At 69.5% G+C, this 449,058-nt stretch carries 446 protein-coding genes, 9 tRNA genes, 1 other RNA gene and 5 pseudogenes; 260 read left to right on the forward strand and 201 right to left on the reverse strand.

Features of this window, described 5'->3' with window-relative positions:
- Positions 1-176: 176 nt before the first annotated feature.
- Positions 177-1,460, reverse strand: a complete 1,284-nt coding sequence (locus tag BMY74_RS00005) for a D-arabinono-1,4-lactone oxidase (RefSeq protein ID WP_245785794.1) — start codon at positions 1,458-1,460, stop codon at positions 177-179.
- A gap of 86 nt (positions 1,461-1,546) precedes the next feature.
- On the opposite strand from BMY74_RS00005, the gene BMY74_RS00010 reads away from it, so the two are divergent.
- Positions 1,547-2,728, forward strand: coding sequence for an amino acid deaminase/aldolase (locus BMY74_RS00010; protein ID WP_089907491.1), 1,182 nt, complete (start codon positions 1,547-1,549; stop codon positions 2,726-2,728).
- On the opposite strand, the gene BMY74_RS00015 is transcribed toward BMY74_RS00010, so the two are convergent.
- Positions 2,725-3,369, reverse strand: coding sequence for a TetR/AcrR family transcriptional regulator (locus BMY74_RS00015; RefSeq protein WP_089907494.1), 645 nt, complete (start codon positions 3,367-3,369; stop codon positions 2,725-2,727). The two genes, BMY74_RS00010 and BMY74_RS00015, sit on opposite strands and share 4 nt — an antisense overlap.
- 82 nt (positions 3,370-3,451) lie before the next feature.
- On the opposite strand from BMY74_RS00015, the gene BMY74_RS00020 reads away from it, so the two are divergent.
- From BMY74_RS00020 to BMY74_RS00030, 3 genes are read left to right on the forward strand one after another with little or no spacing between them, the layout of a single operon-like run.
- Positions 3,452-4,699, forward strand: coding sequence for a GH1 family beta-glucosidase (locus tag BMY74_RS00020; RefSeq protein ID WP_089907497.1), 1,248 nt, complete (start codon positions 3,452-3,454; stop codon positions 4,697-4,699).
- A gap of 40 nt (positions 4,700-4,739) precedes the next feature.
- Positions 4,740-5,900, forward strand: coding sequence for an MFS transporter (locus BMY74_RS00025; RefSeq protein ID WP_089910153.1), 1,161 nt, complete (start codon positions 4,740-4,742; stop codon positions 5,898-5,900).
- Positions 5,900-6,682, forward strand: a complete 783-nt coding sequence (locus BMY74_RS00030) for an SDR family NAD(P)-dependent oxidoreductase (protein WP_089907499.1) — start codon at positions 5,900-5,902, stop codon at positions 6,680-6,682. The genes BMY74_RS00025 and BMY74_RS00030 overlap by 1 nt, the downstream gene beginning before the upstream one ends.
- A gap of 246 nt (positions 6,683-6,928) precedes the next feature.
- Here BMY74_RS00030 and BMY74_RS45950 read toward each other — a convergent pair whose 3' ends face one another.
- Together BMY74_RS45950 and BMY74_RS00040 are read right to left on the reverse strand one after the other, a co-directional pair.
- Positions 6,929-7,288, reverse strand: a complete 360-nt coding sequence (locus BMY74_RS45950) for a hypothetical protein (protein WP_030480258.1) — start codon at positions 7,286-7,288, stop codon at positions 6,929-6,931.
- A gap of 13 nt (positions 7,289-7,301) precedes the next feature.
- Positions 7,302-7,577, reverse strand: a complete 276-nt coding sequence (locus BMY74_RS00040) for a hypothetical protein (protein ID WP_245785796.1) — start codon at positions 7,575-7,577, stop codon at positions 7,302-7,304.
- A 207-nt stretch (positions 7,578-7,784) separates the two neighbouring features.
- Here BMY74_RS00040 and BMY74_RS00045 point away from each other — a divergent pair, with 207 nt between their 5' ends.
- Entirely contained in the window at positions 7,785-9,167 is a 1,383-nt protein-coding gene (locus BMY74_RS00045) for an NsdA family TPR-like regulatory protein (protein WP_089907501.1), read from the forward strand.
- A gap of 99 nt (positions 9,168-9,266) precedes the next feature.
- Positions 9,267-9,599 (forward strand): hypothetical protein, encoded by a 333-nt coding sequence (locus BMY74_RS00050; protein ID WP_245785797.1) that lies wholly within the window; start codon positions 9,267-9,269, stop codon positions 9,597-9,599.
- A 91-nt stretch (positions 9,600-9,690) separates the two neighbouring features.
- On the opposite strand, the gene BMY74_RS00055 is transcribed toward BMY74_RS00050, so the two are convergent.
- Positions 9,691-10,401 carry an SDR family oxidoreductase gene (locus BMY74_RS00055; RefSeq protein ID WP_089910159.1) on the reverse strand — a complete coding sequence of 237 codons (711 nt, stop codon included), beginning with the start codon at positions 10,399-10,401 and terminating at the stop codon, positions 9,691-9,693.
- Positions 10,402-10,488: 87 nt separating this feature from the next.
- Here BMY74_RS00055 and BMY74_RS00060 point away from each other — a divergent pair, with 87 nt between their 5' ends.
- Positions 10,489-11,316, forward strand: coding sequence for a LysR family transcriptional regulator (locus tag BMY74_RS00060; protein WP_089907504.1), 828 nt, complete (start codon positions 10,489-10,491; stop codon positions 11,314-11,316).
- On the opposite strand, the gene BMY74_RS00065 is transcribed toward BMY74_RS00060, so the two are convergent.
- From BMY74_RS00065 to BMY74_RS00080, 4 genes are read right to left on the reverse strand one after another with little or no spacing between them, the layout of a single operon-like run.
- Positions 11,309-12,328, reverse strand: a complete 1,020-nt coding sequence (locus BMY74_RS00065) for a copper resistance D family protein (RefSeq protein WP_089907506.1) — start codon at positions 12,326-12,328, stop codon at positions 11,309-11,311. The genes BMY74_RS00060 and BMY74_RS00065 overlap by 8 nt on opposite strands.
- The gene (locus tag BMY74_RS00070) at positions 12,325-12,855 is read right to left on the reverse strand and encodes a copper resistance CopC family protein (RefSeq protein WP_089907508.1); all 531 of its coding nucleotides are present in this window, start codon (positions 12,853-12,855) and stop codon (positions 12,325-12,327) included. The genes BMY74_RS00065 and BMY74_RS00070 overlap by 4 nt, the downstream gene beginning before the upstream one ends.
- Positions 12,852-13,586: a YcnI family copper-binding membrane protein gene (locus BMY74_RS00075; protein WP_089907511.1), complete on the reverse strand. Its 735-nt coding sequence runs from the start codon at positions 13,584-13,586 to the stop codon at positions 12,852-12,854. Before BMY74_RS00075 ends, BMY74_RS00070 begins: the two co-directional genes overlap by 4 nt.
- Positions 13,587-13,638: 52 nt before the next feature.
- Entirely contained in the window at positions 13,639-14,154 is a 516-nt protein-coding gene (locus BMY74_RS00080; protein ID WP_143091395.1) for a hypothetical protein, read from the reverse strand.
- Between the two features lie 59 nt (positions 14,155-14,213).
- Between BMY74_RS00080 and BMY74_RS00085 the strand changes: the two genes are divergently transcribed.
- The gene (locus BMY74_RS00085) at positions 14,214-15,863 is read left to right on the forward strand and encodes a BCCT family transporter (protein ID WP_089907517.1); all 1,650 of its coding nucleotides are present in this window, start codon (positions 14,214-14,216) and stop codon (positions 15,861-15,863) included.
- On the opposite strand, the gene BMY74_RS00090 is transcribed toward BMY74_RS00085, so the two are convergent.
- Positions 15,841-16,275, reverse strand: a complete 435-nt coding sequence (locus tag BMY74_RS00090; RefSeq protein WP_089907520.1) for a DUF6474 family protein — start codon at positions 16,273-16,275, stop codon at positions 15,841-15,843. The genes BMY74_RS00085 and BMY74_RS00090 overlap by 23 nt on opposite strands.
- An 83-nt stretch (positions 16,276-16,358) precedes the next feature.
- Here BMY74_RS00090 and BMY74_RS00095 point away from each other — a divergent pair, with 83 nt between their 5' ends.
- Positions 16,359-18,002, forward strand: a complete 1,644-nt coding sequence (locus BMY74_RS00095) for a TM0106 family RecB-like putative nuclease (protein ID WP_089907523.1) — start codon at positions 16,359-16,361, stop codon at positions 18,000-18,002.
- A 162-nt stretch (positions 18,003-18,164) separates the two neighbouring features.
- Here BMY74_RS00095 and BMY74_RS00100 read toward each other — a convergent pair whose 3' ends face one another.
- Positions 18,165-18,923, reverse strand: coding sequence for an SDR family NAD(P)-dependent oxidoreductase (locus BMY74_RS00100; protein WP_089907526.1), 759 nt, complete (start codon positions 18,921-18,923; stop codon positions 18,165-18,167).
- Between the two features lie 330 nt (positions 18,924-19,253).
- Between BMY74_RS00100 and BMY74_RS00105 the strand changes: the two genes are divergently transcribed.
- A complete protein-coding gene (locus BMY74_RS00105; protein WP_245785798.1) occupies positions 19,254-21,041 on the forward strand; it encodes a gamma-glutamyltransferase family protein in 1,788 nt (595 codons plus the stop codon).
- Here the strand turns inward: BMY74_RS00105 and BMY74_RS00110 are convergent.
- From BMY74_RS00110 to BMY74_RS00120, 3 genes are all read right to left on the reverse strand, one after another.
- Complete coding sequence (locus tag BMY74_RS00110) at positions 21,038-21,256, reverse strand: hypothetical protein (protein WP_089907529.1); 219 nt, start codon at positions 21,254-21,256, stop codon at positions 21,038-21,040. The two genes, BMY74_RS00105 and BMY74_RS00110, sit on opposite strands and share 4 nt — an antisense overlap.
- A gap of 97 nt (positions 21,257-21,353) precedes the next feature.
- The gene (locus BMY74_RS00115; protein WP_089907532.1) at positions 21,354-21,698 is read right to left on the reverse strand and encodes a hypothetical protein; all 345 of its coding nucleotides are present in this window, start codon (positions 21,696-21,698) and stop codon (positions 21,354-21,356) included.
- 65 nt (positions 21,699-21,763) lie between these two features.
- Entirely contained in the window at positions 21,764-22,021 is a 258-nt protein-coding gene (locus tag BMY74_RS00120) for a hypothetical protein (protein ID WP_143091396.1), read from the reverse strand.
- 73 nt (positions 22,022-22,094) lie between these two features.
- Here BMY74_RS00120 and BMY74_RS00125 point away from each other — a divergent pair, with 73 nt between their 5' ends.
- Both BMY74_RS00125 and BMY74_RS00130 read left to right on the forward strand, forming a co-directional pair.
- The gene (locus tag BMY74_RS00125; protein ID WP_089907538.1) at positions 22,095-22,907 is read left to right on the forward strand and encodes a helix-turn-helix domain-containing protein; all 813 of its coding nucleotides are present in this window, start codon (positions 22,095-22,097) and stop codon (positions 22,905-22,907) included.
- Between the two features lie 17 nt (positions 22,908-22,924).
- The gene (locus BMY74_RS00130) at positions 22,925-23,104 is read left to right on the forward strand and encodes a DUF397 domain-containing protein (protein WP_245785799.1); all 180 of its coding nucleotides are present in this window, start codon (positions 22,925-22,927) and stop codon (positions 23,102-23,104) included.
- A gap of 10 nt (positions 23,105-23,114) precedes the next feature.
- Here the strand turns inward: BMY74_RS00130 and BMY74_RS00135 are convergent, their stop codons facing one another.
- The 4 genes from BMY74_RS00135 to BMY74_RS00150 all read right to left on the reverse strand — a co-directional run bounded on the left by BMY74_RS00135 (position 23,115) and on the right by BMY74_RS00150 (position 28,776).
- Entirely contained in the window at positions 23,115-23,489 is a 375-nt protein-coding gene (locus tag BMY74_RS00135; protein WP_089907541.1) for a hypothetical protein, read from the reverse strand.
- Between the two features lie 343 nt (positions 23,490-23,832).
- Positions 23,833-24,981: a class I SAM-dependent methyltransferase gene (locus BMY74_RS00140; protein WP_089907545.1), complete on the reverse strand. Its 1,149-nt coding sequence runs from the start codon at positions 24,979-24,981 to the stop codon at positions 23,833-23,835.
- Positions 24,978-27,686 carry a glycosyltransferase family 4 protein gene (locus tag BMY74_RS00145; RefSeq protein ID WP_089907548.1) on the reverse strand — a complete coding sequence of 903 codons (2,709 nt, stop codon included), beginning with the start codon at positions 27,684-27,686 and terminating at the stop codon, positions 24,978-24,980. Before BMY74_RS00145 ends, BMY74_RS00140 begins: the two co-directional genes overlap by 4 nt.
- Positions 27,679-28,776 carry a hypothetical protein gene (locus tag BMY74_RS00150; protein ID WP_089907551.1) on the reverse strand — a complete coding sequence of 366 codons (1,098 nt, stop codon included), beginning with the start codon at positions 28,774-28,776 and terminating at the stop codon, positions 27,679-27,681. Before BMY74_RS00150 ends, BMY74_RS00145 begins: the two co-directional genes overlap by 8 nt.
- 297 nt (positions 28,777-29,073) lie before the next feature.
- Between BMY74_RS00150 and BMY74_RS00155 the strand changes: the two genes are divergently transcribed.
- The 3 genes from BMY74_RS00155 to BMY74_RS00165 are packed head-to-tail and all read left to right on the forward strand — an operon-like array spanning position 29,074 to position 32,269.
- Positions 29,074-30,795, forward strand: a complete 1,722-nt coding sequence (locus tag BMY74_RS00155; RefSeq protein ID WP_089907554.1) for a hypothetical protein — start codon at positions 29,074-29,076, stop codon at positions 30,793-30,795.
- A gap of 26 nt (positions 30,796-30,821) precedes the next feature.
- A complete protein-coding gene (locus BMY74_RS00160) occupies positions 30,822-31,787 on the forward strand; it encodes a hypothetical protein (protein ID WP_089907556.1) in 966 nt (321 codons plus the stop codon).
- A gap of 29 nt (positions 31,788-31,816) precedes the next feature.
- Entirely contained in the window at positions 31,817-32,269 is a 453-nt protein-coding gene (locus tag BMY74_RS00165; RefSeq protein WP_089907558.1) for a hypothetical protein, read from the forward strand.
- Here BMY74_RS00165 and BMY74_RS00170 read toward each other — a convergent pair.
- Genes BMY74_RS00170 through BMY74_RS00185 form a run of 4 tightly spaced genes read right to left on the reverse strand, consistent with a single transcriptional unit; the run spans position 32,250 to position 36,531 of the window.
- Positions 32,250-32,606 (reverse strand): septal ring lytic transglycosylase RlpA family protein, encoded by a 357-nt coding sequence (locus tag BMY74_RS00170; protein ID WP_089907561.1) that lies wholly within the window; start codon positions 32,604-32,606, stop codon positions 32,250-32,252. The two genes, BMY74_RS00165 and BMY74_RS00170, sit on opposite strands and share 20 nt — an antisense overlap.
- Before the next feature lie 45 nt (positions 32,607-32,651).
- The gene (locus tag BMY74_RS00175; RefSeq protein WP_089907562.1) at positions 32,652-33,044 is read right to left on the reverse strand and encodes a contact-dependent growth inhibition system immunity protein; all 393 of its coding nucleotides are present in this window, start codon (positions 33,042-33,044) and stop codon (positions 32,652-32,654) included.
- A gap of 28 nt (positions 33,045-33,072) precedes the next feature.
- On the reverse strand, positions 33,073-33,702 hold the full coding sequence (locus BMY74_RS00180) for a nitroreductase family protein (protein ID WP_143091397.1): 630 nt from the start codon (positions 33,700-33,702) through the stop codon (positions 33,073-33,075).
- A gap of 39 nt (positions 33,703-33,741) precedes the next feature.
- Positions 33,742-36,531 (reverse strand): AfsR/SARP family transcriptional regulator, encoded by a 2,790-nt coding sequence (locus BMY74_RS00185; RefSeq protein WP_143091398.1) that lies wholly within the window; start codon positions 36,529-36,531, stop codon positions 33,742-33,744.
- 312 nt (positions 36,532-36,843) lie between these two features.
- Between BMY74_RS00185 and BMY74_RS00190 the strand changes: the two genes are divergently transcribed.
- Positions 36,844-37,629, forward strand: a complete 786-nt coding sequence (locus BMY74_RS00190; RefSeq protein ID WP_177229498.1) for a cytochrome P450 — start codon at positions 36,844-36,846, stop codon at positions 37,627-37,629.
- On the opposite strand, the gene BMY74_RS00195 is transcribed toward BMY74_RS00190, so the two are convergent.
- Positions 37,604-38,032: an OsmC family protein gene (locus BMY74_RS00195; protein WP_089907574.1), complete on the reverse strand. Its 429-nt coding sequence runs from the start codon at positions 38,030-38,032 to the stop codon at positions 37,604-37,606. The two genes, BMY74_RS00190 and BMY74_RS00195, sit on opposite strands and share 26 nt — an antisense overlap.
- A gap of 106 nt (positions 38,033-38,138) precedes the next feature.
- On the opposite strand from BMY74_RS00195, the gene BMY74_RS00200 reads away from it, so the two are divergent.
- Complete coding sequence (locus BMY74_RS00200) at positions 38,139-39,044, forward strand: S66 peptidase family protein (protein ID WP_245785800.1); 906 nt, start codon at positions 38,139-38,141, stop codon at positions 39,042-39,044.
- Positions 39,045-39,088: 44 nt separating this feature from the next.
- Here the strand turns inward: BMY74_RS00200 and BMY74_RS00205 are convergent.
- Positions 39,089-39,161, reverse strand: a tRNA-Gly gene (locus BMY74_RS00205).
- Positions 39,162-39,193: 32 nt separating this feature from the next.
- On the reverse strand, positions 39,194-39,592 hold the full coding sequence (locus tag BMY74_RS00210; protein ID WP_089907576.1) for a DUF7674 family protein: 399 nt from the start codon (positions 39,590-39,592) through the stop codon (positions 39,194-39,196).
- 159 nt (positions 39,593-39,751) lie between these two features.
- Here BMY74_RS00210 and BMY74_RS00215 point away from each other — a divergent pair, with 159 nt between their 5' ends.
- The 4 genes from BMY74_RS00215 to BMY74_RS00230 all read left to right on the forward strand — a co-directional run bounded on the left by BMY74_RS00215 (position 39,752) and on the right by BMY74_RS00230 (position 42,967).
- On the forward strand, positions 39,752-41,071 hold the full coding sequence (locus BMY74_RS00215) for a sigma-70 family RNA polymerase sigma factor (protein ID WP_089907578.1): 1,320 nt from the start codon (positions 39,752-39,754) through the stop codon (positions 41,069-41,071).
- A gap of 94 nt (positions 41,072-41,165) precedes the next feature.
- The gene (locus BMY74_RS00220; RefSeq protein WP_089907581.1) at positions 41,166-41,603 is read left to right on the forward strand and encodes a DUF983 domain-containing protein; all 438 of its coding nucleotides are present in this window, start codon (positions 41,166-41,168) and stop codon (positions 41,601-41,603) included.
- Positions 41,604-41,618: 15 nt separating this feature from the next.
- Entirely contained in the window at positions 41,619-42,485 is an 867-nt protein-coding gene (locus tag BMY74_RS00225) for an Fpg/Nei family DNA glycosylase (protein WP_089907583.1), read from the forward strand.
- A gap of 35 nt (positions 42,486-42,520) precedes the next feature.
- On the forward strand, positions 42,521-42,967 hold the full coding sequence (locus BMY74_RS00230; protein ID WP_089907586.1) for a hypothetical protein: 447 nt from the start codon (positions 42,521-42,523) through the stop codon (positions 42,965-42,967).
- On the opposite strand, the gene BMY74_RS00235 is transcribed toward BMY74_RS00230, so the two are convergent.
- Genes BMY74_RS00235 through BMY74_RS00245 form a run of 3 tightly spaced genes read right to left on the reverse strand, consistent with a single transcriptional unit; the run spans position 42,955 to position 45,639 of the window.
- On the reverse strand, positions 42,955-43,539 hold the full coding sequence (locus BMY74_RS00235; RefSeq protein WP_089907589.1) for a LutC/YkgG family protein: 585 nt from the start codon (positions 43,537-43,539) through the stop codon (positions 42,955-42,957). The genes BMY74_RS00230 and BMY74_RS00235 overlap by 13 nt on opposite strands.
- Entirely contained in the window at positions 43,532-44,950 is a 1,419-nt protein-coding gene (locus BMY74_RS00240; RefSeq protein WP_089907592.1) for a LutB/LldF family L-lactate oxidation iron-sulfur protein, read from the reverse strand. The genes BMY74_RS00235 and BMY74_RS00240 overlap by 8 nt, the downstream gene beginning before the upstream one ends.
- The gene (locus BMY74_RS00245) at positions 44,932-45,639 is read right to left on the reverse strand and encodes a (Fe-S)-binding protein (RefSeq protein ID WP_089907595.1); all 708 of its coding nucleotides are present in this window, start codon (positions 45,637-45,639) and stop codon (positions 44,932-44,934) included. The genes BMY74_RS00240 and BMY74_RS00245 overlap by 19 nt, the downstream gene beginning before the upstream one ends.
- 111 nt (positions 45,640-45,750) lie before the next feature.
- Here BMY74_RS00245 and BMY74_RS00250 point away from each other — a divergent pair, with 111 nt between their 5' ends.
- From BMY74_RS00250 to BMY74_RS00260, 3 genes are read left to right on the forward strand one after another with little or no spacing between them, the layout of a single operon-like run.
- Entirely contained in the window at positions 45,751-47,010 is a 1,260-nt protein-coding gene (locus BMY74_RS00250) for a sensor histidine kinase (protein WP_089907598.1), read from the forward strand.
- Positions 47,011-47,051: 41 nt separating this feature from the next.
- A complete protein-coding gene (locus BMY74_RS00255) occupies positions 47,052-47,726 on the forward strand; it encodes a DddA-like double-stranded DNA deaminase toxin (RefSeq protein ID WP_177229500.1) in 675 nt (224 codons plus the stop codon).
- A gap of 2 nt (positions 47,727-47,728) precedes the next feature.
- A complete protein-coding gene (locus BMY74_RS00260; RefSeq protein ID WP_177229501.1) occupies positions 47,729-48,145 on the forward strand; it encodes an Imm1 family immunity protein in 417 nt (138 codons plus the stop codon).
- A 231-nt stretch (positions 48,146-48,376) separates the two neighbouring features.
- On the opposite strand, the gene BMY74_RS44710 is transcribed toward BMY74_RS00260, so the two are convergent.
- Positions 48,377-48,544: a hypothetical protein gene (locus BMY74_RS44710; RefSeq protein ID WP_166048541.1), complete on the reverse strand. Its 168-nt coding sequence runs from the start codon at positions 48,542-48,544 to the stop codon at positions 48,377-48,379.
- A 102-nt stretch (positions 48,545-48,646) separates the two neighbouring features.
- Here BMY74_RS44710 and BMY74_RS00265 point away from each other — a divergent pair, with 102 nt between their 5' ends.
- From BMY74_RS00265 to BMY74_RS00315, 11 genes are all read left to right on the forward strand, one after another.
- Complete coding sequence (locus BMY74_RS00265; protein ID WP_089907607.1) at positions 48,647-49,507, forward strand: S49 family peptidase; 861 nt, start codon at positions 48,647-48,649, stop codon at positions 49,505-49,507.
- Between the two features lie 72 nt (positions 49,508-49,579).
- A complete protein-coding gene (locus tag BMY74_RS00270; protein ID WP_089910176.1) occupies positions 49,580-50,437 on the forward strand; it encodes a LytR/AlgR family response regulator transcription factor in 858 nt (285 codons plus the stop codon).
- Positions 50,434-50,862 (forward strand): hypothetical protein, encoded by a 429-nt coding sequence (locus tag BMY74_RS00275; RefSeq protein ID WP_089907609.1) that lies wholly within the window; start codon positions 50,434-50,436, stop codon positions 50,860-50,862. The genes BMY74_RS00270 and BMY74_RS00275 overlap by 4 nt, the downstream gene beginning before the upstream one ends.
- 1 nt (position 50,863) lies before the next feature.
- Entirely contained in the window at positions 50,864-52,663 is a 1,800-nt protein-coding gene (locus tag BMY74_RS00280) for a sodium/solute symporter (protein ID WP_089907612.1), read from the forward strand.
- A gap of 258 nt (positions 52,664-52,921) precedes the next feature.
- Complete coding sequence (locus BMY74_RS00285) at positions 52,922-53,272, forward strand: DUF485 domain-containing protein (protein WP_089907615.1); 351 nt, start codon at positions 52,922-52,924, stop codon at positions 53,270-53,272.
- Positions 53,269-54,861 (forward strand): solute symporter family protein, encoded by a 1,593-nt coding sequence (locus tag BMY74_RS00290; protein ID WP_089907617.1) that lies wholly within the window; start codon positions 53,269-53,271, stop codon positions 54,859-54,861. The genes BMY74_RS00285 and BMY74_RS00290 overlap by 4 nt, the downstream gene beginning before the upstream one ends.
- A gap of 117 nt (positions 54,862-54,978) precedes the next feature.
- Positions 54,979-55,473 (forward strand): SigE family RNA polymerase sigma factor, encoded by a 495-nt coding sequence (locus tag BMY74_RS00295; protein WP_089907620.1) that lies wholly within the window; start codon positions 54,979-54,981, stop codon positions 55,471-55,473.
- Positions 55,470-56,363, forward strand: coding sequence for a hypothetical protein (locus BMY74_RS00300; protein ID WP_089907623.1), 894 nt, complete (start codon positions 55,470-55,472; stop codon positions 56,361-56,363). Before BMY74_RS00295 ends, BMY74_RS00300 begins: the two co-directional genes overlap by 4 nt.
- 59 nt (positions 56,364-56,422) lie before the next feature.
- Positions 56,423-56,761, forward strand: coding sequence for a rhodanese-like domain-containing protein (locus tag BMY74_RS00305; protein WP_245785801.1), 339 nt, complete (start codon positions 56,423-56,425; stop codon positions 56,759-56,761).
- A 2-nt stretch (positions 56,762-56,763) separates the two neighbouring features.
- The gene (locus tag BMY74_RS00310) at positions 56,764-57,669 is read left to right on the forward strand and encodes a DUF4328 domain-containing protein (protein ID WP_245785802.1); all 906 of its coding nucleotides are present in this window, start codon (positions 56,764-56,766) and stop codon (positions 57,667-57,669) included.
- Between the two features lie 67 nt (positions 57,670-57,736).
- Entirely contained in the window at positions 57,737-58,750 is a 1,014-nt protein-coding gene (locus BMY74_RS00315) for a glycerophosphodiester phosphodiesterase (RefSeq protein WP_089907629.1), read from the forward strand.
- On the opposite strand, the gene BMY74_RS00320 is transcribed toward BMY74_RS00315, so the two are convergent.
- Positions 58,747-59,931, reverse strand: a complete 1,185-nt coding sequence (locus tag BMY74_RS00320) for a cytochrome P450 (RefSeq protein ID WP_089907632.1) — start codon at positions 59,929-59,931, stop codon at positions 58,747-58,749. The two genes, BMY74_RS00315 and BMY74_RS00320, sit on opposite strands and share 4 nt — an antisense overlap.
- A 254-nt stretch (positions 59,932-60,185) precedes the next feature.
- Here BMY74_RS00320 and BMY74_RS00325 point away from each other — a divergent pair, with 254 nt between their 5' ends.
- The 9 genes from BMY74_RS00325 to BMY74_RS00365 all read left to right on the forward strand — a co-directional run bounded on the left by BMY74_RS00325 (position 60,186) and on the right by BMY74_RS00365 (position 66,711).
- Positions 60,186-60,926: a glycerophosphodiester phosphodiesterase family protein gene (locus tag BMY74_RS00325; protein ID WP_245785803.1), complete on the forward strand. Its 741-nt coding sequence runs from the start codon at positions 60,186-60,188 to the stop codon at positions 60,924-60,926.
- A gap of 28 nt (positions 60,927-60,954) precedes the next feature.
- Positions 60,955-61,890, forward strand: coding sequence for a DUF5926 family protein (locus BMY74_RS00330; RefSeq protein WP_089907635.1), 936 nt, complete (start codon positions 60,955-60,957; stop codon positions 61,888-61,890).
- Positions 61,891-61,935: 45 nt separating this feature from the next.
- Positions 61,936-62,274, forward strand: a complete 339-nt coding sequence (locus BMY74_RS00335) for a DUF952 domain-containing protein (RefSeq protein ID WP_089907638.1) — start codon at positions 61,936-61,938, stop codon at positions 62,272-62,274.
- 89 nt (positions 62,275-62,363) lie between these two features.
- Positions 62,364-62,885, forward strand: coding sequence for a SigE family RNA polymerase sigma factor (locus BMY74_RS00340; RefSeq protein WP_281244950.1), 522 nt, complete (start codon positions 62,364-62,366; stop codon positions 62,883-62,885).
- Between the two features lie 2 nt (positions 62,886-62,887).
- The gene (locus BMY74_RS00345) at positions 62,888-63,664 is read left to right on the forward strand and encodes a hypothetical protein (protein WP_089907645.1); all 777 of its coding nucleotides are present in this window, start codon (positions 62,888-62,890) and stop codon (positions 63,662-63,664) included.
- 176 nt (positions 63,665-63,840) lie between these two features.
- Positions 63,841-64,398 (forward strand): hypothetical protein, encoded by a 558-nt coding sequence (locus BMY74_RS00350; protein WP_143091399.1) that lies wholly within the window; start codon positions 63,841-63,843, stop codon positions 64,396-64,398.
- A gap of 85 nt (positions 64,399-64,483) precedes the next feature.
- Entirely contained in the window at positions 64,484-65,065 is a 582-nt protein-coding gene (locus BMY74_RS00355; RefSeq protein WP_089907651.1) for a hypothetical protein, read from the forward strand.
- 105 nt (positions 65,066-65,170) lie between these two features.
- On the forward strand, positions 65,171-65,578 hold the full coding sequence (locus BMY74_RS00360; protein WP_089907654.1) for a YciI family protein: 408 nt from the start codon (positions 65,171-65,173) through the stop codon (positions 65,576-65,578).
- Positions 65,579-65,580: 2 nt separating this feature from the next.
- Positions 65,581-66,711 carry an RNA polymerase sigma factor gene (locus BMY74_RS00365; RefSeq protein ID WP_089910184.1) on the forward strand — a complete coding sequence of 377 codons (1,131 nt, stop codon included), beginning with the start codon at positions 65,581-65,583 and terminating at the stop codon, positions 66,709-66,711.
- A gap of 68 nt (positions 66,712-66,779) precedes the next feature.
- Here BMY74_RS00365 and BMY74_RS00370 read toward each other — a convergent pair whose 3' ends face one another.
- The 4 genes from BMY74_RS00370 to BMY74_RS00385 form a co-directional block, all read right to left on the reverse strand.
- Positions 66,780-67,340 (reverse strand): ferritin, encoded by a 561-nt coding sequence (locus BMY74_RS00370; RefSeq protein WP_089907657.1) that lies wholly within the window; start codon positions 67,338-67,340, stop codon positions 66,780-66,782.
- 100 nt (positions 67,341-67,440) lie between these two features.
- On the reverse strand, positions 67,441-68,628 hold the full coding sequence (locus BMY74_RS00375) for an arginine deiminase (RefSeq protein ID WP_177229569.1): 1,188 nt from the start codon (positions 68,626-68,628) through the stop codon (positions 67,441-67,443).
- A 147-nt stretch (positions 68,629-68,775) separates the two neighbouring features.
- Positions 68,776-69,474 carry a CPBP family intramembrane glutamic endopeptidase gene (locus BMY74_RS00380; RefSeq protein WP_089910190.1) on the reverse strand — a complete coding sequence of 233 codons (699 nt, stop codon included), beginning with the start codon at positions 69,472-69,474 and terminating at the stop codon, positions 68,776-68,778.
- A gap of 90 nt (positions 69,475-69,564) precedes the next feature.
- Complete coding sequence (locus tag BMY74_RS00385) at positions 69,565-70,329, reverse strand: DUF2470 domain-containing protein (RefSeq protein ID WP_089907660.1); 765 nt, start codon at positions 70,327-70,329, stop codon at positions 69,565-69,567.
- Between the two features lie 87 nt (positions 70,330-70,416).
- Between BMY74_RS00385 and BMY74_RS00390 the strand changes: the two genes are divergently transcribed.
- Complete coding sequence (locus BMY74_RS00390; protein WP_245785805.1) at positions 70,417-70,881, forward strand: hypothetical protein; 465 nt, start codon at positions 70,417-70,419, stop codon at positions 70,879-70,881.
- Positions 70,878-71,336 (forward strand): hypothetical protein, encoded by a 459-nt coding sequence (locus BMY74_RS00395; protein ID WP_089907663.1) that lies wholly within the window; start codon positions 70,878-70,880, stop codon positions 71,334-71,336. The genes BMY74_RS00390 and BMY74_RS00395 overlap by 4 nt, the downstream gene beginning before the upstream one ends.
- Here the strand turns inward: BMY74_RS00395 and BMY74_RS00400 are convergent.
- Both BMY74_RS00400 and BMY74_RS00405 read right to left on the reverse strand, forming a co-directional pair.
- A complete protein-coding gene (locus BMY74_RS00400; RefSeq protein ID WP_089907666.1) occupies positions 71,323-72,210 on the reverse strand; it encodes an NAD-dependent epimerase/dehydratase family protein in 888 nt (295 codons plus the stop codon). The genes BMY74_RS00395 and BMY74_RS00400 overlap by 14 nt on opposite strands.
- A gap of 15 nt (positions 72,211-72,225) precedes the next feature.
- Complete coding sequence (locus tag BMY74_RS00405) at positions 72,226-73,071, reverse strand: alpha/beta fold hydrolase (RefSeq protein WP_089907669.1); 846 nt, start codon at positions 73,069-73,071, stop codon at positions 72,226-72,228.
- Positions 73,072-73,145: 74 nt separating this feature from the next.
- Here BMY74_RS00405 and BMY74_RS00410 point away from each other — a divergent pair, with 74 nt between their 5' ends.
- Positions 73,146-73,595 (forward strand): MarR family winged helix-turn-helix transcriptional regulator, encoded by a 450-nt coding sequence (locus tag BMY74_RS00410; protein WP_218159489.1) that lies wholly within the window; start codon positions 73,146-73,148, stop codon positions 73,593-73,595.
- Here BMY74_RS00410 and BMY74_RS00415 read toward each other — a convergent pair.
- Genes BMY74_RS00415 through BMY74_RS00430 form a run of 4 tightly spaced genes read right to left on the reverse strand, consistent with a single transcriptional unit; the run spans position 73,592 to position 77,386 of the window.
- A complete protein-coding gene (locus BMY74_RS00415) occupies positions 73,592-74,734 on the reverse strand; it encodes a VWA domain-containing protein (protein ID WP_089907675.1) in 1,143 nt (380 codons plus the stop codon). The two genes, BMY74_RS00410 and BMY74_RS00415, sit on opposite strands and share 4 nt — an antisense overlap.
- Positions 74,731-75,363, reverse strand: coding sequence for an IclR family transcriptional regulator (locus BMY74_RS00420; protein ID WP_089907678.1), 633 nt, complete (start codon positions 75,361-75,363; stop codon positions 74,731-74,733). Before BMY74_RS00420 ends, BMY74_RS00415 begins: the two co-directional genes overlap by 4 nt.
- Complete coding sequence (locus BMY74_RS00425; RefSeq protein WP_089907681.1) at positions 75,363-76,526, reverse strand: fumarylacetoacetate hydrolase family protein; 1,164 nt, start codon at positions 76,524-76,526, stop codon at positions 75,363-75,365. The genes BMY74_RS00420 and BMY74_RS00425 overlap by 1 nt, the downstream gene beginning before the upstream one ends.
- Complete coding sequence (locus BMY74_RS00430) at positions 76,523-77,386, reverse strand: hypothetical protein (protein ID WP_089907684.1); 864 nt, start codon at positions 77,384-77,386, stop codon at positions 76,523-76,525. Before BMY74_RS00430 ends, BMY74_RS00425 begins: the two co-directional genes overlap by 4 nt.
- 70 nt (positions 77,387-77,456) lie before the next feature.
- Here BMY74_RS00430 and BMY74_RS00435 point away from each other — a divergent pair, with 70 nt between their 5' ends.
- Genes BMY74_RS00435 through BMY74_RS00460 form a run of 6 tightly spaced genes read left to right on the forward strand, consistent with a single transcriptional unit; the run spans position 77,457 to position 84,962 of the window.
- On the forward strand, positions 77,457-78,629 hold the full coding sequence (locus tag BMY74_RS00435; RefSeq protein ID WP_089907686.1) for a homogentisate 1,2-dioxygenase: 1,173 nt from the start codon (positions 77,457-77,459) through the stop codon (positions 78,627-78,629).
- A gap of 33 nt (positions 78,630-78,662) precedes the next feature.
- Complete coding sequence (locus tag BMY74_RS00440; protein ID WP_089907689.1) at positions 78,663-79,826, forward strand: SWIM zinc finger family protein; 1,164 nt, start codon at positions 78,663-78,665, stop codon at positions 79,824-79,826.
- Positions 79,771-81,306 (forward strand): DUF5691 domain-containing protein, encoded by a 1,536-nt coding sequence (locus tag BMY74_RS00445; protein ID WP_483867702.1) that lies wholly within the window; start codon positions 79,771-79,773, stop codon positions 81,304-81,306. Before BMY74_RS00440 ends, BMY74_RS00445 begins: the two co-directional genes overlap by 56 nt.
- The gene (locus BMY74_RS00450) at positions 81,303-82,388 is read left to right on the forward strand and encodes an ATP-binding protein (protein ID WP_218159490.1); all 1,086 of its coding nucleotides are present in this window, start codon (positions 81,303-81,305) and stop codon (positions 82,386-82,388) included. The genes BMY74_RS00445 and BMY74_RS00450 overlap by 4 nt, the downstream gene beginning before the upstream one ends.
- Positions 82,381-84,546 (forward strand): DUF5682 family protein, encoded by a 2,166-nt coding sequence (locus tag BMY74_RS00455; protein WP_245785806.1) that lies wholly within the window; start codon positions 82,381-82,383, stop codon positions 84,544-84,546. The genes BMY74_RS00450 and BMY74_RS00455 overlap by 8 nt, the downstream gene beginning before the upstream one ends.
- A gap of 20 nt (positions 84,547-84,566) precedes the next feature.
- Positions 84,567-84,962: a hypothetical protein gene (locus BMY74_RS00460; RefSeq protein WP_089907697.1), complete on the forward strand. Its 396-nt coding sequence runs from the start codon at positions 84,567-84,569 to the stop codon at positions 84,960-84,962.
- 161 nt (positions 84,963-85,123) lie between these two features.
- On the opposite strand, the gene BMY74_RS46575 is transcribed toward BMY74_RS00460, so the two are convergent.
- On the reverse strand, positions 85,124-85,246 hold the full coding sequence (locus tag BMY74_RS46575) for a hypothetical protein (protein WP_281244926.1): 123 nt from the start codon (positions 85,244-85,246) through the stop codon (positions 85,124-85,126).
- The gene (locus BMY74_RS00465; protein ID WP_218159491.1) at positions 85,219-85,494 is read right to left on the reverse strand and encodes a cupin domain-containing protein; all 276 of its coding nucleotides are present in this window, start codon (positions 85,492-85,494) and stop codon (positions 85,219-85,221) included. The genes BMY74_RS46575 and BMY74_RS00465 overlap by 28 nt, the downstream gene beginning before the upstream one ends.
- A gap of 55 nt (positions 85,495-85,549) precedes the next feature.
- Here BMY74_RS00465 and BMY74_RS00470 point away from each other — a divergent pair, with 55 nt between their 5' ends.
- Positions 85,550-85,999 (forward strand): MarR family winged helix-turn-helix transcriptional regulator, encoded by a 450-nt coding sequence (locus tag BMY74_RS00470; RefSeq protein ID WP_218159511.1) that lies wholly within the window; start codon positions 85,550-85,552, stop codon positions 85,997-85,999.
- Between the two features lie 4 nt (positions 86,000-86,003).
- On the opposite strand, the gene BMY74_RS00475 is transcribed toward BMY74_RS00470, so the two are convergent.
- Positions 86,004-86,594: a TMEM165/GDT1 family protein gene (locus BMY74_RS00475; RefSeq protein ID WP_281244927.1), complete on the reverse strand. Its 591-nt coding sequence runs from the start codon at positions 86,592-86,594 to the stop codon at positions 86,004-86,006.
- A gap of 317 nt (positions 86,595-86,911) precedes the next feature.
- Here BMY74_RS00475 and BMY74_RS00480 point away from each other — a divergent pair, with 317 nt between their 5' ends.
- From BMY74_RS00480 to BMY74_RS00495, 4 genes are read left to right on the forward strand one after another with little or no spacing between them, the layout of a single operon-like run.
- Positions 86,912-88,366 (forward strand): cytochrome ubiquinol oxidase subunit I, encoded by a 1,455-nt coding sequence (locus tag BMY74_RS00480; protein ID WP_089907701.1) that lies wholly within the window; start codon positions 86,912-86,914, stop codon positions 88,364-88,366.
- Between the two features lie 12 nt (positions 88,367-88,378).
- The gene (gene cydB / locus BMY74_RS00485; protein ID WP_089907704.1) at positions 88,379-89,350 is read left to right on the forward strand and encodes a cytochrome d ubiquinol oxidase subunit II; all 972 of its coding nucleotides are present in this window, start codon (positions 88,379-88,381) and stop codon (positions 89,348-89,350) included.
- Positions 89,351-89,363: 13 nt separating this feature from the next.
- The gene (cydD, locus tag BMY74_RS46580; protein ID WP_089907707.1) at positions 89,364-92,357 is read left to right on the forward strand and encodes a thiol reductant ABC exporter subunit CydD; all 2,994 of its coding nucleotides are present in this window, start codon (positions 89,364-89,366) and stop codon (positions 92,355-92,357) included.
- Between the two features lie 5 nt (positions 92,358-92,362).
- Positions 92,363-93,469, forward strand: a complete 1,107-nt coding sequence (locus BMY74_RS00495; RefSeq protein WP_089907710.1) for a GAF domain-containing sensor histidine kinase — start codon at positions 92,363-92,365, stop codon at positions 93,467-93,469.
- Here the strand turns inward: BMY74_RS00495 and BMY74_RS00500 are convergent.
- Positions 93,447-94,064, reverse strand: coding sequence for a response regulator (locus BMY74_RS00500; protein ID WP_281244928.1), 618 nt, complete (start codon positions 94,062-94,064; stop codon positions 93,447-93,449). The genes BMY74_RS00495 and BMY74_RS00500 overlap by 23 nt on opposite strands.
- 61 nt (positions 94,065-94,125) lie before the next feature.
- On the opposite strand from BMY74_RS00500, the gene BMY74_RS00505 reads away from it, so the two are divergent.
- Positions 94,126-94,620 (forward strand): GNAT family N-acetyltransferase, encoded by a 495-nt coding sequence (locus tag BMY74_RS00505; protein ID WP_089907716.1) that lies wholly within the window; start codon positions 94,126-94,128, stop codon positions 94,618-94,620.
- A gap of 60 nt (positions 94,621-94,680) precedes the next feature.
- Here the strand turns inward: BMY74_RS00505 and BMY74_RS00510 are convergent, their stop codons facing one another.
- On the reverse strand, positions 94,681-95,199 hold the full coding sequence (locus BMY74_RS00510) for a macro domain-containing protein (protein WP_089910202.1): 519 nt from the start codon (positions 95,197-95,199) through the stop codon (positions 94,681-94,683).
- A 147-nt stretch (positions 95,200-95,346) separates the two neighbouring features.
- Between BMY74_RS00510 and pheA the strand changes: the two genes are divergently transcribed.
- Positions 95,347-96,237: a prephenate dehydratase gene (pheA, locus tag BMY74_RS00515; RefSeq protein WP_089907719.1), complete on the forward strand. Its 891-nt coding sequence runs from the start codon at positions 95,347-95,349 to the stop codon at positions 96,235-96,237.
- Positions 96,234-96,830, forward strand: a complete 597-nt coding sequence (locus BMY74_RS00520) for a histidine phosphatase family protein (RefSeq protein ID WP_089907722.1) — start codon at positions 96,234-96,236, stop codon at positions 96,828-96,830. Before pheA ends, BMY74_RS00520 begins: the two co-directional genes overlap by 4 nt.
- A 59-nt stretch (positions 96,831-96,889) precedes the next feature.
- Here BMY74_RS00520 and BMY74_RS00525 read toward each other — a convergent pair whose 3' ends face one another.
- Both BMY74_RS00525 and BMY74_RS00530 read right to left on the reverse strand, forming a co-directional pair.
- A complete protein-coding gene (locus tag BMY74_RS00525; RefSeq protein ID WP_089907725.1) occupies positions 96,890-97,240 on the reverse strand; it encodes a metallopeptidase family protein in 351 nt (116 codons plus the stop codon).
- Positions 97,237-98,292 (reverse strand): septum formation family protein, encoded by a 1,056-nt coding sequence (locus BMY74_RS00530; protein WP_245785808.1) that lies wholly within the window; start codon positions 98,290-98,292, stop codon positions 97,237-97,239. The genes BMY74_RS00525 and BMY74_RS00530 overlap by 4 nt, the downstream gene beginning before the upstream one ends.
- Positions 98,293-98,446: 154 nt before the next feature.
- Here BMY74_RS00530 and BMY74_RS00535 point away from each other — a divergent pair, with 154 nt between their 5' ends.
- The 3 genes from BMY74_RS00535 to BMY74_RS00545 are packed head-to-tail and all read left to right on the forward strand — an operon-like array spanning position 98,447 to position 100,771.
- On the forward strand, positions 98,447-99,124 hold the full coding sequence (locus tag BMY74_RS00535; protein ID WP_245785809.1) for a hypothetical protein: 678 nt from the start codon (positions 98,447-98,449) through the stop codon (positions 99,122-99,124).
- 6 nt (positions 99,125-99,130) lie between these two features.
- Positions 99,131-100,294: a glutathionylspermidine synthase family protein gene (locus BMY74_RS00540; protein ID WP_089907735.1), complete on the forward strand. Its 1,164-nt coding sequence runs from the start codon at positions 99,131-99,133 to the stop codon at positions 100,292-100,294.
- A gap of 21 nt (positions 100,295-100,315) precedes the next feature.
- A complete protein-coding gene (locus BMY74_RS00545) occupies positions 100,316-100,771 on the forward strand; it encodes a DUF350 domain-containing protein (protein WP_089907738.1) in 456 nt (151 codons plus the stop codon).
- 69 nt (positions 100,772-100,840) lie between these two features.
- On the opposite strand, the gene BMY74_RS44715 is transcribed toward BMY74_RS00545, so the two are convergent.
- A complete protein-coding gene (locus tag BMY74_RS44715; protein ID WP_177229503.1) occupies positions 100,841-101,011 on the reverse strand; it encodes a hypothetical protein in 171 nt (56 codons plus the stop codon).
- A gap of 95 nt (positions 101,012-101,106) precedes the next feature.
- Between BMY74_RS44715 and serS the strand changes: the two genes are divergently transcribed.
- The 8 genes from serS (at position 101,107) to BMY74_RS00585 (ending at position 109,431) form a co-directional block, all read left to right on the forward strand.
- The gene (serS, locus tag BMY74_RS00550; protein WP_089907741.1) at positions 101,107-102,354 is read left to right on the forward strand and encodes a serine--tRNA ligase; all 1,248 of its coding nucleotides are present in this window, start codon (positions 101,107-101,109) and stop codon (positions 102,352-102,354) included.
- Positions 102,355-102,447: 93 nt separating this feature from the next.
- Complete coding sequence (locus tag BMY74_RS00555) at positions 102,448-103,824, forward strand: hypothetical protein (RefSeq protein WP_089907743.1); 1,377 nt, start codon at positions 102,448-102,450, stop codon at positions 103,822-103,824.
- A 263-nt stretch (positions 103,825-104,087) separates the two neighbouring features.
- Positions 104,088-104,786 (forward strand): acyl-ACP--UDP-N-acetylglucosamine O-acyltransferase family protein, encoded by a 699-nt coding sequence (locus tag BMY74_RS00560; protein ID WP_089907746.1) that lies wholly within the window; start codon positions 104,088-104,090, stop codon positions 104,784-104,786.
- A 33-nt stretch (positions 104,787-104,819) separates the two neighbouring features.
- A complete protein-coding gene (locus tag BMY74_RS00565) occupies positions 104,820-105,059 on the forward strand; it encodes an acyl carrier protein (RefSeq protein WP_089907749.1) in 240 nt (79 codons plus the stop codon).
- Positions 105,052-105,786, forward strand: a complete 735-nt coding sequence (locus BMY74_RS00570; protein WP_089907752.1) for an SDR family NAD(P)-dependent oxidoreductase — start codon at positions 105,052-105,054, stop codon at positions 105,784-105,786. Before BMY74_RS00565 ends, BMY74_RS00570 begins: the two co-directional genes overlap by 8 nt.
- The gene (locus tag BMY74_RS00575) at positions 105,783-107,156 is read left to right on the forward strand and encodes an AMP-binding protein (RefSeq protein ID WP_089907755.1); all 1,374 of its coding nucleotides are present in this window, start codon (positions 105,783-105,785) and stop codon (positions 107,154-107,156) included. The genes BMY74_RS00570 and BMY74_RS00575 overlap by 4 nt, the downstream gene beginning before the upstream one ends.
- Entirely contained in the window at positions 107,153-108,208 is a 1,056-nt protein-coding gene (locus BMY74_RS00580; protein ID WP_089907758.1) for a LuxE/PaaK family acyltransferase, read from the forward strand. The genes BMY74_RS00575 and BMY74_RS00580 overlap by 4 nt, the downstream gene beginning before the upstream one ends.
- Complete coding sequence (locus tag BMY74_RS00585) at positions 108,205-109,431, forward strand: acyl-CoA reductase (protein ID WP_089907761.1); 1,227 nt, start codon at positions 108,205-108,207, stop codon at positions 109,429-109,431. Before BMY74_RS00580 ends, BMY74_RS00585 begins: the two co-directional genes overlap by 4 nt.
- A gap of 3 nt (positions 109,432-109,434) precedes the next feature.
- On the opposite strand, the gene BMY74_RS00590 is transcribed toward BMY74_RS00585, so the two are convergent.
- From BMY74_RS00590 to BMY74_RS00605, 4 genes are all read right to left on the reverse strand, one after another.
- Positions 109,435-109,986, reverse strand: a complete 552-nt coding sequence (locus BMY74_RS00590) for a hypothetical protein (RefSeq protein ID WP_089907765.1) — start codon at positions 109,984-109,986, stop codon at positions 109,435-109,437.
- A 150-nt stretch (positions 109,987-110,136) separates the two neighbouring features.
- Positions 110,137-111,687, reverse strand: a complete 1,551-nt coding sequence (locus tag BMY74_RS00595; RefSeq protein ID WP_089907768.1) for a DUF8189 domain-containing protein — start codon at positions 111,685-111,687, stop codon at positions 110,137-110,139.
- A gap of 126 nt (positions 111,688-111,813) precedes the next feature.
- Positions 111,814-112,986: an L-2-hydroxyglutarate oxidase gene (gene lhgO, locus BMY74_RS00600; protein ID WP_089907770.1), complete on the reverse strand. Its 1,173-nt coding sequence runs from the start codon at positions 112,984-112,986 to the stop codon at positions 111,814-111,816.
- A gap of 129 nt (positions 112,987-113,115) precedes the next feature.
- Positions 113,116-113,862 (reverse strand): glycosyltransferase, encoded by a 747-nt coding sequence (locus tag BMY74_RS00605; protein WP_089907773.1) that lies wholly within the window; start codon positions 113,860-113,862, stop codon positions 113,116-113,118.
- A 278-nt stretch (positions 113,863-114,140) separates the two neighbouring features.
- Here BMY74_RS00605 and BMY74_RS00610 point away from each other — a divergent pair, with 278 nt between their 5' ends.
- Positions 114,141-116,243: a glycosyltransferase family protein gene (locus BMY74_RS00610; protein ID WP_143091400.1), complete on the forward strand. Its 2,103-nt coding sequence runs from the start codon at positions 114,141-114,143 to the stop codon at positions 116,241-116,243.
- Positions 116,244-116,302: 59 nt separating this feature from the next.
- On the opposite strand, the gene BMY74_RS44720 is transcribed toward BMY74_RS00610, so the two are convergent.
- Complete coding sequence (locus tag BMY74_RS44720) at positions 116,303-117,904, reverse strand: PLL family lectin (protein WP_177229504.1); 1,602 nt, start codon at positions 117,902-117,904, stop codon at positions 116,303-116,305.
- Positions 117,905-118,084: 180 nt separating this feature from the next.
- On the opposite strand from BMY74_RS44720, the gene BMY74_RS00620 reads away from it, so the two are divergent.
- Positions 118,085-120,331, forward strand: a complete 2,247-nt coding sequence (locus BMY74_RS00620; RefSeq protein ID WP_177229505.1) for an alpha-N-acetylglucosaminidase — start codon at positions 118,085-118,087, stop codon at positions 120,329-120,331.
- A gap of 75 nt (positions 120,332-120,406) precedes the next feature.
- On the opposite strand, the gene BMY74_RS00625 is transcribed toward BMY74_RS00620, so the two are convergent.
- Both BMY74_RS00625 and BMY74_RS00630 read right to left on the reverse strand, forming a co-directional pair.
- A complete protein-coding gene (locus tag BMY74_RS00625) occupies positions 120,407-121,378 on the reverse strand; it encodes a Gfo/Idh/MocA family protein (RefSeq protein ID WP_218159492.1) in 972 nt (323 codons plus the stop codon).
- Complete coding sequence (locus BMY74_RS00630) at positions 121,375-122,472, reverse strand: DegT/DnrJ/EryC1/StrS family aminotransferase (protein ID WP_089907779.1); 1,098 nt, start codon at positions 122,470-122,472, stop codon at positions 121,375-121,377. The genes BMY74_RS00625 and BMY74_RS00630 overlap by 4 nt, the downstream gene beginning before the upstream one ends.
- 225 nt (positions 122,473-122,697) lie before the next feature.
- On the opposite strand from BMY74_RS00630, the gene BMY74_RS00635 reads away from it, so the two are divergent.
- Positions 122,698-123,711 carry a lysylphosphatidylglycerol synthase transmembrane domain-containing protein gene (locus BMY74_RS00635; RefSeq protein WP_177229506.1) on the forward strand — a complete coding sequence of 338 codons (1,014 nt, stop codon included), beginning with the start codon at positions 122,698-122,700 and terminating at the stop codon, positions 123,709-123,711.
- Positions 123,712-123,940: 229 nt separating this feature from the next.
- On the opposite strand, the gene BMY74_RS00640 is transcribed toward BMY74_RS00635, so the two are convergent.
- A complete protein-coding gene (locus BMY74_RS00640; RefSeq protein ID WP_089907785.1) occupies positions 123,941-124,744 on the reverse strand; it encodes an HAD family hydrolase in 804 nt (267 codons plus the stop codon).
- A 67-nt stretch (positions 124,745-124,811) separates the two neighbouring features.
- Between BMY74_RS00640 and BMY74_RS00645 the strand changes: the two genes are divergently transcribed.
- The 3 genes from BMY74_RS00645 to BMY74_RS00655 all read left to right on the forward strand — a co-directional run bounded on the left by BMY74_RS00645 (position 124,812) and on the right by BMY74_RS00655 (position 129,092).
- Positions 124,812-125,717, forward strand: a complete 906-nt coding sequence (locus BMY74_RS00645; RefSeq protein WP_089907787.1) for an LLM class flavin-dependent oxidoreductase — start codon at positions 124,812-124,814, stop codon at positions 125,715-125,717.
- A gap of 115 nt (positions 125,718-125,832) precedes the next feature.
- Positions 125,833-127,017 carry a UDP-galactopyranose mutase gene (gene glf, locus BMY74_RS00650; protein WP_089907790.1) on the forward strand — a complete coding sequence of 395 codons (1,185 nt, stop codon included), beginning with the start codon at positions 125,833-125,835 and terminating at the stop codon, positions 127,015-127,017.
- 170 nt (positions 127,018-127,187) lie between these two features.
- Positions 127,188-129,092: a glycosyltransferase gene (locus tag BMY74_RS00655; protein ID WP_256557322.1), complete on the forward strand. Its 1,905-nt coding sequence runs from the start codon at positions 127,188-127,190 to the stop codon at positions 129,090-129,092.
- A 57-nt stretch (positions 129,093-129,149) separates the two neighbouring features.
- On the opposite strand, the gene BMY74_RS00660 is transcribed toward BMY74_RS00655, so the two are convergent.
- The 9 genes and pseudogenes from BMY74_RS00660 to BMY74_RS00700 form a co-directional block, all read right to left on the reverse strand.
- The gene (locus BMY74_RS00660; RefSeq protein ID WP_089907793.1) at positions 129,150-129,722 is read right to left on the reverse strand and encodes an MmpS family transport accessory protein; all 573 of its coding nucleotides are present in this window, start codon (positions 129,720-129,722) and stop codon (positions 129,150-129,152) included.
- A gap of 151 nt (positions 129,723-129,873) precedes the next feature.
- Positions 129,874-130,686, reverse strand: coding sequence for a carbohydrate ABC transporter permease (locus BMY74_RS00665; protein ID WP_089907796.1), 813 nt, complete (start codon positions 130,684-130,686; stop codon positions 129,874-129,876).
- A complete protein-coding gene (locus BMY74_RS00670; RefSeq protein WP_089907799.1) occupies positions 130,683-131,561 on the reverse strand; it encodes a carbohydrate ABC transporter permease in 879 nt (292 codons plus the stop codon). The genes BMY74_RS00665 and BMY74_RS00670 overlap by 4 nt, the downstream gene beginning before the upstream one ends.
- A complete protein-coding gene (locus tag BMY74_RS00675; RefSeq protein WP_089907802.1) occupies positions 131,558-132,787 on the reverse strand; it encodes an ABC transporter substrate-binding protein in 1,230 nt (409 codons plus the stop codon). The genes BMY74_RS00670 and BMY74_RS00675 overlap by 4 nt, the downstream gene beginning before the upstream one ends.
- Positions 132,788-132,880: 93 nt before the next feature.
- Positions 132,881-133,783, reverse strand: coding sequence for a galactofuranosyltransferase GlfT1 (gene glfT1 / locus BMY74_RS00680; protein ID WP_089907805.1), 903 nt, complete (start codon positions 133,781-133,783; stop codon positions 132,881-132,883).
- A gap of 3 nt (positions 133,784-133,786) precedes the next feature.
- On the reverse strand, positions 133,787-134,608 hold the full coding sequence (wzt, locus tag BMY74_RS00685) for a galactan export ABC transporter ATP-binding subunit Wzt/RfbE (protein WP_089907808.1): 822 nt from the start codon (positions 134,606-134,608) through the stop codon (positions 133,787-133,789).
- A gap of 16 nt (positions 134,609-134,624) precedes the next feature.
- Positions 134,625-135,539, reverse strand: coding sequence for a galactan export ABC transporter permease subunit Wzm/RfbD (gene wzm, locus BMY74_RS00690; protein ID WP_089907811.1), 915 nt, complete (start codon positions 135,537-135,539; stop codon positions 134,625-134,627).
- Between the two features lie 59 nt (positions 135,540-135,598).
- Entirely contained in the window at positions 135,599-136,450 is an 852-nt protein-coding gene (locus BMY74_RS00695) for a class I SAM-dependent methyltransferase (RefSeq protein ID WP_089907814.1), read from the reverse strand.
- A 66-nt stretch (positions 136,451-136,516) separates the two neighbouring features.
- Positions 136,517-136,942, reverse strand: a pseudogene (locus tag BMY74_RS00700) (bacterial proteasome activator family protein); the annotation flags it as partial.
- A gap of 142 nt (positions 136,943-137,084) precedes the next feature.
- On the opposite strand from BMY74_RS00700, the gene BMY74_RS00705 reads away from it, so the two are divergent.
- On the forward strand, positions 137,085-138,284 hold the full coding sequence (locus BMY74_RS00705) for a cysteine desulfurase-like protein (RefSeq protein WP_089907815.1): 1,200 nt from the start codon (positions 137,085-137,087) through the stop codon (positions 138,282-138,284).
- Between the two features lie 19 nt (positions 138,285-138,303).
- Complete coding sequence (locus BMY74_RS00710; RefSeq protein WP_089907818.1) at positions 138,304-138,948, forward strand: class I SAM-dependent methyltransferase; 645 nt, start codon at positions 138,304-138,306, stop codon at positions 138,946-138,948.
- Here BMY74_RS00710 and BMY74_RS00715 read toward each other — a convergent pair.
- Positions 138,932-139,897 (reverse strand): NAD(P)H-quinone oxidoreductase, encoded by a 966-nt coding sequence (locus tag BMY74_RS00715; protein WP_089907820.1) that lies wholly within the window; start codon positions 139,895-139,897, stop codon positions 138,932-138,934. The two genes, BMY74_RS00710 and BMY74_RS00715, sit on opposite strands and share 17 nt — an antisense overlap.
- Positions 139,898-139,942: 45 nt before the next feature.
- On the opposite strand from BMY74_RS00715, the gene BMY74_RS00720 reads away from it, so the two are divergent.
- The 3 genes from BMY74_RS00720 (at position 139,943) to BMY74_RS00730 (ending at position 144,081) form a co-directional block, all read left to right on the forward strand.
- Positions 139,943-140,575, forward strand: a complete 633-nt coding sequence (locus tag BMY74_RS00720; protein WP_089907823.1) for a GNAT family N-acetyltransferase — start codon at positions 139,943-139,945, stop codon at positions 140,573-140,575.
- A gap of 78 nt (positions 140,576-140,653) precedes the next feature.
- Positions 140,654-142,165 carry a M28 family metallopeptidase gene (locus BMY74_RS00725; protein WP_089907826.1) on the forward strand — a complete coding sequence of 504 codons (1,512 nt, stop codon included), beginning with the start codon at positions 140,654-140,656 and terminating at the stop codon, positions 142,163-142,165.
- A 182-nt stretch (positions 142,166-142,347) separates the two neighbouring features.
- Entirely contained in the window at positions 142,348-144,081 is a 1,734-nt protein-coding gene (locus tag BMY74_RS00730; protein WP_245785810.1) for an alpha/beta fold hydrolase, read from the forward strand.
- Between the two features lie 107 nt (positions 144,082-144,188).
- Here BMY74_RS00730 and BMY74_RS00735 read toward each other — a convergent pair.
- Positions 144,189-144,273: transfer RNA gene (locus BMY74_RS00735), tRNA-Ser, on the reverse strand.
- 28 nt (positions 144,274-144,301) lie between these two features.
- Positions 144,302-144,733, reverse strand: a complete 432-nt coding sequence (locus tag BMY74_RS00740) for a MarR family winged helix-turn-helix transcriptional regulator (RefSeq protein ID WP_089910211.1) — start codon at positions 144,731-144,733, stop codon at positions 144,302-144,304.
- Positions 144,734-144,898: 165 nt separating this feature from the next.
- Here BMY74_RS00740 and BMY74_RS00745 point away from each other — a divergent pair, with 165 nt between their 5' ends.
- The 4 genes from BMY74_RS00745 (at position 144,899) to ypfJ (ending at position 149,587) form a co-directional block, all read left to right on the forward strand.
- Entirely contained in the window at positions 144,899-146,614 is a 1,716-nt protein-coding gene (locus tag BMY74_RS00745; RefSeq protein WP_089907831.1) for a bifunctional metallophosphatase/5'-nucleotidase, read from the forward strand.
- 97 nt (positions 146,615-146,711) lie between these two features.
- Positions 146,712-147,284 carry a hypothetical protein gene (locus tag BMY74_RS00750; protein ID WP_089907834.1) on the forward strand — a complete coding sequence of 191 codons (573 nt, stop codon included), beginning with the start codon at positions 146,712-146,714 and terminating at the stop codon, positions 147,282-147,284.
- Between the two features lie 54 nt (positions 147,285-147,338).
- The gene (locus BMY74_RS00755) at positions 147,339-148,121 is read left to right on the forward strand and encodes a hypothetical protein (RefSeq protein ID WP_089907837.1); all 783 of its coding nucleotides are present in this window, start codon (positions 147,339-147,341) and stop codon (positions 148,119-148,121) included.
- A gap of 569 nt (positions 148,122-148,690) precedes the next feature.
- Positions 148,691-149,587 carry a KPN_02809 family neutral zinc metallopeptidase gene (ypfJ, locus tag BMY74_RS00760; RefSeq protein ID WP_089907838.1) on the forward strand — a complete coding sequence of 299 codons (897 nt, stop codon included), beginning with the start codon at positions 148,691-148,693 and terminating at the stop codon, positions 149,585-149,587.
- On the opposite strand, the gene BMY74_RS00765 is transcribed toward ypfJ, so the two are convergent.
- The 4 genes from BMY74_RS00765 to BMY74_RS00780 form a co-directional block, all read right to left on the reverse strand.
- The gene (locus tag BMY74_RS00765; RefSeq protein ID WP_089907842.1) at positions 149,584-150,978 is read right to left on the reverse strand and encodes a M28 family peptidase; all 1,395 of its coding nucleotides are present in this window, start codon (positions 150,976-150,978) and stop codon (positions 149,584-149,586) included. The genes ypfJ and BMY74_RS00765 overlap by 4 nt on opposite strands.
- A gap of 61 nt (positions 150,979-151,039) precedes the next feature.
- Complete coding sequence (locus BMY74_RS00770; protein WP_245785811.1) at positions 151,040-151,747, reverse strand: class I SAM-dependent methyltransferase; 708 nt, start codon at positions 151,745-151,747, stop codon at positions 151,040-151,042.
- Positions 151,748-151,903: 156 nt separating this feature from the next.
- Complete coding sequence (locus BMY74_RS00775; RefSeq protein WP_089907845.1) at positions 151,904-152,305, reverse strand: VOC family protein; 402 nt, start codon at positions 152,303-152,305, stop codon at positions 151,904-151,906.
- Positions 152,306-152,315: 10 nt separating this feature from the next.
- Entirely contained in the window at positions 152,316-152,735 is a 420-nt protein-coding gene (locus tag BMY74_RS00780) for a helix-turn-helix transcriptional regulator (RefSeq protein WP_089907849.1), read from the reverse strand.
- Positions 152,736-152,930: 195 nt separating this feature from the next.
- On the opposite strand from BMY74_RS00780, the gene BMY74_RS00785 reads away from it, so the two are divergent.
- Together BMY74_RS00785 and BMY74_RS00790 are read left to right on the forward strand one after the other, a co-directional pair.
- Positions 152,931-156,020, forward strand: a complete 3,090-nt coding sequence (locus tag BMY74_RS00785; RefSeq protein WP_089907852.1) for an SdrD B-like domain-containing protein — start codon at positions 152,931-152,933, stop codon at positions 156,018-156,020.
- Positions 156,021-156,144: 124 nt separating this feature from the next.
- Positions 156,145-156,897, forward strand: a complete 753-nt coding sequence (locus BMY74_RS00790; protein ID WP_089907854.1) for a sulfite exporter TauE/SafE family protein — start codon at positions 156,145-156,147, stop codon at positions 156,895-156,897.
- A 6-nt stretch (positions 156,898-156,903) separates the two neighbouring features.
- Here the strand turns inward: BMY74_RS00790 and hisC are convergent, their stop codons facing one another.
- The gene (hisC, locus tag BMY74_RS00795) at positions 156,904-157,971 is read right to left on the reverse strand and encodes a histidinol-phosphate transaminase (RefSeq protein ID WP_089907859.1); all 1,068 of its coding nucleotides are present in this window, start codon (positions 157,969-157,971) and stop codon (positions 156,904-156,906) included.
- Between the two features lie 76 nt (positions 157,972-158,047).
- Between hisC and BMY74_RS00800 the strand changes: the two genes are divergently transcribed.
- The 9 genes from BMY74_RS00800 to BMY74_RS00840 all read left to right on the forward strand — a co-directional run bounded on the left by BMY74_RS00800 (position 158,048) and on the right by BMY74_RS00840 (position 165,490).
- Entirely contained in the window at positions 158,048-158,689 is a 642-nt protein-coding gene (locus tag BMY74_RS00800) for a dienelactone hydrolase family protein (protein WP_089907862.1), read from the forward strand.
- Between the two features lie 199 nt (positions 158,690-158,888).
- Positions 158,889-159,362, forward strand: a complete 474-nt coding sequence (locus BMY74_RS00805; RefSeq protein ID WP_089907865.1) for a hypothetical protein — start codon at positions 158,889-158,891, stop codon at positions 159,360-159,362.
- Positions 159,359-160,639 (forward strand): PPE domain-containing protein, encoded by a 1,281-nt coding sequence (locus BMY74_RS00810; RefSeq protein ID WP_089907868.1) that lies wholly within the window; start codon positions 159,359-159,361, stop codon positions 160,637-160,639. Before BMY74_RS00805 ends, BMY74_RS00810 begins: the two co-directional genes overlap by 4 nt.
- Positions 160,636-161,391: an ESX secretion-associated protein EspG gene (locus BMY74_RS00815; protein ID WP_089907871.1), complete on the forward strand. Its 756-nt coding sequence runs from the start codon at positions 160,636-160,638 to the stop codon at positions 161,389-161,391. Before BMY74_RS00810 ends, BMY74_RS00815 begins: the two co-directional genes overlap by 4 nt.
- Positions 161,392-161,466: 75 nt before the next feature.
- The gene (locus BMY74_RS00820) at positions 161,467-163,410 is read left to right on the forward strand and encodes an acetoacetate--CoA ligase (RefSeq protein WP_089907874.1); all 1,944 of its coding nucleotides are present in this window, start codon (positions 161,467-161,469) and stop codon (positions 163,408-163,410) included.
- 155 nt (positions 163,411-163,565) lie between these two features.
- Positions 163,566-163,655: transfer RNA gene (locus BMY74_RS00825), tRNA-Ser, on the forward strand.
- A 42-nt stretch (positions 163,656-163,697) separates the two neighbouring features.
- Positions 163,698-163,770 (forward strand) — tRNA-Arg (locus tag BMY74_RS00830).
- Between the two features lie 393 nt (positions 163,771-164,163).
- Positions 164,164-164,877, forward strand: a complete 714-nt coding sequence (cmk, locus tag BMY74_RS00835; RefSeq protein ID WP_177229509.1) for a (d)CMP kinase — start codon at positions 164,164-164,166, stop codon at positions 164,875-164,877.
- A 142-nt stretch (positions 164,878-165,019) separates the two neighbouring features.
- Positions 165,020-165,490, forward strand: a complete 471-nt coding sequence (locus tag BMY74_RS00840; RefSeq protein ID WP_245785901.1) for an HIT family protein — start codon at positions 165,020-165,022, stop codon at positions 165,488-165,490.
- Here the strand turns inward: BMY74_RS00840 and BMY74_RS00845 are convergent.
- Genes BMY74_RS00845 through BMY74_RS00860 form a run of 4 tightly spaced genes read right to left on the reverse strand, consistent with a single transcriptional unit; the run spans position 165,438 to position 168,585 of the window.
- Positions 165,438-166,106 (reverse strand): class I SAM-dependent methyltransferase, encoded by a 669-nt coding sequence (locus BMY74_RS00845; RefSeq protein WP_089907883.1) that lies wholly within the window; start codon positions 166,104-166,106, stop codon positions 165,438-165,440. The two genes, BMY74_RS00840 and BMY74_RS00845, sit on opposite strands and share 53 nt — an antisense overlap.
- Positions 166,097-166,855, reverse strand: a complete 759-nt coding sequence (locus tag BMY74_RS00850; protein WP_143091402.1) for a hypothetical protein — start codon at positions 166,853-166,855, stop codon at positions 166,097-166,099. The genes BMY74_RS00845 and BMY74_RS00850 overlap by 10 nt, the downstream gene beginning before the upstream one ends.
- A gap of 12 nt (positions 166,856-166,867) precedes the next feature.
- On the reverse strand, positions 166,868-167,920 hold the full coding sequence (thiL, locus tag BMY74_RS00855) for a thiamine-phosphate kinase (RefSeq protein WP_245785812.1): 1,053 nt from the start codon (positions 167,918-167,920) through the stop codon (positions 166,868-166,870).
- The gene (locus tag BMY74_RS00860) at positions 167,917-168,585 is read right to left on the reverse strand and encodes an HIT family protein (protein WP_089907889.1); all 669 of its coding nucleotides are present in this window, start codon (positions 168,583-168,585) and stop codon (positions 167,917-167,919) included. Before BMY74_RS00860 ends, thiL begins: the two co-directional genes overlap by 4 nt.
- A gap of 514 nt (positions 168,586-169,099) precedes the next feature.
- Here BMY74_RS00860 and BMY74_RS00865 point away from each other — a divergent pair.
- Both BMY74_RS00865 and BMY74_RS00870 read left to right on the forward strand, forming a co-directional pair.
- The gene (locus tag BMY74_RS00865) at positions 169,100-169,942 is read left to right on the forward strand and encodes an SAM-dependent methyltransferase (RefSeq protein ID WP_177229510.1); all 843 of its coding nucleotides are present in this window, start codon (positions 169,100-169,102) and stop codon (positions 169,940-169,942) included.
- Between the two features lie 80 nt (positions 169,943-170,022).
- On the forward strand, positions 170,023-170,349 hold the full coding sequence (locus BMY74_RS00870; protein ID WP_143091403.1) for a hypothetical protein: 327 nt from the start codon (positions 170,023-170,025) through the stop codon (positions 170,347-170,349).
- On the opposite strand, the gene BMY74_RS00875 is transcribed toward BMY74_RS00870, so the two are convergent.
- A complete protein-coding gene (locus BMY74_RS00875; RefSeq protein WP_089907898.1) occupies positions 170,333-171,154 on the reverse strand; it encodes a serine hydrolase domain-containing protein in 822 nt (273 codons plus the stop codon). The genes BMY74_RS00870 and BMY74_RS00875 overlap by 17 nt on opposite strands.
- A gap of 23 nt (positions 171,155-171,177) precedes the next feature.
- On the opposite strand from BMY74_RS00875, the gene BMY74_RS00880 reads away from it, so the two are divergent.
- Positions 171,178-172,089, forward strand: a complete 912-nt coding sequence (locus BMY74_RS00880; protein WP_089907901.1) for a ribonuclease Z — start codon at positions 171,178-171,180, stop codon at positions 172,087-172,089.
- On the opposite strand, the gene BMY74_RS00885 is transcribed toward BMY74_RS00880, so the two are convergent.
- Positions 172,034-172,891, reverse strand: coding sequence for an NAD-dependent epimerase/dehydratase family protein (locus tag BMY74_RS00885; RefSeq protein ID WP_089907903.1), 858 nt, complete (start codon positions 172,889-172,891; stop codon positions 172,034-172,036). The two genes, BMY74_RS00880 and BMY74_RS00885, sit on opposite strands and share 56 nt — an antisense overlap.
- Positions 172,892-172,957: 66 nt before the next feature.
- On the opposite strand from BMY74_RS00885, the gene BMY74_RS00890 reads away from it, so the two are divergent.
- Complete coding sequence (locus BMY74_RS00890; protein WP_089907906.1) at positions 172,958-173,167, forward strand: hypothetical protein; 210 nt, start codon at positions 172,958-172,960, stop codon at positions 173,165-173,167.
- 159 nt (positions 173,168-173,326) lie between these two features.
- Here BMY74_RS00890 and BMY74_RS45965 read toward each other — a convergent pair whose 3' ends face one another.
- Positions 173,327-173,500 carry a hypothetical protein gene (locus BMY74_RS45965; RefSeq protein WP_245785813.1) on the reverse strand — a complete coding sequence of 58 codons (174 nt, stop codon included), beginning with the start codon at positions 173,498-173,500 and terminating at the stop codon, positions 173,327-173,329.
- Positions 173,501-173,533: 33 nt separating this feature from the next.
- Here BMY74_RS45965 and BMY74_RS00895 point away from each other — a divergent pair, with 33 nt between their 5' ends.
- Positions 173,534-174,772 carry an ATP-grasp domain-containing protein gene (locus BMY74_RS00895; RefSeq protein ID WP_245785814.1) on the forward strand — a complete coding sequence of 413 codons (1,239 nt, stop codon included), beginning with the start codon at positions 173,534-173,536 and terminating at the stop codon, positions 174,770-174,772.
- 6 nt (positions 174,773-174,778) lie between these two features.
- On the opposite strand, the gene BMY74_RS00900 is transcribed toward BMY74_RS00895, so the two are convergent.
- A complete protein-coding gene (locus BMY74_RS00900) occupies positions 174,779-175,537 on the reverse strand; it encodes a hypothetical protein (RefSeq protein ID WP_089907912.1) in 759 nt (252 codons plus the stop codon).
- Positions 175,538-175,599: 62 nt separating this feature from the next.
- Between BMY74_RS00900 and BMY74_RS00905 the strand changes: the two genes are divergently transcribed.
- Both BMY74_RS00905 and BMY74_RS00910 read left to right on the forward strand, forming a co-directional pair.
- Positions 175,600-176,805 (forward strand): DNA cytosine methyltransferase, encoded by a 1,206-nt coding sequence (locus BMY74_RS00905; protein ID WP_245785815.1) that lies wholly within the window; start codon positions 175,600-175,602, stop codon positions 176,803-176,805.
- Between the two features lie 323 nt (positions 176,806-177,128).
- Complete coding sequence (locus tag BMY74_RS00910; RefSeq protein WP_089907915.1) at positions 177,129-178,349, forward strand: thioester domain-containing protein; 1,221 nt, start codon at positions 177,129-177,131, stop codon at positions 178,347-178,349.
- 79 nt (positions 178,350-178,428) lie between these two features.
- Here the strand turns inward: BMY74_RS00910 and BMY74_RS00915 are convergent, their stop codons facing one another.
- Complete coding sequence (locus BMY74_RS00915; protein ID WP_245785816.1) at positions 178,429-179,742, reverse strand: BNR-4 repeat-containing protein; 1,314 nt, start codon at positions 179,740-179,742, stop codon at positions 178,429-178,431.
- A 188-nt stretch (positions 179,743-179,930) separates the two neighbouring features.
- Between BMY74_RS00915 and BMY74_RS00920 the strand changes: the two genes are divergently transcribed.
- The 4 genes from BMY74_RS00920 to BMY74_RS00935 all read left to right on the forward strand — a co-directional run bounded on the left by BMY74_RS00920 (position 179,931) and on the right by BMY74_RS00935 (position 181,824).
- A complete protein-coding gene (locus BMY74_RS00920; protein ID WP_089907918.1) occupies positions 179,931-180,101 on the forward strand; it encodes an antitoxin in 171 nt (56 codons plus the stop codon).
- An 81-nt stretch (positions 180,102-180,182) separates the two neighbouring features.
- Positions 180,183-180,743 (forward strand): putative glycolipid-binding domain-containing protein, encoded by a 561-nt coding sequence (locus tag BMY74_RS00925; protein WP_245785817.1) that lies wholly within the window; start codon positions 180,183-180,185, stop codon positions 180,741-180,743.
- An 83-nt stretch (positions 180,744-180,826) separates the two neighbouring features.
- On the forward strand, positions 180,827-181,657 hold the full coding sequence (locus BMY74_RS00930; protein WP_143091404.1) for a DUF5753 domain-containing protein: 831 nt from the start codon (positions 180,827-180,829) through the stop codon (positions 181,655-181,657).
- Positions 181,654-181,824, forward strand: a complete 171-nt coding sequence (locus tag BMY74_RS00935) for a DUF397 domain-containing protein (RefSeq protein ID WP_245785818.1) — start codon at positions 181,654-181,656, stop codon at positions 181,822-181,824. The genes BMY74_RS00930 and BMY74_RS00935 overlap by 4 nt, the downstream gene beginning before the upstream one ends.
- On the opposite strand, the gene BMY74_RS00940 is transcribed toward BMY74_RS00935, so the two are convergent.
- Positions 181,821-183,920: a S9 family peptidase gene (locus BMY74_RS00940; protein WP_089907929.1), complete on the reverse strand. Its 2,100-nt coding sequence runs from the start codon at positions 183,918-183,920 to the stop codon at positions 181,821-181,823. The two genes, BMY74_RS00935 and BMY74_RS00940, sit on opposite strands and share 4 nt — an antisense overlap.
- Before the next feature lie 187 nt (positions 183,921-184,107).
- Here BMY74_RS00940 and BMY74_RS00945 point away from each other — a divergent pair, with 187 nt between their 5' ends.
- A complete protein-coding gene (locus BMY74_RS00945; RefSeq protein ID WP_089907932.1) occupies positions 184,108-184,830 on the forward strand; it encodes a GbsR/MarR family transcriptional regulator in 723 nt (240 codons plus the stop codon).
- Here the strand turns inward: BMY74_RS00945 and BMY74_RS00950 are convergent.
- The 5 genes from BMY74_RS00950 to BMY74_RS00970 are packed head-to-tail and all read right to left on the reverse strand — an operon-like array spanning position 184,827 to position 191,501.
- On the reverse strand, positions 184,827-186,011 hold the full coding sequence (locus BMY74_RS00950) for a thiolase family protein (RefSeq protein ID WP_089910225.1): 1,185 nt from the start codon (positions 186,009-186,011) through the stop codon (positions 184,827-184,829). The two genes, BMY74_RS00945 and BMY74_RS00950, sit on opposite strands and share 4 nt — an antisense overlap.
- Before the next feature lie 19 nt (positions 186,012-186,030).
- Positions 186,031-187,749, reverse strand: a complete 1,719-nt coding sequence (locus BMY74_RS00955; RefSeq protein WP_089907935.1) for a hypothetical protein — start codon at positions 187,747-187,749, stop codon at positions 186,031-186,033.
- Between the two features lie 19 nt (positions 187,750-187,768).
- The gene (locus BMY74_RS00960) at positions 187,769-189,313 is read right to left on the reverse strand and encodes a fibronectin type III domain-containing protein (RefSeq protein WP_089907938.1); all 1,545 of its coding nucleotides are present in this window, start codon (positions 189,311-189,313) and stop codon (positions 187,769-187,771) included.
- Positions 189,314-189,322: 9 nt separating this feature from the next.
- On the reverse strand, positions 189,323-190,270 hold the full coding sequence (locus BMY74_RS00965; protein WP_177229511.1) for a prephenate dehydrogenase: 948 nt from the start codon (positions 190,268-190,270) through the stop codon (positions 189,323-189,325).
- 25 nt (positions 190,271-190,295) lie between these two features.
- The gene (locus BMY74_RS00970; RefSeq protein ID WP_089907942.1) at positions 190,296-191,501 is read right to left on the reverse strand and encodes a M20 metallopeptidase family protein; all 1,206 of its coding nucleotides are present in this window, start codon (positions 191,499-191,501) and stop codon (positions 190,296-190,298) included.
- Positions 191,502-191,561: 60 nt separating this feature from the next.
- Between BMY74_RS00970 and BMY74_RS00975 the strand changes: the two genes are divergently transcribed.
- The 4 genes from BMY74_RS00975 (at position 191,562) to BMY74_RS00990 (ending at position 193,135) form a co-directional block, all read left to right on the forward strand.
- Positions 191,562-192,050 (forward strand): tRNA adenosine deaminase-associated protein, encoded by a 489-nt coding sequence (locus BMY74_RS00975; protein ID WP_177229512.1) that lies wholly within the window; start codon positions 191,562-191,564, stop codon positions 192,048-192,050.
- 14 nt (positions 192,051-192,064) lie between these two features.
- Positions 192,065-192,496, forward strand: coding sequence for a nucleoside deaminase (locus BMY74_RS00980; RefSeq protein ID WP_089910232.1), 432 nt, complete (start codon positions 192,065-192,067; stop codon positions 192,494-192,496).
- A gap of 32 nt (positions 192,497-192,528) precedes the next feature.
- Positions 192,529-192,613 (forward strand) — tRNA-Ser (locus BMY74_RS00985).
- Between the two features lie 66 nt (positions 192,614-192,679).
- On the forward strand, positions 192,680-193,135 hold the full coding sequence (locus tag BMY74_RS00990; RefSeq protein WP_089907949.1) for a hypothetical protein: 456 nt from the start codon (positions 192,680-192,682) through the stop codon (positions 193,133-193,135).
- On the opposite strand, the gene BMY74_RS00995 is transcribed toward BMY74_RS00990, so the two are convergent.
- Genes BMY74_RS00995 through BMY74_RS01005 form a run of 3 tightly spaced genes read right to left on the reverse strand, consistent with a single transcriptional unit; the run spans position 193,132 to position 195,142 of the window.
- Positions 193,132-193,599, reverse strand: a complete 468-nt coding sequence (locus BMY74_RS00995; RefSeq protein ID WP_089907952.1) for a hypothetical protein — start codon at positions 193,597-193,599, stop codon at positions 193,132-193,134. The genes BMY74_RS00990 and BMY74_RS00995 overlap by 4 nt on opposite strands.
- The gene (locus BMY74_RS01000; protein ID WP_089907956.1) at positions 193,599-194,369 is read right to left on the reverse strand and encodes a maleylpyruvate isomerase family mycothiol-dependent enzyme; all 771 of its coding nucleotides are present in this window, start codon (positions 194,367-194,369) and stop codon (positions 193,599-193,601) included. Before BMY74_RS01000 ends, BMY74_RS00995 begins: the two co-directional genes overlap by 1 nt.
- A 2-nt stretch (positions 194,370-194,371) precedes the next feature.
- Positions 194,372-195,142, reverse strand: coding sequence for a maleylpyruvate isomerase family mycothiol-dependent enzyme (locus BMY74_RS01005; protein ID WP_177229513.1), 771 nt, complete (start codon positions 195,140-195,142; stop codon positions 194,372-194,374).
- A gap of 200 nt (positions 195,143-195,342) precedes the next feature.
- Between BMY74_RS01005 and BMY74_RS01010 the strand changes: the two genes are divergently transcribed.
- The gene (locus BMY74_RS01010) at positions 195,343-197,781 is read left to right on the forward strand and encodes an endonuclease/exonuclease/phosphatase family protein (protein WP_342716563.1); all 2,439 of its coding nucleotides are present in this window, start codon (positions 195,343-195,345) and stop codon (positions 197,779-197,781) included.
- Positions 197,782-197,804: 23 nt separating this feature from the next.
- Here the strand turns inward: BMY74_RS01010 and BMY74_RS01015 are convergent, their stop codons facing one another.
- Both BMY74_RS01015 and BMY74_RS01020 read right to left on the reverse strand, forming a co-directional pair.
- The gene (locus BMY74_RS01015) at positions 197,805-198,446 is read right to left on the reverse strand and encodes a GOLPH3/VPS74 family protein (RefSeq protein ID WP_177229514.1); all 642 of its coding nucleotides are present in this window, start codon (positions 198,444-198,446) and stop codon (positions 197,805-197,807) included.
- A 60-nt stretch (positions 198,447-198,506) separates the two neighbouring features.
- A tRNA-Ser gene (locus BMY74_RS01020) sits at positions 198,507-198,591 on the reverse strand.
- Between the two features lie 130 nt (positions 198,592-198,721).
- On the opposite strand from BMY74_RS01020, the gene BMY74_RS01025 reads away from it, so the two are divergent.
- From BMY74_RS01025 to BMY74_RS01060, 8 genes are all read left to right on the forward strand, one after another.
- Entirely contained in the window at positions 198,722-199,060 is a 339-nt protein-coding gene (locus BMY74_RS01025; RefSeq protein WP_089907965.1) for a YciI family protein, read from the forward strand.
- A gap of 4 nt (positions 199,061-199,064) precedes the next feature.
- The gene (locus BMY74_RS01030) at positions 199,065-200,243 is read left to right on the forward strand and encodes an RNA polymerase sigma factor (protein ID WP_089907968.1); all 1,179 of its coding nucleotides are present in this window, start codon (positions 199,065-199,067) and stop codon (positions 200,241-200,243) included.
- Positions 200,244-200,245: 2 nt separating this feature from the next.
- The gene (locus tag BMY74_RS01035) at positions 200,246-200,812 is read left to right on the forward strand and encodes a maleylpyruvate isomerase family mycothiol-dependent enzyme (RefSeq protein ID WP_089910238.1); all 567 of its coding nucleotides are present in this window, start codon (positions 200,246-200,248) and stop codon (positions 200,810-200,812) included.
- An 85-nt stretch (positions 200,813-200,897) separates the two neighbouring features.
- Positions 200,898-200,992, forward strand: an RNA gene (ffs, locus tag BMY74_RS01040) — signal recognition particle sRNA small type.
- Between the two features lie 31 nt (positions 200,993-201,023).
- Positions 201,024-203,084: a DNA polymerase III subunit gamma and tau gene (locus BMY74_RS01045; RefSeq protein ID WP_089907971.1), complete on the forward strand. Its 2,061-nt coding sequence runs from the start codon at positions 201,024-201,026 to the stop codon at positions 203,082-203,084.
- A gap of 518 nt (positions 203,085-203,602) precedes the next feature.
- Positions 203,603-203,905, forward strand: a complete 303-nt coding sequence (locus BMY74_RS01050; protein WP_177229572.1) for a YbaB/EbfC family nucleoid-associated protein — start codon at positions 203,603-203,605, stop codon at positions 203,903-203,905.
- Between the two features lie 23 nt (positions 203,906-203,928).
- Positions 203,929-204,537 (forward strand): recombination mediator RecR, encoded by a 609-nt coding sequence (gene recR / locus BMY74_RS01055; protein ID WP_089907976.1) that lies wholly within the window; start codon positions 203,929-203,931, stop codon positions 204,535-204,537.
- A complete protein-coding gene (locus tag BMY74_RS01060; protein ID WP_245785819.1) occupies positions 204,534-205,055 on the forward strand; it encodes a uridine kinase family protein in 522 nt (173 codons plus the stop codon). Before recR ends, BMY74_RS01060 begins: the two co-directional genes overlap by 4 nt.
- Here BMY74_RS01060 and BMY74_RS01065 read toward each other — a convergent pair.
- Complete coding sequence (locus BMY74_RS01065) at positions 205,031-208,312, reverse strand: AfsR/SARP family transcriptional regulator (protein ID WP_089907979.1); 3,282 nt, start codon at positions 208,310-208,312, stop codon at positions 205,031-205,033. The two genes, BMY74_RS01060 and BMY74_RS01065, sit on opposite strands and share 25 nt — an antisense overlap.
- Positions 208,313-208,528: 216 nt before the next feature.
- On the opposite strand from BMY74_RS01065, the gene BMY74_RS01070 reads away from it, so the two are divergent.
- The 6 genes from BMY74_RS01070 to BMY74_RS01095 all read left to right on the forward strand — a co-directional run bounded on the left by BMY74_RS01070 (position 208,529) and on the right by BMY74_RS01095 (position 215,131).
- The gene (locus tag BMY74_RS01070; RefSeq protein WP_089907982.1) at positions 208,529-210,208 is read left to right on the forward strand and encodes an ABC transporter substrate-binding protein; all 1,680 of its coding nucleotides are present in this window, start codon (positions 208,529-208,531) and stop codon (positions 210,206-210,208) included.
- A gap of 210 nt (positions 210,209-210,418) precedes the next feature.
- A complete protein-coding gene (locus tag BMY74_RS01075; protein ID WP_089907985.1) occupies positions 210,419-211,423 on the forward strand; it encodes an ABC transporter permease in 1,005 nt (334 codons plus the stop codon).
- Between the two features lie 5 nt (positions 211,424-211,428).
- The gene (locus tag BMY74_RS01080) at positions 211,429-212,352 is read left to right on the forward strand and encodes an ABC transporter permease (protein ID WP_177229515.1); all 924 of its coding nucleotides are present in this window, start codon (positions 211,429-211,431) and stop codon (positions 212,350-212,352) included.
- A gap of 6 nt (positions 212,353-212,358) precedes the next feature.
- Positions 212,359-213,357 (forward strand): ABC transporter ATP-binding protein, encoded by a 999-nt coding sequence (locus BMY74_RS01085; RefSeq protein WP_089907991.1) that lies wholly within the window; start codon positions 212,359-212,361, stop codon positions 213,355-213,357.
- Positions 213,354-214,460 (forward strand): ABC transporter ATP-binding protein, encoded by a 1,107-nt coding sequence (locus BMY74_RS01090; RefSeq protein WP_089907994.1) that lies wholly within the window; start codon positions 213,354-213,356, stop codon positions 214,458-214,460. Before BMY74_RS01085 ends, BMY74_RS01090 begins: the two co-directional genes overlap by 4 nt.
- Positions 214,461-214,537: 77 nt before the next feature.
- On the forward strand, positions 214,538-215,131 hold the full coding sequence (locus tag BMY74_RS01095) for a TetR/AcrR family transcriptional regulator (RefSeq protein WP_089907998.1): 594 nt from the start codon (positions 214,538-214,540) through the stop codon (positions 215,129-215,131).
- Positions 215,132-215,187: 56 nt separating this feature from the next.
- Here the strand turns inward: BMY74_RS01095 and BMY74_RS01100 are convergent.
- Positions 215,188-215,559, reverse strand: a pseudogene (locus tag BMY74_RS01100) (DedA family protein); the annotation flags it as partial.
- A 92-nt stretch (positions 215,560-215,651) separates the two neighbouring features.
- On the opposite strand from BMY74_RS01100, the gene BMY74_RS01105 reads away from it, so the two are divergent.
- From BMY74_RS01105 to BMY74_RS44730, 4 genes are all read left to right on the forward strand, one after another.
- On the forward strand, positions 215,652-216,338 hold the full coding sequence (locus BMY74_RS01105) for a DUF4184 family protein (RefSeq protein ID WP_177229516.1): 687 nt from the start codon (positions 215,652-215,654) through the stop codon (positions 216,336-216,338).
- Positions 216,339-216,430: 92 nt separating this feature from the next.
- Positions 216,431-217,999 (forward strand): discoidin domain-containing protein, encoded by a 1,569-nt coding sequence (locus tag BMY74_RS01110; protein WP_342716564.1) that lies wholly within the window; start codon positions 216,431-216,433, stop codon positions 217,997-217,999.
- Positions 218,000-218,012: 13 nt separating this feature from the next.
- Positions 218,013-219,146 carry an MFS transporter gene (locus BMY74_RS44725; RefSeq protein WP_177229517.1) on the forward strand — a complete coding sequence of 378 codons (1,134 nt, stop codon included), beginning with the start codon at positions 218,013-218,015 and terminating at the stop codon, positions 219,144-219,146.
- The gene (locus BMY74_RS44730; protein WP_245785820.1) at positions 219,143-220,090 is read left to right on the forward strand and encodes a TolB-like translocation protein; all 948 of its coding nucleotides are present in this window, start codon (positions 219,143-219,145) and stop codon (positions 220,088-220,090) included. Before BMY74_RS44725 ends, BMY74_RS44730 begins: the two co-directional genes overlap by 4 nt.
- On the opposite strand, the gene leuA is transcribed toward BMY74_RS44730, so the two are convergent.
- A complete protein-coding gene (gene leuA, locus BMY74_RS01120; protein ID WP_089908005.1) occupies positions 220,087-221,904 on the reverse strand; it encodes a 2-isopropylmalate synthase in 1,818 nt (605 codons plus the stop codon). The genes BMY74_RS44730 and leuA overlap by 4 nt on opposite strands.
- A gap of 455 nt (positions 221,905-222,359) precedes the next feature.
- On the opposite strand from leuA, the gene BMY74_RS01125 reads away from it, so the two are divergent.
- From BMY74_RS01125 to BMY74_RS01135, 3 genes are read left to right on the forward strand one after another with little or no spacing between them, the layout of a single operon-like run.
- Positions 222,360-222,656 (forward strand): hypothetical protein, encoded by a 297-nt coding sequence (locus BMY74_RS01125; RefSeq protein ID WP_089908008.1) that lies wholly within the window; start codon positions 222,360-222,362, stop codon positions 222,654-222,656.
- 21 nt (positions 222,657-222,677) lie between these two features.
- Entirely contained in the window at positions 222,678-222,965 is a 288-nt protein-coding gene (locus BMY74_RS01130; protein ID WP_143091405.1) for a hypothetical protein, read from the forward strand.
- A 10-nt stretch (positions 222,966-222,975) separates the two neighbouring features.
- Complete coding sequence (locus BMY74_RS01135; RefSeq protein WP_089908014.1) at positions 222,976-223,476, forward strand: NUDIX domain-containing protein; 501 nt, start codon at positions 222,976-222,978, stop codon at positions 223,474-223,476.
- On the opposite strand, the gene BMY74_RS01140 is transcribed toward BMY74_RS01135, so the two are convergent.
- Together BMY74_RS01140 and BMY74_RS01145 are read right to left on the reverse strand one after the other, a co-directional pair.
- A complete protein-coding gene (locus BMY74_RS01140) occupies positions 223,462-224,022 on the reverse strand; it encodes a nitroreductase family protein (RefSeq protein ID WP_089908018.1) in 561 nt (186 codons plus the stop codon). The genes BMY74_RS01135 and BMY74_RS01140 overlap by 15 nt on opposite strands.
- On the reverse strand, positions 224,022-225,206 hold the full coding sequence (locus BMY74_RS01145) for a glycosyltransferase family protein (protein WP_245785821.1): 1,185 nt from the start codon (positions 225,204-225,206) through the stop codon (positions 224,022-224,024). The genes BMY74_RS01140 and BMY74_RS01145 overlap by 1 nt, the downstream gene beginning before the upstream one ends.
- Positions 225,207-225,349: 143 nt before the next feature.
- Between BMY74_RS01145 and BMY74_RS01150 the strand changes: the two genes are divergently transcribed.
- The 7 genes from BMY74_RS01150 (at position 225,350) to BMY74_RS01180 (ending at position 233,569) form a co-directional block, all read left to right on the forward strand.
- Complete coding sequence (locus tag BMY74_RS01150; protein ID WP_089908023.1) at positions 225,350-226,615, forward strand: aspartate kinase; 1,266 nt, start codon at positions 225,350-225,352, stop codon at positions 226,613-226,615.
- Positions 226,612-227,676, forward strand: a complete 1,065-nt coding sequence (locus tag BMY74_RS01155) for an aspartate-semialdehyde dehydrogenase (RefSeq protein ID WP_089908026.1) — start codon at positions 226,612-226,614, stop codon at positions 227,674-227,676. Before BMY74_RS01150 ends, BMY74_RS01155 begins: the two co-directional genes overlap by 4 nt.
- Positions 227,677-227,721: 45 nt before the next feature.
- Positions 227,722-228,285 (forward strand): hypothetical protein, encoded by a 564-nt coding sequence (locus BMY74_RS01160; protein ID WP_089908029.1) that lies wholly within the window; start codon positions 227,722-227,724, stop codon positions 228,283-228,285.
- Positions 228,282-229,751: an ADP-ribosylglycohydrolase family protein gene (locus BMY74_RS01165; protein WP_143091406.1), complete on the forward strand. Its 1,470-nt coding sequence runs from the start codon at positions 228,282-228,284 to the stop codon at positions 229,749-229,751. The genes BMY74_RS01160 and BMY74_RS01165 overlap by 4 nt, the downstream gene beginning before the upstream one ends.
- Before the next feature lie 10 nt (positions 229,752-229,761).
- Positions 229,762-231,168: a gluconokinase gene (locus BMY74_RS01170; RefSeq protein ID WP_089910248.1), complete on the forward strand. Its 1,407-nt coding sequence runs from the start codon at positions 229,762-229,764 to the stop codon at positions 231,166-231,168.
- A 68-nt stretch (positions 231,169-231,236) separates the two neighbouring features.
- Positions 231,237-232,397, forward strand: coding sequence for an MFS transporter (locus BMY74_RS01175; protein ID WP_245785822.1), 1,161 nt, complete (start codon positions 231,237-231,239; stop codon positions 232,395-232,397).
- A complete protein-coding gene (locus BMY74_RS01180; RefSeq protein ID WP_089908037.1) occupies positions 232,394-233,569 on the forward strand; it encodes an MFS transporter in 1,176 nt (391 codons plus the stop codon). The genes BMY74_RS01175 and BMY74_RS01180 overlap by 4 nt, the downstream gene beginning before the upstream one ends.
- Here BMY74_RS01180 and BMY74_RS01185 read toward each other — a convergent pair.
- Positions 233,545-234,597 (reverse strand): alpha/beta hydrolase, encoded by a 1,053-nt coding sequence (locus BMY74_RS01185; RefSeq protein ID WP_089908040.1) that lies wholly within the window; start codon positions 234,595-234,597, stop codon positions 233,545-233,547. The genes BMY74_RS01180 and BMY74_RS01185 overlap by 25 nt on opposite strands.
- A 65-nt stretch (positions 234,598-234,662) precedes the next feature.
- Between BMY74_RS01185 and BMY74_RS01190 the strand changes: the two genes are divergently transcribed.
- The 3 genes from BMY74_RS01190 (at position 234,663) to BMY74_RS01200 (ending at position 236,234) form a co-directional block, all read left to right on the forward strand.
- A complete protein-coding gene (locus BMY74_RS01190; RefSeq protein ID WP_089908043.1) occupies positions 234,663-235,235 on the forward strand; it encodes an NADPH-dependent FMN reductase in 573 nt (190 codons plus the stop codon).
- Positions 235,236-235,319: 84 nt separating this feature from the next.
- Entirely contained in the window at positions 235,320-235,742 is a 423-nt protein-coding gene (locus tag BMY74_RS01195) for an organic hydroperoxide resistance protein (RefSeq protein WP_089908046.1), read from the forward strand.
- Between the two features lie 15 nt (positions 235,743-235,757).
- Complete coding sequence (locus tag BMY74_RS01200) at positions 235,758-236,234, forward strand: Dps family protein (protein ID WP_089908049.1); 477 nt, start codon at positions 235,758-235,760, stop codon at positions 236,232-236,234.
- Here the strand turns inward: BMY74_RS01200 and BMY74_RS01205 are convergent.
- Together BMY74_RS01205 and BMY74_RS01210 are read right to left on the reverse strand one after the other, a co-directional pair.
- Positions 236,231-237,202 carry a BtrH N-terminal domain-containing protein gene (locus BMY74_RS01205; RefSeq protein WP_089908052.1) on the reverse strand — a complete coding sequence of 324 codons (972 nt, stop codon included), beginning with the start codon at positions 237,200-237,202 and terminating at the stop codon, positions 236,231-236,233. The two genes, BMY74_RS01200 and BMY74_RS01205, sit on opposite strands and share 4 nt — an antisense overlap.
- A 179-nt stretch (positions 237,203-237,381) precedes the next feature.
- Positions 237,382-239,193, reverse strand: a complete 1,812-nt coding sequence (locus BMY74_RS01210; protein WP_245785823.1) for a prolyl oligopeptidase family serine peptidase — start codon at positions 239,191-239,193, stop codon at positions 237,382-237,384.
- Between the two features lie 181 nt (positions 239,194-239,374).
- Here BMY74_RS01210 and BMY74_RS01215 point away from each other — a divergent pair, with 181 nt between their 5' ends.
- Positions 239,375-239,854: a GAF domain-containing protein gene (locus BMY74_RS01215; RefSeq protein WP_089908055.1), complete on the forward strand. Its 480-nt coding sequence runs from the start codon at positions 239,375-239,377 to the stop codon at positions 239,852-239,854.
- Here BMY74_RS01215 and BMY74_RS01220 read toward each other — a convergent pair.
- Positions 239,847-240,143 (reverse strand): antibiotic biosynthesis monooxygenase family protein, encoded by a 297-nt coding sequence (locus tag BMY74_RS01220; protein WP_089908058.1) that lies wholly within the window; start codon positions 240,141-240,143, stop codon positions 239,847-239,849. The genes BMY74_RS01215 and BMY74_RS01220 overlap by 8 nt on opposite strands.
- Positions 240,144-240,152: 9 nt before the next feature.
- Positions 240,153-240,311 carry a hypothetical protein gene (locus BMY74_RS44735; protein ID WP_177229519.1) on the reverse strand — a complete coding sequence of 53 codons (159 nt, stop codon included), beginning with the start codon at positions 240,309-240,311 and terminating at the stop codon, positions 240,153-240,155.
- A 424-nt stretch (positions 240,312-240,735) separates the two neighbouring features.
- On the opposite strand from BMY74_RS44735, the gene BMY74_RS01230 reads away from it, so the two are divergent.
- Entirely contained in the window at positions 240,736-241,299 is a 564-nt protein-coding gene (locus tag BMY74_RS01230) for an SMI1/KNR4 family protein (protein WP_177229520.1), read from the forward strand.
- Positions 241,300-241,383: 84 nt separating this feature from the next.
- Here BMY74_RS01230 and BMY74_RS01235 read toward each other — a convergent pair.
- Positions 241,384-241,457: transfer RNA gene (locus BMY74_RS01235), tRNA-Pro, on the reverse strand.
- A gap of 19 nt (positions 241,458-241,476) precedes the next feature.
- A complete protein-coding gene (locus BMY74_RS01240; RefSeq protein WP_089908067.1) occupies positions 241,477-242,430 on the reverse strand; it encodes a metallophosphoesterase in 954 nt (317 codons plus the stop codon).
- Positions 242,431-242,498: 68 nt separating this feature from the next.
- Between BMY74_RS01240 and BMY74_RS01245 the strand changes: the two genes are divergently transcribed.
- Positions 242,499-242,969, forward strand: coding sequence for a GatB/YqeY domain-containing protein (locus BMY74_RS01245; protein WP_089908069.1), 471 nt, complete (start codon positions 242,499-242,501; stop codon positions 242,967-242,969).
- Positions 242,970-243,008: 39 nt separating this feature from the next.
- Here the strand turns inward: BMY74_RS01245 and BMY74_RS01250 are convergent, their stop codons facing one another.
- Positions 243,009-243,722 carry a haloacid dehalogenase type II gene (locus tag BMY74_RS01250; RefSeq protein ID WP_089908071.1) on the reverse strand — a complete coding sequence of 238 codons (714 nt, stop codon included), beginning with the start codon at positions 243,720-243,722 and terminating at the stop codon, positions 243,009-243,011.
- Positions 243,723-243,775: 53 nt separating this feature from the next.
- On the opposite strand from BMY74_RS01250, the gene BMY74_RS01255 reads away from it, so the two are divergent.
- Positions 243,776-244,423, forward strand: coding sequence for a GntR family transcriptional regulator (locus tag BMY74_RS01255; protein ID WP_089908074.1), 648 nt, complete (start codon positions 243,776-243,778; stop codon positions 244,421-244,423).
- Here BMY74_RS01255 and BMY74_RS01260 read toward each other — a convergent pair.
- Positions 244,420-246,861, reverse strand: coding sequence for a penicillin-binding protein (locus BMY74_RS01260; protein ID WP_089908077.1), 2,442 nt, complete (start codon positions 246,859-246,861; stop codon positions 244,420-244,422). The genes BMY74_RS01255 and BMY74_RS01260 overlap by 4 nt on opposite strands.
- 237 nt (positions 246,862-247,098) lie before the next feature.
- Here BMY74_RS01260 and BMY74_RS01265 point away from each other — a divergent pair, with 237 nt between their 5' ends.
- Positions 247,099-247,389, forward strand: a complete 291-nt coding sequence (locus BMY74_RS01265; RefSeq protein WP_089908081.1) for a WhiB family transcriptional regulator — start codon at positions 247,099-247,101, stop codon at positions 247,387-247,389.
- Here BMY74_RS01265 and bagB read toward each other — a convergent pair whose 3' ends face one another.
- Genes bagB through BMY74_RS01280 form a run of 3 tightly spaced genes read right to left on the reverse strand, consistent with a single transcriptional unit; the run spans position 247,390 to position 249,799 of the window.
- Positions 247,390-248,514 carry an ATPase BagB gene (gene bagB / locus BMY74_RS01270; RefSeq protein ID WP_089908084.1) on the reverse strand — a complete coding sequence of 375 codons (1,125 nt, stop codon included), beginning with the start codon at positions 248,512-248,514 and terminating at the stop codon, positions 247,390-247,392.
- Complete coding sequence (bagA, locus tag BMY74_RS01275; protein ID WP_089908088.1) at positions 248,511-249,503, reverse strand: ATPase BagA; 993 nt, start codon at positions 249,501-249,503, stop codon at positions 248,511-248,513. Before bagA ends, bagB begins: the two co-directional genes overlap by 4 nt.
- A gap of 44 nt (positions 249,504-249,547) precedes the next feature.
- Positions 249,548-249,799: a hypothetical protein gene (locus BMY74_RS01280; RefSeq protein WP_089908091.1), complete on the reverse strand. Its 252-nt coding sequence runs from the start codon at positions 249,797-249,799 to the stop codon at positions 249,548-249,550.
- A 68-nt stretch (positions 249,800-249,867) separates the two neighbouring features.
- Here BMY74_RS01280 and sp36 point away from each other — a divergent pair, with 68 nt between their 5' ends.
- Genes sp36 through BMY74_RS01300 form a run of 4 tightly spaced genes read left to right on the forward strand, consistent with a single transcriptional unit; the run spans position 249,868 to position 252,215 of the window.
- Positions 249,868-250,023: a Sp36 family protein gene (gene sp36, locus BMY74_RS01285; RefSeq protein ID WP_086668176.1), complete on the forward strand. Its 156-nt coding sequence runs from the start codon at positions 249,868-249,870 to the stop codon at positions 250,021-250,023.
- Positions 250,020-250,475 carry a RidA family protein gene (locus tag BMY74_RS01290; RefSeq protein ID WP_089908095.1) on the forward strand — a complete coding sequence of 152 codons (456 nt, stop codon included), beginning with the start codon at positions 250,020-250,022 and terminating at the stop codon, positions 250,473-250,475. Before sp36 ends, BMY74_RS01290 begins: the two co-directional genes overlap by 4 nt.
- Position 250,476: 1 nt before the next feature.
- The gene (locus tag BMY74_RS01295) at positions 250,477-251,079 is read left to right on the forward strand and encodes a hypothetical protein (protein ID WP_089908098.1); all 603 of its coding nucleotides are present in this window, start codon (positions 250,477-250,479) and stop codon (positions 251,077-251,079) included.
- A gap of 11 nt (positions 251,080-251,090) precedes the next feature.
- A complete protein-coding gene (locus BMY74_RS01300) occupies positions 251,091-252,215 on the forward strand; it encodes a hypothetical protein (RefSeq protein WP_089908101.1) in 1,125 nt (374 codons plus the stop codon).
- On the opposite strand, the gene BMY74_RS01305 is transcribed toward BMY74_RS01300, so the two are convergent.
- Together BMY74_RS01305 and BMY74_RS01310 are read right to left on the reverse strand one after the other, a co-directional pair.
- Complete coding sequence (locus tag BMY74_RS01305) at positions 252,209-253,018, reverse strand: MBL fold metallo-hydrolase (protein ID WP_245785824.1); 810 nt, start codon at positions 253,016-253,018, stop codon at positions 252,209-252,211. The genes BMY74_RS01300 and BMY74_RS01305 overlap by 7 nt on opposite strands.
- Positions 253,015-253,809, reverse strand: a complete 795-nt coding sequence (locus BMY74_RS01310; RefSeq protein ID WP_177229521.1) for an NUDIX hydrolase — start codon at positions 253,807-253,809, stop codon at positions 253,015-253,017. The genes BMY74_RS01305 and BMY74_RS01310 overlap by 4 nt, the downstream gene beginning before the upstream one ends.
- A 39-nt stretch (positions 253,810-253,848) precedes the next feature.
- Here BMY74_RS01310 and BMY74_RS01315 point away from each other — a divergent pair, with 39 nt between their 5' ends.
- Genes BMY74_RS01315 through dnaN form a run of 3 tightly spaced genes read left to right on the forward strand, consistent with a single transcriptional unit; the run spans position 253,849 to position 256,249 of the window.
- The gene (locus BMY74_RS01315) at positions 253,849-254,205 is read left to right on the forward strand and encodes a hypothetical protein (RefSeq protein ID WP_089908104.1); all 357 of its coding nucleotides are present in this window, start codon (positions 253,849-253,851) and stop codon (positions 254,203-254,205) included.
- A gap of 14 nt (positions 254,206-254,219) precedes the next feature.
- Positions 254,220-255,110, forward strand: coding sequence for a Gfo/Idh/MocA family protein (locus tag BMY74_RS01320; RefSeq protein ID WP_089908107.1), 891 nt, complete (start codon positions 254,220-254,222; stop codon positions 255,108-255,110).
- Between the two features lie 47 nt (positions 255,111-255,157).
- Entirely contained in the window at positions 255,158-256,249 is a 1,092-nt protein-coding gene (gene dnaN, locus BMY74_RS01325) for a DNA polymerase III subunit beta (protein ID WP_089908110.1), read from the forward strand.
- 39 nt (positions 256,250-256,288) lie between these two features.
- Here dnaN and BMY74_RS01330 read toward each other — a convergent pair whose 3' ends face one another.
- The 3 genes from BMY74_RS01330 to BMY74_RS01340 all read right to left on the reverse strand — a co-directional run bounded on the left by BMY74_RS01330 (position 256,289) and on the right by BMY74_RS01340 (position 259,773).
- The gene (locus tag BMY74_RS01330; RefSeq protein ID WP_089908113.1) at positions 256,289-257,536 is read right to left on the reverse strand and encodes an MFS transporter; all 1,248 of its coding nucleotides are present in this window, start codon (positions 257,534-257,536) and stop codon (positions 256,289-256,291) included.
- A gap of 1,116 nt (positions 257,537-258,652) precedes the next feature.
- Complete coding sequence (locus BMY74_RS01335) at positions 258,653-259,327, reverse strand: Crp/Fnr family transcriptional regulator (protein ID WP_030477589.1); 675 nt, start codon at positions 259,325-259,327, stop codon at positions 258,653-258,655.
- 206 nt (positions 259,328-259,533) lie between these two features.
- Entirely contained in the window at positions 259,534-259,773 is a 240-nt protein-coding gene (locus tag BMY74_RS01340; protein WP_089908116.1) for a hypothetical protein, read from the reverse strand.
- 136 nt (positions 259,774-259,909) lie between these two features.
- On the opposite strand from BMY74_RS01340, the gene nth reads away from it, so the two are divergent.
- From nth to BMY74_RS01360, 4 genes are read left to right on the forward strand one after another with little or no spacing between them, the layout of a single operon-like run.
- The gene (gene nth / locus BMY74_RS01345; protein WP_245785904.1) at positions 259,910-260,617 is read left to right on the forward strand and encodes an endonuclease III; all 708 of its coding nucleotides are present in this window, start codon (positions 259,910-259,912) and stop codon (positions 260,615-260,617) included.
- Positions 260,614-261,177, forward strand: a complete 564-nt coding sequence (locus tag BMY74_RS01350; protein WP_089908121.1) for a TlpA family protein disulfide reductase — start codon at positions 260,614-260,616, stop codon at positions 261,175-261,177. The genes nth and BMY74_RS01350 overlap by 4 nt, the downstream gene beginning before the upstream one ends.
- Positions 261,174-261,833, forward strand: a complete 660-nt coding sequence (locus tag BMY74_RS01355; RefSeq protein ID WP_089908124.1) for an NUDIX hydrolase — start codon at positions 261,174-261,176, stop codon at positions 261,831-261,833. The genes BMY74_RS01350 and BMY74_RS01355 overlap by 4 nt, the downstream gene beginning before the upstream one ends.
- Before the next feature lie 15 nt (positions 261,834-261,848).
- Entirely contained in the window at positions 261,849-263,036 is a 1,188-nt protein-coding gene (locus BMY74_RS01360; RefSeq protein WP_089908127.1) for a MarP family serine protease, read from the forward strand.
- On the opposite strand, the gene BMY74_RS01365 is transcribed toward BMY74_RS01360, so the two are convergent.
- Positions 262,954-263,727: a TetR/AcrR family transcriptional regulator gene (locus tag BMY74_RS01365; protein WP_089908130.1), complete on the reverse strand. Its 774-nt coding sequence runs from the start codon at positions 263,725-263,727 to the stop codon at positions 262,954-262,956. The genes BMY74_RS01360 and BMY74_RS01365 overlap by 83 nt on opposite strands.
- A gap of 69 nt (positions 263,728-263,796) precedes the next feature.
- Here BMY74_RS01365 and BMY74_RS01370 point away from each other — a divergent pair, with 69 nt between their 5' ends.
- Complete coding sequence (locus BMY74_RS01370) at positions 263,797-265,281, forward strand: FAD-dependent oxidoreductase (protein WP_089908133.1); 1,485 nt, start codon at positions 263,797-263,799, stop codon at positions 265,279-265,281.
- Here the strand turns inward: BMY74_RS01370 and BMY74_RS01375 are convergent.
- The 4 genes from BMY74_RS01375 to acs form a co-directional block, all read right to left on the reverse strand.
- Positions 265,253-266,170: an alpha/beta fold hydrolase gene (locus BMY74_RS01375; RefSeq protein WP_245785905.1), complete on the reverse strand. Its 918-nt coding sequence runs from the start codon at positions 266,168-266,170 to the stop codon at positions 265,253-265,255. The two genes, BMY74_RS01370 and BMY74_RS01375, sit on opposite strands and share 29 nt — an antisense overlap.
- The gene (locus BMY74_RS45970; protein ID WP_245785825.1) at positions 266,167-266,607 is read right to left on the reverse strand and encodes a phage holin family protein; all 441 of its coding nucleotides are present in this window, start codon (positions 266,605-266,607) and stop codon (positions 266,167-266,169) included. The genes BMY74_RS01375 and BMY74_RS45970 overlap by 4 nt, the downstream gene beginning before the upstream one ends.
- Entirely contained in the window at positions 266,604-267,761 is a 1,158-nt protein-coding gene (gene nhaA, locus BMY74_RS01380) for a Na+/H+ antiporter NhaA (protein WP_089908137.1), read from the reverse strand. Before nhaA ends, BMY74_RS45970 begins: the two co-directional genes overlap by 4 nt.
- A gap of 131 nt (positions 267,762-267,892) precedes the next feature.
- The gene (gene acs / locus BMY74_RS01385) at positions 267,893-269,875 is read right to left on the reverse strand and encodes an acetate--CoA ligase (RefSeq protein ID WP_089908141.1); all 1,983 of its coding nucleotides are present in this window, start codon (positions 269,873-269,875) and stop codon (positions 267,893-267,895) included.
- 259 nt (positions 269,876-270,134) lie between these two features.
- Between acs and BMY74_RS01390 the strand changes: the two genes are divergently transcribed.
- The gene (locus BMY74_RS01390) at positions 270,135-270,863 is read left to right on the forward strand and encodes an oxidoreductase (protein ID WP_089908142.1); all 729 of its coding nucleotides are present in this window, start codon (positions 270,135-270,137) and stop codon (positions 270,861-270,863) included.
- On the opposite strand, the gene kynU is transcribed toward BMY74_RS01390, so the two are convergent.
- Positions 270,856-271,956: a kynureninase gene (kynU, locus tag BMY74_RS01395; protein WP_245785826.1), complete on the reverse strand. Its 1,101-nt coding sequence runs from the start codon at positions 271,954-271,956 to the stop codon at positions 270,856-270,858. The two genes, BMY74_RS01390 and kynU, sit on opposite strands and share 8 nt — an antisense overlap.
- The gene (locus tag BMY74_RS01400) at positions 271,953-272,768 is read right to left on the reverse strand and encodes a tryptophan 2,3-dioxygenase (RefSeq protein WP_089908149.1); all 816 of its coding nucleotides are present in this window, start codon (positions 272,766-272,768) and stop codon (positions 271,953-271,955) included. The genes kynU and BMY74_RS01400 overlap by 4 nt, the downstream gene beginning before the upstream one ends.
- Before the next feature lie 106 nt (positions 272,769-272,874).
- Here BMY74_RS01400 and BMY74_RS01405 point away from each other — a divergent pair, with 106 nt between their 5' ends.
- The 3 genes from BMY74_RS01405 to BMY74_RS01415 are packed head-to-tail and all read left to right on the forward strand — an operon-like array spanning position 272,875 to position 274,912.
- Entirely contained in the window at positions 272,875-273,315 is a 441-nt protein-coding gene (locus BMY74_RS01405) for an Lrp/AsnC family transcriptional regulator (protein ID WP_211257779.1), read from the forward strand.
- A 38-nt stretch (positions 273,316-273,353) separates the two neighbouring features.
- Positions 273,354-273,785: an RrF2 family transcriptional regulator gene (locus tag BMY74_RS01410; RefSeq protein WP_089908152.1), complete on the forward strand. Its 432-nt coding sequence runs from the start codon at positions 273,354-273,356 to the stop codon at positions 273,783-273,785.
- On the forward strand, positions 273,782-274,912 hold the full coding sequence (locus tag BMY74_RS01415) for a globin domain-containing protein (protein WP_245785827.1): 1,131 nt from the start codon (positions 273,782-273,784) through the stop codon (positions 274,910-274,912). The genes BMY74_RS01410 and BMY74_RS01415 overlap by 4 nt, the downstream gene beginning before the upstream one ends.
- Here the strand turns inward: BMY74_RS01415 and murQ are convergent.
- The 3 genes from murQ to BMY74_RS01430 form a co-directional block, all read right to left on the reverse strand.
- Positions 274,901-275,812: an N-acetylmuramic acid 6-phosphate etherase gene (gene murQ / locus BMY74_RS01420; RefSeq protein ID WP_089908159.1), complete on the reverse strand. Its 912-nt coding sequence runs from the start codon at positions 275,810-275,812 to the stop codon at positions 274,901-274,903. The genes BMY74_RS01415 and murQ overlap by 12 nt on opposite strands.
- Complete coding sequence (locus BMY74_RS01425) at positions 275,809-276,729, reverse strand: MurR/RpiR family transcriptional regulator (protein ID WP_177229522.1); 921 nt, start codon at positions 276,727-276,729, stop codon at positions 275,809-275,811. The genes murQ and BMY74_RS01425 overlap by 4 nt, the downstream gene beginning before the upstream one ends.
- A gap of 70 nt (positions 276,730-276,799) precedes the next feature.
- Complete coding sequence (locus BMY74_RS01430) at positions 276,800-277,246, reverse strand: carboxymuconolactone decarboxylase family protein (RefSeq protein WP_089908164.1); 447 nt, start codon at positions 277,244-277,246, stop codon at positions 276,800-276,802.
- 50 nt (positions 277,247-277,296) lie between these two features.
- Between BMY74_RS01430 and pdxR the strand changes: the two genes are divergently transcribed.
- Positions 277,297-278,634, forward strand: coding sequence for a MocR-like pyridoxine biosynthesis transcription factor PdxR (gene pdxR / locus BMY74_RS01435; RefSeq protein WP_089908167.1), 1,338 nt, complete (start codon positions 277,297-277,299; stop codon positions 278,632-278,634).
- Here the strand turns inward: pdxR and BMY74_RS01440 are convergent.
- The 4 genes from BMY74_RS01440 to BMY74_RS01455 all read right to left on the reverse strand — a co-directional run bounded on the left by BMY74_RS01440 (position 278,617) and on the right by BMY74_RS01455 (position 284,430).
- Positions 278,617-280,140: a serine hydrolase domain-containing protein gene (locus BMY74_RS01440; protein ID WP_089908172.1), complete on the reverse strand. Its 1,524-nt coding sequence runs from the start codon at positions 280,138-280,140 to the stop codon at positions 278,617-278,619. The two genes, pdxR and BMY74_RS01440, sit on opposite strands and share 18 nt — an antisense overlap.
- A 7-nt stretch (positions 280,141-280,147) precedes the next feature.
- A complete protein-coding gene (locus tag BMY74_RS01445; RefSeq protein WP_089908176.1) occupies positions 280,148-281,353 on the reverse strand; it encodes an exo-beta-N-acetylmuramidase NamZ family protein in 1,206 nt (401 codons plus the stop codon).
- Entirely contained in the window at positions 281,350-283,005 is a 1,656-nt protein-coding gene (locus BMY74_RS01450; RefSeq protein ID WP_089908179.1) for a glycoside hydrolase family 3 protein, read from the reverse strand. Before BMY74_RS01450 ends, BMY74_RS01445 begins: the two co-directional genes overlap by 4 nt.
- 630 nt (positions 283,006-283,635) lie before the next feature.
- Entirely contained in the window at positions 283,636-284,430 is a 795-nt protein-coding gene (locus tag BMY74_RS01455; protein ID WP_089908182.1) for an HAD-IB family hydrolase, read from the reverse strand.
- A gap of 448 nt (positions 284,431-284,878) precedes the next feature.
- Here BMY74_RS01455 and ssd point away from each other — a divergent pair, with 448 nt between their 5' ends.
- From ssd to BMY74_RS01500, 9 genes are all read left to right on the forward strand, one after another.
- Positions 284,879-285,913, forward strand: coding sequence for a septum site-determining protein Ssd (gene ssd / locus BMY74_RS01460; RefSeq protein ID WP_089908184.1), 1,035 nt, complete (start codon positions 284,879-284,881; stop codon positions 285,911-285,913).
- Positions 285,910-286,101, forward strand: a complete 192-nt coding sequence (locus tag BMY74_RS01465; protein WP_089908186.1) for a hypothetical protein — start codon at positions 285,910-285,912, stop codon at positions 286,099-286,101. Before ssd ends, BMY74_RS01465 begins: the two co-directional genes overlap by 4 nt.
- Before the next feature lie 656 nt (positions 286,102-286,757).
- On the forward strand, positions 286,758-287,867 hold the full coding sequence (locus tag BMY74_RS01470) for a TadA family conjugal transfer-associated ATPase (RefSeq protein ID WP_089908189.1): 1,110 nt from the start codon (positions 286,758-286,760) through the stop codon (positions 287,865-287,867).
- The gene (locus BMY74_RS01475) at positions 287,861-288,631 is read left to right on the forward strand and encodes a type II secretion system F family protein (RefSeq protein ID WP_245785828.1); all 771 of its coding nucleotides are present in this window, start codon (positions 287,861-287,863) and stop codon (positions 288,629-288,631) included. Before BMY74_RS01470 ends, BMY74_RS01475 begins: the two co-directional genes overlap by 7 nt.
- Positions 288,628-289,155, forward strand: a complete 528-nt coding sequence (locus BMY74_RS01480; protein WP_089908192.1) for a type II secretion system F family protein — start codon at positions 288,628-288,630, stop codon at positions 289,153-289,155. Before BMY74_RS01475 ends, BMY74_RS01480 begins: the two co-directional genes overlap by 4 nt.
- A gap of 9 nt (positions 289,156-289,164) precedes the next feature.
- Entirely contained in the window at positions 289,165-289,341 is a 177-nt protein-coding gene (locus tag BMY74_RS01485) for a DUF4244 domain-containing protein (protein WP_089908194.1), read from the forward strand.
- Positions 289,342-289,351: 10 nt separating this feature from the next.
- Complete coding sequence (locus BMY74_RS46585; RefSeq protein ID WP_089908197.1) at positions 289,352-289,651, forward strand: TadE family type IV pilus minor pilin; 300 nt, start codon at positions 289,352-289,354, stop codon at positions 289,649-289,651.
- Complete coding sequence (locus tag BMY74_RS01495) at positions 289,648-290,073, forward strand: Rv3654c family TadE-like protein (protein WP_089908200.1); 426 nt, start codon at positions 289,648-289,650, stop codon at positions 290,071-290,073. The genes BMY74_RS46585 and BMY74_RS01495 overlap by 4 nt, the downstream gene beginning before the upstream one ends.
- Positions 290,074-290,269: 196 nt before the next feature.
- Positions 290,270-290,893, forward strand: a complete 624-nt coding sequence (locus BMY74_RS01500; RefSeq protein ID WP_089908203.1) for a bifunctional DNA primase/polymerase — start codon at positions 290,270-290,272, stop codon at positions 290,891-290,893.
- 447 nt (positions 290,894-291,340) lie between these two features.
- Here the strand turns inward: BMY74_RS01500 and BMY74_RS01505 are convergent, their stop codons facing one another.
- Complete coding sequence (locus BMY74_RS01505) at positions 291,341-292,108, reverse strand: aminoglycoside adenylyltransferase domain-containing protein (protein WP_089908206.1); 768 nt, start codon at positions 292,106-292,108, stop codon at positions 291,341-291,343.
- A gap of 340 nt (positions 292,109-292,448) precedes the next feature.
- Positions 292,449-294,746 (reverse strand): DEAD/DEAH box helicase, encoded by a 2,298-nt coding sequence (locus BMY74_RS01510; protein ID WP_245785829.1) that lies wholly within the window; start codon positions 294,744-294,746, stop codon positions 292,449-292,451.
- Between the two features lie 216 nt (positions 294,747-294,962).
- Between BMY74_RS01510 and BMY74_RS01515 the strand changes: the two genes are divergently transcribed.
- The 10 genes from BMY74_RS01515 to BMY74_RS01560 all read left to right on the forward strand — a co-directional run bounded on the left by BMY74_RS01515 (position 294,963) and on the right by BMY74_RS01560 (position 307,026).
- The gene (locus BMY74_RS01515) at positions 294,963-297,272 is read left to right on the forward strand and encodes a sodium-translocating pyrophosphatase (protein WP_089908210.1); all 2,310 of its coding nucleotides are present in this window, start codon (positions 294,963-294,965) and stop codon (positions 297,270-297,272) included.
- Between the two features lie 66 nt (positions 297,273-297,338).
- Positions 297,339-297,911, forward strand: a complete 573-nt coding sequence (locus tag BMY74_RS01520; RefSeq protein WP_089908213.1) for a hypothetical protein — start codon at positions 297,339-297,341, stop codon at positions 297,909-297,911.
- 30 nt (positions 297,912-297,941) lie between these two features.
- Entirely contained in the window at positions 297,942-298,499 is a 558-nt protein-coding gene (locus BMY74_RS01525; protein ID WP_143091407.1) for a hypothetical protein, read from the forward strand.
- Positions 298,500-298,582: 83 nt separating this feature from the next.
- Positions 298,583-299,173: a hypothetical protein gene (locus BMY74_RS44740; protein WP_177229523.1), complete on the forward strand. Its 591-nt coding sequence runs from the start codon at positions 298,583-298,585 to the stop codon at positions 299,171-299,173.
- A 5-nt stretch (positions 299,174-299,178) separates the two neighbouring features.
- Positions 299,179-299,721, forward strand: coding sequence for a hypothetical protein (locus BMY74_RS01535; RefSeq protein WP_089908222.1), 543 nt, complete (start codon positions 299,179-299,181; stop codon positions 299,719-299,721).
- A gap of 48 nt (positions 299,722-299,769) precedes the next feature.
- A complete protein-coding gene (locus tag BMY74_RS01540) occupies positions 299,770-300,342 on the forward strand; it encodes a hypothetical protein (RefSeq protein WP_089908226.1) in 573 nt (190 codons plus the stop codon).
- Positions 300,343-300,481: 139 nt separating this feature from the next.
- On the forward strand, positions 300,482-303,250 hold the full coding sequence (gene topA, locus BMY74_RS01545) for a type I DNA topoisomerase (protein WP_089908229.1): 2,769 nt from the start codon (positions 300,482-300,484) through the stop codon (positions 303,248-303,250).
- Positions 303,251-303,266: 16 nt separating this feature from the next.
- A complete protein-coding gene (locus BMY74_RS01550) occupies positions 303,267-303,701 on the forward strand; it encodes a hypothetical protein (RefSeq protein ID WP_143091409.1) in 435 nt (144 codons plus the stop codon).
- A 72-nt stretch (positions 303,702-303,773) separates the two neighbouring features.
- Positions 303,774-305,807 carry a bifunctional MFS transporter/dTMP kinase gene (locus BMY74_RS01555; protein WP_089908238.1) on the forward strand — a complete coding sequence of 678 codons (2,034 nt, stop codon included), beginning with the start codon at positions 303,774-303,776 and terminating at the stop codon, positions 305,805-305,807.
- A gap of 22 nt (positions 305,808-305,829) precedes the next feature.
- Entirely contained in the window at positions 305,830-307,026 is a 1,197-nt protein-coding gene (locus BMY74_RS01560) for a DNA polymerase III subunit delta' (RefSeq protein ID WP_089908241.1), read from the forward strand.
- 42 nt (positions 307,027-307,068) lie between these two features.
- Here BMY74_RS01560 and BMY74_RS01565 read toward each other — a convergent pair whose 3' ends face one another.
- On the reverse strand, positions 307,069-308,430 hold the full coding sequence (locus tag BMY74_RS01565; protein WP_089908244.1) for a hypothetical protein: 1,362 nt from the start codon (positions 308,428-308,430) through the stop codon (positions 307,069-307,071).
- A 108-nt stretch (positions 308,431-308,538) separates the two neighbouring features.
- Here BMY74_RS01565 and BMY74_RS01570 point away from each other — a divergent pair.
- A tRNA-Thr gene (locus BMY74_RS01570) sits at positions 308,539-308,612 on the forward strand.
- A 65-nt stretch (positions 308,613-308,677) separates the two neighbouring features.
- A complete protein-coding gene (locus BMY74_RS01575; RefSeq protein WP_089908247.1) occupies positions 308,678-309,022 on the forward strand; it encodes a hypothetical protein in 345 nt (114 codons plus the stop codon).
- Here BMY74_RS01575 and BMY74_RS01580 read toward each other — a convergent pair.
- Positions 309,006-309,659 carry an HNH endonuclease family protein gene (locus BMY74_RS01580; RefSeq protein ID WP_089910265.1) on the reverse strand — a complete coding sequence of 218 codons (654 nt, stop codon included), beginning with the start codon at positions 309,657-309,659 and terminating at the stop codon, positions 309,006-309,008. The two genes, BMY74_RS01575 and BMY74_RS01580, sit on opposite strands and share 17 nt — an antisense overlap.
- Positions 309,660-309,807: 148 nt before the next feature.
- Between BMY74_RS01580 and BMY74_RS01585 the strand changes: the two genes are divergently transcribed.
- Entirely contained in the window at positions 309,808-310,635 is an 828-nt protein-coding gene (locus BMY74_RS01585) for an endo alpha-1,4 polygalactosaminidase (RefSeq protein ID WP_177229525.1), read from the forward strand.
- Here the strand turns inward: BMY74_RS01585 and BMY74_RS01590 are convergent.
- Positions 310,608-311,336, reverse strand: a complete 729-nt coding sequence (locus BMY74_RS01590) for an SRPBCC family protein (protein ID WP_089908254.1) — start codon at positions 311,334-311,336, stop codon at positions 310,608-310,610. The genes BMY74_RS01585 and BMY74_RS01590 overlap by 28 nt on opposite strands.
- On the reverse strand, positions 311,333-311,932 hold the full coding sequence (locus BMY74_RS01595; protein ID WP_177229526.1) for an ArsR/SmtB family transcription factor: 600 nt from the start codon (positions 311,930-311,932) through the stop codon (positions 311,333-311,335). Before BMY74_RS01595 ends, BMY74_RS01590 begins: the two co-directional genes overlap by 4 nt.
- A gap of 147 nt (positions 311,933-312,079) precedes the next feature.
- On the opposite strand from BMY74_RS01595, the gene BMY74_RS44745 reads away from it, so the two are divergent.
- The gene (locus BMY74_RS44745; RefSeq protein WP_177229527.1) at positions 312,080-312,253 is read left to right on the forward strand and encodes a hypothetical protein; all 174 of its coding nucleotides are present in this window, start codon (positions 312,080-312,082) and stop codon (positions 312,251-312,253) included.
- Here the strand turns inward: BMY74_RS44745 and BMY74_RS01600 are convergent.
- The 3 genes from BMY74_RS01600 to BMY74_RS01610 all read right to left on the reverse strand — a co-directional run bounded on the left by BMY74_RS01600 (position 312,235) and on the right by BMY74_RS01610 (position 314,482).
- Complete coding sequence (locus BMY74_RS01600; RefSeq protein ID WP_089908258.1) at positions 312,235-313,197, reverse strand: TIGR03617 family F420-dependent LLM class oxidoreductase; 963 nt, start codon at positions 313,195-313,197, stop codon at positions 312,235-312,237. The two genes, BMY74_RS44745 and BMY74_RS01600, sit on opposite strands and share 19 nt — an antisense overlap.
- An 18-nt stretch (positions 313,198-313,215) precedes the next feature.
- Complete coding sequence (locus BMY74_RS01605; protein WP_177229528.1) at positions 313,216-313,911, reverse strand: excalibur calcium-binding domain-containing protein; 696 nt, start codon at positions 313,909-313,911, stop codon at positions 313,216-313,218.
- A gap of 118 nt (positions 313,912-314,029) precedes the next feature.
- On the reverse strand, positions 314,030-314,482 hold the full coding sequence (locus BMY74_RS01610) for a DUF4442 domain-containing protein (protein ID WP_089908264.1): 453 nt from the start codon (positions 314,480-314,482) through the stop codon (positions 314,030-314,032).
- A gap of 175 nt (positions 314,483-314,657) precedes the next feature.
- Here BMY74_RS01610 and BMY74_RS01615 point away from each other — a divergent pair, with 175 nt between their 5' ends.
- Positions 314,658-315,185: a MarR family winged helix-turn-helix transcriptional regulator gene (locus tag BMY74_RS01615; protein ID WP_089908266.1), complete on the forward strand. Its 528-nt coding sequence runs from the start codon at positions 314,658-314,660 to the stop codon at positions 315,183-315,185.
- Between the two features lie 3 nt (positions 315,186-315,188).
- Positions 315,189-316,823, forward strand: coding sequence for an MDR family MFS transporter (locus BMY74_RS01620; RefSeq protein ID WP_089908269.1), 1,635 nt, complete (start codon positions 315,189-315,191; stop codon positions 316,821-316,823).
- Between the two features lie 56 nt (positions 316,824-316,879).
- Here BMY74_RS01620 and BMY74_RS01625 read toward each other — a convergent pair whose 3' ends face one another.
- Positions 316,880-317,386, reverse strand: a complete 507-nt coding sequence (locus tag BMY74_RS01625; protein ID WP_089908272.1) for an inorganic diphosphatase — start codon at positions 317,384-317,386, stop codon at positions 316,880-316,882.
- Positions 317,387-317,510: 124 nt separating this feature from the next.
- Between BMY74_RS01625 and dacB the strand changes: the two genes are divergently transcribed.
- From dacB to hpt, 4 genes are read left to right on the forward strand one after another with little or no spacing between them, the layout of a single operon-like run.
- Complete coding sequence (gene dacB, locus BMY74_RS01630) at positions 317,511-319,583, forward strand: D-alanyl-D-alanine carboxypeptidase/D-alanyl-D-alanine endopeptidase (protein WP_089908275.1); 2,073 nt, start codon at positions 317,511-317,513, stop codon at positions 319,581-319,583.
- Positions 319,584-319,611: 28 nt separating this feature from the next.
- On the forward strand, positions 319,612-320,655 hold the full coding sequence (locus BMY74_RS01635) for a zinc-dependent metalloprotease (RefSeq protein WP_089908278.1): 1,044 nt from the start codon (positions 319,612-319,614) through the stop codon (positions 320,653-320,655).
- On the forward strand, positions 320,652-321,563 hold the full coding sequence (gene tilS / locus BMY74_RS01640) for a tRNA lysidine(34) synthetase TilS (RefSeq protein WP_089908280.1): 912 nt from the start codon (positions 320,652-320,654) through the stop codon (positions 321,561-321,563). Before BMY74_RS01635 ends, tilS begins: the two co-directional genes overlap by 4 nt.
- A gap of 17 nt (positions 321,564-321,580) precedes the next feature.
- On the forward strand, positions 321,581-322,129 hold the full coding sequence (gene hpt / locus BMY74_RS01645; protein WP_089908282.1) for a hypoxanthine phosphoribosyltransferase: 549 nt from the start codon (positions 321,581-321,583) through the stop codon (positions 322,127-322,129).
- 630 nt (positions 322,130-322,759) lie between these two features.
- Here hpt and BMY74_RS01650 read toward each other — a convergent pair.
- Positions 322,760-324,457: a substrate-binding domain-containing protein gene (locus BMY74_RS01650; protein WP_089908286.1), complete on the reverse strand. Its 1,698-nt coding sequence runs from the start codon at positions 324,455-324,457 to the stop codon at positions 322,760-322,762.
- Positions 324,458-324,785: 328 nt separating this feature from the next.
- On the opposite strand from BMY74_RS01650, the gene ftsH reads away from it, so the two are divergent.
- The 7 genes from ftsH to BMY74_RS01685 are packed head-to-tail and all read left to right on the forward strand — an operon-like array spanning position 324,786 to position 331,280.
- On the forward strand, positions 324,786-326,978 hold the full coding sequence (gene ftsH, locus BMY74_RS01655; protein WP_089908288.1) for an ATP-dependent zinc metalloprotease FtsH: 2,193 nt from the start codon (positions 324,786-324,788) through the stop codon (positions 326,976-326,978).
- A complete protein-coding gene (gene folE / locus BMY74_RS01660; RefSeq protein ID WP_089908290.1) occupies positions 326,975-327,622 on the forward strand; it encodes a GTP cyclohydrolase I FolE in 648 nt (215 codons plus the stop codon). The genes ftsH and folE overlap by 4 nt, the downstream gene beginning before the upstream one ends.
- A gap of 32 nt (positions 327,623-327,654) precedes the next feature.
- A complete protein-coding gene (gene folP / locus BMY74_RS01665; protein ID WP_089908293.1) occupies positions 327,655-328,440 on the forward strand; it encodes a dihydropteroate synthase in 786 nt (261 codons plus the stop codon).
- Complete coding sequence (folB, locus tag BMY74_RS01670) at positions 328,433-328,825, forward strand: dihydroneopterin aldolase (protein WP_089908294.1); 393 nt, start codon at positions 328,433-328,435, stop codon at positions 328,823-328,825. The genes folP and folB overlap by 8 nt, the downstream gene beginning before the upstream one ends.
- On the forward strand, positions 328,822-329,316 hold the full coding sequence (gene folK, locus BMY74_RS01675) for a 2-amino-4-hydroxy-6-hydroxymethyldihydropteridine diphosphokinase (RefSeq protein ID WP_089908295.1): 495 nt from the start codon (positions 328,822-328,824) through the stop codon (positions 329,314-329,316). Before folB ends, folK begins: the two co-directional genes overlap by 4 nt.
- Positions 329,313-329,780 (forward strand): DUF3180 domain-containing protein, encoded by a 468-nt coding sequence (locus tag BMY74_RS01680; protein WP_089908298.1) that lies wholly within the window; start codon positions 329,313-329,315, stop codon positions 329,778-329,780. Before folK ends, BMY74_RS01680 begins: the two co-directional genes overlap by 4 nt.
- A gap of 36 nt (positions 329,781-329,816) precedes the next feature.
- Positions 329,817-331,280 (forward strand): DUF6779 domain-containing protein, encoded by a 1,464-nt coding sequence (locus tag BMY74_RS01685; protein WP_143091410.1) that lies wholly within the window; start codon positions 329,817-329,819, stop codon positions 331,278-331,280.
- 5 nt (positions 331,281-331,285) lie between these two features.
- Here BMY74_RS01685 and BMY74_RS01690 read toward each other — a convergent pair whose 3' ends face one another.
- The 3 genes from BMY74_RS01690 to BMY74_RS01700 all read right to left on the reverse strand — a co-directional run bounded on the left by BMY74_RS01690 (position 331,286) and on the right by BMY74_RS01700 (position 334,437).
- Positions 331,286-332,371 carry an NADH-quinone oxidoreductase subunit D gene (locus BMY74_RS01690; protein WP_089908305.1) on the reverse strand — a complete coding sequence of 362 codons (1,086 nt, stop codon included), beginning with the start codon at positions 332,369-332,371 and terminating at the stop codon, positions 331,286-331,288.
- 693 nt (positions 332,372-333,064) lie between these two features.
- Positions 333,065-333,487 (reverse strand): DUF1203 domain-containing protein, encoded by a 423-nt coding sequence (locus BMY74_RS01695; protein ID WP_143091411.1) that lies wholly within the window; start codon positions 333,485-333,487, stop codon positions 333,065-333,067.
- A gap of 17 nt (positions 333,488-333,504) precedes the next feature.
- Positions 333,505-334,437, reverse strand: a complete 933-nt coding sequence (locus BMY74_RS01700; protein WP_218159493.1) for an SAM-dependent methyltransferase — start codon at positions 334,435-334,437, stop codon at positions 333,505-333,507.
- Positions 334,438-334,508: 71 nt separating this feature from the next.
- Between BMY74_RS01700 and BMY74_RS01705 the strand changes: the two genes are divergently transcribed.
- The 5 genes from BMY74_RS01705 to BMY74_RS01725 all read left to right on the forward strand — a co-directional run bounded on the left by BMY74_RS01705 (position 334,509) and on the right by BMY74_RS01725 (position 338,807).
- The gene (locus tag BMY74_RS01705; RefSeq protein ID WP_089910271.1) at positions 334,509-335,636 is read left to right on the forward strand and encodes a PrsW family intramembrane metalloprotease; all 1,128 of its coding nucleotides are present in this window, start codon (positions 334,509-334,511) and stop codon (positions 335,634-335,636) included.
- Positions 335,637-335,738: 102 nt separating this feature from the next.
- Complete coding sequence (locus BMY74_RS01710; protein WP_089908313.1) at positions 335,739-336,629, forward strand: Rossmann-like and DUF2520 domain-containing protein; 891 nt, start codon at positions 335,739-335,741, stop codon at positions 336,627-336,629.
- A 1-nt stretch (position 336,630) separates the two neighbouring features.
- Positions 336,631-337,521: a pantoate--beta-alanine ligase gene (gene panC, locus BMY74_RS01715; protein ID WP_089908316.1), complete on the forward strand. Its 891-nt coding sequence runs from the start codon at positions 336,631-336,633 to the stop codon at positions 337,519-337,521.
- Between the two features lie 10 nt (positions 337,522-337,531).
- Positions 337,532-338,002: an aspartate 1-decarboxylase gene (panD, locus tag BMY74_RS01720; RefSeq protein ID WP_089908318.1), complete on the forward strand. Its 471-nt coding sequence runs from the start codon at positions 337,532-337,534 to the stop codon at positions 338,000-338,002.
- Between the two features lie 10 nt (positions 338,003-338,012).
- Complete coding sequence (locus BMY74_RS01725) at positions 338,013-338,807, forward strand: type III pantothenate kinase (RefSeq protein WP_089908321.1); 795 nt, start codon at positions 338,013-338,015, stop codon at positions 338,805-338,807.
- On the opposite strand, the gene BMY74_RS01730 is transcribed toward BMY74_RS01725, so the two are convergent.
- Entirely contained in the window at positions 338,797-339,552 is a 756-nt protein-coding gene (locus BMY74_RS01730) for a class I SAM-dependent methyltransferase (protein WP_089908324.1), read from the reverse strand. The two genes, BMY74_RS01725 and BMY74_RS01730, sit on opposite strands and share 11 nt — an antisense overlap.
- A gap of 180 nt (positions 339,553-339,732) precedes the next feature.
- On the opposite strand from BMY74_RS01730, the gene lysS reads away from it, so the two are divergent.
- The 5 genes from lysS (at position 339,733) to BMY74_RS01755 (ending at position 344,807) form a co-directional block, all read left to right on the forward strand.
- Positions 339,733-341,187 (forward strand): lysine--tRNA ligase, encoded by a 1,455-nt coding sequence (lysS, locus tag BMY74_RS01735; RefSeq protein WP_089910275.1) that lies wholly within the window; start codon positions 339,733-339,735, stop codon positions 341,185-341,187.
- Positions 341,188-341,300: 113 nt separating this feature from the next.
- Positions 341,301-341,657 carry a histone-like nucleoid-structuring protein Lsr2 gene (locus BMY74_RS01740; protein WP_089908326.1) on the forward strand — a complete coding sequence of 119 codons (357 nt, stop codon included), beginning with the start codon at positions 341,301-341,303 and terminating at the stop codon, positions 341,655-341,657.
- Between the two features lie 287 nt (positions 341,658-341,944).
- On the forward strand, positions 341,945-342,937 hold the full coding sequence (locus tag BMY74_RS01745) for a FecCD family ABC transporter permease (RefSeq protein WP_245785831.1): 993 nt from the start codon (positions 341,945-341,947) through the stop codon (positions 342,935-342,937).
- Positions 342,934-344,013: a FecCD family ABC transporter permease gene (locus tag BMY74_RS01750; protein WP_245785832.1), complete on the forward strand. Its 1,080-nt coding sequence runs from the start codon at positions 342,934-342,936 to the stop codon at positions 344,011-344,013. Before BMY74_RS01745 ends, BMY74_RS01750 begins: the two co-directional genes overlap by 4 nt.
- A complete protein-coding gene (locus BMY74_RS01755; protein WP_089908332.1) occupies positions 344,010-344,807 on the forward strand; it encodes an ABC transporter ATP-binding protein in 798 nt (265 codons plus the stop codon). The genes BMY74_RS01750 and BMY74_RS01755 overlap by 4 nt, the downstream gene beginning before the upstream one ends.
- Before the next feature lie 254 nt (positions 344,808-345,061).
- Here the strand turns inward: BMY74_RS01755 and BMY74_RS01760 are convergent, their stop codons facing one another.
- Positions 345,062-345,862 (reverse strand): (2Fe-2S)-binding protein, encoded by an 801-nt coding sequence (locus BMY74_RS01760; protein WP_089908334.1) that lies wholly within the window; start codon positions 345,860-345,862, stop codon positions 345,062-345,064.
- A 319-nt stretch (positions 345,863-346,181) separates the two neighbouring features.
- Here BMY74_RS01760 and BMY74_RS01765 point away from each other — a divergent pair, with 319 nt between their 5' ends.
- The 5 genes from BMY74_RS01765 (at position 346,182) to BMY74_RS01785 (ending at position 351,888) form a co-directional block, all read left to right on the forward strand.
- Positions 346,182-348,743: an ATP-dependent Clp protease ATP-binding subunit gene (locus BMY74_RS01765; RefSeq protein ID WP_089908336.1), complete on the forward strand. Its 2,562-nt coding sequence runs from the start codon at positions 346,182-346,184 to the stop codon at positions 348,741-348,743.
- A gap of 194 nt (positions 348,744-348,937) precedes the next feature.
- Entirely contained in the window at positions 348,938-349,603 is a 666-nt protein-coding gene (locus BMY74_RS01770) for a YbaB/EbfC family nucleoid-associated protein (protein ID WP_245785833.1), read from the forward strand.
- Positions 349,600-349,914 (forward strand): ESX-1 secretion-associated protein, encoded by a 315-nt coding sequence (locus BMY74_RS01775; RefSeq protein WP_089908340.1) that lies wholly within the window; start codon positions 349,600-349,602, stop codon positions 349,912-349,914. Before BMY74_RS01770 ends, BMY74_RS01775 begins: the two co-directional genes overlap by 4 nt.
- Positions 349,915-349,918: 4 nt before the next feature.
- A complete protein-coding gene (locus tag BMY74_RS01780; protein ID WP_089908344.1) occupies positions 349,919-351,046 on the forward strand; it encodes a WXG100 family type VII secretion target in 1,128 nt (375 codons plus the stop codon).
- Between the two features lie 2 nt (positions 351,047-351,048).
- Entirely contained in the window at positions 351,049-351,888 is an 840-nt protein-coding gene (locus tag BMY74_RS01785; RefSeq protein ID WP_089908347.1) for a hypothetical protein, read from the forward strand.
- 1 nt (position 351,889) lies between these two features.
- Here BMY74_RS01785 and BMY74_RS44750 read toward each other — a convergent pair whose 3' ends face one another.
- A complete protein-coding gene (locus BMY74_RS44750) occupies positions 351,890-352,522 on the reverse strand; it encodes a DUF6928 family protein (protein WP_089908350.1) in 633 nt (210 codons plus the stop codon).
- Positions 352,523-352,617: 95 nt separating this feature from the next.
- On the opposite strand from BMY74_RS44750, the gene BMY74_RS01795 reads away from it, so the two are divergent.
- On the forward strand, positions 352,618-353,640 hold the full coding sequence (locus BMY74_RS01795; protein WP_245785834.1) for an endonuclease/exonuclease/phosphatase family protein: 1,023 nt from the start codon (positions 352,618-352,620) through the stop codon (positions 353,638-353,640).
- Here the strand turns inward: BMY74_RS01795 and BMY74_RS01800 are convergent.
- From BMY74_RS01800 to BMY74_RS01810, 3 genes are read right to left on the reverse strand one after another with little or no spacing between them, the layout of a single operon-like run.
- Positions 353,612-354,406, reverse strand: a complete 795-nt coding sequence (locus BMY74_RS01800; RefSeq protein WP_089910283.1) for an SIR2 family NAD-dependent protein deacylase — start codon at positions 354,404-354,406, stop codon at positions 353,612-353,614. The genes BMY74_RS01795 and BMY74_RS01800 overlap by 29 nt on opposite strands.
- Entirely contained in the window at positions 354,406-354,717 is a 312-nt protein-coding gene (locus BMY74_RS01805; protein WP_089910289.1) for an antibiotic biosynthesis monooxygenase family protein, read from the reverse strand. Before BMY74_RS01805 ends, BMY74_RS01800 begins: the two co-directional genes overlap by 1 nt.
- A 10-nt stretch (positions 354,718-354,727) precedes the next feature.
- Positions 354,728-356,179 (reverse strand): M1 family metallopeptidase, encoded by a 1,452-nt coding sequence (locus tag BMY74_RS01810; RefSeq protein WP_089908353.1) that lies wholly within the window; start codon positions 356,177-356,179, stop codon positions 354,728-354,730.
- A 15-nt stretch (positions 356,180-356,194) separates the two neighbouring features.
- On the opposite strand from BMY74_RS01810, the gene BMY74_RS01815 reads away from it, so the two are divergent.
- Positions 356,195-356,941 carry an alpha/beta fold hydrolase gene (locus BMY74_RS01815; RefSeq protein WP_177229529.1) on the forward strand — a complete coding sequence of 249 codons (747 nt, stop codon included), beginning with the start codon at positions 356,195-356,197 and terminating at the stop codon, positions 356,939-356,941.
- Here BMY74_RS01815 and BMY74_RS01820 read toward each other — a convergent pair.
- From BMY74_RS01820 to BMY74_RS01830, 3 genes and pseudogenes are all read right to left on the reverse strand, one after another.
- Positions 356,890-357,408 (reverse strand): 2'-5' RNA ligase family protein, encoded by a 519-nt coding sequence (locus tag BMY74_RS01820; protein ID WP_089908359.1) that lies wholly within the window; start codon positions 357,406-357,408, stop codon positions 356,890-356,892. The two genes, BMY74_RS01815 and BMY74_RS01820, sit on opposite strands and share 52 nt — an antisense overlap.
- 287 nt (positions 357,409-357,695) lie before the next feature.
- Positions 357,696-358,559: pseudogene (locus BMY74_RS01825) on the reverse strand (HhH-GPD family protein); the annotation flags it as partial.
- A gap of 62 nt (positions 358,560-358,621) precedes the next feature.
- Entirely contained in the window at positions 358,622-359,134 is a 513-nt protein-coding gene (locus tag BMY74_RS01830; protein ID WP_089908365.1) for a beta-class carbonic anhydrase, read from the reverse strand.
- Positions 359,135-359,288: 154 nt separating this feature from the next.
- On the opposite strand from BMY74_RS01830, the gene BMY74_RS44755 reads away from it, so the two are divergent.
- Positions 359,289-359,957 carry a hypothetical protein gene (locus BMY74_RS44755; RefSeq protein ID WP_089908368.1) on the forward strand — a complete coding sequence of 223 codons (669 nt, stop codon included), beginning with the start codon at positions 359,289-359,291 and terminating at the stop codon, positions 359,955-359,957.
- An 81-nt stretch (positions 359,958-360,038) separates the two neighbouring features.
- Here the strand turns inward: BMY74_RS44755 and BMY74_RS01840 are convergent, their stop codons facing one another.
- Together BMY74_RS01840 and BMY74_RS01845 are read right to left on the reverse strand one after the other, a co-directional pair.
- Positions 360,039-361,142, reverse strand: a complete 1,104-nt coding sequence (locus tag BMY74_RS01840) for a LacI family DNA-binding transcriptional regulator (RefSeq protein WP_089908371.1) — start codon at positions 361,140-361,142, stop codon at positions 360,039-360,041.
- A 134-nt stretch (positions 361,143-361,276) separates the two neighbouring features.
- Positions 361,277-362,314, reverse strand: a complete 1,038-nt coding sequence (locus BMY74_RS01845; RefSeq protein WP_089908373.1) for a LacI family DNA-binding transcriptional regulator — start codon at positions 362,312-362,314, stop codon at positions 361,277-361,279.
- 223 nt (positions 362,315-362,537) lie between these two features.
- On the opposite strand from BMY74_RS01845, the gene BMY74_RS01850 reads away from it, so the two are divergent.
- Genes BMY74_RS01850 through BMY74_RS01860 form a run of 3 tightly spaced genes read left to right on the forward strand, consistent with a single transcriptional unit; the run spans position 362,538 to position 365,670 of the window.
- On the forward strand, positions 362,538-363,797 hold the full coding sequence (locus tag BMY74_RS01850; protein ID WP_089908376.1) for an extracellular solute-binding protein: 1,260 nt from the start codon (positions 362,538-362,540) through the stop codon (positions 363,795-363,797).
- Positions 363,798-363,854: 57 nt separating this feature from the next.
- Positions 363,855-364,772: a carbohydrate ABC transporter permease gene (locus BMY74_RS01855; RefSeq protein WP_371927443.1), complete on the forward strand. Its 918-nt coding sequence runs from the start codon at positions 363,855-363,857 to the stop codon at positions 364,770-364,772.
- Between the two features lie 28 nt (positions 364,773-364,800).
- Positions 364,801-365,670 carry a sugar ABC transporter permease gene (locus tag BMY74_RS01860; RefSeq protein ID WP_177229575.1) on the forward strand — a complete coding sequence of 290 codons (870 nt, stop codon included), beginning with the start codon at positions 364,801-364,803 and terminating at the stop codon, positions 365,668-365,670.
- 4 nt (positions 365,671-365,674) lie between these two features.
- Here BMY74_RS01860 and BMY74_RS01865 read toward each other — a convergent pair whose 3' ends face one another.
- Entirely contained in the window at positions 365,675-366,361 is a 687-nt protein-coding gene (locus BMY74_RS01865; RefSeq protein ID WP_089908385.1) for a phosphotransferase family protein, read from the reverse strand.
- A 117-nt stretch (positions 366,362-366,478) separates the two neighbouring features.
- Here BMY74_RS01865 and BMY74_RS01870 point away from each other — a divergent pair, with 117 nt between their 5' ends.
- From BMY74_RS01870 to BMY74_RS01885, 4 genes are all read left to right on the forward strand, one after another.
- A complete protein-coding gene (locus BMY74_RS01870) occupies positions 366,479-367,573 on the forward strand; it encodes an ABC transporter ATP-binding protein (RefSeq protein ID WP_089908388.1) in 1,095 nt (364 codons plus the stop codon).
- A gap of 100 nt (positions 367,574-367,673) precedes the next feature.
- The gene (locus BMY74_RS01875; protein WP_089908392.1) at positions 367,674-368,591 is read left to right on the forward strand and encodes a metal ABC transporter solute-binding protein, Zn/Mn family; all 918 of its coding nucleotides are present in this window, start codon (positions 367,674-367,676) and stop codon (positions 368,589-368,591) included.
- Positions 368,588-369,379 carry a metal ABC transporter ATP-binding protein gene (locus tag BMY74_RS01880; RefSeq protein WP_089908395.1) on the forward strand — a complete coding sequence of 264 codons (792 nt, stop codon included), beginning with the start codon at positions 368,588-368,590 and terminating at the stop codon, positions 369,377-369,379. Before BMY74_RS01875 ends, BMY74_RS01880 begins: the two co-directional genes overlap by 4 nt.
- Positions 369,376-370,194: a metal ABC transporter permease gene (locus BMY74_RS01885; protein WP_089908398.1), complete on the forward strand. Its 819-nt coding sequence runs from the start codon at positions 369,376-369,378 to the stop codon at positions 370,192-370,194. Before BMY74_RS01880 ends, BMY74_RS01885 begins: the two co-directional genes overlap by 4 nt.
- 11 nt (positions 370,195-370,205) lie before the next feature.
- Here the strand turns inward: BMY74_RS01885 and BMY74_RS01890 are convergent, their stop codons facing one another.
- From BMY74_RS01890 to BMY74_RS01915, 6 genes are all read right to left on the reverse strand, one after another.
- Positions 370,206-371,564 carry a GGDEF domain-containing protein gene (locus tag BMY74_RS01890; protein WP_245785835.1) on the reverse strand — a complete coding sequence of 453 codons (1,359 nt, stop codon included), beginning with the start codon at positions 371,562-371,564 and terminating at the stop codon, positions 370,206-370,208.
- 320 nt (positions 371,565-371,884) lie between these two features.
- Positions 371,885-373,111 (reverse strand): MFS transporter, encoded by a 1,227-nt coding sequence (locus tag BMY74_RS01895; RefSeq protein ID WP_089908401.1) that lies wholly within the window; start codon positions 373,109-373,111, stop codon positions 371,885-371,887.
- A gap of 577 nt (positions 373,112-373,688) precedes the next feature.
- Entirely contained in the window at positions 373,689-374,660 is a 972-nt protein-coding gene (gene rlmB, locus BMY74_RS01900) for a 23S rRNA (guanosine(2251)-2'-O)-methyltransferase RlmB (protein WP_089908404.1), read from the reverse strand.
- Positions 374,661-374,665: 5 nt separating this feature from the next.
- Positions 374,666-376,060, reverse strand: coding sequence for a cysteine--tRNA ligase (cysS, locus tag BMY74_RS01905; protein ID WP_089908407.1), 1,395 nt, complete (start codon positions 376,058-376,060; stop codon positions 374,666-374,668).
- Positions 376,057-376,680, reverse strand: coding sequence for an HAD family hydrolase (locus BMY74_RS01910; protein ID WP_089908411.1), 624 nt, complete (start codon positions 376,678-376,680; stop codon positions 376,057-376,059). Before BMY74_RS01910 ends, cysS begins: the two co-directional genes overlap by 4 nt.
- 25 nt (positions 376,681-376,705) lie before the next feature.
- Positions 376,706-377,650, reverse strand: a complete 945-nt coding sequence (locus BMY74_RS01915) for a toll/interleukin-1 receptor domain-containing protein (protein WP_177229530.1) — start codon at positions 377,648-377,650, stop codon at positions 376,706-376,708.
- A 53-nt stretch (positions 377,651-377,703) separates the two neighbouring features.
- Between BMY74_RS01915 and BMY74_RS01920 the strand changes: the two genes are divergently transcribed.
- Positions 377,704-378,003 (forward strand): DUF6191 domain-containing protein, encoded by a 300-nt coding sequence (locus BMY74_RS01920; RefSeq protein ID WP_089908418.1) that lies wholly within the window; start codon positions 377,704-377,706, stop codon positions 378,001-378,003.
- On the opposite strand, the gene BMY74_RS01925 is transcribed toward BMY74_RS01920, so the two are convergent.
- Genes BMY74_RS01925 through BMY74_RS01940 form a run of 4 tightly spaced genes read right to left on the reverse strand, consistent with a single transcriptional unit; the run spans position 377,997 to position 380,079 of the window.
- Entirely contained in the window at positions 377,997-378,386 is a 390-nt protein-coding gene (locus BMY74_RS01925; protein ID WP_089908421.1) for a PPOX class F420-dependent oxidoreductase, read from the reverse strand. The two genes, BMY74_RS01920 and BMY74_RS01925, sit on opposite strands and share 7 nt — an antisense overlap.
- A gap of 5 nt (positions 378,387-378,391) precedes the next feature.
- Complete coding sequence (gene ispF, locus BMY74_RS01930; protein WP_089908424.1) at positions 378,392-378,859, reverse strand: 2-C-methyl-D-erythritol 2,4-cyclodiphosphate synthase; 468 nt, start codon at positions 378,857-378,859, stop codon at positions 378,392-378,394.
- Positions 378,856-379,548, reverse strand: a complete 693-nt coding sequence (ispD, locus tag BMY74_RS01935; protein WP_089908427.1) for a 2-C-methyl-D-erythritol 4-phosphate cytidylyltransferase — start codon at positions 379,546-379,548, stop codon at positions 378,856-378,858. The genes ispF and ispD overlap by 4 nt, the downstream gene beginning before the upstream one ends.
- Positions 379,549-379,590: 42 nt before the next feature.
- Positions 379,591-380,079 carry a CarD family transcriptional regulator gene (locus BMY74_RS01940; protein ID WP_012782996.1) on the reverse strand — a complete coding sequence of 163 codons (489 nt, stop codon included), beginning with the start codon at positions 380,077-380,079 and terminating at the stop codon, positions 379,591-379,593.
- 260 nt (positions 380,080-380,339) lie between these two features.
- Between BMY74_RS01940 and BMY74_RS01945 the strand changes: the two genes are divergently transcribed.
- On the forward strand, positions 380,340-381,113 hold the full coding sequence (locus BMY74_RS01945; RefSeq protein ID WP_089908431.1) for a copper chaperone PCu(A)C: 774 nt from the start codon (positions 380,340-380,342) through the stop codon (positions 381,111-381,113).
- 58 nt (positions 381,114-381,171) lie between these two features.
- Here BMY74_RS01945 and BMY74_RS01950 read toward each other — a convergent pair whose 3' ends face one another.
- Entirely contained in the window at positions 381,172-381,606 is a 435-nt protein-coding gene (locus BMY74_RS01950; protein WP_089908434.1) for a hypothetical protein, read from the reverse strand.
- A 156-nt stretch (positions 381,607-381,762) separates the two neighbouring features.
- On the opposite strand from BMY74_RS01950, the gene radA reads away from it, so the two are divergent.
- Positions 381,763-383,172: a DNA repair protein RadA gene (radA, locus tag BMY74_RS01955; protein ID WP_218159494.1), complete on the forward strand. Its 1,410-nt coding sequence runs from the start codon at positions 381,763-381,765 to the stop codon at positions 383,170-383,172.
- Between the two features lie 508 nt (positions 383,173-383,680).
- On the forward strand, positions 383,681-384,214 hold the full coding sequence (locus BMY74_RS01960; protein ID WP_089908437.1) for a hypothetical protein: 534 nt from the start codon (positions 383,681-383,683) through the stop codon (positions 384,212-384,214).
- 86 nt (positions 384,215-384,300) lie between these two features.
- Here BMY74_RS01960 and otsB read toward each other — a convergent pair whose 3' ends face one another.
- From otsB to BMY74_RS01975, 3 genes are all read right to left on the reverse strand, one after another.
- A complete protein-coding gene (gene otsB, locus BMY74_RS01965; protein ID WP_089908440.1) occupies positions 384,301-386,832 on the reverse strand; it encodes a trehalose-phosphatase in 2,532 nt (843 codons plus the stop codon).
- A gap of 48 nt (positions 386,833-386,880) precedes the next feature.
- Positions 386,881-388,314, reverse strand: a complete 1,434-nt coding sequence (locus tag BMY74_RS01970) for an alpha,alpha-trehalose-phosphate synthase (UDP-forming) (protein WP_089908442.1) — start codon at positions 388,312-388,314, stop codon at positions 386,881-386,883.
- A gap of 69 nt (positions 388,315-388,383) precedes the next feature.
- On the reverse strand, positions 388,384-389,727 hold the full coding sequence (locus BMY74_RS01975; RefSeq protein WP_245785836.1) for a threonine/serine exporter family protein: 1,344 nt from the start codon (positions 389,725-389,727) through the stop codon (positions 388,384-388,386).
- Between the two features lie 259 nt (positions 389,728-389,986).
- Here BMY74_RS01975 and BMY74_RS01980 point away from each other — a divergent pair.
- Positions 389,987-390,062 (forward strand) — tRNA-Thr (locus BMY74_RS01980).
- Between the two features lie 58 nt (positions 390,063-390,120).
- Here BMY74_RS01980 and BMY74_RS01985 read toward each other — a convergent pair.
- Positions 390,121-391,782, reverse strand: a complete 1,662-nt coding sequence (locus tag BMY74_RS01985) for a hypothetical protein (protein WP_089908445.1) — start codon at positions 391,780-391,782, stop codon at positions 390,121-390,123.
- A 40-nt stretch (positions 391,783-391,822) separates the two neighbouring features.
- Between BMY74_RS01985 and mgrA the strand changes: the two genes are divergently transcribed.
- Positions 391,823-392,851: an L-glyceraldehyde 3-phosphate reductase gene (mgrA, locus tag BMY74_RS01990; protein WP_089908448.1), complete on the forward strand. Its 1,029-nt coding sequence runs from the start codon at positions 391,823-391,825 to the stop codon at positions 392,849-392,851.
- 6 nt (positions 392,852-392,857) lie between these two features.
- Here the strand turns inward: mgrA and BMY74_RS01995 are convergent, their stop codons facing one another.
- Entirely contained in the window at positions 392,858-394,273 is a 1,416-nt protein-coding gene (locus tag BMY74_RS01995; RefSeq protein WP_089908451.1) for a sensor histidine kinase, read from the reverse strand.
- An 8-nt stretch (positions 394,274-394,281) separates the two neighbouring features.
- A complete protein-coding gene (locus BMY74_RS02000; protein ID WP_089908454.1) occupies positions 394,282-394,989 on the reverse strand; it encodes a response regulator transcription factor in 708 nt (235 codons plus the stop codon).
- A gap of 128 nt (positions 394,990-395,117) precedes the next feature.
- On the opposite strand from BMY74_RS02000, the gene BMY74_RS02005 reads away from it, so the two are divergent.
- From BMY74_RS02005 to BMY74_RS02015, 3 genes are read left to right on the forward strand one after another with little or no spacing between them, the layout of a single operon-like run.
- The gene (locus BMY74_RS02005; RefSeq protein ID WP_089908458.1) at positions 395,118-396,476 is read left to right on the forward strand and encodes a ferredoxin reductase family protein; all 1,359 of its coding nucleotides are present in this window, start codon (positions 395,118-395,120) and stop codon (positions 396,474-396,476) included.
- A gap of 15 nt (positions 396,477-396,491) precedes the next feature.
- A complete protein-coding gene (locus BMY74_RS02010; protein WP_089908461.1) occupies positions 396,492-396,989 on the forward strand; it encodes an FMN-binding protein in 498 nt (165 codons plus the stop codon).
- A complete protein-coding gene (locus tag BMY74_RS02015; protein WP_245785837.1) occupies positions 396,989-397,729 on the forward strand; it encodes an FAD:protein FMN transferase in 741 nt (246 codons plus the stop codon). Before BMY74_RS02010 ends, BMY74_RS02015 begins: the two co-directional genes overlap by 1 nt.
- Positions 397,730-397,898: 169 nt before the next feature.
- Here BMY74_RS02015 and BMY74_RS02020 read toward each other — a convergent pair whose 3' ends face one another.
- Positions 397,899-398,933, reverse strand: coding sequence for an ADP-ribosylglycohydrolase family protein (locus BMY74_RS02020; RefSeq protein ID WP_089908464.1), 1,035 nt, complete (start codon positions 398,931-398,933; stop codon positions 397,899-397,901).
- A gap of 101 nt (positions 398,934-399,034) precedes the next feature.
- Between BMY74_RS02020 and BMY74_RS02025 the strand changes: the two genes are divergently transcribed.
- Complete coding sequence (locus tag BMY74_RS02025; protein WP_089908467.1) at positions 399,035-401,797, forward strand: AfsR/SARP family transcriptional regulator; 2,763 nt, start codon at positions 399,035-399,037, stop codon at positions 401,795-401,797.
- Between the two features lie 142 nt (positions 401,798-401,939).
- Here BMY74_RS02025 and BMY74_RS02030 read toward each other — a convergent pair whose 3' ends face one another.
- Entirely contained in the window at positions 401,940-402,728 is a 789-nt protein-coding gene (locus tag BMY74_RS02030; protein ID WP_342716569.1) for an SGNH/GDSL hydrolase family protein, read from the reverse strand.
- A gap of 220 nt (positions 402,729-402,948) precedes the next feature.
- On the opposite strand from BMY74_RS02030, the gene BMY74_RS02035 reads away from it, so the two are divergent.
- On the forward strand, positions 402,949-403,356 hold the full coding sequence (locus tag BMY74_RS02035; RefSeq protein ID WP_143091412.1) for a hypothetical protein: 408 nt from the start codon (positions 402,949-402,951) through the stop codon (positions 403,354-403,356).
- Between the two features lie 206 nt (positions 403,357-403,562).
- Here the strand turns inward: BMY74_RS02035 and BMY74_RS02040 are convergent, their stop codons facing one another.
- Genes BMY74_RS02040 through BMY74_RS02065 form a run of 6 tightly spaced genes read right to left on the reverse strand, consistent with a single transcriptional unit; the run spans position 403,563 to position 410,252 of the window.
- Positions 403,563-404,573 carry an N-acetylglucosamine kinase gene (locus BMY74_RS02040; protein ID WP_089908474.1) on the reverse strand — a complete coding sequence of 337 codons (1,011 nt, stop codon included), beginning with the start codon at positions 404,571-404,573 and terminating at the stop codon, positions 403,563-403,565.
- A 5-nt stretch (positions 404,574-404,578) separates the two neighbouring features.
- The gene (locus BMY74_RS02045; protein WP_089908476.1) at positions 404,579-405,847 is read right to left on the reverse strand and encodes a 6-phospho-beta-glucosidase; all 1,269 of its coding nucleotides are present in this window, start codon (positions 405,845-405,847) and stop codon (positions 404,579-404,581) included.
- Positions 405,844-406,737 carry a carbohydrate ABC transporter permease gene (locus BMY74_RS02050; protein WP_089908478.1) on the reverse strand — a complete coding sequence of 298 codons (894 nt, stop codon included), beginning with the start codon at positions 406,735-406,737 and terminating at the stop codon, positions 405,844-405,846. The genes BMY74_RS02045 and BMY74_RS02050 overlap by 4 nt, the downstream gene beginning before the upstream one ends.
- Complete coding sequence (locus tag BMY74_RS02055; RefSeq protein ID WP_089908480.1) at positions 406,734-407,708, reverse strand: carbohydrate ABC transporter permease; 975 nt, start codon at positions 407,706-407,708, stop codon at positions 406,734-406,736. Before BMY74_RS02055 ends, BMY74_RS02050 begins: the two co-directional genes overlap by 4 nt.
- A gap of 11 nt (positions 407,709-407,719) precedes the next feature.
- Positions 407,720-409,045, reverse strand: coding sequence for an ABC transporter substrate-binding protein (locus tag BMY74_RS02060; protein WP_089908481.1), 1,326 nt, complete (start codon positions 409,043-409,045; stop codon positions 407,720-407,722).
- A 16-nt stretch (positions 409,046-409,061) separates the two neighbouring features.
- A complete protein-coding gene (locus BMY74_RS02065; RefSeq protein ID WP_425434814.1) occupies positions 409,062-410,252 on the reverse strand; it encodes an ROK family protein in 1,191 nt (396 codons plus the stop codon).
- 148 nt (positions 410,253-410,400) lie between these two features.
- Between BMY74_RS02065 and BMY74_RS02070 the strand changes: the two genes are divergently transcribed.
- Positions 410,401-411,048, forward strand: a complete 648-nt coding sequence (locus BMY74_RS02070; RefSeq protein ID WP_089908487.1) for a DUF3159 domain-containing protein — start codon at positions 410,401-410,403, stop codon at positions 411,046-411,048.
- A gap of 1 nt (position 411,049) precedes the next feature.
- On the opposite strand, the gene BMY74_RS02075 is transcribed toward BMY74_RS02070, so the two are convergent.
- Genes BMY74_RS02075 through BMY74_RS02115 form a run of 9 tightly spaced genes read right to left on the reverse strand, consistent with a single transcriptional unit; the run spans position 411,050 to position 418,706 of the window.
- Complete coding sequence (locus BMY74_RS02075; RefSeq protein ID WP_089908490.1) at positions 411,050-412,243, reverse strand: hypothetical protein; 1,194 nt, start codon at positions 412,241-412,243, stop codon at positions 411,050-411,052.
- The gene (locus tag BMY74_RS02080) at positions 412,240-413,544 is read right to left on the reverse strand and encodes a hypothetical protein (RefSeq protein ID WP_089908493.1); all 1,305 of its coding nucleotides are present in this window, start codon (positions 413,542-413,544) and stop codon (positions 412,240-412,242) included. Before BMY74_RS02080 ends, BMY74_RS02075 begins: the two co-directional genes overlap by 4 nt.
- On the reverse strand, positions 413,541-413,867 hold the full coding sequence (locus BMY74_RS02085; RefSeq protein ID WP_143091413.1) for a hypothetical protein: 327 nt from the start codon (positions 413,865-413,867) through the stop codon (positions 413,541-413,543). The genes BMY74_RS02080 and BMY74_RS02085 overlap by 4 nt, the downstream gene beginning before the upstream one ends.
- The gene (locus tag BMY74_RS02090; protein WP_089908498.1) at positions 413,867-414,385 is read right to left on the reverse strand and encodes a YbaB/EbfC family nucleoid-associated protein; all 519 of its coding nucleotides are present in this window, start codon (positions 414,383-414,385) and stop codon (positions 413,867-413,869) included. The genes BMY74_RS02085 and BMY74_RS02090 overlap by 1 nt, the downstream gene beginning before the upstream one ends.
- 42 nt (positions 414,386-414,427) lie before the next feature.
- Positions 414,428-414,598 carry a DUF397 domain-containing protein gene (locus BMY74_RS02095; protein WP_089908501.1) on the reverse strand — a complete coding sequence of 57 codons (171 nt, stop codon included), beginning with the start codon at positions 414,596-414,598 and terminating at the stop codon, positions 414,428-414,430.
- Positions 414,595-415,431: a helix-turn-helix domain-containing protein gene (locus BMY74_RS02100; RefSeq protein WP_089908504.1), complete on the reverse strand. Its 837-nt coding sequence runs from the start codon at positions 415,429-415,431 to the stop codon at positions 414,595-414,597. The genes BMY74_RS02095 and BMY74_RS02100 overlap by 4 nt, the downstream gene beginning before the upstream one ends.
- Positions 415,432-415,454: 23 nt before the next feature.
- Positions 415,455-416,840, reverse strand: coding sequence for a class I adenylate-forming enzyme family protein (locus BMY74_RS02105; RefSeq protein ID WP_089908507.1), 1,386 nt, complete (start codon positions 416,838-416,840; stop codon positions 415,455-415,457).
- A 1-nt stretch (position 416,841) separates the two neighbouring features.
- Positions 416,842-417,915, reverse strand: a complete 1,074-nt coding sequence (locus BMY74_RS02110; protein ID WP_089908510.1) for a 3-dehydroquinate synthase II family protein — start codon at positions 417,913-417,915, stop codon at positions 416,842-416,844.
- On the reverse strand, positions 417,912-418,706 hold the full coding sequence (locus BMY74_RS02115) for a 2-amino-3,7-dideoxy-D-threo-hept-6-ulosonate synthase (RefSeq protein WP_089908513.1): 795 nt from the start codon (positions 418,704-418,706) through the stop codon (positions 417,912-417,914). The genes BMY74_RS02110 and BMY74_RS02115 overlap by 4 nt, the downstream gene beginning before the upstream one ends.
- A 194-nt stretch (positions 418,707-418,900) precedes the next feature.
- Here BMY74_RS02115 and BMY74_RS02120 point away from each other — a divergent pair, with 194 nt between their 5' ends.
- Positions 418,901-419,809: a LysR family transcriptional regulator gene (locus tag BMY74_RS02120; protein WP_089908516.1), complete on the forward strand. Its 909-nt coding sequence runs from the start codon at positions 418,901-418,903 to the stop codon at positions 419,807-419,809.
- Between the two features lie 18 nt (positions 419,810-419,827).
- Here the strand turns inward: BMY74_RS02120 and BMY74_RS02125 are convergent, their stop codons facing one another.
- The gene (locus BMY74_RS02125; RefSeq protein WP_089908519.1) at positions 419,828-420,751 is read right to left on the reverse strand and encodes an N-acetylglucosamine kinase; all 924 of its coding nucleotides are present in this window, start codon (positions 420,749-420,751) and stop codon (positions 419,828-419,830) included.
- A gap of 49 nt (positions 420,752-420,800) precedes the next feature.
- Positions 420,801-423,617, reverse strand: a complete 2,817-nt coding sequence (locus tag BMY74_RS45980; protein ID WP_089908521.1) for a S8 family peptidase — start codon at positions 423,615-423,617, stop codon at positions 420,801-420,803.
- 112 nt (positions 423,618-423,729) lie between these two features.
- On the opposite strand from BMY74_RS45980, the gene BMY74_RS02135 reads away from it, so the two are divergent.
- The 9 genes from BMY74_RS02135 to BMY74_RS02175 are packed head-to-tail and all read left to right on the forward strand — an operon-like array spanning position 423,730 to position 432,265.
- Positions 423,730-424,584 (forward strand): fumarylacetoacetate hydrolase family protein, encoded by an 855-nt coding sequence (locus BMY74_RS02135; RefSeq protein ID WP_089908524.1) that lies wholly within the window; start codon positions 423,730-423,732, stop codon positions 424,582-424,584.
- Positions 424,584-425,894 (forward strand): enolase C-terminal domain-like protein, encoded by a 1,311-nt coding sequence (locus tag BMY74_RS02140; protein ID WP_089910300.1) that lies wholly within the window; start codon positions 424,584-424,586, stop codon positions 425,892-425,894. The genes BMY74_RS02135 and BMY74_RS02140 overlap by 1 nt, the downstream gene beginning before the upstream one ends.
- Entirely contained in the window at positions 425,887-426,636 is a 750-nt protein-coding gene (locus tag BMY74_RS02145; protein WP_089908526.1) for an SDR family NAD(P)-dependent oxidoreductase, read from the forward strand. Before BMY74_RS02140 ends, BMY74_RS02145 begins: the two co-directional genes overlap by 8 nt.
- A gap of 17 nt (positions 426,637-426,653) precedes the next feature.
- A complete protein-coding gene (locus BMY74_RS02150) occupies positions 426,654-427,688 on the forward strand; it encodes a sugar ABC transporter substrate-binding protein (protein ID WP_089908529.1) in 1,035 nt (344 codons plus the stop codon).
- A complete protein-coding gene (locus tag BMY74_RS02155) occupies positions 427,688-429,157 on the forward strand; it encodes a sugar ABC transporter ATP-binding protein (RefSeq protein ID WP_089908532.1) in 1,470 nt (489 codons plus the stop codon). Before BMY74_RS02150 ends, BMY74_RS02155 begins: the two co-directional genes overlap by 1 nt.
- Positions 429,154-430,170 carry an ABC transporter permease gene (locus BMY74_RS02160; protein WP_089908535.1) on the forward strand — a complete coding sequence of 339 codons (1,017 nt, stop codon included), beginning with the start codon at positions 429,154-429,156 and terminating at the stop codon, positions 430,168-430,170. The genes BMY74_RS02155 and BMY74_RS02160 overlap by 4 nt, the downstream gene beginning before the upstream one ends.
- A 12-nt stretch (positions 430,171-430,182) precedes the next feature.
- Positions 430,183-430,485, forward strand: coding sequence for an L-rhamnose mutarotase (locus tag BMY74_RS02165; protein ID WP_218159514.1), 303 nt, complete (start codon positions 430,183-430,185; stop codon positions 430,483-430,485).
- Positions 430,482-431,438: an aldo/keto reductase gene (locus BMY74_RS02170; RefSeq protein ID WP_089908540.1), complete on the forward strand. Its 957-nt coding sequence runs from the start codon at positions 430,482-430,484 to the stop codon at positions 431,436-431,438. The genes BMY74_RS02165 and BMY74_RS02170 overlap by 4 nt, the downstream gene beginning before the upstream one ends.
- A complete protein-coding gene (locus BMY74_RS02175; RefSeq protein WP_089908542.1) occupies positions 431,435-432,265 on the forward strand; it encodes an amidohydrolase family protein in 831 nt (276 codons plus the stop codon). The genes BMY74_RS02170 and BMY74_RS02175 overlap by 4 nt, the downstream gene beginning before the upstream one ends.
- On the opposite strand, the gene dapA is transcribed toward BMY74_RS02175, so the two are convergent.
- Positions 432,262-433,119: a 4-hydroxy-tetrahydrodipicolinate synthase gene (dapA, locus tag BMY74_RS02180; protein WP_089908545.1), complete on the reverse strand. Its 858-nt coding sequence runs from the start codon at positions 433,117-433,119 to the stop codon at positions 432,262-432,264. The genes BMY74_RS02175 and dapA overlap by 4 nt on opposite strands.
- Positions 433,120-433,190: 71 nt before the next feature.
- Between dapA and BMY74_RS02185 the strand changes: the two genes are divergently transcribed.
- Both BMY74_RS02185 and BMY74_RS46940 read left to right on the forward strand, forming a co-directional pair.
- Positions 433,191-434,069 carry a LysR family transcriptional regulator gene (locus BMY74_RS02185; protein WP_089908548.1) on the forward strand — a complete coding sequence of 293 codons (879 nt, stop codon included), beginning with the start codon at positions 433,191-433,193 and terminating at the stop codon, positions 434,067-434,069.
- A gap of 86 nt (positions 434,070-434,155) precedes the next feature.
- Positions 434,156-434,254: pseudogene (locus BMY74_RS46940) on the forward strand (helix-turn-helix domain-containing protein); the annotation flags it as partial.
- Positions 434,255-434,265: 11 nt separating this feature from the next.
- Here the strand turns inward: BMY74_RS46940 and BMY74_RS46590 are convergent.
- Positions 434,266-434,400: a hypothetical protein gene (locus BMY74_RS46590; RefSeq protein ID WP_281244953.1), complete on the reverse strand. Its 135-nt coding sequence runs from the start codon at positions 434,398-434,400 to the stop codon at positions 434,266-434,268.
- Between BMY74_RS46590 and BMY74_RS45985 the strand changes: the two are divergent.
- A pseudogene (locus tag BMY74_RS45985) lies at positions 434,365-434,841 on the forward strand (DUF5753 domain-containing protein). The gene BMY74_RS46590 and the pseudogene BMY74_RS45985 overlap by 36 nt on opposite strands.
- 8 nt (positions 434,842-434,849) lie before the next feature.
- Positions 434,850-435,029 carry a DUF397 domain-containing protein gene (locus tag BMY74_RS02195; protein WP_218159495.1) on the forward strand — a complete coding sequence of 60 codons (180 nt, stop codon included), beginning with the start codon at positions 434,850-434,852 and terminating at the stop codon, positions 435,027-435,029.
- Here the strand turns inward: BMY74_RS02195 and BMY74_RS02200 are convergent.
- Entirely contained in the window at positions 435,026-435,700 is a 675-nt protein-coding gene (locus BMY74_RS02200) for a FadR/GntR family transcriptional regulator (protein ID WP_089908557.1), read from the reverse strand. The genes BMY74_RS02195 and BMY74_RS02200 overlap by 4 nt on opposite strands.
- Positions 435,701-435,889: 189 nt before the next feature.
- On the opposite strand from BMY74_RS02200, the gene nagA reads away from it, so the two are divergent.
- From nagA to BMY74_RS02215, 3 genes are all read left to right on the forward strand, one after another.
- On the forward strand, positions 435,890-437,092 hold the full coding sequence (gene nagA / locus BMY74_RS02205) for an N-acetylglucosamine-6-phosphate deacetylase (protein ID WP_089908560.1): 1,203 nt from the start codon (positions 435,890-435,892) through the stop codon (positions 437,090-437,092).
- Between the two features lie 234 nt (positions 437,093-437,326).
- On the forward strand, positions 437,327-437,926 hold the full coding sequence (locus tag BMY74_RS02210) for a DUF4097 family beta strand repeat-containing protein (protein WP_089908563.1): 600 nt from the start codon (positions 437,327-437,329) through the stop codon (positions 437,924-437,926).
- A 32-nt stretch (positions 437,927-437,958) separates the two neighbouring features.
- On the forward strand, positions 437,959-438,993 hold the full coding sequence (locus BMY74_RS02215; RefSeq protein ID WP_089908565.1) for a serine hydrolase domain-containing protein: 1,035 nt from the start codon (positions 437,959-437,961) through the stop codon (positions 438,991-438,993).
- A 52-nt stretch (positions 438,994-439,045) separates the two neighbouring features.
- Here BMY74_RS02215 and BMY74_RS02220 read toward each other — a convergent pair whose 3' ends face one another.
- The 5 genes from BMY74_RS02220 to BMY74_RS02240 are packed head-to-tail and all read right to left on the reverse strand — an operon-like array spanning position 439,046 to position 444,603.
- Positions 439,046-440,062 carry an SIS domain-containing protein gene (locus BMY74_RS02220; protein WP_425434806.1) on the reverse strand — a complete coding sequence of 339 codons (1,017 nt, stop codon included), beginning with the start codon at positions 440,060-440,062 and terminating at the stop codon, positions 439,046-439,048.
- 17 nt (positions 440,063-440,079) lie between these two features.
- Positions 440,080-441,498 carry a glycoside hydrolase family 3 protein gene (locus BMY74_RS02225; RefSeq protein WP_089908571.1) on the reverse strand — a complete coding sequence of 473 codons (1,419 nt, stop codon included), beginning with the start codon at positions 441,496-441,498 and terminating at the stop codon, positions 440,080-440,082.
- A gap of 3 nt (positions 441,499-441,501) precedes the next feature.
- Positions 441,502-442,320: a carbohydrate ABC transporter permease gene (locus tag BMY74_RS02230; RefSeq protein ID WP_089908573.1), complete on the reverse strand. Its 819-nt coding sequence runs from the start codon at positions 442,318-442,320 to the stop codon at positions 441,502-441,504.
- Positions 442,320-443,318 carry a carbohydrate ABC transporter permease gene (locus tag BMY74_RS02235; RefSeq protein ID WP_089908576.1) on the reverse strand — a complete coding sequence of 333 codons (999 nt, stop codon included), beginning with the start codon at positions 443,316-443,318 and terminating at the stop codon, positions 442,320-442,322. Before BMY74_RS02235 ends, BMY74_RS02230 begins: the two co-directional genes overlap by 1 nt.
- Positions 443,319-443,328: 10 nt before the next feature.
- The gene (locus BMY74_RS02240) at positions 443,329-444,603 is read right to left on the reverse strand and encodes a sugar ABC transporter substrate-binding protein (RefSeq protein ID WP_089908579.1); all 1,275 of its coding nucleotides are present in this window, start codon (positions 444,601-444,603) and stop codon (positions 443,329-443,331) included.
- Positions 444,604-444,826: 223 nt separating this feature from the next.
- Between BMY74_RS02240 and BMY74_RS02245 the strand changes: the two genes are divergently transcribed.
- Both BMY74_RS02245 and BMY74_RS02250 read left to right on the forward strand, forming a co-directional pair.
- Entirely contained in the window at positions 444,827-445,582 is a 756-nt protein-coding gene (locus BMY74_RS02245) for a GntR family transcriptional regulator (RefSeq protein WP_089910302.1), read from the forward strand.
- Positions 445,579-447,039 carry an MFS transporter gene (locus BMY74_RS02250; RefSeq protein WP_281244933.1) on the forward strand — a complete coding sequence of 487 codons (1,461 nt, stop codon included), beginning with the start codon at positions 445,579-445,581 and terminating at the stop codon, positions 447,037-447,039. The genes BMY74_RS02245 and BMY74_RS02250 overlap by 4 nt, the downstream gene beginning before the upstream one ends.
- A gap of 122 nt (positions 447,040-447,161) precedes the next feature.
- Here the strand turns inward: BMY74_RS02250 and BMY74_RS02255 are convergent, their stop codons facing one another.
- Positions 447,162-448,070 (reverse strand): threonine ammonia-lyase, encoded by a 909-nt coding sequence (locus BMY74_RS02255; RefSeq protein ID WP_089908582.1) that lies wholly within the window; start codon positions 448,068-448,070, stop codon positions 447,162-447,164.
- Positions 448,067-448,996: a threonine ammonia-lyase gene (locus BMY74_RS02260; protein WP_089908585.1), complete on the reverse strand. Its 930-nt coding sequence runs from the start codon at positions 448,994-448,996 to the stop codon at positions 448,067-448,069. The genes BMY74_RS02255 and BMY74_RS02260 overlap by 4 nt, the downstream gene beginning before the upstream one ends.
- Positions 448,997-449,058: the final 62 nt, after the last annotated feature.

Raw genomic sequence — 449,058 nt, forward strand, 5'->3', positions numbered from 1 at the left:
ATCCCAAGTCGCACCAAGAGCGGGCCACACCTGAGGAGGGGTGTCAAACCGCCGAAAAGCGTGGCGGTTTGACACCCCTCCTCAGGTGCAGCAAGTGCTGTGGCGCGACTCGTGATGGGATCCCACCGCCGGTTCCTCTTTGCTCAGGACGGCTCGCCTTCGGCGTCGCGCGTTGGTCAGGCGCCCAGCACTCGGTCCAGGTAGGCGTTGCTGAACGTCCTGCCCGGGTCCACCTCGTTCCGTACCCGCAGGAAGTCGTCGAAGTGCGGGTACAGCGGGCGGAGCTCGGTCGCGGTGAGGTCGTGCATCTTGCCCCAGTGCGGGCGGCCGCCCACCGATGCCGCGATGCTCGCGTACGCGTCGAAGAACGCCTTGTACTGCATGCCCAGTGCTTGGTGCATCGAGATGTATGCGGTGTCTCGGCCGTTTGCCGTGGAGAGCCAGATGTCGTCGGCCTGGGCCACTCGCACCTCGCACGGGACGATCAGGTGGTCGCGCTCTCCCAGCTTGGCGGCGACGGCGCGGAGTTCGCCGATCACGTCCAGGAGGGTTTCGCGGGGGATGGAGAACTCCGTCTCCACGAAGCGGACTCGGCGCGGGGTCACGAAGACGTTGTGCGAGTAGTCCGAATAGGACCGTTCGGAGATGAGGGAGCCGCAGAGTTCGTTGAGGCGCTTGGTGTAGCGGGGGAAGCTGCGAGCTACCTTCGTGACGGCGCCGAACGCGGCGTTCTCCATCACCTCGTACTCCCACGTCTGGCGGAGTTTCGAGAGCGGCCTTGCCGGGTCGGTGATCCTGTTGTTGCGCTTGAGGATCACTCGGTCCGAGTGGGTGAACCAGTGGAACTCGACGTGGTCTTCGACTGCGCAGAGGTCGTCGAACTGTTCCAGGACGGCGTCCAGGCGGCCTGGGGATTCCTGGGCTTGCAGGACGAACGAGGGTACGCAGCGCAAGGTCAGGGTGCTGATGATGCCCAGTGCGCCGAGGCCCACTCGGGCCGCGTTGAAGAGGTCTGGGCGTTCCGTTCGGGAGCAGGTGACCACTGAACCGTCGGCGAGGACGAGTTCGAGGGACTCGATCGCTGTGGCTAGGACGCCGAGTTTGGCGCCTGTGCCGTGGGTCGAGGTGGAGACCGCGCCGGCGACCGTTTGGGCGTCGATGTCGCCCAGGTTCGGCATGGCCAGGCCGAGGCGGTGGAGGTCTGCGTTGAACTGCCGCAGGGGAGTGCCGGAGCGGACGGTCACCAGGCCGGTTTCGGTGTCCGCTCGGACGATTCCCGTCCAGCGGTCCAGGTCCAGGGCGGTTTCTGGCGCCACGGCGATGTCGTTGAACGAGTGGCCGCTGCCTCGGGCCCTCACTCGGCCCGTGGAGAGGACGGCCGCGGCGATCTCGTCCGTGCTGGACGGGTGGACCACGCGCACGGGGGTGCAGGTGGCCGTTCTAGCCCAGTTCGTCCACACGCGAACCTCCACGAGAGAGTGTGACCTGCCAGTAACGTAAGTGAAAGCTCTTCACGTTTCAAGGGTTGAGGACGTACCGTCAGGGCATGCGCAGAACTCGACTCGACGCCGCGACGAAGGATCTGGATCCTCCGTTCGCGATCGTCGACCTGGACGCCTTCGACCACAACGCGGCGGACCTCGCCCGTCGCGCTGCCGGTCATCCCATCCGGGTCGCGAGCAAGTCGATCCGCGTGCGCGAGCTGGTGAGCCGGGCTCTCGAACGGCCCGGTTACGCCGGTGTCATGTGCTACTCGCTGGCCGAGGCGCTGTGGTTGTCGGAGCAGAACGTCAGCGAGGACCTGCTGGTCGCCTACCCGACGGCGGACCGGGCGTCGCTGCAGAAGCTCGCCGCCAACGAGACCGCGCGGCAGCGCGTCACGATCATGGTCGACTCGCTCGAGCACCTCGACTTCGTGGACGCGGCGATCGGGCCGCACGCCGACATCCGGGTGTGCCTCGAGCTCGACGTGTCGTGGCGGCCGCTGCCGGGGGTGCACATCGGTCCGCGCCGGTCTTCGGTCCACACGGCCCAGCAGGCGAAAGCGCTTGCGGCCAAGATCGTGCAGCGTGGCGGGTTCACGCTCGTCGGCGTGATGGCGTACGAGGGGCAGATCGCCGGGCTGGGGGACAACCCGCCTGGTCAGCCGTTCCGGGCGCTCGGGATCCGGTTCATCCAGCGCAGGTCCGGGCCCGAGCTGATCGCGCGGCGGACGGCCGTGGTCAGCGCGGTCCGGCAGGTCGCCGAGCTGGAGTTCGTCAACGGTGGCGGGACCGGCAGCCTGGAGCTGACCGGGTCGGACCCGTCGGTGACGGAGCTCGCGGCGGGCAGCGGGCTCTTCGGGCCGACGCTGTTCGACGCCTACCAGTCCTTCAAGCCGGAACCCGCCGCGCTGTTCGCGCTCTCGGTCGTGCGCAAGCCGACGAAGCGGGTCGCCACGCTCTTCGCCGGCGGCTACATCGCGTCCGGCACGCCCACGCCCGACCGCCAGCCGTCGCCGTACCTGCCGGAAGGGCTGAAGACGCTCGGGTTCGAGGGCGCGGGCGAGGTGCAGACGCCGGTCACCGGCAAGGCCGCGGAACAGCTCGGGATCGGCGACCGCGTCTGGATGCGGCACGCCAAGGCCGGTGAGCTGTTCGAGCGGTTCGACGAGGTGCACCTGGTGCGCGGTGACGGCATCGAGCGCACCGTGCCCACGTACCGCGGCGAGCGCCGCAACTTCGGCTAGGCCGGCAGGCGCGACGACAGGTAGCCCCTGACCAGCGCCTTCGCCTCGACGAGGATCGCCTGGTCGCCGTTCGGGTTGTTGCGGAACGCCATCTTCAACACGGCGTCGGCCGCCTCGACGGCGATGGCGATCGGCAGGCCGACCTCGCCGAACGGGATGGCGAACTTGCCCGAGATCAGCTCCGAGATCTTGTCGGAGATGACGGCGTTGTTGTCGCGGCGGTCGTCGAGCAGGCGCATGTCCACGACGTCGCCGAAGTGCAGCTTCCCGAACGCGGGGATCTCACGGTGCATCGTCACGTAGACGTCGAACACCGTGTCCACGGCGTCCCACCAGTGCTCGAGCGTCGCCTGCTCGAGCCGTTCGGTGATGCCCTGGGAGAACTTGTCGACGTTGCGCAGCGTCAGCGCCTGCACGACGGCTCTCTTGTCGGGGAAGAACTGGTAGAGCGAGCCGACCGCGACGCCCGCCCTCTCCGCGATCAGCGTCGTGGTGACGCCGTCGTAGCCCACCTCGTCGATGAGAGTCGCGCACGCCTCGAGCATGCGCTCGACTCTCTTGGCGCTGCGCTGCTGGACGGGCTGACGGCGAAGCGGGGTGGTGCTCGTCACGGCGACTCCCAGTGGTTCGGGTACTTCCATCTTGCCCGTTGCACAGCTCTTTCACTTCCCTGAACCTGTCAACACGCCTACGATCCGAACAAGTTTCACATTTGGAGGATCGATGAGCGACTTCCTCTGGGGAGTGTCGACGTCCGCGTTCCAGATCGAGGGCGCGTTCGATGCCGGCGGCCGGGGTCCCTCGGTGTGGGACGAGTTCACTCCGGTACACGAGAACCAGAACGCTTCCGTTGCGTGCGACCACTACCACCGGTGGCGTGAGGACGTTGCGCTCATGACGCAGCTCGGCGTGAACGCGTACCGGTTCTCGGTCGCGTGGCCGCGCATCCAGCCGTCCGGCAAGGGACCTGTCAACGCCGAGGGCCTCGACTTCTACGACCGCCTGGTCGACGCGCTCGTCGACGCCGGAATCGCCCCCGTGGTGACGTTGTACCACTGGGACACGCCTCTGGCCCTGGAAGCTGAGGGCGGGTGGCTGAACCGCGACATCGCCGACAGGTTCGCCGACTACGCGGCACTGGTCGTGGAGCGCCTGGCCGATCGCGTGAAGCTGTGGATCCCGATCAACGAACCCGCGATGGTGACGTTGCAGGGCTACGCGATCGGTGAGCACGCCCCTGGCAAGACGTTGCTCTTCGACGCGTTGCCCACCGCCCACCACCTGAACCTGGCCCACGGCCGTGCGGTCGAAGTGCTCCGTTCGTCCGGCGCGCAAGCGGTTGGCACGGCGAACAACCACACCCCCGCGTGGCCTGCTGGGCCGAATGACGTAGCAGCCGCCGAGGCGTACGGCGAAATCCACAACTGGATCTACGCGGACCCCGTGCTGTCGGGCCGATATCCCGACGCAGTCGCCGAACTCCTGCCTATCGCCGATGGTGACCTGGCCACGATCCACCAGCCGCTCGACTTCTACGGCGTCAACTACTACAACCCGACGCGGCTCAGGGCGCCGTCCGAGGGCAACCCCCTGCCGTTCGAACTGGTGGAGATCGACGAGTACGAGCGCACCGGGTTCGGCTGGCCGATCGTGCCGGCCGGGCTGACCGAGATGATCAACGCGCTGCGCGAACGCCACCCGGACCTGCCGCCGGTCCACGTCACCGAGAGCGGGTGCAGCTTCCCGGCAGGTCTCCAGGACGCCGAGCGGATCTCCTACCTCGACGGACACCTCCAGGCGGCCCGGGCGGCGGGCGTCTCCGGGTACTTCGTGTGGTCGCTGCTCGACAACTTCGAGTGGGAGGCCGGGTACTCGCAGCGGTTCGGCCTGGTCGAGGTCGACTACGACACGCAGGTCCGCACGCCCCGCGACTCCTTCCACTGGTACCGCGGGGTGATCAGAGGTGAGTGAGGCGCTCGCCGAACCGGTCGTCCCGGTCCGCAGGGGCTGGATGGCCTGGCTCTTCGCCGCGAACCTCGGGCTGTGGCTCGCGATCTACGCGCCCATCCAGGTGCTGTTGCCGCAGCAGGCCGAACTGCTCGACAAGGCCGACAAGGAACTGGTGTTCGGCATCGTCACCGGCGTCGGCGCGCTGGTGTCGTTGCTGGTCGTGCCGCTCATCGGGTTCCTCAGCGACCGCACGACCTCGCGGTTCGGGCGCCGCCACCCGTGGACGCTGGCCGGCGCCGCTGTCGGTGCCGTCGGCCTGGCCGTTCTCGCCAACGCGCCGTCGGTGCTGGTCATGACCGTCGGCTGGAGCCTGGTCCAGGCGGGGATCGGCGGCATGCTCGCCGCGCTCACCTCCGCGGTGCCGGACCGCGTGCCCGTCGTGCAACGGGCGCAGGTCGGCGGGCTCATCGGCATCAGCCAGATGCTCGGCACGGTGCTGGGTGCGGTCGTGGTGACGTTGCTGGTCAGCGGACTGACCAACGGCTACTTGGCGTGCGCGGTCATCGTGCTGGTGGGGGCCCTTCTGTTCGTGTGGCGAACGCCGGACACGCAGCTCATCGCGAAGCCGGTGAAGCCGACGTTCTGGATCTCCCCGCGCGAGCACCCCGACTTCGCCTGGGCCTGGCTCGGCCACTTGATGATCAACCTCGGCAATGCGTTCGGGACGCTCTACCTCCTCTACTTCCTCGGCGACGTCGTCCACCACCCGTCGCCGGAAGACGGTCTCCTGGTGCTGATGGCGCTCTACGGGGTGGCGCTCGCCGCAGGAGCGGTGCTGTTCGGCGCACGAAGTGATCGTTCTGGCCGCCGGAAGCCGTACGTGTACCTCGCGTCGGTCGTCATGGCCCTCGCGGCGCTGTTGCTGGTCGTCTGGCCCACCTGGACCAGCGCGCTCGTCGCCGCGCCGTTGCTCGGCGTCGGCTTCGGCACGTACTGGGCGGTCGCGATCGCGCTGCTGACGCAGGTGCTGCCGGCCGCGTCCGACCGGGCCAAGGACCTGGGCGTCCTCAATGTTGCGAACGCGTTACCGCAGGTCATCGCTCCCTTGCTGACGGCGTTGATCTTGGCGAACCTGGGTGGCTACCGCGGTCTGTTCGCGGTGTCGGCGTTGGCGACGACGCTGGCGGCGGTGTTGATGAGTCGAGTGCGATCGGTGGTCTGATGCGGGTCGAGGGCAAGAACGTTCTGGTCACGGGCGCGTCCCAGGGCATCGGCGCGGAGGCTGCCTTCCGGTTCGCCGCGCACGGCGCTCATGTCCACCTTGTGGCCCGGAGCGCCGAACTGCTCGATCAACAGGTCAAGCGGATCCTGGAGTTCGGCGGCTCGGCGACCGCCCACCAGGCCGATCTGGCCGACGCCGCGCAGATCCGCGCACTCGCCGAGGAGGTCCCGGCACCGGACGTCCTGGTCAACAACGCGGGTGTAGGGCGCTGGCTCTTCCTCGACGACACCGAGCCGGATGAGCTGGTCGCGATGACCGCGGTGCCGTACCTGGCGGCGTTGCTGCTGACCAGGGAGTACCTCGGCGTTATGCGGGCGCGCGGGTCCGGCTGGATCGTCAACGTGAACTCACCGGTGTCGCGCCTGCCGATCCCCGGCTGCGTCGGTTACCAGTCGTCGCGCTGGGCGTTGCGCGGCCTGACCGCGTCCCTGCGCCTCGACCTGCGGGGAACCGGCGTCGGGGTCAGCGAGGTGGTGCCGGGCAAGGTGAGCAGCGAGTACTTCGTCAACAACCCCGGCGCGGAGGAGCGGATCCCGGCGATCGCCCGGCTGATGATCCCGACGGTCACGCCGGCGAGGTGCGCGAAGGCGATCGTGGACGCGGTGGAGAAGGAACGTGCCGAGCACCTGTTCCCGTGGCAGCTCAAGGCGTTCGAGATCTCCGGCCGGCTGTTCCCCGGACTGACGAGCTACCTGGCCTGGAGGACGGGCACCCACCGCTGAGCATGGAAACGGCCCCCTACCTGCGCGGGAGGTGCAGGCGGGGGGCCGGTGTTGGTGACCGCGGACCGGCGACGGTCGGGGAAGGGTGGGTGCACGCCACCGGCCCGCGGGAATCCGTGGAGTTGTGAAGCTGACCGGGGCTCGCGATGTCGCGGTCGGGGGTTCGCACATCGCGAGCCACCGGTCAGTAGGCGGTTTGCAGACCTGGTCGTGTCGGGGGGACGCCAGGTCGGTCGCAAACGCCCGTTAGTGGGCTCGAGCCACCGCGCGGCGGGACCGGGTGACAGGAGGGGTCACCGGGGCCTCGCGCAGGTGGCGAGCCGGGCGCGGGGCGAGTCCGCCCGCAACCAGGTGTTCGTACGCGGCGCGCCACACCGAGCAAGGTGACTTCTGCTGGCGCCAGCGGCCGGAGCACTCAGGGCAGTTGCCCTTCTCGTCCGGCTCGTGCGCTGCCAGCAGAGCACGCCATCCCTCGGTCAGCCGAGGGAGCTCGGATCGAGCCACCGACAGGAGGGACGGGGCGTCAGCGCGGCTCGCCAGCTCCGTGAGCAGGTCGAGGCGTTCCCACACAGCGTTGCGAAGAACCTGTCCGAGGATCGCGTCCATCGAAACGTCACCGTCACCTTTCCGCCTGGTCGGCGGCTTCGCGTAGCGCAGCCCTGAGCTGTACGAGCTGGTCGTGGGACAAGACTGCCGTCTCACCGGGAGGTCCCACCAGAACCACTTGGCCCTGAACGACCTTCACGGTGAGCTGGCGGTCCCGGTCGACCACGTCGCCGCAGCTGATCTGCCACGTCCGACGCTGCCCGGTCGTGCCGCGCCATGTGGGGTCGGGGTCACCCGTCTCCACAATGGAGGTGGAGTACGAGGAGGAGCTGTCCATCTGATTGGTCATTCCTCTCCGTGCTCACTCGCTTACCGGAGTCCAGATTGCGATGATTCATGCCGGAACGGGACGTCACAGCGCCCACCGGTAAAAGTCTTACGGTGAGCGGTAAGCGGTGTTCGGTAGGGCCGATCAGCTCCGCCGAAGAGGACTTCTCGGGCTCGGGGACCTGCCCCTAGTCTGCCGATGACGCCCAACGGACTGTGAGGGTGCGCGATGAACACCATGAGTTCCCAGGGCTCTCCGATCCCCACCGAGGTGTGGGACCACCAGGAGATGCGGGACGCACTGGCCCGACGAGAGATCAGCTCGGTCTACCGGCTGCTCCGAAGGCACGGCGTGTCCCAGCGCCAGATCGCGGCGCTCACTGGGCAGTCGCAGTCCGAGGTCTCGGAGATCCTCAAGGGACGCCAGGTGATGGCATATGACGTCCTGACCAGGATCGCCGTCGGCCTGGGTGTCCCACGTGGATACATGGGTCTCGCCTATGACGAGACAACGGCAGTACGGGTGGCCGCAGCCGCGGACTCACCCCATCCTGAGGAGGAAGAGTCGGTGAAGCGTCGGAAGTTCCTCGCGCACGCCGCCGCCGTGACAGTCGGCGCGGCCGTGTTCGGAGCGGACTCCGGGTCGTGGGTTTCACACCCCACACAGACTCCGGCTCCGGGACGCATCGGCATGACCGATGTGCGCCAGGTCGAAGCGGCGACTCGTGCGTTGCGGGCCCTCGACTACCAGTACGGCGGCGGTTCCTGCCGCGACGCGGTCGTCGCGCAGCTGTCCTGGGGACAGCAGATGCTCGGCGCGAGCTCCACGGACATCGTCCGCCAGCGGCTGTTCGTCGCACTGGCCGACCTGCACAACCTCGCCGGCTGGACGTCGTTCGACACCGGCCTGATGGACTCGGCCCGCAACCACTTCGGTCAGGCGCTCGACCTCGCCAAGCAGGGCGACAACGAGGCCCTGATGGCGAACATCCTGTACCGCATGGGGCGCGTCTACCTGCACCAGAACGCCCCGGACGACGCATTGAAGGTGTTCCAGCTGGGCCAGCTGGCCGCGCAGAACTCCGGTTCCGAACTGGCCGTCGGCATCCTGTGCGCGAACGAGGCCTGGGCCTACGCGAAGATGGGCTCCGACGAGCAGGCGCTCAAGCTGCTCGGCCGCGCCCGTGACGAGTTCTCCCGCTCCAACGTCGCCGAAGCGCCGGCGTGGGCGCGGTTCTTCAACGAGATCGACCTCTCGTCCATGATCGGCACGGTGCACACGGAGCTGGCGCAGTCGGTGGACCCCAAGTACGCGCGGACCGCGATCCCGTACCTCTCCAAGGCGATCAACAGCTTCGGCGACGACATGGCGCGCAGCAAGTCGTTCAACCTCACCTCCATGTCGATCAACCACCTGATCCAGGGCGACATCGACCACGGCGCCAAGGTCGGTGGCCAGGCCGTCGACCTGTCCGAGGGCCTGAAGTCGGTGCGCACCAAGCAGCGCATGGAGCCGCTGCAGAAGGAAGCCGAGAAGCGCCGCAACAACCCCGAGGCCCGCGAGCTCGCCGACCGCGTCGCGCGTTTCACGGGAGCCGACAGCGCCGCCTGATACGGAACTCGTTTGGGTCCTATAGCACCACTTTCGGATGGCGTGGGACACGAAGCGGTAACGCCAGGACCTTCGCACACGAATGCAGCATCGACGGGCGTGCAATCCACGCCTAAGGTGCGGCAGGTCGGGGCGGAGGACGAGGTGCGCGTGAGCCTTACTCGGAGGTGGCGTTCCAAGCGGGCGCTGCGGTCCGCGCAGTTGCTCGACGAGGTGGTGGACACCCAGCTGCCACTGCTCGCGGGCTTCGACGAGGAACGCCGGCGGAGGTCCGCCGACTACCTCGCCGAGCTTGTGGCGCTGGCCCAGGACTACCGCTACTACGCCAACGGCTGGATCGACAGCCGCGAGCTGGACCGCCGCGGACAGCGGACGATGAACCGGCTGGCGCGGATGCGCGAAGAATCTTCGGCTCGGCTGATCACCGATTAGTCCGTTCGTGGGCAGCTCGTCGCGCCGATCGGACCACTCACCGAGTTCGGTCGAAGTCGTGGATGTTTCACGTTGAACATTCGTCCCCTCCTCACCAGGGCACGGTCCCGGTGTCGTCGAACAGGCCGCCGGTAGGACCGTCGTCCGGCAGTGTGGCCAGCCTGATCGCGATCTTCGCCCCTTCCGCGGGCGTGCTCGTCCCCTGGAACCCGTTGAGGTCGGTCGCGACGTAACCGGGGCAGGCGGCGTTGACCTTGATGTTCGTGAGTTCCTTGGCGTACTGCACCGTGAGGGCGTTGAGGAACGTCTTCGACGGCGTGTAGGTGCCGTTGACCTCTCCGAACTCCACCTCCGGCGTGGTCTGCAGCGTCAGTGACGCGAGGTGGCTCGACTGGTTCACGATCCGCGGTCGTGCGGAACGGGCCAGCAACGGCAGCATCGCGTTCGTGACCCGGACGACGCCGATCACGTTGGTCTCCAGCACCTCCCGCAGGCTTCCCGGCGTGGCGGCGGACGGCGCCGCGGGCCACGCGCCGGCGATCGCCGCGTTGTTGACCAGCACGTCCAGGCGGCCGAACCGTTCCTCGAACAGTGCCGCCGCTGCCAGGACGCTCTCGTCGTCGGTCACGTCCAACGGCACGGCGAACGCGTCGACGCCGTTCGCGCGCAGCTTCGCCGCTGCCTCCTCGCCGCGCTGGACGTCCCTCGCGCCGACTCCCACGGTCATGCCAAGACCGGCCGCGATCTCGTAGCCGATGCCCTTGTTCGCGCCGGTGACCAGCGCAATCGTCTGTTCGCTCATGCAGTTGATCGTGGTCGGCGGCGTCGCCGGAACCAACACCACTCCGGTCTGGCAGCGATACCCGGCCGGTATCGATACGGTGGTCGGGTGGAGACCCGAGAGCTCCGATATTTCGTCGCCGTGGCGGAAGAACTGCACTTCGGCCGCGCCGCCGACCGCCTCGGCATCGCCCAGCCGCCGTTGTCGAGGACGATCGCGCAGCTCGAACACCGGCTGGGAGTCGCGTTGCTGACCCGCACCAGCCGCAAGGTCTCGCTCACGGCCGCGGGCGCGGTGCTCCTGGCCGAGAGCAGGGCGATCCTCGGGGCGGTGGCCGCGGCGGAGAGGCGGACGCGGACCGTCGACCGGCCGTCGCTGGTGCTGGCCGCCAAGGCGGGTGGCTCCGGCGAACTGCTCGCGAAGCTGCTCGACGCCTACGCCGCCGAACCCGGTGCGGTCGAAGTCGACCTGCTGCTGTGCGAGGCCCACACGTCGCAACCGCTGCTCGACGGCAGAGCCGACGTGGCGCTGCTGCACGAGCCGTTCGACTCGACCGCGGGTCTCGACGTCGAGCCCCTGCACACCGAGAGCCAGTTCGCGATCGTCGCGAGCTCGCACCCGCTGGCCGGCGCCGAAAGGCTGCGGATGGCGGACGTCGCCGACCTGCCGGAGCTCGTGCGCTGGCCGGAGCCCGACGGCAGCTACCTCCCCGGTCCCGGTGTGGAGGTGCACAACCTGACGCAGCTGTTCCAGCTGATCGCGCTGGGCCGCGCCGTCGCGGTCATGCCGGAGGTCGTCCGTCCCGGGCTGGGTGAAGGACTGGCCGCGGTGCCGGTCGTGGACGCGCCGAAGGTGACGACGGTGATCGCGTGGCCACCGCACAGCAGGTCGCGTGCCGTCGCCGACCTGGTCAGGGTCGCGACGGGCTTCAGCTGACGGGCGCGCGGCTCAGGACGACGGCGAGCCCGAACGCGACGCCCATGATCGTGATCTCCAGGACCGCCCACTGCACGATCGCGGTCACCTTGTGCTGGGAGATCTTCGGCAGCAGCCGCCACCGGACGTGCGCGCCGAGCACCGCGACCAGGCCCGCGCACACGAGCTTGCCGAGGAACAGCAACCCGTAGCCGGTCGTGAACAGCGACCGCGGGAACGGCACGACGGGGTTCAGGACCAGCTCCAGCAGCCCGTTGAACAGGCCCGTCACCGCGACGACGACCAGACTGACGGTCGCGATCTTCGAGAACTTCGGCAGCGCGATCGCCAGCAGTCCCTTGCGGTGGGCGACCAGCGCGATCAGCGCGCCGAGCCCGCCGGTCCACGCCGCGGCGCCCAGCACGTGCAGCTCCATGGAGACCATCGAGTAGTCGTGGTACTTCCAGTTGGAGGCGTGCCCGGTCACGGGGATCGGCAGCAGGCCGAACATCGAGATCAGGATGCGCAGTTCGGCGGGCACGGACTCACCGCTGCGCACGGCCATCACGCCGATGACGAGGTAGGCGAACGCGCAGGCCGCGCTGAAGAGCAGGCCCTTCCCGGCGCCGACGGTCGCGACGTAGTCGACCGCGTTGCCGACGCTGACGTCGCTGCCCGGCCGCAGTTCGGCGGCCTGCAGCACGATCGCCAGCAGGGCCGTGACCACCCAGACGGCGGCGGCCACCACCGCGGCCGGCCGGGCGATCCGCATGACGGGTTCGGTGTGCGTGGGCCGGTCGAAGCCGAGCAGCTTCGGCAGGATCGACAGCCCGACGACGACCGTCGCCGAGACGTCGAGCAGCACCCGCGTGACCGGAAGGCCGTACCGGACCGCCGCCCCGGCGTCGAGGACCCCGGCGACCACCACGGGTGGTGCCAGCACGAGGCCGAGCGCGACCCCCGCGAGCGCGCCGAGCCCCAGGCCGGCGAGCACGCGGTAGTGGGTCGGGGCGGTGGTCCGGACGTCGCTCATGCCTTCGTGTTCCCGCCGCGCAACGCGAAGAACACGCCACCGCCGAGGAGCACCACGGCACCGACGATCCACACCCACACCGGCAGTCCGCCGCCCGAGTCGGAGGAGCCGGTCGAGGCGTCGGCGTTCGCGGGAGCGGTGGGCGTGCCCGTGCCGTCCTTGGTGAGCGTGAAGGTCAGCTCACCGGAGACGGGGTGGCCGTCCGCGGACAGGATCCGGTAGCCGATCTTGTACTCACCGGCCTTGCCCAGGGCGTTGACCTTCGCGGACACCGCGGTGTCCTTGATCGTCGGGTCGCCCGCGACCTCGTAGTGGCCGCCGTTCGCGTCGACGACCGTGATCTCGTTGATGCCCTGGCCGCCCTGCACGTCCTGGTCGAACGTCAGGGTGATGGTCGAGGGACCGACCTCCAGCGAGGACTTGTCCTTCGGATCGCTGCCGATGAGGGCGTTGTGCGCCGCCGCGGGCGCGGCCGTGGCGAGCACGGCCGCACCGGCGAACAGGAACGCGATCAGAGCGCGCTTCATGCCTTGCGCCTCGAACGCAGGATCGCGCCGACGCCGAGGCCCAGGCCGAGGGCGCCGACGGCCAGACCGGCGCCACCGAGGTAGCGGGCGGTCGAGTCGGAGCCGGCCGCGGACGCCTCGTGGGTGTCACCGCTGGTGGCGGCGGTGTTGGACGCGCCGTGGCCGTGGTCGCCCTCGCCGGCCTTCTTCGGGGCGAGCTTCAGCGCGGGTGCCGGGTGCTCCGGCTCCTTGCCGTCGGCGCCCGGAGCCTGCGACCAGTCGACGACCTCGCCGTTCTCGTAGGTCTGCTTGGTCGGGAGCAGCAGGGTGTCCTTGCCCTCCGGCAGCGTGCCGAGCGCGACGTAGAACTCCTGGTACTCGTTGACGCCGATCTTGGTACCGGCTTCGGCGGTCCAGGTGATCGAGGTGAACGCCTCGGTGATCTCCTTGCCGGAGACCGTCACGGGCTTGTCGAGCTTGCCCTTGACGACCTCGGCCTTCCAGCCGGTCAACGGCTTGGTGCGCACCGACGTGAGCGGCGTGTCCTGCGGCAGCGTCACCTCGATCTTGGTGGTGCCGGCGTTGTCTCGCTCGTTCGGGACGCGGAACGCGAAGGTGGCGCGACCGCCCTGGGTGAACTCCGCGGGCTGGGCGCTGACGTGCGCCGATGCGATGGTCGGGGTGCCGAGCACCGCGATCCCGGCAACGGCGAGGACGGCGAGCGTGCGCACGCCGAATCGATTCGTCGACATGAAGTTGTGGCTCCTGATTGCCAAAGGGTGTTCGTACGAGGGATACGGATGATCAGGAGTCACAGGGCGGGCCGCGCCGCCGATTCGCGCGCACGACGTCGAGGTAGAGCGCGTTCTGGACGTACGGCGTGCTGGTGAACGCCCGCACCGGCGTCGAGACCGGCAGCGGCGTGAGCCTGCGGGGGATCAGGCGGGTGACGGCGGCGATGAGCCTGAACAGGGCGTTCTCGGCGTGGAAGAGCAGCAGCCCGGTCAGCGTCGCCGCCACGAGGTGCGCCGCGAACATCGGCCAGGTCAGCGTGTTGTTGTGCTCGTGGTTGACCCAGGTGAGCAGCAGGTGCTGCGCGAGCTGGGCCGTGCCGAGGCCGGCGATGACCGAGAGCCTGCCGGTGCGCTTGTCGGCCAGGGACGCCGCCGCGAACGCGATCAGCACCACCAGCGGCAACGCGTGGACGAACTCACCGATCTCGCCGCCGCCCAGCCCGTGGGCGGTGATGGTGAGTGCCGCGGACGTCAGAGCGAGCGCGGCACCGCGAAGGGTGCGCAACTCATTCGTCCGTGTACTCACGAGGATTGAGGGTAATCGGAGGAGTTTGGTCTGGTCCACGTTCGGGTAGCCGGGGCCGCATGACCGTTCAATGCGACAAGCCGGGGCGGACCGACCGGGTTGTTTTCGGCGTTGCCGCAGGTCTCACGCTTGCGTTCGTGACCTGGGGGATCGTCGGAACAGACTCGTTGGCCTCTGCCTCGAAGGCCGCGCTCGGCTGGATCATCCAGCACCTCGGCTGGGCTTTTGTGCTCTCGGCCACTGGTTTCGTGGTCTTCGCGCTGTGGCTCGCGTTCAGCCGCTACGGCAAGATCCCGCTCGGTCGGGACGACGAGAAACCCGAGTTCAAGACCGTGTCCTGGGTCGCGATGATGTTCAGCGCGGGCATGGGCATCGGTCTCATGTTCTACGGCGTCAACGAGCCGTTGACCCACTTCGTGAAGCCGCCGCCCGGCACCGACGGGGACCCGTTGGAGACGGCGATGGCCACCACGCTGTTCCACTGGACGCTGCACCCGTGGGCGATCTACGCCATCGTGGGCATCGCCATCGCGTACAGCAGCTTCCGCCGCGGCCGGTCGTCGCTGATCAGCTCGGCCTTCACGCCGCTGCTCGGCAGGCGGGCCAGCAAGGGCTGGGGCCGGGCCATCGACGTCATGGCGATCTTCGCGACCTTGTTCGGCTCGGCGGCGTCGCTGGGCCTCGGCGCGCTGCAGATCGGATCGGGCCTGAACGCCGCCGGCTGGGCTGGTGACGTCGGCAAGGGCGTGCTGGTCGCGATCATCGCGATCCTGACCGTGGCGTTCGTCGCGTCCGCCGTCTCGGGTGTCGCCAAGGGCATCCAGTGGCTGTCGAACATCAACATGGTGCTGGCCGTCGTGCTGGCGCTGTTCCTGTTCGTCGTGGGCCCGACCGTGTTCATCCTGAACCTGGTGCCCACCGCGATCGGCGACTACTTCCGCGAGCTCGCGACGATGGCGGGCCGCACCGGCGCGTCCGGTGGCGACGCGACCGAGACCTGGCTGTCCGGCTGGACGATCTTCTACTGGGCGTGGTGGATCTCGTGGACGCCGTTCGTCGGCATGTTCATCGCCCGCATCTCGCGCGGCCGCACGATCAAGCAGTTCGTCGCCGGCGTGATCCTGGTGCCGTCCGCGGTGTCGCTCGTGTGGTTCGCGATCCTGGGTGGCACGGCGATCTTCGAACAGCGCTCGGGCGCGGACATCGCCGGTCAGTCGACGCCGGAGTCGCAGCTCTTCACGTTGCTCGACCAGTTCCCGCTCGCCGCGGTGGCCGGAGTGGTCGTGATGGTCCTGGTGGCGATCTTCTTCGTGTCCGGCGCGGACGCCGCGTCGATCGTGATGGGAACGCTCTCGCAGGAGGGCACGATCGAGCCCAAGAAGCCCGTGGTGATCTTCTGGGGCGTGCTGACCGGCGCCGTCGCCGCGGTGATGTTGCTGGTCGGCGGGTCGAACGCGCTGACCGGTCTGCAGAACCTCACGATCATCGTGGCGCTGCCGTTCATGGTCGTGATGGTCGGGCTGTGCGTCTCGCTGGCCAAGGACCTGCGCTCCGACCCGATGATCAGGCGTGAGGAACGCGTCGCCGAGGTGATGGAGGAGGTCACCGCGCACCTCGACCCCGGTCAGGTGGTCGAGGAGGCGGCGGTGAAGGCGGTCGCCGAGGTGACCGGGAAGGTGCCGAACGTCAGCGAACGTTCAAACGCCTGAGCAGTTCCTGCTCCAGCACTTCCAGATCGGTCGCGACGGCCCGGTGCGCTGCTTTGCGCCGGGCCGTCGGCATGCGTTCGGAAGCGCGCACGGCGGCGAGCAACTGCGCGAGTCGTGACTCGGTCTTCGAAACCCAATCGGAATCTGCCGCGCGAACCGCGTCGAGCGACTCCGAAAAGCCGACAATTCGCGCGTGCAGCCGGGCGCCGTATCCGGAGTACTTCCCGATGTCCGCGACGTCGATGCCGAGCCGGCGCGCCCGATAGCGGTCGTACTGCTCGCTCAAAACCCCAGCTCCGCGGGCGATCACCGGGGCGAGCACCGGAATGAGCGCGGGAGCCACCACCTTCGCGACACCGACCAGGTTCTTGGCTCGGCCGGGCGTGAAGCCTGCCTTCGCTTTGCGCGCCATTCGGGTACTCCTCCTCCGTCACGTGAAACTTACTGCCCAGGTTGCCGACACAGCAGGTGGACGCGCGACATACCCTGCATCCTGTGACTTCCCAGGTGCAGCTAGACGCCGGCGTGGTCACTCGTTGTCGGCGGCGGGTGCACCTCGAAAACGATCCGGAGATGCGCGACGCTCCCAAGGCGGCGCCGGATCCGGCTTCGGAACAACGGAAAGCGGACGCGGCGAACCACCGCCGTGCGGTGGCGGACGCGCTCGGGAGAATCGTCGGCTCGAACCTCTTCGAGGTGCCGAGCGGACCCGACGTGCGCAGCGCCGACCGCGAACGGGTGACGCTCGCGGCCATGGAGATGGGCGCGCCGTACATCTGGGGTGCCGCGCTGCCCCGCGACCCGCGTGGTGGTCGTCGCGGCGGAATCGACCTGCTGGTCAAGGACACCACCGGCTACGTGCCGGTGCTCGTGGTCCGGCACAAGATCACCGACCCCGGCCACGGCGCCCGCACGAGCCCGTTGTCCATGCCGCTGCCCGACGGCAGCCGCACGGACCCGCACCGCAAGGTCCGTCCCCAGCCCCGTGACCAGCTGCGGCTGGCCCACGCGCAACGGCAGCTGCAGGCCGCCGGCCACGCGCGCAACGGACGGGCCACCGGCGGTGTGATCGGCATGGACGCCGACGTGGTGCTGTGGCACGACCTGGAGGCGCCGACGTGGCCGGGCGGCCGCAACGCGCTGGCCGAGTACGACGCGCGGTTCAGCGACAGGCTGTCCGTGGCGCTGGCGGCCGCGAACGAGAAGGAGCCGCTGGCCCGTCCGTCGCGGATCGTCGACTGCAAGACCTGCCCGTGGTGGCCGACCTGCGACAGCGAACTCAAGCGGGGCAGGGACGTCAGCCTCGTCGTGCGCGGCGAGGACGCCGTGGCGTTGCGGAAGATCGGCCTGTCCACTGTGGACGCGCTGGCCGAGCTCGACCCGTTCGCCGAGGGCCCGATCCAGCTCGTCGGCATGCCGTTCGGCGACGCCGTGGTGCTGGCGCGGGCGTGGCTGCGCGACCTCACGCTGGTGCGCCGCGTGCCCGAGATGAACGTGCCGCGCGCGGACGTCGAGGTCGACGTCGACATGGAGAGCTTCGGCGACCTGGGCGCGTACATGTGGGGCTGCCTGCTGTCCGGAAAGGACATCGACGAACCCCACGGCTACCGCGCGTTCGTGACGTGGGACGCGCTGCCGTGCGACGACGAGGCCCGCTCGTTCGCCGAGTTCTGGACCTGGCTGACCGGCATCCGCCTGCGCGCCAAGGCACGCGGCCTGTCGTTCCGCGCCTACTGCTACAACGAGCTGGCGGAGAACCGCTGGCTGCTGGCGTCGGCGGAGCGGTTCGCGGGCAAGCCCGGCATCCCGACCGTCGCGCAGGTCAAGGAGTTCATCAACTCCGACTCCTGGGTGGACCTCTTCGGCATCGTCCGCGAGCAGTTCCTGTGCGCGCACGGCAAGGGCCTGAAGGTCATCGCACCGGTCGCGGGCTTCTCGTGGCGCGACCCGGAGGCGGGCGGCGAGAACTCGATGCGCTGGTACCGGGCGGCCGTGGGGCTGAACGGCGACGAGCTCGACGTGGACCAGCGGCGGCGGCTGCTGGAGTACAACGAGGACGACGTCCTGGCCACCCACCGCCTGCGCGAGTGGATGACCTCGGACGCCATGTCCCGGTTGCCGTACGCCGGAGATCTCTAACGCGGCGACTGCAATCGCCGCCGTGTTTGCCGGCGGCCAGCAGGGCACCTCACGCCACCGACCCCCGCCCCCCCATATGCCCGATATGAGGGGGCGGGGGTCGGTGCCGCGATGCACCCGTCTGACCGGCGGCAAACACGGCAACGGTTAGCAGTCGCCGCGCTAGCGAGGTGCCATGCGGAGAGCGCCGTCCATGCGGATGACCTCTCCGTTCAGGTAGTCGTGCTCGATGATCGAGAGCGCGAGCTGCGCGTACTCCGACGGCTGCGCCAGGCGCTTCGGGAACGGGATGCCGGCGGCGAGGCCCGCGCGGAACTCGTCGGAGACCGTGGCGAGCATCGGGGTGTCGACGATGCCGGGCGCGATGGTGAGCACGCGGATGCCGACGTTGGACAGGTCGCGGGCGGCCGGGAGGGTCATGCCGACGACGCCGCCCTTGGAGCTCGCGTAGGCGACCTGGCCGATCTGGCCGTCGAACGCGGCGATGGACGCGGTGTTGATGATGACGCCGCGGGCGCCGTGCTCGAGCTCCTCGGTCTTGCCCATGGCCGCGGCGGCCAGGCGCAGCACGTTGAACGTGCCGATCAGGTTGACCTCGATGACCTTGCGGTAGAGGTCGAGGTCGTGCGGGCCGGACTTGCCGACCGTGCGCGTCGACGGGCCGATGCCCGCGCAGTTCACCGTGATGCGCAGCGGGTGGCCGGACCCCGCCGCGGTGTCGACGGCGGCCTGGACCTCCTCGCCCGACGTCACGTCGGCGGCCAGGTACGTGACGTTCTCGACCGCCTCGGCCTTCTCGATGGCGCCGGCCAGGTCGAGCGCGAACACCTGCGCCCCACGCGCCGCCAGCGCACGTGCGGTCGCGCCGCCGAGGCCGGACGCGCCACCGGTGACGATGGCCGCGGTACCCGAGATCTCCATGCCTTCATCCTCCTCGAGAGAACTGCTCGCGAGGAGGTTAACGCTCGTTACCTGGAGCTCACGCGGTCGGTCAGGTGGAGCAGGGCCACCAGCGGCACGGCTGCCAGGAGCGCGAGGCCGATGAAGATCGTCGCGGTCATCAGAATTCCCATGCTCAGAACTGTGCCGTTCGAGCGTGTTCGAAACATCGGCCGCGCCGGTAGACCTCTGGTAGGAGATGTGTCACGGTCCGCTACGACCAAAGTCGTACGCGTCTCAGGGTCTGCTCCGTTCGGGCGTGGGGGATGCGTCACTCGGAGCCATGCAAGATAGTTAGCCTCGCGTACCTTTATGGACGTGTTCACCACGCGCCCCGAACTCGTCGGCACCTTCGGCATGGTCGCCTCGACCCACTGGCTGGCCTCCGCCTCGGCGATGGCGGTCCTGGAGGACGGCGGCAACGCCTTCGACGCCGCGGTGGCGGCCGGATTCGTGCTGCAGGTGGTGGAACCGCACCTCAACGGTCCCGGTGGCGAGGTCCCGATCATCTTCTCGGCGGCCGGCGCGGCCCCTCGGGTGCTCTGCGGGCAGGGTGTGGCGCCCGCCGGCGCGTCGATCGAGCACTACGCGGACCTGGGCCTCGAACTGATCCCCGGCAGCGGGTTGCTGGCCGCGACCGTGCCCGGTGCGTGGGACGGCTGGCTCACCCTCCTGCGCGACCACGGCACCAAGACGCTGCGTGAGGTGCTGGACAAGGCCATCGGGTACGCCCGGGACGGCTTCCCGCTGGTCGAACGCGCCGTGCACACCATCGGGATGGTCTCGGACCTGTTCCGCGACCACTGGCCGACGTCGGCCGCGCAGTGGATGCCCGACGGCGTCCTGCCGACGCCCGGCGGCCGGTTCCGCAACCCGAAGCTCGCCGACACCTGGGAGTGGCTGCTCGCCGCCGCCGAGGCCGCCGGAGCCGATCGCGAGGCGCAGATCGAGGCCGCGCGCCGGGCGTGGTCGCAGGGGTTCGTCGCGGCGCAGATCGACGAGTTCTGCCGTTCGGAGTTCCGCGACGACTCGGGTCGTGACCACGCGGGTGTGCTGACCGGTGCCGACATGGCGTCGTGGGAGGCGTCGTACGAGGACGCCGTCGTCGCCGACTTCGGCGAGTGGTCGCTCGTGAAGGCCGGCGCCTGGACGCAGGGACCCGTTCTGGCGCAGCAACTCCGGCTGCTGGAGGGCTACGACCTGTCCTACGTGGACGGCAAGCCCACCGCCGAAACGCTGCACCTGGCCGTCGAGGCCGCGAAGCTCGCGTTCGCCGACCGCGAGGCCTGGTACGGCGACGTCCCGGACGTGCCGCTCGAGACCCTGCTGTCGCGCTCCTACGCCTCCGAACGCCGTGCGCTGATCTCCTCCGAGGCTTCCCTCGAACTCCGCCCCGGCTCGCCCGACGGCCGGAAACCCTTGCTGCCCAAGCACATCACCAGCGGACCGTCCGCCCTGGTCTCCGACCCGACCGGCGCGATCGGCGAACCGACCGTGGAGCGCTCCGGCGTGACGCGCGGCGACACCGTGCACGTGGACGTCGTGGACCGCTGGGGCAACATGGTCTCCGCGACCCCGTCCGGCGGCTGGCTGCAGTCGTCGCCGACGATCCCGTCACTCGGCTTCTGCCTGGGCAGCCGCGCCCAGATGTTCTGGCTGGACGAGGGACTGCCGAACTCGCTGGCCCCCGGCAAGCGCCCGCGGATCACGCTCTCGCCGTCGATGGCACTGCGCGACGGCCGCCCGGCGCTCGCGTTCGGCACCCCCGGTGGCGACCAGCAGGACCAGTGGCAGCTCGGCTTCTGGCTCGCGCACCGGGCGGGCCTGAACCTGCAGGAGGCGATCGACTCGCCGATGTGGCACTCGAACGCGTTCCCGAGCTCGTTCTACCCGCGTGCCTGGACGCCGGGTGAACTCGTCATCGAGAACCGCGTCGGCGCGGACGTGCTGGAGGACCTGCGTTCGCGCGGCCACCAGGTCGTGGACGCGGGGGAGTGGACTCTCGGCCGCATGTCCGCCGTGGCAAGGGATTCCGCCGGCGGACTCCTGCGCGCCGGGGCGAACCCGCGCGGCACGCAGGGCTACGCGGCGGGCCGCTAGCCGTCGACGACCTCGGTGCCGTCGTAGATCACGTCCACGTCGCTGCCCGAGTCGTGCAGCGTCGAGACACCGGCGGCACCGGCGACGTCGCTGACCTGCTCGACCGGGTCGACCTGCGGGAGCTGCGGGAGCGCACTCGCGCCGGCGGTGCCGGCCATCGCGGCGAGCGCACCGGCGGCGATCCCGGCGGACGCGACGATCTTCTTGAGGCTCAAGGCGTTCCGCTCCTGGAGGTCTGGGAGAAGTGGAACGGCGCCCGATTCGAGGGGGAGGGAATCGGGCGCCGCCCCGGCCAGGGAAAGTCCGGTCGGATCAGATGTCGACGTGCGCGAAGCCGTTCCACGGCTCGGTCGGCTCGTTGAGGCCCAGCAGCGTGGCGGCGGGCACACCGTTGCCACCGGCGTCGACGTTCTCGACGATCGCGGTGACGTCGCCGTCCAGCTCGTTGATCGCCTGGACCTTGCCGTCGACGTCGGACGTGTCGACCTTCGCGAGCTCGCCGACGGTCGCGATGTCACCCAGCTGACCACCGATGTCGGGCTGCGTGTGCGCGGTGGCGTCCGCGGTGTCGGCGTGTGCGGTACCACCCAGGCCGAGCATGACGGCGGTGCTGCCGAGGGCGACAGCGGCCCCCGCGACGGTCTTCCTGAGGTTCATGGGCGCGAACGTCCCGTGTCCGCCCCCTCTACATCAAGCTCCGTAACTCAGGCGAGGGAAGTTCTTCATCCTTTGGAGGGACGCCACTCCATTCCCACCGTGCAGATCCGGACGTCCTCCCGCCACACCGTGATCGCGTAAGTGCCCGCTTTCGTTTCGGTGCGCGCCAGGAAGTCGACGGCGCATTCGAGGGTGTAGCGGCGACGCCACTCCTCGCCTTTCTTTATGTACCAACCGTGGTCGAGGACTTCCTCGACCTGTGCGAGGTCGAGCGCACCGCCGGGCAGCCTGCGGTGGTACTCGATGCGGTGGAGGTGGTCCATGACCAGGACGTTCCTCACTGCACCCGAGGAGTGAGAATCTCAGTTCCCGGATCTCGCCTATACCGTTTGGACCGTGGCTGAACCCACGTTCCGGCAAAAGCGCCTCGGCGAGGCGCTGAAACTCCTGCGCGAGCGCGCCGGCCTCAGCCAGCGCGAAGCGGCCGACCGGATCGACTACAACGTTCCGAAGCTCAGCCGCATCGAGAACGGCCAGGTGCCGGACATCCACGCGTTGCGCGCGATGCTCGACGTTTACGGCGTCATCGGCGACGAGGAAACGCCGTACGTCGAGATGTGGGAACTGGCCAAGGAAAAGGGGTGGTGGAAGCAGTACCGCCTCGAAGACCAGGGCTACATCAGCCTGGAGCACGACGCGTCGGCGATCAGGGAGTTCCAGTCGAGCTACCTGCCGGGCATGGTGCAGTCCAAGGGATACATGCGCGCGGTGTTCGCCGGTGCCAGGACGCAGCGGTCCAGGAAGTGGGTCGACAGCCAGATCGCGGTGCGCGTGCGCAGGCAGGAGCGGTTGACCGGGGACAACCCGGTCCGCTACCACGCGATCATCGCCGAATCCGCTCTCCGGCACGCTGACCGAGATCAACTGCTGCACATCGCGAACCTCAGCCTGCTACCGAACGTCACCATTCAGGTCGTATTGGACACGGCTGGACTGCACGACGGCCACAACGGACCCTTCACTCTGCTGGATTTCCCGTTCGACGGAGGCCCGCGAGTTCTCTACGTCGAGCACGCCGGAGGCTCGATGCACATCGAGGACCAGAGCCGCGTGAAGGCCACTATCCTTACCTTCAAGCACCTCTCGAAGCTGGCGTTGACCCCGGAAGAGTCCGCCGCGTGGATCGAGAGGTTGGCTGCCGAGAGGTAGGGATCCAGGTGTCTGCTGTGTGGCGTAAGAGCAGCCGCAGCAACAACGGCGGAAACGGCAACTGCGTGGAGATTGCGCTGAACGGCTCAGCCGCGCGCGTGCGCGACTCGAAGAGCCGGGCGAGTTCCGAAGTCACCGCGCCCGAATGGGCATCGTTCATCGGCGCCGTGAAGCGCGGCGACTTCGAAAAGAACTGACGGGCCTGTTCTAGGCGATGGCTCCCGGCGGGAGCTTCAGCTTGAACGGCAGCGTTGTCACGACGGCGAGATCCGAGGCCGTCGCCTTCATCAGCGTCGGTGCGTTGCGCGCGCCGGGCTCAGGCAGGTCGAGCAACCTGTCCACGGCCTCGATCAACGGGCCCTCGTAGATCCACACGGCCTGAGCCGGACGGGCCGAGTCGCGGACCGCGGGCAAACGCCCTGCGCGCGCCTCCGTCTCGGACCAGAACAGGATCGAGTCGATGAAGCCTCTGCGCTGCTTGAACGCCATGATTCGGTCGAGCTGCCCGGCGTCGTCCCTCAGGTGGAGGAACTGAAAGCCGCTTTCGCGCAACTCGATGACCTTGTTCAGTGCGTGGTCCATGGCGCACCTACCCGGTGTGAGGTCCCCCTTCGGGTGACCGATCAGTCATACGACCCGAAAGGATCGTACGTTAAGTCAACGTGCCGCCGTAAGACGTACTCCGAACGAGTATCTCAATTGGCAGACGTCTGTGGCGCAGGGTAATCGGTTGTCTTCTTGGTCGAGGAAACGGCCAGGAGGACCGTCACGGTTCGCACCAAGAACGCCAAACCGCCGACTGTGACTAATGTCACGGTGATCAGCATTGTCGCCTCCGAGTGGGTCCTACACCCGCAGTAGACGTGTAGCACTCGTGGCGGGTTGCAAGTGGGACCGACACCGGAGTGTCGGTCCCGGAGCAACGTCAGCTCCTCAGCTTGAGCTCGTACTCGCCGACCTCGACGAGGTACAGGTAGCTCACCCAGGTCTCGCCCGCGCGCTGGTCGGTGGCCGCCTCCAGCACGGTGCAGCCGAGCTGGTCGAACAGGCCCCGCACGAGGTCGGTGTGGATGCCGTGCATCTGCATGCTCTTGTTCGACGCGGGCTGCGGGGCGGCGGGTTCAGCGGCTTCCACGGCCTCCGAGGCGGTCGCCTCATCGACAGGGGCAGGCGCAGGAGCGGCAGCCGCCGCGCCGGTGACAGTCACCGGGACGCGCACGGTCGCGTTGCCGAGCTGTTCCCACCAGGCGACGTGCTCCTGGACGAGGTCGAGCTCCAGCTCGTAGTCACCGGGCTCCGCCGGGATCGACACCCGCAGGGACACCGTCGCGGACTCACCCGGCTGCAGTGCCGGCACGGTGACCCGGCCGTCGTCGCGGCGGACGAGTTCGCCGTCGCGGTGCCAGTGGTTCGCGGCGTTGAGCAGCTGGCCGTACGGCCACGCGCCGTCGCTCGTGTTGCGCACCGAGAGCTCGACGTACTGCGACTCACCGGCACCAGCCGTCGCCGGGGCGTTGAGGACGGTGATCTCGGCGCGGCAGAACTCCTCCGCGATGGGCGTCGGCATCGGCAGGTGGCTCGGCAGCTGGAACACCAGGTGCCCGCCCGGCCGGACGATCCGGATCATCTCGAGCAGGTAGCGCAGCGACAGGCGCGGCGGGATGTGCTGCAACGTGATGAGGCTCAGCACGAAGTCGACGGAGTCGTCCTCGAACGGCAGGGTGCTGGCGTCGTTGTGGATGAAGCGGACGCGGTCGCCGTGGGGGTTGTTCGCGCGGGCCTCCTCGAGCATCGACGCGGCCACGTCGACACCGGAGACCTCCTTGCACCGCTCGGCGAGTGCGATCGAGAGCCTGCCGACGCCACAGCCGAAGTCGACGGCGACGTCACCGATCGACCTGCCGTGCCGGGCGAGGAAGTCCGCCACGGACTGGACCTCGTTCCGGCCGCTCTCGAAGAAGCTCGCCCGTGCGTCGCCCCCCGCGTGCTCGCGCTCGGTCAGCACGGCCCAGTACGGGTCGGTCGAACCTAGGTGCTCCCACGTCTCGCGAACTTCGCCGAGTTCAGCGCTCACCGGGAATCCTCCGAGTTTCGTCGATCGAGCTTGTTCTCGAGCTTCCTGATCTGACGGGCCATGTCGTCGAGCCGCTTGTCGTGCGACGACACCGAGCGCGCGACGGACTCGAACGCCTGCTGGGCGCTGCCGACCAGCTCGCCCATGATCTTGCGCTGGTGCACGTCGAAGTGGTCCACCGCGCGCAGCACCGCTCGGCGCAACGTGGGAGCGAGCGGCAGCCGCGACGGGCTGCTGGTGTCCGCTCGCCACTTCAGCGCCTCGCGGGCCCTGGTGAACGGGTCCTGCGGGTCGGGGGAGTCCTGCTGTTCGCCGTAGATGGCCTGCCACCTCGCATGTGCGGCGCGGAGTTCGGTGCGCATCCAGGACGCCGCGGCATCCATGGAACGGGTGCGCAGGATGTGTTGACGTGCCGCGTCACCGCGACGACGGGCCTCGGCGGGGTTGTCCGCCACCTCGCGCATGGCCTTCGCCGCGGCGTCGAGGTCGGGGTCCGCCCAGAGCGCGTCGGCGGGGTAGGGGTACCAGCCCTCGCCGACCTCGACCATCTTGTACGGGATGGCCCATCCGACCGAGGGGTCGAAGAACTCCGTGGTGCTCGAGTAGTCGGTCGAGATGACCGGCATGCCGCGGACCATCGCCTCGGCGACGGTGAGACCGAAACCCTCGCTGCGGTGCAGCGAGACGTAGCAGTCGCTGTCGCGGTACAGCGCGTTCAGCTCGTCGATGCTGAGGTAGCGCTCCATCAGTTCGATGCGCGGGTCGGCGGCGACCAGCAGGCGCAGGCGCTCGGCCGCGTTGGTGTGCAACTGGCCGTTCGTCGCCTTGATGACCAGCCGCACGTCCTGCCGGTCCGACGGGAACGCGCGGGTGAACGCCTCGACCACGCCCCACGGGTTCTTGCGGCCGCCGGTGCTGTTGAAGTCGAACGCGAAGAAGAACTGGGTCGGCTTGCCGGGAGCGCGCGCGGTGCGTTGCGGGGCACCCGGATCGAGCACCGGTACCGGGATCACCTTCACGGGCACCGAGCCGTGCTGCTGGAACGCCTCGCGGCAGAACTCGCTGACCGTCCAGATCTCGTCCACGAACTCGTAGCCCGCCTGCTGCCACGGCGGCACTTCCTCGAGCTCCCAGGCCCACAGGCCGATCCGGTACCGGCGGTGCCCCACCTCGGGGAAGCTCGCCAGCAGCACCTCCGTCTGGTCGGAGTTCACCGCCATCACGCTGACCGGGAACTTCGGCCTGCCGGCCGAGTCCGGTTGCTCGAGGTCCGTGCGGCAGGCCAGCGAGTGCTCCTCGACGACCGAGACGACGGGAACCTCCGCGGCCTCGACGGCCTTCAGCACGATCCGGCCCATCTCGCCCAGGCCGAGCTCCGCCGTCAGGTAGCCGGCGATGTTGACGCCGAACTCGTCGAGCGGGTCCTGCGCGGACCGCGGCTCCCGCGGCAGCGCCCAGGTCGGGACGACCCCTTCCTCGACGCCGTACGTGCGGCACCACTCGCGGAACCCCGGGGCGTCCGCGGCGCACGGCCACGGGAACGCCTTCTGCAGGTCCGGGCGCATCGCCCAGGCGAGCATGGTCATCCGGTTCAGGCCGGCGGCCTCCTCCGGCGGGGCGCCGGGACTCCGAAGCCACTCGATGAACTCGTCGTCACCACCGGAACCGAACGGGTGCGGCGGGATCTCGGTGATCGCCCGCTTGAACAGCATCTGCTTCGCCTCGGGCCGTTCGGCCTCGATCCAGGCGTGCCGGAACATCCGGCGCATCTGGATGGACACCCTCGTGCCGTCCGCGAGCCAGTCGTACCGGTAGGTGCTCTTCTCCTGGGGCTTGCGCCAGCCGGCCGCCAGGAGCTCGTCACCGTAGGCGAGGCACAGCTCCCGCAGCTCCGGGTGGTCGGAGAGCAGGATGCGCGGCCGGTGGTGGCAGTGCTGGCTCAGCAACCAGGGCTGGTCCGGCCGGTAGCCGGCGAAGTGGAAGAAGCGCAGGCGCTCCCCGCCCGCGTAAAGCGTGCCGTCCGGGCCGCGGGTGACCGACCGCTCGTGCGCGTTCCAGTAGCCGATGTTGAAACCGGGGTCGCGCAGGATCGTGTGCCGGAAGAGCGTCGGGATCTGGTCGGCCCACCGCTGGTCGACGAAGAGCTGCGCGCCGGGATCGATGATCGCGTCCTGGCGCAGGCGCTCCGCCCAGAACTCGAGGAACTTCTTCGAGCCCTGGCCCACCGCGATGAAGCCGAGGTCGAACATCCCCATCGCCATCATGCCGAGGTCGCTGGGTTCGTAGCCGTCGCGCGGCATCGGTTCGAGGAGCCGCGCGGTGAGCACGATGTCGTGCTGCACGGCGAGGTCGACCACCTCGGGGTACGGCGCGAAGACCCGGATGTCCGGGTGCAGGAAGATCGCGGCGGGGGCGCCCTGGCTGAGCAGCTTGCGCAGCACCAGCGGCTTGACCGCACCCGCGAGCTCGCCCGAGTCGTACGCCGTCGCCATGCGCTGGAAGGTCGTCTCGTCGAGGTCGAGCCAGCCCGGTCCGACCTCGGTCCACTGCTCCCGCGCCACGACACCGTCGGGACCGTCGAGCACCAGGATCACGAACTCGTGACCGGGGTGGTGCTCGCGGTAGGAGGCCGCGAGCACCTTCGCGGCGGGAAGTCCCGATCGCGTCGCGACGGTGCACGCGACCGGGAGTTTCGGCTCAGCCATTCGCTTCGAGGATCCTGAGCTGTTCGGCGACGATGCGGGAGAAGACGTCGCTGGCCTTCTGCAGGGTGTCCGTGCTCACGACCTGGATGCGCACGATGGTGTTCTTGCTCGAGTAGTGGGCACGGATGAGCGCCGGCTTGTCACCGGACTTCTCGGCCTGGCTCGCCTGCACGCCGACCGGGGCGGAGGGCATGTCCGTCAGGCCGTAGACGATCTCCTGCTGGGCGAGCTCGTCCCGGCCGGTGTCCGCCTGCGCCTTCGACGCGGCCTCGGTCGTGAAGATCAGCACATGCACGCCGTTGTTCGACGCGGCCGACAGGCGCGACTTGCCGGCGCCCGCGGTGTTGTAGTGCTTGATCTCGTCAGGCGCGAGGAAGTTGCTCTTCTCGGCGTCGGCGAACGTCTGGATGTTCTTGTGGTCCTCGACGGCACCCGGCAGGTCCATGATGGACAGCGAGTCCTTGGGCTTCGTCGTGGTGGTCGCCGTCTGCGACGTCGACTGCGCCGTCGTGTCCGTGGTGCCGCCACCCGAGTCGCGTCCGGCGAACCACCAGATGCCGCCGCCGATCAGCGCCAGCACCAGCACCACGCCGATGATCGCGAAGATCTTGCCCTTGCCCTTGCCGCCGGTCTCGTCGAAGACCTCGGGACCGTGGCTCCAGCTCGCCGGCTGCTGGTTGAACTGGTCGTAGTCACCGCTGACCCACGGCGGCGGCGCCGCCTGCTGCTGCTGAGGACCGCCCTGGCCCCACGGTCCCTGCGGCGCGATCGGCGCGACGAACTGGGTGCGTTCGGCGTCGGCCTGCGGGCGCTGCTGGGTGTTCACCACCTGGGTGGCGTCGGGGTTCGGGTTCTGCTGCGGCTGCTGGTTGGGCACGACCTGGGTGGCGTCCGAGGACTGCGAGGTGGGAGGTTTCGCCTCCCACTTGAAAGGACGGGCGAACGCGGCCTGCTGAGGTTGCTGCTGTGCCTGACCGCCGCCGGCAGAGCCGGCGAGCACCTCGTCTCGACGCCGACGGTAATCGTCAGCGGAGATCCGACCAGAGGCGAGTTCGTCGTCGAGCTTCTTGAGCTCGTCTTGCCAGGTCACCCCTGGCACCCCCTTCCGCGAGTACATGGACCCGAACAGTGTGCCTGGGTCCGTCGGCGGGAACCCGCGGACCTCTCGAAGTCGTGACCTGGATGTGGCGCGCCCCACCCGCGTCCGGGCTCACGAAGGGCTCGGTGAACGGGAGTTCGCTGACCGGCGGCCACTTCGCCGACGTGCCCACCACCACGGGTACGTTTATCACAAGCGGCACTTGGGTGTTGCGAGTAGCCCGTACGGTTACTGAGCCATGGCGGAACGGGTGCCTTCCGCCCGGCGGACGTGCGGAGGGGTCGGTTCGTGGGGGAGTCAGCGACGCAGCCGGTCGTGAGGGGCGGGGTCACCCTTCTGCTGGCCCGGGCGCTCGAACGACTGGTCAGGTCCGAGGTCGTGCAGGCCTTCCACGTCGGTCTGGTCGTCTCGCTGCTCTTCAACTTCCCCCTCGTGCTGCACCCGAAGACGCTGGTCACGGGTGATCTGGGTGATCCGCTGCTGCAGACGTGGCAGCTCGCGTGGCTGCACCGGTACCTCGCCGAGGGCGGCGACCTGTGGACCTCGAACCAGTTCTACCCCGCCGTCGACTCGCTGGCGTTCAGCGACTCGTTGCTCGGGTACCTGCCGCTGAGCCTCTTCGGCGACGGTCCCGAGGCCGCGATCCTCCGGTACAACGTCGCGTTCGTGCTCGCCTTCGCCTTCGCGTTCGCCGGGGGCTACCTGCTGGTCAGGCAGTTGGGGAGCAACTGGCAGGGTGCCGCGCTCGCCGGTGCCGTGCTCGCCTGGTCGCCGTGGCGGCTGACGCACGTGCACCACCTCAACCTCCTGTCGATCGGCGGTGTCGCGCTCGCGCTCTGCGCGCTGGCCCGCGGCCACGGCTTCACGCTGCGCGGCAGGCGGGAGCCAGCACCGCGGTGGATCTTCGCCGGCTGGGTGATCGCCACGTGGCAGGTCACGATCGGATTCGCCCTCGGCATCACGTTCGTCTACGTGATGGCGGCGGTCGGTGTCGCGATCGCGGTGTTCGTCTGGCGGCAGCGACCGGGAATCCGCACCGTCATCGCGAACGCGTGGGGCGTCATCGTGTTCCTCGTGGTCACCCTGCTGATGGTGGCGCCGTACTTCCGGGTGCTCGACCGGTACGGCTTCACGCGGACCTGGCACGAGATCGAGCTGTTCTCACCGCCCGCGAGCGGCCTGCTGACCACGACGCGGGACAGCTGGCTGTGGCAGGCCACGGACTTCGCCGACAGCAGTGCCATCCCGCACGACGGCATCCTCGAGAAGCTGCTGTTCCCGGGCCTCGTCGTCCTGGTGCTCGGCGTGGCGGGGTTGTTCCTCAGCGCCTGGCGGTTCACCACGCGGATGGTGCTGGCGGCGCTGGTCGTCGTCCCCGCGGTGCTGGCCCTCGGCGCGTCGTTCCTCGACGGCGCCATCTACCGGGTGCTGTGGGAGGTCGTGCCCGGCTGGGACGCCATGCGGGCGCCCGGCAGGCTGATCCTCTGGGCGATCCTGCCCCTGACGGTGCTCGCCGCGGGGGCGGTGACGGAGTTCGGCCGGCAGCTCGTCATCCGCACGCAACTGCGGGCGCGCACCATCGTCCTGCTCCTGCTCGTTCCCGCGGTCGGCGCCCTGCTGGAGGGGGTGCCGAGGTGGGCCCACGTGCCTGTTCCCGCCGTGCCGGCCGGCGTGCAGCGGGTGTTCACGCAGGCGCAGGAGCCGATGCTCATGCTGCCGATGGACACCTACGACGAGTTCACGTACCTGTTGTGGTCGACCGAGGGCTTCCCGAAGATCGCGAACGGCAACTCCGGCAACTTCCCGCCGCAGTACCGCGAGATCGTCGCGGCGACCGAGAACTTCCCGGACCAGCGCAGCCTCCAGGCGCTCAAAAGCCATGGCATCTACAAGGTCGTCGTGGTGAAGTCGCGGCCCGGGGGTGCCGACATCGCGGCGAGGCCGGTCGGCGGGCTGCCGCTCAGCCGTGTCGAGAAGGACGACGTCGTGGAGTACACGATCACCGGCTGACCTGCTTTCCGAGGAGGAGCGTGCCCGTGAGTGCGGGGGTCGAGTTCGTCGCCGACGTGGTGCTGACCGGCACCGTGCTCGGACTCGACGCGAACCTCGGCCCGGACGTCGCGGCCGAGGTCATGGGCGGACCGGGAGGGGAGAACCGCGACTCGCGCACGTGCTGGCGGTCGTACGGGCTGGTCGAGGTCGGCTGGTACCTCAGGCGACGCGGACTGGGCTGGAAGGGCGAGCACCTCGCCGTGCAGGTGCATCGGCTGCGGCACGGTGACGACTGGCTGGACGACGCCGTGGCCGCGCGGTACGGCCGGTTCGGTGGGCTCGTGGTGTTCGACGAGGTGCGGGCCGAGTTGGCGGCGCGCGGGGCCGGGCTCGTGCCGGTCGGTGGGCCGGAGACCGGGTACCGGCAGTACTGGCAGCCCGAGGCCCAGGTGACGCTCCACGTGGGGGTGGGGCCGGAGTTCCCGGACGGCGCTGTGGAGAAGGTCTTCACGGCGTTCGGGCAGGACTTCACCATCTCGTTCGACGGTGACCCGAAGGCGGTGTGGCAGCAGGTGAAAGCGGTTGCCGGCATGTCAGCGGAGCAGCGGATTCGTTGGGCCGCAAGAAAAGCGCCGGAGGACTTCCGGTCGTGGTGGCGGTACTGTGCAAGGCTTGCTGCCGCGCGGACGTCGTCGCACGGCGAGTTGCGCGGCCGGGACCGGTTCGTGGAACTGGTCTTCTGGATGTGGGACCACGGGCTGCGCGAAGGCGTGTACACGGCCAAGGAAATCGCTTACCTGCGTGCGGAGTTCGTTGCACGGCTGGAGGAGCTGCATCCGGAGCTCGCGCTGCCGAGCCACGACGAGGTCGTCGGCGCGTGTCTCGACCATGTCGGCGAGGCGATGACACGGGACGACAAGAACCTCGTCGACGCCGCGCGGTTGTTGCGGCACGGGCTCACGGACACGAGCAGGTTCGACGCGGTCTACGAGCGGCGCAGGACCGCCTGACTCAGCAGAAGATCAGGCCGCACGGCCTCGTGGTCGTCGTGGTGGTCGGCCTCGGCCGCGTGGTCGTCGTCGTGACCGGCGGCGGTGCCTTGGTGGTCGTCGTCGTTGTCACGACCGCGGTCGTGGTGGAGGTCGTTGTCGTCGTAGTCGTTGTCTTGGAAGAAGAAGACGGCTGCGACGACGAGCTGGACGCCACTGTCTGTGACGGAAGCTCGGATTCCGTGGGGAGCAACGACGGGGTGTTGATGAGCGAAACCCTGGCCGGTTCCCTGCTGCCGGAGTCGGCCGGATCGCCCGCGCCGAACGACCCGGCATACGTCCCCAGCACGCCAAACGCCGCGATGACAACGCCGACGACAGCTCCTGTTGCGAGCCGTGCAGGTCCACTCATCGCCGCGAACACTCGGATTGAGTATCTCGTTCACTCGATTGGGTCAAGCAAACCGGTCTTTTTCTACTCGTTCACACCTTTGTCACGGTGACGCCCACTACGCCCTGTGACAGGGGTGCAATCGTCTTGAACGCCTTGGGGGTCAGGTCGACGCAACGGCCGGAGACGAACGGGCCGCGGTCGTTGATCCGCACGGTCACCGTCTTGCCGTTGGAGCGGTTCTTCACCTTGACCTTGGTGCCGAACGGGAGCGTCTTGTGCGCGGCCGTCAGCTTGTTCGGGTCGAAGCGCTCACCGCTGGCCGTCGTGCCGCCGCCGGAGTAGTAAGAAGCCTTGCAGGTCTCGGCAGAAGCCACCGGGGAGAAGAACACGGCGGTGGTGACGAGGGACGCGAGCGTGAGGCCGGCGGCCGCGAGGGTCTTGGTCATGGTGCAAGCAATTCACCCCTCGGCAAAGGCGCGCTTAATGCCCGCCTAACCGGGAAACTGCTCGGCCGCGGAGACCAGCAGCTGCCAGTCGCCGTCCGGCAGGGTCCGCAGCCGGTCCAGCAGGGCAGTCATCCTGGCCAGCAACTGTGGGTGATCGGCCCAGAAGGAGTGATCTACTCTGAGTAGCGCGGCGAGCAGGTCGCCGGGGTAGAGCGCGACCGACCGCAGGGGGTCGCCCTCGACGTGTTCCAGGGCCAGCAGCGCGGTCACGTCGAGCCCCACTTGGTGCGTCACGAGCAGGTGCAGCGACGTCGGCGTCAGCTGTCCCACCGGCAGGTCGCGCAACGCGCACAGGTCCCGGTAGAGCTGGGTCGAGGACGAGTCGGGCGTGCGCCAGTCGTCCTCGCTGAGGTGCGCCAGCGTTCTGTCGCGGTCCACGCACACATGGTCCCCGCAAACCGGCTCACTAGTGGGCCGACGGAGGCAACGGTTCGGCATTGGGGGACTGCCAGCCCACGCGGACGAGCACCTCGCCCTCGTGCAGGAGCGCTTCCGACGCGAGGCCCCACACGGTCGACGCCAGCACCACCGCGCTCACCGCCTCGCCCGCGCTCAGCCAGTCGCGTCCCAGCACCCGCAGCAGGGCCCCGTTGCGCCGTGCCGCCAGTTCCAGCTCGCAGTTCTCGGCGCGGGCCGCGTGCAGCAGCCACGTCAGCGCCGAGTCCGGCACCTCGTCGGGCAGGTAGGGCCGGGGGTCGGCCCTGCGCAACGAGATCGCGGCCGCCGAGGCCACCTCGGAGTGGAACGCGTCGAGCTCCCAGCGCGGGTGCACGGACGCGACCTGGCCGTCCGGCTGCGGGGTGCGCAGCACGTGGCAGTCCCAGCCCATGGCGGACAACGCGACCCGTACGTGGTGAAGCACCGCACCACACGCGAGAAGGCCCGTCTGGTCCGTGCGTGTCGTCAAGAGTTCGAGGCACTCGTTGCCGTTGCGCCACCGCCACGGCGGAACGATGCCGAACGACGGTGCTCGCGCGGCGAGTTTCAGGACTTCTTCCACGGTTCCCGCGTCGGGTGTGCGCACGCTGGTCCTCATCCGGCCAGCCTGTTCCCGTCCGGCTGCGCGGGGCCTGCGTCACGACTGCGCGGCCGCGACCACCGAGGCCACCGTCATCGCCGCACCGCGCGAGAAGTGCTCCTCGTACTCCTCCGGGCTCAACGCCTTACGGCACAAGGTCACGCATTGGTCGTGCGACGCCGCGAAGTTCGCGGACCCGAACAGCGGCAGGCCGACCGACTGCCACACCCGGTCCGCACCGCCCAGCAGCAGCGCGGCGTGCGACGCGGACCCGGTGATCACCGAGATCAGCGCCAGCAGCTCGACGGACACCGCGATGCCCAGCAGGTCGTGGAACTGCTCCTTGATGCGCAACGACGTCGTGGCGAGCTCGCGGGCCTCGGCGACGTCACCGCGTCCCATCGCCACGAAAGCCAGGACGTACAACGCGAACGCTCGCGCCCACAGCTCGCCGTTCTCCTCACACACGACGCGTGCCTTGGTGCAGATCTCCGCCGCGCGGTCGAGTTCGCCGCCGAACGCCGCGGTGATCGCCAACGCCACCCGTGCCATGACCACGTTGCTGTCCAGGTGCCCGAGCTCGGCGTGCCGGCGGTCGGCCTCGGCCAGCAGGCGCGCGCCCAGTGGCAGGTCGTCGTCGAACACGGCCGCGGCGCCCTGCACGTAAGTCGCGTAGACGTCGGCGTCCTCGTCGCCCAGCACCGCGGCCTCGGTGCGGCACGCCTCCAGCAACGCCGGCACGGCGCTGGTGTTGCCCTGCAGCGTCGCCAGGTAGCCGGTGACCCACAACGCCTTGCAGCGCGCCCGTGACGGCTCGGTCTCGAGCGACAGCGCCCAGTTCAGCCAGTGGCGTCCCTCGGCGAACCGCCCGCAGCCGACCCAGTAGAACCACAGCGTCGAGGCGAGCCGCAGTCCCGACTCGGCCTCGCCCGGCGTCGTCAGCGAGTGCTCCAGCGCCGCCCGCAGGTTGCCGCGCTCGGCCGCCATCGCGCCCACGGTCGCCGCCTGCCGCGGCGTGAACCAGGCCCGTTCCCCTTGCAGCGCAACACCCGTGTACCAGTCGCGATGGCGCGCTTTCAGCCGTTGCTCGTCATCGCTCGCACGCAACCGCGTCTGCCCGAACTGGCGCATGGTCTCCAGCAACCGATAGCGCGCCACGCCCGCATGTTCTTCGCGTTGCAGCACGGACTTGTCGACCAGCCCGTCGACCGCGTCGAACATGTAGTCCGCGGTCAGCGCGTCGTCCGAGCACACCGCCTCGGCCGCGGCGAGGTCGAAACCGCCCGCGAAGACCGACGCCCGCGCCCACAGCAGCTGTTCGCGCGGCGAGCAGAGGTCGAAGCTCCACTCCATCGTCGCGAGCAGCGTCTGGTGCTGCGGCAACGCGGTGCGCCCGCCGTCGGTCAGCACCCGGAACCGGTCGTCCAGCCGCTCCAGCAGCTGCGCCGGGGTCAGCGCGCGCACCCGCAGGGCCGCCATCTCGATGGCCAGCGGGATCCCGTCGAGGCGGCGGCACAGGTCCGCGACGGCCTGCTCGTTCGCCGCCGTGATGACGAACGAGCCGGGAATCGCCGCATCAGCGCGTTGGGCGAACAGCGTCGCCGCCGGATACGGCACGGACAACGGCGACACGGACAGGACCTGCTCTCCGTAGACGCGGAGCGCGCGCCGGGACGTGGCGATGACACGGAGGTCCGGCGCCACCCGCAGGAGCGTGTCCACCAGGACCGCGCAGTGGTCCACGACGTGCTCGCAGTTGTCGAGCACCAGCAGCGCGTCCTTGCCCGCCAGGAACTCCGTGAGCACGCTCAGCTGACCGCGCCCGGTCTGGTCGACCACGCCCAGCGCCTCGGCGACGGCGTGCGGCACGAGGGCCTTGTCCCGCAACGCCGCCAGCTCCACGAGCCACACACCGTCCGGCGGGTGCTCGCCGCGCGCCACGTGCAGCGCGAGCCGCGTCTTGCCCACACCACCGACTCCGATGAGCGTGACCAGCCGGTGCCTCCGGATCAGGTCGGCGACGTGCTCGGTCTCCGGGCGGTCCACGAAGCTCGACCGGTCGGCGGGCAGGTTGCCGCGCACCGGCACCGGGACGCGTTCCGGCAGGTCGAGGCGGGGGTCGGCGGTCAGCACCGCCTGTTCGAGGTCCTTGAGCCGCGGCCCGGGCTCGATGCCCAGCTCACCGACCAGGACGCCGCGCGCCCGCTGGAACGCGGCCAGCGCCTCGGCCTGCCTGCCGCAGCGGTAGAGCGCGATCATCAGCTGCTCCCACAGCCGTTCGCGGAACGGCTGCTGCTCGACCAGGGAGTTGACCAGCGGCGCCACCGCGGCGTGCTCGCCCAGCGCGAGCGAGGCCTCCATCAGGTCCTCCGTCGCGTCCATCCGCAGGTCGGTCAGCCGCGCGGACTCCTGCCGGGTCCAGTCGCCCGGACGGCAGTCCGCGAGGGGGTCGCCCGTCCACAACGCGAGGGCCTCGCGCAGCATCTTCGCCGACTCCAACGGATCGTCGCTGTGCCGTGCTGCTGCGACGAGCGCCTCGAACCGTGCGACGTCAACGGTGTCCGCAGGGGCGTTCAGGACGTAACCCGGCTCGCGAGTCGTGATCAGCTCACCCAGTCCGGCGTCGCGGATCTGCCCGCGCAACCGCGCGAGGAGGCTGTGCAGGGTCTTCGTGGCGGTCGCAGGCACCTCGTCCGACCAGAGCGCGTCCACGAGCGCACTCCTCGGCACCGTCTCTCCCGGCTTCAGCGCCAGCCGTGCGACCAAGGTCCTCTGTCCCGCACTGCTGAGCTGAACTGCTCCGTTCGGACCGGTGAGTTCGAGCGGTCCGAGCAGCCGGATGATCACGTTTTTGGTCCTGTCGTCAGCCCCCGACAAAGGCCATGAACGCGCCAAGATATCGCAATGGAATTCGACCCGAGAATCAACGCCCAGCGGGTGACCGCATATGCCGAGCTGCGTGCCGTGCTGGCTGATCCGGTGACGTTCTCCTCCCGGAACATGGCTGGTCCGCAGGTCGCGACGGTCGCCGCGCTGTTGCCACCGGAGCAGCGACGATTACTCGAATTGATGTCATCGTTGAACGCTGCGGACGGCACGAGACATGCCCGAATTCGTGCGTCGGCGAATCAGAAATTCACTCCAACGGCCGTGCGCCGAATGGCTGACCCCATTAGGGAACGCGCACGTCTTCTGCTCGACGAACTACCGGAGGAGGCCGACTTCGTCAGCGGTTTCGCCGCGCCGCTCGCGCTGGGAGTCGTCGGCGACCTGCTCGGCGTACCGGAAGCGGACTTCCCGCTGTTCCGCGAGTTCACGGCGCCGGTGCTGGAACTGACCAGCGGCGACGAGGTCAGCGAGCGCGTGCTCGGCTCGTACTTCGCCGCCATGAACGAGTTCTGCGCGTACTTCGGTCGCTCGCAGGCGTTCCGCGGCGGACAGCTCTCGGAGCAGGAACGGCTGTCGCTGTGCCTCGCGGTCGTCGTGGCCGGCACCGACTCGACGGCGAACATGCTGTCCAGCACGGTGCTGAGGCTGGATCCCCGCGAACGCAGGCTGGGCGGGGTGGTCGAGGAGGTCGTGCGGCTCGACTCGCCGTTCATCGGCTTCTTCCGCACCGCCACCCGCCCGGTGACCGTGGGCGGGGTGGAGATCGCCGCGGGCGAGCACCTGTTCCTCGACTACGCGGCGGGCAACCGCGACCCGAAGGTGTTCACCGAGGACTTCGACCCGGGCAGGCCCTCCGTGCCGGGGCACCTCGGCTTCGGCCACGGCCCGCACTACTGCCTCGGCGCCCAGCTGGCGCGCCTGGAGGGCACGATCGTGGCCGAGGAGCTGCTCGACCGCTCGTCGGAGCCGGTCGAGCAGCCCGTGCGCCACCGCAGGCACCTGATCAGTCACGGGCCCGCGGAGCTGCGGTTCAGACCAGGGCAGCGTCGAGGGTGATGTTCTCGACGGCCGCGAGCGCCTTGGAGACCGGGCAGTTCGCCTTGGCGCCCTCGGCGGCCGCGACGAAGTCCTCCTGCGACAGGCCCGGCACGTTGGCGCGGACCGTGATGTGGATGCCGGTGATGCCGACGCCCGCCTGGAAGCTCACCTCGGCCTTGGTGTCGATCGAGGTGGGAGGCGTGCCCGCACCGGTCAGGCCGTGCGAGAGCGCCATCGAGTAGCAGGACGAGTGCGCCGCGGCGATGAGCTCCTCGGGGCTGGTCTTGCCACCGGCCTCCTCGGCGCGCGCCTTCCAGTCGATGTCGAAGCTGCCGGCGTTGGAGGTGGCGAGGCTGACGTTCCCCTTGCCCTCGACGAGGGAGCCTTCCCAGTGAGCGTTTGCCGTCTGCTTGATGGCCATGATCTCGAGGTCCTTAGGTCGAAGCGAGCTGTCCCGACCACCTTGTCACGGGTGGGCCCGGAGATCACCCCGAGAACCACGTGCCGGGACTGTGAGAGTCTCTCGTGTGAACGTCGTGCTGCCCCCGCGTGTCGCCGCCGGAGATCGGGTCCGCCTCGTGTCGCCCGCGAGCTTCCCGGACGAGGAGGGGCTCGCCGAGTCCGTGCGGGTGCTCGAGAGTTGGGGACTCGTCGTCGAGATCGGCGAGCACGCTGTCGACCGGCACGGGTACATGGCGGGCCGCGACGCAGACCGGCTGGCCGACCTGAACGACGCCTATCGCGATCCCGGGGTGTGGGCGCTGTTCGCCACCCGAGGAGGAGCGGGCGCCTACCGCATCGCCCACGACGTCGACTTCGACGCGGTAAAGGCCGACCCCAAGCCGTTGGTGGGGTTCAGCGACATCACCAGCCTGCACCTGGCTCTGTGGCGGCACTGCCGGGTCGCCGGGGTCCACGGCTTCCTGGCCGGTGCCCGCTCGGAGGCCTCGACGCGGTCGTTGCTGATGGAGACCGAACCGGCTGTGCTGCACCGGGACGCCTCGGTCCTCACCGCGGCCGTCCGGGTCGGCGGGGTCGCCACGGGCAACGTCGTCGGCGGCCACCTCGGCACCCTCGCGTGGTCCGTGGGCACCGGAACCCTGAACCTGGACGGCACGATCCTGTTCGTGGAGGCACCGAGGGCGGTCGGATTGGGCCACGTCGACCGGCAGCTGACGCAACTCATCCGCTCGGGCTCGCTTCGGGGCGTGCGCGGGGTGGTGCTCGGCCGGTTCCCGGGGTTCGAGGACTACAGCGATCGCGACTGGACCGTTCTCGACGTCCTGCGCGACCGGCTGGAGGTCTTGGACGTGCCCGTGCTGGGCGGTGTGGACGTAGGCCATGGGGAGCAACCGCTGTCGCTGGCCCTTGGACCAATCGCCGAGTTGGACGCGGACGCGGGCACGCTCACCGTCGGCCCGGCAGTGCGGTGAAACGAAAGAAGTCCGGCACCCAGGGGTACCGGACTTCTTTCGAGAGCGGATGACGAGACTCGAACTCGCGACCCTCACCTTGGCAAGGTGATGCGCTACCAACTGCGCTACATCCGCACTGCCTTACGGGAGAGAACTATACAGCAGGGCTAAACGGCGTCTTGCGAGGGGGGTGCCAAACCGGCCAGCAGTTGATCTACCTCGGACAACTGCTCCTTCGGCCACCGCCACTCCCACAACGCCCGCACCTTCGGCAGCACGTCGACCGGCAGCCACGCGGCCACCTCCTCGCGGAGGTCCCAGTCGTCGAACACGTGCTCGTAGAAGCTGATCAACGCGGCGTTCTCCAGGAACTGCTCCGGCTGGTGGAAGCACCAGTGCGCGAAGCCGTACGCGCGGCGCAGCACGTCGTCGTCCTGCTCGCGGTGCGCTTCCTGCGCCAGCTGGGACAGTTCGGAGAAGAAGACGTGGCAGGACCACTCCTCGGTCTCGGCGACAGCCCGAAGTTCCGGCACGAGGGCCGAAGCGCGTTCCCGCCAGTCCACCACGTGCGTGACGATAGTCGCTCGATCTTGTCCGGCCGACCGTCCGACGCCCACCTGTGACCGTCCTGTCACCGATCACGTTGCGCTGATCAGCCCACTACTAACGGATGGTCTTGTATATCGACCTGTTCTCATCGATGAGCAGTTCTGGCCCCTTGTGGCATGTTGAGGGCTGTGATGGTCGACGAGAACGAGGTCGACCGGGACCTGCTCGCCAGGGTGCGCGAGGGAGACGACTCGGCCTACGGCGAACTGTTCTCCCGGCATGCGGACGCGATCCGCCGCTTTTCCCTCAGGCACGTCCGCGAGGCGGCCGAAGCCGACGACCTCACCGCCGAGGCGTTCTTCCGCATGCTCCAGGCCATCCGGCGCGGCAGCGGGCCCACGGACCACGTCCGCACGTACCTGCTCACCGTCGCCCGCCGCGTCGCGTGGGAGTGGAGCGGACGGCGCCGGGACGTGCCGGTGGAGGACGAGGAGCTGGGCCGCCGGGTCGAGCCGGTGAGCGACAACGCGAACCGCCGGGTCGAGCACAACCTCATCACCAGGGCTTTCTCCAGCCTGCCGGAACGCTGGCGGGTCGTGCTGTGGCGCGTCGAGGTGGAGGGCGAACGCCCCGCCACCGTGGCACCGCACTTCGGGCTTTCGCCGAACGCCATGTCGGCGTTGGCCCGCCGTGCGCGCGAGGGATTGCGTGCGGCGTATCTCCAGGCTCATCTCGCGGCGGACGACGGGCGTTCGTCGTGCGCGGCGATCCGGTCGAAGCTCGGCACCTACACCGCGGGCGGGGTCCAGGGCGTCGAGGAACGCCGGATCGGTGCCCACCTCGACACCTGTTCGTCCTGCTCGCAGCTCCACACCGAGCTGAACGAGGTCTGCGCGACGCTGCGCGCCAACGCCGGGTTCCTGGTCGTGCCGGCCGCGCTCGGGCTCGCGTTCGCCGGGAAGGTGTTCTTCACCAAGGCCAAGCTGGCGTTCGCCGCTGCGAGCGTGGCGACCGTCGGCCTGTTCGGGACGATGGCCGCGGTGTTCAACGGCGGTGCGGGCGTCGCCGTGGTGCAGCCGGACCAGAACCCGGTGATCGCCATGGAGACGTCGGGTTCGTCGAGCTCCTCCCGCAGCCAGGAGCTCGTGGTGGCCCAGCCGCCCGCTCCCGAACAGCAGCGGCAGGTGAAGCCGCAGGAGAACGTGGTCAACCCCGGTGCGCCGCGGCACCAGGAGACCGTGCGCAGGACCGAGTCGTCCGTGCCTCCGACCAGCAACAAGCTGGAGAAACCCCCTCCGGCCGAACGGGGCGAGGACGTCACCGCGTCGAAGGGGCAGTCCGACGACGTGAGCACGGCGCAGACGACGTCACGTGACATCAGTTCGTTCGACGTGCAGTCGACCTCGGCCTCACCGTCCGCCTCCACGCCGTGCTCGTCGCCGCAGACCACGGCCACGACGATCACGCTCTACCCGAAACCGGCGTTCGAGGACTGACGGTGACGATCATGCTCGGCCGAGTTCACCCACAAGGCTCGGCCTGGGCCAGGTACGGTTTGTCCAAGACCGACCGAGCGTGGGAGACGGGTACATGACGCGGCTGGTGCGCGGTGCTGACGGGCGGATGTGGACGGTTCACAGCCGAGTCGAGTGGCGCAACCCGGTGGCCTCCGACGACTTCGAACACGACGTCAGCGGTGGTGTGCTGCCCGGGGTGATGATGGCGGGCATGCTCGTCGTGATGGTGGTCGTGCTGATCGCCTGGACGCCCGAGCAGGTCGTCGTGCCGGCGTGGCTGATCCTCGCGCTGATCTTCCTGTTCGCCTTCTTCCCGGTCCGCTGGGCGCTGCGTCGCCCGCACACGCTGGTCGCGGAGAGCAAGGCCACCGCCGACGAGCTGCCGCCCGAAAGGTGGATCGGCTCGGTGCGCGGTCCGCTCGCGGTGCGCCAGGAGGCGTCCCGGGTCGCCCGGACGATCGAGATGCACTCGCTGCCGGACGTCGAAGGCCCGTTGCAACCCGTCGACTGATGCGACACTGGACCGGTGCCCGAGCTACCCGAGGTAGAAGCGCTGGTCCACCACCTGCGTGAGAACGCGGTGGGCCGCACGGTGCACCGCGTCGACGTCGCGTCGCTGCAGGTGCTGAAGACGTTCGACCCGCCGTGGACCGCTTTGCACGGCCAGGAGGTCGTGGCCGCGCACCGGCACGGCAAGCACCTCGACCTGGAGGTCGCGGACGGCCTGCACCTGGTCGTCCACCTCGCCCGCGCCGGCTGGCTGCGCTGGGCCGACACCATGTCCGCACCGCCGCCCAAGCAGGGGCGGGGGCCGCTCGCGTTGCGCGTGCACCTCGGCCCGCCCGGTCAGGGGCCGGGCTTCGACCTGACGGAAGCGGGCACCAAGAAAGGTCTCGCGGCGTGGATCGTGCGCGACCCCAGGTCCATCGCGAGCATTGCGCGGCTGGGTCCCGACGCGCTGGGGATCACCCGCACGCAGCTGGAGGACCTGTTCGCCAAGCGCACCGAACGCCTGAAGACGTCGCTCACGGACCAGAGCCTGATCGCGGGCATCGGCAACGCCTACTCCGACGAGATCATGCACATGGCCCGGCTCTCGCCGTACGCCACGACGGGCAAGCTCGACGAAGAGCAGCTGGACCACCTGCACGAGGCGATGCTGACCACGCTGACCGATGCGGTCGCACGGTCCGTTGGCCAGGACGCGGCCCGTCTGAAAGGCGAGAAGCGGTCGGGGCTGCGGGTGCACGCGCGCACCGGGCTGCCATGTCCCGTCTGCGGCGACACGGTTCGCGAGGTGTCGTTCGCGGACAAGGCGTTCCAGTACTGCCCGACGTGCCAGACCGGGGGCAAGCCGCTGGCCGACCGCCGGTTGTCCCGCCTGCTCAAATAACCGCCGCTTAACCGGGGTGGACGAGCCTCGGTGGCATGACTCGTCCGGGCAAGACCATCGCAGTGCTGTCCATCGCCGCCGCGGCTTCCGTGATCGCGCCGATGAACGCCAACGCCGCCGAGTACGGGTGCACGGGTTCGCTGATCGACACCTACTCGGTGAAGTCCGGTGTGGGCAACCACCTGAGCACGATCCGGCTGTACTACAACTCCAGCACCGGTTACAACTGCGCGGCGAACGTCAAGACGGCGTACTACTCGCAGTTCAAGCACTACGCCAGCATCTCCATGTACAACAAGGACTTCCGCGAGGACGACAACAACCGTCCCGGCTACAACAACGACTTCGACGCCGGCAACTTCCAGTACTACGCCGGTCCGGTCAAGGTGTACGCCAAGGGCAAGTGCGTCACCATCCGCGCCGTCACGAAGTACTACGACGAGACCGCCATCAAGGACGCCGTCGGAGTTCACTGCGGCTGAACGACCAGCACCTCCAGGGTGCGGGGGCCGTGGACGCCCTCCACCCGGTTGAGCTCGATGTCGCTCGTCGCCGAAGGGCCGCTGATGAACGTCAGCGGCCTCGTCGGTTCCAGGCGCCGCAACGCCTCCGGCACCGACGCCGCGATCTGGTCGGCGCGAACGACGCACAGGTGGTAGTCCGGCAGCAGGGTGAGCGCACGGCGTCCCTGCGCCTCGCCGCCGTCCAGCACGATCGTGCCGGTGTCCGCGATCGCGACCGCGCACCCGGTCAGCACGCCGTCCGACCCGTCGAGCTCCTCGATGGTGAGCGGCTCGTGCAGCCACGTGACGCCGTCGACCAGCCACTCGGGGGGAACGTCCGCGGGCACGACGATCCTCTTGCCCCGCAGGCGTTCGAGCGCTGCCGGCACGTCGGTGACGGTGTGGACGACCGCGCGGTAGTCGGCGACCCGTTCGGCGAACAGCTCGACACCGCCGGTGCCCGTCTCGTGGTAGCCGCGGACAACGGGCTCCGCCGCGGGCACTCGGGCGTCGCGGATGCGGTTGAGGATCTCTTCTCGTGCGCTAGCCACGGTTCTTCCTCCACCAGGCGCGGAACGACTCGGACGGCGGTGCGGGCACGTCGCGGGAGGACGTCCACTTCGAACCCGGCCACGGCAGCGACGTGATCCTGCCGTCCCGCGCCAGGAAACGGGCCAGGGAACCGGCTTTCTGGGCCTTCTCGTAGCGCGAGGCCTCCCTGAACACCCACGCGGCGGCCGCCATCGCGACGGACTCCGCCGTGAGCCCCTTGGCTTCCACGGCCTCGGCGCGCAGGTGCGTGAGGACGGACGGGATGTCGATCCGCACCGGGCAGACCTCGAAGCAGGCGCCGCACAGCGAGGAGGCGTAGGGGAGTGAGGCCGCCTGCGGGTCGTGCATGTCGCCGACCAGTTGCGGCGTCAGGATCGCGCCGATCGGGCCGGGGTAGACCGAGCCGTACGACTGGCCGCCGGTGCGCTCGTAGACCGGGCACACGTTGAGGCACGCGCTGCACCGGATGCACCGGAGCGCTTGGCGCCCAACGGAATCCTCCAGCGTGGCGGTGCGGCCGTTGTCGATCAGCACGAGGTGGAACCGCTGCGGCCCGTCGCCTTCGGTGACGCCGGTCCACACGCTCGTGTACGGGTTCATCCGCTCCGCCGTGGACGAGCGGGGCAGCAACTGCAGGAAGACCTCGAGGTCCTGCCACGTCGGCACGAGCTTCTCGATGCCCATGACGGTGATCAGCGTGTCCGGCAGCGTCAGGCACATCCGGCCGTTGCCCTCGGACTCCAGCACCACGATCGACCCGGTGTCGGCGACGGCGAAGTTCGCGCCGGAGATCGCCACCTTGGTCGTGAGGAACTTCTCGCGCAGGTAGACGCGTGCCGCCTCGGCGAGGTCCGCGGGTTCGTCGGAGACCTCGACGCCCATGCGGCGCTGGAAGATCTCGCGGATCTCCGAGCGGTTGCGGTGGATCGCGGGCACCAGGATGTGCGACGGCCTGTCGTCGCCGAGCTGCACGATCAACTCGGCGAGGTCGGTCTCGATCGCGTGCACGCCACCGGCTTCGAGCGCCTCGTTGAGCCCGATCTCGGCCGTGGCCATGGACTTGACCTTGACGACCTCGTTCGCGCCCTCCTCCCGGCAGAGGTCGAGCACGATCCGGTTGGCCTCCTCGGCGTCCCGGGCCCAGTGGACGACGCCGCCTCGCGCCGTGACCGACTCCTCGAGCTGCACGAGGAGCGTGTCGAGGCGCGCCAGGACGTCGTTCTTGATCTGCTCGCCGGCGACCCTGAGCTGCTCCCAGTCGGTCATCTCGCCGACCGCGGCCGCCCTGCGCCCCCGGATGGTCCCGGTGGCCTTGCGCAGGTTCTGCCGCAGCTGCGTGTCGGCCAACGCCGTGTGCGCGGCCTTGGGGAACGTCGGGCTGCCCAGCCACGTCACCGGGTTGCGAGCCACGGGTCCTCCTCCGTCGAAGCCAGGATCTCCGCCAGGTGCACCGGCCGCACGCCCGCGCGCAGCCGCGAGAGCCCGCCGCCGATGTGCATGAGGCAGGAGTTGTCGCCCGCGCTGAGCACCTCGGCACCGGTCGAGAGCACGCTGGTCATCTTGTCCGCGAGCATCGCCGTGGACGTCTCGGCGTTCTTCACCGCGAACGTGCCGCCGAAGCCGCAGCAGTGCGTCGAGTCCGGCAGTTCCACCAGATCGAGTGCCTTCACGGCCCTGAGCAGCGCCAGCGGCTTGTCGCCGACGCCGAGCATGCGCAACGAGTGGCACGTGGGGTGGTAGGTGACCCGGTGGGGGAACCACGCGCCGACGTCCGTCACGCCCAGCACGTCCACGAGGAACTCGGCGAGCTCGAACGTGCGCGGCGGCGACTCGCCGAGCGTCGGGTGGATCTCGCGCACCATGCCGGCACATGACCCGGACGGAGCAACGACGTGGTCGTAGTCGCGGAAGACGTCGGTGTACTTGCGCGCCAACGGCTTCGCGTGCTCCCGGTAGCCGGTGTTGAAGTGCATCTGGCCGCAGCACGTCTGGCCGAGCGGGAAGTCGACCGAACAGCCGAGCCGCTCCAGCAGTCGCACCACGGCACGGGCCGTCTCGGGGAAGAACGTGTCCGTCAGGCAGGTCGCGAACAGTGCCACTCTCACCCGCACACCCTCTCCCTGAATTCATCGGATGTCTACCCGGATCGGTGGACCGTACGGGGGTACGCCGGGCGCGCCTCTTGCTATAGGGGTGCCCCACAGCACAGCATGTGCACCGTGGGCGACCTGTTGACCGAGCGCGCCGTGCTCGGTGTCATCGCGACCCTGGCCGTTCTGGGCCTCTTCGTGATGCTGTGCCGCGCTCGACGAGTCAGCACCTCCGTCGAGGATGCTGTGATGGACATGCTCGACCGCATGTCCAGGGCGTCGAGCGACCTCCGCGCGGGCTTGACGGAGGAGGCGGCGAACAAGGCCACACCCCACCTGCGCGAGATGCTCAGGTGCGTCGCGGTCGCCATCACCGACGAAGAGGGCACCGTCCTGTCGTGGGACGGCGGCGCGAACGACCACTACGAGTACCTCCGCGACACCGTGGCCAGGGCCATCAACAACTGCCACAAGGAACACGTCGACCACCGCAAGCTCGGCTGCGAACTGCAGGGCCCGTGCTCCCTGCACAGCGTCGTCGTGGTCCCCCTCGTCGTCGAGGGTGACGTGGCCGGCACGTTGATCGTGGTCTCCGGCGTCGCCTCGAAGCGCCAGATCCGCATGGCCGAGGAGACCGCCCGCTTCGTCTCGACCCAGCTGGAGCTGGAAGTCGTCCAGAAGCAACGGCAGGCGCTCGCCCAGGCCGAGGTGAAGGCGCTGCGGGCCCAGATCTCACCGCACTTCGTCTACAACGCCCTGAACACGATCTCGTCCCTGATCCGCACGGACCCCTCGCACGCCCGAGAGCTGCTGCAGGAGTTCGCGGAGTTCACGCGCTACTCGTTCCGCACCGACGGCCTCTTCACGACGCTGTCCGACGAGCTCACCAACATCGACCGCTACCTCACGATCGAACAGGCCAGGTACGGCTCGCGCCTGACCGTGCGCCTGCGGATCGCCCCCGAGGTCCTCCAGGTCGTCCTGCCGTTCCTCGTCCTGCAGCCGCTGGTCGAGAACGCGGTCCGCCACGGCCTGGCCAAGAAGCCGGGCGGCGGCATGCTGACCATCACCGCCGAGGACAACGGCAGCGAGGCGCTGATCAGCGTCGAGGACGACGGCGTGGGCATGGACCCGGACCGTCTCGACGACATCAAGGACGCGCACCAGACCGGTGCGCACGTCGGCATCGGCAACATCAACGACCGCATGCGCACCGTGTTCGGCGCGGAGTACGCGCTGGTGGTGGAGACGGCGCCCAACGCGGGCACCAAGGTGATCCTGAAGGTGCCGAAGTTCGCGCGGAACGTGCTGCCGAACCTGAACATCGGGTCGCAGATGGACGAGCCGATGACGAACGAGCAGCCGGCGATCCGCGCCTGATCAGCAGCGTCGGCCGGCCGGAAATGGCGAGCATCGGTGAGGTGGTCGCCGCGCTGAGGCATTCAGTCGCGGACTTGCCCTTCACCGCCCTGGCAGAGGCGCTCGAATCGGCCGAGGACGCGAAGGCGTTGGTCGAACAGGCTGCCGAAGGTAGCGATCAAGCCGAGTTCGCGCAGGTCATCGCGTCGTTCGAGCAAGCGGTCCACGGTATCGGTGAGCTTCAGCGGCAGCTCACCGATATCCAGCGGTCGGTCACGCAGACGGCGAACCAGCTGGAGGGGAACCAAGTATCGAGGCCACCTTCCGAGGACGTCGCGAAGCCACAAGCACCTGAGCGGCTCCTCCGGGCTCTTCCTGAGCGGGAAGAACCCGGAGGAAAGACCACCGGGTACTGGCAGGACCACGACGGGAGGGTGCGAGGGCCAGTCGTGAGCGGTCGGGGTCAGCTTCGTGATCAGGCGGTTGATGGGCTTCGACGACTCGGTCTCGTATCCGGACGGGGGACGCTGACAGTCGCTGACCACGTCGAGGTGCAGATTGCTGTTCAAGTCGAGATCAGCGGAATGGGGAACACGACATTGGCCGTGAACAACCGTCCTTGCGATGTCGGTCCGTTCTCGTGCGACCGCGTGGTGCCGAGAGTGCTTCGACCTGGCCAACGCCTTACGGTGTACTGGCCGGGTGGAGTGAAGACGTACGTCGGCAAGGAGCGTTGACCGTGGGTTATGTGCTCGACGTGGCTTATCGCCATGATCAGGAGCCCAAACATCTCCGCAGTCGAGAGGACGTCGATGCGTTCGTCGAAGAGTTGTTGACCCTTGGGCCCGCGTACAGCGCTGCCACTGCCTACGCGGTGGAGGAGGGCAGTGACGACCTTCCCGACCACGAGTTGCTGATCGGCGCCGACGGGACCACCGGGATGGGGGCTGCGCGGTACAGCGGTGAGGCGGGCACTTGGTACGTCCGAGGGGAGCACGCCAAGCGCGGGAGCGTGTCGTTCGCGTACTTCGGGACGGCGCAGGAGTTTCCGGCAGACGCCGAGGTGCCGTTGAGCCTTGTCCGCGAGGTTCTGGTGGGACTGCTGGAGAGCGGGGGTGGGCGACCTGACGGGCTCAACTGGGCCGTGACCGATTGACGCGTCTGAACTTTCCGAAAGTTGCAAGGTCAATCATGCTCAACCCCGGCCCACCCCGTGCCGATTGTGGTGGTGACCAATGAACAGCCGGTCGATTGAACAACCAGAGGCCGGCCGCGAGTAAAGGCCATCAACCAGTGCAGGAACAAACAGCACCCGAGCGCGTCCGCGTCTGCATCAAGTGCACCGCCAAGGGGTTCAACAGCTGCAAGTGCTGACGAGCACCGCGGCTCAGCGTGCTGCAACAGCCAAAGTCGTGATCAGCACGACGGCGCACACGCTCCAGCTCACCCACATCCAGTAGATGTGCATCGGCGTCGGCCCGGCGGCGTTCTGCCTGCCCCGGTCGTCCCACCACTCGACGTACCGTTCGAGCCAGCGGATCGGGTTGAACGTCACAGCCCGAACCTAACACCGTCAGACGTGTTCCAGGTCACGCGGGAGCAACCGACCACCATCGAGGCTCCCGCGTGTCCGCGAAACGCACGTACTGTCGAGTACATGAGCGTCACGGACAAGATCGCGGCCCGGCTCCCGAGGGTGATGGACCGGGGCGAGCGACCCCCGGTGGTCGCGGCGGTGCGGTTGCACGGGGTCATCACCCCGCAGTCCTCGCCTGTCGCGCGCAACACGATCAGCCTCCAGAACATCGAGTCGGCGATCAACCGCGCGTTCGACAACGAGCGGCTCATCGCCGTGGCGCTGCTCATCAACTCCCCCGGTGGGGCGCCGACGCAGTCCGCCCTCATCGCGGAACGCATCCGGGAGCTCGCGACCAAGAAGCACGTGCCGGTGCTCGCGTTCTGCGAGGACGTCGCGGCGAGCGGTGGGTACTGGCTGGCGTGCGCGGGGGACGAGATCTACGCGCACGGCACGAGCCTCGTCGGGTCCATCGGGGTCGTGAGCGCGGGCTTCGGGCTCAACGGCCTGCTGGAGAAGGCGGGCGTCGAGCGCCGCGTCTACACCGCGGGCGAGAACAAGGTGCGGCTCGACCCGTTCCAGCAGGAGAAGCCCGAGGACGTCGAGTGGCTCAAGGGCCTGCACGCCGACCTGCACGAGCAGTTCAAGGCGTGGGTGACCGAACGGCGTGGCGCCAAGCTGAGCACCGACACCGACCTGTTCAGCGGTGAGGTGTGGACCGGCAACAAGGCGCAGCAGCTGGGTCTCGTCGACGGCATCGGCACGATCCGCAGCGTCATCGCCAAGCGCTTCCCCGACGCCGAACTGACGATCGCCGAGCCGCGCAAGCCGTTGCTGGCCAAGCTCGGGCTCGCCGGCGCGTCCACCCGATCGGGCGATCTCGTGACGCAGGTGCTCGCCAGTGTCGAGGAACGTGCTCGCTGGTCCCGATTCGGGCTCTGAGCATCAGTTCGGTTTCACAGGGCGTGTCGTCACCGACCCCGGCGTAGACACGACCGCACATTGGTGGGCAAGATGCCCGACACAGTGAGTACCCAAGACAACGCCGGTCTCCTCGTCCTCGCAGTCGATGACGAGGCTCCCGGCCTGAACGAGATCAAGTTCCTGCTCGAGAGCAGTCCCCAGGTCCGGCGCGTGCTGACGGCGTTCGACGCCGCCGAGGCGCTGCGCATCCTGAGGGGTGACTACGAGCAGGAGGTCATGGCGCGGACGAAGGCCGGCCTGCCGCCGGTCGACGCGGTGTTCGCGGACATCAACATGCCCGGGTTGTCCGGCATGGATCTCGCTCGGGTGCTCAGCGCGTTCCGGTACCCGCCCGCCCTCGTGTTCGTGACGGGCGTCGAGGAACGGGACGCGCTCGTGACGGCGTTCGACGTCGGCGCGCTCGACTTCATCAACAAGCCGATCAACGAGGAACGCGTCCTCAAGGCCATCTCGCGCGTGGCGGACCGGGTGGGGCGCACGGCGGCTCCGGCGGCCCAGGCCGCCCCGACGGCGCAGAACCCCGCCGAACCGACCGACGACGAGGTCATCCCCGTCGAGCTCGGCGGCACCATCAAGCTCGTGCCGCGCGCGTCCGTGCGGTACGTCGAGGCGCAGGGCGACTACGCCCGCCTGCACACCCAGGACGGCAGCCACCTCGTCCGCATCCCGCTCGCGCAGCTCGAGGAGCGCTGGGCCAACGCCGGCTTCGTGCGCATCCACCGCTCGTACCTGGTGGCGTTGCCACTGGTGAGCGAACTGCGGATGACGGCGAACGGCTACGCGGTCGTCATCGGCACCGGTGAGGGAGCGAAGGAGCTGCCGGTCAGCCGGCGGCACACCAAGGAGCTCAAGGAACGGATCGTGCGGCCGCCGAAGAGCAGCTGGTGAGCAGGCACGACGCGGGGAAGCCGGAGCAGCCCGCACGGGAGGCCTGGCTCGGCGAGCAGGGCAGCAGGCCGCGGCGCCGCCGGGTCGTGCTCGCGGACTCGACGAAGAAGACCGGCAAGGCGTTGCGCACGATCATCGAGCTGGAGGAGCAGACCAGCGTCGGTGAGAAGCTGGTGCGCGACCTCATCCGGCAGCAGCTCAAGTCGGCGTTCGGGCTCGCGTTCGCCGTTCTGATCGGCATGTGCCTGCTGCCGATCACCTTCTACATGGTCCCGTCCATCGGGGACCTGCAGATCCTCGGCATCCCGATCCCGTGGCTCGTGCTCGGCCTCGCGCCCTTCCCGATCCTCTACGGCGTCGGGTGGGTCTTCCGCAGGCAGGCCGAACGGCACGAGAAGGACTTCGTGAACATGGTCGACCGCTGACGTGAACGCCACCTACTGGAGCCTCAGCGCCATCGTCGCCGTTGCGGCCGTGACGTTCCTGCTCGGCTACGTCGGGTCGCGCAAGGCGAACACCACCCCGGACTTCCTGGTGGCGCGCCGCGCGATCCCCGCCACCCGCAACGCCGCCGCGATCTCCGGCGAGTACCTGTCCGCGGCGTCGTTCCTCGGCGTCGCCGGGCTCGTGCTCAAGGACGGCGTCGACGCCCTCTGGTACCCGGTCGGCTTCACCGCCGGCTACCTCGCGCTGCTGCTGTTCGTGGCCGCCCCGCTGCGCCGCTCAGGCGCCTACACGCTGCCCGACTTCGCCGAGGCACGGCTGGGGTCGGCGAACGTGCGGCACTTCAGCACGTTCTTCGTGGTGTGCATCGGCGTGCTGTACCTGGTGCCGCAGCTGCAGTCCGCTGGCCTGACGCTGACCACGATCACCGGCCTGCCCGCGTGGTTCGGCGGCATGATCGTCACGGCCATCGTGGTGGTCAACGTGCTGGGCGGCGGCATGCGCGCGATTACGCTCGTCCAGGCGTTCCAGTACTGGGGGAAGCTCTTCGCGATCGCCGCGCCCACGTTCGTGCTCTTCGTGGTGTTCCTGGCCTCACCCGATCGCGGCACGCAGCCGATCAGCGACGACGGCGTGGTCAAGTTCCCGAAGGCGGAGTCGGTCACCATCGCCGAGCAGGTCGTGAAGGTCCGCGTCGACGAGCCGCTGACGTTGAAGGTGCGCGGCCAGATCGACGGCAGGGACGCGGACGGGCCGGTGTTCTGGGGGCGCGGCGTCTACGAGCTGAGCCCCGGCACGACCATGGAGTTCACCGCGGGCAGCCCGGTGCCGGTGATCGAGGGCTCGCCGACGTCGAACTACGACTGGACGCGCCCGCAGACCGGTGGCGTCTCCGAGCTGATCAGGACGTACTCGCTGATCTTCGCGACGTTCCTCGGCACGATGGGCCTGCCGCACGTCCTGGTCCGCTTCTACACCAACCCGGACGGCAAGGCGGCCCGCCGCACGGCGCTGCACGTGCTCTACCTGCTGGGCCTGTTCTACATCTTCCCGACGGTGCTGGGCGTGCTGTCGCGGCTCTACCTGCCGCAGCTGCTGGTGAACGGCAAGACGGACGCGGCGGTGCTGATGCTGCCGGAGACGATGCTGCCGAACCTGGGCGGTCAGATCGTCGGCGCGATCGTCGCCGCGGGCGCGTTCGCGGCGTTCCTGTCGACCTCGTCGGGACTCGTCGTGTCGGTCGCCGGGGTGGTCTCGACGGACATCATGCCGGGCAAGGTCCGTGACTTCCGGTGGGCGACCGTGTTCACCGGACTCGTCGCCATAGGCCTCGCGCTGCTGCTGCCACGCTCGGACGCGTCACTGACGGTGGCCATGTCGTTCGCATTGGCGGCATCGACGTTCTGCCCGCTCCTGGTCCTCGGCATCTGGTGGAGGGGGCTGACGTGGGTGGGTGCCGTCTGCGGGCTCGTGGTCGGCGGCGGGCTGGTGATCAGCGCCCAGGTCGTCAGCGTCGTGAGCTCCTACACCGGCCGCTGGGCGCCCGCGTTCATCACCCAGCCTGCGCTGATCACGGTGCCGGTCGCGTTCATCACCATGATCGTCGTCAGCAAGGCGACCCGCAGACGGGTGCCGGCGGACGTCAGCCAGATCCTGCTGCGGCTGCACGCGCCGGACCCGCTGGGCTTCATCCGCGACCGCGACATCGCCCGGTTCGGGACCGCGGAGGAGAAGGCCAGGCTGGCCGAGGACAAGCGCAGGGGAGCCGGAAGCACACGGTGAGTAGCCACCGTTTCAAATGGGTGAAATTGGGTCACTCGAATCGGTGAACGGTGATTCCGGTCACGCAGAGTGCCCTTCGTCTACGCATACCGACCGTTCATCGCATCACCCGACTGCTGGGCGCAACGGCACGAACGGGGCCTTACCTGAGTGACTCAAGTCTCCATACGGTTCTCGACCAAGAACGGACCGCACCTGGAGGCATTACGTGCACGTCACGTTGCTGACACCTACGACGAGTACCGCGAGGAGGGGCCTGTGAGCACCGTCGATCACACCCCGTCTGAGTCGGCCCCAGACGCGCAGAAGTGGGCCGACGTCCAAGCAAGTGATGACTTCGCCGAGCTGAAGCACCGACTCCGCAAGTTCGTCTTCCCCGTCTCCGGACTGTTCCTCGCGTGGTACCTGCTGTACGTGCTGCTCGCGGACTACGCGCACGGCTTCATGTCCACCAAGGTGTTCGGCAACATCAACGTCGGGCTCATCTTCGGCCTGCTGCAGTTCGTGTCGACGTTCGTCATCACGACGCTGTACGTGCGGCACGCCAACAAGAACCTCGACCCGCTCGCGGAGAAGCTCCGCAACGAGATCGAGGGAGACGGCAAGTGAACGAGTCCAGCCCGATCCTCAACATCAGCATCTTCGGCGTCTTCGTCATCGCCACGCTCGTCGTGGTCATCAGGGCGAGCCGCAACACGAAGACCGCTGCGGACTACCTGGCCGCCGGCCGCGCGTTCACCGGTCCGCAGAACGGCATCGCGATCGCCGGTGACTACCTGTCGGCCGCGTCGTTCCTCGGCATCGCGGGCGCCATCGCCCTCAACGGCTACGACGGCTTCCTATACTCGATCGGCTTCCTGGTCGCGTGGCTCGTCGCGCTGCTGCTGGTCGCCGAGCTGCTGCGCAACACCGGCAAGTACACGATGGGCGACGTGCTGAGCTTCCGGATGCGCCAGCGCCCGGTCCGCGCCGCCGCCGCCACGTCGACCATGGCGGTCTCGTTCTTCTACCTGCTGGCCCAGATGGCCGGTGCCGGCGGTCTCGTCGCACTGCTGCTCGGCATCACCGGCACGGGCGGCCAGGCCCTGGTCATCGCCGTCGTCGGCGCCCTGATGATCGCCTACGTCCTCATCGGCGGCATGAAGGGCACCACCTGGGTGCAGATCATCAAGGCGGTCCTGCTGATCGCCGGTGCGGGCATCATGACCGTCTGGGTGCTCGCCAAGTACGGCTTCAACCTCTCGTCCCTGCTCGGTGCCGCGGTCGACGCCGCCCCGAAGGCGGGCGAGAAGCTGCTCGGCCCCGGCCTGCAGTACGGCGCGACCGGCACCAGCAAGCTCGACTTCCTGTCGCTGGCCCTCGCGCTGGTCCTCGGCACCGCGGGTCTGCCGCACATCCTGATGCGCTTCTACACCGTGCCGACGGCGAAGGAAGCCCGTCGCTCGGTCGTGTGGGCGATCTGGCTGATCGGCATCTTCTACCTGTTCACGCTGGTCCTGGGCTACGGCGCCGGCGCGCTCGTCGGCCCGGACAAGATCAACGCGGCACCCGGCAAGGCCAACTCGGCCGCCCCGCTGCTCGCGCTGGAACTGGGTGGCCCGATCCTGCTCGGCCTGATCGCGGCGGTCGCGTTCGCGACGATCCTCGCGGTCGTGGCGGGCTTGACGATCACGGCGTCGGCGTCGTTCGCCCACGACATCTACGCCAACATCATCAAGAAGGGCCAGGAGGAGGACAAGGACTCCGAGGTCAAGGTCGCCCGCATCACCGCGATCGTCATCGGCCTCGTGTCCATCGGTGGCGGCATCATCGCCAACGGCCAGAACATCGCGTTCCTCGTGGCACTGGCCTTCGCGGTCGCCGCCTCGGCGAACCTGCCGACGATCCTCTACTCGCTGTTCTGGAAGAGGTTCAACACCTCGGGCGCGCTGTGGAGCATCTACGGCGGTCTGATCGTGACGATCACCCTGATCGTCCTGTCGCCCGCCGTCTCCGGCAAGCCGACCTCGATGTTCAAGAACGCCGACTTCGACCTGTTCCCGCTGTCGAACCCCGGCATCGTCTCGATCCCCGTCGCGTTCCTGCTCGGCTACGTCGGCACGATCCTCTCGAAGGACAAGGCCGACCCCGCGAAGCAGGCCGAGATGGAGGTCCGCTCCCTCACCGGTGCGGGCGCCGAGAAGGCCATCGCGCACTAGTCGCTCCACCTGAGAACGGGCCGTCCCTCGTGAGGGGCGGCCCGTTCTTCGTGCGTGCAACCCTGGACCGGCTGACCGCGTATTGAACGCGACGCAGCACGAGCATGGGGGACCGGAGTGCGACGGGACGAGGAGTTCTCGGAGTTCTTCACGAGCAGGTTCGACTGGGCGAGGCGCACGGCGTACGCGTTGTGCGGCGACTGGTCGGAGGCGGAAGAACTCGCGCAGAACGCCTTCGTGAAGGCGTATGCGAAATGGCCGAGCATCAGGCGGGAGACGGCGGAGGGCTACGTCCGCACCATCGTCACCCGCGGGTTCCTCGACACCAGACGCCGTGGCCGAGGCCGCGAGCACCCGGTCGCCGAACTGCCCGAACTCGGTGTCGGAGGTGGTTTCTCCGATCCCGACGCCAAGCTCAACGCCGCGCTGCAGCAGGTGGGGCCGAAACAACGGGCGGCGCTCGTGCTGCGCTTCGTGCACGACCTCTCCATCGAACAGACGGCGGCCGAGCTCGGGTGCTCGGTGGGCAACGTCAAGAGTCAGACGGCCAGGGGTTTGGCGGCGCTCCGCGAGGCGTACGGCGAGCCCGTGAACTCGGAGCGTGATCGATGAACATCGAAGACGAGCTGCGCGGAGCTCTCCACATCGCCGCGCCCCCTCCCACGACGACGCTGGAAGCCGTGGTGAAGCGCGGCAGGCGCCGGGTGTTCGCCCAGCGGGCCGGAGCGGCGCTCGGCGTGGTCGCGGTGGTGGCGGGCATCGGCTTCAGCGCCGCCACGCTGAACCACGCGGCGCCACCGCCCCAGCAGGCGGACGAGCCGAACCACGGCCCCGCCACCGTGGAGCACAGCCTGGGCTGGCCGCGGGTCGTCACCCCGGCCCAGCAGCCGTACGGCACGTGGACGCCGGGGTCGAGCGCGCCTCCCGTCCCCGGCCGCCCGGTCGTGGACGTCCCGATGTGCAACATGCGGATGGCCACGCAGGAGGTGGTGCTCAGCACGGAGCCGTTCACCGCCGACTTCACCGCCCGCCTGCTCGAACGGGTGCCGCGGGAGCTGTCGGACAAGAAGATCGGCAACGCGCCCGGCAACTCCGTCCTGCAGGCGGTCGAGTTCGACATCACCGACGCCGGCGGCACGGGCAGTCTCCGGGTCACCGGGGGCAGGTTCACCGGCACCCCGCAGGCGTACGCGGACGACGCGCTGTGGGAGACCGGCGACTGCGAACCGCCGAGGCGGCTGGTCCTGAGCAACGGAACGATCGTGCAGTTGCACGCCGTGCGGCCGTTCGAGCCGTTCCAGTCGTTGGTCCAGAGGCTGTCCGTCTTCCGCAACGACGGTCTTCTCGTGCAGCTCGAACTGCGCAACTTCGGCAGCCCGGACCTCGCGCCCGACCCGAAGCAGCAGGGTCAGTGGCGGCGCACCGGTGCCGGGCGCCCGACGTTGCCGCTGTCCGAGGAGGAGTTCTCGAGGCTCGGGCTCGTCGTCGCGGCGACGACCTGAGGGTGTCCCGTGCCGGAGGTTCACGTCCGTGCAACCTCCGGCATGGGAACATCTGGGGTGTGACTGTTCCAAGCGTGGAGATCGCCGACGTTCCGGCGCAGCTGCCCGAGGGCGCCGTTCTGCTGGACGTGCGCGAGCAGGACGAGTGGGACGCGGGCCACGCGCCCGGCGCCGTGCACGTCCCCATGAGCGAGATCGCCGCCCGTCTCGACGAGGTGCCGAACGACGTGCAGCTCTACGTCGTGTGCCGCGCCGGAGGCCGTTCCGCCCGCGTGACCCAGTACCTCAACCAGAACGGCTGGGAGGCCGTCAACGTCGAGGGCGGCATGCAGCACTGGGAGGCCGCCGGCCGTCCGCTCGAGGGCGGCACCGACGGCGCGGAACCGCAGGTCATCTGATCGTGCAGCCGTTGCAGCCGATGCGCGTGGACTGGGTGGCGACCCCGCCGCCCAGTGCCTACCCGCCGCCGCGGGGCCGGTCGCAGCGGCTGACCTACGGCGGCCCGCCGACCTACCCGGTCCCGCCGCGCTGGGGTTTCCCGCTGCTCGCGTGGCGCTGGCCCACGGCCGTGCCCGGCACGGTCGAGCAGTCCGACTCCGTCGACGGCGTGCGCCGCCTGGGCCGCACCGCGCAGAACTCCCTCTGGCTCCTCGCCGCAGTCGCGGTGTGGGGCGCGTTCTCCGAGATCTGGCGCTACGTGCTGGTGTCGATGAGCCGCTTCGGCGCGCTCTCGGCCGGCGTCGTCAGCGCGTCCGACGCCATGGTGGTCTCGTCCTCGGCGATCACCATCACCGGCTGCTTCCTGTCGCTGCTTCTGGGCCTGGTGTGGGTCCGCCGCGCGCGGAACGTCGCCGCCACCCTCGTGGGCTACGGCCCGTCCCGCCCGGACCGCGACGTGCTCATCAGCCTGGTCATCCCGGGCGTGAACCTCGTCGTCCCGGGCTCGGTGCTCGCCGAACTGGAACACGCCGTGGCCCGCAGGCCTGCCGACGAACGCCCCGTTCCGTCTCGGCTCCTGCGCTGGTGGTGGGGCCTGTGGGCGGCCTCGGGCCTGATGGTCGTGGTCGTGGTCCTGTGGTCGTTCCGGTCGAGCACCCAGGCCCTGGCGGACGGCGTGCTGCTGCATGCGTTCGCCGACCTCCTGCTCGCCGGTGTCGCGGTGACGTCGGCCCTGGTCGTCCGCCGCATCACCACGCTGCTGCTACCGGTGGACGCCGCGTCCGTGCGGCTGATGCGCGTGGTGGAGGTCAAGGACGCCCCCGAACCCCCGCTGCGGTCGGTCCGCGCGTCCGGCTCGCCCCGCTGATCTGTTCAACCGACGTTCGTCCCGGCGGTCCTTCCGAGGCTCCGCGGTGAGTGCCAGGTTGGGATGCATGCGGACACTCATCGGGGCTCTGGTGATCGCGATGGCAGCGCCCGGCGCCGCCCACGCCCACCCGAACAGGGACTTCGACCTCCAGGCGCACCGCGGCGGCATCGGCCTCACCGTGGAGAGCACGCTGAAGGCGTTCGGCAAGGCGCTCGAACTCGGCGTGACGACCCTGGAGCTCGACCTCCAGATCACGCGCGACGGCCGCGAGGTCATCACCCACGACCGCAAGACGAACCCGTCGAAGTGCCTCGACACGAAGCCCGCGTTCCCCGGTGACCCGGAGTTCCCCTACGCCGGCAAGTACGTGAAGGACCTGACGTTCGCGCAGGTGCGGACCCTCGACTGCGGCAGCACGCGGTGGTCGCAGTACCCGGAGCAGGAGCTCTCGCCGGGCGCCCGCATGCCCACCCTGGAGGAGCTCTTCGACCTGGCACGCAGGCACCGGGCGTGGGGCATCCGCTTCAACATCGAGACCAAGGTCGAGGCCGCCGCCCCGCACGAGACCGCGCCGCGCGAGCAGTTCGTGCAGCGCGCGGTCCGCGAGATCCGCCGGTCGGGCTTCATGCCGAACGTGACGGTCCAGTCGTTCGACTGGGGCACGCTGATGCGGCTGCGCGAGGTCGAGCCGCGCATCCCGCTGGTCGCCCTCACCCAGCCGGAGATGCTGCGGCCCGGCTCGCCGTGGACGGGCGGTCTCGAACTCGCGGACTTCGGGGGAAGCGTCGCGAAGATGGCTCGCAGCTTCGGTGCCGCCGCCCTGTCGCCGGTGCACGGCAACCCGCAGAACGGCAAGGTCGGCGACCCGGACTACGTGCCGTTCACGACGAAGGCGTTGGTCCAGGACGCGCACCGGCATGGGCTGAAGGTGGTGCCGTGGACCCAGAACGATCCGGCCACCCTGCACAAGCTGATCGACGACGGGGTGGACGGCATCATCACCGACTACCCCGACCGCCTGCGCAAGGTCATGAAGGACCGCGGGTTCAAGCTCCCGAAGCGCTACCCGAAGCGTTAGTCAGTGCCCAGTGGCAGCGAGTGCAGGCCGCGGATCACGAACTCGGCCCGCCGGTTCGGTTCCTCGGCCAGCACCGCGCCCGGCAGCTTGCGGTGCAACGACGACAGCGCCGCCTCCACCTCGATGCGGGCCAGCGGCGCGCCCAGGCAGTAGTGGATGCCCATGCCGAAGCCGAGGTGCTGGTTCTTCTCGCGGCCGACGTCGAGGACGTCCGGGTTCTCGAACACCAGCGGGTCGCGGGCAGCGGCGCCCAGGAGTGCGGCGATCTTCTCGCCCGGCTCGACGACGTGGCCGGCGATCTCCACGCGTTCGGTGGCCGTGCGTTCGAAGAGCTGCAGAGGGGAGTCGTAGCGGATGAGCTCCTCCACGGCCGTGGGCATGATCTCGGGCGAGAGGCGCTCCCACTGCGAGCGGTGCTGCATCAGGGCGTAGACGCCGTTGCCGATGACGTTGACCGTGGCCTCGTGGCCCGCCATCAGCAACAGGACCGCGGTGGCGACGAGTTCGTCCTCGGTGAGCCTCGCGCCGTCGGTGTCGGTGACGGCGACCAGGTCGGACACGAGGTCGGTGCCGGGGGAGACGCGGCGCAGTGCGACCAGTTCGCGCAGGTAGGCGACGAACTCGGTGGCGGCGCGCTCGGCAGCCTCCTGCTGCGGTGCGGGCAGGCCGTACTCGTACATCTTCACGATGGCGTTCGACCACGGCTGGAGCAGGTGGCGGTCCTGCTGCGGCACGCCGAGCAGTTCCGCGATCACCTCGACGGGCAGCGGCGCGGCGACGTGGGCGAGCAGGTCCGCCTGGCCCTGGTCCTTGATCTCCGCGACCAGCTCGTCGACGAGGCGGTCGGCCAGGTCGGCGACCCACGGGCGCAGGCGCTCGACGTGGCCCCGGCCGAACGCGGCGGCGACCAGGCGTCGCAGGCGGGTGTGCGTGGGCGGTTCGTTCTCCAGCAGCGAGTTGCGGTGCAGGAGGTTGAACGCCATGAACTGCTCGACGGGCTTCACGTCCGACCAGATCCGGCCGAGGGAGCGGTGCCGCAGCACGGCGGAGCAGGCGGCGTGCGAGACGGCGACGGCGACGCCCATCTGCTCGTGGTGATGCACCTCACCGGCTTCGCGCAGGGCGGCGAAGGCCGGGTACGGGTCGGCGATGAACGCGGGATCGCGCTGGTCGAACGTCACAAGGCGGGACGGTAAGTCGCGATCGGCGTTTCGTCCACGTCCATTTGATTGATGACTCAAATTGTTGCGGAGACCGCTGTGCTGTGGCCGTCGGCGTTCGCCCCCTGATCCGATGTGCAGACGGGTGCATCGTGTGCCGGCCCCGCGTCCTCATATCGGGCATATGGGGGCGCGGGGCCGGTGCCGCGAGGCGCCCTGCTGAGCGCCGGATCAGGCGGTGAAGGTCGGCGGCCACAGCACTATGGTTCGGGGTTGTGCAGCTGCCCTCCATAGTCGCGCACCGCGGCGCGTCCACCGACCGTCCCGAACACACCATCGGGGCCTACGAACTCGCCCTGAAAGAGGGAGCCGACGGGCTGGAGTGCGACATCCGGCTGTCGAAGGACGGCGAGATCGTGTGTGTGCACGACCGCACGCTCGCACGCACGTCGAACGGCCGTGGCACGGTCAGTGCGCTCACGCTCGAAGAGCTGCGGAAGTTCGACTACGGCAGCTGGCACGGTCATCGCCAGCCGGCGGAGCTGCTCCTGCTCGACCAGTTGCTGGAGCTGGTCAAGGGCACGAACGTGCAGCTCTTCGTCGAGACCAAGCACCCGGTCCGCTACCGCAACGAGGTCGAGCGCAAGCTCGCGGAGGCGTTGAAGCGGCACGGCCTGACGAGCCAGATCGTGATGATGTCGTTCTCGGTGAGCGCGGTGAAGGCGTTCCGCGACCTCGCGCCGGACATCCGCACGGTGCTGCTGCTCGACCGGCTCGGCAGGCTCAGGCACGGTGCTCTGCCGCCGTTCGCCGACTACACCGGGCCGGGCGTGCACCTGCTGCGCAACGACCCCGGCTACGTCGATCGGGCGAGGCGCGCGGGCCACGAGACGTACGTGTGGACCGTGGACACCGCCGAGGACGTCGCCCTGTGCCGTGACCTGGGGGTCCGGTACCTCGCGACGAACGCCCCGGCGAACACCCGCCGCCTGCTGACGGCTAACTTGGCGACCTAGAACACGCCTGAGCACGAGGAGGGCCAAGGTGGCCAAGCGGACCGCGGTCAAGGACGCACCGAAGGACGGGATCAACCCGAAGCAGCCCTGCCCGTGCGGCTCCGGCAAGCGCTACAAGGCCTGCCACGGCGCGCCCGGCGGTGCCACCGACGTGATCGTGTCCCGGCCGTTCGAGGGTCTCGCCGCCGAGTGCGAGCTGATCGCGCTGCGCGAGTTCGTGCCTTCGGCGGTCGTGAAGCTGCCGGTCAAGGACGGGCGCGAGGTCACGCTGGCCACCGTGCTGCCGATGGCCGCCGCCGGCCTGATCCGCGGTGACGACGTGCCGTTCGTCGGCCTGCAGGTGCAGACGCGCTCCGGTGACATCAGCCGCGACCTGGCGCGGGCGCTGCGGTGGGCGCAGGAGGCGAAGACCGGCGACGTGCTGCCGGTCGTGGGTCCGGACAACGGGGAGAACCCCGGCCGCCTGCAGGACCTGATCGACGCCGACGCCGAGCTCACGCCCGTGCTGCACACCGACTTCATCTGGTGGATGCCCGAGGGCACCGAGCCGACCGGTGACGTCGCGCTGTCGCTGGAGCGCGCGAACGCCGCGATCCTGCCGACCGAGCGCGTCGACGCTCCCGGCGTGAAGGCCGCGTACTGGGTCGACGCGGGCGACAAGGCGCACCTGCGCTGGGTCCGTCCGGAGCCCGAGGAGAAGCTGCTGTCCGCGATGGCCCGCCTGGCCGCCCGCGGTGAGCTCGACCTCGGCGAGGGCTCGCGCTACGCCGGGTCGTTCCGCGCGCACGGCCTGCTTGTCCCCGTCTGGGACCTCGACCGCGAGATGCACGCCCGCGAGTGGGCGGAGCCGGCCGAGGCGCTGGGCAAGCGCCTGCTGGAGGCCCTCGCCTCCGACGAGCCGCTGACCGACGCCGAGCGCCGCGCCCGCGAGGGCCTGCGGGGACGCCAGATCACCCTGCGCTAGTCCGCGGAGTTGTCCACAAGGTTGTGCACAGGGAGCTGTGGATAAGTGCTGCTGCACATCATCACCGAGGCCGACTGGGCAGCCGCCCGGTCGGCCGGCTCCATCGTCCCCGCCGGGGGTGAGGAGTTCGTGCACTGCTCCGACCGCGGGGTCGTGCACGTGACGGCGGGCAAGTTCTTCCGCGGGCAGAGCGGGCTGCTGCTGCTCGTGATCGACCCGAAGCTGCTCGGCGTGCCGGTCCGGTGGGAGGCCGTGCCGGACTCGCCGCTGTGGTTCCCGCACGTCTACGGCCCGATCCCGGTCGCCGCGGTGGTCGAGGAGCACGAGTTCCCCGCCGGGCCCGACGGTTCGTTCGTCCTGCCGGAAGCCGTTGCCGTTCTGTGATCTAGTAGGGCAACCGTTCGGCGCGCTCAGGCGTGAACCCCTCGTAGCCAGTTCGCTGCTTGGGGGAGGAGCGTGTCGTGACGGCGGTGCTGCAGCTGGGGACAGCCGCCGAACGTGGTGGGGAAAGAGCGGAAGCCGTGGGGGATTTCGCTGAGTTCGTACGCATGTCCATGCCCGGACTGCTGCGGTACGGCCATGCGCTGACCGGGAACCCGCACGACTCCGCCGACCTCGTGCAGGCCGTGCTGGAGAAGGTCGGTTCGCGCTGGGACACCGTGCGGCGCAAGGGGGACGACCCGCTCGCGTACGTGCGGCGGGCGATGGCGAACACGCACATCAGCATCTGGCGCCGGCGTCGCCGCGAGAGCCTCGTGGCCGACTTCCCGGACAGCGGGGCCGTGGCTCCGGAGTTGAGCAGGCTCGAGAACGAACCTCTCTGGCAGGCGTTGCGCGAACTGCCGCCGCGGCAGCGCGCCGTGATCGTCCTGCGCTACTACGAGAACCTCTCCGAGGCCGAGATCGCGCACGCGCTCGGGATCTCGTGCGGCACGGTGAAGAGCCAGACCAGCAAGGCGATGGCGAGCCTCCGAACACGCCTGGGGAAGGAGTGACCGTGGACGACCTCGACGACGACCTGCGCAGGCTCTTCAACGACGATCGGCTAGACGTCCACTCCGAGCCGGCCGCGGTCGACGCGGTGCTCAGCGGTGCCCGGCGCCGGCGCAGGCGGCGCACCGCCGTCACCGGAGCCGTCGCCGTGGTGGCCCTGGTCGGTGCCGGGGTGGGGCTGACCAGGCTGGACTCGCTGAGGTCGGAGGACACGACCGGCGCGATGCTGACGACGTCGGTCTCGTCGCCGCCTCCGCTCGTGCCGTCGACCAGCACGTACGTGTCGACGGTGACCAAGACGGTCAACGCACCGCCTCCGGGGAACGGCGAGGGCCCCGGCGAACCGACCTCGAACCGGTCGTCGTCCCCGCCGCCACCGGAGCCGGCGCCCGGCAGGTACGGGACGCTCGCGCTGGGCATGTCCGAGGCCGAGGCGCTGGAGACCGGTTCGCTGATCGAGCCGACCACCCCGGTGGACGCGGACAAGCGGTGCAAGACCTACGCGACGAAGTCGGTGCCCGACGCCGATGCCGTGATCGTCTCGTCGGCCAAGGGGATCGTGCGGATCACGATGCCGAGCTACGCCAAGACGCCGAAGAACATCGGCGCGGGTTCGGCGGTGTCCGAGGTGAAAGCCGCCTACGCCAATGCCGAGCAAACTGGGTCCGGTGTGACCGTGAAAATGGCCGCGTCCCCTCCTTGGTTCTATTACTTCGAGAGTGACGGGACAACGGTCACGACCGTTCATCTCCGCTTGACGGGCGGAGACTGCTCTTCCTGATCAATGATCGCGCCAGGTCCCGCCGTGCTTCGAGTGCGGCGGGTGCTTGGCATATGCGCTGCTCAGAGCCGGTTCGACGATTCTTGTTGTGACTTTTTCGTGACGAACCGCATGCAACCACCGGCCGGGGACGACGTCTTCATTGGTGTCTCGAAACGAATTTCTGGGGGAAGAAAATGAAGCGCTCCGCCGCCCTCGTCGCCATTGCTGTCGCATTTGGTATTTCCGCGTGCACGTCCACTCCCGCGCCTGAGCAGAACGCCGCTCCCGGCACGGGCCAGGAGTCGGCGCCGACTGTCCCGGTGGTGACGGAGGTCGTGACCGCGACGGTGACCAACCCGCCACAGGCGCAGGACGCGGCCGACGACCGCCTCGGCTACGGCGCTCTCAAGCTCGGCATGACGCTGGACGAGGTGCGGGCGGCCGGCCTGACCGACCTGACCTGGGACAGCGACGGCGACGGTCTCTGCGTGGGTGACGACAAGGCCGCCATCTCGAAGAAGCACGGCGTCGTCCGCATCACCTTGCCCAAGGACGCCAGGACGTCGAAGGGGATCGGTGTCGGCTCGTCCCACGCCGAGGTGATGGCGGCCTACCCGGACGCCTCCGAGTACCGCGCGGGCTGGTCCGCGAACATCGGCGACATGGCCTCCTACGCGTTCATCGGCCACGACGAGGTCACCGACGTCAAGATGCGCGCGAGCAGCGCCGACTGCGCCGAGTTCCTGCTCTGAGCCTCACCAAGCCACCGTGCCCGCCCCGCTGGGGGTGGAGCGGGCACGGAACCCGCACGACCACGACATCCCTGGGGGACAGGAAATGAACCGCTCGCTCGCCTTCGTCACCATCGCCGCCGCGCTCGGCCTGGCCGCGTGCACGGCCACGCCCGCACCGGACACCACCCCTGCACCGACCTCGTCCACCGCCACGAGCGCGCCGCCGCACGCGGTGGTCACCCAGGTCGTGACCGAGACCGTCACCAAGCCGGTCGCCCCGCCCGCCCAGCCGGTGATCGGCTCGTTCGGCTACGGCGACCTGAAGCTCGGGCTGACGCTGCAGCAGGCGCTCGGCACCAAGCTCCTCGGCCCGGACATCTCCGGCGAGACGCAGGGAGCCTGCACCCTCCACGAGATCACCGGGACCGGCGGGAAGGTCTTCGTCTCGAAGGCGAAGGGCGTCTCGTCGATCTTCTTCACGGCGGCCATGGCGTCCGACGGCGTGGGCGAGGGCGCGACCGAGCAGAAGCTGAAGGCCGGGTACACCACCCTGAAGGCCGGCCCCGGCACCTCCTACACCGCGGTCGCCGACGGCAACGCGAACGCCTACTTCCAGTTCGCCCTGGCCGACGACAAGGTCACCAACGCCGTCCTCAACCTCAACGGCCAGGACTGCCACAGCTGACCGAAAAGATCTCCGCCACCGATGTCGAGATCCGCGTTGCGGCTCCGTCCCCGAGGTGGAAGGCGGCCAGGATGGGTCGCATCAGCACAGAGGGAGACATCAGAGATGGCGAAGTACCTGCTGCTCAAGCACTACCGCGGCGCCCCCGAGCCGGTGAACAACGTCATGATGGACCAGTGGTCCCAGGACGAGATCACCGCGCACATCAAGTACATGAACGACTTCGCGGACCGGCTGCGGGCCAGCGGTGAGTTCGTCGACGAGCGGGCGCTCGCGCAGGAGGGCACGTGGGTCCGCTACGACGGTGAGGGCCGGCCGCCGGTGACCGACGGCCCGTTCGCGGAGACGAAGGACCTCATCGCCGGTTGGATGATCATCGACACCGACACCTACGAGCGCGCGCTCGAGCTCGCGGGAGAGCTGTCGGCGGCGCCCGGCAAGGACGGCAAGCCGATCCACGAGTGGCTGGAGCTCCGCCCGCTCTACGGCACCGCTCCGACGATCACGGAGTGATCGTGGACGAGGCGCTGCTCAGGAGCCTCACGCCGGCCGTGCTCGGCATCCTCGTCCGCCGCGGAGCAGACTTCGCGGCGGCCGAGGACGCCGTGCAGGACGCGTTGGTCGAGGCGGTCCGCGTGTGGCCGGACGACCCGCCGCGCGACCCGAAGGGCTGGCTCGTCACGGCGGCCTGGCGGAAGTTCCTCGACGCGACGAGGGCGGAGACCGCACGGCGCCGGCGGGAGGACCTCGTCGACGCCGAACCCGAGCAGGGCCCGGCGCAGGACGCCGACGACACGTTGCAGCTCTACTTCCTGTGCGCGCACCCGTCGTTGACGCCGTCGTCGGCGGTCGCGCTCACGCTCCGGGCCGTCGGCGGCCTGACCACCCGCCAGATCGCCCAGGCCTACCTGGTGCCGGAGGCCACGATGGCCCAGCGCATCAGCCGGGCGAAGAAGACGGTCGGCGCCGTGCGGTTCGACCGGCCCGGCGACGTGGCGACCGTGCTGCGGGTGCTCTACCTCGTCTTCAACGAGGGCTACTCGGGCGACGTCGACCTGGCCGCCGAGGCCATCCGGCTCACTCGGCAGCTCGCGGCCGCGATCGACCACCCCGAGGTCGCGGGCCTGCTCGCGCTCATGCTCCTGCACCACGCCCGCCGCGCCTCCCGGACGGAGAACGGCAGGCTGGTGCCGCTCGCCGAGCAGGACCGCTCCCGGTGGGACACGACGTTGATCGCGGAGGGCGTCGAGGTCCTGCAGGCGGCGCTCGCGCGGGACCGGCTGGGACAGTTCCAGGCGCAGGCGGCCATCGCGGCGCTGCACGCGGACGCGCCCACGGCCGAGGAGACCGACTGGGTGCAGATCGTGGAGTGGTACGACGAGCTGCTCGAAATCACCGACAGCCCCGTCGTCCGGCTCAACCGCGCGGTGGCCGTGGGCGAGGCCGACGGACCGCGCGCGGGCCTCAAAGCATTGGCGGAACTGGACGATTCATTGCCCCGCTACTCGGCGGTGTCGGCATACCTCCACGAACGCGACGGCGACCGGCGAACGGCCGCGCGGCTCTACGTCGAGGCGGCGGAGAAAGCGTCGAACCTCGCCGAGCGGGAATACCTCACCCGTCAGGCGGCCCGGCTCAACAACTGAAAAGGCCCGCCACCCGAACGGGTAAGGCGGGCCTTTGTGATCAGGCACTCAACCGTGCGAAGAAAAACTCAGAGCGCGCCGCCCGCGGCGGTCGGGGCGCTGGTGTCGGCACCCTCGTCGCCCACGTTCTCGCGGGTGAGGAACGTCTCCACGTAGAACATGTTGCCGTCGGCGCGGTCCATGATCGTGAGCAGCGTCTTCATCGAGGAGACCTCCTCGACCTGCTCCTTGAGGAACCACTGCATGAACTGCTCGCCGATGTAGTCGGACTCCTCGCGGGCGGCCTTCGCGAGCGCCACGATCTGGTCGGTGACCTGCTGCTCCTGGCTCAGGGCCAGGGCGACGAGGTCACGCGGGGACTTGAACTCGTTCAGCGGCGTCTCGACACCGGGAATCACGACCGGGATGTCGTTGTCCATGAGGAACTGCACGATCATCATGGCGTGGTTGCGCTCTTCGAGAGCCTGCTTGTAGAAGTGCGACGCGAGGCGCGGGAGGTCCTCGTTGTCGAACCACACGGCGAGCGCGATGTACTGCTGCGAAGCGGAGAACTCGTTGCCGACCTGAGCCTGCAGGAGCTCGTGGAAGTTCGACTTTCCGGACAGGATCTTCTTCACGTTCGAGGCCATGAGGAGTACGTTAACCCAAAACGGTGATTCCCGCATTCGAGGAAAAGCTAACCTTTGTTTGGAAAGGTGAACCAAACAAAGGTTAGGCGTTCCTAACGATCTACACCAATGGCGCGCGGTCGATCGGGCACGACATGCACCGGGGTCCGCCGCGGCCGGAACCCAGTTCGGAACCGGCGATGCGCAGCACCTCGACTCCCTGGTCCTCCAGGCGCGCGTTCGTCTCGACGTTGCGCTCGTACGCGACGACGAGTCCGGGCGCCACGGCGAGGGTGTTGTTGCCGTCGTCCCACTGCTCGCGTTCCGCGGTGACGACGTCGAGGCCCGTGTCGATCACCCGCAGCCGTTCGATGCCCATCGCCTCGGCCGCCGCCTCCAGGAACGGCACGGGGCCGTCCACGCGCACGCCGCCGTCACCGTCGGACCGCAGCGGGTAGGCCGTCAGCGAGTCGCTGATCGCCGGGTACATCACCACGGCGTCGCGGTCGACCATCGTGCAGACGGTGTCGAGGTGCATCGTGGCGCGTTCCTGCTTGATCGGCACCGCCAGCACCGTGTGCGCGAGGCCGTCCGCCAGCGCCGACCGCGCGAACGACTCCGCGCCCGCCGGGGTGGTGCGCTCGCCGACGCCGATGGCGATGACGCCCGGCGCGAGCAGCAGCACGTCGCCGCCCTCCAGCGGTGCCGAGTGCGCGCCGTACGCGCGGCCCGTGCGGCGGAACCGCGGGTGGTAGGCGTAGATCAGGTCCGTGAGCGTCGTCTCCCGGTCACGGGCGGGCAGCGCCAACGACGTGATGGCCACTCGGTCGCCGACCCACACCGACGAGTCGCGGGTGAAGAGCAGGTTCGGCAGCGGGTCGACGGCGAAGTCGATCGGCAGGTGCATCTTGCGCACGAGCGACGCGCCCTCGGCGGCCGGCAGCTCCTCGAACGTCATGCCGGTCATCAGCACCTGCGCGAGCTGCGGCGCGGGCAGCGAGGTGAGGTGGCTGCGCAGCGCGTCGGCCAGGTCGATGCCGAGGCGGCGCTCGTTGACGGCGCTGTGGATGCCGGCGATGCGCGCGCGGTTGTCCTCCAGCGCCTGCACCAGCACGTCGGCCAGCAGCAGGACCTCGACGCCCTTGGAGGTCAGCGTCGCGGCGAACGCGTCGTGCTCCTCCTGGGCCCTGCCGACCCACGGCACGCCGTCGAACAGCAGCTGGTCGTTGTTGCGCGGGGTGAGCCTCTTGAGCTCGTTGCCCGGCCGGTGCAGCAGCACCGTGCGCAAGGGGCCGACCTCGCTGTCCACGCGAGGCGCGGCGTCCGGAAGTGCTTCGGTCTCAGCGATCGTGTGCGCAGTCACCGGTCGAGCGTAACCCTGAACAGCACAAATCGCCGCTCGTGAGCTTCAACAGGCAACGAATCGTGTGTGAATCTGGAGCTGAGCAACGATTTATTAGGGCAACCAGCTGACTTTGCCACGCAACATTGCGTAGCCGACGAACGCGACGACGTCGAGGATCGTGTGCGCGATGACCAACGGCCACAACCGCTTGGTGCGCTGCCAGTAGAAGCCGAAGACCAGGCCCATCACCAGGTTGCCGACGAACCCGCCGAAGCCCTGGTAGAGGTGGTACGACCCGCGCAGCACGGCTGCCGCGAACAGTGCCGTGTACTGCCGCCACCCGAGCTGCTGAAGCCGCGTGATCAGGTACCCGACGACGAGCACCTCCTCCGCCCACGCGTTGCCCGCGGCGGCGAGGATCAACGCGACGCTCATCCACCACTGGTCGTCCAGGGTGGACGGTTGGACGGCGAGGTTCAGCCCCAGCGCCCAGGCGGCGAAGTAGAACGCGAGCCCGGGGATGCCGATGATCGCCGCCAGGCCCAGCGCCCCCAGTGAGTCCGCGAGCTTGCGCGTGCCGTCCAGCCCGATGACCCGCAGTTTGATCCCGGTGCGCCACAACAGGTACAGCCCGATGCCACCCCACGCGGCGAGCTGCAGCACGCCCAGCAGCTGCGCGACCAGGTCCAGCAGGTCGGCACGCGCCTGCGGGACGTTGATCGCGACGGACTGCTGGTTGAGCGGCGTCGGCTGCAGGAGGCTGTCGATCAGCCGCACGAGGCTGCGCAGGCCGGACAGCCCGAGCGTCATGCTGAAGACGATCAGCAGTTCGAGCTGGTAACCGCGCTTCTCTTCGGCGGGGATCAAGGTCACGCGGCTGACGCTACCTGCAGTTCCCGATCACCTCTGGGACAGGAACGGGCACCCCATCAACCGGCGGAGCTCGGCGGCGAGTTCCTGCGGGGTGCTGACCGGCTTGGAGAACGCGATCCGCACGTCGTGGTCGTCGCACTCGGCCTCGACCCGCAGCCGCAGTCCGAACCGGTCGAGCCCGAGCGGCCGCACGTGGCCGTCGCGCAGCTCCTCCGGCAGGTGGCGGGCGAGCTGGCCGACGACGTCGCGGTGCGCGGCCTCCAGGTGCCGCAGCCAGTGGTCCTCGTTGCCGCAGAACGGATCCGGTGCCGCGCTCGCGAACTGCTCCGGCCTGATCGACGACGTGCCCTCGGCGTCCGCGATCACCATCGACGCGGGCGTGAGCCGCAGCACCGAGGCGCCGTGACCCACGTCGAGCAGCCGGTGGTCGGGCCGCACGTCGGCGACGGCGAGGACCTCCTCGCGCGCCTCCCGGTCGTCGAGCGCCGTGACCCAGCCGGTCAGCCACAGCAGGCCGCGGACGGGTTCGCGCAACGCGATCGGGGCCTGGTCGGCGATCTCCAGCATCGCCGTCACCTCGGAGCGCGGGGTCTGCCAGAGCTGCCCGACCAGCGGGTGCTCGTCGGCCAGCAGGAGGATCGTGGTGCCGCAGGGATGCACGTGGTGGAACAACGGGCTCGTGCGGGAACCGGACTGAGGAAGCAGTGCGGCGGAGCCGTGGCGGGCCGCGATCGTGCGGGCGCGTTCCGCCGCGTGCGGCGCCGGCGGGCGCCTGGTCTGGGTGTCGGTCACCGCTGCACCTCCTCGAAGGTTAGGCAAGCCTAACTTAGCCGCGCTCGGGAAGGGAAGCACCAGAAACTTCACCTGTACGGTGGACAGGTGGTCGTGCCCAACAAGCCGTCCACCGAGGTGACGGCGCTCGACGATCGGTGGACCCGGCACTGCGTCGACCGGGCGAGCAGGCGTGCCCTGGTGTGGACGATCGCCGCCGGCGCGGCCTTCGCGCTCCAGTTCGTGCTGGTCCTGGTGTGGTCGTGGTCCTCGCCGGTGGCCCTCGTGCTCCTCTTCTTCGCCGCCGCGGTCCTGTGGGTGGTCACCCGTAGGCGTCCTGTGCGTTTACCTGAAGGTGAACCGTGGCATTTCGCTCATGTGCAGTGGGAGGGAGGGCGTCTGGTCGTGCTGTCGCAACCGCCTCTGTTGCTGACCTTGAGCGTCGGTCCGCTGCTGCGCGGACGGATCGCACGTCACAAGCGCGTGTGGTTCGTGCCGCCGGACGCGGCCGGGAACACCGTCGTGACGTTCCGCGGTGTGCCGCGGCTGATCCGGGCGCGCGTGGCCCGATGACGACGATGATCGAGAACTGGAGCGACACCTGCCTCGCGCGGGCGGACCGCCGCGCCGTCGGCCACATCCTGTTCGCCCTCGCCGTGCTCGGCGTCGTGCTGCTGATCGGCTGGATCTGGCTGACCGTCCTGTCGGTGCCGGTGGTGCTCGAACTGGCCGCGCCGGGGCTGCGGCACTTCTTCCAGCGCAGCGGCACCGTCGAACTGGTCGAGCGGTTCCCGTGGCGGCCGGTGTCGGTGAGCTTCGTGGCGGGCAGGCGCATCGGCCGGCAGGCGTACCTGCGGGTCGCCGACTCGGAGAACAACCTGCGCCTGCCCGAACTCCCCGAACGGGCGCGCGTGCTCGTCCGGCACACCGGCCGGATCTGGATCGCCGGGCCGGACGAACGCGGGCGGGTCGTGGCGATGACGCGCGGTCTCGCGTTCCTCACCCGAGGCCGGGTCATCGACCGCTAGCGCGCCAGGCCTCGTGGTGCCGCTGCGGTGCGTCGGTGAACGAGACGTGCCTCGGCCGCCAGCCGAGCAGCCGGTGGGCCTTGGCGCTCGACACGAGCTCGTCCTGGTCCGCGGCCACCTGCATGATCCCGCCCGCCTCCGCGGGCTCCAGCCGGATCTCACCGGTGAAACCCGCCGCCCGCACGGCGACCCGTTGCACGTCCAACGCGGCCAGGCGCTGGTCGTCCGCGATCACGAACACCTCCCCGGCGGGCTCGCGGTCGAGGACGCGGACGTAGGCGTCGGCCAGGTCGTCGACGTGCACCCAGCTCCACCGCTTCGCGATGTCGCCGTAGAACACCGGAGTGCCTTCTTCGGCGGCGGCGAACCACTGCGCGGTCATGGACGTGGTGGCCGGGCCGCCGTACAGGAAACCGGGTCGCACCACCGTGTGCGCGAGCCCGCTCGCGGCGAGCTCGGCCTCCAGCGCGAACCGGAACCCGATCGGGCTCTCCGGGTTGCCCGGCGTGTTCTCGTCCATGAGCGCCACACCCGTGCGGCCGTAGGAGGAGATGCCGGTCGTGTAGACGAGGTGGCGTCGTCGGCCGTCCCGCCTCTCGGCCTCGGAGATCTCGGCGAACAACGTGCGGTCGGTGCCCATGGGGTCGTTGAGGTCCATGACGAGGTGCACCACGGCGTCGGTGCCGTCCAGGTGCTCGCGCCACGTGTCCGGCTTCGCGAGATCGCCCCGCACGGGGGTGACCTCGTCGACGACCAGGTCCGCCGCGGTCGCCGGATCGCGGGTGAGGCCGAGGACGGTGTGGCCGGCGCGGGCGAGGGCGGCGGAGACGCGGCGCCCCGCGTAGCCGGTGGCGCCGGTGACGAGGATCTGCATGGTGTGGCTCCGTGATCAGGCTGCGAAGAAGCGGGTCAGCACTTCAGCGGTGGCGTGCGGGTTGTCGGCGGCGAAGGTGTGGGCGGCGTCGGGGACCAGTTCGGCGCGGACGTCGGTGGCGGCCTCGCGGGCGCCGTTCAGCAACACGTCCTGAGGCAGGCCGTGGTCGCCGTTCAGCACGAGCACCGGGACCTCGACCTTGGCTCCAGCGCGCGCGTTGCGGCCGTCCTCCAGCACCGTGGCGTAGTGCTCGAACCCGCCGCGCATGCCGCCGGGCCTGGTGAGGGTGCGCAGCAGGTCGGAGTGGTCGGCTTCGGTGATGCCGCCGCGGATCATCTGCCCGTAGAACCAGGACAGGTACTGCTCCTCGCGGCCTTCGACGAGCTTCGCCGCGAACTCGCTCTGCGCGTGGAACCCGAAGTGCCACAGGCCCGACAGGTGCTCCTCCAGGCCGAAGCCGGGCAGGAAGCACTCGCTGAGCACCATCCTGGTCACGTCCCGCGGGTACCGCTGGGCCCAGGCGTGGACGGTCATCGTGCCGACGTCGGTGCCGAGCACGAACGCGCTGTCGTGCCCGAGGTGGTGGATCAGCTGGTGCAGGTCGTCCGCCTCGTCCTGCTTGGTCCAGTGGCCGTCGGGGATCGACGAGTCGCCCGAGCCGCGCAGGTCCGGCGCGACGACCCGGAAGCCCTGTGCCGCGAGCAGCGGCAGCAGTGCGCGGAACTCGATCCAGCTGAACGGCCACCCGTGCACCAGCACGACCAGCGGCCCTTCTCCGCCGATCACGTGGTGCAGCCTGATGCCGTTGACCTCGGCATACGCGTGTTCGAACCCCTCGGGTGCAGGAGCTGGGGTCGTCATCGGAACCCTCCTTAGCTTGCTTGCTTAAGCAAGGAATACCCGCTATTGCTTGGTTAGGCAAGTAACCTGTGAGCGTGACCGCACTCGCTCCGCTGTCGTCCGACGAAACGCAGCTCTGGCAGAGCCTCGGCCGGTTGGTGCACTCGTTGCCCCGCGTGCTGGAGGACGACATGTCCCGCACCGGCGTGACGATGACCGAGTTCGCCGTGCTGCTGCTGCTGAGCGAGGCGCCCGGCCGCCGGCTGCGGATGTCGGCTCTCGCCGCGCAGGCGGGGCTCACCGCGTCCCGGATCACCAGGGTGGTCGACGGGCTCGGCAAGCACGGTCTCGTGCAGAAGGAACGCCACGGCGAGGACGCGCGCGGCAACGACGCGATCCTCACCGACGAGGGGCTGCGGGTGATGCGCGCGGCCCAGCCCGCTCACCTCGCCAGCGCGCGGAATCGGGTGCTGGACAAGATCCCGGCCGAGCTGCTGCCGGACCTGGCGAGGACCATCACGGCCCTCGCCGACGCACTCGCCTAACGCCCCGTCGCGATGCCCTCGGACTCGGCCCACTGCGTGAGGTCGTCCTTGCGCAGCGCGGCAGCCATCAGCTCGGGGAACTTGTCCGGCGTGCAGGCGAACGCGGGCGCGCCCAGGGCGGAGAGCTTCGCGGCCAGTTCGTGGTCGTAGGCGGGTGTGCCGGAGTCGCTGAGCGCCAGCAGGTTCACGACCGTGACGCCGCTCGCGACCAGTTCGCGCACCCGGCGTTGCAGCTCGGTCTCCGAGCCGCCCTCGTAGAGGTCGCTGATGATCACGACGACCGTGTCGGTGGGCCGGCGGACGAGCGTCTGCGCGTAGGCGACCGCGCGGTTGATGTCCGTGCCACCGCCGAGCTGGGCGCTGAACAGCAGGTCGACCGGGTCGCTGAGCTGGTCGGTCAGGTCCGCGACCTCGGTGTCGAACACGACGAGCTTCGTCGAGATCGACCGGATGCTCGCGAGCGCCGAACCCAGGACGGCCGCGTGCACCAGGGACTCGGCCATCGAACCCGACTGGTCGACCAGCAGGACCACGTCCCGCATCGCCGCGGCCCGGCTGCGCCTGCGGTGGCCGATCAGGTCCTCGACGATCACGGTCTTGTGCTGCGGCTGGTAGTTCTTGAGGTTCGCGCGGATCGTGGTCGCCCAGTCGACGTCGGGCAGTTGCGGGCGGCGGGTGCGCTTCGACCTGTCGACGGCACCGCGCACGGCCTCGACCAACCGGTCCTGCAGGCGTCGCTCGATGTCCTCGACCACCTTGCGCACCACGGCTTTCGCGGTGTCGCGGGTGCGCGCGGGAATCGCCCTCGACAGTTGCAGCAGGGTGCTGACGAGGTTCACGTCCGGCTCGACCGACTGCAGCAGCTCGGGTTCGAGCAGCAACTGCTTCAGGCCGAGCTTCTCGACCGCGTCCCGTTGCATGACCTGCACGACGGACGTGGGGAAGTACTTGCGGACGTCGCCGAGCCAGCGGTGCAGCTGCGGGGAGCTGGCGCCGAGGCCGGCACCGCGGTCGCCACCGCCTCCGTAGAGGCCCGTGAGCGCGCCATCACGCCGTTGGTCGTCCTCGTCGAGATCGGACACGTCCTCCGCGCTCGGGCCCAGGAGCAGCCGCCAGCGCCGCAGTCGTTCATCGCTCATCGGAGAGCTGCCGCCACTTCTTCGGCCGCACGCACGACGTGAGGGCCGACGATGTCCGCGTCGAGCTTCTCCAGTGCCACCACACCAACGGACGCCCTGAGGCCGGGAACGCCGCGCACAGGTGCCGCGACGCCGTACGCGTTGGGCTGCAGCTCGCCGGCCGAGACGACCCACGGCTCGTTCGGGTGCGAGATGGCCCTGCCGGCCGCCCCGCGGTGCACCGGGTGGCGCGAACCCACCCGGTACGCCACGTGGAAAGCCGTCCACGACGGTTCGACGACGGCGACGGCCTGGGCCTCGCTGCCGTCCGCGACGGTGAGGTGCGCGGTGGCGCCGACCTTCTCCGCGAGCTCGCGCAGCGCCGGGTTGGCCGCCATGCGCAGCTGCGGCAGGACGTTGGAGGCGAGGCGCAGCACGCCCAGGCCGAGCCGGACCTTCGACCCCTCCCGGCGCACGAGACCGCGCGCCTGCAAGGGAACGAGAAGGCGGTACACCGCTGCCCTGGACGCGCCGATGGCCACGGCGAGTTCCGAGATCGACGGTGCCTCGGACTCCGCCTCAGCGACAGCCTGGAGGAGCGCCAGACCCCGTTCCAGGGTCAGCGAACTCTCCTTCGTCGCTCCGACCATCACGCACTCCGAACTGTGCCCACCACCTCGGCGAGACCGACCACGGAGCCGCCTTCACCGGGAGCCGTCGCGGTCAGCCTGACCGTGTCGCCGTCCTCCAGGAAGGACCTCGTGGAGCCGTCGTCGAGCTTGAACGGTTCCTTGCCGCCCCAGCTGAGCTCGAGGAACGAGCCGCGCTCGTCCTTCTCCGGTCCCGAGACCGTGCCGGAGGCGAACAGATCACCTGGGCGCACCGTAGCCCCGTTCACCGTCATGTGGGCCAGCTGTTGCACAAATGACCACGACATCTCCCGGAACGGAGGCCGCGCGACGATCGTGTCGTTCAGCTCCACCGTGATCGTGATGTCGAGGCCCCACGGCTGGTCGCACGTCAGGTAGTCGTGCAGCTTGTTCGGCAGCGGCGGAGTGGGCACCCGTGCAACTGAGAACGCCTCCAGCGGCGTGATCCACGCGCCGATCGACGTCGCGAACGACTTGGCGAGGAACGGGCCGAGCGGCTGGTACTCCCACGCCTGGATGTCGCGCGCGGACCAGTCGTTGACCAGCGCGACGCCGAAGACGTGCTCGGCGGCCCTGCTCGTGGACACGTTCGCCGCCCGCGGACCGCCGCAGACGAAGCCGACCTCGGCCTCGATGTCGAGGCGCTCGGACGGGCCGAACTTCGGGCCCTCGCTGCCGCGCTTCTGGCCGTTGGGGCGCTTGATGTCGGTGCCCGAGACGTACACCGTGCCGGCGCGGCCGTGGTAGCCGATCGGCAGGTGCGTCCAGTTCGGCGTGAGCGCGTCGCCGTCGGGGCGGAACATCCGGCCGACGTTCTCGGCGTGGTGCCTGCTCGAGTAGAAGTCCACGTAGTCGCCGACCGTGAACGGCAGTTTCGCGGTCTCGATGCCGACGAGCTCGGCGCCCTTGGGGGCGGAGCTCGACTGGACGATCTCGCGCAGCTTGGCCCGCAGCACGCTCCAGATCGGCCGACCGGCCGCCAGCAGCGGGTCCAGCGAGTCGCCCTGGACGAACTCGCTGCACTTGCCCAGCGCGAGGCTCTTCAGGAGCAGCGCCTGGTCGCCGACGCGGACGGCCACGCCCCCGTCGACGACGCCGTAGGGCAGGGTCTGCGGTCCGAACGGCTGGTCCTCGGTGAAGTTCGGGTCGCTGATCCAGCTCACAGCAGTCCAAGCCCCTCGAGGTCGGCGACAGGTTCGGAGAGCGAGCACGAGCCGTAGCTCGCGAACACGCCGCGGACGGCGTGCGCGGCCTGGTCGCTGAGCGCCTTCGCTTCGGCGGTGAGAGCCTCGGCGTCGGTGCTCGCGAGCGCCTCGCGGACGTCGCGGCCGCTCAGGGACCGCGCGGTGGCCACGAGGAGGTTCAGGAAGCCGTGGTGGGTGAAGCCCTGCTCGTCGGTGTAGCGGACGGCCTTGTGCAGGCCCGCCGTCGCCTTGAACGCGACGCCGCCGCCGCTGACGACGGACAGGAAGTCGGCGACCTCCTCGACGCTCGGGAAGTTCTCCTGGGAGAGCCCGCCGCAGCGCAGCTTGGGCCAGCTGCCGTGCTCGATGACCCGGCGGACGCCGTCGAGCCACTCGGCTCCACCGCGGCGCGGTTCCACGACGCGGATGACGTCCTCGGGGACGAACTCCGACACGCGTTCGAGCCACACCTCGTCCACATCGGACGGTGCGGGCATCTCGACCATGCGCAGCGCCAGGAGCTCACTGCGGCTCTCGACGATGGACACGGCCTTGGGGACACCGCCGAGACCCGTGTCGATCACGAGGCTCAGGGCGATCGGCTTCGGTGGCTTGACCTTGATGAGTTCGGTGATCAGTTCGGCGAGACGGGAGGCCGGACACAGGAAGAGACCCATGACGCCGGACCACTCGCCGACTCGTCCGTCGAGGTGGCCGCGCACCGCGTCGGGCATCGACGCGCTCCCCGGAGGGAACAGCGCGGCATCGTCCACAAGCCTCGCGAGCAGGGGCGGAGTACCGCGCGGACCGGGCGCACGGAGTTCGACAGCGCTTGACACGGCTGACACGCTAGCCGTGTACCGCCAACTGAACAAAGATGTCCGATAGTCGAACGCCCTCGGAGACGTCATGGCCCACTACCGCCAGGTCGGGGAGATCCCCCGAAAGCGCCACACCCAGTTCCGCAAACCGGACGGTGGGCTCTACGCGGAAGAGCTCATGGGGGTCGAGGGCTTCTCGGCCGATTCGGCCCTGCTCTACCACCGGTACCTGCCCACCGCGATCGTCAACGCGGAGACCGTGAAGGACGAGCGCGGGACCGCGTCGCCGAACCTGCCGCTGAAGCCGAGGGCGTTCAAGACGCAGGACCTGACCTGGGCCTCCGACGAGGTCGACGCCGTCACCGGGCGCCGCAAGCTGTTCGCCAACCCGGACGTGACCATCGGTTTCGTGGTGGCCACGGTGCCATCGCCGTTGTACCGCAACGCTTTCGGTGACGAGCTGCTGTACGTGCAGACCGGTTCCGGCGTGATCGAGACGATCTACGGGGCACTGGAGGTGGCGGACGGCGACTACGTCGTGATCCCGACCTCGTGCACGTACCGGGTCGTGCCGTCGTCGCCGATGTCGTTGCTGGTGCTGGAGGCGACCGGGCACGTCGGGCCGCCCAAGCGCTACCTGTCGAAGGCCGGCCAGTTCCTGGAGCACTCGCCGTACTGCGAGCGCGACATCCGCGGTCCGGTGGAGCCGTTGCTGGTCGAGGGGACCGACGTCGACGTGCTCGTGCGGCACCGGGCGGGGCTCACTCGTTTCACCTACGCGAACCACCCGTTCGACGTCGTCGGCTGGGACGGCCACCTGTACCCGTGGGCGTTCAACATCCGCGACTTCGAGCCGATCACGGGCCGCGTGCACCAGCCGCCGCCCGTGCACCAGACGTTCGAGGGCCCGAACTTCGTCGTGTGCTCGTTCGTGCCGCGCAAGGTCGACTACCACCCGCTGGCCGTGCCGGTGCCGTACAACCACGCGAACGTCGACTCGGACGAGCTGATGTTCTACGTCGGCGGCAACTACGAGGCGCGCAAGGGCTCGGGCATCGGCATCGGTTCGCTGTCGCTGCACCCGTCCGGCTGCACGCACGGCCCGCAGCCGGGAGCGGTCGAGGCGTCGCTCGGCATCGACTACTTCGACGAGACCGCGGTCATGGTGGACACGTTCCGCCCCTTGGAGTTGGGCGAGGCCGCGGAGGCCTGTGAGGACCCGGCGTACGCGTGGACGTGGGCCCGTCGCGGTCCGGCCTGATTTTCTGTCGGAGGTCCTCGCTACTTTGGTCTCGTGAGGACACGAGCCGTTCCGACGCGCTGGCAGGGCCTGGGCAAGGCCCTGCCGGTGCTGTGGGGCCTCTACACGGGCTCCGGCTCCATGCCGTACCGCGTGTGCGTCGACCTGGCCGCGGGCTCGGCCAAGTGCACGTGCCCGTCCCGCAAGTTCCCCTGCAAGCACGCCGTGAGCCTGCAGGAGCTCGACCTCCCGGACGCCTCGCCGCCCGAGTGGGTCGCGGAGTGGACCCAGCGCCGGGCGGCCCGTGAGCTCGACTCGTCACCGGAGGCCGTCGCCCGTCGCCTGCGCGCCCGCGAGAAGACGGCGGCCAACCGCGCCTCGGCGATGTCCGCTGGCCTCGACGGCCTGCGCGACTGGCTGCTCGACGTGGCCTCCGCCGGCATCGCCTCCCTGCCGGGCCGCCCGGCGTCCTGGTGGCAGGCCTTCACCGCGCGCATGATCGACGCCCAGGTCCCCGGCGTCGCCGCCGCGGTGGCCGAGATCCAGGAGATCGTGGCGAGGTCGGGCCCGCGCTGGACCGCCGACGTGGCCGACCGCCTCGGCGGCCTGCACCTCCTGTGCTTCGTGCAACCGCGCTACCGCCTCGGCGTCACGATCCCGGAGGAGACGGTCCGCGCCACCCCGGGCATCTCCGACCGCTGGGTGGCCCTGCTGCGCCTGGAGACCGACGACGGCCGCGTCCGCACGGTCCGCCAGTGGTGCTGGGGCCGTCAGACCGGCCGCTGGGTCGTGGCCATCCGCCACTCCGCCGTCGGTGCCCCCGTCCCGCTCCTCCCGCACGGCCTGGAGTCCTCGGCCCTGGTCCACCCGTACCCCGCCTCGGACAGGGTCGCCCTGGGCGAGCTGGAGGGCTCGAAGGCCCCGGACCCGGTGCCCGCCCCGCCGTCGTGGCGGCTCGCCCTGGCGGCGCTGGAGCCGATGCTGGTGGCCGATCCGTGGCAACGCCTCTTCCCCCTCGGCTGCGCCTCCGTGCGGTTGCACGGCGGTGCTTTGGTCGACGGCTCGGGCCATGGCCTGCCGGTCCGCGACGACACGGGGCTGGACATGGCGCTCGCGCTGACCGGCGGCGTGCCGTTCGACGCGTGGGGCCTGTGGGACGGCCATGCGCTGCGGCTCGGCGCGGTGTCGGTCGACGGCACCCTGGAGGTGGTCGCGTGAGTGCGCTGCTCGTCGTGCCACTTCGTCTCCACGGCTTCCAGGAGGCGGCGTGAAGGCCGACTGGTCCCAGACCGTCCAGAACCTCCTCATCGGCACCACCAGAGGCGGTGGTGACCCCACAGCCCTGTTGTCGGACTGCGCGGCCCTGGGCGTGGCCGCGTTCGGCGCCACCCTCCCGCAGGAGGCGCAGGCCGACCCGCTCCCACCGGCCCCACCCGAGCCCGCCGAGTTCCCCCGACCGGCCGCCAAGGCCATCCTCGAGGCGATCATGAGCCTCGACGACGAGGTCCTGCTCACCGAGTGGTGCGCCCTGGCCAAGGCCGGCAACGTCGTCGCCGAGCACCGCATGCTGCCCGCCCTGCTCGCCCTCGGCACCGCCCGGCCCGGACTCAGGGCGGCGGTCGTCGAGGTCCTCGGGACGCGGGGCCGCTGGCTCGCGAACACCCGCCCCGGCTGGTCCTGGGCCAGCGGCGCCACGCCGCTGGTGGACGAGGTGCCGCTCGAAGAGGTCCTCGACCTGCCCAGCGCCCAGCGCGTCCGCGCGTTGCGCCGCAAGCGCAAGGCGAACCCGGTCGAGGTCGGGGCGTTCATCGCGCGCGAGTTCCAGGAGTCGCGCCGGTCCGCCGATCGCCAGGTGCTGGTCAGCGCCCTCGAGACCGGCCTCAACCTGCAGGACGAGCGGCTCCTGGAGTCGGCGCTCGACGACAAGGCGGCGGGTGTCCACGACGAGGCGCTGAGACTGCTCAGGCACCTCGGGCGCACGCGGCTCGCCGCCCGTGCGGCACACCGGTTGCGGCACGGGCTGCGGCTGACCGCGGACGGGCTCGACATCAGGCCGGACGAGCTGTGGACCGGGCCGGCCGAGGCCGCTGAGCAGCGCGACCTCATGCGCGACGGGTCCGAGAAGGGCATCGCCGGACGCATCCGGGCGGCGGCCGCGAGCGTGCCGCCGTCGTACTGGACCTCGACGCTCAAGGCCGACGACGAGAAGGCCGCCGGCATCCTCCGGCGGGGGCCGTGGGCCGCGGCGCTGCTGCGGGGTGTCGCCGACCAGCTCTCCGCGGCGAAGGACCCGCGCCCGTGGGCCGTCGCGGCCGCCGAGACGCTGACCGGCATGGAGCAGCTGGAGATGCTGGCGGCGCTGCCCGCCAAGGTCGCCGAGCTGGCGGTCGTGGCGGTGTCGAAGAACTGGCACTACGACCTCCTCGACCACGCGTGTGCCCAGCTGCCGGCGCCGTGGTCGCCCGAGACCACGCGCGCGCTGATGCACCGGTACGCCGCGTTGCCCGACCCGCGCTGGCGGGCGGGACGTCCGCCGTCCGTGCTGCTGGCGAGGGGTGACGCGGACCTGCTCGGGGAGAGCTGGGAGGCTCTGACCCGCCGCTGGCCGGAGAACTCGCTGGAGCTGGAGGTCCTCCGCCTCCGCATCCGCCTGCGCGAATCGTTCGCACCACCGCAACCGCCCCAGGAGGCACAGTGACCGCCGTGCTCAGGCCGACGGCCGAACAGCAGTACGCCGCCGAGCTTGAGGCCGTCGCGGCCCAGGACGACCGGCAGCGGCCGCCGAACTGGCGCCTGTCCCCGCAGGCCGTCGTCACCTACGTGCTGGGCGGCACGCTGCCCGACGGCACCGTGATCACGCCGAAGTACGTGGGCGCGCGGCGGCTCGTCGAGGTCGCGGTCGGCACCCTGGTGACGGACAGGGCGCTGTTGCTCGTCGGTGTGCCGGGCACGGCAAAGTCGTGGCTGTCGGAGCACCTCGCGGCGGCGATCAGCGGCGACTCGACGCTGGTGGTCCAGGGCACGGCCGGCACGAGCGAGGACCAGGTCCGCTACGGCTGGAACTACGCCCGCCTGATCGCCGAGGGCCCGAGCGAGAACGCGCTGGTGGCGAGCCCGGTCATGCGCGGCATGCAGCAGGGCGCGGTGGTGCGGGTCGAAGAGCTGACGCGCATGCCGTCCGAGGTGCAGGACTCGTTCATCACGGTGCTGAGCGAGAAGTCGCTGCCGGTGCCGGAGCTCAACACGCAGGTCCAGGCCGTGCCGGGCTTCACCGTCATCGCCACGGCCAACGACCGCGACCGCGGCGTCAACCAGATGTCGTCGGCGCTCGCGCGGCGCTTCAACACCGTCGTGCTGCCGCCGCCCGCGACCGAGGACGCCGAGGTCGAGATCGTCATCACCCGCGCCCAGCAGCTCGGCAAGGCGTTGCAGTTGCCCGCCGAACCGCCCGCGCTCGACGAGGTCCGCCGGGTCGTGCGGATCTTCCGCGAACTGCGCAACGGCTCCACCGTGGACGGTCGCACGCAGCTGAAGAAGCCGAGCGGCAGCCTGTCCACGGCGGAGGCGATCTCGGTCATCGCGAACGGCATGGCGCTCGCCGGCCACTTCGGCGACGGCACGCTCGGCGCCGACGAGCTTGCGAGCGGCCTGATCGGCTCGGTGGTCAAGGACAGGGTGTCCGACGCGACGGTGTGGCAGGAGTACCTGGAGACGGTGCTGAAGGAGCGCTCCGAGTGGCGTGACCTCTACCGCGCCTGCCTGGACGCCAGCGGTGACTGAGCCGGTCCTGCTGGGCATCCGGCACCACGGGCCGGGCTCGGCGCGGATGGTCAAGCGGGCGCTCGAACAAGTTCGACCGGCGTTGATCCTCATCGAGGGGCCGCCGGAGGCCGACGCGCTGCTCGACCACGTCCACGCCCTCACACCGCCGGTCGCGATCCTGCTGCACGACGAGACCGAACCGGAGAACGCCGCCTTCTGGCCGTTCGCCGAGTTCTCCCCGGAGTGGCAGGCGCTCAGGTACGCCGACGAGAACGGCGCCACGGCACGGTTCTTCGACCTGCCGGCGGCGGCGTCGATCGGGGACGACGGCCCGAGCGGCACCGTCGACCCCATCGGCCTGCTGGCCGAGGCCGCGGGCTTCGACGATCCGGAGCGCTGGTGGGAGGACGTCGTCGAGCACAGCGCGTCCGACCCGCTCGACCTCGCGGACGCGATCGCCGAGGCCATGGTCGCCGTGCGCAAGGAGTTCGAGCACGAAGTAGGCGAACGCACTCTGCGCAGGGAAGCGTTCATGCGCCAGACGATCCGCAAGGCGCGCAAGGAGACCGACGGCCCGATAGTCGTCGTCTGCGGCGCGTGGCACGTGCCGGCACTGCTGGCCAAACCGACGGTCGCCAGCGACACGGCGTTGCTGAAGGGCCTGCGGCGCCGCAAGATCTCCGGCACGTGGGTGCCGTGGAGCCACGGCCAGCTCGCGGCCGAGTCGGGCTACGGCGCCGGTGTCGACTCGCCGGGCTGGTACGCGCACCTCTGGCAGCACCAGGCCGACGTCGTCCCGCGCTGGTTCGCGAAGGCCGCGGCCGTGCTGCGCGAGGAGGACCTGCCGGCCTCGACCGCGAGCGCGGTGGAGGCCGTCCGCCTCGCGGAAACCCTTGCGGCACTGCGAGAACGCCCGTCAGCGGGCTTGAGCGAGGTCAACGAGGCCGCGCTGGCCGTCCTCTGCGGCGGCGAGGAGATCCACCTCCGGCTCGTCCACCGCAAGCTCGTCGTGGGGGAGCGGCTCGGCGAGGTGGGCGAGGCCGTCCCGCGCTCCCCGCTGGCCGCGGACCTCCAGCGCCTGCAACGGAAGCTCCGCCTCCCCGCGGACGTCCAGCCGAAGCAGCTCAAGCTGGACCTCCGCAAGGACAACGACCGAGAACGCTCGAAACTGCTGCAACGACTGGAAGTCCTCGGCGTCCCGTGGGGGAGGCAGGACCGGTCCAACTCCATCGGCACCTTCGCCGAGGTGTGGCAGCTGCGCTGGGACCCGGTCTTCGCGGTGTCCGTCGCCGTGGCCGCCCGTCACGGCACCACCGTCCACACGGCCGCCGAGACCGTCCTGGTCCAGGCCGCCGCGGACGCCCAGCGGGTCGCCGACGCCGCCGCGACCCTCACCAGGGCGGTCGGCTGCGAGCTGCCGAAGGCCGTGACCGCGGCCCGCAACGCCCTCGACCGCTGCGCCGCGATGGCCACCGACGCCCTCGAACTGCTCGCCGCCCTGCCCGACCTGGCGAGGACGGTCCGCTACGGCTCGGTCCGCGGCACCGACCCGGAACTGCTGCGCGTCGCCCTGCACGGCCTGCTCACCCGCGGCGCGGTCGGCCTCCCGCTGGCCTGCCGCAACGTCGACGACGACACCGCCGAACACGCGCTGCAGGTCGTCGACGGAGCCCACGAGGCCACCCGCCTGGCCGCCGACGACGACCACCAGAGGACGTGGTGGCGAGCCCTGCACGCCCTGGTCAAGGCGGAGGCGCACGGCCTTCCGACCGGCAGGGCGACCCGCCTGCTCTGGGAAGCGGGGGAGCTGACCAGCGACGACGTGGCCGCGCGCCTGCACAGGAGCGTCGCGACGGCGTTCGTGGCGGGCTTCCTGAGGGGCAGCGCGACGCTCCTGGCCGCCGACCCGCGCCTCTTCGGCCTGATCGACGAGTGGCTGAGCGGCCTGCGCGGCGAGGCGTTCGACGACGCCCTGCCCCTGCTCCGCCGCGCCGTCACGGACTTCACCCCGGCCGAACGACGCCTGCTCGGCGAACGGGTCGTCGCGGGCGAGACCCCGCAGCCCGCCGCCGGCGACGAGTGGGACCTGGAGATCGCCGAACGCCTCGCCGCGCACGTCCGCGGCCTGCTGGCGGGAGTTTCGAGGCCGCCGGATGCGGTGATCCCAGAGGCGTGAGCGCACCAGGAGAAGACCGCGTGACCGTGCCGGACGAAGAGCGCCCCGTCGAGCCGGTGGAGGACCGTGACGTCCTGCCGGACGGGGAGCGACCCGTGTCGGTGGACGAGGAGTCCGCCAGCGCCGTGGACGAGCAGCCCGGCGCACCGGACGGGGAGGCTGCCGTCCTGCCGGACGGGACCGCCGGGTCCGGTGCGGGAGGTGTCGGAGCAAGCGGCTCCGCGGCACCGGCCGGCGTGTCACCGGCCGAGCGGTCCACCGAACCACCCGGCGACCTCACGCCGCCCGACGAGCACCGCCTCGACGAGTCCCAACAGCTCATCGACGAGGCGAAGAAGATCGCCCACGACCTCCGCGAAGAGGTCCCGGACACCGCACCCGAGCCTCCGCGCGAAGAGGGCTCACCGGCGAACTGACGCGCACCGGCCCGCAGTCGACCGGCTGCGGGCCGCGGTGCGTGCGAGGGGCCACCCGCGGGACGTGCGGCCCTCAGTCCCGTCCGCGCATCCGCAGGACGAGCGCGACCGCCTCCTCCGCGTTCCTGAGCTATCTCAGGACCTGCCGTGCCGCGTGACCGCTAGAGCGACCAGGGCGGCGTGATCGTCCGCCCGTCGGCCAGCGTGCCCCTGATCCCCACCGACGTGGCCACCAGCACCCGCGCCGGCCCGCCGGTCAGCGACAGCTCGGTGTCCGGCGGCACGACGATCGCGTCGCCGGCGCCGGCCGTCTGCCCTGGATCGTCACCGACCCGGACAGCACGTAGAACACCTCCTCCTTCGACGCGCGGTGCGGCGTGCCGTCGCCCCCTTCCGGCACGTCCACGGTCCACAGCGCGATCTCCGCGCTGCCACGCGACGGCACGGCCAGGGAGCGGAACTCGAAACCGCCGAACTCGTGCAGCCGGGCGGAATCCCCCGTGATCAGCAAGACGACCTCCAAAGTAGTCAACTGGGTTGTCTAACCTTAGAATAAGGTCAACCAGGTTGTCTACCTTGGAGACGTGATGGAACCGGTGCCGATGCTGCTGGCGATGACGTACCGCGCCATGGGCGACCAGTTCCACGACCGCCTCCGGCAGATCGGGCTGGAGCCGCTGCGGCCCGCCCACGGCTACGTCTTCCGGTTCCTCAAGGAGAAGCGCGCCACCACCGTCGACATCGGACAGCACCTCGGCGTCACGAAGCAGGCGGCGGCGAAGATCGTCAGCGAGCTGGACGAGTGGGGGTACGTGCTCAGGGAGCCGCATCCCACGGACAAGCGCGCGCAGTACGTCACGCTGACCACGAAGGGGCGCGACTACCTGAAGTTCGCCGACAACCTGTGGGCCGACCTCGAAGCCGAGATGGCCGAGGCGATCGGCGACGACACCCTCGCGACCATCAGGCGGGGCCTCGCTGCCTACCTGCGGCACGTCCACGGCGAGGACCAGCCAGGGCTGCGGCCGGTCTGGTGACCGGCTAGAACACCTGGACCAGCGCGACCACGCTGAGCACCGCGAAGACCACCCCGGCGACCCGCTGGATCCAGTGCGTCGGCAACCGCCCGGCGAGCTTGCGCCCCACCAGGACGGCGAGTCCGGCCACGGCGACCAGTGCGAGCCAGGCACCGAGACCCACGGCCAGCGGCGCGCCGTACCGGGCGGTGATGCCGGCCGTCGCGAGCTGCGAGGCGTCGCCCCACTCGGCGGCGAACAGGACGCCGAACGACGTCAGGGCGGCGCGCCAGAACGGCACGGCGGTCTGCGTTCCCGCCTCGTCCGCTGAGTCGTCGTCCTTCGAGAAGCCTTCGCGCAGCAGCATGAAGGCGCCCACGCCGAACAGCACGGCGACCACGCCCGCCACGACCCGGTCGGGCAGCAGGGTGATCGCGGAGCCGAACGCGGCGGCCACGACGCTCTGCACGGCGAAGGCCGCGACCACGCCGACGAACACCGGCCAGGCGCGGTAGCGCGTCGTCAGCACCAGGGTCGCGACCATGGTCTTGTCGGGCAGCTCGACGAGGAACACCACCGCGAAGGCGGTGATGAACGCGAGCAATGATGTGGCCACGAGGTCCTCCACGTCCGAATACGTACCCGGACGGAGGCGCGACAGACCCCGACCAGGCGTGCTTGCACCTGGCCGGAGGTCTCGTTCGCCCGATCGAGATCGGGTGTGGGACCGGATCCGCTCGAAGGCCGATCAGTATGTCGATCACCACGCCACCGGCCGAAGACTCCGGTGGGAACTACTCCCCTCTGGCGCACACATCGTAACCGACGCATGTCACCCACCAGGCGTGACTTCGCGCACGGGACCTTGGTCCCGAGCCGGGACGGGACCGTCGTACCTGATAGCGGCCATGATCCACACCTACGCTCGAAGACGTGGAAGTACTCGAACTCGCGCGGTGGCAGTTCGGCATCACCACCGTCTACCACTTTCTGATGGTGCCGCTGACGATCGGCCTCTCCCTGCTGGTCGCGGGGATGCAGACCGCGTGGGTGCGCACGGGCGACGAGCGCTACTACAAGATGACGAAGTTCTGGGGCAAGCTCCTCCTGATCAACTTCGCCATGGGCGTCGTGACGGGCATCGTGCAGGAGTTCCAGTTCGGCATGGCCTGGAGCGCCTACTCGCGGTTCGTCGGTGACGTGTTCGGTGCGCCGCTCGCGATGGAGGCGATCGTCGCCTTCTTCGTCGAGTCGACGTTCCTCGGCCTGTGGATCTTCGGCTGGGACAAGCTGCCGAAGAAGGTCCACCTCGCCTGCGTCTGGGCGTTCAGCCTCGCCACTATGGCCAGCGCGTACTTCATCCTCGCCGCCAACTCGTGGATGCAGCACCCGGTCGGCATCGAGATGTACGAGGGCCGCCCGCGGCTCACCTCGATCTGGGCCGTGCTGACCAACAACACGACGCTCGCGGCCTTCCCGCACACCATCGCCGGCGCGTTCGCGGTGGCCGGCGCGTTCCTCGTGGGCATCGCCGCCTGGCACCTGCACCGCAGGTCGGAAGAAGAACGCGTCTGGCGCAGCTCGCTCAAGCTCGGCACGTGGGTCGGGGTGGTCGCGTTCAGCGCGCTGGCGATCAGCGGTGACCTGCAGGGCAAGTTGATGTTCGAGCAGCAGCCGATGAAGATGGCCGCCGCGGAGGCGTTGTGCCACACCGAACAGCCCGCGAGCTTCAGCGTCTTCGCGGTCGGCGACGTCACCAGGCCCGACTGCGAGAACGTCAAGAGCATCACGGTGCCCGCACTGCTGAGCTTCTTGGCGCACAACGACTTCAGCAGCGAGGTCAAGGGCATCCAGGACCTCGTCCCGATGTACCAGGAGAAGTACGGCGAGTTCTACCCCGTCGACGAACGGCTCGGTGAGCTCAGCGGCAAGCCGATCGACTACGTGCCGGCGCTCCCCGTGACGTACTGGGGCTTTCGGTTGATGATCGGGTTCGGCGCCATCTCGGCCGGCCTCGGGGTGTTCATGCTCTGGCTGACGCGGAAGAACAGGACGCCCACCGGATGGTGGTTCCCGGTTCTCGGCCTCGCCGGCATCGCGACCCCGTTCGTGGCCAACAGCGCCGGCTGGATCTTCACCGAGATGGGCAGGCAGCCGTTCGTCGTGGTACCCAACCCGTCCGGTGTGGACGGTGTCTGGATGTTCACCGCGCAGGCGGTCAGCCAGTCGACAGCGGGCGAGGTCCTGACCTCGCTGATCGCGCTCACCGCGGTCTACAGCGTGCTGGCGGTCGTGGAGTTCTACCTGATCCGCAAGTACGTCCGAGGCGGGATCCGCGGCGTGCTGCCCCAGAAGACCGACGACGGCGCCCTGGCGTTCGCGTACTAGGGGAGAGGCGACGTGGAAACGCTCTGGTTCGTGCTCATCGCCGTGCTGTGGCTCGGCTACCTGTTCCTCGAAGGTTTCGACTTCGGCGTCGGCATGCTGCTGCCGGTTCTCGGGCGCAGCAACCGCGAACGCCGGGTCATGATCAACACCATCGGGCCGGTCTGGGACGGCAACGAGGTGTGGCTCATCACCGCGATCGGTGCCACGTTCGCGGCCTTCCCCGGCTGGTACGCGGCGCTGCTCAGCGCCGCGTACCTGCCACTAACCCTGTTCCTCATCGCGTTGATCGGCCGCGGTGTCGCGTTCGACTACCGCGGCAAGGTCGACAACCCGCGCTGGCGCAGGGCCTGGGACTTCACCATCGTCGCGGGCTCGTGGATCGCCACGCTCTGCGTCGGCCTGCTGATCTCGACGACCGTGCTGGGCCTGCCGATCGACGCGAACGGTGACCGCGTCGGCTCGCCGTTCGCGGCCATCCGCCTGGAGACGGTCGTCGGCGCGCTCGCCTTCGCGGGCTACGCGCTCGTGCACGGTGCCGTCTTCACGGCGCTGAAGACCGAGGGCGAGATCCGCGAACGGGCCCGTCGCATCGCCCTGACGCTGGCGCCGGTCGCGTTGCTGCCGCTCGTGGCGTTGCTCGCGATCGTCGCCGGGCTGTGGGCCGCCGTGGTCGTGGCGATCCTGGGCCTCGCGATGTGGAGGCTGGCCGTGGACCGCGACGGACAGTCGTTCGCGTTGATGGGCCTCGCGATCGCGGCGAGCGTCGTGGTGCTGTTCGGCTCGCTCTACCCGAACGTCCTGCCGTCGACGCTGAACGACGCGTGGTCGCTCACGGTCGCCAACACGGCGTCGAGCCCCTACACGCTGAAGGTCATGACCTGGGTCGCCGCCTTCGGCACGCCCGCCGTGCTCGTCTACCAGGGCTGGACGTACTGGGTGTTCCGCAAGCGGATCGGCGTCCAGCACATCCCGGCAGCCCACTGAGAGCAGGGCACTGATGAAGCGAGGCCCGCTGGGAGCTCTGCCCCAGCTCTCCCGGAACGCCAGGCGCGCCCTCGTCGGGGTGGGCGCGCTGGCATTCCTCAACTCACTGGCGCTCGTGGCCCAGGCCGTCGCGCTGGCGTCGGTCATCACGACCCGCGAGGGCCTGCCGCTGCTGGCCGTGGCGATCCTGGCCCGCGCCGCGCTGTCGTGGGCGACGGAGAGCGCTGCCGCCCGTGCCGCCGCCGGCGCCAAGGAGGAGCTGCGGACCCAGCTGCTCGCCAAGTCGTTCGAACGCGGCCCCGGCTTCGTCGCCGAGCGCGGCACGGCCGAGCTGTCGGTGCTCGCGACCAAGGGCCTCGACGCGCTCGACGCCTACTTCACCCGCTACCTCCCCGCGCTGGTCACGGCCGCGATCGTGCCACCGCTCGCCGGGGCCTGGATCCTCTTCACCGACTGGCCGTCGGCCGTGCTGATCGCGGTCACCGTGCCGCTGATCCCGGTGTTCGCCGCGTTGATCGGCTGGTACACCGAGAAGCGCGTCAAGAAGGCCGCCGACGTCACCGAACTGCTCTCCGCGCAGCTCCTCGAACTGCTCCACGCCCTGCCGGTGCTGACCGTCTTCGGACGCGCCGAGCAGCAGGCGGGCGCGGTACGGCAGATCGGCGAGCAGCACCGCAAGGCCACGATGGGCACGCTGCGGATCGCGTTCCTCAGCGCGTTGGTGCTGGAGATCGCGGCGTCGCTGAGCGTCGCGCTGATCGCCGTCGGCATCGGCATCCGGCTCGTGCACGGCGACATGACGCTGATGACCGCGCTGGTCGTGCTGATCCTGGCGCCCGAGTGCTACCTCCCGCTGCGTGCCGCGGGTGCCGCCCACCACGCCAGCGAGGACGGCCTGGAGGCGGTCCGGCGCGTGGCCGAGGTCGTCGACCACGAGGACGGGAGCAGGCCGCGACTGCCCGGCGGATCGGTCCACGTCGACGACCTGCGGGTGCTCCGGCGCGGGGGATTCGCGCCGGACGGCATCAGCTTCGACGTCCGGCCGGGGGAGATTCATCGACTTGAGGGCGCGAGTGGCGCTGGAAAGTCGACAACGTTCGGGGTGCTGCTGGGCTTCGTCGAGCCGACCGACGGCACGGCGTTCGTGGCCGGCGACATCGCGTACGTGCCGCAGAAGCCCGCGTTCGCCGCGGCCACCCCGCGCGCCGAACTGGAACTGACGGTTCCGGACGCTCAGGACATCGAGCAGGTCGCGGACGAGGTCGTGGCCCGGCACCTCCTCGACCGGCAGATCACCGACCTCTCGACCGGTGAGCGCCAACGCGTCGCAGTCGCGCGCGCCCTGCTGAGGGTTCGCCACGGTGCCACCGTGTTGCTGCTCGACGAACCGACCGCCCACCTAGACCCGGTGACAAGTCGCAAAGTCGACAAAGCGATCAAGCGAGCCAGCGCCACCGCGGCCGTCGTCCTCGCCTCGCACCGCGAGAAGGAGGCGACCGACGACGAGATGTTCGCCAGGGTCGTCACCGAGGAAGCGCTGCCCGAACGCCCGAAGCGCCTGCCGCTTCCGTGGAAGGGTGCCGGACTGGGCGTGCTCGCGGCCGTCGCCGGCATCGCGCTGACCGCGCTGGCCGCCCACCTGATCGCCCGCGCCGCCGAGATGCCGCCGATCCTGACGCTGTCGGTGCTGGTCGTGGGCGTGCGGACGTTCGCGTTGAGCAAGGGCGTGCTGCGCTACGTCGAGCGTCTGGTCACGCACGACGAGACGTTCCGCCTCGCGACCAAGCTGCGGGCCGAGTTGTGGCTCAGGCTCGTGCGGTCTCAACGGCGTGATGGGCTCCAACGGCTCGTGGAGGACACCGACACGGTTCGCGACCTGATCCCGCGGGTGCTGGTGCCGCCGGTCGTCGCGATCGGGGCGGGCATCGCGACCACGGTCCTGTTCGCGTTCATCGACCCGATGGCCGCGCTGACCCTGGGCGGGCTGCTGCTCGCGGCGGGGCTCGCCGCACCGGCCGTCGCCGTCTGGACCGAGCGCCGGGCCAGCACGAAGCTCGCCAGGGGCCGCCGCGAGGTCGCCCGCGACACGATCAACGCCCTCGCCGCCGCGCCGGACCTCATCGCGCACGACGCCCACCACCGCCTGCTGGCGCAGCTGCACGCCAAGGACGTCGAGCTCGCGGCACAGGCCCGCAAGCAAGCGTTTGGCACGGGCGCGGCCACGGCGATCGTCCTGCTCGCGACCGGTGCGGCGGCCCTCGCCTGCGCGATGACCGGCAACCCGGTGCTGGGGCTCGTCCCGCTCGCGCTCGCCGAACCGCTGGCCGCGCTGCCGCTCGCCGCCCAGCAGCGCCGGGCGTTGCGGGAGGCTTCGGCAAGGCTGCAGTTCGACGCGCCCGAACGGTCCGAGGTGCACCGCGGCAAGCGGATCCGGCTGGAGAACGTCGACGTCCGCTGGCCCGGAGCGACCGAGCCGACGCTGCGCGACCTCCACCTCAACATCGAGCCCGGCACGCACGTCGCGATCGTCGGGCCGTCGGGCAGCGGCAAGTCGACGCTGTTCGCGCTGCTCCTGGGCTTCCTGCAGCCCGAACGCGGCATCGTCGAGCTGCCGCGCGCCACCTGGTGCCCGCAGGAGCCGATGCTCGTCAGCACGGCCGTGAGGGAGAACCTGCGGATGTCGGGTCAGCACGACGACGAGGCGTTGAAGGACGCCCTGCGCAAGGCCTGCCTGGACGACTGGACCGACCGGCTCGACACGGTGATCAGGCCCGACCAGGTGTCGGGCGGCGAGGCGCAACGGCTGGCGCTGGCACGGGCGCTGCTGCACGACGCCGACGTGGTGCTGCTCGACGAGCCCACCGCGCACCTCGACGAGCCGACCGCGCGCCGGCTGCTGGAGCAGCTGCGGCAGGACCGCAGGACCGTCCTGCACATCACGCACCGCCCGGACGAGGCGGCGAGGGCGGACCTGGTGCTGGACCTCGGCACTCCCGCATACCGTTGAGGACCATGGACCCCTCTCTGGCGCGGCGCGTGCTCGTCGCGTCCACCGAGATCACGTCGGCGGCGCTGGAAGACCCGGAGAACGTGCTGAGGCTCGTGGTGGAGGCGGCCGCGGAGATCGCGGACGCCGACCTCGTCCTCGCCATGCTCGCCACCGAGGACGACGACGGCACGCTGACCGTCGAGGCCTCGTCCGGCGAGCCGGTCACGGCGACGCTGAGCCCGCGCAGCGCCGCCGCCAAGGCCGCGCGCACGGGCGTCCCGGTGATGGCCGACGACGTCACGAGCGACCCGCGCACGGCCCCGTACGTGCCCCACGCGCTGCGCAGCTACGGCCCGTTCGCGGTGGCGCCGTTCGGCACCTCGGACCGCAAGATCGGCGCGCTCGCGGTCTACCGGCGGCGGGACAAGCCGCCGTTCACGCCGGAGACGGTGGACGTGCTGTCGGCGTTCGCGGCCCAGGCCGGTCTCGCCGTGGTGCTGTCCGAGGGCTTCACCGCCCGGCAGCGCGTCGCGGTCTACGAGGAGCGCGAACGGATCGCCCGCGACCTGCACGACGTGATCATCCAGCGGCTCTACGGCGCCGGCGTGCAGCTCAGCCTGCTCGAACGGCGCCTCGGCAAGAAGCTCGACCACACCGACCGAGCCCGGATCAACGAGGCCGTCGACCTGGTCGACGAGACGATCGCCGAGGTCCGCGGCACCGTCCGCAAGCTGCGCAACACCGACCCGGCCGAGGGCGCCGACCTGCTCGACTCGATCAAGGCCGAGGTCCGCACGGCCGGTGAGCTGCTCGGGTTCGCGCCTCGGCTGCACGTGGCGGGCGACCTGGCGAACGTGCCGCGGCGGCACGCCGACGACGCGCGCGCCGCGTTGCGTGAGGCGTTGTCGAACGTCGTGCGGCACTCAGGTGCCACGAACCTCCAGATCGACGTACGGCGCGATGAGAAGCACCTGCTGCTGCGCGTCGCCGACAACGGGTGCGGCATCCCGTCCGGCGTGACTCAGCGCGGCCTGCGGCACCTCGCCGAACGGGCGAAGTCCGCGGGTGGTGATTTCCGCGTCGTGAGTTCGCCGAACGGGACGACGCTCACCTGGTCCGTCCCCGTTTAGCCACCCAGGCGGCGGCCTGCGTCCGCCGTTCCATGCCGAGTTTCGACAGAACGGACGTCACGTAGTTCTTCACGGTCTTCTCCGCGAGGAACAACCGTTCACCGATTTGGCGGTTCGTGAGGCCCTCACCGATGAGTTCGAGCACGCGCTGTTCCTGGTCGGTGAGTCCGATCGGGGCGGGATTGCGCATCCGTTCGAGTACTCGGCTTGTGGTCGCGGGGTCCAGAAGGGATCGTCCCGCCGCGACCTCGCGCACGGCCGTGACGACGTCCTGACCGCGCACCTGCTTGAGCAGGTACCCCGAGGCACCGGCCATGATCGCGCCGACGAGCGCTTCTTCGTCGTCGAATGCGGTCAGCACGAGGCAACGAATGCCAAGGTCGCGCAACGACCGGCACAGGTCGACCCCGCTGCCGTCGGGGAGCTGGACGTCCACGACGGCCACGTCCGGCGGTGTCGCCGCAGCTCTGGTCACCGCCTCGTCGACGGATCCGGCCTCGGCTATGACCGAGATGTCCGCCTCGTCGTCGAGCATCTCGCGCAGACCCCTGCGCACTACTTCGTGATCGTCAACCAACAAAACGCGCACTGGCACGAATCCACCGTACGTCGAATGGCTGTTCCTGAGTGTGACTCGAATTGGCACAGTTCTTGTCATGGCAGAAGGCTCGGTACGACCGGTCGAGGAAGCAGATCGCATAGTTGTCGCCCGACTGGTTCTCGAGCTGTGGGGCGCGCACACCGCCGTCGCGCACGGCGAGGTGTTCTTCCCGGCGAGTCTGCCGGGCTTCCTCGTGGAGAAGCAGGGTCACGTGCTGGGTCTGCTGACCTACGCGGTGACGAACCACCAGCTGGAGATCGTGACGATCGACGCGCTGCGGCGGGGCCGCGGCGTCGGCACCGCGCTCGTCGACGCCGCGGTTCGCCAGGCGCGCTCGCTCGGGTGCAACCGGGTGCGGCTGACGACCACCAACGACAACCTCGACGCGATCCGCTTCTACCAGCGCCGCGGGTTCAAGCTGGCCGCGTTGAGACCGGACGCGGTCCGCGAGGCGCGCAAGCTCAAACCGGAGATACCGGCTGTGGGTGAGTTCGGCATCCCCATCACGGACGAGCTGGACCTCGAACGATGGGTCGCGCCACGGCAGTAGTCCACAAGCATCCACAACGTTGTCCACAGGGTTGTGCACAAGTCCTGTGCACAACCTCCGTCAGACGTGCAGCGGGTTGAACGCCTCGTCCCACGCGGCGGCGACCTGGTGCGCGCACGTGGACGGGGCGACGCCTCCCACCCCGGTGCCGAGCCCCGGCATCGCGATGGTGCGGACGGCGTCGCGCACCGGCGTGCCGTCCTCCAGGCGCCCTTCGCTCCACAGCCGCAGCACGGCGCGGGCCGCGAGGTAGGGGTGGACGGTGTCGACCGGCAGCCGTTCGCCGGGCAGGCGCATCGTCGGCGCGCTGATCAGCCACGCCGGCTCGGTCTCACCGGTCGCCACGATCTGCGCCTCGCCCACCGGGAGCTCACCGCCGTGCAGCGCGAGGACGGCGCTGCGGACGTTGTTCTCGACCAGGGGGAAGGCCGTGGCGTAGACGGCGTCGATGCCACCGCGCATCCAGCCCTGCGAGTTCGCCGGGCTGACGATGGCCTGCGCGTGGATGTCCAGCACGGACCCGCGATGCACCCTCACCCCGGTGCGTCCGTCGGCGACGGCGAGCCAGGCGTTCGCCATCGGTTCGTCGACCGCGCACAACACGAGTTCTGGCGCTAGAGCGGGCACGCTCCAAGCATTCCAGTTCGAACGGCCCTTGCGGAACCCAGGTTTGGCCCCTGACACAGGCGTGATTTCCGCCTCTGATCGCCGCACTACGCTGACCTGATGCCGCGCATTGCGTACTTCGGACCACAGGGCACCTTCACCGAGCAGGCAGCGATGCGGTTCGAGGGCGACCTGGTCCCGGTCGAGACGATCCCGCTCGCGTTCGCCGCCGTGCGCCGCGGCGAGGCCGAGTTCGCGTGCGTGCCGATCGAGAACTCCGTCGAGGGCGCCGTGCCCGCGACCCTGGACGCCCTCGTGCGCGACGAGCCGGTCGTGGCCGTGGCCGAGACGGTGCTGGACGTCCGGTTCAGCGTCCTGGTCCGTCCGGGCACCACCGACATCAAGACGATCGCCTCGCACCCGCACGCGCTGGCCCAGGTCCGCGAGTGGATCGCCGCGGAACTGCCGGGCGTCACCTCCATCGCCACGTCGTCCACCGCGGCGGCCGCCGCCGAGGTGGAGCGCGGCGAGTTCGACGCCGCCGTGACGGCCCCCGTGGCCGTGCACCACTACAAACTCGACGAGTACGCCACCGACGTCCTGGACGTGCCCGACGCACGCACGCGGTTCCTGCTGCTGCGCCGGCCGGGCGCGTTGCCGGAGCCGACCGGTGCCGACCGCACGAGCGTCGTGGTGACCACCCCGAACCGCGTCGGCGTGCTGTCGGAACTGCTCACGGAGCTCGCGTTGCGTGGCATCAATCTCACCGGCCTCGAATCGCGTCCCCAGAAGGGCAAACTGGGGACGTACCGCTTCTACATCGACGTCGAGGGGCACATCGCAGAGCCGAGGATCGGTGACGCGCTGGCCGCGCTGCACCGACACTCGCGTGAGATCCGGTTCCTCGGGTCCTTCCCGAAGGCCGACCACGAGCCCGTCGAGGCTCACAACGCCGAGTTCGCCGCAGCCGCCTCCTGGGTCGATGCTGTCAGAAAGGGCGAGCGCGGGTGAGGTTGCTGCTGGTCAGGCACGGTGAGACGGCGTCGAACATCGAGCGCAAGCTCGACACGGCCATGCCAGGCCCCCCGCTCACCGAACTCGGCCGGAAGCAGGCCCGCGAACTGGCCGACCTCCTCGCCACCGAAGAGCCGGTCGCCGTCTACGCGAGCATCGGCCTGCGCGCCCAGCAGACCGCGGCCCCGACCGCGGAGCGCTTCGGCCTGCCCGTCCAGGTCCTCGAGGGCATCGAGGAGATCCAGGTCGGCTCGCTGGAGGGCCGCAACGACACCGAGGCGTACCAGACCTACCTCGAGACCGTGATCCGCTGGGCCGAGGGCGAGCTCGACGTGGCGTTCCCCGGCGGCGGCGAGTCCGGGCAGCAGGTGCTGGACCGCTTCCTGGCCGCGATCTCGTCGATCCGGCAGGACGGCACCGTCGTGGTCGTGACGCACGGCGGCTCGGGCCGGATGGGCGCGCTCGCGCTGGCGTCGAACGTGCCGGTGGAGCTGGCGGAGAACCTGCTGCCGAACACCGGCGTGGTGGTGCTGGAGACCGAGGGCGACGGCTGGGTGTGCCGGTCGTGGGCGGGCGTGGAGATCCAGTAGCCGGTCGGGCCGGCTCCGGCCCGCGAGCCGCATCGGTTCGGCGGTCCTGCCGCGCGGCCTCAGCCCCAGCCCAGCTCGTGCAGCTTCGCGTCGTCCACCCCGAAGTGGTGCGCGATCTCGTGCACCACGGTGATGATCACTTCCTCCACCACGTCGTCCTCGGTGTCGCAGATGTCGAGGATCGCCTCGCGGTAGATGAAGATGTGGTCGGGCAGGGTGCCGCCGTAGTCGGTGTTGCGCTCGGTCAGCGCGATGCCCTGGTACAGGCCCAGCAGGGCCGGCTCGTCGGGGTTGCGGTCCTCGACCAGCACCACGACGTTGTTCATCGCGTGCATGAAGTCGGGCGGGACCAGGTCCAGGGCCTCCTCGACCAGTTCGTCGAAGCGTGCCCTGGTCATCTCGACGGTCATCGGTTCTCCGCGCTCGAGGGGGGTGCGCCGGAGGACGACGGGTCCGGCTTGTCCGAGCCGGAGGGCTTGCCGGACTCCGAGGGCTTGCCGGACTCGGAGTGCAGCGGGGCGCCGGTGGGCTCGTCCTGGGGCTTGACCGAGGTGGTCTGCGGCGGGTTCGCGGTGGTCAGCGGCGCGCCGTTGGGGTTGCGGACGCTGCCCTCCCACGCCACGAGCTTCTCGCCCTGGGGGACGGCGCCGATCTTGCAGTTGGCCTTGCGCGAGCCGACGGCCCAGCTCTCCTGCGCGCGCGTGTCCCAGGTGATGAGCAGGTTCTTCGCCTTGAGGTCGGCGCCGCCGGTGTACTCGGCGGCGATCGCGGCGCACTTCTCGGACATCACCGTGTCCTGCTTCTCGGGCGCCGGGAACTCGCCCTCGGGGTGCTCCACGACGCCGACGATCTCGAACGCGTGCGGCTTGGCGCACTCGATCGGGTCACCCACCTTGTTGTCCTCGGTGAGCGCCACGCAGACGCCGGGGTCGTACACGTTCGACTGGTCCTGGGTCTTCGCGCTGCCGAACGACGGCAGCGCCGCGCCGGAGGGCGCCGTGACCTGCAGACCGCACCTGAGCTCGCGGTACCCGCTCGACCAGCGGGTCTCGTCCGGGTTCAGGGTGCTGACGCCGTACTTGCCCAGCGGGTCGAGCTTGCCCGCCATGTACGTGGTGGACGCCTGGGCGCAGTTGTCCTGCGCGATCTTCTCCCAGGCCTCGGCGGCCGGGTACGGCGCTTCCTTCGGGTACGCGGCCGTGATGTCGGCCGTGCCGGTGACCTCGAACTTGTGCGCGGCGGCGCAGTCGACCTTCTGCGCGTCGGAGAGGTCGGCCTTCTCCCAGTTGAGGCACTCGCCGACGCCTGCCTGGTACGCCGCGTTCACCAGCTCGCGCTTCGTGGTGATCGGGCCTCCTGCCAGCACCGACGTGAACGTGGCCAGCATCAGGAGGCCGAACGCGCCCAGGAACGCACCGGCCATCACCAGCCGCGTGTCGCGGATGTGACCAGATCGACTCAACCAACCGGCGCTCGGAGACATCTCATCCATGATGCCCGTGCCGTGTGAGACCGCTGTGCGCCGGGTTGGGGTCGAGTGTTGCTTTTAGGACACTCGTCCACCAATCGGCCGTGTTTTCACAGTCTCACTAGGTACCTTGCCCGCGGGAGTGGTGATGACTGACAACAACCTGCCAGGACCTGGCCAGCCGACGCCCCAGCCTGGGCCGCCGTCGGGACAGCCCGGCCAGCCGCAACAGCCCGGCCAGCAGCCGCCGCCGTACCAGCCTGCGCCGCAGCAGGCCGGTCCGAACCAGCCTGCGCCGCAGAAGCCCACCAAGGGCAAGATGCGCCAGCAGCAGGCGGGCGTCACGAAGCCGCGTCAGGCGACGGTCGCGGAGCAACGCGCTCGCGCCGCCGCCCTCAAGGCGCAGCAGGAGCGGTTCGCCGCGGAGTCCGCCGCCTTCGAGAAGAAGCGCAAGACCCGCAAACGCCTGCTCATCGGCGGTGGCGTCACCGTGGGCGTCGTCGCGCTGGTCGCGATCTGGTACGCGGCCGCCAGCCCCAAGAACGTCACGGCGCAGTGCACGGACCAGAACAACGTCATCGTCGACGACGACTACTGCTCCGACAGCTACTACCGCAGCCACGGCGGGTACAGCAGCGGCGGCTTCATCTACATCGGCAACAGCTCCTACCGCTACAACTACGGCGGTACGGGCTCGGTCGGTCAGAAGGTGAGCGGCGGCAGCTACACGATCCCGAAGGGCGCGAACGTCACCACGAAGTCGGGCACGTCGGTCCAGCGCGGCGGGTTCGGCATCAGCAGCGGGTCGAAGAGCAGCGGAGGCTGAGCACAGTTGCGTCGTGAAGCCTCACATCCGCGGCCGAACTGGCAGCGGACGGTCTCTGACCAGGGGTTGGTCTTCGGCCTGCCCGCGAAGTACGCGAACGGCGCCGACCGCCCCTACTGGGACGAGTCGGTGCACTACGTGTTCGAGATGAGCGAGGTCCTCTCGCTCGAAGCCGACGTCGAGCTGCTCCACTCCATGTGCCTCGACGCCGTCGACAACGTCGTGCTGACCGAGCGCTACCGCGACTTCGGCATCCCCGAGTGGGTGTGGCCGCACATCGCCGAGTCGTGGCGGCGCCGCGACCCGCACGTCTACGGCCGCTTCGACCTGCGCTACGACGGCTCGGGTCCCGCGAAGCTGCTCGAGTACAACGCGGACACCCCGACCTCGCTGCTGGAGGCCGCCTACATCCAGTGGTACTGGAAGGAGGAGGTCTTCCCGGACGACGACCAGTGGAACTCGCTGCACGAGCGCCTGGTCGAGCGCTGGACGGAGATCGGTGCCAAGCTCCCGTCCGGTGAGCTGCACTTCAGCTGGTCGAGCGCGGACCCGTCCGGCGAGGACCACCTCACCACCGCCTGCCTGCAGGAGACCGCGGCCGAGGCCGGGCTCAACACCGTGGGCATCGCGATGGAGGACATCGGCTGGGACACGCTGCTCAACCGGTTCGTCGACCTCGAAGAAGCCCCGATGGGCACCGTCTTCAAGCTCTACCCGTGGGAGTGGGTGGTCGAGGAGCAGTTCGGCCGGCACGCCGTCGAGTCGCTGCCCGGCACCCTCTGGCTCGAGCCGCTGTGGAAGATGCTGCTCTCCAACAAGGCGCTGCTCGCGATCCTGTGGGAGATGTACCCGGGTCACCCCAACCTGCTCCCCGCGTACCTCAACGACCCCGGCATGCTCACCGAGTACGTGCGCAAGCCGCTGCTCGGCCGCGAGGGGTCGAACATCCAGATCGTCGCTCCCGGTTACGAGACGCAGACCGGCGGCGTGTACGGCAAAGAGGGTTTCGTTTACCAGCTGTTCGATCCGCTTCCGGAGTTCGACGGCTACCGCCCCGCGTTGGGTGCCTGGGTCGTCGGCGACACGTCGGCAGGCCTCGGCATCCGGGAAACAGTCGGTCTCGTGACCGACGATGGCGCGGCGTTCGTGCCGCATCGAATTGTTGAGTAAGACTCCGAAAGGGAACAGGTAATGGACTACACGACGCTCGCGTTGGACCCCGGCTTCGGCTCGGCCATCGGCCGGGGCATCGGCGCGATCGCGCTGTACGCCGTCGTCGGTCTGGTCCTCATGGTGTTCGGTTTCTACGCGATCGACTGGACGACGCCGGGCAAGCTGTCGATCCTGGTCCGCAACGGTGCCCCGAACGCCGTGATCGTCACCGCCTCCGGCCTCGTCTCGATGGCGTTCATCGTCGTGGTGGCCATCCTCAGCGCGGTCGGCAAGCTCGACGAGGGCCTGCTCACGTCGCTGATCTACGGCATCGTCGGCATCATCGTGCAGGTCGCGGCCGTGCGCCTGCTGGAGTGGGTGACCAAGCTGGACATTGGCTCGATCATCGAGTCCGACCGCTTCGCGCCCGCCTCCGTGGTCGTCGCCGCCGCGCACGTCGCGCTCGGCCTCGTCGTGGCGTTCGCGATCTACTAGCCGGACGTGTCGGAGGGACCCGGTGCCCGTGCGGCGCCGGGTCCTTTCGCGTTGTGGCCGGTGACGGCATCAGCGCACCCGGCGGTCCGGCGCCGGGTCGTGCCGCCTCGCCGTCTCCTGCGGCAGCCCGGACAGGGCGGCGAGCAGGCTGCCGAGGAAGCCCACGACCGCGTTCGGCTTCCGCGAGGCCTCCCGGCGGAACCTCTCGTGGTCGAAGCCGGGCGGGATCTTGTCGGTCATCGCGCACCTCCTGCGCCTACAACGCCACCCGCTCACGGCCCGTTGAACGGATATCCGGATGAAGTGCGGATACGGCGACGACTACCCTTTCCAGGGTGATTGACCTCAAGGTGTTGCGCGAGAACCCGGAGATCGTGCGCGCGTCGCAGCGTGCCCGTGGCGAGGACGAGGCCGTCGTCGACAGCCTGCTGTCCGCGGACGAGCGCCGGCGTTCCGCCATCTCCCGCGCGGACACCCTGCGCGCCGAGCAGAAGGTGCTCGGCAAGGAGGTCGGCAGGGCCAAGGGCGACGAGCGCGCCGCACTGCTGGTCAAGGCGAAGGACCTGGCCGCCGAGGTCAAGGCCGCCGAGGCCGAGCAGAACGCCACCGCCGCCGAGGTCGACGAGCTCCTCGCGAAGATCCCGAACCTGGTGCACCCGGACGCGCCGGTCGGCGGCGAGGACGACTTCCGCGTCATCAAGACGGTCGGCACGCCGCGCGAGTTCGACTTCGAGCCGCAGGACCACCTCGACCTGGGCACCAAGCTCGGCGCGATCGACATGGAGCGCGGCGCGAAGGTCGGCGGCAGCCGGTTCTACTTCCTCAAGGGCGTCGGCGCCCAGCTGGAGCTCGCGCTGCTCAACATGGCGGCGGCGCAGGCCACGGCCAACGGGTTCGAGCTCATGATCACGCCCACCCTGGTGCGGCCGGAGATCATGGCGGGCACCGGGTTCCTGGGCGCGCACTCGAGCGAGATCTACCACCTGCCCGCCGACGACCTGTACCTCGTCGGCACGTCGGAGGTGCCGCTCGCCGGTTACCACGCCGACGAGATCCTCGACGGCGAGCGCCGGTACGCGGGCTGGTCGTCGTGCTACCGCCGCGAGGCCGGGTCGTACGGCAAGGACACCCGCGGCATCATCCGCGTGCACCAATTCAACAAGGTCGAGATGTTCTCCTACGTCAAGCCCGAGGACGCCGAGGCGGAGCACGCCCGGCTGCTCGGCTGGGAGGAGGAGATGCTCGCCAAGATCGAGGTGCCCTACCGCGTCATCGACACGGCGACGGGCGACCTCGGCACGTCGGCGCACCGCAAGTTCGACTGCGAGGCGTGGGTGCCGACGCAGCAGAAGTACCGCGAGCTGACCTCGACGTCGAACTGCACCACGTTCCAGGCGCGCCGCCTCAACGTCCGCTACCGCGACGAGAACGGCAAGTCGCAGATCGCGGCCACGCTGAACGGCACGCTGGCCACCACCCGCTGGATCGTGGCGATCCTCGAGAACCACCAGCAGGCGGACGGATCCGTCGTGGTGCCCGAGGCGCTGCGGCCGTTCATGGGCGGCCTGGAAGTCCTCAGGTAAAGGTTTCCCGAAACCTGTATTTCGGACGGCCTGACGGCGTCTTCCTTGCAGAACCACATGGGGGTGTGGTGTGCACGAGCAGGGGGAGTCGTCATGTCTTTCGAAGCAGCGGTCGGTGAAGCCGACATCACGCCGGTCCACCCGCCCTACCCGAGTCTGTGGATGGGCGGGTACGGCTGGAGTCCGCGCGGCAACCACGGGGCGATCGCCCGCCGGTTGCGCGCGCAGTGCCTCGTGCTCTGGGACGGCGGTGTGCCGAAGGTCCTGCTGCGCGCGGACCTCATCAGCATCCCGAGGGACGTCAACCAGGCGATCCGGGGCGCGCTCGTCGACGAGGACCTGGTCGCCGACGAGGACCTGATGCTGCTGGCGAGCCACACGCACTCGGGGGCGCTGTACGGCGACACCCGGCCGAACCCGAACGTGATGATGGGCCTCACCCAGGCCGACGTCGACGCGGTCAACGGCACGGCGGGCCTGATCACCGACGCGCTGGTGCAGCTCGTCCGCGACACGCTGGAGCTCGAGCGGACCCCGGTCGTGCTGGGCTACGCCGAGGGCGAGGCCAAGATCGGCCACAACCGGGTCGCGGACGACTTCGCCGTGCTCGACACCGTCCCGGTGCTGCGCCTCGACACGACCGGCGGTGACCTGTTCGCCGTGGTCTTCGGCGCCGCCTGCCACCCGGTCTCGCGCGGCAACGACGACGTCTTCGACGGCGAGTTCCCGGCCGTCGCGTCCGAGCTGGTCGAGAACGCGCTGGGCGTGCCCGCGCTGTTCGTCCAGGGCGCGTGCGGCGACCAGGAGGCGAACGACCCGCACAGCCCGGCCACCACCGTGCAGCTGGGCACCGTCCTCGGCCAGGCGGTCGTGGACCTCCTCGGCGACGACGTGTTCGACGACGTCACCGGACCGGTCGCGACGGCGATGACCGAGGTCGCCCTGCCGTTCCACAACGACACCGCCGACCCGGTCGTGCTGGCCGCGGTCCGGGCGAAGTACGAGCTCCGCCGCGAGGTGCTGGGCCCGGCCGACCCGAACTGGCGGCACGCGGGCCTGATGCTGGAGCAGATCGACGCGGAGGAGCTCCCCACGTCGATGCCGATGCCGATCCAGCGCTGGCGGTTCGGCGGCCTCAGCGTCCTCGCCCTGGCGCACGAGCCGCTGTCGAGCTACGACGTCAGGCTCCGCGCGGCGTTCCCCGGCAGCCTCTGGGTCATGGGATATGCCAACGAGTGCGAGGGCTACGTCGCGGACAACGACACGCTGCGTTCCGGCGGCGACCTGCACTCCGGGTACGAGGCGGGGTGGAACGAGGGCGACCCGACCATCGCGGGCGAGGGCAGCTACTGCATCTCCTACGCGTGGCCGGGGCCGCTGAAGTTCTCCGACACGGTCACACCCGCCGCCGGGACCACCGAACGGATCGTGATGGACGCGAGCCTGGGCCTGCTGTCCTCAGCGGAGTGACCTGGCCCGTTGGCGGGCGGATCCACGCTCGGCAGGGCACCTCACGGCACCGCCCCCGCGCCCCCGTACGTCCAGTACGAGGACGCGGGGGCGGCACCGCGATGCGCCCGTCCGACCGCGAATCCGCCCGGCAACGTTCCAGGCCACACCGCTGGCCGGTCCGGCCCCGTTCTGCCCGTCAAGTAGAGTGGCCCACCGGCCCCGTCGGGTGGAAGTGCCCTGGTGACGTGGGTTACACCAACTCACGGGCAGGACGGGGACCAGTGGCGAACCGCATTCACGAGACCGCGATCATCGGCAAGGACGTCGAGATCGGCGACGACAACGTGATCGGCCCGTACACGGTCATCGCCGGACCGACCCGGATCGGCGACGGCAACTTCATCGGCCCGCACGTCAGCATCGGCGGGCCCGCCGAGTTCCTGAGCGCGCCGCACCTGGCCGGCTGGGACGGCGAGAACGACGGCCCCGGCGTGGTGATCGGCGACCGCAACCGCATCCGCGAGTTCGTCACGATCAACCAGGGCGCCAAGGACGCGACCCGGCTCGGCAACGACAACTACGTGATGGGCCGCGCCCACATCGCGCACGACTGCGTGGTCGACAACAGCGTCGTGATCACGAGCGCCGTGCAGATCGCCGGCCACTGCCACGTGTGGAGCGGCTCCAACATCGGCCTGGGCACCGTCGTGCACCAGGGCACGCAGATCGGCCCCGGCGCGATGATCGGCCTCGGCTCGGCCATCCGCAAGGAGGTCGGTGCGTTCACCATCACGCTGGGCAACCCGGCCCGCACCACCGGCGTCAACGTCATCGGCCTGTCCCGTCGCGGCTGCGACGAGGCCGCGATCGCCGCTCTCACCGGTTTCCTCACCGGCAAGGAGGCGGAGGTTCCCGCCGGCCTGCCGGAGGAGCTCGCCGCGCTGCTCAAGGCGTGGACCGAGCGTTCGAACGAGCACTGAGCCCCAGACCTCGAAGAGAGAACGAGAAAAACGATGGCCCTCAACGACCGTCTTCGTGGTGTCTTCGTGGACGCCCTCCAGCTCGACGACTCCGTGGACGTCGAGAACCTGAAGTACCGCGACATCGACGAGTGGGACTCGGTCGGCCACATGGCGCTCGTCGCCGCCATCGAGGACGAGTTCGACGTCCAGTTCGAGACCGAGCAGGTCATCGACATGAGCAGCTTCAAGGTCGCCGTCGACATGCTGAAGGGCTTCGGCGCGGGTGAGTGATTTCACCGGCAAGGTAGCGGTCGTCACCGGCGGCACGCGCGGCATCGGCTTCGCCACCGCCGGGCTGCTGGCGGAGGCGGGTGCGACGGTGGTCATCACCGGCCGCGACCGCGAGACCGCCGAGAAGCGCGCCGCCGAGCTGGGCGAACGCGTCCACGGCGTGGCGCTCGACGTCGCCGACTCCGCTGCCGTGAAGGACGTCTTCAAGGCCGTCGCGAAGGAGCACGGGCGCATCGACGTGCTCGTGGCCAGCGCCGGTCTGCTCGAGGGCGGCCTCATCGGCATGCTCACCGACGACCACGTGTCGAAGACGCTGACCACGAACGTCGCCGGCGCCATCGGCTCCGTGCAGGCGGCTGCGCGCGCCATGATGCGCAAGCGCACCGGCTCGATCGTGCTGATCGGGTCGATCGTCGGCGAGCGCGGCAACGCGGGCCAGATGGTCTACGCGGCGTCCAAGGCGGCGGTGGTCGCGGCCGCGAAGTCCGCGGCGAAGGAGCTCGGCAGGCACGGGATCAGGGTCAACGCGGTCGCGCCCGGCGTGATCGCGACCGACCTGATCTCGGAGCAGTCCGACGAGGTGCTGGAGCGGATCAAGGGCGACACCGCCCTCGGCCGGCTCGGCACCGCCGAAGAGGTGGCCAAGGTGATCCGGTTCCTGGCGAGTGACGACGCGTCGTTCGTCACCGGTCAGGTGCTGGGCATCGACGGAGGTTTGGTGCTGTGACGCTGCTGCACGCTCAGGCCCGCCTGCGTGACGCCGCGACCGGTGAGCTGCTCGGCGGTGCCGAGCTCGCCGGTCGCGTGTCCGAGGCGGCGAAGGAACTCGCCGATCTGCCGTCCGGGGTGCTGTTCCTCCGGGTCGGCCTGGACCTGACGAGCGTGCTGCGGTACCTGGGTGCGTTCGAGGCGGGCCGCGCCGTCGCGCTGCTCGACCCGGCGCAGGACCGCGAGGTGCTGGACGGGCTCGTGTCCCGGTTCCGCCCCGCGGCCGTGCTGGGCGTCGACGACGAACCCGCGCCGGGCTACACGCAGGACTGGGTGCGCGAGGACGTGGACGGCGTCGCGCCGCACCCCGACCTGGCCGTGATGCTCCCGACCAGCGGGTCCACCGGCAACCCGAAGTTCGTGCGGCTCTCCCGCTCGGCGATCCTCGCGAACGCCGACGCGATCGCCGAGGTGCTCGGCATCGACGAGAACGAGGTCGCGCCGACCAGCCTGCCGCTGCACTACAGCTACGGCATGTCCGTGCTGAACAGCCACCTGCGCAAGGGCGCGACGGTGCTGCTGGAGGGCTCCGGCGTGGTGGCGCGGCCGTTCTGGGACGCGGTCACGCAGTACGGCGTCACGTCGCTCGCCGGCGTGCCGTACCACTACGAGATGCTGCGCCGGCTGCGGTTCGACCCGGCCAAGTACCCGACGCTGCGCACCCTGACGCAGGCGGGCGGCAAGCTCCGCACCGACCTCGTCAGCGAGTTCAACGACAAGATGCGCGCCGTCGGCGGGCAGATGTTCGTCATGTACGGCCAGACCGAGGCCGCGCCCCGGATGGCCACCGTTCCCGCCGACCGGCTCGCCGAGAAGATCGGCTCCGCCGGTCCCGCGCTGCCCGGTGGCGCGTTCGCGATCCGCGACGAGGACGGGAACGAAATCACCGAGCCCGGTGTTGCCGGTGAAGTGGTGTACCGCGGTCCCAACGTGATGATGGGCTACGCCGAGTCCGAGGCCGAGCTCGCTCTCGGCGACGAGACCGGCGGCGTGCTGGTCACGGGTGACCTGGGATACCTCGACTCCGACGGGTTCCTCTACATCACCGGCCGGCTCAAGCGGATCGGCAAGGTGTTCGGCAACCGGGTCAACCTGGACGACCTGGAGCAGATCGTGAAGGGCTTCGGCGCGGCCGCCGCCGTGCCCGCGGGCGACAAGGTCGTCGTCTTCCTCGACAGGGCCGAGAAGGACACCTGCAAGCAGGCCGCGAAGTTGTTGTCCGAGACGCTGCACCTGCACGTCACGGGCTTCGACGTGCGCCCGGCGGAGGGTTTCCCGCAGCTGCCCAGCGGCAAGATCGACTACCGGTCCTTGGAGGCACAGGTATGAGCGTCTTCGGGCGCAGTCAGGCCGAGCGCGAGACCGCGCTGCTGGCGGAGCTGACCGAGCTGACCGAGCACCACCGCGCGCACTCCGAGCAGTACGACCGCATCCTGTCGTCGCTCGGGATCAAGTCGGGCGAGAAGTTCGGGTCGCTGAACGACCTGCCGTGGCTGCCGGTGCGCATGTTCAAGACGCACGAGCTGAAGTCCATTCCGGACTCCGAGGTCTTCAAGGTCCTCACCTCGTCCGGCACGACCGGCGGTGGCGCCTCGCGGATCTACCTCGACAAGGAAGCCGCCGGGGTGCAGACCAAGCAGCTCGGCGCGACGCTGCAGGAAGTGCTGGGCGGCAAGCGACTGCCGATGCTCATGGTCGACACCATCAGCATCATCAAGAACCGCCGCTCGTTCTCCGCGCGTGGCGCCGGCGTGCTCGGCATGGCGACGTTCGGCCGCAGCCACGTCTACGCGCTGGACGAGAACGACCAGCCGGACGTCGAGGCGGTCAAGGAGTTCCTCGCCAAGCACGGCTCCGAGCCGTTCCTCATCTTCGGCTTCACCTTCATGGTGTGGCAGTACCTCTACGAGGTCGCGCGCGAGCACAAGCTCGACCTGTCGAACGGCATCCTCATCCACTCCGGTGGCTGGAAGAAGCTCATCGACATCGCGGTCGACAACTCGGAGTTCCGCAAGCGCTTCGCCGAGGACACGGGCCTGACCCAGATCTACAACTACTACGGGATGATCGAGCAGATCGGCACGGTCTTCCTGGAGGGCCGTTCGGGCAACTCGTTGTACTGCCCGGACTTCGCGGACGTCATCATCCGCAACCCGGACACCTGGGACGAGCAGCCCGTCGGCGAGCCCGGTGTCATCGAGGTCGTCTCGACGCTGCCGCGCAGCTACCCGGGCCACGTGCTGCTGACCGAGGACCTCGGTGTGGTGCACGGGATCGACGACGGCGACTGGCCGGGCAAGCGGTTCTCCGTGCTCGGCAGGCTCCCGCGCGCCGAGGCCCGCGGCTGTTCGGACACCTTCTCTGGAGCTGTTGCCTCATGAAGCGCCGTTTCCCCGCAGGCCCCGACGTCTCCTCGGTCGACGAGCTCCTCGCGAGCATCTCCGGCGAGCCCACCGGAGGCCGGCTGAAGGTCGGCGACGAGCGGATCGTCGACTTCCTGGTGAAGTTCGCGCGCAAGCTGCTCGCCCCGCAGATGGCCCGCCGCTACCCGGAACTGGCCTCGCTGGGCTTCTTCCTGCGCCGCGGTGAGATCAACAAGGTGCTGAAGCAGCTGGAGACGCCCGCCGGTGTCCTGCGCTTCGGCCGCGGTCTGGTCTTCCACATCCCGCCCGCCAACGTCGACACGATCTTCGTGTACTCGTGGGCGCTGTCCGCGTTGGCCGGCAACAGCAACGTCGTGCGCATCTCGCCGCGGTCCGCCGGTGCGGCCGAGGCCGTCGTCGAGGCGCTGAACGACGCCCTGAAGGACGCCCACCCGGCCGTCGCGGAGACCCAGGTCATGGTCACCTACGACCGCGACGACAAGGTGACCGCCGCGCTGTCCGCCGCGTGCGACCTGCGCGTCATCTGGGGCGGCGACCGCGCCGTCAACGAGGTGCGCAAGCTGCCGCTGGCGCCGCACTCGCGCGACGTCACGTTCCCCGACCGCGCCTCGTTCGCGCTGATCTCCGTCGACGGCTGGACCAAGGCGACGCCGGAGCAGAAGCGGGAGGTGGCCGTCGGGTTCTACAACGACTCGTACTGGTTCGACCAGGCCGCCTGCTCCTCGCCGCGCGCGCTGTTCTGGGTCGGTGACGAGGTGGCGGGCCAGCAGGCGCGCACCGAGTTCCGCGCCGAGCTGAGCGCCGTCCTCGCCGCCAAGCACCACGTCGTCGAGCCGGCGATGGCCGTGCAGAAGCGCGTCTCCGCCTACGGTGTCGCCGCGGACGGCCACGCGAAGTCCATCTCGTTCGACGGCAACGCCGTGGCGACGCTGGAGCTGACCGAGGCCGCGGACGTGCCGCGCGAGTGGCTGGGCGCGGGCACCTTCCCGTTCGCCACGTTGCCGAGCCTGTCCGCGCTGGTGCCCATGGTGCAGCGCAAGGACCAGACGCTGTCGGTGTTCGGCTTCTCCCAGGAGGAGCTGGAGGCACTGGCGCACGAGCTGGCCGGGCGCGGCATCGACCGGATCGTGCCGTTCGGCAACGCGCTGACGTTCTCCGACCACTGGGACGGTTTCGACCTGCCCGCGGAGTTCACCCGCCTGGTGACCGTCCAAGCCTGACGGTCAGAGGAGTGCGGGGGTGCAGTCGGTCTCGACCGCGCCGAGCTTGATGCGGAAGACCTCGTCGGTGTCCCCGAAGAAGACGAACTCGGGGTTCCCGGCGAACGAGTAGGCGGCGTTGTCGGCCACCTCGGCCTTCCAGCCGTCGTCGTACTCGGTGGCGTCCGGGTAGGCGCTCCGCACGTCGGCGTAGGTCGATCCGACGCCGATCCCCCTGGAGGTCTTCGCTCCCGCGGGCAGGGTGATCCGGACGACGCCGTACTTCCTGGAGACGGCGACGGCGTCGTCGGCGACGCAGGTGCGGTCGCCGGCGCTCGCCCAGGTGAGGTCGGTCAGGCCGGCCTCCCTCGCCTCCTCCAGCGTCATGCCGAGCTTGAGCGCGCCGTAGCCGAGGCGGTTGCGGTCGTCCGCCTTCGCGACGGCCCGCGGTGGGGTGGTCACCGTCGTGGTGCTGGGAGAAGTGGTGCCGCCCGGCGCCGGGACGTCCGGTGTGGACGTGCACGCCGCCAAGCCGAGGGTGGCGGCGGCGGTGATCAAGGCGAGCGAGCGGTTCACGTCTTTTCCCCCAACGACATCGTCCTGCTCGGGTCGCCGTGTCCGCCCCACCCCCAGCGGAGCGGACACGGGCGACCCGTCCCCTGGAACAGCACTCTGCCGGTGACGCCTGCAAACCGTCTGCAAGTTCGCTGGTGATCCGCGGCCCGGTCAGCTGCTGAGGTAGGACCAGGTCTTGCGGAACGCGCCACCGGCGTCGTCCTGCCACGTGGTCATGACGGAGCCGTCGGTGAAGCGGGCGTAGGCGGCCTTGGCGCCGTTGGCCTGGCGGCCGATGACGGGGTCGGAGGCGAGGTTGCCACCGATGTCGTCGATGCCCGCGAAGTTCTCGCCAGCGGTGTGCTGCCACGCGGTGACCATGTGGCCGTCGGCGCGGCGGACGAACACCTGCATGGCGTCACCGGAGAGCTGGACGGCGGGTGCGCCGAGGACCTGCCCGAGGTCGCCGCGGACCAGGGCGGAGTCGCTGAACGCGCTGCCGGGGCTCGTCTGCCACTTGTGCCACAGCTGACCGTCGGTCCCGCGGACGAAGACGACCTTCGCGCCGTTCGCCTTGGAGATCGCGACCGGGTCACCGGCGAACGCGCCGCCGAGGTCGGCGGTGGTGAACGCGCCGCCCGGTTCGGTCTGCCACGCGGTGATCAGGTGGTTGTCGGAGCGGACGGCGAAGACGGTGAACCGGCCCTCGGCGTCGACCTGGACGGACGGCTTGCCGATGATCGTGCCGAAGTCGTCGCGGACCAGCGCGGAGTCGCTGAACGCGCTGCCGGGGCCGGTCTGCCACTTGTGCCACAGACGGCCGTCGGTGCCGCGGAGGAAGACGACCTTCGCGCCGTCCGCCTTGGTGATCACGACCGGGTCGCCGGCGAAGTCGCCGCCGAGGTCGGCACCGCGGTCGATGGCGCCGTCCGGGCCGTCCTGCCACAGGTGGATCAGGTGGCCGTCGTCGCGGCGGGTGAAGACGTTCATCTGGCCGAGGCCGTCCACGTGGGCGGACGGCGTGCCGACGGCGTTGGTGGGGAGGGCGGTCCAGCCGCTCCAGCCGGAACCCGCGCCCGACTGCCACGAGGTGACGAGCTTGCCGGTGTTGGTGTCACGGGCGAAGACCTGCATCGCTCCGTTGCCCTCCACGACCACGGCCGGAGCCTCGTTGCCCGCGACGGTGACGTCGTCGACGATGTTGTCGTAGCGGATCGGCGTGAACCGGGCGGCGAAGGCGGCCGACCAGACGGTGCGGTGCGCGTAGACCGGGTCGCCGCCGTGGTTGAGCACGATCGGCTGCGTCCGCGCCGCGTCCGCCCACCCCGCGAAGATCGCGACGTGCTCGTCGTACTTGTTCAGCGCGTCACCGGGCTTGAGTTCGGACCGCGGGATCACGTGCGAGACCTGGTCGAGGGTGTAGGTGGTGCGGGAGGAGCTCAGCCCCCACGCCATGGACGTCATGCCCGAGCAGTCCATCCGGTAGTCGCCGTACCGGTTGGTGTAGCAGCCGCCCTGGTTGTAGGTGACGCCCGCGTCGATCCACGACTGCGCTCTGGCGATCACCTCGCTGCGCGTCACCGACTTGTTCGTCGAGTACGTGCTGCACGACAGCAGGATCAGCGGGTCGCCGCTCTGCTCGGCCGCGGTGGCCGGCGCCTGCGCCCCCAGGATCGCCGCGAAGATCGCGGTGGTCGCCACCGCGGTGGTCCGGATGTCCATCTCGTTGCCCCCTCAGTCGGTCCGCCGGACTCCCCGTCCGGCACGACCAACGATGTGGGCCACAGCTGCAAGGCACCTGCAAGCAGCCTGAAGACGACGTTGCAGGTCACTTGCAGGTCCTGCAGGTCAGTCCCGCACCAGTCCGGCGACGTGCTTCGCGATCTCCAGCGCACCCGTGGCAGCGGGCGACGGCGCGTTCAGGACGTGGATCTGCCGCGGTGCGGACTCGATGAGGAAGTCGTCGACCAGCGAGCCGTCCGGCAACATCGCCTGCGCCCGCACGCCCGCTTCGGCGCGCACCAGGTCCGCCTCGCCGACGGCAGGCACGAGACGGGCGAGACTCGCCGCGAAACGCTTGCGGGACAACGACCTCAGCACCTCTTCGACACCGGTCCGCGCGAACCGGCGGGCCAGCTTCCACGTGCCGGGGAACCGGGCGACGTCCACCAGGTCGGCGGGGGAGAGGTCACGCCACCGGTAGCCCTCGCGGCGCAGTGCCAGCACGGCGTTCGGGCCCGCGTGCACACTGCCGTCGATCATGCGGGTCAGGTGGACGCCGAGGAACGGCAGCGCGGGGTCGGGGACCGGGTAGATCAGGCCGCGCACCAGGTTCCTGCGGTCGGAGCGCAGTTCGTAGTACTCGCCGCGGAACGGCACGATCGTCGCGGCCGGTCGCAGTCCGGCCAGCCGGGCGACGCGATCGCTGTGCAGGCCGGCGCAGTTGATCAGCGCGTCACCGCGGACCACCCCCTGCGGCGTCGCGACCTCCACCTCCTCGCCGCGGGTGCGGATGGCGAGTGCAGGTGAGTGCAGGCGCAGGTCGTGGCCGTCGAGGTCGCGGACCAGCGACGCGCAGACGGCGGGGAAGTCGACGATGCCGGTGCTCTCGACGCGCAGCGCGGCCACGCAGGAGACCTCGGGTTCGTACTCGCGCGCCTCCGCCGCGGTGATCAGCTTCGCCGGTACGCCGTTCGCCTCCGCGCGCGACGCGAGAGCGTGCAGGCGGGGGACCTCCTCGGCGTCGGTGGCCACGACCAGCTTGCCGCAGATCTCGAACGGGACGCCGTTCTCCTCGGCGTACCTGGCCATCGACGCGTTGCCCGCGACCGACATGCGGGCCTTCAGCGATCCGGGCCGGTAGTACAGGCCGGCGTGCAGCACACCGCTGTTGTGGCCGGTCTGGTGCCTCGCCCAGCCGCCCTCCTTCTCGAGCACGGTGACCGCGTCGCCGCGCAGCGCGAGCTCACGGGCGACCGAGAGCCCCACGATCCCGCCCCCGATGACGATCACCTGACGCACTCGGCACGCTCCTGTTCTCCGGCGGTCGCCTGAGAATAACCAGGCCGGCGGCGCGGATCAGCGAAAACGACGATGCGCACGTGCCGTCACATCGGCACGTGCGCATCGGGGTGCGGGACCAGCGGCGCGTCAGCGGCCGTGCGTCCTGCGGTGCAGCTTGCGGATCTTGAACAGGCCGATGCCCATCGAGTAGGCGTCGTGGAACACGCGGATCGTGCTGCCCGCGCCGGTGTGGATGCGGCGGAGCTTCACCGGCACCTCGACGGGGTGGTTGCCCTCGAGTTCGGCCAGGTAGACGAGCTCCGTCGTGAGCAGGAAGCCGGGCGCCGTGAGCTTGCCGACCACGCCGCGCGCCCACGTCCCGTCGAGCACGAACGTGCCCTGCGGGTCGCGGGTCTTCATGCCGAGGATCACCCAGCGCAGGACCAGGAAGCCGGTGCTCAGCACCGCGCGCAGCAGCGTGCGGTCCATGTCCGACTTCGGGTGGGCCTTGGAGCCGATGATGACCTTGTGCTTGTTCAGCCCGATCTTCTGCGCCTCGTCGAGGTCGTCGAACCCGAACGGCAGATCGTCCGCGCTCAGCACGACCGACGAGCCGCGGGAGGAGCCGATGCCCTTCTTCAGCGCGTGGCCGAGGCCCTTCTCCGAGTGCAGCACGCGCAGTTCGACGCCGTCGAACTGCCAGTCGCGCTCCAGCTTGTCGAGCAGCTCCGGCGAACCGTCGGTCGACCCGTTCTCCACCACGAGGATTTCGGAGTGGGTTCCCTGGAGCCGGTCACCCAGCTCCTTGAGCGTGGCCTCGATCGCGTCCGAGCTGTTGTACGCCGGGATGACGTAGCTGAGCGCGAGCTGATCGGTGGGCTCTGGTGTTCCCACAGTTTCTCCCTGGCAGACTGTGTCCGGGCGGTCTTACACGACCGTAACGGCGAGCAACTTTAACGTGACCCCGGAATGCCCATTGGCTCGGGCATGCCCGAAGTGGCGCCGCACCTGAAAGGATCTTGATTGTGACTCTCACGGAACCCAGAGCCGCCGACCGGTCAGGGGCGGCTGATCCGGGGGAAGGCGTGCAGGCGGGTTCGCGGAGTCGCTGGACGGGCATTTTCACGGTCGCGGGGATTGTCGCATTCGTCGCCGTCGTCGCCCAATTGCCGTTGATCCGGAATCGGATCTTCTACTACTGGGACGACTCGGCCGCGGCGTTCCTCCCGCACTGGTACCGCATCGGTGAGCTGCTGCGGCAGGGCGACTGGCCCACGCTGATGCCCGAGAGCTGGATGGGCGGCAACTACGCCAGCGAGGCCATGCTCGGCCTGTGGAACCCGGTGTCGCTGGGCAACTACGTGGTCGTCTCGCTGCTGCCGGACGTCGCCGTCGCCGCCACGTTCGTCAAGACCGAGTTCCTCGTGCTGCTCGCCGTCGGTGTGTACCTGCTGGCCAGGGAGTACGGCGCCGCCCGCGGTGCCGCCGCCGTCGTGGCGACCGCCCTGCCGTTCTCCGGCTACACGCTCTTCTTCGACGCCTCCGCGTGGGTCGCCGGCCTGATGGCCTTCGCCTGGCTGCCGTGGGTCTGGTGGGCCGCCCGCCGGTTCGCGACCGGGAAGTCGAACCCGATCTGGCTCCTCGTCTTCGGTTACCTGGCGATGACGGTAGGCAACCCCTACGGCGCTCTCGGTGTCGTCTTCATCCTGCTCGGCGTCGCACTCGAGCTCGTGGTGCGCAGGAACTGGCGCAAGCTCGGCCACCTGGTCGTCGCCGGTGGCCTCGTCGGCGCCTCGTCGCTGGTCGTGTTCTTCCCGCTGCTCGGCAGCGCCGCCGTGACCTGGCGCACCGACAACTCGATCCGCAACGACGGCTTCCTGGTGCCGAACCTCGCCGACCTGCTCGGCATGAGCGCGCCCACGTTCCAGGCCCAGTTCAACACCTGGACCGGCAGCTGGATCAGCTTCCCGATCACGTACCTGGCGTGGTTCGTCGTGCCGCTGGTGCCGTGGCTCGCCTGGTCGGTGCTGCGCGACCGCTGGCGCGACTACCTCGGCCTCTACGTGTTCGCCGGCATCTACCTGCTGCTGCTCATCGGCCCGTCGAACCTGTGGCTGTTCCGCTGGCCCGCCCGTCTGCTCGAGTACTTCTACCTGCCGCTGTCGGTGGTCGTCGCGCTGCTGCTGACCAGGGGCTTCCAGACGTCGGCGTGGCGGGTCCGCGCCGTGCTGACCGGCGTCCTCGTCGGCCTCGGCTTCTACCTGTCCGTGGCGTCGACGCCGATGGCGTGGCGCTGGCACGGTCTCGCGACGGTCGTGGTGCTGGTGCTGCTGGGCGCCGTCCTGTACGCGGCCCGCTCCAAGCCGAAGCTGGTCGCGGTGGCGCTCGTCTTCGGCACGGCCGCCACGCTGGGGCTGCAGGTCGCGCACTACCGGGGCAACCTCAACGTCAACCCGTGGAACTTCCCGCACAACGTCGCGGAGATGAAGCAGAACTTCGACGAGCGCTACCAGGGCAACACCCTGCTGGTGGCGGACCTCGGCGTGCTCGAGAAGAACGCCGGCGGCATCTCGCCCGAGACCTCGTGGCAGCACGCGCTGTTCGGCTCGCAGTGGGAGATCGCGGGCGTCGACGCGCTCAACTCCTACACCGGGCTCGGGTACTCGGCGTTCTCCGAGACGTTCTGCATGAACTACTTCGGCGGCACCTGCCCCGCGGCCTACAACGCCCTGTGGAAGAACGCCGGGTCGTTCTCCACGCCGCTGGCCGACGCCGTCCGCCTGCAGACCGTCGTGGTCGCGAACGGGTACGTCAAGGAGAACGGGCCCGAGCGCATCCCGCCGGGGTGGTCGCTGCAGGAGCGCAACTCCGTGGTGACGGTGCTCAAGCGCGACGCGCCGCTGCCGTTCGAGGGCTCGCGGTTGTCGTACGCGTCGCCCGGCGTGCAGGTGTCCTCCGCCGCCTCCACCGGTTTCGAAGGGGAGCGGGTCTCCTACCGCGGCTCCGGCAAGGTGCTCTTCGCCGCGCTCGCGTGGCCCGGGTGGACGGCCACTGTGGACGGCAAGGACGTGAAGGTGGAGCAGGGACCCGCCGGGTTGATCCAGCTCGACCTGCCCGCGTCGTCCGGTGAGTCCACCATGGAGCTCACCTTCTCGCCGCCGGGGCTCGGCTTCGGGTGGAAGCTGCTGGTCGGCGCCCTCGTGCTCGGGCTGGCGCACGCCCTGTTCGTGGCCGTCACCTCGCGGCGGCGTTCGCGGACGTCCTCTCAGGACTGAACGTTCGGAGAACAGTGAGGGGGCCGGTCGGATGACCGGCCCCCTCACTGCTTCCCGGGTCAGCTGAGCAGGTAGGACCACGTGCGGTTGAACGGGGCGCCCGGGTTCGCCTGCCAGGTGGTCATGATCGAGCCGTCGGCGAACCGGGCGAAGACGGCCTTGGCGCCACCGGCCGTCATGCCGACGGACGGGTCGCTGGAGAGGCTGCCGCCGATGTCGTCGAAGCCCTGGTAGACGCCGCCGCTCGTGCTGCTCTGCCAGGCGGTCGCGAGGTGCCCGTCGGCGCGGCGGGCGAAGACCTGGACGAGGCCGTCGGGGTTGACCACGGCCGCGGGTGCGCCGGTGACCTGGCCGAAGCCGGTGTTGACCAGGGCGGAGGCGGGGAAGGCGCCGCCCTTCTCGTTCTGCCACTTCACCCAGAGCCTGCCGTCGGTTCCGCGGACGAAGACGACGAACTCGCCGTCGGCGGTGCGGACCGCGGCCGGGTCGCCCGCGAAGTCACCACCGAGGTCCCACTGCACCCACGCGTCGGTCTTGCTGGGCTGGGCGGCCATGACCAGGTGGCCGTCCGCGCGGACGGTGAACGCGGTGAGCAGGTTGTTCTCGTCGACGAGGACGGACGGCTTGCCGGTGACGACGCCCAGGTCGGGGTGCACGAGCGCGGACGGCTGGAACTCGCCGTCCGGGGTGTTCTGCCACTTGTGCCAGAGCCTGCCGTCCGTGCCGCGGAGGAACACGACCTTGTTGCCGTTGGGCTGCTTGAGCGCGACCGGGTCGCCGGCGAAGTCGCCGCCGAGGTCCCACCACGTCTTGATCTCGCCGTCGGGGCCGTCCTGCGCCATCTGGACGAGATGCCCGTCCCCGCGGCGGGAGAACGTGATCATCTGCTCCCGGTGGTCGAGCAACGCCGAGGGCGTGCCGGACATCGGGACGTTCATCGGGGTGTGCCAGCCCGCCCAGTTCTGACCGGGGCCGGTCTGCCAGTTCGTGGCGAGCAGGCCGCTGTTGCGGTCGCGGTTGAAGACCTGCATCGCACCGCTGGGTTCGACGACCACCGAGGCGGCCTCGTTCGTGCGCACCATCGCCTCCGCGATGATCGCGGCGTCGTTGGCCTGCACCTCGTAGCGCTCGGGGAACGCGGAGCGCTGTACCGCCTGTGCCACGTCCCCGACCGGCCTGTTCTGCCAGCCGGCCACGTTCGTGACCATGTAGTCGAGGAACTTGTTGGTCGCGTACACCGGGTCGAGGCACTGTTCCCTGGTGCCCCAGCCCATGCTGGGACGTTGCTGGAACAGCCCGACCGAGTCCCGGTCGCCACCGTCGAGGTTGGCGTTGGAGGTCTCGACGATCGTGGTGGCCAGCGCGATCGTGGCGGCGCGCAGGGGGAGGCCCCGGTTCATGGCCGTCTGGACGACGACTCGGGCGCACGAGGTGTTGTACGCCGTCATGTGGCCGCGCATCTTCGCGGTCAGCAGGCCGTTGAGCGCGACGGCCTGTGCGGCGTCCTCGGCCGTCGGGCCGCCCGCGACGCAGGGCAACGCCGGGAACTCGGCCATCACCTGCGCCGGTGACAGGTCGCTCGGCGCGCCGGCCGCCGTCCCCGTGCCGACCAGCAGCGCCGCCAGTGCCGCCGTGACGTGTGCGGCGATTCTCTTGCCCATCGTCCTGTCCCCCAGGATTTCGTTGTCGGAAGAAGCGATGACGCGAAGACTCGTGCCTGCGCCTCCAGAACTCCTGCAAGGGGACGTGCAGCGCATTTGCAGACGATCGCAGCGAAACGGAAAAGCCGGCAATTCGCAGTCTTGCGTAATACACCAACGGGTGTGGGCGATGGGATGATCGTGGACATCGGTCGGGGTGGGCCACGCTGGATCGTCGGCGTGGTCATGGTCGTGGTGCTGCTGGCTGCCCTGGTGGTGATCACTTCCTCGGGCAGGTCTCCCGACCAGGAACCGACGGACTCGCCGGCCGCCCGCGCCGCGATCACCCGCCTGCTCGGCGGTGACGAACGGCGCGCCGCGCAGTTCGAGCTCCAGCGCCTGCCGTCGCGGCCGGGCGTCGCCGACTCGTTCGGCATCGGCGGCGAGGACGGGCGCGTGGTGCTGTCCGGTTCGAGCGACGTCTCGCTGCTCTCCGGGTTCGGGTGGTGGCTGAAGTACGTCGCGGGCGGGCACCTGTCGACCAACGGCGACCGGATCGCGCTGCCGGAGACGTTGCCCGCGCCCTCGAAGCCCATCAACCGGCGCACCACGCTCACCGACCGGTACGCCTACAACTTCACGGTCTTCGGCTACACCACGCCGTACTGGACGTGGACCGAGTGGGAACGCGAGATCGACTACCTCGCGGTGAGCGGGGTGAACCGCGCGCTCGTGCTCGTCGGCCAGGAAGCTGTCTGGTACGACACCTTCCAGTCGTTCGGGCTGTCCGAGTCCGAGGTGCGGGCGTGGATTGCGCAGCCGTCGCTGCAACCGTGGCAGTGGTACGGCTCGACGAGCGGCTACGACCCCACCGGCGGCGTGCACGCGGGCCCGGTGAGCCGGGAGCTGGTCGAACGCCGCGCCGAACTGGGCAGGCGGATCGCCGACCGGATGCGCAGCCTCGGCATCTCGCCGGTGTTCCCCGCGTTCTCCGGCCACGTGCCCGACAAGGTGTTCGCCGAGCGCAACCCGGACGCGCACGTGATCCCGCAGGGCGGTTACTCGGGCCACCCGAGGCCGTACTGGCTCGACCCCACCGACGCCCTCTACGGCAAGGTCGCGGCCCGGTTCTACGAGGCGCAGACCGCCCGGTTCGGCGACACCACGCACTACTCGAACGACCTGCTCCACGAGGGCGGCGAGCTGGGCGGCGTCGACCTCGGCGACGCGGGCCGCGCCGTGCAGGACGCCCTGACCGCCGCACACCCCGACTCGACCTGGGTGCTCCAGGCGTGGCAGGACAACCCGATGCGCGAGCTGATCGAGGCGATCGACCGCAGGCGGGTGCTGGTGCTCGACCTCGACGCCGACGACGGCCCGGGGTGGAAGCGCAAGGAGAAGTTCTGGGGCGCGCCGTGGGCGTGGGGGACGATCCAGAACTTCGGAGGCAGGCTGGGGACGTTCGGCAACCTGCACGAGCCGGGACGGACGCTGCCGGAGGTCCGCAAGGCGGGTCCGGCCGTGCGCGGTGACCTCGTCGGCACCGCGATGGTCCTGGAGGGCACGCACCTGAACCCCGTGGTGCAGGACCTGTTCGGCGAGATGACGTGGCGCGAGGACCCGGTCGACCTGGACTCGTGGGTCACCGACTACGCGAAGCGCCGCTACGGCGTCGATGACCCCAACCTGCGCGAGGCGTGGAAGACGCTGCTCAAGACCGCGTACTCGTTCCGCGCCACCAACCACGAGAGCGGCGAGGGCCCGCACGAGAGCCCGTTCGTCGCGCTGCCGTCGCTCAAGATGACGTCGGCGTCCAACTGGGGCCCGAAGGTGCCCCGCTACCCGGCCGAGGAGTTCGAGCCCGCCCTGCGGCAGCTGCTGAAGGCGCCCGAGTCGGTCCGGCAGCTGGAGACCTACAAGTACGACCTGGTCGACGTGGCACGGCAGGTGCTCGCGGACCGCGGCCGCGCCAAGCTCACCGAGATCGCCGAGGCGTACGACGCCAAGGACCTCGCCACGCTGGACACCACGACCGACGAGTTCCTGGCGCACATGACGCGCACCGACGAGCTGCTCGGCACCCAGCGCGACTGGCTGCTCGGCACGTGGCTGAGCTCGGCGAGGGCCTGGGGCAGCACCGACGCCGAGAAGGCCGTGCTGGAGCGCGACGCGCGCGGCATCATCACCATCTGGTCGGAACCGGCGTGCGGGGTGCTGCGCGACTACGCCAACCGCGACTGGGAGGGCCTGGTCGGCGGTTACTACCTGTCCCGGTGGCAGCGCTACTTCGCCGAGCTCGCCGGCACCGTGGAGGCGGGGAAACCGCCCGTCATCGACTGGTGCGCGGTCGGGCGGGAGTTCACGTCGCAGACGACCGAGTACGCCACCGAACCCGCCGGGTCGACCTACGAGGTGGCGGCGCGGATCGCCGAGGAGCTCGGCCTCTAGTCACGGCAGCACCGGTCCGGACACGCGAAGGGGCCACCGGCACAAGTCCGGTGGCCCCTCGATCGCACCAGCGGGTCAGGCGAGAGCCGACGCCGTGGCCTCGTGCACGACCTTGTGCGCCGGGAGGATCGCGTTGCGCTCGGCCAGCACCTCGTCCGAACCCGCGCCCAGCTCGAGCAGGTTCAGGAAGTGGTTCAGCTGCGCGGCCAGCGGCTCGGCGCTCTGCAGGATCGTCGGCAGCTCGATGACGGTCTGCGACTGGTAGCCGACGCCGTCCGCCGCGGGCGAGTCCGCCACGTGCCGGTAGATCGTGATGTCCCGGCGGAGCAGGTCGATCTCGATCAGGCGGTCGATCTCCAGCACCGAGATCTGCCGCACCTTGCGCTGGCTGATCCGCGACGCCGAGATCGTGGCGAGGGCACCGCTCTCGAACGACATGGTGGCGTCGGCCGAGTCCTCGGACTGGTTGTCCTGCGACTGCTTGTGGAAGAAGCCGAAGGAGCCCTTGACCGCGGCCGGCGCGTTGCCGACGAAGCGGATCGCGAGGTCGACGTCGTGGATGAGCAGGTCGCCCGCGACACCGGTCTTGATCCGCGGCACGAACGGCGAGTGCCGCATCGCGTTGATCTGCACGACCTCGCCCACGAACTGCTTCGCGGTGAGGATCGCCGGGTTGAAGCGCTCGAGGAAGCCGCAGACGAGCGGCAGACCGCGCTTCTCCGACTCGGCGACGAGCTCCTGGGACTGCTCGTACGTGGCGGCCAGCGGCTTCTCGATCAGCAGCGGCTTGCCGAGCTCCAGCGCCTGCTTCGCGATCGCGTAGTGCGCCTCGGTGGCGGCCGCGATGACGACCGCGTCGACGTCCTTCAACCCGTCCAGCGAGTCGGTGTAGTCGATGCCGAAGCGGTCGGCGATGGCCTGACCGGTCTGGGCGTTGTGCTCCACGACGAACTTGAAGTCGACGCGGTCGGACTGCGACAGCACGCGGGCGTGCAGCGAGCCCATGGTTCCGGCGCCGACAAGGGCGACCTTGGGACGGGCGGTCACGCGCCGAACACCTCTCGGACGGACGAGACGATGGTCTCGAGCTCGGCGTCGGTCAGCTTCGGGTGCACGGGCAGCGAGAGCGCCTGCTCGGCGACCTTCTTCGCGACCGGCACGTCGGAGGCGATGACCTGGGGGTTGTCCCGGTAGCAGTCGTAGTCGAACACGAGCTTCGGGTAGTAGGTGCCGTTGCCGATGCCCTTCTCGGTGAGCTTCGCCGCGAGCTCGTCGCGGGTCACCGGGGCGTCGTCGCCGACCAGGATCGTGTACTGGTGCCACACGTGCTCGCGGCCCGGCAGCACGGCGGGGACCGTCAGGCCCGTCACGCCGTCGAGGCCCTTGGACAGCGCCTCGGCGTTGCGCCGGCGCGCGTCGGTGAGCTGCTGCAGCTTCTCGAGCTGCGGGATGCCCAGCGCCGCGTGCAGGTCCGTGAGGCGGTAGTTGTGGCCCGCCATCTCGTACTGGTAGCGGGCGCGCATGCCCTGGTTGCGCATGACGCGCAGCTTGTCCGCCAGCGCGTCGTCCGACGTCGTGATGACGCCGCCCTCGGCGGTGGTGATGTTCTTGGTGGCGTACAGCGAGAAGCAGCCGATGCCGAACGAACCGGCGGGCTTGCCCTCGTACGTCGCGCCGACCGCCTGCGCCGAGTCCTCGACGATCGTCAGCCCGTGCTGCTGCGCCAGCGGGACGAGGCGGCCCATGTCGGCCATCTGGCCGTACAGATGGACCGGCATGAGGACCTTGGTGCGGTCGGTGACCGCGGCGGAGACCTTCTCCGGGTCGATGTTGAAGTCGACCGAGTCGATGTCCGCGAACCTGGCGGTCGCGCCCGCCTCCAGGATCGCGTTCAACGTGGCCACGAAGGTGAACGGCGTGGTGATGACCTCATCACCCGGCTGCAGGTCGAGCGCCTGGATGGACGCGACCAGCGCGGTCGTGCCGTTGTTGACGGCGACCGCGTGCGGCACACCGGCAACGGAGGCGAAAGCGTCCTCGAACCGCTTGACCATCGGTCCCTGTGCGATGACACCGGAGCGGAGCACTTCCAGCACGAGCGGCTCGGCGTCCTGGACGTCGACGACGGTAATCGGAATCATGCAGCAGACTTTCCACTTCCGGAGACGGTTGGATGCGTCCGGTACAGTTACCCCGGTGTTACTGCCAGGTGCAGACCAGGCGCGGACCACAGGCTACCTGCCTGATGGAGTGATCCTTCTCAGGGTCCGTAGTGGATCCGAAACACAGAAGTTACGACCCTCATGGACGCCCAGCCCGCCGTGCCCGGCCCGCCGCTGGGGAGCGAAGCAGGAAGCGGAGAACCGATGACCGTCGAGCCCGACGTGGCTGATACCGACGCCCGGCAGGTCGCCCCTCCGGCTCCGGCCAGGACGCGCAAGGCGGTCGTCATCGCCTGGGCGAAGCGGGTGCTGATCGTCGCCGTGCTGGCCGCCGCCGTCTACTCGGTCTACTCCCAGTGGGACGAGGTCTACCCCACGCTGATCGCACTGCCGTGGCCGTCGCTCGCCCTGTCGCTCGTGGCGGTCTTCGCCGGCATCTTCCTCGGCCCGCTGGTCTGGAAGATCGTGCTGTCCGACCTGGGCGCTCCCGTCCGGTTCATGGACGCGTCGAAGTTCTACCTGGTCGGCCAGCTGGGCAAGTACATCCCCGGCGCCGTCTGGGCCGTCCTGCTCTCCATGGAGCTCGCCCGCGAGGCGGGCGTCAACCGCGCGCGGAGCTTCACCGCGGGCCTGGTCGCGACCGGCATGGGCGTGCTCGCCTCGCTGATCGCGGGCCTCGCCGCGCTGCCCGTCATGCTGGGCGGGCGCCCGGAGTCGAACCAGCTGTTGTGGCTGTTCCTCCTGCTGGCCGTCGGCCTGCCGTTCCTGCACCCGCGCCTGCTCACGTGGTCGGTCAACCTCGTGCTGAAGGTGCTGCGCAAGCGCCCCCTCGAATCGCAGTTCACCGCGGGCAAGATCCTCAAGGCGCTGGGCGCGGCCGTCGCGATCTATCTCTGCTACGGCGTGCACCTGTGGCTGCTGGTCGACTCGCTGGGCTCGCCGCGCCTCGACACGCTCGTGCTGTCCGCCGGCGCGATGGCGCTGTCGATGACGGCGGGCCTGCTGGCGTTCTTCCTGCCGTCCGGCCTCGGCGCCCGCGAGCTGGTCATCACCGCCACGATCGCGACCGTGCTGCCCCTTCCGCAGGCCATCGCGCTGGCGCTGGTCTCGCGCCTGATGTTCACCGTCGCCGACCTGGCCGCGGCCGGTGCGGCGGCGCTCCTGGCGTACGTGCAGAAGCGCCGCGGCGTCCCCGCGCCGGTTCCTGCCGAGGACTGACGGCCACCTGCCTCGACAGCCGCCTCCGAGAACGCTCGGGGCGGCTGTCGTGGTTTCCGAGGGGTCTAGGGCGTGTGTCGAAGTCCGATCCGCGACAGCCGGGCCCGAGGCGGCCCCTGGCGGCACGGCCGGAACGCCCACGTACAACACCGGTACGCGGCCGCTCCGGCCGCACCACCAGGAACCACCTCAAGCGCGACTCTCATCGAACCGGACTTCGACACGCGCCCTAGAACCAGCGCTCCAGCACCTGGGCGACGCCGTCCTGGTCGTTCGTGCCGGTGACCTCGTCGGCCACCTCCAGCAGCTCGGGGTGCGCGTTGGCCATCGCGACGCCGTGGCCGACCCACCGCAGCATCGGGATGTCGTTCGGCATGTCCCCGAACGCGATCACGTTCCCCGCGGCCACCCCGAGCCGCTCCGCCACGTCGGCCAGGCCGCTGGCCTTCGTCACGTCCCGTTCGGACACCTCGATCAGCCCGGCGTTGGTCGAGTAGGTGATGGCGAACTCGTCGCCCAGCACCGCCGTCGCGGCCGCCGCCATCTCGGCACTGGTCATGCCCGTGTGCCTGACCAGCAGCTTGATCGCCGCGTGCCCGAGCACCTCCGCCCGCGAGGCGACGTCGTGGCTGTCCGGCCAGGCGTGCTTGTACCGCTCCTCCGCGACGAACGTCTCGACGTCCGCCGCCCGTTCGCCCACCCGCTCCGCGGCCACCGCGCACTCCGGGAGCGCCGTGTCGAGGGCGCTGACGAGGTCGTGCAGCCGGATCGGGCTGATCCCGCGCTGCCAGACCACGCGGTCCGCGCCGACGTCGTAGAGCACCGCGCCGTTCGCGCAGACCGCGTACCCGGTGGCGCCGAGGTCGTTCGCGACGCGCGGGACCCAGCGCGGCGGACGGCCGCTGACCAGCACGAACGGGGTTCCGTCCGCCAGGACCCTGCCCACGACGCGTGCCGTGTGCCCGCTCACCCGCTCGTTCGTCCCGAGAATCGTGCCGTCCACGTCCGATGCCACCAGCGCTGGTTTCTCCACGAATCCATCCTCGCCGATGCCGGAAGTGGATTCGTCGACTGGCGGACCACGTCGCTAGGGTCGCCGGGTGCGAGTTGGCGTGGTGATCCTGCCCGAGTACCGGTGGTGGGTGGCGGAACCCAAGTGGAGAGCGGCCGAGGAGCTCGGCTTCTCCCACGCGTGGACGTACGACCACCTCGGCTGGCGCACGCTCGTCGACGGTCCGTGGTTCTCGGCCGTGCCGACCCTCACGGCGGCCGCGGCGGTGACGTCGAGGCTCCGGCTCGGCACCCTCGTGGCGTCCCCCGTCTTCCGCCACCCGGTGCCGTTCGCGCGCGAGGTCCTCACGCTCGACGACCTGTCCGACGGCCGGCTCAACCTGGGCCTCGGCTCGGGCGGCACGGGCTCGTACGACACGACCGCGATCGGCGGGCAGGAGCTCACGGGCGGGCAGCGCGCGCAGCGGTTCAGCGAGTTCGTCGAGCTGCTCGACCTGCTGCTGACCAGGGACAGGACCACGTGGAAGGGCGAGCACTTCGCCGCGGAGGAGGCCCGCGGCCACCCCGGCTGCGTCCAGCGGCCGCGGGTGCCGTTCGTCGTGGCCGCCGACGGACCGAAGGCGATGAACGTCGCGGTCCGCTACGGCACCGGCTGGATCACCACCGGCTCGCGCAGGCTCGAGAACCCCGGCTACGAGGACTGGTGGCGCGGGGTCGCGCGGGTGACCAGGCGGTTCGACGACGAGCTCGCGTCGATCAACCGCGCGCGGGGCACGATCGACCGCTACCTCAACCTCGACTCGGCGCCGGTCTACTCGCTGTCGAGCGTCGAGGCGTTCCAGGACGCGGCCGGCCGGGCGCGCGAGCTCGGGTTCACGGACCTGATCGTCCACTGGCCGCGCAGCGAGGGCGTCTACTTCGGCCACGAGACCGTGCTGGAGCAGGTGGCCGGGGACGTGCTGCCCGGTCTCGCGGAGTTCGAGGCCAGGGGCTGACCGGCGTGATCGCGATCCCGTCGGCCTGTCGCCCGCGTTTTACCTGATCAAGGCTCTACGATTCGTAGAGGGGGCGTTTAGGGCGTGTCGTGCGGCACAGGTACCCTGCCCATTCGTGAGCTTCGCTGGTTTTGACCTCATCGTCGTCGGGTCCGGTTTCTACGGACTGACCGTTGCCGAGCGCACCGCCTCCCAGTTGAACAAGCGGGTGCTCGTTCTGGAACGTCGTTCCCACATCGGTGGCAACGCGTACTCGGAAGCTGAGCCCGAGACAGGGATCGAGGTGCACCGCTACGGCGCACACCTCTTCCACACCTCGAACAAGAGGGTCTGGGAGTACTGCAACCAGTTCACCGAGTTCACCGGCTACCAGCACCGCGTGTTCGCGATGCACAACGGCACGGCGTACCAGTTCCCGATGGGCCTGGGCCTCATCACCCAGTTCGTCGGCAAGTACCTGTCCCCGGACGAGGCCCGCGCGTGGGTCGCCGAGCAGGCGTCGGAGATCGACACCAAGGACGCGACCAACCTCGAGGAGAAGGCGATCTCGCTGGTCGGCCGTCCCCTGTACGAGGCGTTCATCCGCGACTACACCGCGAAGCAGTGGCAGACCGACCCGAAGGAGCTGCCGGCCGCGGTCATCAGCCGCCTCCCGGTCCGCTACAACTTCGACAACCGCTACTTCAACGACACCTACGAGGGCCTGCCGGTCGACGGCTACACCGCGTGGCTCGAGAAGATGGCGGAGCACGAGAACATCGAGGTCCGCCTCGACACGGACTTCTTCGACGTGAAGGACGAGATCCCGGCGGGCACGCCGATCGTCTACACCGGTCCGGTCGACCGCTACTTCGACTACTCCGAGGGCTGGCTCGGCTGGCGCACGCTCGACTTCGAGCAGGAGGTCGTGCAGACGGGCGACTTCCAGGGCACGCCGGTCATGAACTACAACGACGCGGACGTCCCGTACACCCGCATCCACGAGTTCCGCCACTTCCACCCGGAGCGGGACTACCCGAAGGACAAGACGGTCATCGTCCGCGAGTTCTCCCGCGCCGCGGAGAAGGACGACGAGCCGTACTACCCGATCAACACGGCCGAGGACCGCGAGAAGCTCGAGCGGTACCGCGTGCTGGCGAAGAAGGAAGCGGCCGAGAAGAACGTGCTGTTCGGCGGCCGTCTGGGCACCTACAAGTACCTCGACATGCACATGGCGATCGGCGCCGCGCTGAGCGCGTTCGACAACAAGATCGCGCCGCACCTGAACGAGGGCACGCCGATCAACGGCGACCTCGACTGATGTCGGTTTAGTCGCATTTTCGCCCGGCCGTACAACCTGTGCGGCCGGGCGATCGTCATTCCTCAGTGAGTACTATGGGCGCCTGACGCGCCGCGCCGCGACTCTACGTGGCGATAGCCATCCATGAAGCTGACCCGAACCGCCCGAATTCGGTTCGCCGGAGGAAGCACGTGACCGAGCAGGCCAAAACACCAAGCGCCACCAAGATCAGCTCGACTCAGGTCCTGCAGCGGGTGATCATGCCGCGCGACGAGGACCCGCTGGACGTGCGTCCGCTCTACCTCGACGAGCCGGCGAGCGTGCACAGCCACGTGTCGGGCCGCCGCGCGGTGACGGTGCCGACCTCGGCGAAGGTGTCGTTCGCGTCGTACTTCAACGCCTTCCCCGCGAGCTACTGGAAGCGCTGGACCATCGTCGAGGACGTCGTGCTGCGCCTGCGCGTGCGCGGTGCCGGTCGCATCGACGTCTACCGCTCCAAGCCCAACGGCGACATCGTGCACCTCGACGGCCACGTCGTGCGCAGCCCGAAGTCGTACTCCGACGTCGCCATCAAGGTGTCGCTCAAGCCGTTCGAGGACGGTGGCTGGATCTGGTTCGACGTCTTCACCGACGACACCACGATCGAGATCGAAGAGGCGGCCTGGACGACGGAGCAGGAGCTCCCGGCGCAGACCGTCGCCATCGGCATGACGACGATGCGCCCGGTCGACGCGGTCATCGCACTGCGCGCGCTCGGTGAGGACCCGGCCGTGCTGGCCGTCCTGAAGAAGGTCTTCGTCGCCGACCAGGGCGCCGTCAAGGTCCGCGACACCGAGGGCTACGCCGAGGCCGTCAAGGCGCTCGGCGACAAGCTGGAGATCATCGAGCAGGACAACCTCGGTGGCTCCGGCGGCTTCACCCGCGGTCTGTACGAGGCGATCGAGCACACCGACGCCGACCAGATCATGCTGATGGACGACGACATCCGCCTGGAGCCGGACGCCGTCCTGCGCTCCAACGCGTTCGCGCGCGCCTCGGCCCAGCCGGTCATCGTCGGTTCGCACATGCTGAACCTCCAGGCCCGCGCCCGACTGCACAGCATGGGCGAGGTCGTCGACCTCGGCACCTGTTACTGGCGCGCGGCGCCCGGCGCGGTCACCGACCACGACTTCGGCACCGAGTCGCTGCGCGAGACCGAGGAACTGCACGCCCGCATCGACGCCACCTACAACGGCTGGTGGATGTGCCTGTTCCCGCGCGAGGTCGTGCAGCGCACCGGCTACCCGCTGCCGCTGTTCATCAAGTGGGACGACGCGGAGTACTCGCTGCGCGCCCTCGAGCGCGGCTACCCGACGGTCTCGCTGCCCGGCTCCGCCGTGTGGCACATGCCGTGGACGGACAAGAACGACGCCACCGACTGGCAGGCGTACTTCCACACCCGCAACCGCCTCGTCCTCGCGGCGCTGCACAGCCCGTACGACGTCCGCTCCACGCTGCTCAAGCAGGGCCTGAAGCTGTCGCTGCGGCACCTGCTGTCGATGGAGTACTCCACGGTCGCCGTGCAGCAGAAGGCGATCGAGGACTTCCTGGCCGGCCCGTCGAAGCTGTTCGACTCGCTGCGCACGGCCCTCCCGGAGATCCGCGAGCTCCGCAAGGACTACTCGGACGCCCAGGTCCTCCCGTCGGCGCGCGAGTTCCCGGCCCCGACGTTCGACATGGTGCGCGCCGAGCAGATGCTGACGCCGCCCACGAACCCGGTCACCATCGCCTCCGAGGCCGCCAAGGCCCTCATGCACAACCTGCGCGAGCCCCAGGCCGCCACGGCCGAGCGCCCGCAGATCAACGTGCCGGCGACCAACGCCCGCTGGTTCCTCCTGGGCAACCTGGACAGCGCCACGGTCTCCAACGCCGACGGCAGCGGTGTCGCGTTCCGCAAGCGCGACCCGAAGGAGTTCCGCCAGCTGATGAAGCGCGCGGTGCGCAACTACCGCCGCCTCTCGGCCGAGTGGCCGCGGATGCAGAAGGTGTACCGCGACGCGCTGCCCGAGCTGACCTCGGTCGAGTCGTGGCGCAAGGTGTTCGAGGCCAACAGCTGATCTGCTGGTCGTGCGAGAAGGCCCCCGGAGCACCGGGGGCCTTTTCCGTTTCTCGGGCTACTTGCCGAGCGTGCCGATGTTCTCGTTGACGTTGACGACGGCGTACTGGCCGGAGGACTTGCCCTCCTTGACGACCTTGCCGTCCACGGTGATCTTCGCGGTGATCTCCGGGGTGCCCTTGCCCGCCTGAGCCATGACCGAGACCACCTGCAGTGCCTCGCCGGTCGGCAGTTCGATCGTCTTCGACCAGGGCAGCTTGACGTCGCCCTCCTGCTGGATCGAGGTCATGCCGTCGGTGGTGTAGGTGATGTTGTTCGCCGTGCCGGCGCCGCCGACCTCGTAGACCACGGTTTTCTTGGCCGCCGGTGCGGGCTTCTGAACGGCCGCAGGTGCCTCGACCTCTGTCGTGCCGGTACCCGCGCTGGTGGTCGGCTCCGGGCTCTTACCGCCGTTGGCGACACTGCTGATGATGATCAGCAAGAAGATCGCACCGATTACCCACGGCCATTTCTTGGTCTTTTTCTGCGGCGGGGGCGGCGCGAAGTACTGCGGCTGGCCAGGGGGCATCGGCTGCGGGTATTGCTGCTGGTAGGGCTGCTGCGGCCCGTGCGGCGGCTGAGGGTACGACATGGTGAGGGGCTCCCGACAGATGGATCAGTGGCCGGACTGCGCGACCTGTTGATCCGCCTGTCGCAAAACACGAATAACTCGTTACCCGCATCCCTCGAATGGGCCATTCTTCGAATCTCCGGTAACAACGGGCAGTGGAGATGCGATGCGTTCACTCCTTGATGCCCGTCTCCGTCACCCCGCGCACCAGGAACCGTTGCAGCCCAACGAACACCACCACCAGCGGCGCAATCGACACAGCAGCTGCCAAGAACAACTGCGAAACCTCGATCGACTGCGCAGTCAGGAACGTCGACAACGCCACCTGCACAGTCCACGAGTCCTGGTCCTGCGCGATCACCAACGGCCACAAGAACTGGTTCCAACTGGTCACAAAAGCGATCACCCCAAGCGCCGCGAAGAACCCCTTCGAGTTCGGCACGACAACCCGCCAATAAGTCCCCCAATGCCCCAGCCCGTCGATCCGAGCCGCCTCCTCCAACTCCCGCGGGAAGTTCAGGAAGTACTGCCGGAACAGGAACGTCGTGAACCCGCTGAACAGCCCGGGGATCACCAGCCCGCGCAGATCGGACACCCACCCCAGCGTCGACACGACCACGAACGTCGGCACGAACGTCACGGCCGCCGGGATCATCAGCGTCGCGATCACCAGGTACAGCACGAGATTCGAGTACCGGTACGGGATCCGCGCGAGCCCGTACCCCGCCAGCCCGCACAAGAACAACTGACCAAACGTCTGCAACACCGCGACGACGGTCGAATTCACCATGCTGCGCACCATCGGCACGGCCGGGTTGCTGAACAGCAGAGCGAAGTTCTCCCACTGGACCTCCTGCGGCCAGAACGTCCACGAAGGCGCGGTGATCTCCTGCTCGGTCGCCAACCCGTTGCGCAGCACCAGGTAGAACGGCACCAGGAACAGCACGGCGGCCACCGACAGGGCGAGATAACGCACGACCTTCATCGCGTGATCACCCTGCCCTGCAACAACGTCACACCCGCGATCAGCAACGTCAGGATCACCGCGCCCGCGCTGCCGTGCCCGAAGTCCTGCCCGCCGGAGCCCAGAGCCGTGTAGTAGAGGTAGATCAACGGCGGGCGGGCGAACGGCGGGTAGCCGCGGTCGGTGCCCAGCACGTTGTAGAACTCGTCGAACGCCTGGTAGGCCGCGATGAGCAGCAACAGCAGCACGGCGACCGACGTCGTGCGCAGCTGCGGCAGCGTGATGTACCTCAGGGTCTGCCAGCCCCGCGAAGCCCCGTCGATCCACGCGGCCTCGTAGAGGTGCTGCGGGATCCGTTGCAGGCCCGCGAGGAACAGGATCAGGTAGAAGCCGAGCTGCAGCCACAGCCGCAACGTCACGAGCACCAGCCAGTACCAGGGTGGTGAGGTCGACACCGTCCACGCGACCGGCTCGGCGCCGAACCAGCCGAGCACGGTGTTCGCGAGGCCGAAGCGCACGCCGTTGAAGATCGACAGCTTCCACACCAGCGACGCCACGACGTACGAGCACGCGGTCGGCAGGAAGAACACCGAGCGGAAGAACGCCTTCATGAAGCTGATCTGGTTGACCAGCAGTGCCAACGCCAACGCCAGCACGAACGTCAGCGGCACGATGAACACCGCGAACAGGCTGAACGTGCCGAGGCTCCTGAGAAAAGGCGCGTCCGTCAGCATGTCGGCGTAGTTGCGCAACCCGACGAACTCCGAGGGCGTCACCGTGTTGCGGGCGTCGAAGAACGACAGCAGCAGGCTCCACCCGATCGGCACGTACACGAACACGAGCAGACCCGCCGCGAACGGTCCGACGAACAACCAGAACGCGCGTCCGTTCCTCATCCGTACAGGCGCTTCAACTCGTCACGAACCTTGCCCGCGGCGGCCTTGACCTCGGTGTCGGCGGACGCGCCATCGCGCACCACGCGCGACACGGCGTCGTTGAACGCCGTGCGCATCACCGAGGTCCAGTCCGGCGGGTTGGACGCCTTCGCGTTGTCCCGCACGAACTTCACAGCGTCCGCCGCCGCACCCGTGGTCAGCTTCGACGCCTTCTCCGAGATGCTCTTGCGCGGCGGGATGTGGAAGCCGTAGCTCAGGTTGAAGTCCTCCTGGTAGTCCGTGCGCTCGATCCACAGGAAGCGAACGAGCTCCTTGGCCTCGTCGATCCGCTTCGACTTGGCGTTCACCATCGCGCCGAACGCCCCGACCGGCACGCTCGCCCTGCCGTCAGCCGAAAGCTTCGGGAACGGCAGCACGCCGAAGTCGTCGCCCAGCGCCTTCTGCACCGCCGGCACGGCCCACAGCCCGGTCCACTGCATGGCGACGAGCCCCTGCGTGAACGCGTCCGGCTCCGCCCAGTCCTTCACCGCGCCGAGCAGCAGGCTGCCGCTCGAGTAGAGCTCGCGCAGCTTGCCGATCGCCTGCGCCGCAACGGGATCGTCGAACCCGACCTGGTGGTCGCGCACGTAGTCGAGCCCCGCCGACCACAGCGCGGGCCCGGCCAGCACACCGCCGCCACCGTCGTTGCCGGCGAAGAGCCCCTTCACCCCGTCCCGGGTCAGCCGCTTCGAGGCGTCGATCAGCTCGTCCACAGTGGACGGCGGCTGCACACCCGCCTTCTCGAAGAGGCTCTTGCGGTAGAACAGCATCTGCATGTCCACGGCCTGCGGGACGCCGTAGACCTTCCCGTCCACGGTGTGGGTGGCGAGGATCGACTCGGTGAAGTCGCCGCGCGCGTCACCGAAGACGTCGTCGAGCGGCACGAGCTGGCCCGCCCGGACCGAGCTGATCTGCGGGGTGGACTCGAAGACGTCCGGCCCGCCGTCGGACAGCAGGCTCGTCGCGAGCTTCGAGTCGTAGTCGCCGGGGTTCCACTGCACGTCGACCGGGGTCTTCGTGAACGACTTGGCGTAGCGCTCCACCGCCTGCTGCACGCCGGGCTCGCCGTACGCGTGGTACCACTGCTTGAGGGCCTGGTCGCTGCCGCCGCGGCCGGTGTTCGAGCCACACGCCGCCAGCAGAGCGCTCGCACCGGCAAGGGAAAGGAGTCTGCGTCGGGAAATCACTCATCCCGTCTTACTCCGATCACGACGGGTGCGCGAGCGGTTACCCGAAGTCGCCAAAGGGCGGGATCGGCGATCCCGCCCTTCGAACGGAGCTCACTTGCGGAAGAAGCGCTCCCGCTGGCCCTGGCGCACGAGCTTGATCCACTCGACGAACGCCTTCGGGTCCTTCTTCACGCCCAGGAAGTACAGGCCGAACCGGAAGACCTCCAGCGCACCCAGCTTGCGCATGCCCGGCTGCGAGAGCAGGTACCCGCGGTTGCGGTAGGTGTAGTAGCGCTTGATCTGGTTCTCGGGGTCCTGCGCGTGGAACCGGCCACCGAGCATCGGCTTGAACTCGTCCGAGCCGTCCGGGTGGACGTAGGCGACCTTCAGCGAGGTGCCGAACGGCAGCCCGCTGCGCACCAGCCGGCGGTGGACCTCCACCTCGTCACCGCGGAAGAACAGCCGGTAGTCCGGCACGCCGACCACGTCGAGCGTCGTGGCGCGGAACAGCGCGCCGTTGAACAGCGAGGCGATCCCCGGCAGGAAGTCGGTGCCGAGGTCGGCCGCCGAGCGCTTCCACGTGAGGCCGCGGCGCATCGGGAACGCGAGCTTGTCCGGGTTCTCGATGTTCGTGACGACCGGGGAGATCTCGGCGAGGTTGCGGCGCTCCGCCTCCTCCAGCAGCACGGCCAGCACGTTCTCGTCGGCCGGGCGGCCGTCGTCGTCCGCGAGCCACACCCAGTCCGCACCCAGCGAGAGCGCGTGCAGGATGCCGAGCGCGAAACCACCCGCGCCACCGAGGTTGCGGTGCGACGGCAGGTAGGTGGTGGGGAGCGGGCACTGCTCGACCAGGTCGTCGACCGGCTGGTCGGGGCCGTTGTCGACGACGACCAGGTGGTCGGGGACGCGCGTCTGGGTGGCGAGCGCCTTCAGCGACTCGGCCAGCAGCTCCCTGCGGTGGCGGGTGACCACCACCGCGACCACGGAGCCCTTGGGCAGTGCCTCGAGGTTCACTGTCTATTCGCCGCCGTTTCCGCTGAGGACGGGGGAGGAGGAGTAGCCGAGCCTGGCCAGCTGTTCGGTGCTCATCCGGTCGAACGGGTCGAAGCCCTTGTACTCGGTGAGCACCTCGCGCAGCCCGCCGTGCATTTTGACACGGCCCTCGTCCATCCAGATCGCGCTGTCGCAGAAGTCCAGCAGCGTCTCGTCCGAGTGGTTCGCGAACACCAGCAGGCCGGAGCGCTTCACCAGGTCCTTGAGGCGGTCGCGGGCCTTCGCCATGAACGCCGCGTCGACCGCGCCGATGCCCTCGTCGAGCAGCAGGATCTCGGGGTCGATCGAGGTGACTACGCCGAGCGCGAGCCGCACGCGCATACCGGTCGAGTACGTGCGCAGCGGCATCTGGAGGTAGTCGCCGAGCTCGGTGAACTCCGAGATGTCGTCGACCCGCTTCTCCATCTGCTTGCGGGTCATGCCGAGGAACAGGCCCCGGATCATGATGTTCTCGTAGCCGGAGATCTCCGGGTCCATGCCGACGCCGAGGTCGAAGACCGGCGCCACCTTGCCGACGATGCGCGACTGGCCGCGCGTCGGCTCGTAGATGCCCGCCAGCAGGCGCAGCAGCGTGGACTTGCCGGCGCCGTTGTGGCCGACCAGGCCGACGCGCGCGCCCTCCTTGAGGGACAACGAGATGTCGTGCAGGGCCTCGATGATCGGCACCCGGCCCTCGGAGCCGATCTTGCCGCCGACCTTGCCGAACGCGAGCTTCTTCAACGACCTCGACTTGGCGTCGAAGATCGGGAAGTCGACCGAGGCGTTCCAGACGTCGATGCTGACCATGTTGTGTCGACCTCCTCTAGACCCAGTAGGAAACGCGGGCGCGGTAGTTGCGCAGGATGACCATCGCGAGCGCCCAGCCGATGACGGTGAAGCCGCCGACGACCACCCAGTGGTGCCAGTCGACCGCGTGGCCGAGCAGCGGCGCGCGGACGATCTCGACGAAGTGGTAGACGGGGTTGAGCTCGGCGATCAGGATCCGCCAGTCGTTGCTGCCGCCACCGGTGACCTTCTGCAGCACGCCCGCGTCCCAGACGATCGGCGTCATGAAGAAGACCAGGTTGATGAAGCTGGTCACGACCGGCGGGATGTCGCGGAAGCGGGTGCTGATGACGCCGAACGCCAGCGCGACCCACACCGCGTTGACCGCGAGCAGGACGAAACCGGGGATCGCGAGCACGATGGTCCAGCTCAGGCCGGGGTGGACCGGCCCGCCGTCGCTGATCGTGTACTGCTGGCTCAGCGCGGGGAAGAAGATGGCCAGCACGATCGCGTAGACCGCGAGGTTGTGCAGCAGGAAGAGGACCTGGCGCCACACCATGCGCATCACGTGGACGGTGATCGGCGCGGGGAGGTGCTTGATGAGCCCCTCGTTCGCGATGAACACGTCGGTGCCCTCGGTGATGCAGCCGAGGATGAAGTTCCAGACGATGAAGCCGACCGTGACGTACGGGAGGAACGTCGGGACGTTCGTGTCGAACAGCACCGAGTAGAGCAGGCCCAGGGCCAGCGCTGTCGTGCCCATGGAGATCGTGATCCACAGGGGTCCGATCACCGAGCGGCGGTAGCGCTGCTTGATGTCCTGCCAGCCGAGGTGGCCCCACAGTTCGCGGTGGTCCCACGCCTCACGCACATCGGCGAACGCGCGCTTGAAGCTGCGCGAGGAGATGGCAGGCGGCGCCTCGGGGTGCTCGAGGGTACTGGTGGCTTGCACGAGGACTGAGCGTACCGGCGTCCGTTCACCGACCTGGACGCCGGTACGTCACGGAGTGGTCAACGGGCGGGGATCTTGGTCACCCGCATGGTGACCTGCTCGTTGTCGAACGTGAACGCTTCGTAGCTGAACTCGATGCCGGTCTGCTCGACGTACTCGGTCCACGCCTTGTGCTCGTGGTCCATCCAGCCCGGGAAGTTGAAGTACTCGTCGAAGTGGACGACGCTGCCCTCGACCAGGCGCGGACCGACCAGCTCCAGCACGGTCTTCGTCGAGGAGTAGAGGTCGCAGTCGACGTGCAGGAACGTCACCGGCCCCTCGTGCTCCGCCAGGAAGCCCGGCAGCACCTCGTCGAACCAGCCCACGACGAGCTCGGCACCCGGCACCTCGGGCAGGCCGTCGACGTTGAACGCGCCGGCGGGGAAGCCGTTGCGCCAGTTCTCCGGCAGGCCCTCGAACGAGTCGAAGCCGAAGACGCCCTCACCCTCGCGCGCGGTCGCGATGATCTTCAGCGTGGTGCCCTGGTAGACGCCGAACTCCAGCGCGAGCCCGCCCGCGGGGGCGAGCGACAGCGCGTGTTCGAGCGTCTCGTGCGGGTGACCGAACTGAGGCGCGTGCGGCATGTTGTCGCGCACGAAGTTCGCGCTCTGCAGCGCGGCCTCCTGCTCACCCGCGAACACCAGGTCGCGGCGGCTGCGGATCTCCAGCTGACGGGTCTGGTCGACGGACCGGTCACCCTGGTGGCGGATCTCGTCGCGCACCTGCCGGCCCAGGTCGTCCACCTGGCGTTGCAGGTCGTCGACCTGCGCGCGGATCGGGGCGACGGCGTCCGCCACGATCTCGATCGCCTTCACCCGCAGCTTGTGGCGCAGTTGCTTCGCCGACAGGGCGCGGCGCACCTGCTCGAGCACGATGGCTCCTCTCCAGGAAGTTCAGCGCATAGTAGAGCCACTTCCGGGCGTCATCGCCAGAGGTCGTCAGAGGTACTGACCGGTGCCCTTGCCCGTGACGCCGCCCTCCGCTGCCTCGCCGCCGCTGCCCGCGGGCAGTGCCCGGCCGCGCATCTGCTCCAGCTGCGCGCGGGCCGCCATCTGCTGGGCGAACAGCGCCGTCTGGATGCCGTGGAAGAGGCCCTCCAGCCAGCCGACCAGCTGGGCCTGCGCGATCCGCAGCTCGGCGTCGGACGGGGTGCCGTCCTCGGTGAACGGCAGCGACAGCCGCTCCAGCTCCTCGCGCAGCTCGGGCGCCAGGCCGTCCTCGAGCTCCTCGATCGACCGCTTGTGGATCTCCTTGAGGCGGTTGCGGCTGGCCTCGTCCAGGGGAGCGGCCCGCACCTCCTCCAGGAGCTGCTTGATCATCGTGCCGATCCGCATGACCTTGGCCGGCTGTTCGACGAGGTCGGCGATGTCGCCGTCCTGTCCGCCGACGATTACGACGGGCTGCTCCTGGTTCATGGTGTCCATCCTCGCGCCATTCACGTTTTCGAAACTTATCGGGGTGGGGCTGGTCGTCGCGGTGTTTGCTCGCATACGTACGGTGTGTGTCATGGCGTTCGACGTCGCACGGGTACGAGGGCTCTTCCCCGCGCTCGGCGACGGCTGGGTACACCTCGACGCACCCGCCGGCATGCAGGTGCCCGAACAGGTCGCCACCGCCGTCTCCACCGCGCTGCGCGCCCCCGTGTCCGGACCGGGAGGCATCTTCCCCGCGTCCCAGAGGGCCCAGGGCATCGTGGACGCCGCCCGCAGGGCCGTCGCGGACCTCGTCGGAGGCGATCCCGCCGGCGTCGTGCTCGGTCCTTCCTCCGCTGTGATGTTGCAACGCCTCGCCGACGCCATGACCGACGACTGGTTCATGGGCGACGAGGTCCTGGTTTCCCGCTTGGACCACCCCGCGAACATCGCGCCGTGGTTGCGGGCGACACAGCGCACCGGCAGCGCGGTCAAGTGGGCGGAGATCGACATCGAGACCTGCGAGCTGCCGAGCTGGCAGTTCGACGAGCTGGTCACCGACCGCACGAAGCTCATCGCCATCACGGCGGCGTCCGGCGTGGTCGGCACCCGTCCCGACCTGGCCAAGATCTCCGCGGTGGCCCGCGCGCACGGCTCGCTGATGGTGGTCGACGCCTCGTCCGCGGCCCCGTTCGTGCCGCTGGACATCGTTGCCATGGGTGCCGACGTCGTGGCGCTGTCCGCCGGTCAGTGGGGCGGCCCGCCGGTCGGCGCGCTGGTGTTCCGCGACCCGTCGGTGCTGGAGCGGCTGCCGTCGGTCTCGGTCGACCCGATGGCGCGCGGCCCGGAGCGCCTGGAGCTCGGCCCGCACGCGTATCCGATGCTCGCCGGGCTCGTTGCGTCGGTTGAGTACCTCGCGGACCTCGACGACGCGGCCTCGGGCACGCGCCGGGAGCGGCTGCTCACGTCGCTCGGATCGGTGAAGGCCTACCAGGCGGGGCTGCTCGCTAACCTGATCAACGAACTGCGTTCGCTGCGGCACGTGATGGTGATCGGCGACGCGATGCGGAGAGTGCCCGCGCTGGCGTTCTCGATCGCCGGGGTCAAGGCGGAGGACGGCGTCGAACACCTCGCGTCGCGGGGCGTCTGCGCGTTCGCCGATCCGGGCCAGCACGGGGTGTTCTCGGTGCTGGGCGTCGGCGAGATCGGCGGCGCCATCCGCATCGGGCTCGCGCACTACACGAACGCAGTCGAGATGGACGACCTGGTGCGGGCGGTGGCCGAACTGGGCTGAGGGATTCGGGAGTGCACGCTTGGACGACTCGCTGGCTCGCGAGCTCGCTGACCTCTCCGCCCTGCAGCGCATCGGCTCGTTGAACACCGAGTACCTGCCGCAGCTCTCCGGCGACCTCAGGCCGGCGGCACTCGTGGCGGTGATGGACGAGGTCGTGCTCGGCGCCCGGACCGTCCTGGTGGAACTGAGCTGCGGCTCGTCGTCCGTCCTCTTGGCACGGTTGTTGCAGCAACGCGGTTTCGGTCACCTGTTGTCGATCGAGCACGACGAGCGCACGGCTGCTTTCGTTGCCTCACAACTACGTCGTGAAGGCCTCGGCTCGGTGGCCCGCGTCGTGCACGCGCCGTTGTCGAGGCATCCTGCGGCGTTGTCGCGGCACGGCCAGTGGTACGCGCCGCAGCAGGTGCACGACGAGGTGCTCGCGTTCGTCGAGCGGTTCGGCCTGGTGGACCTGCTGCTCGTGGACGGGCCGGGGTCCGGCGACTCGCGCTACCCGGCGTTGCCCGTGCTGCGCGCGGTGCTGGCGCCGGGAGCGACCGTGCTGGCCGACGACGCCGACCGGCCGGACGAGGCCGCCGTGCTGACGCGGTGGTCCGAGGAGTTCGGGCTGGAGTTCCGCACGGCTCCCCGGACCTCGATGGCGACCTCTACCGTTCCCGCTTGAGCAGCACCTTGCCGAAGACGGTGCTGGACTCCAGCAGCCGGTGGGCTTCCGCGGCGTCCGACATCGGCACGACCTGACCGACGACGGGCTTCACCGCGCCGCTCTCGACCAGCGGCCACAGGTGCTCGCGGACCTGGGCCACGATCGCACCCTTGTTCTCGACGCTGCGGCCGCGCAGGCCGGTCCCCATCACCGACGCGCGCTTGGCGAGCAGCTTGCCGATCGGCAGCTCGCCCTTCACACCGCCCTGCATGCCGATGATCATCAACCGGCCGTCGGGCGCGAGCACGTCGATGTTGCGGGACAGGTAGGAGGCGCCCATGTTGTCGAGGACGACGTCGGCCTGCTTCACCTCGGCGACGAAGTCCTGGGTCTTGTAGTTGACCGTGATGTCGGCGCCGAGCTCGGCGCACTTCTGCAGGCGTTCGTCCGATCCCGCCGTGACGGCGACGGTCGCGCCGAGCGCCTTGGCGACCTGGATGGCGTGCGTGCCGATGCCGCCCGCGCCGCCGTGCACGAGGAACGTCTCACCGAGCTTGAGGCGGCCGTCCATCACGACGTTCGACCACACCGTGCACGCGACCTCGGGCAGTGAGGCGGCCGTGACGAGGTCGACGCCCTTCGGCACCGGCAAGAGCTGTGGCGCGGGTACGACGACCTTCTCCGCGTAGCCGCCACCGGCCAGCAGCGCGCACACCTCGTCGCCGACGTTCCAGCCGGTGACGCCCTCACCGATCTCGGCGATCGTGCCGGAGCACTCCAGCCCGATGATCTCCGACGCGCCCTTGGGCGGCGGGTAGAGACCCTGGCGCTGCAACAGGTCCGCGCGGTTGACCGCACTCGCGGCGACGTCGATCAGCACCTCGCCCCTGCCGGGCGAGGGGTCCTGCACCTCGGTCCACTCGAGCACGTCCGGGCCGCCGGGTTCGCGAACAGTGATGGCACGCATACAGTCGACCGTAATACCGTTCGACAGGTCCGGCACCATCGGATCATGGACGCCTGGCCTCTGCGACACCTCGTTCTCCGCACCCCGCGCCTGGAACTGCGCCCGGACGACGACGCCGGTCTGTTCGAGCTCGTCGACGTGGCGCTGGCGGGCGTGCACGACCCGGACGAGATGCCGTTCAACGTGGCCTGGACCGACCGCCTCCCGGAAGACGGCGGCCGCAGCATGGTCCAGCACTTCTGGGGCGTGCGCGCCCGGTTCGAGGTGGAGGACTGGGCGATCTGCTTCCTCGTGCGGCACGAAGGCCGGGTCATCGGCGTGCAGGAGGTCAACGCCCAGAAGTTCGGCGCACTGCGTGAGGTGACCACCGGCTCGTGGCTCGGCAAGGAGTTCCACGGCAACGGTTTCGGCACGGAGATGCGTGTGGCCGCGCTGCAGTTCGCGTTCGACCACCTGGGCGCGCGCATCGCTCGTTCGGCGGCTTGGCAGGGAAACCACGCGTCGAACCGCGTCAGCGCCAAGCTCGGCTACGTGCAGGACGGCACGACGGCCGCCGCGCCGCGCGGCGAACGCCTTGAGCACGTGCGATTGCGCCTCGACGAGCCCGACTTCGTGCGCCCGGACTGGAACGTGGAGGTCGCCGGGCTAGCGGAGTGTGTTCACCTGATCACCAGCTGAACTCCCGCCGACCGACGGATTGTGTGCTGCGTCTCCTTTTTGTGAGGGTTCAGCAATCTCGAACGAAGGGGAACGTTCATGTCCGGCAGATCCAAGCTGGCGGCTGTGCTTGCCATCTCGGCACTAGTCGCAGCCCCCACCGCCACGGCGTCCGCCGCCGCGGAACCCGCAGGACCGGCACTGGCCAAGAAGCTCGCGAAGAAGGTGACCGTAGAGGGAGTCAACCGGCACCTCATCGCGTTCCAGCGCATCGCCGACCGCAACGGAGGCAACCGCGCGGCGCTGACGCCCGGCTACGACGCGAGCGTCGATTACGTCGCGGGCAAGCTCCGCGACGAGGGCTTCCTGGTCACGACGCCGAACTTCAGCTTCGAAATCCCGGTCAGCGACGCCGAGTCCGCCCGCGTCGACGGCGTGAACTACCAGGCGATCGTCATGACGGCCTCACCGCAGACCCCGGTGGGCGGCGTCACGGGCCCGCTGCGCGTCGTCCCCGAGGACACCACCACGGGCTGCGAGGCGAGCGACTTCGCGGGCCAGGACTTCACCGGCTCGGTGGCCCTGATCCGCCGAGGCGGCTGCACGTTCGAGCAGAAGCACCTCAACGCGTTCGCCGCGGGCGCCATCGCCGTCCTGGTCTCGAACAACACCGCGGGCCCGCTGTCCAACGTGACGCTGACCAACCCCGGCAAGATCCCGACGGGCGGCATCTCCCAGGCCGACGGCACCACCCTCGCCGGCAAGGCGGGCGCCACCGCCACCGTCGACATGCGCTTCCACACCGAGACCCGCACCCAGCGCAACGTCATCGCCGAGACCCGCACCGGCCGCAAGAACAACGTGGTCATGGCAGGCGCCCACCTCGACAGCGTCGAACTCGGCGCCGGCATCAACGACAACGGCACCGGCTCCGCAGCCCTGCTGGAAACGGCCCTCCAACTCGGCTCCCGCCCGAAGGTCGACAACGCGGTCCGCTTCGCCTGGTGGGGCGCGGAGGAGCGGGGCCTCATCGGCTCCGAGGAATGGGTCCGCTCGCTGACGTTCGAACAGCAGTTGGACATCGCCCTGTACCTGAACTTCGACATGGTCGGCTCCCCGAACGCCGCCTACTTCATCTACGACGGCGACGACTCCGACGCGGTCGGCGCGGGCCCCGGCCCGTACGGCTCGGCCCAGATCGAAAAGGCCTTCGCCGACTACTTCGCCGCCAAGGGCGTCCCGACCGAGGGCACGGACTTCTCGGGCCGCTCGGACTACGGCGAGTTCATCGCGCAGGGCATCCCCGCCGGCGGTCTGTTCACCGGCGCCGAAGGGGTGAAGACCGCGGCACAGGCGGCCAAGTGGGGCGGCACGGCGGGCGTCGCCTACGACCCCTGCTACCACGCTGCCTGTGACAACCTCGGCAACGTGGACCGGGTGGCGCTGGGGCGCAACGCCGGCGCGATCGCGTTCGTGACGGCCGCCTACGGCGTGTCCACTGAGGACGTCAACGGGGTGCCGCCGCGTTCGAAGCGGGCTGAGGCCCGTGCTGCGGCGACGCTGTCGAAGACGGCTGTGGAGCACGACCACTCGCACGCGGCCACTTCGTAGTCGCTCTGTTCGAAGGCGGCGGTGTCCTCCGGGACACCGCCGCCTTTTCGCTTCCTGCCGAGGCCGGCGAACTGAGACGGCAGTGGAGATCGACCCTGGCCGAAAGTACTACCTGCCGTGGACAGCGCTTTCCGGGCACTGGTCGGATGAGGACTTCCGATCCCTGCCGCGAAAGGACCGCCGTGCGCAGATCGACCGCCGTGGTGCCCGTTCTCGTGACCGCGCTCGTCCTCGCCGTCACACCGGTGCAGGCCACCGCCTCCGCCGACCCGTTCTCCCGCTACGCCGAGCAGGAACTGACCTGGGGTTCCTGTGCCTTCACCCCGCAACCGGACGCGTTGCCCGCCGAGTGCGCGCTGATGAAGGTGCCGAGGGACTGGGCGGCACCGGACGCGGGCCGGGACCTGGTCGTCTCGATCAGCAGGGTCGCCGCATCCGGGGAGCACCTCGGGTCGCTGCTGCTCAACCCGGGAGGCCCCGGTGGCCAGGGCACGTCCCTGCCCGGCGCGCTCGCCGCTCTTCAGCCACAGCTGCACGAGCGTTACGCGCTGATCGGCATGGACCCGCGTGGCACCGGCCAGGAGGGCGGCACCGCCCCGGAACAGCTGCCCGAAACGTGCGAGGTGCCCGTCGGCCGTCCTTCGCAGCGCACCGATCTCGACGCGCGGGACCGGTCGGTCGGCAGCATCGCCGAGCACCTGAAGCTGCCGCGAGCGATCGCGGAAGCGTGCCAGAGCGAGGCGATCGCGCCGTACCTCACGACGTGGCAGACCGCGCACGACATGGAACTGGTGCGGATCCTGCTGGGCGAGTCCGCGCTCAACTACCTGGGCTACTCCTACGGCACGTGGCTCGGGGCCAAGTACGCGACGCTCTTCCCCAGCAGCGCGGGCAAGGTGGTGCTGGACTCCAGCACCGACTTCCAGGGGCGCCTGCAGGCCTCGTTCGAGGCGTGGCCGCAGATCAACCAGCGGATGTTCGAAGGCTCGTTCGTGCCGTGGATGACACGGCAGTTCCCGGAGGAGGTCGGCACCACGACAGAGGAGGCCACCGCGAACTGGGAGCGCGCCCGCCGGTTCTACGCGAGCGCCGGCACCAGCCCGGACCAGTTCGACGCGATCTTCACGGGCATGGGCTCGCCGCTGCGGTGGGTGCTCGGCGCGCTGGTGTTCGTGCTGGGCGTGAGAGGTGCGAACGGCGAGACCACGGCGCCATCGGCGCTGGCACCACAACTGGACGCCACCGCACGTGCGGTGTTCGGCACACCGCTCGAATCGCTGACCCCGGCGGCAGCGGCACGGGCGCTCGCCGACGACCCGGCGGACTACCGCCGCTACCCGGCGACCCGCTACGCCGTGGCGTGCGGCGACCAGCAGACCCGGTCAGCGGACTGGCACAAGCGGCTGTCCGACCGGCAGGGTCCACAGCACCCGCTGTTCGGCTGGCAGTACGGACTGGGCGAACCGTGCGCCTTCTGGTCCGACGCCCCACGCCAGACACTCCCGCAGCTGCCGGCCGAGGTGACCGGCCGAGTGCTGGTCGTGCAGGGCGAACTGGACCCGCAGACCGGCTTCGAGCAGGCCAGGTCCGCGGTGCGCGCGGCACCCGGCGTCAGCATGGTGGCGGTGGCCGACAGCCCGTTCCACGGCCAGTACGGCTTCGAGGGCAACCCGTGCGTCGACGGCGCGGTGAACGTGTTCCTGCTGCACAACTCCCGCCCGGGAAACCTCACCTGCCCCGGCCTCCCGCTGCCGAACGAGAGCGAGGTCCACCCGGTCGCCGGCCCGGTCAAGGCCTCCCCGCTCACCGCGGCGACCGTGGCAGCACCCCCGCTACCCGCGCTGCGCGACTCGGTGCGGGCGATGATCAGCGACGTCAACGCGCCGCCGGCGGGGGCGCCGCGCATCACGCGGTAGCGGCCGAACGGCAAGCAGGTGTGAAGGCTCGACGGTCTACATGGGACCGGACGGGACAGGGGTTGCTCACCGTCTGGTGAGCAACCCCTGTCCGTGCTGGTCGACTGCGGAAGCGGAGGGATTTGAACCCCCGGACGGTTGCCCGTCTCCCGCTTTCAAGGCGGGTGCATTCGGCCGCTCTGCCACGCTTCCCAGCCCCGAAGGGCGTCAGCGCCAAAGCCTAGCCGTTCGACTCCCGAAGGTGTGTCGTGACCCGGTCGAACACCTTGGCCAGCACCTCCCCCTCCTCCGGGGTCAGGAGGTCGACGATGTGCTCGCGCACCCCGCGCAGGTGCGTGGGAGCTGCGGCGACGAGCTGCGCCAGACCGGCATCGGTCAGCTCCGCCAGCACCCCGCGCCCGTCCTCCGTGCACTCCCGCCGCGACACGAGCCCGGCCTTCTCCATGCGGGCCACCTGGTGGGACACGCGCGACTTGGAGGAGGCGACGTCCTCGGCGAGCTGGGTCATGCGCATGCGCCGCTCGGGCTGTTCCGAGAGGCGGACCAGGATCTCGTAGTCCGCGAGTGACACTCCGTGGGTGTCCTGGAGCTCTCGGTGCAGGCGGTCCATGAGCATGGACGAGCCGTTCACGTAGGTGCGCCACGCGCGCATCTCGCCCTCGTCGAGCCAGCGCGGCTCCTGCTCACTTGGTGTCACGAGAACAAGACTAAGCCCGGCGATGACGATCCTGTCGCTCCTCTGGAAAACGAGCCGATCGCCAGGCAGACTCCTGCGCCGTACACGCGCGTTAACCACGCCTTGGAAAGGCTCCAATCCATGAGTTCGTTCAGACGGCTTTCCGTTCTGGCGATCACCGCCGCCGCGGCCACTGTCATCAGCGCTACCGGGCCTGCCCAGGCCGATGTCCAGTCACTGCGCGGTCGGGGCACGGTTGACGTGCGCCTGATCGGCATCAACGACCTGCACGGCAACATCGAGCCGCCCACCGGGTCGTCCGGGCGCGTCATCCTGCCGGACGGCACGACCGTCGACGCCGGTGGTGCCGCGTTCAACGCAACGCACATCAAGAACCTCCAGAGCGAGGTCAAGAACTCCGTCATCGTCGGGCAGGGCGACCTGATCGGTGCCAGCCCGATCGTGTCGGCGCTGTTCCACGACGAGCCGACGATCGAGGTGCTCAACAAGGTCGGCATGGACACGACCGCGGCGGGCAACCACGAGTTCGACGAGGGCTACAAGGAGCTCCTGCGCATCCAGCGCGGTGGGTGCCACCCGGTGGACGGGTGCCAGTTCAGCGACAAGTACAAGGGCGCGAACTTCCCGATCCTCGGTGCGAACGTCACGCTCGCCAAGTCCGGGCTGCCGGCCCTGCCGCCGTTCTGGGTGGAGATCCGCGACGGGATCCCGATCGGCTTCATCGGCATGCCGCTCAAGGACGTGCCGATCCTGGTCGACCCGAACGGCATCAAGGACCTCAAGTTCGGTGACGAGGTCAAGGCGGCCAACAAGTACGCCAACCTCCTCGACGCCATCGGCGTGAAGTCGATCGTGCTGCTCGTGCACCAGGGCGACCAGGTCACCTCGTCCGGTGGCGGCCCCAACGCGTGCAACGTCGCCGCCAACAACCCCGGCAGCTACATCGCGACGAACGTCAGCCCGAAGATCGACGCGGTCTTCTCCGGCCACAGCCACCAGCACTACAACTGCGTGGTCAAGGACCCGGCCGGCAACCCGCGGCCGTTCATCGAGGGCCTGGCCTTCGGACGTGAGCTCAGCGTCGTCGACCTCAAGATCGACCGCCGGACGCGCGACGTCATCCGCGGCGAGACCAAGGCCGACAACAAGATCGTCACCCGCACGGTCACTCCGGACCCGGTCATCCAGTCGATCATCGACCTGGCGAAGACCAAGGCCGCCCCGATCGCGAACCAGCCGTTCGGCTCGATCAGCGCGGACATCCTGCGGGCCGCAGCCCCCTCCGGTGAGTCGCCGCTCGGCAACCTGATCGCCGACTCGCAGCTCGAGGCCACCAAGGGCAACGGCGCGGTGCTCGCGCTGATGAACCCCGGCGGCGTTCGTGCGGACCTCACGTACGCCAGTTCGCCGGCGGGCGAGGGCAACGGTGTGGTCACCTACGGCGAGGCGTTCACCGTCCAGCCGTTCGGCAACATCCTGCAGACCGTCACGCTGACCGGCACGCAGCTCAAGAACGCGCTGGAGCAGCAGTTCACCGCGGTACGCACCATCGTGCTGCAGCCGTCGTCCACCTTCACCTACAGCTGGTCCGCCTCCGCGCCGTTCGGCTCGAAGGTCTCCGACATGAAGATCAGCGGTGTCGCTGTCGACCCGAACGCGAGCTACCGCGTGACGATCAACAGCTTCCTCCAGGGTGGTGGTGACGCGTTCCCCGAGTTCACCAAGGGCACCGAGATCACGGGCGCGGGCATCGACCTCGACGCGTTCGAGCAGTACCTCACGGCGCACCCGAACCAGGCGCCGCCGGCGACCGACCGCATCACGCGCGTGTCGTAGTCGCGCGACGCGGCTGTAGGCCATCCCGGCGACAGAAGTCGCCGGGATGGCCTTTTTCGTGTGCCCCGTTGCTCCATTTGATCTAGGGTGAGGGCCGATGTCCTGGTTGCGTCGGCTCCTGCTGCTCGCCGGTCTGGTGACCGGCGCCTGGTTGCTGGGCGGCGCAGGTCAGGCGAACGCCGACGTCCGGGTCGAGATCGACCAGCTGAAGATCGAGCTGGAGCTCCCCGTCGTCGACATCGGCATCGAGGTCGTGACAGCACAGGCGCGGCCGGACGTGCTGGTTCCGCCGAAGCCCGATCCGCGCGTCGAGCCGCCGGCACCTCCCGCCGAACCACAACCGGTGCCCACCCAGGTGGAAGCGCCCGCACGGCCCGAGGTGCCGAAACAGCAGCAGCTGCACACACCGCCGCAGCCCGCGCCACCGACGACGACGCAGCCCACGAACCCCGAACCCGCACCGCAGCAGCCGCAACCGCAGGCCGAGCAGCCGGTCCCCGGCACGCTCCCGCAGAGCGGCGCGGGGTCGGGCACGAGCAACCAGATCCCGGCGGGCACGCTGCCGCACGTGCCGCGGCCGCCCGCGGCCACAGCGTCTCCCATCTGCCCGGAACAGCAGGACGTGCCGCACACCGTGCGCGCGGAGGAGCCGACGTTCTCCCCCGACTGACCCCCACGTGCCACGCGAAGCACAGGGACCAGTCACTTTTCAGGGAGAACAGCCATGCGCAAGAACGTCAACCGCACCATGTCCGCCGCACTGCTCACCGGCGGCCTGCTGGTCGCGACCGCCGGGTGGGCCCAGGCCGTCCCGGTGCCGCTGAACATCGACGACGAGGTCCGCGTCGGCAACCTCGTGAGCGTCCCGGTCAAGGTCTGCGGCAACGCGATCAACGTCCTGGGCAACAGCGACGCCACCTGCGAGGAGAAGCCCGCCGCGCGCACCCAGGCCGACAAGGCCCTCGTCTCCGCGCCCGTCACGGTGTGCGGCAACTCGGTCGGCGTCGCGGGCGGCGGCACGGGCAGCTGCGGTGAGACCAAGCCGGAGCAGGCCAACGGCACCGTCGAGGCCCCCATCACCGTCTGCGGCACGGCGGCGGGCGTGCTCGGCACCGCGAGCGGCGACTGCGGCAAGAGCGAGGCCCCCGAGCAGCCGGAACAGCCCGAGCAGCCGGAGCAGCCGGGCGAGAACCCCGGCGAGAACCCCGGTGGAAACCCGGGCGAGAACCCGGGCAACGGCACCCCCGGCAACGAGGACCCGGGCAACGGCAACCCCGGCGGCGGCAACAACGGCGACAACTCCGGTGGCGGCGACACGGGCGACGACTCCGGTGCCGGCACCCCGCAGACCGGCAACAAGGCCTCCTCGCAGCAGGTCGCGGCGGCCATCCCGAACCTGTCGAGGACCGGCGCCGACCCGCTCGAGTTCCTCCTGGCCGGCCTCGGCCTGATGACCGCGGGCGTGATGGCCCGCCGCGGCGCGCGCCGCACGTCGACGAACTCCTGATCAATTCCTGAACATTTTTCCGAATCGCCCGGTGAGAGATCCTCTCACCGGGCGATTGCTGTCTGCACTGTCGATCTCCGCAGGTCACCCGTCCGACTTCACCAATTCAGGTTTGGCGTGAGGTGTTGAGAAATGGGCTGATCAAGCGCATAGTCGATAACGAGCTGGCAACCGGAAGGTGAATGAACCAGGCCCCCGGAAGCCACGCCCAGAAGGGGTAGGTGGTGCTGTGCAGGTATCTCCTCGCTGTGGCGAAACGCGGTCTGTCGCATCCCCGCGAGCGGATCGGACGTGACCGGTCCGGTCGCGACTGTGTAGCGGCGGACACGAGGTTTCGGGTGCCCAGGCGCCGTCGGGCGTCGCTCGGTGCACTTCGACGCTGTTGAGCTCGGCATCGGTGTCGTCTCATGGCGTCACCGGCTGAGCGCCACGCCAACCTTCGTGGGCCGTAGTCGTCACTACCAAATGGGAAAGCCTTGGTGCGGTGCCCCGACGTCGGGCTCCGCACCAAGGCATGTTTCGTGCTTTATCGTTTGCGGCACCCATGGGGTCCTTGGCAGGAGGATGCGGTGCAGTTCAACGAAGGCGCGGAACTCGACACTTCTCAGGTTTCGGACCAACGAGGCTCAGGCGGCAGGGTCGCGGGCGTCGGTGGTGGCCTCGGCGTGGTCGGCCTGATCGTCTACTTCCTGATCCAGCAGTTCACGGGCATCCAACTGCCCGCGGGCGGGCTGGAGGGCCTGGGCAACAACACCCAGGTCGAGTCCGGCACGCTGCTCGAGAAGTGCAAGACCGGTGCCGACGCGAACCGCGACAGCGACTGCCGGGTCCTGGCCACGATCAACTCGATCCAGGGCTTCTGGACCGACCAGTTCAAGCGCTCCGGCAACACCTACCAGGTCACCAAGACCAACTTCTTCCGCGGCAGCGTGAACACCCGCTGCGGCAACGCCACCTCCGCGGTCGGCCCGTTCTACTGCCCCGCGGACTCCCAGGTGTACATCGACCTGGACTTCTTCAACGAGCTGCGCACCAAGTTCGGTGCCACCGGCGGCCCGTTCGTCGAGGCCTACGTGCTCGCCCACGAGTACGGCCACCACGTGCAGAACCAGCTCGGCACCTCGGACCGGGTGGGCCGGGAGACCGGCCCCACCTCGGGTTCCGTGCGCCTCGAACTGCAGGCCGACTGCTACGCCGGTTCCTGGGCGAACCACGCGACGACCGTGCCGGGCGCCAACGGCCAGCCGCTGATCTCGAACATCACCCAGGAAGACGTGAACGCCGCCCTCGACGCGGCGGCGCGCATCGGTGACGACTTCATCCAGAGCAACCTCGGCGGCGGCCGGGTCGACACGACCCAGTTCAGCCACGGCAGCTCGGCGCAGCGGCAGAAGTGGTTCACGACCGGCCTGGAGACGGGCGACCCGGCGCGCTGCAACACGTTCGACACGAACAACCTGGGCTAACGCAGAGCCGCCCGCTCAGCGCGGGACGGGACGCCGTTCACCCCCTCGGTGGTGACGGCGTAGGAGGCGATGACGTGGGCCGCGGCGGCGACGTTGCGGCCCAGCGCCTCCCGGTTGATGTTGCCGAGGTTGTCGCAAGCCTTGTGGTAGCAGGGATCCATCTCCACCCCCGCCGTGCCGCCCCACTTCGCGGCCTGCGCGGCGGTCTTCACCTCGCCGCCGCCGGAGATGATGCCGCCGGCCGGGATGCCGAGCGCGGTGAACGAGCCGTAGTCGCTGGCACCGCGCACGTTCAGGCCCTCCGGCCCGAGGTTCAGGCCCGTGTAGAAGTCGCTGAACGCCTTCTCGATGTGCTTCGAGCCGTACGGCAGGCCGGGGTCGTTGTAGACGTAGTAGCCGGGGTTGGGCGAGCCGACCATGTCGAAGTTCAGGTACAGCGCGATGTCCAGCTGCTGCTCGAACGACAGGGCCGAGGCGTAGGCGCGCGAGCCGATCAGGCCGGCCTCCTCCGCGCCCCACCAGGTGAAGCGGACGGCGTTGGGCAGCTTGGGCCGCGCGCCCATCTTGAGCGCGACCTCGAGCAGTGCGGCGGAGCCGGAGCCGTTGTCGTTCATGCCGGGACCGGCGTCGACGCTGTCGAGGTGCGCTCCGGCCATGACAACGTTGTCGGCGCGTCCGGTGCGGGTCTGGGCGACGACGTTGCGGTCGAGGTGGACCTCGTCGTGGTGGCGCAGGTCGAGCATCACGGTCTGCCCGGCCAGCGCGGCGAGTGCCGTGCCGTCCGCCCTGGAGGCGGTGCCGCCGGGGACCGTGCCGGGGATGCGCAGGTCGAGGTGGCCGTCCACGTTGTTGGAGATGATCACGGCCGCCGCGCCCGCGTTCACCGCGTTGGCGTACTTGGTGACGAACGTGCAGGTGCCGCGCCGGATCAGCGCCACGGAGCCCTTGAAGTCCTGCCCGGCGAAGTCACTCGCCTCGCAACCCGGCGTACCGTCCTCCGGCACAACCCGGAGCGGCGCGGTGAGGCCGCCGTCCGGGGTGTTCGGGGTGTCGCCGAACGGCACGAGCTCGTGCGAGGCCGAGCCGACCACGGCCCGTCCGGCGTCGTCGACCTTCTGCTTGATCTCGAACTCAGGAGTGGTCACGTCGAACCCGGCGTCGCGCAGCCGCCCGGCCACGTAGTCGACGCTGGCCGCATAACCGCTGGTCGTGGCGGCGCGGTTGCCGCCGTGGGTGTCGGCGATGCGCTGGAACGCGATCAGGTGGCGGTGGGCGCCGTCCGCGCTGACGCGGGCGGACAGGTCGCGGGCGTGGTCGGTGGAGGCGCTCGCGGTGGAGCCGAGCAGCACCATGGACGAGGCGAGGGCCGCTATCGCGATGTTGGCACGCATGGGTACGACCTTGGCCCAGGCGGTCGTGAGAGCGCTACCACCTGGGCCGAGGTCCAGACGATCAGCGGTGCGCCACTGCCAGCAACCGGTGGCTGCCGATTGCGAACGCACTGCCGTCGGTGTCACCGAACAACTCGACCGACGAGAACCCGGCGTCGTGCAGCATCCGGGTCAGCTCACCGGCCGTGTAGACGTGCTGCACGCACGTCGACCGCTGGGTCCGTTCACCGTCGGAGAAGGTGAAGTCGATCAGCAGCCGCGCCGAGGCCACGTCGTAGTTGTTCACGGCGACCATGTCGACGCCGCCCGCGGACATCCGGATCTCACCCGGCAACGAGGGCAGCAACGACTCGGCCGTGCAGCCGTAGTCGACGACCAGCACCGGTGCGGCGGCGGCCAGGTCGGCCAGCAACCGCCGCGAACCGGCGTGGTCGAGGTAGCCGAAGCTGTTGCCCAGGCACAGGGCCAGGTCGGCCGTCACGCCGAACGAGCCGAGTGACGCGAGGTCGCCCTGTCGCCAGTCGAGTTCGGGCGCCAGCGCACGGGCGTGCGCGATGGCTTCCTCGGAGATGTCGATGCCGGTGACCGAGTAGCCGCGGCGGGCGAGCTCGATGCTGTGCCTGCCGCTGCCGCACGGCGCGTCCAGCACCCGCGGCCCGGCGCCGAGGCCGGCGATGAAGTCGATCTCGGCGGACGTCTGCGAAGGCTGGACCGCGCCGCGCCAGAAGGTGTTGGCGAGATCGGTGAAGAACGAGGTGTACCAAGACAAGGTGGAACTCCTGGTGATCGCGGGAAAAAGAGCGCGAGAGTCACCGGGTACTGCGGAGGCACCCGGTGTGTCCGGGGCTGCCCATGGCATCGACCTTGTCTGCGAGAACGCCTGAAGGCACCACTGAACCACAACCGCCGCACGGGCAGAAGCGATTTAGCGCTGCGAGGAGAAGCGGATCATGTTGCCGGACGGGTCGCGGAACGCGCAGTCGCGCACGCCGTAGTACTGGTCGACCGGCTCCTGCATCACCTCGCCACCGGCCGCGCGCACCTGCTCGAACTTCGCGTCCACGTCCTCGACCGCGAAGATCAGACCCTGCAGTGATCCCTTGGCCAGCAACGCTTCCAACGCCTCGAAGTCGGTCGGCGGCGCGGGCGGACCGATGCGCGCCAAACCGATCTCGACCTCGGGCTGCTCGGCGGGGCCGACCGTGAGCCAGCGGTAGTCGTTCTCGATGGTCTGGTCCGTGCGCACCTCGAGGCCGATGACGTCGCGGTAGAACTTCAGCGCGGCGTCCTGGTCGTGGACGAAGAGGAACGTGTGCGAAAGCTTCATGGGCCGAACCCTAGGCACGCCGCGAACGCGTCGCTTCTCGAAACCTGCTCGGTCTCGTGAGCCCCTTCAACTGGCATCCGGGCACCACCGAAAGCGCGTCGTGCGCCCGCGCCCGGTAGGCCGACGGCGTCTCCCCGACCAGTTCGGTGAAACGCGCGGAGAACGAGCCGAGCGACGTGCACCCGACCTCGACGCAGACCTCGGTCACCGACAGCTTCCCCAGGCGCAGCAACGCCTTCGCCCGCTCGATCCGCCGGGTCATCAGGTAGCCGTACGGGGTTTCGCCGTACGCCGCGCGGAACTGCCGGGAGAAGTGCGACGGCGACATGAGCGCGGCACGGGCCATCGCGGGCACGTCCAACGGCCGCGCGTACTCGCGGTCCATCAGGTCGCGTGCCCGGCGCAGGTGCGCGAGGTCCTCGGGCGTCACGGGCGACAGCTTGCCACCAGCGTCAAAAACGTGTGAAGGAATCAACCACCAGCGCAGGTGCGGTTGGGGTAGTTTGCCCGAGTCCGCTGGACGCGTGCGGGGGCTTGACGTCCAGGCGGACCACTTCCTACGGGGTCTTGGGGGATTCCAGTGTCCGAGAGATCGGTCAGCCGCGCCCTGCTCAGAATCGGAGCCTTGACCACTGCCGCGGTCCTCGCGTTCGGCACCGCCACCAGCGGTGCGCACGCACAGGAGCCGGAGGCGCCACCTTCGACGAGCGAGGTGACGCCGGCGCCGACCAGCGAGCCGAGCACGCCTCCCTCCACGACGGAGCCGGCACCGCCGTCGACGAGCGAGCCGGTCTCGCCGCCGTCGGTCGAGCCGGTGCCGTCCAGCGAGCCGTCCGCGCAGCCACCCGCACCGAGCACGCCCGCCGAGACGTCCCACGCCCCGGCGCGGCCGACCGGGGCCGAGCAGGAGAACCAGCCGCGGACGACCGTGGCCGAGAAGCCGAACCTGAAGGTGACGGCGTCGATCGACAAGGACCACTACGCGTCGCACGAGCGCGTGAAGGTCAAGGTCACCGTCACGAACCTGAGCCCGTTCCCGGCGGAGCGCGTCCGCGGCACCGCCTCAGGCCTTCAGGTGTCCTACGGCGGCTGGGGAACGTTCGAATACCCCGGCACCACTCTCGCTGCCGGCGAGACGCGCACGGTCGAGTTCTCCGGTGCCATCGCCAGGCTGAACGGAGACAGGCTCGACCTCAGCGTCTACGTGCTGGCGGAGGTGGGCGACTCCGACCACAACGACAACTTCGTCTCGTTCGAGCCGACCGTCACCAAGACGTTCGGCAGCGTGCGCGGCACGGCGTACGCGGACGCGAACCGCAACGGGGCGCTCGATCCCGGTGAGCCGCTCGCGGGCGGGATCGTGAGCATCTACGGCGGCAGCCCGTCCGCCGAGCACCGCACGACCACGGACGAGAACGGCCTGTTCGAGTTCACCAACGTCCTGACCGGCGTGTACTCGCCGTACTACGAGCTCCCCGGCGGCTGGGTGGTGCACCTGCAGCCCGGCCTCGAGCAGTTCGCGGTCGAGCCGAACCGGACGACGTCCCTCGAGGGGCGTGCCTGGCGGCCCTACTCGGAGCTGCTGACCGCGACGGCGTCGCTCGACAGGTCCACCTACGCCTACCCGGCGACCGCGAAGGTCACGGTGACGCTGACGAACACGAGCCAGTACCGGCTCGACGACATCCAGGCCGGGTGCAACCGCGCCGGGAACAGCAACCACTTCGACGGTGGTGCCGAGTGGAACGCGGTGTTCGGTCCCGGCGTCGACCTCGTGGCCGGCGAGACGAAGACGTTCGTGTTCACCGAGCCCGTCCCCGAGGGCGCTTCCCAGGCCGGCGATGTCTGGCTGTCGTGCGACTTCCAGCCGAACCCCGGCTGGAACACCGACGGTCCGCGCGCCAGTGCCAGTGCGACCGTGACCGGCGGCAAGGGCCGCCTCACGATGCACCTCGCCGACGACCGGGACGAGGACCACATGATCGACCCCGGCGAGGAGGTCGCCGGGCTGAAGATCGTCCTGCTGAACCCCGGCACCGGTGCCCAGGTCGCGGAGGCCGTGAGCAACGCGCAGGGCACGCTCGAGTTCGTCGACGTCCCGGTCGGCACCTACCGCGCCGCGATCCTCGGGCCGTGGGACTTCCGGTACGGACCCGACATGGAGACGCAGCAGGTCGTCGGGTGGGGCAGCACCGTCTTCGTCGGGTTGAAGGCGGTCTCGGGGCCCGCTGAGCTGCGTGCCACCCTGACGCTCGACAAGCCGCGTTACGAGTCGCACGAGACCGTGAAGGCCACGCTGAAGGTGACGAACACCGGTGGCCGGGTGGCCGAGCGCGTCCGCCTGCCGTGGTCGCTCTCCGGGCTGGAGGTCCCGGAGGCCCAGTGGGGCGACTTCCGGCCGAACGGTCCCGGTGTCCGGCTCCTCGCCGGGGAGTCCCGCACGTTCGAGGTCTCCGGCACGATCCGCGACTTCACCAACGGCAAGTTGAACATCTGGGGGTACGTCGACTACCTCGGTGTCCCGAACCCGACCAACAGCAACTTCCGCGCCGAGGCCGAGGTCGTGCAGACCAAGGGCTCGGTCTCCGGTGTCGCCTACGCCGACAGGAACCGCAACGGGCAGCAGGACGCGGGTGAGGCCACCGCGGGCGTCGTGGTGGAGGCCAACGGCGGCGCGCCGTACGGCTACTTCAAGACGACCACCGGTGCGGACGGCCGGTTCTCCTTCGCGGAGCTGCCGTCGGGCGAGTACTACGTCGGCTTCACCTTCGCCGACGGCTGGGTCGTGCACTACGAGGGCCGGGACCAGAAGGTCCAGGTGCGGCCGGGGGCACCGGTCGAGGTGATCGCTCGCGGCGAGAGGCCGTACAGCGAATCGCTCAGCGCGACCCTGACCCTCGACCAGGACGTCTACGAACCGGGTGAGGACGCCAAGATCACGATCACCCTGACGAACCGGGGCGACCGCGCGATCAGCGGCATCACCGCCTACTGCAACGGCGTGGGCAACAGCAACCAGCTCGGCGACTCGACCAGGCCGAACCCCGGCTGGGGAGAGCTGTTCGGGGCCGGTGTGACCGTCGGCGCCGGCGAGACAAAGACGGTCGTGGCCATCGAGGCCGTGCCGCAGGGCGCGTTCACCTACGGCACCGTCGTCGCGGCGTGCCTCTTCGCGCCGTACGCGGGCTGGAACATGGACGGTGTCGGCGCGTTCGACACGGCACGCGTGCCTGGTGGGTTCGGTTCGCTGACGGGAGAGCTCTACTTCGACCGCAACGGCGACTACCGGTTCGACGAGGGTGAGGCCCTCCCCGGCACCCGGATCGTGCTGCGCGACCGCGAGCTGGGCGTCGACGTCGCGGAGACGGTGTCCGACGACAAGGGCAACGTGCGCTTCGACAAGGTGCCCGCCGGTGATTTCTGGGCGTGGGTCGACGGACCGTGGAAGTTCCGCGGTGAGTACGACGGTCACGTCCAGGTCTTCGCGGGCAGCGAATCGCGCAGCGGCTTCCCGGTCGTGGCGGACCCGCGGCCGGAGCCCGGTGACTCCCCGGAGCCGGCGGCCGCCGCCGGTGGTTCCAGCGGCACCGGCGGTACCGGTGGCGCTTTGGCCAAGACCGGTGCCTCCGTGCTGGGCCTCGGCCTGCTCGGCGCACTGCTCGTCGCCTTCGGCTTCGGCGCCAGCATGATCGGACGTCGTCGCCGGATCGCGTGACTCCCCGTCCGACCAGCGGGCCCGGCACTCACGCTGAGTGCCGGGCCCGCTGTCATGAGCGCCACACCGCGCTGGTCCGAACGGAGTGTTAGCGTCGCGAACCATCGGGTAACTGGGGGGTGACATGACTGTCTGGGAAGCAATCGCGGTGGTCATCGCGGGTGTGTTCGCAGGCGGCATCAACACCGTCGTCGGCAGCGGCACGCTCGTGACGTTCCCCGTGTTGCTCGCCGTCGGTTACCCACCCGTGGTCGCGAACGTGTCCAACAGCCTCGGGCTGGTGCCCGGCTCGCTGTCCGGCGCGTGGGGTTATCGCGAGGAGTTGAAGGGGCAGGCGGGCCGGGTCAAGCGGTTGCTGCCCGCCTCGATCCTCGGTGGTGTGATCGGCGCGATCCTGCTGGTCACGTTGCCGGACAAGGCCTTCACGGCGATCGTGCCGGTGCTGATCGTGATCGCGCTGGTGCTGGTGGTGATCCAGCCTTGGCTCAACCGCAAGCTCTCGCACCGGCGCAACGCCGACAGCGACGGCGGTTTGTTGCTGTGGTTCGGCGTCTTCGCCGCGGGCATCTACGGCGGCTACTTCGGCGCCGCGCAGGGCGTGCTGGTCATGGGGATCATGGGGGTCCTCGTCAACGAGCACCTGCAGCGGATGAACGCGCTGAAGAACGTCCTCACCGCGTTCGTGAACCTCGTCGCCGGCGTGCTGTTCATCTTCATCGCCGACGTGGCGTGGCTGGCCGTGCTGCTGCTGGCCGTCGGGTCCGTGGTCGGTGGCCAGATCGGCGCCAAGATCGGCCGCAAACTCCCACCCGCCGTGTTGCGCGGCGTCATCGTGGTGGTGGGAGTCGCGGCGATCGTTCAGCTGCTCACGAAGTAGCAGTTCTCAGAGGGTGAACGCGCGGGCGGCGGCCAGGAAGGCGTCGTTCTCGTCGGGTTCGCCGATGGTCACGCGGGCGCCTTCGTCGACGAACGCCCGCACGACGACCTTGTGATCGAGGCAGTGGGCGTTGAACTCGCCGGTGCGCTCGCCCAGGGGCAGCCACACGAAGTTCGCCTGCGTTTCGGGGACCTCGTAGCCCATCGCGAGGAGTTCGCCGCGCACGCGGGTGCGTTCGGCGACGATCGCGCGGCAGCGGACCATCAGCTCGTCCTCGGCGTCGAGCGAGGCGATGGCGGCGACCTGCGCGAGCGCGTTGACCGAGAACGGCACGTAGACCTTGCGCAGCACGTCCGCGACGACCGGCGGCGCGACCGCGTAACCGACGCGCAGTCCGGCGAGGCCGTAGGCCTTGGAGAAGGTGCGCAGCACGGCGACGTTGGTGTGCCCGGCCGCCCACTGCTGCTTGGCGAGCTCGACGCCGTCGGGGACGTGGGCGTCGTCGACGAACTCCTTGTAGGCCTCGTCGAGCACGACGAGCACGTCACGCGGCACGCGGGCGATGAACGCCTCGATCTCCTCGGTGCGCAGCGCGGTGCCGGTCGGGTTGTTGGGGTTGCAGACGAACAGCATCCGCGTGTTCGGGGTGATCGCGGCGAGCATCGCGTCGAGGTCGTGGGTGTGCTCGTCGGTCAGCGGCACGCGGATCTGCCGGGCGCCGGAGACGTGCGTGACGATCGGGTAGGCCTCGAAGGACCTCCACGCGAACAGGACCTCGTCGTTCTCGCCGCAGGTGGCCTGGACGAGCTGCTGGCACAGCATCACCGAGCCGCAGCCGACGGCGATGTGGTCCGCGGGCACGCCGAGCTTGTCCGACAGCCGGTTCGTGAGTTCGACCGAACCCGAGTCGGGGTACCTGTTGATGCCGGTGGCCGCCTGGGCGATGGCCTCGACGACGCTGGGCAGAGGTCCGGCGGAGACCTCGTTGCTCGCGAGCTTGATGGCGCCGGGGATGCTCCTGCCGGGCACGTAGGACGGCAGGGACGCCAGGTCAGCACGGGTTCGCACGCTCATGCACCCGATCCTCGCATTGCTCCGTCCGATTGGTCACGTTGACTGGAGTTCACCCCCTCGTGGAAGGGTGGGAAACATGACCACACCCCGCATCGAGACGCTTTCCCTCTCCGACGGCCGTGAGCTGCGGGTGACGATCGCCGAACCCGACTCCGCTGTCCGGGGCGGTCTGGTGGTGCTGCACGAGGCGCGCGGTGTCACCCAGGGTGTGCGCACGCTCGTCAGCAGCCTTGCTGACGAGGGCTGGCTCGCCATCGCGCCGCACCTCTACGACGCCGACCGCGTGCACGGCGACGACATCCGCGACCAGGTCAGCAAGCTCAACGGCGACCGGCTCCTCGCGGACACCGACGTCGCGTTCGTCTGGCTGGGGCAGCAGGGTGTGAGCGCCGACCGGATGGGCGTCGTCGGCTTCGACATCGGCGGCACGGTCGCCATGGTGGTCGCCGCCAGCCGCACGATCGGCGCCGCCGTCACCGTGCAGGCCCCCGGCATCCTCGAACCGCTCTCCGACGGCCTCCCCGCGCTCGTGGACGTGGCCGCCGACCTCTCCTGCCCGTGGCTCGGGATCTTCAAGGACGGGGACTCGGAAGAAGTGAGCAAGCTTCGTGATGCTGTGATCAGCTCCGAAACCGCGTCAGATCTGGTCAGGTTCAACGTTTCGAGTGACGAAGCATGGTCTCGTGCGTTGAACTGGTTTGACGCTCACATGAGGTAAGGGTCTTTCCGGCGGATTGGAACCGAACCGTTGGTTGGGTACATCTAAGGAGTGCTTCGGACGGCTGACTGGGTGTAGCTGCGAGTAACGCCCAGTGCTGCGGTGACGAGTTATGCAGTGCAGGGGGTTGTGAGGGATGGCTGAAGGCACTGGGACAGGCACGACTGGTGGCACGACCACTGGCGCGGGCGCTCCACCGGTGACACCCGACGTGACCACGTCGGTCACCGCGCCGATCACGGCTGAACAGCTGGCGGCGGCGAAACCCGCTCTCCAGCAGCAGATGCTGGTGGACAAGGCGGGGGCGAGCAACGCCGCCGCCAAGCTGGACGAGGCCGCGGACAGCGGCAAGCTGACGCTCGACGTCGACGCCGCGGACGCGTTGATCAAGGCCGTCGACGCCGCACGCGACCAGGTCATGGACCTGTGGAAGCGCGCGACCGACCAGCTGGCCACCCCGCTGCAACTGGGGGAGAACCCGGTCGCCAAGGCGATCAGCGCGCGCTTCACCGACCTGGCCGTGGGGGAGGACTCCGGTGCCGCGAAGGCGTTGCTCGACCTATTCAAAGTGCTGGACGACATCGGGGACGCCCTGCGCCGCAGCCGCGACAGCATCCGCGACGCCGACGAAGACGCAGAACGGTCGATGAAGAACGCCGGGGGGTCCTGGTGAGCCACGGATCGCACGACAACAAGGGCAACGACCACAACCGCGGTGGCAACGGCGACCGCGACGACAAGTCGCACGGCCGCGACGACGGCTACCGCAGCGAGCTGCACGAGCCCGTCGACTGGATGACGTACACCCACGAGCAGCTCTACAACATGGTGCACACGGGCGTGAACCTCGCCGGTGCCCAGGCCGCCGCGACGAACTGGCAGAAGATCGGCGAGGACATCGCCGGCGTGCGCACGAGCCTGCTCAAGGCCGTCGAGGACTCGTCGGTCGGCTGGGACAGCGAGTCGGCCCGGCTCGCCCGCGACGGTCTCACCGAGGTCACCAACTGGGTCGACGACACCGCCAACTACGCGACCAAGGTGTCGGCCGCGATCACCACCGAGACCAGCAACGTCGAGGCCGCGCGCGCCGCGATGCCGCCGCCTCCCGCAGCCCCCCAGCCGCCGGTGCCCACGGACGCCGCGCTGGTGAACAGGGCGGTCCTGCAGGACCGGCTCACCCAGGTCGACGGCTTCGGCGCCTTGCAGAACGAGCGCCTGATCGCGCAGCAGCCCCAGACCGACTTCGCGGGCTTCGAGACCATCGGCACCAGCCCCGTCGACACCCTCGCGGCCAACGACGCCTCGCACCGTCTCGCAGCGGACGTGATGGCGACGTTCCAGAAGAACTCGGCCGCGGTCGACCAGACCGTGCCGCAGCAGTTCACGCCCCCGGTCAACCCGATCAACCCGACGCCGACCGGCGGCGACCTCACCAACCGCTCGCACACCGGTGGCACGCCGGACGGTGGCGCGGGTGGTGCCGGTGGTGCTCCCGTCGCGACCAGCGGCGCGCAGAACCAGAACCGCGGCACCACGAACGCCTCCTCGCGCTTCGGCGGCGGTGGAGGTGGCGGCGGCCGCGGTGGCGCCGGAGGGTTCGGCGGCTTCGGCGGCGGCATGGCCCGTCCGTTCGGCTCCGGCAACCAGAGCGGTTCCGGTGGCGGCGGTGCCGGTGGTGGCGTCTCCGGCGGCAACGTCGCCGGCGTGAACGACGGTGCGCGCGGTGGCGGCGCCGGTGGTGCCGCGGCGGCTGCCTCGGCCGCGCCCGGCAACACGACCAAGGCGTTCCAGAACCCGCTCGCGATGGGTGGCGCGCCGATGGCCGGTGCCCCCGCGGCAGGCGGCGGTCAGAACGACTCCAAGGAACACAAGACGGCGAGCTACCTGGAAGAGGACGACAACGTCTTCGGCCTGGACCGCAAGGCGGCCCCGCCGGTGATCGGTCAGTGACCCAGCGCCAGTTCACGGTGAGCTCGCAGGAGTTCTTCCTGCTGTGGCAAGCCGTGCACGGCGAGGACCGCGTCGTGCCGCTCGGAACGCCCCACGTCGGGGCGACCCGGGCGGCGCGGCAACGCCTCGTCGAAGCGAGTTCGCAGTCCCTCCAGGCCCGCCGCCTCGGCACGATCCAGCGCCCTGACCCGGACCTCCGCGCCCTGGTCAGCGGCCTCGGCGAATTCGACCGCGCGCTCGAGATCGCGTACTTCAAGGGTGCCGAACTGGCCCGCGGCATCGCGTGCGCGGGCTGGGGCGGTGCCTTCGCCGCCCGCGTGAACGGCGAGGTGCACCTTTACCCGTTCCACCCGACCTCGCTGGCCTCGGCCACGGTGTCGTCGCTGCCGGGCCTCGCGCCGGGCTCCGGCCGTGCCGTGAACGTGCGCTGGGACGACTACGTCCGCGCGGGCAGGGCGGGGGAGCAGGAGGGCAAGCAGGCGTTCCTGGACGTCCTGCGCGACGCAGGCATCCGCGAGCCGGAGGCGCACAACCTCATGCGGATCGTCACGTCCCGCATCGGCGGCGGCGAACTGGGCCTTACCGCCCGCAACCGCGACGGCGTACCGCGCCCGACCGGTCGTTCGGTCTCGTGGCTCGACACGCGCGAGGGCCGCTACCTCCTGCGCAAGCAGGACGGCTGGCTCGTGCTGGCCCCCGCCGACGCCGCACGCCTCACGAGTGCGGTCGACGAGCTGATCTCAGCAGGTTAGAACCACACAGGCGGGCTACCGCAAGTCCGTCAATCACACATGGACGTTCCGTTGTGCCTGGGTTAGACATGGGGCATGACCGACACCGACGTCGAACTGCTGTGGCGCCCGGACCCCACGAGGGACAACGGGATGACCGAGTTCCGCTCCTGGCTCGCGGACCGCGGTCACGACCTCCCCGACTACGAGTCGCTGTGGGAGTGGTCCGTCTCCGACCTCGAGGGGTTCTGGGGCGCCATAGCCGCGTACTTCGACGTTCAGTTCCACACGGGGTACGAGCGCGTCCTGGGCTCCGCGGAGATGCCGGGCGCCCAGTGGTTCCCCGGCGCGACGCTGAACTACGCCGAGCACGCGCTGCGCCGCGGAGCCGACGACGACCTCGCCGTGATCTTCCATCGTGAAGACGGCGTCGCCTCTTCTTTGACGTTCGGTGCGTTGCGTGCGCGCGTGGCCGCTTTCCGAGCCGCGTTGGCCTCTCTGGGCGTCTCGCAGGGCGACCGCGTGGTGGCACTCGTCCCGAACGCCCCCGAAGCCCTCATCGCGTTCCTGGCGGCCGCGTCCCTCGGCGCCACGTGGTCGTCCTGCTCACCGGACTTCGGTGCCCGCGCCGTGGCCGACCGCTTCACCCAGATCGAGCCGGCGGTGTTCGTCGCGGTCTCCGGCTACGTCTACAACGGACGGTCCTTCGACACCCGCCCGGTGGTCGAGGAGATCCGCGCGCAACTGCCCGGCCTGCGCGCCACGGTCCTGATCGACTACCTGGACAACGGCTCGACGCTGCCGGACACCCTGTCGTTCGCGGAACTGGTCGCGGCCAACGAGGGCGCGCCGCTCGAGTTCGCGCCGGTGCCGTTCGACCACCCGCTGTGGGTGCTCTACTCGTCCGGCACCACGGGCCTGCCGAAGGGCATCGTGCAGGGCCACGGCGGCATCGTGCTCGAACACCTCAAGATGCTCGGCCTGCACGGCGACCTGGGCCCCGGCGACCGCTTCTTCTGGTTCACCACCACCGGCTGGATGATGTGGAACTACCTGGTGGGCGGTCTGCTCGTCGGGACCACGATCGTCCTGTTCGACGGCAGCCCCGCCTACCCGTCGCTGAACGCGTTGTGGCACCTGGCAGAACAGCACCGGGTGACGTACTTCGGCACCTCGGCCCCGTACGTCCAGTCGTGCCTGAAGGAAGGCCTCAACCCGTCGGAGACCTACGACCTGACGGGCCTGCGCGTCGTCGGCTCGACCGGCGCACCCCTGACCCCCGAAGGCTTCCGCTGGATCGCTTCCGCCGTCGGCAAGGACGTCCAGATCGCGTCGGTCTCCGGCGGCACCGACCTCTGCACCGCCTTCGTGGCGGCGTCCCCCGACCGCCCGGTCTGGCTCGGTGAACTCTCCTGCCGCGCCCTGGGCGCCGCCGTCGAGGCCTACGACGAGGCGGGCAACGCCCTGGAGGACGCCGTCGGCGAGCTCGTGATCACGAAGCCGATGCCGTCCATGCCGGTCTTCTTCTGGGGCGACGACGACGGCTCGCGCCTGCGCGACGCGTACTTCGACACATATCCCGGGATCTGGCGCCACGGCGACTGGATCCGCATCACGCCACGGGGTTCTGCGGTGATCTACGGCCGCTCCGACTCGACCCTGAACCGCGGCGGCGTCCGCATGGGCACCTCGGAGTTCTACCGCGTGGTCGAGTCCGTCGACGGTGTCGCCGACTCCCTCGTGATCGACACCTCGGGCGTCACCGAGGGCGAGCTCCTGTGCTTCGTCGTCCTGGACGGCGTTTCGTTGTCCGACGTGGAACCGTTGTTGCGCAAGGAACTGCGGGCCTCCCTTTCGCCTCGCCACGTGCCGAACCGCTTCGTCGCCGTCAGCGAGATCCCCCGCACGCTGAACGGCAAGAAGTGCGAGGTCCCGGTCAAGAAGATCCTCGCCGGGGTGGACCCGGACCGGGCCGTCAGCAGGGGCGCGCTGCGCAATCCGGAGTCCCTCCGGCCGTTCCTGGAAATCGCCTCGGAATGATCTAGGTCACTCGGGTCGGGCCGACCAGGCCTTTTACGTCCCTCTCCGACCCTCGGGACGTGCTCTGACCAGCGCGTTCTGGGTTAGGAGGGGGGCGTTTTGCAACTCGGTTGAGGACCTGTGTAACCTATGTCCCGTGGCCAAGGATGGTCCCGGGAGGCTTCGCCTAGTCTGGTCTATGGCGCCGCACTGCTAATGCGGTTTGGGGTAACCCCCCATCCCGGGTTCAAATCCCGGAGCCTCCGCAAGGCCGAGCCTCTAGGGGATCGGTTACAATTGAATAGCCTGCGCTCGTAGCTCAACGGATAGAGCATCTGACTACGGATCAGAAGGTTACAGGTTCGAATCCTGTCGAGCGCGCAAGTGAAGGGCCCCGGTGCATCACGCCGGGGCCCTTCACTTTTCTGTGTGAGGGTCGACGAAGCTTGAGGCGGCCGGCATAGGCGCGATGTCGTCCATCGGTGCGTTGTGGGCAGCGTCACGATCGAGGGATCGCCCGTCGGGCGGTGGCTGACTGCGCCATGCGGTGGGCGGGGCTCGGGGACCGGATGCCTCGGGGTTGTCCCTGTCGCTCGTTTCTGGTCAACAAATGGACATAATTCCAATTCGAAAAGAATTATGGCATCGTCTTCAATCCTGGTTCTTGTGAACGGTCCACACTTCCATCGGCTTGACCTGCGGTTATGATGTTCACGGATCTATGAGGCGTGAATGAGAATGCGACATATAAGCGCAATGGTGTTACGATGGTTCATGGACTTGATGCCTTTAAGTGACTCGTTGCAGCGAAACTCTATTCATTCCGTCGATCGAGTGATCCCGGCCGTGGTGGCTGTAGACGGTCCGGCTGCTGCTGGGAAGACCACCACGTGCTTGGCTCTGGCTCAACGCTTCGGGCTCAGCTATCTCGAAAGCGGGCGAACCTATCGAATAATTGCTCTCGAAGCGCTGCGGCGCAGAGTGTCGACGAGCGATCGGCAAGAAATAGTCATCCTGTGTGACGACCTCATTCGAGAAAGCCGAGATCAAGATCTGCTCACCTCCGGACGCTATGGCAACGAAGATCTCAGATCTCCTGCGGTCAACGTCGCGGTGTCGGACGTGGCGCGGATCGGCGAGGTTCGGGAGCGAGTCACTCACCTGGTGCGGCTCTGGGCTGCGGGCCAGGAGCGATGCATCGTTGAGGGCCGTGACATCGGCACTGTGGTGTTTCCGGAGGCGCTGGTCAAGTTCTACCTGAGCGCGAGCGCCGAGGTAAGGGCGCGCAGGCGTGTCGACCAGGAGCGGCGAGGTTCCTACGAAGACGTGCTCAAAGACGTGATTCGCCGCGATGAGGCGGATATGTCGAGAACTGTTTCACCTCTTGTTCCAGCTGATGACGCCATTAATATCGACACCACTTCGCTGACCTTGAAAGAAGTGCTTGGTCGAATGAGCTCCGCCTGTGCTGCTGTAACGCTTCCATGATCACCTGCGACGGTGGCGTACCGGCCGTTGATCTGACAAGATCAACTCGACACACCCGAATGGTCGACACCGGATCGTGTTCGGAACTTTGGTGGATGTCGCGCTACGGTCCATCCACTCGGGTGTGAGGTGGGTGGCAGTGATGGAACGTGAGAAAAGGAGCGCTATGGGGCCGTCAGCCGAGGTGGAAGTTGCCGGAACCTTGTCGGGAGTTCAAGCGGATTGCTTGTTCTGCAAGCTGCATGACAGTTCTCTGCACGAGATCTTGGTTGAGAGCGACAACTTCGTTGTTCGTTGGGACAACTACCCGCTTTCCAAGGGGCACGTGGAGCTCGTGCCACGCAGGCACATCGAGTCGTTCTTCGACATGACCGCGGTGGAGATCGTTGAGGCCTACACCCTCATGACGCAGGCGCGCGAGGAGATCGACGACCAGTTCGGTCCGGCCGCGTACACGATAGGTGTCAACGATGGCACTGCCGCCGGTCGAACAGTCGATCACCTTCACATCCACCTCATCCCGCGGTACGAGGGCGATGTGGATGATCCACGTGGCGGCATCAGGCAGATCCTGCCAGGACCTCATCCGGACGAGTGGGCACCTCGTTCTTGACCGCCTCCACGATGAACCAGTTTCGCCGTCCGCAGTACGTCCACGTGGCCGCATTGAAGCCGGCGGACACCAGTTCGCGCGTGACGTGGTCGGGGCGGCGGAGGGTGAACCACCGGTCCTGGTCCATGCGTTCGCCCCTGTGCCATCCCTCGGTCTCACCCTCACGAAGGCTGATCGCGGTCGCACCGCCTGCGTTCAGCACGCGGTAGATCTCGCTGAAGGCGTGTGGATGCGCGGCGCTGGGTAGGTGGAGCAACCCACCCGACACCCACACGCCGGCGAACGCACCGTCGTGAAACGGCAAGGTCAACAGGTTCAGCTGGACGACGTTCGTCCTCGTGCCACCTCTGGTGATCTTGAGGAGTTCGAGGCTCAGATCTGCGCTGACCACTTTGCGGCACAGCGAGGTCAGGTGTCGGGTGTCACGTCCGGCTCCGCAGCCGAGGTCGAGCACCGGGCCAGGTGGCAGCATCCGATGGAAATTGTCGAGCTCCTCCTGCAGTCCGGGGAAGAACTCGAGCTTGTCGGTCTTGAGCGCGTACTGAACGGCGTTCTCGTCGTACTGCCGCCTGGTCGTGGCGATGATCGTCTGCAGCTGTGGATCATTCAGGTGCACTCGAAGTTCTCCTGACCTATGGCCAGGCCGAGCTCGGTCATCTCCTCGATCAGCGCTCGGCAGCAGAGGACGTCGAAACCCCGGCTCGCATCAACGCTGACGCATCCGATGAACCGGTTCCGCCCGTTGCGGATCGGCGTGGCGAGCAAGGCTGTGCGATGCCTGAACTCGTTGAAGCTCTTCCACGACAGGTTCATCACCGACTCGCTGCCCTGCTGTTGCACGTGGTCGTTGAACTCCTGCTCGGTGGCGAGCGTCGCTATGAGCGGGCCAACATCGAAGTGCACCTCCTTGTTGAACTGCCAGCAGAGTCCGACGACGCCGACGCCTCGCTGCGGAGCGAATTTCCGGTTCAACGGGTGGGTCGACATCCGGTAGGTGCTCACTCTCGTCAGCACACCGCTCACGGGATGGCGGAAAGTTCGCTTCTTCCGCCAGAAGTGCATCGCGAGGTCGCCGGTGTCGAGCGGCGGCTGGATCTTGCCGCTGATCTCGAGCATCCGTCCGAAGGCTGCCAGGATCCTGCGCCGCATCGTCACGGTGCGGTCGAGCATCGAGCGCTTGTGATAGCTCTCGAACGGGGTCAAGGCCCCGAACACTCCTGCCAGACCGAGCAGTACCAGCGAGACGTAGCCGCGGCCCTGCAGAAGCGAGTCCCAGAACTGCTTGGACGGGATGTTGTACGCCTTGGCGGCGAGTCCCAGCGTCACGACGAGCAACGCCGATTTGTCCAGCAGTCTGGCTGTCACCTGTCTCACTCGCTACCTACCGGCCCCTTCTGCGGCGTGCCTCCACGCTTTGCCCGGCAGGGAGGAGTGCGAACCGTTGCGCCTGCGCAGCACGACCTCACAGGTTTCCGTGACCTCTCCGATGACGTGCAGGCTGATTCGTTCACCCAGCTGATCGACCGCATCCGCAGGCGCCGTGAAGGTGAGTTCGAAGTCGACGGAGTCCCCGAAGACCAGCCCGAGCGGATCGAGTCCGAGGTGGCCGGCGACCTCGTTGACCGACTCGGGAACCGGCAGGGAGTCTTCGAAGATCGTGACACCGACTTCGCTGGCCGAAGCGATGCACTCGATGGTCGCCTTCAGGCCGTCGGAGGTGTCTTGACAAGACGTGACGCGCCCACTTGCGGCCAGTGCGATCCCCTCGTCCACCCGCGCGGTCGGGCTGCGCCAGCTGTCGAGCAACGTCTGGAGGTGAAGATCGTCGATGGTCCGACTGGGGCGCTTCGCTCGCAGGTACTCCATCGCTGCGCCGGCCAGCCCGGTGGGTGCGGTGATGCACATGAGGTCGCCTGGCTTGGCTCCTCGGCGGTACAGCGTGCCGCCGATCGTGCAGACGCCCAGTGCGGATGCGGAGAGGATCAACCTTTCTGCGCTGCCGATGTCGCCGCCGATGTTGGGGCAGCGGAACTTCTCACACGCGTCCTTGATGCCCTGCATGATGCTCTCGAACAGGTCGTCGCTCATGTCGGGCGGGTAGCGCACGACGGACAGGAGGCCGAGTGGGGTCGCGCCCATGGCGGCGATATCGCTCACGTTAGCCGCGACGAGGTAGTGTCCCAGGTTGTACTCGCTGAGGTAACCCATTTCGTAGAGGCGGAACTTCGGACCACGCACGTAGTCGGAGCCGACCACCAGCTCCTGATCTCCTCTGAGTCGGTAGACGGCGCAATCGTCCTGCACATCAGCGCCCGCGATCAGGTCGGCAGAGCTCGTGTCACCCACAGTCAGCGGCTTCGTCGTGCTGCTTTGATCGCGGAAGAGGTTCATGATGACGTTGGTGAGCCGCGTTGGTTCATCTGATTTCATCGTGACCAGCTTTCGACGAGTTCCATCGTCCGCCGAAGGCACTCCTTGCGAATCACCACCGCGTAGTCCCACTCGGGGTCGGGAATGTTCAGAGTGGCACCGACGATGGAGCGAAGGTACTGGCGTTTCTGGCGGCCGTTTGGTATGTACACGCGACTGCGTCCCCGGTGGTGCCGCAAAAAATATGCGGATTCCTGCCAGGGTGGATCACGCAGATCTGTGATCGATTCGAGGTCGACGTACGAGAGCCCGTCGCGGATCAGAAGTTCGTCCACGGCGTCCGGGTCAGCAGGCAGCATGTGCAGGTGAGCGTGCGTGATGCAGGCATGGGTGTCTTCGCCCAAGCCGGAGCCGTGTTCTAGGACCAGCGGTTCGCCGAACGTCGCGCGGTAGATCGACGTGGCGTCTTCCAGCAGCTCCTCTGTTTCCCCGGGGTGGTCGCCGAGTACCTGGGCGAACGAGAGGTAGTGCTTGCGGGGGAGAAGCAGGAGGTGACCAGTCGTCAAAGGCGACATGTCGGCGAGTACTTCGAAGTTCGTGCTCGACCACGCTCTCCTGTGTGGTGGGTCGCCTTCGTAGAATCGGCTGAACGACGTATCGGTCGCTCCGCCGATCTCCTCGCAGAAGTCAGCGCCTTCGCACTGCGACATGTTGATCACCTGCACCCTTCCCGTCGATCTCCTCCTTTGGTGTTCTTGAGATCTTGGCGCAGCTCGATGCAAAAGCTGTGTGCCTCGGCTGAGGTTAGCTCGAATGTCGCAACCCGGAATGGTGGACATTATGTTGACATCGGTCTTCGATGTCATGTTCGGTGACCAATTCTGGTCTGTCGGGAATCTTTCTGGGCCGGATGGCGGGTAATTCAATTTTCGGATGGAATATCGTCAGTCGTGGCTATCGGTTGTGGCCGGTGACCGGCCGCTGTTCGGCGTGTCGGCTGTCCAGGCGGATGCCTTCAGGCCGGTGCATCGCGGTCGGGGGAGGCGCAGGTCTGTTCAAAGCGTGCACGTTTGAAGGGGCAGGATCACCACGTCAGGTCACCGAGCCGGACCGTGGACAACTGGTTGAACCGACTACTACGTTGAGCCGTGCCGGTGCTGGTCGACTTCGGTGTGGCCGACGAGTTATCCCTGGCCTTCCGACGAGCGACCGCGAGCTCAACACGAAAGGCCGGATTTGGTGAACACCTCCGTCGAGCAACAGGTCCGCGAGTACTACAACCACGCAGGGCCCGCCTACCACGCGCTCATGGGGCAGTTCTGGCACCACGGCGACCTGGCGGCCGAACAGGCGGCCCTGTCGCCCGAGGACGCGGCGAAGGCGTTGGCGCGCAGGCAGGTCGACGCGGCCGGGCTGCGGCCCGGCGGGACCGGGCTCGACTTCGGCAGCGGAGTCGGCGGCACGGCCGTCTACATGGCCGAGATCGCCGGCGCGAACGTCGTCGGGATCTCCAACAACGAGTGGCTCTCCGCGCAGGCGCGGAAGTACGCGGCCGAGCAGGGGCTGGCCGACCGGGCCGCGTTCCTCACGGTCGGCGACGAGGACTACAAGTCGCTCATCGCGTGGCCCGACGGGTCGCTCGACATGGTCAGCTTCTACGAGTCGGTGTGCCACCTGCCGGACAAGGCGGCCTTCTTCGCGGCGGCGTTCCGGGTGCTCAAGCCCGGTGCGGCACTGGTCGGCGTCGACTGGATCCGGCGGCCTTTCGGCGACTACCAGACCGAGGAGCAGATCGCGCCCTTCATCGGACCGGTGGAGGAGGTCATCTCCATCCCGCGGCTCGGGACGCTCGACGAGTACCGCGAGATGATGTCGGCCTCCGGCTTCATCATCGAGGCCTCCGAGGACCTCTACCCGGACGTCGAGTGCTGGGGCAGCACGCCTCCCGACGACGGCCAGGGCTGGGGCGAGTACTCCGGTGAGCAGGAGGGCGTGATCCACGACGGCAAGCGCGTGCTCGACGCCGCCCGTGCCGCCGGTGTGTTCTCCGTCGCGCGGTGGGTCGCGCGCAAGCCCGGCTGACGAACGGCCGAGCCCCCTCGGTCTCGGCCGAGGGGGTGTCGGAAGGTGACGCACGCCTGATCTCCGGGCAGAGTGGCGGCGTGGAGCAGCGGGAGATCATGCAGCGGGCGCTCGGCGTCCTCACCCTCAGCTACGACGGCGCGGGTTCCAACGACTACCTGCGCATGGCCCTCAAGTCGTTGCAGGAGGGCGTGTTCAGCTACGAGGTCAAGGTCGACGGCGAGCTGAACGAGGCCGGCGCCCAGGCCCTCAAGCAGGCGATGGACCAGGTGCTGTCGCAGTTCGGCTGGTTCACCGCGGGGCTGCTCTACGCCTTCCACGGGGTCGCGCAGGCGTACGAGAACGACTACGAGGACGCCGACGTGCAGGAGATCCTCCGGCAGCTCGCGCTCAGGCTCGCCGACTGACCAGCTCCGCGCGGACGCCGTCGGAGAACGGCGTCCAGGCCTCGACCGCCCACGGCCCGAACCGCAGGTCCGTCAGGGCCACGCAGGCCGCGGAGATCTCCGGGTCGACCCACAGGAACGTGCCGGACTGGCCGAAGTGGCCGAAGGTCCGGGGCGAATGGGAGTTCCCCGTCCAGTGCGGCGACTTCGAGTCGCGGATTTCGAAGCCGAGCCCCCAGTCGTTCGGCTTCTGCATGCCGTAACCGGGCAGCACGCCGTTCAACCCCGGGAAGACGACAGTCGTCGCCTCGCGCACCAGCTCGACGGAGACGAGCTTCGGCGACAGCAGTTCAAGAGCGAACAACGCCAGGTCAGCGGCACTGGACTCGGCTCCTGCGCCCGCCGAGCCGACCAATGCCGAAGAATTCATCCCCAACGGCGCGAAAACGGCCTCGTGCAGATAGGTGGCGAACGGCATTTCGCAGGCCTCGCCCACGAAAGACGCCAGGACGTCGAATCCCGCGTTCGAGTAGATCCGGCGCGTGCCCGGCGCGGCCTGCACCTCGGGCTTGTCGAACGCGTAGCCGGCGGTGTGCGCGATCAGGTGCCGCACCGTCGACCCCTCGGGGCCGGCGGGCTGGTCCCACTCGACCGCGCCCTCCTCGACGGCCACCAGGACCGCGTACGACGTCAGCAGCTTCGTCACCGACGCGAGGGGGAACACCCGCTGCTGATCGCCCAGCGCACCCACGACGGCACCATCGGCGACGACCGCCACCGCCACGTTCTCGACAGGCCAGGACGCCGCTACTTCCACGCTCCGCATAGGACGCACGTTAACGTCAGGGGGTGACAGTCCGGGAACTGATCGTCCTGGGAACGGCCAGCCAGGTCCCGACCCGCCAGCGCAACCACAACGGCTATCTGCTCAGGTGGGACGGCGAGGGCTTCCTGTTCGACCCCGGTGACGGCAGCCAGCGGCAGCTGCTGCGGTCCGGCGCGGCTGCGAGCGACATCACCCGGATCTGCATCACCCACTTCCACGGCGACCACTGCCTGGGCGTCCCCGGCATCGTCCAGCGGATCAGCCTCGACCGGGTCCCGCACACCGTCCACGCCCACTACCCGCGCTCGGGCGCGCACTTCTTCGAACGCCTCCGGTACGCCAGCGCGTTCTACGACGCCGCTGACATCAAGGAGGTGCCCGTCGAGGGCGACGGCGAGATCGCCACCGGCAGGTTCGGCCGGCTCGAGGCCTTCGCGCTCGACCACGGCATCGACAGCGTCGGCTACCGCCTGGTCGAACCGGACGGCCACCGCATGCTCCCCGAGAAGCTGAGGGAACACGGCATCCAGGGCCCGCAGGTCCGCGTCCTGCAGGCCGAAGGCGAGCTCGACGGCGTCAAGCTCGCGGACGTCAGCGAGCCCCGCAAGGGCCAGCGGTTCGCGTTCGTCATGGACACGAGGCTCTGCGACAACGTCTTCGAACTCGCCGACAACGCGGACATGCTCGTGATCGAGTCGACCTACCTCGCCCGCGACACGAAGCTCGCCGGCGACCACGGCCACCTCACCGCCCAGCAGGCCGCCCGCGTGGCGAAGGACTGCCGCGTCCGCAAGCTCGTCCTCACGCACTTCTCCCAGCGCTACGAGGACCCGGCCGAGTTCCACGCCGAGGCCGCCGCCGAGTTCGACGGCGAGATCGTCATCGCGAGGGACCTCGACCGGGTGCCGGTGCCGAAGCGAGCCACTGGTCCCTGACGATCTCCTTCAACGCCGACGAGCGGGGCTCCCAGCCCAGCGCCCGCAGGCGTGACGCGTCGGCCCGCAGCGAGGGGACCTCACCGGGTACGGCGGGCTTCCAGCTCACGTCCACGGCCCGTCCCGTCACGGCCGCCACGGCGTCCAGCACGTCCCGCACCGAGGCGGGCGTGCAGCCGACGTTGTAGACCGACGACGTGCCCACCTCGCAGGCCTCCAGAGCCACGACGAAGGCGGTGGCGACGTCGCGTACGTGCACGAAGTCGCGCACGGCCGTGCCGTCGCCGTAGACCTCCATCCCGGGCACGGTCCCGGCGGCGCACGCCACGGCCCGCGTGATCACCCGAGTGGTGTCCGTGTCACCACCTCCAGCGACGTTGAACAAACGCAGAGTGGTCGACCCGACCTGTCCGGACCGCGCCGCCCACGCCACCAGGTCCTCCGCGGCGGCCTTGGAGGCGGCGTACGGGGAGGTGGGTTCGCGGACGGACTCCTCGGTCAGCGGGGCGTCCGACGGCCGGTAGACGGTCCCAGTCGAGGCGAGCAGGAATCGTTGGCCCTCAAGAGCTTTCAGGAGGTTCAGCGTTCCGCCGACGTTCGTCTCGTAGTAGGCGAGCGGATCGACGAAGGACTCGCGGACGCGCGCCGCGGCGGCCAGGTGGATGACGGCGTCCACGTCCGGCAACTCGAACGGCTCCGAGAGCCGCTGACGGAACGGAACCGGTTCATGACCGCGAACCCGCAGCTCACGCACCACGGCGCTGCCGACATAGCCAGTGGCGCCGGTCACCAGAACTCGCACAAGTTGACCCTAAAGGTTGACGCGGGCTGCGCCGATAACCCACAAGTGAGTTATCCCCATCGCGCTGTGCACACAAGCATCGCCGGGCTCCTGCACGACCACGCGGTGCACGAGTTCAAGCGGCAGGAGTTCCTGCGCAACGTGGCCGACATCGTGGGTGCCGCACCCGCGCCCCAGCCGGCCGAGATCACGGCGCCGCTGCCGTCGATCAACCCGAAGCGCGCCTTCCTCAACCGCGTCGACCAGGTCCTGAGGGACGCGGCCCGCTCGCTCTGAGCAGGCACTTCACCGAGAGATCCACTTGCTCGCGGGCCTGAGCCGACAGGCCCGTCGCAAGATTCATCCGGCCGTTGCCGGACCGTGCTTCGACACACATACCGGGTGCATCTACGCTCTGCGTCACCCGGCACTCGCCGGTCACGTCCTCCGCTTCTCTTAAGCGAGTTTTCGGCGATGAATCATGTCCTCTCCGCGCTCAACGAGCGCCTCGGCAGGTTGTTCGGTGATCGGCTGGTAGTTCTGGCCGGTGGCACGCGTCTGGCCAAGCGAGCGCAGGAGCTCCATGCGCTCGGCGCCCGCCATACGCTCGTGCTCGATACCGACGATCATGCGCCGCTACATGATTCGGAGATCGCCCGCTGGGTGTCGCTCGGCATCAAGGGCGGCTTCGTCGCCGTCGAACAGCGCCGCCTGGGCAAGCTGCTGACGAAGCCGAGCGCCGAGGTCAGGGCGATCCTGCGCGACTTCGACGCGCGGCGCGAGGCGGTCGTGATCAGCACGCCGTACAACGAGATCGGCGACTTCCAGGGCCGCCCGGTGCTCAACGCCCGGCAGCACGACTGGGTCGAGCTCGAGAACAAGACCACGATCGACGCGCTCTGGGACGAGCTCTCGGCCCGCCGCGCGCCCGCGATGGTGTTCGACCTCGACTTCGAACGCCTCTGGGGCGCCTCGGAGATCCTGGACCGCGGCGCGGGCGTCGTCTGGTCCGGTGACGGTCCCGCGATCAACGGCGGCGCGAACTTCGTGCGCCGCGTGCGGTCCTACGAGGAGGCCAAGGAGGCCTTCGACGTGCTCGCGCCCAAGTGCGAGCAGGTCCGCGTCATGCCGTTCCTCGAGGGCATCCCGGTGAGCGTGCACGGCATCGTCTTCCCGGACGGCACGGCCGTGCTGCGTCCGATCGAGATGGTCGTGCCGCGCCGCCAGGGCCAGGCCAAGTTCCTCTACGCGGGCTGCGCGTCGTTCTACGACCCGCCCGTGTGGATCCGCGACGAGATGCGCAACCTGGCCCGCCGCGTCGGTGAGCACCTGCGCGGCACCGTCGGCTACCGCGGCACGTTCACGCTGGACGGCATCGCGACCGAGGACGGCTTCCTGCCGACCGAGATCAACACCCGCTACGGCGGCGCGATGGTGTGCTTCGAGGACGCCGTCCCGACGCTGCCGCTCGCGCTGGTCCAGGTCGCCCTCGTGGCGGGCTGGGACCTGGGCATCTCCTCGATGGAGTTCGAGGAGCTCGTCCTGCAGGCCGCGGACAACCACCGCGCCGGTGCCGTGGGCGCCAACGTGCGCGCCGTGCAGCCGACCGAAGTGGACGAACGCCGGGTGATCTTCACCGGCTGGGCCTGCCGCCTCGCGCACGCCGACGAGCCCGCGCACGCCACGCTGCGGCTGTCGCCGTCGCCCATCGGCGGTCGCCTCGACCTCGACCTGCACCGCGAGAACATGCCCGTGGGCGCACCGGTGGCCGCGCTGACGGTCGCCGCGTTCGCACTGGCGGACCAGGAGTGGGGGACGGGCCTCGGCGCCCTGGAGCCCGCGATCGCGGTCGAGGACGTCGTTCCGGTGGAGGAGTCCTTCGAAGAGGCCGTCACGGCCTGAGCGGACCTACCAGGCGCCCTCGTCGCCGTACGCGGAGACGAGGGCGAACCGGTAGCCCATCAGGGCGGCGGTGATCTCACGGGGCTGGTGCGCGGGCCGCACCAGCCCTTCGCCGAGCACCTTGGGCACCTCGACGCCGAGCAGTTCGGGCGAGCCCTTCAGCAGCGCCACGGCGATCTCGGCGGCGTCCGCGAGCATCTCCTCGCCCGGCAGGTCGATCATGTCGGTCATCAGGCCGTGCACGAACGACGGCAGCTTGTCCGGCACCGCGCAGGCCAGGGCCACGAGGCACGCGACCCGTTCGGACGCCAGCGCCTCGAAGATCTTCGGCGCGCCCTGGGCGACGGCGTGCCGCGTCTGCGTCAGCCAGTCCGGAGCCGTGCGGGGCAGTTCGCGGCCGAGGGCGTTCCAGCGGCGGTGCGTGCGCCGTCCGTCCTCCGTGAAGCCCTTGCCCGCCAACGCCATGGCGGCCAGCAGGAAGATGACCCGGTCCCGCACGTCGCCCGCGACCTTGTAGGACGCCCCCAGCTCCACCAGGAACGGCACGGCGCAGAACGAGGCCTCGGACACCGTGTCGTCGGTCAGGAGACGCTCAGCGAGCTGTGAGAGCGCGTTCTGGCGCACCTCCCCGCTCGGGTCCACCAGGTCGCGCAGCAGACGGGGCACCCGACCGGCGCCACCCCGGCCGTCGTAGACCTCGGCCCAGGAAATCCTGTCGAGTCCGCGCAACGGGTCAGGCCGTTGCCAGGCACGCGGCAGCTCCATAGGCGGGAAAGGTACGGGATGTCACGGAAAGGTCCTCGGAGCCTCGCCCGTACGATCTCGCCGTGTCCTTCTCGGTGGCCGACATCTTCTCGGGTGCGGGCGGCATGAGCTACGGCTTCCACGCCCACCGCGACTTCCGGGTGGTCGGTGCCGCCGACGCGCAGATCGGCAAGCCCAGCTCCAAGCTGGGTTCGTTGCGCTGCAACGACACCTACCGCGCGAACATCGGCGTCGACCCGCTGGAGGTCGACCTCGCGAAGGTCTCGCCCGCGGCGTTGCGCGAGGTGTGGGGCCTGCGGCGCGGTGAGCTCGACGTGCTGCTGGCGTGCCCGCCGTGCTCGGGCTTCAGCCGCATCACCTCGCAGAACCACCTGCGCGACGACCCGCGCAACTCCCTCGTCGGCCGGATCGCGGTGTACGCGCAGGAGCTGCGCCCGAAGGTCGTGCTGATGGAGAACGCCCGCGAGCTCGTCAAGGGCAAGCAGCGCCACCACTTCGACAGCCTCGCCGAGGAGCTCACCCGGATCGGGTACTCCGTCTGGGGCGGCACGCACATGCTCTCGAGGTTCGGCCTGCCGCAGCTGCGCGAGCGGACCCTGATGGTCGCGGTGGACGGCGGCCTGCCGCTGCTCACGCTGGACGACCTGTGGGAGGGCAGGGTCATCCGGCCGTCCGCGATCACGGTCCGGCGCGCGATCGGCAAACTCCCGGTCGTGGCGGCCGGCGTCGCCGACGCCGAGGACCCCATTCACGTCTCGCCCACCTTTTCCCAGGACCGCAGTCTCGAAAGAATGCGCGCGATTCCTGCGAACGGCGGATCGTGGGCTGATCTGCTCCGCTCACCGGCGACAGCAGAGTTGTTGAATCCGGCACAACGCAAGATCGTCGAACAGCAGAACTGGGGTTCGCACCCCGATGTCTACGGCCGCATGTGGTGGGACGAACCGGCCAGAACCATCAAGCGGGAATGCGGGCACGTCGGCAACGGGCGATATGCCCACCCCGTCCAGCACCGGCTCTGCACGGTCCGCGAGATGGCGCTCCTGCAAGGGTTTCCGCGCCAGTTCCGCTTCGACGTCTCGATTCTCGGGAACGCCTACCGCCATGTGGGTGACGCCGTTCCTCCGCTCATCGCCTACCAGTTGGCCGGGCTGACCAAGTGGATTCTCACCGGTCACCGCCCCGAGCCCAGGGAGATGTGCCTGCGCGGCACTTCGCTGCGTCCGGGAGACATTCGACCGGTGGAAGTGGCCGAAATGGTGGCCTAGGTCTCCCAAGACCTTTGAACCGCGACCGCTGGTCATCCGTAGCGGTACGCGGCGATTGATAACTGTTCGGCAACGGATTTAACGTCACCTGACAAATCGAATGCATCGCGGCCCTATCCACTGTGGACACCGTGAGTGTGTTTGCGCTGATCACGCACAGTGGGTGATGTTCTCCTTACCTCACTCATACGTGTGTCACCCCATCGGATAACGTCCCGCTCGCTTCCTGTCGGTTCAGTGTCGATGACGACGTGCCGACCGTCCCGACGGATGACTGACTTCCCGCCGCGTTCGGGCTAACTTCAGTGAGCAAGAGGAGACCCATGGCTTCCCGGTTCAGGATCGGCGCCGCGCTGCTCGGTGCAGTCGCCGCCCTCACCTTCTCGACTCTGCCGGCCCACGCCGACGTGAAGATCACGCCGATCACGAACGAGTCGGAGCCCGGTCACCCCGTGTTCCTGAAGCCGGCCAAGGACAAGGACGAGCCGGTCAAGGAAGACACCTCGGTCATCAAGCTCAAGATCGACGATGACAAGAACGGCTCCGCCAAGGTCGACGCGTACTGCGTCGAGCTGCCGACCCCGCTGAAGCCGGGCGACGTCCTGAAGGAGGTGCCGTGGGACAAGCACCCGAACCCGAGCACCAAGTTCAAGGAGAACTCGGGCAAGGTGCTCTGGATCCTGAAGCACTCCTACCCGACCCAGTCGGTGAAGGCGGTCCAGGACGCCTACAAGATCCCGAAACTCGACAAGCAGGACATCATCGGCGCCACCCAGGCCGCCATCTGGCACTTCTCCGACGGTGCCGAGCTCGCCGACACCAAGCAGAACGACGGTGAGATGGTCGCGCTCTACAAGCGCTTCCTCGCCGACGCCCAGCCCGAGGCCGAGCCGAAGCCGACCCTGGTGATCGAGCCCGAGTCGCAGTCCGGCAAGTCCGGCGACAAGATCGGCCCGTTCAAGGTCACGACCACGGCCTCCGAGGTCAAGCTGACCGCGAACCTCCCCGAGGGCGTCACCATCACCGACGCGCAGGGCAACCCGCTCGCGGTGCAGAAGAAGGGCGACAACCTCGCCGTCCAGGGCACGGGTGACAAGGTCTCCGAGTTCTTCGTGAACGTGCCGGCCAACGCCAAGGACGGCGAGGCCACGTTCAAGCTCTCCGCCGAGGCCACGCTGTCCGAGGGGCGTCTCTTCATCGCCGGTGACAAGAAGTCGGGCGGCGAAGACGGTGTCGCTCAGTCGCTCGTCGTCGCGCAGCCGCAGAAGGTCAAGGTCGAGAAGGAGGCCAAGGCCAACTGGAAGCTCGGCACCACGCCCACCCAGCCGACCACGACCACCACGACGGCGACGACCACCACGACTCCGGAGACCACGACTCCGACCACCTCCACCACGCCGCTCAACCCGGCTCCGGGTGGCGGTGAGGACGACCTGGCCTCGACCGGTGCGTCGATCCTGTGGCCGCTGCTCGGCGGTCTGGTCCTCGTCGGCGGCGGTGCGGCCGCGCTGTTCGTGGTCCGTCGCAAGAAGGCCGGCGCCTGATCTGAGGTAGCCGGTCCCCAAGACGAACGCCCCCTGGTTCCGCGCCGGAGCAGGGGGCGTTTGCCTTTCTCCCAGGGACTTACCGGCGGCTGAAGCCCGCCACGTAGATGTCGCCGTCGGCGACCGCGACGTCCCGGTCGGACGACGCCCCGGAGAAGATCGCGCGAGCGGGATCGCGGAAGTTCTCCACGACCTCGACGCGCTGCACCGGCTTGGCCGTCGGGATCACGGTCTCCGGCGACCAGAAACGGCCCAGCCGCACCAGGTACGTGTTCACGTTCGGCTTGCCGTCCTCGGTCGCGTACACGCGCCACGTCAGCAGGTCGACCGGTTCGACCTCACGGGTGCGCAGGCCGCGGGCGACCTCCTTGGTCTCCCACCCGCGACCGTTCCACGTGGACAGGTAGTTGCGCAGCGGGCCGCCGGCCTCGTCGCCCGTGAACCACAACAGGAACGGCCGGCCCAGCGTCGTGCCGACCTGCTGGATGTAGTCGGGCGACTTGACGCCGTTCGGCAGGGTCAGCGGGGTCTCCGCGACCTTCAGGTGCTTCTCCTGGTCGGCGTCGTCGATCTGGGTGCCCAGGTCCTTGCCCGACGCCGAGTAGAAGTGCCGGTTCTGCGGGTCGAACCACGTGTAGTAGATGTTGCGGTGGTAGCGGTCGTGCTTGTTGCCCTCGGGACCACCGCCCGCGAGCGTGTAGACGATCCGCACGCGGCCGTTGTCCTCCTGGCGGAGCTGGCCGATGTAGATCTCGTTCATGTTGTCCGCGCGCGAGGTCGACCCGATCGCGAATCGGTCCCCGGTGAGTTCCGTGGAGGTCTTCCACGTCCTGCCGTTGTCCTTGGACACCACGTAGAGCATCGGGCGCGTGTCCGTGGGCGTGGTGCCGTCGAGGTCGCGGGTCGTCTCGCGGTAGAAGACGTAGATCGTGCCGTCGCGCGTGACGAACGGCATCGGGTACGTGGCCGCGTTCTTCGAGATCAGCGTCTCCTCCCAGACGCCGTCGGCCGAGTGCGGCCGGGGCGAACGGGACATGCGCAGCTCGACGTTGTGCATGCCGCGGAAGATCAGCAGGTGCCCGTCCCGGGCCTGGACCATGGTCGGGTAGTTGTGCGCGTCCGAGGCGCCGTCCGCGATCCGGTTCGGACTGGACCAGGTGGACTCGCGGTGGTCGTACGACTGGACGTAGCTGTCCTCGTACCGACCGGCCCAAGAGATGAAAGTCTTGCCGACTTTCCGGTCGTACACCCCTCCGGCGACCGGGCGCCGGTCACTGCGGGCCGCGACGCCCTGCGCCGTGGTCGTCACCGCGAACCCCGCTTTCCCCTGCGCGTCGGCCGTGGCGTTGGCCGAGGGGACCGCGACGAGCGGCAACAGCAGTACTGCGGACATAACTCCACGCAGGAGCCGTGTCATCTGGCGTTCCTCCTGGTTCTGACCGCGACGGCGGCCGACCAGGCGGCGGTAGCGACATCTTGGTTGTCACCGAGCCGACTTGTCCAGGCGCAGTTAGCGTGATCGCGGCTATCAACACGCGGGGCCCGCTCGGGTACCCTGCGTCAGGGACGAAGGAGCACCAGATGAACTTCGACGAGATCAAGAACAAGGCCCTGGACCTCGCTGAGCAGAACCACGAGAAGGTCGACCAGGGCATCGACGCCGCGGCGGACTTCGTCGCAGGCAAGTTCGGTCACGAAGAGCAGGTCGACTCGGTTGCCGAGAAGATCAAGGACATCCTTCCAGGTGGATGAGTGAACTCCTTCAACGCCACTGACGCGGGGCGGGTCACCTCAGGTGGGGAGACCCGCTCTCCTTCTGCCCGCAGGCCAGAGATGATCACCTGGCAGGGCCTCCACGAGCCACGGCTCGAACAGGTCCGCCTGCTGCTGTCGAACGACCAGCGCCTGCGCGCCACCGGTCGTCTCGTCGCGGCCGGCCCCGAGGAGCAGTTCAACGCCTCCTTCGAGGTCTCCGTGGGCGAGAGCGGCCAGGTCAACCGCCTGCTCCTGCGCACGGCGACGGTGCTCGAGGAGCGCCAGTGCTCGCTGTCGCGCACCGAGGACGGCGCCTGGCTCGTCGACCACGGCCAGGGCAGCAAGCGCGAGACCTTCAACGGCGCACTCGACGTGGACGTCCAGTTCGCCGTGCTGTTCAACGCCATCCCGATCCGGCGCCTGGGCCTGCACCGCGAGGCCTCCGAGCACACACTCCCCGTCGTGCGCGTGTCGCTGCCCGATCTGTCGGTTCGCGCCGTCACCCACACCTACAAGACCGTGTCCGTGGGCGACGACGTCTCCGTGGTGCGGTTCAAGAGCGGCGGGTTCGACCAGAACATCAAGGTCGACGCCAACGGCCTGGTGGTCGACTACCCGCTGATCTCGAAGCGGATTTAGAGCAGCTCCAAGAAGTACTTCCTTCGTGGCGAGTCGCGCTCGGGCGATGGAGGCGCGGGGTCCTGGGGTTCTAGCTTCCGACCATGCCGAAACGATTTTCGAGCGTGGTCGGCCGCTCGTTCGGTGATGGCGTCCGTGATGCCATCCAGTCCACCGGGATGACACAGCGGCGGATCGCCGAGCTGCTCGACTGGGAAGAGGCCAAGGTCTCGGACCTGGTCAAGGGCAAGGGCGGTGTTTCGGAGGTCGAGCTGGCGATGCTGCTGGGCCTCTGCCGAGTCCCTGCGGAGGACGCCCGGTACCTGCTCACCCTCTACCGGGAGTCGCGGGAGCGCGGCTATCTCGTCTTCCCCGAAGACGAGATCCCGGACCAGGTGCGCTCGTTGGTCGACCAGGAGCGCCTCGCCAACAAGATCACCATGTGGTCGATGAACCTGGTCCCCGGCCCACTGCAGATCCCGGGCTACACCACCGCCCTCATCCAGCGCTCCGGCAGGGCGAAGACCATCAACATCCCCGAAGTCCTGGCCGCGAAGTCGGCGCGGCAGGCGATCTTCCACCACAGCAGGCAGTTCGTCTTCTACATCCACGAGCAGGCCCTGCGCCTGCCTGTCGGCACTCCCGAACTGATGCACGAACAACTGCTCCACCTGCTGGCCATGAACAACCGCACCTACATCACCATGCGGGTCGTGCCCGTCTCGTTCGGCGCACACGCAGGACTTGCCGGCTCCTTCCAACAGCTCAGCTATGCGAAGTACGAGCCCGTCGTCTTCACCGAAACCGAGAACACCAGCCTCTTCGTCGAGGACAAGGCCTCCCTTGCCAAGTACGCCGAGGTGATCAAGTTGCTCGACCTCCAAGCTCTGGATGCGGAACAATCCAAGGGGCTGATCACCAGCATCTTGGCTTGAGGAGGCTCGGCATGTCGGTGTGGCGCAAGAGCAGCTACAGCCCGGTGAACGACTGCGTCGAGGTCGGTCGCGGCGTCGGCATCCGGGACAGCAAGGCACCGACCACGCACCTGCCCGTCTCGGACAAAGCGTGGTCGGCGTTCCTCACCGACATCAAGTCCCGCTAGACCATCTCTCCCAGCACCTCCGGGTCGATCACGATCGGCGCCGGCCGGTACGCGGGCGGCTCGACCCCCATCAACGCGCGCACCAGGAAGTCCCACGCCTTCGTCCGCACGTACGCCATCCGGTCGAGGAACAGGTGCTCGGCACCGGGCACGACCACCAGCTCGAACTCCTTGCCGGCGTTGATCAACTCGTCCGCGAGCCGCAGCGAGTGGTCGGGGTGCACGGTGTCGTCCAGTTCGCCGTGCACCAGCAGCAACTTCCCCTCCAGTCGGTCCGCGAGCTCGACGTTCGAGGCGCGCTTCCACGCCTCGTGGTTGCCGGCACCGTCGACGCCCTCGGCCCAGCCGAGGCCGATGTACCGGGCGTCGTGCGAGCCGGACAGCGCGACACCGGCGTGGAACGTCTCCGGGAAGGCGAGCACCGCCCGTCCCGCAGCGAACCCGCCTCCGGAGTGGCCCATCACGCCCACCCGGCCGAGGTCCATCCACGGTCGGGTCGCGGCCAACTCGTGCAGTGCCGCGACGTGGTCGACCAGGCCGCCCGCGTCGGCCAACTCGCCTTCGAGGAACGCTGCCGAACGGCCCGGTGTGCCGCGTCCGTCGATCGCCACCACCACGAAACCGAGTGCTGCCAACGGTTCCGCGTCCAGGCCCATGCCGCCGGGGTCGAAGCACGGTTCGACGCGGTTGACCTGGGGACCGGGGTAGACGCTGTCGACCACCGCGTAGCTGCCGGCCGGGTCGAAGCCGTGCGGCTTGTAGAGCACGCCGTAGATGTCGGTCTCGCCGTCCGCTGCCTTGACGCGGAAGCGTTCCGGCGCGGTCCAGCCCGTGGCGAGCAGGCGGCTGATGTCGGCCTGCTCCAACGAAACCAGCACCTCGCCGGTCCACGAGCGCACGGTCGTCACCGGGGGCGTGTCCACAGTGGACGCCGAGTCGACGAAGTACGAGCCGTCCGGGGACACCGTGACGACGTGGTCCAGCGAGTCGTCCGTGACGATCGTGAAGCCGGTGCCGTCCAGACCGACCTTGCAGACCGTGCGCCGGTACGGGTCCTCGGGCACGAGTCCGGACGCGGTGAAGTGCACGGTCCCGTCACCCACGTGCAGGATCTCGCGGACCAGGTACTCGCCCGCGGTGACCTGGCCGAGCAACGAGCCGATGTGCAGGTCGTAGCGGTAGAGGTGGCCCCAGCCGTCGCGCTGCGAGAACCACAGCACCTCGTCCGCCACGACCCGGACGAGGGGTGCGCCGTAGATCAGCTGGTTGGGGCCGAGGCGGCCGGTTCCCGTCTCGGTCACCACGACGCGGACCTTGCCGGTCGTGGCGTCCATCCGGTTCAGGGTCAGCGTGTGCCGGTCGCGGGGGCGGGAGAGGAAGTAGACGGCGGTGCTGTCGTCCGACCACCACGCCCAGCCGGCCGTGATCGGCGAGAACTCCGGCATGAGCAGCGGGTCGCAGGCGGCGCGGACCGTCGTGCCCGCCTCGACGTCGAACACCACGAGCTCGGCCAGCGGCATGTCGGGGTCGCCGGGGTACGCGTAGTGCTGTTGGTGCGTCACGGGTGCGCCGCCGTCGGCCGGGCGCGACTCCAGCAGATAGGTCCTGCGGACGTTGCGCTGGTCGGTGCGGTGGGCGAGGACCTTGGACGAGTCCGGGGACCACGCCAGGGCGGGCGGCATGTGCGGCAGGCCGAACTTGCGCATCAGCGTGCCGTAGCTCATGGCGTCCGGGCCGTAGCCGTACCCGTGGCCCTCGACGCCGTCCGCGGTGAGCGCCCACTCGCGCTCGCCGGAGCGCGCCCACAGGTCGTGCCCGCGGCGCGACACCGCGATCTTGCCGTCGGGTGACGGCACCTCCAGCGGGTTGCCCGGCGCCGCGACGAACGCCATCGGGTCGAAGCCGGGTGTTCGGGTTCCCGTCGCCGGGTCGACGACGACGAACTCGCGGTCGGTGCCGTTGCGGACCTGGTACCAGAAGCGGCGGCCATCTTCTATCCACTGTGGACGGACTTTGTCACCGACGACCAGCTCACCGGGTGCTGCGGGGCGGCGGAGCAGTTGTTCGGCGGCCTGGTAGTTCGCGTCGGCGATCATGGTGTCCCCCGTGGGCTCGTTGTTTCTGATGGGCGAAACGCTACGTTGCGTTCACTGTGTCGGCCAACGAGTTTGTTGCGCACGATGGCGATATATGCAGTTCAAAAGCGCATTATCATTGCAACGAGCTGTAGATCTAATGCAACGCACGTTGCAATGATGTGCAGCTGAACGCTATGCTCCGCGCATGCCAGGAGGTCGACTCACCCAGCAGGAACGCCGCCAGATCGCCATCGGCCTGGCCGACGGCCTCGCGTACGCGGAGATCGCGAGGAGCCTCGACCGGCCCACCTCGACGGTCACGCGCGAGGTCATGCGCAACGGAGGTCCGGCCGGCTACAAGCCCGACATCGCCCAACTGGCCACCGAACGCCGTTCGCAGCGGCGCAAGCAGGCCGCCCCGAAGGGCAGGCAGGTCCCGCCCCGCGCCGACGGACGCGATCCCGAGGCCGTGCGGGAGTTCGAGGACGTGTTCTCGGAGATCTTCATCGGCCAGGGCCTGCCGAAGATGACGGCGAGGGCGCTCGCGAGCCTCTACGCCACCGACTCCGGCAGCCTCACCGCGGCGGAACTGGTGGCGCACCTGCAGGTCAGCCCGGCCTCGGTCTCGAAAGCCATGGCGTACCTGGAAAGTCAGGGCCTGATCGGCCGCGTGCGCGACGAACGCCGCCGCGAGCGCTACGTCGTCGACGACGGCGACATCTGGTACCAGTCGATGATCGCCAGCGCCGCCGGCACGACCAAGCTCGCCGAGGCGGCGCGCCACGGCGTCAGCGGCCTCGGCCCGGGCACACCCGCGGCCGTCCGGCTGGAGAACATCGCGCGGTTCCTCGACTTCGTGAGCGAGGCGATCGTGCGCGCGGCAGAGCAGTCACGGGCGATCCTGCACTCGGGGCCCTCGAAGGACTAGACGCGCACCCCCACGGCCACGCCCTGCCCGACGCCCACGCACGCCGCGGCGATGCCGACGCCGCCACCACGAGCCCGCAGGTGGCGGCACAGGTCGATGATCACGCGCGGCATCGAGGCGCCGAGCGGGTGTCCGTAGGCGATCGCGCCGCCGTGGACGTTCACCTTCTCCTTGTCGATCTCGGGGAGGTGGTGCACCACCGACAGGACCATCGCGGCGAAGGCCTCGTTGATCTCCCACAGGTCGACCTGCTCGGCCTCGAGGTGCAGGCGCTTCAACAACTTCCGGATCGCCGAGACGGGCGCGACCGTGAACCGGTGCGGCTCCTCGCCGGTGGTCGCCGACCCGAGCACCTCGCCGAGCGGTTCGATGCCCAGCTCCGACGCGATCGCTTCCGTGCCGAGCAGGGCAGCGACAGCGCCGTCGTTCAACGGCGACGCGTTGCCGGCCGTCACCGATCCTCCCTCCGAGAACGCGGGCTTCAGCTTCGAGAGCTTCTCGATGCTCGTGTCGGCGCGGACGTTCTCGTCGCGCCGGATCGCCGTCCCGTCCGGGAGTTGCACGGGGAACGCGAAACCCTCGTGCACGCCCGCGCCCCACGCGGCGGAGGCACGGCGGTGCGAGCGGAGCGCGAAGTTGTCCATCTGCTCGCGCGTGAACCCCAGTTCCGTGGCGACGTTCTCGGCGGCCAGGCCCAGCGGCACGGTGTAGTGCTTGGGCATGCGCGGGTTCACGAGGCGCCAGCCGAGCGCCGTCGACACGGTCTCCAGCCGGTCCGGGAACGCCTTGTCGGGCCGCGCCGTCACGAACGGCGCCCGCGACATCCCCTCGACACCGCCGGCGACGATCAGGTCGGCGTCCCCGGTGATCAACGCGCGGGCGGCCTGGATGATCGACTCGCCGCCGGACGCGCACAGCCGGTTCAGCGTCGCGCCCGGGACGGAGACCGGCAGGCCGGCCAGCAGCGCGGCCATGCGGGCGACGTTGCGGTTGTCCTCGCCGGCGCCGTTCGCGTCGCCCAGCAGCACGTCGTCGATGCGCGCGAGGTCGAGCGACGGGTAGCGGCGCAGCAGGTCGACGATGGGCAGCGCCGCGAGGTCGTCCACGCGGATGCCGGAGAGCCCTCCCCGGTACCTGCCGAACGGTGTGCGGGCGGCGTCGATGATCAGTGCGCGTGCCATGGGACCCATCTTGCGACACTCACGGCTTGAGCAAAAAAGGAACGTAGCCCGTTTCGGGGTGCACGTCTGAATCGGTGCTGAAGGCCTTGACCTCGATCGCGTGCGCCCCGGCTCTCATCGCGCCCGTGTTCAGGGAGATCCGCCACCGGCCCGCCGCCGCGGGGCCGTCCGCGGTCGTCGGGACGGTCGCCACGTGGTTGCCGTCGAGCCTGATCTCGAACCCGGCGAGGCCCGCGACGGCCGCGTCGAGGGCGTTCACGCGGACCTCCAGCACCACGCGGCCGCGGTTGAACGCGGCGCCGTTCTCGATGGGCTGGCCGCTCGCGTCGAGGACCTCGGGGACCGGGTCGGCGAGCGTCGGCAGGGCGTCGACCAGGGGCGTGCCGGCCTGGCGTTGTGCGACGGGCTTCGAGCCGACCAACTCCACGTCGGTGTGGGTGACCTGGATGCGTTCCTGCGTGACCAGCTGGACGTTCACGTTGTCCGCGAAAGCCTCTTTCGGCAGGTCGGCGACGGCCGGGTACTCCGCGCCCGGCTTCCAGGGCGTGCCCTCGACGGCCGGTCGCAACGGCACCTCGACGCCGTTGACCTCCACGGCGGTGACGGGCGGGCTCTCGCGCGACGGGATCAGGGCGATGCGCAGCTGACCTGCGGTGACGTCGGCGAGGGGGCGCGCGTCGGTGCCCGCCGGGCCGTCGACGCGCACCTGCGGCGTCGGACCCGCGGCCGGAGTGTCGGCCTTCGCGGTCCGGAAGCCGATCAGGTCGACGCCGGCGCGGATCCGGTCGCCCGCCAGCGCCGCGACGCCGACCAGGGCCGTCGCCTCGCGCCAGGCCGGCACGAACGGCGAGGTCGCGACGACGTCTCCGTTGCGTTCGACGCGCACGCCCTGAGGAGTCAGCACGATCTCCCAACGCACGGTCATCCCCGGCACCGCGGCGGGGATCGGCTTGACCGCGGTGCCGTCCGGGACGAGCTCGACGATCGAGTTGCCGGAGTTGTCGGTGGAGACCGTCGCGCGGACGGTGTTGGGCGGCACCGGCTCGCCCTGCACGCTGACCGGGCCCGGCACGAGGTCGAGCAGCAGCTTGCCGCCGGTGCCCGGGGCGTCGGTCTCGACCACGAGCCGGCTCTCGTCGTCGCCGCGGACGAACGGCGTGCGGGAGCGGAGCGTCACCGCGCGGGTGCCGCAGCTGCTGCTGATCACGAGCCGGTCGTGGTCGTCGCCGTCACCGCTGGTCGCGCGGGCGCAGTCAGTGCGCTTGGAGAGCCTCCAACGCTGGAGGTCGGGCTCGTCGGCGGAGTCGAACCGGTCGACGTAGGTGTAGGAGGCGTTGTCGGCGCGGGGAGTCGCCTTGGCCAGTGCCGGCTGGGAGCGCTGACCGAACGCGTCGACGGCGCGGATCTCGATCTGCTGCTCGCGGTCGTTCTCGAGGCCGTTGAGCTGGGTGCCGGGACGCGTGACGAGCTTCGACCGGTTGCCCCACCTCACCTCGAACGCGGGCGCGTCACCGGTCCAGCTGAGCCCGATCCGGTGGCTGCCGGGGGAGGCGACGACCTTCGACGGCGTGGCCGGACGACCCTGCGGGCCCGGCACGAGCACCTGCTCACCCGAGTACGCCTTGAGCTTCGTCGGCGGAGGGGGAGCCGTGGGCAGGTCGCTCCCGCCGGTGTCGCGCAGCACGATGACGCCCGCCACCAGCGCGAGCCCCGCGACGACGAGGACGACCCGCTTCACAGCAGTCACGCTAAGGCGTTCACCCCAGCTGGAACACGGTTTCCGCGATAACGGGTTCGCCACCGTCCGCCGGGAGGACGCTCAGCTTGAGCCGAGCGTGTGAAGACGAGGGCAATGCCTTGGCGTCGAGCCAGAACTCGTGCCTTCCGGGGACCGCGGAACCCTGTTCGTTCGTGGGCAGCGCCACGATCCGCTTGCCGTCGAGTTCGAGCTCGATGCCCTTGTGCCCGATTGCGTTTACCTCGGCCGTGACGAGCACACGGCCCGTGCGAGGCAACGGCTGTGGCGGCTTGGCACCGTCCTCGTGCATCACGTGCAGCCTCGGAGAGCCGGTCTTGATGCCGCCGGGCCGGTCCACGAGCCGGGGGAGCGCGCCGGGACGGCTCTCGGGCTTGCGGACGACCACGAGCCTGGCGTCCTGCGCGGCGACCTTCGCCGAGGTCAGCGGCACGTCGGTGACCGTGACCCGGCCGTTCTCCGGCTTCACGAGCTTCACGGCGACGACGTCCTGCGGCAGTGCGACGTCCTGGTCGAGCGGGATGACCTCGGTGGGCACGACCCGTTCCGCCACGCCGCCGACGCCGAACGCGTCCAGGAACCCACCGCCGTCGATGCGGATCCGCGGGTGCACCACCGGTTCCCTGATCGCGACGGGTTCGTACGCGACCACGACGCCGTCCCGCAGCGCGACCACGGCGTCCGGCAGCACCCGCATCTCCCAGCGGTGCCGCACGCCCGCGACGAGCCCGGTCATCGGCGCGTCGCCCAGGTCGACCTGCTTGCCGGTGCGGGGGAGTTCGGGGTCGGCGATGATCCGCGTGCCCTGCGTCGTGATGTCGAGGCTGACCGCGCCCTTCGGCTGCGCGTCGGTCTCCTTCAGGTACTGCCACGGGTCACCCAGCAACGTCAGCCGCACGTGGCTCGACTCGGCCGCGCCCGCGACGCCGATGATCGCCCGGCCGATCGCGCCGTCACCCGCGGGAACGCCGAAGCGGATGGGCGTGTTCGACTGGAACGCCGCCATGGGGCAGTCGACGTCGACGCGCTTGCCCTGCCCGAACGGCCGCAGCCCGAGGCAGTCCGGCTCCGCCTCGACCCGCCACTTGCGCGGGTCGAGCGACTCGGGGCCGTCGAACCTGTCCGCAGGGCCGACGAGCTGGTCGTCCCACTTGCCGTTGAAGACGTCCTTGGGCTTCGCGGCGATCGTGAGCGGCTCGCTGCGCCTGCCGGTCGCGCTGACGGCGCGGATCTCGACCTGCGTCTCCTCGTCGGGGTTCAGCCCCGGCAGTTCGACCTCGGGCGTGGGCACCAGCTGCTCGTTGCCGTTCCAGCGCACCTCGTAGGCCGACGCCGAGCCGTTCCACGCGATCTGCAGCGCGTCCACGTCGAGCGCCTGCGCCCTCGCGTTGGCGGGCTTCATCGGCTCCTGCGACGCCACGACCTCGACGCCGTCCGCGATCTCCTTCTTCAGCGTGTCCGGCGCGTCCCCGGTGCGCAGCGCCACGACGGCGGCCACGACGAGCGCGAAACCACCGAGGCCACCGGCGAGCGTCCGTCGATCCACCCGGCGACCTTACGACGTTTCCGCAGAAGCAGTACTGCCGTTCAGCCCAACCACGCGCCCGCCGCGGGACCCGAGGTTGCGCAGTGCCGCCAGGGCCCCCGGCTTGGTGAGGTCGATCGTGATCGGCGTCCGGTTCGGCTGGCTGACCAGCGCGTTCCTGCCCTCGTGCCCTGCCTCGATGGTCTTCGCGAGCCCCCCGGTGGAGGCCAGCGAACCCCGTGCCGCGCCCAGCCGGCCGAGGGCGTCGTCGACCGCCATCAGCAGTGCGTCCCGGTTCCCCTCGCACATGGCCCTGACGAGCTCGGGCCTGCTGCCCGCGACCCGCGTGCCGTCCCCGAAGCTGCCCGCCGCGAGCGCCATCGCCAGCGGCCCGCCGTCGGCCCCGACCGCGGCCAGGACCGACGCCATGATGTGCGGCAGGTGGCTGATCCGCGCGACCGCCTCGTCGTGCTCCTCCGGCGTCGTGGGCACGACGTGGGCTTTCAGGTCGAGCGCGAGCCGGATGACGTCGTTGAGGTGGTCGTCGGCCTCCTCGGGCGTGACGACCCAGGCGGCGTTCTCGAAGAGCGTGGCGCTGCCCGCGTCCCAGCCACTCCTGCTCGTGCCGGCCATGGGGTGCCCGCCGACGAACCTGACGTCCTTCGCGTACCGGTGCACGGCGTCGTGCACGGGCCCCTTGACGCTGGTGACGTCGGTGAGCCTGGTGCCGGCCGGGACCTTGCGCAGCAGGTCGGGCAGGGCGGGCAGCGGCACGGCGAGGACCACGAGCGCCTCGGGGTCGCGGCCGAGGGCCTCGTCCACCGCGACGACGTCGAAGCCCTCGGCGCGTGCCCTGTCCGCGTCCTCCTTGCTCGCCGTCGCACCCCACACCGTGCGCCCGGCAGCCTTGGCGGCACGCAGCACGGAGCCGCCGATCAGTCCCAGTCCGATCACGCACACGTCTCGCACGGCACCCATCATTCCGTGCGACGCGTACCTGCAACTAGCGGAGGGCGTCCAGCGCGAACGCCGCGTACATCGCGACCCCGTGCTCCATGGCGGCCTCGTCGAACAGCACCCGGTTCGAGTGGTTCGGCGCCGCCTCCTCCAGGTCGATGCCGCGCGGGCACGCCCCGAGGAACGCCAGCGCCCCGGGAACCCGCTGCAACACGTACGAGAAGTCCTCCGCGCCCATCAGCGGGTCCTGCATGGGCTCGCTCCACGTGGCGCCCATCGCCTGCGCGGCCAGTTCCACCACGTGCTGCCCCACGACGTCGTCGTTCACCGTGACCGGGTAGCCGGGCACGATGCTGACCTCGGCGTGGCACCCGTAGGCGGCGGCGGTGTGCTTGACGGTCTGCTTGAGCTCCTTGTGGACCAGCGAGCGCGTCTCCTCGGACAACGTCCTGATCGTCCCGTCCAGGGTCGCCACCTCGGGGATGATGTTCGTCGTCGTCCCGGCGTTGATCTGCGCGACCGTCACGACCGCGGGCTGGTGCACGCTGACCCGCCTGCCGAGCATCGTCTGGATCGCCCCGACCATCGCGGCCGCGGCGGGCACCGGGTCGAGGGCGTTGTGCGGCATCGCGCCGTGACCGCCGCGGCCCTTCACGTGCACGTGGAACGTGTCCGCGGACGCCATCATCGGGCCCGGCCGGCACGTCACCACGCCCGACTTCATGGTCGACGTGATGTGCAGCGCGAACGCCTTCTCCACACCGTCGTCGAGCAGGCCTTCCTCGATCATGTACCGGGCGCCGTGGTGGCCCTCCTCGCCCGGCTGGAACATGAAGAGCACCCGGCCCTTGAGGGCGTCGCGCCGGTCCGCGAGCAGGCGCGCGGAGCTCGCCAGCATCGCCACGTGCGTGTCGTGGCCGCAGGCGTGCATGTTGCCGTCCACTTCGGACGCGAACGGCAGGCCCGTGTCCTCCTGCAGCGGCAGGCCGTCCATGTCGCCGCGCAGCAGCACGGTCGGGCCCGGCTGGTCGCCCTCGAGCACCGCCACGACGGAGGTCGTCGACTCACCCTTCGTGACCTTGACGGGCAACCCCTCCAGCGCGTGCAGGATCGCCGCCTGCGTCCTGGGGAGCTGGAGGCCCTGCTCGGGGTGCCGGTGGATCTGCCGCCGCAGCGCCACCGTGCGGGGTTGGAGCGCACGCGCCCCTTCGAGCAGTCCGGCGAGGCGGGGGTCCGGCGTAGTTGTGCTCATCTACCGATGGTGCCACCACCTCGGCTACCGGGAAGGTCGTCTGGGCCCTACGGTGTGCACATGACACAGCAGGAGCCGGTCAACGGCTTCGCGGTCGCGGTTGTCCGGGAGGACGGCCGCTGGCGGTGCAGCAGGATGGACAGCTCCGCGCTGTCGGAGCTGGACGCGGCGATCACACAGCTGCGCCAACTGAGGTCGGCCGGAGCCGTGTTCGGGCTCCTCGCCGTCGACGACGAGTTCTTCATCATCCTCCGCCCCGTGCCGGGCGGCGTGGCGCTGCTGCTGTCGGACGCGGCCGCCGCCCTCGACTACGACATCGCCGCCGACGTACTGGACCTGCTGCGCGTCGAACCCCCGGACGAGGAGGACAACGAGCTCTGGCCGGAAGGCGACCTCGGCGTCCTGTCCGACCTCGGCATGCCCTCGCACGAACTCCAGATCATCGTCGACGAGGTCGACCTCTACCCCGACGAGCAGCTCCAGATGATCGCCCAGCGCATCGGCTTCATCGACGAGTTCACCAAGCTGCTCGACACGATCCAGGCGTGATCCCCGCGGAGGACATGGTCCGAGCCGCCCTGCGCGCGGCGTCGGCGTCGGGCCGGGACGTGCCGATCGGCGCCGTCGTCTACGCCCCGGACGGCTCGGTCCTGGCCGAGGCCTGCAACGCGCGCGAGGCGTTGGGCGACCCCACCGCGCACGCCGAGGTCCTGGCGTTGCGCGAGGCGGCCTCCAAGTACGGCGACGGCTGGCGCCTCGACGGCTGCACCCTCGCCGTGACCCTCGAACCCTGCACCATGTGCGCCGGCGCCCTCGTGCTCGCACGTGTTTCGCGTCTCGTCTTCGGCGCCTGGGAGCCCAAAACCGGTGCCGTGAGCTCGCTCTGGGACGTCGTGCGCGACCCCAGGCTCAACCACAGACCCGAGGTCCAGGGCGGCGTGCTGGAGCACGAGTGCGCTGACCTGCTCGAACGCTTCTTCCGGACCCAGCGTTAAACCCGTTTCGAGGGCTGTGTATTGTTCTTATCGGTGGCGTGTCCGAGCGGCCGAAGGAGCACGCCTCGAAAGCGTGTGAGGTGCAAGCCTCCGTGGGTTCAAATCCCACCGCCACCGCTGCTCAGAGCCCCGGTTGCCGATCATGGCAACCGGGGCTCTGACGTTTTGGTAGGAATTCGCGCCATGCAGACACAGCTGTGGGTCGCGATCCTCTCCCTGACCGGCGTGTTGCTCGGCGGCGGCCTGTCCTCCCTAGTGCAGAACAGCGTCGCGCGCCGCGTCGAACGCAACGACGTCCGCCGCCAGACCGCCGAGCGCGCCGACGCCCGCCGGGCCGAGCGCCTCGAGCTGTTGCGCGAGTTCATCAAGGTGGCCCAGCAGGCGGAACGCGCCGCCGAGGACCGCGACGACACGCCTGCCTGGAAGAACTCGGCGCTGGACGTCGTCGACGAGCTCTGGGTCTGCGAGCGGATGATCCACGTCCTGTTCACCTCGTCCCTGCACGAGCTGGCCCGCGCCTACGTCAAGGCTCTCGATCACGTCGTGTGGCACGCACCCGACGAGGGCACGCTGTGGGACCACCTCCGCGGGCCCAAGGTGGCGTTCCTCGACGCGGCGAGGGAGGAGCTCGGCCGTTAGTCGCTGCCCGCGATGACCACCGTCAGCGTTCCCGGGCCGATCAGCACGAACTCCTCGAACGAGTCCAGCACCCAACCCCAGTCGTGCTGAGCCTCCGTCCCGAGGTCACGCAGCCGGTAGACCCGCTCCGCCGCGTGGAGCCGCCGGTACGTGGCGTGCAGATCGTCCAGGACCTCGGCCGGAGGCGTGACGGCCCAGGTCCGCAGGACCGACTCGGCCGCTTCGGCCGGTACGGGTTCGTAGTCGGCGGTGCGGACGCGGTCCCGCCAGTACGGACCGTGCCGGGTCGGGTCGTCGCCTGGATCGCCGCCTGCGTGGTTGTCGCCGAACAGCTCGTGGTCGATCATCGCCGCGAGCGCGTCCTGGTCGTCCACGGCGGCCAGCCGGTAGTGGTCCAGCCAGACCCACTGGTAGCTGCCGTCGCGGACATTGATGAACTCGTTCCCGGTGTGGGTCAGGGACATCAGAACCTCATCGCGTCCAGGAACTTCCCCAGCAACCCGGAGTCCCCGCGCACCTCCAGACCTTCCGCACCGCGCCGCTGGTACAGCGCCAGCACGAGGTCGAAAGCCGGCCCGCGCGCGGTTACCGCCGCCTCCTGCCGTTCCTGCACCACCACGGGCGCGCTTCCGGTGAGGTCCACCGTCCAGTTCTGGGGTGAGTCGGTCGCCTCGAAGTGCAGGCGGCTGGACCCGAGCAGCGCGGAGGCGGCGGGCCGGAGGTCGAAGATGATCTCCACGATGGTGGTCATCCACTCGTGCAGCGCGTCCTCGGCGATCCGGTCCGGGACCGAGAACGGCAGGCCGAGCGCCTCGAAGGCGTCGAAGCGGTGCATGACCGTCTCCTGCGCCATGCGCGTCGACCAGAAGTCCGGTCCCGGTCTGCCGGGACGCAGCACCGCGATCATGTCGTGGGGTGCGACGGACGCCATGGTGTCCGCGATCAGGGCTGCACCCTCCACGAGCCACGGCGACAGTTCGGCGGCCGTCTCGCCGGCGTACTCCTCGACGGAGTGCGCCTTGCTGAGGGATCTGTCGATCTCCGGGAACCGCTCGCCGACCATCTGCGCGACCCACCGGTGCGCGTACCCGACGTGGCGCAGCAGCTGGTTCAGCGACCAACTCGGCGTGGCCGGGACCGGGACCGAGAGGTCGGCGCCCTCGATCCCGGCGACCAGCAGTGAAGTCTCGGAGACGATCGTGGCCAGCCGTTCCCCGTAGTCCAAGGACCCCATGCTCAGAAACGTACGCGCTCCAGCATCGACGTCAGCAGGTCCGCGTCCCCGAACACCTCCAGCCCCTCCAGCGACCGCCGGCGGTACCCGGCCAGCACCAGATCGACGACGGGCCCGCGCAACGCCACCGAAGCCTTCACGTGCCCCTCCGAGACCACCGGCGCAGACCCGGTGAGATCGATCACGAACTCCGCCTCGACGTCCGTCGCGTGCAGGTGCACGGTGCCCGAACCCACGAGCGGCGCGGTCTGGTCCGGCCACCGCGTGAACGAGTACGGCAGGGCGAGGCCGGTCCACTCGCGCAGGGTGTCCTGGGCGATCTCGGGGTCCAGCGCGAACGGCACGCCCACGGCGTTGCACACGTCCCACCTGTGGATCACGGTCTCGTGCGTCATCCGCCGTGACCACACACGGGGGCCCGGGAAGCCGCCGAGCGGCGCGATCATCTCGTCCGGGTCGACCTCGCGCAGCACCTCCGCGAGCGAGGCCGCGCCCTCCGTGAGCCACGGGATGAGCTCCGAGGCCGTTTCACCCACATACGACGCGAGGAGTTGTGCGCCGTTGCGGGAGAAGTCGATCTCCGGAAGTCTGTCGCGCAGCATCGAGTCGGCCCAGCGGTGGGCGTGGCCGACGTGGCGCAGCAGTTGGTTGAGGGTCCAGTCCGGTGTGGACGGCACCTGAACGCCCAGGTCGGCGTCGGTCAGAGACGACGTGAGCAGTTCGGTCTGGTTGATGATCTCGGCGCAGCGGCGCTCGTAGCTCGGTATCCCCACACCCGTGGATGTAGGGACGCCGGCCTGTGCCTGGGAGGGGCCCACCGGCCGGCGTTCCGAGAGTGAGCGTACACCATGATCGAACACTTGTTCGAGTGATTTTTGATGGGCCAACCGGTTAACCGTTAGTAACAACGGCTACCAAAGCTCACTCGATCGAGGAAGGATGCGTCGGTCCGCCGCATCCCCTGGAGGAAGTTTTGAGACCCACCCTGCCCGTCGTCGGGACAGCGGTGGCGGCACTCGTGCTCGCCGCCGTTCCCGCAGTCGCCGCACCGAGCGCCGACGCGCTGATCTCCGAGGTCTACGGAGGCGGCGGCAACTCCGGCGCCACGCTGACCCAGGACTTCGTCGAGCTCGCCAACAAGGGCACCGCCTCGGTCAGCCTCGACGGCTACAGCGTCCAGTACATCTCGGCCAGCCCCGGCGCGACCACGCAGTGGGGCGTCACCCCGCTGACCGGCTCGATCGCGCCCGGCAAGACGTACCTCGTCGCCGAGGCCAAGGGCACGGGCGGCACCGTCGAACTGCCGGCTCCGGACGCCGTCGGCACCCTCGCCATGAGCGCCACCAACGGCACGATCGCGCTGGTCAACGGCACGACGGCGCTGACCTGCAAGACGGCTGCCGACTGCGCTGCCGACACGCGGATCAAGGACCTCGTCGGCTTCGGCACGGCCGTGGTCCGCGAGGCCGCCGCGACGGGCGCGCTGAGCAACACCACGTCGGCGTCGCGCAAGACGGGTCTCCCCGACACCGACGACAACTCGGCGGACTTCACCGTCGGCGCGCCGAGCCCGGTCAACTCCAAGGGCGAGACGACCCCGGGCGGCGGCGACCCGGACCCCGACCCCGAGGACCCGACCCCCGGCGACAAGCGCATCCGCGACATCCAGGGCGTCACGCGCATCTCGCCGCTCAACGGCCAGAAGGTCACCAACGTCCCCGGTGTCGTCACCGGCACGCGCTCCACGGGTGACCGCGGCTTCTGGATCCAGGACACGGCCCCGGACAACGACCCGCGCACCAGCGAGGGCGTCTTCGTCTACACGGGTGGCAGCGCCCCGACCGTCGCCGTCGGCGACAGCGTCGTGGTCAGCGGCACGATCGCCGAGTACCGGCCGGGCGGTGAGACGGGCTCCAACCAGACCCTCACCGAGATCACCACGCCCACCACGATCACGGTCTCCAAGGGCAACCCCGTCCCGGCGCCGGTCGTCGTGAAGAACGTCCCGGCGGGGTACCTCCCCGCGCCGGGCGGCAGCATCGAGCAGCTCCCGCTCGAGCCGGAGAAGTACGGCCTCGACTACTTCGAGTCGCTCGAGGGCACGCTCGTGCAGGTCGACGACGCCCGCGTCGTGGGCCCGAGCAACACGTTCGGCGAGGTCTGGGTGACGGTCAACCCCGACCAGAACCGCAACCTGCGCGGCGGCACCACCTACACGGGCTACGACCAGGCGAACAGCGGCCGCCTGAAGATCAAGACCGTTGGCACGCTGCCCGCCGCGAACGTCGGTGACGTGTTCGCCGGCGCGACCGTCGGTGCCCTCGAGTACACCAACTTCGGCGGCTACACGCTGGCGGCGCTGGCGCTCGGCACGCACACCTCGTCCAACCTGCAGCGCGAGATCACCGCGCAGCAGAAGGAGTCCGAGCTCTCGGTCGCGACCTACAACGTCGAGAACCTCGACCCGTCCGACCCGCAGGAGAAGTTCGACCGGCTCGCGGACGGCGTCACGACCAACCTGCGCAGCCCTGATGTCGTTGTGCTGGAAGAGATCCAGGACAACAACGGCGCGACCAACGACGGTGTCGTCGCCGCGGACCAGACGCTGCAGAAGTTCTCGGACGCGATCGTCGCCAAGGGTGGGCCGCGCTACCAGTGGCGGCAGATCGACCCGGAGAACCTCAAGGACGGCGGCGAGCCCGGCGGCAACATCCGCGTCGGCTTCTTCTTCAACCCGCAGCGGGTGTCCTTCGTGGACCGTCCCGGCGGCGACTTCAAGACGCCCGTCCAGGTCGTGAAGAAGAACGGCCGCGCGGCGCTTTCCCTTTCACCGGGCCGGATCGACCCGCTGAACGACGCGTGGGCCAGCAGCCGCAAGCCGCTCGCCGGCGAGTTCAAGTTCCGCGGCCGCACGGTCTTCGTCGTCGCGAACCACTTCAACTCCAAGGGCGGCGACGAGGCGATCCACGGCCGCAACCAGCCGCCGAACCGCTCGTCCGAGGTGCAGCGCGCCAAGCAGGCCGCGGCGCTGAAGGCGTTCACGGAACAGATCCGCGCGATCGACAAGGGCGCCAACGTGGTGCTGGCGGGTGACCTGAACGACTACCAGTTCTCGCCCGCGCTCAAGGCGCTGACCGGCGACGGCAACCTCAAGGCGCTGATCGAGACGCTGCCCGCGAACGAGCGGTACAGCTACGTCTTCGAGGGCAACTCGCAGACGCTCGACCACCTCGTGATGAGCAAGAACATCACGCGCTTCAGCTACGACGTGGTCCGCATCAACGCGGAGTTCGCCGACCAGGCGAGCGACCACGACCCGCAGATCGTCCGCGCCCGCCCGTCCACGGGTGACGCGAACGTCGACAGGATCGTGTTCGCGCTCGAGGACCTGATCGACTGCCTGAAGAAGTAGTCCGAAGCGCTGCCGTCGCCGTGTCAGCCAGATGACGCGGCGGCGGCAGCTGCCGTTGCGGCCGTCACGCCGGCCTGGATCGCCTCGACGGCCCTGCGCACGGCGTCACCGGCCCAGTTGCCCGCGGCGATGTCCTTGGCCCGCCTGTTCAGTTCCTTCTTGTCGCCGCTGAACACCTTGTGCACGGCTTTCACCGCGTACAGCAAGGTGATCAGCGATCCCGTGCGCGCGTCGGCGCCCCGGTACCCGGCCGCGACCTCGCCGACGGCCTTGCGCACCTCGTCGTTCCTGGCCTCGTCGGTGATCACGTAGGTCTTCCCGGGGAAGATCCCGAGCACCTTCCGCTGTTCGACCCGCACCGCGCCACGGCCCTCCAGCTGCGCGAGCACGTTGTCGCGCACCTTCTTCCGCAGGCGCTCCACCGCCTTCTGCGGCTTCATCGGCTTGTCGATCCTCGTCACGGACTCCTGCAGCAGCGGGTCCTTCAGCGGCGTCGGATCGACGACCTGGAGCTTCTTGCCGTTGGGCTCGAACGCGACGCGGCCCGAGTTCACCAGCTCGATGAGCACGGCACCGGCGAGCGCGTTCTCCGCCGACGTGGAGTCGACGTGCAGCTTTCCGTTCTGCTGGTTGATGAACAGCAGCATCAGCTCTTCGTGCAGCATCATGCAACGTTAACGCGCGAAGGGCGCCGAACGTTGAACGTTCGGCGCCCTTACGACGAGCGGAGGATACGGGATTTGAACCCGTGAGGGGGTGAACCCAACACGATTTCCAGTCGTGCGCACTAGGCCGCTATGCGAATCCTCCGTGGAGAACCTTACCGGACGGGGGTTCCGGGGCCCAAAACGGGGGTCGCCGAAAAAAGTTCGGAGGCCGTGTCGATCTGGCGGGGACCCGCTCGTCGTGATCCCGTAAGGCCGAACCGAGGAGGGCACTCGTGAAGTACATGCTGATGATCTACGCAACCGCCGACCAGCAGCCGACCTGCACCGTCGCCGACTGGATCGCCTACGAGAAGGAGATGAAGGAGGCGGGCGTGCTGGTCTCCGGGCACTCTCTCGCCGACCTCGTCACCGCCACCACCGTCCAGGTCGGACAGGACGGGAAGCGCACCGTCACGGACGGTCCGTTCGCCGAGACCCGCGAGGTGCTGGGTGGCTACGACGTCATCGACGTGCCCGACCTCGACGCGGCGCTGGAGTGGGCGGCGAAGTGCCCCGGCTCGCGCGACGGCGGGGCCGTGGTCGTCAGGCCGATCGCCGAGTTCGACTTCTGAGCCGATGAACGTCGAGCAGGTGTTCCGGGAGGAACGCGGCAGGCTGCTCGCCACCCTGGTCAAGCGCTTCGGCGACCTCGACCTGGCCGAGGAGGTCACCTCCGACGCGATCGAGGCGGCGCTGCGGCACTGGCCGGTGGACGGGGTGCCGGACCGGCCCGGCGCGTGGTTGCTCACGACCGCGCGCCGCAAGGCCGTCGACCGCCTGCGGCGTGACCAGGCGTACGCGGCGCGGCTCGCGTTGCTGCAGGTCGAGGTCGACCGAGCGGATCCGCCGCCGGGCGACGGCCTGCCGGACGAGCGGCTGGAGCTGTTCTTCACGTGCGCGCACCCCGCGCTCGCGGAGGAGGACAGGGGAGCGCTGGTCCTGCGCTGCCTGGCCGGCTTCACGACGCCGGAGGTCGCGCGGGCCTACCTCGTGCCCGTCACGACCATGCAGCAACGGATCGTGCGTGCGAAGAAGAAGATCAGCCAGGCGCGCATCCCGTTCCGCGTGCCGGACCCGCACGAACTCCCGGAACGCCTGCCCGGCGTGCTGCAGGCCGTGTACTCGATCTTCACCGAGGGGTACGCGGCCCAGCGCGCCGACCTCGCGGAGGAGGCCATCAGACTCGCCAGGATCCTGCACGGGCTGCTGCCCGAACGCGAGGTCGCGGGTCTGCTGGCGTTGATGCTGCTGGTGCACGCGCGGCGCGAGGCCCGCACCGAACTGCTGGAGGACCAGGACCGCGCGCTCTGGGACCGCGACCTGATCGCCGAGGGCACCGCGCTCGCGGAACGGGCGCTGACCGGCGGTTACGGGCCGTACGGGGTGCAGGCGGCGATCAACGCGCTGCACGACGAGGCGCCGGACTTCGCGAGCACCGACTGGCCGCAGATCGTCGCGCTCTACGACGTGCTGGGCAAGCTCAGCCCGTCGCCGGTGGTCGCGCTGAACAGGGCCGCCGCGGTCGCCATGCGCGACGGCGCCGCGGCCGGTCTCGCGTTGCTCGACGAGCTGGCGGGCGAGCCCAAGCTGCGCGACTACCGCCCGTTCCGGGCGGCCCGCGCGGACCTGCTGCACCGCCTGGGCCGCGACGACGAGGCCGTCCAGGCCTACCGCGAGGCGATCGCGCTCGCGGGCACCGGGACCGAACAGGACCTCCTGCGCCGCAGGCTGGCCGTCATCGAGGGGGACTCGTGATCATGAAGTGGTTGGAGGCTGAACGCCTGGGCGTCGCCGACCTCCTCGAAGACCTGACCGACGCCGAGTGGGAGCGGGAGACCCTCTGCGCCGGCTGGACGATGCAGACGATGGCCGCCCACCTGACCACGTCGACGCGCACCGGCTGGCGGGACGTGCTCACCGGCGTGGTGCGGGCGCGGTTCGACTGGGAGCGGATGGAGGACCAGAAGGCCCGTGCGCTCGCCGCGCGGTTCACCCGATCCGAGTTGATCGCGCAGATCCGGGAGACGGCGGGCTCGGCGAAGCGCGCGCCCATGGCCGCGCCGATCGACCCGTTGGTCGACTTCCTCGTGCACGGCCAGGACGTCGCACGGCCGTTGGGACGCGTCCGCGAAATGCCCCTCGAACCGGCCGAGGCCGCGCTGGAGCACGTGCTGAGGAGCCCGTTCTGGGGTGCGCGCAAGCGTTTTCGCGAGACCGGGATCCCGGACCTCCCGGCCCCTGACCTGCTGATGCTCGCCACGGGGAGGAAGTTGTCCACAGGTGAGGACAACCCCGTGGACAACTCGAACACGCGTTCGATCTAAAGGACTGGTGCCGTTGTTCACAGCTGTGGACAACGCTGTGGGCAACTCGAACGTGTGTTCGACCAGATCGATTCGCTACACTTGCGTCGGACCTCGTGCGGCACACATCTCGCGAACCTCCCCAGGGCCGGAAGGCAGCAAGGATAAGCGGGCTCTGGTGGGTGCACGGGGTCCCCTTTTCGTGTCGGGGTCCACCGGTACTGTTCCGGGCGTGGCGCTCGCTCTGTATCGCAAGTACCGTCCGGCCACGTTCTCCGAGGTCGTAGGCCAGGAGCACGTGACCGACCCGCTGCGTGTCGCGTTGTCGGCGGGCCGGGTGAACCACGCTTACCTGTTCAGCGGTCCGCGCGGCTGCGGCAAGACGTCGTCGGCGCGCATCCTCGCCCGCTCGCTCAACTGCGTGCAGGGCCCGACGCCCGACCCGTGCGGCGAGTGCAACAGCTGCATCGGCCTGGCCCCCAACGGCACCGGCAGCGTCGACGTGGTCGAGCTCGACGCGGCCTCGCACGGTGGTGTCGAAGACGCCCGGGAACTCCGCGACAAGGCCTTCTACGCGCCGGCGGAGTCCAAGTACCGCGTCTTCATCATCGACGAGGCGCACATGGTCACGACGCAGGGCTTCAACGCCCTGCTGAAGATCGTGGAGGAGCCGCCGGACCACCTGATCTTCATCTTCGCCACGACCGAGCCGGACAAGGTGCTCCCGACCATCCGCTCGCGCACGCACCACTACCCGTTCCGCCTGATCCCGCCCGGCGTCATGCGGAGCCTGCTCGAACGCAACTGCGCCGCCGAAGGCGTGGCCGTCGAGCCGTCCGTCTTCCCGCTGGTGATCCGCGCGGGCGGCGGCTCGGCCCGCGACACCCAGTCCGTCATGGACCAGCTCCTGTCCGGCGCGGGCCCGGAGGGCGTGAAGTACGAGCGCGCCATCACGCTCCTCGGCGTCACCGACTCGGCCCTGATCAACGACGTGGTCGACGGCCTCTCCGCAGGCGACGGCGCAGCGGTCTACGGCACCATCGACCGCCTGGTCGACGCGGGCCACGACCCCCGCCGCTTCGCCTCCGACCTCCTCGACAGGCTCCGCGACCTCGTCCTGCTCTGCGCGGTCCCCGACGCCGCCGACCGCAACCTGGTCAACGTCCCGGAGGACGAGCTGGCCACGATGGCGGCCCAGGCAGAACGAATCGGCCCGGCGGCCCTCACCCGCTACGCCGAGATCGTCCACCAGGGCCTGGTCGACATGCGCGGCGCCACGGCCCCCCGCCTCCTGCTGGAACTGCTCGTCTCCCGCATGCTCCTCCCGTCGGTGAGCCAGTCGGAAGCAGCACTCCTGCAACGCCTGGAACAACTCGAACGCCGCCCCCCGGCAGCGATCGGAGCGCCAGGCGAGGCGGCAGCACCCCCGGCGAACGGCCCGGTCTTCACCCGCAGGTCCCAGCAACCGGCGGAGCCGACCCCGGAACCACCCCGAGCACCGCAGCCGGCACCCGCCCAGGCCCAGGCCGTCCCGGCGCAGCCGACGGCCGCAGCCCCTGCTCAGCCACAGCCGACGGCCGCAGCCCCGGCACAAGCAGCGCCCCCGACCCCGGCACCAGTCACGCCCCCGACTCCGGCACCCGCACAGCCGGCAGCCACCCAGCAACAACCGCCCGCACCCACCGGCGCGGGTACCGGCGCCATGGACGCGACAGCGGTCCGCAGGATCTGGTCCGAACTGCTGGCAGCGGTCCGGTCGACGAGCCGCAGCACCGAGGCGATGCTGACCAACGCCGTGGTCAGCGAGGTCGACGGCAACGTGGTCACGATCACCCACACCTCGGCCCCCCTGGCCCGCCGCCTGGCGGAGACCCGCAACACCGAGGCCATCGCCACGGCGCTGTCCGCGGTGCTGGGCGGCACCTGGCAGGTCCGCTGCACCCACGGCACCCCAGGCGCCACCCAACAGGCAGCGGCCCCGGCAAAGGTGAGCCGCCCGGCCCCGGTCCGCCCGAGCCAGGCCCAGAACCAGCAGGCCCGCCCCCACCAAGCACCACCACCACAACAGCAACAAGCCCCCCGCCCACCGATGGACGACGTCCCACCGCCACCGGAACCCCCGGAGCCCGACGACCCGCTCCCGCCAGAGCCGGACGACGAAGAGGCGATGCTGGCCGAGGCCGCCCGCCCGGTGGACCAGGACGCGGTGAACGAGGCCCAGGCCAAGGACCCGGAGTCGGTCATGCTGCAACTCCTGGCCGACGAACTGGGCGCCCGCCCGCTGAAGAAGTAGCGGCCAGAGGCGATGACGGCAGCCACCGATCCGCGATGCCGAAGGCGAGCCGTCTTCAGCAAAGAGGTACCGGCGGTGGGTCCCATCACGAGTCGCGCCACAGCTCTTGCTGCACCTGAGGAGGGGTGTCAAACCGCCACGCTTTTCGGCGGTTTGACACCCCTCCTCAGGTGTGGCTCGCTCTTGGTGCGGCTTGGGATGGGACCCCACCGCCACCGCAACCAAACAAAGCAACCGGCAGCCGCTCTACGCACCAGGCGTGCCATCAACCCGCCCCCAGCGCTGGCCCCCATCTCAGATTGCCGGGGTCTGGGGCAGAGCCCCAGGGGAAGCACGCAACAGAAACAGGCCGCACGCAAAACAACCCCCGCACAAGCAGCCACCCGCACAACCCGCACCCCCACCCACCACGAAAACGCACCACCCCCCACCCCCCGTACGCTGGACAACAACCCAAGCGACACCCCACCAGAAAAGCTCACCCGAGAGGACCAGCGGTGCAACCCGGTCAGTTCGACATGCAGGCCCTGCTCCAGCAGGCCCAGAACATGCAGCAGCAGATGGCAGAAGCCCAGCAGCAGCTGGCCGAAACCGAGATCACCGGCAACGCGGGCAACGGCCTCGTCACGGCCACGGTCACCGGTGGCGGCGAGCTCGTGAACCTCGCCATCGACCCCAAGATCGTGGACCCCGAGGACGTCGACACCCTCCAGGACCTGGTGATCGCCGCCATCAAGGACGCGAACACCAAGGCGCAGCAGCTGGTGGAGCAGAAGCTCGGCCCGCTGGCGCAGGGTGGCCTCGGCGGACTGCTCGGCTAGGCACGAGAGCCGGCTGACCGACCATGTACGAGGGCCCGGTACAGGACCTGATCGACGAGCTGGGCAGGTTGCCCGGCGTCGGTCCGAAGAGCGCCCAGCGCATCGCCTTCCACCTGCTCGCCACGGAATCCGCTGACATCGAGCGGCTCCAGCAGGCGTTGCAGAAGGTGAAGGAAGGCGTTGTGTTCTGCGACGTCTGCGGCAACGTGTCCGCCGAGACCACGTGCCGCATCTGCCGCGACCCGAAGCGCGACCTCACGCTGGTCTGCGTGGTCGAGGAGCCGAAGGACGTCCAGGCGATCGAGCGCACCAGGGAGTTCCGGGGGCGCTACCACGTGCTGGGTGGTGCCCTGGACCCGCTCAGCGGGGTGGGGCCGGACCAGCTGCGGATCCGGCAGCTGCTCAACCGGATCGGGACGGCGACCGACGGGGTCGACATCTCCGAGGTCATCATCGCCACGGACCCGAACACCGAGGGCGAGGCGACGGCGACGTACCTCGTCCGGATGCTGCGGGACTTCCCGGGGCTGACCGTCACGCGGCTCGCCAGCGGGCTGCCGATGGGCGGCGACCTGGAGTTCGCGGACGAGCTCACGCTGGGGCGTGCGCTATCTGGTCGCCGGAGCATGTGAACGCACGTCCACCGCGGCTGGGTGACACGCGCCTGGTCGCGGTGGACGGACCTTCGGGTGCGGGGAAGTCGACGTTCGCCACCGAACTCGCGCAGCAAATCGACGCCCAGCTCATCAGCACCGACCACTTCGCCACGTGGGACGACCCGACGACGCGGTGGTGGCCGCGACTCGTCCAAGCGCTGCAAGCGGTCGCGCGGAACGAAGAGGGCCGCTACCGGAAAACCGACTGGTCCCAAGGCTTTCCGTGCGTCGGAGAGGGCGACGAGGTCGTCATCACTCCACGAAGGACCATCATCCTGGAGGGGTTCTCCTCGGCCAGGAAAGCGAACACCCGTCTCAGCCTCGCGATCTTCGTCGACCACGGGGACGAGCGAGCACGCCTGGAACGGGCCGTGAAACGCGACGGCGAGCACCAGCGCGAGCACTTCCTCCGTTGGCAGCAGTACGAAAGAGGCTGGTTCGCGGTCGACGAGACCAGGGCCCGAGCTGACTACGTTGTCACGTCGAGCAGTTGAGCGCGCACGACCGAGGCCTCGGGCGTCCCGATAGCGCTCAACACGTCCAGCGCGGAAGACCAGTGCGACCGGGCCGAAGAGAAGTCGCCCAGCGAAAAAGCAGCGTCGCCCGCCAGCTGCAACGCACGCCCGACCACCCAGCGGTGACCCGAGTCGGTGCCGACGGAGGCCGCGCGCAGAGCGCATTCCAAGGCGCTGGAGGCGTCTGACATGTCGAGGTGCGTGCGCCCGAGGACGAGCAACACCTCCATCTCGGCCTGGCGGAACTGCGACCGGCCCGCCTCCTCCAGCGCGGACGTGGCCATCTCCAACGCCTCGGAGAACCGGCCCGCCGCCCGGTAGGAGGACGCGAGACCGCGCCGGGCCGAGCACAGCCCCCACGAGTAGCCGGTCTCCACCGCGATCGCCAGGGCCGACGAGAACTGCTCCAGCGCCTCCGGGTAGCGGCCGGCTCCCTCCAGTGCGCGGCCGAGCAGGTTCTTGGCGTCGCACACGCTCTTGACGTTCTCCAGGTCCTGGGCGATCTGCATGGCGGCGGAGGCTTCCAGGGCCGCCTCCTCGAAACGGCCGCGCATGATCAGCGTGATCGCCATGCCCTCGTGCATGGTGTGGCCGAAGTTGCGGGCCGCCGCGCGTTCGTAGAGTTCGCTCGCGCTCATGAAGTACGACGCGCCGAGGTCGAGGTCGCCGCGCAACGCGTAGACCTCGCCCAACGCGCGCATGGAGTTCGCCTGGGTGATCCACGAGTCGATGCGCGTGCCGACCTCCAGCGCCTCCTCGAACGTCGTCGCGGCGCGGTCGAGGTGCCCGAGCTGCAGGTAGACGCCGCCGAGGTTGAACAAGGCGTTGGCCTGCACCTGGAACGCGCCGATCCGGCGCGTGATCACCAGTGCGCGCTCCAGGTGGTCAGCGGCGTGCTCCAGCTCGCCCAGGTCGATGTAGACGCTGCCCGCGTTGGACAGCACGGCGGCCTCGGCCTCGGGCAGGACGATGTGCTCCTGCAGCGCGATGGCCTGCTGGTAGTAGCCGAGCGCGTTGCGGTGCTGCCCGGTCACCCAGTACAGCGTGCCCAGCGACGACAGCATCGCGAGCTGGCCGAGCTCGTCCCGCGGCGCGCGGGCCCCCAGCAGGCCGGCCTTGGCCGTCTCGCGCCACTCCGCCGCCAGTCCCTGCGTGTAGAAGTAGCCGCGCAACGCGTCGGCCAGCTGCCACGGCGAGTTCTCCGGGTCGCGCTCGACGGCGTGCGCGACCAGGGCGACCAGGTTCGCGCGTTCCACGTCGAGCCACGTCAGGGCCTCGGTCGAGGTGCTGAACGTCCGCGGCACCACGCCGTCGAGCGGCGCCGGGCGGGGGAAGCGGAACAGCGTCGACTTCATCGCCGAGGTGGCGTTGTCGACCGAGCGCACCGCCCAGTCCACCAGCCGCCGCAATGCGAGCTTCGAGTCCGCGCGGCCCTCCTCGAACGCCAGGCGCTCGGCCGCGTAGTCGCGCAGCAGGTCGTGGAACTGGTAGCGGGACGGCGCGTGGTTCGCGATCAGGTTCGCGGTGGCGAGGCGGTCGAGCCGGCGGCGGGCGTCCTGAGTGGTCAGTCCCGACAGCGCCGCGGCCATCTCCGGCGTGAAGTCCGTGCCGGGAGCCAGGGACAGCACCCGGAACATCTGCGCGAGCTCGGGCTTCAACGCCGCGTAGGACAGGTCGAACGCCGCGTGCACCGCGACCCGTTCGTCGCCCTCCACGGCCAGCGCGGCGAGCCGGTTGCCCGCCCGGAGCTCCTCCACGTAGTCCGCGATGGACAGTTCCGGACGCGAGACGAGGTTCGCGGCTGCGATACGCAAAGCCAATGGCAGGTGCGCGCACAGGGCCGCCAGCTCGAGCGCCGCGTCCAGTTGGGACGCCACCTCGTCCGCACCCACGATGCCGGCGAGCAGCGACCGCGTCTCGGGCCAGTCGAGCACGTCGAGCCGCACGTTCGACGCCGCGTGCGAGACGGCCAGGCCGCGCAACGTGTCGCGCGAGGTCACCAGCACCGCGCACCCCGGCGACCCCGGCAGCAGCGGCCGGATCTGCTCGGCCGAGGAGGCGTTGTCCAGCAACAACAGCACGCGCTGACCGGTCAGCGTCGACCGGAACATCGCCTCCTGCTCGTCCTGGTCGAGCGGCACCTCGTCGGGCTCGGTCCCCAGCGCGCGCAGGAACCGGGGCAGCACGTCCACCGCGCTCAACGGCGGGCCGGGGGCGTATCCGCGCAGGTTGACGTACAGCTGGCCGTCCGGGAAGTCCGCGCGCATCCGGTGCGCCGCGTGCACGGCCAGCGCCGTCTTGCCCACGCCCGGCGGCCCGGCCAGCGTCACGACCGGCACGCCCTGCGCGGTCCGCAGCAACGCCACGATCAGCGAGACGGCCTCGTCGCGGCCGACGAAGTCCGGGATGTCCGCCGGGAGCTGCGACGGCACGACCCGCTCCGGCTTCACGGCGACCACGTGCCCACCGGACGACATCGGCGTCACCGCGTTGATCGACCCCGTCAGCACCTGGCTGTGCACGCGGCGCAGCTCGTCGCCGGGATCGATGCCCAGCTCGTCGCCCAGCAGCCGCGACACGCGCTGGTAGGCGGCGAGCGCCTCGCTCTGCCGGCCGGAGCGGTACAGCGCGACCATGAGCTGCGCCCAGAACCGCTCGCGCAACGGGTGGTCGCTGGTCAGGCGGGAGAGCTCGGCGACCAGCTCGCTGTGGCGGCCCAGCTCCAGGTCGACCTCGACGCGGCGTTCCAGCACGTGCAGGCGTCGTTCGTCCAGGCGGGGGACCTCGTCGCGGTGCAGGACCTCCGACGGCACGTCGACCAGGGCCGGTCCACGCCAGAGCCCCAGCGCGGCGGCGAACGCGGCCGAGGCGGCCTGCAGGTTGCCCGCCGCCCGCGCCTGCTCGCCCTGTTCGATCAGAGGTTCGAAGCGCATCAGGTCGATGGTCTTCTCGTCTATGTCGATCAGGTAACCGTCTGGAACGGTTTTGATCGGCACGGACGGGCCGAGCAGTTGTCTAAGTCTCATCACGTACGTTTGCAGAGTCGCACGCGCACGGGCCGGCGGATCCTCGCCCCAGACGTTCGCGGCGAGCTCGTCCACGGACACCGAGGTGCCCGCCCGCAACAACAGCGACACCAGCAGCGCCCGCTGCCGACCCGCTCTGACCAGCAGAGGTTCGGCATCGAGGAGAACTTGGAGGGGGCCGAGCACGCGGAACTCGACCGATCTGCTCATGCGACCTCCTCCGCGTGTCGTTGTTGTTTCTACAGCCTAAGAGAGCGTCCGACGCATCTGCCGTGCTCACGTTGGGTCAGCGGCCGTGCGCCGGACGTATCAGAATGCCTGGTCTAGTGGCCGGATCGTGACCTGAGTAACCCCGGACGGGGTATCTACAACGGTTATGGTCGGCGACCACACCGTGAGATGTGCGGATTGTCCAAGGGGTGTTTGATGGTCCACTCAGTAACGGCTCGCCGCCGTTGGGTTGCCGCGATCGGCTTCCTCAGCGTCAGCGCGCTCGCCCTGTCAGGTTGCGCGCAATCCCAGCGCGACTCCGGCGGTGGCGGCAAGGAAGGCGGCACGCTGACCTTCGGCGCCGCCGGCGCGCCGAAGCTCTTCGACCCGTTCTACGCGACTGACGGCGAGACCTTCCGGGTCGCCCGCCAGATGTACGAGGGCCTGGTCGGCTTCAAGCCGGGTACCGCCGAGGTCGAGCCCGCGCTCGCCACGAAGTACGAGCCCTCCGCGGACGGCAAGACGTGGACCTTCACCCTCAAGGAGGGCGTGAAGTTCCACGACGACACGGACTTCAACGCCGAGGCCGTCTGCTTCAACTTCGAACGCTGGTACAACCAGAAGGGCGCCGGCCAGTCCGACGCCGTCTCCCAGTACTGGCTGGACAACTTCGGCGGGTTCAAGGACACGCCGGACAAGCCCTCGCTGTACAAGTCCTGCACGGCCAAGGACGCCAAGACCGCGGTCATCGAGCTGAACGAGGTCACCTCGCAGTTCCCGTCGGTCCTCGGCTTCACGTCGTTCTCGATCTCGAGCCCGACCGCGCTGAAGCAGTACGACGCGGACAACGTCCAGGCCGCCGGTGACGCGTTCACCTACCCGGCCTACGCGAACGAGCACCCCACCGGCACGGGCCCGTTCAAGTTCGGCAAGTACGACAAGGCCAACAACACCGTGGAGCTCGTCAAGAACGACGCCTACCACGGCACGAAGGCCAAGCTGGACAAGATCGTCTTCAAGATCATCCCGGACGAGACCGCACGCAAGCAGGCGCTCAAGGCCGGCGACATCGACGGCTACGACCTGCCGAACGCGGCGGACTGGGCCGGTCTGAAGACCGACGGCTTCAACGTGGCGATCCGCCCGGCGTTCAACGTGTTCTACCTGGGCATCAACCAGAAGAACAACCCGAAGCTCGCCGACCTCAAGGTCCGCCAGGCCCTGATGTACGCGATCAACCGCGAGCAGCTCGTCAAGTCGCAGCTGCCCGAGGGCGCCAAGGTCGCGACGCAGTTCATGCCGGACACCGTCAACGGCTACAACAAGGACATCAAGGCCGTCGGCTACGACGCCGCCAAGGCCAAGTCCCTGCTCGCCGAGGCCGGTGCCACCGACCTGACGCTGAAGTTCTACTGGCCGTCCGAGGTCACGCGTCCGTACATGCCGTCGCCGAAGGACCTGTTCGGCGCGATCTCCGGTGACCTGCAGGCCGCCGGCATCAAGCTCGAGGTCGTCACGAAGCCGTGGAACGGCGGCTACCTGACCGACGTCGACAACGGCATCCCGGACCTGTTCCTCCTGGGCTGGACCGGTGACAACGGCACCGCGCACAACTGGGTCGGCACGTTCTTCGGCCGCACCGACAACCGCTTCAACACCGGTGTGTCCCCGTGGGGCAAGACCCTCGCGGACGCTCTCGCCAAGGCCAACTCCGAGCCGAACGAGGGTGAGCGCACCAAGCAGTACGAAGAGATCAACAAGAAGATCATGGACGAGTACCTGCCCGCGATCCCGATCTCGCACTCCCCGCCCGCTCTGGTGTTCAAGTCGGACGTCAAGGGTGTCGTCCCGAGCCCGTTGACCGACGAGAAGTTCGGCCCGGCCTCGAAGGGCTGACCGAACCCGGTGCCGCGACCGGCGACCTCCGCCGCGTCTTCCGGCGCTCAGCGAGGCGCCTCACGGCACCGGCCCCTCGCCCACGGCCGAAACTCGGCTGAGGGCGAGGGGCCGCACTGCGATCCACCCGTCTGACCGCCGGAACACGGGGCGAACACCGCCGATCGCGGGACCGCCTCCCACCACAAAGAGAACCTCGGGGTAGCTCAAGTGCTCCGCTACACCATTCGACGGCTGGTCCAGCTGGTCGGTGTGGTGCTGGTGCTCTCGATGTTGCTCTTCGCGTGGTTGCGACTCCTTCCGGGAGGGCCGGTCTCGGCCCTCCTGGGAGAACGCGCCACGCCGGAGTCGCGCGAAGCCCTCACCAAGCAGCTCGGCCTCGACCAGCCGATCTTCGTCCAGTACTTCAAGTTCCTCGGTCGCGCGGCGACCGGTGACTTCGGCGTCTCCACCGGTGTCCAGCCCGGTGACTCGGCGCTCGAGATCTTCCTCCAGCGGTTCCCCGCGACGATCGAGCTCAGCTTCTTCGCGATCCTGATCGCGATCGCGGTCGGCGTCCCGCTCGGCTACCTCGCCGCGAAGCGCCGCGGCGGCTGGTTCGACAACCTCAGCGTCATCGGTTCGCTGATCGGCGTCGCCGTGCCGGTGTTCTTCCTGGCCTACCTGCTCAAGGACGTGGCGTCGTCGGCGCTCGGCCTTCCGTCGCAGGGCCGCCAGGACGCCATCGACGCCACGCGCGTCACCGGCTTCTTCACGCTCGACGGCCTGATCACCGGTGAGTTCGACGCGACGCTGAACGCGCTGGAACACCTGATCCTGCCGGCGATCGCGCTCGCGACGATCCCGTTCGCGGTGATCTTCCGGATCACCCGTGCGGCCGTCCTCGACGTGCTCGACGAGGACTTCGTGCGCACCGCCGAGTCCAAGGGCCTCACCGCCCCGGTGATCCGCCGCCGCCACGTGCTGCGCAACGCGATGCTCCCGGTCGTCACGACGATCGGTCTGCAGACCGGTGCGCTGCTCTCCGGCGCCGTGCTCACCGAGAAGGTGTTCTCGTTCGCCGGTGTCGGCCAGGCGCTCGCCATCGGGTTCGAACGGCGTGACTACCCGGTGCTGCTGTTGTTGATCATCATGGCCACGATCGTCTACGTCGTGGTGAACCTGCTGGTCGACCTCTCGTACGCGCTCATCGACCCGCGCATCAGGACGAGGTGAGCGCAGTGGCACTCGGAGTCTCCAAGAAGGAAAAGATCGACGGCCTCGCCGAGTCCGCGGGCGTCTCGCTCGCGGCCAGCGCGTGGAAGCGGCTGCGTCGCAGCCCGGTGTTCCTCATCGGTGCGACGATCATCGGCATCTTCGTGGTGCTGTCGCTGCTGTCCCCGTGGCTCGCGCCGCAGGACCCGTCCGTCCCGATGCTGATCGACCAGGTCGTCAAGGCGCGCAACGAGATCCCGCCGCCCCAGCCCGGTCACCTGCTCGGTGGCGACCTGCAGGGCCGCGACTTCTTCTCGCGCCTGCTCGTCGGCTCGCAGCAGACGCTCATCGTCGGGGTCGGCGCCACGATCATCGGCCTCGCCGGTGGACTGATCCTCGGCACGCTCGCGGGCGCGCTCGGCGGATGGGTCGACTCGGTCGTCATGCGCATCGTCGACGTCATGCTCTCGCTGCCGTCGCTGCTGCTGGCGTTCTCGATCGCGGCGATGTTCGCGCGGCCCAGCCAGTTCACGGTGATCCTCGCGGTCTCGATCGTGCAGATCCCCGTGTTCGCGCGCCTGCTCAGAGGTTCGATGCTGGCGCAACGGCACAGCGACCACGTGCTCGCGGCCACGGCGCTCGGCGTGAAGAAGGGCGCGATCGTGTTCCGGCACATGCTGCCGAACTCGCTCAGCCCGGTGATCGTCCAGTCGACGCTCGTGCTGGCCACCGCGATCATCGAGGCGGCCGCGCTGTCGTTCCTCGGCCTCGGCAACCCGGACGACCGGCTGCCGGAGTGGGGGCAGATGCTCGGTGACGTGCAGAACGTCTTCGACACGCACCCGCACCTCGCCGCGTGGCCCGCGGTCTGCATCATCGTCGTCGCGCTCGGCTTCACCCTCATGGGCGAGACGCTGCGCGAAGCCCTCGACCCGAAGAACAGGCGGTGAGTCGTCGTGGCACTGCTCGAAGTACGTGACCTCTCCGTCGTGTTCCAGCGCAAGGGCGAAGCCCCGTTCCACGCGGTCGACGGCGTCAGCTTCGACGTCGAACCCGGCCAGACGGTCGGGCTCGTCGGCGAGTCCGGCTGCGGCAAGTCCGTGACGTCGCTCGCGATCATGGGCCTGCTGCCCAAGCGCGGCGCCAAGGTCACCGGCAGCGTGACCTACGACGGCACGGACCTGCTGAAGCTCTCCGACAAGCAGATGCGCGACAAGCGCGGCAGCGAGCTCGGCATGGTCTTCCAGGACCCGCTGTCCTCGCTCAACCCCGTCGTCCCGATCGGCCTGCAGGTCACCGAGGTGCTCGAACGGCACCGCGGCATGCCCCGCAAGGAGGCCATGATCGAGGCGAAGGACCTGCTCGACAAGGTCGGCATCCCGGACCCGAACCGGCGGCTCAAGGAGTACCCGCACCAGCTCTCCGGCGGCATGCGGCAGCGTGCGCTCATCGCGATCGCGCTGGCGTGCCGGCCGAAGCTGCTGATCGCGGACGAGCCGACGACGGCGCTGGACGTGACCATCCAGGCCCAGATCCTGTCGCTGATGAAGGAACTGGTGCAGGACCTCGGCACCGCGCTCGTGATGATCACCCACGACCTGGGTGTCGTCGCCGGCCTGTGCGACGAGGTCAACGTGCTGTACGGCGGCAAGGTGGTCGAGAAGGCCATGCGGCACAAGCTCTTCGCCGAGCCGCGCCACCCGTACACGCACGGCCTGCTCGCGTCCATCCCGCGGCTCGACGCCCCGCGCGGCGAGAAGCTGACGCCCATCAAGGGGTCCGTCGCGGACAACATCCCGTGGACGAGCGCCTGCGCGTTCGCCCCGCGTTGCCCGAACGCGCTGGACGTGTGCCGCGCGGAGACGCCCGCGGAGGTCGACAAGCTGGGACGCCTGCTCCGCTGCCACAACCCGGTGGTGCCGGGAACTCCCGCCGCCGAGGAGGTGCCGGTATGAGCGAGACCCTGGTTTCCGTGCAGGACATGAAGGTGCACTTCCCGATCAAGCGGGGCGTGTTCTTCGACCGGACCGTCGGCTACGTCTACGCGGTCGACGGCGTCGACCTCGAGATCAAGCGCGGCGAGACCTACGGCCTCGTCGGCGAGTCGGGCTGCGGCAAGTCCACCCTCGGGCGGGCGATGCTGCGGCTCAACGAGCCGACCGACGGCAAGATGGTCTTCGACGGGCAGGACTTCTCGACCCTGCAGGGCGAGGAGCTGCGCAAGATGCGGCGCCGGATCCAGATGGTGTTCCAGGACCCGCTGTCCTCGCTCGACCCGCGCCAGTCCGTGGAGTCGATCCTGGTCGAGGGCCTGCGGGCGCACGGTCTGGACGAGGGCAAGGAGTCGACGGCCAAGCGGCTGCGCGAACTGCTCGCGGCCGTCGGTCTGCCCGCCTCCGCGCTGCGCAAGTACCCGCACGAGTTCTCGGGCGGTCAGCGGCAGCGCATCGGCATCGCCCGTGCCCTGGCGCTCAACCCGGACCTGATCGTCGCCGACGAGCCGGTGTCCGCGCTCGACGTGTCGGTGCAGGCCCAGGTCGTGAACCTGCTGGAGGAGCTCCAGGAGAAGTTCGGCCTGACCTACCTGGTGATCGCGCACGACCTCGCCGTCGTGAAGCACATCTCCGACCGGGTCGGCGTGATGTACCTCGGCGGCCTGGTCGAGGAGGCCACCTCCGAGGACCTCTACGACGAACCGCTGCACCCGTACACGCGGGCGCTGCTGTCGGCGATCCCGGTGCCCGACCCCCAGGTCGAGGACCGGCGCGAACGGATCCTGCTCGCGGGTGACCTCCCGTCGCCCGCGAACCCGCCGAGCGGCTGCCGGTTCCACACCCGGTGCCCGTGGCGGCAGGAGACGAAGTGCGACACCGAACGCCCGGCGCTGCGCGAGCTCAAGCCGGGTCACAAGGTGGCGTGCCACTGGGCCGAGCAGATCCGCTCCGGCGAGATCCAGCCGCACGAGGTGAAGCCGGTCCTGGTGGAGGAGGGTGACGGCCTGTCGCCCGACGTCCCGCTGGTGGGACCGGCGTCCGTCACCGAGGCGCTGAACCCGTAGTTCCTGTTCTCCCGGCCGGGGCCACCTTTCGAGGTGGCCCCGTTCGTTTCTCCAGGGTCGTGCGCTGTCCTCGGTGGATGGACAGTCGTGGCTCGATCCTGTTGAGAGCGGCCGAGATCGCCTCGGTCGACGGCCTGGAGGGCGTCACCATCGGGCGGCTCGCGGTCGAGCTCGGCATGAGCAAGAGCGGGGTGTTCTCGCACTTCGGCGCCAAGGAGGAGCTGCAGATCTCGACCGTCCACGCGGCCGCGGAGATCTTCGCGCGCGAGGTCGTGATCGCCGGCGGTTCGGTGCTCGACCTGGCCGGGCGCTGGCTCGACTACTCGAAGCGCCGCGTGTTCCCCGGCGGCTGCTTCTTCGTCGTGACCCGCTCGGAGTTCGCGGCCCGCCCCGGCCGCGTGCGGGACGCGTTGATGCTCTTCAACCTGCGCTGGATCTCACTGCTGGAACAGCTCTGCGGCGACGCCCAGATGGCGTTCGAGGTGGACGCCCTGCTGGCGGCCGCGGACCGGTTCGCGGTGCTCTACGACGACGCCTCGGCGTACGAGAGAGTGCGGTTGGCATTGCGCGCACGGATCGCCATGCCGACCGGCACCGAGATGAGCGTGGCCACGCCGAAGGACAGCAGCATGGCGAGCCACGCCTCGTCGACGAGCTGGCCGCCGATGTAGCCGACGGTGGCGGGGTAGAGGCTCCACAGCGCCGACCCGATCGCCGCGACCGGCACGAACCGCTTGAAGGGCCACTTCAGCGCCCCGGTCAGCAACGCCCCGACGATGCCGCCGGCGGGCAGGAACCGCGCCGCGATGAGGATGGTCTCGCCCTTCGACGCGAGCTGGTCGGCCGTCCACACGACCATCGCCCGCGCCTTGGCGTTCCTGTTGACCTTGTCGAGGGCCCGCATCCCCATCCGGCGCCCCGCGGTGAAGTTGATCAGGTCGCTGAGCAGGCAGCCGGCCGCGGCGACGGCCACGACCAGGTACAGCGGCACCTCACCGGACGCGGCCAGGACACCGGCGCCGATGAGCACGGCCTCCGTCGGTGCCAGCGGCACGACGGCGACCAGGAACAGCACTACGAGGCTGGCTGCGGTGCTCATGATCGGTGAACGTACGTGAGCCAGGTGAACAATCCCGACCTGGGTGTTTCTTCAGCGCGTCCACAGGTATCGAGTTGATCTACGCTGGTCAGGTGCCGTTCACGCTCGCGCATCCGGCCGCGGTGTTGCCGTTGCGCCGGCGGCTCTGGTTCCCGGGACTGGTGGCGGGGGCCGTCGCGCCCGACGTGGGCTACTACCTGCCGGTGCTGCCGACCCACGACGTGCTGGGAGGATCGCTCGCCGCCGTGGCGTTGTTGCTCGTCGGGCGGTTGTCGCTGCCTTCGCTGATGGCGCTGGCGCCGGCGTTCGTGCGGGTGAGGGTGTCGCGTCCGGGAGATTTCGGCCGGCCGTTGGTGCGCGCGTCGTCTGTTGTGGTGGGAGTGCTCACCCACCTGCTGTGGGACGCCTTCACGCAGACCGACGGGTGGTTCGTGCAGCAGTGGGACTGGTTGGACGTCCCCGTCATCGGACCTCACCGGCTCTACAACGTGATCGGGTACGTGTCGTCGGCCGGCGGCATGGCCCTGCTGGCCTGGACGGCGGTCCGCTGTCCGAAAGGGCAGGACTGGCCGGCTCGCGCCGGGGCTTCGCGGTACTGGTTCTGGACCCTCGTCGGGGTGGCCGTGGTGGCGGGCGCCATCTGGTCGTTGTCCGACCCGGTCAGCCAAGTCAGCGACTACGACTGGGTCCGGCGGCTGCTGCTGGGTGTGATCCAGGGCCTGTGCGCCGGGCTGGGCCTGCACGCCGTTCTGTGGCACCTCGGGCAGTCGCGTCGTTGACCGGTCTCTCCGGCCGCCGTTAACGTCCGAACTCAATTGGAAAGCTTGTTAACCAATCCTTCGAGCCGCCGCCTTTGCCCAGGAGGAACGAAGTGATCAAAAAGCACACCAGGACCGGTGTCGCGATAGCCCTGCTCGCGCTCGTGGTCCCCCAGATCGCGGCGTCCGGCACGGCCAACGCCGCCGACTCCCTGCTGTCCGCCGGCAAACCCACCACCGTGTCGTCCGTCGAAGCCGAGACGTTCGGCGGCGCCAACGCCGTCGACGGCGACCCCGCCACCCGCTGGGCGAGCCTCGAGGGCGTCGACCCGCAGTGGATCGCCGTCGACCTCGGCGGGAACGCGACCATCTCCAAGGTGAAGATCAACTGGGAGGCCGCGTACGCCTCCGAGTACAAGATCCAGACGTCGGCCGACGGCTCGTCGTGGAGCACGAAGAAGACCCTCACCGGGCAGAACGGCGGCACCGACGAGACGTCGTTGACGGCGACCGGCCGGTTCGTGCGGATCTACGGCACCAAGCGCGGCACGACCTACGGTTACTCGATCTTCGACCTGGAGGTCTGGGGCAGCGTCGCGAACGGCGACACCACCGCGCCGAGTGCGCCCGGTGGTCTCACGAGCACGGGGACCACGTCGAACTCGGTCAGTCTGCAGTGGACGGCCGCGACCGACAACGTCGGCGTGACCGGGTACGAGGTGCTGCGCAACGGCAGCGTGGTCGGCACCCCGGCCGGGACGACGTTCACCGACACCGGGCTCGCGTCGGGCACGCAGTTCACCTACACCGTCAAGGCGCGTGACGCGGCCGGCAACCTCGGTCCGGCGAGCAACGCGGTGCAGGCCACCACCAAGCCCGCCGCTCCCGGCGAGAACATCACCGTCGTCGTGGCCGGCGACATCGCGTCGCTGACCAACAGCGAGCACTACGAGACGGCGAAGCTGATCGACCAGATCAAGCCGAACCACATCCTCACGGTCGGCGACAACCAGTACGACAGCGGCACGCTCGCCGAGTTCAAGGCGCACTACGACAAGTCGTGGGGCAAGTACAAGAGCATCACCCACCCCGCGACGGGCAACCACGAGTGGGAGGACAACCTCAACGGTTACAAGTCGTACTTCGGGGCCCAGGCCTACCCGCAGGGCAAGCCGTACTACAGCTGGGACGCGGGTGACTTCCACTTCGTGTCGTTCGACTCGCAGAAGCTCTACGACACCGGCAGCGACTCCACGCAGCTGAACTGGCTCAAGGCCGACCTGGCCGCGAACACCAAGTCGTGCGTCGTCGGCTACTGGCACCACCCGCGGTTCAACTCGGGCCAGTACGGCGACAAGTCCGTGATGTCCCCGCTGTGGAACGCCTTCGCGGACGCCAAGTCCGATCTGATCTTCAACGGTCACGACCACCACTACGAGCGGTTGAAGCCGCTGAGCAAGAGCGGCTCGGTGGACGAGGCGAACGGCATGCGCGCCGCGATCGTCGGCATCGGCGGTGACTACCTCTACCAGGACGTCAAGCCGCGCACCGGGGTCGAGAACTGGTTCGCGGACAGCCACGGCGTCCTGAAGCTCACCCTGTCCGGCCGCTCCTACTCGTGGGAGGTCATCGACACGGCGGGCAAGGTGCGCGACAAGGCCGGTCCTTACAACTGCCGTTAGCCCGGAGGTCGTTGTGTACATCGCAACCGCACGACAGGCACCGGCGGCGGGCGGCACCGGCAGGATCGCGGGGAACGTCCTCGCGCTGGGCGCGGTGTCCCTGCTCACGGACGTCTCGTCGGAGATGGTCACCGCCGTCCTGCCGCTGTACCTGGTGCTGGGGCTGGGTTTCTCCCCGCTGCAGTTCGGTGTGCTCGACGGCATCTACACCGGTGTGACGGCACTGGTCCGCGTCGTCGGCGGTCATGCGGCCGACCGCTGGCAGCGGCGCAAGTTCGTCGCAGGACTCGGGTACGGGATCTCGGCGCTGGGCAAGCTCGGCCTGCTCGCCGCCGGGACCTCGGCCACCGCGATGGGGCTCGTGCTGGCCGGGGACCGCACCGGCAAGGGCCTGCGCACCGCGCCGAGGGACGCGCTGATCACGTTGAGCAGCGAGCCCTCGGCGCTCGGGCGCGCCTTCGGTGTCCACCGCGCCATGGACACCGTCGGCGCGTTCCTCGGCCCATTGGCGGCGTTCTGCCTCCTGTGGACGCTGCCTGCCCGCTACGACGTGGTGTTCGTGGTGAGCTTTTGCTTTGCCGCACTGGGATTCCTGGTGCTGGTGCTGTTCGTGCGCGATCACCGGGACGTGCTGCCACGCGTCGCGGTGTCGCTGCGGGCGGCGTTCGGGTTGCTGCGGTCCAGGCCGTTCCGGCGGGTCTGCCTGGTCGCGTGCGGGCTCGGGTTCCTGACGCTCGGCGACGGGTTCGTCTACCTGTTGCTGCAGAAGAAGCTCGACGTCGAGTTGGCCTACGTCGCGCTGCTGCCCCTCGGCACGGCCGGCGTGTACCTGCTCGCCGCCGTGCCGCTCGGGTCGCTGGCCGATCGCGTGGGGCGGTGGCGGATCTTCCTCGCCGGCCATGTCGCGCTGTTCGGTGCTTATCTGTTGCTGGCCGGCGCTTCCGGGATCTCGTTGCTCGTCGGGGTTCTGGTGTTGCACGGGGTCTTCTACGCGTGCACCGACGGCGTGCTCATGGCCGTGGCCGGACCTCTCGTCCCCGATGAGCTGCGCACGTCCGGTCTGGCCCTGCTGCAGACCGGGCAGGTCCTCGCCCGCGCTGCCTCTTCCGTGCTGTTCGGTGCTCTTTGGACGTGGTTCGCTTGGTGAGGGTCCTGATCGTCGTTCTCGCCGTGATCGCGCTGGGCGCGGGTGCCACCGCCTACGCCCTGCGCGCTCCGGACTCCGTTTCCGTTGCCGTGGAAGCCGGTCCGGTCGAGCTGGTCTCCGGACGGCTGGTGTTCGTGGACGAGGTGAGCGGGCGGGTGGCGTCCGTGCCGTTGAGTTCGCCCGGCGGGCCGCGACGGGTGAGTTCGTTGTCCTGCAAGCGCTTCTACACGGCGGCGGGGAAGGGGCTGTGCCTCGCGGACGCCTCCGGTCCGTTGCCGGGGTCGGCCGCGGTGTTCGTGGACCGGTCGCTGGCCGAACGGCGGCGCGTGGAGGTGTCCGGGGTGCCGAACCGCGCCAAGCTGTCGGCGGACGGGCGGATGGCCTCGTGGACGACGTTCGTCACCGGTGACTCGTACGCGCAGGCGGGGACGTTCTCGACCCGCACGGCGATCCTCGACACCGAGACCGAGGTGTACGCCAGCAACATCGAGGGCACGCGCGTCGAGGGCATGAAGCTCGCCAACGACAGGAACTTCTGGGGCGTGACGTTCACTCCCGACGACCGCACCTACTACGCGACGCTGAGCACCGCCGGGAAGACGTACCTGATCCAGGGCGACGCGGCGGAGGAGTCCGCGAAGGCGTTGCGGGAGAACGCCGAATGTCCTTCCCTGTCACCGGACGGCAGGCGGGTGGCGTTCAAGAAGCGCGTGCCGGGCGACGGCGCGCGACCGTGGCGGCAGCACGTGCTGGACCTGACCACGATGGTGGAGACACCGCTGGCCGAGACCCGCGGGATCGACGACCAGGTCGTGTGGCTCGACAACGACACCATCGCCTACGGCCTGCCCGGTGAGGGCATCTGGGCCGTGCAGGCGAACGGGGAGGGCGCGCCGCGGCAACTGGTGCCGCACGCGTCCTCCCCGTCGGTCGTCGTCGGTTAGCGGTTGGCCCGGTTGATGGCGCTCACGATCGCGCGGAAGCTCGCGGCGACCGTGGAGGAGTCGATGCCGACGCCCCACAGCACGCGGTCGCCCACGGCGCACTCGACGTAGGCGGCGGCGCGGGCGTCGTCACCGGCGGACAGCGCGTGCTCGGCGTAGTCCAGCACCCGCACGTCGTAGCCCACCGAGGCGAGCGCGTCGACGAACGCCGCGATCGGGCCGTTGCCGGACCCCGTGATCTCCTGCTGGTCGCCGTCGATCAGCAGGGTCGCGGTGATCTCCTCGTGGCCGCTGCCGTCGGAGCTCGCCCTGTGCTTGAGCAGGTACATCGGCACCCGGCCGTGCAGGTACTCGTCGGCGAAGGCGTCCCACATCTCCTTCGGGCCGATCTCGCCGCCCTGCGTGTCGGTGACCTCCTGGATCACCCGCGAGAACTCGATCTGCAGGCGCCGCGGCAGGTCGAGGTGGTGCTCCTGCTTCATCAGGTACGCGACGCCGCCCTTGCCGGACTGCGAGTTGACCCGGATGACCGCCTCGTAGTTGCGGCCGACGTCCTTCGGGTCGATCGGCAGGTACGGGACCTCCCACTCGAAGTCGTCGACGTGCTGCCCGGCGTCCTTGGCGTCGGCCTCCAGGGCCTCGAAGCCCTTCTTGATCGCGTCCTGGTGGGACCCGGAGAACGCGGTGAAGACCAGGTCGCCGCCGTACGGGTGGCGCTCGGGCACCGGCAGCTGGTTGCAGTACTCGACCGTGCGGCGGACCTCGTCGATGTCGCTGAAGTCGATCTGCGGGTCGATGCCCTGGCTGAACATGTTCATGGCCAGCGTGACCAGGCAGACGTTGCCGGTCCGCTCACCGTTGCCGAACAGGCAGCCCTCGATCCGGTCCGCACCCGCCAGGTAACCGAGCTCGGCGGCGGCGACACCCGTGCCGCGGTCGTTGTGCGGGTGCAGGCTGAGGATGATCGCCTCGCGGTTGGCGAGGTTGCGGGACATCCACTCGATGCTGTCGGCGTAGACGTTCGGCGTGGCCATCTCGACCGTGGCCGGCAGGTTGATGATCAGCGGCTTCTCGGGAGTCGGCTGGATGACGTCCTGGACCGCGTTGCAGACCTCGACGGCGTAGCTGAGCTCGGTGCCGGTGTAGGACTCGGGGGAGTACTCGTACCGGAACTCGGTCTCCGGGTAGTCCTGCTCCTGCTGCTTGGCGAACTTCGCGGCCTCGACCGCGATCTTCTTGATGCCGTCGCGGTCGGAGCGGAACACGACCCGGCGCTGCAGGATCGACGTCGAGTTGTAGAAGTGGACGATCGCCTTGCTCGCGCCCCTGAGGGACTCGAAGGTCCTTGCGATCAGTTCCTCACGGCACTGCGTCAGCACCTGGATCGTGACGTCGTCCGGGATCGCGCCGTCCTCGATGATCTCGCGGACGAAGTCGAAGTCGGTCTGGGAGGCGGCGGGGAAGCCGACCTCGATCTCCTTGAAGCCCATCCGGACCAGCAGGTCGAACATCTTGCGCTTGCGCGCCGGCGACATCGGGTCGATCAGGGCCTGGTTGCCGTCCCGCAGGTCGACCGCGCACCAGAGCGGGGCCTTCTCGATCCTCTTCGTCGGCCAGGTGCGGTCCGGTACGTCGACGACCTCGACCAGCTCGTGGAAGGGGCGGTAGCGGTGGAACGGCATGCTGCTGCCCAGTTGGCGGTTCCAGGACTGCTGGGTGTCCGGGGCGGGGCGGCTCGGCTTGCGGATCCGGCTCGTGCCCGAGGAGTAGGCGTCCGCGGATTCAGTGGTGGTGAAGGCCTCGTTGGAGGTCATTGTCGTTGTGCTCCTGCGGGTCGTTTTAGGGGAACGACCGGCGGCAACGCTGAAGCCCGCGACGGGGGGCCGGTCTGATCAGACCCCGTCACGGCAGCGAAGCAGGAGGGAACGCCACACGTCGGACAGAGTAGCCACAGGGTGGGGTGGGATGGAAATGTTCGACCGGATCGTGGGACGGCGGTGGTCGTTTTCGCTGCTTCTGCGGGCGCGGCTTGTGCGGGTGGTTGTTTGCGGGCGGCCTGGTCCCCTTGCGTGCTTCCCCTGGGCTCTGCCCCGGACCCACCGCCGGTACCTCTTCGCCGAGGACGGCTCGCCTTCGGCATCGCGGCCATCGCCCGGCTCGCCCCTTGCCCTGCGCCGTTCGGCCCATTGTCAGGCGCGCTCGTATAACGACTCGGGATGCTGGTCACGTTGCAAGTTTTGTCGCACCCATACCCGGGAATCGTTCATGTATGTCCAGATTACGTACCTCCAGCGGCCGCGGCACGGCTTCACGCGTGATCAGCGGCATCGGCGCCCTCTTCGCCTTCATCGAGGTCCTCTACATCCTGATGATCGTGCTTGGCGCCAACACCGCCAACGCGTTCTTCAAGTTCATCCAGTCCCTCGCCGAGCCCCTCGCGTTGTTCTTCCCCGGGCTGTTCAACACCGGGAACTACAACCTCGACGTGTTCCTCAACTACGGTCTCGCCGCCGTGTTCTGGCTGGTCGTGACCGGTCTCCTCGCGCGTGCCGTCTCACGCTACTGAGGAGTAGTAGATTCCTGACCTATGCGAACGCGCGTGGTCGGAATCGCCGCAGGAGTTGTCAGCTGGGTCGGCCTCGCGCTGGCGGTGCTGCTCGTCGTCCACGTCGTGCTCACCGTCGGCGGGGCCAATCCCGGCAACCCCATCACCAGCACGGTCAAGGAGTTGGCCGAGCCGGTGGCTTTGGCGTTCAAGGACCTTTTCAGCCCCGAGGACGCGAAGTTGCGGGTGATCGTGAACTTCGGGCTGGCCGCGTTGTTCTGGCTGGCCGTTCGAGCGATTGTCCTTAAGCTCGTGAGGCGTCTGAACTAGGTTCTTGTTCATGGCGCGTGACGACTTCTGCGACAACTGCGGTACCCGGTACGCCGACACGTCCGCGTACCCGCGCCGGTGCGGCGCCTGCGGCGTGATGGTGTGGGCGAACCCCTCGCCGGTCGTGGTGGTGCTCGTGCCGGTGAAGGACGGGGCTCGCACCGGACTGCTCACGGTTCGGCGGGCCATTCCGCCTGTGGGCGAGCTGGCGTTCGTCAGCGGGTTCATCGAGCGCGGCGAGTCCTGGCAGCAGAGTGCCGTTCGGGAGCTTGAAGAAGAAGCGAACGTGCTCATCGCGCCCGAGGACCTGCGGCCCTTGCACTTCGTGTCCACGCCGGACGGCGGGACGGTGCTGATGTTCGCCGCCGCGCCCGCGCTGAACGTCGAGGACCTGCCGCCCTTCGTGCCCAACGACGAGGCTTCGGAGCGGACGGTCATCTTCGAGCGCGTGCCGCTGGCGTTCCCGTTGCACGACGAGGTCGCGGAGAAGTACTTCTCAACCGAGCAGTGACCGGCCCCAGGTGCCGGTGAAGACCGTTTCGGTGAGCGGGAGGCGCTTGCGTTCGCGCTGTTCGCGGGCCTGGAGGTCTTCGGGGAGGTCCGCGAGGTCTCCGTGGCGTCCCAGGGCCATGGCCACCAGCGGGCGGACGTCGTCGGGCATCGCGAAGGCGGTTCGCGCGGCCTCCTTGTCGAAGCCGCCCATCATGTGCGAGATCAGGCCCAGATCGGTGGCCTGCAGGGCCATGTTCTCCATCGCGAGGCCCAGGCCGAACTCGACGTTCGGGATCTCGCCCCGGTCGTCCGACGTGATCACGCAGCCGATCAGCAGGACCGAGGCGCGGTGCGCCCAGGTCTTGTTGCCGCGGGTGAGGACCTCGAAGATCGAGTCGAACGCCGGGGTGCCCCGGACGCCCACCAGGAAGCGGGACGGCTGGCTGTTGCCGTGCGACGGGGCCCAGCGGCCCGCCTCCAGCACGGTGCGGAGTTCGGAGTCGGAGATCGTCGCGTCGGCGGAGAAGGCGCGCGGGCTCCAGCGCTTCGAGATCAGCTCGTTCATCAGATCGCATACTGCCAAACGGCGAGGGAGTACGCGCCGAACCACGCGCTGAACAGCGTCGCCATGCCGAGGACGGTGAGGACCGTCGACGGACGGCGGCGGGCCAGCACCAGGGCCAGGGGGAGCAGCAGCGTGAACGCCGGGAGCAGCAGGCGGGCCTTCGAGTTCATCAGGCCGTTCGAGCCGAGGTCCATGACCAGGACGCCGATGCCGTAGACGATCAACGGCCACTCCAGGCGGCGCTGGAAGGCGTAGAAGACCAGCACGACGGCCAGCGCGAGGAGCCAGACGGTGCCCGTTTCGAGGATCGAGCGCGGGTTGCCGAGGTGTTCGCCGGCGAACGCCCAGGTGGCCGCGCCGCCGTCGAACTTCGAGCCCCAGCCGCGTTGCTGCACGCCGAACCAGCCCATGAGGTCGCCGGTCCGCACCGCGACCCAGCCCAGGTAGCCGAGCAGGCCGAGCGGGGCGAGGACGCCGCCCGCCCAGGCCCGCCAGTCCCCGCGGTCGGCGAGCACGGCCACCAGCGCGGCCAGGCCCACGGCGACGATCAGCGCCGCCGCGGTCGGGCGGACCAGGCCTGCGGCCGCGCAGCAGGCGCCGGCGAGGATCCAGCGCTTCCTGACCACGCCGACCAGCGCCCAGACGGCGAACGCGCAGAACGTCGCCTCCGAGTAGGTCATCGACAGCACGACGGCCATCGGGGACGCGGCGAAGAGCGTCACGAAGATCAGGCCCGCGCGGTCGGAGCCGTCACGGACCGTGCGACCGAGGACGAACAGGCCGTAGGTGCAGAAGAGGCCGCTGATCAGGCTGACCGCGAACGCCGCGCCCACCACGTCCACGCCCGGCAGCGCGTCGACCCACCGGATCAACGCGGGGTAGCCGGGGAAGAACGCGAGCGGCGTCTCGGCGGTGCGGCGGCCGAACGCGTCGTACAGCGACGGCGGCACGCCGTCGTAGCCGCCCGCCGCGATGCCGAGGAACCAGTCGCCGTCCCACGACTTCAGGTTGCCGACCGAGGTGTCGGCCTTGCCGGTGAGCCCGTTCTGGTACTCGACGACGAGCTGCAGCACGAACAGACCGACCTGGCGGACGATCAGGTAGATGAGCGCGGGAGCGGTCCAGAGAGCGGCCGGGTGTCTGAGCGCTTCGGCCAACCGCGAGCGCGCACTGCTCTCAGGCACGGCTGCTGGGGCCTCCACGACATCGGCGCTCGACGACACCCGGACAGAGTAGTCACGCGCATCACGGCTCCAATGTCTCACCAGGTGGTCCGGGTAGGCTGCCTTCGACGTGGGGTTTTAGTCGCGCGAAGGAGGTCAGGTCGGTGGCGCTCGTCGTCCAGAAGTACGGCGGTTCATCGGTGGGAAGCGCCGAGCGGATCAAACGCGTGGCCGAGCGCATCGTCGCGACCAAGAAGGCGGGCAACGACGTCGTCGTCGTGGTCTCGGCCATGGGTGACACGACCGATGAGCTGCTCGATCTCGCCCGCCAGGTCTCGCCGGTGCCGCCCGCCCGCGAACTCGACATGCTCCTCACCTCCGGTGAGCGGATCTCGATGTCGCTGCTCGCGATGGCGATCAACTCGCTCGGTGCCGAGGCGCGCTCCTACACGGGCTCGCAGGCCGGCGTGATCACGACTTCGGTGCACGGCAAAGCGCGGATCATCGACGTGACGCCGAGCCGGATCCAGGACGCGACGTCCGAGGGGGCCATCGCGATCGTCGCGGGCTTCCAGGGCGTCTCCCAGGACTCGAAGGAGATCACCACGCTCGGCCGCGGCGGCAGCGACACCACCGCGGTGGCGCTCGCGGCCGCGACCAAGGCCGACGTGTGCGAGATCTACACCGACGTGGACGGCGTCTACACCGCCGACCCGCGCATCGTGCCGAACGCGAAGAAACTCGACACGATCACGTACGAGGAAATGCTCGAGATGGCCGCCTGTGGCGCCAAGGTGCTGATGCTCCGCTGCGTGGAGTACGCCCGGCGCTACAACGTCCCCGTGCACGTCCGCTCTTCGTTCAGCAACAAGACCGGAACCATCGTGTCCGGTTCAGTGGAGGACCTTCCCGTGGAACAGGCGATGATCACCGGCGTCGCGCACGACCGGTCCGAGGCCAAAATCACCGTGACGGCAGTTCCCGACCACCCCGGCATCGCGGCCAAGATCTTCCGCGTCGTCGCGCAGGCGGAGCTCGACATCGACATGGTCGTGCAGAACGTGTCCCAGGCGGCGTCCGGCCGCACGGACATCACGTTCACGCTGTCCAAGGACGACGGCCCCCGCGCGGTGGCCGCCCTGGAGAAGGCCCGCGGTGAGATCGGGTTCGACCAGGTCCTCTACGACGAGCACGTCGGCAAGGTGTCGCTGATCGGCGCGGGCATGCGCTCGCACCCCGGTGTCACGGCGACGTTCTGCGAGGCGCTGGCCACGGCCGGCGTCAACATCGACATCATCTCCACCTCGGAGATCCGCATCTCGGTCATCTGCCGCGACACCCAGCTCGACGACGCCGTGCGCGCCCTGCACGACGCGTTCGACCTGGGTTCCGACGAAGAGGCCGTCGTTTACGCAGGGACTGGACGATGAGCGCGCCTGTGCTCGCGCTGGTGGGCGCGACCGGTGCCGTGGGCACCGTGATGATCGACATCATGAACACCCGCTCCTCCGTGCCGTGGGGCGAGATCCGGCTGATCGCCTCCGCGCGCTCGGCGGGCAAGAAGATCAACGTGCGGGGCCAGGACCTGACGGTCGTCGCGCTCTCGCCCGAGGCGTTCGACGGCGTCGACATCGCGATGTTCGACGTGCCGGACGAGATCTCGGCGCAGTGGGCCCCGATCGCCGCCGAGCGCGGCGCGATCGCGATCGACAACTCCGGCGCGTTCCGGATGGACTCGGACGTGCCGCTGGTCGTGCCCGAGGTCAACGCGGACCAGATCGACAACCGGCCGCGCGGCATCATCGCGAACCCGAACTGCACGACGCTGTCGATGATGGCGGCGCTCGGTGCCCTGCACCGCGAGTTCGAGCTCAAGGAACTGGTCGTCGCCTCGTACCAGGCCGCGTCCGGCGCCGGCCAGTCCGGCATCGACCGCCTGTACGCCGAGATCGCCGCCCTCGCGGGCAAGGAGGCGGGTGTCGTCGCGGGTGACGTGGCCGAGGCGCTCGCCGCCGCCGGTCTGTCCGCCGACGACTCGCCGTTCCCGGCCCCGCTGGCGCTGAACGTGGTGCCGTGGGCGGGTTCGCTCAAGGACGACGGCTGGTCGTCGGAGGAGCTCAAGGTCCGCAACGAGGCCCGCAAGATCCTCGGCATCCCGGACCTGAAGGTCTCCGCGACGTGCGTGCGCGTCCCGGTCGTCACCACGCACTCGCTGTCGGTCCACGCGACGTTCGCGCGCGAGGTCACCGTCGAGGCCGCGCACAAGATCTTCGAGGCGCAGCCGACCATCGTCCTCATCGACGACCCGGCCGCCAAGAAGTTCCCGACGCCCGCCGACGTGGTGGGCGGCGACCCGACGTACGTGGGCCGCGTGCGCCAGGCGCTCGACTTCCCGAACACGCTGGACTTCTTCGTGTGCGGTGACAACCTGCGCAAGGGTGCGGCGCTCAACACCTACGAGGTCGCGGAAGAGCTCGCGAAGCGCCTCTGAGTTCGAGTCTCGTGTCGCCGCCAGGCCCGGTAAGGTCTGGCGGCGATGGGGGACGTTGAGTGGATCAGGCCGCCCCGCCTCGACCAGGTCGTGGCCGCCTACCAGGGTTTCGCTTTCGGCGCGGGTGTCCGAACAGGACTCGTCGGCCAACTGGTCGCGTGTTCGGCGCAGGACCCGGCAGCCGCGTTGGCGCAGTGGTCATCGGAACCGGGCGTCCAGCCCGACCTGGTGTCCCGGCAGAGCGCCCGTGACCTGGCCGAGAACACCTACCGGCGCCAGATCACCTCGCAGGGGCCCGGCGCGTTGATCTGGGCGCTGCCCGCCGCGGTGCAACGCCTCGACGAGGCCCGGATCCGTGAGCTCGTGGCTCTCACGCACGGCAAGGACTCCCCGGCGGCGGAGGCCGTGATCACGCTGGCCTCGCACCTGTTCACCTCCGACGAGCTCGACCCGCCCGACGCCGACCCGTTCACCGCCGCCGGCGCGCTGGCGCAGGCCGTCCGCGGTGAGGGCCGCGGGGTGGCACGGGCCATCGCGGGCGCGCTGGAGGGCGGTCCCGAGCACGACGTCCGGCACGTCGCCGAAGAGCTGTACCGGAGGACGTGGTGACCGCGCTGACGCCGATGGAACAGCTCCTGCACGAGCACGAGGACGACGTGGCCGGCTTCGGGCACCACGCCGTGCACGGTGAGCTGCTCATCCCCGGCGAGGTGCTGCTGGGCGAGCGCGAGGTGCTCGAGGTCTACACGGACGAGTCGCGGCTGCCCGCGGGCGTCGAGCAGTGGATCAGGCTGCCGCTGCACACGATCCTGAGCAGGCTGGTGGCCAGCAAGCCGAAGCTGCACGTCAACCCCGGTCAGCCGGTCGAGGCCGAGTTCGACTTCGGGGAACTGGCCGACGCGGCCGCGCAGCACATGCGGATCTGCGGCTGCGGCGAACGGCCGTCCGCCACGCGCGAGGCCGCCCGGTGGGTCGACGGTGAGGGCCGCCGGTTCTTCCTGGTGCCGCACGACGACTCGCGGCTGCGCGGGTGCCTGCTCGGTGGCGCGATCGGGGACGCGCTGGGCGCGAACACCGAGAACCTGCCGATGGAGGTCGTCTACGAGCGCCACGGCCCGGACGGCATCACCGACCTGCCCGAGAAGCCGGACGTCACCGACGACACGCAGATGACGCTGTTCACGTTCGAGGCGATCATCCGCGCGCACGTGCGGGAACGGCTCACCGGCGAACGCGACATCACCACCGTCACCCAGAACGCGTACCAGCGTTGGCTGCACACGCAGAAAACGCCGTGGGACAAGGCACGCGGCATCCACTCCACTGTGGACGAACCGGACGGCTGGCTGATCACGCACCAGGACCTCTTCCGGATGCGCGCGCCCGGACTGACGTGCACCAGCGCGTTGCAGGAGTACGCCCGCACCGGCGAGCAGGCGACGATCACCAAGCCCGTCAACAACTCCAAGGGCTGCGGCGGCGCCATGAGGGTCGCGCCCGTCGCCCTCGCCGATGAGGACCCGGCCATCGTGTTCGCGCTGGCGGAGGACAACGCGGCCCTGACGCACGGCCACCCGAGCGGCTACCTGTCCGCCGGCGCGTTCGCCGTGCTGGTCCACCAACTGTTGCGCGGCAAGGACCTGCTCGAAGCGCTGGACGTCGCCGTCGACGAGCTGGTCCGCTGCGAAGGCCACGAGGAGGTCGTCGCGGGCATCGAGCACGCCGTCGAGCTCGCCGCGCTGGGCAATCCTGGCGTGGAGCGCGTGGAGGAACTGGGCCGCGGCGGCGTCGGTGACACGGCGCTCGCCATCGCGCTGTACTCGACGCTCGTCACCGACGACCCGAACGAGGCGTTGCTGCTCTCGGTCAACCACGGCGGCGACAACGACTCGACGGCCTCGATGTGCGGCAACCTCGCGGGCGCGCTGCACGGGGTGGAGAAGATCCGCCCGGACTGGGTCGAGCGCGTCCAGTTCCGCGAGGTCGTCGACCGGATGGTGGCCGACTGGGAGCTCGAGACCAGCGCCGCCGCCCCCGTGGCACAGGAGTGGTTCGTCCGGTATCCGCCGTCGTAGGGTGACGTTCATGGTCGTTCTCGCGGTAGACCTCGGCACCACGGCGACCAAGGTCGTCGCAGTCGACGATCAGGCCCGTGTCATCGCGTCCACCGAACGCGCCTACCCGATGCGCACCAGCGGTCTCGAGGCCACGCACGACCCGAGGCAGGTGCTCGCCGCCGCGTTCGACGCGCTGCAGGAGCTGGCCTCCGAGGACGTGCGGGCGATCTCGCTGACCGGTGCCATGCACTCGATCATGGGCCTGGACGCGGCACTGGAACCCGTCACGGACGCCCTGAGCTGGGCCGACAACCGCGCGGTCGAGCAGACCGAACGCCTGCGCGGCACGGCGGAAGGGCGTGAGCTGCACCAGCAGACCGGCACGCCGATCCACTCGTTCACGCCGCTGATGAAGCTCGCCTGGTTCCACGAGAACGGCGTCCGCGCCGCGAAGTGGTGCGAGATCAAGGACTTCGTGCACCTGCACCTCACCGGTGAGCTGCTGAACGAGCACTCGTCCGGCTCCGGCACGGGCCTGATGAACATCCACACCCTGCGGTGGCACGAGCCGTCGCTGGAGTTCGCCGGCGTCACCGCGGACCAGCTCCCGCCGCTCGTCGAACCCACCCACTCGACGCCCCTCAAGGCCGTGATCCCCGGTCTGCGGCCCGGCATCCCGGTCGTCATCGGCGGCGGCGACGGCCCACTCGGCAACCTCGGTGTCGGCGCGGCCACGCCGGGAGCGGGCGCGGTCTCGCTGGGCACGTCGGGCGCGCTGCGGGTGGCGCAGCTGGGCCCCGGCGTCGACGAAGGGGGCCGCACGTTCAGCTACGCGATCGGTGAGGGCCTGTGGGTTCGTGGCGGCGCGATCAGCAATGGCGGCGTGGTCGCGCAGTGGGCCGCGGAGACGTTCGGCGTCCCGGTCGGTGAGCTGCTGACCCAGGCCGCGAGTGCCGACTCCGACGGGCTCGTGGCGTTGCCGTACCTGCTGGGCGAGCGTGCGCCGTGGTGGGACCCGACCGCGCACGCCGCGTTGCTCGGCCTCAGGCGCGAACACACCCCTCCGCAGATCACCAAGGCACTGGTCGAGGGTGTGTGTCAGCAGCTGGCACTCGTGCTGGAGGCCGTGCCGAACGTCGAGTCGCTGAGGATCACCGGCGGTGCGTTCCGCGCCCCGATCTGGGCGCAGACGCTGGCGAACACGCTCGGCATGCCGTTGCACCTCACCGAGGACACCGGCGGGTCGGCCGTGGGCGCGGCGCTGCTGGCGTGGCGGGCGCTGGACGAGATCGAGTCGCTGACCGTCGACCTCGTGCGGCCGATCCAGACGATCACACCGGACGAGAAGCTCGTCGAGAGATACGCGCAGGCACGGCCGTTCGTCGTCAAGGCGTACCGGGCGCTCGAAGACCTGTACGGCGAATCACATCTTTAGCAAAGAAAACCTTTTGCCATCCACGTGAGGATGGCGGTGTGGACCTCGCCCCCTTCAAACACGTCCTGATGCTGCCCCAAGTCCGGCCGTTCGCCCTGCTGATGTTCTTCGCGAGGATGCCCCCGGCGGCGACCGGCGTGATTCTGACGCTGCACGTCGCGGTCACGCTCGACCGGGGGTACGGCGCGGCGGGGCTGGTCGGGGCGGCGGGCACGATCGGCATGGGGATCGGCGCGCCGCTGATGGGCAGGCTGATCGACGCACGTGGGCTGCGGTCGATGCTCGCCGTGAGCGTCACGGCCTCGGCGGCGTTCTGGCTCACCGCGCCGCTGATGGGCTACTGGACGTTGCTGGTCCTGGCGTTCCTCGTCGGACTGCTCGGCGTGCCGATGATGTCGATCGGGCGGCAGGTCATCACCGCGCTCGTGCCGGAGAGCCGCCGCCGGGTCGCGCTGTCGGTCGACTCGATCTCCGTCGAGCTGTCGTTCATGGGCGGGCCCGCGCTCGGCGTGTTCGTCGCGACGAAGTTCTCGACGAACGCCGCGCTGCTGTTCATCGGCTTCTCGATCCTGGTCGCCGGAGTGCTCCTGTACTGGGCTGACCCGCCGATGGTGCACGAGGACGAGGTCGTCGACGGACCGCAGCCGCGGGTGGTCGAGTGGCTGCGCGGACGGATCGTCGGCGTGCTCGTCGTGTGCGTCGGTGCGACCGTGTGCCTCGGTGGCATGGAGGTCTCCGCCATCGCGTCGTTGGAGCACATCGGCAAGCAGAGCTGGCTCGGCGCGGTGTTCTTCGCGATGTGCGCCGCGTCGATCGTGGGCGGCCTGGTCTACGGCGGTGTGAAGCGCGTGCCCAGCGTGTTGGTGCTGCTGGTCCTCATGGCCGCGCTGGAGATCCCGGTGGGTCTGGGCGACGGCAACGTACTGCTGCTGTGCCTGCTCCTCGTGCCGATGAACCTCATGTGCGCGCCGTTGATCGCGGCGTCCGGCGAGACGATCAGCCGGCTGGCACCGCCCACCGCGCGGGGGCTCGCACTCGGGCTGCAGGGGTCGGCGTTCACCCTCGGCAGCGCGATCGGCCAGCCGCTGGCGGGTGCCGCGGTCGACCGTGCGGGAGCACCGGCGGGGTTCGCGGTCGTCGGCGTGGTCGGACTGCTGGTCGCGGGCGTCGCGTGGCTGCTCGCGAGGTCTCGTAAACCCGTTGCCGACCGGGTGACGATGTCCTCGTGAACCTCGCACCGTTCAAGTCGGTCCTGGCGCTGCCCGGGGTCCGTCCCCTGATGCTGCTGATGCTGTTCGCCCGGATCCCCCCGACGGCGGCGGGCGTCACCGTGACGCTGCACGTCGTCACCACGCTCGACAAGGGCTACGCGGCGGCCGGCACGGTCGGGTTCGCGACGATGGTCGGCCTCGGGCTCGGGTCGCCGCTGATGGGCAAGCTCGTCGACAGCAAGGGCCTGCGGTTCGTGCTCGCACTGAGCCTGCTCGAAGGCGCGTTCTGGGTGACGGCGCCGCTGATGGACTACTACGTGCTGCTGGTGCTGGCGTTCGCGAACGGGCTCGTGGCGGTGCCGGTGATGTCGATCGGGCGGCAGGCGCTCACGGCGATCGTGCCGGAACCGCAGCGCAGGCCCGCGTTCTCGCTCGACTCGATCTCGGTCGAGCTGTCGTTCATGGTCGGGCCCGCGGCGGGCGTGCTGATCGCGACGAAGTTCTCGACCGGAACGGCCCTGGTCGTGATCGGCGTGGCGATACTGACCGCGAGCGCCGTGCTGTTCGCCGTGAACCCCGTGCTGCTGCACGAGGACGACGTAGTGGAAGGCCCGCCGCCCCCGGTGCGGCAGTGGCTGCGCGGGCCGATGATCGCCGCGTTGATCGTCCCGTTCGGCGCCACGATGGTGTTGTCGGGCATGGAGATCTCGGCGATCGCCTCGCTGGAGCGCTCAGGGCAGCAGGGGTGGCTCGGGGTGATCTTCTTCGTGATGTGCGCGGCGTCGGCGCTGGGCGGGCTCTTCTACGGGAGTTTGAGACGGGTGCCGAGCGGCGTGGTCCTGCTGGCCTGCATGGCGTTGCTGGAGCTGCCGGTCGGTCTCGGCGACGGCAACGTGTGGCTGCTCGCGCTCGCGTTGATCCCGATGAACCTCGCGTGCGCGCCGACGATCACGGCCTCGTCCGAACTGATCGCGAAGAGCGCCCCGCCCACGGCGCGCGGGCTCGCTCTCGGACTGCAGGGCTCCGCTTTCACGTTCGGCGTCGCCGCCGGTCAGCCGCTCGCGGGAGTCGCTGTGGACCACAGCGGACCCCCGCTCGGCTTCGTCGTCGCGGGCCTCGCCGGACTGCTGGTCGCCGGTGTCGGCTGGGTGCTGTCGCGGCAGCGTCAGGCGGTCTCGGCCACGTCCTGATCGGAGTTGGCCAGCGCGAAACCGGTCCGCAGCGCGCCCACGGCCTCGGACACGGCCTCGCGGAAGATCCCGCCGACGCCGAGCACGTTCGCGAAGCCGTGGAAGAGGCCCTCGTGCCGGCGCAGCACCACCGGCACGCCCTCGGCGGCCAGGCGTTCCGCGAAGGCCTCGCCCTCGTCGCGCAACGGGTCGTAGCCCGCGGTCGCGATGTAGGTCGGGGGCAGGTTCGAGAGGTCCTCGGCCAGCATGATCGACAGACGCGGGTCGTGGCGGTGCTTGCCGCCCTCGGAGTACTGGTCGAGGAACCAGTCCATCTTCTCGTCGGTGAGGAAGAACCCGTTGCCGAAGATCTCGCGCGACCGGCGGCGCACCGACGCGTCCACGCCGGGGTAGAGGAGCAGCAGGAACGCCAGGTCGACCTCGGCGCCGTGGGCCGTCACGGCGGCCAGGTTGCCACCGGCGCTGTCACCGCCGAGCGCGATCCGCTTCGGGTCGATGCCCAGGTCCTCGGCCTTCGCGACGGCGTAGCGCAGCACCTCGGCGGCGTCGTCGGCCGCGGCGGGGAACGGTGCCTCCGGGGCGAGCCGGTAGTCGGCCGCGAGCACCCGGACACCGGTCTCCTTGGCGAGGAACCGGCACAGCTGGTCGTGGCTGTCGAGGCTTCCGGTCACCCAGCCGCCACCGTGGTAGAAGATCAACAGCGGCGAGCCGGTCGCGAGGCCCAGCGGCGTGTAGAGGCGGCCCGCGAACTCCCCGATCGAGAGCTCCCTGGTACCCACCCCGGTGATCTTCGGACCCGCCACGAGCTTCGAACTCAACTCCAGGTCGAGCCGGCTCTCGGAAGGTGTCCTGGTGCGCCACCCCGTCCCGGACAGCTGCTGGAGCTTCAGCAGCAACTGGGCCTCCGGGTGCAGGTCCTGGCCGTCCAGGCGGACGGGTGTGCCGGCGATGAGGCGGCGCACGGGGCCGGGAAGACCGAACGCGAAGCGCAGAGCACCGGCCAGCACGGCCGCCTGGAAGTTCGACATGTGGTGCAGGTTACTCGCGAGTAGCGCTGGATCTCCAGTTATCTGGAGGTGGAAGGATCGGTGGCATGACGGTGACGGTGGTGGGCATCGGCGGCTCGATCAGGCCCGACTCGCAGTCCGAACGGGCGCTGCGGGTGGCCCTCGAGGGTGCTCGCGAGCTCGGTGCGAAGACGATCCAGTACAGCGGGCCCGACCTGGTGCTCCCGTTCTACGACCCGTCCGTGCCCGAGCGCACGGACGTCGCCCGGCGGATGGTCGAGGACCTGCGCTCGTGCGACGGCGTGATCGTCGTGTCGCCCGGCTACCACGGCACCGTGTCCGGCCTGGTCAAGAACGCCCTCGACTACATCGAGGACCTCCGCGACGACGAACGCCCGTACCTCGACGGCCGCGCGGTCGGCACCATCACCGCCGCGTACGGCTGGCAGGCCGCGGTGAACACGCTCACGGCCGTGCGCTCGATCGTGCACGCGTTGCGCGGCTGGCCCACCCCGCTCGGCGCCGCGATCAACTCCGCCCAGGTCAAGTTCGACGGCGACGGCTCCTGCTCGGATTCCGACGTCGACCGCAACCTGCGGACCGTCGGCCGTCAGGTGGCCGAGTTCGCCCTCCGCCGCCCCGTCTCCGACGTGAACTGAGTCACCATCGGGCATTTACGTCGTGCACGATGCGTTCTCCCTCAGTGAAAGGCAATCGAGCCCACTGACTCAAGGGAGAGCGGAATGGAAGCGCTGTACACGGCTGAGGCGACTGCTTACGGCGAAGGCCGCAACGGCGAGGTGCGTTCCTCCGACGGCGTGATCGACGAGATCCTGTCGGTCCCGAAGGAGATGGGCGGCCCCGGCGGCGAGGCGACCAACCCGGAGCAGCTCTTCGCGGCCGGGTACTCGGCGTGCTTCAACTCCGCCATCGCCGCCGTCGCACGCGCCGGGAAGATTCAAGTTGCGTCTTCCGAGGTAACCGCCAAGGTGGGTATCGGATCCAACGGCGCGGGCGGCTTCCAGCTGGCCGTCGAACTCGCGGTGAAGATCCCCGGACTCGACCAGGCGGTCGCGGAGAAGCTCGTCGAGCAGGCCCACCAGGTCTGCCCGTACTCCAACGCGACGCGCGGCAACATCGAGGTGGCGCTCACCGTCACCGTCTGAGGAGGCGCGTTTCACATGGCCAAGAACCCGATCACCAGCCCGCTGGCCGACGCCGACCGCGATGCCGTCGGCGCCATCCTGCAGGCGACGCTCGTCGACCTGGTCGACCTGTCCCTGATCGGGAAGCAGGCGCACTGGAACGTGATCGGCAAGAACTTCCGCAGCGTCCACCTTCAGCTCGACGAACTGGTCGTCCTGGCGCGCAACGCCGCCGACCAGGTGGCCGAGCGAGCGGCCGCTCTCGGCGTCACGCCGAACGGCACGGCGAAGACCATCGCCGAGTCGTCCGGCGTGCCCGAGATCGAGACCGGCTGGCTGAAGGAGGACCAGGTCGTCTCGTCGATCACGAACTCCCTGGCGTCGCTGATCTCCCGCATGCGCGGTCGCATCGACGAGACGGACAAGCCCGACCTCGTCACCCAGGACCTGCTGATCGGCATCACGCAGGAGCTGGAGCAGGCGCACTGGATGTGGCAGGCCCAGTCGGCCTAGCCCATCAACCGACGGATGGCCCGCTCCTCGACGGAGCGGGCCTCGTCGACTTTCAGGGCCAGTTCGTCGTAGTCGCCACCCCGTGCGATCTCCGACCAGAGCCGCCCGGACTCCCGGAACTCATGGGCGCCGGGCAGCCCGGCCTCGGTCAGGAACTCGGCGTACAGCGGCCTTGTCGCAGAGGGCGCGGTGTACTCGACCTCCAGGCAGTCGTGCAGCCTGCGCGTGACGACGTCCTCGGTACCGGCCCACCGCTGGGCCCAGCCCTTCTTGCCCTTGTCGCGCAACTCCTTCGCGAGCTTGCGCATGCCGGAGAAGCCGAAGTTCACGTCGAAGTTGTTGCCCAGCACCGGGCCGGTCAGGTGCTCGCAGGTCATGCGCACGGCTTTCGCGACGTCCGGCTCCGCCGTCTGCTCGCCGATGCTGATCAGCTCGTGCTTGGCCGTGGCCCAGCCGACCAGGAACTCGTCCAGCGGCAGGACATGGGTGCCGGCGGCTGTGCTCTCGCCTCCGCCACCGAGCACGGTGACGGTGTCGCCGTCGACCCCCGCCACCCCGACCGGGTGCTTCTCCCTGCCCATCAGGCAGATCACCGGTCCGTCCGCCGCGCGCAGCCGCTGTTCGGCCTTCCGCGCGGACGTCGTGGACGTCACCTCGTGCGCGATGCCGGCGTGCTGCAGCGCGGTCGGGATGAACGGCGCCGGGTGGTGCCGCGCCACGATCGTCATCATCGGCGCGTGTCCCTTGTACTCGAACACGAAGTACATGAACCCGATGCCACCCGCGAGCCCGGCGAGCATCGGCTCGGACCACTCGCCGTCGAGCACCTCGCGCAACAACCACGAGTCGTGCATCTGCCCGCTGGGCCGCGCGTCCTTGAGGACGTGCCTGCGGGCGGTGGTGTAGGACTCGCCGGTGCGCTCCATCCGGGCGCGAACCAGGCGCTTGAACGACCGCTGCTCGGTCATGGCTTGCCTTCCGCGGACGCGCCGGAGCCGTTCCCCGCGCCTTGCTCTGCTCGTCCGGGCTGCGTTCGTGCACACGACCGACCGGCGCCGGGAGGACAGGGGTCCCCTTTGCCTCCGCGACGCCGGTCAGCGCGGGTGACCGATCAGGAGGTGAGGCGCTCGGCAGCGCCGTCACCAGGCTACTTCGCCAGGTGCCTCCGCGCGAAGTCCACCTCGGCCGCCGTCTGCCGGATCGTCTCCGCCACCACCAGCGAGCCGTGGCCCGCGTCGTAGCGGTACATCTCGTAGGCGTGGCCGCGGGCCGCGAGGGCGTCGAGGTAGTTGTCGATCTGCCGGATCGGGCAGCGCGGGTCGTTCTCGCCCGCGAGGATCAGCACCGGGGCGGTGACCTGGTCCACGTACGTGAGCGGCGAGCACTCGCGGTACAGGTCGGGCAGCTCCTCCGGGGAGCCGCCGAACAGGGCGCGGTCGAAGGCGCGCAGCGGTTCCATCTCGTCCTCGTAGGCGGCGAGGTAGTCGGCCACCGGGACGCCCGCGACGCCGACCGCCCAGCGCGACGGCTGGGTGCCGATGCCGAGCAACGTCAGGTAGCCGCCCCACGAGGCGCCGTTCAGCACCGACTTCGACGGGTCGGTGAGCCCGGACTCGATCGCCCAGTCCTGCACGGCGGCGATGTCCTCGAGTTCGGTGAGCCCCGGCCTGCCCTCGATGGCGTCACGCCACTTCGAGCCGTAGCCGCTGGAGCCGCGGTAGTTCACGTGCACCGTCGCGAAGCCGGCGTCGAGCCAGACCGCGCGGTAGGCGGAGAAGCGGTCCTCGTCGGACGAGTGCGGGCCGCCGTGGATCAGGAAGACCGTGGGGAACGGGCCCTCGCCCTCGGGCTTCGAGACCAGGGCGTGCACGTCGCCGACGAACACGTCCTCCAGCTTGAACGACGTCGCGGGCTTCGCTCCGGCGGGCTCGACCAGCACGCTCTCGGTGCCGTCCGTGGCGAGCGCGCGGATGACCGTCGACCTCTCGGCGGACGACCACGAGTACTCGACCGTGCCGTCCGGGCGCACGCCCGCGGAGCCGACGACGCCGGGCGCGGTGTCCAGGGTGGACAGTTCGCCGGTCTCGAGGTCGTAGCGGTGCACGGTGTTGCGGGCGTGGTGGGTGTGCACGATCAGCAACGCGGACGCGTCCGGGTACCAGTCGGCGGAGACCTCGCCCGGCAGGTCGAGGACGATCTCGCGCTCGGTGTCGGCGGCGACGTCCCAGATCAGCAGTTCCTCACGGCCGCGGCGCTCGTGCAGCACCAGCAGCCGCTGGTCGCCGCGCACCGGGCTGAACGAGATGGCGTCGAGGCCCTTGCCCTTGCCGTCCCACTTCTCGGCGACCTTCTCGCCGGTCTCCGCGTTCAAGGCGCGCAACGCCATGTGCCGGTTGTCGCCGTGCTCGGAGTGCGCGATCACGACGAGCGACTCGTCCTTGGACAGCGCGGTGACACCGGCGTCGTTGACGTGCTGGTAGAGCACCTCGGCCTTGCCGTCGCGCGCCAGCCACACCGTGGTGCCGTCGTCGGTCGAAGCGGCCACCGCCGTGACGGTGCGGCCGATCTCCAGACCGGCCGGGTAGCCGGGCGTCACGTCGGCGACGGCGGGCTCCGCCTTGCTGCCGTCGGCCTTGAACGGCTCGCGCACCCAGACGCCGAACTCGTCGCCGTCGTGGTCGTCGAACCACCAGATCTCGGTGCCGTCCGGGTTCAGCGTGGCGTGCGACGTGCCGTTCGGGCGGTCGGTGACCTTGCGGTGCTCGTCCGTCGCGCGGTCCCAGGAGTAGATCTCCCACACGCCGCTCGCGTTGGAGACGTACAGGGTGCGGTCCGGAGCGTCGTCGGCCCAGCCGGGCAGGCTCATGCGGGGAGCGGTGAACCGCTCGCGCCACCGGGTCTCGGCGGCGGGGTCGTCGAAGAGCTGGTCCGGGATGGCGGGAGAAGGGTGCGTGGTCACGGTTCAACACTAGAGTCCGCGGCGGCCGCCTGGGGGTTCCGGACGGCACGACCACCTCGCGGTGGATTCTCGCGAGGCACCGAGGATCTTTGTTGCGAGATCACGTCGAACGCGTGATTCGATTTATTGATCGAACCAGAAAACCTGGATGTGCGGTGGATTCAAGAGTTATTCTTGGAGCATGCTGGAAACGATGGAACGTCTCGCCGGGGCCGGCACGTTGGAGGAAGTCCAACGCGTCGTCCGTACCAGGGCCAGACGCTTGCTGAAGGCACACGGCGCGACGTTGGTGCTGCTCGACGGCGATCTCTGCTACTACGCGGACGAGGACTCGATGAGCCCGCTGTGGAAGGGGCAGCGGTTCCCCGCCTCGAACTGCATCAGCGGATGGGCGATGATGAATCGTCAGACCGTCGCGATCAGGGACATCCGCTTCGATTCCAGAATTCCACAGGAGGCGTACCGGCCGACATTTGTGCGGAGCCTCGTTCTCTCCCCGATCCTGCGTCCTCACCCGATCGGCGCCATCGGGTGCTACTGGGCCGTCCCGCACACCGCGACCCCGGCCGAGACCGAGACGCTGGAGTCGCTCGCCCGCGCCGCCGGCGACGCCCTGGAACGCTTCCCGGAGGGCCTTCCCGCGCGGGGCTTCATCAGCTGACGTGGCGGAAGTGCCGCAGCGCCAACGGCCGCTGCAGGTACTCGTCCTCGTCGGGAAAGGTCACCGGGTCGGTGCGCCACCCGGGACCTGCGTAGTTCTCGAGCGCCTGCTCGTCACGCCACCGGCTCACGTACCGGACGCGCAGCGGGTCGTCGAGGTCGACGAGCACCTCGTGCCCCACAAGCCCCTTGTAGGTCTCGGGGAACGTCCTCACGAGATCCCGGACCCGAGCGACGAACTCCTGCTCCCGGCCCGGCTTCACCAGAGCCTCGGACACCCGCGTCAGCACGCGCCGAGCCTACTGCCGGTCGAGCTCCTCCTCGAAGATCCGGTCAACCTGCCGCGAAGCCCGCGACAGCGCCCTGACCGAGAAGTAGACGACCGCGAAACCGGCGGCGACGGCCACCGTCACCCACGTCGACGTGAGCATGTAGACGATCCCCAGGGACTGCAACACCACGACTGCCTTGGCCGCAACGACGATCCACGACCTGTGAGACGGATTGACGGCGGAGGCGGAGTCCATCACAACATCTCCCGAATCATTCAACGAGGGCTGAACCGCTACCTTCGTCGTTTGGATCAGGCCAGTCGTTACGCTACGTGAGTTGAACCGTCAACATTCACCCATAGAGGTTAACGCTACGTGGTCGTCTCGTGTGGTTTGGCGCAGAACGATGGCCTTCTGTCACTCAAACACGGTGGCGTCTACGGCCGCCCGTGTCGAGACGCGTCACACGATCGGGTGGCTTTCCGCGATCGCCGATGTCCTTTTCGGTGACCAGAAGGGACCTTCGCCTCTGTGGGGTGAGGGCCCTCTCGTCGACTGGTCGACACAAAAGCTGAGATGAATTCACGCCTGAAAGGAGATGATGCGGCGCATGAGCTGGTCCCGGGCAGATACGTGGCTCCGTCGCAACGCGCCCAAGCTGCGCGCCAAGTTCCTGCCTCCTGCCACCGCCACCGAGCTGGCCGCGGCGGAGGAGAAGATCGGCGCGCCACTGCCCGCCGACCTGGCGGCGTGGTGGACCGAGTGCGGAGGGTTGGCGAGCGTGGACTACACCCCGCTCATCCCGGAGTTCTACAGCCCGCTCGGCGTCGCCCAGGCGCTGGAGGTCCGCGAGATGATGATGGAGATCCGGCGCGACTTCGCGGTCGTCCCGGAGATCGTGGACGTCGACGCGCACGAGGCGCGGAAGCTGGCCGAACCCGCCGCGTCGCCCATCGGGGACCTGTGGCTGCCGCTGTTCGTCCCGGTCGCGGTCGACGCGTCCGGCACCTACCTCTTCGCCGACCTCCGCCAAGGGCTGTTGCGCGGGTGTGTGATGCAGTTCGACGAGGTCGAGGGTGCGGACGAGGAACCCCGGTGGGAGAGCGTCGACGCGATGCTCCGTGCGGTGGTGGAGTGGCTGGAGGGCGATTTCCGCACCGAATGGCCGCTGTGAGCCGAATTGCCTCTCGAACAACGGCAAAAACAAATCAGCCCCCATCCGCATTTCTGCGAACAGGGGCTGACCTGTGTTATTCAATCGGGGTGACAGGATTTGAACCTGCGACCTCTTCGTCCCGAACGAAGCGCGCTACCAAGCTGCGCCACACCCCGGCTGGGAACATGTAGAACTCTACATCATGTCCGCGCCAGCTCCGAATCGGACCCCCTCATTTCGCCCCTGACCAGGCGTAACGGGCCTCGGAACGAGGGTCAGCAGTGATGCCTCCGGAGGGCAGCAGAAGCGCACCGGCGCGTACGGCGAAGTGCCCATGCCGGCCGACACGTTCATCCACATGTGCGAGCCCCAGCGGGAAACGCCACGGGCGCGGCCGCGGTCCAGTTCGCAGTTCGTCACGACGGCGCCGTAGAACGGAATGCGGAGCTGGCCGCCGTGGGTGTGGCCCGCCATCACGAAGTCGTAGCCGTCGGCGGCGAACGGGTCGAGGACGCGCGGTTCCGGGGAGTGCGTCACGCCCAGGCGCAGGGCCGCGGACGGGTCCGGGGTGCCCGCGATGTCGGCGTAGCGGTCGCGCTTGAGGTGCGGGTCGTCGAGGCCCGCGCAGAAGATCTCCTGGTCGCCGACCTTGATGGTCTTGCGGACGTGCGTGAGGTCTTCCCAGCCGCGCTCGATCATGCCGGCGCGGAGGTCGCGCCACGGGAGCGTCACGCCGTGGATGCGCTTGGTTTTCGCGGACGGCAGGAGGTAGCGCGCCGGGTTCTTGAGCCTCGGCGCGTAGTAGTCGTTGCTGCCGAAGACGAACACGCCCGGCTTGTCGAGCAACGGGCCGAGCGCGCGCAACGTGCCGGGGACGGCGTCCTTGTGCGCGAGGTTGTCGCCCGTGTTGACCACGAAGTCCGGGTTCAGGTCGGCCAGGGCGGCGACCCAGCGCTGCTTCGACACCTGGTTCGGCGTCATGTGCAGGTCCGAGATGTGCAGCACCCTGATCGGCTTGGCGTCGGGGGACAGGACCGGCACCGTCGCGGTGCGCAGGGTCCAGTGCCTCCTCTCGATTCCCGCCGCGTACGCGATGGTCGCGGCGCCGACTGCGGTCGTGGCGAGGAGGGCTCGGCCCAGCTTGTTCACGCGTCAAGGGTACGGAAGGGCGTTAACTCGATCGGCGCGGCATCCGGCGGGCGGTACCGTTCTGCCCCATGGCGGAGTTGAAGACGCGGCTGAAGAACGACCTGACCGTGGCGATGAAGGCCCGGGAGACCGTGACGGCCGGTGCGCTGCGAATGGCGCTCACGGCCGTCACGAACGAGGAGGTCTCCGGCAAGGAGGCCCGTGAGCTGACCGACGCGGAGGTCCTGAAGGTCCTCGCGCGCGAGGCGAAGAAGCGCAAGGAGGCCGCGGAGGCCTTCGACGGCGCCGGGCGGGCTGAGAAGGCCGACCTGGAGCGCCAGGAGCTCGCGGTGCTGGAGACGTACCTGCCGAAGCAGCTCGACGACGCCGAGCTGGCGTCCATCGTGGACAAGGCCTACGACGCCGTCGCCGCGCAGCTCGGTGAGGCGCCGGGCCAGAAGCAGATGGGCCAGGTCATGAAGGCCGTCAACGCCGAAGTGGCGGGACGTGCCGACGGTGGCCGGGTGGCCGCCGCGGTGAAGTCCAAGCTGACGAGCTGAGGGGTGTGCCGCAGCGGAGCGATCCGCTGCGGCAACGGTCTAGAAAGCCTTGTCGACGGCGTCCGCGAACTCGCCCATCGACCCGAACTCCAGGTCGTAGCTGAAGTCGCCGGACGGCTCGGGCGTCGCGCCCCAGCCCGGCCTGTCGTGCCGCCGGTTGATCCACACCGACCGCAGCCCCTCGCGCTTCGCGGGAACGTGGTCGTGGAACAGGCTCTGCGCCACGTGCAGCAGCTCCGAACGCTTCACCCCCAACGCGTCGAGCGTGGTGTCCAGGGCGCGGAAGTGGTTCTCGGCGGGCTTGTACGCGCCGACGTCCTCCGCGGTGATGATCGCCGCGAAGTCCCCGCGCAGCCGGAGGTTGCTGCCCGCGAACCCGGCGCGGTGCACGTTGGACACGATGATCAGCTGGTAGCGGGAGGCCAGGCGCGCCAACGCCTCCGCGGAGTCGGGGAACGCCGGCCAGTCCGGTACGGACGACCCCAGCCGCGCCGCCCACTCGTCGCTCACCTCGCGCCCCAGGGCGGCGCCGGTCCGGCGGAAGGCGGAGGCCAGCACCTCCGGGTACAGCGCGAACTCGCCCGCCGCCACCTCGGCCTCCGCGGAGGCGTACGCGAGCAGCAGCTCCTCGTCGGACAGCGAAAGCCCCTGTTCGAGAGCCCACGGTGAGAGCACCGCGATGATCCCGGCCTCCCAGTCGATGAGCGTGCCGTAGCAGTCGAAGCTGAGCGCCTTGAACGCAGTCAGGTCCATGCCGACAAACTGTAGTGCAGTTCAACTGTAGGGCAACCCGTTAAACTGGCCGCATGTCAGCCCTCGACGGCCTCGAAGTGCGCCGCACCACCACGGCCCAGCAGCTGGCCGACGGCCTCTCCGAACGGATCATGGCCGGCGCCTTCGGCCCTGGTGACAGGCTCAGGGAGAGCGCGATCGCGGCGGAGCTCGGCGTCGCCCGCAACACCATCCGCGAGGCCGTCCGCATCCTGGAGCTCACCGGGCTGGTCCGCTACGAGGTCAACCGGGGCGCCGTCGTCATCGCGCCGACGCGAGAGAAGATCGAGGCGCTCTACACCGCCCGCGAGCGCCTGGAGACCGCCGCGCTCGCCCGCACCCCGCGCCCGGAGCAGCTGGCGGCGATCACGAAGGCCTTCGACGACCTCGTGGAGGCCGCGCGGACGGGCGGCGCGGTCGTCGATCGCGACCTCGCCTTCCACCAGGCCATCGTCGCGCTGCTCGACAGCACGCGGCTGGACGAGTTCTTCGCCGCGCTCACCAAGGAACTGCGCTTCTACCTCACGGTCCTGAGCCGGACCGAGACGCCGGACGAGGTCGTGGCCGAGCACCGGGCCATCCTCGACGCCATCCGCCTCGGCGACCGCGACTCCGCGGTCGCCGAGATCCGTGCGCACGTCGACGTCAGCGTCGCGCGCCTCAAGGCGATGCTCGACCGCTAACGGGGTTCCGGTTCGGTCGGCAACGTGATCGGTGGCGGCTCGTTCGGGTTGCCGGGCTTGGGCGGCTCCGGAGAGGGCGGCGGTTCGGTGGCGACCGGCGGCGGCACGTAGCCCGTGCTCACCGACAGGTTGATCACCGTGCCGCGCAACGCGTTGCCGCGCGGCGACTGGCTGACGACCGTGCCCTTCGACCTGTCGGAGTTCACCGACTGCTGGCTCACCTTGTAGCCGGCCTGCTCCAGGATCCGCGTGGCGTCGTTGATCTGCTTGCCCACGACGTCCGGCACCTGGATCTCGCGGCCGCCCTTGAGGTAGCGCTGCTCCACCTGCGGCAGCTGCGCCACGGGCAGGCTGCCGTGCACCTTCGTCATCGTCTCGAACCACGTCTTGGCGGGGATCGTGCCGCCGAAGATGTTGCCGTTGCCGCACAACCGCGGCGCGCCCGCGGCGCCCAGGCAGATCGGGCGCGGTGAGGTGCCGTCGTTGAACGTCTGCACGGCGCCCGCGAAGTCCGGGGTCGCGCCGATGAACGCCGCCGACTTGTACTCCTCGGTGGTGCCCGTCTTCGCGATCATCGGGCGGGTCCACTTGGCGGCGCGGGCGGCGGCCGCGGCGGTGCCGTTGCCGACGTCGTCCTTGCTCATGCCGACGGCGAGGCCGTTCGCGAGGCCCTCGGCGACGACCTGCTCGCACGGCGCCTCGTTCACCGGGACGGCCTTGCCGTTGCGGTCGAGCACCTTCGCGATCGGCGTGGGCGGGCACCACTTGCCGCCGCTCACGATGGTCGCCGCGACGTTCGCGAGCTCCAAAGTGGACACCGGCGCGGGGGAGAGCGTGAACGACGCGTTGCCGCCGTTCTGCTTGTAGAACTCCGTCTGCGAGATGCGGTTCTGCTTGTCCTTGGCCTTCGGGTCCGGACGCGTGCCCTGCAGGTTCGTCGCCATCGTCTCGCGCATGCCCAGGCGCGAGGCCATGTCGACGACCGCGTCCATGCCGGTCTGCTCCTCGAGGATCACGAAGCCGGTGTTCGGCGACGTCGCGAGGGCCTGCTGCAGCGACATGGACGACGGGTAGCTCGAGTCGAAGTTCGAGAGGCAGTACCAGCGCGTGCCGGGCTCACCGGTGCTCGGGCAGCGCTGGGCGCCACCCTTGAACACGCGTGAGACGTGCGAGGTCGGCGTCGGGATGACGTTCTCGATGCCGAGGCCCTTCTCCAGGGCCGCCGCCGCGGTGAAGACCTTGTAGATCGAGCCCGCGCCGAACTTGTTCTCCACGCCGCTCGGCAGGTCGTACGTCGTCTGGCGCAGGTCGGCCTTCAGGCCGTAGTCGCGGTTCGCGACCAGCGCCAGCACCTCGTGGCGTTCCTTGCCGGGCTTGACGATCGCCATCGTGTTCGCGATGCCGTCGACGTTCTTGCCGACGCCCGCCTCGGCCGCCGCCTTCGCCTGCGAGGTGGCCACCCTGTCCAAAGTGGTCTGGATGGTGTACCCGCCGGTGCGCAGCTGCTCCTCGCTGAATCCCGCGCGCTGCAGGTAGTTCACGACGTACGAGCAGAAGAAACCGTTTTCCGGACCGGCGCCCACGCACCCGTTCGGCGGAGTGCGGACCGGGGTCGCGAGACCGAGGCCTTCCTTCTTCGCCGCCTCACCCGCGTCACGCGACAGCTTGTCGTTCTCGACCATCCGGTCGATCACTTTGTTGCGCCGGTCCAAAGCTTTGTCCGGATACGCTTCGGGGTCGAGTGCTGACGGACTGTTCACCATTCCCGCGAGCATCGCCGCCTGGGGGACCGTCAACTTGTCCGGAGTCGTGTTGAAGTAAGCCTGCGCGGCCGCCGCGATGCCGTAAATGGTCGAACCGAATGGAACGACGTTGAGGTACCGGGCGAGGATCTCCTCCTTGCCGAGCTTGCGCTCCAGCTGCAGCGAGATCCGGGCCTCGCGCATCTTGCGCGCGATCGTCTGCTCCTGGGCCTTGGCCTGCTCGAGCTTGTTGTTCCGCGCCACGACGTGGACCAGGTAGTTCTTGACGTACTGCTGGGTCAGCGTGGACGCGCCCTGCGAGACCGAGCCGCTGACCTGGTTCGTCAGGCCCGCGCGGATCGTGCCCTTCCAGTCGACGCCCTGGTGCTCGTAGAACCGCCGGTCCTCGACCGAGATCAGCGCGGCCTTCATGGTCGGCGAGATCTTCTCGGGCGGCGTCAGCACTCTGTACTGGTCGAACAGGTAGGCGATCGGCGCGCCCTCCTTGTCGGTGACCGTGGTGATCAACGGGGGGTCCGTCGTCACGAGGTCGGCGGAGATGCTGTCCACGGTGTCGCTGGCCCTGTTCGAGACGAGGCCTGTCGCACCCACGACTGGGAACAGCATGCCGGCGAGGAGAACCCCAGCCAGCAGGCACAGGCCGAGCATCTTGAGCACGCCATTCCTGACTCGCACGCGGGCCAGCGTACGCCGTACACGAACGGGTGAAGGTGATCAGTAAGTGCCGTTACTCAGCATGAGTAGACATACGCAAGACAGGTAACAGTCGGGTGACCCAGGCTTGGAGTGGGAACCGAACGGCACTACAGTCCGTCAACGTCCAAGGAATGCAGCCGTAGCTCGAACGCTACGGCATCCGTGGCAGGGGTGTGGCGGATTTCCACATTTGGACAGCACTGAGGAGTGGGGGATATGAACCAGGGGGATTGGCGTATCAACGCTTCGTGCCGAGACGAAGAGCCGGACCAGCTCTTCGTCCGAGGTGCGGAGCAGCGCAAGGCGAAGCTCGTGTGCCTGGGATGCCCGGTGCGCATGGAATGCCTGGCCGAAGCGCTCGACAACAAGATCGAATTCGGTGTCTGGGGCGGCATGACCGAGCGCGAACGCCGTGCTCTGCTGCGCCGCCGCCCGGACGTGGACTCGTGGTTCGAACTGCTCGACAACGCACGTCAAGAGCACGTCGAGGACACGAGGGTCAGCTAGTCACTCGCCGGCGAGACGGCGACCTATCTCCCGTAGGCCGTCGAGGTCGTGCACGTCAGCAGGCAATGCGGGCACGCCGACCAGCGCAACGCCGGGGTGAGCACGCGTGAACCGGGCCAGCAGCCGCTTCTCACGATCGGCCACCGCGACCCGGTCCGCGTGCAGCCGGAGCACTGCCGCGGCGAGCGGCGCCTCACCGGAGCGGTCCAGGTCGTCCGCTGCCGCGAGCGCCTTCGCCGCGGGCAGGTCCGCCGCCAGCACGGGGTGGGTCCTGTTCGCGACGAGCCCGCACAACGGCATGTTCTCGGCGCTGAGCCGCTCCACGAAATAGCTCGCTTCGCGCAACGCGTCGGGCTCGGCCGCCGCCACCACCACGAAACCGGTTCCGGGCGAGCGGAGGAGTTCGTACGTGCGCTGCGCGCGCTCGCGGAATCCGCCGAACATGCTGTCGAAAGCCTGAACAAAGGTCGACGCGTCCTGCAACAGCTGGCCACCGACGATCGTCGACACGGCGCGCGTGAAAAGGCTGAAGCCGGTTCCTACAATTTTCAACAACCCGCGGCCGGAAGCACGCGCGGGCGCCGACAGCATCCTGATGAACCTGCCGTCGAGCACGGTCGAGAGCCGCTGCGGCGCGTCCAGGAAGTCGAGCGCGGACCGCGACGGCGGGGTGTCGACGATGATCAGGTCCCACTCGTCCTGCGCCACCAGCTGGCCCAGCTTCTCCATCGCCATGTACTCCTGCGTGCCGGAGAACGACGAGGAGATGGTCTGGTAGAAGGGGTTCGACAGGATCTGGTCGGCCCGGTCGCGGCCCGCGTGGGTCAGCACCATGTCGTCGAACGTGCGACGCATGTCGAGCATCATCGCGAACAGCTCGCCCTTGGGCTCGAAGCCGTCCACGACGACCTCGCGCGGGTGGTTGTCGAGCTCCCGCAGGCCGAGCGACTGCGCGAGCCGCCGCGCCGGGTCGATCGTCAGCACGACCACGCGCCTGCCGCGTTCGGCCGCGCGCACCGCCAGCGCCGCCGCCGTCGTCGTCTTGCCCACGCCGCCCGACCCGCAGCACACCAGCACGCGGGTGTTCAGGTCGTCGAGCAACGGGTCGAAGTCCAGCCTGTTCATCGGACCCCCGCCGCCACCAGCACCTCGGCCAGCTCGTACAACGCGGCCACGTCCACCCCGTCCGTCAGGTCCGGCAGCTCGAGCGTCGGCAGGTCGGACTCGCCGAGCAGCTCCTTCGCCTCCTGCTGCGACTGCACCCGGACCGCGTGCTCCACCGTCTCGTCGACCAGGCCTTCGAGCGTGAACTCGTCGAGGTCGAGGCCCGCCGTCTTCAGCCCCGCCAGCACCCGCGCCTCGTCGACCCTGCCCTCGGCGGCGACCGGGACCGAGCGCGCGGGCAGCCGCGTGGGCTGGACCCGGTTGACCAGCACCGCGCCCGGACGCAGGTCGGCGCCGTCCAGTTCGGCCACGGCGTCCAGGGTCTCGCGCACCGGCATCTCCTCCAGCAACGCGACCAGGTGCACCGCCGTGTCACCCGAGTGCAGCAGCCGCACGACGCCCTCGCTCTGCCCCTTGATCGGACCGACCTTCGCCAGGTCGGCCATGGCCTTGGTGACGTCGAGGAACTTGACGACCCGCCCGGTGGGGGGCGCGTCCAGCACGACCGCGTCGTAGAGGTGGCGGCCGTCCGGCCCGGTCCGGTTCACGCACTCCTTGACCTTGCCGGTCAGCAGGACGTCGCGCAGGCCGGGCGCGAGCGTGGTCGCGAACTCGATCGCGCCCATCTTGCGCAGCGTGCGGCCCGCGAAGCCGAGGTTGTAGAACATCGCCAGGTACTCCAGCAGCGCGGCCTCGGCGTCGACGGCCAGCGCGTGCACCTCACCGCCGCCCGGCGCGGACGCGATCCGCTCCTCGGAGTAGGGCAGCGGGGCCCGGTCGAAGAGCTGGGCGATGCCCTGCCTGCCCTCGACCTCGACCAGCAGCACCCGGCGGCCACCGGTGGCCAGGGCCAGCGCCAGCGCGGCCGCGACCGTGGTCTTGCCCGTGCCGCCCTTGCCGGAGACCACGTGCAGACGGGCTCGGGTCAGCTCCTCGGTCCACGACGTCACACGTCCAGACTAGGTGTGAAACCGGTCGAACGTGGATCGGTCGGTCAATCCACCATGGTGAGGAAGAGAACGGCCATGGCCGTCGCGGCCACCAGTGCCCAGGCCACGACCGACGGCAGCCACAGCGCGATGCTCGCCGTGACGACCACCACCACGACCAGACCGATCACCCCGGCCTGCACGACCTGGACCCGCTGGCTGTACTTGCGGTCGCGCACCTGCGCCATCGCGACGAGCACCATCACCAGCCCGCCGAGCGCGAACAGGCTGGTGGCGACGATCCGCCAGGTCTCCACGTGATCAAGGTAGCCCGAAGGCCGCGAACCCCGCAGGCATCGTTCGGGTGGCGGGTTAGGCTCCCCGCATGACGAAGTGGGAGTACGCGACCGTGCCGTTGTTGATCCACGCAACGAAGCAGATCCTCGACCAGTGGGGCGAGGACGGCTGGGAGCTGGTCACCGTGCTGACCAACCCGACCGGTGAGCAGCACGTCGCGTACCTGAAGCGGGTGAAGGCGTGAGCACCTGGACGAACCGCCTGAAGGAGCTCGGCATCGAGCTCCCCGGCGTCGCCGCCCCGCTCGCCGCCTACGTGCCCGCCACGCAGAGCGGTCCGTGGGTCTTCACGTCCGGCCAGCTGCCGTTCGTCGACGGCAAGCTCCCCGCCACCGGCAAGGTCGGCGCCGAGGTCTCCCCGGAGGAGGCCAAGCAGTACGCCGCGACCTGCATCCTCAACGCCCTCGCGGCCGTGGACGCGCTCGTGGGGATTGACTCGATCAAGCGAGTCGTGAAAGTTGTCGGGTTCGTGGCCTCCGCCGAGGGCTTCACGGGGCAGCCCGGCGTCATCAACGGCGCCTCGGAGCTGCTCGGTGAGATCTTCGGTGACGAGGGCAGGCACGCCCGGTCCGCCGTGGGCGTGGCCGAGCTGCCGATCGGCGCTCCGGTGGAGATCGAACTGATCGTCGAGGTGTGACATGTCGGACACGTGCCACGAACTGCTGCTGAGGCTGGCCGGGCGCATCCCGGACGACCTGCTGTGGCGGTACCGGGACTGGGCCGCGTCGGACGCGTACGCGGTCCTCGCGCGGTCGCTGCCGCGCACGCTCCTGCACGGACGCATCCCTCTGACGGATCACGAGCTGCGCCTTTTGCAGGACGCGCTGGTGCCCTACGGGGCGGATCCCGGCGCGCTCAGTTCGGTCAAAGGACTGGACGAACTGCCACCCACCGGCTACACCTTTTCCCCAGAATCACCCGATCGGGTGCCGATGGGGGATTCAGCGACCGTCGTTCTCGGTGCCACGCTGCGTGGCCGGAACGGGGTCGGCGAGGTCCGCTCCTGCTGGCGCATCGGTCCCACGGGGATCAACCGCGTCCTGCTGGTGGCGGCCACGACCGGCCACGCCCGGCTGACCGGTGAGCTGCAGCGTGTTCTGCGGGCGTTGGGCGAGCACGACCCGTGCGTCGAGGTCGTGTCGTCCGGCATGGACCTGCCGCCCTACCACCGGGCGGCGCTGGCGGCATCGGAGCTGGTGTGCGCCGGCGCCGAGTCCGAGGAGCACCTGGTGCTCAGCTAAGGAGAGTTGACGTGACGAACGACGGTGTCGGCCTGCCGGTCCGTCTCCACGATCTCCTGCTGTCGATGGCCGGGCGCGTCGACGACGCCGCCCTGTCGCAGGCCCGCGAGTTCCTCGCGGTCGGAGAACTGGACCGCTCGATCGAACTGCTCGTGGGCACGCTCCTCGCGGGCGGCATCCCCGTGCTGCCCGACGAGCGCGCGGCCATCACGTGGATCCTCCACGAGGTCCGCTCGGACGCGTCGCTGACCGACCGCCTGCCGGTGGTCGAGATGCTGCCGTTCTTACGGCACCGCTTCACCTCCGAGACCGACCCGGCCTCGGACATCGCGGCCGACCTGAGCCGTGCCGTGTCGGTGCTGCCGGACATCCGCTCGGTGCGGTGCGTCTGGCGTTCGTCGCCGACGGGCTCCACGCCGGGTCCGCTGCCCCAGCGCGTCGTGCTGGTGGACATCGGTCCGCAGGGCTTCGGTCCCGCGACCGCCTACCGCGTCGACTCCGTGCTGCGCAAGGCGGGCGTCCGCGCCGCCGTCGAGGTCCTGACGACCGGTGTGCAGCTCAGCGACTACCACGCCGCCGCGGTGACGTCGTCGCGCACGGTGCCGATCTCCGGGGCCCCGGTGCCGCTGGCCGAGCACCACGCCTCGCAGCAGCAAGCCTGGTTCGACCAGCCGGCCGAGGAGCTTCCCGCTCCGGCGCCGGTGGCCGAGCCGACACCGGCGCCGGAGCAACAGGAAGAGACCGGCTCACGACGCACGCGTTCCACACCGGCGCTGGAGGGGTCGCAGCCCTTCCCGCCCAAGCCCGTGAAGCGCATCCCGATGGCCTCGGTGGAACCCGAGGTCGAGGCGCTGCCCGAACCCGTTCCGATCAACCGGGCCGAGGTGACCACCGAGCTCAAGGCCGACGAGCTGGCCGCGTTGCAGGCCGCTCTCGCCGAGCCCGCCGAGCCGTCCTCGGTGGACGCGAACCTCAGCGAGCGCGAACGGGCCCTGCTGCAGCAGCTGCACGAGGAGCTGGCGCAGCGGGAGCAGACGGGTCCGCCGGCGACCGACAGCGGCCGCTGGCAGATCGACAGGTCGTCGTCGCGCCAGTCCGCCTTCGGCGCGACGAACAACGGCCACCAGCCTCAGTAACCGGTCCGCAGGTAGTCGAGCTGGGCCCGCACCGACCACTCGGCCGCGGGCCACAGCACCCTGTCCACGTCCGCGTAGACGATCTCGACGACCTGGCGCGGGGTCGGTGAGCCGCCCAGCGCCTCGACGGCTCCGCGGACCTGTTCCAGCCGCTGCGTGCGGTGGGCCAGGTACCTCCGCGCGGCCTCACCGGCGTCCTGCAGCTCAGGGCCGTGGCCGGGCAGCACGGCGGTGTTCTCCGGCAGTTCGGCGAGCATCTTCAGCGACTGGAAGTAGTCGCCCAGCTTCCCGTCCGGGTGCGCCACGATCGTCGTGCCGCGGCCCAGGACCGTGTCGCCGGTCAGCACGGCCTCGCCGTCGATCACGAAGCACAGCGAGTCGCTCGTGTGGCCGGGCGTGCCGAGGACGCGGAGTTCCAGGCCGGCGCTCGTGACCACCTCTCCGTCCGTGAGGCCCTCCGAGCCGTAGGTGAACGTCGGGTCGAGCGCGCGCACCGGCGCCTTGACCAACTCGCTGAACGCACGGGCGCCGTCGGAGTGGTCGGGGTGGCCGTGCGTCAGCAGGATCTCGGCGACCGGGCCGACCGCGGCGATCCGCTCGAGGTGGGAGTGGTCGAGCGGACCGGGGTCGACGACCACGTACGACGTCGCGTCCGGGGCCTTGAGCAGCCACGTGTTGGTGCCGTCGAGCGTCATCGGCGACGGGTTGTCCGCCAGCAGCACGGCGGCGTGCGGGGTGATCTGGCGCAGTTCGCCGTAGAGCGGGTGCGCGGCGCGGGCACCGATCAGCGGGGAGCCGCTCACGGGATCACCACCCGGATCACGTCGCCGTCGCGGATCAGCTTGGGGATGATCTTCTCGACGCTGCGCTCCTCGGCCATGACCTTCTCGACGCTGCCCAGGGCGCCGACCTCGTCGAGGGTGCGCCAGGTGGGCGGCATGAGCATCCGGCGGCCCACCTGGGCGTCCTGGACGGCGTCCGCGGGGGTCTGCCACGACGCGTCGGACGCCTCCGTCGTCTCGCCGTCCGCCTTCTGGCCGTCGGGCAGCGCGGCGACGAAGAAGCGGGTGTCGTAGCGGCGGGGCTCCTCGAGCGGGGTGACCCAGTTCGCCCACGGCCGCAGCAGGTCCGCGCGCAGGACCAGGCCCTCGGCGGCGAGGAACTGGGCGAGGGAGAGCTCGCGGTCGACCAGTTGCTGCCGGGCCTGCGCGTAGGTCGAGGTGTCCGCGACGACCGAGGTGGCGTCGGGGCCCGCGAGCAGCACGCCGGACTCCTCGAACGTCTCGCGCACGGCAGCGCACACGAACGCGCGCGCCGTGCCCTCGTCGACGTTGAAGACCTCGGCCCACCACCGCGGCTCCGGCCCCGCCCACGCGACGGACGTGTCGGCGTCCCGTTGATCAACGCCCCCACCGGGGAAGACGGTCATGCCGCCCGCGAACGCCATGCCCTTCACCCGGCGCAGCAGGAAGGCTTCGAGGCCCTCGGTGCCGTCGCGGAGCAGGACCACGGTGACGGCGTCCCGCGGCTCGACGGGTTGGGAGACCGGTGATGCGGGTACCAGGTTTCCCGGCAAGGTCATGTCGTCGGGCATCCTCCGAGCGTACGACCGCGCTAACCCGAGGATGGTGTGATGGCGACGAAGGTCTCCGGTTGTCTGGTGCAGACCCTGCTGTTCCTGCTGGGAGCCGTGCTGGGCACAGGTCTCACGGCGGTGGCGGGCGTCGTGATGTTCGTGCCGGACCGCACGACCGTGATCAGCGTCGATCCGACGGCGGAGTCACCGGGCGTGTACGTGAAAGAGGTGTCACGGCTCGTCGGCGGCACCTACTACGAGATCTGGCTCGGTCCGACGGCGGACCGCGGCCACGTCGTAACGGTGCCCAACGGCTGGGACCACGACCCGCGGCGCGAGACGTCTTCTGACGGCGTGCGCCTGAAGTTCGACAACGGGGGAGAGATCTTCGTCCCCAAGGCCAGTTACTCCTGAGGCAGGATGGGCGAGTGGACGAACAGCTGCGCGTAGGACTTGTCGGCGCCGGACCGTGGGCTCGGATGATCCACGCCCCCGGCATCGCGAACCACCCCGGAACCACGCTGACCGGCGTGTGGGCCCGCCGCCCGGAAGCGGCCGCGGAGCTCGCCGGCTCGTTCGGCGCGGAGCCGTTCGAGGACTACGCCGCCATGCTGTCCACTGTGGACGCCGTCGCGTTCTGCGTGCCGCCGGGCGTGCAGGGACCGATGGCCATCGAGGCCGCCCGCGCCGGCAAGCACCTGGTGCTGGAGAAGCCGATCGCCGAGACCGCCGAGGTCGCGGCCGAGCTGGCCGAGGCCGTCTCGGCCGCCGGCGTGGCGTCCCTGGTCGTGCTGACCCGCCGCTACGCCCCGGAGACCAAGGAGATGCTGGCCCAGCTCCACCGCACCGGCGGCTGGACCGGAGCCGACAGCCGCTGGATCTCCGGCGCCCTGCTCGACGGCCCGTTCTCGAACTCCCCGTGGCGCCACGACAAGGGCGCGCTCGACGACGTGGGCCCGCACGCGTTCGACCTGCTGGACGCGGCCCTCGGCGAGATCACCGACGTGCTCGCGGCGAACGTGACCGAGACCGGCCTGTGGCAGCTGATCCTGCGGCACGAGGGCGGCGCCACCAGCACCGTCTCGCTGTGCCTGTCGCTGCCGGTGCAGCCGGGGTTCGCGGACCTCACCGTCTTCGGCGAGCACGGCCACCGCACGCTGTCCAACCGGGACACGCCCGCGCCGGAGTGCTTCACGAACCTGCTCGACGACTTCGTGGCGATGGTGCACAGCGGCACCACCACGCACGAGTGCGACGTGCGGCGGGGGCTGCACCTGCAGCGGATCATCGACCTGGCGCGCCGGAAGGCCGGTGCCTGAGCTCCGCCCTCCGAAAATTGTCAGGGGTGCCCGCTAGCGTCCCCGACATGGACCTCACCGCCACCACAGCCGCTCTCGCCGGCGCCGCCGCCGAGGTGGCGCGCCTGCTGCCGGCCCGCGTGCTCGACCCGGTGCTCGCCGGGCTGCGCCTGAAGGCCGGCACGGACGTGGAGGTGGCGGGCAGCGACCAGGAGCACGGTGTGCGCCTGTCGGTGAACGCCACGGTCCACACCGAGGGCGAGGTGCTCGTGCCGGCGAAACCGCTGGCGGCGACCCTCCAGGCGCTGGACGACCCGCAGGTGAGGCTGAAGGTCGAGGGGCAGCGGCTGGCCATCCGCACACCGACGTCGAGGTTCGCGCTCCCGTTGCTCGACCTCGCGCACCACCCCGGCGTCCCGGCGCTGCCCGCGTTGCAGGGGCACGTCGCCGCCGAGAGGCTGAAGGCGATCGCGGCGGTGGCGGGCGCGGCGAGCAAGGACGACGCCCTGCCGATCTTCACCGGCATCCGGATCCAGTCGGACGCCGACAGGCTGCACGTCATGGCGACCGATCGCTACCGCATGGCGTACGCCACGTTCGCGTGGGAACAACAAGGTCAACTCGACCTGTTGGTACCTGCGAAGGCCCTCGTGGAAGCGGCCCGGCAGGCCGAAGGCCCCGTCGCCCTCCACGCGAACGAGGACCGCATCGGCCTGGCGTGGGGCACCAATTCGATCTCGACCGCGCTCCTGGCCGCTCCGTTCCCGGACGACCGGGCGCGCCGACTCCTGGAGGCAGTCATCGACAGCACGGTGCTCGTGGACGCGGACGCGTTGGCCCGCGCCGTCCGCAGAGCCACGCCCTACGGCGGCCCGCACCAGGCCGTGACCATCCAGGTCGAGGACTCGGAGATCCGGGTCAAGGGCAGCGACCCGCAGCAGGGCGAGTCGGAGGAGTTCGTGAAGGCCACGGTCGACGGCGACCGGCTGACCAAGACGTTCCAGGCCCGCTACCTCGCGGACGCGCTGAAGGCGTTCGCGGGCCGCCGGATCGAGCTGAAGATCCAGGGCGGCCTGCGCTCCACGGTGCTGACGTCGACCCCGGGCGAGGACGGCGTCGAGCTCACCTACCTCGTGGTGCCGATGCGTTCGGTGGCCTGACAGACGAAAAAGGCCGGCCCTGTTCGGGCCGGCCTTCCGTCAGCGAGAGGCGAGTTCCATCTCGGAACGCGCGGGCACCTCGGCGGGCACGCCGCGCTGCACGGTCCCGCGCAGCAGCCACACCGCCAGAGCGATCAGCAGCCCGGCCACACCGGCCGCGACGAACGCGGGCCGCGTGCCGAAGTGCTCGATCAGCTGCCCGGAGATGCCCTGGCCGATGGCGAGGCCGACGGTCACCGAGGTGATCACCCAGCCGAACGCCTCCGCGGCCATGCCGTTCGGCGTGACCTGCTCGATCGCCGCGGAGTGCGCGGTCGACTGCGGCGTGATCAGCGTGCCGACCAGGAACAGCGCGATCGCGAGCCCGACCAGCGTGGCCGGGACGGCCAGCAGGAACGAGAGCAGACCGAAGCCGCCGAGCAGCACCGGCAGCCGCAGGTGCATGGGCCGCGGCCACGGGCGCATGCCGTAGAGCACGCCGAAGATCACCGAGCTGATCGACCACAGCGACAGCATCAGACCACCCATCGAGGCCTGGCCCGCCGCCTTCGCGAACGCGGGCACGGCCACCTCGACGAAGCCGATCGTCACACCGAAACCGAGCGCGGCGAGCGCCACCGTGCGCATGCCGGGATACGCGAACGCGCCGAGCAACGGCCGCGGCGCCTGCTCAACAGGACCCCAAGCACGCACGACGGGGTTGAACGCGAACCACAGCGCGCCCACGACCATCAGCACAGCACCGACGACCACACCGGTGCCCGCCCACGGCGCGGCCAGCAGCAGACCGGCAAGACCCGGCCCGAGGATGAAGAAGACCTCCATGCTGATGGCCTCGTAGGCGTACCCGGCCATCCGAGTGGGCCCGGCGGGAACCATCCGCTCCCACAGCGCACGCGACGCCGAACCCACCATCGGCTCCGTGGCACCGACGCCGAGAGCCAGCGGGACCAGCGCGAACACAGGTGCACCCGCCTCGACACCGAGTACGGACACGGTGACGAAGAGGGCGAACAGCCCGGTCACGAACAGCAGCGGGCGAGTGGGACCGAAGCGGTCCATCAACCGCCCCTGGACGACCGACCCGAGAGCCACACCCACCAGCGCCGCCGCCGAGACCATGCCGGCGGCCGCGAACGATCCCGTCGCGCGCTCCACGTAGAGCAGCAGCGAGAGCCCGACCATCGCGATGGGCAGGCGGGCGAGCAGAGACGCGACCACGGGACCACGCATGCCGGGAGTCGTCAGGGCAGCACGGTAGTCGGACAGACGAGCGGAGTGGGACATGTGTACCAGTATGCCAAAGTTGGTACGCGAGTACCAGATCAGGTGCGCGGAGTCACCACGGTTGCGATTGGGTCACAGGAATGGGATGACCGGGTGAAACATGCAACGAATCGGCCACACACGAGGTCCTTGAGGGTGAAAGGGCTTGAGCGGTCGGGGTGCCGACGTGCGAAAGTTGACTCATCGATCGAGACCAACCTCTGGCTTGAGGGTCGGGGCCTACGCGCCAGAGGGATGGAAAGCACGGTTCGTCGGGGGATGGGCCGTGCAACACAAAGGACCGGTGCGCCACGTCGGGGGTGGCGCCCGGTCCTTTTTGTTTTGGTCGCGGCAGTGTTTTGGCCGCGGCTGCGCCGCGGCGGCTCGTTCGCCGAGTAGCTGGTCGTCCGCCCGCCGCTTCGTCGTGATTGGGCTTCGCCGAATCACGGCGAAGAGGCGAACGGATGACCAGCGCGAACTCGCGGCATCTGGCGAGCTGGCCCTTCGCGACCGCCGCCGTGGGGCTCAACCCCGCCGAGTCTGCTGTCCTGCAGGTGCTGCGGCCTCGCGGCACCTGCGAATTCTGCTGTCTCGCGGTGCTCGTCAGCTCCGCTGCCTCGCGGCACCTGCGGCCCTTGGCGCGTCGCGGCACCCGCCAGTTCGGCTGCCTGGCGGCACCCGCAAGCTCTACGGCCTCGCGGCAGTCGTCAGTTCGGCTGTCTCGAGGCAACCGCGGACCCTGGTGCCTCGCGGGACTCGCGAGCCCTGCTGCCTCGCAGCGCTCGCCAGTTCCACTGGCTCGCGGCGCCTGCAAGGCCTGCCGCCTCGCAGCGCCCGCAAGCCCTGCCGCCTCGCGGTACCCGCCAGCTCCGCTGTCTCGCGATACCCGCGGACCCCGCTGTCTCGCGGTACTCGCGAGCCTTGCCGCCTCGCGGTACCCGCAGCTCCGCTGCCTCGCGGCACCTGCGAACCCCGCCACCTCGCGAAACCCCGCGAAGCCCACCGCCCTCTGTCCCGCCGAGCCACCGACCCGCGCTGCCTCGGCAGCCGAACCCCGCGACCCCGCGGAAACCAAAAGCAGCGGAGCCCCGTCGGCCGACGGGGCTCCGCTGCAGGTGAAGCTTCGTGCTCCGACCCCTAGCGGGCACGGCGCGCCAGGCGCTCCGGGTCCAGGATCAGGACGCTCTTGCCCTCGAGGCGCAGCCAGCCGCGGTGCGCGAAGTCGGCCAGGGCCTTGTTCACGGTCTCGCGGGACGCGCCGACGAACTGGGCGATCTCCTCCTGCGTCAGGTCGTGCGTGACGCGGAGCAGGCCGGCCTCCTGCGAGCCGAAGCGCTGTGCGAGCTGCAGCAGCGCCTTGGCGACTCGGCCCGGCACGTCCGTGAAGATCAGGTCGGCCAGCATCGAGTTCGTCCGGCGCAGCCTGCGGGCCAGGGCCCTCAGCAGCTGCTCGGCGATCTCCGGCCGGTTGGTGATCCACTGGCGGAGCGCGGGGCGGTCCATGGACACCGCGCGCACCTCGGTCACCGTCGTCGCGGTCGACGTGCGGGGGCCGGGATCGAAAATGGACAGTTCGCCGAACATGTCCGAGGGTCCGAAGATCCCCAGCAGGTTCTCGCGGCCGTCCGGCGACTTGCGGCCGATCTTCACCTTGCCGGACTGGATGATGTACAGGCGGTCGCCCGGCTCACCCTCCGCGAAGATCACGTGGCCACGCGGGAACTCCACCGTCTCCAGGGTCGTCGCCAGCGCCTCTGCGGCCGCCGGGTCCACCCCCTGGAAGATGCCCGCTCGCGCCAGGGTCTCGTCCACCTCGTCCCTCCTAATCGACGCGACGGCACGCCTACCACCATCTTTGGTGGAGTCAGCGCCGTGCCGCCGATCACTGCGTTGCAGTCTAAGGGCTCTCTTGTGGATCGCCGCTCGGCTCGCCGTCTTGGTAGGAACAACGCGACTGGCTCGATCCAGAGCCCAACGAACCAGTCTACGCCATTCGGGTGCCTGTCAACGCCGCGGACCTACCGCACGCGCTTGCGCGGACCACCCCTGCCGCGGCGACGGAGGCGGAACATGTCGAGTGCGCGACCGATGCCGTGTCCGTAGAGCGCCTTGACCTCTTCGGGCCTGGCGGACTCCAGGAACTCCTCGACCTCGTTCTCCTGCACGGCAACGTGCCGGAGCTTCGCTTCGACGCGCTCCATGAAGAGCGCGAAGAACATGATCACGATCGGAACGACGATCACAAGCCAGGCAGTCATGATGCTCCGAAGTGTGGCGCATGAGGGATTCGAGTGCGGATCTAGGGGTCGGTTCCGGCGTGTTGACTACTCTGGATCAGTGCCCGCAACGAAGAAGCCGGAAACCAAGCTGGGCCTGACGCGCAGGGCCCGCCGGATGGTGCGCGTGCTGGCCGAGGGCTACCCCGACGCGCACTGCGAGCTGGACTTCACGACGCCGCTCGAGCTGCTCGTGGCGGTCGTGCTGTCCGCGCAGTGCACCGACAAGAAGGTCAACGAGGTCACTCCCGCCCTTTTCGCGAAGTACCCGACGGCCGCCGACTACGCCGGCGCCGACCGGACCGAGCTCGAGGAGATGATCCGCCCGACCGGCTTCTACCGGAACAAGGCGACATCCCTGCTGGGACTCGGCGCTGCTCTGGTGGAGCAGTACGACGGCGTCGTCCCCGGCACTCTCGAAGAGCTGGTCAAGCTCCCCGGTGTAGGACGCAAGACGGCCAACGTGGTTCTCGGCAACGCGTTCGATGTGCCCGGCATCACAGTCGACACCCACTTCGGTCGTCTCGTCCGCCGCTGGGGCTGGACCGAGCTGGAGGACGCGGTCAAGGTCGAGCACGCCATCGGCGAGCTGATCGAGAAGCGCGACTGGACGATGGCGTCGCACTGGATCATCTTCCACGGACGCCGCGTCTGCCACGCCAAAACGCCTGCCTGCGGCGCCTGCCTGCTGATGAAGGACTGCCCGTCGTACGGCCTCGGGCCCGAGGACCCGGACAAGGCGGCCAAGCTCGTCAAGGGCGAGGAGAAGCCCCACCTGATCGAGCTCGCCGAGCGGGTGCGGGCCGGTGAGAAGCTAGGAGCGTGAACAACCGCACGCGCTGGCTCGTCGTGGTGCTCGTCCTCGGGCTCGCGGGGGTCGTGGCGCTGTGGCCCCGTGACGACTCGCCGGCGCCGCTGCCCACGCCCTCCCGCCAGACCCAGGACGTGGCCGCGTTGCGCGCGCAGGCCCAGCTCCGGCCGTGCGAACCCTCGGGCGAGGGCGGTGTCGACGTGACGTGCCTCGGTGACGGCACCCGGACGGCCCTCGCGCTCAAGGGCCCGCTCCTGATCAACTTCTGGGCGACCTGGTGCCAGCCGTGCCAGGAGGAGCTGCCCGTGCTGGACGCCTACTCGAAGCAACCAGGTGCCGTGCCCGTCGTCCCAGTTCTTGTGGACAGCAGGGAGGCGGACGGGCTGGAGCTGCTCGCCCGGCTCGGCGTGCGGCTGCCGTCCGTGCACGACGGCGCCGACGAGCTGCGCAAGAAGGTCAAGGCGCCGAAGTCGCTCCCCGCCACGTATTACGTATCAGCGGACGGTCAGGTCCGGCAGATCACCGATCCGCCGTACTTCACCGCTCCGGACCAGGTGGAGAAGGCGGTTCGATGACGGAGGCGGCAGAGCCACCCGACTGGATGCAGCGCCTGGCGAAGGCCACCGAGGAGATCGACGGGCGAACGTTCATGCGGGACCCGCGCACTCCGACGAGGGCCTACCGCAAGGCGGCCGTGCTCATGCTGTTCGGCGAGTCCGAGGAGCACGGGCCGGACATCCTGCTGCTGCGCCGGTCGGACACGCTGGGCTCGCATCCGGGCCAGGTCGCGTTCCCCGGCGGCGCACAGGACGAAACGGACGAAGGGCCGGTCGCCACGGCATTACGCGAGGCTTACGAGGAGACCGGTGTACTTGAGTCAGGAGTGAGACCACTGGCGACGCTGCCGGAGCTGTACGTGCCGGTGTCGGGGTTCGTGGTCACGCCCGTGCTCGCCTACTGGGAACAGCCGAGCCCCGTCGCACCGGTCGACCCGGCGGAGACCGCCGCCGTCGCGCGGGTGCCCGTGGCGCACCTCGCGGACCCCGCCAACCGGTTCCGCGTGCGCCACCCCGCGGGTTACGTCGGAGCGGCCTTCTCCGCGCCGGGCATGCTGGTGTGGGGCTTCACCGCGGGGTTGATCAACGGCCTGATCGCACTCGGCGGCTGGGAGCAGCCGTGGGATGCGACCGATGTGCGTGACCTTGAACTAGCGTTGCGCGCTACACAGTGAGGCGGAGGTTTCGGGTTGAACTGGGTTGACCTGCTCGTGCTGGGCCTCGCCGCGATCGCCGCGGTGTCCGGGGCCAGGCAGGGCATGGTCGTCGCGCTCCCCGCGTTCGTCGGTGTGCTCGTCGGCCTGATCCTGGGCACGCAGATCGCGCCGTTGCTGGTGTCCCAGTTCGAGAACGTCGTCACCAAGGTCGTGTTCGCGGTCGGCATCGTCGTGCTGCTCGTGGCGCTGGGCGAGACCATCGGCGTCTACATCGGCAGGACGATCAAGGCGCGGGTCAACGCGTCGCCGTTGCGCGGCGCGGACAACGCCCTGGGCGCCATCGTGCAGGGCCTGGTCGTCTTCGTCGTGGCGTGGATGATCGCGCTGCCGCTGACCTCGGTCGTCGGTCTGCCCGACCTCACGTCGTCGCTCAAGCAGTCGGTGATCCTCGGCAAGGTCGACCAGACCATGCCGCAGGCCGCCCGCGTGCTGTCCGGCGACCTGCAGAAGCTCTTCGACGTCTCGGGCTTCCCACAGGCGATGGACCCGTTCAACCGCACGCCGCTCAAGGACGTCGAGCCGCCGAACAGCCAGCTCGCCGACTCCCCGGTCGCGAAACGGCTCCAGGCGAGCGTGCTCAAGGTCCGCGGCCGTGCGCCGTCGTGCTCCCGTGCGCTCGAAGGCACCGGGTTCGTCATCGCGCCCGAGCGGGTCATGACGAACGCGCACGTCGTCGCCGGCACGAACGAGGTGACGGTCGAGGTCGGCCGCGGCCAGTTCGACGCGACGGTCGTCTCCTACGACCCGCGCACCGACATCGCCGTGCTCGCGGTGCCGGACCTGGAGGCCACGCCGCTGCAGTTCCGCAGCGATGAGGTGCAGCCGGGCGAGGACGGCATCGTGCTCGGCTACCCGCTCGACGGCCCGTACAAGTCGTCGCCGGCCCGTGTCCGCGAGCGGATCCCGCTGCTGCGCGGCCCGGACATCTACGACGCCCAGACGGTCACGCGCGACGTCTACACGGTTCGCGCCGAGGTCCGCTCCGGCAACTCGGGCGGCCCGCTGGTCGACCCGAACGGCCGGGTGATGGGCGTGGTCTTCGGCGCCGCGGTCGACGACCCGGAGACGGGCTTCGTGCTCACGGCCCAGCAGGTGCAGTCGATGGTGCAGAAGGCGCCGTCGCTGACCCGCCGGGCCTCCACCCAGGGCTGCGCGTCGTAGCGGCGATGCCGTTGAGCACGTAGTCCAGGCCCGTGTCGAACCACGCGGCGGCGTTCGTGTGCTCGGCCTCGAACATGACCTTGGCGAGCCTCGGGAAGCGCCCGGTGGCGAGCACCTTGCGCATGTACGGCCCGGACGCGGCCTGCCACTGCTCCTCGGTCATGCCGCTGGCCTGCTCCTCGCGGGCCTCGGCGATCTCGTTGCGGACGGCGCCGTGCACGTACGCCATCACCGTCCCGACCGCGCCGAGCACGTGGTCGATGGTCGGGAACTCCGGCCTGCCGTCGAGCGTGGCCAGCGTCGCCTCGATGTGCGTCAGCGAGTTCGGGCCCCGGTGCGGCCTGCCGCCGAGGAGGTCGACCAACCACGGGTGCCGCTTGGCCGCCGCACGGATGCCGTGGGCGATCCGCGTCAGGGCCGCCCGCCAGTCGGTGCCGGGCTCGGGCAGCGTGATCTCGCCGTAGACCTCGTCGACCATCAGGTCGAGCAGTTCGTCCTTGGTCTCGACGTAGCCGTAGAGGCGCATCGGACCGGCGCCCAGGGCGGCGGCGACCTTGCGGATCGACACCTCGTCGAGCCCGCCCTCGTCGGCGAGCCTGATCGCGGCTCCCACGATCAGGTCCCTGCTCAACGGGGTCGGTGACGGCTTGCTGGGCGGCTCTGGGCGGTCCCACACGGGTTCGTTCGACATCGGACTGGACAATACAGCGTCTCATCGCGATACAGTGTATCGAGTGATACGACGTATCGGGAGGATGCGATGAGGACTTCGGTGTTGGTGGTCGGTGGGGGACTGGCGGGCACGTCGGCCGCGCTGTTCCTGGCGTGGCGCGGGGTGGACGTGGTGCTGGTGGAGAAGCATCCGGGCAGCTCACCGCACCCGCGGGCGGTCGGGTTCAACGCTCGGGTGGGCGAGTTGCTGCGGGCGGTGGGCCTGGAGGACGAGCTGCCGAAGAGCCGCATGGCCAAGGGCTTCGGCGTGCGCCGCGTGCGGGCGGAGAGCCTGGTCGGCAAGAAGTACGACGAGACGTTCTGGACGCCGCCGGCGCAGCTCTCGGACATCGAGTACTCACCGGCCACGGGCGTCGGCGTCGCGCAGGACCGGATGGAACCGATCCTGCGCGACAAGGCCCGTGAGCTGGGCGCGGACATCCGCATGAGCACCCGGATGCTGGAGTTCTCCCAGGACTCCGACGGCGTCACGGCGGTCGTGCAGGGCGACGGCGAGCCGTACGAGATCCGCGCCGACTACCTGGTCGCGGCCGACGGCCACCGCAGCCCGGTGCGCGAGCAGCTCGGCATCACCCGCACCGGCCGCGGTTACATGCACACCTCCCGCAGCGTGCTGTTCCGCGCGCCGCTGCAGGAGTACCTGAAGGACGGCATCGGCCAGTTCGTGATCGACGACGTCGGCTTCCTGACCACCTACGGCGACGGCCGCTGGGTCCTCATGCTCGACGAGCAGGAGTACACCGAGCCCGAGCTGCGGCAGAAGATCTTCCAGGCCATCGGCCGCGACGACGTGGACGTCGAGATCATCACGACGGGGCGCTGGACGATCAGCGCGAGTGTCGCCGACCGGTTCTCCGACGGGCGGATCTTCCTCGCGGGCGACTCCGCGCACACGCTGCCGCCGAGCCGCGGCGGGTTCGGCGCGAACGTCGGCATCGAGGACGCGCACAACCTCGCCTGGAAGCTGGCCGCGGTCCTCAAGGGAGAGTCGCGACCGTCCCTCCTGGACACCTACGACGAGGAACGGCGTCCGGTCGCCACCCTGTGCCACCAGCAGATCTTCGCGCGCAACGACGGCCACAACCGCGACGGCGAGCCCGACGACGCGGAGTTGTTCGACAACAACGCCATGCACTTCGGCGTCCTCTACCGCTCGGCCGCCGTGATCGGTGCGGGTCCCGAGCTCCCGCCCGCCCAGCTCCCCGAGCGGTGGAACGGCCAGCCGGGCACGCGTGCCCCGCACGTGTGGATCGAACCGGGGAAGTCCACCTTGGACCTGTTCCAACGCGGCTGGGTGCTCGTCGCCGACCACCCGCAGTGGGAGGAGGCCACGGCGGGCCTCGCCGTGCGGTACGAACGGGTCGAGCGGCTGGAGGCCTTCGGGCTGTCCGCGAAGGGCGCGTCGCTGGTCAGGCCGGACGGCTACGTGGCATGGCGGTCGGCCGACCTGCCGGACGACCCGGCCGGTGCCCTGCGGGCCGCGTTCAGCTCTGCTTCTGCAGGAACTCCGTGATCAGCCTGCTCGTGGTGTGGGACGCCTCCTGGTTGGGGAAGTGCCCCACCTCGGGCAGGTAGCGGAACTCCGAGGAGGGCCCGAGCCACGGCAGCGAGTCGCGCGCCGCCGACTCCGGCACGACCGGGTCCAGCGCGCCGTGGATCTGCAGGACCGGCACCTGCACCTGCTTGTCGACGGCCTCCGCGAACCGGCGGCCGTCGCTGCGCAGCTGCGAGCGCACCGCCCAGCGGTAGTACTCCAGCGCGCTGTGGGCGACGCCCGGCACCGTCATGGCCTGTCGGCAGCGGCGGATGACCTCGTCGAACTCGGGCGCCGAGCGCCACTTCGGCCCCGACCACGCCGACAGCAGCTTGGCGACCTGCAGGCCGTTCTCGGCGGTCAGCCAGCGTTCGGGGTGGAGGGGAAGCTGGAAGCGCAGCACGTGGGAGTTCCGTCGCGGATGCCGGCGGAACCCCCGGCGCGTCACCAGCGGGTGCGGTGCGGACAGCACGGAGACCGACGACACCACGCGGGGGTGCAGCGCTGCGACCGTCCACGCGATGGAGCCGCCCCACGCGTGACCCACCAGGTGCGCGCGTTGAGCGCCGAGCGCCTTGACCAGTCCCGCGATGTCACCCGCGAGGGTGAAACCGTCGTAACCGCGCGGGGGTTTGTCCGAGTCGCCGTAGCCGCGCAGGTCGACCGCCACCGCGCGGTAGCCGGCCTCGGCCAGCGCGGTCAACTGGTGCCGCCACGACCACCAGAACTCGGGGAAGCCGTGCAGCAGCAGCACGAGCGGGCCGTCGCCGAGTTCGGCGACGTGCAGGCGGATGCCGTTGGCCGAGACGTCGCGGTGCGTCCAGGGACCCGCGACCCGCACCACCGACGGGTCGGGTTTGCGGCTCAGTTGTCGTCGCCCCTGCGCGTGAGGGCCGCGACCGTGTCCTTCGCGGCCGCGATCGACTTCTCGGGCGCCCTGATCTTCTTGACCTTGCGGTAGCCGAGGAAGGCGAACACGACGGCCGTCAGCAGCATCACGGCGAAGACGAGGCCGAAGCCCGCCCAGTAGCCCCAGCCGAACCACTCGGCGAAGCCGAAACCGAGCGCCATGAACAGGAAGAACAGGCTGAAGCACAGGATCGTCAGGGCGACGATGAAGAAGACGCTGCCCTTGACGCCCTTCTTGATCTCCTTGGTGATCTCGCCCTTGGCGAGCTCGACCTCTGCTCTGACGAGGGTCGACACGTGCGCGGTCGCGTCGCGGACGAGGCCGCCGATCGAGGCCTCGGCGGTGGGGTCGTCTGCGGTCAGCGGAATCGACGCGATGTGCTCCCTGGTGGTCACCCGGACATCGTGCCATGTGCCCGGCTGCGGCGAATGAGCAACACCGCGGCGAGCAGCGACGCGATCATCGAGGCGAACAACACAGCGGCCTTCGCGGTCTCCGGGGTTTCGAGCGACAGGTCCGCGATCAGCAGGCTGACGGTGAACCCGACGCCCCCGAGCGTCGCCACCGCCACGATGTCGCGCGGCCCCGCCCCGGACGGCCAGACCGCCGCCTTGAACCACACCGCGAGGGCCGAGGCCCCCACGATCCCGATCACCTTGCCGACCACGAGCCCGACCATCACGCCGATCGCGATCTTGTCGTCGAACAGCTTCCCGATCGCCTCGGCGCCCACCGGCACACCCGCCGCGAACAGCGCGAACAGCGGCACCGCCACGCCGGCGGACCACGGCTGCAACCGGTGCTCGAGCCGCACCGCCGGCGCCTCGGCCTCGTACGGGTCGCGCCTCACCCGCGTCAGCAACGCGAGCGCGACCCCCGCGATCGTGGCGTGGATGCCCGACTCGTGCATGAACCACCAGGTCGCCAGCGCGATCGGCACGTAGATCCACGGACTGGTCACCCGCTTGTGCTGCAGGAACCAGTACAGCGCCAGCAGCAGCACGACCGCACCCGCCGCGAGCAGGTTGAACTTCGCCGTGAACAGCACGGCGATCACGACGATCGCCCCCAGGTCGTCCACCACGGCCAACGACAGCAGGAACACCCGCAGGCTCGACGGCAGCCCGGACGCCGTCAGCGCCAGCACGCCCAGCGCGAACGCGATGTCCGTCGCGACGGGGATCGCCCAGGCCTTCTCGATCCCCGGCTGCCCCCAGCCGATGCCCAGCGCGATCAGCGCGGGCACGATCATCCCGCCGATCGCCGCCACGATCGGCAGCACCGCGGCCTTGAAGTTCGAGAGCTCACCGACGACGAGCTCGCGCTTGAGCTCCAGCCCGGCGACGAAGAAGAAGATCGCGAGCAGCCCGTCCTTGGCCCAGTCGCCGACGCTCAACGGGCCGAGGTGCAGGTCCCGCAGCGCGAAGTAGGCGGGGGAGAGCGGCGAGTTGGCCCACAGCAGTGCGACGGCCGTGGCGCCGAGCAGCACGGTGCCACCGACGGTCTCGGTGCGGAGGTAACGGGCGAAGTCGGCGATCTTGCGAGTCACGGGGCTCCCAGGGCGGTCAGCAGGTACGACGAATACTCGTGCCGACCAGACTTCCCGGCTCACCCTGACGCAACCTTAACGCGAACGGGCGCCCTCGCGTGAGGGCGCCCGTCACGTTTCAAGTGCGGAAATCAGTCCTCCGACTTGCCCGACTGCAGGCCGGCGGAGATCAGGTCCATCACCGACGAGTCGGCCAGCGTCGTCACGTCGCCGACCGTGCGGTTCTCGGCCACGTCGCGCAGCAGGCGGCGCATGATCTTGCCCGAGCGCGTCTTCGGCAGCTCCGGCACGACCATGATCTGCCGCGGCTTCGCGATCGGGCCGATCTCCTTGGCCACGTGGTCGCGCAGCGCCTTGATCGCGTCCGCGCCGCCGGCGTCCGCACCCGCGCCACCGCGCAGGATCACGAACGCCACGATGCCCTGACCGGTCGTCTCGTCGGACGCGCCGACGACAGCCGCCTCGGCCACGGTCGGGTGCGACACGAGCGCCGACTCGACCTCGGTGGTCGAGATGCGGTGCCCGGACACGTTCATCACGTCGTCGACGCGGCCGAGCAGCCAGATGTCGCCGTCGTTGTCGTACTTCGCGCCGTCACCGGCGAAGTAGAAGCCCTGCTCGCCGAAGCGCGACCAGTACGTGTCGCGGTAGCGCTCCTCGTCGCCCCAGATGCCGCGCAGCATCGACGGCCACGGCTCGTCCAGCACCAGGTAGCCACCGCCGCCGTGCGGGACCTCGACGCCCTCGTCGTTGACGACCTTCGCGCCGATGCCGGGCAGCGGGCGCTGCGCCGAACCGGGCTTGGTCGACACCACGCCGGGCAGCGGCGAGATCATGATCGCGCCGGTCTCGGTCTGCCACCACGTGTCGACGATCGGGGCCTTGCCGCCGCCGATGTTCTCGCGGTACCAGATCCACGCCTCGGGGTTGATCGGCTCGCCGACCGACCCCAGCACGCGCAGCGTCGAGAGGTCGTACTTGGCCGGGATGTCCGCGCCCCACTTCATGAAGGTGCGGATCAGCGTCGGCGCCGTGTAGTAGATCGAGACGCCGTACTTCTGCACGATGTCCCAGTGCCGGCCCTCGTTCGGGGTGTTCGGCGTGCCTTCGTAGACGACCTGCGTCACGCGGTTCGACAGCGGGCCGTAGACGATGTAGCTGTGGCCGGTGACCCAGCCGATGTCCGCGGTGCACCAGTACACGTCGGTGTCCGGCTTGAGGTCGAACACGTTGAAGTGCGTGTACGACGCCTGCGTGAGGTAGCCGCCGGACGTGTGCAGGATGCCCTTCGGCTTCCCCGTGGTGCCCGAGGTGTAGAGGATGAAGAGCGGGTGCTCCGAGTCGAACGCCTCGGGGGTGTGCTGGTCGGACTGCGAGTCCACCAGCTCGTGCCACCACACGTCCTTGTCGGTCCACGCGACCTCGGTGTCGGTGCGCTTGACGACGATGACCTTCTCCACCGACGGCGCGCCGGCGACGGCCTCGTCCACGGCGGGCTTGAGCGGAGCCGGGTTGCCGCGGCGGTACTGGCCGTCGGTCGTGATCACGACGCGGGCCTCGGAGTCCTGGATGCGGGTGCGCAGCGCCTCGGCGGAGAAGCCGCCGAACACGACGTTGTGCAGCGCGCCGACGCGGGCGCAGGCCAGCATCGAGAAGATCGCCTCGGGGATCATCGGCATGTAGATCGCGACGCGGTCCTCGGCGCCGATCCCCAGCGACGTCAGCGCGTTCGCGGCCTTGGAGACCTCGCGCTGCAGCTCGGCGTAGGTGATGGCGCGGCTGTCGCCGGGCTCGCCCTCCCAGTGGATGGCGACCTGCTCGCCGTGGCCCGACTCGACGTGGCGGTCCACGCAGTTGTAGGCGACGTTGAGCTTGCCGCCGACGAACCACTTGGCGAAGGGCGCGTCCGACCAGTCGAGGACCTGGTCCCACTTGGTCTCCCAGTGCAGCCGTTCCGCCTGCTTCGCCCAGAACGCCTCGCGGTCGGCCTTCGCCTCCTCGTACAGCGCGGGCTGTGCGTTCGCCTGTGCCGCGAACTCGTCGGAAGGCGGGAACGTCCTGCTCTCCGTGAGCAGGTTGTCCAGGGCGTTGCCCTGGCCTGGCGACTGCGTCATGGTGCGAGACCTCCTGGAAAGTCCAGACCGGTTGGGGATGCGGGTACTGACCGTAGTGCGAGCCAGTTCACTTCCAACAGGTTCCTCCCCAAAAAGGTTCAGACCAATCTGGGGAGGTCGGTTACACGGCTGTCATTGTGTAACCCGTTTTGTCTGGTCCAGGCACGTGTGGCGCGTTGAACGGGCGCAGTTGCGCGCTCAACGGTCCGGCCAGTGAGCTGGGTCACGGGTTTCACCTGGTCAGGTACTCTGCGCGACCGTGACCGATCCTCTCGCTCCGCTGCTTTCCTTGCCTGGCGTGGCCGACGCCGCGAACGCCGCCAAGGACGCCGTCTTCCAGGTGCACCGCCATCGGGTGAACCTGCGCGGCTGGGCCACGACGGCGGCGGAGGCGTCCGTCCGCGCGGCCCGCGCGTCGGCGGCCCTGGAGGGCGGTCCGACCGAGATCCCGGAGTCCGGCGAGGTCTCCGACCCGGTGCTCGCCGGGTCGTTGCGCATCGCCGAGGCACTGGGTGGACTGGTCGCCACCTGGCAGCGCGCGCCGTTGCAGGCCCTCGCGCGGTTGCACGTCCTCGCCGCCGCGGACCTGACGTCGGACGTCGGGCGGCCGCGTGTGTCGGAGGACGTGTCGCAGCGGCTCGACCTCCTGGGCTCGCTGGTCACCGGCGGGACGTCCGTGCCGGCGCCGATCGTCGTCGCGGTGGTGCACGGCGAGCTCTTGGGCCTCGCGCCGTTCGACGTCGCCAACGGGGTGGTCGCCCGTGCGGCCGCGCGGATGACGTCGATCTCGACCGGGCTCGACCCCAAGGGCCTCGGCGTGCCCGAGGTGGCGTGCCTGCGCCGGTCCGCCGAGTACGAGGCCGCGTCCGTGGCCTTCGCTTCCGGGACCCTCGAAGGCCTGGCCCAGTGGATCCTCTTCGTGTGCTCGTCGCTGGAGGCGGGCGCCCGCGAGGCTCGCAGCATCGCGGACGCCGCGCTCGCTAGCTGACGACCTCCGCGAGGACCTCCGCGGCCTTGACCGCGTCCTCGTCGGTGACGTAGAGCGGGGCGAAGCCGAACCGGAGGATGTCCGGCGGCCGGTGGTCGCCGATGACACCGCGCGCGATCAGTTCGTCCATCACGGCCTTGGCATCGGGGCAGCGCACCGAGATCTGGTTGCCGCGGTTCTCCGGGGTGATCACATCGAGGCTCGTGAGCTTCTCGACGTGCTCGCGGAACAACGCCGTGAGGGCGAGGCCGCGCTGCCGCAGTTCGGCGAGGTCGACGTCGTCCCACACGTCCAGTGCCGCGTCGAGCGCCAGCATCGAGAGGATGTCCGGCGTGCCGACCCGTGCGCGCACGATGCCGGGATCCGGTTCGTAGGACGGCTTCATGCCGAACGGCTCGCGGTGCCCGTTCCAGCCTGAGAGCGGGTTCTCGAACGTCGCCTGCTTGTGGTGCGGCACGTAGATGAACGCCGGCGAGCCCGGTCCGCCGTTGAGGAACTTGTAGGTGCAGCCGATCGCGAAGTCGACTTGGAGCGCGTCCAATTCGATGGGCAGCACGCCCGCGCTGTGGCAGAGGTCCCAGACCACCTGCGCGCCGACGGCGTGGGCCTGCTCGGTGAGCGCCTTCATGTCGTGCAGCTCGCCGGTCCGGTAGTCGACCTGGTTGAGCAGCACCACGGCGGTGTCCTCGGTCAGGTCCAAAGAGGACGGATGAGCGGCACGGATCTTCATGCCCGTCAACGAGGCCACGGACTGCGCGATGTACCCGTCGGTCGGGAACGTCGACTCGTCGCACACGATCTCGGTGCGGTCGCTGCCCTTCACCGCGCCCATCAACGCCTTGAAGACGTTGACCGACGTCGAATCGCCGACGACGACCTGGCCCTCAGCGGCCCCGAGCAGCCGGCCGACGCGGTCGCCGATCCGTTGCGGCGCCTCCCACCAGCCCTCGGACCACGAGCGGATCAGGCGCGTTCCCCACTGGTGCGCAACGACTTCCTGCATGCGCGCGGCGACGTGCCTCGGTGGCGCGCCGAGAGAGTTGCCGTCGAGGTAGATGACCCCTTCGGGGATGTCGAACAGCTCCCGCTTCACACGTAGCTCCTTGCGGTCCACAGCTCGGGGAACACCGCACGCTGGGTGCGCTTCTCCAGCCATGCAACACCAGCGGAGCCACCGGTGCCGACCTTCGAGCCCATCGAGCGGCGGGTCGCGAGCAAGTGGTCGTAGCGCCAGCGCGCGAACTCCTCGGCGATGTCGGTCAGCGCCTCGCCCAGCTCCAGCAGGTCGCGGTCGTCGCCGCGGTAGATGTCCGCCCACACCTGCTCGACCTCGGCCGACGGCTCGTAGGCCTGCGTCAGGTCGCGGTCGAGCACCGACTGCGGGATGCCGAAACCCCTGCGCTGCAACGCCGCCAGCACGTCGTCGTAGAGCGACGGCTCGCCGAGCGACTTCTCCAGCTGGTCGTGCATCGCGGGCACCGCGCGGTGCGGCACGAGCATCGACCGCGACTTCTCGCCGAGCAGGAACTCCATCTCGCGGTACATGCCGCTCTGGAACCCGGAGCCCTCGCCGAGCGCGTCGCGGAACGAGTTGAACTCGGTCGGCGTCATCCGCGCGATCGGCCGCCACGCGGCGGACAGCGCCTGGAGGTGCAGGTCGGACCTGCGCAGGGTGCGGACGGCGGCGCGCAGGTCGTCGGCGCGCAGCTCGGTCTGGGCCTGGCGCCACTCGAAGCACAGCAGGCCGAAGTACAGCTCCATCACCTGCGTGATGACCAGGAACGACATCTCGCGCGGATCTTTGGACCACTGCTGCTGGAGGGTGTGCAGCACCGACGCGTGCACGTAGTCCTCGTACGGCGTGGTGCCGCCGAAATCCAGCTTCGGGGAGACGGGGCAGCTCATGGTCTCAATCGTCGCCGGAACCGCTCGTCACCTGAATGGGCGATGAAAGGCGTTCGCGCCGAAGTTCTTCCAAACGCAAAACAGATCGCCGAGTAGCTTTGCGTTCATGTTGGACGAGGTGGACAAGGCCCTGTTGGAGGCGCTCCAAGAGGATGCGCGCCTGTCGTACAACGAACTCGCGCGCCGGGTTCACGTCTCGCCGCCGACGGTCGCGCAACGGGTCCGTCGACTGGAGAACATGGGCGCGATCACCGGCTATCGCGCCGTGGTCGACCCCACCGTCGTCGGACGTCCGGTCGTCGCGTTGGTGCGCATGAAGTGCTACGGCCCCAGGTGCATCACGGTGCATCCGGAACTCCTCGACGACCTCCCCGAGGTGGTCGAGGTCGTGCGGCTGACGGGGGACATCTGCTCGGTCGTGAAGGTCGTCACCACGTCGATCGTGGAGTTGGAACGCCTGCTGGTCCGGCTGGCGGCCCATGGCGAGACGTCCAGCGCAATGGTGCTGTCGACACCGATCCCGTGGCGCCCGGTGTTGCCCGGATAACATGCATCTGAGATTCCAATTAAGCTAACGTCGCCTCCGTGAGGCTGACCAAGAGCACCGACATCGCGCTGCGGATCGTGATGCGGCTGGCCGTCGCCGGTCCGGCGAACCCGACCACGCGAGAGGTCGCGGAGGTCATGGGCGTGCAGTACACCCACGCGGCCAAGGTCGTCGCCCAGTTGCAGCACCTCGGTGTCGTGGAGGCGCGGCGCGGCCGGGGTGGTGGGCTCGCGCTCACCGCCGAAGGCCGGGCCGTCTCCGTCGGCCGCCTGATGCGGCAGCTGGAAGGCGTGGGCGACGTCGTCGACTGCGAGGGCGAGGTCGCCTGCCCGTTGAGCTCCGCCTGCCGGTTGCGGCGTGCGCTGCGCCAGGCCCAGGAAGCCTTTTACGCCTCGCTCGATCCGCTGCGCGTCGAGGACCTCGTCGCTGATCCCACCGGTCCCGTGCTGCTCACCCTGCAGCTGAAGTGAGGAAGACGATGTTGTCCTCGAAGTCGGCCGAGCTGGTCGAAGCCACCCTGCCCGCCGTCGGCGCCGCGATCGGCGAGATCAGCGCGTTGTTCTACGAGCGCATGTTCGCAGAGCACCCGGTGCTGCTGCGCGACCTGTTCAACCGCGGCAACCAGGCCAACGGCACGCAGGCCCAGGCGCTGGCCGGTTCGATCGCCGCGTTCGCCTCGGGCCTGCTCGCCGGGCGGACGCCCGACGCGATGCTGCGGCGCATCGCCCACAAGCACGTCTCGGTCGGCGTCACGCCCGGCCAGTACGCGGTCGTGCACAAGCACCTGCTCGGTGCCGTCGCCGAGGTCCTCGACGTCTCGGACGAGGTCGCGGCGGCCTGGAGCGAGGTCTACTGGCTGATGGCCGACACGCTCATCGGCCTCGAGCGCTTCCTGCCGCAGGGGCAGCGGGAACACCGGGTCATCGCGCGGTTCCAGGAGACCGACGACGTGGTGACGTTCGTGGTCAGGCCGCTCGACGGCCAGGTACGCGCGGGTGAGCCGGGTCAGTACGTGTCGGTGCAGGTGCCGCTCGCCGACGGCGCGCGGCAGATCCGCCAGTACAGCCTGTCCGGGCGGTCCGACGACGCGCTGCAGTTCTCGGTGAAGCGCGACGGCGAGGTGTCGAACCACCTGCACGACCACGTGCCGGTCGGCGCCACCGTGCTGGTCAGCCAGCCCGCCGGGGACCTGACGCTGCAGCCCGGCGACGGCCCGGTGCTGCTCGCGTCGGCGGGCATCGGCTGCACGCCGATGATCTCGATGCTCGGCGAGCTGGCGTTCACCGGCTCGCCCCGGCGGGTGATCGCGGTGCACGGTGACCGCGACCAGCTCACCCACCCGTTCCGCGCCGAGCTCGCCCAGCTCGTCGCCAAGCTGGAGGACGCGCGGGCGCACGTCTTCTACGAGAAGCCGATCGGGGAGTGGCCGGCCGAGCTCACCGGGTACGTCGACCTCGCCGGGGTCGAGGTGCCGGCGGACACCACCGCCTACCTGTGCGGACCCGTGCCGTTCCTGCGCGCGATGCGGGCCCAGCTGCTCGCGACGGGTGTCACCGACATCCACTACGAGGTCTTCGGGCCCGACCTAACCCGCTAGCCGGTCCAGGGCGTTGCGGACGTGGCCCTTGGTGTCCTCCAACGCGGCGGCCGCACGTTCGGTCGGCACACCCGACAACAGGTGCACCAGCGCCACCTTGAGGTCGCCGGACGCGTCCGCGAGCGCCTGTTCGCAGGCGTCCTCGGACTGCCCGGTGGCCTCGTGCAGGATCCGGATGGTCCGGCCGCGCAGCTTCGCGTTCGTCGCGCGCATGCTGACCATCAGGTTCGAGTAGGTGCGGCCGAGCTTGACCATCACCGCGGTGGAGAACGACGTCAGGACCAGCTTCTGGGCCGATCCCGCCTTCATCCGGGTGGAGCCGGCGATGGCCTCCGGACCGGTGTTCAGCGCGACGAGGACGTCCGGCGCGAACGGCACCGAGGCGTTGTTCGAGACCAGCACGGTGTGCGCGCCAAGCGCTTGCGCCTCTTCCAGCGCGCCGATCACGAACGGCGTGCGCCCGGATGCCGTCACGCCCACGACCAGGTCCTTCGCCGTGGCGTGGCGGCGGATCTGGGCGGCTCCGGAGTGGTCCTCGACCTCCTCGACGGCACGGACGAGGGCTTCCGGACCGCCCGCGTGGTGGGCGACGAACCAGTCGGACGGGGCGTTGAACGTGGGCACGAGCTCGGCGGCGTCCAGTGTCGCGAGACGCCCCGACGTGCCCGCGCCGACGTAGTGCACGCGGCCGCCGGACATGATCGCCTCGACGCCGAGGTCGACCGCGCGGGCCAGGTCCGGCAGCACCTGCGCCACCGCCGCCGGCACCGTGCGGTCCTCGTCGTTGATCATGCGGAGGACGTCGATCGTGGGCACCCGGTCGATGTCCGCGGTGCGCGGGTTCCGCTGCTCGGTCGGAGATTCCACGCGCACCACCACACCGTCCCGGGGGGAGGTCATTTAGACGTCTCCCGCGGCCGTCGCCGGCCGTCTGGTCTCGCGCCGAGCCGGTGCCCCGACACCGCCTCGTAGGTCGCCTCCAGCGCCGTCTTGGCCGAGTCCACGTGGTGCTGGGCGACGCCGATGAACAGGCAGTCGATCACCGTGAGCTGGGCGATGCGGCTCGCCATCGCGCCCGAGCGGAACGTGGTCTCGCGCGCGGCCGTGGTCAGCACGTGGTCGGAGACCTCGGTGATCGGCGAGCGCGGGAAGTTCGTCAGCGCGACCGTGGTGGCGCCGGTCTCGCGGGCGACGCGCAGGGCCTCGACGGTCTCCGCGGTCGAGCCGGTGTGCGAGATGCCGACGGCGACGTCCGCCTCCGTCAGCACGGCGGCGGACGTCAGCGCGATGTGCGTGTCGTTCCACGCGAAGCAGGTGAGCCCTATGCGGTGCAGCTTCTGCTGCAGGTCGAACGCCACGAAGGCGGACGCGCCGAAGCCGTAGACGTCGACGCGGCGGGCGCCCGCGACCGCCTGGACGACCTTGTCGAGCGACTCGACGTCGAGCTGCTCGGCGGTCTCCTCGACGGCGCGGGCGTCGGCGAACGCGACCTTGCCGACGACCTGGCGCAGGTCGTCGCCCGGTCCGATGTCGCCGCCCATGTCGTGGTTGGCCCTGGCCTGGCTGCGGGCCGTGTCCGCGGCGAGCGCGATGCGCAGCTCCGGGTACCCGCCGACGCCGATGGCCTTGCAGAACCGCGTCACCGTCGTCTCGCTGGTGCCCGCCTGCTCGGCGACCTCGGTGATGCTGCGGTGCGCGACCGTCGCCGGGTTCTCCAGCACCACCTTCGCGACGCGCTGCTCGGCGCGCGCGAGGCCCGGCAGCAACGACCGGATCTTCACCAGCGGACTGGACTCGGCACTGCTCTCAGTGGACACGTGGGAAACTTACTAACCGCCACTCCAACGGTCAACGGAGTGTGTCCGAAAGTCACCCTGTCGGCCCGGTTCAGCGGACGTCGGGCTTCTTCCGCGTCGACACGGCGATCCTGTTCCACGAGTTGATGGTGAAGATCAGCGCGATGAGCTGCGCCAGTTCCTCTTCGCCGAAGTGCTCCGCCGCCTGCTCGTAGACCTCGTCGCTGACGTACTCGTGGCTGCTCAGGACGGTGATGGCCTCGGTCAGCCGCAGCGCCGCCCGCTCCTTCTCGGTGTAGAGGTCACCGGCTTCCTCCCACGCGTTGAGGAGGTAGATGCGGGCCTCGGACTCGCCTCCCTTCCGCGCGTCGACGGTGTGCATGTTGAGGCAGTAGGCGCAGTGGTTGAGCTGGGACGCGCGGATGCGGACGAGCTCGGCGAGTTGCTCGTCGAGTCCCTCGCGGGCGGCGGCGTCGAGGGCGATCATGGCGCGGTAGACCTTCGGGGCCTTCTTGGCGAGGTCGATGCGGTTCGTCATGTCATTGAAACTAGGGCGCTGATTGGCCCTGGGCGTGGTGCAATCTCCGCGTGGAATCGTGGGCCAATCTCGACTTCCACCTGGACCTGTCCGGTCCGGGTGGCCTGCGGCACCGGTTGACGGCGTCGCTGCGCGAGGCGGTGCGGTCGGCCCGGTTGCCGCCGGGGACCCGCCTGCCGGCGTCGCGGTCGCTCGCCCTCGACCTCGGCATCGCGCGCAACACCGTCGCCGAGGCGTACGCGGAGCTCGTCGCGGAAGGGTGGCTGACCGCGCGTCAGGGTTCGGGAACCGTTGTCGCGCAACGGGTCGCGCCGCCCTCGCCGGTGACGCGCACCGTGCCGGACCCCGGCGTGCGGTTCGACCTGACGGTGTCGACGCCGGACGTCACGGAGTTCCCGCGCGCGGAGTGGATCCGGTCGACGCGGCGGGCGTTGATGGCGGCGCCGTCGGAGGCGTTCGGGCCGGGCGACCCGCAGGGGCGGATCGAGCTGCGGACGGCGCTGGCCGAGTACCTGGCGCGGGCGCGGGGAGTCCGTGCCGATCCCGAGCGGATCGTGGTGTGCTCCGGGTTCGGCGGTGCCGTGCAGATGTTCGACCGGCTGCTGGAGGCGCCGGTCGTCGTCGAGGAGTACGGGCTGGGGTTCCACCGGTCCTTGTGGACGTCGACCGTGCCGTTGGCGGTGGACGACCACGGCGCGAACACCGAGCAGTTGCCCGATGAACGGCGTGCGTGCGTGTTGACTCCCGCGCACCAGTTCCCGTTGGGCGGCCCGTTGCACCCACGGCGGCGCGCTGCTGCCGTGGAGTGGGCACGGCGTGTGGACGGCCTTGTGCTGGAAGACGACTACGACGGTGAGTTCCGCTACGACCGGCAGCCCGTCGGGGCGGTGCAGGGGCTCGACCCAGAACACGTCGTCTACCTGGGGACGTCGAGCAAGGCGTTGTCACCGGCGTTGCGGATCGCGTGGACGGTGCTGCCCGACCGGTTCGTCGACCCGGTCCTGGCGTTGAAGACCGACCGCGAGCAGCACATCAGCATGCTCGACCAGCTGACGTTGGCCGACTTCCTGGCGTCGGGTGCGTACGACAGCCATGTGCGGCGGATGCGGCTGAAGTACCAACGGCGGCGCGATCGTCTGGTGGAAGCTGTTTCGCCGTACGTGTCGGTGTCCGGCATCGCGGCCGGGATGCACGCGGTGCTGGAGACGCCTCACGAGTCAGCGATCGTGCAGACAGCACGAGAACGTGGGATCGAGGTCAGTCCTCTCTCGTGGTTCCGGCACGAGCTGAGCGACGACGACCGGTCCGGCGTGGTGGTGAGCTTCGGAGCGCCCGCGTTTCCACGGGCGCTCGCCGGCTTCACCGAGGTGCTAGCGGCGTGCCACTGACCAGCCCTCGGCCGTGACGTCGCCACGGGCGTGGACGTACACACCGCGGCCGTTGTACTGGCCCGCCTTGGTGTAGACGAACCTCGTCTTCACGGATTCCGTTGGCACCCAACGGCGTCCGGTCGTCGTGACGGTCCTCGCGTCCTGCCAGTCGGTGCCGTTCCAGTGCTGGATGGTCAGCTTGTCGCCCTTGTCGACGTCGACGAACACCTCGACAGGGCGTTCCGCGGTGAGGGTGCCGCCGGAAGTCGTTGCGCGCCATTGCTTTCCGTGCGCTGTGACGGCCAGTGCGTTCGCCAGACCGTCGGCGACCGCGCGGCGGGCCGGGTTGACACTGCCCCAGTCGCGGCTCGGGTGCACGCGGTTGGTCAGCAGGATCGCGATGGAGCGCGAAGCCTTGTCGATCACGAACGACGTGCCGGTGTACCCCGTGTGACCGGCGGTTCCCGGGCCGCTCAGCGCACCCATGTACCAGCGCTGGTCGAGCTCGAAGCCGAGACCGTGGGCGTTGTCGGGGAACTGCTGGTTGAAGTTCGTGAGCATCAGCTCGACGGAGTGCTCGCTGAGGATCCTGCGGCCGTTGTACGTGCCGCCGTTGAGGATCGTCTGGCCGAGGATCGCGAGGTCTTTGGCCGTGCCGAAGACACCGGCGTGGCCGGCTACTCCTCCGAGGGACCACGCATTCTCGTCGTGCACCTCACCGCGGACGATGCCGCGTGGTGGTGCCGACTGGAACTCCGTGGCGGCCGTGCGGTCCTTGGCCTTCGGGTTGTAGCCGGTGTCCTTCAGGCCGAGAGGCCTGGTGATGCCGTCCCGCACGGCCTCGTCGAGGCGTTTCCCGCTGACCTTGAAGACCAGCTCGCCGAGCGTGATCAGGTTCAGGTCCGAGTAGACGTACGTGGTGCCGGGCGTGGACTTCGGCGTCACGTCCATCACGGCTTTGATACGTGACGGGATGTTCGGATATCTCTGCCAGAGCGGGATGAACGGTTCGAGGCCGCTCGTGTGTGTGAGGAGCTGCTTGACGGTGATGTTCTCCTTGCCGTTCACGCCGAACTCGGGCAGGTAGGTGGCGACCTTCTCGTCGATGGCCACCCGGCCCTGCTCGACCTGCTGGATCACCGCGATCGACGTGAAGAGCTTGGAGATGGAGGCGAAGTCGAAGATCGTGTCCTTCTGCATCGGGACGCGTTCTTCCTCCGGCAGCTGGGTTTGCTGATCCTCGTAGAGGACTGCGTAGCCCGTGCGGTCGTGCGTGACGATCTTGCCGTTGTGCACGTACAGCGTGACGGCGCCGGCGAACAGCGGTTTGCCGTTGGCCTGCGGTTTCTGGAAGTCGCGCAGCTGGCCCAGGGCCGCGTTGATCGGCTCCGGGTCGAGGCCGGCCCACTGCGGGCTTGCCTCGCGCAGGGTCGTCCAGCGGTTCGCGAAACCGTCCTGGGGCTGGTCGAAGTAGCCGGGGACCGCCGTCGTCACGAGTGCGACGGCCAGGGCAGGGATGAGCATGGCGTCCTCACCGGTAGCGCAGGTAGGGCTGGCGGGTGCGGCGGAACTGCTGCAGCTCCTGCTGCCACGCGCCGGTGATCTCGTCCAGGGGAGCCTGGGCGTCGATCATCCCGCGCAGCCTGCCGGAGCCGCTGAGCTTGTCGATCCAGTTGTCGGGGCGCCACGCGAACACGTTCGGGTACAACGACTTCGCGGTGATCAGCATGGCGACGGCGGCCCTGATCGCGTCGAACTCGTGCGGGTCGGTGACGTGCAGGGTGACACCGCCGCAGGTCTTGCCCTGGAACTTGTTGAACGTCGGCGAGAAGTAGGTCTCGCGGAACCGGATCCCCCTGAGGCCCAGGGCGTTCAGCGCCTCGGCCCAGCGCCAGTCGACGCCGGGTGCGCCGACCGTTTCGAACGGGCGGGTCGTGCCGCGGCCCTCGGACAGCGCGGTGCCCTCGAACAGGCACGTGCCGGGGTAGACCAGCGCGGTGTCCCGGGTGGGCATGTTCGGGCTCGGCGGGACCCACGGCAGGCCCGTGTCGAGTTGGTCGCGCCGCCAGTTCCGGACGTCGACCACGCTGAGGTTCGTCTCGAGGCCGAACTCGCCCTTGAAGAGGCGGGCGAGTTCGCCGACGGTCATGCCGTGCTGCTGGACGATCGGCTTCAGGCCGACGAACGTGGCGTAAGCCGGGTCGAGTTGCGGGCCGTTCGCCTTGCCGCCGATGGGGTTCGGGCGGTCCAGGACGATGAAGTCGAGGTCCCGTGCGGCTTCCATCGCCTGGTACAGCGACCAGATGTACGTGTAGAAGCGCGCGCCCACGTCCGCGATGTCGAACACGACCGTGTCGATGCCCGCCTTGGTGAACATCGCCTGGATCTTGGCGGGGGTTGCCTGGTAGGTGTCGTACACCGGGATACCGGTGCGCGGGTCGGCGTAGTCGCCTTCCGATCCACCGGCCTGCGCGGTGCCCCTGAAGCCGTGTTCCGGGCCGAACACGGCGGTCGGCTTGGCGTCGTGGGCGACCATCGAGTCGACGACGTGCGTCTGGTCTTTCAGGATGCCCGTCGGGTTCGTGAGCACGCCGACCTTGCGGCCCTTGAGCCTGCGCCAGCCGTCGCTTGCGAGCTGCTCGGCGGCGGTGGCGAGCTTCGGGGCCGCGGTGGCGGTGGAAGCGCTGACGAGGGGGACGGAGAGGGCACCGGCTGCGAGGAAGCTCCGCCGCCTCACCAGGTCACCCCGTGACCGAACGGGTAGGGAGTCGGGCCGGGGACGTCGACCGGGAGCTTGCCCTGCGGCTTGACCTCGCCGAGCAGGACCCTGGCCAGCGCCTCCATCGAGACCGTGGTGGTCGAGTAGGTGGCGAGCCACGTCTTGGCGTTGCTGTGGGCGACGTCGTACGGGTTGGCGGTGGCGGCCGCGATGACGGGCTTGCCGGTGGCGACGAGCTGGTTGACCAGGTCGACCTGGGCGGGCCTCGTGCTCGCGTTGTTGGTCAGCACGACGATCTTGTCCGCGTTGGCCGCCGCTGCCACCGCCTGCTGGATCTGCGCCGCCGTGGGACTGGTCGACGTGACAACCTTGGTGCCCTTGAGCCTGGTGGCGAGGGCCGTGGTGGTGTCGGCGCTGGTGCCGACTACCAGGGGAGCGGTGGCGTTGAGCGGGATCGCCTGGCCGTCGTTGCGGACGGCCGTGATGGTGCGGTCGGCGATGGCCTGGGCCTTCTCCGTGTTGGAGCCGACGATCTGGTCGACCTTGTTCACATCGGTCTCGGCCGTGAGCATGACACCGCGCAGCAGCTTCATCTTGAGGATGCGCAGCACGCTCTCGTCGATGCGCTTCTCGGTGATCTCACCGCTGCGGACGGCCTTGACGACGCTGTCGATCGCGAGGCCGAGGTTCGGCGGCATCAGCAGCTGGTCGACACCCGCCTTGATGGCGAGCACCGGGATCTCGGCGTCGGAGTGGAGCTTGCGGACACCCGCCATCTCGAGCGAGTCGGTGACGACGACGCCGTCGTACTTCAGCTCGTCGCGCAGCAGACCGGTGATGATCTTCGGGCTGAGCGTGGCCGGGTTGCCGGACGGGTCGATCTGCGGCACCTGGATGTGCGCGGTCATGATCGAGTCGATCTTGGCGGCGATGGCGGCCTTGAACGGCGGCGCGTCGATCTGGCGCCACTGCTCCAGGCTGCGGTTCGAGACCGGCAGGGCGGTGTGGCTGTCCTCGGACGTGTCGCCGTGGCCGGGGAAGTGCTTGGCCGTGGAGGTCACCGAGGTCATGTCGAACCAGCGGCGGCCCTCGTAGCCCTGGACCTGGGCGGCGACCATGTCGGCGGTGAGCTTCGGGTCGCTGCTGAAACTGCGCACGCCGATGATGGGGTTCACCGGGTTGGAGTTGACGTCCGCGTCCGGCGCGAAGTTCTGGTTGATGCCCATCGCGCGGAGCTCCTGCCCGGTGATGCGGGCGGCCTCCTCGGCGTCCTTGACGCTCCTGCCCGCGCCGAGGGCCATGTTGCCCGGCAGTTGGGTGGCCGGCGGGCCGATGCGCGTGACGAGGCCCATCTCCTGGTCGGTGGAGATGAGCAGCGGGATCCTGCTGGCCTTCTGCAGGCCGTTGGAGAGCTGCGCGATCTGCTTTGGCGTGTCGACGTTGTCGCGGCTCGAGTTGTTGAAGTAGATGACGCCGCCGGGCTGGTACTTGCGCACCATGTCCGCGGCCGTCGCCACTCCGAAGTCCGTCTGGTTCTTGGGGTGCGGGACGTCGGCGGCCTGCCCGTTGACGTACGTGACGAAGAGCTGGCCGACCTTCTGTTCCAGCGACATCCCGCGCAGGGTGGTCACCGAGGCGTCCGCTCTCGCCACCGGCGTGAGGGCGACCATGGCAGTGACCAGCGTCAACGCGGCGATTTTCCGCACTTGGAAGAGCCTCCCGGTGATGTTCCCACAGATAACTGGCGCAGTTCGCAAGTTACCCACGACCGTGGGGTGGGTCAACGGGTGGCCATTGTGCCGTTCGGTGGCACTTTTTGACCGGACAAGCAGACGGGGCACCCCCGAAGGGGTGCCCCGTCTTCAGCGCGGGCTTGCGAGTTACCAAGCGTGCAACTCGTGTCGTACAACCCTGGCCTCGGCGTCCGGCGTCCCGGTACGCAGGCCCTAGACGACAAGCCTCCCGCGGCGTGCTGCGCGTGGGTACTCGAAGTCCGCGCACGGAGCTCTACCGGGGTGGAGTCTGGCTTCTCTTCGCCAGGTCCCTGGCCGATCCGAGGTCCGCACCACCATTTAAGTGCGTGGGCCCGGTCACAGCAAGGGCTCGGACGGGTGCACCGTTCAAGCCACGTTCAGTAAGGAAAGTACTGGCGTTTCTGGATTTGTGAGCGCGTGTTCGCGTTCGGGTACCGCTGGGAGGGCGGTGCCGTGCACTCACGCGGGCACCACGTGCGCGGCGCGTGGCCGCTACTCGCCGGTACCGCTCACTTCCCGGTGGTTCGTGGCCGCGGGGGCTTGACTTCAGCCGTTGCCGCGCTTGCGGCGCAGGCCGTACCAGGCCGCGCCGGCCGCCGCGACGGCGCCGAGGCTGATGGCCGTGACCGCCACCGCCTTGCCCGAGGGGGTCGGGATGCGGCCGCGCAGGCTGACCGGGTCGACGAACTGCTGCACCGGCCAGTCCTTCTCGAGCGCGATGCGGCGCAGGCCCCGGTCCGGGTTCACGACCGTCGGGTGGCCGACGACCTCGAGCATCGGGAGGTCCGTGACGCTGTCCGAATAGGCATAGCTCTTCGCGAGGTCGTAGCCGTGCTCGGCCGCCAGCTGCTTGATCATGACGGCCTTGTTGTCGGCGGCGCAGTAGAACTCCACCTCGCCGGTGTAGCGGCCGTCCTGGATCACCATCTTCGTGCCGACGCTGTAATCCGCCCCGATCATCTCCGCGATGGGCGCGACCAGTTCCGCGCCGGACGCGCTGACGATGACGACGTCGTGGCCCTCGGCCTTGTGGTCGGCGATCAACTGTGTCGCTTCTTTGTAGACGAGCGGATCGACGATGTCGTGCAAGGTCTCGCTCACGATGCTGCGGATCTGCTCCACGTCCCAGCCGGCGGCGAGAGCCGTGATGTGCGCCCGCATCCGGTCCATCTGGTCCGCGTCCGCGCCGGCGAGCATGAACACGAACTGCGCATACGCGCTCTTCAGGACCGCACGGCGGTTGATCAGACCCTCCTGGAAGAAGGGTCGGCTGAACGCCAGCGTGCTCGACTTCGCGATCACGGTCTTGTCGAGGTCGAAGAAGGCGGCGATCCGGCTCATGTGGCCCAGCTTAGGTGTACTCGTCAGTAGGCCGTTCGGGCGGCATTTCGTTCGTGTACGAAACCGTTGTGCTGCACGGTTACCGAAACTTGCCCCGCGGCTGTTGCGGAAGTTGCGCGCGGCACTGGCGCATGGGGATACAGTAGGAGAGTCCGGTTCGACGGACGGGTTCAGTCCGACCCCCCGGGACTGAACCATTGACGACCCCCGTCCCTCCCCCCTGGCGGGGGTCGTCCCATATCCGGACCCCGTTTCCGCGCGGGTGCGACTGGACCTCTGCCGTCCTCGTGCCGCGTTCCGGTGGCCAACCCCTCAGCGTCGCACACGACACCGACAGTCCTGCCGCGCCAAGGCTTCCAAGATCGCGACCTGTCCACAGCCGCTGATCTGTCCACATGTGGATCACCGCCCGTTGTGTCGTTCATCACGACTGACCACCGTTGATCCCATGACCCACCCCATCGCCCTGCTCACGGACCCGGACCTCCTCGACGAGGTCCTCCGCGTCGCCGCCGCGGCCGACTGCCCGCTCTCCTGCGCCCCGGACGTCACGTCGTTGCGCTCCCAGTGGCACTCCGCACCCCTGGTCCTGCTGGACCCGGCAGCGGTCTCCGCGTGCCTCGACGCTGGCTTCCCCCGCCGCACCGGCGTCCTGGTGGTCCACGGAGGCGACCCGCCCTGGGCCCCTGCCGTCGCCCTGGGAGCGGACGGCGTCCTCGAACTCCCGGTGGAGGGCCGCTCCCTGGTGACGGCCCTGACGGACCTGGGCGAGGGCCCGCCCTCCGACCGCGGTCGCGTGGTGTCGTTCATCGGCGGCAGGGGAGGAGCCGGCGCCTCGACCCTCGCCATAGCCTGCGGCCGCGAGGCCGTGGTCCAGGGCGGCGAGGCGATGCTCGTCGACTGCGACCCCCTCGGCGGCGGCATAGACCTGGCCCTGGGCACCGAGTCCGACCAGGGCGCCCGCTGGCCGGGCGTCCACGCCACCGGCGGCAGGGTCCCGATGTCGGCACTGAGGGCCGCCCTCCCCACCACGGGCAACCTGAGCGTCCTCGCCTGCGACAGAGCGGCCCCGGACCCGGAGCCGGCGGCGGTGGCGGCAGTCCTCGACGCAGGCCGCAGGGCGGGCTGCACGGTCCTCTGCGACCTGCCGCGCTTCCCCACCGCCTCCGCGTCGGCGGCCCTCGACCGCACGGACCTGACGATCCTCGTGGTCCCGGCCGAGGTCCGCGCCACGGCAGCCGCCGGCAGAGTCGCCACCCGCCTCCTCACCCACGGCCGCACCCTCCGCCTGGTGGTCCGGGGCCCGTCCCCCGGCAACCTCCAGCCGTCCGAGATGGCGGAGGTGATCGGCGTCCCCCTCCTCACCTCGATGAGGGCCGAGCCGGGCCTGGCCGAGGTACTCGAACGAGGCCGCTTCCCCCGCAACCCGAAGGGCCCGCTCGCCACAGCCGCCCGCGCGGTCCTGAAGGAGCTCCGCCCGTGACGCTTCCGGCCACCACCGACCAGGAGATCGAGTGCCTCACCTCCTACCTGGAGGACGCGGAGGCGGCACCACCCGACTTCGCCGGCTGCGGCTGCGTGCCGTTCTTCGTTGCGGCAGAGGCGGTTCCGCGTCGAGCGGTGCCCGCACAGCGCCCCACGAGCCCTCCCGCCGCGCTCACGCCAACCTGATCCCGCCACCCGACTTCGGCCTGCCTCACCGCCTCCCGGCCACCTCTCGCCTTCCCGGCCACCTCCTGGCGACCTCTTGCCTTCCTGGCCATCTCCTGGCCGCCTCTCGCCTTCCCGGTCGCCTTCCGCCTTCTCGCCCGCTTCCCGGTCGCCTTCCGCCCTCTCGCTCGCCTCCCGCCCGGCCCCTCGCACTGCGCCTCCACCCCGTCCCGCCTCGCACTGCGCCCCCGCCCCGCCCCACCCCGTCCCGTCCCGCCCCCGTCCCGCCTCGCACCTCTCCCTTGCTTCCCACCCGGTCCCAGCCTCGGTGCGTCCCTGCACTCCCGCGCCCCCGCCGGCACACCTGCCGTCCCTTGCCGTCCGTCGGCCGTCCCACCGCGCCACCCTCCGGCCGACCCGCCCCTCCCACCTCGCCCACCCCACAACCCCTTGCGCGGAAGGAACTCCCGCCGTGACCCGCCTGGGCCTCCTCCTCCGAATCGCCTGCCGGATGGCGCGCAACCTCGCCGTCCACGGCCGCCTCTACCCACCGCGCTTCATCTTCAAGAAGGAGCCGAAGTGAACCGTTTCCTCATCTGGTGCCAGGAGACCTGGCTCCGCCTCACCGGCCGCGAGATCACCTACGGCCGCCACGCCCGCCGCCCCGAGGCCGCGACGTGACGGCCGCCCTGATCGACCGCGTCCGCCACCGCCTGGCCGGCGCCGACATGGAGATGACGGCGGCCGTCGTGGCCCACGCGGTCCGCACCGAGGCCGGCGGCGTGCTGGCCGACTCGGACGTCCTCGAAGCCCTCCAGGTGCTCCGCCAGGAGTTCAGCGGCACCGGTCCGCTCGACCCGCTGCTCGCCGACCCCGGCACCACCGACGTCCTGGTCACCGCCCCCGACCAGGTCTGGGTCGACGGCACCACGGGGCTGCGCAAGACCTCCGTCACCTTTCCCGACGAGGACGCGGTCCGGCGTCTCGCCCAGCGGCTGGCGGTCGTGGCGGGCAGGCGGCTCGACGACGCCTCGCCGTGCGTCGACGGGTGGCTGCCGGGCAGCGGCGTGCGGCTGCACGCGGTGCTGCCGCCTGTGGCCGACCGCACCTGCCTGTCGCTGCGCATCCTCAGACCGGCGACGCACGACCTGGAGGCTCTCCAGAACCTCGGCACGTTCGACACCGAGATCGCGGAGACCCTGCGCACGATCGTCCGCGCGCGGATGGCCTTCCTGGTGGTCGGCGGCACCGGATCGGGCAAGACGTCGCTGCTGTCGGCGTTGCTGGGCTGCGTGCCGCCGCACGAACGCATCGTGTGCGTGGAGGACGCGGGCGAGCTCAACCCGGACCACCCGCAGTTCGTGCGGCTCACGGTGAGACCGGCGAACGTCGAGGGCGCCGGCGAGGTCACCACCCGGCAACTGGTGCGGGAGGCCCTGCGGATGCGGCCCGACCGGATCGTCGTCGGGGAGGTGCGCGGGGCCGAGGTGCGGGAGTTGCTCACCTCCTTGAACACCGGGCACGAAGGTGGCGCCGGGACGATGCACGCCAACTCGCCCGCCGAGGTGCCGGCGCGGCTGGAGGCCTTGGGGGCGTTGGGCGGCCTGGAACCGCGAGCGCTGCAAAGCCAGGTCATGGCGGCGGTGCGGGTCGTGCTGCACATGCGGCGCGACCGGAACACCAGGTACCTCAACGAGATCGGCGTGTTCGAGAAGGGCGACGCGCTCGAGGTCCGTCCGGTCTGGACACGCGAGCACGGCTGGCGGACCGAGGAGTTGCCGTGGTGAGCCTGGTCCTGCTGGCGGCAGCACTGCTCGTCTGGCCGCAGCTCAAGCCCCTCCGCCGCCTCAGGCCGCAGGGCAAGAGGGAGATCACGCTGCCCCCGTACGTCTGGCTCGCGGCCGCGGCGGTGATCACCTACCTCCTGGCAGGTGTCGGCGGGCTGATCGCCGCAGCGGTGATCGCGATGACCGGCAGACGGATCTTGAAGCAGCACAAGCGGAACAAGGCCCTGCGCCAGGCCACCGAGGCGTTGAGCAGCGGACTGGGCGGCGTGATCGACGAGCTCCGGGCGGGTGCCCACCCCGCCCAGGCGGCAGAGGGCGCGGCGGCGGACACCCCGGCACCCGCGAAGGAAGTGCTGAAAGCGGCGGCGGCCACGTCGAGGCTGGGCGGTGACGTCGAACGGACGTTGCGCGAGCTGCGGCAGCCGTTGCTGACCAGGGCGGTGGACCAGCTCGCCAGGGCGTGGCGCGTGTCGGCGAAGCACGGTGTGGCGCTGGCGGACGTCCTGGACGCCACGAGACGCGACCTCGACCAGCGGGCGGCGTTCGCGCGGCAGGTGCACGCGCGGATGGCCGGGCCTCGGGCCAGCGCGGCGGTGCTGGCCGGCCTGCCGCCGGTGGGTGTGCTGCTGGGCGAGCTGAGCGGCGCGCGGCCCCTGCACGTCCTCACGAGCACTCCAGCCGGGCAGTTCCTCCTCGTCCTGGGCGCGGTCTTCGCGGCGGCCGGCATCTGGTGGACGCAGCGGATCACGGAGGTCGAGCCGTGACGTTCCTGCTCCTCGCCCTGGCGGTGCTGGTGGCACCGGCACCACGCCGGTCGATCGACCGGCTCAGGCCGAGCGCCCACGACCCGCCGCCGGACGAGCCGAGGCCGGACGGACCGTTCGAACGGGCCGCGGCCTGGGACCTGCTCGCCGCGTGCCTGCGGGCCGGCCTGCCGGTGCCCACCGCGATCCAGGCGGTCGAGATCAGGGAACTGGGTCAGGTCGCCGAACTCCTCCGACTGGGCGCCGACCCGGTCACGGCGTGGGAGTCCGCGCTCGACCATCCCGCGACAGCGCTGCTGGCCAGGGCGGCGAGGCGGACCGCGCGGTCCGGGGCCGCACTGGCCCGGCAGACCGCGGAACTCGCCGCACGCACCAGGTCCGAGGCGAGTGACGAAGCGGAAGCGAAGGCGCAGAAAGCCGCGGTCGCGGTGGCGGCGCCGCTCGCACTGTGTTTCCTGCCGGCCTTTCTGTGCCTCGGCGTCGCGCCGGTGGTGCTGGGTCTGGCCGGTCAATTCCTCAACTAGGAGACGTCCATGAAACTGCTCGACGCCGAACTGCTCGACGACGACAGTGGCATGAGCACGGTGGAGTACGCGATCGGGACGTTGGCCGCGGCCGCGTTCGCCGGACTGCTCTACGTGCTCCTCACCAGCGACTTCCTGCAGAGCCAGTTGCGGGAGCTGATCCAGCGTGCGCTGTCTTCGGTCTGACGACCGGGGCATGGTCACGGTCGAGGCGGCGATCGCGGTCTGCACTCTGCTGGTGGCCCTGTGGCTCGCGGCGAACGGGCTGACGGCGGTCACCGAGCAAATGCGGTGCGCCGACGCGGCGAGAGAAGCGGCACGGCTCGCCGCACGCGGCGAACGGCAGCGAGGCGAGGAGGCCGCGGGGCGGATCGTGGGCGGTGCCAACGTTGTGATCGACGAACAAGGCGACGCGATCGAGGTCGTCGTCAGCAAGCGCGGGCCGCTGGGCGTGCCGCTCAGCGCACGGGCGTTCGCCGTGCCGGAGCCGCGATGAACGGCGAACGGCCTGGCTGCGAGCGCGGTTCGGCTGCGGTGAGCGGCGTGGTGGCGATGTTGTTGCTGATCATCGTCGCGGTGGGCGGCGCCTGGATCGGCTCGGCGGTCGTCGCGCGGCACCGGGTCACGGGTGCCGCCGATCTGGCGGCGCTCGCCGCTGCCGCTCGTCTCACCGAAGGCGACGAAAGTGCTTGTGAGCAGGCAAAACGGGTGGCCTCGGAGCACCGTGCCGAGCTGACGGACTGCGCGGTGAACGGCTGGGAGGTGGTGGTCGGGGTGTCCTCGGTTACGCCGTTCGGCCCGGTGAGCGCGCGAGCCAGGGCAGGTCCGGCTGAAGATCGAAGCGTTTGGAGCACGACGAGCGGTCGACTCACAGCGGTGAGCGGACTCACACCGCCGCCGGGACATGCTGAACGGTGATCGAACCAAACGCGCGGAGTTCAGTTGCCCGTTCTGACAAAGGACGTTCGCCGTCCCGTAGCTACCAGTTGTCGAGCGGGGCTTACGGAGCCCGGTGCCGGTGTCGTTAGTTGTAGTGGCGGCACCGACGCGGTGTCCTACGAACACCGGCACCACGTCGATGTCGAGTCAAAGCCTAGGAAGAAGGCGACGGAAGATGGATTGGTCGGACAGCTGGCGCGGGGCCTTCCGCATCGAACTGCGTGCCGAGGCCATCAGCCTCGCGTTCCGCGGTTGGCCCGTGCTGCCCGGCACCTTCCCGGCCGGTTCTGAGAACGGCGTGACGCAGTGGGCGGGCCGCAGCGGCCTCGAGCAGCACGGCCCGATCCCGGTGCACCGCGACTGGGTCGACCGCATCGGCACCCGTCCCGAGCAGGTCGCCACCTGGTGGACCGGCGCGTCCTACAGCCTTCTCGTCGCCACCGGTCACGTGGTGGACGCGATCGAGGTCGGCACCGACCTCGGTCGCCGCGCGGCCGTCGCCCTGCGGTCGATCGGCGTTCCCGTGCCGATCGCCGCGACCCCGTCCGGCCGGTGGATGTTCCTGGTGAAGTCCGGCTCGACCCTCAACACCGAGCTGGCCGGCAACCCGGACGTGCACCTCTACGGCAAGGGGGAGTACATCCCGCTGCCGCCCACCACGATGGCGCACGGTGTCGTGCACTGGCGGGTCAAGCCGCAGGTCTGCGGCTGGAACCTGCCGGACGCGCACGTCGTGCAGGACGCGCTCGTCGAGGCCGTGCACGCCCCGGCGCGTGGATACCAGCTCGAAACCGTCTGACCCACAACCGAAGAAGAAGCCCGGCCGTGTTGGGTGTCGTCGTGGACTCTCCCCGACAACCCCGAAGGCGATGCCCTGCACGGCCGTTCCACCAAGCCCGGTCCGATGATCGGCCTCCGCACCCCGCACGTCGGGGGCCGGCAGAGGAACGGGCGAAAAGCCGAACACGCACCCCGAAGGACAGCCTCCCGCAGTAGTGACCGGGCCGAGGAACGTTAGTGGCAGAGCACCAGCTCTGCCGCGGTCGGTGAAGCCGGCTCCTCCCCGGAGTTCGTCAGAAGACAGTCGACACCGACGCCTCCCGCGTGTCCTGTCGAGACGAACGAACCAGATTCCACCGATGTTCCAAGGGATCCGGTCACGAAGCGGTAGCAGGCGGGAAAACAGTGTTCGGCACGTGGAGAGCGCGGCGGGGGTACCCGTGAGCCCCCGCCGCGCCCACGAAAGCTAGAGACCTTCCGCGTACGCGGCGAAAGCCAAGGTCTCTTCCACAGATCCGGGCCGCGGTACCGCGTCGGCGTCCCAGCCGAGGTCCCGGTCCCGAAGGACTTGCTCGATCAGCGGGTGCCACCGCTGATCGAGCACATTCAAAGCCCACAGCAGGGCGCCGCGCTTCGACTCCACCTCTCCGGTCCGGATGGTGTAGAGCGTGCGGCAGTAGGCCGACACGATGTAGCGCTGCGTCCACGCGTTGCCCATCGGCGCCCACTCCGCGATGCCGGACAACACGTGCGGCAACTCCGCCCGCATCGACGAGCGCAGCACGGAAGCCGGCACCTCGTCGACCAGCGACGTGACCGGCGGGCCGTCCAGCACGATGCCGTGGTGGCGCAGGATCCAGCGGGCGTGCGGACTGTTGCAGTGCGTGTCCCAGACCAACGTGCGGGTGCCGTGGTCGTTGAACAACCACGGAACTCCGAGGCCGGCCACCGAGCGCAACGACTCGACGTCGGCGTAGGACCCCTCGATCTCGGTGGACCAGCGGCCGGGACGGGTCGGGATCTCGTCGTGCAGGGCACGAAGCCCGGCCTCGCGGTCGCCGGAGGGCAGTTCGGTGCAGGCGACGATGAAGTCGCAGTCGCTGTGGACGTCGCCGGCGCCCAGGGCGAACGAGCCCTGGACGTACGCGCCGACGTAGGTGGGGCCGAGGATCTCGCGGACCGAGGAGACGAAGTCCGCGAGCAGGGCGTCGAGGTCGGAAAAGGGCGTGAACAAGGCAACTCCTGAAGAACCCGTGGCCGATGTTGGGGGCGGGTGCGGTGGAGAGCGGACGCTCGTGCGGGGCGATGCGCCGGGAGAGCGATGCGGCTGTCGCGCCGGATCGCACCGAGGTGCGTCAGGTGCCCCGGCTCGGGCACGGCAACGCACTGGCACGGCAACCTGCTGGCTCGTCGTGCGCAGGCAAGGCGCACTCTCGGCTCAGCCGCACGAAGGCGCAGCGGACCGTCGGGCTTTCGCCGCGTCGGGCTCTCGCCGCGTCAGACGCGGCGGGTGCGGGTGGCGTTGTTCCAGCAGGCGTTCACCCCGCCACCGTAACCGGGCGAACCGGCGCCGGTCAGGTGATTTTCCCCAGCACCACGTCCAGCACCAGCACCGCGCCCGCCTTGTCGAGCGGGTCGTTGCCGTTGCCGCACTTGGGCGACTGCACGCACGACGGGCAGCCCATCGGGCACGCGCAGGCGCTGATCGCCGCGCGGGTCGCGGACAGCCAGGCCCGCAGGGCCGAGTGGCCCCGGTCGGCGAAGCCCGCGCCGCCGGGGTGGCCGTCGTGCACGAACACCGTCGGCATGCCCGTGTCGGGGTGCACGGCCGTCGAGACGCCGCCGATGTCCCACCTGTCGCACGTCGCGAAGAGCGGTAACAGGCCGATGGCCGCGTGTTCGGCGGCGTGCAGGGCGCCGGGGATGCGTTTGGCGTCCACGCCGGCGGCGAGGAGCAGCTGCTCGTCGACCGTGTACCAGACGGCGCGGGTGCGCAGCGTCTGCGAGGGCAGGTCCAGCGGGATCTGGTCCAGTACGACGCCGGACGGCAGGCGGCGGAGGTAGCCGACGACCTGGGTGGTCACCTCGACCTCGCCCAGCGACACGGACACGCCGTCGAAGTCGGTGCGTTCGACCTCGCGCACCACGGTGATGTCGACGCAGTCGCGCGGCTGCGTGGTCCACTCCGGGTCTTCGCGGTGCACGAGCGCCAACCCGCTCTCCAGGTCGAGCTCGTCCACGACGTACGCGCGGCCCTGGTGCAGGTACACGGCGCCGGGGTGCACCTGCCACGAGGCCGAGCCCGGGTCGACGGTGCCGAGCATGCGGCCCGAGTCGGCCTCCACGACGGCCACCTGCTCGCCGCCGGAGCCGCGGATGTCGACGCCGGCGTGCGGGCGGTCGTGCGATGCCCAGTACCAACCCGCCGGCCTGCGGCGCAGCAGCTTCTCCGCCACCAGTTCGTCCAGCACGGACTCGGCCAGCTCGCCGCCGAAGTCCGGGAGGCAGGCCGGGGTCAGCGGCATCTCCGCCGCCGCGCACGCCAGCTGCGGGCCCAGCACGTACGGGTTCAGCGGGTCGAGGACCGTCGCTTCTACCGGCCTGTCCAGCACCGCCGCCGGGTTGTGCACCAGGTAGGTGTCCAACGGGTCGTCGCGGGCCACGAACACGACCAGCGCGCTGTCGCCGGACCGGCCGGCGCGGCCCGCCTGCTGCCAGAACGACGCCAGCGTGCCGGGGAAACCGGCCACCACCACGGCGTCCAGGCCCGCGATGTCGACACCGAGCTCCAGCGCGTTCGTCGTCGCCACGCCGAGCAGGTCGCCCGTGGACAGCGCCTTCTCCAGCGCGCGGCGCTCCTCCGGCAGGAAGCCGCCGCGGTAGGCGGCCACGCGCGGGGGCAGTTCACTGTCCACTTCGGACAGAATTCGCTGCGTGCCCAGCGCTGTCAGCTCCGCGCCGCGGCGGGAGCGCACGAACGCGAGCGACCGGGCGCCCTCGACGACGAGGTCGGCGAGGATCCGCGACGTCTCCGCGCCCGCCGAGCGGCGGACCGGCGCGCCGTTCTCACCCTCCAGAGAGGTCAGTGGGGGTTCCCACAACGCGACCGTGCGCGACGCACGCGGCGAAAAGTCGTCCACGACAGCGGAAACGGGCACGCCGAGCAATCGTTCGGCGGACCCAGAAGGATCAGCCACAGTGGCCGATGCCAAAACGAAGATCGGGTCCGCGCCGTATTTGCGCGCGACGCGGCGGAGCCTTCGCATCAACAACGCCACGTGCGAACCGAAAACGCCTCGGTAGGAATGGCACTCGTCGATCACCACGTACTTCAGCCGCCGGAAGAACCGCAGCCATTTCGGGTGCTGCGGGAGGATTCCGCGGTGCAGCATGTCGGGGTTGGTGAAGACCCAGTTGGCGTGGGCCTTGACCCAGTCGCGTTCGGCCATCGGGGTGTCCCCGTCGTAGGCCGACGCGCGCACCCCCTTGATCCCCAGTTCCTCGAGCGATCGGAGCTGGTCCGCGCCAAGGGCTTTGGTCGGTGACAGGTACAGCGCGGTGGCCTTCGTGTCCGCCAAAAGAGTGGAAAGCACCGGCAACTGGTAGGCAAGTGACTTGCCCGACGCCGTGCCCGTCGCGAGGACCACGTGCTGCCCGGACCACGCCAGCGACGCCGCCTCGGCCTGGTGCCGCCACGGCTCGCGCACACCCGTCTCGACGAACGCCTCGACGACCGCCGGCGCCGTCCACGCAGGCCAGTCCACGTGATCTGCCTGCCGCAACGGCAGATCGCGCGCGTGCGTGAGGGGTGACTCCCCGGCGGGCACCCCCGCCAGCACGCGGTCCAGCAACCGGCGTCCCTGATCCACCACGGGATCGAGCTTCGCATACACCACCGACAGTCCAGGGCGGGCAGTGCGCGACTTCCTGCGCAGATAACGGTGTGTGCACGGAACGGAACGTTTCGTTGCCTCCTTGCAACCAGCCCCTAGACTCCCCGCTCATCGCATCCAATGAGGGATGCGTCACGTCGCGCTGGGCGGCTGGACTGCCTTGGCGCTGCACATGGCAACTCACCAGGAGGACGGATGTCCCGGCAATTCCTCGCGGAGGGCCTAGAGCTCTCCGGGGGTGATCGCGGCGTCGTAGCCGTGGTCGCCGTGGTCGCCCTGGCTGCTCTCGCCGTCGGGTACGTGCTGCTCAAGGAGGTGCTGGCCGCCGGCCAGGGCACCGACAAGATGCAGGACATCGCCAAGGCGGTTCAGGAGGGCGCAGCGGCCTACCTCAACCGGCAGTTCCGCACGCTCGGCATTTTTGTCGTGATCGTGTTCGTACTGCTGTTCGCGCTCCCGGCGGATGATTTGGCCGAGCGAATCGGCCGATCATTGTTCTTCATCGTCGGTGCGGCGTTCTCGGCGACCATCGGCTACCTGGGCATGTGGTTGTCCACGCGCGCCAACGTGCGTGTCGCCGCCGCCGCGAACGAAGAAGGCGGTCGCGAAAAGGCGACGCGCATCGCGTTCCGCACCGGCGGCGTGGTCGGCATGACCACGGTCGGTCTCGGCCTCTTCGGCGCGGCGCTCGTCGTGCTCGTCTACGCCGGTCAGGCCCCCAAGGTCCTGGAGGGCTTCGGCTTCGGCGCCGCGCTGCTCGCGATGTTCATGCGCGTCGGTGGCGGCATCTTCACCAAGGCCGCCGACGTCGGCGCCGACCTCGTCGGCAAGGTCGAGCAGGGCATCCCCGAGGACGACCCCCGCAACGCCGCCACCATCGCGGACAACGTGGGCGACAACGTCGGTGACTGCGCCGGCATGGCCGCGGACCTCTTCGAGTCCTACGCCGTCACGCTCGTCGCGTCGCTGATCCTCGGCACCGCGGCGTTCGGTGTGCAGGGCCTGCTGTTCCCGCTGATCGTCCCGGCGATCGGTGTGCTCACCGCGGTCATCGGCGTCTACACGACGAAGGCCAAGGCGGGCGAGAGCGGCCTCTCGGCCATCAACCGCGCCTTCTACATCTCCGCGGTCATCTCCGCGGTGCTGTGCACCATCGCGGCGTTCACGTACCTGCCGAGCTCCTTCGCGGACCTCAACGGCATCAGCGACGCGGTCAAGTCCACCAGCGGCAACCCGGCGCTGATCGCGTCCGTCGCGGTGATCATCGGCATCGTGCTCGCCGGCGTCATCCTCTGGCTGACCGGCTACTACACCGGCACCGACCACAAGCCGGTCAAGGAGGTCGGCCAGACCTCGCTGACCGGTGCGGCCACGGTGATCCTGTCGGGCATCTCGGTCGGCTTCGAGTCGGCCGTCTACACCGCGCTGGTGATCGGTGCCGCCGTCTACGGCGCGTTCCTGCTCTCCGGTTCGGTCGTCGTCGCGCTGTTCGCGATCGCGCTCGCCGGTTGTGGTCTCCTCACGACCGTCGGCGTCATCGTGGCGATGGACACCTTCGGCCCGGTCTCCGACAACGCGCAGGGCATCGCCGAGATGTCCGGTGACGTGCACGGCGAGGGCGCGCAGATCCTCACCGAGCTCGACGCCGTGGGCAACACCACCAAGGCCATCACCAAGGGCATCGCGATCGCGACGGCCGTGCTCGCCGCGACGGCGCTGTTCGGCTCCTACAAGGACGCCATCGACCAGGCCGTGGCGAAGGTGGGCAACCTCACGGGTGATCTGCCCATCTCGTTCACCAACGTGGTGTTCAGCCCGAACGTGCTGGTCGGCGTCGCCATCGGTGCGGCCGTCGTCTTCATGTTCTCGGGCCTCGCGGTCAACGCCGTGACGCGCGCCGCCGGTGCCATCGTGTTCGAGGTGCGCCGCCAGTTCCGCGACAACCCCGGCATCATGGACTACTCGGTGAAGCCGGAGTACGGCCGCGTCGTCGACATCTGCACCAGGGACTCGCTGCGCGAGCTCGCGACCCCCGGTCTGATGGCCGTGCTCGCCCCGATCGCCGTCGGCTTCGGCCTCGGCGTCGGCCCGTTGGCGGGCTACCTCGCCGGCGCGATCGCGACCGGCACGCTCATGGCGGTCTTCCTGGCCAACTCCGGTGGTGCCTGGGACAACGCCAAGAAGCTGGTCGAGGACGGCAACCACGGCGGCAAGGGCTCCGACGCCCACGCCGCGACGGTCATCGGCGACACCGTCGGCGACCCGTTCAAGGACACCGCCGGTCCGGCCATCAACCCGCTGATCAAGGTGATGAACCTGGTCTCGGTGCTGATCGCGCCCGCCATCGTCACCTTCTCCATCGGTGACAACGCGTCCGACCCGATCCGCATCGCGATCGCCGTGGTCGCGGCGCTGATCATCGTGGGTGCGGTCGTCGTGTCCAAGCGCCGCGGAACGTCGATCACGGACACCCCCGCGGAGACCGTGAGCAACGGCGCCGCTTAGTTCCAACTGCTCCGGTCGGGGTACGTTCGGGTTTCCCCCGACGTACCCCGACCTAGGAGTTCCGACATGAGGCGCAGCCTCGTCGCCACTGCCGCAGTTGCCGCCCTAGCGCTGGCCGGGTGCACCAACGGCGGCAACTCCGGCACCACCTCCACGCCCACCAGCGGCGCGGACAACGCAGCGGCCGTCGCCTACATGGACAAGGTGTGCGCCGCCGCCTCCGAGTTCGCCAAGATCGAGAAGACGGCCCCGAAGCTCGACGCGGGCGACTCCGCCAAGCTCAAGGCCGAGATGGCCGCGTACATGGGCCAGCTCGCCGACGCCTTCGGCAAGTCCGCCGAGGGCCTGAAGAACGTCGGCCCGTCGCCCGTGCAGGGCGGTGAGGAGGCCGTCACCAGGATGGCCGAGACGTTCACCTCGCTCGGCACCCTGTTCACCGAGGCCAAGACCAAGGTCGAGCAGGCCGACGCCAACAACGCCACCGGAGGCCTCCAGGCCGCCGGCGAGGCCATCGCCAAGCTCTCCGAGCTCGCGGACCCGCTGCGCGACCTCAACGACGTCCCCGAGCTGCAGAAGGCCACGCAGACGGCGCCGAAGTGCCAGGAGATGCAGCGCATCAACGTCACGCCGACGAGCTGACCGCGACCGCCCGGAGTAGCTTCGGAGCCCATGCGCCGCACAGTCATCGCAGTTGTGACGAGCTGTCTGCTCGCGGTCTCCGCGTGCAGCAGCGGAGGGTCGTCCACGACCACGGCCACCGCCAGTGAGGCGGACGTCGTGGCGTGGATGGACAAGGTCTGCGGCGCCGTCGACGGCACCGTGAAGTCCATGGCCGACGAGCCCCCGATCGACATGAACGACCCGTCGACCCTCAAGAAGGGCCTGTCGGACTGGCTCGGCACCAAGGTCGCCGCGGTCGACAAGTCGATCGCGGACCTCAAGGCGCTCGAGGACGGCCCGCACCCGAAGTCCAAGGAGCTGGTCTCGGCCGCCTCCTCGGGCATGGGGCAGATCAAGGACCTGCTCGCCGGCACCAAGTCGAAGCTCGACGCGGCAGGCGACGAGAACCAGGTCGTCGCCGCCTTCACCGAGATGGTCGGCAGGGCGGGCGAGCTGGAGAAGGCGGGCGCCGACGTGCAGAGGAAGTTCGACGAGACGGGCCTCGCCGGAGCCGCTCAGAAGGCGAACAACTGCAAGGCCCTGCAGGCGGCTCCCCCCACCACCTGACAGGCGGAAACGACGTCTGACCGGATCACCCGAACGTGTAGTGTTCGCCGATCCGGTCAGACGGATTCCTGGGGGGAATCACCGTGAACGCACGTTCGTCGATCGCTGCTGTCTGCGTGGGCCTCGCCCTCACGGCGTGCAGCACTCCACCGCCCGCGCCGGTCCAGCAGGCCGCGCCCACGACCACCACGACGGCGGACGTGCCGGGCGCCGATCCGGCGGCGTGGTTCGACGCCTACAGCGGCCCGATGGGCGTCATGCAGATCGGGCGGCTCCAACTCCAGGGCAAGGGCCGGGAGGGCATGGCCGCGGTCAAGGAGGCCGCGGTCGGCTGGGTGGTGGCAGCGGCGGCGTCGGACCGCGCGGCGGCGGATGGGCTGGAGAAGCTCGGCCCCATGGGCTCTGACGTGCGCAGTCTGCACGAGCGGCTGATCAAGGAGCTCCGGGCGGAGGCCGTGAGCTTCGACGACAGGTCCGCGCGGCTGCGTGCGCAGGCGGCCGACGACAAGTTCCCCGATCGGTACCAGCAAATCATGTTGGGCTCCGGTGGCAACGAGAGGATCGAGGCGCTCTTCAAGCAGACCGTGGAGACTCCGAAGTACACCGAGGCGTTCCGCGCGAACAAGGTGTGCCAGGACTGGCAGGCGCTGGCGAAACAGGGCGGGGGAAACTAGTCCCCGTGAGGACACGTCTGCTCGCCGCTCTGCTGACAGGTTCCGCCGTGCTGACCGCCTGCGGCTCGGACGCGGACAAGCCGATCACCGACGCGCAGCGGCAGTGGGTGGACGCGGTCTGCGGCGGTGTCGCCCCCGGCGCGAAAGCAGGCGCTGAGCTGCGCAAACAGGACCCGGCCGACCCCGCCGCCGTCAAGACGGCCTACGTCGGGCTCGTCACGTCCAACGCCACCGCGTTCGCGGACGCCGAGAAGAAGCTGAAGGACCTGGGCGCGCCGGAGAGCGACCTCGACGGCGTGCACGAGCGGTTCGTGAAGTTCGTCGAGGAGTCCGCGAAGTCCTACGAGGCCGCGCAGGCTCCGGTGCAGGCGTTGGCGCCGGACGCGCAGTTCTGGGAGAACGCTGAGAAGGTGCTGGCCGACACCAACGTCGTGACCACGCCGGAGGACCTCCGGGCGACGTTCCAGGAGCTGGAGAAGCGACCGAAGTACGCCGACGCGCTGGGCAGGTCGCAGACCTGTGACGGGCTCCGCGGGACCGGGTTGTAACAGCTGTCCCACTGGTCACAGTCGAACGTCTGTTCTACCCTGTGGGCCGTGGTTGGGCAGCTGTCCTTCTTCTCGGCCGAGGCGCGGAACCCGGCCAAGGCGGACCTCGCCGGCTTCCTCTGCGGGCCGGGTCAGGCCGTCAGCTTCGCGCGGGGCACGGCCGCCCGCGTGTACACCGAGCTGCGCGACGACTGGCGGCTGCGCCCCCTCAAGCAGGCGTGCGCCGAGCGCGGCGTCACGACCGAGCTGTGCGTCAACGAGGCGGGCACGCACTTCGTCCGCACGCCGTTCCGCACCGATCTCACCCCTCTGGCCGCCCGCTGGCTGGAGGGAACCGTCAAGAAGGTGCCCGCGGACTTCGAACTGAACGGAGCAGTGCTGCGCGTCTGGGCGCTGGCCGCCGGCAGCTGGATGGAGTCCGCGTACCTGCTGGGTTTGGACCCCAACGCACCGCAGACACACCTGCCGTTGCAAAATGCCCTGCTCGCATCCGGACTTCCGTGCACCCTGGTAGGGGCACCGGCGTTGCGGGTGACCGGCCGGCGACGGCTGGCGCGGCTCGCTGAGCTGGTCGGAAGCCCTCCGCAGGGAGTGGCGCTGAGCACCTGGCCGGCGGCCTGAGCGGGCGATCGGGCATGGTTGTGTCACTCTGTTCCGTCGTACGGGCGTCGCAGACACACGACGGATGGTGTGCTTTTCGGCCGGCGCTGGGCAACACTGGCGGGCCTGGGAACGGGTTTGGAAGAGAGCGGGACGGCGAGTGGCTGGATCGACACGGACGAGAAAGAGCAGCGGAGGCGGGGGCAACACCCGACGACTGGTGATCGTCGAGTCGCCCACGAAGGCGCGCAAGATCGCCTCGTACCTCGGCAGCAACTTCGTCGTGGAGTCCTCCCGGGGACACATCCGGGACCTGCCGCGCGGTGCCGCCGACGTCCCCGCGAAGTTCAAGGGCCAGGCCTGGGCCCGGCTCGGCGTGGACGTCGACCACGGCTTCGAGCCGCTCTACGTGGTCTCCGCCGACAAGAAGTCGCTGGTCACCGAGCTCAAGGAAGCCCTGAAGGACGTCGACGAGCTCTACCTCGCGACAGACGGTGACCGCGAGGGCGAGGCCATCGCCTGGCACCTCCTCGAGACGCTCAAGCCCAAGATCCCGGTCCGCCGGATGGTGTTCCACGAGATCACCGAGTCCGCGATCCAGGCCGCCGCCGCCAACCCCCGCGACCTCGACCAGGACCTGGTCGACGCGCAGGAGACCCGCCGCATCCTCGACCGCCTCTACGGCTACGAGGTCAGCCCGGTGCTGTGGAAGAAGGTCATGCCGAAGCTCTCGGCAGGCCGCGTGCAGTCCGTGGCGACGCGTCTGGTCGTGGAGCGCGAACGCGAGCGCATGAAGTTCGTCTCGGCGAGCTACTGGGACATCTCCGCGCAGATGGACGCCGGTGAGGACGCCACGCCGCGCCAGTTCGGCGCGCGTCTCGTGGCCGTCGACGGCACGAGGCTCGCCACGGGCCGCGACTTCGGCTCGGACGGCAAGCTCACGGGCAAGGCCGACGTCACCGTGCTGGACGAGCAGCAGGCACGCGCCATCGCGGCCGGCCTGGAGAACGCGCCGGTCAAGGTCTCCTCGGTCGAGGAGAAGCCGTACAGCCGCAAGCCGTACCCGCCGTTCATGACCTCGACGCTGCAGCAGGAGGCCGGTCGCAAGCTGCGGTTCTCGGCGGACCGCACCATGCGCACGGCGCAAAAGCTGTACGAGAACGGCTACATCACCTACATGCGAACCGACAGCACGACGCTGTCGGAGACGGCGATCAACGCGGCACGCACGCAGGCGACGGACCTCTACGGCGCCCAGTTCGTCGCGGACAAGCCCCGCCAGTACACGCGCAAGGTCAAGAACGCGCAGGAGGCCCACGAGGCGATCAGGCCCGCGGGAGAGGTCTTCCGCACGCCCGGTCAGGTGGCCGCCGAGCTCGACCCGGACGAGTTCAAGCTCTACGAGATGATCTGGCAGCGCACCATCGCGTCCCAGATGGCCGACGCGCGGGGCAACACGACCAGCATCCGCATCCAGGGCCGTGCCGCCACGGGCCAGGAGGTCACGTTCGCCGCGTCCGGCCGCACGATCACGTTCGCCGGCTTCCTCAAGGCCTACGTCGAGACCGTCGACGCCGAGGCCGGCGGTGAGTCGGACGACGCGGAGTCGCGCCTGCCGCTGCTGGTCAAGGACCAGGACCTGACGATCGCGGAGCTGTCCGCGGACGGCCACACCACCTCGCCGCCCTCGCGCTACACCGAGCCGTCGCTGATCAAGACGATGGAGGAGCTCGGCATCGGCCGTCCCTCCACCTACTCGTCGATCATCAGCACCATCCAGGACCGCGGCTACGTGTGGAAGAAGGGCGCCGCGCTGGTCCCGTCCTGGGTGGCGTTCGCCGTGGTCGGGCTGCTGGAGCAGCACTTCGGCCGCCTGGTCGACTACGACTTCACCGCCGCCCTGGAAGACGAGCTGGACGGCATCGCCGCAGGTCGTCAGGGCCGCACGAACTGGCTGTCCGGGTTCTACTTCGGCGGCAGCGTCGGTCCCGACGGCTCGATCGGCCGCTCCGGCGGCCTGAAGAAGCTGGTCGGCACGGGTGTCGAGGACATCGACCCGCGCGCGGTCAACTCGATCCCGCTGTTCAGCGACGACGAGGGCCGCACGGTCGTCGTGCGCGTCGGCCGCTTCGGGCCGTACCTGGAGCGCGAGGTCGACGAGGCCGCGCAGCGCGCCAACCTGCCCGACGACCTGGCGCCCGACGAGCTGACCAGCGAGATCGCCGAGAAGCTGTTCTCGACGCCGCAGGAGGGCCGGTCGCTCGGCACCGACCCGGTCTCGGGCAACGAGATCGTGGCCAAGGAGGGCCGCTTCGGCCCGTACGTGACCGAGGTGCTGCCCGAGCCCGCCGAGAACGGCACGGCGAAGTCCAAGGCGAAGGCGCCGAAGCCGCGCACCGGCTCGTTGTTCAAGTCGATGGACCTGAGCTCGGTGACGCTGGAAGACGCGCTGAAGCTGCTGTCGCTGCCGCGCGTGGTCGGCAAGGACCCGGAGACGGGCGCCGAGATCACCGCGCAGAACGGCCGCTACGGCCCGTACCTGAAGAAGGGCACGGATTCGCGGTCGCTGACCGACGAGTCCCAGATCTTCACCGTCACGCTCGAAGAGGCGCTGAAGATCTACTCCGAGCCGAAGAAGCGCGGTCGTGCGGCCGCCGCGCCGCCGTTGCGCGAGATGGGCAACGACCCGGTGTCCGGCAAGCCGATGGTGATCAAGGAGGGCCGCTTCGGCCCGTACGTCACCGACGGTGAGGCCAACGCGTCGCTGCGCAAGACCGACAGCGTCGAGTCGATCACCGACGAGCGCGCGGCCGAGCTGCTGGCCGAGAAGCGCGCGAAGGGGCCGGTCAAGAAGAAGGCCCCGGCCAAGAAGCCGGCGGCGGCGAAGAAGCCCGCGGCCAAGAAGGCCCCGGCCAAGTCGAAGAGCTGACGCCGAGGGGGTGGCGGTGCCGATCAACGAGTTCGGACCCGACGGGACTCAGGCCCCGCCGCCTCCCCGGCTGTTCCCCGACCCGCTCGCGGGGCTGGTGACGGCGGACGGCTTCGTCGCTCCTCAGTGGACGTCGGTCAGCTCACGTGTGGTGGTGCCGACACCTCCTGCGCCCTCCGAGGAGATGCGTCAGGCGATCTACGCGCAGATGCAGCAGGAACAGCGGCGGCGGCCGCGTGGACGGGCGCCGCGGGCACCCCACCAGTACGCTCCGCAGGAGTTCGCTCCCGCCTACCAGGCCTTTCAGCAAATGCCTGTGCCGCAACAACAACAGCAACAGCAGCAACCCGCCCAGCAGACGAGCGGCGTGGCCGCGTTCATCGGGTGCCTGATCGTGATCGGGTTCTTCGTGCTGGTCCTGCTCGGCGTTCTCGGAGCGATCTTCAGCTAGCCGTGTTGTGAGTCCCGCATCCTGACTCACCACATCCGGTTACGCTGACCGCACGGGAGTGGCGACTTAGGGGTGACGGAAATTCAGGACGCGGACACACCGGCGACCGAGGCAGGCCAGGCAGGGCAGGCCCAGTCCAGCGTGTCCACGGTTCACCGGCTTCGATCGGTACTCGCCATCCGGCCGTTCCGGCGGCTCTGGCTCGTCACCTACCTGTGCAGTGTTGGTGACTGGCTGTCACTGCTCGCGTTGACCGGTCTGGTCTCCACGATGATGAAGAGCTACGAGTGGCAGTCGTTCGCGCTGCCCCTCGTCGTGCTCACCCAGCTGCTGCCGGGCATCCTCTTCGCGCCCATCGGCGGCGTGCTCGCGGACAAGTTCGACCGCCGCAAGGTCATGGTGGTCTGCGACGTCCTGCGCGGGTCGCTGTTCATCTCGATCGCGCTGGTCGGCTCGCCTATCTGGCTCTTCGTGGCGAACTTCCTCGTCGGCTGCTGCGCGATGCTGTGGATCCCCGCCAAGGAGTCGGCGGTCCCGAACCTGCTGCGCCGCCCCGACCAGGTCGAGTCGGCGAACCAGCTCGGCCTGGTGATGACCTACGGCATCTCCACGATCAGCGGTTTCGGCCTGTACTCGCTGATCGCGGGCATCCCCGGGTACCTGAACCTGCAGGGCGGCAACCTCGACTTCTCCATCGCGACGATCGCCGTCGTGGTCAACGGCCTGCTGTACTTCACCTCGGCGATCCTGGTCGCGACCCGCCTGCCGGAGCTCTCCGGCCGCGTCTCCTCGACCCGCAAGAAGGACGAGGACAAGCCCGGTTTCGTCGCGATGCTCGGCGAGGGACTGAAGTTCGCGGGCAAGACCCCGCTGGTCCGCGGCCTGCTCATCGGCATGATCGGCGCGTTCGCCGCGGCCGGTGTCGTGATCGGGACGGCGAAGCTCTACGCGTCGTCGCTGCTGGGCGGCGCCTCGACGTTCGGCCTGCTGTTCGTGGCCGTGTTCCTCGGGCTCGCGGTCGGCATGGCGACGGCGCCGCGGCTGGCCCAGCGCCTCGCCTACAACCGCCTGTTCGGCGTCACGATCGTGCTCGCCGGCATCACGCTCGTGCTGGTCGCGCTGGCCCCGCACCTGTGGATCGCGCTGCTGGCGGTGGCGCTGGTCGGCGCGTGCGCGGGCGTGGCGTTCCTGACGGGTCTCACGATCGTGGGCTCGCAGGTCCAGGACGACATGCGCGGCCGCACGGTCGCGCTGATCCAGACGTTGCTCAAGGTCGTGCTGTTCGGTGCGTCGGGTGGCGCGCCGCTGCTGCTCACGCTGCTGCAGAAGCGCCAGATCAGCGTGTTCGGCCACCCGATGGAGGTCGACGCCAGCCGTCCGGTGATGCTCGGCGGAGCGGTGATCGCCATCGTGCTGGGCCTCGTCGCGTACCGGCAGATGGACGACCGCCGCGAGGAGCCGGTGCTGTCGTCGCTGTTCGCGGCGATCCGCGGCCGCCGGCACACGAAGGGCCTGCTGATCGCCGTCGAGGGCGACACCCGCGAGGACACGTCGGTGCAGGCCCGCCGCCTGGCCGCCGCGTTGCGCGCCGAGGGTCTCGAGGTGCTGCTGGCCGCCGATCCCGAGCACGACGAACGCCGTCTGCGCACGATGCTGTCGTCCGCCGAACTGGCCGGCGTGCGCGCGCAAGCCCTGGTCGCCGCCGCCGTGCGCGCCGATGTCGTCGAACGGCAGGTGCGCCCCGCGTTGGACGGAGGCTCCATCGTCGTGATGGAGCGCTACGTCGACTCACCGCTGGCGCATTTCACCGCGACGAGCTCGCTGGAGCACCAGGAGCTCGAAGGCCTGGTCGACTGGGCCACCGGCCGCCTGCGCCCGGACCTCACGATCCTGCTCGACCGCCCGGTCGTCGACGGCAAGCGCATCGGCCCGGAACACCACTGGCGCGTCCAGCGGCTGCTGAGCGAGATGGCCGCCGCCGACCCGGACCGCTACCTCGTGGTCGAGGCGGAGGGCGACGTCGACGAGGTGGCCGAACGGGTCCGCGCCGCCGTGGTCCCGCTGCTGGCGGGCCGCAGGCGCCCGGTCCCCGAAGCCGCTGTCTGACCCCGCTGGAAGACTGGACCCCATGAGCGTGTGGGACGAGGTTGTCGGCCAGCCCGACGCGGTGGCGACCCTCTCGGCGTCCGCGGAGGCCGCGGCCACGATCGTCGCGGGCGGCACCCCGGCACCCGGCGTCATGACCCACGCCTGGCTCTTCACCGGCCCGCCCGGCTCGGGCCGTTCGTCCACCGCCCGCGCCTTCGCGGGCGCGCTCCAGTGCGTCGCGACGGACGACCGCCCGGGCTGCGGCGAGTGCTCCGGCTGCCGCACGACACTGCACGGCACCCACGCCGACGTGCGCGTCGTGGCGCCCGAGGGCCTGTCGATCTCCGTCGCCGAGATGCGGTCGCTGGTCCAGATCTCCGCCCGCCGCCCCACCTCGGGCCGCTGGCAGGTGGTGATCATCGAGGACGCCGACAGGCTCACCGAGGGCGCCGCGAACGCGTTGCTGAAGGCCGTAGAGGAACCGCCGGAGCGCACGGTGTTCCTGCTCTGCGCGCCCTCCGACCACCCGGATGACGTGTCGGTGACCATCCGCTCGCGCTGCCGTCTGGTGTCCCTGGGCTCACCCCGCCCCGCGGCCATCGCCTCGGCCCTGGAGTCCGTGGACGGCGTGCCGCCGGAGATGGCCCAGTGGGCGGCCTCGGTGTGCGGTGGCCACGTGGGACGCGCCCGGCGCCTGGCCTCCGACGCCGAGTCGAGGGCCCGGCGCGAGGCCGTGCTGCGGATCCCGCTGGCGCTGAGGCGGCCGGGTGACGTGTTCACCTGCGCGGACGAGCTGATCAAGGCCGCCGAGGACGACGCCTCCACCGCCAACGAGGCCCGCAACGAGGCCGAGCGCGAGGCGCTGGAGACCGCCATGGGCGCCGGCGGCACCGGCAAGGGCACCGCGGCCGCCACCCGAGGCGCCAAGGGCGCGCTGAAGGACCTGGAGAAGCGGCAGAAGTCGCGCGCGACCCGGACCCAGCGCGACTCGCTGGACATGGCCCTGGTCGACCTGGCCGGCTTCTACCGCGACGCGCTGGTCGTGCGGACCGGGTCCGAGGCCGCGCTGATGCACCCGGACCGAGCCGGCGACTCCCGCACGGCCGCGGCGCAGTGGTCGGCCGAGTCGATCCTGCGGCGGCTGGAGGCCGTCCTGGCCTGCCGGGAGGCGATCGGGGTCAACGTGAAGCCGCGCATCGCCGTCGAGGCGATGGTGACGACCCTGCACCGAGGCTGACGTCACCGGGCTCGGCGACGTGTCGGCGTGCTCTCGGCCCCGTCAGCGCTTGGTCGGCGCCGCCCTCCTCCTGCCCGGCAGCGCCGCGAAGATCACCACACCCGCGAGCAGCAACGCCGTGCCCGTCCAGAACAGCGGGATCGAGTTGTACGCGGCGTTGGTGTAGGCCAGCGGCGGCGCACCCTTGGGCGGCGCGGCCGGTGCGCCGGGCGGCTGCTGCGGCACGGTCGTCTGCGGCGGCTGCGCGGTCCCGCAGACAACGCCACCCTGCGGCGCGGCGGCCCGCACGATCTGCTCGCCCAGCGAGATCTGCGCGAGCGCCGCGGGCAGGTTCGGCAGATTGAGCTTGTCCGTCGGCAGCACCTGCACGTCGAGCATGCGGGCGGTGGCCCCGAGCTGGAACCCGCTGAACCCGTTGCCCGAGAACCTGTCCTTCTTCTCGGTGAGGCCGGCGATCTGCAGCTTGACGACGACCAGGTCCAGCAGCAGCGGGATGTCGAGCGCCGGGTGCGCGGCGTCGAGCGTGCCGAGCTCCTTGCCGTTCTGGCTGACCTTCAGCACCGGCGCGCTGTACGTGATCTTGGAGGTCTTCTCGTCCCCGGTCGCCGTGGCGGTGAGGGTCGGCGGGCTGGCCACGTCGATCCTGATGCCACCGGCCAGTTCGACGCTGACCGCGCGCATCGTCGACGTCGACTCGACCGCCTTGTTCTTGCTGCCCGGCAGGTCGACGAGCTTGACGACGGAGTTCGCCTCGAACGTGTCCGGGATGCTGATCAGGCTCGTCTTCACCGGCAACGGCACCTCGGCCGGCAACGCGCTCAGCACCTCGAGGCCCGCGAGTGACGTCTTCGAGGTGGCCAGCGGACTGACGCACGGCCCGAGCTTCTCGTCCCACCGCGCGTGCACGCTGCCGTTGAGCACCTTGAGCTTCGCGAGCGGCGTCTCCGGAATCGGCAGCCCGCCGTTCGTCGGCTGGGGGTTGTCCGGGATCGCGGTCTGCACCAGCGTCCCCGGCGACTGCGGCGACCGCCCCGCCACCGCGAACCCGAACGGGTTCGCCTGCGTCACCACCCGCTCGGTCGCGAGGAACGCCTCGGTGTTGACCTGCGCGCTGGCGAGCCCCAGCCCGAACTCGGTCACCGACTGCTTCGGAAGCTGCTCGCCGAACCCGGGCAGGATCGTGCTCGTGGGAACGCCCTGCGGCCCCAGCCGGATGACGCTCAGCCCGGTCCCGGCGTCCCCGACGGCGTGGGCGAGGGGCTGAGGTCCGTTCGGCGCCGAGGCAGGCGGCTGGTTCGGGTCGCGGGGGCCGGGCACCGGCGTGGTCGGAGGCTGGGCGAGAGCGGGTGCCGCGACGAGCGCGAGCAGCATCCCGGCCAGCGGCACGGACAACGATCGGCGCATGAACCACTCCTCGACGGTGGGGAGGTGGTGACGTCAGTCACGGTCGGTACAACGAACCCGACCCCCGTGAGTAACGGGCTTGCGGGTCGGTTATAGTTATCTCGTCTCGCCGCCTTAGCTCAGTCGGCCAGAGCGGCTCACTCGTAATGAGCAGGTCATCGGTTCGATTCCGATAGGCGGCTCGGTGAGACGGAAGGGCCAGGTCACTCCGGTGACCTGGCCCTTCTGCTTTGTCTAGGCTGCGCCCATGGCTGTGATGCACGTCAGGAACGGTTCGTCGAGATGGCTCGTCGTCTGGCTCGAGCCTTGGGGGCAGGACCGCTGGCTCAAGCGCGATGAGATGTTGTGCATCCGCACGGACAACAACGGCGAAAAGCTCGCATTCGACGTCGAGTACCACGCGAACGACGAGGAACGCGCCGACGGCATCGAGAACATGACGATTTACGTCGAGAACTGTTCGTACGACGTCGACGTCACCGATGAACAGGGCAACTACGTCGAATGCGGACACCAGCGTCCGGCCGAGGTCGACCGGAAGTGGGCCGCGCGGCGGGCTGCGGCGGAGGAAGAGCTCAGCCGCACGTCGTGAGCGCCTGCTCCAGCGCCGTGCGTTCCGCCGCTGCCACCGACAACCCGTAGGCAGCCTTGACGGTCACGTAGATCCGCCCGTACGAACACGCGTACCCGTCGTTGGGCGGCATCCACTCGTCAGGCGTCTTGTCGCTCTTCGACTGATTGACCTTCCCGGACACGGCCACGAGGTTGCGCAGGTCGTTGGCCGCGGCCAGGCGCTGCTCGGGTGACCAGGCGGCGGCACCGCTGCGCCACATCTCCGCCAGCGGCACCACGTGGTCGATCTGGATCTTCGACACGCTGGTCACCTGCGTGCCGGTGTACGGGTCGTCGAGGGTGCCGGCCTGGACGCCGCAGCGGCCCGGTTTGCGCTCCACGCCGGTGAGGTCGCGGGCCAGCACCTGGCTGCGCTGGTCGCAGCCGTCGCCGTCGGTGTCGAACCACGGCTGGCCGAAGACGCACGCCTTGCCGTCGTCGCAGTCGCGGACGTAGCCGTCCAGACGGCCCGGTGTGGCCAGAGGTAGTGCCGCGAGAGAGGTGCGCGCGGCAACGGCGTCGAGCGTGCCCTCGGGTACCCGGTCCACCTGGGGGGCGGAGGACAGGGGTATCGCGGAACAGCCGGTCAGCAGGATGATCAGCAGCAACCACCGCATGACGTGGAGGTACCCGCCGCGCGATCCGCCATGGCCTCTCAACGGCGTAACTCCGGCGTCCTCGCGCCGCCACGAACGGCCTCACGCCGGTGCAACACTTGGTGGAGCAGGCTGTCCGCCCGCCCGACTCGAAGAGGTCGTCGAACACGTGGATCTCCGCACCCTCATGATGCCCGCCCTCGCCGTGTTGTTGCTGCTCACGGCGTGCTCCAGCGAGCCCGAGCTGCCGCCGCGGGAGAAGCCGCCGGCCGGTGGGCAGCTCGACTACCAGCTCGGCGGCGCCTACCAGCCGGACGTGCCGGTCAAGATCGTGGTGCGCGACCGCAGCAAGATCGTGGACGGCCGGCGCTACAACATCTGCTACCTCAACGCCCTGCAGACGCAGCCGACCGGCGCGAACGGCGGGCTCGACTGGTGGCGGCAGAACCACGACGACCTGCTCGTGAAGAAGCCGAACGGCGAAGTCGCGATCGACCCGGAGTGGGGCGAGGGCATCCTCGACATCTCCACGGGCGAGAAGCGGAACCGGATCCTCGAGATCCAGAAGAAGTGGATCAAGGACTGCAAGACGTCCATGTTCAAGGGCGTCGAGCCGGACAACCTCGACTCCTACAGGCGGGCCGAGGGAGCGTTCGACCTCAACGCCACCAAGGAGTTCATGAAGGCGTTCGTGCAGTACGCGCACGAGCAGGGTCTTGCCGTCGCGCAGAAGAACGCGGCCGAACTGGGGTCCGCGGGCAAGAAGGAGATCGGCTTCGACTTCGCGATCACCGAGGACTGCCAGGCGCAGGGCCAGTGCGGGTCCTACGCCGAGGTGTTCGGCGACGACTTCTTCCAGATCGAGTACACCGACGAGGGTTTCCGGAAGTCCTGCGCCGACCGCGGCGGACGGGTGTCGGTCATCCGCCGCGACCGGAACATCGTGCCGTACGGGCACGAGGACTACGTCTACGAGGTCTGCCCGCCCAGCGTCTGAGCCAGGAACGCCTGCCACCGCTCGGCCTGGCCGGTCGCGTCGCCGAAGACGTGGTGACCGACGGCGTTCGTGCCGTGGAACCGGTACAGCCCTTCGGGTCCGCGCACGCCGAGCATCACGCCGGGAAGGCCGTAGTCGACGACCCCCTCGACCCCCAGCGGTTGCAGCGTCACCTCGTCGCCGACCTGGAACTCCGCCGGCACGCCGAGTGCGGCGGCCAGGCGCGGCCACGCGTCCTGCGGCTGCTCCTCGGGCGCCTGCGCGAAGACGTACGTGCCGCGCTGCCCGGGGAAGTGCTTCACGTACTGGCCCAGCGTGAACAGGTACATGTTCCAGCCGTGCGACTGCTGGTCGACGAACTCGTCGCCCCAGCCGTCGGCGAGGATCCCGCTGTGCACGAACCGCAGCACGGTCGTGCCCTGGTCGCGGCCCTCGATCAGGTACTCCATCGCGTGGAACGTGCCGTCCTCGCCCTTGGCGCTGGAGTAGGCGAGGTGCTTGCCCGGCTCCCAGGCGGTGATCGTCGAGGACTCCTGGAAGAAGCCCATGTCGAGCGTCATGCGTCCGCCGAGGCGTCCGTCCACGGTGTGCGGGCCCATGAACCACGAGTCGATGCCCGGGCCCGTGGCGATGGCGTCCCAGACCTGCTCCGGGGTTCCGTCGACCTCGACTTCCTTGCTGATCTCGAACTCGCGGGTCACGACTCTTCCTCCTTGGACGCGTTCACGCTCGGGTGCAGGGCGACGACGACTCGGTGCGGACGCCCTCCTTCGGCCTGTTCGTCGTGGTACTTCGCCACCAGCTGCGTCATGAAGCCCGCGAGCTCCTCGGCGAACGCCGCGCGGTCCGCCGCCGAAGCGAAGCGGACCTCGCCGTCGAGCGCGAAGGTCGCGAGCCGCTTCTTCGCCCTGGTCGCGCCCGTGATCAGCGTGCCGACGTCGCGCACCAGCCTGGCCGAGACCGCGAGCAGCCACCGCGCGGACAACCGGTCGGGGGAGCGCGCCGGGTCGGGCTGCACGGCCGCGAGCGCCGTCGGGGAGATGACGTAGGACGCGGCGGTCGCCTGCAGCAGGCGCTCGTTCACGTTGCCCTTGCGCCGTTCCTCGACGAGCTCCACCAGGCCGTGCTGCTCCAGCGTGCGCAGGTGGTAGTTCACCTTCTGCCTCGGCAGCCCGACCTTCGCGGCGAGCATCGTCGCCGATCCTGGCTCTGCCAGCTCCGCGAGCAGACGCGCCCGCACCGGGTCCAGCGACACCTCGGCCGCGGAAGGGTCCTCGATCACCGCCACTTCGAACATGGCGCAAGCGTCACACCGAAAACAAAATTAGTCAAGAACTATGGTGCTGTCGGTGACTTTGCTCCACCTGGGTGGCGTTGGAGCCGGTACCGTAAGCGATGTCTCGATTGGTCGTTGCACGTTCGCAACCCTTGAGGAGACAAACACATGATCTTGATGCTCGTGCTGACCCTGCTCGCCCTGCCGTTCGCCCTGATCGCGGCGAACGTCGGCAGACGCAGGTGGATCCGCAAGCGGGGTGTGGCGAGGGTCCGCGCCGAGCTCGACGCCTTCCACGCCGAGCTCGCACGGGCGGGGCTCAGTCACTTCTCCGGGAGCTGAAGCACCTCTCCCGAAGGGGAGATCCTCGTGACGACGTCGCCGTAGCGGTCCAGCAGCGCGGCCGTGACGGTCTCCGGGGAGCCGAGGACGCAGAACTCGCCGAGCACCTCGTCCGTGATCAGCCCGCTCATCTCCGCCCACTGCTGCCGCCGCGACATGCGGTGCAGCTCCTCGTGCAGCGCGCCCCAGCCGTGCAGGTCCAGCACCGGCCTGTAGGCGGGCGTCGACCCGTAGAACGCGATCTGCCGCTTCACGTCGGCGATCTCCGCGTCGTTCGTCGCCGCGAACACGGGCCCGCTGATCTCGAAGCCCTCGAGCGTCCTGCCCACCTTCGCCCGGCCGCGCTCCAGCGCCGGCAGCGTCACCTCGCGCAGGTACCTCTCGGTCGTGAAGTTGTGGCACAGGAAGCCGTCCGCGACCTCACCCGCCACCTCGGTCATCCGCTCGCCGACGCCCGCGAGGTAGATCGGCGCGGTGCCGTGCGGGTTCGGGCCCGGGTCGAAGAACGGCGTCATCAGCGTGTGCTTGTAGAACTCGCCGCGGAACGCCAGCCGCTCGCCGGTCTCCCACGCGTGCCAGATCGCGCGGATCGCCAGCACGAACTCGCGCATCCGCGCCGCAGGTCTGCCCCACGGCATGGAGAAGCGCTTGGTGATGTGGGCTTCGACCTGCGAGCCCAGCCCGAGGTTGAAGCGGCCACCGGAGAGCAGCTGGAGGTCGTTCGCCGTCGTCGCGACGGTCATCGGGTTGCGTGCGAACGCCACCGCGATGGCCGTGCCGAGCTCGATCCGCTCGGTCGCCGCGGCGGCGCCGGCCAGCGCGAGGAACGGGTCGTGCTTGGTCTCGGCGAGCCAGAACCCGTCGTAGCCCCGGTCCTCCGCCCGCTTCGCGATGGCCCCGGCCTCGCCGGGCGTGTAGTCGACGGCAGCATTGTCCAGCTTCATGCGCCTGAGGCTATTGGGTCACCGGTAGCCGTACCGGGACTCGCAGGCGATGCCGTTGCGGTTCTCGTCGAGCTCGACGCGGTAGCCGGGCTGGCCCCAGTAGAGCGGCGCCTTGCCGGCGCGGACCACGTCGTTGCAACTCGCGTAGAAGACGGTCTTCGGCTTGGGCGTCGTGGTGGCGGGCTTCGGCTTCGTCGTGGTCGTGACCGGCGGCGGGGGAGGCGGGGCCGACGTCTCGAGGGTCTCCTTGCCGCCGCAGGGCGCTCCCCACAGGCCCATCGGAACGCGCTGCGCGGCGCCTTCCGCCTCCTTCTGCGCGGGCGTCGGGGTGCCCGCGGTGCGGCCGGCGCCGTTGCCCAGCGCGAGCAACGCGTAGTCCGTGCCGTCGGCGAGGCTGAGCGCGCCGGTGGTCCTGTCGTAGCGCACCTGCTGGTTGAGCAGCATCGCCGCCGCGAACTTCCCGGCGGCCTCCGCCCAGCACGGTCCCGGCTGGGCGAGGCCGCTGACCTCCGCCTTCGACCCGTCGGAGAGCATCACGGCGCGGCCGTCGACGATCGACGTCACGCTGATCCCGAGCTGGGCCGGCGGAACGGTCGCCGACGCCGACGACGTCACCGGTGTGTCCTCGGCCGGCTTCTCGACCGCCACCGGCCTCGACTGCTGCACCTGCGTGGCGCACCCCGCGGTGAACAGGACCAGCACGATTCCGCCCACAGATCTCCACCCCGACATAGCCCTGCATACTGCCGTCGGGACGGGGTGTGGCCAAGGTTACGTATTTCGGTCGGATCGGTTCACCGGGATGTCGAACCGAAATACGGAGATGCCCAGTTCAGCGTGCGGGCTTGAGCGTCCAGACGACCACCATCTCACCGGTGGTCACGCCCTCGGCGTTGGTGATCGTGATGGTGACGGGGAACTCGGGCCGCGTGCCCGACTCCAGCTCGGCCAAGACCTCGTCCGCGGAGCGGCCCAGCACGGCCTCCGCGCGCAGCACGCCCATCGCGATCTTCTTGTAGGAGATGTCCGCGCGGACGGCGAGAGGCGTGGCCTTGCCGAGGTGGGCGGCGAACGCGGCCATCACGACGGCGCCGGACGCGGACTCGCCGAGGCCGAACATCATCGCGGCGTGCGGGCCGCCGATGTGGTTGTGCAGCGTCGGCTCGTCCGGCAGCGACGCGACGACGCGGCCGGCGGAGACCTCCTCGAACTCGATGCCGGTGGTCTTCACGTACGGCACCGCCTGCTTCATGGCGTCGGCCACGAACGACACGTCTTGGCTCATGGGACCGGATGCTACCGGCGGGTAACCCGACCTGCTACCCGTCGGTAACAACTACCTGCCGCGCACGTACCACTCCGCGGTGGAGTGAGACCTGAAACTCACTTGCAATCCACTGGACCGAGATGGATGCTTGTAGCGAGCAACTAGTTGGGTGATACAAGCAACGAGGTGGCAGATGGTCGATCCGGGCAGGTGCACGAACAACGCCTGGGCCTTCGATCCCGAGCACGAGCTCGCGGACCGGGTCGGGATGGCCATGGTGCGCCTGAACAAGATGCACGCCCAGATGAGCCACCAGATGGCGAAGCAGGGCATGGACAAGTCCGCTTTCGTGCTCCTCGCGACGCTCTCCGGTCTCGGTGAGTGCCGCTCGAGTGCGCTGGCGGAGGCGGTGCTCTCCGACCCGTCGACGGTCAGCAGGCAGGTCGCCGCGCTGGTCAAGGACGGGCTCGTGGAGAGGCACGCCGATCCGGCGGACGGCAGGGCGAGCGTTCTCGCGGTGACCGAGGCGGGACGGACGCTGATCAAGAACCGGCGCCGGCAGCGCAACGAGGCCATCGAGCTGATGTTCGCCGAGTGGCCGGAAGAGGAATTCAAGCTTTTCGCGGAGCTGTTCGAGCGCTTCGTGCAGGACTACGAGCGCACTGTTCCGTCGTACTTGACCGACCGCGGGACGGGGACCCGCGCAGGAGGGGAAGACTAGAAAATGTCATCAACAACCGATGCGACACCCACGCCAGGGGTTTCCCTGACGCATCGCCAGATCATGACGGTGCTGTCCGGCCTGCTGCTGGGCATGTTCCTCGCCGCGCTGGACCAGATGATCGTCGCCAGCGCCATGAAGACCATCGCCGACCAGCTGCACGGGCAGACGCTGCAGGCGTGGGCGACCACCGCCTACCTGATCACCGCGACCATCACGACCCCGTTGTACGGCAAGCTGTCGGACATCTACGGGCGCAAGCCGATGTACCTGGCGGCGATCACGCTGTTCCTGGCCGGCTCGCTGCTCTCCGGCATCGCGACGTCGATGTACGAGCTCGCCGCGTTCCGCGCGGTGCAGGGCCTCGGCGCCGGTGGTCTCATGTCGCTCGCGTTCGCGATCATGGCGGACATCATCTCGCCGCGTGAACGCAGCAAGTACTCCGCCTACTTCATGGCCGTGTTCGGCTCGGCCAGCGTGCTCGGCCCGGTCATCGGCGGCGTGTTCGCCGGTCTGGACTCGTTCCTCGGCGTGACGGGCTGGCGCTGGGTGTTCCTCGTGAACGTCCCGATCGCGCTGCTCGCGCTGTTCGTCGTGGCCCGCGTGCTGAACATCCCGCACCAGCGGGTGAACCACCGCATCGACTTCGGTGGCGCCATCGCGCTGACCGTCGGCCTGGTGCCGCTGCTGATCGTGGCCGAACAGGGCCGCGAGTGGGGCTGGGGCTCGGGTCTCTCGATCGCGATGTACGTGATCGGCGTGCTGGGCCTGGTGGCGTTCGTGTGGGTCGAGAACCGCATGGGCGACGAGGCGCTGCTGCCGATGCGGATGTTCCGCAACCACACGTTCGCGCTGGGCAACACGATCAACTTCGTGCTCGGCATCGGCATGTTCGGCGGCATGGTCTCCATCCCGCTGTACCTGCAGATCGTCAAGGGCGTCACGCCGACCGTCGCGGGTCTCCTGCTGCTGCCGATGACGTTCGGCATCATGTCGGCCACCGCCATCGCCGGCAAGGTCACCTCGACGACTGGGCGCTACAAGGTGTTCCCGATCATCGGTGCGGGGCTCATGGCGATCGCGTTGTTCCTGCTCAGCACCATCGGCACGGACACGCCGACCTGGCAGGTCATGATCTACATGTTCCTGATGGGCGCGGGTCTCGGCCAGTGCATGCAGACGCTGCTGCTGGCGATCCAGAACGACGCCGAACCCCGTGACATGGGCGTGGCGACCGCCTCGGCGACGTTCTTCCGCCAGATCGGTGGCACGGTCGGCACCGCGGTGTTCCTGTCGATCCTGTTCAGCACGGTCGGCGGCAAGATCGCGGACGGCCTGCGGGCCGCGGCGCAGACCGACGCGTTCAAGGCCGCGCTGGCCCAGAACCCGGAGTTCGCGAAGACGCTGCAGAGCGGAAGCGGTGTGGACATCAACAACACCGAGTTCCTCAACCACCTCGACCCGGTGCTCGCGAAGCCGTTCCTCGACGGGTTCTCCAGCGCGATCGACACGGTCTTCATGACCGGTGGCATCGTGATGATCGCGGCGTTCGTCCTCGTGTGGTTCCTGCGCGAGAAGCCGCTGTCGACCAGGTCGGGCCTGGAGCGCGTCGCGGACGCGGAGTCCCTCGCGGTCTGACGTTCGTCCAACGAAAAAGAGGGGCCGCCTTCGGGCGGCCCCTCTTTTCTTCGTGCTTAGTGGAACGTCTCGCCGCGTGCCTCGGCGTCCTTCAGGCGCTGGTAGGAGCGCTTGATCTCGGCCTCGGCCTCGGTGCGGCCCACCCAGGACGCGCCCTCGACGCTCTTGCCCGGCTCGAGGTCCTTGTAGACCTCGAAGAAGTGCTGGATCTCCAGGCGGTCGAACTCCGCCAGGTGGTGGATGTCGCGCAGGTGCTCGTGGCGCGGGTCGTTGGCCGGGACGCACAGAACCTTGTCGTCGCCGCCCTTCTCATCCGTCATGCGGAACATGCCGATCGCACGAGCGGCGATCAGGCAGCCGGGGAACGTCGGCTCCTGGACGAGGACGAGGGCGTCCAACGGGTCGCCGTCCTCACCCAGGGTGTTCTCGATGAACCCGTAGTCGGCGGGGTACTGCGTCGACGTGAACAACGTGCGGTCGAGGCGGATGCGGCCACTCTTGTGGTCCACCTCGTACTTGTTGCGCACGCCCTTGGGGATCTCGATCAGGACGTCGAATTCCACTGGTCCTCGCTCATGTAGCCCATTCGTGATGCCCACTAGTGTGGACCACGACGCCTTGTCAACCCTCACCGGAGCGGTGGTTGGTGGGTGTGAGATTGCCCGTACCGAACTGACGGAGGCCTCCGTGCCGGACGACCCCCAGTGGCCGACCGAGGACGACGACATCGATTCAGAAGTCGTCCCTTCCGAGCCGACTGTGCAGGTCAGCCGCCCGTCCGTGGACCAGCCGACGATGCGGTTCCCCCTCGCCGCCGTGCTCGCGACACCGTCCACTCAGGAACCGCTGCGGTCCTCGCCCGTTCGTTCCGCTCCGAACGGTTCCCGGCCCGGTTCCGGCGCTCCCGGTGGACCTCCGCCCGTCTCGAACGGGCACGCGGGCGGAAACCCCGGTGGGAAGTCTCACGGCCCGATTGCTCCGGAAGTCGGCCAACCCCGGGCCCTCCCGGTGCGCGTCGAGCCGAACGGGGAGCAGCGGACCGCGGAGATGTCCGTCCCGCACGCCAAGACGGCGCGGGTCGACCAGCTGCCCGACGGCGACCAGTCGTGGTTCGACCAGCCGGTGAGACCGGACCGGCAGGGCCCGCGACCGGAGCCGACCAAGCGCGTCGACCAGCTGCAGACCGCGGCGCCGCCGCGCCAGGAACCTCCACGGCCCGAGCAGCCCCGGCCCGTGCCGCCACCGCCGCGTCCTGAACCGCGTCAGGAGTCGCGTCCGGAACCGCGCCAGGAGTCGCGTCCTGAACCGCGTCCGGAACCGCCGCGCCAGGAGCCGCGGGACCTCCCCGTCACCGGCTACGACGAGGAACCCGAGGACCGCCTCACCACCGACGAGCCCGGGAAGAGCCGCAAGCCGCTCATCGTGGTGCTGAGCCTGCTGGTCGTCGCCGCCCTCGCCGGCGCCACCGTCTACGCCGTCAACGAGTTCGGCGGCACGGCGGCGGTCGAGACCAGGCCGCCCGCCCCGCCGGCCGCCGTCCAGCCGCTGGTCAAGGCCGTCACCGCGGGTGGCCCGGCGCCGACGGCGGCAGGTGTGCAGCAGGCGCTCGCCGGACCCGCGGGCAACGGCGCGCTGGGCACGCTCACCGGCAGCGTCATCGACCCGGCCAGCGGTGCCGCGCTGTGGCAGCGGGGCGACACCACGCCCGCGACCCCGGCGTCGAGCCTCAAGATCCTCACGGCGGCCGCGGCCCTGCTGAGCCTCGAGAAGACCGATCAGCTGAGCACCAAGGTCGTCCAGGGCGCGGAGCCCGGGACGGTGGTGATCGTCGGCGGTGGCGACCCGACGCTCTCCGGCGCGCCCGGCAGGTCGGTCTACCCCGGCGCCGCGACGCTCGACGACCTGGTGAACCAGGTCAAGGCCAAGGGGCCGGTCACGAAGGTCCAGTTCGACCTCAGCCGGTACGTGGGCGAGCCGCTCGGCCCGCAGTGGGAGTCGGCGGACATCGCGGGCGGTTCGGTCGCGCCGATCGTGCCGTTCATGCTCGACGGCGGCCGGGTCGACCAGGCCAACGTCAACGGCGTGCGCACCGGTAGTCCCGCTCAGGCGGCGGCGGACGCGTTCGCACAGCGCGTCGGTGCCCCGGGAGCCACGGCGGGCTCGGCCCCGCAGGGCGCGCAGGTGCTCGGCGAGGTCAAGTCGGCGCCCGTCGAGCAGCTCGTCGACAACATGATGCAGATCTCGGACAACGTCCTGACCGAGGCCGTCGCCCGCGAGATCGCGATCAAGACCGGCAACGAGCCGTCGTTCGCGGGCGGCGTGAAGGCCGTGCGGGACGTGCTGACCAAGAACGGGTTCGACCTCACCGGGGCGAGCTTCGTGGACGGCAGCGGGCTGTCCGCGTCGAACAAGATCCCGGCCAAGCTGCTCACCGACGTGCTCACCGCGGCGGCCGAGCCCACGCTGGACGACCCGCGCACCGCGAAGCTGCGGCCGTTGCTGACGGCGCTGCCGGTCGCGGGCGGCAGCGGCACCCTCGCCGGCCGCTACACGGGCTCGGCGGCGCAGGGCAAGGGCTGGGTGCGGGCCAAGACCGGCACGCTCACCGGCGTCAACGCCCTCGCCGGCGTGGTCGTCGACGTGGACGGACGGGTGCTCGTGTTCTCGTTCATGTCCGCGAGCGACCGCAACCCGGAGACCGAGGTCCGGCCCGCGCTCGACGTGATGGCCGCTGCGTTGCGCGGTTGTGGCTGTTCGTAGCGGGCCGTGCGCAGGTAGCGTCGGAAGCGTGAACGGCGCGACGGAGGCAGAGCTCGGCCCGGTGGACTGGGAGCTGGCGGTTTCGACCGCCGTGCGACTCGTCCGGCCAGGGCCCGTGATCGGCAAGGACGAGGCTGACCACGTCGTCGGCAGACTGCGCGAGCTCGCGCCCCAGGCGGAGGTGCACGTCCGCGAGCTGACCACGCTCGGTCAGGGGCTGCCGCTGCTGCCGGGCGAGGTCGTGGACCGCCCTGCGTGGGTCGCGGCCGCCGCACAGGGCCTCGCCGCGCTGACAGGCCCCGCGATGCCGCGCCCGACAGGGCCGATGGCGAGCCTTCTGGCGGGCACGGCCGGTGTGCAGGCCGGTGTGGTGATGGCGTTCCTGTCGTCGCGCGTGCTCGGCCAGTACGACCCGTTCAGCCCGACCGACCAGCTCGCCGGGCGGTTGCTGCTCGTCGCACCGAACATCGTTGGCGCGCAACAGGCCCTGGACGTGCCGGACGACGACTTCCGCATGTGGGTCTGCCTGCACGAGTGCACGCACCGCCTGCAGTTCACCGGCGTGCCGTGGCTGCGCAAGTACTTCTCCGACCAGGTCACCGCGCTCTTGTCCTCAATGGACGAAGAACGCGCGCCGCTGACCGACGTGATCCGCGACTTCCGGCAGAAGCTGCGCGAGGGCGACGGCCCGATGAGCCTGATCGACCTCATCCAGTCGCCGCAGCAGAAGGTCCTGCTGGACCGGCTGATCGCGCTGTCCACTTTGCTCGAAGGCCACGCCGACCACGTGATGGACGCCGTCGGCCCCTCGGTCGTGCCGTCCGTGGCGACGATCCGCACCCGCTTCAGCGCGCGGCGCAAGGGCGGCGGCCTGCTCGACCGGATCCTGCGCACGGTGCTCGGCGTGGAGGCGAAGGTGCGCCAGTACGAGGAGGGCGCGCAGTTCACCTCGTACGTCGTGGAACGCGTGGGCATGGACGGCTTCAACGCCATCTGGACCTCCGCCGACACGCTGCCGACCCGTGCCGAGATCGCCGAGCCGATGAGCTGGCTGCGCCGCGTGTCGCCGTGAACGGACCGGTCGCCGAGATCCGGACGGCGGTCCGCAGGTTCCTGGAGCTCGTCCAACCGGAGGCGGTGACCGTCGCGGTCTCGGGCGGCGCCGACTCCCTGGCACTGGCCGCGTGCGTGGGCCGGCTGATGCCCGGCTCGTCCGCCGTGGTCGTCGACCACCAGCTGCAGCCGGGGTCCGCCGACGTGGCGTTGCGCGCGGCGGGCCAGTGCTCCGCGTTCGGTCTCGTGGCGCGCGTGGAGCCCGTCGTGGTCTCCGGACCCGGCGGGCCCGAGGCGGCGGCGCGCAACGCCCGCTACGAGGCGTTGAGGCCTGCTTCGGGCGTCGTGCTGCTCGGCCACACGCTGGACGACCAGGCCGAGACGGTGCTGCTGGGCCTGGGCCGCGGGTCCGGTCCGCGCTCGATCGCCGGCATGCGCCCGTTCGACGCGCCGTGGGGACGGCCATTGCTGGGCGTCTCTCGGGCCGTGACGCGTGCTGCGTGCGTGGAGCAGGGCATCGAGTGGTGGGAGGACCCGCACAACTCCGACCCGTCGTTCACGCGCGTGCGGTTGAGATCCGAGGTCATGCCGTTGCTCGAAGCGGTGCTGCAAGGTGGCGTCTCGTCTTCGTTGGCGCGCACGGCAGCACAGCTGCGCGAGGACTGTGACGCACTCGACTCTCTCGCGGAAGCCTTCGCCGGCGACTGCTGTGCCGTTGACGACATCGCCGAACTGCCCGCCGCTCTTCGACGGAGAGTGGTCAGAACGTGGCTGATGGACGAGGGCGTGCCTGAACTGTCCGATTCGCACCTGCGACGTGTTGACGCACTGGTGAGTGAATGGCGCGGTCAGGGCGGTGTCTGGCTACCCGGCGGCTTTGTCGTGCGGCGCGCGCATGGCAGGCTCGTTGTGGAACCACAGTCTTAAGCAGAGGGGACCTGTCCGTGTACGACGGCGACATCGCATCCGTGCTCATCACCGAGCAGGAGATCAGCGACAAGGTCACCGAACTCGCCAAGCAGGTCGCGGATGATCACCCCGAAGGTGACTCCGACCTCGTGCTGATCACCGTGCTCAAGGGCGCTGTGATGTTCATGGCCGACCTTGCCCGCGCTTTGCCAGTTCCGGTGCAGTTGGAGTTCATGGCCGTCTCGTCCTACGGGTCCTCGACCTCGTCCTCGGGCGTGGTGCGGATCCTGAAGGACCTGGACCGCGACATCGCCGACCGCAACGTGGTGATCGTCGAGGACATCATCGACTCCGGGTTGACGTTGTCCTGGTTGTTGAAGAACCTGCAGTCGCGCAAGCCGCGGTCGTTGCAGGTGTGCACGTTGCTGCGCAAGCCCGACGCGGTGAAGGTCGAGGTGCCGGTCAAGTACGTCGGGTTCGACATCCCCAACGAGTTCGTCGTGGGGTACGGGCTGGACTACGCGGAGCGGTACCGGGATCTGCCCTACATCGGCACGTTGGACCCGAAGGTCTATTCGAGCTGAGAGTTTGTTCGTGGACGGGGGCGCTGGCGCGCCCCCGTTCTGCGTTTGGCGGGTGGTCGCGTTCCTGGGGTCGGGTCGCTTTGCGAGGGTGGTCTCGCAGGTCTTGACGATTTTTGGGGTGCGATTGGGGCTTGACCTTGAGCCTCTGGCGGGGTGCTGTGACGGCCGGAAAAGGCCGGACTGAAAAGCGCCCGGCCGTGCCCAGAGGGGTAGCACCCCGCCCCCTCAAGGTAAAGCCCCAATCGCCAATGCGGGCGTGCACCGGCTCCCATCGCGTCATAGTTCGGACGGCTCGCTACGCATCGCCACACCAGGCTGGATGCGTGGTTGGCTTACGCCGTCGGCTGTCCGGTTGGCACCACGCGCCAGCCTGCGTGCGAGTCACCTTGCGTGGGCGAGTGCGTTTGGCACCACGCGCCAGGTCTGCGTGCGTGGTCGCCCTGCGGTGTCGGCTGCGGCTGACACCGCGCCAAGCCTGCGTGCAGGTCGCATCGCGAGGGCGAGTGCGGGTGGCACCACGCGCCTGGCCTGCACCCGAGGCCGCCTCGCGTTGGCGGGTGCGTTCGCCCCGCACACGCAAAACGCCGGGCCCCCATGGGAAGCCCGGCGTCAGGTCTCGCACCACCCGGGTCAGCAGTTCGGGCGGCACCGCCGCTGCGACACCGCGTCCAGCAGCACGCCGCGGATGTCCTCCGGGTTCGGCGCCTGGTACGCCTTGCCGCCCGTGGCCGCCGAGATCGCGCGGAGCGCGTCCATGTCCACCTCGTCGCCGAGGCCGACCATGATGATCGGCACCGGCTTGGCCGGGTCCGCCTCGCGCTTCAGGGTTTCGATCAGGGCGCCGGTGTCGATCGACGAGATGTCGTCGTTGCGGCCGTCGGTCATGAGGACGACGGAGTTCACCTTGGCCGGGTCGTAGCCCTGCAGGACGTGGCGGAACGCCGCCAGGGTCGTGTCGTTCAGCGCCGTGCCGCCACCCACCAGGCCGGGCAGCTGGGAGGCGCCCGCCTCCAGGCGCTTGCGTCGGGTGACGCCTGCCAGGGGTTCGCCCAGAGGCCCTATCGGGACCAGTTCGATCCAGTCGTTCGGAGGCTTCTTGTCGGTGGAGAAGGCCCAGAGCCCGATGGCCGTGGTGTCCGGGAGCATCGACAAGGCGGTCATCGAGGCCTCGGTGGCCGCCTCGACGCGGGTCTTGCCGTTGCCGCTCTTCTCGATCATCGAGCCGGAGACGTCGATGACGGTCAGCATGCGCATGTCGAGGCTGATGGCGCCCCAGGTGCGCAGGAGTTCGGAGACCTGGTCGGCGTTCGGGGTCTCGATCAGCTTCACGTCGCCCGCCTGGACGCCCTCGACGTCGGTCGTCCACTTGGCGGGGGCGGCGCCGTTCACGGTGCGGAAGCCCGCCTCGCCGAAGCGCTTCGAGGTGTCGTTCGAGCGCAGGACCTTCTCGAACTCCGCCGCCGCCTCGCCGACGCCCTCGGGCTCGTTCGGGCGGGAGACGCGGACCAGCGGGTAGTCGAACGAGAGCGTGCCCTCCTTGGGCGGGGCGCCCAGGACGGCGTTGTCCTTCATCGTGCGGTTGTTCGACACGACGGACTGCTCGGTCGCGGCGAACAGCGGTGCCTTGCCGGCGTCCGTGGTGACCTTGCCGAACGCGTCGCGCACCGACGGGACGGCGCTGCGGCCCACGCGCAGCAGGGTTCCGACGAGTTCCGGCTTGGGCGTGCCGTCGGCGTTGCCCAGCAGGGTTCGGATCACGAACAGCGAGGCGAGGCCCTCCGACGTCATCGTCGGGTCGCTCATGGAGATCTGGACCTTCGGGTCGACGACCTTCGACCACGAAACGGGCGTGACCGGGAAGCCGATCTTCGACATCGCCTGCTGGGACCCGGCCATCACGAGCGGGCTGGACGCCAGGGAGGGCTTGATGTCCAGCTTCGGCGCCTCGGGGCCGGTCTCGGCGGCCTGGCGCTGCGCCTCGGCCGCCCACATCGACGAGTCGGGGATCCACAGCGAGTGGGGGTTGATCTGCGCGGTCGGGAGTTCGTTCGCCACGTCCGCCGCGTTGCGCGACTCGACCGTGACCTGGACGCATCGACCGCGCACGACCGGTTGTGACCGCTGGTAGTCCTGCGCCGCCGCGTTCACCACGTCGAGCGCGGCGGGGGTGACGGCGACCTTCAACGGCAGTGCGCCTGAGCAGTCCGCGCCGCTGGTGACGCGCAGGGCCACGACCGTGACGCCCGCCGCCGCGACGACCCCGAGCAGGGCGCCCACGGGGAGGGCGACCCGCCGGAACAAGCCGGGGGACGTATGACGTGCTGACATACAGTTACTTACCTTCGGTCACGTGTTCACTCTTTCGAGTGGCGGGGGAACACTCGGGGGAATGCATGAGGATGACATGTGACCGCCAAACGTACTGAGACGGCGTGACCTGCGTCACTCGTCTGCCTGGCGGTATTTGTTCCGGATGAACCAAAGTGCGTGAACGTGCGTGGCGGGGGTCACCAGTGGGAACCACAGGTGGGCCTCGCCCGTTGGTTGCTCAGTACCCGGCCAGCGAGCGGTAGGCTGGTCGGACGCGGTATGTGGGTCTTCCACTGCCCGACGCGCAAGTCAGGGAGGGTCGAGGCCGCCCGCCGGCCGTAAGTGCATGGACCGCAAGCGCCTGCTTCGCAACCCGCTGCTGTGGATCGCTGCGGTGTTGCTGCTCTACTTCGTCTTCACCGTGCTCTTCGACGACTCACGGGGTTATCACCAGGTCAAGACCTCCCAAGCACTCCAACAGGTGCGGGACGGCAAGGTCAAGGAAGCCACGATCGAGGACAAGGAGCAGCGTCTCCGGCTCACCCTCACCGACGGCACGACCTTCGAGGGCAGCAACCGCCTGATCACGCAGTTCCCGGCCAGCTCGACGGACGAGATCTTCAACGTCCTCGACCAGGCCGGCAACAAGCCGACCGTCGAGACCAAGGTCAGCCAGGAGTCCATCCTGATGCAGATCTTGATCTACCTCGTGCCGCTCGGCCTGCTGTTGCTGCTGCTCATGTGGATGATGAACAACGCCCAGGGCGGCGGCAACCGCGTCCTGAACTTCGGCAAGTCCAAGGCCAAGCAGCTCTCCAAGGACATGCCCAAGACGACGTTCGCCGACGTCGCCGGTGCCGAAGAGGCCGTCGAGGAACTGGAAGAGATCAAGGACTTCCTCCAGAACCCCGGCCGCTACCAGGCGCTCGGCGCCAAGATCCCGAAGGGCGTGCTGCTCTACGGTCCGCCGGGAACCGGTAAGACGCTGCTCGCCAGGGCCGTCGCCGGTGAGGCGGGCGTGCCGTTCTACTCGATCTCCGGCTCGGACTTCGTCGAGATGTTCGTCGGTGTCGGTGCCTCGCGTGTGCGCGACCTGTTCGAGCAGGCCAAGCAGAACGCGCCGTGCATCATCTTCGTCGACGAGATCGACGCGGTGGGCCGCCACCGCGGTGCCGGTCTCGGCGGCGGTCACGACGAGCGCGAGCAGACGCTGAACCAGCTGCTCGTCGAGATGGACGGGTTCGACTCGCGCGGCGGGATCATCCTGATCGCGGCGACGAACCGCCCCGACATCCTCGACCCGGCCCTGCTGCGCCCCGGGCGCTTCGACCGCCAGATCCCGGTGTCCGCACCGGACCTGAAGGGCCGCAAGCAGATCCTGCGCGTGCACTCGAAGGGCAAGCCGCTCGCCGCGGACGCCGACATCGACGGCCTCGCGAAGCGCACCGTCGGGTTCTCCGGCGCCGACCTCGCGAACGTCATCAACGAGGCCGCGCTGCTCACCGCCCGCCAGAACGGCCACACCATCACGGGTGCCGCGCTGGAGGAGTCGGTGGACCGCGTGATCGGCGGTCCGGCCCGCAAGAGCCGGATCATCTCCGAGAAGGAGAAGAAGATCACCGCGTACCACGAGGCCGGGCACGCCCTGGCCGCGTGGGCGATGCCGGACATCGACCCGGTCTACAAGGTCACGATCCTCGCCCGCGGCCGCACGGGTGGTCACACCCTTTCGGTGCCGGAAGAGGACAAGGACCTGATGACCAGGTCCGAGATGATCGCGCGACTGGTGTTCGCACTGGGTGGCCGTTCCGCCGAGGAGCTCGTCTTCCACGAGCCCACGACGGGTGCGTCCAACGACATCGAGCAGGCGACGAAGATCGCCCGCGCGATGGTCACCGAGTACGGCATGAGCGCGAAGCTCGGCGCCGTGAAGTACGGGCAGGAGCAGGGCGAGCCGTTCCTCGGTCGCTCGGCCGGCCGCCAGGCGGACTACTCGCTGGAGGTCGCGCACGAGATCGACGAGGAGGTGCGCAAGCTCATCGAGGCCGCGCACACCGAGGCGTACGAGGTGCTCAACACCTACCGCGACGTCCTCGACGACCTCACGCTCGAGCTGATCGACAAGGAGACCCTGCACCAGAAGGACCTGGAGCGGATCTTCGCCCGCGTCGAGAAGCGGCCGCGCATCACCCAGTTCAACGACTTCGGTGACCGCACGCCGTCCGACATCCCGCCGGTCAAGACTCCCGGCGAGCTCGCCAAGGAGCGCGGCGAGCCGTGGCCGCCCGTCGTCGAGGACGCGCTCGAGGAGGAGCTGAAGCAGGAGGACGGTCCCGCCACCGCGGAACCGGCCACCGAGCAGCTGCCCTCGGCCAACGGCTCGAACGGCGTGCACCAGCCCGGTCAGCCCTCGAACCAGTCGGGTCCGCCGAACTACGGCGCCCCGCCCGGATGGACCCCGGCGACCGTGCCCGGCGGCAAGCCGCACAACGTCTGGGAGCCGAAGAAGCCGCAGCCGGACCAGGACGAGCGGCAGTGACGGAGCAACAACAGCTCGACGGAGACGCCGGCCTCACCCACAACGGGGAGGCCGGCGTCTCCGCGCGGCGGGTCTTCGACCAGGCGCGGGCCGAGGCTGCGGTGCGTGAGTTGCTGCTCGCGTGCGGTGAAGATCCTGACCGGGAGGGGTTGCGCGAGACACCCGCACGGGTGGCGCGTGCCTACCGGGAGTTGTTCGCCGGTCTGTACACCGACGCGGACAGCGTGCTGGCGAAGACGTTCGACGAGAGCCACGAGGAGCTCGTCCTCGTCACCGACATCCCGATGTTCAGCTTCTGCGAGCACCACCTGCTGCCGTTCCACGGCGTGGCGCACGTCGGGTACATCCCGAACGAGCAGGGACGGGTCACGGGGCTGTCGAAGCTCGCGAGGCTCGTCGACCTCTACTCGAAGCGGCCGCAGGTGCAGGAGCGGCTGACGTCGCAGGTCGCGGACGCGTTGGTGCGCAAGCTCGAACCGCGCGGCGTGATCGTCGTGATGGAGGCCGAGCACCTCTGCATGGGCATGCGCGGTGTGCGCAAGCCCGGCTCGCGCACGACGACGTCGGCCGTGCGCGGGTTGCTGCGCACGTCCGCCTCGACGCGGGCGGAGGCGATCGAGCTGATCAGGGGCCGGACGAGGTGAACGGACTGCCTCGTCCCGGCCGCTGTGTCGTGATGGGCGTGCTGAACGTGACGCCCGACTCGTTCTCCGACGGCGGCCGGTACATCGACCGGCGGGACGCGGTGGCGCACGGCGTCGAGATGTTCAAGCGCGGCGCGGACGTGATCGACGTCGGCGGCGAGTCCACCCGTCCCGGCGCCGAGCGCGTCGACCCGGCCGAGGAGATCGCACGCATCGTGCCGGTCATCCGCGCCCTGGTCGCCGAGCAGGTGCCGGTCAGCGTCGACACCATGCGGGCCTCCGTCGCGGCGGCGGCGCTGGAGGCGGGCGCGTCGATCGTGAACGACGTGTCCGGTGGCCTCGCCGACCCCGAGATGGCCGCTGTCGTCGCCGCGGCCGGAGTTCCGTACGTGCTCATGCACTGGCGTGGGCACAGCACGGAGATGGACGCGTTGGCGACGTACGACGACGTGGTGACGGACGTGCGCAGCGAGTTGCTGGAGCGCGTCGAGGCCGCGCTGGCCGCCGGTGTCGCCGAGTCGTCGATCGTGCTCGACCCCGGCCTGGGCTTCGCGAAACTGGGCGACCACAACTGGGAGTTGTTGCAGCGCCTGGACGAACTGGTCGAGCTGGGCTTCCCGGTGCTGGTGGGGGCGTCGCGCAAGCGCTTCCTCGGCACGTTGCTCGGCGGTCGTCCACCGGACGGCAGGGAGGACGCGACCGCGGCGGTGTCCACTCTGGCCGCGTTCAACGGAGCGTGGGGTGTGCGGGTGCACGACGTCGACCGGACGCTGGACGCGGTCGCCGTCGCCGGTGCTTGGAGGCGGGGACATGGCTGACCGGATCGCGTTGACGGGCCTGCGGGTGCGCGGCCACCACGGGGTGTTCGAGCACGAGAAGCGCGACGGGCAGGAGTTCGTCGTCGACATCACGCTGTGGCTCGACCTGTCGTCGGCGTCGCGCACCGACGACCTCCGCGAGACGTACCACTACGGCGAGCTCGCCGAGATGGCCGCGGCGATCGTCGGTGGTGAACCGTACGACCTCATCGAGACGGTGGCGGGCAAGATCGCCGACGCCGCGATGGCGGACACGCGGCTGCACGCGGCCGAGGTGACGGTGCACAAGCCGTCCGCGCCGATCCCGCTGACGTTCGACGACGTGTCGGTGACGATCCGCCGTTCGCGCCGGCTCGCCGCCCCGCTGCCCAAGGAAAAGCCTTGAGCCGCGCGGTCCTCTCGATCGGCTCGAACCTCGGTGACCGGTTCGCCTTCCTGCAGTCGGTGGTGGACGGGTTGCGCCCCAACGTGATCGCCGTTTCGCCGGTGTACGAGACGGCGGCGTGGGGCGTCGAGGACCAGCCGGACTTCCTGAACGCCATCGTGATCGTGTCCGCGGACGACGTCGACGAGTGGGGCTGGCTCCGTCGCGGCCAGGCGCTCGAGAACGCCGCCGGACGCGTGCGGGAGAAGCGCTGGGGACCGCGCACGTTGGACGTGGACGTGGTTTCGGTGGACGGGGTGACCTCGGACCACCCGGAGCTGCTCCTGCCGCATCCTGGGGCGTTTGAGCGCGCGACAGTGCTCATCCCGTGGCTCGACGTCGAGCCTGATGCCGTGCTGCCGGGGCACGGACCCGTTGCGGGCCTGGAGTTCTCGGCCGAGGGCGTGCGGCGGCGTGACGATCTCGTGCTTTCGGGTTGGATGGACGCGTGAGGTTCACCCGTCCCCGCGACCTGGCGGCCGTCGCGATCATCGCCGCGCTGCTGGCCCATCTGCTGCTGCGGCTCGCCTACGACACGTTGCCGCCACTGCCCGTGCTGGCCGGGTCGACGTTGTTCGTCATCGCGGTCGTGGAGGTCGTGCTCGCCTTCTCGTTGCGGGCCAGGATCCAGCGGCGTGCGGGAGCGCGTCCGGTGCAGCCCCTGACGGCCGCCCGAGCCGTCGCGTTGGCGAAGGCTTCGTCGGTTTTGGGCGCTTTGATGTTCGGTGTCTGGACCGGTGTGTTGATCTTCGTGATCCCCGTCCGCGACTCGTTCCCGGCGGCCTCGAACGACCTGGTGGCAGCGGTTGTCGGGGTGCTCTCGGCGGCCGCTCTGACGGCTGCCGCGCTGTGGCTCGAGCACTGCTGCAAAACGCCCAACGAGCGTTCCGGAAACGAGATAGATACCCGGCCGTAGGTCTCAGTCGCATAACTACGCGGTACCGTAGTGCCCATGACCGGGCGTGGCGCGTCGATCGACGGCGAGCAGGAAGATCACGGTCGTGGCTCAGGGCGATTGCTGTTAGTAGCGGCATTGGCGCTCGCCCTCGTGGCCGCGGCGGTGCTCGTGCTGAGCGACAGTGCCCGCATGCTGCGTCTTGCCGTGGTGGCCGCATTGTGGGCGGCTCTGGTGGGCGCGTTCCTCGCCGCCAAATACCGCAAACAGGTCACGGAGCGCGACGACGAGGTGGCCGACCTCCAGTCCGTCTACGAGCTCGAGCTAGAGCGCGAGGTGGCCGCGCGCCGCGAGTACGAACTCGAGATCGAGTCGGAGACGCGCAAGCGCATCGAGGAGGAGTCGCGCGCGGACATCGAGGCCCTGCGCGCCGACCTGCACGCGTTGCGCGACAACCTGCAGGCGTTGCTGGGCGGTGACGTCCTCGTCGAACGCGTGGCCCTGCGCGCCGAGTCGACCCGCCTGCGCTCGCTGTCGTCGGAGGCCGCCCGGCTGACCGCCGGCGCCGACCAGCGCATCATCAACGCCAAGCCCGCGATCACCGCCTCGGCGTCCGCCGAGAAGCCCTCCGAGCGCACCGAGCTGATCGAGCGCGTCGCCCACGACGCCAAGGTGCAGCCCCCGCGCCGCGAACCGGCGCGCCCCGAGCCCGTGCGCCCGGAGCCGAGCAGGACCTCGCCGCGCCCGCAGCCGGCCGTCGTCCGCCGCGAGCCCGTGAAGGTGCAGAAGCAGGAACCGGCCCGCCCGCAGGCCCGTCCGGGTGCCGCCGCCGCGTCCGTGTCCGCCCGGCTCGGCAACGCGGCCGCGCCGCAGGTGCCGCAGAAGGCGCAGCCGCCCAAGGTGGCGCCGCCGACCGTGAAGGCCGCCCCGGTGCAGGCCCAGGTCCACCGCACCGAGCGGGTGCAGCGCCCGGCGCAACCGCCGGTGCGCGCCGAGGTGCCGGCGCGTCCGGAGCCCGTGAAGGCGGCGGAACCCCGCAAGCCCCGCGTGGCCGAGCGCACCGAGATGATCGACCCGAAGTCGTTGCAGGCAGCCGGTCGCCGCCGCGCCGACGAGCGCCCGGCCCCCGTCCAGGACAGCGGCTCGTGGGAGACCCTGAAGCCGGACAGCGCCGGTTCGTCGAGCGGCCGCCGCCGAGCCGACGAGGCCCCGGCCCGCCGCACCGCCTCCGAGGACTCGCTGGTGTCGCTGCCCCCGGTGCGCCGCCCCGCGTCCGAGCAGTCGTCGGCGAGGCTCCCCGCGGTCGCACCGAGCCGCCGCGCCACGCAGGAGGAGGCCCCGGTCTCCGGCCGCCGCGTGGCCGAGGACTCGTCCACCCGCCTGCCCGCGGTCTCGACCGGCCGCCGAGCCGCACCGGAAGACCAGTCGGGCGCGCACGCCGACGGCAAGTCCGTCAGCGAACTCCTGGCCTCACTGGGCGGAGGCGACGCCCCCCGCCGCCGTCGCCGCCGCGACGACTAGACCCGCTACTTGTCGATGTCGCCGACGATGACGGCGAACGAACTCAGCACGGCAGGCAGGTCGTCGACCTTCGTGCCGGGCAGGAGCGCCGACAGCGCCTGCACGTTGTTGAACGAGGGCGTGCGCAACTTGAGCCGCCACGGCGTCTTCTCGCCCCGCGACGACAGGTGCACGCCCGAGGTCCCGAGCGGCGCCTCGACCCGCGTGTAGACGGACCCCTCCGGAGCCTTGATCGACTTGGGCAGCCGGAGGTTCACGGGCCCGGACGGCAACTGTTCGAGGCACTGCGTCGCCAACTCGACCGACTTTGTGACTTCGTCGAGCAGACACCGCACCCGCGCCGCCGCGTCACCCTCAGTCCGCGTGACAGGCTCGAACTTCAAAGCCTTGTAAGCGGGCAACGGGTCGTCGCGCCGCAGGTCGAAGTCCACGCCGCTGGCCCGGCCGATGGGCCCGGTGACGCCGTACGCCAACGCGTCCTCCTGGGTGAGAACACCGAGCCCTTCCAGCTCCTCTGTGGCGATGGACAGCGTGCTCGTGTCCACAGTGGACAGAAATGCGGCCACCCGCGCGGTCCACCCGGCCGGGACGTCCTCGCGCAGCCCGCCGATCCGGTTGAACATGAAGTGGATGCGCCCGCCCGACGCCTCCTCCATGAGCGCCTGCACACCCTCGCGGTAGGCAGCGGCGTTGGGGGACAACGGAGTCAGGAACACCATGTGCGCCATCAGCCGGTTGAGCTCGCAGAGCAGCGCCCGCAACCACTGCGCCCGCACCGGCACGTCCATGCCCGTCATGCGCTCCACGGCCAGCGCCACCGCGAGCTCGTTGCAGAACGCCGACAGCCAGTCGTGCCGGTTGGCGAGCGTCAGCACCTGCCGGTAGTCCCGCACCTCGAACAACTTCTCGGCACCCCGGTGCAGGTGCCCGACGAGGGGCTCGGCCGCGGTGATGACGAGGTCCGGCGTGACGGTCAGGCGCAGGCGGTAGGCGCCGTGGGCCGAGGGGTGCAGGGGGCCGAGGTCGATCACGCGGTCGACGCCCAGGTACTGGGCGCCCGCGCCCACGCCGACGGTGATCTGCTCGCTCACCCGAGCATGGTTTCACGGGGGCGGGGAGGGGGCGGGACGTGGTTTGGGGCGAGGCGGGTGGCGGGGGTCCGCGGGGGTGGGTGGTGGGGGTTCGGCCGCGCGGTGGCTGTGGGTGTGGACGGAGGTGGTGTGGGCTGGGCGCGGCCGGCGGGTTGCGCGTGAGGTGCGAAGGGGAGGTGGCGGGGGCTCGAACACGGGTGGCGGCCGCGCGGTGGCGCGCTTGAGGTGGGGAGGGTGGAAGTGGCGGAGTCTCGGGCGCGGCCGGTGGGTTGTGAGGTGGCGCCGATGGACCCTCGGGCCCTGCGATGGCGGGGCTGTGGGCTGGTCGGGGTGCGGCTGGCGGGACGGCGCTGTGGGCTGATCGGCCGCGAGTGGCGGGGTGCGGGCGGTAGAGGTGGCGGTGCTTGGGCGCGGCCGACGTTCATAAAGGTGGTGCGGAGGCGCTGGGGGTCGCCGGCGGGCCGGGAAGCGGTGCGGCGGACGCACCTGGCGCGGTGCGGCGGCAGTGCTGAAAACCGGGCACCACCGGCGACCCGCTGGCGGACGGCGGTGGCGAAGGAGCGGCGGAGGGCGGGGCGGCAGCCGGGTGGTGGCGGACGGGCGGTAGCCGACAAGTGGTGCCGAGGGGCGGCCGGCGCCTGGACGTGGCTGGTGCCTGGACGCGGCTGACGGGCCGCGAATGCGGCGTGCCGCTCAAGCCCGCGTGACCCCGAAGAAGAAGCACCCGTGCGACACGCTCCGCACCTGCACCGCCTCCACCGCGGGATCGTTGAACAATCCTTCGATCACACGATCGAACGATCCAGGCTCCACCACCACGCCGTCACAGATCTGACCAGCGGCGTTGTAGGAACGCAGGATCCGGGGATTGTTCAACAACTCAACAGGCAGACGATCCAACGAAGCTCCACCAGGGCAGTCCACGTGCGTGAACACCGGCCCGACCTCGGAGTACGGCCCCTTCCCGAACGGCGCCGAGTACCGGAACAACCACACCGGCTCGTCAGCCGAAGACTTCCGCAAACAACACCGCAAAGGCACATCAGGCTCGGAAGCCCGGTACTCACGACCAGCATCGAAGAACGACTCGGACGGCGACACGGTGTGGATTCGCATGAACCCAACCCTCGCGCTCACCCACCAGAAAAGCTGGCGGGATTCGGACGCCAGGGCGGCAACGCGGGCGACCCGGGCAACGCCGGCAACAGGTCCGCCACCCGAACCCCACACCCGTGCAACAACCACCCGAACCCGCCCAACCCACCGGGATCACGCAACTCGGCGATCCGCCCGGCCCGAGCGGCCGACTCCAGCCAGTCCCACCCAGACCCGGAAGCCGAACCGGACAACCCCAAGGCGGACAACGCATCCCGCTGCGACACCAGCACCCAGTCCCCACCGGCGGCAGCCGCGCACGCATCCAGAGCGACGTGCGCCGTGATGTCACAGGACCCGTCGAACACGGGCGGGACCTGGCGCCCGCCTCGATACCCCGTCAGCGTGAACCGACGAGACGACACCAGGTGCCCGTAGTCGATCGCCAACGCCGCCCCGTGCACACCTGAAACAGCCGCCGCCCAAGCCGCATCCCGAGGCGAACCCACCTCGGCCAGCTCACCGTCCTCCAGCGAAGGCCACCACCGGGTGATCCAAGGATCCGACGAAGGCCCGCGCACCACCGGGCAGGGGATCGCGTCCAGCCACTCGTGCCCGACCAGCAACCCGACGCACGACGGCACCTCGCGAACCCACTGAACCCCGGGCAGCTCGACGAAAGGTCCGACCTCGACGGCGGTCACCCGCAGCCGCGCGGCCAGCGAACCGGTGGCGAGCGTGCGCACCGCGAAGGCCAGTTCACCGCCGCCCGCGCCAACGTCCACGAAGTCCACGACCGGGGGAAATCCCAGAGCGGCGTCCACACGCGCCAACAGCACCAGCAACGCCTCGGCCAGTTCCGGACCGACCAGCGGAGACGTCCGGAAGTGCCCGGACGGCTTCTCCCCGCGCGCGAAGAAGCCGGAAGGCCCGTAGAGCGCGGCGTGCCAAGCGGCTTCCCAGTCCAACACCGGACAAGTGTGCATCTAAGGTCATTTCCGTGACCGACGCCGACCTCACACCGACGCCGACACCGACGCCGATGCCGGCGCCGGGCAAGAAGCGCATCGAGCAGCGCCGCTGGACCGTCCTGTTCCCCGTCGTGGCGCTGATCGCGCTGGCCGCGGCAGGGCTCGTGCTGTTCGCGCTGGGCACGTCGAGCATCGGCATCGAGCCGCTGCTGGTCGGCGCCGCCGCCGCGCTGATCCCCGTCGCGTTCGTCGTGAGCGCCTTCCTGTGGATCGACCGCTGGGAGCCGGAGCCGGCGAAGATGCTGCTCTTCGCGTTCATCTGGGGTTCGTGCGGCGCGACGATCAGCTCGCTCGCGTTCAACCAGACGTCGAGGGTGCTCGGCGACCTGCTGACGAACGACGGCACGACGTTCACCGCCGTCGTGGGCGCGCCGATCGTCGAGGAGGCGACCAAGGCGGTGTTCCTCATCGCCGTGTTCGTGCGGCGCAGGCACGAGTTCGACGGCGTGGTCGACGGCATGGTCTACGCGGGCATCACGGCCGCGGGCTTCGCGTTCACCGAGAACATCTGGTACTTCGGCCGGGTCTTCCTCGAGAACGGGCTCGGCAACATGAGCGGCGGCGTGATCGCGCTGTTCGTGCTGCGCGGGGTGCTGTCGCCGTTCGCGCACCCGCTGTTCACGGCCATGACGGGCATCGGTGTCGGTATCGCGGCGACGACGAGCAACGCGACGGTCCGCGTCGTCGCGCCCATCGGCGGGTACCTCACGGCCGTCGGGCTGCACTCGCTGTGGAACTTCTCGACGACCGTCGGCACGGGGTCGGACTTCATCAACCTGTACTTCCTGATCATGGTGCCGGTGTTCGCCGGCGCCGTCGCGATCGTCGTGTGGCAGCGGCGCAGGGAACAGCGGATCGTCGCCGGTCAGCTCGCCGCGATGGCGCAGAACCGGTGGATCGCCAACAGCGAGGTCGCCCTGCTGGCCAGCCTCAACGGCCGCCGCAACTGGCTGCGGGCGGTCAAGCGCAAGTCGGGCGACGCGTCGGCCAAGGCCGTGCGGAGCTACCAGATCGCCGTCACCGAACTGGCCTTCCTGCGGCACCGCATCGAGCAGGGAACGGCCGGTCAGAGCGCCGAGCAGCGCCACGGGGTGCTGCTCGACACGCTGCACGCCGCCAGGGCGGCCGCCCGCCGGTGAATCCGGTCACCGGGAGGCACATCACCCCGGCCGCGGAGCTACCCTCGGCGACGTCGTCCGGTACCCGCACCAGGGACTGGAACGTCAGAAGGAGTTAGTCGCATGGACGCGACCCCACGTCCGGCGAGGCTCGCCGTGGGTGTCATCTCGGCAGGCCGCGTCGGCTCCGTGCTGGGCGCCGCGCTGGCCAGGACCGGCCACGTGGTGACCGGCGCCTCCGCCGTCTCCCAGGCCTCCCGCAACCGCGCGGACGAGCTGCTGCCCGGCGTCCCGATCGCCGACCCCACCGAGGTGGCCGCACGTGCCGACCTGGTGCTGCTGGCCGTGCCGGACGACGAGCTGGAGGGCCTGGTCAAGGGCCTCGTCGCCACCGGGTCGCTGCGGGCGGGCCAGATCGTCGTGCACACCAGCGGTGCGCAGGGCGTGAAGGTGCTGGAGCCCGCTGCCGCGCTCGGCGCCCTCACACTCGCGCTGCACCCCGTCATGACGTTCACCGGCCGCTCCGAGGACCTGCAGCGGATGAGCTCCGCGTGCGTCGGCGTGACCGCACCGGACGGCGACGAGGTGGCCTGGAGCGTCGGCGAGGCGCTGGTCGTCGAGATGGACGCCGAGCCGGTCCGGGTGCCCGAGTCGGTCCGCCCGCTCTACCACGCGGCGCTGGCCCACGGTGCGAACCACCTGATCACGCTGGTCCGCGACGCCGCCGACCTGCTCACCAACGCCGGCGTCGCCAACGCCGAACGCCTGCTCGGCCCACTGCTGTCGGCCGCGCTCGACAACGCGCTGCGCCACGGCGACAGGGCCCTCACCGGTCCGGTCGCCCGCGGCGACACGGGTACGTTGCGCAAGCACCTCGACGTGCTCGCCCACGAAGCACCCGAGACCCTGCCCAGCTACCGCGTGCTCGCCCGCCGCACCGCCGAGCGGGCCGAACGCTCAGGGCTGCTCAAGCCCGACACGGCCAACGACGTTCGCACCACTCTCGAGGACTGACGTGACGAAGCCACTGACCAAGGACGACTACCGCCCGGACGACGTCACGGTGCACCGCGACCCGGCCCGGCTGAACCGGGTCGTCAAGGCGCTCCGGGGTGCCGGCCGCAACGTCGCGCTGGTGCCCACGATGGGCGCGCTGCACGCGGGGCACCGCCAGCTGATCCGCGAGGCGAAGGTCATGCAGAACACGGTGATCGTCGTGTCGATCTTCGTGAACCCGCTGCAGTTCGGCCCGAACGAGGACCTGGCCAAGTACCCGCGCCAGTTCGAGTCCGATGTGGACATCTGCCGCGAGGAGGGCGTGGGCCTGGTATTCGCGCCGACCGTCGAGGACATGTACCCGGAAGGCGCGCAGGTCACCGTCCACCCCGGACCGCTCGGCGACGAGCTGGAGGGCGCCGTGCGCCCCGGCCACTTCGCGGGCGTGCTCACCGTCGTGGCGAAGCTGTTCAACATCGTGCAGCCCACGTACGCGGTGTTCGGGCAGAAGGACTACCAGCAGCTCCAGCTCATCCACAAGATGGCGCGCGACCTCAACTTCCCGCTGGACGTCGTCGGCGTGCCGACCGTCCGCGAGCACGACGGCCTCGCGCTGTCGTCGCGCAACGCCTACCTGAGCCCGGAACAGCGCCACCACGCCGTGACGCTGTCGGCCGCTCTGACGGCCGGCGCGCACGTGTCGGCGCAGGGCGCGGACGCGGTGCTCAAGGCCGCGCACGACGTGCTGGCGCAGACGCCCGAGGTCGAGCTGGACTACCTGGAGCTGCGCGGGCCCGACCTCGGTCCCGCGCCGGAGAACGGCGACGCCCGGCTGCTGGTCGCGGCCCGCGTCGGTTCGACCCGTCTGATCGACAACATCGCGGTGTTGCTCGGCGAAGGCGACGAGTAGGGGGAATGACATGTTCCGCACGATGCTGAAGTCCAAGATCCACCGGGCCACGGTGACGCAGGCCGACCTGCACTACGTCGGTTCGGTGACGGTGGACGAGGACCTGATGGAGGCCGCCGACCTGCTGGCGGGCGAACAGGTCGCCATCGTCGACGTCACCAACGGCGCCCGCCTGGAGACCTACGTCATCCCCGGCGAGCGCGGCGCCGGCGTGCTGGGCATCAACGGCGCGGCGGCGCACCTCGTGCACCCCGGCGACATCGTGATCCTGATCGCGTACGGGCAGATGGACGACGCCGAGTCGCGCACCTACAAGCCGCGCGTCGTGTTCGTGGACGCCGACAACAAGGTCGTCGACCTCGGTGCCGACCCGGCGCACGCCCCCGAGGGGTCCGGACTGGTGAACGGCTCCACGAGCGCGCCTTCTTCTGAGACCGTGGAAGCGACCGCGCTCGACGCGTTGATCAAGACCGAGAACTGAGGAACACACCGTGCTGCTCGCCATCGACGTCGGCAACACCAACATCGTGCTCGGTCTGTACGACGGGGTCGGCGACTCGGCCCCGCTCGTGCGCGACTGGCGGATGCGCACCGACGCCAGGATGACCGCCGACGAGCTCGCGCTGACCATGCGCGGCCTGCTCGGCGAGTACGCCGACAAGATCACCGGCATCTCCGCGCTGTCCACCGTGCCTGCGGTGCTGCGCGAGCTGCGGGTGATGCTCGGCCGCTACTACGACTCCGTGCCGAAGATCCTGGTGGAGCCGGGCGTGAAGACCGGCGTCCCGCTGCTAGTCGACAACCCGAAGGAGGTGGGCTCGGACCGCGTGATCAACACGCTGGCCGCGCACCACCTCTACGCGACGTCGTGCATCGTCGTCGACTTCGGCACGTCCACGAACCTCGACGTGATCTCGTCGCGCGGCGAGTTCCTCGGCGGCGCGCTGGCACCGGGCATCGAGATCTCGGTCGACGCGCTGGCCTCCCGCGCCGCGCAGTTGCGCAAGGTCGAGCTGGTGAGGCCGCGCAACGTGATCGGCAAGAACACCGTGGAGTGCCTGCAGTCCGGCATCGTCTACGGGTTCGTCGGCCAGGTGGACGGGCTGGTGCGCAAGATCACCGAGGAGCTCCAGCAGACCGACCCCGGCCCCGTGACGGTGATCGCCACGGGCGGGCTCGCCCCGCTGGTCGTCTCCGAGTCCTCGACGATCGCGCACCACGTGCCCGACCTGACCCTGCTGGGGCTGCGCATGGTCTTCGAGCGCAACCTGCCGGCTACTCGCTGACCCGCACCGTCCGGAAGACCTCCGCGCGCAGGGGGACGTCGAACGGCCCGTTCGACGTCTCCGGCCGTGCGCGGAGGAACGCGAGCATCTTGTCGTTGATCGCGGCCCGCTCCTCGTCGTCGATGACGAGCATGCGCGAGTGCGTGTTGATCCACGCGATGGCCGCCTCCGGCGAGTCACGGCGGTGCGCGTGCGGGAAGGTGGCGCGCTCCGCCGGTGCGAACGACGGGTGCGCCATGATCGAGACGGGGTCCTGCCGCTGCGACTCGACACTGCTCGCCGACACCTCCTCCAGCTCGCGCACCCACTCGACGTCCGAGACCGGCTCGGCCCACATGGCCGCCAGCACGCCACCGGGCCGCAGCACGCGCGCGATCTCCGGCAGCGCCTTCTCCTGGTCGAACCAGTGGAACGCGGTGCCGACGAACACGGCGTCGACGGTCTGGTCGGGCACCGGGATGTGCTCGGCGTGTCCGGGCAGCGCGCGTACGCCGTGCACGCGGCGCACCAGTTCGGACAACATCTGCTCGTTCGGCTCCACGGCTGTCACGCGGTGGCCCTCACCGCACAGCACCGCGGTCAGCTTGCCGGTGCCTGCGGCGAGGTCGAGCACGTCGAGGCGCTCGTCCGTGCCCAGAGGCTCCAGAGCCCACCGGATCGCCGCCACGGGATAGTCAGGCCGGTGTTCGGCGTAGGCCTCCGCCTGCGCGCCGAACGAGTCCGCTCGCCTCGCGTGTAGATCCATCCGTTCAACTTAGTGAGAGAACCGGCGCACATGTTGGTCCGGTCGGCGCTGCCTGCCGATCTTCCGGCGAATTAGTGGTATCCGGTTCGCTTTGGCGTCACGGGTGTCCGTACCCTTCTCGGCGTGAGTGAGCAGCCGAAGCAAAACCTCGTGACCAGCGAAGAAGACCTGCCAGAGCAGATGCGCGTGCGCCGGGAGAAGCGTGCGCGGCTGCTCGCTTCCGGTAAGGAGCCGTATCCCGTCGAAGTCGCGCGCACGCACACGTTGCGCGAGATTCGCGAAGCACACCCCGAACTCGAACCCGACACGCAGACCGGTGAGGTCGTCGGCATCACCGGGCGCGTGATGTTCATGCGCAACACCGGAAAGCTGTGCTTCGCGACGTTGCGCGAAGGCGACGGCACGGAACTGCAGGCGATGCTGAGCCTCGCCGGTGTCGGTGAAGAAGCGCTTTCCGACTGGAAGGCGGATGTCGACCTCGGCGACCACGTTTTCATCCACGGCGAGGTCATCAGCTCGCGCCGCGGTGAGCTTTCCGTGATGGCGGACGGGTGGCAGCTGACGTCGAAGTCGTTGCGCCCGTTGCCGGTCGCGCACAAGGAACTCGGCGAGGAAACCCGCATTCGCCAGCGGTACGTCGACCTGATCCTCAGGCCGACGGCGCGCGATACTGTTCGGACCCGTGCGAACGTCGTTCGTTCTCTGCGCGACTCGTTCCACCGGCGTGGATTCCTCGAAGTCGAGACGCCGATGTTGCAGACGTTGCAGGGCGGTGCCAGCGCGCGTCCGTTCATCACGCACTCGAACGCGCTCGACATCGACCTGTTCCTGCGCATCGCGCCGGAGCTGTACTTGAAGCGTTGCGTCGTCGGCGGCATCGAGAAGGTCTTCGAGATCAACCGCAACTTCCGCAACGAAGGCGTCGACTCGTCGCATTCGCCCGAGTTTTCGATGCTCGAGTACTACGAGGCCTACGCCACGTACGACTCGAACGCCGTGCTCACGCGCGAGTTGATCCAGGAAGCCGCCGAAGCGGTGACGGGTTCTCAGATCGTCACGCTGGCCGACGGCAGCGAGTACGACCTCTCGGGTGAATGGACCACGCTGAGCATCTACGAGTCGTTGTCCGGGGCGGTTGGTGAGGAAATCACCCCCGAGACGCCGGCGGAGACGCTGCGCAAGCTTTGTGACCGCCACGAACTCGAGGTGAACCCGAAGTTCGGGCACGGCAAGCTGGTCGAGGAGCTGTGGGAGCACCTGGTGTGCGACACGCTCTACGCGCCGACGTTCGTGCGCGACTACCCGGTCGAGACGTCCCCGCTGACCAGGCAGCACCGCACCAAGCCGGGTGTCGCCGAAAAGTGGGATCTGTACGTGCGCGGATTCGAACTGGGAACGGGTTACTCCGAACTGGTGGACCCGGTCATCGAGCGGGAGCGACTGGAAGCGCAGGCGCGTCTTGCCGCGGCCGGTGACCACGAGGCGATGCCGATCGACGAAGACTTTCTGCGATCACTGGAGTACGGAATGCCACCGAGTGGTGGTGTCGGAATGGGTATCGATCGGCTGCTGATGGCCCTCACGGGTCTGGGTATCCGGGAGACCATCTTGTTCCCGCTCGTTCGCCCTGAATGAGTAACTTTCCGGATGTCGATAGGTGCAATGCGGCACCCGTGCGCTAACCTGCCTCGCAGAAGGCTTTAGTTGGCGACGCGGGTGACCGCTCATTCGGGGTCCTGGAGGAACGCATGGCGCAGAAGGTCACGGTGACCCTCGTCGACGATCTGGACGGTTCCACTGCTGAGGAGACCGTCGAGTTCGGTCTGGACGGTGTCAGCTACACGATCGACCTTTCCTCGGGCAATGCGGGCAAACTGCGGGACGCTCTCGCCGACTTCGTCGGAAGTGCGCGTCGTGCCGGTGGTCGCAAGCGCGTCGGCCCGGGTCGTCCGGCCGGTACCGGTGCTGTGAAGGCGCGTCCGGCGTCGGCGGATCGCGAGCAGAACCAGGCCATTCGCGAGTGGGCCCGCAAGCAGGGCATGAAGGTGTCGGACCGCGGCCGCATCCCGGCCGAGGTGCTCGACGCCTACCACCAGCAGGGCTGAAATTCGGTAAAGCACGAAGGGGTTCCGGGGAAGATTCCTCGGAACCCCTTCGTGTTTTTTGTGTGACTGGTCAACTACCAGCGGGCGCTGAAGGGTTGTTTTTGGTGTCCAAACGACGCCGTTCACACTTCTGATCTTTTAGTTGATCTGACAACGTGTTTGTATTTCTCCAGTCGGCTGTTGTGACTCGTGGTGCGGATGTGACCGGAACTTCGCCCCGGGCGCCCGATCGTCTCAGCCGGTTCGGTTAGGCTTACCTGTCCTTACCGGAGCTAGGAGGGTGGGCCTTGGGTCGTAGGTCGTTCGGCCTGCTCTTCCTGCTGGTCGTGCTGGTCGCCGTGTGCCTGGCGAGCATCGCGATCGGCTCGAAGGAGATCCCTCTCGCCGGGGTGTGGCACGGTCTCTTCACGCCGACCGGCGTCGAGGACGACGTGGTGGTCCGCGAGCTGCGGATCCCGCGGACGTTGCTCGGCATCGCGGTGGGCATCGCACTCGGTGTGGGTGGCGCGCTCATGCAGGGCCACACGCGCAACCCGCTGGCCGATCCCGGCATCCTCGGCGTCACGCAGGGCGCGGCGCTCGCGGTCGTGCTCTCCATCTTCCTGCTCGGCGTGAACTCGCTGGTGGGCTACATCTGGTTCGCCTTCGCCGGCGCGATGATCGCGAGCGTCGTGGTGTTCCTGCTCGGGTCGGCCGGGCGCGGCGGACCGTCACCGGTGACGCTGGCGCTGGCCGGCGCCGCGGTCTCCGCGCTGATGAACGGCCTGGTGGCGGCGATCGTGCTGATCGACCAGCAGTCGCTCGACGCGTTCCGGTTCTGGCAGGTCGGCGCGATCGCGGGACGTGACCTGACCGTGCTGACGCAGGTGGCGCCGTTCCTGGTCGCCGGTCTGGTGGTGGCGGCGTTCAACGCGCCCGGACTGAACGCCCTGTCGCTGGGCGAGGACGTGGCGAAGTCGCTCGGCGTCCACACCAGCAGGACGCGGACGCTCGGCATCTTCGCCATCACGCTGCTGGTGGGCGGGGCCGTCGCCGCGTGCGGGCCGATCGGGTTCCTGGGGCTCGTCGTGCCGCACATCGCGCGCGCGTTCACCGGCCCGGACTACCGCTGGATCCTGCCGTACTCGGCACTGCTCGGAGCGGTTCTGATCCTGTTCGCGGACGTCGTCGGCAGGGTCGTCGCCCGCCCGTCCGAGGTGGAGGTCGGCGTGATGCTGGCGCTGATCGGCGCTCCGTTCTTCATCTTCCTGGTGCGGCGCAAGAAGCTGGTGAAGATTTGACGACCGCGACCAAGACCCCTGCCGCCAAGGCACCCGCGCTGCGGGTGGGCGCGACCTCGTTCCGGCTCCGCCCCCGGCCACTCCTCGTCGTGGCGATCTCACTCGTCGTCCTGGCGGCCCTGTTCGTGGCCGACATCGTGGTCGGCGACTTCCCGCTGACCGTGTCCCAGGTCGTCGACACGCTGCTGGGCGGCGGTACCCGCCGCGACCAGTTCGTGGTGGTGGAACTGCGCATGCCGCGCGCCCTGACGGGCCTGCTGGTCGGCGGTGCCCTGGGCCTGTCCGGCGCGATCTTCCAGGCCATCGTCCGCAACCCGCTGGCCTCGCCCGACATCCTGGGCGTGACGTGGGGAGCCGGCGCCGGAGCCGTCTCGGTGATCACCTTCGCGGGTTCGCTGGGCGTCGTGACCGGCAGCGCGGCCTCCATCGGCGTCCCGCTGGCGGGCCTGCTCGGCGGCCTGTTCGCGGGCCTGCTCGTCTACGGGCTGGCGTGGCGCAAGGGCATCGAGGGCTTCCGGATGGTGCTGGTCGGCATCGGCATCACCGCCGTGGCCGGCAACTTCACGCACTACCTCCTGACCGTCGGCGACGTGCAGGACGCAGGCCGCGCGATGGTGTGGATCACCGGCTCCCTGAACGGCCGCGGCTGGGAGCACGTCGTCCCCGTCGCCCTGGCGCTGATCGTGCTGGTCCCGGTCGCGATGATCGGCGGCCACGTCCTGGGAGCGCTGCAGTTCGACGACCAGACCTCCCGAGGCCTGGGCATCCGCGTGAACGCGGCGAGGTCGTTCCTGATCGTCGTGGCGATCGTCCTGGCCTCCGTGGCCACCGCCGCGGCCGGCCCGATCGCGTTCGTGGCCCTGGCGTCACCGCAGATCGCTCTTCGCCTGTCCGGCACCGCGCAGCCGCCGTTGTTCGGCTCGGTGGTCATCGGCGGAGCCCTGGTCATGCTGTCGGACCTGGTCGCGCGCACGATCTACCGCACCGAACTGCCGGTCGGCGTCGTCACCGCCGTGCTCGGCGCCCCCTACCTGATGTTCCTGTTGGTCCGAAGCCGCCGGGAGGCGCGGGTATGAGTGTGCGTCTTGAGGCTTCGTCGCTGTCCATCGGCTACGGCGAGCGGCTGGTCGTCGACACCCTGGACCTGTCGATCATCAGCGGCACCGTGACCGCGGTGATCGGGCCCAACGGCTGCGGCAAGTCGACCCTGCTGAAGGCTCTCGGGCGCTTGCTGCCTGCTCGGTCGGGTGCCGTCCTGCTGGACGGTCGGAAGATCGACTCCATGTCGACCCGCGACGTTGCCCGGGTTCTGGGGATGTTGCCGCAGTCGCCTTCCGCGCCTGAGGGGCTGACCGTCGCTGATCTGGTCGCTCGTGGGCGGCATCCGCATCAGGCCTGGTACCGGCAGTGGTCTTCGGACGACGCTGCGGCTGTGGACGCGGCATTGGAGATGACCGGGATCCTGGACCTGGCTGATCGCACCGTGGACGAGTTGTCCGGGGGGCAGCGGCAGCGGGCCTGGATCTCGATGGCGTTGGCGCAGGGCACGGATCTGTTGCTGTTGGACGAGCCGACCACCTATCTGGACCTCGCGCACCAGATCGATGTGCTGGATCTGGTTCAGGAGCTGCACGCGTCCATGGGGCGGACGATCGTGATGGTGTTGCACGACCTGAACCTGGCTGCTCGGTATGCGGACACCATCGTTGCGATGCGGGGTGGGCGGATCGTTGCCCAGGGGTCGCCTGGTGAGGTTTTGACCGAGGAGATGTTGCTGGAGGTGTTCGGGTTGGATGCTCGGGTTGTCGAGGATCCTGTGTCCGGGACACCGTTGGTGGTTCCCGTGGGGTCTCGGCACCGGGTGCCGTAGTGCTTGTTTTGCGGGTGGCTGTTTATGCGTGCGGCCGGTTGCGGTTGCGTGCTTCCCCTGGGGCTCTGCCCCAGACCCCGGCAATCTGAGATGGGGGCCAGTGCTGGGGGAAGGTAGATGGCACGCCTGTTGCTTAGAGCGGCCGCCTGCTTCGTACGCGACTCGTGATGGGACCCCACCGCCGGTACCTCTTTGCTCAGGACGGCTCGCCTGCGGCATCGCTGTGATCAGGCTCAGGCGTGCCCGCTCTGCCCTCAGTTGTTGCAGGTGCGTGGGCACGCCGTGCACGGCTCGGCGTTCGGCAGCACGTAGTGGAAGCAGCAGCTGTTGCGCTTGCGCTTCCACCCCTCAGCCGTGAAGTGCAGCGAAGAGGCCGCCACGAAGGGTTCGAGCTTCTCCGGCAGGATCATCGCCGCGTCCGTGACACCGGCGTTCTCGTCGCCGAACAGGCGCCCTGCCGCCCACGGGCCGTACTCCAGCATGTCGGTGGCGGCGGCCCAGAGCTGGCGGCGGCCGAAGCGGACCACCTGGCCGAAGGACGCGACGAACTGAGCGGCGTGGGCCGCGTAGCGGGCGCGGAGCACTGCTGCCAGGGCTGCCTCGTCGGCCACGACGGTGGCGGCCGGGTGGTTCGAGGCCGGGTCGTCCGGCAGGCAGGCGAACTCGTCGCACATGACGGCCAGGCCGTCCGGGTGCGGGCGGCCGTCGGTGGCGATGCGGAACGCCATGTCGGAGGGCTTGAGGGTGGGCACGCGGCGGGCCGTGTGGAAGAGGAGGCCAGCCAGGTAACCGGGCTGGTGGAGGTACCAGCCCATGATGTAGCCGGCGGTGGCGCGGTCGTCGGACTCGCCGTACTGCTCGACCATCCACTCCGCCAGGTCCTTGCGCCACAGGTCGAACCGCGACGGCTCCGCCAGCAGGTCCGAGCAGATCGTCCAGTCCTCCGGGGGCGTGCCGAAGACGATCTCGGTGCCGGTCTCGAGGCGGGCGATGGATTCGGCCAGTGGCGTGAGCGCACGCGGGTTCTGCTGTGAGACCCTCGCAGGTACGGTCAACGCGCAAGTCCTATCTCATCTGGATGAGGCTTGCCTAACCTTACCCAGATCCCCCGGATTTGCGCCTCCCGAGGTGGCCCCGGTCACAGGAGTATCGCTCAACGGCGAGTTGTTCGCGTTGAGCGGACATCGCCCGATCTGTGGAATCCGTTGCTCCCGACCTGCGTTGATGCAGATGTCACCGTTCGCCGGACGCGGCTTGCCGCTGATGGGAACCACAGGCCTCGGTACCGCCCACTACAGTGGAGCCACGGTGCCGCGCTCACCAGGGTAGATCGGTGGAGCCGAGGACCGCCGACGCAGCAGTCAGGGAGTGCGAATGTTCGAAAGGTTCACCGACCGCGCGAGGCGGGTGGTTGTCCTTGCCCAAGAAGAGGCACGGATGCTCAACCACAACTACATCGGCACCGAGCACATCCTCCTGGGTCTGATCCACGAGGGTGAAGGTGTCGCCGCCAAGGCGCTCGAGTCGTTGGGGATTGCGCTGGAGGGCGTCCGCCAGCAGGTCGAAGAGATCATCGGCCAGGGCCAGCAGGCTCCGAGTGGACACATCCCCTTCACCCCCCGTGCGAAGAAGGTCCTGGAGCTCTCGCTGCGCGAGGCGCTTCAGCTCGGCCACAACTACATCGGCACCGAGCACATCCTGCTCGGCCTGATCCGCGAGGGCGAGGGCGTCGCCGCCCAGGTCCTCGTGAAGCTCGGCGCCGACCTCAACAGGGTGCGGCAGCAGGTGCTGCAGCTGCTGTCCGGTTACTCGACGGAGAAGGGCGCGTCGGAGTCGACCGGTCGCGGCGAGGGCACCCCGTCGTCGTCCCTGGTGCTGGACCAGTTCGGGCGCAACCTCACTGCCTCGGCGCGTGAGGGCAAGCTCGACCCGGTCATCGGGCGCACCAAGGAGATCGAGCGGGTCATGCAGGTGCTGTCCCGTCGCACCAAGAACAACCCGGTCCTCATCGGCGAGCCCGGCGTCGGCAAGACCGCCGTCGTCGAGGGCCTGGCGCAGATGGTCGTCAAGGGCGAGGTGCCCGAGACGCTCAAGGACAAGCAGCTCTACACGCTCGACCTCGGCTCGCTGGTCGCGGGCTCGCGCTACCGCGGTGACTTCGAAGAGCGCCTGAAGAAGGTCCTCAAGGAGATCCGCACGCGCGGCGACATCATCCTGTTCATCGACGAGATCCACACGCTCGTTGGTGCGGGTGCCGCCGAGGGCGCGATCGACGCGGCTTCCATCCTGAAGCCGATGCTCGCCCGCGGTGAGCTGCAGACGATCGGTGCCACCACGCTCGACGAGTACCGCAAGCACGTCGAGAAGGACCCCGCGCTGGAGCGCCGCTTCCAGCCGATCCAGGTGGGCGAGCCGTCGCTCGAGCACACCATCGAGATCCTCAAGGGCCTGCGCGACCGGTACGAGGCGCACCACCGCGTCTCGATCACCGACTCCGCGCTGGTCGCCGCAGCCACGCTGGCCGACCGGTACATCAACGACCGGTTCCTGCCGGACAAGGCGATCGACCTCATCGACGAGGCGGGCGCGCGCATGCGCATCCGCCGGATGACGGCGCCGCCGGACCTGCGCGAGTTCGACGAGAAGATCGCGGACGTGCGTCGCGACAAGGAGTCCGCGATCGACGCGCAGGACTTCGAGCGCGCGGCGAAGCTGCGTGACGCGGAGAAGCAGCTCCTGGGCCAGAAGGCCGAGCGGGAGAAGCAGTGGAAGGACGGTGACCTGGACGTCGTCGCTGAAGTCGACGACGAGCAGATCGCCGAGGTCCTCGCCAACTGGACCGGCATCCCGGTGTTCAAGCTCACCGAGGAGGAGACCACGCGTCTGCTCCGCATGGAGGACGAGCTGCACAAGCGGATCATCGGCCAGGTCGACGCGGTCAAGGCCGTGTCGCAGGCGATCCGCCGCACCCGCGCCGGCCTGAAGGACCCGAAGCGCCCCTCCGGCTCGTTCATCTTCGCCGGCCCGTCCGGTGTCGGTAAGACCGAGCTCTCGAAGGCGCTCGCGAACTTCCTGTTCGGCGAGGACGACGCGCTCATCCAGATCGACATGGGCGAGTTCCACGACCGCTACACGGCGTCGCGGCTCTTCGGTGCCCCTCCCGGTTACGTCGGCTACGAAGAGGGCGGCCAGCTCACCGAGAAGGTGCGCCGCAAGCCGTTCTCCGTCGTGCTCTTCGACGAGATCGAGAAGGCGCACAACGAGGTCTACAACACGCTGCTCCAGGTGCTGGAGGACGGCCGCCTGACCGACGGTCAGGGCCGGACGGTGGACTTCAAGAACACCGTCATCATCTTCACGTCGAACCTGGGCACGTCGGACATCAGCAAGGCCGTCGGCCTCGGCTTCACCTCGGGTCAGGACAGCGCGTCCAACTACGAGCGCATGAAGAACAAGGTCAACGACGAGCTGAAGAAGCACTTCCGCCCCGAGTTCCTCAACCGCATCGACGACATCATCGTCTTCCACCAGCTCACCCAGGACGAGATCATCAAGATGGTGGACCTGATGATCGCCCGCGTCGAGACGCAGCTGAAGAACAAGGACATGGCCCTCGAGCTGACCGACAGGGCCAAGGCCCTGCTGGCCAAGCGCGGCTTCGACCCGGTGCTGGGCGCCCGCCCGCTGCGCAGGACGATCCAGCGCGAGATCGAGGACACCCTGTCGGAGAAGATCCTGTTCGGCGAGATCCAGCCGGGCCAGATCATCATCACCGACGTCGAGGGCTGGGACGGCGAGTCCGAGCAGCACGACAAGGCGAAGTTCGTGTTCCGCGGCGAGGCCAAGCCGAACCGCGTGCCGGACGCCCCGCCCGTCGACCTCACCGCCTCCGCGGCCGCCGAGCAGCAGGACGCTCCGGCCACCGAGTCCGAGTGACGTAGACAGCACCAACGAGAACGGCCCCCAGGCTTCCGGCCTGGGGGCCGTTCTCGTACGCGTTGACGTGTGTCGCGCGGGTCACTCGGCCACATCGATTCGCCCGTTTCGCGGCGGACGCGAAACTCCACCTGCCACTATGGCGCCCGCTCCGCGCGATCCTGCGCAGGCGGGTGTCCCAGGAGGAGGTTCCAGTGCCGTCGGCCGCGTTCGAACAACTGGTGGCTCAGTTCGAGCAGTTCCAATCACGGATGCAGCGTGTCGATCAGCAGTTCGCCAACATCGGCGAGATGCAGCAACAGCTGGCCACGTTGGAAGCGGTGGCCACCTCGGCCGACCGCGCCGTAACGGTTGTGGCCGGCCCATCCGGCAGCATCAAGGCCATCAGGCTGACCGACCAGGCCATGCGCAGGCCTGCCCACGCCCTGGCCGCCGAGCTGATGTCCACGCTGCAGCAGGCCGTCGCCGAAGCCGCCCGCCGCCAGGCAGGCATCGTCGAAGGTGCGATCGGCGACGACATGAAGCTCTCCGACCAGGTCCTCGAAACCCAGTCGCAGCTCTTCGGCATGTCCAAAGAGGAACTCAGCGCCATCAGGTCCGACGAGACCGCACCCACCCCGCCGCAGTCCCCCCAACGCCCGCCGATGCCGCCTGCGCCGCCGATGCCCCAGCCCGGCCTTCAGCAGGCCCGCTCGTCGGCATCACCGCGCACGCCCGCTCCCGAGCCGCACGACGACTTCTCCGACCAGAACATCATGCGTGCCAACGCCTGGAACGACAGGTCGCCGCAGCCTCCCGCCGGCCCGCCCAAGCAGGACGGCAAGTTCCTGAACCTCTACGACGACGAGGACGGCCGGTGAGCGGGTTCAGCGTCAGCCCGGAGGAGCTGCGGGCGTACGCGGACAAGCTCCAGGGGCACCGCGGGTTCGCGGGACAGGTCACGGGCCTCGTCGACAAGTCCGACGTCGGTGACAAGTCGTGGGGTGTCGTCGGGATCTTTGTGAAGCAGCAGTACACGGAGATGCTGAACGACCTCAAGGACACGCTCACCGCGATGACGGACGGACTGGACTCCGGTGTGGAGAAGTTCCGCGACACCGCCAAGGGCTACGCGGACCAGGAAGAGGCCCTGAAGAAGCTCCTCGACGGCATCCAGGTCGACAGGGGGTAGGGCCATGGCGGAGCAGGAGTACACCGCCGGCGCCGGCGACACGCAGGTCAAGATCACGGTCGGAGAGAAGACCCTCGGGCAGAAGGCGGAGGAGAACGCCCCGATCTGGGGGAACTTCGTCAAGGCCAAGGAAGCCGCGGGGAAGACCGGCGACACCGGTGGCGTGGCCGGGCTGACCTCCGAGGGCAGCGCCCTGGTCACCTCCGTCGTCGAGTTCGGTCAGGGCATGGTGCTCGACCCGATCGGCTGGCTGGTCGGTCAGGGGCTCAACTTCCTGATCAGCGTGGTGCAGCCGCTCGAGGACGCGATCCACTTCGTCAGCGGTGACGGGCCCGCGCTGCAGCAGGCGGGGGAGAACTTCGGCGCGATCGCGCAGGGCATCTCCGACCTGAGCACCAGGTTCACCGAAGACCTGCAGAGCACCGTGACGGCCTGGAACGGCGGCGCCTCGGAAGCGGCCGCGACGAAGCTGGGCGAGTTCGCCAACGGCATCGACGGCGTCGCGGGCCAGGCGGGGGAGCTCGCCGAGCTGCTGATGATGTCGTCGATGGTCATGCAGATCATCGAGGACGTCATCAAGGCGATCCTCACCGAGCTGATCACGTGGTTGATCATGATCTGGATTCCGGCGCTCGCCGCCGCGATCCCGAGCTGCGGTGCGTCGACGGCGGCCGCGGGCGCTGCCACCGGTGTGCGGGTCGCGTCGACCGCGAGCCGGGTCTCGCGCATCGTCGCGAAGCTCCGCCAATTGCTCACCAAGATCATGGACTTCCTGCGGAACCTGGCGGCCAAGGCGAAGAACCTCGGCACCGGTTTCCGCAAGGCGATGGCGGACAAGAAGGTCCGCAGCCAGGAAGCGACCGACGCCCTCAAGGGCATGAACAACTGGCAGAAGTTCAGGAGCAACCCCGTCACCAGGCTCAACAGCCACGACGGCATGGTCGGCGAGCGGATGCACAACGGCTTCGGCAGGTCGATGGGCGAGGCGATCCGCAACGAGGCGCTGGCCCAGGGCAACCCGCTCCACGAGAAGGGCGCTCGCAACCAGTCGCTCTGGCAACAGGGCGCGGAGTCGCGCGACACCGGCACCGATCACTCGAAGCAGCGCATCGAAGGGTTTCTGGACATCTGATCATGGACCTCCTGCTGAAGATCTGGAACGAGTACGTCCTCACCCCGTACGTCCTGATCTGGCTCGCCTGCGCGATCGCGTTCCTGGTCGTGCGGCGCTTGCTCCAGTTCCGCAGCCACGGGAAGGCACGCGACGCGAAGATCGCCGCGCTGACCCCGTTGGCGCAGCGACTCGGCGGCAGGGTGCTCGGCCCCGGCGAGGCGTCGATGTGGACGGCGGAGCTCCGCAAGCCGTTCGTGAACGAGTTCGCCGTCGCGCTGCGGTCGAAGCCGCAGTTCGACCTCTCGCTGGACTTCCAGCGCGGCCCCTGGCACGTCAGGGTGACCGACGTGTCGATCCGCTACGACACGCGCGGCTACGGCGTGAACTGGAGGCACGAGCACCGCGTCGAGATCGCCACTGCTCGCCTCGCCCCGCTGAAGGTCACGCGGCCGAACAAGTACAGCGTCAACACCGGACAGCCCTTGTCTCCCGGTGTGCTGGAGTCCGAGTGGAAGCTGATCGGCGGCCAGAAGCCGGAGACGGCGAAGCAGCTCGGGGCGCAGTGGCTGCCGGTGCCGTTGCTGCCGCCGATGGACCAGGAGTTCTCGGCGTACAGCACCGATCCCGGCGCCGCGGCGCGCGAACTGAACTTCGACGCGCTGCACTGGCTCATCGACCGCGAGGAGGACCTGCCCGGCTGGGCCGGGAGGATGACGCTCACCTTCGAGTCGGGAGTCGCCTACCTGGTGGGGTACCAGCCCCTCCAGCCCGAGGAACTGGTGGTCGTGGTCGACACGATCTGCGGGCTGCTCGACCGGATGCCTGGAGTGCGGCCCAGGCACCCAGCGGCGGCCGCCTGAGTCAGCGCGGTGTGACGGCGTAGCCCGCCAGCACGATGTCCTCCAACTCCGGGTCGCCCTCCTCCCACGGGCCCTCGTAGCTGAAGCCGAACAGCTCGTGCAGGGCCGCCTCGGCCAGCTCGAGCGGGTGGAAGCGGAACGGGTAGTCGTCGCCGGGGTCGAGGGAGGCGAGGAACTCCTCGTCGCCGGCGAGGAACTCCTCCTCGAACGGCAGGGGAGTGCCGATGTCGGCGATCACGCTGCTGTCGGGGGAGAGGCTGTACGCGCGGCGCAGGGTGCCGTCCGGCTCCCAGATGGCGTAGGAGAAGAAGTCGACCACGCTGTGCATCGCGTGCAGGTAGAGGGTGCGGCCTGCCGCCTCGGTGACGAAGTGGGCGGGCAGGTCCTCCCACCCGTCGCCCGCCGCGTCCCAGGTGCAGATGATGGACAGGCCCGGGAAGACGGCCGCGTAGACCTTTCCCTCCGGCGGGTTGGCGTGGTGGAGGTTGCCGTCCTCGATCGGGTGAATGTCGTGGGACGGGTACAGGCGGCGCACGAAGGCCTCGGTGGCCTCCCTGTCGAGCTTCGGTGATCCTCTCAGGACCTTGCTGACGTCGTCCGATGCGTAGAAGAGCATCCAGTCCTTGGCGCCCACGGCGGCCCCCTCCGGTCGGTTGGGTTCAGTGTGGCGGAGGGGTCTGACAGTTTTCGGCGGGCAACGGGAGTGGACCTCCGGCCGTCCTTGTGGGTGTGAAGACCACACCGGAGACCGACGCGCGCTCGGGCACACTGCACGACGTGGTCACCACCGAGGTGAAGCCGCGCAAGAGCGGGTTCGCCACGTTCCTGCTGTTCCTGTGCGCGCTGGCGTTCGTCACGGCGGCCCTGGTCCGGCTGCTCGGCATCGACGGCACGCGGTACATGATCGCGGCGACCTCGCTGACCCCGTACATCACCGTTCTCGGGCTGCTCGTCGGGTTGTTCGCCCTGTTCCGCCGCAGGTGGGTCACCGGGCTGACGATGACGCTGGTGGCGGTGGTGCTCGTCGCCAACGTGGCGCCGCGGGCGTTCTCCGACGCGCGGCCCAATGGGGTCGGGCAGCAGGTCAGGCTGATGACCTCGAACCTGCTCGTCGGCATCGCGGACGCCGAGGCGATCGTCCGGGAGGTCAAGGCGCGGCGCGTCGACATCCTCGCGATGCAGGAGCTGACGCCCGACATGGTGGCCGACCTCGAACGCGCCGGCCTGAACCAGGTGCTGCCCAACCGGGTCTTCCTTGACGAACCGGGTGGCTCGGGCAGCGGCATCGCCTCCAGGTTCCCGCTCACGCAGCGGAATCTGACGCCACCCGGGACGTTGCAGCAGGCAGGGGCGCTCGTGGACCTGCCGGGCAAGGACATCGAGGTCGTCTCGGTGCACCCGCTGCCGCCGGTCGTCGACGCCGGGCCCGAGGCGTGGCAGCGCGAGCTCGCCGGGCTGCCCGCGCCCGACTCGACCGGTGCGATCAGGGTGCTCGCGGGCGACTTCAACGCCACGCTCGACCACGTCGGCCTCACGCGGCTGCTCAACAAGGGCTACGTGGACGCCGCCGACCAGGTCGGCAAGGGGCTGATCCACACGTGGCCCGCGAACAGCGGCTTCTGGCCCCCGCCGGTCACCATCGACCACGTGCTGGTCGACTCGAAGATCGTCGTGGACACGGTGGACGTGTTCGACGTGCCCGGCAGCGACCACCGGGCCGTCGTCACGCAGTTCGTCGTGCCAAGGCCGTGAGGGCTTCCAGCGCGCCCACGGGCAGCGACACGCCACGGCCGTGGCGCACGGCCGGTTCGCGGGTGTTGATGCGGATCAGCGCACCCGAAGCCGCGCTCGCCAGCTCCGCCTGACGTCGCACGGTCGGCACGGCGGTGCCGGCCCCGATCTCGACCACGGCGAGCTTCCGGTGCTCGCGACGCCACTCCGTCAGCGCGTCCAGCTGCCGCTGGCTGCGGTGCGGCACCCAGCCCCAGTCGCCGAACATCAGGATGTTGGGCCGCGCCAGACCGCCGCACTGCGGACACGAAGGCAGCTCGCCGACGGCCCGCATGGTCGAAGGATCGACCTCGACGTCGAACGTGCACTCCCAGATCTCGTCGGTGCACGGCTCCACGCACTGGGCGTGGTGGATCGACCCGTGGACCTCGGCGACGTCCGCGAAACCGGCCTTCTGGAACTGACCGTCCACATTGGACGTGAAGACCCGCGCACCCCACGACCGCAGCACGGCGAAACCCTTGTGCGGCACCGTCGCGCGGTAGAGCGCCAATCGGTGGCCGTAGAAGCCCCACGCCAGTGCGGGGTCGTCGGCGAAGTGGACCGGGTCCGCGATCTCCTCGAACTTCAGCCCGAGCCGCTCGTAGGGCGGGTACGCCCGCCAGAAGCCCTCGGTGCCGCGGAAGTCGGGGAGCCCCGAGTCGACCCCCATGCCGGCACCGGCGCAGACGAGAACGGCGTCCGCGCCGGCGATCAGCTCGGCGGCTCTGTCGTAGTCCTGCTCGATCACTGCTTGGGCTTGCTGCCCAGCACGACCTCGAACTCCAGCAGGTCGGCACCCGAGGACACGGGCCGTGCGCGCTCACCGGAGTGCGCGGCCGCACCGGCCTGACCGTCGCGCCACGCCACGAAGGCCTCGTCGGTCTCCCAGTGCGTGACGACGAAGTAGCGGTCCTCACCCGCGACCGGGCGCAGGAGCTCGAAGCCGAGGAAGCCGGGCTGGTCGTCGACCGCGCCCAGGCGGGCGGCGAACCGCTTCTCGAGCTCGGGGCCGTTGCCCTCGGGGACCTTGATCGCGTTGATCTTCACGACTGCCATGGCACCCACACTAGCGACGAACACCGGCAGGCAGCAGGTACTGGTCGTCGGGGATGCCCGAGTCCCGGAACCACGCCTTGAAGAACGCGTCCAGGGGCTGCCCCGAGGCCTTCTTGAAGTGCTCCTCGAACTGCGGCCACGTGGCGTTGCCGTCGCGGTGCTCGGAGACCCACGACTGCAACCCCTTGAAGAACACGTCGTCACCGACCTGCTTGCGCAGCGCGTGCACACCCAGGATGCCCTTGTCGTAGACGCCCCGGAACTCGTTGCCCTGGCCCATGTCGTAGAGCTTCGGCGCCCAGAACGACGACCGCTCGCGCCGCTGTTCGACCTGGTCGCGGTAGCGCTGGTCGAGGTCGGTGCCCTCCTTCTCGAGCCACAGCCACTGCGAGTAGGACGCGAGGCACTCGTTCAGGCAGATGTCCGCCCAGTTCGTGATCGACACCGAGTCGCCGAACCACATGTGGGCGTTCTCGTGCACGAGCGTCTCCAGGTCGGCCCACGCCGCGTAGATCGGCCGGGTCTGGGTCTCCAGCGAGAACCCGATCTGGTCGGCCACCCAGATGCCGCCGGCAGCACGCTGCGGGTACGGCCCGAACCTCGTCTCCAGGTGGGCGAGGACCTCCGGCATCTGCGACTGGATCGGCCTCTTCGACGCGGACGTGCCGGGCGCGTACGCGTCGAGCACAGGGGTGCCGTTGGGCAGCGTGGAACGCACGATCTCGAACTTGTCGATGGCCACGGTGGCGACGTAGGTGGCGAGAGGCGTCTCCTCGGACCAGTTGAACGTCGTCCAGCCACCGTCGCGCGTCACCGGGCCCTCGAGGCCGTTCGAGACGGCCGTCCAGCCGTCGGGGACGCGGGCCGCGAGCTTCAGCGCCGCCTTGTCGCGCGGGGTGTCGTTGGCCGGGAACCACGTCGTCGCGGAGTGGGGCTGACCTGCGGCGAACGCCCCGCCGGTGGACGAGACCTGCCAGCCGCTGCGGCCCAGCGAGGCGTCGTTGATCGTCGTCGGCTTGCCGCCGTAGGTGACCTTGGTGGTGAACGGCTTGCCCTTGGCGAGCGGGGCGCTGGGCGTGATCACCAGCTCGTGGTCGCCCTCCTGCGCGAACTTCGCCGGCTGGTCGCCGACCTTCACCTCGCTGACCTTCAGCGCCTCCAGGTCGAGGTTGAAGCGCGAGAGGTCCTGGGTGGCGGTCGCGGTGATGGTGGCGACGCCGTCGAGCTGCTGGGACTGCGGCTCGTAGGTGATGGCCAGGTCGTAGAGCGTGACGTCGTAGCCGCTGTTGCCGTCGGTCGGGTAGTACGCGTCGCCCGCGCCCGCACCGGCCTCCACCGCGGCCTGCGGTGACGTCTCCTGTGCCTGCTGCCCGGGGTCGTTGCTCGGCGTTCTGAACACGACGAGCAGACCTGCGACGAGCACGATCAACACCAGGGCGATCAGGTACGGGCGGGCCTTCATGCGTTAATCATCCCTGTGTCGGTCGTGGAGTTCGGCGGAACGGGTCAAGGCGTGCTGCTCCTGCACGGCCTGATGAGCAGGGCCACCGCCTGGTGGCCGGTCGCGCAGTGGCTCACGCCCTTCGGTCGCGTGGTCGGGATCGACCAGCGCGGGCACGGCAGGAACCCGCGGCGGGGGCCGTTCCGCACCGAGGACTTCGTCGCCGACGCCGCCGAGGCGATCGAGGAGCTCGGCCTCGGGCCGGCCGTGGTGATCGGGCACTCGATGGGCGGGCTGCACGCGTGGTGTCTCGCGGCGACCCGTCCGGACCTGGTGCGCGCGATTGTGGTCGAGGACTTCGCCCCGGACAACTCCGGTCGCACGGTCGACGAGTGGAGGTGGCTCTTCGACGCCTGGCCGGTGCCGTTCCAGTCGCTCGGACACATCCGGGCGTACTTCGGTTCGCCGCTGTTCGCGGAGTACTTCGAGGAACGCGAGGACGGCTGGCACCTGATCGCGTCGATGGACGACCTGTACGAGATCGCCGGCCACTGGGGCACGCGGTCGTACTGGGACTTCATCGACGCGGTGCGGTGCCCGTCGCTCGTGATCGAGGCGGGTAGAGGTGGCCAGCTACCAGGGCAGATGGCCGAAGCGGCACGACGTTCCCGCGGTCAGTACCTCTACGTCGAGGAGGCCGGTCATGTCGTGCACGACAGCGCGCCTTGGGTCTACCGGGGCGCCGTCGAGGCCTTCTTGAGCACGTCGATCTCGCCGGTCTGAGTGTCGACGATCGACACCTCGCGGACCTTCGCGCGGATCGGCTCGACCGGGAAGACGGCGGCGAACGCGGCCTTCATCGCCTCGTCGTCGAGGCCGTGCGCGAGGGTGCAGTGGGGGACCCAGTTGCCCGGCAGGTAGTAGGCGCTCGGGTTCTTGACCTTGCTCGCCAGGACGTCGTGGATCGCCGAGTGGACGGCGAGGAGTTCGGCGTCGACCACCGCGCCGAGCATCAGCACGTTGTCCGTGGTGGAGAACGTGCCGAGGGTGTGCAGCCACAGGTCCGGCATCCACAGCCGTTCCAGGTCCTCGCGCAGCTCCTTGCGCACCTTGGGTCCGATGGTGGTGGCTGCGGCGTAGGTCAGGTGAGGCTTGCGGGGCGTGTGGGATTGTTCAACACCCAGGTTGTTCAACAATCCGACGATCCTGCGTTCCGCCTCGGGGTCGAAGAAGGCAACGAGGGCGTGCATCAGGCCGTTCCCTTGTTGGATTGTTGAACGATCCTTCGATCGGGCAGTGGGAAGAGGCCGTCGTGGGATTGTTGATCGATCCCTCGATCGGGCGGCGGGGAGAGGGCGTCGTGGGGCTGTTGAACAATCCCTTCGGCCGGCAGGCGGGAGAGCCCGTCGTCGGATTGTTGAACAATTCTGTCGCTCGGCAGCGGAGCGAGCGACGAGCGGGCTGCAGTCGGCACCGGACTTGCAGTCGGTTCGGGGGAGGCTGGCGCCCTGCCGTCGTTGGATTGTTGAACAATCCCTTCACCTGGCAAGTGGAAGAGCCCGTCGTCGGATTGTTCAACAAGTCCATCGCTCAACAAGGACACCAGGCACTTCTCGCGCTGGGTCACGTCGTTCCACACGACGTCGAGCTGCACCTTGGGCACCGGGCCGGGAGCGCCCCGCAGCACGTCCAGCAGCTTGCCGCGCACCTGGCGGTCGGTGCCGGCGAACTTCTGCACCTTCTTCTCGGGCCCCGCATAAGCCGGCCGACCGTTCAGCTGCCAAGCGCACTCGGCGAACAACGGGCAGTCGGCGCACTTCTGGTTCTTCGCCGTGCAGATCAACGCCCCGAGCTCCATCAACGCCGCCGAGAACACGGCGGCGTCGTGCTGGTCTTCGGGGAGGATCGCCTCGACGTCCCGCAGATCGCGCTTGGTGGACGGCGGCCCGGCGTCACCGGCACCGTGCACAGCGCGCGCGACGACGCGACGGACGTTCGTGTCGACGACAGCGCACTTCTGCCCATACGCGAACGTGGCCACCGCACGAGCCGTGTAGCTGCCGATGCCGGGCAAAGACTCCAGCGTCTCGACGTCCGACGGCACCACGTCACCGTGGTCGCGGGCGATGACGGTCGCGGCCTCGTGCAGTCGCATGGCGCGGCGGGGGTAGCCGAGCTTGCCCCACATCCGCAGCACCTCGCCCTGCGAGGACGCGGCCATCGCGGACGGCACGGGCCAGCGCGCCAGCCACTCGTGCCAGATCGGCTCCACGCGGGAGACGGGCGTCTGCTGCAGCATGATCTCGCTGATCAGCACACCCCAGGCGGTGCAGTCGGGACGGCGCCACGGCAGGTCGCGGGCGGCGGTGTCCCACCAGCCCAACAGCAACTCGTGATTCATCGCCCGCCATTGTCGCGCAACGAAAAGGCCCCCCGAAGGGGGCCCTCGAAGCACAGGTGCGGTCAGGCGGCCGCGGTCTCCGCCGCGTGGACCTCGCGCAGCTCACCGGTGTGCACGTCGTAGACGAACCCGCGGATCTTGTCGGTGTGCGGGATGAACGGGCTGCGCCGCAGCCGCGCCATCGACCCGCGCACGCTCTGCTCGACGACCTTGAACGCCTCGACGGCCCAGGTCGGGCGCAGGCCGGTGTCGGCCTCGAGCTCGTCCTTGAAGTCGTCCTCGGTGACCATCTCGAGGCCGCAGTTCGTGTGGTGCACGAGCAGGACCTCGCGCGTGCCGAGCTTGCGCTGGCTCAGCGCGAGAGAACGGATGGCGTCGTCGGTGACGACCCCTCCCGCGTTGCGCAGCACGTGCGCCTCACCCTGCTTCAAACCGAAGATCTCGAACACCCGGATGCGCGAGTCCATGCAGGTCAGAATGGCTACCTGCAGGGACGGCTTCGCGGACGAACGGTCTCCTGGAACCACGTTCCCGAGCTCGTAGTTCCGCTTGAGCAGTTCGTCGATCGCGGTCATGTGACACACCTCCATGGCCTACCGGCGGACCCCGCGTCGATTGGAACCGGAGTTAGCGCACGTTCACAAGGGGTTTCCGCTCAATATCACGTTCAACCGATCGAGCGATGCTCGCCTAAGCCTGGATCCGCGCTGGTCCGGTTACGTTCGGGCCGTGATCGAGCCCACAGGTCCGCTGCCGTCCACGGTGTACTGGCGCCGCCGCCTCGCCGCGATCGGGGCAGCGCTGGTCACACTGCTGTTGATCATCTGGATCGTCGGGATGTTCTCCTCCGACGGCGAGGCCTCCCAGCCCACGAACGCGGCCGCGGCGTCGTCCTCGAACCCGCCGCCGAGCATGTCCGAGAGCGCCGCGGCCTCCTCGTCGTCCACGACTCCGCCGCCCTCACCGACGTCGGAGGCACCCCCGCCGCCGCCTCCCGGCCCGCCGCAGCCGTGCCCGGACGACGTCATCGGCGTCACGGCGAAGGCGAACAAGCCCTTCTACACCCTCGGTGACCAGCCGGAACTGTCCATGGACATCACGAACACCGGTCCGGTGCCGTGCATCAGGGACATCGGGCGGCAGCACCGCGAGCTGAACGTGCTGACCGCGGACGGCGCGACGGTGCTGTGGTCGAGCAACCACTGCCTGAACGCGGTGGGCACGGAGACCCGCGTGCTGCAGCCGAAGGAGACGTTCAACTACGGCACGAAGTGGGCGGGGTCGACCTCGAAGGAGGGATGCGGGGCCCACACGCGGGTGGGCGCCGGCGACTACCTGCTGGTGGCGAAGCTGGCCGGGAAGGCCAGCTCACCCGTGGTGTTCAGGCTGGAGAACTAGGTGGCGTGAGGCGCGCGGGCCTCACCGCCCGAACGCCGGCCTCACCGCCCGAACGCCGGCCTCACCGCCCGAACGCCGGCCTCACGGACCGAACCAGCGCTCCTCGACACCGCCGCGCGGCCCCGCCGACGTCTTGCCGATGATCAGCTCCGTCGCGAGGTTCACCGACCGCGGCCGCGACCGCTCGTTCGCGTCGAGCAGCAGCTTGCCGGCCGCCCGGCCCTTCTCGAGCACCGGCTGCCGCACGGTCGTGAGCCCCGCCTCCTCGCCGGCGCGGATGCCGTCGAAGCCGGTCACGGTGATGTCGTGCGGCACGCGCAGGCCGCGCCGGGCCGCCTCGGTCATGGCGCCGAGCGCCAGCACGTCGGAGGTGCAGATCAGGGCGGTGACCTGCGGGTCGCGGTCCAGCACCTGGGCGGCGCCCGACGCGCCGGAGGCCATGTTGTGGTCGAAGCGCTCGACGACCGGCACCTGCGACCAGTCGACGCCCGCCTCGCTGAACGCCTCGGCGAGGCCCGACAGGCGGTTGCGCTGCACGTGGAAGTGCGCGGCGTGCTGGCGGTCCGGGGTCACGAAGCCGTCGTTGCGGTCACGCGCCAGGCGCATGCACACGACGCCGATCCTTCGATGTCCCAGGCCGATGAGGTGCCGCGCGAGCTCGTACATGGCGCCTCGGTCGTCGATGCCAACGCGGTCCACGGTGCCGAGGTCCGGCTGGTCGCAGACGACGGTGGGCACCGGGCGCTCCAGCACGGCGGCGAGGTGCGGGTCGTCGTCCGGCACCGAGTAGACGACGAAGCCGTCGACGCCCGCGCGGTGCACGGAGGCGACGTCCTCGCGCTCGGGGTTCGCGGGCACCAACAGCAGGCCGGTCCCGGCGTCCTCGCACGCCAGCGCGAGGCCCTCCAGGAACCCGATAGCGGCCGGGTCGCGGAACGCGTAGGACAGGTTCTCGGTGAGCAGCAGGCCCACCGCACCGGCCTTGCGCGTGCGCAACGAACGCGCCACAGGATCCGGGCCGGGATAACCCAGCCTTCGGGCCGTGTCCAACACCCGCCGACGCAGCTCGGGGGAGAGCTGGTCGGGCCGGTTGTACGCGTTGGACACCGTTGTCCGGGAAACGCCCAGCTCAGCGGCCAGAGAGGCCAACGTTGCCGGACGTCGCACATGCATCGACCGCGCCATGAAAGGACCGTAACGGTTCAGAACCAATTCGTGAAGTCAGGGTGACCTGCGTCCCTCAAATGACGCATCCGCGCTGGTTGACCCATCTGCCCCGTCAAGAATTTGGTCCAGACCAATTAGGTGAAAGGGTCATCTCATTTCGGAGGGGCAGACGATTCCCTCACGACGAGCCGCGGGCGGAAGACGCGCGTGTAGTTGTCGGTGCTCTGCCTGCGGCGATCCGGGTCGAGCCGCAGCACGAGCTCGTCGATCGCGGCCGCCGCCATCTCCTCGATCGGCTGCGCGAGCGTCGTCAAAGCGGGCGACGAGTAGGCGGCCAGCGGGATGTCGTCGAACCCGACGACCGAGAGCTCGTCCGGTACCGAGATCCCTCGTTGGTGTGCCTCGCGCATGACGCCGAGCGCCATGTGGTCGGACGAGCAGATCACCGCCGTCGGCGTCACGGTGTCGAGCAGCTGCGCCACGGCCTGGCCGCCGCCCTCCGCGCTGAACGGCGCGTGCGCCACGTACTCCGACCCCGCCGGCAGGTGGTCCTCCTCGAGAGCGGCGGCCCAGCCGGCGCGCTTGAGCCGGGACGGCAACGACCGCGCCGGGCCCGACACGAACCCGATCCGCTCGTGGCCCAGCTCGATCAGGTGCCGGGTGGCCATGTAGCCCGCGAGCTGCTCGTCCACCGTCACGTCGGGCACGTCCAACGCGGGCGTGGCGCCGTTGAGGAACACCATGTGCACGCCGTCGGCGAGGAGCTTCGCGTAGTAGCTCGGGCGCGGCGCCTGGCCGAGCGGCACCTCGACGTTGGTGATCTCCGGCGACACGAACACCATGCCCTCGACGCCGCGGGCCAGGAGCATCCGGACGTACTCCTCCTCGCCCATCGGCGCGCCGCTACGGGTGTTGCACAGCAGCGACGAGTAGCCCAGGCGGGCGGCCCGCGTCTCCAGCGCCTCGGCGAACGCGGGGAAGACCGGGTTCGAGAGCTCCGGCACGAGCAGGCCGATCACGCCGGTGCGTTGCAGCGCACCGAGGCCGCGCGGGGTGTACGGCATCTCCGCGAGGACCGACAGCACGCGCTGCCGGGTCTCCTCGTTCACACCTGCGCGCCTGTTGAGAACACGGCTGACGGTCGAGATGGACACCCCGGCTGCCCTGGCGATCTCGGACAGTCCGGACACGTTGCCTCCCAGCTCAGATCGGGTTCGGCGCAAGCCTGCCGCGTTCGGAAAAATTTTGCAACGAGGGTTTGCAAGACAGGGCCGTTACGGCTTGGTTACGGTCGACGTCTTGACCTGACCATGGTTCTGGTAGTGAAATCGCCCGCAACATTCTCGCAAAACCTTGCAAGACCCTCGTCTCAGTTCGAGACCGAGGCCCCAGCTGGAGGGAACGGCAGCAACGATGCGACGGACAACCCTCGTGACCGCCATGGCGACGGGTGTCGCCCTCGTGCTCACCGCCTGCGGAAGCGGTGGATCGAGCAGCAACAGCGGATCCGACTCGGGCGAGGTGACCTTCTGGGACACCAGTGGCCCCAACGAGAGCCCGGTCTTCAAGAAGATCGCGGAAGGCTGTGCCACCAAGGACGGCTACAAGGTCAAGGTCGAGACGCAGGCCTTCGACGGCGCTCTCAACAACTACAAGACCGCGGCCCAGGGTGGCCAGGGCCCCGACGTCTTCCGCTCCGAGGTCGCGTGGGTGCCCCAGCTCGCGAAGCTGGGCTACGTCGCCGACCTGTCGGACACCGACCTCGCGAAGGACACGTCCGACTTCCTGGAGGCCCCGCTCGGCTCCACGAAGTACGAGGGCAAGACCTACGCGGTGCCGCAGGTGACCGACTCGCTCGCGTTGCTCTACAACAAGAAGAAGCTCGCCGACGCCGGCGTCGAGCCGCCGAAGACGTGGGACGAGCTCAAGGCCGCGGCCGCGAAGCTGGGCGGCGAGAAGGCGTTCTTCCTCAACAACGACGCGTACTACGCGCTGCCGTTCATCTACGGCGAGGGCGGCGACCTGGTCGACGCCTCCGCCAAGAAGATCGTCGTGAACTCCGCGCAGAACGTGAAGGCGCTGGAGACCGCGAAGAGCCTGCTCGACGGCAAGGCCGCCACCACGGCGCTCGACGCGACGAACTCGTACTCGAACATGCAGGCCGCGTTCTCGTCCGGTGACGCCGCGATGGTCGTCAACGGTCCGTGGGCCGTCGCCGACTACCTCAAGGGCGCCGCGTTCAGCGACCCGGCGAACCTCGGCATCGCCCCGGTCCCCGGCCCGTCCGCGGGCAAGGGCAGCGCGCCGGTCGGTGGCCACGACTACGTCGTCCGCCAGGGCACCAAGGCGAAGCAGTCGTCCATCAAGTTCATCACCTGCATGGCGTCGGTCGAGTCGCAGGCGACCATCGCCAAGGAGCTGGGCCTGCTGCCGACCCGCAAGTCGGCCTACCAGAACGCCGACGTCAAGGCCAACGCCGTCGTCGCCGCGTTCGAGCCGGTCACCAAGGTCGCGCACGAGCGCCCGTGGATCCCGGAGGGCGGCGAGCTGTTCGACCCGCTGAAGGTGGGCTACGCCGACTTCCTGGCCGGCAAGAAGGACGCCAAGACCGCTCTGGACGACGTCGCGAAGGCGTACAAGGAGAAGGTCGTCACCGAGTACTCGATCGGCTGATCGTGTTGAACGGCCGGGGTTTCACGACCCCGGCCGTTCGCCGGAAGGGGAGTCTCGGTGCGTCGGTTCCTGGACAGGTACTGGTACGCGTATGCGATGGTGCTGCCGGTCGTGGTGGTCATCGCGGTGTTGGTGCTCTACCCGCTCGCACAGGGCGTGTTCTTCACCTTCACGAACATCAACGAAGGCAACATCGCGAACCCGATCCTCGAGCGGCCGGCGAGCTATGACGTCGTGGGGTTCAAGAACTACGTCAACGTGCTGTCCGGCGGTGAGTCGTTCGGCGACTTCTGGAGCACGCTGGTCCGCACGCTGATTTGGACGTTCTCGTGCGTGTTGCTGCACTACACCATCGGTCTCGGCCTCGCGATGCTGCTCAACCGGCAGGTGAAGGGCCGCACGCTGTACCGCGTGATGCTGATCCTGCCGTGGGCCGTGCCCGCGTTCATCAGCGCGTTCGCGTGGAAGTACATGTTCAACGCGCAGTACGGGATCATCAACCAGCTCCTGCGCTCCGTGGGACTGCCGGACCCGGTGTGGCTCGGCCAGTCGAACTGGGCGCTGGTGTCGGTGATCATCGTGAACACGTGGCTGGGCGTGCCGTTCATGATGGTGGCCCTGCTCGGTGGCCTGCAGTCGATCCCGGGTGACCTCTACGAGGCGGCCGAGGTGGACGGTGCCACGCCGTGGCAGCGGTTCCGCCACGTCACGCTGCCGGGCCTGCGCTCGGTGTCGTCGACGGTGGTGCTGCTGGGCATCATCTGGACGTTCAACATGTTCCCGGTCATCTACCTGATCGCCGGTCCCAACCCGAACGCCAGGATCCTGGTCACCTACGCGTTCGAACGCTTCTTCTCCGGCGCGTCCCGCGACTACGCCATCGCGTCGACGTACGGCGTGCTGATCCTTTCGGTGTTGTTGGTGTTCGCCACGATCTACCGGCGGGCGCTGCGCAAGCAGGGCGAGGTGTGGTGACGTGACGCTCGACGCTTCGTCTCTGAAGATGGTGCAGGCGGGCGGTGCCCGGCTGCGCAGGTCCGACCGGTCCAAGGGAGCCTCGATCGCGTTGCACGCCACGCTGATCGTCGCGTCGGTCATCGCGGTGTTCCCGGTCTTCTGGGTGTTCGTCACGTCCCTCAAGCCGGACGCGCGCGCGGTCGAGCCGACCCCGAAGCTGTTCAACGAGTCCTCTTTGGACAACTACACCCGCGTGCTGTCGGGCGAGAAGGGCGACTTCCTCGCCTGGTTCGGCAACTCCGTGCTGATCGCGCTGATGACCACCGTCATCGGCGTGTTCATCTCGGCCACCGCCGGGTACGCGGCCTCGCGGTTCCGGTTCCCCGGCAAACGCGGCCTGATGATGTCGTTCCTGCTGGTGCAGATGTTCCCGTTCGCGGTGCTGATCGTGCCGCTGTACAACATCCTGATCGCGCTGGGCCTCAACGGCACGTCCATCGGGCTGGTCCTGGTCTACTGCACGACCGCGGTGCCGTTCTGCACCTACATGTTGAAGGGCTACTTCGACACCGTGCCCAACGACATCGACGAGGCCGGCCGCGTGGACGGGCTGTCTCCGTTCGGCGTGTTCTGGCGGCTGATCATGCCGCTGGCCAAGCCGGGTCTCGCGGTCACGGCCTTCTACGCGTTCCTCACGGCGTGGGGTGAGGTGGCGTTCGCGTCCGCCTTCCTGTCCGCGGCGGACGAGTCGAAGACGCTGGCCGTCGGGCTGCAGGTGTTCGTGCAGCAGAACAGGACGGAGTGGGGGCACCTCGCCGCCGCCTCGATCCTGGTGGCGATCCCGGCGGTCATCGTGTTCTACCTGGTGCAGCGGTTCCTGGTGCAGGGTCTCGCGTCCGGCGCCGTGAAGGGCTGACGGCTCAGGCAGGAGGCGGCCGCAGGGCCGCCTCCAGTTCTGCCCTGTGCGTCGTGACCCACGCGTGCGCTTCCCGCACGGATCGGGCGGCGCCCGACTCGCGCAGCCGCACGAGCGCCGGGTCGGTCTCGATGCCGTGCGCGCACCGGTCCTGCCACCACAGGATCGTCGCCACGACCTGGCTGCGGTCCTCCAGCCCGTACGCGTCGCAGATCGTGCGAAGCCGTTCCGCCGCCACCGCGGGATCGTCGAGGTCGACGTACTGCCAGCACACGTGCGCCACGTCGTGGACGCGCCGGCCCGGTGCGGCCAGGTCCCAGTCCAGGAACGCGACCGGCACGCGGTCGCGGTAGACCGTGTTCCTGGGCGAGAGGTCGTTGTGGCACACCACCTCCTGGTCCCCGGCCAGCTCGGTGCCCGCGGTCAGGTCGTGGAACTCCCGCACGAGCCGGGCCACCCCGGCCAGCCCGTCGCTGGAGCGCGACGGCACCACACCGTCCAGGAACGTCAGCACCTCCCGGCCCCGCTCGTCCACGCCGAGGAACCGCGGCGCGCCCGGCCACCCGCGCTGTGCGAAGTGGAGCAGTAGGCGGTGGACGAACCCGGAGCGGTCGCTCATCTGTCTGCGCACCGTGTCCCCGGCCCGGACCACGTGGTTGACGAAGCCTCCTGACAGCGCCTGTTCGTCCATGCCCGTGAACGTAAGCGCTTACGTCGTCCCTTCGCGAAACGTAAGCGCTTTCGTCTGTTCACGTAAGCGCTTGCAACGCATAACGTCGCGCCCAGACAAGGGTGAAAGGTGCGTCACATGGCAGAGGTGTCCTACGTCAAGGCGTCACGCGTGTTCTCCGGCAACCCGCCGGTTCGCGCGGTCGACGAGCTCTCCCTCGAGGTGAGCGACGGCGAGTTCCTGGTGCTGGTCGGGCCGTCCGGTTCCGGCAAGTCGACCGCGCTGCGCATGCTCGCGGGCCTCGAGGACATCGACGAGGGCGCCATCCACATCGGTGGCAAGGACGTCACCAACGTGCCGCCGAAGGGCCGGGACATCGCGATGGTGTTCCAGTCCTACGCGCTCTACCCGCACATGACCGTCGCGGAGAACATGGGCTTCGCGCTCAAGCTGCGCGGTGTGTCGAAGGCCGAGATCAAGGCGAAGGTCGAAGAGGCCGCCAAGATGCTCGACCTCACCAAGTACCTGGAGCGCAAGCCGAAGGCGCTCTCCGGTGGTCAGCGCCAGCGCGTCGCCATGGGCCGCGCCATCGTGCGCGAGCCCTCCGTGTTCCTCATGGACGAGCCGCTGTCCAACCTGGACGCCAAGCTGCGCGTCGAGACGCGTGCGAACATCGCCGCGCTCCAGCAGCGCCTTGGCACCACCACGATCTACGTCACGCACGACCAGGTCGAGGCCATGACGATGGGCCACCGGGTCGCGGTGCTCAAGGACGGCCTGCTGCAGCAGTGCGACACGCCTCGCGCGCTGTACGACCGCCCGGCCAACGCGTTCGTCGCGGGCTTCATCGGCTCGCCGGCGATGAACCTCAAGACCGTGCCGATCACGTCGGAGGGCGCGAAGCTCGACGGCGTCGTCGTGCCGCTGTCGCGTGACGCGATCGCCGCCGCCGGTGGTCTGGACGAGGTCACCTTCGGCATCCGCCCCGAGGCGCTCGGCATCGTGCCGTCGACCGAGGAGGGCATGGACATGACCGTCGAGCTCGTCGAGGAGCTCGGTGCCGACGCGCTCGTGCACGGTGCCGTGAAGATCGGTGAGGGCTCGCAGCGCTTCGTCGTCCGCGTCGACGGCCGCACGCCCCCGACCCTGGGCCAGCACGTCAAGGTCGCCGTCCGCGACCACAGCGAGATCCACCTGTTCCACCCCGAATCGGGCGAGCGCCTGGAGGCGTGAGTCACAGACCGAAAAGCCCCCGGCGTGACCGCCGGGGGCTTTTTCGTGTCGTAAACTGAACTCGACAACGGTTTCCATTACCTGATCGAGGGACGGCGTGATGACTCTCCGCAACGCTCTGGTCGGCACTCTCGCCGTCGTTAGCCTGGCTGCCTGCGGCACCTCCACGCCGTCTTCCGACAGCGGCAAGATCCAGGTCGTCGCCTCGACCAACGTCTGGGGCAGCGTGATCAAGGCCGTCGGCGGCGACGAGGTCGAGGTCAAGGCGCTGCTGGACGACCCCGGCGCCGACCCGCACTCCTACGAGAGCAAGCCCGCGGACGCGGCGCTGGTCAAGGACGCCAAGCTGGTCGTCTTCAACGGCGGCGGCTACGACGACTTCTTCGCCAAGCTGATCACAAGCGACGCCACGAAGAAGATCGAGGCGTTCCCGCTGGCCGACAACCACGCCGAGCCGCAGACCGGCGCGCCCGAGACCGACGAGCACGGTCACGACCACAGCGTGAACGAGCACGTCTGGTACGACCTGCACACCGTCCAGGCGGTGGCGGAGGCCGCGGCGAACGAGCTCGGCGCCCTCGCGCCGGAGAAGAAGACGACGTTCGAGAAGAACACCGCCGACTTCTCGGCCAAGCTCGAGGAGCTCGAGAAGAAGATCGCCGGCGCAGGCCAGGGCAAGAAGGTCGTCGCGACCGAGCCCATCGCGCACTACCTGGTCGAGGAGTCCGGCGCGCAGGACGTCACGCCCGAGGCGTTCAGCAAGGCGATCGAGGAGGAGTCGGACGTGCCGGCCGCCGCTCTCGCCGAGATGAACCAGCTGGTGGAGTCCAAGCAGGTCAACGCCCTGATCAACAACACCCAGACCGAGAACCAGGTCACGAAGGGCATCGTGGAGAAGGCCGGCACGGCGGGCATCGCGGTCGTCGCGGTCACCGAGACGCTGCCCGAGGGCGTGACCGGCTACCTTGACTGGATGAGCAAGCAGGTGGACGCGCTGGCGCAGGCGCTCAAGGCATGACCGCGATCTCGCTGCGCGGGGCACGGCTGTCCTACGGGGACAGAGTGCTGTGGGACGGGCTCGACCTCGACGTCGAGCCCGGTGAGTTCCTGGCGGTGCTGGGGCCGAACGGCTCCGGCAAGACCAGCCTGATGCGCGTGCTGCTGGGTCTGCAGCCGCTGTCCGCGGGCACGGTGTCGATCGCCGGCGGCAACCACGCCATCGGGTACGTCCCGCAGCAGCGAGCGCTCGACCAGTCCATGACGTTGCGCGGCCGCGACCTCGTGGGGCTGGGGCTGGACGGCCACTCGTGGGGCTTCGGGCTGCGGGGCCGCCGGGAGCGCCGGATCCGGGTCGACGCGGCCATCGAGTCGGTCGGCGGCACCCGGTATGCGGACGAGCCGATCGGCCTGCTGTCGGGTGGTGAACAGCAACGGCTGCGCGTCGCCCAGGCCCTGGTCGGCGATCCGTCCGTGCTGCTGTGCGACGAACCCCTGCTCTCGCTCGACCTCGCGAACCAGCGGGTCGTCTCCGAGTTGATCGACAAGCGGCGCCGCGAGGCCGACACCGCCGTCCTGTTCGTCACGCACGAGCTGAACCCGGTGCTGCCGCTGGTCGACCGGGTCCTGTACCTCGTCGGCGGGCGGTTCCGGATCGGGACGCCGGAAGAGGTCATGAACTCCCGCACGCTGTCCGAGCTGTACCGGACGCCGGTCGAGGTCGTGCGGGTGCGCGACCAGATCCTGGTGGTCGGCGCCGGCGCCTGCGAGGAGCAGACGCACCACCTGTCGGCGGAGGCCGCGTCGTGAGCTTCGTCGACCTGCTCGAACTCGACTTCGTGCAGACCGCGCTGATCGCGGCCGCCGTGCTCGGCCTGGTCGCCGGCGTGCTCGGGCCGCTCGTGGTGACCCGCAGGATGGCCTTCGCGGTGCACGGGACCAGTGAACTCGCCTTCACCGGTGGCGCGGCGGCGTTGCTGCTCGGCATCGGCATCGGCTACGGCGCGCTGGCCGGGTCGATCATCGCCGCGGTGCTGCTCGGCGTGCTGTCGCGCAAGGAGAGCGACCGGGACTCGGTGATCGGCGCGATCCTCGCGTTCGGACTCGGCCTGGGCATCCTGATGCTCGCGCTCTACAAAGGACGGGCCAGCAACAAGTTCGGCCTGCTCACCGGCCAGATCGTCGGCGTCGACTCGACGGACCTGAACCTGCTGGTGGTCTCGTCGGTCGTGGTGCTCGTCGTGCTGGCCTTCATCTACCGGCCGTTGTTCTTCGCCTCGGTCGACCCGGACGTCGCCGTGTCGCGCGGGGTTCCGGTGCGCACGCTGTCGATCGTGTTCGCGGTGCTGGTCGGCATCGCGACGGCGCTGTCCGTCCAGGTCGTCGGCGCGTTGCTGGTGCTGGCGCTGATGATCACGCCCGCGGCCGCCGCGATGCGCGTCACCGCGTCGCCGGTGCGGGCGACGGTCCTGTCCGTCGTCTTCGCCGAGGTGGCGGCGGTCGGCGGGATCTTGTTGTCGCTGCAACCCGGGTTGCCGGTTTCCGCTCTGGTGACCGCGGTGAGCTTCGTGATCTACCTGGTGTGCCGCGGGGTCGGTGCAGTTCGGCGTCGCGCCACGGCCTGACGGCTCCGCTGTCAGGCCGTGCGCGAGGAGATCGGCTTCGTCACGTCGTCCTGCCGCGGCGCCGGCATCAGGCGCGGCGGGATGTCCAGGCCCGCCACGCGGACCTGGTTGCGGCCGTTCTCCTTGGCCTTGTACAGCGCCGCGTCCGCCGAGTGCTGGGCCGTCGCCATGTCGGGGCCGTTGTCGGGGATGACGGCCACGCCGATGGACGCCGAGATCGCCTGCAGCGACTCGCCTTCCGGCTCGGGCGGCTGGATCTCGCGGCCGTACAGGGTCACCACGTTGCGGTGCTTGTCGGTGGTGGGGACCGCCAGGGAGCCGATGGCCTCGCGGATGCGTTCGGCGATGGTCACGCCCTGGGCGACCGGGGTGTCCTTCAGGGCGACCACGAACTCCTCGCCGCCGTCTCGGCCCGCCACGTCGCCCGGGCGAAGCTTTTCGCGCAGGATTCGGCCGACCTCGGCGAGGACGGCGTTGCCTGCCGGGTGGCCCCAGGTGTCGTTGATGCGCTTGAAGTGGTCCAGGTCGATGACGAGGACGGTCATCGGTTCGCCGTCCAGGCGGCAGCGTTCCGCCAGGCGGCCCGCGTACTCGGCCAGGCCGTTCGTGTTGAGCAGGCCCGTTCGGTAGTCGGTGTGGGCGTCGGCCGCCAGGCGTTGGTGGAGTTGTTCCTGCTCGCGCAGCAGACGCTCCAGGTGCGTCCGCCTCTCACCCGCTCGGGAGAGCAGGGCGTTGACGAGGATCACCGGCACGGCCAGCAGCAGGGGGCCCACCCAGTGGGACGTCATCAGCATGCCGAGCATGGCGCCTGCGCCGAGGGTGCTCATCTCGAGCATGTTGTCGACTTTGGAGCCGAGGAAGTCGAGGACCTTCGAGTTCGGGGTCACGATCTTGAAGGCGGCGGCGACGGTCATGACCTGGACGAACCAGTAGACGACCGCTGCTATGGCGAGGATCAGGACGAGGCTGAGGTCCGTCGGGATGTTGCCGGTGGCGGCCAGGGAGACGCCGGACAGGTGCACCAGGGCCCACGACAGGAGTGTCGAGGCGAGCATCGAGGCCGTGCCGAAGACGAAGCGGTAGGGCTGGCGGCGGGCGATCGGCTGGATCAGGATCCTCATCCAGATCGTGGCGATCACGGCCAGGCCGCCGGGCAGTGCCACGGCCGCTGCGAAGGTCCAGACCGAGGTCAGGTCGATGTGGGGGCCTGACGCCTCGTTGCGGCGGGCTTCTTCCGCTCTGCGCACGATGGTCAGGTGGATCGTGATGGCGGCGATGAGGGCGCCGAAGCGGAGCCAGTCCGTGGTGGAGACGGCGGTGAGCTTCGTCAGGAGCCAGATGGACGCCACGGCCACGGCTGCTTCGAGCACGAAGAAGTAAGCGATCGCAGTAGGCGCAACGGTCCAAAGGTCCCAGTTGCGAATCGGAGTCAAGCCGAGTGCCCGCGATCGCCTGCGATCAGTCAAACTGTTCTTCACCACGACCCCCTACGCTCATGGGACATCCATGAGCAAAGCCGCCGCTGACCAGGTCGTAGACCACCACGCTGCCGCTCGTCGCAACGAGGAGGTGTCCTTCCATGCGCAACCGAGACTTCTGAAACGCCACCCTTCCTCTACTCGGCCTCAAAGCCGTCATTGGATCATCCTGTGCCTTCACTTCGGATATCGCTATTGGTGACCGTTCTGTTTCAGATTGCCACCGCCTTCGTGTTGTCGCGACCCCTGGCGCGTCGCCACGCGAAGGTCGCCTGCGTCGCCAGCAGCAGTCCGATACCGCCCGCTCCCGCGATCGTGGCCGTCACCGATCCGATCGAATGAGCGACGACGCCGGCCAGCGCCATTCCTCCGCCCTGGCTCGAGCGCAACGCAGCGCGCCCAATGCCATAAGCCCTTCCGCGGTACTGGTCGGGTAGCAGCCGCATCCACGCCGAACGAGCGGGTGTGTGATAAGCCCCGCCTATACCGGCGATCACCAGCAAAACGATGGTCCAGGTCAGGTTCGGGTTGAAAGCGAACATGATCAACGGCGCCAGCGACAGGATCGCGAGCGGGCCGATCAGGCGCTCCCGCTTCGCCGGGTCCCGCACCAGCCGGAAGAGCAGCGCCACACCCAGCACGTTCGCCGCGGGTTCGATGGCGAGGATCAGGCCCACCGCCCAGACCGCGTTCAGGCTCGCCGCCAGCGGTACCGCGAGGCCTTCGGGGACCATCGCGAGGCCCGCGAGCAGGCGCACGCCCAGCAGGGTCCTCAATCGCGGCTCGGTCACCATCAGCGTCAGCACGCCGCGGGGCTCGTCCTCGCTCTTCTCCTTGCGGCCCAGCGGATCCGCGGCCGGGCGGTGTTTCACCGACGTCTGCACCAAGATCGCCGCCACGGCGAACGTGACGGCGTTGACGGCCAGCGCGAGGCCGGGACTGGTGTGCGCGACTAGGAAACCGGCCGCGGCGAGACCCGCCATCTGAGCTATGTCGACCGACGTGCCGAAGAGCGCCACGCCGTCGTCGTAGCGTTTCGGCGGCAACACGTGAGGGAGGCTCGCCTCCTGCGCCGCGAGGTACGGCGACGAGATCGCCAGCACCGTCACCAGCAACACGATCATCGCCCACAGCGGCATGCCCGGAATGGCCATCGCGGCCATGAGCAGCGCCTGCAACCAGGCCGTCGTCACCATTACCGTGCGTCGCGGGAACCGGTCGGCGACCCAGCCGAGCAACGGACCCGAAATCAGCGGCGGGAACAGCGTCAGCGACCACGTCAACGCGGTCGCCGCGACGGATCGTGTCCGCTCGAATACGAGCAGTGACAAAGCGACCGCCGCGAGTTGGTCACCGGCGGTCGAAACGGTCGATCCGATCCACATGGCGCGGAACTCGCGCAAACCGACGAGCTCGCGGACGGCGCCGCGGGTCGTCATGCGCTGCCTCGGGGAGTCGCTGCGCGCACGCGGCGAATCGGCTCGTCCCGATTCGCTCTACGCCGAGTCACGTCGCCCCCGCCGGTGGTAATCAATTTCTATCGACAATCACGGTAGAAGCTGCCTGACCGTTCAACGTCTGTCCTACCACAGTGTGTACCTAAACGGAGCAGGCCAGTTACCTAAAGTAGTTACAATAGCGAAACGTGGAGCTGATCTTCTTCACAGTTGACCTCGGGTTCGCCTGATTGGACCCCAAATGGTCACGAAGTGTGTCAGCCGGTGCCAAACGGGTGCCTTGTGCTCGCCCAACCGGTGCAACCGGCTCCGACTCCTGCCCGGCAGGACCCGTTAATGGCGAACGTGACGACGGTACCCGCGCCCGGGAGTGGCGCGTAATAGCCCGCGGCGTTTGTCACGCGAACGGCAGAGAGGTTCTGGCAAGTGTGGAAAGTCGACTTTCCTGCCCGCTCGCCTAAACCGGTTGAGCGGGCAGGAAAACGATCATTAACGTCGGAGAAACGCTGCTATTGGCGTCGCTGGGTGCCAGATAACGTCAGGCGGGGGCCGCTCGGCGTCAGCCCTTGGCGGCGACCCGGCGGCGGCGCGCGACCTCGGCCAGCACGACGCCCGCGGCGACCGACGCGTTGAGCGACTCGACGCCCGCGGCCATCGGGATCGACACGGTCTGGTCGCAGGTCTCCTTGACCAGGCGGCCCAGTCCGCGGCCCTCCGAGCCCACCACGACAACGAGCGGACCCGTCGCGAGGTCGAGGCCGTCGACGTCCACGTCACCGTCCGCGTCCAGGCCCACGATCATCAGCCCGGCCTCGGCCCAGTCACGCAGCGTGCGGGTGAGGTTCGTCGCCATCGCGATCGGCATCTTCGCCGCCGTGCCCGCGCTCGTGCGCCACGCGACCGCCGTCATCGACGCGCTGCGCCGCTGCGGCAGCACGACGCCCTGCGCGCCGAACGCGGCCGCGGAGCGGATGACCGCACCGAGGTTGCGCGGGTCGGTCACACCGTCCAGCGCCACCAGCAACGGCGGCGTGGAGGCGCGCAGCGCGGTCTCGAGCAGCTCGTTCGGGCTCTCGTACTCGAACGGCGGCACCTGCAGGCCGAGGCCCTGGTGCATCGCGCCACCGGTGATCCGGTCGAGCTCACCGCGGGCCACCTCCAGCACGGAGATGCCCCGGTCGGCGGCGAGGCGCACGGCCTCCTGCACGCGGTCGTCCGCGTCGATGCCCAGAGCCACGTAGAGCGCCGTCGCGGGCGTCCCGGCGCGCAGGCACTCGACGACCGGGTTGCGGCCCGCCACGGTCTCCGCGGCGGCCTTCTCCTTGGTCTGCCGGCGCTGGGTCTTGCTCGCGTCGATCTTCGCCGCGACCTTGGCGCGCTTGTACGCCGGGTGGTTCGGGCGGTCGGTCGCCTTCGGGGTCGGGCCCTTGCCCTGCAGGCCCTTGGACTTCTGCCCGCCCGAGCCGGTGACCGCGCCCTTCTTCGAGCCCGGATTGCGCATCGCGCCCTTGCGCTTGGAGTTGCCAGCCACGGAAGTCAGTCGTCCTTCAAAGTCCACTGCGGACCGCCGGGGGTGTCCTCGACGGCGATGCCCGCGTCGTACAACTGGTCCCTCAGCGCGTCGGAGCGCGCGAAGTCCTTGTTCTTGCGGGCTTCCTGGCGTTCGGCGAGCAGCCGATCCACCAGGGTGGTCAACGCCTGCCGCATGCCGAGGTCGGCGGGCGAGGCGTCGTTCCACTTCGGCGACAACGGGTCGACGCCGAGGATGTCGGCCATCCGGCGGACGCACTCGGCCGCGGAACGGGCCGTGTCGTCGTCGCCGTCGGCGAGCGCCGTGTTGCCCTGGCGCACCTTGTTGTGCAGTGCGGCCACGGCTTGGGGCGTGTTCAGGTCGTTGTCCATCGCGACCACGAAGTCGGGGCACATGTCCCCGCGCAGCTCGACCGGGCCGAGCCGCTCGACGGCGCGGCGCAGGAACGACTCGACGCGGCCGTAGGCCGTCACCGCCTCCTGCAACGCGTCCTCGGAGTACTCGATGTGCGACCGGTAGTGCGGCGCCACCAGGTAGTACCGCAGCTCCTGCGCGCGGACCTTGTCGAGCATCGCGGGGATGGACACCGTGTTGCCGAGCGACTTGGCCATCTTCTCGCCGGACAGCGTCACCCAGTAGTTGTGCATCCAGTAGTTCGCGAAGCCGTCACCGGCCGCGCGCGACTGGGCCTGCTCGTTCTCGTGGTGCGGGAAGATCAGGTCGAGCCCGCCGCCGTGGATGTCGAACGTGCCGCCGAGGTACGTCGTGGCCATCGCCGAGCACTCGAGGTGCCAGCCGGGCCTGCCGTCGCCCCACGGGGTGGGCCAGGACGGCTCACCGGGCTTCGCGGCCTTCCACAGCGTGAAGTCGCGCGGGTCGCGCTTGCCGCGCACCGCCGTCTCACCCTGCTCCACCGCGTCGAGCTTCTGCCCGGACAGCGCCCCGTACTCGGGGAACGAGCGCACGTCGAAGTAGACGTCCCCGTCGACGTCGTAGGCGTGGCCCTTGTCGATCAGCCGCTGCATCAGCTCGACCATCTGCGTGACGTGACCGGTGGCGCGCGGCGCGTACGACGGCGGCAGGCAGCCCAGCGCGTCGTAGGCGTCCTCGAACGCGCGCTCGTGCGTGTACGCCCACTCCCACCAGGGCCTGCCGTGGTCGGCGGCCTTGGTGAGGATCTTGTCGTCGATGTCGGTCACGTTGCGGACCAGCGTGACGTCGGCGCCGTCACGGGCGAGCCAGCGGCGCAGGACGTCGAAGTTCAGGCCGCTGCGGACGTGCCCGATGTGCGGCACGCCCTGCACGGTCGCCCCACACACGTAGATCGACGCCGTTCCGTTGACCTGCGGGTGGAACTCCCGCATGGACCGGCTCGCGGTGTCGTAGATGTGGAGGCTCACACGGGAATGGTACGGGCCACATCCAAAAGAGCGTTGGGCCGGTCACTCGTCGGAACCGGGTTGACGAGCCGGAAGGAGCAACCGACCGCCTCCGCTCCGCCGTCCGCCTCCTCGCTGTCACCGACCATCACGGCATCCCGGGGATCGACACCCAGCCGTTCGCACGCGGTGGTGAAGATCTTCGGGTCGGGCTTGATGACGCCTTCTTCGTACGAGAGCACGAACTCGTCCACGAGGTGGGTGAGGCCGTGCAGCTCGAACACGGTCCGGATGTCCCAGCCGATGTTGCTGACGACGGCGACGGGGACGTCCGCCAGGTGCTCCAGCGTCGCCTTCGTGTCGGGGTAGGGCACCCACGACTCCGGCGAGATCAGCTGGTCGTAGAGGGCCTCCGCGTTCGGGACGAGCGCGTCGTTCAGCACGCGGACGTGCACCCAGCGGTGGACGTCGGGGTCGAGGTCGCGGCGGTACCAGCCGTCGGCCAGCTCGGGGTCCATGCCGTCGGCGATGCCGACCGGGGCGGTGAGGGCACGCATCAGGTCGCCGTTGGACTCGAGCTCGGGGTGCTCGAGCCGGAACAGCGTGCCGGAGAAGTCGAAGAGCGCGGCGCGGATCGTCACGCCCCCGACTCTACGTGCCCGAGGCTTAAGTGGTCTGGACCTTTTTGAGCTCGGCTTCGACGGGTGTGATGTCGTACTTCAGGTTCAGCCGCAGGTCGCCCGCGCCCCGGTCGGTGGCGGCCGCGAACTCCTCGACGAACTGCTCGATCTGCTTCAGCGGCTCGTCCACGAGCAGGGCGGCGGTCTTGTAGAGGGCCGTGTAGCGGTCGGGCGTCGTGGTGCCGCGCAGCTCGGCCGACCAGTCGAGCAGGCTCTCGTACTGCTCGACGAAGCTGTTGGCCAGGTACTTGATCTTGTCGCGGTCGCCCGGCCGGCCCGCCGGTCCGAACGCCATCTGCACGCGGCCGGGCGAGAACAGGTCCTCGATCGCGTTGAGGATGCCGTCGAACGCGCGGCTGCGGGCCCGGAACGTGTCCAGCGCGTCGACGTCCTCGGTGATCAGGCGGGTCGGCTTCGCCGCGCCCATCTCGTGGCGGATCCGCTTGTCCTTCAGGTTGCGCATGTGCAGCGTCACCTGGTCGGAGAACAGCTGGTACTCCCAGCCGGCCTTCGGCGCGCCGACCGGCGTGCCGACCTTCTTCGCGATCATCTCGGCCAGCTCGCGCGGCGTGCGGTTGCGCAGGTCCAGGTAGCCGGTGCCGACGCGCAGGGCCGGGATCTCGGTGTCGTCGAACCGGACGGGCAGCACGTACTCGCTGTCGGACACCAGGGCGCGGTCGAACGCGGACTGCCGCTCGTGCTTGGTCCACATCTTCCTGGCGTAGTGCTCGGAAATGAACATCACGCAGTAGCGCGAGTCGTGGCGGTAGATCTGGTCGAGGTGCTCGACGAGGTTCTTGCCCCAGAGATCGGCTTGCTCGTCGGTGTCGTAGAAGCGCGAGACGCCCAGTTCGGTGAGGTGGCGGGCCACCTCGTCGACGTAGGGGCGGTCTTCGCCTGCGAAGGAGAGGCACACGTCGTACTTGGGCACCAGGTGGATGTTAGTGGCGGGAACCACACCCTCGTACGGGGAGTTGTCGAGGTATGAGCCTGGGGTTCCTGTTCGCGATGTCGCTGCCCGCGTTGGTGGCGGCTCTGTTCTTCCTGGCCGTGGTCGAGAGGTTCGTGCGCAACAAGAAGAAGGGCACGCCGCTGGCCACGGCGGGCATCGGTGAGCTGGGCGCGACGTTCGAGGCGGGCAAGCGCGACGAGCTGGAGTTCCGCGAGGAGGAGCGGCAGTTGCGCGACGAGGAGGGCGACGGGGCGCCGCCGCGGAGCCGGGTGGACCTCGACGGCGGCACCGCGGTGCTCAACGTCCCCGCGCAGCGGCAGCCGCGTCAGTGACCCGTGGTCTTCGTGACCTTCACGCGCACGACGACGCGCACGTTGTCGGTGCCCTCGTCGCCGGAGTAGTCCTGGCCCGCGTACTTGTGCGACAGCTCGTTGATCAGCTCGTCGCCGCCCTCGGTCGTCAGTGACGCCTCGCCGCGGAACTCGCTGTACTGGTACGGGTCGTCCTTGTTGGTCACGGTGATGCTGACCCGCGGGTCGCGCCGCAGGTGGCGTTCCTTCGCGCGGCCGGCGACGGTGGAGAACAGGACGTCGTCCCCGTCCCGCTTGATCCACACGACGGAGGTCTGCGGGCCGCCGTCCTTGGTCAGCGTCGCCACGGTGGCGAAGTTCGGGCTGTCCAGGAGTTCGCGCTGCGATTCCGAAAGCGTGGCCATGGTCGTCAGGCTACGGGGACCAGCAGGGCCGTCGCGATCGCGGCGATGCCCTCGTTCCGCCCTGTGAGACCCAGGCCGTCCGTGGTGGTGCCGGCGACCGAGACAGGGCCGCCTACGGCGTCGGAGAGCGTCTTCTGGGCTTCGTCGCGGCGCTTGCCGATGCGCGGCTCGTTGCCGATGACCTGCACTGTGGCGTTCCCCACACGGTAGCCCGCCTCTTCGACGAGGCGGCGCACCTCCGTGAGCAGGACCACGCCGTGCGCGCCCGACCAGCGCGGGTCGGACGTGCCGAAGACGGCTCCCAGGTCACCCAAGCCCGCGGCGGAGAGCAACGCGTCGCACAGCGCGTGGGACGCCACGTCGCCGTCGGAGTGACCGGCGCAGCCGTCCACGCCCTCCCACAGCAGACCGGCGATCCAGCACTCACGACCTGACTCGATCGGGTGGACGTCGACGCCCTGGCCGATCCTCACTCCTGGCCTCCGCTGAACAGTGCTTCCGCGACCGCGAGGTCGAACGGCGTGGTGATCTTCATGGCGTGCGCGTGGCCGGGAACCGTGTGGACCCGGACACCGTTCTTCTCAACGAGACCAGCGTCATCAGTCGCGGCGATACCGGAGCTGTAGGCGGCTTTGAGAGTCTCTGCTCTGAATCCCTGCGGGGTCTGTACGACCCGCAGCCCGGCCCGATCAGGCGTGGAGACGACCACTCCGACCTCGTCCACCTGTTTGATCGTGTCGGCGACCGGCAACACCGGGATGACGGCGTCGAACCCGTCGCGCACGGCGGCGACGACACCGGCGATGACCTCGGGAGGGGTGAAGGCACGAGCGGCGTCGTGGACCAGCACGATCGAGGTGTCCGGAATCACGCGGAGCGCGTGGTCGAGGGCGAGGCGCACCGAGTCGGTGCGTTCGGCGCCCCCTGAAAGCACGTGCACCGCCCCGCCGGCCGGGGCCAGCGAGGCGGTTGCGGTGTGCACTTGATCCACATCGGATGGTGGAGCGGCGATGACGACGTGCTGGACCTGGCCCGACTCGAACAGACCTTGAACCGCACGGGTCAACAGCGGTACACCGTTGACCGGCACGAGCGCCTTGGGCATCCCGTAGCCCAGACGCTCACCCCGCCCTGCCGCGGGCACGAGCGCGACAACACTCATGTTCGCGACTGAATCCGATGCTCTGTTGTGATGTTGTGAAAACTACGAGGCAGTGGCGAGAACTTCGTCGAGGAGAACCTCGGCCTTGTCCTCGTCGGTGCCCTCGGCCAGCGCCAGCTCGCTGACCAGTATCTGCCGCGCCTTCGCCAGCATCCGCTTCTCGCCGGCGGAAAGCCCGCGATCCTTTTCGCGCCGCCAGAGGTCGCGCACCACTTCCGCAACCTTGTTCACGTCGCCGGAGGCGAGCTTCTCAAGGTTGGCCTTGTACCGCCGAGACCAGTTGGTCGGCTCCTCGGTGTGGGGAGCACGCAAGACCTCGAAAACCTTGTCGAGCCCTTCCTGGCCGACAACGTCACGCACGCCTACGATTTCGGCGTTGTCAGCGGGAACCCGAACGGTGAGGTCGCCCTGCGCTACCTTGAGAACGAGGTACTTCTTCTCCTCGCCCTTGATCACGCGGGTCTCGATTGCTTCGATGAGAGCGGCACCGTGGTGCGGGTAGACGACGGTCTCTCCGACCTTGAAAACCATGTGTCCTCTGCCCCTTTCGATGCCTCCATCCTAACACGTCCGGCAACCCTCCGATTGCTGCTCGATGATCCGTTAGTGCTGGTCAGGGCCATGCGGGGGGTTGACAAACCACCTGTTCGCGTGCAAGGTACGTCTCACCGAAGATCGACTGGCAGCCCAACGCGTCCTCGATTCGGGCCCCGGTTAGGCTCCTTGCCTGGTGGTTGTTCCCTAGGAAGGACGCTGGAGCCGTGAACTCAGGAGTGTCTCGCCGGTTTATCGTGACGGCAGCGCTGGCCGCTGGCCTCGGCCTGGTGGCGGTCGGCTGCAGCGCCGGTCAGGTCACCCAGACCGACACCCAGGTCGCCGCCGTCGACGGTGCGAGTGGCAACGCCGGTCCCATCGCGGTCCGCAACGCCATGCTCGCCTTCCCGGCGGACGGCAACCGGTACCGCGAGGGCGAGGACGCGCCGCTGACGTTCGTCATCGCCAACACGGGTGAGACGCCGGACAAGCTGCTGTCGATCAAGTCGGACGCCTCCGAGTCCGAGGCCGAGGTCGTGGGCGCGAAGGAGATCCCGGCGCGGTTCGCGCTGCGGGCCGAGTACGACGCGTCGAAGGCGCCGACGAAGACCTCGTCGCCGTCGTCCTCCGCCGCCTCCTCGTCGGTCGTGCCGACCTCGGGTGCGCCGTCGTCCAGCGCGGCGCCGTCCTCCGGTGCGGGCACGCCGTCGTCCAGTGCGGGCGTGCCGTCCTCCGGTGTGTCGTCGACGGGCGCTCCGTCGTCTGCGGCGTCGTCCGCGTCGTCCTCTGCGGCGTCGTCGACCGGTCGTCCGTCGAACTCCTCGGCCGCGCCTACCGCGGTCGACCCCGACCTCGAGGTGCTGCAGATCCGCTGCACGCTCAAGAAGCTGAACCGCGACGTGGTGGCGGCGCAGACAGTCAAGATCACATTCCTGTTCGAGAAGGCCGGCTCCGTCACGCTGGAGGTGCCGGTGGCGCCTTCCGACCACAAGCGCGAGAGCGAGGGCCACGGCGAGGCCGGCGGCCACTGAGTCCCCAGATACGCGAAAACGCCGCCCCTGGTCTCCAGGGGCGGCGTTTTTCGTTCCTCTAGCGGGCCTGCAGCATGGGGCGGAACTTGTCGCGGTACGCCCACGCCAGGCCGATCTCCGCGGCCACCACGAGCAGGCCCATGACCGTGCCGCTCGGCTCCAGGAAGAGGTGGAACAGGAAGATGTTCACGACCACCGGGGCCAGCAGGGCCAGCGCCAGCGGCACGAACCGGCCGATGACGAGCAGCACGCCGGAGACCAGCTGCACCGCGCACGTCAGCTGGAGCATGTAGCCGGTGGCGTAGAGCGCGGCGTTGAACGCCACGCCTCCCGGTGCCAGCGTGCTGGGATCCGGGGCGGGCATGAAGAGCAGGAAGCCGTTCAGGCCGGTCGTGGTGAACAGGAGTCCGGTCAGCACGCGGGTGACGACGGTGGCGTAGCGGCCGAGCGCGAACTTGCGGGTCTGCGTCGTGGTTGCGGTTGCGGTGCTCACGGTGTCCTCCAGGCTGTGTCGTGTCCTTCCACTGATGCGTCGAACGGGCACCGCGCCGGATCGACAACAGGCCCCGAAAATCTTCGAGATTTCTGTCGGACGTCCTCTGACCTGCGGCGCGCGTTTCTGTCAGACCCGTCCTCTAACGTTCTGGTCGTGGCGAAGACAGCGCGGCCGATCTTCCGTTGTGCCGAGTGCGGGCACGAGGTGGCGAAGTGGTTCGGCCGCTGCCCCGAGTGCCAGGCGTGGGGCAGCATCGAGGAACGGGGCACCGCGTCGGTGACGCGCGTGGTGGCGGGCGCGCCGACGTCCGCCGCCCGGCCGATCGGCGAGGTCGACATCGAGTCGGCGCGGGCGCTCTCCACGGGCGTCAGCGAGTTCGACCGGGTGCTCGGCGGCGGTCTGGTGCCCGGTGCCGTCGTGCTGCTGGCCGGTGAGCCCGGTGTGGGCAAGTCGACGTTGCTGCTGGAGACGGCGCACCGCTGGGCCGAGTCGCACGGCCGCTGCCTCTACGTCACGGGTGAGGAGTCCGCGGGCCAGGTGCGGCTGCGCGCCGAACGCACCGGCAACCTCCACGCCGAGATGTACCTGGCGGCCGAGAGCGAGCTCAGCGCGTTGCTCGGCCAGGTCGACCAGGTGAAGCCGTCCATGCTGATCGTCGACTCGGTGCAGACCATGTCGACGGTGAGCGTCGAGGGCGTCCCCGGTGGCGTCACGCAGGTGCGCACTGTCGCATCAGGACTGATCGCGATGGCCAAGGAGCGCGGCCTGCCGGTAGTCCTGGTAGGACACGTCACGAAGGACGGATCCGTTGCAGGGCCCAGAGTTCTGGAACACCTCGTCGACGTGGTGCTCCAGTTCGAGGGCGACCGCCACTCCAGCCTGAGGCTGCTGCGCGGCATCAAGAACCGCTACGGCGCGGCCGACGAGGTGGGCTGCTTCGAGCTCCGCGACGACGGCATCGTGGGCGTGCCGGACCCGTCGGGCCTCTTCCTGACGCGCCGCGAGAAGGCCGTCGAGGGCACCTGCGTCACGGTGATCGTCGAGGGCAAGCGCCCGATGCTCGGCGAGGTGCAGGCCCTCGTGGCCAAGACGAACCTGCCTGCCCCCCGCCGCGCGGTGAGCGGCCTCGACTCGGCGCGCATCTCGATGGCCCTCGCGGTGCTGGAGAAGCGCGGCAAGGTCAACCTGTTCCAGAAGGACGTCTTCACGGCGACGGTGGGCGGCATGCGCCTGGTCGAGCCGGCCGCCGACCTCGCCGTGGTGCTGGCGGTGGCCTCCGCCGAACGCGAGATCGCCCTGCCCGCCGACCTCGTGGTGCTCGGCGAGGTGGGGCTCGCGGGGGAGATCCGGCGCGTCAACGGCGTGGGCAAGCGCCTGCAGGAGGCCGCGCGGCTCGGGTTCAAGAAGGCCCTGGTGCCGCCGGACCACGGGCCGCTGCCGGACGGGGTGCGGGCGCTGGTGGCGAACGACCTGGTGTCGGCACTGGAGGTGCTGGGGCTGAACCGGCGGCGCAGCGGCAAGGGCGGGGACGGCAAGGGCGGCGAGGGCCAGGGCGACGACTGAGGTGCCGCGCGGCCGTTGCCGCCGCCGGTGAGGGATTCGGCGCGGTGGGGCCTGCTGTGGTGGTCCCAGGCGGTGTGGTGCGGCCAGGCGGGCGGTCCCTGGCGTTGTGCGGCCCGGGCAAGCGGTGCCAGGCGGTGGTACCGAGCGGTGGTGCCAGTGGTGGCGCGGGCCGGGCGGATGCTGCCGGTAGTGGTGCGCCGGGCGGGCGGTGGTGCGGGCCGGGCGGGCGGTGCCGGGTGCGCGGGCCAGGCGAGCGGTGTCGCGTGGCGGTGCGGACCGGGCAAGCGGTGCCAGGCGGCGCGTGGGCCTGCGGTGCGTGGACCGGGTCATGCGGCCCCGGAGAGGGTGCCCACACGGCTCTGGCGCCACGAGGTCGCGCGAAGCGGCGTGTGCGGTGGTCTCCGTGGGCCGGGTCGCCCGGAAACGAGGCGCGACAGCCGGTACGAACCCGCCGGGCCGGGGTGCGGCCCGCCGAGGCCCGTTGTGCCCGCCGTGATCGAATGAGCGCGTGTTGGGGAGACACGACGGCGAGATCGGTGAGTTGTTGCGGTTCGCCGCGTCCATGGTGCCCTCCGAGGTGCGCGGCGCCGACCTGCTCGACTACCTCGACCTGGAGGAGTGGGAGCTCGTGCTCCAGCTCCTCGGCGAGTCCGACGGCAACACCTGGCAGACCCCGCGTTTCTGGGCCCTGCTGGCCGAGGCGGCGACCCAGATGGACCAGGACGAGGCCTGGTACCAGTGGCGGTGCGTGGAGTCGATCCAAGGCGTGCTGCGGGTCGAGCTGACGCTGTCGGTGGACGCGGAACCGTTGCGGGCCAGGGGAGAGCGGCCCCTGTGGGACGTCACGGGGAGACAACAGCGGGTGGCGGCGCTGTGGATCGAGTCCAAGCCGGTGCTCAACCCCGGTGAACGGGCCACCGCGCGGCTGCGGCCGTTCGTGCCGCCGGCGTGGGCGCACCTGATCCGGGGCGACATGATCACGTTGCACGGGCGGTCGCCGGGGACGGCGAAGATCATCGAGAGGGTGCCGCCGCGCCCCTGAAACAGCACCGGTCCTGAAACAGCACCGGCCGGATACGACACCGCCGCGGCCCCAGAGGACCGCGGCGGCGCCGGCGAGCTACAGCCTCACTGCGAGAGCAGCTGGGCGCAGCGGATCAGGCCCAGGTGCGAGTACGCCTGCGGGTGGTTGCCGAGCGAGCGCTCGGCCACCGGGTCGTACTCCTCGGGCAGCAGGCCGGTGGGGCCCGCAGCCGCGACGATCTGGCTGAACAGCTCCTCGGCCTCCGTGCGGCGGCCGGTGAGCAGGTAGGCCTCGATCATCCAGGCGGCGCAGAGGTGGAAGCCGCCCTCGTCGCCCGGCAGGCCGTCGTCGCGGTGGTAGCGGTAGACGGTGGAGCCGGACCGGAGTTCCGCCTCGATGGCGGTGACCGTGGACTGGAAGCGCTCGTCGGTCGGGTCGATCAGGCCCGACAGGCCGACGAACAGGGAGGCGGCGTCGAGGTCGTCGCCGTCGTAGGCCGTGGTGAACGACTGGACCTCGTCGTTCCAGCCGTTCTTGAGCACGTCGGTGGCGATCGTGTCGCGCAGCGGCACCCACGACGGGTCCAACGAGCGGCCGAACTGCTCGCCGAGCTTGATGGCGCGGTCGATGGTCAGCCAGCACATGACCTTCGAGTACACGTGGTGGCGCGGCGCGTGCCGTTCCTCCCAGATGCCGTGGTCGGGCTCGTGCCAGCGCCGCGAGACGGCCTCGGCCATCGCCTGGACCATGGCCCAGTCGGCGTCCGAGAGCGAACCGCGGGCGGTGGCCAGGGAGACGACCAGGTCGACGACCGGGCCGAACACGTCGAGCTGCACCTGCTGGTTCGCGAGGTTGCCGACGCGCACCGGGCGGGAGCCCGCGTAGCCGGGCAGGGACTCGATGACGGCCTCGGCGCCCAGCTGGGTGCCGTGCAGCGTGTAGAGCGGGTGCAGGCGCTCCGGGCCCGGGATGGTCTCCAGGACGCCGTGCAGCCACGCCAGGAAGCCGTCGGCCTCCGCGAACGAGCCCACGGACACGAGGGCGGACGCGGTCATGGCGCCGTCGCGCAGCCAGCAGTAGCGGTAGTCCCAGTTGCGGACGCCGCCGAGCTCCTCGGGCAGCGACGTGGTCGCCGCCGCCATGATCGAGCCGGAGTCCTTGTGGACCAGGCCGCGCAGGGTCAGCGCCGAGCGCAGCACCAGGTCCGTCTGCACCTTCGGCAGGTGCAGGCCCGCGGCCCAGTCCGACCAGTAGCTGGCGGCGAGGTCGCGGCGCACCGACTCGTTCAGCGGGTGCTCGGAGATGTCGTCGGTGCCGCAACGCAGCTCCAGCAGCACCGGAGCGCCCTCACGCGGCCGGACGACGGCGCGCGCGGTCTCCTGCTGGCCGTCGGAGGTGATCTCCCAGTCGACGCCCGGCGAGCGCAGCACCATCGGGTCCGAGGTGCCGACGACGCGCAGGCCGTCGCGCTCGCGCAGCAGCCGCACCGGCACCTGCCCGAACTCGGGACGCGGTGCGAACGTGATCACCGCGTTCGTGGAGCCGGAGATCCGGCGCACGAGGTCCGTGCGGTGCGACGCGAGGTTGTGCTCCAGGTAGTCCGACACCAGGAGCCGCGACCAGCGGGTCTCCACGATCATCGTGCCCGGCAGGTAGCGCTGGCCCAGCGGCAGCGACCCGTGCTCCGGCTTGATCGAGAAGTGGCCGGCGGCCGGGCCGCCCAGCAGGTCCGCGAAGATCGCCGCGGAGTCCGGCTCGGGGTGGCACAGCCAGTTGACCTTGGCGTCCGGCGTCACGAGGGCCACCGAACGCTCGTTCGCGAGCATCGTCAGGCGCTCGATCGGCACGGCCTGGTCGCCGTGCAGCCACGCGCGGCGCTCCTCCAGCAGGAACGCCAGCACCGTCGCCACGTCGGACGGGTCGCCCACGTAGTGCTCGGCCAGCGACTCGCCGGCGCCCACGCGGATGCCGAGGTCGGGACCGGACAGGCGCGCGAACGCCTTCTCGTCCGTCACGTCGTCGCCCAGGAAGATCGCCGCGGTGGCGCCGACCTGGTGGCGCAGGATGTCGAGCGCCTGGCCCTTGTTCGTCTCGACGACGGCCAGCTCGATGACGGCCTTGCCCTCGGTGACCTGCACACCCTCCCAGGTGCACGGGCCGGACCGGACGGCGGACAGCACGGCCTCGCCGATAGCTTCCGTCGCGGCACGGCGCACGTGCACGGCGACGGAGGCGGGCTTGACCTCGAGCTGGACGCCCTCCTGGCCTTCGGCGATCTGTTCCAGCTCGGCCTCGAGCCGGCGCAGCAACGCCTTGGCGTCCGCGTCCAGCGCGTGGACGAAGCCGACGTCGAACTCGGAGCCGTGCGACCCGACGAGGTGGACCTCGCCGGGCAGGCGGGACAGCGTGGCCAGGTCGCGCAGCGCGCGACCCGAGATCACGGCGGATGTGGTCTCGTGCAGCGATGCGAGCGAACGCAGCGCGTTCACCGACTCCGGGAGCGGGCGGGCCTGCTCCGGGTCGGCCACGATCGGAGCGAGTGTTCCGTCGTAGTCGCTCGCGACCAGCAGTCGTGGGGTCCGCGCGAGCTGAACGATCGCTCTGCGCAGTTCGGCGGGGAGGGCCTCGGCGGTCAACGCCCCTCCTGGAGCACTCGATGGGTCATGGGGCAGGTCTGAAAGGATTCAGACCGAGGTCTGCGTGCCCAACGCCTCCAGGAACGACCTTGCCCAGCGATCAACGTCGTGGGTGAGGACTTGGCGGCGCAGCGCGCGCATCCTACGGCGGCCTTCGGCGGGATCGATGTCGAGGGCGGCCTGCAGTGCGTTCTTGACACCGTCCAGATCATGGGGGTTCACCAGGAACGCGCTGGTCAGTTCTGCGGCAGCGCCGGCGAACTCGCTGAGCACCAGAGCTCCACCAAGATCATATCGGCAGGCGACGTACTCCTTGCACACGAGGTTCATTCCGTCCCGAACAGGCGTGACGACCATGACGTCCGCAGCGCTCATGAACGCGACGAGCTCCTCGCGGTTCACCGACTGGTGCAGGTAGTGGACGACGGGCTTGCCGACGCGGCCGAACTCGCCGTTGATCCGGCCGACGGACTGCTCGATGTCCTTGCGCATCGTCACGTAGTGGTCGACGCGCTCCCGGCTGGGCGTGGCGAGCTGGACCATCGCGACGTCCTCGGGGTCCACGCGCCCGTCCGCGATCAGCTCGTACAGGGCGCGGATCCGGACGTCGATGCCCTTGGTGTAGTCGAGGCGGTCCACGCCCAGCAGGATGCGCTTGGGGTTGCCGAGGTCCGCTCGAATCTGCTTCGCGCGGGCCTGCGTCTCCTTGCGGCGGGCCACCGCGTCGAGGCCCGCGCTGTCGATCGAGATCGGGAACGCGCCGACGCGCACGGTGCGGTCGCCGACCTGGACGACACCCGGCCGGGTGCGGACGCCGACGGTGCCGCGGCTCGGCTCCAGGCCGACGAGGCGCCGCGCCAGCCAGAGGAAGTTCTGCGCGCCGCCGGGACGGTGGAAGCCCACCAGGTCGGCGCCGAGCAGGCCGCGGATGATCTCCGTGCGCCACGGGAGCTGCATGAACAGCTCGACGGGCGGGAACGGGATGTGCAGGAAGAAGCCGATCTTGAGGTCGGGCCGCTGCTCGCGCAGCATCGCCGGGACGAGCTGCAGCTGGTAGTCCTGCACCCACACCGTCGCGCCCTGCGCGGCCACCTTCGCGGTCGCGTCGGCGAACCGCTGGTTGACCTTCACGTAGGTGTTCCACCAGTGCCGGTGGAACGCGGGCTGCGCCACGACGTCGTGGTAGAGCGGCCAGAGGGTGCCGTTGGAGAAGCCCTCGTAGTAGTCCTCGACGTCCTTGGCCGAGAGCTCGACGGGGTGCAGCAGCAGGCCGTCGTCCTCGAACGGCGCCACCTCGGCGTCCGCGACACCGGGCCAGCCGACCCACGCGCCGCTGTGTGAGCGGAGGAAGGGCTCCAGAGCGCTCACCAGTCCGCCGGGGCTGTGTTTCCACCGCTCGGTCCCGTCGGGCAGACGCTCCAGGTCAACCGGCAGCCGGTTGGCCACGACTACGAATTCCGCCCCGTTCTCGCCAATGTCCATGCTCACGAAATTGAGGCTAGTGCTGACGCGTGTTCTCGGCGTGTCGTGTAACCCCCGTCACAGCGAGTTTCACTCCAAACGACGCCTGCTGGGTTTGAGCGGGCCGGACATGCGCGGACCAGCGAACTTCCGCTCCAGACGCCCCAGTCCGGTGCGCACCGGCTGGGCCAGGTACTCGCCGAACACGACACCTCCGGCCAGAGCGAGAGCAATACCACTCGCGAAGACGAGGGTGCTCAGACCGGCCGGATCGCCCTCCGCGGTGAGCTGGAACAGGCCCCGGTAGGTGGTCCAGCCGGGCAGCAGCGGGACGACGCCCGCCTGCACGACGACGAGCGTCGGGATGCGCAGCCGGCGGGTCAGCGTGGCGCCGCCGAACCCGGTGATCGCCGCGGCGACCGCGGAGCTGAGCAGCGCGTCGAGGCCGAGGCTCGTCATGAGGCCGTAGGCGGCCGTGCCGATCGCGCCGGAGACGGCGGCGGCCACGAGCGCGCGGGGTTTGGCGTAACAGGCGAGCGCGAAGAACGCACTCGTCGCCGCGCCGGCCGCGAACTGCATCGGCACCGCGGAGATCAGCGCGGGCAACGGGTCGCTGAGCCGGATGTCCAGTCCGAAGTGGACGGCCGCGCGGATCGCCAGCGCGACGCCCGCGATCAGGCCCGCGCTGAGCAGCACGGTCTCGACCGTGCGGCCCGCGGCGGTGACGTTGTAGCCGGAGATCGCGTCCTGCACGGTGCTGACCAGGGCGAGCCCGGACAGCAGCACGACGATGCCGACCGCGACCAGCAGGCTCGGCCGCACCGGCAGCAACCCGGTCGAGTAGATCGCCAGCGCGGCGCCCGTGCCGAGCGCGCCACCGACCAGTTGCTGGAAGAAGAACGGCAGGTTGCGCCGGTTGAGGACCCGGCCGACCCGGTCGACCACGGCGGTGATCGCGGCGGCGGTGAGCGCGAGCACGAGCCCGCCGCCCACGAGGAACGCGACCGCGGCGGCCATGCCTCCCCACGCGGCGGTGGCGACCCACCGCGGGTACGGGTGCTTGGCGTTCACGATGTCTTCGAGCCGTGCGTGCGCTTCCTCGATCGGCCCCAGGTTGCGCACGAGGTGCTCGACGTCCGCCAGGCGCGTGTAGTCGAGGCTCCGTTGCCGGACGACCCTGATCGACGTGATCGGCAACGCCTCCGTGCCGCGATGACACGACACGCTGATGGAGGTGTAGATCACGTCGACTTCTGTGTGCGGCAGTCCATAGCTCTCGGTGACCGAGAGAATCGTCGCTGTCACATCGGCCGCACCGGCTCCACTGGACATTTGGACCTCACCGATCTTCAGGGCGAGATCGAGTACCAGGTGAACCGTGGTGTCATCGGGCAGAGCGGGGCCGTGCAGGCTGTTCGTGGAAATCTTTCGCACCTCCGTCGTGTGATCGTGACGGACACTTCGGCTGTTGCTGTGTCATCGGCCACCTCCGATCGGGCGACCCGAAAAGGAGGACATGATCACTGTCCGTTGGTTACCCTCCTGACCTGGTCAAGGCGGTCACTCCGACGCATTGATCCACTCAGTTGGTTGGTCCGACTCCGGTCGGAGCAATCCGATCACACTGAGAGCAGACCGTTCGCCGCAGGTAGCACCCGCAACGGGCGCTTACGATGTTCGCGAACACGAGCCGGCCGGCGTAGCTCAATTGGCAGAGCACTCGCCTTGTAAGCGAAAGGTTAGGGGTTCGATTCCCCTCGCCGGCTCCATCGGAAACGGGGGTCCGCCCAGGTCGGGTGGACCCCCGTCTCATTTCGGGGACGGGTCTCAGCTTTTGCGGACGAGCCCCGTGAACCCCGCGACGCTCAACGTGGCGAACGACCAGCCGAGGATCTGCACGACCCAGCCTGCTCCGGTCGCCCACTGCCCGGCTGGTCCGTTCGCCAGTTCGCACCTCGGTGTGCCACCGAGCTTCACGAGCGGGATGGCGAGATCCGCCGCAAGACTGATCCTGTTCACAGGTGAACACGAGTCGGCGGGGCGGTCTTTGGCCGGTGTCAGGCCGTTATAGGCATTTGTTGTCCACACGAGACAGAGCGCCAGCAGGAACGTCACGAGTAGGCCGATCACCGCTCTGGACGGTTTGTAGCCGTAGCCGAGAGTGACGCCCAGGAACCAGTGCCACAGCTTGTTGCCGGGGTCGCCGTGGCGGCGGAGGTCGCGTTGCTGGGCGATCAGGACACGGCGGGCGGTGTGTTCGTGGCCCGCTGCGCGGTGGACGGCGGCGAGTTGCTGGTAGGGCTGGGCTTCGTAGAAGAGCGTGTGCTCGCGCAGCATCTCGAGCCACACAGCCGTGTCCACCGGCGGGTTCGGGTAGGTGAGGCCGTCCATCGTGACGGTGAAGGTGCGGGTCTTGAGCAGTTCCGACTCGCCGAGGCTGAGAGTGTTGCCGACCTTCGCACCGGACAGGTCGAGGTCGAAGCCCTGGCCGTCGTTGGCGAGCGTGGACGACCTGATGACGAGCTCACCGTTCACCGTCGCGTCGGTGAGGTCCACCGCGGCGTGCCTGGTGTTCGCCCTGACCGCGGAGTTGTTGATCGTGACGCTCGCGCCGACCTTGGTCCGGTGCAGCACGAACGCCTCGCCGTCGTCGGCGCGCACGGATCCCTGGATGACGAGCCCGGCGCCTATTTGCGTGTCGACCATGCGGACCGCGTCGTTCGAGATCGAGCGGGCGTCGAGGTCGAGGAGCCGGACCTCCTGCTGGATCTGGGCACCGTCGAGGAACAGCGCGGGGCCGGACTCGGCGCGCAGGACGGCGCCGCGCAACCACAGGGTCCGGGCGGAGGCGTCGGACAGCGCCACGGCAGGGGCCCCGCCACGCGCCTTGACGAACGTCCCGTTCAGGACGAGGTCCCCACCGATGTTCGCGTTGGTGCCGACGAAGGCGAAACTCCTGTCGTTGACGATCACCGCGTCCGTCAGGTCGACGCCGCCGCCGATCTCGCAGCCGTCGAGCCACACCCTGCTCGCGAGCAGCCGGTCGGCCTTCACGCTCCGGGTGACGTGCAGCCCGGTCGCGAACAGCGGACTGGCGGTCGCGTCCCGCAGCAGCAGGGAACCGTCGACGCGCGCGTTCTCCAGGTCGACGATGCCGGTGCAGCGCGTGCCCTTCATCGTGAGGTAGCGGGTGCGCAGGTTCTCGGCGTTCAGCTCCGGCAGCGTGGAGCCGTCGAGCGACAGCGCCGGCAGTTCGGTGCCGTGCATCAGCACGTGTTCTTCGAAGACGCAGTCGTCCAGCTGCAGTGGTGTCGAGGTGCTGATGAAGCTGAGGTCGAGCGTGCCGGTGATGCGGGCGCCGACCAGGAGGATTCCGTTCGGGTCGACGTCCCCCGACCGCAGCAGGTCGCGGATCGCCGTGGCACGCACCACGTTGTTCCCACGCCGTGAGAGGTCGAGCACCTCACCCGCCTCGGCGGCGCGGATCATGTCCTGCTCTGTCCCACTAGGACGTGACATTGTGGGTCCCATGTCCTACCTCGCGGATAGCACGCGCTACGACCAGATGACTTACCGGCGGACGGGGCGCAGCGGTCTCAAGCTGCCCGCCATCTCCCTCGGTCTGTGGCACAACTTCGGCGGCGACCGGCCGTACGAGCTGGGCCGCGGGATCGCGCGGAGGGCGTTCGACCTCGGTGTCACGCACTTCGACCTCGCCAACAACTACGGGCCTCCTTACGGAAGCGCCGAGATCACGTTCGGGCAGATCCTGAAGGATGATCTCAGGCCGTACCGCGACGAGCTCGTGATTTCGTCGAAGGCGGGCTACGACATGTGGCCGGGTCCGTACGGGGAGTGGGGCAGCCGCAAGTACCTGCTCAGCTCGCTCGACCAGTCGCTGACCCGGATGGGCCTCGACTACGTCGACATCTTCTACTCGCACCGGTTCGACCCCGAGACGCCGCTCGAGGAGACGATGGGCGCGCTCGTGTCCGCGGTGCAGCAGGGCAAGGCGCTCTACGTCGGCATCTCGTCGTACTCGCCCGCGAAGACCCGCGAGGCCGCGCAACTGCTGAAGTCGGCCGGGGTGCCGCTGCTGATCCACCAGCCGTCGTACTCGATGCTCAACCGCTGGATCGAGCCCGAGCTGCTGGACACCCTGGAGGAGGTCGGCGCCGGCTGCATCGCGTTCTCGCCGCTCGCGCAGGGCATGCTGACCGACCGCTACCTCGACGGGATCCCCGAGGGGTCGCGTGCGACGCAGGGCAAGTCGCTGTCGACGGACCTGCTGACCGAGCAGAACCTCGGCCGCATCCGGTCGCTGAACGAGATCGCCAAGTCGCGCGGGCAGTCGCTCGCGCAGCTGGCGCTGACGTGGACGATCCGGGACCCGCGGGTGACGTCGGCGTTGATCGGCGCGTCCTCGGTGGGGCAGCTGGAGCAGAACCTCGCGGCGTTGCAGGCGCCGCCGCTGACCGACGACGAACTGGCCGAGATCGACAAGTACGCCGTCGAGTCGGGCATCGACCTGTGGGCGACGAGCTCGCAGGCGGAGTGAGCCGAGTCAGGCCGGGTGCCGGGGGAGGCGGATCGTGAACACCGTCGCCCCCGGCCGGCTCGCCAGCTCGATCGTCCCGCCGTGCGCCTCCACCAGCGACTGCACGACCGCGAGCCCCAGCCCGCTGCCCCCGCGCTGCCGGGTCCGCGAGTCGTCCACGCGGTAGAACCGGTCGAAGATCCGCGCCTGGTCCGCCGCGGGGATGCCGGGACCGGTGTCGCTCACCCGGATCACCGCCCAGCCGTTCTCGGCGGTCACCTTCAGCTGGACCGACGTGCCCGCGGGCGTGTGCACGGCCGCGTTGGTCAGCAGGTTGTCGAGCACCTGCCGCAGCCGGGTCGGGTCCGCGGTCATGGTGACCGTGTCGGCGTCCAGTGACAGCGAGTGCGTCGGGCGGGCCGCCTGGAACGCGTCCGCCGCCGCCTCCGCGACGACCGAGAGGTCGAGCTCCTCGGGGCGCAGCGGTGGTTCGGACTCGGCGGAGTCCAGGCGCGCCAGCAACAACAGGTCGTCCAGCAGAACGCTCATGCGGGACGCCTCGGACCGCAGCTTCTCCAGGTGCTTCTCGCGTTCGCCCGGCTCGTTGGCCGCCGCGTACTTGAAGAGGTCCGCGTAGCCGCGCAACGACGTGAGAGGCGTCCTCAACTCGTGTGAGGCGTCGGCGATGAACCGGCGGAGGCGTTGCTCTGCGGCCGTGCGGGCCGCCAGAGAAGAGTCGATGTGCGCGAGCATCTTGTTGAACGCCTCGCGCAGCTCCTCGACCTCGACGCCGCCGCCCCGTCCGTCCACGCGGACCGTGAGGTCGCCCGAGTCGGTGAGGTCGTGCGAGGAGATGTCGTGCGCGGTGTCGGCCATGTCCGACAGCGGCCGCATGCCCTTGCGGATCAGCGCCTGACCGCCCGCGACCAGCGCGATCAGCGCGGCCATGAACGCGATCACGGCGACCGTGACCAGCTGGGAGATCGTGTCGTCGCGGTCGGTGGTCGGGGCCGCGCTGACGAGGATCCACTCGTCCTTGACGACCTGGCACGCGCGCAGCCGGAACTTGCCCTCGCCGCGCAGGTACTCGGTCTGGAACTCGTCGGCGGTCAGCGCCCTCTTCGCGAGCGCGTCGAACTCCTCGCGGTCGGCGGGCTGCTGGTCGCCCGGCTGGGCCTGGAGCTGACCGTCCTCGATCTTGTAGACGACGGCGTACCAGTCCGGCGGCAGCTTGGAGACCTTGCCGTGGGCGTCGATCTCCTTGACCGCGCTCGTCTGGCTGATCACCATCTGGTCGTCGAGGCGGCGGTCGAGGAAGTCCTTCATCGACGAGACCATGACCCAGCCGACGATCGCGAACACGGTCAGCGCCAGGGCGCCGAGGCCCAGGGCGAGGCGGGTGCCGAGCCGCCAGTCGCGGACCGGCTTCACGCGGAAGTCCATCGAGGGACTCACTCGGCTGCTCGGCGGAGCACGTACCCCACACCGCGCACGGTGTGGATCAACGGCTCGCGGCCGTCGTCGAGCTTGCGGCGCAGGTGGGAGATGACCAGCTCGACGACGTTGGAACGGCCGCCGAAGTCGTACTCCCACACGTGGTCGAGGATCTGCGCCTTCGTCAGCACGGCGGGCGAGCGCCGCATCAGGTACCGCAGCAGCTCGTACTCGGTCGGCGTCAGCGTCACGAGCTTGCCGCCGCGGCGGACCTCGCGGGTGTCCTCGTCCATCACGAGATCGGACACCTTCAGCACCGAACGCTTCCACGACGGACCCGTCGAGCGGCGCAGCACGGCCCTCAGCCGGGCCATCAGCTCCTCGACCGAGAACGGTTTCACGAGGTAGTCGTCGCCGCCGCGGGTGAGGCCCGCCACCCGGTCCGCAGTGCCGTCGCGGGCCGTCAGGAACACCACCGGCACCATCGCGCCGGCCGACCGGAGCCGATCGAGAACGGTGAATCCGTCCAGGTCGGGCAGCATGAGGTCGAGCACGACGATGTCCGGCTGGAACTCGGCCGCCTCTCTCAACGCCTCTTCGCCGTTGAGCGCCGTCGCGGCCTGCCAGCCCTCGTACCGGGCGACCGTCGCGACCAGGTCAGCGATGTGCGGCTCGTCATCCACGACGAGCAATCGAACCGAGTTGCCCTTGTCCACGTGTCTCATGGTGCGTCACCCGGTGGCTCCTCCGCTCGATCGACAGGAAGTCGACAGCGCGGGCAAAGGGGAGCCACAGCTCGAACGCTGAGGATCGACACCGACCGACCGAGACCGCCCCGACCGAGGAGCCCGCCGTGACGACCACCCTGCAGCACCCCGTGCGACCGGCTCCGGCCGGCCGGGCGACGCCGCACAAGGTGCTGGCCAAAGCCGGCCTGTACGTGTTCCTCCTCGCCAACGCGGCCTTCGTGACGTACCTGTTCAACGCGGCGGGCGTCGGCACGAACAAGCTGGTCAACCTCGGCAGGCTCGCGGGCCTCTACGGCGCGCTCGCCATGGCGTTCCAGCTCCTGCTGGTGGCCCGGCTGCCGTGGCTCGACCGGCGCCTCGGCATGGACAAGCTCACCTCGTGGCACCGCTGGGTCGGCTTCACGATCTTCTTCACGCTGATCGGCCACCTCGTCTTCATCGCGTTCGGCAACGCGGGCTCGGAAGGGCCGATTGCCGAGGTCATCCGTCAGGCGACCGAGCTGGAGGGCATCCTGCGCGCGCTGGTGGCGTGGGCGATCATCATGGTCGTCGGCGTCGTCTCGGCCCGCTTCGCGCGGCGCCGGCTGGCCTACGAGACCTGGCACTTCATCCACCTCTACACCTACGTGGCGATCTTCCTCGCGTTCTCGCACCAGGTGGCGGTGGGCAGCACGTTCCGCAAGTCCGCGCTCGCGACCGGCTACTGGTGGGGCCTCTGGGCGTTCGCGCTCGGCTCCGTCCTCATCGGACGCGTGGTGCTCCCGCTCTACCGCAACTGGCGCCACCAGTTCCGGGTCGCCGCCGTCGTGCCGGAGGCGCACAACGTCGTCTCCGTCTACGTCGAGGGAAAGGACCTGGACCAGCTCGGCGCCCGCGCAGGCCAGTTCTTCCTCTGGCGCTTCCTGACCAAGGACCGCTGGTGGCAGGCCAACCCGTTCTCGCTGTCCGCGGCGCCGAACGGCAAGTACCTGCGGCTCACCGCGAAGGCTCTGGGCACCGGCAGCGCGGACATCCGCAACATCAAGGTCGGCACGCGCGTGTTCGCCGAAGGACCGTACGGCGCGTTCACGACCATGCACCAGACCAAGCCCAACGCGCTCCTCGTCGCGGGCGGTGTCGGCGTCACACCGGTCCGCGCGCTGCTGGAGGAGATCAAGGGCCACGTCGTGGTGCTCTACCGGGTCAGCGACCCCCGCGAGGCCGTGCTGCTGCGCGAGCTCGAAGGGCTCGCCAGGGCCAAGGGCGCGGCGCTGCGCCTGGTCACCGGTTCGTCGAAGACCATCACCGCGAACGGCCCGTTGCTCGGCCCCGAGAACATCGCCGCGCTCGTGCCGGACGTGCAGGACCGCGACGTCTTCATCTGCGGTCCCGGCGGCATGACCGACGCGGTGATCAAGAGCCTCGACGAACTGGGAGTTCCCGGCAACCAGGTCCACGCCGAGCGCTTCGCGCTGGCCAACTGAGAAGGGTCCGACGACGTGAAGAGGGCAATTCCCGTTCTGGCGCTGAGCGTGGCCGGTCTGGTCCCGGTCTGGCTCTACGCGCCGGCGTCCGGTCACGAGGGCGAGCTCAGCGAGGTCGCCGCGCCGGAGACGCAGCAGCAGACCGCACCTCAGACCACCCAGGCCGCGCCCAAGACCACCGGTGCCGCGCCGAAGACGACCGGGGCGGCGCCCAAGACGACGACCCAGCAGCAGCAAACCCAGCAGCAGGCCCAGAACCGCACGGTGTCCGGGCCCGCGGTGAACACGTCCGAGGGCACCGTGCAGGTGCAGGTGACGCTGCAGGGCACCAAGATCGTCGACGTGAAGGCGTTGCGGGCGCCCAACAGCAACCCGACCAGGATGGCGCTGCCGCTGCTGCGCGAGTCGGCGCTCAAGGCGCAGAGCGCGGACATCGACACGGTGTCCGGCGCGACCGCGACCTCCGAGGGCTACAAGCAGTCGCTCCAGGCCGCGATCGACCAGGCGAAGTGATGGCCGTGCGGCGCGTCGAGCAGATCATGGGGCTGCCGATCTCGGTGGACCTCCGCGACGGGGACGCCGCACTGGCCGACCGCGCGTTCGCCTGGCTGCGCGAGGCGGACGAGCGGTTCTCGCCGTTCAAGCCCGACAGCGAGGTGTCCCGGCTGGACCGGGGTGAGCTCACCAGGGAGGAGCTCACCCCGGACCTCGTCGAGGTCCTGTCGCTGTGCGACTGGTACGAGCAGTCGACCGGCGGCGCGTTCACGGCTCAGGTCCCGGGCCGCGGCCTCGACCCGTGCGCGGTCGTGAAGGGCTGGGCCGTGCAACGGGCGGCGGACCTGCTGCGCGAGGGCGGTGCCACGACGTTCTGCGTCAACGCGGGCGGTGACGTCGTGACCGCCGGCGAGCCCGAACCCGGAAAGCCTTGGCGCGTAGGCGTTCGGCATCCCGATCTCGCCGACCAGCTGAGCGTCGTGCTCGGCGTGCGCGACGGAGCCGTTGCCACGTCAGCGTTGTACGAACGCGGGCAGCACATCCTCGACGGCCGCACCGGGCAGCCCGTCACGGGAATTCTCTCGGTCACCGTTTTCTCCGACGACCTCGCGATCGCGGATACCACTGCCACAGCAGCGTTCGCGCTGGGCAGGGAGGGGATCGAGTGGGCGGCGGCGCAGGAGGACTGCGAGGTGTTCATCGTCGACGAAGATCGTCGGGTGCACTCCAGCCCTGGACTTCCCGTGCACGTCTGTTAACATGCTCGCCCAACGGAGCGTTGACTCCGGGGCACGTTCTTCGTTGATCAAGAGCTGGATCGGAGCTCGCGCTCGGGGCAAGTCCCGGCCTGCTGTCGACCAACTGCTCGTGCGAGAAGGCCTGCTGTGGCGCGAATTCGGGAGCGCGCCACAGTAGGCCTTTTCTGTGTCAGGCGTAGCGGTCCTCGTTGAAGTCCAGGTTCACCGCGGACATGCCGAGGTCGCGGCCCATCGCGTCCAGCACGTCCACCATCTCCAACCCCATCAGCCAGTCGCGGGGCAGCGCCTCGGTGCCGTGCAACGCCCCGAGCACGTTGCCCGTCAACGCCGCCGTCGCGTCACTGCCGCCGGAGTGGTTGGCGGCGGCGCGCATCGCGTCCACGAACTGCGCCGGCTTCGGGTGCGTCAGCACGGTGTAGACCGCGATCGCCAGCGCCTCCGGGCCGGTCCAGCCGCTGCCGAGCCGGTCGACGCGCACGGGTGCGGAACCGTCGTGCTCCTCGGCCAGCACCACGGCACGGGTCAGCACCGTCGCGGTGTACGTGTCGTCGCGCAGCACGCGGCCGATCACCTGGTCGATCGCCTCGCGCAGCGGCCTGCCCTTCACGGCGAGCAGGTGCACGAGCAGCGCCAGCGCGCCGCCGGACACCCAGCCGCCGGTGCCGCCGTGGGTCAGCGCGGCGAAGCGGCAGCCGAGGTCATACGCGATCGCCGCGGACGGGGCGAAGCCCGCTGGCGCGGTGCGCGTGACGCCGTTGCAGCCGGACGACTCGTTGTGCGGGTTCTCCGGAGTGGACGGTGTCTCGGCGGCCAGGGCGCGCAGGCACGTGAGGCCCGGCGAGCGGCTCTCGTACAGGCGTTCGTCCGCGAGCAGGCCGGTCGAGCCGTGTTCCGGGGCCGGCTGCTGCTGCGTGACGAGCCAGCGCCGGTAGCTGTGCCAGACCATCTCCGACGGCTCCCACTCGCCGGTGCGTTTCCCGCGCACCCACGCGCGCAGGTAACCGTCGGCGGTGAAGAGGGTCAGCTGGGTGTCGTCCGTGAACAGCGCGGGCTTCGGGGGTCCCAGGACGCCCTCGGGACCGTGTTCGCGCTGGATGTCGGCCCAGCCGAGGTACTGCACGGGCGCACCGAGCGCATCACCGAGAGCGCCGCCGAGGAGGCACCCGGCGCCGCGGTCAACCACGGAGTTCCGATCTCGCGGCACGGGTGAACAGTAGCGTCCCGCGAATCTGAGCCGTACTTGTATCTGAGACTGCGACGCCCACACCTTCTGAAGAGACGAGGTCAGCGCACCTGAGGAGGGGCATGCGGAGCAAAACCGGACTCGAGTTCGGCGTGCTCGGTCCACTCCAGGTGCTCGCGGACGGACGGCTCGTCGAGCTGGGCCGTCGAGGCATGCGCGGACTGCTGGCGATGCTGGTCGTCGAGGCGAACCGACCCGTCTCGATCGACCAGATCGTCGACGCGCTGTGGACGGAGCAGCCTCCGGCCACCGCGCGGACGATCGTGCACGGCTACGTCTCGCGGTTGCGCAAGGTGCTGGAGGAGGCCGATCCCGCGGGCTCCGCGACGATCCGCACCACGCCGACCGGCTACGAGCTGACCGTCGACCCGTGGCGTCTCGACCTGCACCGCGCCCGGCAGCTCGTGGCGTCCTCCCGCGGCAAGCCCGCCGCCATCAGGGCGGGCCTGCTGCGCGAGGCGCTGGGGCTGTGGCGCGGGCCGGTGCTCTCCGACGTGCCGGGCGACCCGATGACCTCCGATCTCGAAGAGCTGCGGCTGTCCGCGTTGGAGGAGCGCATCGACGCCGAGCTCGAACTGGGCCGCCACCTGGAGCTGGTGGGCGAGCTGCGCGGGCTGTGCACCGAGTACCCGTTCCGGGAACGCCTGGTGGCCCACAGCATGCGCGCGCTCTACCGGTCCGGGCAGCGGGCCGACGCTCTCGAGGCGTACCAGCGGTTCCAGCGCCGCGCGGTGGACGAGCTGGGCATCGATCCGGGCCCGCAGCTGCGGGCGTTGCACGAGCAGGTGCTGCGCGACGACCCGTCGTTGAGCGTGATCGGGCCCGTCGAACGGCCTGTCGCGCCGCGCGCGGGCATCGTGGCGCCGGCGTTGCTGCCCGCGTCCGCGACCCGCCTGTTCGGCCGCGAGGACGACACCTCGTGGCTCGACGAGGTCGTCACCGCCAGGAACCTGCTGGCCACCACGGTCGCCGTGCTGACCGGCGCGCCCGGTGTCGGCAAGAGCGCTCTCGCGATCACGTGGGGGCACGAGAACTCGGACATGTTCCCGCACGGCGTGCTGTTCGCGTCGCTCGGCGACACCGAGCCGGGCGAGGTGCTGACCCGGTTCCTGGTGGCGATGGGCGTGCCGGCGGACGGCGTGCCGGTCGGCCTCGAGGACCGCGTCGGGCTCTACCGCTCGCTGCTGCACCGCCGCCGCGTGCTCGTGGTGCTGGACGACGCGACCGCGTTCGACCAGGTCCAGCCGCTGCTGCCGCCCGGCTCGGGCTCGGTGGTGCTGGTGACCTCGCGGTCGCAGCTGGAACGGCTGGTCGTCACCAACAGCGCCCGCGTGCGCAAGCTCGGCCCGCTGGACGACGATGCGGCGCGTGCGCTGGTGGACGACGTGCTGGGCAGGCCGTTGTCCGACGAGGACCCGGCGGCCGCGCGCAAGCTCGCCGAGCTGTGCGGCGGGCTGCCGCTGGCGCTGCGGGTGGCCGCCGCGAAGCTCGTGATCAGTCCGGAGTGGACGGTCGAGGAGCTCGTGGGGGAGCTCGCCGACGACGGGCAGCGGATGCGCGGCCTCGACCTGCCGGAGGCGGGGCTGGGGGTGTCGCGGGCACTGGACCTGTCGACCCGCGACCTGCCCTCCGAGCTCGGCGAGGTCTTCCAGTCCGTCGGCATGGCGCCCGGCCGGTGGATGTCGCCGCACGCCGTCGCCGCGCTGACCCGCACCCGCGTCGAGTCGGCGCGCTCGCGGCTGACCCAGCTCGTCGGGGTGAACCTGCTCGTCGAACCGTGGCCGGACGGCTTCACCATGCACGAGCTGGTGCGCCTGTACGTGCGCGGCGCGGGCCGGGCGGACCTGGATTCGTTGCGGCGCCTGGTGAACTACTACCTCGTCGCGTGCGACCACGTCCGCCGGGCCATCCGGCCGGTGCGGGACGGGCTGGACTTCGCCCTGGGGGACAACGGTTCCACCGCGTTGCCGGAGTTCGGTGACCCGATCGACTGGTTCGACCAGGAGTGGCCCAACATCGTCGCGGTGGTGCACGCGGCGGCGGAAAGGGGCCTGCACGACCAGGTGTGGCAGCTGGTGAGGCTGCTGCACCACTACGCGACCGCGCGCGCACTCACCGGCGAGTGGGTGGCGTTGGTCGGGTTCGGCCTGGCCGCGGCCGAGGTGACGGGGAGCCGCCTCGGACAGGTCCTGATGCTGGACACGACCTACACGACGAACGCCCGGCTGGGACGCGCCGTCCTGCTGCCGGACGCCCGTCGGGCGCACCGGCTCGCGACCGAGCTGGGCGAGCGCCAGTACCTGGTGCTGACGCTCGCCCAGCTCGCCGACGTCCTGTTCCGGCTGGAACTGCACGACGAGGCGCTGCTGCACTTCTGGGAGTCCGTGCAGCTCGCGCAGCAGTCCGGTGACGTGGTCGGCGAGGCCCACGGCCTCAACAACGTGGCACAGGTCGAACAGGCCCGCGGACACGTGGAAGTGGCGCTGCGGCACCAGTCCCACGCCGTCGACGTCTACCGGCGCTCCGGGGACGACGTCGCGTTGATGCGCGGCCTCGCCAACCTCGCCGAGCTGCACCTGCAGGCCGGCGCGCTGGACCGGGCGGAGGCCCTGGCCCGCCAGGTCGTCGACCAGGCCTCGGTGGCCGAGGTGACGTACCTGGAGGGGTTCGGGCGGCACGTTCTCGGCGGCGTGTTGCTCCGGCGGGCGGAATGGGTTGCTGCGGCAGCGGAATTGACGGAGGCGCTGCGCCTGTACGCGCAGGTCAACTCGGCGCGCGCGGTCGAGGTGCGGACCCTTCTGGACTCGCTCTCGTCCGAGGTTTAGCGCGCGTTTAGTCGTCTGGTCCCAAAGCATGGGATGTTGGACGAGCAGGCTGCCGAGTGGGGGATTGCCGAGGGGGCAAGGCGTCTGCTTTCGGAAGGCCCGACCGGCACTCGGGGGAGAATGCCGGTCGGGCCTTCGCCTTTTACTGGAAGTTCTCTTCGGCGCAACGCGCGAGTGGTAGCAACTCCGGCCGTTTCGGCGCAAGGCCGTCACCCATCGACTCGCCCCGGAGCGTGCGGCCGATCCACGGCACCACGTACTCGCGGGCCCACTTCAGGTCCGCCTTGCGCTGGGTGACCCAGTCCGCCTCCTCGAGAGCGGGCCATGGCGCGTTCCACGAGTGGTCGTCGGTCAGCCCGAGCACCTCGGCGGCCTTGAGCGCGACGCGCTGGTGGCCCTCCGGCGAGAGGTGCAGCCTGTCCTCGCTCCACGCGCGACGGTCGTGCAGCACGTGCATCGACCACAGGTCGACCATGCGGCAGTGGTAGCGCTCGGCGATCGACCACAGGTGCGCGTTGTAGATGGCGACCTTGCCGCGCAGGCTCCTGAGCAGCGGTGTCGCCTTGGTGTCGAAGCCGGTGAAGATCACGACGTCGGCCCCGGCGGCCCTGAGGTCGGCCACCGCCACCTCGTACACCTCGGCCAGCGCGTCCGGGTCGCTGTTCGGCAGCATGATGTCGTTGCCACCACCGCAGAACGTCACCAGGTCCGGCTTGAGCGAGATCGCGAGCGGCACCTGGTCGTCGATGATCTCCTGCAGCATCTTGCCGCGGATCGCGAAGTTGGCGTACCGGAACTCGGGTGCCTGCTGGGCGATCATGCCCGCCAGCCGGTCCGCCCAGCCGACGTAGGTGTCTCCCGGGCCGGGATCGTCCATGCCTTCGGTGAAGCTGTCCCCCAGGGACACGAGACTGTTCCAACGCAGCAGCACAACATCCCCCTTCTTTCGTGCGATGTGCCTTGCTCCTCGCCGGCGGGCTCCCGTCCGGAGGCGACTAGTTAGCATGCACAACCAACCCGTGGTTACGCCACCGTCGGTTACGGCATCGTAGGTTTTGTCGCTGTGGGTGACGATTCTTTTACCACTCGATCGAGGGAAGCTTGAGGGGATTCCAGGGGATTCGTCTCAATGCCTCGCTAACTTCTGCCGGGTGCGTTCTGGTTTGCCGCTTCCGTTCCTTTCGCTCGGTGTAGCGCTTCTCACAGTCGGCGCCCTGGCCGCGGTCGCTCTGAGCGGACCGGTGTCGTCCGGGTCCGCGCCGGAGCCCGGTGCGCCCGACGCCGCCCAGGTCGGGGGCGACCAGCCGCCGATGGAGTTCAGCCCCGAACCGCCCGGCCGGTCCGCGGTCAGGCCGACCCCGTCCGTGCGGCCGTCGGTGCCGCCGTCGGGCGGGCCGGTCGCGGTCACCCCGCCGCCCCACTCGAACCCCGTCGTCACCCCGGAGGCCGCGGCGTCCCCGGAAAGCGTCGCCGCGACGACCGTCGTCCCCTCGGGCGCGGTGCCGGCGGTCTCGTCCGCCGCTCTGCAGATCGAGCCCTCGTCCCTGCCCACGACGTGAAAGACCCCCGCAGCGTCCTCGGCACATGAGGTCGCTGCGGGGGTCGCCGGGCCTTTCCGAGGGGGACGCCGCCGCCGGTTCCACCCCTCGGAAAGGGTTGGGGCCACTGCTCGGGACGCCGCCGCCTGTCTGCCCCGAGCAGTGGGGATTGGGACCGTCTCAGGGGGTACCGCCGCCGATTCACCCCCTGAGACGGGGTCTTGGGGTCAGCCGGCGGCCACGTCCAGCGCGGCCGCCGGCACCTGTTCGCTGTACGCCGAGCGCAGCCTCAGCTCCGCGCCCGGCGAGGCCCCGATGTGGTCGAGGCCCAGAAGAGCCGCGCCCACCACGGGAGGCACGTCGACCAGGCGGACCTGGGCGAGCGGCGCGGCTTCGAGGATCTGCTGCCGGACGGGGCCGACCACGACGTCGCCGGTGTTGGTGAGGACCCCGCCGCCCAGCACCACGTCCACGGGCTCGTCCATCAGGTCGAGCTTGCGCATCGAGACCGTGGCGAGCAGGACGATCTCCTCGACGAGGCGGTCGACCTGCTGCAGCGCAACGGCATCACCCTGCGCGGCCACCTCGAAGACCAACGGGCAGAGCGCGTGCGGGTCCAGTTCGAGCTCCTCGAAGTGGATCTTCTCCACGACGTCGAAGATCGAGGTCTCGCCGTAGTGCTTCAGCAGCGCGGGAAGCAGCAGCGTCGGCTTGCCCCGGCCGTCCTCCGCGCGCACCGCGTGCCACAGGGCGTCGTTGCCGAGCTGGCCACCGCCACCCCAGTCACCCGAGATCGCGCCCAGCGCGGGGAACCGGTGCGTCCGGCCGTCGCGCGCCACGCCCACCGCGTTGATCCCCGCGCCGCAGACGACCGCCACACCCCCAGCGGCGGCGGTACCAGCCCTCAGCAGCGCGAACGTGTCGTTGCCGACGAACGTCGTCCTCGACCAGCCCCGCTCGGAGATCGCCCGCGTCAGGTCCTCCTCCTCGCGGGGCAGGTCGGCCCCCGCGAGGTAGGCGGACGTGTGCGACGCGATCGGCTCGTCGGGGGACAGTCCCGCCTGAGCCGCGGCCTCGCGTGCCAGTGCCTCGAACACGTCGAGTCCGCGCTTCATGCCCACGGTCTGCGGCGGCGCACCAGGCCCGCGCACCTGCGCGAGCACCTTGCCGTCCGCGTCCACCAGGAGCACCGCGGTCTTGCTGTTCCCGCCGTCGATGGCGAGCACCCGGTCGGTCATCGTTGTCAGTTTCCCTTCACCCACGGCAGCAGATCGCGGTTCTGCGCGATCAGCTCGTCGGCCAGCCGGTCCGCGATCGCGTGCTGCCCGATGAGCGGGTGGGCGAGCAGCGCGTTCGCCACCCGGTCCCGGCCACCGTGCTTCGCGGCTTCCAGCGCCAGGTACTCGTACGCGGTGACGTGCGAGATCAGGCCGGAGATGGACGGTTCCACGGGGCGGACCGGCAACGGCCTACCGCCATTTCCGTCCACAGTGGACGAGACTTCGACCACGGCGTCGTCGGGCAGGAAGGGCAGCGAGCCGTTGTTCTGCACGTTGACCACGTGCTTCTCGGCGCCTTCGCCCCCGGTCAGCGCGTGCACGAGCTGCACGGCCGCCTCGGAGTAGTACGCGCCACCGCGCTGTCCGAGCTGCTCCGGCTTCGTCACGACCGACGGGTCGCCGTAGATGTCCAGCAGTTCCTTCTCGACCGCCGCGACGACCTCGGCGCGAGGCGGCTCGTTGAGCTGCTTCTGCACGACGGCGTCGTGGTTGTAGAAGTAGTTCAGGTAGTACGACGGCACCATGTTCAGGCGCCGCATCAGGCCGCCGTCGATGCCGATGTGCTCCGCCAGGCCCTCGACGTGGTCCTCGAGCAGTTCCGGCAACCGGTCCACGCCGTCCACGTACACGCCGCGTTCCCACGTGAGGTGGTTCAGGCCGACGTGTTCCAGCTCCACAGTGGATGGATCGACGCCGAGCAGCGCGGAGGTCCAGCGCTGGAACGTGATCGCCACGTTGCACAGGCCGATCGCCTTGTGGCCCTCCTGCAGGAGCGCTCGCGTGACGATGCCGACCGGGTTCGTGAAGTTGACGATCCACGTGTCGGGCCCGGCGAGCCTGCGCACCTTCTCGGCGATGTCCAGGACCACCGGCACGGTCCGCAGGGCCTTGGCGAGGCCTCCCGCGCCGGTGGTCTCCTGGCCGACGCACCCGCAGGTCAGCGGGAACGTCTCGTCCGAGGCTCGCGCCGTCTGCCCGCCCACCCGCAGTTGCAGCAGGACGGCCGAAGCGCCCTCGACGCCCTCTTCGAGCGACGAGGTGGTGCGCACCTTCGCCGGGTGTCCCGCGTGCTCCAGCAGGCGCTGGCTGAACGGGCCGACGAGGGAGAGGCGGTGCTGGTCCGGGTCGACGAGGACGATCTCGTCCACCGCCAGGCTGGTGCGACGGCCGGCGATGCCGTCGATCAGCTCCGGTGTGTAGGTGGACCCGCCACCGACGACGGTGAGTTTCATCCCTTGACTCCCGTGAACGTGATGCCCTTGACGAAAGATTTCTGAGCGAAGACGAAGAGGACGACGGCCGGGATCATCGTCAGGAACGTCACCGCCATCGACGAGTTCCACTGCACGATGTGCATGCCCTTGAACGTCGCCAGGGCCAGCGACAACGTCCACTGGTCCTTCACCTCGCCCGTGTAGAGCAACGGCCCGAAGTAGTCGTTCCAGGTGAAGAGGAAGCAGAACAGCGCGGTCGCCGCGATGCCCGGCTTCGCCATCGGCACGATGATCCGCACCAGGGCCTGGAACTCCGAGCAGCCGTCCACCCGCGCGGCGTCCACGTAGGACTGCGGGATGGTCAGCATGAACTGGCGCAGCAGGAAGATGCTGAACGCGTCGAACAGGAAGTACGGCGCGATGAGCGGGACCAGCGAGCCGGTCAGGCCCAGCGACGACCACGTGTCGTACAGCGGCACGGCGACCACCTGCGGCGGCAGCATCATGGCGCCGATGACGAGGATGAACGCCACGTTCCGGCCGCGCCACTTGAGCTTCGCGAGCGCGTAGGCCGCCGGGATCGACGAGATCAGCATGCCCAGCGTCGCGAGCAGCGAGTACGTGAGGCTGTTGACCAGGTACTGGAAGAGCGGCGCCTTGTCGAAGACCTCGACGAAGTTCTCCCAGTGCCACTCGCGCGGCCACAGGTCCGCGGTGAACGCCTGGTTGTCCGACATCACCGCGGTCAGGAAGACGAACACGACGGGCGTGGCGAACATCAGGCCGAGCGCGAGGCCGATCGCGTGCGTCGCCACCCAGTTCAGGAAGCTGCCCGTGGAACGCTTCCGGCGCGGCTGCTCCGGTTCCGCGGGGACGTCGACCGGTGGTTTGGTCAGCGTGGCGGTCATGCTCCCGGACCCCCTTCCTCAGCCGTGGAGTTCTTGCGCATCCGCTGGACCAGGACGATGGTCACGGCGAACGAGATGACGAACAGGACCGTGGCCATGGCGGCCGCGTAGCCCATGTCGAAGTAGCGGAACCCTTGCGTGTACAGGTAGACCGGGAACGTCAGCGTGGAGTTGTCCGGGAAACCGAGGTACTTGGTCGATCCCGTCGCGTCCGCCGCTCCCGAGCCGGCCGACCCCGCGACGACCGCCTGCGTGAAGAGCTGCAACGCGAGGATCACCGAGTTCACGATGCCGAAGAGCAGCACCGGTGAGATCGTCGGCAGCGTGACGTGCCACCAGCGCCGGACCGGGCCCGCGCCGTCGAGTTCGGCGGCCTCGTACTGCTCCTGCGGCACGTCGAGGATCGCGGCGAGGATGATGATCATCAGGTCGCCGGAGATCCACAGCATGATCGCGGTGATGCCGGGCTTGGCCCAGGCCGGGTCGGAGAAGAACAGCGGTGCGTCGACGCCGAACCAGCCGAGGAACGTGTCGAGCGGGCCGCCGTTGGGGCGCATCACCATGAAGAACACGAGTGTCGCGGCGACCGGCGGCGCCAGCGAGGGCAGGTAGCAGAGCGTGCGGATCAACCCGACGCCCGTCTTGAGGCGAGCGATGACCGATGCCACGCCCAGCGCGAACACGGTCCGCGCGATCGTCAGCACCACGACGAACCAGAGCGTGTTCGTGATCGCCTTGATCAGCAAGGGATCCTTGAACATGAACGTGTAGTTGTCGAGCCCCGTGAACTCCGGTGCGTTGATCAGGTCGTACTTCGTGAAGCTGAAGACGACCGTGGCGATCAACGGGTACAGGAAGAACAGGACGAAGCCGATGATGGCCGGTGCCATGAACCCGAGCACGGCGAGGCGGTGGCGGGCACGTGCCCGCCCCCTGCCGGGGGCGGGACGGGCGCCGAGCGTGGCGGTCATCTGACGAGTCCCTACTTGCCGCTCTTGGCGATCTGGTCGTCGATGTTCTTGTCGACTTCCTTGAGGCCTGCCGCCAGGTCCGGGACCTTGCCGGACTGGTAGGAGACCGAGAAGTCGGTGACGGCCTTGATGTGCGCGTCACCGATGGGGGTGACCGGGTTGCCCTTGAGCTTGTCGCTCTTGGCGAGGTCGATGAACGTCTTGAACTGCTCGTCCACGTCGAGCTTCGGGCTCTCCATGGCGGCCTTGGTGCTCGGGACGTTCTTGATGGCGTTGGACAGGTCGACGATCGTGTCGGTGTCGAACGTCAGGTGCTTGATCAGCTCCCACGCGGCGCCGGGGTTCTTGGCGCCCTTGGGGATGCCCATGATCGTGCCGGTGGTGAACGCCGTGCCGTAGGCGACGTCCTTCGCCGTCGGGAACGGGGCGGTGCCGAACTTGATCTGCGGTGCCTGCGCCTTGAGGAACGCGGTGCGGTACTCACCGTCGATCATGATCGCGATCTTGCCCTGGTGGAACGCGTGGTCGGCCGAGTACTCCTGGCCGAGGCCCGCGCGGAACCGCTCCAGCGCGTCGTAGCCGTAGAAGTCGACGAGCTTCTTCTGGAACGTCAGCATCTCGGTGAAGCCGGGGGAGCCGGCGAGGTTGGACTTGCCGTCCTTCTCCCACACACCACCGAACGTCGGCGCGAGGATGGTCGGGCGGTTGGCGTAGAAGCCCATCGTGGGCAGGTAACCCGCGACCTCGATGTCCCCGTTCGGCGCCTTCTTGGTCGCCTTCACGGCCGCGTCGTAGAGCTCGTCGAGCGTCTTCGGCGGGTTCGCGATGCCCGCGTTCGTGAGCAGGTCCTTGTTGTAGTACATGGCGTACACGTCGGTGAGCATGGGCATCGCGCAGCGGTTGCCCTTGTACTCGGTGTACTCCTGGACCGCGGGGGAGAGCTGGTTCAGGTCGACCTTGTCGCGGTCGATGTAGGCCTTCAGCGGCTGGAACGCGCCGGAGGAGCAGAACTGGCCGATGTTGTCGGTCGTGAACGACAGCGCGACGTCCGGCGTGTTGCCGGACCGGATGCCCGCGGTGATCTTGTCGTCGTCCTGCGAGCCCTCGTGCTTGATCTCGATGTTCGGGAACTTCTTGTTGAACGTCTTGAGGGCCTTGGTGACCTCTTCGAGCTCGCGGTCGGAGTAGTTGCTCCAGACCGTGAGGGTGAGCTTGTCGTCCTTGCCAGGAGCAGCTGCGGCACCGGTGTCGGCACCACCACCCTTGCCCGCCGCACATGCGGTGAGGGTCAGCGCTGCGGCGACACAGAGCAAAGCAGCACGGGTGTGCTTGCGCATGTGCACTCCTTCTCGATCAACGTGGGGACCCGGCGACCACTGGGCCGCGGAATGGAGCCGTGGTGGCTGCCGGCAGGCCGAACACCTGTTCACGCGCCACGGCCAGGGCCGAGTGCAATGCGCCGCTGCGCACCGGTTTCCCGGTCACCAGGGCCAGTTGGACAGGTGTTCTCGGCACCACCAGTTGCCGCAGTTCCGCGGCAACGAGGTCGTTCAGCGTGGTTCCGCCCGCCTGCGCGATGTCGCCGGACAGGAGGATGAGTTCCGGGTCGAGCACCGCGACGACGCTGGCCACGCCCGTGGCGATGCGCCTGGCGAGATCGCCCATGAACTCGCGGCCCGCAGGACCCGCGGCCAACGCCTTGCGCACGGCCCCGTGGCCGTTGCGCGCGGCGAGCCCGTGGGCCCGTGCGAGCTTGCAGATCGACGTGTTGCTGAGCAGCTCGCCGAACGTGCCGCCGGAGCGGTCCGTGTCGGTGTCGGCCGCCGCGCGGTCGGGGATCATCAGCCCGTCGATCTCGCCCGCGCCCCCGGAAGCGCCGCGCAGCAGCGACCCGTTGACGACGACGGCGGCACCGACGAGGTCGGCGGGCCAGATGACGACGAAGTCGTTCACCTCGGTGGCCCGCCCGGCGACCATCTCCTCCAGCGCGACGAGGTTGACGTCGTTCTCGACGCTCACCGACGTCGCGAGCCGCTCCCGCAACCGGCCGGGCACGTCGAACCCGCTCCAGCCGGGCAGGTGGGGCGCGTAGCCGAGCTCGCCGGTCACGGGGTTCACCGCTCCCGGACAGCCCACCACGACGTGCAGCAACCGGTCGGCGCTCAGACCCGCTTGCCCGCAGGCCTTGCCGACCGCGCTGACGAACGCCTCCAGCACGCCGTGCTTCGCGGGCATCGGCGCCTTGTGCTCGGTGAGCACGGCACCGGAGATGTCCGCGATGGCGATGTCGACCGTCTCGGGGGTGAGGTCGACAGCCGCGACGTGCGCCAGCGCCCCGTTGACCGACCACAGCTGCGCCCGAGGCCCCCGCCCACCGCCACGCAGCCCGTTGCGGACCACGGTGTCGGCGAATTCGAGGCGCGTGAGCAGCTGCGCGGTCGCCGGCTTCGAAAGACCGATCAGGCCTTCCAACTCCGACCTGGTCAGCGGCCCGTTGCGCAGCAGAGCCTCGATGGCTGCGCGGTCGTTGATCTCCCGCAGCAGTCGTGGGCTTCCGGCACGCATTAGGTCCGCTCCTGTCTGTTAACTTTCCAGACGATTTCGTGGAGACGGTAGTGACCTGGTTCACCGCGGTCAATCCCCGATATGGGTCCGTTACCTGAGTTAGGTTCGCCTAAGGCACCCTGGAACCATGACCGACGTGCGCCAGGAGTCGCTCGCATCACTGCTCGGAGGCCGAGGCGGCGCCCTCGACGCCTCCCTGCCGCCGCTGGCGTTCGTTCTGGGCTGGCTGGTGTGGGGTCACTCGATCGGCGCGGGTGCCGTGGCGGCGGTGCTGTGCGGCGTGGCGATCGGCGCGTTCCGGTTGGTGCGCGGCGAGAAGCCCCGTGCGGTCCTGCTGTCCGTGCTGCTGGTGGTGGCGGCGGCTCTGGTGGCGCTCTACACCGGTCGGGTCGAGGACTTCTTCCTGATCCAGCTGCTGTCGAACGTGGCTTCTGCTTTGGCTTGGGCCGGGTCCATCGCGGTGCGGTGGCCGTTCCTCGGGCTGGTCGTGGGGACTCTGTTGGGGCAGAAGACTCGGTGGCGGCGAGATCCTGCGTTGTTGCGCGCCTACTCCGTGGCGTCTTGGGCCTGGGTGGGGCAGTACGTGTTGCGGGTGGCCGTGTTCACGCCTTTGTGGCTGGATGCGCAGGTGTTCTGGCTGGCCACGCTGCGGGTGGCGTTGTCCTGGCCGTTGCAGATCGTGTGCATCCTGGTGTCGGGGTGGTTGCTTCGGCGGGCTTTGCCGGACGGGCACCCCGGGTTCCGGCACCCGCAGGTGCCGGAGTCTGCCTCTTAGGTCAGCGCTTCTTCCGCTTCTCGCCGGAGCCGGGCACCGTGCCGGTCTTGGGCGGCGGAGGTGGTGGTTCCGGGAAGGCCTCGATGAAGTCCTGGGTCTTCATGGCGTCGAAGAAGGACCGGATCACGAAGCGGTTCAGCAGGTACAGGAACACGATCGAGCCGATTCCGAGCGTCGCGACCCAGATGGGGTCGATGACGCCGTTGAACACCTTGAACTGCCTCTGCATGCGTTCGGATCCGGTGAGCAGTGACAGGTAGGTCCCGCAGAGCATGAACAGCGGCGCCAGCAGGAAGGCTCCGATGACTCCCAACACATAGGGCCGCCTGTCAGTGGCGTACCGCCTGCCGCCGCGCGGCTGCTCGTCGTCGCATCGGGACACGCCGGCGCTGCGGCACCAGGCGTCGAATGCCGGCTGTTCCTGGTCGGGTTCGACTCCCGCAGATCTCGCCTCCACCGCCGCCAGCACGGTGCGGCCGGTCCGTGTGGTCACCGGAACGAGAAGCTCGCGCGCCGTGCCGATGACGTGCAGTGCCGGACCCGGCCGGATGTCGTACTGCCGGGAGTTCGGCTCCCTGCCTCCCGAGAACAGGAACACCGTGCAGGTCATCTCCTGCTCGACCTCGACCAGCTCGATGGAGCGCAACGCCGTCCACGGGATGGCGGCGACGTCGCGCGAGCGCTTGCGCCGCGAAGCGAGGCTGTCCAGGACGAGGCGGTCGGCCCGGACGCACAGCCTCGCCTTCAGATCCCGGACGGGAAAGGGGATCTCCAGCTTCGACGTGATCAGGCCGGGTGTGACGGGGCGTGTCGTGACGAGACGCACGGCCTCGCCCAGCGCCCAGCACAGAACGACCAGTCCCAGCCAAATGACGAGCGCGACGGGCTTGCCCCGGTCGCCCGCGAGCTGCGCGGATTCGAGGAACGCGGCGAACAGGCCGGTCACCGACGCCCAGCGGGACCAGATCGGCCACATCGTCACGCGTCGCCAGTGCCACCAGAGGCCCACGAGGATGATTCCCCACAGCAGGGTGCCGACGACGGCGACTTCGCCGATTCCGAGCGGCTCCACCGACTTCCTCGCGGCGAGCGAGTTTTCCCACTCGGACAGCCGAGCGGCGGCGACGACGGGCGCCGCGGCCGCCAGGAAGATCAGCAACAACCCGCTCGCCCTGCGAACGAGCACTTCGGTCACAGGTCGCCTTCCAAGCGCTTGAACGCCTTCGGCTGTTCCACGTTCGTGCGCTGGCCCTCCCAGTAGTCGCGCCAGGCCTCGTCCTTGTCGTTCTGCTTGACCTCGGCATCCGCTTCGCGGTGCGTCTGGTCGCTCCACTCCTGAACGACCGCGTTTCCGAGGACCTTGGGGTAGTTCGGCACCGAGAACGGCATCTCGTGACCGAAGATCTTGGGGCTCAGCTCCCGTTCGAGCACGTCAGAGGCGTCTTTCAAGCGCGGGTCGCCGGTGCCCATGCGGTCGCGGAGGTTGTCGGCGCGGGTGTTGACAAGGTCGTCGATGACCTTCTTCTTGTCGCCCATCAACTCCTCGCCCCGCTCGCCGAGTTCTCTCAACCGCTTGGCGTCATCGGCGTCCAGCTTGCCGGCCTCGGCCTTCTTGGCGAGGTGCAGAGCCTTGTTGGCGTGTTTTGCGGCGTCACGGTTGTAGTCGGTAACGGTCTTCTTCAAGTTCTTCGTCGTGCCTTTGAGCATGTCGCGCGAGTTCTTGGCTTCTTCCGACACCTTCTCGAGCTGTTTGACGACTTTGCTGACCTTCTTGGCGTTCTTACCCGCCGTGATCGCGCCTTGCGCAACGGTGTCGGCGATGAACGCCGCCTCGGATGCGCCGAAGGTGACCGGTGCCAAGGCGGTGGCGGCGGCGAACTTGATGATCGCGTTCGAGATGAAGGTCGCGATGGCATCCCGGATCGCGCCGCGGACCACGCCCACCGCGGATGCGGCGACGGTCATCGCCTGAGCGGCGGAGGTGGCATGACTGGCGCCCCCTGCCACGACGTTCGAGAAGTCCTGCACGGCCCTGCGGTAGCCGTCGATCGCAGGACCCTGCGCTCCGGACAGCGCACCGAGTGTGCTCGTGTACTTGTCCGCGGTCTCCTGCATGCGTTTCGCGATGTTCGTCCACGTCTCGGCGATGGCGTTGACCGCGTCCGGGTCACCCGCCACGATGTCGAGCGCTTCCTTGATGAACGCGATGTGCTCGATCAACCAGCCGATCCCGGCCGACAGCAGACTGCCGAGCGGGTTCGTCACGAACCCGAGCAGGTCCATGCCGAAGCCGGCCGCATCACCCAAGACGGCGGTCCAGTCACCCTTGATGCCGTCGTAGACCAGGTTCGCGGAGCTGCTGAAGATGCCCGCCGCGTCCCAAGCCTGAGTCGGGCTGTCGAAGTTGGAGAAGACCTCCACCCCGTCGCTCTCGGGCTCTCTGGTCGCGTTGAGCGGGTTCAGCTCACCGATGTTCTTCGGGCCGGGCTCGCTCACGACTGACCCCCGTCCAGACCATGGCGGAGCTTCTGGAACATCTGAACAGCTGCTTCTTCCTGGTCGGCATAGGTCTTGCACATGTCGGCGAACCGCTGGACCAACACGTCCCCCGCCTCCTTGACGGCGTCGACGTACTCGCTGGCGTCTCCTGTCCACTGGTTCATCAGCAGCGCGAAGGGCTGACCAGCGAGGCCCCAGGCCTCGAAGTTCCCGACGTTGTCGGCCCCCGCAGCCTTGGCGTCCGGGAGTCCGCTGATGAGCGCCTGCAGCTCTCGCCGGTGGACGTCGAGGATTTGGAGGTCGATGTGGAAGCCCGACATCACCAGCCACCTTCCTTCTTGAACACGCTGCGCTGGTCGAAGTCCGTGTCGTCGTCCTCGACGGGACGCCGGGCCGGACGCGGCGGAGGCGGTGGCTGGGTGGCGGCCGCGTCCTGCTGCTCCTCGTTCACCACGAACTGGCGTGGCGCGGCGGGCTCGGGCTCGTCCGGGACGTCGATCGGCGGGATCTGGGACTGGACGAACTGCATGGCCTCGCTGTTGTCGCCGATGAGCGGGGCCATGATCGTGGTGATCTGGCCGACCGCCTGGGCCTGGGCGCGTTTGGCCGTGGACATGACGAGGGCCGCCAGGCGGTCCTTGGGCATCTCGTCGGCCTTCGTGCCGAACGACAGGCTGAGCAGCGCACCCCCTGCGCTGACGCTCACCGTCACGGCGCCGTCCGAGCTGGTGGCGGCGCCTGTCAGGTTCGCGATTTGAGCCTTGGCCTCTTCGGCCTGTTCGAGCAACGCGGCGGTGCGCTGTTCGTAGTCCTCGATGAGCTGATTCGGATCGGTCATGCGGGCCCCCTTGCACTTGCGTGAGAGGCACGCTACCGAGAGTTACTGCGTTTTGCCGGGGAAACGGGCGAAGCGCAGGAACGCTGACCAGGCCTCGGCGGTGAGCGGGAGGTGGGTTGTCGGCGCCTTGCTGTCGCGGATGCCGATGCCGTGGCCGACCTCGACGCAGTTGTTGCCGCCGCCGCTGAAGCTGCTCTTGCGCCAGGTGGTCATTGGAGACCCTCCAAGATGTTGTCGATCACCGCCCTCGATTCTTCCTCAGTCAGGGCGATTGCCGCGAGGGAGTTCAGGATCTCCTCGTGGATCTTGATGGTGTCCGGGTCGTCGAAGAACAGGCAGTAGTTGACGCTTTCGGCGTAGACGACCGGCGGGTACTTCGGGAACTTCATCATCCGGAAATCGCCGGCCGTGCCCGCGTGCATTCCGGCTGAGCGCGGAATGATCCGGATGCTGATGTACTTCCGCACCGACATCCGGAGCAGGTGGGCGAGTTGCTCCCGCCACACCTCCAAGCCGCCGACCTGGAGCCACAGCGCCTGCTCGTGCACGAAGAACGTGAACTTGCGGCCTGGTTCGAGGATGTTCGCCCGCGCGGCCCTGGCCGCGGCGACCCTGGGGACGTTCTCCGTCTCCACCGAGGGGGCGTGCTCGGTGACGATGTACCCGTATTCAGGTGTTTGCAGCAGGCCTGGCACGAGGATCATCGACCAGTCGATGATCTCCTCAGCGTCTCGTTCCTGGTCGATCAGCGTGCGCACCTGGTCCGGCAGGCCGTCGTCGGGCATCTGGAGCCAGGCCTTGCCCGATTCCCGGAACAGGTCGAGGAGGTACTCGCGTTCCTCGACGGTGGCCTGGCAGTAGGCGAGCAGGATCTGGACCTCGACCTCGGACACACCGCCCTTGCCGAGGGTCATGTCCGAGAGTTTGGCTTCCTGCCAGCCGAGGCGTTCGGCGAGCTGGCGGTGGGTCAGCCCGGTACGGGCGATGATCGCGCGAACGCCCGCACCGAACTCCCGCCCCGCCACGCTGGACGATCTTTTGGGCATGCGGGGAAACTAGGGCTGGCAACTCATTTCGCGCCATTGTTCCCAGCCGAATGTGCCTGAAGGTAGGACGCATGGAGCGGCTCCATGCTGCGGACGATCTTGCCGGTGGGAGTGCGCGGAAGAGTGTCCATCACGTGGATGTGCTGCGGGAGCTTGAATTCCGCCAGCCTTTCCGTGCACCACTCGGTCAAGGCATCAGCGGTGAGTGCCGAACTCGACGTGCCCACGTAGGCGCGGATTTCCGATGGGCCCAGAGCCACGGCCTCGGTCACCAGCGGGTGTCCACGGAGGACGTGTTCCACCTCGGTCAGGTCGACCTTGTTGCCGCGCACCACGACCAGCGAGTCGGCGCGGCCCAGCAGGCGGAGTTCGCCGGACGGTGTGAACTCGCCTCGGTCGCCCGTGCGGAACCAGCCGCCGGAGTAGCGCGACGGGTCGTCCGAGGACAGGTAGGGCGTTTCCGGCAGGGCCACTTCCACCAGGCCGTCGCGCACGCGGGCGGTGATCCCCGGCATCAGCGGGCCTACCGACGGGCGGACGGTGCCGCTGACGGCCATGGTCAGGGCACCGGTCTCGGTGGTGCCGAAGCACTCGCCCACCGGGAAGCCGTACTCGGCGAGAAAACGGGAGGCCACCTCCTGCGGCATGAGCTCGCCGCCGGCGAACGCGCCCCGTGCGGAACCCAGGGCGGAACGGTCGGGGGAGGAGGCGAGGAGGTCGAAGTGGAACGGCAGGCCGGTGACGAAGTCGACCTCGAAGGCACGGGCCTGGCGTTGGACGTCCGTGGCGGCGGGCGATGCGGCGAAGACGAGGTGCACGCCTGCTGCCAGGGAGTGCAGCAGGCCGCCGATCAGGCCGAAGCTGTGGGCCGGGGAGTTCAGGAGCAGCAGGCGTTCGCCGGAACGGGGCACGCCTTCGCAGGCCTCGAAGCGCGCCACCTCGTCGACCAGGGAGGAGGTGCTGCGGCCGATCACCTTGGAGCGGCCGGTCGAGCCGGAGCTGAACTGCACCAGGCGGTGCGCGGACGAGGCGGGGGCGCCGTCGACCGGGGAGACCACCAGGCCGTACCGCTCCTGGAAGCCCTGGGCCACCTCGCCGCTCGGGTGCACGAGGAACTGCGGGCGGGTCAACGCGTGCAGGGCGTGGGCCTCAGAAAGCCGCAGGCGGTGGTCGATCGAGATCACCTGTGCGCCGAGGGTCCACAGTGCGAGCACGGCCTCCAGGTGGCTGAAGCTCGGTGGCACCTGGACGGCGACCGTGCTGCCGTCACCGATTCCCACGGCGGCAAAACGTTCAGCGTGCGCCAGCACGTCGGCGCGCAGCAGGCCGTGCGTGACTGTGTTGCGGTGGCTGAAGATCGGGGTGGAGTCGTCGTGGCGGTGCAGGAGGCCGCTGGTGAACGCGCGCATGTCAGGACTCCTTGCAGAACTCGCCGATCGGCAGGCCCACGTGCCGTTGTTCGGAGGCGATGTGGCCCAGGAGTTCGTCGCCGGGGCGGAGTTCGGTCACGTTCAGCACCTTGCCGCCGGGGCCGAGGACGCGGACGTGCCAGTCGTCCTGGACCATCAGGTCGACCACGACGCCTTCCGGTGAGCGGGCGGTGATCGTGAGCATCGGGCGGGACTCGAGCTTGGCGCGGCCGACGGTGAGTTCGCGGGTGCGGCCGTCGGCGTTGACGGCGAGGACCTTGCTGCCGGACCGCAGTTCGGACAGGTAGTTCGTGCGGTTCGCCGGGCCGAGGACGTACGAGTGCAGGGCGCCCGCGTTGACGCGGAACGGGCGCGTCGGCATGTACGGCAACGGGTGCGTCTCGCTGCAGCAGAGGACGAAGCCGGAGGAGAACGAGCCCACCAGGATGCCCTCGTCCTCGGCGAAGTGCGAGGCGGTGTCGACGCAGACGCGGTCGCCCAGTCCGTTGTGGGTCAACGATTCCACGGTCAGCGTGGTCAGACTCAACGGCGGGGAGGAAGCCTCCAGCAGTCGCGCCAGTTTGAACACCTCGGTCGCGTCGGCGGGGGCCATCAGGACGCCGTCGGAGCCGTGTTCCAGGCATTCCAGGACGATCGCGGCCTCGACCAGGTCGTGCACGACGGTGATCAGCTTGCCCGGAGCGCCGTCCGCAGCCGCGATCACGATCTCCAGCGGGATCTTCGTCGGGTCGGTGAAGTGGACGACGGTGTGGTCGAGCCGTTCCGCCGCGGCGCAGGCGAGCTTCAAGGTGCGGTCGTCGCTGACCGTCACGAACGCCGAACGCGACGGCAGCCGGTCGAGCCGGTCCTGGTCGTCCACCGGCGTGATCACCAGGTGCGGGCTGTCGAGCGGGGAGTCCACCAGCAGCACTCGGGTGATCGTCGGCGGGAGGCCGTCGAGGAGGGCGGGATCGTCCGCGACGACTCCGGCGACACGGCTGTGCACGGCCGCGTCGACCACGGCGGTGCGGTGCGCTTCCGGGACGGTCCTGAGGTCGATCCAGGCGAACTTCACCGGTTCTCCAAAGCTGTCAGTGCGTGGATGAGGCTTGCGTCGGTGGGGGCGTGCACGATCGACGCCAGTTCGGCGACCAGCGGCAGCGGCGCGGGAGAGGTGAAGACCCGCCGTCCGACGGCGAGGCCCGCGCAGCCAGCGGCCATCGCGGAACGCGCGTGGCCCGCCAGGCTGGTCGTGGAGGCGGGACCCCCTGCCACCACAACAGGAACCGGGCAGCTCGCGACGACGTCCGCCATGTCCTCCGGGGTGTGCGCGAGGTTCGTCTTGACGATGTCCGCGCCCAGGTCGGCCGCGATGTTGACGACGTGCGCGAGCAGCGCGGGGTCGCGGGGATCGCCGACGCGCGGGCCGCGGGCGTAGGCCATCACGACCAGCGGGACGTTCCACGAGTCGCAGGCCGCCGCGACCGTGCCGAGGTCGGTGAGCTGGCGGGCCTCGGTGTCCGAGCCGATGTTGACGTGCACGCTCACCGCGTCGGCGCCGAGCCGCAACGCCTCGTCGACCTCGCCGACGAGCACCTTCGCGTTGGCGTCGGCCATGTGTGCCGTGCCCGCGCTGAGGTGCACGACCAGCCCGCACCCGCCGAGCACGGCCGGGTCCAGCATCCGCACGCGTCCTTTGTGGACGATGATGGCGTCGGCCCCGCCCAGCACGACGGACCGGATGAGGTCCTCCCACCGGTCGCGCGGCACCACCGGGCCGTCCGAAACGCTGTGGTCCAACGGCACGAAGAGGTACCTGTCGTCGTGCGGACGGGAAAGGCGTCGCAGTCGCAACGCTTTCCTCATGGCGCTCACACCCCTGCGGTCGTTTGGTGGTCAACAGAAGCCTGGGGCAGGTCACGCGCGCAGCGGCAGGTGTGAGATGCCGATAACTCCGGAGTTATCGGCCTGACAGCGCAACCGTGCACGGAGCGTCACCCGGTGACACCCGCGTGGCCGATTTTGTGTCCCGTTCACTGCCTTAGGCTTCGTCAGTGCGAATGGAGCTGAGACATCTGCACGTTGTGCTCGCCGTGGCGCGTGCAGGGAGCATCAGCCGGGCGGCCTCCCAGCTGAAGATCGCGCAGGCCGGGCTGACCGCGCAGGTGCGCAGGATCGAGGGGAGTCTCGGCGGGCCGTTGTTCCTGCGCCGCACCGACGGCGTCGAGCTGACCGAACTCGGTCGCCACGTCGTGCTGCGGGCCCAGGACCTGGTCGAACGGTTCGACGACCTGCTCGCCACCTCGCACAAGCTGGCCGCCCGCGGTGACTCGGGCATCCGGCTGGGAGGCGTCACGGGCTCACCGACCGCGCTGCTCGTCGGGGTGGTGCGCGAGGTGCTGCCGAGCCTGCCGCAGACCACGCACGTCGAACGCGGCGGCGACACCGTGCTGGAACTGGTCCGCACGGGTGAGCTGGACCTGGCGCTGGTGGTGGAGTTCCCGCGCACCCCGTTGCGGATCCCGGCGGCGGTCGGCCTTCGCGGTGTCGTCACGGAACGCATGCTTGTCGGCGTCCCGGCCGGTCACCGGCTGTCCGGGCGCAGCGAGGTGCTGCTGTCCGAGCTCGCCGGCGAGGAGTGGGTCGTGCTGGACGAGAACCACGGCGGGCGGCTCAACCTCGAACTCGCCTGCGAGGCAGTCGGGTTCACGCCGCGGTGCGCGCACTTCGGCGCCGACCCGGTGGCGGCGGCCGACCTCGTGCGGTCGACCGGTGCCGTGGCGGGGTTCTTCCCCGGTCACGACCCGCCGGGCGTGCTGCTCAAGCCGATCATCGGCAACCCGGTGCACCGGCGGATCACGCTGGTGTGGAACGACGACGCCGCCGAGCACGTGGACGGCGTGCACGCCGGGCTCGTGCGGGCCTACCACGAACGGACGCCGCACTCGGGGAGGCTGCTGGCGTCCTGACGAGCCGATCCCCAGGCGTCAGGAACGGCTCGGCCTCGGCGCGTCCGGTCCCAGCACGTCTACGGCCGCCAGCCACGCGGCACCCGCCGCACCCTCCGTCGCCATGATCACCTGAGCGGCGCACCGGGTGAGCAGCTCCTGCTTCAGGTGCGTGCCGACGGGTGTCTTGATCAGGCTGCCCACCAGCACGATCGGCGAGGTGTCGGACGGCTCGCGGACCGCCGTGGCCGTGTCGGCGAGCAGGCGGGCGGCCGAGGCCACGATGGTCAGCGCGTCGGGATCGCCGTGGTGGTAGGCGGAGCTGACCAGGGGAGCGAAGCGAGCCAGCGCGATGGGCGGACGGTCGTTGACGGCGTTGATCAGCTGGCCGCGGTTGCGCACGCCCGCGGCGGTCAGCACGGCGGTGGCCAGGCCTTCCAGCGGTGCGTCGAGGTCCAGCAGCCGCAGGGTCGCGCGGACGGCCTCGCGACCCAGCCAGAACGCCGAGCCGTCGTCGCCGATCAGCCAGCCGTAGCCGCCGGACTGGGCGACCATGCGGTGACCTGCGATGCGGCCCGCGATGGAACCCGTGCCCGCCACCAGGACCGTGCCGTCCGGGGACGACGTGCCGGTGGCGAAGGCGGCCTCGCTGTCGGTGACCACGCGCATCGGGCAGTGCAGGCCCGCGCGTTCCCACGCCTCCTGGAACAGCGCCGCGACCGCCGGGTCCGCCAGTTTCGACGCCCCCGCCATGCCGAGGACGCCGGAGCGGACCTTGCGGGAGTCGAGGCCGTCCAGGGCTTCCACCAGGGCCTCGCCGATGTGGCCCGCGGCGACGGAGGGCGGGTGCGAGTTGGGGTTCGCGCCGCCCGCCAGGCCCTGGCCCAGGCGGGCGCCGTCGAGATCGAGCACCAACGCCCTGGTCGACGTGCCGCCAGCGTCGAGTCCCACGACCAGATCCATAAGCGGAGTATGCCGAGAGACATCTGCCTTAGGCACGCCCAACCGGGTGTCACCTCACGAAAGCGCGGTTACCGCTTGCGTTGTGGTGGAACAACACCAACGATCCGGACGGAACCGGATCACCCGGACGAACCACAGTGGACAGTGCGGGAACGGTCAAGCCGTAGTCGAAGGTCGCGGTGGGGGCGACGTCGACCAGGTCGTCCGGATCCGCGGGCCCGGTGTAACGGCTTTGCACGCCAACGGTGTAGGTCACCGGTCCGGATGGCAGCGCCGCGCGGGAGACCGGCAGCACCACGACGTCGCTGTCGAACAGGTTCGTGTCGGTCGATCCGTCGAAGCCGTTCAACGGCTGCTCGTCCACGACCTCGTCCGATCCGGCCACGACGGTCCGCGCGAGCCAGACGTCGGCGGTCACGTCGCCCTCGGGACTGGTCGGCTTCACGGCGGTGGTCACGAAGTCCTTGCCGCCGACCGAGAAGCGCACCTCCGGCGCGGTGTTGCTGCCGAGGTTCGCCCAGGTGTCCCAGGTCGCGACGCCGAACGCCAGCAGGTCGTTCGTCGCCGTCGCGCCCACGTACCTCAGGTCGCCGCCGCGGGCGGTGCGGTTGACGGCGCACTCGTCCTGCACGTCCGGACCGCAGTCGGGCAGCCGGTCGGAGCGCGCGCCGAGGGTCAGCACGGTCATCCGCGACTGGTAGCCCGGCTGGTCGAGGCCGCGTCCGGCGACCCTGCCACCGGCGAGCGACAGGCGCGACACCGGCTTCGGGGCCGCGTACACGGGCACCCGCAGCGTGCGGTCGCCCGTGAACGTCACCAGGCCGGACGCCTCCGCCAGGAACTGCCGGCCCTCGTCCAGCGAGACCGTCGGGTCGGGCGTCTTGCGCAACGCGGAGGGGTCCGAGATCCGCACCTTCACGGGCACCGACTCCGAGCCGCCCGGCCGCAGCACGACGTACGGCTTGACGACCTGGACCGACACCCCGGGAACGGTGGTGATCGGCTCGTAGCCCGCGTTCAGGCGCACGGTCTGCGCACCCTTGTTGACCAGCCGCAACTCGCGGCGGACAGACGTCGGACCGGCGGCCTCGACCGTGCCGAACGACGCGTCGCCCAGCACCAGCACGTCGGCCGACAGCGCGGCGAGGCCGTCCACCCGGCCGGCACCCACCCGCATCGGCGCCTCGCGCACTCCCGAGGCGTCCCGGACGACGCCGGACGCGGTGTTCATGAGCGCGGCCTTGACCTCGGCGACCGTCCACTCGGGATGGACCTCGCGCAGCAGCGCCGCGATGCCCGCGACGTGCGGTGACGCCATCGACGTGCCGCCCAGCGAGACACCGGAGGACGCGGTCCCGGACGCGGCGGAGAAGATCGTGTCACCCGGCGCGGCCACCGCGATCGAGGACCGCGAGCGCGACGACGACGGCGTGATCGTGTCCGCGATCGACGGGTCGATGGACGGCACCGCGACCTTCAACGACGAGGTCAGGCGCACGGTCAGCGTCCCGGCCTCCAACGCCGGTCGCAGCTCGCGGGAGGCCGCCGCCGTCATCTGGAACGCCGGGATGTGGGCGTTCCCGGCGATCCCGGCCGCGAACACGGGCAGCGTGGTCGGCAGCAGCACGCCGGCCGCCCCGGCCTTCCAGGCGTTGTCCGTGCGGGCACCCGACCCGCAGGCCCGCGTGGCGTCGCTGTCGTCCCACTCCAGCCAGACGACCTTGCCCGCCAGCGACTCCGAGATCGGCTGGCAACCGTCCACACCGGACGAGAGGCGCACGACGGGCCGCGTGAGGTCGAAGTCGTCCTTGAAGTTCTGGCTGTACTGCCCGGCCAGCCTCCTGCCGCCGACCTCCAGCCCGTCCAGCATCGAGAACGAGTCGCGGCTGTTCGCCACCGAGATCGCCTCGGGTGAGTTGCCGGGTGACCCGGACACGTCGTAGAAGTCACCGCCGTTGCCGGCCGCCGCGACCACGACGACGCCGTGCTCGACGAGCTTGCGCACGAACAGCGAGTCGGGGTCGTCCGGGGCACCGAAATCGCTGCCCAGCGACAGGTTGACCACGTCGAGCTTGTCGGAGAAGTCGCCGTCGCCGTTGGGGTCGAGCGCCCAGTCCAGCGCCTTCGCGGTCAGGTTCGTGCCGCCCTCGCAGCCGAAGACCTTCAGCGCGTAGAGCGACGCGAGAGGTGCGGTACCCGGTCCGATCTTCAGAGCGTCGAGGTCGACCGACGAGTACGAACCGCGGTAGGTCGAGCCGTCCGCGTTGACGCCGTACCCGGCCGCGGTGCCCGCGACGTGCGTGCCGTGGCCGTCGCAGTCGAGCGGGTCGGCGTCCGGCTCCGGGATCGCCCCGGTCGTGCCGGTGTAGTCGTCACCCGCGAAGTCGTAGCCGCCGACGACCTTGGCGTTCGGGAACGTGCCGCCGCCGAAGTCCGCGTGCCGGTAGTCGATGCCGGTGTCGATCACGCCGACCCGCACGCCCTCGCCGAAGCGGCCGAGCGACTTCCACACCTCGGACGTCCGGGTGAGCCGGACGGCGTGCGCGTTGGTGAGCTTCTTGGGGACCATCCGGTGGACCGCCCGGACCTCGGGCATGCGCGAGAGCGCCGCCAGCCGGGTTCGGTCCGCCGACAGCACGACGCCGGGCACCGCGTTGCTCGTTCGGGCGACTTCCCGGCCACCGGACCGGGACACGACCCGGGAGGCGTGCTCCGAGGTCCTGTCGCGGGCGGACCGGGCCTGCGCCGAGCTGCCCGAATCGACCGCAGCGGCCGACGTCAGCTCGACGAAGACGGTGACGTCCTCTCTCGGCCCGACCGGCGCGAGCAGTGCGCCCACCAGGAGAGACGTGGTCAACAGATGCATGTCCAACTCCTCCTATTCATCGGACGACTTCACGCCAAGCCCTAGACGCAGGTGGTCTCGCGGGGCTATACATCCGATGTATTTCGTGCGTGTGAGCAGAGGAGGAACGGCCGTGCAGTTCTTGCGCCTGGGGCCGGTCGGCGATGAGCGTCCTGCGGTCAGGACCGACGACGGGATCACGTACGACCTCCTGCCGATCACCCCGGACATCGACGGGTCGTTCCTCGCGAACGACGGCGTGGCGCGCGTGCGGGCCGCCCTCGACGCCGGTGAGCTGGAGGTCCTGGACACCGCGGACCTGCGCGTCGGGCCTCCGCTCGCGCATCCGGGCAAGATCATCTGCATCGGCCTCAACTACCGCGACCACGCGGAGGAGACCGGCGCCGACATCCCCGGTGAGCCGGTGGTGTTCCTCAAGACGCCGGACACGATCATCGGCCCGTACGACCAGGTGCTCGTCCCGCGCCGGTCCGTGAAGACCGACTGGGAGGTCGAGCTCGGCGTCGTCATCGGGCGCACGGCTCGTTACCTCGAGTCCGAAGAGGACGCTCTGGAGTGCGTCGGCGCGTACGTGCTCTCGCACGACGTCTCCGAGCGCGAGTTCCAGATCGAGCGCGGCGGCACGTGGGACAAGGGCAAGAACTGCGAGACGTTCAACCCCCTCGGTCCCTTCCTCGTACCCGCCGGCGAGATCGCCGACCCGCAGAACCTCGACATGCGGCTCTGGGTGAACGGCGAGATCAGGCAGAACTCGTCCACCAAGAACATGATCTTCCCGATCGCCGAGATCGTGCGCTACCTCAGCCACTTCCTTGTCCTTCGACCGGGTGACGTCATCAACACGGGTACACCCGCTGGGGTGGCGCTCGGGCAGCCCGAGCCGAAGCCGTACCTGCGTGCCGGCGACGTGGTCGAGCTGGAGATCGAGGGCCTCGGCAGGCAGCGGCAGATCCTCGGGCAGGCGTGATGCCGAAGATCACCGCACTGGACGTCCTCGACATCCGGTTCCCGACGTCGCGCGAGCTCGACGGTTCCGACGCGATGAACCCGGACCCGGACTACTCGGCCGCGTACGTCGTGCTGCGGACCGACGACGGGCCCGAGGGCCACGGGCTCGCGTTCACGATCGGCCGCGGCAACGACGTGCAGGCCGCCGCCATCAGGGCGCTGGCGCCGCACCTCGTCGGCAAGGACGTGCCGGAGGACGCGAAAGCCCTGGCGGAGCTGTACTTCGAGCTGATCGGCGACTCGCAGCTGCGCTGGCTCGGGCCGGAGAAGGGCGTCGCGCACATGGCGATCGGCGCCGTCGTCAACGCGGCCTGGGACCTGGCCGCCCGGCGCGCCGGGTTACCGGTCTGGCGGTTCCTCGCCCGGATGTCACCCGAGGACATCGTCAGCCTCGTCGACTTCCGGTACCTCAGCGACGCGCTGACGCCGGACGAGGCGTTGCGGATCCTGCGCGAGGTCGAGCCCGGCAAGGCCGAACGCGCGGAGGCCGTGGCCCGCGACGGCTATCCGGCCTACACGACGTCGCCGGGCTGGCTGGGCTACTCCGACGAGAAGCTCGCCGGACTGGCGCGGCAGGCCCTCGCCGACGGCTTCGACATGATCAAGCTCAAGGTCGGCGGCAGCCTCGACGACGACGTCCGGCGGATGAAGCTCGCCCGCGAGGTCGTCGGCGACGAGGTGCGCGTGGCCGTGGACGCGAACCAGCGCTGGGACGTCGACACGGCCGTGCGCTGGATGCAGGAGCTCGCGCCCTACCAGCCGTACTGGATCGAGGAGCCCACCTCACCGGACGACGTGCTCGCGCACCGCGCGATCGGCGACGCGCTGGCCCCGATCCGGATTGCCACCGGCGAGCACGTGCAGAACCGCGTCGTCTTCAAGCAGCTCCTGCAGGCCGGCGCGATCGACGTGCTCCAGCTCGACGCCTGCCGGGTCGCGGGCGTGAACGAGAACATCGCGATTCTCCTGCTGGCGAAGAAGTTCGGTGTCCCGGTGTGCCCGCACGCCGGTGGTGTGGGCCTGTGCGAGCTGGTCAGGCACCTGTCGTTCTTCGACTACGTCGCCGTCTCCGGGGAGATCGGCGACCGCGTGATCGAGTGGGTCGACCACCTGCACGAGCACTTCCTGGACCCGGCCGTGGTCGAGCGCGGCCGTTACCTGGCCCCGGCCGAACCGGGGTTCTCCGCCCAGCTGAAGGACCGAACGCTGGTCGAGTACGTCTACCCCGGAGGTCCTGTGTGGACGGAGCTGGAGGGCGGCCATGAGTGACTTCGAGGGGCTCGTCGCCGTCGTCACGGGCGGTGCGTCCGGCATCGGCCTGGCCACCGCGACCCTGCTGGCGAGCCGCGGCGCCACGGCCGTCGCTCTCGACCTCGAGCCCGGCGTGGAGGACCCGCTCGTCGGGATCCGCACGGACGTGTCCGACGACGAGAGCGTCAAGGCCGCGATCAACGAGGTCGTCGAGCGGTTCGGACGGCTCGACGTCGTGGTGAACAACGCGGGCATCGGTGCCCAGGGCGACGTGCTGGCCAACTCCGACGACGAGTGGTCGAGGGTGCTCGACGTCAACGTGCTCGGCATGGTCCGCGTCTCCCGGGCCGCCCTGCCCCACCTGCGGAGGTCGCCGTCCGCGGCGATCGTCAACACCTGCTCCATCGCTGCCTGGGCCGGGCTCCCGCAGCGCGCTCTCTACTCGGCCAGCAAGGGCGCGGTGTACTCGCTGACCCTCGCCATGGCCGCCGACCACGTGCGCGAAGGCATTCGTGTCAACGCGGTCGCCCCCGGCACGGCGGACACCCCGTGGGTGGGCCGCCTGCTCGACTCGGCACCGGACCCGGCTGCCGAACGAGCCGCACTGGAGGCGCGCCAGCCGCACGGCCGGCTCGTCTCCGCGGACGAGGTCGCGGGCGCCATCGCCTACCTGGCGAGCCCGCTCTCGGGTTCCACCGCCGGCACGATCCTCGCCGTCGACGGCGGCATGCACGGCCTGCGCTTGCGTCCCCAGCAGTGATGAAAGGCAACTCAACGATGAAGCGTCGCAACCTCACCGCCGCGGTGTGCCTCGCCCTCGCCGGTGCTCTGACACTGTCCGCCTGTGGTGGCGGGACCACCGGATCGGGAGCCGGCGGCGTCGGCCCGATCGGCGCCGACCACCCGCGTGCCGACACCGACTTCTGGAACTCCTACATCAAGTACTTCCCGGAGAAGGCCAAGGACCTCGGCGTCAACCTGCTGAACCCGACCAACTCGCAGAACAAGGTCGAGAACCTGGTCGCCAACGCCCAGTCGCTGCAGTCGCAGGGCGCAAAGGCGATCATCATGGCGCCGCAGGACACGGGCGCGATTGCATCCACTTTGGACCGGCTGGAGAAGGCGAAGATCCCCGTCGTCACCGTCGACACCCGTCCGGACAAGGGCAAGACCTACATGGTCGTGCGCGCGGACAACAAGGCGTACGGCGAGAAGGCCTGCAAGTTCCTCGGCGACAAGCTGGGCGGCAAGGGCAAGGTCGTCGAGTTCCAGGGCGCACTGGCGTCGGTCAACGGACGGGACCGCTCCGAGGCGTTCGCCGCCTGCATGAAGCAGAACTACCCCGGCATCACGGTGTTCGAGGAGCCGACGGACTGGGAGGGCCCGAAGGCGTCCGCGGCCCTGCAGACCCGCCTCAACCAGCACCCGGACATCAACGGCATCTACATGCAGGCCGGTGGCGCGTTCCTCACGCCGACGCTGCAGGTGTTGCGGCAGAAGAACCTCATCGTGCCGCCGACCGACCCGAAGCACATCTTCATCGTCTCCAACGACGGCATCCCGCAGGAGCTGGAGGCCATCCGCAAGGGCGAGATCGACGCGACCGTCTCGCAGCCGGCCGACCTCTACGCGCAGTGGGCGCTCTTCTACGCCAAGGCCGCCGTCGAGGGCAAGACGTTCCAGCCCGGCCCGACCGACCACGACTCCACCATCGTCGACACCGGCGGCGGCCGCCTGGAGGACCAGCTGCCCGCGCCGCTGATCACCAAGGAGAACGTCGACGACAAGGCGTTCTGGGGAAACCAGATCTGATGTCCGAGTTCGCGGCCGTCGCGCGGGGCGTGACGAAGAGATTCGGGCAGACGCTCGCCCTGGACGACGTGGGCATCGAGGTTCGCGCCGGTGAGTCGCACGCGCTCGTCGGCCGCAACGGCGCGGGCAAGTCGACGCTGGTCTCGGTCCTCACCGGCATGCAGGTGCCGGACGCGGGCGAGGTGAGCTTCTTCGGCGAACCCGCGCCGCCCGTCGCCGACCGCTCGGCCTGGCGGCGGCACGTGGCCTGCGTCTACCAGAAGTCGACGGTCGTGCCGGACCTGTCGGTCGCCGAGAACCTGTTCATCAACCGGCAGGACCTCGGCGGCGGCCTGATCAACTGGAAGAGGCTGCGCCTGCAGGCGGCGGAGTTGCTGGAGACCTACGACGTGGCGGTGCGGCCGGACGCGCTGGTGTCCACGCTGACCGTCGAGCAACGCCAGCTCGTCGAGATCGCGCGGGCGCTGTCGATCGGCTCGCGGTTCGTGATCCTCGACGAACCGACCGCGCAGCTCGACGGCCCGGCGATCGAGCGGCTGTTCGACCGGATGAGGTCGTTGCAGGACAAGGGGGTGACGTTCCTGTTCATCTCCCACCACCTGCAGGAGGTCTACGAGGTCTGCCAGACGGTGACGGTCTACCGCGACGCGCGGCACGTCGTCACCGCGCCGGTCGCGGAGATGTCCAAGCCCGACCTGATCGAGGCGATGACCGGTGAGGCCGGCGGGCTGAACGTGCCTTCCGGGGACGACCGGCCTTCTTCTGCCGAGGAGGTGCTGACCGTGTCGTCGTTGAGCGGGGACCACTTCTCGGACATCTCGCTGGCGGCGACGCGCGGTGAGGTGATCGGCCTCGCGGGCAGCGCGTCGTCGGGCAAGCACGAGTTCGCGGAGACCGTCTACGGGCTGCGCAAGCCGTCTGCCGGGTCGATCTCCGTGGACGGTGCCGCCGTGCGCGGTGGTGACGTTCCAGCTGCTTTGAGGGCTGGGATCGGCTGTGTGCCACGGGATCGGCACCACCAGGGACTCGTGCTCGACCTGTCGATCGCGGAGAACGCGACGATGAGCACGGCCGGCGGGTTCGTGTGGCCGTCGGCGCAACGGGCGGCCGGCAGCACGGCGATCGCCTCCTACGACGTGAAGGCCGCCGGGCCGGACCAGCCCGTCTCGGACCTGTCCGGCGGCAACCAGCAGAAGGTCGTGATGGCACGGGCGCTGGCCGGCGACCCGTCCGTGCTGGTGCTGATCAACCCGACCGCGGGTGTCGACGTGAAGTCCAAGGAGTCGCTGCTCGGGGTCGTCGACGCGCAGGCGCGTCGGGGCAAGGCCGCGATCGTCGTCTCCGACGAGCTCGACGACCTGCGGGTGTGCGACCGCGTGCTGGTGCTGTTCCACGGCCGGGTCGTGCGGGAGTTCGGCCGCGGCTGGCGTGACCAGGAACTGATCTCGGCGATTGAGGGAATGGAATGACCAAGGCCATCACACCGCCGGTCCCGGCACCGGCCGCGCCCGAGAAGCAGAAGTTCCGGCTGGCGCGCTACCAGGACCTCGCGCTGGTCCCGGTGATCATCCTCCTGCTGGTGATCGGGGCGGTCCTGTCGCCGATCTTCCTCACGCCCGCGAACCTCATCGCCGTGCTGACCCAGCAGAGCGAGCTGTCGTTGCTGGTGCTGGGCCAGGCGATGATCCTGATCGTCGGCAAGATGGACCTGTCGCTCGAGTCGACGGTCGGTCTCGCTCCCGCGCTGGCCGTCGCGTTGATCATCCCCGCGTCGGCAGGCGGTCTCGACGTCGGTCTCGCGGCCTGGCTCGCGTTGCCGTTGTGCATCCTGATCGGCGTCGCGATCGGTGGCCTGAACGGGTTCCTGATCCTCAAGGTCGGGCTGTCCGGGTTCATGGTGACGCTGGGCATGCTGACGATGCTGCGCGGTCTTCAGCTCGCGATCACCGAGGGCAAGTCGCTGATCGACGTGCCGGAGTCGTTCCTGTACCTGGGTTCCACGACGTGGCTCGGGCTGCCGGCGGCGGTGTGGATCTGCATCGTCTGTTACGCCGCGGGCATCTTCGTGCTGAAGTACCTGCGCGCCGGGCGTTCGTTGTACGCGATCGGTGGCAACTCCGAGGCGGCGCGGGCGGCCGGCATCCGGGTCGACCGCGTGGTGTGGACCGTGCTGATCATCGGCTCGGTGCTGGCGGTGATCGCGGGCATCCTGATGACCGGGCGGCTCGGGTCCGTCGCCGCCACGCAGGGCGAGGGCATGATCTTCCAGGTCTTCGCGGCCGCGGTGATCGGCGGCATCTCGTTGAACGGTGGCAAGGGCACGCTGTTCGGGGCGTTGTCCGGCGTGCTGATGCTGGGGCTGGTGGAGCAGATCCTGCGGTTGCAGGGTGTCTCCGGCTTCTACATCAAGGCCTCGTACGGTGCGGTGATCATCCTCGCGTTGATCGTGACGCGGTTCGCCACCGGGCAGAAGCAGGAGTGAGCGTTGGAGACCGTGGCGTTGCACACCCGGCTGCGCGAGGGGCGCGAGGCCGACTACGACCGCGTCCACGCGACGATCCCGGCCGAGCTGGACGGGGCGTTGCGCGAGGCAGGCGTGCACTCCTGGCGGATCTGGCGTTCCGGGCGCGAGCTGTTCCACCTCGTCGAGGTCGATGACTACCGCGCGATGCGGGCACATCTGGCCTCGCACCCGGCCAACGTGCCGTGGCAGGCTCGGATGGCCGAACTGCTGGAGGTCGAAGACGACTACTCCGGCGCCGAACCGTCTGTGCGACTCGTGTGGGAGCTGCCGTGAAGGTCGCTGTTTCTCGTCTGGGCTTCGGTGGCGCGCCGATCGGCAACCTGTACCGGGCGATCTCCGACGAGGAAGCCGTCGGAGCGGTGGAAGCGGCCTGGCAGAGCGGTGTTCGGTACTTCGACACCGCGCCGCACTACGGCCTCGGGCTGTCGGAACGGCGGATCGGCGAGGCTCTCAGGGACAAGCCGCGCGACGAGTTCGTCCTCTCTACCAAGGTCGGGCGGGTGCTGGAGCCGTTCGACGGGTCCGGGTTCGACGACGAGGGTTTCGTGGTGCCGCGTTCGTTCCGTCGTGTGCGGGACTACTCGGCCGATGGTGTTCGCCGGTCCATCGAGTCCTCTTTGGAGCGTCTCGGGACGGACCGGGTGGAGATCGTCTACATCCACGACCCCGACGACTTCTGGGACGAGGCCTTCGGCGAGGCCTACCCGGCGCTGGAGTCGTTGCGGTCGCAGGGTGTGGTGGGCGCGATCGGCGTCGGCATGAACCAGTGGGAGATGCCGGAGCGGTTCGTCCGCGAGACCGACGTCGACGTGGTGATGCTGGCCGGGCGGTACACGCTGCTGGAACAGCCTTCGCTGCCGTCGTTCCTGCCCGCGTGCGTGGAGCGCGGTGTGTCGGTGGTGGCGTGCGGGGTGTTCAACTCCGGACTGCTGTCGAAGCCGGTCGTGGCCGCCGATGCCAAGTACAACTACGAGGACGCGCCTGCGGGACTGATCGCGCGGGCCAGGGACATCGCCGCGGTCTGCGAACGGCACGGGGTGACGTTGCCCGAGGTGGCGATCCAGTTCGCGCTCGGCCACCCCGCCGTGGTGTCGGTGGTGATCGGGTCGCGCAACGCCGGGCAGATGACGGCGAACGCGGCCTCCTTCGCGGCTTCGATCCCTCCCGGGCTGTGGGAGGACCTGAAGTCGTCGGGGCTGCTGGGGGCGGAGGTGCCGACGCCGTGATCGTCGACGCGCACCACCACCTGTGGGACCTGTCCGTCCGCGACCAGGACTGGATCACCGATCCACCGATGGGCGCGATCCGGAGGTCGTTCGCGGAGCCCGACTTCGTCGCGGCGGCACCGGAGGTCGCCACGTCCGTGCTGGTGCAGACGGTGTGCGTGCCGGAGGAGACGCCGGAGTTCCTCGCCGTGGCGGCGTCTTCGGACGTCGTCGGCGCGGTGGTGGGCTGGGTCGACCTGACGTCCGCGGGGGTCGGCGAGGCGTTGTCCGAGCTGGTCGACAGCCCTGACGGCTCGTGGCTGCGCGGGATCCGGCACCAGGTGCAGGGCGAGCCGGACCCGGAGTGGTTGTGCCGCAAGGACGTCTGGCACGGCCTGCAGCAGGTCGGCGCGCACGGGCTGGTGTACGAGCTGCTGACGTTGCCGCACCAGCTGCCCGCCGCGCGCCGGACGGTGGCGGCGCTGCCGAACGTGGCTTTCGTGGTGGACCACTGCTCGAAGCCCGCGATCGGCACGGATCCGGGGGAGTGGGCTGAACTGGTCCGCTCGCTGGCGGCGCACGAGAACGTGACGTGCAAGCTGTCCGGCCTGGTCACCGAGGCCGACTGGACGTCGTGGAGCATCTCGGACCTGCGGCCGTACTTCGAGGTCGTGCTGGACGCGTTCGGGCCTTCGCGGCTCATGTTCGGCTCGGACTGGCCGGTCGTGCTGCTCGCGGCCACCTACGACGAATGGCTCGGGACCGCGCGGGAACTGGTGTCGGAACTGACGCCCGGCGAGCAGGCCGCGATCTTCGGGGACACCGCTCGCCGGGTCTACGCCCTCTAGAACAGGGCCTTCAGCTCGTTGATCAGCTCGGGCGTGGCGCCCACGAGCGGCTCGCGGACCGGACCGGACGGCAGGCCGAGCAGGTTGAGCGCGGCCTTGACCGCGACGGCACCGGGCTCGCGGGTCATGATCGCGGTGATCACCGGCAGCAGCGCCTGGTGGCGGCGCAGCGCTTCCTTGTTGTCGCCCTCGTCGTAGGCGTCGAGCATCGCCTTGATCTCGTTGCCGACGACATGACCGACGGTGCTGACCGTGCCGACGCCACCGATCGAGTACAGCGGCAGGATCAGCTCGTCGTTGCCGGAGTAGTAGTCGAGGCCGGTCTCGGCGATCACGCGGGCGGTCGCGAGCAGGTCGACCTTGCAGTCCTTCACGCCGACGATCCGCGGGTGCTCCGACAGCCTGAGCAGCGTCTCGGTGTCGATCGCGGTGCCGGTGCGGCCGGGGATGTCGTAGAGCAGCGCCGACAGCCCGGACGCGTTGGCCACCTGCCGGAAGTGGTTCTCGACGCCTTCCTGCGTGGGCTTGCTGTAGTACGGCGTCACGACGAGCAGGCCGTCGGCGCCGCTCTCCTCGGCCTGGCGGGAGAGCTCGATGGTGTGCCGCGTGGAGTTGGTGCCGACGCCCGCGAGGACCTGGGTGCGGTCGCCGACAGCTTCCTTCACGGCCTTGATGACCTGCGTCTTCTCGGCGTCGGTCGTGGTGGGCGCCTCGCCGGTCGTGCCGTTGACGACCAGCCCGTCGGCGCCGCCCTTGTCGACGAGGTGCGCCGCCAGCTCCTGCGCACCCTTGAGGTCCAGGTCACCGTCGGGGGTGAACGGGGTGACCATCGCTACCAGCACTCTTCCGAACATGACTCCAGCGTGGCTCCAGTTTTCGCGAAGTTCCAGTTAGAAGTTCTGCTCGGAACGTTAAGCTCAGCTTTGTGTTGGACGTACGGCGGCTTCGGCTGCTCCACGCTCTGTCGGTCCACGGCACGGTCACGGCCGCCGCCGAGGCCCTGCACGTGACCTCGCCCGCGGTCTCCCAGCAGCTCGCGGCCCTGGAACGCGAGGCCGGCGTCGCGCTGGTCGAACGGGACGGGCGCCGGTTGGCGTTGACGCGCGCCGGGCACGTGCTGGCCGCGCACACGCAACTGGTGCTGGACCAACTCGCCGCCGCCGAGGCCGACCTGGCGTCGCTGCGGACCTCGGTGTCCGGCGTGGTGCGCGTCGGGGCGTTCGTGTCGGTCGCCGCGTTGCTGCCGCGCGTGATCCAGGTGCTGCGGTCGGAGCACGGGTCCGATGTGGACCTGTTCGTGCACGAGATGGAGCCGGAGGCGTCCCTGCCCGCGTTGCGGCGCGGGGACATCGACATCGCCGTCATCCACTCGTACAACATCATGCCGCGCTCACTGCCGGAGTCGTGCGAGTCGTTCGAGCTGTTCGTGGAGCCGGTGAACGTCGCCCTGCCGTTGTCGGATCCGTTGGTGCAGCAGGATTCCGTGGATCTTTCGGTGTTGGCGGACCGGCCGTGGATCATGCCGCGCACCGACGCGTCGTGCCACGAGCTGACGCAGCGGGCGTGCGGGGCGGCCGGGTTCGTGCCGCGGGCGCAGGCCTACTGCGACGACTTCGGGGTGATGTGCGGGCTGGTCGAGGCGGGGCTCGGGGTGGCGTTGGTGCCCTCGGTGGCTCGGCGGCCCGGGGTGGCGTTGCGGCCGTTGACGCAGCAGATCTTTCGGACCGTGTCGGCGGTGGTGCGGAACCGGGCGGACGGGCAGCCAGCCGTTCGGGTGGTCCTGGAACAGCTGCGCCAGGTCTAGCGCGGTGAGAATCTCAGATTCCAGATCAAGCCGATAACGTCTCATTCGTGTCCGAACCCACGTTCCGGCAGCGGCGCCTCGGCAGAGTGCTGCAAGAACTGCGGGAGAGGGCTGGCCTCAGCCAGAAGGAGATCGCCGACCGGCTGCACTACAACGTGCCCAAGGTCAGCCGCATCGAGAACGGCCAAGTGCCGGACTACAGCGCCTTCGAGACGATGCTCGACGTGTACGGCGTGATCGCCGACGACCAGAAGCCGTACGTCGAGATGTGGCAGCTCGCGGACGAGAAGGCCTGGTGGCACCAGTACCGGCTGGAGGACCAGGGGTACATCAGCCTCGAGCACGACGCCGCGGTCGAGGAAGTGGGTCGAGGACCAGATCGCGATTCGAACTCGCCGAAAGCAGCGCCTTCAGGACGACAAGCCGGTCCGGTAGGTACCACGCCGTCATCACGGAGTCCGCGCTTCGCCACGCGGACCGGGAACAGCTCTCGTACATCAACGAGATGGCAGGGCTGCCCACCGTCACAGTGCAGGTCATCCTGGATTCGGTGGGCCTGCACGAGGGGTACAACGGGTCGTTCACCCTGCTGGACTTTCCCTACCCCAGCGACCCTCGTGTGCTGTAGGTCGAGCACACCGAAGGGTCGATCCACATCGAGGATCCGGCACGGGTGAAGTCCGCTACCCTGACCTTCAAGCACCTCTCGAAGCTGGCGTTGACCCCGGAGGAGTCCGCCGCGTTGATCGAGAGGTTGGCTGCCGAGAGGTAGGGATCGAAGTGTCCGTCGCGTGGCGCAAGAGCAGTCGCAGCAACAGCGGGGGCAACGGCGACTGCGTCGAGGTGGCGCTCGACAGCTCCACCGCGCTGGTGCGCGACTCCAAGAACAAGCCGTCGACCGTCGAGGTCCCCGGCTGGGGCGTGTTCCTGGACGCCGTCAAGCGCGGCGACTTCGACTAGGCCAGGTCCGACAGCCACTGCTCGACGCCGGCCACGTGCACCGTGGACCAGCTGCGCGCGAGCTCCGGCTGGTGCGCGGCCAGCGCGTCCACGATGGCGCGGTGCTCGGCGACCGTGCGGTCCACGGCGTTCGACTGGGTGATGCCGCGCCAGATCCGCACCCGCACGGTGGGGCCTGCCAGGGTGTCGAGGAGCTGGGCCAGGTAGGCGTTGCCCGAGCACTGGGCGATGGCGCGGTGGAAGTCGAGGTCGTGCTCGACCAACTCCTCGACGGACTTGGCGCTCTCGGCCGCGTCGCAGAGGGCGCGGAGCCTCACGATCTCGTCCGGTTCCACCCTTTGGGCGGCCATTGCGGCCGCCGCGGGCTCGAGGATGCGGCGTACTTGGAGGACCTCCAAGACGGAATCCTCGCCTCGGTGCAGGTCGAGGACGAAGGACAGAGCACCGAGCAGGTCGTCCGCGCGCAGTGACGAGACGTACGTGCCGTCGCCCTGGCGGACGTCGAGAACGCGCACCAAGGACAGCGCCTTGACGGCCTCGCGCAGCGAGTTGCGGGACAGTCCGAGGCGTTCTGCCAGGTCAGCCTCTCGCGGGAGGCGGTCGCCGGGCTTGAGCTCGCCCGAAACGATCATCTCCTTGACGCGCAGGATCGCATCGTCGGTGACTGCCACAGCACCCTCAACTCGTCGTAGACCTCGGATGTCTGGTGCCCAGTATGCGCCACAGATGGTCATCTTCGTGGCATGCCGGGCATTTCGGGCTTCATTCACCAACTGCTGTGTGAGATGGTTATCTACTAACGACACGTGACGAGAACCGCAGTTGTGGCCATAATGGTCTGGACCATTCAAGGAGGGATCTTGGACGCCGTTGTCGCAGCACCGCGCGCATTGCTCGGTCGCACGATCGTCGGTCCTGCCTCGGTGCGGATCAGGGACGGCCGCATCGTCGAGGTGACCACCGGTGAAGCACCACCCGGCGCGGAGGTCCTGTCCGACGGCCTGCTGACGCCGGGCCTGGTCGACGTGCAGGTGAACGGCGCCGTCGGCGTCGACTTCGCCGAGGTGGACGCCCACGGGATGCGTTCCGTGGCCGAAGCTCTGCCGTCCACCGGTGTGACCCGGTTCTTGCCCACGTTGATCACCGCACCGGTCGACGTGGTCCTCAGGCAGGCCCGTGCCGTGCTCGCCGCCTCCGCCGCGCTGCCGGACGGGGTGGGTGCGCGGCCGCTGGGCGTGCACCTCGAAGGCCCCTTCCTGTCGCCCAAACGGGCAGGGGTGCACGACCCGTCGTTCATGGTCGAGCCTGGTCCGGACCAGATCTCGGCGCTGCTGGACGACGACCTGATCCGCCGCGCGCTGCGGATGGTGACGATGGCACCCGAGCAGCCGGGTGGTTTCGAAGCCGTTCGCAGGCTCGCCGAGGCCGGCGTGCTCGTCGCCGTCGGCCACTCGGACGCCACCGGTGAGCAGACGCGGGCCGCCGCGGACGCCGGTGCGCGGATGGTGACGCACCTGTTCAACGCCCAGAGGCCGTTGGGGCACCGCGAACCCGGTGTGCCCGGCGTGGCTCTGGTCGACGAGCGCTTCACCCTCGGTCTCATCGCGGACCTGGCCCACGTGGGCCCGGACGTGTGCCGCCTCGTGTTCAACGCGGCCGGTGCACGGGTCGCGCTGGTCACCGATGCCGTCGCCGCCGCGGGGATGCCGCCCGGCCGCTACCACCTCGGTGGCGCGGACGTGCTGCTCACCGAGGACGGCGTGCCGCGTTCGCCGGAGGGCACGATCGCCGGCTCGGCGCTGACGCTGGACCGCGCCGTGCGGAACATCGTCTCCGTCGGTGTGCCGGTGGCCGACGCCCTCGCCTCGGCGACGATCGTGCCCGCCGAGGTCATCGGCGAGTCCGGTCTCGGCCGCCTCGCGCCGGGTGCCGTCGCGGACCTCGTGTGGTGGGACGACGACCTGCGGCCCAAGAAGGTCTGGGTCGACGGCCGGGTCGTCTTCGACGCGGAGGTGCCCGTCGCACCGCCCGTCGCGGCCGGGTACGCCACCGCCGGCCAGTAGATCACCGAACGACGAGAAGGGCGCCTCCCCCGGTGGATCGGGGGAGGCGCCCTTTTCGCTGTTCGATCTCAATCCATTGCAACGCAACGTTGCGTTGAAAATCCAGACGGTTGCAACGATATAGCTGCTTTGAACAGCAATAAAACGACTGACATGCAACGAAGCTGTTGGCTCGATGTGGAAACGCAACGTAGCGTTTCGCTCATCAGAAACACCGAGCCACAGGAGCCAGAGATGCACACCTTCGCCACCCCCGCCCCCATCGCCACCGTGCTCGACATCCCCGCGGGCCGGGTCCAGTTCATCGCCGCCGACCGCACCGACACCTCCGTCGAGGTCCTCCCCGCCGACGCCTCCCGGGGCCGCGACGTGAAGGCCGCCGCGCAGGTCGAGGTCGACTTCACCGACGGCGTCCTGCGCATCACGTCCGAGGCCGGCGGCAAGGTCCTCGGCCCGTCCGGTGCCGTCGAGGTCACCGTCGGACTGCCCGCCGGATCGCGGGTCGAGGCCAAGGTCGCCGCCGCTCAGTTCCGCGGCGTCGGACGTCTCGGCGACATCGCGTTCGAGTCCGCCCAGGGCGAGATCAAGATCGACGAGGCCGCCGACGTCCGCCTCGCGACCCAGGCCGGTGACGTCACGGTCGGCCGCCTCACCGGATCCGCCGAGATCACCACCCTCAAGGGTGACATCACCGTCGCCACCGCGCGGTCCGCCTCGCTCGACGCCGGCACGTCCCACGGCCGCGTCACCAACTCGCTGCGCAACGACGGCACGGACGGCATCACCATCCGCGCCACCACGTCCTACGGCGACATCACCGCCCGCAGCCTCTGACCATCACCTCGAAAACCGTTAGGAGCACGACGATGCAGAAGATCACCCAGGACATGGTCGACGCCGCTTTCACCGGTGTGGAGCTGCGCCTGCACGACGAAACCGGTGACAGCACCTGGAGGGCCGGGCGCAGTGAGATCGACGGGAACGCGGAACCCCCGCCGAACGGGCACGTGCGGATCGGCAGCAACACCAAGACGTTCGTCGCGGTCGCGGTGCTGCGGCTCGTGGCGGACGGCCTGGTCGAGCTCGACGGCCCGGTGGACGACCACCTGCCCGAGTTCGGGATCGACCGCCGGATCACCGTCCGGATGCTGCTCCAGCACACCAGCGGGTTGTTCAACCACACCGGCGAGTACTACGAGGACGGCACGGTCGCGCCGGGAATCCTCTGGCAGGGCAAGGAGTTCGTGGAAGCCCGGTTCCAGTCGCACAAGGCGGAGGACCTGGTGCGGTTCGCGCTGTCCAAGCCGGTGCGGTTCGAGCCGGGGACGGACTGGAGCTACGCCAACACCAACTACGTGATCGCCAGGCTGCTGGTCGAGAAGGTCACCGGCACGCCGATCGCCGAGGCGATGCGGAAGCTGGTCCTCGACCCGCTCGGGCTGAACGACACGTCGGTGCCGACCGGTCCGGAGATCGCCGAGCCCCACGCCCACGCCTACTACCGCTACGACGACGGCGGGGAGCGGATCGTCGACGTCACCCGCATCGACCCGTCCTGGGTCTCGAGCGGCGGCGACATGATCTCGACGACCGCGGACCTGGGGACGTTCATCAGGGCGCTCCTGCGCGGTGACCTCCTGCCGGCGCCGTTGCTCGCCGAGATGCTCGAACCGCACCCGAAGGTGCCGTACGGCCTGGGTGTGTTCGTGACGGAAACGGGCAGCGGCAAGGTGATCAGCCACAACGGCGGCGCGATCGGCCACGGCGCGCTGATGTACGCCACGGCCGACGGCAGCAAGTCCCTGACCGCCGCGCTGAACTACGTCGACGACGCGGACCTGTCGCTGGCGCAGGCGTTCCAGGAGATCACGGCGAAGCTCGTCGCAGAAGTGTTCGGATAAGGAAAAAAGAGCCCGCCTGGGGGGACCAGGCGGGCTCTTCCGGTGGTGCGGCTCAGAGCGTGCGGGTGACCTTGTTCAGGCCGCGCGGGCTGTCCGGGTCGCCACCGCGGGCCAGCGCCAGGCCGTAGGCCAGGCGCTGCACGGGCAGGATCTCCAGCACCGGCGCCACTTCCTCGGCCGTCTCCGGGATGCCGATCGACAGCGTCGCCCCGACCTTCTCCGAGGCCGAGCCGACCGCCACGACGTCCGCACCGCGCTGGTGCACCACGTCGAGGGCGTCGCGCAGCGAGTCGCCGCCCTTGCCCAGCGACGTGATCGCCAGCACCGCGGTCTCGCCGTCGACGGCGGCGACCGGGCCGTGCAGCAGGTCGGCGCCGCTGTACGCGCGGGCCGCGAGGTAGGAGGTCTCGGCCAGCTTCAGCGACGCCTCCAGTGCCGTGGCGTAGGAGTAGCCGCGGCCGGTGGTCAGGACCCGGTCCACGAACCGGTAGCGGCGCACCGCCTCGTCCACGGTCGGAGCCGACGCGTCGAGCGTGACTTGGGCCAGCTCGCCGAGGTTGGCCGCTGCCTCGCCGTTGCCGCCGCGCACCGCGTCGACCAGCAAGTACAGGGCCAGCAGCGTCGCCGAGTAGGTCTTGGTGGCGGCGACCGCGTGCTCGACGCCCGCCGAGACGTTCACCGAGAGCTCGGCGGCCGCGTTCAGGGGCGAGTCGGGCGTGTTCGTCACGGCCACGGTCAGCGCGCCGCGCCTGCGGTAGGAGGCGGTGACCTCCAGCAGGTCGGGGGAGCCGCCGGACTGCGACACCGTCACGAGCAGCACGTCGCGCAGGTCCGGCTCGGCGCCGTACAGGGTGGTGGTCGACGCGGAGACCAGGCCCGCCGGGAGCTCCAGCAGGACCTCGGTCAGGTACTTCGCGTAGATCGCGGCGTGGTCGCTCGAGCCGCGGGCCGCGAACAGCACGAAGCGCGGCGCGCGTTCGCGGATCACGGCGGCCACCTCGGCGATCGCCGAGCGCGACTCGTAGAGGGACGAGAAGATCGACGGCTGGGCGGCGATCTCCGCTGCCATGTGACGGCCTGGCGTGGTCATGTCGTGCCTTTCAGGATCAGCTCGGCCGCGGCTCGGAGGCTCACCCGAGAACCGCCGTGGGTGTCGATGCGGGCGACGCTGCCCAGGTCCGGACCTGGCACGCCGGTTTCGACGTGCACGACGTCCAGCTCCAGATTAGTTAAGTTTGTTACCAGTTGTCGAGCGCTCGTGTGGCGGTGCGCGTCCCGGGTCACGACCACAATCGTGCGGTCACCCGCGACTTCCGCAACTTCGGCCGCGGAGACGTCGCGCGCGGCGATGATCTCCGTGCCCGGCAGCACCTCGTGGAGGTACGGGCCGAGGCCCCACGGGACGTCGCCGACCGCGATCGACGGGTCCACCACGAGGTCGACGACGACCGGGCTCGACCCGACACTAACCCGGCCGCGCACCTCGATGGCACGCCGAGCGGCTGTGAGACCGATCTCGGCGTCATGCGCGTCCACTGTGGACGGCGGCAGCCCGAGCGCCAGCGACCGCGCGGCCGCCTGCGTCAGCCGTTCCTCGGAGAGGTCACCGGACTTCACCGCGGCGACGATCGAGTCGATCAGCCACTGCAGATCGTCGTCGTCCAACGCGATCCCGCCGAGGCAGAGCGCGTCCACGCCGGCGGCCAGTGCGCGCACGGCGCCGTGGGCCAGGTCTCCGCCGACAGCCTTCATGTCCAGGCCGTCGGTGATCAGCGCACCGGTGAAGCCGAGTTCGGTGCGCAGCAGGTCGATCGCGTGCTTGTTCAGCGTCACCGGCTGCGGACCCCACTCGGGGACCACGAGGTGGCCGGTCATGATCGAGCGGACGCCCGCGTTCACGGCCGCCCGGAACGGCACGAGCTCCACGGCCCGCAGTTGCTCCTCGGTGCGGGGGAGCACCGGCAGCTGCTCGTGCGAGTCCTCAGTGGACGCCCCGTGGCCCGGGAAGTGCTTGGCGCAGGCGGCGACGCCCACGGCCTGCAGTCCCTCGACCCACGCGGCGACGTGCCGGGCGGCGAGCACCGGGTCCGAGCCGAACGCGCGGACGCCGATGATCGGGTCGTCGAGGGTCAGCACCAGGTCCGCGGACGGCGCGAGGTTGAGCGAGATCCCGCACTTCGCGAGGCGGGACCCGATGGACGCGGCGACGGACCTCGTGAGGTCCAGGTCGTCCGCCGCGCCCAGGGCGTGGTTGCCCGGCACCTCGGAGCCGCGGCCCGCGTCGAGACGCGTGACGTCGCCGCCCTCCTCGTCGATGCCGATCACCGCGTCCGGGCGCACCGAACGCAGTTCGCCGCAGAGCGCGGTCACCTGGGCGTCGTCGACGACGTTGCGCCCGAAGAGCACAACGCCGCCGAGGCCGTCAGCGACCCGCCGCAGCAACCAGTCGGGGGCGGTCGTTCCGTGGAAACCGGGAAGCAGAACGGCAGCGGCCAACTGATCCACGCGTCATCCCTTCACGGCACCGGCGGTGACACCGGCGACCATCTTGCGCTGGACGATCAGGAAGAACACCAGCGCGGGCACGGTGAACAGGACGGACGCGGCCATCGCGCCACCCCAGTCGGTGCCGAACGCGGTCTGGAACCCGGACAGCCACACGGGCAGCGTCTCCAGGTCCTGGCTGCGGATCAGCACCTTGGCGAACAGGAACTCGTTCCACGCGGTGATGAACGCGAAGACCGACGTCGCCACGAGACCCGGACCGAGCAGCGGCAGCGTCACCTTCTGGAACGCCTTCCACCGGCCGCACCCGTCGACCATCGCGGCTTCCTCGAGCTCGATCGGGATGCCGTTGACGAACCCGCGCAACGTCCACGCGCAGAACGGCAGCGTCACCGCGAAGTACACGAGGATCAGCGACGACAGGTGTTCATAGAGCTGCAGGTCCCGCATCATCAGGAACATCGGGATCAGCAACGCCTCGAACGGCGCCATCTGCGCGACCAGCATCAGCAGCACGAAGCTCTTGCGGCCGCGGAACGCGAAGCGCGACATGGCGACCGCCGCCGTGATGCCGATGACGATCGCGGCCAGGACCGCGGTCAGCGTCACCAGGAGGCTGTTGCCGAGCGACGACAGGAAGCCCGGCTTCGTCCACGCGGTGACGAAGTTCGAGAACGTCACCGAGAACGGGATGAGGTCGTAGTCCGACGTGATCGTCGAGCCCTTGGGCTTCAACGCCGTCGTGATCATCCAGTACGTCGGGAAGAGGAAGAACAGAGCGAGTGCGAGACCAGCGACGTTGGCCGCCGACTTCTTGAGCATCAGATCTTCCCCTCCTCGGTCTGCAGGAGCTTCCGCAGGTACTGGAACGTGATCAGGCCCAGGATGACCATCATCAGCACGGAGATCGCGGCCGCGACGCCGAAGTGGCTCTTCGCGATGCCCTCCAGGTACTGCAGGACCGGCAGCGTCGTGCTCTGCCCGCTGGGACCGCCCTCGCGGAACACCCAGATCTGGGCGAAGACCTTGAAGTCCCACAGGGTCGAGAGGAACGTCACCATCATCAGCAGCGACTTGATCTCCGGCCACGTCACCGCGCGGAACGTCTGCCACGGCGAGGCGCCGTCGATGCCCGCCGCCTCGTAGAGGTCGCGCGGGATGCCGACGAGTCCGGCGTAGAGCGAGAAGGCGAGGAAGGGGATCGCCTGCCAGATGATCAACAGGCCGACGACGGACAGCGTCGACGAGCCCGAGGAGAACCACGAGTAGCCGGCGAACGAGTCGAAGCCCAGCTGCACCAGCGTCTTGTTCAAGATGCCGTAGTTCTGGTCGAACATCCACTGGTAGACCGTGGTCGACGCGAGGATCGGCATGGCCCACGCGCAGAGCATCGCGATCTGCAGGGCGATCCGCACCCACGGCGTCAGCACGCGCATCAGCAGGGCGATGCCGAGGCCCGCGCCCACCGACGCCCCGACGACGGAGACGGTGAACACGACGGTCCGCAGCGAGACTTCCCAGAAGCGCTCGTCCTGCAGCACGGTCGTGTAGTTGTCGAGGCCCGTCCACACGATCTCGCCGCGGACCAGCTCGCCGAGGTTCAGCTGGCGGAAGCTCGTCACGAAGACGGAGACGACCGGCCAGCCGATCAGCCAGAGGATCGCGATGAGAGCGGGAGCGAGCAGCAGGTAGGGCAGCGCCCGGTCGAAGGCGCTGCCCCGGCGGCGGCGCTTGCGCGCCCCACCCGTCACGGCAGGCGGCAGCGCCGGAGGGATGTCCCCTGCCGGCGCTGCCGTTTCGGTCGTTTCGACGGCCGTCATCTCAGCTTGGCTAGGCCATGGCCTTGGTGATGGCGTCGCTCGCGTCCTTCGTGGCCTGGTCCAGCGACTTCGCGCCGGTCAGGTACGCGGTGAGAGCGTCCTTCAGCGGGTTCTGGCCCGCCTCGACGGCCGCCCACTTCGGGGTCACCGGGGTGACCTTGCCGTTGGGGGACGAGTCCGCCATGGCCTTGCCGATCGCGTTGCTCGCGAGCTTCGCGGTGTCCTTCGAGGTGCCGGGAACCGCGCCGCCCTCGGCGAGCATGTCCTGGTACTTCTTGGACGACAGCAGGGCCAGGTACTTCTTGGCCGCGTCCGCGTTCTTGGAGGACGCCGGGATGGCGAGGTTCGAGCCGCCGAGGAACACGGGGGCGGACGAGCCGGCCTTCTTGGACGGGATCGGGAAGGCCGCGGTCTTGGTGGCCAGGTCCGCGTTCGCCTTCACGGCGCCGCCGAGCTCCCACGGGAGGCCGACCATCATGCCGACGTTGCCCGTGCCGAAGACCTCCATCTGCTGGGGCTTCGCCTCGTCGATGTCAGCCGGGACCTTCTTGGTGGCCGACGCGTCGTAGATCGCCTTGTAGGCCTCGAAGCCCGCCTTCGCCTGCGGGGTGTCGAGCGTGCCGGTCCACTTGCCGCCGTCCTGCTTGGCGATGTCGCCGCCCTCGTCCCAGATGAGGGACAGCAGGAAGTACCAGGACTGACCGGGCAGGTACAGGGCCTGGAAGTCCGGGTTGGACGCGTTCGCGGCCTTGAGCTTGTTGATCGCGTCGATCCACTCGGCACGCGAGGTCGGCGGCTGCGCGACGCCCGCGGCCTGCAGCAGGTCGGTGCGGTAGATGACCGTGCGGTTCGCGGCGTAGAACGGAACGCCGTACTGCTTGCCGTTCAGCGTCAGCGAGTCCTTGAGACCGCCGAGCCACTCGCCACCGTTGAACTGGCCCGCGTCAGCGGTCAGGTCGGCCAGCGTGCCCTGGTCGGCGAAGGACGCCGTCTGGGTGTTGCCGAGCTCGATGACGTCCGGCGGCGTGCTGCTGGCCAGCGCGGTGGTCAGCTTCTCCTGGATGCCGGTCCACTTCTGGACCTCGTACTTGACCTTGATGCCGTTCGCCGACTCGAACTCCTTGTTCAAGGCGTCGGTCAGGGTCGGCGCCGCGGAGCCGTCCATGAGCCACACGGTGATCTCTTTGGTCTCCGTGCCGCCACCGCTGCTCGTGCTCGTGCCACAACCTGACACGGCCACTGCCAGCGCGGCGGCACCGACAGCGAGTCCTCTCCAGCCCTTCACAGTTCGCGCCCTTTCACCAAGCCCGGCTCTCGGCCGGAACGTCCAAGTGGTGTAGACCAATGCGGAACAGCGTGTGCTGCGTCACCGCGTCTGTCAAGCGCGTGACCAAGACGTTGCGAAGTCATCGGACGAATTTCGGGACGGATGTCGGGGGTTCGGACGCACGAATCGACACGGACAAGGCATCCTTGTGATGCGTGACATGGAGTGCGAGGAGGAGGCCATGCTGGAGACGACGCCTGCATCAGGCGTGGACGCCAGGACGCGTGCGCAACGCGAACCCAAGTACTGGGGTCTCAAGCGGCACCTGCTCGACCTGTTGAGGGCGCTGCCGCCCGGTTCGCCGATCCCCACGGAACGGTCGCTGGCCGCGGAGTTCGACGTCTCCAGGACGACCGTCCGCCAGGCGCTCGCCGAGCTCACGGTGGAAGGCCGGCTGCTCCGTGTGCAGGGCAAGGGCACCTTTGCGGCGGAACCCAAGGTCGCCCAGAGGTTGCAGCTGTCTTCGTACACAGAGGACATGCGCGCCCAGGGCCGCGTGCCGTCGTCCAAGCTGATCGAGGCCTCCGAGATGCCCGCGGAGGCCGAGCTCGCGCGGCTGCTCGGCGTGCGTCCCGGCGCCAAGGTCCTGCGGCTGCACCGCCTGCGCCTCGCCGACAACGAGCCGATGGCGATCGAGACGACCCACCTCGCGCTGGGCCGCTTCCGCGGGCTGCGCCGGTACCTGGCGCCCGGCGCCTCGCTGTACCAGGTGCTGTCCGAGCGGTTCGGTGTCGAGATGGGACACGCCGAGGAGACGATCGAGACCGCCCTCGCGTCGCCTGAAGAGGCAGAACTGCTCGGCGCCGACATCGGCCTGCCGATGCTGCTGCTCTCACGGCACTCGTACGACACCGACGGCAATCCGATCGAGTGGGTGCGTTCGGTCTACCGCGGCGACCGCTACAAGTTCGTCGCCACGCTGAACCGGCCGTCTTGATCGCCTGGGGCACGCCACGCGCCCGCTGGGTGCTGACGACGACGATCCTCGGGTCGGGCATGGCCATGCTCGACGGGACGATCGTCAACGTGGCGCTGCCCCGGATCGGCGCGGAGTTCGACGCGTCGGTCACCGACCTGCAGTGGATCCTGAACGGGTACCTGCTGGCCCTGGCCTCGCTGATCCTGGTCGCCGGCTCGCTCGGCGACCGGTTCGGACGTCGTCGCGTCTACGTCGTCGGCGTGATCTGGTTCGGCGTGGCGTCGCTGCTGTGCGGTGCCGCGTGGAACGTCCCGGTGCTGGTGGCGGCCCGTGTGCTGCAGGGCGTCGGCGCCGCGTTGCTGACACCCGGCGCGCTGGCGATCCTGCAGTCGTCGTTCAACCGCGAGGACCGCTCGCGGGCGATCGGCGCGTGGTCGGGTCTCTCCGGCGTGGCCACCGCCGTCGGGCCGCTGGTCGGCGGGCTGCTCGTGCAGGCCTGGTCGTGGCGGCTCGCGTTCCTGGTGAACCTGCCGGTGGCGGCCCTGTGCGTGGTCCTCGCGCTGCGGTTCGTGCCGGAGTCGCAGGACGACGAGGCGGGCCACCCGAACTACCTGTCCGCGCTGGTCGGCGCGCTGGGTCTCGCGCTGCTGACGGGCGGCCTGGTCGAGCAGTCGTACCTGGTGGCCTTCGCCGGACTGGTCGCGATGATCGCGTTCGGCGTGGTGCAGAAGCGGTCGTCCGACCCCCTGGTGCCGCCGGAGCTGTTCCGCAACCGGACGTTCCTGGTCTCGAACGTCCTGACGTTCCTCGTCTACGCGGCGCTGGGCGGCGTGATGGTGCTGCTCGTGCTGCAACTGCAGATCTCGCTGGGCTACTCGCCGACGGCGTCGGGCCTGGCCAGCGTGCCGATCACGATCATCATGCTGCTGGCGTCCTCGACGTCCGGCCGCATCGCCCAGCGCCACGGCCCTCGGTTGCAGCTGATCATCGGCCCGATCCTCGTCGGTCTGGGCATGCTGCTGCTCCGCAACGTCGTGCCCGGTGCCTCGTACGTCCTCGGCGTCCTGCCCGGCGTGCTGGTGTTCGGCATCGGCCTGGCGATCGTGGTGGCCCCGGTGACCGCGACCGTGCTCGCCTCCGCCCCTGATCACCACGCGGGTGTCGCCTCGGGCGTGAACAACGCCGTGGCCCGCACCGGCGGCCTGCTCGCGACGGCCGTGCTGCCCGCCGCGGTGGGGTTGATGGGCGACGACTACACGAACCCCGCCGTGATGACCGCCGGGTGGGAGATGGCCCTCGTGCTGTGCGCGGTGGCCGCGATCATCGGTGGCGTGCTGGCCTTCGGCGTGGACAACCGGGTGCTGGCGGCGGCGCCCGAGCAGCAGGAGGCGCCGCACCCCGGCGAGTGCCTGCACTGCGGGGTGGAGGGGCCGCCGACGCACATCCGGTCGGGCGGGGAGAAGGCGCCGCTGTAGGGGCTGGACGGCCGGGCGGGTGCAGGGCTCGTGCCTGCGGCACGGCTGGTGTCTGCCGCACGGCCGGTGCCTGCGGCGCTCCGTCCCTACCGCCTGCTGCCAGCCGCAGCCGGCGTCCCAGCTCAGCCAGCCAACAGCCTCGCCAGCAGCGCGGGCTCCACGTTGCCGCCCGACACCACCGCCACCCCGCCCCCACCGATCTTCTCCTGCGCCGCCACCGCCACGGCCCCACTGGGCTCCGCGACCAGCCGCGCCCGCCGGACCAGCCTCACCATCGCCCCGAAGATCTCGTCCTCCGACACCGTGACCACGTCGTCCACGTACCGGCCGATGTGCTCCCAGGTGAGCGCCGAGGGCTCGTCCCTCAACGCGTCAGCGGCCGTCTGAGCCCGCTTCAGCGGGTCCCAGCGCACCAGTTCGCCCGTTCTGAGCGATTCCGCGATGTCCGCGGCCAGCTCGGGTTCGGCGCCGAGCACGCGGACGTCCGGGCGCAGCGACTTGACCGCCGTCGCCACGCCGGAGATCAGACCGCCGCCGGACATCGGCACCACAACGGCCTCGACGTCCGGCAGGTCCTCGAGGACCTCGAGGCCGATGGTGCCCTGGCCGGCGATCACGTCGGGGTGGTCGAACGGCGGGATCAGGGCCGCGCCGCGTTCCGCGACCAGGGCTTCCGCGCGTTCGACGCGTTCGGTGATGCCGACGATGAAGACCTCGGCACCCAGCGCGCGGGTGGCCTCGACCTTGACCGCCGGGGTGTTGTCCGGCATCACGATCGCGGCCGGGACACCGTGCAGGCGCGCTGCGTACGCCACGGCCTGGGCGTGGTTGCCGCTGGAGTACGCGACCACGCCGTTCGACCTGTTCTCCAGGCGTGCCAACGCGTTCAGCGCGCCGCGGAGCTTGAACGCGCCGATCGGTTGCAGGTTCTCCGGCTTGATCCATCCAGTTCCGAACGGCAGCAGCGGGGTTCGCACGACGTGCGGTGCGATCACCGCCGCCGCCGATCGGATGTCTGGGAGCGCGATCATCCGAGGATCGACGCCAGGAGGGTGGGCTCGATGTTGCCGCCGGAGACCACCGCGACGGCCGGGCCGTCCGGCAGCTTCGCGTTCAGGTACGCGGCGACGGGCACGGCGCCGCTCGGCTCGGCGACGACCCGCGTGCGGCGGGCGATCTGGTTCACGGCGTCGCGGATCTCGTCCTCGGAGACGGTGACGAAGTCGTCGACGAGCTCGCTGATGTGGGCCCAGGTGAGTTCCGACGGCTCGGCGCGCAGGCCGTCCGCGATGGTGCGGGCGCGGTCGTGCGCGTTCCAGCGGACCTGCTTGCCCTCGGCGAACGACGCGGCGGCGTCGCCGGCGAGCTCGGGTTCGACGCCGATCACGCGGACGTCCGGGCGCAGCGCCTTCACCGCGACCGCGACACCGGAGATCAGTCCGCCACCGCTCACCGGCACCAGAACCGTTGCCACGTCGGGAAGATCGGCGATGATCTCCAGGCCGGCGGTGCCCTGGCCGGCGATCACGTCCGCGTGGTCGAACGGCGGGATCAGCGTGGCGCCGCGCTCCTCGACCAGTTCGTACGCGCGGGACTCGCGCTCGGTGATGCCGACGACGAACACCTCGGCGCCGTGCGCGCGCGTCGCGTCGATCTTGAGCTGCGGGGTGTTCTCCGGCACGACGATCGCGGCCGGCATGCCGAGGGTCTTGGCCGCGTACGCGACCGCCTGCGCGTGGTTGCCGCTCGAGTACGCCACGACACCGCGTGCCCGGTCCTCGGAAGGTATGCGGGACAACGCGTTCACGGCGCCGCGGATCTTGAACGCACCGATCGGCTGCAACGACTCGGGCTTGATCCACAGGCCGGAGTCGAAGGGCAGCAACGGGGTGCGGACGACATGCGGGGCGATGGCGGCTGCGGCCGCGCGGACGTCTTCGAGGGTCACCAGGCGCATGGGTCGATGATGCACGTCACCGGGGCACAACCGGTGAACTGTGCCCAACGTCCTACGGGTGT

The organism is Lentzea albida (genome assembly GCF_900111005.1).
GTDB lineage: Bacteria > Actinomycetota > Actinomycetes > Mycobacteriales > Pseudonocardiaceae > Lentzea > Lentzea albida.

Bases quoted from the DNA above. Each gene is read 5' to 3' on its own strand.
- BMY74_RS00010 (WP_089907491.1), top strand. From the start codon at position 1,547: ATGCGCAGAACTCGACTCGACGCCGCGACGAAGGATCTGGATCCTCCG.
- BMY74_RS00015 (WP_089907494.1), bottom strand. From the start codon at position 3,369: ATGGAAGTACCCGAACCACTGGGAGTCGCCGTGACGAGCACCACCCCG.
- BMY74_RS00020 (WP_089907497.1), top strand. From the start codon at position 3,452: ATGAGCGACTTCCTCTGGGGAGTGTCGACGTCCGCGTTCCAGATCGAG.
- BMY74_RS00025 (WP_089910153.1), top strand. From the start codon at position 4,740: ATGGCCTGGCTCTTCGCCGCGAACCTCGGGCTGTGGCTCGCGATCTAC.
- BMY74_RS00030 (WP_089907499.1), top strand. From the start codon at position 5,900: ATGCGGGTCGAGGGCAAGAACGTTCTGGTCACGGGCGCGTCCCAGGGC.
- BMY74_RS45950 (WP_030480258.1), bottom strand. From the start codon at position 7,288: ATGGACGCGATCCTCGGACAGGTTCTTCGCAACGCTGTGTGGGAACGC.
- BMY74_RS00040 (WP_245785796.1), bottom strand. From the start codon at position 7,577: ATGACCAATCAGATGGACAGCTCCTCCTCGTACTCCACCTCCATTGTG.
- BMY74_RS00045 (WP_089907501.1), top strand. From the start codon at position 7,785: ATGAACACCATGAGTTCCCAGGGCTCTCCGATCCCCACCGAGGTGTGG.
- BMY74_RS00055 (WP_089910159.1), bottom strand. From the start codon at position 10,401: ATGAGCGAACAGACGATTGCGCTGGTCACCGGCGCGAACAAGGGCATC.
- BMY74_RS00065 (WP_089907506.1), bottom strand. From the start codon at position 12,328: ATGAGCGACGTCCGGACCACCGCCCCGACCCACTACCGCGTGCTCGCC.
- BMY74_RS00070 (WP_089907508.1), bottom strand. From the start codon at position 12,855: ATGAAGCGCGCTCTGATCGCGTTCCTGTTCGCCGGTGCGGCCGTGCTC.
- BMY74_RS00075 (WP_089907511.1), bottom strand. From the start codon at position 13,586: ATGTCGACGAATCGATTCGGCGTGCGCACGCTCGCCGTCCTCGCCGTT.
- BMY74_RS00085 (WP_089907517.1), top strand. From the start codon at position 14,214: ATGACCGTTCAATGCGACAAGCCGGGGCGGACCGACCGGGTTGTTTTC.
- BMY74_RS00090 (WP_089907520.1), bottom strand. From the start codon at position 16,275: ATGGCGCGCAAAGCGAAGGCAGGCTTCACGCCCGGCCGAGCCAAGAAC.
- BMY74_RS00100 (WP_089907526.1), bottom strand. From the start codon at position 18,923: ATGGAGATCTCGGGTACCGCGGCCATCGTCACCGGTGGCGCGTCCGGC.
- BMY74_RS00105 (WP_245785798.1), top strand. From the start codon at position 19,254: ATGGACGTGTTCACCACGCGCCCCGAACTCGTCGGCACCTTCGGCATG.
- BMY74_RS00115 (WP_089907532.1), bottom strand. From the start codon at position 21,698: ATGAACCTCAGGAAGACCGTCGCGGGGGCCGCTGTCGCCCTCGGCAGC.
- BMY74_RS00120 (WP_143091396.1), bottom strand. From the start codon at position 22,021: ATGGACCACCTCCACCGCATCGAGTACCACCGCAGGCTGCCCGGCGGT.
- BMY74_RS00135 (WP_089907541.1), bottom strand. From the start codon at position 23,489: ATGGACCACGCACTGAACAAGGTCATCGAGTTGCGCGAAAGCGGCTTT.
- BMY74_RS00145 (WP_089907548.1), bottom strand. From the start codon at position 27,686: ATGGCTGAGCCGAAACTCCCGGTCGCGTGCACCGTCGCGACGCGATCG.
- BMY74_RS00170 (WP_089907561.1), bottom strand. From the start codon at position 32,606: ATGACCAAGACCCTCGCGGCCGCCGGCCTCACGCTCGCGTCCCTCGTC.
- BMY74_RS00180 (WP_143091397.1), bottom strand. From the start codon at position 33,702: ATGAGGACCAGCGTGCGCACACCCGACGCGGGAACCGTGGAAGAAGTC.
- BMY74_RS00190 (WP_177229498.1), top strand. From the start codon at position 36,844: ATGGCTGACCCCATTAGGGAACGCGCACGTCTTCTGCTCGACGAACTA.
- BMY74_RS00195 (WP_089907574.1), bottom strand. From the start codon at position 38,032: ATGGCCATCAAGCAGACGGCAAACGCTCACTGGGAAGGCTCCCTCGTC.
- BMY74_RS00215 (WP_089907578.1), top strand. From the start codon at position 39,752: ATGTTGAGGGCTGTGATGGTCGACGAGAACGAGGTCGACCGGGACCTG.
- BMY74_RS00220 (WP_089907581.1), top strand. From the start codon at position 41,166: ATGACGCGGCTGGTGCGCGGTGCTGACGGGCGGATGTGGACGGTTCAC.
- BMY74_RS00230 (WP_089907586.1), top strand. From the start codon at position 42,521: ATGACTCGTCCGGGCAAGACCATCGCAGTGCTGTCCATCGCCGCCGCG.
- BMY74_RS00250 (WP_089907598.1), top strand. From the start codon at position 45,751: ATGTGCACCGTGGGCGACCTGTTGACCGAGCGCGCCGTGCTCGGTGTC.
- BMY74_RS00265 (WP_089907607.1), top strand. From the start codon at position 48,647: ATGAGCGTCACGGACAAGATCGCGGCCCGGCTCCCGAGGGTGATGGAC.
- BMY74_RS00270 (WP_089910176.1), top strand. From the start codon at position 49,580: ATGCCCGACACAGTGAGTACCCAAGACAACGCCGGTCTCCTCGTCCTC.
- BMY74_RS00300 (WP_089907623.1), top strand. From the start codon at position 55,470: ATGAACATCGAAGACGAGCTGCGCGGAGCTCTCCACATCGCCGCGCCC.
- BMY74_RS00315 (WP_089907629.1), top strand. From the start codon at position 57,737: ATGCGGACACTCATCGGGGCTCTGGTGATCGCGATGGCAGCGCCCGGC.
- BMY74_RS00350 (WP_143091399.1), top strand. From the start codon at position 63,841: ATGAAGCGCTCCGCCGCCCTCGTCGCCATTGCTGTCGCATTTGGTATT.
- BMY74_RS00355 (WP_089907651.1), top strand. From the start codon at position 64,484: ATGAACCGCTCGCTCGCCTTCGTCACCATCGCCGCCGCGCTCGGCCTG.
- BMY74_RS00360 (WP_089907654.1), top strand. From the start codon at position 65,171: ATGGCGAAGTACCTGCTGCTCAAGCACTACCGCGGCGCCCCCGAGCCG.
- BMY74_RS00370 (WP_089907657.1), bottom strand. From the start codon at position 67,340: ATGGCCTCGAACGTGAAGAAGATCCTGTCCGGAAAGTCGAACTTCCAC.
- BMY74_RS00380 (WP_089910190.1), bottom strand. From the start codon at position 69,474: ATGACGCTCGGGCTGTCCGGCCTGCGCAGCCTCGTGCGGCTGATCGAC.
- BMY74_RS00395 (WP_089907663.1), top strand. From the start codon at position 70,878: ATGACGACGATGATCGAGAACTGGAGCGACACCTGCCTCGCGCGGGCG.
- BMY74_RS00400 (WP_089907666.1), bottom strand. From the start codon at position 72,210: ATGCAGATCCTCGTCACCGGCGCCACCGGCTACGCGGGGCGCCGCGTC.
- BMY74_RS00405 (WP_089907669.1), bottom strand. From the start codon at position 73,071: ATGACGACCCCAGCTCCTGCACCCGAGGGGTTCGAACACGCGTATGCC.
- BMY74_RS00415 (WP_089907675.1), bottom strand. From the start codon at position 74,734: ATGAGCGATGAACGACTGCGGCGCTGGCGGCTGCTCCTGGGCCCGAGC.
- BMY74_RS00420 (WP_089907678.1), bottom strand. From the start codon at position 75,363: ATGGTCGGAGCGACGAAGGAGAGTTCGCTGACCCTGGAACGGGGTCTG.
- BMY74_RS00435 (WP_089907686.1), top strand. From the start codon at position 77,457: ATGGCCCACTACCGCCAGGTCGGGGAGATCCCCCGAAAGCGCCACACC.
- BMY74_RS00445 (WP_483867702.1), top strand. From the start codon at position 79,771: ATGCGCTGCGGCTCGGCGCGGTGTCGGTCGACGGCACCCTGGAGGTGG.
- BMY74_RS00470 (WP_218159511.1), top strand. From the start codon at position 85,550: ATGGAACCGGTGCCGATGCTGCTGGCGATGACGTACCGCGCCATGGGC.
- cydD (WP_089907707.1), top strand. From the start codon at position 89,364: ATGAAGCGAGGCCCGCTGGGAGCTCTGCCCCAGCTCTCCCGGAACGCC.
- BMY74_RS00495 (WP_089907710.1), top strand. From the start codon at position 92,363: ATGGACCCCTCTCTGGCGCGGCGCGTGCTCGTCGCGTCCACCGAGATC.
- BMY74_RS00505 (WP_089907716.1), top strand. From the start codon at position 94,126: ATGGCAGAAGGCTCGGTACGACCGGTCGAGGAAGCAGATCGCATAGTT.
- BMY74_RS00510 (WP_089910202.1), bottom strand. From the start codon at position 95,199: ATGGCGAACGCCTGGCTCGCCGTCGCCGACGGACGCACCGGGGTGAGG.
- pheA (WP_089907719.1), top strand. From the start codon at position 95,347: ATGCCGCGCATTGCGTACTTCGGACCACAGGGCACCTTCACCGAGCAG.
- BMY74_RS00525 (WP_089907725.1), bottom strand. From the start codon at position 97,240: ATGACCGTCGAGATGACCAGGGCACGCTTCGACGAACTGGTCGAGGAG.
- BMY74_RS00535 (WP_245785809.1), top strand. From the start codon at position 98,447: ATGACTGACAACAACCTGCCAGGACCTGGCCAGCCGACGCCCCAGCCT.
- BMY74_RS00545 (WP_089907738.1), top strand. From the start codon at position 100,316: ATGGACTACACGACGCTCGCGTTGGACCCCGGCTTCGGCTCGGCCATC.
- BMY74_RS44715 (WP_177229503.1), bottom strand. From the start codon at position 101,011: ATGACCGACAAGATCCCGCCCGGCTTCGACCACGAGAGGTTCCGCCGG.
- BMY74_RS00555 (WP_089907743.1), top strand. From the start codon at position 102,448: ATGTCTTTCGAAGCAGCGGTCGGTGAAGCCGACATCACGCCGGTCCAC.
- BMY74_RS00565 (WP_089907749.1), top strand. From the start codon at position 104,820: ATGGCCCTCAACGACCGTCTTCGTGGTGTCTTCGTGGACGCCCTCCAG.
- BMY74_RS00580 (WP_089907758.1), top strand. From the start codon at position 107,153: ATGAGCGTCTTCGGGCGCAGTCAGGCCGAGCGCGAGACCGCGCTGCTG.
- BMY74_RS00585 (WP_089907761.1), top strand. From the start codon at position 108,205: ATGAAGCGCCGTTTCCCCGCAGGCCCCGACGTCTCCTCGGTCGACGAG.
- BMY74_RS00595 (WP_089907768.1), bottom strand. From the start codon at position 111,687: ATGGACATCCGGACCACCGCGGTGGCGACCACCGCGATCTTCGCGGCG.
- BMY74_RS44720 (WP_177229504.1), bottom strand. From the start codon at position 117,904: ATGGGCAAGAGAATCGCCGCACACGTCACGGCGGCACTGGCGGCGCTG.
- BMY74_RS00630 (WP_089907779.1), bottom strand. From the start codon at position 122,472: ATGATTCCGATTACCGTCGTCGACGTCCAGGACGCCGAGCCGCTCGTG.
- BMY74_RS00635 (WP_177229506.1), top strand. From the start codon at position 122,698: ATGACCGTCGAGCCCGACGTGGCTGATACCGACGCCCGGCAGGTCGCC.
- BMY74_RS00660 (WP_089907793.1), bottom strand. From the start codon at position 129,722: ATGTCGTACCCTCAGCCGCCGCACGGGCCGCAGCAGCCCTACCAGCAG.
- BMY74_RS00665 (WP_089907796.1), bottom strand. From the start codon at position 130,686: ATGAAGGTCGTGCGTTATCTCGCCCTGTCGGTGGCCGCCGTGCTGTTC.
- BMY74_RS00670 (WP_089907799.1), bottom strand. From the start codon at position 131,561: ATGAGGAACGGACGCGCGTTCTGGTTGTTCGTCGGACCGTTCGCGGCG.
- wzt (WP_089907808.1), bottom strand. From the start codon at position 134,608: ATGGTCAGCATCGACGTCTGGAACGCCTCGGTCGACTTCCCGATCTTC.
- BMY74_RS00705 (WP_089907815.1), top strand. From the start codon at position 137,085: ATGGCGTTCGACGTCGCACGGGTACGAGGGCTCTTCCCCGCGCTCGGC.
- BMY74_RS00715 (WP_089907820.1), bottom strand. From the start codon at position 139,897: ATGCGTGCCATCACTGTTCGCGAACCCGGCGGCCCGGACGTGCTCGAG.
- BMY74_RS00720 (WP_089907823.1), top strand. From the start codon at position 139,943: ATGGACGCCTGGCCTCTGCGACACCTCGTTCTCCGCACCCCGCGCCTG.
- BMY74_RS00725 (WP_089907826.1), top strand. From the start codon at position 140,654: ATGTCCGGCAGATCCAAGCTGGCGGCTGTGCTTGCCATCTCGGCACTA.
- BMY74_RS00740 (WP_089910211.1), bottom strand. From the start codon at position 144,733: ATGCGCGCGTGGCGCACCTACGTGAACGGCTCGTCCATGCTCATGGAC.
- BMY74_RS00745 (WP_089907831.1), top strand. From the start codon at position 144,899: ATGAGTTCGTTCAGACGGCTTTCCGTTCTGGCGATCACCGCCGCCGCG.
- BMY74_RS00750 (WP_089907834.1), top strand. From the start codon at position 146,712: ATGTCCTGGTTGCGTCGGCTCCTGCTGCTCGCCGGTCTGGTGACCGGC.
- BMY74_RS00755 (WP_089907837.1), top strand. From the start codon at position 147,339: ATGCGCAAGAACGTCAACCGCACCATGTCCGCCGCACTGCTCACCGGC.
- BMY74_RS00765 (WP_089907842.1), bottom strand. From the start codon at position 150,978: ATGCGTGCCAACATCGCGATAGCGGCCCTCGCCTCGTCCATGGTGCTG.
- BMY74_RS00775 (WP_089907845.1), bottom strand. From the start codon at position 152,305: ATGAAGCTTTCGCACACGTTCCTCTTCGTCCACGACCAGGACGCCGCG.
- BMY74_RS00790 (WP_089907854.1), top strand. From the start codon at position 156,145: ATGACTGTCTGGGAAGCAATCGCGGTGGTCATCGCGGGTGTGTTCGCA.
- hisC (WP_089907859.1), bottom strand. From the start codon at position 157,971: ATGAGCGTGCGAACCCGTGCTGACCTGGCGTCCCTGCCGTCCTACGTG.
- BMY74_RS00800 (WP_089907862.1), top strand. From the start codon at position 158,048: ATGACCACACCCCGCATCGAGACGCTTTCCCTCTCCGACGGCCGTGAG.
- BMY74_RS00820 (WP_089907874.1), top strand. From the start codon at position 161,467: ATGACCGACACCGACGTCGAACTGCTGTGGCGCCCGGACCCCACGAGG.
- cmk (WP_177229509.1), top strand. From the start codon at position 164,164: ATGGACTTGATGCCTTTAAGTGACTCGTTGCAGCGAAACTCTATTCAT.
- BMY74_RS00840 (WP_245785901.1), top strand. From the start codon at position 165,020: ATGGAACGTGAGAAAAGGAGCGCTATGGGGCCGTCAGCCGAGGTGGAA.
- thiL (WP_245785812.1), bottom strand. From the start codon at position 167,920: ATGAAATCAGATGAACCAACGCGGCTCACCAACGTCATCATGAACCTC.
- BMY74_RS00875 (WP_089907898.1), bottom strand. From the start codon at position 171,154: ATGCGGAGCGTGGAAGTAGCGGCGTCCTGGCCTGTCGAGAACGTGGCG.
- BMY74_RS45965 (WP_245785813.1), bottom strand. From the start codon at position 173,500: ATGATCGTCGGTATCGAGCACGAGCGTATGGCGGGCGCCGAGCGCATG.
- BMY74_RS00900 (WP_089907912.1), bottom strand. From the start codon at position 175,537: ATGGAGCTGCCGCGTGCCTGGCAACGGCCTGACCCGTTGCGCGGACTC.
- BMY74_RS00910 (WP_089907915.1), top strand. From the start codon at position 177,129: ATGGCTTCCCGGTTCAGGATCGGCGCCGCGCTGCTCGGTGCAGTCGCC.
- BMY74_RS00915 (WP_245785816.1), bottom strand. From the start codon at position 179,742: ATGTCCGCAGTACTGCTGTTGCCGCTCGTCGCGGTCCCCTCGGCCAAC.
- BMY74_RS00920 (WP_089907918.1), top strand. From the start codon at position 179,931: ATGAACTTCGACGAGATCAAGAACAAGGCCCTGGACCTCGCTGAGCAG.
- BMY74_RS00925 (WP_245785817.1), top strand. From the start codon at position 180,183: ATGATCACCTGGCAGGGCCTCCACGAGCCACGGCTCGAACAGGTCCGC.
- BMY74_RS00930 (WP_143091404.1), top strand. From the start codon at position 180,827: ATGCCGAAACGATTTTCGAGCGTGGTCGGCCGCTCGTTCGGTGATGGC.
- BMY74_RS00940 (WP_089907929.1), bottom strand. From the start codon at position 183,920: ATGATCGCCGACGCGAACTACCAGGCCGCCGAACAACTGCTCCGCCGC.
- BMY74_RS00945 (WP_089907932.1), top strand. From the start codon at position 184,108: ATGCCAGGAGGTCGACTCACCCAGCAGGAACGCCGCCAGATCGCCATC.
- BMY74_RS00950 (WP_089910225.1), bottom strand. From the start codon at position 186,011: ATGGCACGCGCACTGATCATCGACGCCGCCCGCACACCGTTCGGCAGG.
- BMY74_RS00965 (WP_177229511.1), bottom strand. From the start codon at position 190,270: ATGGGTGCCGTGCGAGACGTGTGCGTGATCGGACTGGGACTGATCGGC.
- BMY74_RS00970 (WP_089907942.1), bottom strand. From the start codon at position 191,501: ATGAGCACAACTACGCCGGACCCCCGCCTCGCCGGACTGCTCGAAGGG.
- BMY74_RS00975 (WP_177229512.1), top strand. From the start codon at position 191,562: ATGACACAGCAGGAGCCGGTCAACGGCTTCGCGGTCGCGGTTGTCCGG.
- BMY74_RS00980 (WP_089910232.1), top strand. From the start codon at position 192,065: ATGGTCCGAGCCGCCCTGCGCGCGGCGTCGGCGTCGGGCCGGGACGTG.
- BMY74_RS00990 (WP_089907949.1), top strand. From the start codon at position 192,680: ATGCAGACACAGCTGTGGGTCGCGATCCTCTCCCTGACCGGCGTGTTG.
- BMY74_RS00995 (WP_089907952.1), bottom strand. From the start codon at position 193,599: ATGTCCCTGACCCACACCGGGAACGAGTTCATCAATGTCCGCGACGGC.
- BMY74_RS01000 (WP_089907956.1), bottom strand. From the start codon at position 194,369: ATGGGGTCCTTGGACTACGGGGAACGGCTGGCCACGATCGTCTCCGAG.
- BMY74_RS01015 (WP_177229514.1), bottom strand. From the start codon at position 198,446: ATGCTGCACGAAGAGCTGATGCTGCTGTTCATCAACCAGCAGAACGGA.
- BMY74_RS01030 (WP_089907968.1), top strand. From the start codon at position 199,065: ATGAACGTCGAGCAGGTGTTCCGGGAGGAACGCGGCAGGCTGCTCGCC.
- BMY74_RS01035 (WP_089910238.1), top strand. From the start codon at position 200,246: ATGAAGTGGTTGGAGGCTGAACGCCTGGGCGTCGCCGACCTCCTCGAA.
- BMY74_RS01050 (WP_177229572.1), top strand. From the start codon at position 203,603: ATGCAGGCCCTGCTCCAGCAGGCCCAGAACATGCAGCAGCAGATGGCA.
- recR (WP_089907976.1), top strand. From the start codon at position 203,929: ATGTACGAGGGCCCGGTACAGGACCTGATCGACGAGCTGGGCAGGTTG.
- BMY74_RS01065 (WP_089907979.1), bottom strand. From the start codon at position 208,312: ATGAGCAGATCGGTCGAGTTCCGCGTGCTCGGCCCCCTCCAAGTTCTC.
- BMY74_RS01070 (WP_089907982.1), top strand. From the start codon at position 208,529: ATGGTCCACTCAGTAACGGCTCGCCGCCGTTGGGTTGCCGCGATCGGC.
- BMY74_RS01090 (WP_089907994.1), top strand. From the start codon at position 213,354: ATGAGCGAGACCCTGGTTTCCGTGCAGGACATGAAGGTGCACTTCCCG.
- BMY74_RS01095 (WP_089907998.1), top strand. From the start codon at position 214,538: ATGGACAGTCGTGGCTCGATCCTGTTGAGAGCGGCCGAGATCGCCTCG.
- leuA (WP_089908005.1), bottom strand. From the start codon at position 221,904: ATGACCTCCAACGAGGCCTTCACCACCACTGAATCCGCGGACGCCTAC.
- BMY74_RS01125 (WP_089908008.1), top strand. From the start codon at position 222,360: ATGTCCAGATTACGTACCTCCAGCGGCCGCGGCACGGCTTCACGCGTG.
- BMY74_RS01130 (WP_143091405.1), top strand. From the start codon at position 222,678: ATGCGAACGCGCGTGGTCGGAATCGCCGCAGGAGTTGTCAGCTGGGTC.
- BMY74_RS01135 (WP_089908014.1), top strand. From the start codon at position 222,976: ATGGCGCGTGACGACTTCTGCGACAACTGCGGTACCCGGTACGCCGAC.
- BMY74_RS01140 (WP_089908018.1), bottom strand. From the start codon at position 224,022: ATGAACGAGCTGATCTCGAAGCGCTGGAGCCCGCGCGCCTTCTCCGCC.
- BMY74_RS01155 (WP_089908026.1), top strand. From the start codon at position 226,612: ATGAGCGCGCCTGTGCTCGCGCTGGTGGGCGCGACCGGTGCCGTGGGC.
- BMY74_RS01160 (WP_089908029.1), top strand. From the start codon at position 227,722: ATGGGGGACGTTGAGTGGATCAGGCCGCCCCGCCTCGACCAGGTCGTG.
- BMY74_RS01170 (WP_089910248.1), top strand. From the start codon at position 229,762: ATGGTCGTTCTCGCGGTAGACCTCGGCACCACGGCGACCAAGGTCGTC.
- BMY74_RS01175 (WP_245785822.1), top strand. From the start codon at position 231,237: ATGCTGCCCCAAGTCCGGCCGTTCGCCCTGCTGATGTTCTTCGCGAGG.
- BMY74_RS01185 (WP_089908040.1), bottom strand. From the start codon at position 234,597: ATGTCGAACTTCCAGGCGGCCGTGCTGGCCGGTGCTCTGCGCTTCGCG.
- BMY74_RS01190 (WP_089908043.1), top strand. From the start codon at position 234,663: ATGACGGTGACGGTGGTGGGCATCGGCGGCTCGATCAGGCCCGACTCG.
- BMY74_RS01195 (WP_089908046.1), top strand. From the start codon at position 235,320: ATGGAAGCGCTGTACACGGCTGAGGCGACTGCTTACGGCGAAGGCCGC.
- BMY74_RS01200 (WP_089908049.1), top strand. From the start codon at position 235,758: ATGGCCAAGAACCCGATCACCAGCCCGCTGGCCGACGCCGACCGCGAT.
- BMY74_RS01205 (WP_089908052.1), bottom strand. From the start codon at position 237,202: ATGACCGAGCAGCGGTCGTTCAAGCGCCTGGTTCGCGCCCGGATGGAG.
- BMY74_RS01215 (WP_089908055.1), top strand. From the start codon at position 239,375: ATGCTGGAAACGATGGAACGTCTCGCCGGGGCCGGCACGTTGGAGGAA.
- BMY74_RS01230 (WP_177229520.1), top strand. From the start codon at position 240,736: ATGAGCTGGTCCCGGGCAGATACGTGGCTCCGTCGCAACGCGCCCAAG.
- BMY74_RS01245 (WP_089908069.1), top strand. From the start codon at position 242,499: ATGGCGGAGTTGAAGACGCGGCTGAAGAACGACCTGACCGTGGCGATG.
- BMY74_RS01250 (WP_089908071.1), bottom strand. From the start codon at position 243,722: ATGGACCTGACTGCGTTCAAGGCGCTCAGCTTCGACTGCTACGGCACG.
- BMY74_RS01255 (WP_089908074.1), top strand. From the start codon at position 243,776: ATGTCAGCCCTCGACGGCCTCGAAGTGCGCCGCACCACCACGGCCCAG.
- BMY74_RS01265 (WP_089908081.1), top strand. From the start codon at position 247,099: ATGAACCAGGGGGATTGGCGTATCAACGCTTCGTGCCGAGACGAAGAG.
- bagB (WP_089908084.1), bottom strand. From the start codon at position 248,514: ATGAACAGGCTGGACTTCGACCCGTTGCTCGACGACCTGAACACCCGC.
- sp36 (WP_086668176.1), top strand. From the start codon at position 249,868: ATGACGAAGTGGGAGTACGCGACCGTGCCGTTGTTGATCCACGCAACG.
- BMY74_RS01295 (WP_089908098.1), top strand. From the start codon at position 250,477: ATGTCGGACACGTGCCACGAACTGCTGCTGAGGCTGGCCGGGCGCATC.
- BMY74_RS01310 (WP_177229521.1), bottom strand. From the start codon at position 253,809: ATGCCCGACGACATGACCTTGCCGGGAAACCTGGTACCCGCATCACCG.
- BMY74_RS01315 (WP_089908104.1), top strand. From the start codon at position 253,849: ATGGCGACGAAGGTCTCCGGTTGTCTGGTGCAGACCCTGCTGTTCCTG.
- dnaN (WP_089908110.1), top strand. From the start codon at position 255,158: ATGGACCTCACCGCCACCACAGCCGCTCTCGCCGGCGCCGCCGCCGAG.
- BMY74_RS01330 (WP_089908113.1), bottom strand. From the start codon at position 257,536: ATGTCCCACTCCGCTCGTCTGTCCGACTACCGTGCTGCCCTGACGACT.
- BMY74_RS01340 (WP_089908116.1), bottom strand. From the start codon at position 259,773: ATGACTGCCTGGCTTGTGATCGTCGTTCCGATCGTGATCATGTTCTTC.
- nth (WP_245785904.1), top strand. From the start codon at position 259,910: ATGGTGCGCGTGCTGGCCGAGGGCTACCCCGACGCGCACTGCGAGCTG.
- BMY74_RS01355 (WP_089908124.1), top strand. From the start codon at position 261,174: ATGACGGAGGCGGCAGAGCCACCCGACTGGATGCAGCGCCTGGCGAAG.
- BMY74_RS01365 (WP_089908130.1), bottom strand. From the start codon at position 263,727: ATGTCGAACGAACCCGTGTGGGACCGCCCAGAGCCGCCCAGCAAGCCG.
- BMY74_RS01370 (WP_089908133.1), top strand. From the start codon at position 263,797: ATGAGGACTTCGGTGTTGGTGGTCGGTGGGGGACTGGCGGGCACGTCG.
- acs (WP_089908141.1), bottom strand. From the start codon at position 269,875: ATGACGCAGTCGCCAGGCCAGGGCAACGCCCTGGACAACCTGCTCACG.
- BMY74_RS01400 (WP_089908149.1), bottom strand. From the start codon at position 272,768: ATGAGCTGCCCCGTCTCCCCGAAGCTGGATTTCGGCGGCACCACGCCG.
- BMY74_RS01405 (WP_211257779.1), top strand. From the start codon at position 272,875: ATGTTGGACGAGGTGGACAAGGCCCTGTTGGAGGCGCTCCAAGAGGAT.
- murQ (WP_089908159.1), bottom strand. From the start codon at position 275,812: ATGACCTCCCCCCGGGACGGTGTGGTGGTGCGCGTGGAATCTCCGACC.
- BMY74_RS01430 (WP_089908164.1), bottom strand. From the start codon at position 277,246: ATGACGAACCGCATCGACCTCGCCAAGAAGGCCCCGAAGGTCTACCGC.
- BMY74_RS01440 (WP_089908172.1), bottom strand. From the start codon at position 280,140: ATGCTCATCCCTGCCCTGGCCGTCGCACTCGTGACGACGGCGGTCCCC.
- BMY74_RS01450 (WP_089908179.1), bottom strand. From the start codon at position 283,005: ATGGTCGCCCTCACGCCGGTGGCGAGAGCGGACGCCTCGGTGACCACC.
- BMY74_RS01455 (WP_089908182.1), bottom strand. From the start codon at position 284,430: ATGAGCCGGATCGCCGCCTTCTTCGACCTCGACAAGACCGTGATCGCG.
- ssd (WP_089908184.1), top strand. From the start codon at position 284,879: ATGACCCACCCCATCGCCCTGCTCACGGACCCGGACCTCCTCGACGAG.
- BMY74_RS01485 (WP_089908194.1), top strand. From the start codon at position 289,165: ATGAAACTGCTCGACGCCGAACTGCTCGACGACGACAGTGGCATGAGC.
- BMY74_RS46585 (WP_089908197.1), top strand. From the start codon at position 289,352: ATGGTCACGGTCGAGGCGGCGATCGCGGTCTGCACTCTGCTGGTGGCC.
- BMY74_RS01495 (WP_089908200.1), top strand. From the start codon at position 289,648: ATGAACGGCGAACGGCCTGGCTGCGAGCGCGGTTCGGCTGCGGTGAGC.
- BMY74_RS01500 (WP_089908203.1), top strand. From the start codon at position 290,270: ATGGATTGGTCGGACAGCTGGCGCGGGGCCTTCCGCATCGAACTGCGT.
- BMY74_RS01515 (WP_089908210.1), top strand. From the start codon at position 294,963: ATGTCCCGGCAATTCCTCGCGGAGGGCCTAGAGCTCTCCGGGGGTGAT.
- BMY74_RS01520 (WP_089908213.1), top strand. From the start codon at position 297,339: ATGAGGCGCAGCCTCGTCGCCACTGCCGCAGTTGCCGCCCTAGCGCTG.
- BMY74_RS01525 (WP_143091407.1), top strand. From the start codon at position 297,942: ATGCGCCGCACAGTCATCGCAGTTGTGACGAGCTGTCTGCTCGCGGTC.
- BMY74_RS01560 (WP_089908241.1), top strand. From the start codon at position 305,830: ATGAGCGTGTGGGACGAGGTTGTCGGCCAGCCCGACGCGGTGGCGACC.
- BMY74_RS01565 (WP_089908244.1), bottom strand. From the start codon at position 308,430: ATGCGCCGATCGTTGTCCGTGCCGCTGGCCGGGATGCTGCTCGCGCTC.
- BMY74_RS01575 (WP_089908247.1), top strand. From the start codon at position 308,678: ATGGCTGTGATGCACGTCAGGAACGGTTCGTCGAGATGGCTCGTCGTC.
- BMY74_RS01580 (WP_089910265.1), bottom strand. From the start codon at position 309,659: ATGCGGTGGTTGCTGCTGATCATCCTGCTGACCGGCTGTTCCGCGATA.
- BMY74_RS01595 (WP_177229526.1), bottom strand. From the start codon at position 311,932: ATGTTCGAAGTGGCGGTGATCGAGGACCCTTCCGCGGCCGAGGTGTCG.
- BMY74_RS44745 (WP_177229527.1), top strand. From the start codon at position 312,080: ATGATCTTGATGCTCGTGCTGACCCTGCTCGCCCTGCCGTTCGCCCTG.
- BMY74_RS01600 (WP_089908258.1), bottom strand. From the start codon at position 313,197: ATGAAGCTGGACAATGCTGCCGTCGACTACACGCCCGGCGAGGCCGGG.
- BMY74_RS01610 (WP_089908264.1), bottom strand. From the start codon at position 314,482: ATGAGCCAAGACGTGTCGTTCGTGGCCGACGCCATGAAGCAGGCGGTG.
- BMY74_RS01615 (WP_089908266.1), top strand. From the start codon at position 314,658: ATGGTCGATCCGGGCAGGTGCACGAACAACGCCTGGGCCTTCGATCCC.
- BMY74_RS01620 (WP_089908269.1), top strand. From the start codon at position 315,189: ATGTCATCAACAACCGATGCGACACCCACGCCAGGGGTTTCCCTGACG.
- BMY74_RS01650 (WP_089908286.1), bottom strand. From the start codon at position 324,457: ATGTCAGCACGTCATACGTCCCCCGGCTTGTTCCGGCGGGTCGCCCTC.
- ftsH (WP_089908288.1), top strand. From the start codon at position 324,786: ATGGACCGCAAGCGCCTGCTTCGCAACCCGCTGCTGTGGATCGCTGCG.
- folP (WP_089908293.1), top strand. From the start codon at position 327,655: ATGGGCGTGCTGAACGTGACGCCCGACTCGTTCTCCGACGGCGGCCGG.
- folB (WP_089908294.1), top strand. From the start codon at position 328,433: ATGGCTGACCGGATCGCGTTGACGGGCCTGCGGGTGCGCGGCCACCAC.
- BMY74_RS01685 (WP_143091410.1), top strand. From the start codon at position 329,817: ATGACCGGGCGTGGCGCGTCGATCGACGGCGAGCAGGAAGATCACGGT.
- BMY74_RS01695 (WP_143091411.1), bottom strand. From the start codon at position 333,487: ATGCGAATCCACACCGTGTCGCCGTCCGAGTCGTTCTTCGATGCTGGT.
- BMY74_RS01705 (WP_089910271.1), top strand. From the start codon at position 334,509: ATGCCGGCGCCGGGCAAGAAGCGCATCGAGCAGCGCCGCTGGACCGTC.
- BMY74_RS01710 (WP_089908313.1), top strand. From the start codon at position 335,739: ATGGACGCGACCCCACGTCCGGCGAGGCTCGCCGTGGGTGTCATCTCG.
- panD (WP_089908318.1), top strand. From the start codon at position 337,532: ATGTTCCGCACGATGCTGAAGTCCAAGATCCACCGGGCCACGGTGACG.
- BMY74_RS01730 (WP_089908324.1), bottom strand. From the start codon at position 339,552: ATGGATCTACACGCGAGGCGAGCGGACTCGTTCGGCGCGCAGGCGGAG.
- lysS (WP_089910275.1), top strand. From the start codon at position 339,733: ATGCGCGTGCGCCGGGAGAAGCGTGCGCGGCTGCTCGCTTCCGGTAAG.
- BMY74_RS01740 (WP_089908326.1), top strand. From the start codon at position 341,301: ATGGCGCAGAAGGTCACGGTGACCCTCGTCGACGATCTGGACGGTTCC.
- BMY74_RS01755 (WP_089908332.1), top strand. From the start codon at position 344,010: ATGAGTGTGCGTCTTGAGGCTTCGTCGCTGTCCATCGGCTACGGCGAG.
- BMY74_RS01765 (WP_089908336.1), top strand. From the start codon at position 346,182: ATGTTCGAAAGGTTCACCGACCGCGCGAGGCGGGTGGTTGTCCTTGCC.
- BMY74_RS01780 (WP_089908344.1), top strand. From the start codon at position 349,919: ATGGCGGAGCAGGAGTACACCGCCGGCGCCGGCGACACGCAGGTCAAG.
- BMY74_RS01785 (WP_089908347.1), top strand. From the start codon at position 351,049: ATGGACCTCCTGCTGAAGATCTGGAACGAGTACGTCCTCACCCCGTAC.
- BMY74_RS01805 (WP_089910289.1), bottom strand. From the start codon at position 354,717: ATGGCAGTCGTGAAGATCAACGCGATCAAGGTCCCCGAGGGCAACGGC.
- BMY74_RS01810 (WP_089908353.1), bottom strand. From the start codon at position 356,179: ATGAAGGCCCGCCCGTACCTGATCGCCCTGGTGTTGATCGTGCTCGTC.
- BMY74_RS01820 (WP_089908359.1), bottom strand. From the start codon at position 357,408: ATGCACGCCCTCGTTGCCTTCTTCGACCCCGAGGCGGAACGCAGGATC.
- BMY74_RS01830 (WP_089908365.1), bottom strand. From the start codon at position 359,134: ATGACCGCGATCGACGAACTGCTCAAGCGGAACTACGAGCTCGGGAAC.
- BMY74_RS01840 (WP_089908371.1), bottom strand. From the start codon at position 361,142: ATGGCGCGGTCGATGCATGTGCGACGTCCGGCAACGTTGGCCTCTCTG.
- BMY74_RS01850 (WP_089908376.1), top strand. From the start codon at position 362,538: ATGCGACGGACAACCCTCGTGACCGCCATGGCGACGGGTGTCGCCCTC.
- BMY74_RS01860 (WP_177229575.1), top strand. From the start codon at position 364,801: ATGGTGCAGGCGGGCGGTGCCCGGCTGCGCAGGTCCGACCGGTCCAAG.
- BMY74_RS01865 (WP_089908385.1), bottom strand. From the start codon at position 366,361: ATGGACGAACAGGCGCTGTCAGGAGGCTTCGTCAACCACGTGGTCCGG.
- BMY74_RS01870 (WP_089908388.1), top strand. From the start codon at position 366,479: ATGGCAGAGGTGTCCTACGTCAAGGCGTCACGCGTGTTCTCCGGCAAC.
- BMY74_RS01875 (WP_089908392.1), top strand. From the start codon at position 367,674: ATGACTCTCCGCAACGCTCTGGTCGGCACTCTCGCCGTCGTTAGCCTG.
- BMY74_RS01880 (WP_089908395.1), top strand. From the start codon at position 368,588: ATGACCGCGATCTCGCTGCGCGGGGCACGGCTGTCCTACGGGGACAGA.
- BMY74_RS01895 (WP_089908401.1), bottom strand. From the start codon at position 373,111: ATGACGACCCGCGGCGCCGTCCGCGAGCTCGTCGGTTTGCGCGAGTTC.
- BMY74_RS01920 (WP_089908418.1), top strand. From the start codon at position 377,704: ATGAGCCTGGGGTTCCTGTTCGCGATGTCGCTGCCCGCGTTGGTGGCG.
- BMY74_RS01925 (WP_089908421.1), bottom strand. From the start codon at position 378,386: ATGGCCACGCTTTCGGAATCGCAGCGCGAACTCCTGGACAGCCCGAAC.
- ispD (WP_089908427.1), bottom strand. From the start codon at position 379,548: ATGAGTGTTGTCGCGCTCGTGCCCGCGGCAGGGCGGGGTGAGCGTCTG.
- BMY74_RS01940 (WP_012782996.1), bottom strand. From the start codon at position 380,079: ATGGTTTTCAAGGTCGGAGAGACCGTCGTCTACCCGCACCACGGTGCC.
- BMY74_RS01970 (WP_089908442.1), bottom strand. From the start codon at position 388,314: ATGGACATTGGCGAGAACGGGGCGGAATTCGTAGTCGTGGCCAACCGG.
- BMY74_RS01985 (WP_089908445.1), bottom strand. From the start codon at position 391,782: ATGATCCGCGCCGCCGAGGCGGGTGAGGTGCTCGACCTCTCACGGCGT.
- mgrA (WP_089908448.1), top strand. From the start codon at position 391,823: ATGTCCTACCTCGCGGATAGCACGCGCTACGACCAGATGACTTACCGG.
- BMY74_RS01995 (WP_089908451.1), bottom strand. From the start codon at position 394,273: ATGGACTTCCGCGTGAAGCCGGTCCGCGACTGGCGGCTCGGCACCCGC.
- BMY74_RS02000 (WP_089908454.1), bottom strand. From the start codon at position 394,989: ATGAGACACGTGGACAAGGGCAACTCGGTTCGATTGCTCGTCGTGGAT.
- BMY74_RS02015 (WP_245785837.1), top strand. From the start codon at position 396,989: ATGGCCGTGCGGCGCGTCGAGCAGATCATGGGGCTGCCGATCTCGGTG.
- BMY74_RS02025 (WP_089908467.1), top strand. From the start codon at position 399,035: ATGCGGAGCAAAACCGGACTCGAGTTCGGCGTGCTCGGTCCACTCCAG.
- BMY74_RS02040 (WP_089908474.1), bottom strand. From the start codon at position 404,573: ATGACCGACCGGGTGCTCGCCATCGACGGCGGGAACAGCAAGACCGCG.
- BMY74_RS02045 (WP_089908476.1), bottom strand. From the start codon at position 405,847: ATGAAACTCACCGTCGTCGGTGGCGGGTCCACCTACACACCGGAGCTG.
- BMY74_RS02050 (WP_089908478.1), bottom strand. From the start codon at position 406,737: ATGACCGCCACGCTGACCAAACCACCGGTCGACGTCCCCGCGGAACCG.
- BMY74_RS02055 (WP_089908480.1), bottom strand. From the start codon at position 407,708: ATGACCGCCACGCTCGGCGCCCGTCCCGCCCCCGGCAGGGGGCGGGCA.
- BMY74_RS02060 (WP_089908481.1), bottom strand. From the start codon at position 409,045: ATGCGCAAGCACACCCGTGCTGCTTTGCTCTGTGTCGCCGCAGCGCTG.
- BMY74_RS02070 (WP_089908487.1), top strand. From the start codon at position 410,401: ATGACCGACGTGCGCCAGGAGTCGCTCGCATCACTGCTCGGAGGCCGA.
- BMY74_RS02085 (WP_143091413.1), bottom strand. From the start codon at position 413,867: ATGTCGGGCTTCCACATCGACCTCCAAATCCTCGACGTCCACCGGCGA.
- BMY74_RS02090 (WP_089908498.1), bottom strand. From the start codon at position 414,385: ATGACCGATCCGAATCAGCTCATCGAGGACTACGAACAGCGCACCGCC.
- BMY74_RS02095 (WP_089908501.1), bottom strand. From the start codon at position 414,598: ATGACCACCTGGCGCAAGAGCAGCTTCAGCGGCGGCGGCAACAACTGC.
- BMY74_RS02100 (WP_089908504.1), bottom strand. From the start codon at position 415,431: ATGCCCAAAAGATCGTCCAGCGTGGCGGGGCGGGAGTTCGGTGCGGGC.
- BMY74_RS02105 (WP_089908507.1), bottom strand. From the start codon at position 416,840: ATGCGCGCGTTCACCAGCGGCCTCCTGCACCGCCACGACGACTCCACC.
- BMY74_RS02115 (WP_089908513.1), bottom strand. From the start codon at position 418,706: ATGAGGAAAGCGTTGCGACTGCGACGCCTTTCCCGTCCGCACGACGAC.
- BMY74_RS02120 (WP_089908516.1), top strand. From the start codon at position 418,901: ATGGAGCTGAGACATCTGCACGTTGTGCTCGCCGTGGCGCGTGCAGGG.
- BMY74_RS02125 (WP_089908519.1), bottom strand. From the start codon at position 420,751: ATGGATCTGGTCGTGGGACTCGACGCTGGCGGCACGTCGACCAGGGCG.
- BMY74_RS45980 (WP_089908521.1), bottom strand. From the start codon at position 423,617: ATGCATCTGTTGACCACGTCTCTCCTGGTGGGCGCACTGCTCGCGCCG.
- BMY74_RS02140 (WP_089910300.1), top strand. From the start codon at position 424,584: ATGCCGAAGATCACCGCACTGGACGTCCTCGACATCCGGTTCCCGACG.
- BMY74_RS02145 (WP_089908526.1), top strand. From the start codon at position 425,887: ATGAGTGACTTCGAGGGGCTCGTCGCCGTCGTCACGGGCGGTGCGTCC.
- BMY74_RS02150 (WP_089908529.1), top strand. From the start codon at position 426,654: ATGAAGCGTCGCAACCTCACCGCCGCGGTGTGCCTCGCCCTCGCCGGT.
- BMY74_RS02155 (WP_089908532.1), top strand. From the start codon at position 427,688: ATGTCCGAGTTCGCGGCCGTCGCGCGGGGCGTGACGAAGAGATTCGGG.
- BMY74_RS02160 (WP_089908535.1), top strand. From the start codon at position 429,154: ATGACCAAGGCCATCACACCGCCGGTCCCGGCACCGGCCGCGCCCGAG.
- dapA (WP_089908545.1), bottom strand. From the start codon at position 433,119: ATGTTCGGAAGAGTGCTGGTAGCGATGGTCACCCCGTTCACCCCCGAC.
- BMY74_RS46590 (WP_281244953.1), bottom strand. From the start codon at position 434,400: ATGTACCCCTGGTCCTCCAGCCGGTACTGGTGCCACCAGGCCTTCTCG.
- BMY74_RS02210 (WP_089908563.1), top strand. From the start codon at position 437,327: ATGCACACCTTCGCCACCCCCGCCCCCATCGCCACCGTGCTCGACATC.
- BMY74_RS02215 (WP_089908565.1), top strand. From the start codon at position 437,959: ATGCAGAAGATCACCCAGGACATGGTCGACGCCGCTTTCACCGGTGTG.
- BMY74_RS02220 (WP_425434806.1), bottom strand. From the start codon at position 440,062: ATGGCAGCGGAGATCGCCGCCCAGCCGTCGATCTTCTCGTCCCTCTAC.
- BMY74_RS02230 (WP_089908573.1), bottom strand. From the start codon at position 442,320: ATGCTCAAGAAGTCGGCGGCCAACGTCGCTGGTCTCGCACTCGCTCTG.
- BMY74_RS02235 (WP_089908576.1), bottom strand. From the start codon at position 443,318: ATGACGGCCGTCGAAACGACCGAAACGGCAGCGCCGGCAGGGGACATC.
- BMY74_RS02245 (WP_089910302.1), top strand. From the start codon at position 444,827: ATGCTGGAGACGACGCCTGCATCAGGCGTGGACGCCAGGACGCGTGCG.
- BMY74_RS02255 (WP_089908582.1), bottom strand. From the start codon at position 448,070: ATGATCGCGCTCCCAGACATCCGATCGGCGGCGGCGGTGATCGCACCG.
- BMY74_RS02260 (WP_089908585.1), bottom strand. From the start codon at position 448,996: ATGCGCCTGGTGACCCTCGAAGACGTCCGCGCGGCCGCAGCCGCCATC.